Origin of the sequence: Pseudomonas sp. LG1D9 (genome assembly GCF_002949995.1) — a bacterium.
Taxonomy (GTDB): Bacteria; Pseudomonadota; Gammaproteobacteria; order Pseudomonadales; family Pseudomonadaceae; genus Aquipseudomonas; species Aquipseudomonas proteolytica.
This window is the reverse complement of the sequence record NZ_CP026881.1, coordinates 4,551,654-5,013,026: the sequence shown is the minus strand read 5'-3', so window position 1 is coordinate 5,013,026 and position 461,373 is coordinate 4,551,654. Positions and strand designations below refer to the sequence as shown.

General features: G+C 60.6%; 396 protein-coding genes, 10 tRNA genes, 3 rRNA genes, 1 other RNA gene and 6 pseudogenes (2 of these 416 running past the window's edge). 220 read left to right on the top strand and 196 right to left on the bottom strand.

Annotation, left to right across the window (positions count from 1 at the left end):
• A protein-coding gene (locus tag C5F71_RS23360; RefSeq protein ID WP_104912060.1) for an alpha/beta hydrolase crosses the window boundary here: on the top strand, window positions 1-482 show its 3' portion. 481 nt of this gene lie to the left of the window's left edge; 482 of the gene's 963 nt are visible here — the last part of the coding sequence; its start codon lies off the left edge, out of view; the stop codon is at window positions 480-482.
• Between the two features lie 71 nt (window positions 483-553).
• On the opposite strand, the gene C5F71_RS23355 is transcribed toward C5F71_RS23360, so the two are convergent.
• The 7 genes from C5F71_RS23355 to C5F71_RS23325 form a co-directional block, all read right to left on the bottom strand.
• Entirely contained in the window at window positions 554-3,061 is a 2,508-nt protein-coding gene (locus C5F71_RS23355) for a TonB-dependent siderophore receptor (protein ID WP_104912059.1), read from the bottom strand.
• Window positions 3,062-3,397: 336 nt separating this feature from the next.
• Window positions 3,398-5,923, bottom strand: coding sequence for a TonB-dependent siderophore receptor (locus tag C5F71_RS23350; protein ID WP_177410437.1), 2,526 nt, complete (start codon window positions 5,921-5,923; stop codon window positions 3,398-3,400).
• A 107-nt stretch (window positions 5,924-6,030) separates the two neighbouring features.
• A complete protein-coding gene (locus C5F71_RS23345; RefSeq protein ID WP_104912058.1) occupies window positions 6,031-6,975 on the bottom strand; it encodes a FecR family protein in 945 nt (314 codons plus the stop codon).
• On the bottom strand, window positions 6,972-7,478 hold the full coding sequence (locus tag C5F71_RS23340; RefSeq protein ID WP_224791175.1) for an RNA polymerase sigma factor: 507 nt from the start codon (window positions 7,476-7,478) through the stop codon (window positions 6,972-6,974). The genes C5F71_RS23345 and C5F71_RS23340 overlap by 4 nt, the downstream gene beginning before the upstream one ends.
• 125 nt (window positions 7,479-7,603) lie before the next feature.
• Window positions 7,604-10,774: an amino acid adenylation domain-containing protein gene (locus C5F71_RS23335; protein ID WP_104912057.1), complete on the bottom strand. Its 3,171-nt coding sequence runs from the start codon at window positions 10,772-10,774 to the stop codon at window positions 7,604-7,606.
• The gene (locus tag C5F71_RS23330; protein WP_256587992.1) at window positions 10,771-16,509 is read right to left on the bottom strand and encodes a non-ribosomal peptide synthetase; all 5,739 of its coding nucleotides are present in this window, start codon (window positions 16,507-16,509) and stop codon (window positions 10,771-10,773) included. Before C5F71_RS23330 ends, C5F71_RS23335 begins: the two co-directional genes overlap by 4 nt.
• Window positions 16,502-28,798 carry a non-ribosomal peptide synthetase gene (locus tag C5F71_RS23325; RefSeq protein ID WP_104912055.1) on the bottom strand — a complete coding sequence of 4,099 codons (12,297 nt, stop codon included), beginning with the start codon at window positions 28,796-28,798 and terminating at the stop codon, window positions 16,502-16,504. The genes C5F71_RS23330 and C5F71_RS23325 overlap by 8 nt, the downstream gene beginning before the upstream one ends.
• A 196-nt stretch (window positions 28,799-28,994) precedes the next feature.
• Between C5F71_RS23325 and C5F71_RS23320 the strand changes: the two genes are divergently transcribed.
• Complete coding sequence (locus C5F71_RS23320) at window positions 28,995-29,246, top strand: type II toxin-antitoxin system HicA family toxin (RefSeq protein WP_029293161.1); 252 nt, start codon at window positions 28,995-28,997, stop codon at window positions 29,244-29,246.
• Window positions 29,243-29,608 carry a type II toxin-antitoxin system HicB family antitoxin gene (locus tag C5F71_RS23315; protein ID WP_029293163.1) on the top strand — a complete coding sequence of 122 codons (366 nt, stop codon included), beginning with the start codon at window positions 29,243-29,245 and terminating at the stop codon, window positions 29,606-29,608. Before C5F71_RS23320 ends, C5F71_RS23315 begins: the two co-directional genes overlap by 4 nt.
• Window position 29,609: 1 nt before the next feature.
• Here C5F71_RS23315 and C5F71_RS23310 read toward each other — a convergent pair whose 3' ends face one another.
• The gene (locus C5F71_RS23310; protein WP_029293165.1) at window positions 29,610-30,782 is read right to left on the bottom strand and encodes an MFS transporter; all 1,173 of its coding nucleotides are present in this window, start codon (window positions 30,780-30,782) and stop codon (window positions 29,610-29,612) included.
• Between the two features lie 142 nt (window positions 30,783-30,924).
• Here C5F71_RS23310 and C5F71_RS23305 point away from each other — a divergent pair, with 142 nt between their 5' ends.
• Window positions 30,925-31,509 (top strand): TetR/AcrR family transcriptional regulator, encoded by a 585-nt coding sequence (locus C5F71_RS23305; RefSeq protein WP_104912054.1) that lies wholly within the window; start codon window positions 30,925-30,927, stop codon window positions 31,507-31,509.
• Window positions 31,510-31,589: 80 nt separating this feature from the next.
• Here the strand turns inward: C5F71_RS23305 and C5F71_RS23300 are convergent, their stop codons facing one another.
• The 4 genes from C5F71_RS23300 to C5F71_RS23285 all read right to left on the bottom strand — a co-directional run bounded on the left by C5F71_RS23300 (window position 31,590) and on the right by C5F71_RS23285 (window position 36,590).
• Window positions 31,590-33,113, bottom strand: coding sequence for an MDR family MFS transporter (locus C5F71_RS23300; RefSeq protein ID WP_104912053.1), 1,524 nt, complete (start codon window positions 33,111-33,113; stop codon window positions 31,590-31,592).
• On the bottom strand, window positions 33,103-34,254 hold the full coding sequence (locus tag C5F71_RS23295) for an HlyD family secretion protein (RefSeq protein ID WP_092235435.1): 1,152 nt from the start codon (window positions 34,252-34,254) through the stop codon (window positions 33,103-33,105). The genes C5F71_RS23300 and C5F71_RS23295 overlap by 11 nt, the downstream gene beginning before the upstream one ends.
• Complete coding sequence (locus tag C5F71_RS23290) at window positions 34,251-35,729, bottom strand: efflux transporter outer membrane subunit (RefSeq protein ID WP_104912052.1); 1,479 nt, start codon at window positions 35,727-35,729, stop codon at window positions 34,251-34,253. The genes C5F71_RS23295 and C5F71_RS23290 overlap by 4 nt, the downstream gene beginning before the upstream one ends.
• 114 nt (window positions 35,730-35,843) lie before the next feature.
• Entirely contained in the window at window positions 35,844-36,590 is a 747-nt protein-coding gene (locus C5F71_RS23285; RefSeq protein WP_029293175.1) for a helix-turn-helix transcriptional regulator, read from the bottom strand.
• A 162-nt stretch (window positions 36,591-36,752) separates the two neighbouring features.
• Between C5F71_RS23285 and C5F71_RS23280 the strand changes: the two genes are divergently transcribed.
• Together C5F71_RS23280 and C5F71_RS23275 are read left to right on the top strand one after the other, a co-directional pair.
• Window positions 36,753-37,553 (top strand): glucose 1-dehydrogenase, encoded by an 801-nt coding sequence (locus C5F71_RS23280; RefSeq protein ID WP_104912051.1) that lies wholly within the window; start codon window positions 36,753-36,755, stop codon window positions 37,551-37,553.
• Window positions 37,546-39,372 carry a glycoside hydrolase family 15 protein gene (locus C5F71_RS23275; protein WP_104912050.1) on the top strand — a complete coding sequence of 609 codons (1,827 nt, stop codon included), beginning with the start codon at window positions 37,546-37,548 and terminating at the stop codon, window positions 39,370-39,372. The genes C5F71_RS23280 and C5F71_RS23275 overlap by 8 nt, the downstream gene beginning before the upstream one ends.
• A gap of 589 nt (window positions 39,373-39,961) precedes the next feature.
• On the opposite strand, the gene C5F71_RS23270 is transcribed toward C5F71_RS23275, so the two are convergent.
• Window positions 39,962-40,930, bottom strand: a complete 969-nt coding sequence (locus tag C5F71_RS23270; protein ID WP_104912049.1) for a GlxA family transcriptional regulator — start codon at window positions 40,928-40,930, stop codon at window positions 39,962-39,964.
• Window positions 40,931-41,020: 90 nt separating this feature from the next.
• Here C5F71_RS23270 and inhA point away from each other — a divergent pair, with 90 nt between their 5' ends.
• Window positions 41,021-41,701, top strand: coding sequence for an isonitrile hydratase (gene inhA / locus C5F71_RS23265; RefSeq protein WP_104912048.1), 681 nt, complete (start codon window positions 41,021-41,023; stop codon window positions 41,699-41,701).
• Between the two features lie 124 nt (window positions 41,702-41,825).
• On the opposite strand, the gene C5F71_RS23255 is transcribed toward inhA, so the two are convergent.
• Window positions 41,826-42,455 carry a LysE family translocator gene (locus C5F71_RS23255; protein ID WP_104912047.1) on the bottom strand — a complete coding sequence of 210 codons (630 nt, stop codon included), beginning with the start codon at window positions 42,453-42,455 and terminating at the stop codon, window positions 41,826-41,828.
• Between the two features lie 495 nt (window positions 42,456-42,950).
• On the opposite strand from C5F71_RS23255, the gene C5F71_RS23250 reads away from it, so the two are divergent.
• The 12 genes from C5F71_RS23250 (at window position 42,951) to C5F71_RS23195 (ending at window position 58,109) form a co-directional block, all read left to right on the top strand.
• A complete protein-coding gene (locus tag C5F71_RS23250) occupies window positions 42,951-44,390 on the top strand; it encodes an undecaprenyl-phosphate glucose phosphotransferase (protein WP_104912046.1) in 1,440 nt (479 codons plus the stop codon).
• The gene (locus C5F71_RS23245; protein WP_104912045.1) at window positions 44,390-45,853 is read left to right on the top strand and encodes a mannose-1-phosphate guanylyltransferase/mannose-6-phosphate isomerase; all 1,464 of its coding nucleotides are present in this window, start codon (window positions 44,390-44,392) and stop codon (window positions 45,851-45,853) included. Before C5F71_RS23250 ends, C5F71_RS23245 begins: the two co-directional genes overlap by 1 nt.
• Window positions 45,853-46,764, top strand: coding sequence for a glycosyltransferase family 2 protein (locus C5F71_RS23240; protein WP_092235414.1), 912 nt, complete (start codon window positions 45,853-45,855; stop codon window positions 46,762-46,764). Before C5F71_RS23245 ends, C5F71_RS23240 begins: the two co-directional genes overlap by 1 nt.
• A gap of 6 nt (window positions 46,765-46,770) precedes the next feature.
• The gene (locus tag C5F71_RS23235; protein WP_104912044.1) at window positions 46,771-47,586 is read left to right on the top strand and encodes a polysaccharide biosynthesis/export family protein; all 816 of its coding nucleotides are present in this window, start codon (window positions 46,771-46,773) and stop codon (window positions 47,584-47,586) included.
• A gap of 64 nt (window positions 47,587-47,650) precedes the next feature.
• Window positions 47,651-49,630, top strand: coding sequence for an exopolysaccharide transport family protein (locus C5F71_RS23230; protein WP_104912043.1), 1,980 nt, complete (start codon window positions 47,651-47,653; stop codon window positions 49,628-49,630).
• Window positions 49,630-50,811 carry a glycosyltransferase gene (locus C5F71_RS23225; RefSeq protein ID WP_104912042.1) on the top strand — a complete coding sequence of 394 codons (1,182 nt, stop codon included), beginning with the start codon at window positions 49,630-49,632 and terminating at the stop codon, window positions 50,809-50,811. Before C5F71_RS23230 ends, C5F71_RS23225 begins: the two co-directional genes overlap by 1 nt.
• Complete coding sequence (locus C5F71_RS23220) at window positions 50,808-52,148, top strand: beta-xylosidase (RefSeq protein WP_104912041.1); 1,341 nt, start codon at window positions 50,808-50,810, stop codon at window positions 52,146-52,148. Before C5F71_RS23225 ends, C5F71_RS23220 begins: the two co-directional genes overlap by 4 nt.
• Window positions 52,149-52,173: 25 nt before the next feature.
• A complete protein-coding gene (locus C5F71_RS23215) occupies window positions 52,174-53,388 on the top strand; it encodes a glycosyltransferase family 4 protein (protein WP_104912040.1) in 1,215 nt (404 codons plus the stop codon).
• On the top strand, window positions 53,379-54,482 hold the full coding sequence (locus C5F71_RS23210) for a glycosyltransferase family 1 protein (protein ID WP_104912039.1): 1,104 nt from the start codon (window positions 53,379-53,381) through the stop codon (window positions 54,480-54,482). Before C5F71_RS23215 ends, C5F71_RS23210 begins: the two co-directional genes overlap by 10 nt.
• Complete coding sequence (locus tag C5F71_RS23205) at window positions 54,482-55,885, top strand: O-antigen ligase (RefSeq protein ID WP_104912038.1); 1,404 nt, start codon at window positions 54,482-54,484, stop codon at window positions 55,883-55,885. The genes C5F71_RS23210 and C5F71_RS23205 overlap by 1 nt, the downstream gene beginning before the upstream one ends.
• Window positions 55,882-56,703, top strand: coding sequence for an acyltransferase (locus C5F71_RS23200; RefSeq protein WP_070995579.1), 822 nt, complete (start codon window positions 55,882-55,884; stop codon window positions 56,701-56,703). Before C5F71_RS23205 ends, C5F71_RS23200 begins: the two co-directional genes overlap by 4 nt.
• Window positions 56,703-58,109 (top strand): lipid II flippase MurJ, encoded by a 1,407-nt coding sequence (locus tag C5F71_RS23195; RefSeq protein ID WP_104912037.1) that lies wholly within the window; start codon window positions 56,703-56,705, stop codon window positions 58,107-58,109. The genes C5F71_RS23200 and C5F71_RS23195 overlap by 1 nt, the downstream gene beginning before the upstream one ends.
• A 913-nt stretch (window positions 58,110-59,022) precedes the next feature.
• On the opposite strand, the gene C5F71_RS23185 is transcribed toward C5F71_RS23195, so the two are convergent.
• The 6 genes from C5F71_RS23185 to C5F71_RS23160 all read right to left on the bottom strand — a co-directional run bounded on the left by C5F71_RS23185 (window position 59,023) and on the right by C5F71_RS23160 (window position 66,913).
• Complete coding sequence (locus tag C5F71_RS23185; protein WP_104912036.1) at window positions 59,023-61,443, bottom strand: TonB-dependent receptor; 2,421 nt, start codon at window positions 61,441-61,443, stop codon at window positions 59,023-59,025.
• 82 nt (window positions 61,444-61,525) lie between these two features.
• Window positions 61,526-62,485 (bottom strand): FecR domain-containing protein, encoded by a 960-nt coding sequence (locus tag C5F71_RS23180; RefSeq protein WP_029293219.1) that lies wholly within the window; start codon window positions 62,483-62,485, stop codon window positions 61,526-61,528.
• A complete protein-coding gene (locus C5F71_RS23175; RefSeq protein WP_104912035.1) occupies window positions 62,482-62,997 on the bottom strand; it encodes a sigma-70 family RNA polymerase sigma factor in 516 nt (171 codons plus the stop codon). The genes C5F71_RS23180 and C5F71_RS23175 overlap by 4 nt, the downstream gene beginning before the upstream one ends.
• Before the next feature lie 155 nt (window positions 62,998-63,152).
• Window positions 63,153-63,707: a DUF4174 domain-containing protein gene (locus C5F71_RS23170; RefSeq protein ID WP_104912034.1), complete on the bottom strand. Its 555-nt coding sequence runs from the start codon at window positions 63,705-63,707 to the stop codon at window positions 63,153-63,155.
• Between the two features lie 164 nt (window positions 63,708-63,871).
• On the bottom strand, window positions 63,872-64,504 hold the full coding sequence (locus tag C5F71_RS23165) for a glutathione S-transferase N-terminal domain-containing protein (protein WP_104912033.1): 633 nt from the start codon (window positions 64,502-64,504) through the stop codon (window positions 63,872-63,874).
• 51 nt (window positions 64,505-64,555) lie between these two features.
• Window positions 64,556-66,913 (bottom strand): DNA polymerase II, encoded by a 2,358-nt coding sequence (locus tag C5F71_RS23160; protein WP_104912032.1) that lies wholly within the window; start codon window positions 66,911-66,913, stop codon window positions 64,556-64,558.
• Window positions 66,914-67,141: 228 nt separating this feature from the next.
• Here C5F71_RS23160 and C5F71_RS23155 point away from each other — a divergent pair, with 228 nt between their 5' ends.
• The 6 genes from C5F71_RS23155 (at window position 67,142) to C5F71_RS23130 (ending at window position 74,982) form a co-directional block, all read left to right on the top strand.
• On the top strand, window positions 67,142-69,373 hold the full coding sequence (locus C5F71_RS23155; protein WP_104912031.1) for a TonB-dependent siderophore receptor: 2,232 nt from the start codon (window positions 67,142-67,144) through the stop codon (window positions 69,371-69,373).
• Window positions 69,374-69,629: 256 nt separating this feature from the next.
• Entirely contained in the window at window positions 69,630-70,517 is an 888-nt protein-coding gene (locus tag C5F71_RS23150) for a LysR family transcriptional regulator (RefSeq protein WP_104912030.1), read from the top strand.
• A 116-nt stretch (window positions 70,518-70,633) separates the two neighbouring features.
• On the top strand, window positions 70,634-71,740 hold the full coding sequence (locus C5F71_RS23145) for a tartrate dehydrogenase (RefSeq protein WP_104912029.1): 1,107 nt from the start codon (window positions 70,634-70,636) through the stop codon (window positions 71,738-71,740).
• 2 nt (window positions 71,741-71,742) lie between these two features.
• Window positions 71,743-73,191 carry an aldehyde dehydrogenase family protein gene (locus C5F71_RS23140; RefSeq protein ID WP_104912028.1) on the top strand — a complete coding sequence of 483 codons (1,449 nt, stop codon included), beginning with the start codon at window positions 71,743-71,745 and terminating at the stop codon, window positions 73,189-73,191.
• 32 nt (window positions 73,192-73,223) lie between these two features.
• Window positions 73,224-73,982, top strand: coding sequence for an SDR family oxidoreductase (locus tag C5F71_RS23135; RefSeq protein WP_104912027.1), 759 nt, complete (start codon window positions 73,224-73,226; stop codon window positions 73,980-73,982).
• A gap of 28 nt (window positions 73,983-74,010) precedes the next feature.
• Entirely contained in the window at window positions 74,011-74,982 is a 972-nt protein-coding gene (locus C5F71_RS23130) for a cyclase family protein (RefSeq protein WP_104912026.1), read from the top strand.
• 1 nt (window position 74,983) lies between these two features.
• Here the strand turns inward: C5F71_RS23130 and C5F71_RS23125 are convergent, their stop codons facing one another.
• The 9 genes from C5F71_RS23125 to C5F71_RS23085 form a co-directional block, all read right to left on the bottom strand.
• Window positions 74,984-77,398, bottom strand: coding sequence for a TonB-dependent siderophore receptor (locus C5F71_RS23125; RefSeq protein ID WP_256587982.1), 2,415 nt, complete (start codon window positions 77,396-77,398; stop codon window positions 74,984-74,986).
• A 110-nt stretch (window positions 77,399-77,508) separates the two neighbouring features.
• Window positions 77,509-78,483: a FecR domain-containing protein gene (locus C5F71_RS23120; RefSeq protein WP_104912024.1), complete on the bottom strand. Its 975-nt coding sequence runs from the start codon at window positions 78,481-78,483 to the stop codon at window positions 77,509-77,511.
• A complete protein-coding gene (locus tag C5F71_RS23115) occupies window positions 78,480-78,992 on the bottom strand; it encodes a sigma-70 family RNA polymerase sigma factor (RefSeq protein ID WP_029293247.1) in 513 nt (170 codons plus the stop codon). Before C5F71_RS23115 ends, C5F71_RS23120 begins: the two co-directional genes overlap by 4 nt.
• A gap of 115 nt (window positions 78,993-79,107) precedes the next feature.
• Entirely contained in the window at window positions 79,108-81,000 is a 1,893-nt protein-coding gene (gene mrdA / locus C5F71_RS23110) for a penicillin-binding protein 2 (protein ID WP_104912023.1), read from the bottom strand.
• Window positions 81,001-81,222: 222 nt separating this feature from the next.
• Window positions 81,223-81,338: ribosomal RNA gene (gene rrf, locus C5F71_RS23105) — 5S ribosomal RNA — on the bottom strand.
• 150 nt (window positions 81,339-81,488) lie between these two features.
• Window positions 81,489-84,382, bottom strand: a 23S ribosomal RNA gene (locus C5F71_RS23100).
• Between the two features lie 247 nt (window positions 84,383-84,629).
• Window positions 84,630-84,705, bottom strand: a tRNA-Ala gene (locus tag C5F71_RS23095).
• Window positions 84,706-84,735: 30 nt separating this feature from the next.
• Window positions 84,736-84,812: transfer RNA gene (locus tag C5F71_RS23090), tRNA-Ile, on the bottom strand.
• An 82-nt stretch (window positions 84,813-84,894) separates the two neighbouring features.
• Window positions 84,895-86,431, bottom strand: a 16S ribosomal RNA gene (locus C5F71_RS23085).
• Together the 16S, 23S and 5S rRNA genes with 2 tRNA genes alongside form the textbook arrangement of a ribosomal RNA operon.
• A 628-nt stretch (window positions 86,432-87,059) precedes the next feature.
• On the opposite strand from C5F71_RS23085, the gene rhtA reads away from it, so the two are divergent.
• Both rhtA and C5F71_RS23070 read left to right on the top strand, forming a co-directional pair.
• The gene (rhtA, locus tag C5F71_RS23075) at window positions 87,060-87,947 is read left to right on the top strand and encodes a threonine/homoserine exporter RhtA (protein WP_070996204.1); all 888 of its coding nucleotides are present in this window, start codon (window positions 87,060-87,062) and stop codon (window positions 87,945-87,947) included.
• A gap of 169 nt (window positions 87,948-88,116) precedes the next feature.
• A complete protein-coding gene (locus tag C5F71_RS23070; protein ID WP_029300660.1) occupies window positions 88,117-88,398 on the top strand; it encodes a hypothetical protein in 282 nt (93 codons plus the stop codon).
• A 4-nt stretch (window positions 88,399-88,402) separates the two neighbouring features.
• Here C5F71_RS23070 and C5F71_RS23065 read toward each other — a convergent pair whose 3' ends face one another.
• Window positions 88,403-88,963 (bottom strand): TetR/AcrR family transcriptional regulator, encoded by a 561-nt coding sequence (locus C5F71_RS23065; RefSeq protein WP_070996203.1) that lies wholly within the window; start codon window positions 88,961-88,963, stop codon window positions 88,403-88,405.
• Window positions 88,964-89,053: 90 nt separating this feature from the next.
• On the opposite strand from C5F71_RS23065, the gene C5F71_RS23060 reads away from it, so the two are divergent.
• Together C5F71_RS23060 and C5F71_RS23055 are read left to right on the top strand one after the other, a co-directional pair.
• Window positions 89,054-89,785 carry an SDR family oxidoreductase gene (locus tag C5F71_RS23060; RefSeq protein ID WP_092235356.1) on the top strand — a complete coding sequence of 244 codons (732 nt, stop codon included), beginning with the start codon at window positions 89,054-89,056 and terminating at the stop codon, window positions 89,783-89,785.
• 36 nt (window positions 89,786-89,821) lie between these two features.
• Window positions 89,822-90,412: a 2-hydroxychromene-2-carboxylate isomerase gene (locus C5F71_RS23055; RefSeq protein ID WP_104912022.1), complete on the top strand. Its 591-nt coding sequence runs from the start codon at window positions 89,822-89,824 to the stop codon at window positions 90,410-90,412.
• Between the two features lie 45 nt (window positions 90,413-90,457).
• On the opposite strand, the gene C5F71_RS23050 is transcribed toward C5F71_RS23055, so the two are convergent.
• The 3 genes from C5F71_RS23050 to C5F71_RS23040 all read right to left on the bottom strand — a co-directional run bounded on the left by C5F71_RS23050 (window position 90,458) and on the right by C5F71_RS23040 (window position 93,956).
• Entirely contained in the window at window positions 90,458-92,266 is a 1,809-nt protein-coding gene (locus C5F71_RS23050; RefSeq protein ID WP_104912021.1) for an aminopeptidase P family protein, read from the bottom strand.
• A 37-nt stretch (window positions 92,267-92,303) separates the two neighbouring features.
• The gene (locus C5F71_RS23045) at window positions 92,304-93,464 is read right to left on the bottom strand and encodes a cysteine desulfurase family protein (RefSeq protein WP_104912020.1); all 1,161 of its coding nucleotides are present in this window, start codon (window positions 93,462-93,464) and stop codon (window positions 92,304-92,306) included.
• A gap of 222 nt (window positions 93,465-93,686) precedes the next feature.
• A complete protein-coding gene (locus C5F71_RS23040) occupies window positions 93,687-93,956 on the bottom strand; it encodes a hypothetical protein (protein WP_029300653.1) in 270 nt (89 codons plus the stop codon).
• Window positions 93,957-94,210: 254 nt separating this feature from the next.
• Here C5F71_RS23040 and ssuD point away from each other — a divergent pair, with 254 nt between their 5' ends.
• The 3 genes from ssuD (at window position 94,211) to C5F71_RS23025 (ending at window position 97,720) form a co-directional block, all read left to right on the top strand.
• Window positions 94,211-95,356 (top strand): FMNH2-dependent alkanesulfonate monooxygenase, encoded by a 1,146-nt coding sequence (gene ssuD / locus C5F71_RS23035; protein WP_104912019.1) that lies wholly within the window; start codon window positions 94,211-94,213, stop codon window positions 95,354-95,356.
• 64 nt (window positions 95,357-95,420) lie between these two features.
• Window positions 95,421-96,608 (top strand): acyl-CoA dehydrogenase family protein, encoded by a 1,188-nt coding sequence (locus C5F71_RS23030; RefSeq protein WP_104912018.1) that lies wholly within the window; start codon window positions 95,421-95,423, stop codon window positions 96,606-96,608.
• An 8-nt stretch (window positions 96,609-96,616) separates the two neighbouring features.
• Window positions 96,617-97,720, top strand: coding sequence for a sigma-54-dependent Fis family transcriptional regulator (locus C5F71_RS23025; RefSeq protein ID WP_070996199.1), 1,104 nt, complete (start codon window positions 96,617-96,619; stop codon window positions 97,718-97,720).
• On the opposite strand, the gene C5F71_RS23020 is transcribed toward C5F71_RS23025, so the two are convergent.
• Complete coding sequence (locus tag C5F71_RS23020) at window positions 97,709-98,074, bottom strand: antibiotic biosynthesis monooxygenase (protein WP_029300646.1); 366 nt, start codon at window positions 98,072-98,074, stop codon at window positions 97,709-97,711. The genes C5F71_RS23025 and C5F71_RS23020 overlap by 12 nt on opposite strands.
• Window positions 98,075-98,268: 194 nt before the next feature.
• Here C5F71_RS23020 and C5F71_RS23015 point away from each other — a divergent pair, with 194 nt between their 5' ends.
• The 9 genes from C5F71_RS23015 to C5F71_RS22975 all read left to right on the top strand — a co-directional run bounded on the left by C5F71_RS23015 (window position 98,269) and on the right by C5F71_RS22975 (window position 105,154).
• A complete protein-coding gene (locus C5F71_RS23015; protein ID WP_104912017.1) occupies window positions 98,269-98,724 on the top strand; it encodes a VOC family protein in 456 nt (151 codons plus the stop codon).
• 267 nt (window positions 98,725-98,991) lie between these two features.
• Window positions 98,992-100,200: a PepSY domain-containing protein gene (locus C5F71_RS23010; protein WP_104912016.1), complete on the top strand. Its 1,209-nt coding sequence runs from the start codon at window positions 98,992-98,994 to the stop codon at window positions 100,198-100,200.
• The gene (locus C5F71_RS23005; RefSeq protein ID WP_029300641.1) at window positions 100,200-100,739 is read left to right on the top strand and encodes a hypothetical protein; all 540 of its coding nucleotides are present in this window, start codon (window positions 100,200-100,202) and stop codon (window positions 100,737-100,739) included. Before C5F71_RS23010 ends, C5F71_RS23005 begins: the two co-directional genes overlap by 1 nt.
• The gene (locus C5F71_RS23000; RefSeq protein WP_029300639.1) at window positions 100,736-101,065 is read left to right on the top strand and encodes a hypothetical protein; all 330 of its coding nucleotides are present in this window, start codon (window positions 100,736-100,738) and stop codon (window positions 101,063-101,065) included. The genes C5F71_RS23005 and C5F71_RS23000 overlap by 4 nt, the downstream gene beginning before the upstream one ends.
• Window positions 101,062-101,637, top strand: coding sequence for a DUF6162 family protein (locus C5F71_RS22995; protein WP_104912015.1), 576 nt, complete (start codon window positions 101,062-101,064; stop codon window positions 101,635-101,637). The genes C5F71_RS23000 and C5F71_RS22995 overlap by 4 nt, the downstream gene beginning before the upstream one ends.
• A 34-nt stretch (window positions 101,638-101,671) precedes the next feature.
• Window positions 101,672-102,592 (top strand): metal ABC transporter substrate-binding protein, encoded by a 921-nt coding sequence (locus C5F71_RS22990; RefSeq protein ID WP_029300635.1) that lies wholly within the window; start codon window positions 101,672-101,674, stop codon window positions 102,590-102,592.
• Window positions 102,589-103,335: a metal ABC transporter ATP-binding protein gene (locus C5F71_RS22985; RefSeq protein ID WP_104912014.1), complete on the top strand. Its 747-nt coding sequence runs from the start codon at window positions 102,589-102,591 to the stop codon at window positions 103,333-103,335. Before C5F71_RS22990 ends, C5F71_RS22985 begins: the two co-directional genes overlap by 4 nt.
• Window positions 103,332-104,231 (top strand): metal ABC transporter permease, encoded by a 900-nt coding sequence (locus tag C5F71_RS22980; RefSeq protein WP_029300631.1) that lies wholly within the window; start codon window positions 103,332-103,334, stop codon window positions 104,229-104,231. The genes C5F71_RS22985 and C5F71_RS22980 overlap by 4 nt, the downstream gene beginning before the upstream one ends.
• Window positions 104,231-105,154 carry a metal ABC transporter solute-binding protein, Zn/Mn family gene (locus tag C5F71_RS22975; RefSeq protein WP_104912013.1) on the top strand — a complete coding sequence of 308 codons (924 nt, stop codon included), beginning with the start codon at window positions 104,231-104,233 and terminating at the stop codon, window positions 105,152-105,154. The genes C5F71_RS22980 and C5F71_RS22975 overlap by 1 nt, the downstream gene beginning before the upstream one ends.
• Before the next feature lie 1,245 nt (window positions 105,155-106,399).
• On the opposite strand, the gene C5F71_RS22970 is transcribed toward C5F71_RS22975, so the two are convergent.
• The 5 genes and pseudogenes from C5F71_RS22970 to C5F71_RS22950 form a co-directional block, all read right to left on the bottom strand.
• Window positions 106,400-106,624, bottom strand: coding sequence for an MbtH family protein (locus C5F71_RS22970; RefSeq protein ID WP_029298158.1), 225 nt, complete (start codon window positions 106,622-106,624; stop codon window positions 106,400-106,402).
• A 79-nt stretch (window positions 106,625-106,703) separates the two neighbouring features.
• The gene (locus C5F71_RS22965) at window positions 106,704-108,116 is read right to left on the bottom strand and encodes an aspartate aminotransferase family protein (RefSeq protein WP_029298156.1); all 1,413 of its coding nucleotides are present in this window, start codon (window positions 108,114-108,116) and stop codon (window positions 106,704-106,706) included.
• Window positions 108,117-108,271: 155 nt separating this feature from the next.
• Window positions 108,272-109,044, bottom strand: a pseudogene (locus C5F71_RS22960) (N-acetylmuramoyl-L-alanine amidase).
• Between the two features lie 123 nt (window positions 109,045-109,167).
• Window positions 109,168-110,486 (bottom strand): annotated as a pseudogene (locus tag C5F71_RS22955) (ATP-binding protein).
• Window positions 110,486-111,166: a response regulator gene (locus C5F71_RS22950; protein ID WP_029298151.1), complete on the bottom strand. Its 681-nt coding sequence runs from the start codon at window positions 111,164-111,166 to the stop codon at window positions 110,486-110,488. The pseudogene C5F71_RS22955 and the gene C5F71_RS22950 overlap by 1 nt, the downstream one beginning before the upstream one ends.
• 171 nt (window positions 111,167-111,337) lie before the next feature.
• Here C5F71_RS22950 and dsbD point away from each other — a divergent pair, with 171 nt between their 5' ends.
• The 3 genes from dsbD to dsbG are packed head-to-tail and all read left to right on the top strand — an operon-like array spanning window position 111,338 to window position 114,674.
• Window positions 111,338-113,068, top strand: a complete 1,731-nt coding sequence (gene dsbD / locus C5F71_RS22945) for a protein-disulfide reductase DsbD (RefSeq protein WP_104912012.1) — start codon at window positions 111,338-111,340, stop codon at window positions 113,066-113,068.
• Window positions 113,068-113,937 carry a TlpA disulfide reductase family protein gene (locus C5F71_RS22940; RefSeq protein WP_029298147.1) on the top strand — a complete coding sequence of 290 codons (870 nt, stop codon included), beginning with the start codon at window positions 113,068-113,070 and terminating at the stop codon, window positions 113,935-113,937. The genes dsbD and C5F71_RS22940 overlap by 1 nt, the downstream gene beginning before the upstream one ends.
• Window positions 113,913-114,674 carry a thiol:disulfide interchange protein DsbG gene (dsbG, locus tag C5F71_RS22935; protein ID WP_104912011.1) on the top strand — a complete coding sequence of 254 codons (762 nt, stop codon included), beginning with the start codon at window positions 113,913-113,915 and terminating at the stop codon, window positions 114,672-114,674. The genes C5F71_RS22940 and dsbG overlap by 25 nt, the downstream gene beginning before the upstream one ends.
• Before the next feature lie 166 nt (window positions 114,675-114,840).
• On the opposite strand, the gene C5F71_RS22930 is transcribed toward dsbG, so the two are convergent.
• Together C5F71_RS22930 and C5F71_RS22925 are read right to left on the bottom strand one after the other, a co-directional pair.
• Complete coding sequence (locus C5F71_RS22930) at window positions 114,841-127,785, bottom strand: non-ribosomal peptide synthetase (RefSeq protein WP_104912010.1); 12,945 nt, start codon at window positions 127,783-127,785, stop codon at window positions 114,841-114,843.
• 70 nt (window positions 127,786-127,855) lie between these two features.
• Window positions 127,856-128,614, bottom strand: coding sequence for a thioesterase II family protein (locus C5F71_RS22925; RefSeq protein ID WP_104912009.1), 759 nt, complete (start codon window positions 128,612-128,614; stop codon window positions 127,856-127,858).
• Between the two features lie 311 nt (window positions 128,615-128,925).
• On the opposite strand from C5F71_RS22925, the gene C5F71_RS22915 reads away from it, so the two are divergent.
• Entirely contained in the window at window positions 128,926-129,477 is a 552-nt protein-coding gene (locus tag C5F71_RS22915; protein WP_029298131.1) for an RNA polymerase factor sigma-70, read from the top strand.
• An 88-nt stretch (window positions 129,478-129,565) separates the two neighbouring features.
• Here C5F71_RS22915 and C5F71_RS22910 read toward each other — a convergent pair whose 3' ends face one another.
• From C5F71_RS22910 to C5F71_RS22900, 3 genes are all read right to left on the bottom strand, one after another.
• Complete coding sequence (locus C5F71_RS22910; protein WP_104912008.1) at window positions 129,566-130,579, bottom strand: GNAT family N-acetyltransferase; 1,014 nt, start codon at window positions 130,577-130,579, stop codon at window positions 129,566-129,568.
• A gap of 81 nt (window positions 130,580-130,660) precedes the next feature.
• Window positions 130,661-131,458, bottom strand: coding sequence for an ABC transporter substrate-binding protein (locus tag C5F71_RS22905; RefSeq protein ID WP_092235307.1), 798 nt, complete (start codon window positions 131,456-131,458; stop codon window positions 130,661-130,663).
• 98 nt (window positions 131,459-131,556) lie between these two features.
• Complete coding sequence (locus tag C5F71_RS22900) at window positions 131,557-132,180, bottom strand: TetR/AcrR family transcriptional regulator (protein ID WP_070995948.1); 624 nt, start codon at window positions 132,178-132,180, stop codon at window positions 131,557-131,559.
• A gap of 157 nt (window positions 132,181-132,337) precedes the next feature.
• Here C5F71_RS22900 and C5F71_RS22895 point away from each other — a divergent pair, with 157 nt between their 5' ends.
• From C5F71_RS22895 to C5F71_RS22860, 8 genes are all read left to right on the top strand, one after another.
• The gene (locus C5F71_RS22895; RefSeq protein ID WP_104912007.1) at window positions 132,338-134,116 is read left to right on the top strand and encodes an acyclic terpene utilization AtuA family protein; all 1,779 of its coding nucleotides are present in this window, start codon (window positions 132,338-132,340) and stop codon (window positions 134,114-134,116) included.
• Window positions 134,117-134,128: 12 nt separating this feature from the next.
• Complete coding sequence (locus C5F71_RS22890; RefSeq protein ID WP_104912006.1) at window positions 134,129-135,001, top strand: SDR family oxidoreductase; 873 nt, start codon at window positions 134,129-134,131, stop codon at window positions 134,999-135,001.
• A gap of 3 nt (window positions 135,002-135,004) precedes the next feature.
• A complete protein-coding gene (gene atuC, locus C5F71_RS22885; protein ID WP_104912005.1) occupies window positions 135,005-136,621 on the top strand; it encodes a geranyl-CoA carboxylase subunit beta in 1,617 nt (538 codons plus the stop codon).
• A 20-nt stretch (window positions 136,622-136,641) separates the two neighbouring features.
• Entirely contained in the window at window positions 136,642-137,799 is a 1,158-nt protein-coding gene (atuD, locus tag C5F71_RS22880; protein ID WP_070995952.1) for a citronellyl-CoA dehydrogenase, read from the top strand.
• Window positions 137,796-138,578: an enoyl-CoA hydratase/isomerase family protein gene (locus tag C5F71_RS22875; RefSeq protein WP_029298114.1), complete on the top strand. Its 783-nt coding sequence runs from the start codon at window positions 137,796-137,798 to the stop codon at window positions 138,576-138,578. Before atuD ends, C5F71_RS22875 begins: the two co-directional genes overlap by 4 nt.
• A 508-nt stretch (window positions 138,579-139,086) precedes the next feature.
• Window positions 139,087-141,021 (top strand): acetyl/propionyl/methylcrotonyl-CoA carboxylase subunit alpha, encoded by a 1,935-nt coding sequence (locus C5F71_RS22870; protein WP_104912004.1) that lies wholly within the window; start codon window positions 139,087-139,089, stop codon window positions 141,019-141,021.
• A 70-nt stretch (window positions 141,022-141,091) separates the two neighbouring features.
• Entirely contained in the window at window positions 141,092-141,634 is a 543-nt protein-coding gene (locus C5F71_RS22865; protein WP_029298111.1) for an exonuclease domain-containing protein, read from the top strand.
• Window positions 141,635-141,682: 48 nt separating this feature from the next.
• On the top strand, window positions 141,683-141,967 hold the full coding sequence (locus C5F71_RS22860; RefSeq protein ID WP_029298108.1) for a pyrimidine/purine nucleoside phosphorylase: 285 nt from the start codon (window positions 141,683-141,685) through the stop codon (window positions 141,965-141,967).
• 63 nt (window positions 141,968-142,030) lie between these two features.
• On the opposite strand, the gene C5F71_RS22855 is transcribed toward C5F71_RS22860, so the two are convergent.
• Window positions 142,031-142,837, bottom strand: coding sequence for an MOSC domain-containing protein (locus C5F71_RS22855; protein WP_104912003.1), 807 nt, complete (start codon window positions 142,835-142,837; stop codon window positions 142,031-142,033).
• A gap of 111 nt (window positions 142,838-142,948) precedes the next feature.
• Entirely contained in the window at window positions 142,949-143,884 is a 936-nt protein-coding gene (locus tag C5F71_RS22850) for a chemotaxis protein CheV (protein WP_029298105.1), read from the bottom strand.
• 553 nt (window positions 143,885-144,437) lie between these two features.
• On the opposite strand from C5F71_RS22850, the gene C5F71_RS22845 reads away from it, so the two are divergent.
• From C5F71_RS22845 to C5F71_RS22835, 3 genes are all read left to right on the top strand, one after another.
• The gene (locus tag C5F71_RS22845) at window positions 144,438-144,887 is read left to right on the top strand and encodes a hypothetical protein (protein WP_104912002.1); all 450 of its coding nucleotides are present in this window, start codon (window positions 144,438-144,440) and stop codon (window positions 144,885-144,887) included.
• A 335-nt stretch (window positions 144,888-145,222) separates the two neighbouring features.
• Window positions 145,223-146,116 (top strand): sensor histidine kinase, encoded by an 894-nt coding sequence (locus C5F71_RS22840; protein WP_029298101.1) that lies wholly within the window; start codon window positions 145,223-145,225, stop codon window positions 146,114-146,116.
• A complete protein-coding gene (locus tag C5F71_RS22835) occupies window positions 146,113-146,772 on the top strand; it encodes a response regulator transcription factor (protein WP_104912001.1) in 660 nt (219 codons plus the stop codon). The genes C5F71_RS22840 and C5F71_RS22835 overlap by 4 nt, the downstream gene beginning before the upstream one ends.
• On the opposite strand, the pseudogene yegS reads toward C5F71_RS22835, so the two are convergent.
• The 3 genes and pseudogenes from yegS to moaB all read right to left on the bottom strand — a co-directional run.
• Window positions 146,734-147,658, bottom strand: a pseudogene (yegS, locus tag C5F71_RS22830) (lipid kinase YegS); the annotation flags it as partial. The gene C5F71_RS22835 and the pseudogene yegS overlap by 39 nt on opposite strands.
• A gap of 87 nt (window positions 147,659-147,745) precedes the next feature.
• Window positions 147,746-148,972, bottom strand: a complete 1,227-nt coding sequence (glp, locus tag C5F71_RS22825) for a gephyrin-like molybdotransferase Glp (RefSeq protein ID WP_104912000.1) — start codon at window positions 148,970-148,972, stop codon at window positions 147,746-147,748.
• Window positions 148,956-149,495, bottom strand: coding sequence for a molybdenum cofactor biosynthesis protein B (gene moaB, locus C5F71_RS22820; protein ID WP_029298095.1), 540 nt, complete (start codon window positions 149,493-149,495; stop codon window positions 148,956-148,958). The genes glp and moaB overlap by 17 nt, the downstream gene beginning before the upstream one ends.
• Window positions 149,496-149,571: 76 nt before the next feature.
• Here moaB and mobA point away from each other — a divergent pair, with 76 nt between their 5' ends.
• A complete protein-coding gene (gene mobA / locus C5F71_RS22815; RefSeq protein WP_104911999.1) occupies window positions 149,572-150,174 on the top strand; it encodes a molybdenum cofactor guanylyltransferase MobA in 603 nt (200 codons plus the stop codon).
• Window positions 150,175-150,254: 80 nt separating this feature from the next.
• Window positions 150,255-150,476: a YgdI/YgdR family lipoprotein gene (locus C5F71_RS22810; RefSeq protein ID WP_029298091.1), complete on the top strand. Its 222-nt coding sequence runs from the start codon at window positions 150,255-150,257 to the stop codon at window positions 150,474-150,476.
• Between the two features lie 68 nt (window positions 150,477-150,544).
• On the opposite strand, the gene C5F71_RS22805 is transcribed toward C5F71_RS22810, so the two are convergent.
• The 3 genes from C5F71_RS22805 to C5F71_RS22795 all read right to left on the bottom strand — a co-directional run bounded on the left by C5F71_RS22805 (window position 150,545) and on the right by C5F71_RS22795 (window position 152,132).
• A complete protein-coding gene (locus C5F71_RS22805) occupies window positions 150,545-151,435 on the bottom strand; it encodes a pseudouridine synthase (RefSeq protein WP_070995464.1) in 891 nt (296 codons plus the stop codon).
• 50 nt (window positions 151,436-151,485) lie between these two features.
• The gene (locus C5F71_RS22800; protein ID WP_029298086.1) at window positions 151,486-151,821 is read right to left on the bottom strand and encodes a hypothetical protein; all 336 of its coding nucleotides are present in this window, start codon (window positions 151,819-151,821) and stop codon (window positions 151,486-151,488) included.
• A 74-nt stretch (window positions 151,822-151,895) separates the two neighbouring features.
• Window positions 151,896-152,132, bottom strand: coding sequence for a glutaredoxin family protein (locus C5F71_RS22795; protein ID WP_029298085.1), 237 nt, complete (start codon window positions 152,130-152,132; stop codon window positions 151,896-151,898).
• Window positions 152,133-152,286: 154 nt separating this feature from the next.
• On the opposite strand from C5F71_RS22795, the gene C5F71_RS22790 reads away from it, so the two are divergent.
• Window positions 152,287-154,017, top strand: coding sequence for a monovalent cation:proton antiporter-2 (CPA2) family protein (locus tag C5F71_RS22790; RefSeq protein WP_029298083.1), 1,731 nt, complete (start codon window positions 152,287-152,289; stop codon window positions 154,015-154,017).
• On the opposite strand, the gene C5F71_RS22785 is transcribed toward C5F71_RS22790, so the two are convergent.
• Window positions 154,004-155,212, bottom strand: coding sequence for an ammonium transporter (locus C5F71_RS22785; protein ID WP_029298081.1), 1,209 nt, complete (start codon window positions 155,210-155,212; stop codon window positions 154,004-154,006). The genes C5F71_RS22790 and C5F71_RS22785 overlap by 14 nt on opposite strands.
• 354 nt (window positions 155,213-155,566) lie before the next feature.
• Here C5F71_RS22785 and C5F71_RS22780 point away from each other — a divergent pair, with 354 nt between their 5' ends.
• The 8 genes from C5F71_RS22780 (at window position 155,567) to C5F71_RS22745 (ending at window position 164,533) form a co-directional block, all read left to right on the top strand.
• The gene (locus tag C5F71_RS22780; RefSeq protein WP_029298079.1) at window positions 155,567-155,881 is read left to right on the top strand and encodes a YqjD family protein; all 315 of its coding nucleotides are present in this window, start codon (window positions 155,567-155,569) and stop codon (window positions 155,879-155,881) included.
• 2 nt (window positions 155,882-155,883) lie between these two features.
• Window positions 155,884-156,270, top strand: coding sequence for a phage holin family protein (locus C5F71_RS22775; RefSeq protein ID WP_029298076.1), 387 nt, complete (start codon window positions 155,884-155,886; stop codon window positions 156,268-156,270).
• Complete coding sequence (locus C5F71_RS22770) at window positions 156,267-156,608, top strand: hypothetical protein (protein ID WP_029298074.1); 342 nt, start codon at window positions 156,267-156,269, stop codon at window positions 156,606-156,608. Before C5F71_RS22775 ends, C5F71_RS22770 begins: the two co-directional genes overlap by 4 nt.
• 94 nt (window positions 156,609-156,702) lie before the next feature.
• Entirely contained in the window at window positions 156,703-157,866 is a 1,164-nt protein-coding gene (locus tag C5F71_RS22765; RefSeq protein WP_104911998.1) for an EAL domain-containing protein, read from the top strand.
• Between the two features lie 72 nt (window positions 157,867-157,938).
• On the top strand, window positions 157,939-159,270 hold the full coding sequence (locus C5F71_RS22760) for a deoxyguanosinetriphosphate triphosphohydrolase (protein WP_029298069.1): 1,332 nt from the start codon (window positions 157,939-157,941) through the stop codon (window positions 159,268-159,270).
• Window positions 159,271-159,516: 246 nt separating this feature from the next.
• Complete coding sequence (locus C5F71_RS22755; protein ID WP_029298066.1) at window positions 159,517-159,918, top strand: response regulator; 402 nt, start codon at window positions 159,517-159,519, stop codon at window positions 159,916-159,918.
• A gap of 353 nt (window positions 159,919-160,271) precedes the next feature.
• Entirely contained in the window at window positions 160,272-160,898 is a 627-nt protein-coding gene (locus C5F71_RS22750) for a response regulator transcription factor (protein WP_104911997.1), read from the top strand.
• An 8-nt stretch (window positions 160,899-160,906) separates the two neighbouring features.
• Window positions 160,907-164,533 carry a transporter substrate-binding domain-containing protein gene (locus tag C5F71_RS22745; protein WP_104911996.1) on the top strand — a complete coding sequence of 1,209 codons (3,627 nt, stop codon included), beginning with the start codon at window positions 160,907-160,909 and terminating at the stop codon, window positions 164,531-164,533.
• Between the two features lie 114 nt (window positions 164,534-164,647).
• On the opposite strand, the gene C5F71_RS22740 is transcribed toward C5F71_RS22745, so the two are convergent.
• Window positions 164,648-165,130, bottom strand: a complete 483-nt coding sequence (locus tag C5F71_RS22740) for a GAF domain-containing protein (protein WP_092235263.1) — start codon at window positions 165,128-165,130, stop codon at window positions 164,648-164,650.
• Entirely contained in the window at window positions 165,127-166,017 is an 891-nt protein-coding gene (locus C5F71_RS22735) for an ATP-binding protein (protein ID WP_029298058.1), read from the bottom strand. The genes C5F71_RS22740 and C5F71_RS22735 overlap by 4 nt, the downstream gene beginning before the upstream one ends.
• 165 nt (window positions 166,018-166,182) lie before the next feature.
• Here C5F71_RS22735 and C5F71_RS22730 point away from each other — a divergent pair, with 165 nt between their 5' ends.
• On the top strand, window positions 166,183-168,507 hold the full coding sequence (locus C5F71_RS22730; RefSeq protein ID WP_104911995.1) for a response regulator: 2,325 nt from the start codon (window positions 166,183-166,185) through the stop codon (window positions 168,505-168,507).
• On the opposite strand, the gene C5F71_RS22725 is transcribed toward C5F71_RS22730, so the two are convergent.
• From C5F71_RS22725 to msrB, 3 genes are all read right to left on the bottom strand, one after another.
• Window positions 168,491-168,952 carry a MarR family winged helix-turn-helix transcriptional regulator gene (locus tag C5F71_RS22725; protein WP_104911994.1) on the bottom strand — a complete coding sequence of 154 codons (462 nt, stop codon included), beginning with the start codon at window positions 168,950-168,952 and terminating at the stop codon, window positions 168,491-168,493. The genes C5F71_RS22730 and C5F71_RS22725 overlap by 17 nt on opposite strands.
• Window positions 168,949-169,434, bottom strand: coding sequence for a glutathione peroxidase (locus C5F71_RS22720; RefSeq protein ID WP_029298051.1), 486 nt, complete (start codon window positions 169,432-169,434; stop codon window positions 168,949-168,951). The genes C5F71_RS22725 and C5F71_RS22720 overlap by 4 nt, the downstream gene beginning before the upstream one ends.
• Window positions 169,435-169,600: 166 nt before the next feature.
• A complete protein-coding gene (gene msrB, locus C5F71_RS22710; RefSeq protein ID WP_104911992.1) occupies window positions 169,601-170,002 on the bottom strand; it encodes a peptide-methionine (R)-S-oxide reductase MsrB in 402 nt (133 codons plus the stop codon).
• A 203-nt stretch (window positions 170,003-170,205) separates the two neighbouring features.
• Here msrB and C5F71_RS22705 point away from each other — a divergent pair, with 203 nt between their 5' ends.
• Window positions 170,206-171,417 (top strand): pyridoxal phosphate-dependent aminotransferase, encoded by a 1,212-nt coding sequence (locus tag C5F71_RS22705; RefSeq protein ID WP_029298044.1) that lies wholly within the window; start codon window positions 170,206-170,208, stop codon window positions 171,415-171,417.
• Between the two features lie 313 nt (window positions 171,418-171,730).
• Window positions 171,731-172,618 (top strand): protease HtpX, encoded by an 888-nt coding sequence (gene htpX, locus C5F71_RS22700; protein WP_029298042.1) that lies wholly within the window; start codon window positions 171,731-171,733, stop codon window positions 172,616-172,618.
• 55 nt (window positions 172,619-172,673) lie between these two features.
• Here htpX and C5F71_RS22695 read toward each other — a convergent pair whose 3' ends face one another.
• A complete protein-coding gene (locus C5F71_RS22695) occupies window positions 172,674-173,330 on the bottom strand; it encodes a thiopurine S-methyltransferase (protein ID WP_104911991.1) in 657 nt (218 codons plus the stop codon).
• Between the two features lie 103 nt (window positions 173,331-173,433).
• On the opposite strand from C5F71_RS22695, the gene C5F71_RS22690 reads away from it, so the two are divergent.
• Window positions 173,434-174,201 (top strand): class III extradiol ring-cleavage dioxygenase, encoded by a 768-nt coding sequence (locus C5F71_RS22690; RefSeq protein WP_104911990.1) that lies wholly within the window; start codon window positions 173,434-173,436, stop codon window positions 174,199-174,201.
• A gap of 357 nt (window positions 174,202-174,558) precedes the next feature.
• Here C5F71_RS22690 and C5F71_RS22685 read toward each other — a convergent pair whose 3' ends face one another.
• A complete protein-coding gene (locus C5F71_RS22685; RefSeq protein ID WP_017136163.1) occupies window positions 174,559-176,232 on the bottom strand; it encodes a DEAD/DEAH box helicase in 1,674 nt (557 codons plus the stop codon).
• A 422-nt stretch (window positions 176,233-176,654) separates the two neighbouring features.
• Between C5F71_RS22685 and C5F71_RS22675 the strand changes: the two genes are divergently transcribed.
• Complete coding sequence (locus C5F71_RS22675) at window positions 176,655-177,446, top strand: crotonase/enoyl-CoA hydratase family protein (RefSeq protein WP_029298036.1); 792 nt, start codon at window positions 176,655-176,657, stop codon at window positions 177,444-177,446.
• Window positions 177,447-177,821: 375 nt separating this feature from the next.
• Here C5F71_RS22675 and C5F71_RS22670 read toward each other — a convergent pair whose 3' ends face one another.
• Window positions 177,822-178,577, bottom strand: a complete 756-nt coding sequence (locus C5F71_RS22670) for a spermidine synthase (protein WP_029298032.1) — start codon at window positions 178,575-178,577, stop codon at window positions 177,822-177,824.
• Between the two features lie 142 nt (window positions 178,578-178,719).
• On the opposite strand from C5F71_RS22670, the gene C5F71_RS22665 reads away from it, so the two are divergent.
• On the top strand, window positions 178,720-180,066 hold the full coding sequence (locus C5F71_RS22665) for a class II 3-deoxy-7-phosphoheptulonate synthase (RefSeq protein WP_029298031.1): 1,347 nt from the start codon (window positions 178,720-178,722) through the stop codon (window positions 180,064-180,066).
• A 43-nt stretch (window positions 180,067-180,109) separates the two neighbouring features.
• On the opposite strand, the gene C5F71_RS22660 is transcribed toward C5F71_RS22665, so the two are convergent.
• Both C5F71_RS22660 and C5F71_RS22655 read right to left on the bottom strand, forming a co-directional pair.
• Window positions 180,110-181,342 (bottom strand): winged helix-turn-helix domain-containing protein, encoded by a 1,233-nt coding sequence (locus tag C5F71_RS22660; protein WP_104911989.1) that lies wholly within the window; start codon window positions 181,340-181,342, stop codon window positions 180,110-180,112.
• A gap of 42 nt (window positions 181,343-181,384) precedes the next feature.
• Window positions 181,385-181,594 (bottom strand): DUF1127 domain-containing protein, encoded by a 210-nt coding sequence (locus tag C5F71_RS22655; protein WP_104911988.1) that lies wholly within the window; start codon window positions 181,592-181,594, stop codon window positions 181,385-181,387.
• Window positions 181,595-181,661: 67 nt separating this feature from the next.
• Between C5F71_RS22655 and C5F71_RS22650 the strand changes: the two genes are divergently transcribed.
• Complete coding sequence (locus tag C5F71_RS22650; RefSeq protein WP_070995456.1) at window positions 181,662-182,543, top strand: LysR family transcriptional regulator; 882 nt, start codon at window positions 181,662-181,664, stop codon at window positions 182,541-182,543.
• Here the strand turns inward: C5F71_RS22650 and C5F71_RS22645 are convergent.
• A complete protein-coding gene (locus C5F71_RS22645; RefSeq protein WP_029298023.1) occupies window positions 182,533-183,282 on the bottom strand; it encodes a sulfite exporter TauE/SafE family protein in 750 nt (249 codons plus the stop codon). The genes C5F71_RS22650 and C5F71_RS22645 overlap by 11 nt on opposite strands.
• Window positions 183,283-183,389: 107 nt before the next feature.
• Between C5F71_RS22645 and C5F71_RS22640 the strand changes: the two genes are divergently transcribed.
• From C5F71_RS22640 to C5F71_RS22630, 3 genes are all read left to right on the top strand, one after another.
• Complete coding sequence (locus C5F71_RS22640; RefSeq protein WP_104911987.1) at window positions 183,390-184,340, top strand: LysR family transcriptional regulator; 951 nt, start codon at window positions 183,390-183,392, stop codon at window positions 184,338-184,340.
• 77 nt (window positions 184,341-184,417) lie between these two features.
• A complete protein-coding gene (locus tag C5F71_RS22635) occupies window positions 184,418-184,861 on the top strand; it encodes a MarR family winged helix-turn-helix transcriptional regulator (RefSeq protein ID WP_104911986.1) in 444 nt (147 codons plus the stop codon).
• Window positions 184,862-185,040: 179 nt separating this feature from the next.
• Complete coding sequence (locus C5F71_RS22630) at window positions 185,041-185,460, top strand: organic hydroperoxide resistance protein (protein WP_092235230.1); 420 nt, start codon at window positions 185,041-185,043, stop codon at window positions 185,458-185,460.
• 174 nt (window positions 185,461-185,634) lie between these two features.
• Here the strand turns inward: C5F71_RS22630 and C5F71_RS22625 are convergent, their stop codons facing one another.
• The 3 genes from C5F71_RS22625 to earP all read right to left on the bottom strand — a co-directional run bounded on the left by C5F71_RS22625 (window position 185,635) and on the right by earP (window position 189,836).
• Window positions 185,635-187,758 (bottom strand): acyltransferase family protein, encoded by a 2,124-nt coding sequence (locus C5F71_RS22625; RefSeq protein ID WP_104911985.1) that lies wholly within the window; start codon window positions 187,756-187,758, stop codon window positions 185,635-185,637.
• Between the two features lie 322 nt (window positions 187,759-188,080).
• Window positions 188,081-188,653: an elongation factor P gene (locus C5F71_RS22620; RefSeq protein WP_029298017.1), complete on the bottom strand. Its 573-nt coding sequence runs from the start codon at window positions 188,651-188,653 to the stop codon at window positions 188,081-188,083.
• Window positions 188,654-188,702: 49 nt separating this feature from the next.
• Entirely contained in the window at window positions 188,703-189,836 is a 1,134-nt protein-coding gene (gene earP, locus C5F71_RS22615) for an elongation factor P maturation arginine rhamnosyltransferase EarP (RefSeq protein WP_104911984.1), read from the bottom strand.
• 132 nt (window positions 189,837-189,968) lie between these two features.
• On the opposite strand from earP, the gene C5F71_RS22610 reads away from it, so the two are divergent.
• Entirely contained in the window at window positions 189,969-190,337 is a 369-nt protein-coding gene (locus tag C5F71_RS22610) for a hypothetical protein (RefSeq protein ID WP_092235220.1), read from the top strand.
• 13 nt (window positions 190,338-190,350) lie between these two features.
• Window positions 190,351-190,833, top strand: a complete 483-nt coding sequence (locus tag C5F71_RS22605; protein WP_029298009.1) for a GreA/GreB family elongation factor — start codon at window positions 190,351-190,353, stop codon at window positions 190,831-190,833.
• A 5-nt stretch (window positions 190,834-190,838) separates the two neighbouring features.
• Here C5F71_RS22605 and cysB read toward each other — a convergent pair whose 3' ends face one another.
• From cysB to C5F71_RS22580, 5 genes are all read right to left on the bottom strand, one after another.
• On the bottom strand, window positions 190,839-191,813 hold the full coding sequence (gene cysB, locus C5F71_RS22600; RefSeq protein ID WP_010176165.1) for an HTH-type transcriptional regulator CysB: 975 nt from the start codon (window positions 191,811-191,813) through the stop codon (window positions 190,839-190,841).
• 104 nt (window positions 191,814-191,917) lie between these two features.
• A complete protein-coding gene (locus C5F71_RS22595) occupies window positions 191,918-192,418 on the bottom strand; it encodes a universal stress protein (RefSeq protein WP_104911983.1) in 501 nt (166 codons plus the stop codon).
• Between the two features lie 70 nt (window positions 192,419-192,488).
• Window positions 192,489-193,406, bottom strand: coding sequence for a 5'-nucleotidase (locus tag C5F71_RS22590; RefSeq protein ID WP_104911982.1), 918 nt, complete (start codon window positions 193,404-193,406; stop codon window positions 192,489-192,491).
• Between the two features lie 9 nt (window positions 193,407-193,415).
• Complete coding sequence (locus tag C5F71_RS22585) at window positions 193,416-194,378, bottom strand: putative 2-dehydropantoate 2-reductase (protein WP_070995450.1); 963 nt, start codon at window positions 194,376-194,378, stop codon at window positions 193,416-193,418.
• Window positions 194,375-194,752 (bottom strand): thioredoxin, encoded by a 378-nt coding sequence (locus C5F71_RS22580; protein ID WP_371923400.1) that lies wholly within the window; start codon window positions 194,750-194,752, stop codon window positions 194,375-194,377. The genes C5F71_RS22585 and C5F71_RS22580 overlap by 4 nt, the downstream gene beginning before the upstream one ends.
• Window positions 194,753-194,897: 145 nt before the next feature.
• Here C5F71_RS22580 and C5F71_RS22575 point away from each other — a divergent pair, with 145 nt between their 5' ends.
• Window positions 194,898-195,974, top strand: a complete 1,077-nt coding sequence (locus C5F71_RS22575) for a 3-deoxy-7-phosphoheptulonate synthase (protein ID WP_104911981.1) — start codon at window positions 194,898-194,900, stop codon at window positions 195,972-195,974.
• Between the two features lie 56 nt (window positions 195,975-196,030).
• Here C5F71_RS22575 and C5F71_RS22570 read toward each other — a convergent pair whose 3' ends face one another.
• Window positions 196,031-196,312 (bottom strand): GNAT family N-acetyltransferase, encoded by a 282-nt coding sequence (locus C5F71_RS22570; protein ID WP_029297992.1) that lies wholly within the window; start codon window positions 196,310-196,312, stop codon window positions 196,031-196,033.
• 614 nt (window positions 196,313-196,926) lie between these two features.
• Between C5F71_RS22570 and oprI the strand changes: the two genes are divergently transcribed.
• On the top strand, window positions 196,927-197,178 hold the full coding sequence (gene oprI / locus C5F71_RS22565; protein ID WP_003172710.1) for an outer membrane lipoprotei OprI: 252 nt from the start codon (window positions 196,927-196,929) through the stop codon (window positions 197,176-197,178).
• Window positions 197,179-197,312: 134 nt separating this feature from the next.
• On the opposite strand, the gene C5F71_RS22560 is transcribed toward oprI, so the two are convergent.
• The 3 genes from C5F71_RS22560 to C5F71_RS22550 are packed head-to-tail and all read right to left on the bottom strand — an operon-like array spanning window position 197,313 to window position 199,299.
• Window positions 197,313-198,281, bottom strand: a complete 969-nt coding sequence (locus tag C5F71_RS22560; RefSeq protein ID WP_029297978.1) for a L,D-transpeptidase family protein — start codon at window positions 198,279-198,281, stop codon at window positions 197,313-197,315.
• Between the two features lie 59 nt (window positions 198,282-198,340).
• Window positions 198,341-198,637, bottom strand: coding sequence for a hypothetical protein (locus C5F71_RS22555; RefSeq protein ID WP_029297976.1), 297 nt, complete (start codon window positions 198,635-198,637; stop codon window positions 198,341-198,343).
• Window positions 198,638-198,693: 56 nt separating this feature from the next.
• The gene (locus C5F71_RS22550) at window positions 198,694-199,299 is read right to left on the bottom strand and encodes an arylesterase (RefSeq protein ID WP_104911980.1); all 606 of its coding nucleotides are present in this window, start codon (window positions 199,297-199,299) and stop codon (window positions 198,694-198,696) included.
• Window positions 199,300-199,309: 10 nt separating this feature from the next.
• Between C5F71_RS22550 and C5F71_RS22545 the strand changes: the two genes are divergently transcribed.
• Together C5F71_RS22545 and C5F71_RS22540 are read left to right on the top strand one after the other, a co-directional pair.
• A complete protein-coding gene (locus tag C5F71_RS22545; protein ID WP_029297972.1) occupies window positions 199,310-199,993 on the top strand; it encodes an ABC transporter ATP-binding protein in 684 nt (227 codons plus the stop codon).
• Window positions 199,993-202,503, top strand: a complete 2,511-nt coding sequence (locus C5F71_RS22540; protein WP_104911979.1) for an ABC transporter permease — start codon at window positions 199,993-199,995, stop codon at window positions 202,501-202,503. The genes C5F71_RS22545 and C5F71_RS22540 overlap by 1 nt, the downstream gene beginning before the upstream one ends.
• Before the next feature lie 68 nt (window positions 202,504-202,571).
• Here the strand turns inward: C5F71_RS22540 and greB are convergent, their stop codons facing one another.
• Together greB and C5F71_RS22530 are read right to left on the bottom strand one after the other, a co-directional pair.
• Entirely contained in the window at window positions 202,572-203,045 is a 474-nt protein-coding gene (gene greB / locus C5F71_RS22535) for a transcription elongation factor GreB (RefSeq protein WP_029297967.1), read from the bottom strand.
• A gap of 138 nt (window positions 203,046-203,183) precedes the next feature.
• Window positions 203,184-204,368, bottom strand: a complete 1,185-nt coding sequence (locus tag C5F71_RS22530) for a hypothetical protein (RefSeq protein WP_104911978.1) — start codon at window positions 204,366-204,368, stop codon at window positions 203,184-203,186.
• 308 nt (window positions 204,369-204,676) lie between these two features.
• Here C5F71_RS22530 and C5F71_RS22525 point away from each other — a divergent pair, with 308 nt between their 5' ends.
• From C5F71_RS22525 to C5F71_RS22515, 3 genes are read left to right on the top strand one after another with little or no spacing between them, the layout of a single operon-like run.
• Entirely contained in the window at window positions 204,677-205,603 is a 927-nt protein-coding gene (locus C5F71_RS22525) for an ABC transporter ATP-binding protein (RefSeq protein ID WP_104911977.1), read from the top strand.
• On the top strand, window positions 205,600-206,325 hold the full coding sequence (locus C5F71_RS22520) for an ABC transporter permease (protein ID WP_104911976.1): 726 nt from the start codon (window positions 205,600-205,602) through the stop codon (window positions 206,323-206,325). Before C5F71_RS22525 ends, C5F71_RS22520 begins: the two co-directional genes overlap by 4 nt.
• 26 nt (window positions 206,326-206,351) lie before the next feature.
• Window positions 206,352-208,133 (top strand): Gldg family protein, encoded by a 1,782-nt coding sequence (locus C5F71_RS22515; RefSeq protein WP_256587974.1) that lies wholly within the window; start codon window positions 206,352-206,354, stop codon window positions 208,131-208,133.
• A gap of 9 nt (window positions 208,134-208,142) precedes the next feature.
• On the opposite strand, the gene C5F71_RS22510 is transcribed toward C5F71_RS22515, so the two are convergent.
• From C5F71_RS22510 to C5F71_RS22500, 3 genes are all read right to left on the bottom strand, one after another.
• Complete coding sequence (locus tag C5F71_RS22510) at window positions 208,143-208,451, bottom strand: hypothetical protein (RefSeq protein WP_029297956.1); 309 nt, start codon at window positions 208,449-208,451, stop codon at window positions 208,143-208,145.
• 246 nt (window positions 208,452-208,697) lie between these two features.
• Complete coding sequence (locus C5F71_RS22505; protein WP_029297954.1) at window positions 208,698-209,132, bottom strand: DoxX family protein; 435 nt, start codon at window positions 209,130-209,132, stop codon at window positions 208,698-208,700.
• Window positions 209,133-209,235: 103 nt separating this feature from the next.
• Window positions 209,236-210,657, bottom strand: coding sequence for a transglycosylase SLT domain-containing protein (locus C5F71_RS22500; protein WP_029297952.1), 1,422 nt, complete (start codon window positions 210,655-210,657; stop codon window positions 209,236-209,238).
• Window positions 210,658-210,892: 235 nt separating this feature from the next.
• On the opposite strand from C5F71_RS22500, the gene C5F71_RS22495 reads away from it, so the two are divergent.
• From C5F71_RS22495 to C5F71_RS22485, 3 genes are all read left to right on the top strand, one after another.
• Window positions 210,893-211,699 (top strand): TatD family hydrolase, encoded by an 807-nt coding sequence (locus C5F71_RS22495; RefSeq protein ID WP_070995443.1) that lies wholly within the window; start codon window positions 210,893-210,895, stop codon window positions 211,697-211,699.
• A gap of 96 nt (window positions 211,700-211,795) precedes the next feature.
• Window positions 211,796-213,277 carry a methyl-accepting chemotaxis protein gene (locus C5F71_RS22490; RefSeq protein ID WP_029297948.1) on the top strand — a complete coding sequence of 494 codons (1,482 nt, stop codon included), beginning with the start codon at window positions 211,796-211,798 and terminating at the stop codon, window positions 213,275-213,277.
• Between the two features lie 145 nt (window positions 213,278-213,422).
• Window positions 213,423-213,785: an Mpo1-like protein gene (locus C5F71_RS22485; protein ID WP_104911974.1), complete on the top strand. Its 363-nt coding sequence runs from the start codon at window positions 213,423-213,425 to the stop codon at window positions 213,783-213,785.
• A gap of 7 nt (window positions 213,786-213,792) precedes the next feature.
• Here the strand turns inward: C5F71_RS22485 and C5F71_RS22480 are convergent, their stop codons facing one another.
• The 3 genes from C5F71_RS22480 to C5F71_RS22470 all read right to left on the bottom strand — a co-directional run bounded on the left by C5F71_RS22480 (window position 213,793) and on the right by C5F71_RS22470 (window position 215,828).
• The gene (locus C5F71_RS22480; RefSeq protein WP_104911973.1) at window positions 213,793-214,590 is read right to left on the bottom strand and encodes an acyl-CoA thioesterase II; all 798 of its coding nucleotides are present in this window, start codon (window positions 214,588-214,590) and stop codon (window positions 213,793-213,795) included.
• Between the two features lie 102 nt (window positions 214,591-214,692).
• Window positions 214,693-215,454 (bottom strand): CHAD domain-containing protein, encoded by a 762-nt coding sequence (locus C5F71_RS22475; RefSeq protein WP_104911972.1) that lies wholly within the window; start codon window positions 215,452-215,454, stop codon window positions 214,693-214,695.
• Between the two features lie 95 nt (window positions 215,455-215,549).
• Entirely contained in the window at window positions 215,550-215,828 is a 279-nt protein-coding gene (locus tag C5F71_RS22470) for a hypothetical protein (RefSeq protein WP_029300795.1), read from the bottom strand.
• A gap of 216 nt (window positions 215,829-216,044) precedes the next feature.
• Here C5F71_RS22470 and C5F71_RS22465 point away from each other — a divergent pair, with 216 nt between their 5' ends.
• Window positions 216,045-217,082 (top strand): patatin-like phospholipase family protein, encoded by a 1,038-nt coding sequence (locus C5F71_RS22465; protein WP_029300796.1) that lies wholly within the window; start codon window positions 216,045-216,047, stop codon window positions 217,080-217,082.
• 364 nt (window positions 217,083-217,446) lie between these two features.
• Here C5F71_RS22465 and C5F71_RS22460 read toward each other — a convergent pair whose 3' ends face one another.
• The 6 genes from C5F71_RS22460 to kdpF (C5F71_RS22435) all read right to left on the bottom strand — a co-directional run bounded on the left by C5F71_RS22460 (window position 217,447) and on the right by kdpF (C5F71_RS22435) (window position 225,411).
• A complete protein-coding gene (locus C5F71_RS22460; RefSeq protein WP_070995179.1) occupies window positions 217,447-218,142 on the bottom strand; it encodes a response regulator in 696 nt (231 codons plus the stop codon).
• Window positions 218,143-218,191: 49 nt separating this feature from the next.
• Entirely contained in the window at window positions 218,192-220,843 is a 2,652-nt protein-coding gene (locus C5F71_RS22455) for a sensor histidine kinase KdpD (RefSeq protein WP_104911971.1), read from the bottom strand.
• A gap of 105 nt (window positions 220,844-220,948) precedes the next feature.
• Window positions 220,949-221,494, bottom strand: a complete 546-nt coding sequence (gene kdpC / locus C5F71_RS22450) for a potassium-transporting ATPase subunit KdpC (RefSeq protein WP_104911970.1) — start codon at window positions 221,492-221,494, stop codon at window positions 220,949-220,951.
• 55 nt (window positions 221,495-221,549) lie between these two features.
• Window positions 221,550-223,613, bottom strand: coding sequence for a potassium-transporting ATPase subunit KdpB (gene kdpB, locus C5F71_RS22445; RefSeq protein ID WP_104911969.1), 2,064 nt, complete (start codon window positions 223,611-223,613; stop codon window positions 221,550-221,552).
• A gap of 5 nt (window positions 223,614-223,618) precedes the next feature.
• Window positions 223,619-225,313: a potassium-transporting ATPase subunit KdpA gene (gene kdpA, locus C5F71_RS22440; RefSeq protein WP_104911968.1), complete on the bottom strand. Its 1,695-nt coding sequence runs from the start codon at window positions 225,311-225,313 to the stop codon at window positions 223,619-223,621.
• Between the two features lie 8 nt (window positions 225,314-225,321).
• Window positions 225,322-225,411, bottom strand: coding sequence for a K(+)-transporting ATPase subunit F (gene kdpF / locus C5F71_RS22435; protein ID WP_032863112.1), 90 nt, complete (start codon window positions 225,409-225,411; stop codon window positions 225,322-225,324).
• 398 nt (window positions 225,412-225,809) lie between these two features.
• Here kdpF (C5F71_RS22435) and eat point away from each other — a divergent pair, with 398 nt between their 5' ends.
• From eat to C5F71_RS22420, 3 genes are all read left to right on the top strand, one after another.
• A complete protein-coding gene (gene eat / locus C5F71_RS22430) occupies window positions 225,810-227,174 on the top strand; it encodes an ethanolamine permease (protein ID WP_092235173.1) in 1,365 nt (454 codons plus the stop codon).
• A 111-nt stretch (window positions 227,175-227,285) separates the two neighbouring features.
• Window positions 227,286-227,453, top strand: coding sequence for a DUF2897 family protein (locus tag C5F71_RS22425; RefSeq protein ID WP_003172675.1), 168 nt, complete (start codon window positions 227,286-227,288; stop codon window positions 227,451-227,453).
• Between the two features lie 134 nt (window positions 227,454-227,587).
• On the top strand, window positions 227,588-228,178 hold the full coding sequence (locus C5F71_RS22420; RefSeq protein ID WP_070995185.1) for a TetR/AcrR family transcriptional regulator: 591 nt from the start codon (window positions 227,588-227,590) through the stop codon (window positions 228,176-228,178).
• Between the two features lie 17 nt (window positions 228,179-228,195).
• Here the strand turns inward: C5F71_RS22420 and C5F71_RS22415 are convergent, their stop codons facing one another.
• Entirely contained in the window at window positions 228,196-228,531 is a 336-nt protein-coding gene (locus tag C5F71_RS22415; RefSeq protein WP_104911967.1) for a helix-hairpin-helix domain-containing protein, read from the bottom strand.
• Between the two features lie 307 nt (window positions 228,532-228,838).
• Here C5F71_RS22415 and C5F71_RS22410 point away from each other — a divergent pair, with 307 nt between their 5' ends.
• Both C5F71_RS22410 and C5F71_RS22405 read left to right on the top strand, forming a co-directional pair.
• Window positions 228,839-229,699: a 3-hydroxyacyl-CoA dehydrogenase family protein gene (locus C5F71_RS22410; RefSeq protein WP_104912652.1), complete on the top strand. Its 861-nt coding sequence runs from the start codon at window positions 228,839-228,841 to the stop codon at window positions 229,697-229,699.
• A 52-nt stretch (window positions 229,700-229,751) separates the two neighbouring features.
• The gene (locus C5F71_RS22405) at window positions 229,752-230,492 is read left to right on the top strand and encodes an acyltransferase (protein ID WP_104911966.1); all 741 of its coding nucleotides are present in this window, start codon (window positions 229,752-229,754) and stop codon (window positions 230,490-230,492) included.
• Between the two features lie 65 nt (window positions 230,493-230,557).
• On the opposite strand, the gene C5F71_RS22400 is transcribed toward C5F71_RS22405, so the two are convergent.
• The 23 genes from C5F71_RS22400 to mtnA all read right to left on the bottom strand — a co-directional run bounded on the left by C5F71_RS22400 (window position 230,558) and on the right by mtnA (window position 258,449).
• Window positions 230,558-232,552 carry a nucleoside-diphosphate sugar epimerase/dehydratase gene (locus tag C5F71_RS22400; protein WP_104911965.1) on the bottom strand — a complete coding sequence of 665 codons (1,995 nt, stop codon included), beginning with the start codon at window positions 232,550-232,552 and terminating at the stop codon, window positions 230,558-230,560.
• A 194-nt stretch (window positions 232,553-232,746) separates the two neighbouring features.
• The gene (locus C5F71_RS22395; RefSeq protein WP_104911964.1) at window positions 232,747-233,757 is read right to left on the bottom strand and encodes a glycosyltransferase family 4 protein; all 1,011 of its coding nucleotides are present in this window, start codon (window positions 233,755-233,757) and stop codon (window positions 232,747-232,749) included.
• Complete coding sequence (locus tag C5F71_RS22390; RefSeq protein ID WP_092235153.1) at window positions 233,757-234,722, bottom strand: SDR family oxidoreductase; 966 nt, start codon at window positions 234,720-234,722, stop codon at window positions 233,757-233,759. The genes C5F71_RS22395 and C5F71_RS22390 overlap by 1 nt, the downstream gene beginning before the upstream one ends.
• Complete coding sequence (locus C5F71_RS22385; RefSeq protein WP_092235150.1) at window positions 234,719-235,630, bottom strand: glycosyltransferase; 912 nt, start codon at window positions 235,628-235,630, stop codon at window positions 234,719-234,721. The genes C5F71_RS22390 and C5F71_RS22385 overlap by 4 nt, the downstream gene beginning before the upstream one ends.
• A gap of 63 nt (window positions 235,631-235,693) precedes the next feature.
• Window positions 235,694-236,614 carry a glycosyltransferase family 2 protein gene (locus C5F71_RS22380; protein ID WP_158682884.1) on the bottom strand — a complete coding sequence of 307 codons (921 nt, stop codon included), beginning with the start codon at window positions 236,612-236,614 and terminating at the stop codon, window positions 235,694-235,696.
• Window positions 236,615-236,649: 35 nt separating this feature from the next.
• A complete protein-coding gene (locus C5F71_RS22375; protein WP_139273563.1) occupies window positions 236,650-237,642 on the bottom strand; it encodes an EpsG family protein in 993 nt (330 codons plus the stop codon).
• Window positions 237,639-238,574, bottom strand: coding sequence for a glycosyltransferase family A protein (locus tag C5F71_RS22370; protein WP_092235142.1), 936 nt, complete (start codon window positions 238,572-238,574; stop codon window positions 237,639-237,641). The genes C5F71_RS22375 and C5F71_RS22370 overlap by 4 nt, the downstream gene beginning before the upstream one ends.
• Window positions 238,575-238,584: 10 nt before the next feature.
• Complete coding sequence (locus C5F71_RS22365) at window positions 238,585-239,862, bottom strand: O-antigen translocase (protein ID WP_104911963.1); 1,278 nt, start codon at window positions 239,860-239,862, stop codon at window positions 238,585-238,587.
• Window positions 239,862-240,983, bottom strand: coding sequence for a DegT/DnrJ/EryC1/StrS aminotransferase family protein (locus C5F71_RS22360; RefSeq protein WP_092237377.1), 1,122 nt, complete (start codon window positions 240,981-240,983; stop codon window positions 239,862-239,864). The genes C5F71_RS22365 and C5F71_RS22360 overlap by 1 nt, the downstream gene beginning before the upstream one ends.
• Window positions 240,984-241,079: 96 nt before the next feature.
• On the bottom strand, window positions 241,080-241,484 hold the full coding sequence (locus tag C5F71_RS22355) for an FdtA/QdtA family cupin domain-containing protein (RefSeq protein WP_092235136.1): 405 nt from the start codon (window positions 241,482-241,484) through the stop codon (window positions 241,080-241,082).
• Window positions 241,481-242,047, bottom strand: coding sequence for a dTDP-4-dehydrorhamnose 3,5-epimerase (gene rfbC, locus C5F71_RS22350; protein ID WP_092235133.1), 567 nt, complete (start codon window positions 242,045-242,047; stop codon window positions 241,481-241,483). The genes C5F71_RS22355 and rfbC overlap by 4 nt, the downstream gene beginning before the upstream one ends.
• On the bottom strand, window positions 242,044-242,937 hold the full coding sequence (gene rfbA, locus C5F71_RS22345) for a glucose-1-phosphate thymidylyltransferase RfbA (protein WP_092235130.1): 894 nt from the start codon (window positions 242,935-242,937) through the stop codon (window positions 242,044-242,046). Before rfbA ends, rfbC begins: the two co-directional genes overlap by 4 nt.
• A 483-nt stretch (window positions 242,938-243,420) precedes the next feature.
• Window positions 243,421-244,770, bottom strand: a complete 1,350-nt coding sequence (locus C5F71_RS22340; protein WP_104911962.1) for a Wzz/FepE/Etk N-terminal domain-containing protein — start codon at window positions 244,768-244,770, stop codon at window positions 243,421-243,423.
• Window positions 244,771-245,141: 371 nt separating this feature from the next.
• On the bottom strand, window positions 245,142-245,375 hold the full coding sequence (locus C5F71_RS22335; RefSeq protein WP_092235125.1) for a lipopolysaccharide assembly protein LapA domain-containing protein: 234 nt from the start codon (window positions 245,373-245,375) through the stop codon (window positions 245,142-245,144).
• Between the two features lie 24 nt (window positions 245,376-245,399).
• Window positions 245,400-245,696, bottom strand: coding sequence for an integration host factor subunit beta (gene ihfB, locus C5F71_RS22330; RefSeq protein ID WP_017848846.1), 297 nt, complete (start codon window positions 245,694-245,696; stop codon window positions 245,400-245,402).
• A 328-nt stretch (window positions 245,697-246,024) separates the two neighbouring features.
• Window positions 246,025-247,719: a 30S ribosomal protein S1 gene (gene rpsA, locus C5F71_RS22325; protein ID WP_029298694.1), complete on the bottom strand. Its 1,695-nt coding sequence runs from the start codon at window positions 247,717-247,719 to the stop codon at window positions 246,025-246,027.
• A gap of 121 nt (window positions 247,720-247,840) precedes the next feature.
• Window positions 247,841-248,530 (bottom strand): (d)CMP kinase, encoded by a 690-nt coding sequence (gene cmk, locus C5F71_RS22320; protein WP_029298696.1) that lies wholly within the window; start codon window positions 248,528-248,530, stop codon window positions 247,841-247,843.
• Window positions 248,527-250,737 carry a bifunctional prephenate dehydrogenase/3-phosphoshikimate 1-carboxyvinyltransferase gene (locus C5F71_RS22315; RefSeq protein ID WP_104912651.1) on the bottom strand — a complete coding sequence of 737 codons (2,211 nt, stop codon included), beginning with the start codon at window positions 250,735-250,737 and terminating at the stop codon, window positions 248,527-248,529. The genes cmk and C5F71_RS22315 overlap by 4 nt, the downstream gene beginning before the upstream one ends.
• A 28-nt stretch (window positions 250,738-250,765) precedes the next feature.
• Window positions 250,766-251,878, bottom strand: coding sequence for a histidinol-phosphate transaminase (gene hisC, locus C5F71_RS22310; protein WP_092235122.1), 1,113 nt, complete (start codon window positions 251,876-251,878; stop codon window positions 250,766-250,768).
• A gap of 9 nt (window positions 251,879-251,887) precedes the next feature.
• On the bottom strand, window positions 251,888-252,982 hold the full coding sequence (gene pheA, locus C5F71_RS22305; RefSeq protein WP_029298704.1) for a prephenate dehydratase: 1,095 nt from the start codon (window positions 252,980-252,982) through the stop codon (window positions 251,888-251,890).
• Window positions 252,982-254,067 carry a 3-phosphoserine/phosphohydroxythreonine transaminase gene (serC, locus tag C5F71_RS22300; protein ID WP_029298706.1) on the bottom strand — a complete coding sequence of 362 codons (1,086 nt, stop codon included), beginning with the start codon at window positions 254,065-254,067 and terminating at the stop codon, window positions 252,982-252,984. Before serC ends, pheA begins: the two co-directional genes overlap by 1 nt.
• Before the next feature lie 226 nt (window positions 254,068-254,293).
• The gene (gyrA, locus tag C5F71_RS22295; RefSeq protein ID WP_029298707.1) at window positions 254,294-256,948 is read right to left on the bottom strand and encodes a DNA gyrase subunit A; all 2,655 of its coding nucleotides are present in this window, start codon (window positions 256,946-256,948) and stop codon (window positions 254,294-254,296) included.
• A 424-nt stretch (window positions 256,949-257,372) separates the two neighbouring features.
• Window positions 257,373-258,449 (bottom strand): S-methyl-5-thioribose-1-phosphate isomerase, encoded by a 1,077-nt coding sequence (gene mtnA, locus C5F71_RS22290; RefSeq protein WP_104911961.1) that lies wholly within the window; start codon window positions 258,447-258,449, stop codon window positions 257,373-257,375.
• Between the two features lie 109 nt (window positions 258,450-258,558).
• On the opposite strand from mtnA, the gene C5F71_RS22285 reads away from it, so the two are divergent.
• The 5 genes from C5F71_RS22285 to C5F71_RS22265 all read left to right on the top strand — a co-directional run bounded on the left by C5F71_RS22285 (window position 258,559) and on the right by C5F71_RS22265 (window position 263,919).
• Window positions 258,559-259,890: a TRZ/ATZ family hydrolase gene (locus C5F71_RS22285; protein WP_104911960.1), complete on the top strand. Its 1,332-nt coding sequence runs from the start codon at window positions 258,559-258,561 to the stop codon at window positions 259,888-259,890.
• A gap of 62 nt (window positions 259,891-259,952) precedes the next feature.
• Window positions 259,953-260,651, top strand: coding sequence for a bifunctional 2-polyprenyl-6-hydroxyphenol methylase/3-demethylubiquinol 3-O-methyltransferase UbiG (ubiG, locus tag C5F71_RS22280; RefSeq protein ID WP_003172645.1), 699 nt, complete (start codon window positions 259,953-259,955; stop codon window positions 260,649-260,651).
• Window positions 260,652-260,655: 4 nt separating this feature from the next.
• Window positions 260,656-261,327 (top strand): N-acetylmuramic acid 6-phosphate phosphatase MupP, encoded by a 672-nt coding sequence (gene mupP / locus C5F71_RS22275; protein WP_104911959.1) that lies wholly within the window; start codon window positions 260,656-260,658, stop codon window positions 261,325-261,327.
• Window positions 261,328-261,481: 154 nt separating this feature from the next.
• The gene (locus C5F71_RS22270) at window positions 261,482-262,222 is read left to right on the top strand and encodes a YciK family oxidoreductase (RefSeq protein WP_032863166.1); all 741 of its coding nucleotides are present in this window, start codon (window positions 261,482-261,484) and stop codon (window positions 262,220-262,222) included.
• Between the two features lie 770 nt (window positions 262,223-262,992).
• Window positions 262,993-263,919, top strand: a complete 927-nt coding sequence (locus C5F71_RS22265; RefSeq protein WP_029298719.1) for a GGDEF domain-containing protein — start codon at window positions 262,993-262,995, stop codon at window positions 263,917-263,919.
• Window positions 263,920-263,941: 22 nt separating this feature from the next.
• On the opposite strand, the gene C5F71_RS22260 is transcribed toward C5F71_RS22265, so the two are convergent.
• The 8 genes and pseudogenes from C5F71_RS22260 to C5F71_RS22225 all read right to left on the bottom strand — a co-directional run bounded on the left by C5F71_RS22260 (window position 263,942) and on the right by C5F71_RS22225 (window position 271,765).
• The gene (locus C5F71_RS22260; protein WP_371923357.1) at window positions 263,942-264,697 is read right to left on the bottom strand and encodes a TenA family transcriptional regulator; all 756 of its coding nucleotides are present in this window, start codon (window positions 264,695-264,697) and stop codon (window positions 263,942-263,944) included.
• 79 nt (window positions 264,698-264,776) lie between these two features.
• Complete coding sequence (locus C5F71_RS22255; protein ID WP_029298722.1) at window positions 264,777-267,239, bottom strand: EAL domain-containing protein; 2,463 nt, start codon at window positions 267,237-267,239, stop codon at window positions 264,777-264,779.
• 95 nt (window positions 267,240-267,334) lie between these two features.
• On the bottom strand, window positions 267,335-269,140 hold the full coding sequence (locus C5F71_RS22250; RefSeq protein ID WP_104911957.1) for an ABC transporter ATP-binding protein: 1,806 nt from the start codon (window positions 269,138-269,140) through the stop codon (window positions 267,335-267,337).
• The gene (locus tag C5F71_RS22245) at window positions 269,133-269,735 is read right to left on the bottom strand and encodes a DsbA family protein (protein WP_169851649.1); all 603 of its coding nucleotides are present in this window, start codon (window positions 269,733-269,735) and stop codon (window positions 269,133-269,135) included. The genes C5F71_RS22250 and C5F71_RS22245 overlap by 8 nt, the downstream gene beginning before the upstream one ends.
• A 36-nt stretch (window positions 269,736-269,771) precedes the next feature.
• The gene (locus C5F71_RS22240) at window positions 269,772-270,713 is read right to left on the bottom strand and encodes a rhodanese-related sulfurtransferase (RefSeq protein ID WP_092235099.1); all 942 of its coding nucleotides are present in this window, start codon (window positions 270,711-270,713) and stop codon (window positions 269,772-269,774) included.
• Window positions 270,714-270,816: 103 nt separating this feature from the next.
• A pseudogene (locus tag C5F71_RS29430) lies at window positions 270,817-270,942 on the bottom strand (outer membrane lipoprotein carrier protein LolA); the annotation flags it as partial.
• A complete protein-coding gene (locus tag C5F71_RS22230) occupies window positions 270,938-271,231 on the bottom strand; it encodes a BolA family transcriptional regulator (RefSeq protein ID WP_029298730.1) in 294 nt (97 codons plus the stop codon). The pseudogene C5F71_RS29430 and the gene C5F71_RS22230, both read right to left, overlap by 5 nt.
• A gap of 12 nt (window positions 271,232-271,243) precedes the next feature.
• Window positions 271,244-271,765: a DUF2059 domain-containing protein gene (locus C5F71_RS22225; RefSeq protein ID WP_029298732.1), complete on the bottom strand. Its 522-nt coding sequence runs from the start codon at window positions 271,763-271,765 to the stop codon at window positions 271,244-271,246.
• A 193-nt stretch (window positions 271,766-271,958) separates the two neighbouring features.
• On the opposite strand from C5F71_RS22225, the gene C5F71_RS22220 reads away from it, so the two are divergent.
• The gene (locus C5F71_RS22220) at window positions 271,959-273,347 is read left to right on the top strand and encodes a class II fumarate hydratase (protein WP_104911956.1); all 1,389 of its coding nucleotides are present in this window, start codon (window positions 271,959-271,961) and stop codon (window positions 273,345-273,347) included.
• Window positions 273,348-273,356: 9 nt separating this feature from the next.
• Here the strand turns inward: C5F71_RS22220 and C5F71_RS22215 are convergent, their stop codons facing one another.
• From C5F71_RS22215 to C5F71_RS22200, 4 genes are all read right to left on the bottom strand, one after another.
• Entirely contained in the window at window positions 273,357-274,319 is a 963-nt protein-coding gene (locus C5F71_RS22215) for a DMT family transporter (RefSeq protein ID WP_070995209.1), read from the bottom strand.
• A 201-nt stretch (window positions 274,320-274,520) separates the two neighbouring features.
• Window positions 274,521-275,705: a thiolase family protein gene (locus tag C5F71_RS22210; protein ID WP_070995210.1), complete on the bottom strand. Its 1,185-nt coding sequence runs from the start codon at window positions 275,703-275,705 to the stop codon at window positions 274,521-274,523.
• Between the two features lie 128 nt (window positions 275,706-275,833).
• Window positions 275,834-277,351 carry a polyphosphate:AMP phosphotransferase gene (pap, locus tag C5F71_RS22205; RefSeq protein WP_104911955.1) on the bottom strand — a complete coding sequence of 506 codons (1,518 nt, stop codon included), beginning with the start codon at window positions 277,349-277,351 and terminating at the stop codon, window positions 275,834-275,836.
• Window positions 277,352-277,453: 102 nt separating this feature from the next.
• Complete coding sequence (locus tag C5F71_RS22200) at window positions 277,454-282,280, bottom strand: NEL-type E3 ubiquitin ligase domain-containing protein (RefSeq protein ID WP_104911954.1); 4,827 nt, start codon at window positions 282,278-282,280, stop codon at window positions 277,454-277,456.
• 208 nt (window positions 282,281-282,488) lie between these two features.
• Here C5F71_RS22200 and mnmC point away from each other — a divergent pair, with 208 nt between their 5' ends.
• A complete protein-coding gene (gene mnmC, locus C5F71_RS22195) occupies window positions 282,489-284,486 on the top strand; it encodes a bifunctional tRNA (5-methylaminomethyl-2-thiouridine)(34)-methyltransferase MnmD/FAD-dependent 5-carboxymethylaminomethyl-2-thiouridine(34) oxidoreductase MnmC (RefSeq protein ID WP_104911953.1) in 1,998 nt (665 codons plus the stop codon).
• On the opposite strand, the gene C5F71_RS22190 is transcribed toward mnmC, so the two are convergent.
• The gene (locus C5F71_RS22190) at window positions 284,478-289,316 is read right to left on the bottom strand and encodes an NEL-type E3 ubiquitin ligase domain-containing protein (RefSeq protein ID WP_104911952.1); all 4,839 of its coding nucleotides are present in this window, start codon (window positions 289,314-289,316) and stop codon (window positions 284,478-284,480) included. The two genes, mnmC and C5F71_RS22190, sit on opposite strands and share 9 nt — an antisense overlap.
• Window positions 289,317-289,626: 310 nt before the next feature.
• On the opposite strand from C5F71_RS22190, the gene C5F71_RS22185 reads away from it, so the two are divergent.
• The 4 genes from C5F71_RS22185 to C5F71_RS22170 all read left to right on the top strand — a co-directional run bounded on the left by C5F71_RS22185 (window position 289,627) and on the right by C5F71_RS22170 (window position 294,785).
• Window positions 289,627-291,399, top strand: a complete 1,773-nt coding sequence (locus tag C5F71_RS22185; protein WP_029298748.1) for an N-acetylglutaminylglutamine amidotransferase — start codon at window positions 289,627-289,629, stop codon at window positions 291,397-291,399.
• Window positions 291,400-291,402: 3 nt separating this feature from the next.
• Window positions 291,403-293,148: an N-acetylglutaminylglutamine synthetase gene (ngg, locus tag C5F71_RS22180; protein ID WP_092235081.1), complete on the top strand. Its 1,746-nt coding sequence runs from the start codon at window positions 291,403-291,405 to the stop codon at window positions 293,146-293,148.
• 165 nt (window positions 293,149-293,313) lie between these two features.
• Window positions 293,314-294,498: an osmoprotectant NAGGN system M42 family peptidase gene (locus tag C5F71_RS22175; protein WP_029298753.1), complete on the top strand. Its 1,185-nt coding sequence runs from the start codon at window positions 293,314-293,316 to the stop codon at window positions 294,496-294,498.
• Window positions 294,499-294,557: 59 nt separating this feature from the next.
• Complete coding sequence (locus tag C5F71_RS22170) at window positions 294,558-294,785, top strand: YheU family protein (protein WP_003172962.1); 228 nt, start codon at window positions 294,558-294,560, stop codon at window positions 294,783-294,785.
• Here C5F71_RS22170 and csrA read toward each other — a convergent pair.
• Together csrA and C5F71_RS22160 are read right to left on the bottom strand one after the other, a co-directional pair.
• Window positions 294,782-294,976 (bottom strand): carbon storage regulator CsrA, encoded by a 195-nt coding sequence (csrA, locus tag C5F71_RS22165; protein WP_092235078.1) that lies wholly within the window; start codon window positions 294,974-294,976, stop codon window positions 294,782-294,784. The two genes, C5F71_RS22170 and csrA, sit on opposite strands and share 4 nt — an antisense overlap.
• Window positions 294,977-295,209: 233 nt before the next feature.
• A complete protein-coding gene (locus tag C5F71_RS22160; protein WP_104911951.1) occupies window positions 295,210-296,025 on the bottom strand; it encodes an SDR family oxidoreductase in 816 nt (271 codons plus the stop codon).
• A 330-nt stretch (window positions 296,026-296,355) separates the two neighbouring features.
• On the opposite strand from C5F71_RS22160, the gene C5F71_RS22155 reads away from it, so the two are divergent.
• Entirely contained in the window at window positions 296,356-296,508 is a 153-nt protein-coding gene (locus tag C5F71_RS22155) for a DUF3309 family protein (protein ID WP_032863216.1), read from the top strand.
• A gap of 174 nt (window positions 296,509-296,682) precedes the next feature.
• Here C5F71_RS22155 and C5F71_RS22150 read toward each other — a convergent pair whose 3' ends face one another.
• Together C5F71_RS22150 and C5F71_RS22145 are read right to left on the bottom strand one after the other, a co-directional pair.
• Window positions 296,683-298,770, bottom strand: coding sequence for an LTA synthase family protein (locus tag C5F71_RS22150; protein WP_029298760.1), 2,088 nt, complete (start codon window positions 298,768-298,770; stop codon window positions 296,683-296,685).
• Between the two features lie 1,050 nt (window positions 298,771-299,820).
• On the bottom strand, window positions 299,821-300,477 hold the full coding sequence (locus C5F71_RS22145; RefSeq protein ID WP_104911950.1) for a helix-turn-helix transcriptional regulator: 657 nt from the start codon (window positions 300,475-300,477) through the stop codon (window positions 299,821-299,823).
• A gap of 241 nt (window positions 300,478-300,718) precedes the next feature.
• Here C5F71_RS22145 and C5F71_RS22140 point away from each other — a divergent pair, with 241 nt between their 5' ends.
• The 26 genes from C5F71_RS22140 (at window position 300,719) to C5F71_RS22015 (ending at window position 315,082) form a co-directional block, all read left to right on the top strand.
• Window positions 300,719-301,057 (top strand): helix-turn-helix domain-containing protein, encoded by a 339-nt coding sequence (locus C5F71_RS22140; RefSeq protein WP_104911949.1) that lies wholly within the window; start codon window positions 300,719-300,721, stop codon window positions 301,055-301,057.
• 2 nt (window positions 301,058-301,059) lie between these two features.
• Entirely contained in the window at window positions 301,060-301,500 is a 441-nt protein-coding gene (locus tag C5F71_RS22135; RefSeq protein WP_096144719.1) for a hypothetical protein, read from the top strand.
• Entirely contained in the window at window positions 301,493-303,526 is a 2,034-nt protein-coding gene (locus C5F71_RS22130; protein ID WP_104911948.1) for a DNA-binding protein, read from the top strand. The genes C5F71_RS22135 and C5F71_RS22130 overlap by 8 nt, the downstream gene beginning before the upstream one ends.
• 24 nt (window positions 303,527-303,550) lie before the next feature.
• Window positions 303,551-304,270 (top strand): AAA family ATPase, encoded by a 720-nt coding sequence (locus C5F71_RS22125; protein ID WP_104911947.1) that lies wholly within the window; start codon window positions 303,551-303,553, stop codon window positions 304,268-304,270.
• 3 nt (window positions 304,271-304,273) lie between these two features.
• The gene (locus tag C5F71_RS22120) at window positions 304,274-304,882 is read left to right on the top strand and encodes a hypothetical protein (RefSeq protein ID WP_256587966.1); all 609 of its coding nucleotides are present in this window, start codon (window positions 304,274-304,276) and stop codon (window positions 304,880-304,882) included.
• Window positions 304,879-305,259, top strand: coding sequence for a hypothetical protein (locus C5F71_RS22115; RefSeq protein ID WP_069557251.1), 381 nt, complete (start codon window positions 304,879-304,881; stop codon window positions 305,257-305,259). Before C5F71_RS22120 ends, C5F71_RS22115 begins: the two co-directional genes overlap by 4 nt.
• Window positions 305,243-305,566: a hypothetical protein gene (locus tag C5F71_RS22110; RefSeq protein ID WP_104911946.1), complete on the top strand. Its 324-nt coding sequence runs from the start codon at window positions 305,243-305,245 to the stop codon at window positions 305,564-305,566. Before C5F71_RS22115 ends, C5F71_RS22110 begins: the two co-directional genes overlap by 17 nt.
• 11 nt (window positions 305,567-305,577) lie before the next feature.
• On the top strand, window positions 305,578-306,198 hold the full coding sequence (locus C5F71_RS22105) for a DUF3164 family protein (protein WP_104911945.1): 621 nt from the start codon (window positions 305,578-305,580) through the stop codon (window positions 306,196-306,198).
• A 1-nt stretch (window position 306,199) separates the two neighbouring features.
• Window positions 306,200-306,475: a hypothetical protein gene (locus C5F71_RS22100; RefSeq protein ID WP_218274766.1), complete on the top strand. Its 276-nt coding sequence runs from the start codon at window positions 306,200-306,202 to the stop codon at window positions 306,473-306,475.
• A gap of 13 nt (window positions 306,476-306,488) precedes the next feature.
• A complete protein-coding gene (locus C5F71_RS22095; protein ID WP_104911944.1) occupies window positions 306,489-306,767 on the top strand; it encodes a host nuclease inhibitor protein in 279 nt (92 codons plus the stop codon).
• A 22-nt stretch (window positions 306,768-306,789) separates the two neighbouring features.
• Complete coding sequence (locus C5F71_RS22090) at window positions 306,790-307,011, top strand: hypothetical protein (protein WP_104911943.1); 222 nt, start codon at window positions 306,790-306,792, stop codon at window positions 307,009-307,011.
• Window positions 307,010-307,080: hammerhead ribozyme type II (locus C5F71_RS22085), an RNA gene on the top strand. The genes C5F71_RS22090 and C5F71_RS22085 overlap by 2 nt, the downstream gene beginning before the upstream one ends.
• Window positions 307,081-307,359 carry a hypothetical protein gene (locus C5F71_RS22080; RefSeq protein ID WP_104911942.1) on the top strand — a complete coding sequence of 93 codons (279 nt, stop codon included), beginning with the start codon at window positions 307,081-307,083 and terminating at the stop codon, window positions 307,357-307,359.
• Window positions 307,356-307,772, top strand: coding sequence for a gp16 family protein (locus C5F71_RS22075; RefSeq protein WP_104911941.1), 417 nt, complete (start codon window positions 307,356-307,358; stop codon window positions 307,770-307,772). The genes C5F71_RS22080 and C5F71_RS22075 overlap by 4 nt, the downstream gene beginning before the upstream one ends.
• Window positions 307,769-308,206, top strand: coding sequence for a Mor transcription activator family protein (locus tag C5F71_RS22070; RefSeq protein WP_104911940.1), 438 nt, complete (start codon window positions 307,769-307,771; stop codon window positions 308,204-308,206). The genes C5F71_RS22075 and C5F71_RS22070 overlap by 4 nt, the downstream gene beginning before the upstream one ends.
• Complete coding sequence (locus C5F71_RS22065; RefSeq protein WP_104911939.1) at window positions 308,206-308,643, top strand: hypothetical protein; 438 nt, start codon at window positions 308,206-308,208, stop codon at window positions 308,641-308,643. Before C5F71_RS22070 ends, C5F71_RS22065 begins: the two co-directional genes overlap by 1 nt.
• Before the next feature lie 109 nt (window positions 308,644-308,752).
• Entirely contained in the window at window positions 308,753-309,088 is a 336-nt protein-coding gene (locus C5F71_RS22060; protein ID WP_104911938.1) for a hypothetical protein, read from the top strand.
• A complete protein-coding gene (locus C5F71_RS22055; RefSeq protein ID WP_256587965.1) occupies window positions 309,085-309,378 on the top strand; it encodes a putative holin in 294 nt (97 codons plus the stop codon). The genes C5F71_RS22060 and C5F71_RS22055 overlap by 4 nt, the downstream gene beginning before the upstream one ends.
• 1 nt (window position 309,379) lies before the next feature.
• Entirely contained in the window at window positions 309,380-310,018 is a 639-nt protein-coding gene (locus tag C5F71_RS22050; protein WP_177410414.1) for a transglycosylase SLT domain-containing protein, read from the top strand.
• A complete protein-coding gene (locus C5F71_RS22045) occupies window positions 310,015-310,635 on the top strand; it encodes a DNA-packaging protein (RefSeq protein WP_104911936.1) in 621 nt (206 codons plus the stop codon). The genes C5F71_RS22050 and C5F71_RS22045 overlap by 4 nt, the downstream gene beginning before the upstream one ends.
• A complete protein-coding gene (locus C5F71_RS29765; RefSeq protein WP_104911935.1) occupies window positions 310,622-310,840 on the top strand; it encodes a TraR/DksA C4-type zinc finger protein in 219 nt (72 codons plus the stop codon). Before C5F71_RS22045 ends, C5F71_RS29765 begins: the two co-directional genes overlap by 14 nt.
• Window positions 310,840-311,151 carry a hypothetical protein gene (locus tag C5F71_RS22035; RefSeq protein ID WP_092235906.1) on the top strand — a complete coding sequence of 104 codons (312 nt, stop codon included), beginning with the start codon at window positions 310,840-310,842 and terminating at the stop codon, window positions 311,149-311,151. The genes C5F71_RS29765 and C5F71_RS22035 overlap by 1 nt, the downstream gene beginning before the upstream one ends.
• Entirely contained in the window at window positions 311,148-311,459 is a 312-nt protein-coding gene (locus C5F71_RS22030; RefSeq protein WP_099170067.1) for a hypothetical protein, read from the top strand. The genes C5F71_RS22035 and C5F71_RS22030 overlap by 4 nt, the downstream gene beginning before the upstream one ends.
• 4 nt (window positions 311,460-311,463) lie before the next feature.
• Entirely contained in the window at window positions 311,464-311,976 is a 513-nt protein-coding gene (locus C5F71_RS22025; protein ID WP_092235901.1) for a DUF3486 family protein, read from the top strand.
• Entirely contained in the window at window positions 311,973-313,526 is a 1,554-nt protein-coding gene (locus tag C5F71_RS22020) for a hypothetical protein (protein ID WP_104911934.1), read from the top strand. The genes C5F71_RS22025 and C5F71_RS22020 overlap by 4 nt, the downstream gene beginning before the upstream one ends.
• Window positions 313,526-315,082 (top strand): DUF935 domain-containing protein, encoded by a 1,557-nt coding sequence (locus C5F71_RS22015; protein WP_104911933.1) that lies wholly within the window; start codon window positions 313,526-313,528, stop codon window positions 315,080-315,082. Before C5F71_RS22020 ends, C5F71_RS22015 begins: the two co-directional genes overlap by 1 nt.
• On the opposite strand, the gene C5F71_RS22010 is transcribed toward C5F71_RS22015, so the two are convergent.
• Complete coding sequence (locus C5F71_RS22010) at window positions 315,079-315,435, bottom strand: hypothetical protein (protein ID WP_104911932.1); 357 nt, start codon at window positions 315,433-315,435, stop codon at window positions 315,079-315,081. The genes C5F71_RS22015 and C5F71_RS22010 overlap by 4 nt on opposite strands.
• A gap of 60 nt (window positions 315,436-315,495) precedes the next feature.
• Here C5F71_RS22010 and C5F71_RS22005 point away from each other — a divergent pair, with 60 nt between their 5' ends.
• The 16 genes from C5F71_RS22005 (at window position 315,496) to C5F71_RS21930 (ending at window position 329,807) form a co-directional block, all read left to right on the top strand.
• Window positions 315,496-316,764 carry a PBECR2 nuclease fold domain-containing protein gene (locus C5F71_RS22005; protein WP_104911931.1) on the top strand — a complete coding sequence of 423 codons (1,269 nt, stop codon included), beginning with the start codon at window positions 315,496-315,498 and terminating at the stop codon, window positions 316,762-316,764.
• Between the two features lie 102 nt (window positions 316,765-316,866).
• On the top strand, window positions 316,867-317,349 hold the full coding sequence (locus tag C5F71_RS22000) for a phage virion morphogenesis protein (protein ID WP_104911930.1): 483 nt from the start codon (window positions 316,867-316,869) through the stop codon (window positions 317,347-317,349).
• A gap of 143 nt (window positions 317,350-317,492) precedes the next feature.
• The gene (locus C5F71_RS21995) at window positions 317,493-318,596 is read left to right on the top strand and encodes a hypothetical protein (RefSeq protein WP_104911929.1); all 1,104 of its coding nucleotides are present in this window, start codon (window positions 317,493-317,495) and stop codon (window positions 318,594-318,596) included.
• Between the two features lie 37 nt (window positions 318,597-318,633).
• Window positions 318,634-319,602 carry a phage protease gene (locus C5F71_RS21990; RefSeq protein ID WP_104911928.1) on the top strand — a complete coding sequence of 323 codons (969 nt, stop codon included), beginning with the start codon at window positions 318,634-318,636 and terminating at the stop codon, window positions 319,600-319,602.
• 26 nt (window positions 319,603-319,628) lie between these two features.
• Complete coding sequence (locus C5F71_RS21985) at window positions 319,629-320,522, top strand: Mu-like prophage major head subunit gpT family protein (protein WP_092235882.1); 894 nt, start codon at window positions 319,629-319,631, stop codon at window positions 320,520-320,522.
• Window positions 320,523-320,531: 9 nt separating this feature from the next.
• Window positions 320,532-321,068: an HI1506-related protein gene (locus C5F71_RS21980; protein ID WP_104911927.1), complete on the top strand. Its 537-nt coding sequence runs from the start codon at window positions 320,532-320,534 to the stop codon at window positions 321,066-321,068.
• A complete protein-coding gene (locus C5F71_RS21975; RefSeq protein WP_104911926.1) occupies window positions 321,065-321,556 on the top strand; it encodes a phage protein Gp36 family protein in 492 nt (163 codons plus the stop codon). Before C5F71_RS21980 ends, C5F71_RS21975 begins: the two co-directional genes overlap by 4 nt.
• Complete coding sequence (locus tag C5F71_RS21970; RefSeq protein WP_092235873.1) at window positions 321,556-322,122, top strand: phage protein Gp37; 567 nt, start codon at window positions 321,556-321,558, stop codon at window positions 322,120-322,122. Before C5F71_RS21975 ends, C5F71_RS21970 begins: the two co-directional genes overlap by 1 nt.
• Window positions 322,122-322,313 (top strand): DUF2635 domain-containing protein, encoded by a 192-nt coding sequence (locus C5F71_RS21965; protein ID WP_104911925.1) that lies wholly within the window; start codon window positions 322,122-322,124, stop codon window positions 322,311-322,313. Before C5F71_RS21970 ends, C5F71_RS21965 begins: the two co-directional genes overlap by 1 nt.
• A complete protein-coding gene (locus C5F71_RS21960) occupies window positions 322,310-323,410 on the top strand; it encodes a phage tail sheath C-terminal domain-containing protein (RefSeq protein ID WP_104911924.1) in 1,101 nt (366 codons plus the stop codon). The genes C5F71_RS21965 and C5F71_RS21960 overlap by 4 nt, the downstream gene beginning before the upstream one ends.
• A 13-nt stretch (window positions 323,411-323,423) precedes the next feature.
• Window positions 323,424-323,795, top strand: a complete 372-nt coding sequence (locus C5F71_RS21955; RefSeq protein ID WP_104911923.1) for a phage tail protein — start codon at window positions 323,424-323,426, stop codon at window positions 323,793-323,795.
• Window positions 323,796-323,799: 4 nt separating this feature from the next.
• Complete coding sequence (locus tag C5F71_RS21950) at window positions 323,800-324,186, top strand: hypothetical protein (protein WP_104911922.1); 387 nt, start codon at window positions 323,800-323,802, stop codon at window positions 324,184-324,186.
• 177 nt (window positions 324,187-324,363) lie between these two features.
• Window positions 324,364-326,775, top strand: a complete 2,412-nt coding sequence (locus C5F71_RS21945; protein ID WP_104911921.1) for a phage tail tape measure protein — start codon at window positions 324,364-324,366, stop codon at window positions 326,773-326,775.
• Window positions 326,772-328,142, top strand: a complete 1,371-nt coding sequence (locus C5F71_RS21940) for a DNA circularization protein (RefSeq protein WP_104911920.1) — start codon at window positions 326,772-326,774, stop codon at window positions 328,140-328,142. The genes C5F71_RS21945 and C5F71_RS21940 overlap by 4 nt, the downstream gene beginning before the upstream one ends.
• Entirely contained in the window at window positions 328,126-329,265 is a 1,140-nt protein-coding gene (locus C5F71_RS21935) for a phage baseplate assembly protein (protein ID WP_256587962.1), read from the top strand. The genes C5F71_RS21940 and C5F71_RS21935 overlap by 17 nt, the downstream gene beginning before the upstream one ends.
• Window positions 329,265-329,807: a phage baseplate assembly protein gene (locus C5F71_RS21930; RefSeq protein ID WP_104911919.1), complete on the top strand. Its 543-nt coding sequence runs from the start codon at window positions 329,265-329,267 to the stop codon at window positions 329,805-329,807. The genes C5F71_RS21935 and C5F71_RS21930 overlap by 1 nt, the downstream gene beginning before the upstream one ends.
• Before the next feature lie 9 nt (window positions 329,808-329,816).
• On the opposite strand, the gene C5F71_RS21925 is transcribed toward C5F71_RS21930, so the two are convergent.
• Window positions 329,817-330,137, bottom strand: coding sequence for a hypothetical protein (locus tag C5F71_RS21925; protein ID WP_104911918.1), 321 nt, complete (start codon window positions 330,135-330,137; stop codon window positions 329,817-329,819).
• 126 nt (window positions 330,138-330,263) lie between these two features.
• On the opposite strand from C5F71_RS21925, the gene C5F71_RS21920 reads away from it, so the two are divergent.
• The 5 genes and pseudogenes from C5F71_RS21920 (at window position 330,264) to C5F71_RS21900 (ending at window position 334,270) form a co-directional block, all read left to right on the top strand.
• Window positions 330,264-330,614, top strand: a complete 351-nt coding sequence (locus C5F71_RS21920; protein WP_104911917.1) for a phage GP46 family protein — start codon at window positions 330,264-330,266, stop codon at window positions 330,612-330,614.
• Between the two features lies 1 nt (window position 330,615).
• Window positions 330,616-331,686: a baseplate J/gp47 family protein gene (locus C5F71_RS21915; protein ID WP_104911916.1), complete on the top strand. Its 1,071-nt coding sequence runs from the start codon at window positions 330,616-330,618 to the stop codon at window positions 331,684-331,686.
• Complete coding sequence (locus C5F71_RS21910) at window positions 331,683-332,261, top strand: YmfQ family protein (protein WP_104911915.1); 579 nt, start codon at window positions 331,683-331,685, stop codon at window positions 332,259-332,261. Before C5F71_RS21915 ends, C5F71_RS21910 begins: the two co-directional genes overlap by 4 nt.
• An 881-nt stretch (window positions 332,262-333,142) precedes the next feature.
• Window positions 333,143-333,271: pseudogene (locus C5F71_RS29760) on the top strand (phage tail protein); the annotation flags it as partial.
• Between the two features lie 546 nt (window positions 333,272-333,817).
• Window positions 333,818-334,270, top strand: coding sequence for a phage tail assembly chaperone (locus C5F71_RS21900; protein ID WP_104911913.1), 453 nt, complete (start codon window positions 333,818-333,820; stop codon window positions 334,268-334,270).
• Window positions 334,271-334,775: 505 nt separating this feature from the next.
• Here the strand turns inward: C5F71_RS21900 and C5F71_RS21895 are convergent.
• The 4 genes from C5F71_RS21895 to C5F71_RS21880 form a co-directional block, all read right to left on the bottom strand.
• Window positions 334,776-334,967 carry a PLDc N-terminal domain-containing protein gene (locus tag C5F71_RS21895; protein WP_003192770.1) on the bottom strand — a complete coding sequence of 64 codons (192 nt, stop codon included), beginning with the start codon at window positions 334,965-334,967 and terminating at the stop codon, window positions 334,776-334,778.
• A gap of 67 nt (window positions 334,968-335,034) precedes the next feature.
• The gene (locus tag C5F71_RS21890) at window positions 335,035-335,565 is read right to left on the bottom strand and encodes a hypothetical protein (RefSeq protein WP_104911912.1); all 531 of its coding nucleotides are present in this window, start codon (window positions 335,563-335,565) and stop codon (window positions 335,035-335,037) included.
• Between the two features lie 150 nt (window positions 335,566-335,715).
• Complete coding sequence (locus C5F71_RS21885) at window positions 335,716-336,231, bottom strand: ankyrin repeat domain-containing protein (RefSeq protein ID WP_104911911.1); 516 nt, start codon at window positions 336,229-336,231, stop codon at window positions 335,716-335,718.
• A 110-nt stretch (window positions 336,232-336,341) separates the two neighbouring features.
• Window positions 336,342-338,168 carry a long-chain-acyl-CoA synthetase gene (locus tag C5F71_RS21880; RefSeq protein WP_029300343.1) on the bottom strand — a complete coding sequence of 609 codons (1,827 nt, stop codon included), beginning with the start codon at window positions 338,166-338,168 and terminating at the stop codon, window positions 336,342-336,344.
• 350 nt (window positions 338,169-338,518) lie between these two features.
• On the opposite strand from C5F71_RS21880, the gene C5F71_RS21875 reads away from it, so the two are divergent.
• Window positions 338,519-338,797 (top strand): DUF3509 domain-containing protein, encoded by a 279-nt coding sequence (locus tag C5F71_RS21875; RefSeq protein WP_029300345.1) that lies wholly within the window; start codon window positions 338,519-338,521, stop codon window positions 338,795-338,797.
• Between the two features lie 52 nt (window positions 338,798-338,849).
• On the opposite strand, the gene C5F71_RS21870 is transcribed toward C5F71_RS21875, so the two are convergent.
• The 4 genes from C5F71_RS21870 to aroC form a co-directional block, all read right to left on the bottom strand.
• Window positions 338,850-339,152, bottom strand: coding sequence for a response regulator transcription factor (locus C5F71_RS21870; protein ID WP_032867617.1), 303 nt, complete (start codon window positions 339,150-339,152; stop codon window positions 338,850-338,852).
• A gap of 213 nt (window positions 339,153-339,365) precedes the next feature.
• A complete protein-coding gene (locus C5F71_RS21865; protein WP_104911910.1) occupies window positions 339,366-339,911 on the bottom strand; it encodes an acireductone dioxygenase in 546 nt (181 codons plus the stop codon).
• Between the two features lie 46 nt (window positions 339,912-339,957).
• Window positions 339,958-341,106, bottom strand: a complete 1,149-nt coding sequence (locus C5F71_RS21860; RefSeq protein ID WP_092235069.1) for an MFS transporter — start codon at window positions 341,104-341,106, stop codon at window positions 339,958-339,960.
• Window positions 341,107-341,116: 10 nt separating this feature from the next.
• Window positions 341,117-342,208, bottom strand: coding sequence for a chorismate synthase (gene aroC, locus C5F71_RS21855; RefSeq protein ID WP_029300353.1), 1,092 nt, complete (start codon window positions 342,206-342,208; stop codon window positions 341,117-341,119).
• A 142-nt stretch (window positions 342,209-342,350) separates the two neighbouring features.
• On the opposite strand from aroC, the gene C5F71_RS21850 reads away from it, so the two are divergent.
• Entirely contained in the window at window positions 342,351-343,313 is a 963-nt protein-coding gene (locus tag C5F71_RS21850) for an alpha/beta hydrolase (RefSeq protein WP_092235068.1), read from the top strand.
• A 100-nt stretch (window positions 343,314-343,413) separates the two neighbouring features.
• Window positions 343,414-344,217 (top strand): hypothetical protein, encoded by an 804-nt coding sequence (locus C5F71_RS21845; protein ID WP_029300357.1) that lies wholly within the window; start codon window positions 343,414-343,416, stop codon window positions 344,215-344,217.
• Between the two features lie 284 nt (window positions 344,218-344,501).
• On the opposite strand, the gene prmB is transcribed toward C5F71_RS21845, so the two are convergent.
• Entirely contained in the window at window positions 344,502-345,410 is a 909-nt protein-coding gene (gene prmB / locus C5F71_RS21840; RefSeq protein ID WP_029300359.1) for a 50S ribosomal protein L3 N(5)-glutamine methyltransferase, read from the bottom strand.
• A 238-nt stretch (window positions 345,411-345,648) separates the two neighbouring features.
• Here prmB and C5F71_RS21835 point away from each other — a divergent pair, with 238 nt between their 5' ends.
• The 5 genes from C5F71_RS21835 to C5F71_RS21815 all read left to right on the top strand — a co-directional run bounded on the left by C5F71_RS21835 (window position 345,649) and on the right by C5F71_RS21815 (window position 348,681).
• Window positions 345,649-346,239, top strand: coding sequence for a cysteine hydrolase family protein (locus C5F71_RS21835; protein ID WP_029300361.1), 591 nt, complete (start codon window positions 345,649-345,651; stop codon window positions 346,237-346,239).
• A 147-nt stretch (window positions 346,240-346,386) separates the two neighbouring features.
• Window positions 346,387-346,707 (top strand): hypothetical protein, encoded by a 321-nt coding sequence (locus C5F71_RS21830; protein WP_029300363.1) that lies wholly within the window; start codon window positions 346,387-346,389, stop codon window positions 346,705-346,707.
• A gap of 76 nt (window positions 346,708-346,783) precedes the next feature.
• Window positions 346,784-347,341: a Smr/MutS family protein gene (locus C5F71_RS21825; RefSeq protein WP_029300365.1), complete on the top strand. Its 558-nt coding sequence runs from the start codon at window positions 346,784-346,786 to the stop codon at window positions 347,339-347,341.
• A gap of 320 nt (window positions 347,342-347,661) precedes the next feature.
• Window positions 347,662-348,207 (top strand): GTP cyclohydrolase I FolE, encoded by a 546-nt coding sequence (folE, locus tag C5F71_RS21820; protein ID WP_029300367.1) that lies wholly within the window; start codon window positions 347,662-347,664, stop codon window positions 348,205-348,207.
• A gap of 102 nt (window positions 348,208-348,309) precedes the next feature.
• Window positions 348,310-348,681, top strand: coding sequence for a glutathione S-transferase N-terminal domain-containing protein (locus tag C5F71_RS21815; RefSeq protein ID WP_029300369.1), 372 nt, complete (start codon window positions 348,310-348,312; stop codon window positions 348,679-348,681).
• 122 nt (window positions 348,682-348,803) lie between these two features.
• On the opposite strand, the gene C5F71_RS21810 is transcribed toward C5F71_RS21815, so the two are convergent.
• Both C5F71_RS21810 and C5F71_RS21805 read right to left on the bottom strand, forming a co-directional pair.
• Window positions 348,804-349,406, bottom strand: coding sequence for a glutathione S-transferase family protein (locus tag C5F71_RS21810; protein ID WP_070995352.1), 603 nt, complete (start codon window positions 349,404-349,406; stop codon window positions 348,804-348,806).
• A 10-nt stretch (window positions 349,407-349,416) separates the two neighbouring features.
• A complete protein-coding gene (locus C5F71_RS21805) occupies window positions 349,417-350,583 on the bottom strand; it encodes a PLP-dependent aminotransferase family protein (RefSeq protein ID WP_104911909.1) in 1,167 nt (388 codons plus the stop codon).
• Between the two features lie 82 nt (window positions 350,584-350,665).
• Here C5F71_RS21805 and C5F71_RS21800 point away from each other — a divergent pair, with 82 nt between their 5' ends.
• The 3 genes from C5F71_RS21800 (at window position 350,666) to C5F71_RS21790 (ending at window position 353,341) form a co-directional block, all read left to right on the top strand.
• Entirely contained in the window at window positions 350,666-351,097 is a 432-nt protein-coding gene (locus C5F71_RS21800) for a MarR family winged helix-turn-helix transcriptional regulator (protein WP_029300375.1), read from the top strand.
• A 222-nt stretch (window positions 351,098-351,319) separates the two neighbouring features.
• Window positions 351,320-352,651 (top strand): NCS2 family permease, encoded by a 1,332-nt coding sequence (locus tag C5F71_RS21795; RefSeq protein WP_186350907.1) that lies wholly within the window; start codon window positions 351,320-351,322, stop codon window positions 352,649-352,651.
• Window positions 352,652-352,714: 63 nt separating this feature from the next.
• Window positions 352,715-353,341, top strand: a complete 627-nt coding sequence (locus C5F71_RS21790) for a LysE family translocator (protein ID WP_032863245.1) — start codon at window positions 352,715-352,717, stop codon at window positions 353,339-353,341.
• 225 nt (window positions 353,342-353,566) lie between these two features.
• Here the strand turns inward: C5F71_RS21790 and uraH are convergent, their stop codons facing one another.
• Complete coding sequence (uraH, locus tag C5F71_RS21785; protein WP_092235056.1) at window positions 353,567-353,920, bottom strand: hydroxyisourate hydrolase; 354 nt, start codon at window positions 353,918-353,920, stop codon at window positions 353,567-353,569.
• 419 nt (window positions 353,921-354,339) lie between these two features.
• Between uraH and puuE the strand changes: the two genes are divergently transcribed.
• From puuE to C5F71_RS21750, 8 genes are all read left to right on the top strand, one after another.
• Window positions 354,340-355,266 carry an allantoinase PuuE gene (gene puuE / locus C5F71_RS21780; protein ID WP_029300381.1) on the top strand — a complete coding sequence of 309 codons (927 nt, stop codon included), beginning with the start codon at window positions 354,340-354,342 and terminating at the stop codon, window positions 355,264-355,266.
• Window positions 355,263-355,778 (top strand): 2-oxo-4-hydroxy-4-carboxy-5-ureidoimidazoline decarboxylase, encoded by a 516-nt coding sequence (gene uraD, locus C5F71_RS21775; RefSeq protein WP_029300384.1) that lies wholly within the window; start codon window positions 355,263-355,265, stop codon window positions 355,776-355,778. Before puuE ends, uraD begins: the two co-directional genes overlap by 4 nt.
• 41 nt (window positions 355,779-355,819) lie before the next feature.
• Complete coding sequence (alc, locus tag C5F71_RS21770; RefSeq protein ID WP_104911908.1) at window positions 355,820-356,815, top strand: allantoicase; 996 nt, start codon at window positions 355,820-355,822, stop codon at window positions 356,813-356,815.
• A gap of 120 nt (window positions 356,816-356,935) precedes the next feature.
• Window positions 356,936-357,439: an ureidoglycolate lyase gene (locus C5F71_RS21765; protein WP_029300388.1), complete on the top strand. Its 504-nt coding sequence runs from the start codon at window positions 356,936-356,938 to the stop codon at window positions 357,437-357,439.
• Window positions 357,440-357,490: 51 nt separating this feature from the next.
• Window positions 357,491-358,795, top strand: coding sequence for a urate hydroxylase PuuD (locus C5F71_RS21760; protein ID WP_104911907.1), 1,305 nt, complete (start codon window positions 357,491-357,493; stop codon window positions 358,793-358,795).
• Window positions 358,796-358,992: 197 nt separating this feature from the next.
• Window positions 358,993-360,336: a nucleobase:cation symporter-2 family protein gene (locus tag C5F71_RS21755; protein ID WP_029300392.1), complete on the top strand. Its 1,344-nt coding sequence runs from the start codon at window positions 358,993-358,995 to the stop codon at window positions 360,334-360,336.
• A gap of 44 nt (window positions 360,337-360,380) precedes the next feature.
• On the top strand, window positions 360,381-360,776 hold the full coding sequence (locus tag C5F71_RS28980; RefSeq protein WP_158682882.1) for a hypothetical protein: 396 nt from the start codon (window positions 360,381-360,383) through the stop codon (window positions 360,774-360,776).
• Window positions 360,773-361,558: an outer membrane protein OmpK gene (locus C5F71_RS21750; protein WP_029300394.1), complete on the top strand. Its 786-nt coding sequence runs from the start codon at window positions 360,773-360,775 to the stop codon at window positions 361,556-361,558. Before C5F71_RS28980 ends, C5F71_RS21750 begins: the two co-directional genes overlap by 4 nt.
• 64 nt (window positions 361,559-361,622) lie before the next feature.
• On the opposite strand, the gene C5F71_RS21745 is transcribed toward C5F71_RS21750, so the two are convergent.
• Together C5F71_RS21745 and C5F71_RS21740 are read right to left on the bottom strand one after the other, a co-directional pair.
• Complete coding sequence (locus tag C5F71_RS21745; RefSeq protein ID WP_029300396.1) at window positions 361,623-362,777, bottom strand: patatin-like phospholipase family protein; 1,155 nt, start codon at window positions 362,775-362,777, stop codon at window positions 361,623-361,625.
• Between the two features lie 34 nt (window positions 362,778-362,811).
• Complete coding sequence (locus C5F71_RS21740) at window positions 362,812-363,744, bottom strand: lipid A biosynthesis lauroyl acyltransferase (RefSeq protein WP_104911906.1); 933 nt, start codon at window positions 363,742-363,744, stop codon at window positions 362,812-362,814.
• Between the two features lie 117 nt (window positions 363,745-363,861).
• On the opposite strand from C5F71_RS21740, the gene minC reads away from it, so the two are divergent.
• The 7 genes from minC (at window position 363,862) to C5F71_RS21710 (ending at window position 370,750) form a co-directional block, all read left to right on the top strand.
• Window positions 363,862-364,599 carry a septum site-determining protein MinC gene (minC, locus tag C5F71_RS21735; RefSeq protein ID WP_104911905.1) on the top strand — a complete coding sequence of 246 codons (738 nt, stop codon included), beginning with the start codon at window positions 363,862-363,864 and terminating at the stop codon, window positions 364,597-364,599.
• Window positions 364,600-364,800: 201 nt separating this feature from the next.
• Window positions 364,801-365,613, top strand: a complete 813-nt coding sequence (gene minD, locus C5F71_RS21730; RefSeq protein ID WP_092235041.1) for a septum site-determining protein MinD — start codon at window positions 364,801-364,803, stop codon at window positions 365,611-365,613.
• Window positions 365,614-365,616: 3 nt separating this feature from the next.
• Window positions 365,617-365,871 carry a cell division topological specificity factor MinE gene (minE, locus tag C5F71_RS21725; RefSeq protein WP_003175252.1) on the top strand — a complete coding sequence of 85 codons (255 nt, stop codon included), beginning with the start codon at window positions 365,617-365,619 and terminating at the stop codon, window positions 365,869-365,871.
• A gap of 91 nt (window positions 365,872-365,962) precedes the next feature.
• Window positions 365,963-366,598 carry an RluA family pseudouridine synthase gene (locus C5F71_RS21720; RefSeq protein WP_029300403.1) on the top strand — a complete coding sequence of 212 codons (636 nt, stop codon included), beginning with the start codon at window positions 365,963-365,965 and terminating at the stop codon, window positions 366,596-366,598.
• A gap of 173 nt (window positions 366,599-366,771) precedes the next feature.
• The gene (locus C5F71_RS21715) at window positions 366,772-368,061 is read left to right on the top strand and encodes a M18 family aminopeptidase (protein WP_029300406.1); all 1,290 of its coding nucleotides are present in this window, start codon (window positions 366,772-366,774) and stop codon (window positions 368,059-368,061) included.
• A 262-nt stretch (window positions 368,062-368,323) separates the two neighbouring features.
• Window positions 368,324-368,500 (top strand): hypothetical protein, encoded by a 177-nt coding sequence (locus tag C5F71_RS29095; RefSeq protein ID WP_166647837.1) that lies wholly within the window; start codon window positions 368,324-368,326, stop codon window positions 368,498-368,500.
• Window positions 368,501-368,572: 72 nt separating this feature from the next.
• A complete protein-coding gene (locus C5F71_RS21710; RefSeq protein ID WP_104911904.1) occupies window positions 368,573-370,750 on the top strand; it encodes a mechanosensitive ion channel family protein in 2,178 nt (725 codons plus the stop codon).
• On the opposite strand, the gene C5F71_RS21705 is transcribed toward C5F71_RS21710, so the two are convergent.
• Window positions 370,726-371,439, bottom strand: coding sequence for a UTRA domain-containing protein (locus C5F71_RS21705; RefSeq protein WP_104911903.1), 714 nt, complete (start codon window positions 371,437-371,439; stop codon window positions 370,726-370,728). The genes C5F71_RS21710 and C5F71_RS21705 overlap by 25 nt on opposite strands.
• A gap of 349 nt (window positions 371,440-371,788) precedes the next feature.
• Here C5F71_RS21705 and C5F71_RS21700 point away from each other — a divergent pair, with 349 nt between their 5' ends.
• The 6 genes from C5F71_RS21700 (at window position 371,789) to C5F71_RS21675 (ending at window position 377,121) form a co-directional block, all read left to right on the top strand.
• Window positions 371,789-372,856, top strand: a complete 1,068-nt coding sequence (locus C5F71_RS21700; RefSeq protein ID WP_092235035.1) for an ABC transporter substrate-binding protein — start codon at window positions 371,789-371,791, stop codon at window positions 372,854-372,856.
• Between the two features lie 158 nt (window positions 372,857-373,014).
• The gene (locus C5F71_RS21695; RefSeq protein ID WP_104911902.1) at window positions 373,015-373,821 is read left to right on the top strand and encodes an alkaline phosphatase family protein; all 807 of its coding nucleotides are present in this window, start codon (window positions 373,015-373,017) and stop codon (window positions 373,819-373,821) included.
• Window positions 373,818-374,663 (top strand): ABC transporter permease subunit, encoded by an 846-nt coding sequence (locus C5F71_RS21690; RefSeq protein ID WP_029292825.1) that lies wholly within the window; start codon window positions 373,818-373,820, stop codon window positions 374,661-374,663. Before C5F71_RS21695 ends, C5F71_RS21690 begins: the two co-directional genes overlap by 4 nt.
• On the top strand, window positions 374,650-375,450 hold the full coding sequence (locus C5F71_RS21685; protein ID WP_104911901.1) for an ABC transporter permease: 801 nt from the start codon (window positions 374,650-374,652) through the stop codon (window positions 375,448-375,450). Before C5F71_RS21690 ends, C5F71_RS21685 begins: the two co-directional genes overlap by 14 nt.
• A complete protein-coding gene (locus C5F71_RS21680; protein ID WP_070995363.1) occupies window positions 375,447-376,436 on the top strand; it encodes an ABC transporter ATP-binding protein in 990 nt (329 codons plus the stop codon). Before C5F71_RS21685 ends, C5F71_RS21680 begins: the two co-directional genes overlap by 4 nt.
• 31 nt (window positions 376,437-376,467) lie before the next feature.
• Complete coding sequence (locus tag C5F71_RS21675) at window positions 376,468-377,121, top strand: HAD family phosphatase (protein WP_029292818.1); 654 nt, start codon at window positions 376,468-376,470, stop codon at window positions 377,119-377,121.
• Between the two features lie 184 nt (window positions 377,122-377,305).
• Here C5F71_RS21675 and C5F71_RS21670 read toward each other — a convergent pair whose 3' ends face one another.
• Window positions 377,306-378,268 carry a zinc-binding dehydrogenase gene (locus tag C5F71_RS21670; protein ID WP_104911900.1) on the bottom strand — a complete coding sequence of 321 codons (963 nt, stop codon included), beginning with the start codon at window positions 378,266-378,268 and terminating at the stop codon, window positions 377,306-377,308.
• Window positions 378,269-378,406: 138 nt separating this feature from the next.
• Here C5F71_RS21670 and C5F71_RS21665 point away from each other — a divergent pair, with 138 nt between their 5' ends.
• Together C5F71_RS21665 and C5F71_RS21660 are read left to right on the top strand one after the other, a co-directional pair.
• Window positions 378,407-380,488: a carboxy terminal-processing peptidase gene (locus tag C5F71_RS21665; protein ID WP_169852119.1), complete on the top strand. Its 2,082-nt coding sequence runs from the start codon at window positions 378,407-378,409 to the stop codon at window positions 380,486-380,488.
• Window positions 380,489-380,606: 118 nt separating this feature from the next.
• Entirely contained in the window at window positions 380,607-382,364 is a 1,758-nt protein-coding gene (locus tag C5F71_RS21660) for a bifunctional diguanylate cyclase/phosphodiesterase (protein WP_029292811.1), read from the top strand.
• Window positions 382,365-382,382: 18 nt separating this feature from the next.
• Here C5F71_RS21660 and C5F71_RS21655 read toward each other — a convergent pair whose 3' ends face one another.
• From C5F71_RS21655 to C5F71_RS21635, 5 genes are all read right to left on the bottom strand, one after another.
• Window positions 382,383-382,769 carry a tetratricopeptide repeat protein gene (locus C5F71_RS21655; protein ID WP_029292809.1) on the bottom strand — a complete coding sequence of 129 codons (387 nt, stop codon included), beginning with the start codon at window positions 382,767-382,769 and terminating at the stop codon, window positions 382,383-382,385.
• On the bottom strand, window positions 382,770-383,141 hold the full coding sequence (locus tag C5F71_RS21650; RefSeq protein ID WP_029292807.1) for a hypothetical protein: 372 nt from the start codon (window positions 383,139-383,141) through the stop codon (window positions 382,770-382,772).
• Window positions 383,138-383,476, bottom strand: coding sequence for a helix-turn-helix transcriptional regulator (locus tag C5F71_RS21645; RefSeq protein ID WP_104911899.1), 339 nt, complete (start codon window positions 383,474-383,476; stop codon window positions 383,138-383,140). The genes C5F71_RS21650 and C5F71_RS21645 overlap by 4 nt, the downstream gene beginning before the upstream one ends.
• Before the next feature lie 97 nt (window positions 383,477-383,573).
• Window positions 383,574-384,029, bottom strand: coding sequence for a YkvA family protein (locus C5F71_RS21640; protein ID WP_029292802.1), 456 nt, complete (start codon window positions 384,027-384,029; stop codon window positions 383,574-383,576).
• A 502-nt stretch (window positions 384,030-384,531) separates the two neighbouring features.
• Window positions 384,532-385,260 (bottom strand): FKBP-type peptidyl-prolyl cis-trans isomerase, encoded by a 729-nt coding sequence (locus tag C5F71_RS21635; protein WP_092235022.1) that lies wholly within the window; start codon window positions 385,258-385,260, stop codon window positions 384,532-384,534.
• A gap of 258 nt (window positions 385,261-385,518) precedes the next feature.
• On the opposite strand from C5F71_RS21635, the gene C5F71_RS21630 reads away from it, so the two are divergent.
• From C5F71_RS21630 to C5F71_RS21595, 8 genes are all read left to right on the top strand, one after another.
• The gene (locus tag C5F71_RS21630; RefSeq protein WP_092235019.1) at window positions 385,519-387,327 is read left to right on the top strand and encodes a di-heme-cytochrome C peroxidase; all 1,809 of its coding nucleotides are present in this window, start codon (window positions 385,519-385,521) and stop codon (window positions 387,325-387,327) included.
• Window positions 387,328-387,356: 29 nt separating this feature from the next.
• The gene (locus C5F71_RS21625) at window positions 387,357-388,490 is read left to right on the top strand and encodes a catalase family protein (RefSeq protein WP_104911898.1); all 1,134 of its coding nucleotides are present in this window, start codon (window positions 387,357-387,359) and stop codon (window positions 388,488-388,490) included.
• 559 nt (window positions 388,491-389,049) lie between these two features.
• Window positions 389,050-389,148, top strand: coding sequence for a K(+)-transporting ATPase subunit F (gene kdpF, locus C5F71_RS29755; protein WP_076964610.1), 99 nt, complete (start codon window positions 389,050-389,052; stop codon window positions 389,146-389,148).
• Between the two features lie 107 nt (window positions 389,149-389,255).
• The gene (gene kdpA / locus C5F71_RS21615; protein ID WP_104911897.1) at window positions 389,256-390,962 is read left to right on the top strand and encodes a potassium-transporting ATPase subunit KdpA; all 1,707 of its coding nucleotides are present in this window, start codon (window positions 389,256-389,258) and stop codon (window positions 390,960-390,962) included.
• 10 nt (window positions 390,963-390,972) lie between these two features.
• On the top strand, window positions 390,973-391,626 hold the full coding sequence (kdpC, locus tag C5F71_RS21610) for a K(+)-transporting ATPase subunit C (protein ID WP_104911896.1): 654 nt from the start codon (window positions 390,973-390,975) through the stop codon (window positions 391,624-391,626).
• Between the two features lie 12 nt (window positions 391,627-391,638).
• Entirely contained in the window at window positions 391,639-393,708 is a 2,070-nt protein-coding gene (gene kdpB, locus C5F71_RS21605; RefSeq protein WP_104911895.1) for a potassium-transporting ATPase subunit KdpB, read from the top strand.
• A gap of 130 nt (window positions 393,709-393,838) precedes the next feature.
• Window positions 393,839-396,490, top strand: coding sequence for a sensor histidine kinase KdpD (locus C5F71_RS21600; RefSeq protein WP_104911894.1), 2,652 nt, complete (start codon window positions 393,839-393,841; stop codon window positions 396,488-396,490).
• Entirely contained in the window at window positions 396,487-397,179 is a 693-nt protein-coding gene (locus C5F71_RS21595) for a response regulator (RefSeq protein WP_104911893.1), read from the top strand. Before C5F71_RS21600 ends, C5F71_RS21595 begins: the two co-directional genes overlap by 4 nt.
• Before the next feature lie 87 nt (window positions 397,180-397,266).
• Here C5F71_RS21595 and C5F71_RS21590 read toward each other — a convergent pair.
• Both C5F71_RS21590 and C5F71_RS21585 read right to left on the bottom strand, forming a co-directional pair.
• Window positions 397,267-397,343: transfer RNA gene (locus C5F71_RS21590), tRNA-Asp, on the bottom strand.
• 18 nt (window positions 397,344-397,361) lie between these two features.
• Window positions 397,362-397,437 (bottom strand) — tRNA-Val (locus C5F71_RS21585).
• A 201-nt stretch (window positions 397,438-397,638) separates the two neighbouring features.
• Here C5F71_RS21585 and C5F71_RS21580 point away from each other — a divergent pair.
• From C5F71_RS21580 to C5F71_RS21570, 3 genes are all read left to right on the top strand, one after another.
• Entirely contained in the window at window positions 397,639-398,157 is a 519-nt protein-coding gene (locus C5F71_RS21580) for a sigma-70 family RNA polymerase sigma factor (protein WP_070995369.1), read from the top strand.
• A gap of 7 nt (window positions 398,158-398,164) precedes the next feature.
• A complete protein-coding gene (locus tag C5F71_RS21575) occupies window positions 398,165-399,148 on the top strand; it encodes a FecR domain-containing protein (protein ID WP_104911892.1) in 984 nt (327 codons plus the stop codon).
• A gap of 78 nt (window positions 399,149-399,226) precedes the next feature.
• Window positions 399,227-401,665 (top strand): TonB-dependent siderophore receptor, encoded by a 2,439-nt coding sequence (locus C5F71_RS21570; protein WP_104911891.1) that lies wholly within the window; start codon window positions 399,227-399,229, stop codon window positions 401,663-401,665.
• Between the two features lie 255 nt (window positions 401,666-401,920).
• On the opposite strand, the gene C5F71_RS21565 is transcribed toward C5F71_RS21570, so the two are convergent.
• Both C5F71_RS21565 and C5F71_RS21560 read right to left on the bottom strand, forming a co-directional pair.
• Window positions 401,921-401,997 (bottom strand) — tRNA-Asp (locus C5F71_RS21565).
• 19 nt (window positions 401,998-402,016) lie between these two features.
• Window positions 402,017-402,092: transfer RNA gene (locus tag C5F71_RS21560), tRNA-Val, on the bottom strand.
• Window positions 402,093-402,251: 159 nt separating this feature from the next.
• On the opposite strand from C5F71_RS21560, the gene rdgC reads away from it, so the two are divergent.
• The 3 genes from rdgC (at window position 402,252) to sugE (ending at window position 404,700) form a co-directional block, all read left to right on the top strand.
• Window positions 402,252-403,172 carry a recombination-associated protein RdgC gene (gene rdgC / locus C5F71_RS21555; protein WP_029292788.1) on the top strand — a complete coding sequence of 307 codons (921 nt, stop codon included), beginning with the start codon at window positions 402,252-402,254 and terminating at the stop codon, window positions 403,170-403,172.
• A gap of 150 nt (window positions 403,173-403,322) precedes the next feature.
• Window positions 403,323-404,279, top strand: coding sequence for a bile acid:sodium symporter family protein (locus C5F71_RS21550; protein ID WP_092235007.1), 957 nt, complete (start codon window positions 403,323-403,325; stop codon window positions 404,277-404,279).
• A gap of 106 nt (window positions 404,280-404,385) precedes the next feature.
• On the top strand, window positions 404,386-404,700 hold the full coding sequence (gene sugE / locus C5F71_RS21545; RefSeq protein ID WP_065943540.1) for a quaternary ammonium compound efflux SMR transporter SugE: 315 nt from the start codon (window positions 404,386-404,388) through the stop codon (window positions 404,698-404,700).
• Between the two features lie 70 nt (window positions 404,701-404,770).
• On the opposite strand, the gene C5F71_RS21540 is transcribed toward sugE, so the two are convergent.
• From C5F71_RS21540 to C5F71_RS21530, 3 genes are all read right to left on the bottom strand, one after another.
• A complete protein-coding gene (locus tag C5F71_RS21540; RefSeq protein WP_104911890.1) occupies window positions 404,771-406,645 on the bottom strand; it encodes an MFS transporter in 1,875 nt (624 codons plus the stop codon).
• Window positions 406,646-406,711: 66 nt separating this feature from the next.
• A complete protein-coding gene (locus tag C5F71_RS21535; RefSeq protein ID WP_029292780.1) occupies window positions 406,712-407,866 on the bottom strand; it encodes a TDT family transporter in 1,155 nt (384 codons plus the stop codon).
• A 92-nt stretch (window positions 407,867-407,958) separates the two neighbouring features.
• A complete protein-coding gene (locus C5F71_RS21530; RefSeq protein WP_104911889.1) occupies window positions 407,959-409,143 on the bottom strand; it encodes an MFS transporter in 1,185 nt (394 codons plus the stop codon).
• A 90-nt stretch (window positions 409,144-409,233) separates the two neighbouring features.
• On the opposite strand from C5F71_RS21530, the gene C5F71_RS21525 reads away from it, so the two are divergent.
• On the top strand, window positions 409,234-409,779 hold the full coding sequence (locus tag C5F71_RS21525) for a TetR/AcrR family transcriptional regulator (RefSeq protein WP_104911888.1): 546 nt from the start codon (window positions 409,234-409,236) through the stop codon (window positions 409,777-409,779).
• A gap of 153 nt (window positions 409,780-409,932) precedes the next feature.
• On the opposite strand, the gene C5F71_RS21520 is transcribed toward C5F71_RS21525, so the two are convergent.
• From C5F71_RS21520 to C5F71_RS21505, 4 genes are all read right to left on the bottom strand, one after another.
• Window positions 409,933-410,712: an ABC transporter permease gene (locus C5F71_RS21520; protein ID WP_029292774.1), complete on the bottom strand. Its 780-nt coding sequence runs from the start codon at window positions 410,710-410,712 to the stop codon at window positions 409,933-409,935.
• The gene (locus C5F71_RS21515; protein WP_029292772.1) at window positions 410,709-411,641 is read right to left on the bottom strand and encodes an ABC transporter ATP-binding protein; all 933 of its coding nucleotides are present in this window, start codon (window positions 411,639-411,641) and stop codon (window positions 410,709-410,711) included. Before C5F71_RS21515 ends, C5F71_RS21520 begins: the two co-directional genes overlap by 4 nt.
• Window positions 411,642-411,775: 134 nt before the next feature.
• Window positions 411,776-412,393 carry a glutathione S-transferase family protein gene (locus C5F71_RS21510; RefSeq protein ID WP_104911887.1) on the bottom strand — a complete coding sequence of 206 codons (618 nt, stop codon included), beginning with the start codon at window positions 412,391-412,393 and terminating at the stop codon, window positions 411,776-411,778.
• A gap of 43 nt (window positions 412,394-412,436) precedes the next feature.
• Window positions 412,437-413,096 carry a transglutaminase family protein gene (locus tag C5F71_RS21505; RefSeq protein WP_104911886.1) on the bottom strand — a complete coding sequence of 220 codons (660 nt, stop codon included), beginning with the start codon at window positions 413,094-413,096 and terminating at the stop codon, window positions 412,437-412,439.
• Window positions 413,097-413,298: 202 nt separating this feature from the next.
• On the opposite strand from C5F71_RS21505, the gene C5F71_RS21500 reads away from it, so the two are divergent.
• Both C5F71_RS21500 and C5F71_RS21495 read left to right on the top strand, forming a co-directional pair.
• Window positions 413,299-415,746, top strand: coding sequence for an acyl-CoA dehydrogenase (locus tag C5F71_RS21500; protein ID WP_029292766.1), 2,448 nt, complete (start codon window positions 413,299-413,301; stop codon window positions 415,744-415,746).
• 76 nt (window positions 415,747-415,822) lie between these two features.
• Complete coding sequence (locus tag C5F71_RS21495; protein ID WP_029292764.1) at window positions 415,823-416,230, top strand: PA2817 family protein; 408 nt, start codon at window positions 415,823-415,825, stop codon at window positions 416,228-416,230.
• A gap of 145 nt (window positions 416,231-416,375) precedes the next feature.
• Here C5F71_RS21495 and C5F71_RS21485 read toward each other — a convergent pair whose 3' ends face one another.
• Entirely contained in the window at window positions 416,376-417,308 is a 933-nt protein-coding gene (locus tag C5F71_RS21485; protein WP_029292762.1) for a LysR family transcriptional regulator, read from the bottom strand.
• Between the two features lie 90 nt (window positions 417,309-417,398).
• Here C5F71_RS21485 and C5F71_RS21480 point away from each other — a divergent pair, with 90 nt between their 5' ends.
• Window positions 417,399-418,025, top strand: a complete 627-nt coding sequence (locus tag C5F71_RS21480) for a hypothetical protein (protein ID WP_092234982.1) — start codon at window positions 417,399-417,401, stop codon at window positions 418,023-418,025.
• A 155-nt stretch (window positions 418,026-418,180) separates the two neighbouring features.
• Complete coding sequence (locus tag C5F71_RS21475) at window positions 418,181-419,920, top strand: dipeptidase (RefSeq protein WP_092234979.1); 1,740 nt, start codon at window positions 418,181-418,183, stop codon at window positions 419,918-419,920.
• A 103-nt stretch (window positions 419,921-420,023) separates the two neighbouring features.
• Here the strand turns inward: C5F71_RS21475 and C5F71_RS21470 are convergent.
• The 4 genes from C5F71_RS21470 to C5F71_RS21455 form a co-directional block, all read right to left on the bottom strand.
• Window positions 420,024-420,099 (bottom strand) — tRNA-Gly (locus C5F71_RS21470).
• A 3-nt stretch (window positions 420,100-420,102) separates the two neighbouring features.
• Window positions 420,103-420,178: transfer RNA gene (locus C5F71_RS21465), tRNA-Glu, on the bottom strand.
• Between the two features lie 105 nt (window positions 420,179-420,283).
• Window positions 420,284-420,359 (bottom strand) — tRNA-Gly (locus C5F71_RS21460).
• Between the two features lie 2 nt (window positions 420,360-420,361).
• Window positions 420,362-420,437: transfer RNA gene (locus C5F71_RS21455), tRNA-Glu, on the bottom strand.
• A gap of 358 nt (window positions 420,438-420,795) precedes the next feature.
• Here C5F71_RS21455 and C5F71_RS21450 point away from each other — a divergent pair.
• Together C5F71_RS21450 and C5F71_RS21445 are read left to right on the top strand one after the other, a co-directional pair.
• The gene (locus C5F71_RS21450) at window positions 420,796-421,566 is read left to right on the top strand and encodes a hypothetical protein (protein WP_092234781.1); all 771 of its coding nucleotides are present in this window, start codon (window positions 420,796-420,798) and stop codon (window positions 421,564-421,566) included.
• Window positions 421,567-421,690: 124 nt separating this feature from the next.
• Window positions 421,691-422,503 carry an alpha/beta fold hydrolase gene (locus tag C5F71_RS21445; RefSeq protein WP_104911885.1) on the top strand — a complete coding sequence of 271 codons (813 nt, stop codon included), beginning with the start codon at window positions 421,691-421,693 and terminating at the stop codon, window positions 422,501-422,503.
• Window positions 422,504-422,573: 70 nt separating this feature from the next.
• Here the strand turns inward: C5F71_RS21445 and C5F71_RS29750 are convergent, their stop codons facing one another.
• The 4 genes and pseudogenes from C5F71_RS29750 to C5F71_RS21430 form a co-directional block, all read right to left on the bottom strand.
• The gene (locus tag C5F71_RS29750; RefSeq protein WP_371923399.1) at window positions 422,574-423,278 is read right to left on the bottom strand and encodes a methyl-accepting chemotaxis protein; all 705 of its coding nucleotides are present in this window, start codon (window positions 423,276-423,278) and stop codon (window positions 422,574-422,576) included.
• A gap of 207 nt (window positions 423,279-423,485) precedes the next feature.
• A pseudogene (locus C5F71_RS29745) lies at window positions 423,486-423,554 on the bottom strand (hypothetical protein); the annotation flags it as partial.
• A gap of 1,074 nt (window positions 423,555-424,628) precedes the next feature.
• Complete coding sequence (locus C5F71_RS21435) at window positions 424,629-426,053, bottom strand: PLP-dependent aminotransferase family protein (protein WP_104911883.1); 1,425 nt, start codon at window positions 426,051-426,053, stop codon at window positions 424,629-424,631.
• A gap of 205 nt (window positions 426,054-426,258) precedes the next feature.
• Entirely contained in the window at window positions 426,259-427,020 is a 762-nt protein-coding gene (locus C5F71_RS21430) for an SDR family oxidoreductase (protein WP_092234769.1), read from the bottom strand.
• 226 nt (window positions 427,021-427,246) lie between these two features.
• Here C5F71_RS21430 and C5F71_RS21425 point away from each other — a divergent pair, with 226 nt between their 5' ends.
• The gene (locus C5F71_RS21425) at window positions 427,247-428,254 is read left to right on the top strand and encodes an NADP-dependent oxidoreductase (RefSeq protein ID WP_092234766.1); all 1,008 of its coding nucleotides are present in this window, start codon (window positions 427,247-427,249) and stop codon (window positions 428,252-428,254) included.
• Window positions 428,255-428,640: 386 nt separating this feature from the next.
• Here the strand turns inward: C5F71_RS21425 and pyrF are convergent, their stop codons facing one another.
• Complete coding sequence (gene pyrF / locus C5F71_RS21420; protein WP_029292743.1) at window positions 428,641-429,339, bottom strand: orotidine-5'-phosphate decarboxylase; 699 nt, start codon at window positions 429,337-429,339, stop codon at window positions 428,641-428,643.
• A 266-nt stretch (window positions 429,340-429,605) separates the two neighbouring features.
• Between pyrF and C5F71_RS21415 the strand changes: the two genes are divergently transcribed.
• Together C5F71_RS21415 and C5F71_RS21410 are read left to right on the top strand one after the other, a co-directional pair.
• Window positions 429,606-430,355: a response regulator gene (locus C5F71_RS21415; RefSeq protein WP_029292741.1), complete on the top strand. Its 750-nt coding sequence runs from the start codon at window positions 429,606-429,608 to the stop codon at window positions 430,353-430,355.
• Complete coding sequence (locus tag C5F71_RS21410) at window positions 430,355-431,392, top strand: ATP-binding protein (protein WP_029292739.1); 1,038 nt, start codon at window positions 430,355-430,357, stop codon at window positions 431,390-431,392. Before C5F71_RS21415 ends, C5F71_RS21410 begins: the two co-directional genes overlap by 1 nt.
• A 79-nt stretch (window positions 431,393-431,471) precedes the next feature.
• Here the strand turns inward: C5F71_RS21410 and C5F71_RS21405 are convergent, their stop codons facing one another.
• The 9 genes from C5F71_RS21405 to C5F71_RS21365 all read right to left on the bottom strand — a co-directional run bounded on the left by C5F71_RS21405 (window position 431,472) and on the right by C5F71_RS21365 (window position 439,479).
• On the bottom strand, window positions 431,472-432,533 hold the full coding sequence (locus tag C5F71_RS21405; protein WP_070995387.1) for an AI-2E family transporter: 1,062 nt from the start codon (window positions 432,531-432,533) through the stop codon (window positions 431,472-431,474).
• A 72-nt stretch (window positions 432,534-432,605) separates the two neighbouring features.
• Window positions 432,606-433,424, bottom strand: coding sequence for a DUF4892 domain-containing protein (locus C5F71_RS21400; RefSeq protein ID WP_070995388.1), 819 nt, complete (start codon window positions 433,422-433,424; stop codon window positions 432,606-432,608).
• Window positions 433,425-433,526: 102 nt separating this feature from the next.
• A complete protein-coding gene (locus tag C5F71_RS21395; protein ID WP_029292733.1) occupies window positions 433,527-434,381 on the bottom strand; it encodes an alpha/beta hydrolase in 855 nt (284 codons plus the stop codon).
• Entirely contained in the window at window positions 434,378-435,187 is an 810-nt protein-coding gene (locus C5F71_RS21390; RefSeq protein ID WP_104911882.1) for an alpha/beta fold hydrolase, read from the bottom strand. The genes C5F71_RS21395 and C5F71_RS21390 overlap by 4 nt, the downstream gene beginning before the upstream one ends.
• A gap of 97 nt (window positions 435,188-435,284) precedes the next feature.
• Window positions 435,285-435,728 carry a hotdog fold thioesterase gene (locus C5F71_RS21385; protein WP_029292729.1) on the bottom strand — a complete coding sequence of 148 codons (444 nt, stop codon included), beginning with the start codon at window positions 435,726-435,728 and terminating at the stop codon, window positions 435,285-435,287.
• A 30-nt stretch (window positions 435,729-435,758) separates the two neighbouring features.
• Window positions 435,759-437,426, bottom strand: coding sequence for an AMP-binding protein (locus C5F71_RS21380; protein WP_104911881.1), 1,668 nt, complete (start codon window positions 437,424-437,426; stop codon window positions 435,759-435,761).
• A 223-nt stretch (window positions 437,427-437,649) separates the two neighbouring features.
• A complete protein-coding gene (gene sixA / locus C5F71_RS21375) occupies window positions 437,650-438,099 on the bottom strand; it encodes a phosphohistidine phosphatase SixA (protein ID WP_029292725.1) in 450 nt (149 codons plus the stop codon).
• Window positions 438,096-438,443: a DUF4389 domain-containing protein gene (locus tag C5F71_RS21370; RefSeq protein ID WP_104911880.1), complete on the bottom strand. Its 348-nt coding sequence runs from the start codon at window positions 438,441-438,443 to the stop codon at window positions 438,096-438,098. The genes sixA and C5F71_RS21370 overlap by 4 nt, the downstream gene beginning before the upstream one ends.
• A 10-nt stretch (window positions 438,444-438,453) precedes the next feature.
• The gene (locus tag C5F71_RS21365; RefSeq protein WP_029292720.1) at window positions 438,454-439,479 is read right to left on the bottom strand and encodes an NAD(P)H-dependent glycerol-3-phosphate dehydrogenase; all 1,026 of its coding nucleotides are present in this window, start codon (window positions 439,477-439,479) and stop codon (window positions 438,454-438,456) included.
• Between the two features lie 195 nt (window positions 439,480-439,674).
• On the opposite strand from C5F71_RS21365, the gene C5F71_RS21360 reads away from it, so the two are divergent.
• From C5F71_RS21360 to fabB, 5 genes are all read left to right on the top strand, one after another.
• Window positions 439,675-441,795 carry a TonB-dependent siderophore receptor gene (locus C5F71_RS21360; RefSeq protein WP_104911879.1) on the top strand — a complete coding sequence of 707 codons (2,121 nt, stop codon included), beginning with the start codon at window positions 439,675-439,677 and terminating at the stop codon, window positions 441,793-441,795.
• 1 nt (window position 441,796) lies between these two features.
• Complete coding sequence (locus tag C5F71_RS21355; RefSeq protein ID WP_256587951.1) at window positions 441,797-442,729, top strand: ABC transporter substrate-binding protein; 933 nt, start codon at window positions 441,797-441,799, stop codon at window positions 442,727-442,729.
• Window positions 442,726-444,627, top strand: coding sequence for an ATP-binding protein (locus C5F71_RS21350; protein WP_070995396.1), 1,902 nt, complete (start codon window positions 442,726-442,728; stop codon window positions 444,625-444,627). The genes C5F71_RS21355 and C5F71_RS21350 overlap by 4 nt, the downstream gene beginning before the upstream one ends.
• A gap of 248 nt (window positions 444,628-444,875) precedes the next feature.
• Window positions 444,876-445,391, top strand: a complete 516-nt coding sequence (gene fabA / locus C5F71_RS21345; RefSeq protein ID WP_010211704.1) for a 3-hydroxyacyl-[acyl-carrier-protein] dehydratase FabA — start codon at window positions 444,876-444,878, stop codon at window positions 445,389-445,391.
• Between the two features lie 11 nt (window positions 445,392-445,402).
• Window positions 445,403-446,623, top strand: a complete 1,221-nt coding sequence (fabB, locus tag C5F71_RS21340) for a beta-ketoacyl-ACP synthase I (protein WP_029292709.1) — start codon at window positions 445,403-445,405, stop codon at window positions 446,621-446,623.
• A gap of 175 nt (window positions 446,624-446,798) precedes the next feature.
• Here fabB and C5F71_RS21335 read toward each other — a convergent pair whose 3' ends face one another.
• The 3 genes from C5F71_RS21335 to C5F71_RS21325 form a co-directional block, all read right to left on the bottom strand.
• Window positions 446,799-448,424 (bottom strand): methyl-accepting chemotaxis protein, encoded by a 1,626-nt coding sequence (locus tag C5F71_RS21335; RefSeq protein ID WP_092234671.1) that lies wholly within the window; start codon window positions 448,422-448,424, stop codon window positions 446,799-446,801.
• A gap of 139 nt (window positions 448,425-448,563) precedes the next feature.
• Window positions 448,564-449,028: a DUF3859 domain-containing protein gene (locus C5F71_RS21330; RefSeq protein WP_070995398.1), complete on the bottom strand. Its 465-nt coding sequence runs from the start codon at window positions 449,026-449,028 to the stop codon at window positions 448,564-448,566.
• Between the two features lie 67 nt (window positions 449,029-449,095).
• Window positions 449,096-450,100, bottom strand: a complete 1,005-nt coding sequence (locus tag C5F71_RS21325; RefSeq protein WP_104911877.1) for an amidohydrolase family protein — start codon at window positions 450,098-450,100, stop codon at window positions 449,096-449,098.
• Window positions 450,101-450,240: 140 nt separating this feature from the next.
• Here C5F71_RS21325 and C5F71_RS21320 point away from each other — a divergent pair, with 140 nt between their 5' ends.
• Together C5F71_RS21320 and C5F71_RS21315 are read left to right on the top strand one after the other, a co-directional pair.
• Window positions 450,241-450,657 carry an OsmC family protein gene (locus C5F71_RS21320; protein ID WP_029292701.1) on the top strand — a complete coding sequence of 139 codons (417 nt, stop codon included), beginning with the start codon at window positions 450,241-450,243 and terminating at the stop codon, window positions 450,655-450,657.
• A gap of 64 nt (window positions 450,658-450,721) precedes the next feature.
• Window positions 450,722-451,588, top strand: a complete 867-nt coding sequence (locus C5F71_RS21315) for a pirin family protein (RefSeq protein WP_029292699.1) — start codon at window positions 450,722-450,724, stop codon at window positions 451,586-451,588.
• Window positions 451,589-451,951: 363 nt separating this feature from the next.
• Here the strand turns inward: C5F71_RS21315 and C5F71_RS21310 are convergent, their stop codons facing one another.
• From C5F71_RS21310 to C5F71_RS21295, 4 genes are all read right to left on the bottom strand, one after another.
• On the bottom strand, window positions 451,952-452,680 hold the full coding sequence (locus C5F71_RS21310; RefSeq protein ID WP_104911876.1) for a dienelactone hydrolase family protein: 729 nt from the start codon (window positions 452,678-452,680) through the stop codon (window positions 451,952-451,954).
• 112 nt (window positions 452,681-452,792) lie between these two features.
• Window positions 452,793-454,697, bottom strand: coding sequence for a molecular chaperone HtpG (gene htpG, locus C5F71_RS21305; protein ID WP_029292695.1), 1,905 nt, complete (start codon window positions 454,695-454,697; stop codon window positions 452,793-452,795).
• Window positions 454,698-454,786: 89 nt separating this feature from the next.
• Entirely contained in the window at window positions 454,787-455,251 is a 465-nt protein-coding gene (locus C5F71_RS21300) for a PaaI family thioesterase (RefSeq protein WP_092234656.1), read from the bottom strand.
• Window positions 455,248-455,724, bottom strand: a complete 477-nt coding sequence (locus C5F71_RS21295) for a PaaI family thioesterase (RefSeq protein WP_070995402.1) — start codon at window positions 455,722-455,724, stop codon at window positions 455,248-455,250. The genes C5F71_RS21300 and C5F71_RS21295 overlap by 4 nt, the downstream gene beginning before the upstream one ends.
• Window positions 455,725-455,882: 158 nt before the next feature.
• Between C5F71_RS21295 and C5F71_RS21290 the strand changes: the two genes are divergently transcribed.
• The gene (locus tag C5F71_RS21290; RefSeq protein WP_029292691.1) at window positions 455,883-456,134 is read left to right on the top strand and encodes a hypothetical protein; all 252 of its coding nucleotides are present in this window, start codon (window positions 455,883-455,885) and stop codon (window positions 456,132-456,134) included.
• A 74-nt stretch (window positions 456,135-456,208) separates the two neighbouring features.
• On the opposite strand, the gene C5F71_RS21285 is transcribed toward C5F71_RS21290, so the two are convergent.
• The 5 genes from C5F71_RS21285 to sucC all read right to left on the bottom strand — a co-directional run.
• The gene (locus C5F71_RS21285) at window positions 456,209-456,610 is read right to left on the bottom strand and encodes an MAPEG family protein (protein WP_104911875.1); all 402 of its coding nucleotides are present in this window, start codon (window positions 456,608-456,610) and stop codon (window positions 456,209-456,211) included.
• Entirely contained in the window at window positions 456,607-457,347 is a 741-nt protein-coding gene (locus tag C5F71_RS21280) for a DUF599 domain-containing protein (RefSeq protein WP_029292689.1), read from the bottom strand. The genes C5F71_RS21285 and C5F71_RS21280 overlap by 4 nt, the downstream gene beginning before the upstream one ends.
• 264 nt (window positions 457,348-457,611) lie before the next feature.
• Complete coding sequence (gene brnQ, locus C5F71_RS21275) at window positions 457,612-458,925, bottom strand: branched-chain amino acid transport system II carrier protein (RefSeq protein WP_029292687.1); 1,314 nt, start codon at window positions 458,923-458,925, stop codon at window positions 457,612-457,614.
• A gap of 411 nt (window positions 458,926-459,336) precedes the next feature.
• Window positions 459,337-460,218 (bottom strand): succinate--CoA ligase subunit alpha, encoded by an 882-nt coding sequence (gene sucD, locus C5F71_RS21270; protein WP_029292685.1) that lies wholly within the window; start codon window positions 460,216-460,218, stop codon window positions 459,337-459,339.
• Window positions 460,218-461,373, bottom strand: partial view of an ADP-forming succinate--CoA ligase subunit beta gene (sucC, locus tag C5F71_RS21265; protein WP_003233235.1) — the 3' portion only. It continues 11 nt past the right edge of the window; only the last 1,156 of its 1,167 coding nucleotides appear in the window; the start codon falls outside the window, past its right edge; the stop codon is at window positions 460,218-460,220. Before sucC ends, sucD begins: the two co-directional genes overlap by 1 nt.

Sequence of the window (461,373 nt, the reverse complement as noted above, 5' to 3'; positions counted from 1 at the left end):
CCGGTGATAGCGCCGGCGCCACCCTGGCTACGGTACTGGCCATCAGCGCCGTGCAGGCACCCGAGCACCTTGCGCTAAAACTCAAGACTCAGTTGCTGTTTTACCCGGTGGCCGACACTCAACGTACGCGCCCGTCCCACCAGCGGTATGCCGAAGGCTATCTGCTGGAAAGCGAGACCTTGCAGTGGTTCTACAGGCACTACACCCCCGACGTAGAGCAACGTGGCGACTGGCGTACATCACCGTTATTGGCAAACAACCTTGGTCCTCTAGCACCGGCCTACGTCAGCCTGGCCGAGTACGACCCGTTGTATGACGAAGGACTTGAATATGCCCAGTTGCTTCGCGATACCGGGACTGACGTTACTTTGTTGACTCAGCGTGGGTTGACCCATGACTTCCTGCGGATGTCGGGGATCAGTGCGGACATTGGCGGGATTTATGCGGCAGTCGAGGGGTGGTTGAAAGAGCGCACGGACTGAATGTGCTGTGTTGCTCCGTAAGGCATAAAAAAGGGACACCTGGCGATGTCCCTTTTTATTTCACGCTACGGTTACCAGAAGGTGCCGCGCAAGGTCAGCATGTGGTTGCGCTCATCGCCATACCAGTTGCCCGATGCCGAGGACCCCAGTTTGCTGTAGTACTTCTTATCAAACAGGTTGTTGGCGTTGTAGATAACACTCCAGTTTTCGTTAACTCGGTATTCGGCCATGGAATCCCATACGGCATAACCCGCCTGAACGTACTTGTAGTTCTGCTCCACATCGTTCACGAACGTGGTCCCACTGACGTAGGTAGCGCTTTGCAAATTCACGCCACCGCCGATTTTCACGTCGTTGAGTATTCCTGGCAACCGGTAGGTGGACCATAGTTTAAACTGATGTTTTGGCGTAATACTGCTGAATACCTTCGCCGCAGTGCGGTTGCGATTGTGGTTATACGTATAGCCCGCCAGAACGTTCCAGTCCGGCAAGACTTCACCGGTAAACTCCATGTCGACGCCTTTGCTGACGACCTCACCCTGAGGCAAATAGCAGCAGTTGCCGCCGAAAAGTACATTGGACTCTTCGTAGCGTGGATCCAGCACTGCCTCGTTTTTTCGCGAGGTGTAGTACAACGCAAAGGAAGTATTGACAGCTCCGCCCCACAACTCGCCCTTGACGCCAGTCTCGTAAGTCTTGCCGGTCATAGGTTCCATGGAACTTCCTGGCAATGGCCCCTGCATTGTGCTTTGTTGAGGCTTGAAAATTTCGGAGTAGCTGGCGTAGGTCGACCATTCATCCGTCAGGTCATAGACGATACCGCCGTAGGGAACCAGTTTGGTTGCTTCACGGGTCGAGACATCCGACTGCACCTTCCAGGCTCCCTCTTCGATCGCCTGGTACAACTGATCAAACTTGTACCGCTGTGCACGAGCACCAATGATCAAGTGAAGTGGGTCCGCCAGTTGCAAACGCAATGTAGAGTAAAGGCCATATTGTGTCTGGCTGTTGGGGCTGTAGTTGCGAATAAAGTTCTTGTCTGTTCCAGGTTGTGGCCAGGGCGTCGCATCCGGGTCAAATACATTAACCGGATTGCCAACCCCGTTGGATGAGGTAGTCCCCTCCCACTGACTGGTGATTTTCTGATGATCCATGCCGACCAGCAACTCGTGCTGCAAGCCTGCGTATTCGAATTTCCCAGCCAGGTTTACATCAAGAAGCTTCTGATCGCTGCGATACTGATTGTTAGTGCCGCCAGTTCTCGGACCAGTGAGTGTCACCGGATCGACAGCGCCGAAACTGAAAGCCGCTTTCGAAAACCCGGAATCCAGCGTTTGGGTATAAGAAACGTTGAGCTTCCAGTCATCGTTAAACTCATGGTCGACCTTGGCAAAAATTTCTTGGGATCGACCGTCCAGATACGACCACTTCTGGGTCAGGCTGGTACTTCTGGACAGACCAAGGTCCTTGCCGTTCACATCGCGCGGTAAACCGATCCCCGACCCCGTTTCATGAATACGCTCCGAGCGTCCACCCAAGGTCAGGCGTGTGTCCGGGAGGATATCGGCTTCCAGAATCCCGTAGAAAATCGGTTTCTCTGTACCCCGATCATCCAGCATGTACTGACGGTCCGTGTAAGCTGCGACCATCCGGCCACGCAGCTTGCCATCAAAGCCCAACGGACCGGTGACATCCATTTGGGTGCGATAATTGTCCCAGCTGCCCGCCGACATATCGACTTTCAACTGATAGGCATCCAGCGGGCGTTTGCGCACCAGGTTGATCATGCCACCCGGGTCGCCGGTACCGCCAAAGAGACCGGAAGCACCACGTAGGACCTCAACATGGTCGAACTCAACCAGATCGTAGTTTTTGTTGGAGTAGAAGCTGCCAGACGTAGTGCCCAATGCCATCGGGGCAGCACCGTCGATTTGAATGTTCTCAATCTTGAAGCCGCGCGACGAGAAGTCCGACAAACGGAAATTGTTGTTAGTGACCGTGATGCCTGGCGTCACTTTCATGGCTTCAGCCAGGTCAGTCATGCGTTTTTCTTCAAGGACCTGCGCCGTCACCACCGACACCGACTGTGGCGTCTGCCGCAGACTGGTCGGGGTTTTCGAGCCGATACTGGTCAAGCCAGTGGTGTAGGAGCCGGAGTTTTCCGTCATTTCCCCCATACCCTGGCCCTGGATGGTAGTGGCGCCCAGCTCAATAGTTGAACTCGCACCATTGTCGGGGCCAAGGATGACGGTATTGTTTTCAATCCGGAAAGTCAGCCCCGCGCCTTTGAGCAATGCTTCAAGAGCTGCCTCGGGCTCCAGGGTGCCTTTGACGGCGGTGGACTTCTTGCCAGCAACCATATCCGGCCCGAAAAGCACTTGCAGGCCAGTCTGCTTACCCAGCTCGGTCAGGGCCTTGTCCAGGGACTGGGCTGGCACATTCACCTGCATGGGCTGGGCGAAAGCCCCGCCGCAGACACTGAGGGCCAACCCCAGGACCGCCACCGACACGCAGCTGCGGCAGGACGCCAAAGGGGTATTGAAGAGTTTTTGCCTGAACCTTTTGCTCTCGCGTTTCATTGTTTGGTTAAGCCCCAGATATGTCATTAATGTCGAAGGCCTTCCACTCTTGAGGCGGAATGACCTGAATTTAGCTAAACCGTCCGGACCCCACTCCCTGTTGCAGAGGGACGGTTTTGGCTTGAATCGGTGTCGAGCCATTAATGAACGTTCGGGATAAAAATAATTTAGAAGGATTCTCAATCACTTTGTAACAGTCGCAAAACCTTTGCCTTAGGTCCACACCTCATCTTGTCAGGCACGCAGGGGCGCACTCACCTCTAAATCATTGGCGAGCTTGGCGCACGCAAAAAAAATCACCTCAGGTGAGGTGATTTTTTACGACGAAAGGAAAGCCTAGAACGTACCCCGCACAGTCAGCATGTAGTTGCGCGGTTCACCGTAGTAATTGCCGTACTCGGAAGTCTTCAGGGTCTCGAAGTACTTGCGGTCAAACAGGTTGTTGCCGTTGAGGGCAACGGTCCAGTTTTCGTCGACTTTGTATTCGACCATTGCGTCCCATACGGCGTAGCCGCCTTGAGCGAAGTCAAAAGGCGTCTCACGGGAAACATCGTAGTAGTTGCCTGTAGGATTTTTTCCATCGACCCGATAAGCAGTTCCGCTGGCATAGCTGGCGCTCTGGATGTTGACGCCACCACCTACTTTCCAGTCAGAAAGGCGATCAGGCAATGTGTAAACGGTCCACAGTTTCGCCAAATGCTTGGGTGTAACCGTAGTGAGGAAAGTGTCCTTGGTGCCATTGTCTGTGAGGTTCAAGGTGTAGCCGCCCATCACCATCCACCCAGGCAACACCTCACCACTGGCTTCTAGTTCAAGACCCTTGCTGATGATTTCGCCTTGAGCCAGATAGCAGCAACTGCCGCCATACAAGACTGATTCCGCCACGTACCGCGGATCTTGAATCGCCTCTTTCTCGCGCTTGGTATAGAACAGCGCAGCCGATACGTTCAGCGTTCCGCCGTAGAGCTCACCCTTAATGCCGGTTTCGTAAGTCTTGCCAACCATGGGTTCCAGGGCTTTTCCAGAAGTACTTGGGCCTTGCAGTTGCTGGGCCTGGGGCTTGAAGATTTCCGAATAGCTGGCGTACGCCGACCATTCATCATCGAGGGCGTAAACCAAACCACCGAAGGGAACTAACTTGGTCGGTTCACGATGATTGCTCTGGGACTCAATGCCCCATGCACCTGTATCAGCCTTTACGGCCATGTAGGTCTGTTCGAACTTATAGCGCTGCACCCTGGCGCCGATGATCAATTTGAGCGGATCTGTCAGTTGTAAACGCAAGGTCGAGTACAGACCATACTGCTTACGGGTATTGGGGCTGTAATCACGCTCAAGCTTGTTGCCAATGCTGTCAGAAGGTAGAGGTGTGAGGTCTGGATTGTAGACATCAACAGGATAGAAGCCCTGCATAGCTTTCGTTGAGCGCCAGCGGCTGGTCACCTTCTGTGCATCAGCACCGATCAGCAGTTCATGCTCACGATTGAACGCCGTAAATTTTCCGGAAACGTTGGCATCGAACAGCGTCTGTTCGCTCCAGTTTCTAATGTAACTCCCTCCCCAGGTAGCACCTTCAAGCGTTACCGGATCAGGTGAGCCCCACAGGAATGCACCTTTGGTCTCGGTTTTATCGAAGGTATTGGTCAAGGACACGTTCAACTTCCAGTCGTCAGCCAATTCCTGGTCGTACTTGGCGAAGATTTCCTGGGAGCTGTTATCGCTATAAGCCCAGTTCGGTGAGTACCAAGTGCGACGACTGAGCTTCAAGTCCTGCCCGGTGCTGAAGCGTGGCAAACCGTCGCCAGTGCCGTTTTCATGAATTTTCTCGTAGCGCCCTCCGACGGTAACCCGCGCCGTGTCTGTTACATCAGCCTCCAACACGCCGTAAATGAAAGGTTTCTCGGTGCTACGGTTATCCATGAAGTACTGGCGATCGGTATTGGCGACCACCACACGCCCACGCAATTTACCGTCAAAGGCCATTGGCCCCGTCACGTCGACCTCAGTACGGTAATTGTCCCAGGAACCTGCCGATGTATTGAACTTGAGCTGGAAGTAGTCCAGCGGACGTTTACGCACGGCGTTGATGATGCCGCCCGGATCGCCAGTGCCGCCGAACAGGCCGGATGCCCCCTTCAACACCTCGATATGGTCGAACTCAGCCATGTCATAGGTTTTGTTGGCGTAGAAGGTCCCGATACCAGAGCCGATGTCCATCGGCGAGGCACCATCAATCTGAATGTTATCGATACGGAAACCACGAGAAATGAACTGCGGCAGGCGGTAGTTGGCGTTTTTGACGGTGATGCCCGGCGTGCGCCGCATGGCATCGGACAGATCAACAATGCGCCGGTCTTGCAGGACCTGTTGGGTGATGACAGACACCGACTGCGGTGTGTCCCTCAGACTGGTAGGCGTTTTTGAACCGGCGCTGACAAGTCCGGTAGTGTAGGAGCCGGAGTTTTCCGTCATCTCCCCCATCCCCTGCCCCTGAATGGTGGTAGCCCCCAACTCCACCGCCCCTCCCTGCGCCGGTGTTTTTTCAATCAGGATCACATCATCACTGACCCGGGCGCTCAAGCCGCTGCGCAGTAGCAACCGATCAAGCCCCTGCTGCACCGGATAATTTCCCTTGAGCCCGTCCGACTGCTGACCAGCGACCAACTCGCTGACGACCATCAATCGCAACCCGGACTGCTCGGCAAAGCGCGTCAGTACCTGGTCCAGTTGGCCGGCTTCGATGTCGTAGGTCCGGGTGTCGGTCTTCTGTTGCTGCGCGGCCTGTGCCGGCAGGCTCATTGCCACGGCACTGGCCGTAGCAAGTGCCAGGCTCAAGGCGGTGTGCCTGATCAGATGCTGCATAACGCTCCCCCTGCTGAAATCAGCCAAATAAAAATCAATCTCAACAGGAAAGACGTCAGCCTTCTGAAACCCGACAGCGGCAGCCAGCGTATTTTTTAAACCCGAGGTTACTGGCGCGGCGAGTCGTCGCGTTCGATCACGGTCAGCCATGGCAGCAGGCGCACGCGCAGTGGCAGCGTGCGTTGCAGCAGTTTCAGTTGGGCGTCGGTGTCGTCGGTGGCGATGATGCCGGTCACGGGCAGGGCGCGCAGGCTGTTATCGCGAACCCAGATTACGCCACGGTGGTAGCGGCCGAGTTGTTCCAGCACCTCGCCCAGGGGTTGGCGGTTGAAGACCAGTTTGTCGCGGCGCCAGGCGGTAGCGGTGGCGACGTCAACCGGTTGGCTGCGCGAGAGGCCGTCCGGGCCGTATTGCACGGCCTGCCCGGCTTCCACATCGGTGGTCTGCGGGTCGCCGTCCAATGTCACGCGCACGGTGTGTTCGGTGACGACCATGCGCACTTGCTCGCCCTCGCGCCGCACGTCGAAGCCGGTGCCCAGCGCGCGCAGGCTGCCACGGCCGGCGCGTACTTCGAATGGGCGCTGGGTGTCGGGGGCGACCTGGACGAACAGTTCGCCGCTATATAAATGCAACACCCGGCGACCCGCTTGCATGTCGATATCCACGCGGGTGCGCGGCGCCAGCTCCAGGTGCGAGCCGTCGGCCAATGTCACGCGGCGGTGCTCGCCCAGGCCTGTCACTTGGTCCGCCATCCAGCCTTGGTGTTCTGCCTGCCAGGACAAACCGCCGGCCAGGCCCAATGCGACGACCAGCCCCAGTTGCAGCAAGCGGCGTGATGAGCCGGGTGGACGCTCCAGTGCGCTGCCCAGGCTCTCCCACAAGCGTTCCGCCGCGTGGGCGGCACGCTGGTGTTCGGGCGAGGTTTCGCACCACTGCAGGTAGGCGTCCCAGGTAGGTGCCTCGGCGGTGCCCGAATGCAGGTCGACCAGCCATTGCAATGCTTGCTCGGTGAGCAGCGGCGAAGGTTTATCCGGGGCAGGCTCGCGCGTCACTCGGTCATCCCAAGACGCCGGGCGCAATGCAGCACCGCGCTCATGATGTATTTGCTGACCATGCTGGGAGACACCCCGAGTTGCTTGGCAATCGCCGCATGGCCCAAGCCGTCGAGGCGGTTGAGCAGCAAAGCCTGGCGGCTGTTATCGGACAATTCTCCCAACGCCTGTTGCAACAGCTGCAACTGCTGGCGCATCTCCACCAGTGCGGCAGGGCCCGGGCATGGGTCGAGCAGCTCGTGCTGCACATCTTCCAACGAATCCATAGGCCCACGCCGCGTACGGCTGCGGCCCAGGTCGATGATCAGGTTGCGCATGACGCGAATCAGGAAGAACCGCGGATTGGTGATGGTATGGGTGCGCTGCTGCCGGTCGAGGCCGACATAACGTACGAACGCGTCCTGCATCAGGTCTGCCGCCATTTCCCGGTCACCCAGGCGCCGGTAGGCAATCTGCTGCAGTTCGCGATGATAGAGGCGAAACAACCGATCCAGATGATCCAACGCACACTCCATGAGCATCCGTGTGCAGGGCACACATAGGGGGCGCTAGACTACAATTTATGAGAATCGTTCGCAACAGCATAAAATTAGCGGGCGCTGATTGACCGCCAGCGCCCGCCACTGCCTTAGCTCTGCACCGCCGCCTGTTGGCGCGCCCTTTCCAGCAATGCGGCCTTCTCTTCTGGGCTCAATGCATCCAGGCGCAAACGTGCCTGGGCCAGTTTCTCCAGTTGGCCGGGACTGTCTTCCTGGGCACGCAGGGCCTGGGCCAGTGCCCCGGGGCTTGGGTGGTCGAACACGATGCCAGGGTGGACTTCGCAGTGCAGCAGTTTGCGAATCCCCGCCACCAACTTGATCACCAGCAGCGAATGGCCGCCAGCGGCAAAGAAGTCGCGGTCGCGGCTCAGGCGTTCGCGGCCCAGCAACTGGGCCATGCGGCTGGCCAGCAGGGCCTCGAGGGCGTCCAGGGGTTCGACGAAGCTGTCGTCTTCTTCGATCAGTTCCAGGCGCTGCAAGGCCTGGCGGTCGACTTTGCCATTGCCCAGGCGGGGCATGTGCTGCACCACTTGGTACTGACGCGGCACCATCACCGCCGGCAAGTGCTCGATCATGTGTTGCTTGAGGGTTGGCAGCCACTCGGCAGGCGCGTCCTGGCTTGGCAGTACAAAGGCTACCGGCTCATCCTGCGCCAGTAACACCACGGCTTCGCTCACACCTGGGGCGCGCAGCAGGTGTTGTTCGATCTCTGCCAGTTCGATACGGAACCCACGCACTTTCACCTGATGGTCGCGCCGGCCATACAGCACGATACCGCCCTGGGGCAGGTAGCGGGCCAGGTCGCCGCTGCGGTAGAGGCGCTCGCCAGGGGCAAACGGGCTGCTGATAAACGCTGCGTCGGTCTGCGCCGGGTCGTTGAGATAGCCACGGCACAATTGCTGCCCGCCGATATACAGTTCACCCAGTTCACCGCTGGCCAGCAGTTGCTGGTCCTCGCTGAGAATATACAACTGGTTGTTGGGCAGGACCCGAGTCAGGGGAACGCCCAGTTGCTGCAAGTCCTGCGGGCGGATCGCATGCACAGCGACGCCGACGGTGGTTTCGCTGGGGCCATAGTGGTTGAACAGGCGGCAATCGGGGCGCAGGTTGAAGATGCGCTCCACCAACCCCTGGCCGATTGCTTCGCCGCCCAGGATCAGGGTAGCAGGCACTTGCGGCTGCGGCGCCTCGAGCAAGGCGGCGAGATGGGACGGGACGATCTTCAGGCAGTTGATGCCCTGGGTCTGGATGAATGCTGCAAAGGCCTGCGGGTCCTGCATCGTGGCTTCATCAGCGATATGCAAGGTGGCACCGTTGTACAGCGCGCCGAACAGGCTGGTATTGCCCAAGTCTGCGGCGACCGTGGAGCCCTGGGCGAAGTGCCGGCAGGCGGCCAGGTCCAGTTCACTGCTGACACCCGCGACATAGTTGAGCAATTGCCGATGCTCCACCACCACGCCCTTGGGCACACCGGTGGTGCCGGAAGTAAACAGCACGTAAGCCGCGTCGTGGCCTTGCAGGTTGGCGCTAGGCCCTTGCGGCAATGGCTGCTGCAGCGGTTGATCGAGGTCCAGCACTGCGCAGCCCAAACCAGCCAGCACCGTGCCCTGGGTGACGAGCAGTTGCGCGCCAGCCTGTTCCACCAGTTGGGCCTGGCGCGCCGCCGGCCAGCTCGGGTCCAGGGGCAGGTAGGCGGCACCTGTGCGCCAGGCGGCGAGAATGGTCTGCACCTGCGCGACACCGCGCGGCAAGGCCAGGGCGACGATGCTCCCCGCGGTCACGCCATGACCGCACAGACGGCTGGCCAGTTGACGCACGCCGCCCTCCAGCTCGGCATAGGTCAATGCTTGATCGCCCGCGACCAGCGCCACTGCATCCGGGGTGATTTCCGCCCAGTTGCGAATATGCTCGGGCAACAGCACCCGCTCTTCCAGCACTTGCGGCGCTGGGTTTAAGGCCAATAGGCGTTGGCGTTCCGCCTCACCCAAAAGACTCAGGGTGGCGATGGCTGCGTCCGGCTGCGCCAGCAAACTGGCGAGCAGCACTTGATACTGCGCCAGCAGCGTCTGCATCGCGGCCTGGCTGTACACCGCCGCGGCATAGTCCAACGACAGGCCGCAGACGGCACCGCCCTCCTCCACACTGACGGTCAACGCCAGTTCGAACAGCGGCCGACTATCAGCACGGTAGGCGCAGCGCCAGGCGCTGGTGCCCTGCGTGCGCGAGGCCGGTTGCTGGCGCACGCCAAAGCCGTGGGTCAGCGGCAGGCCCGCGTCGAGCGGCGCATATTCCTGCCAGGTGCCATGGCTGTCCAGCACGCCCGCCAGCTGCGCCAAAACGCTGCTGAACGAGGCCGTCGGCGCCAGGTTGAGGTTCAGCGCCAGGGTTCTTTCCAGCAGGCCCACGGTCGGCGCGAAGAACTCATAGTCCTGGCGCGCGTCATGCCGCAGGCCAGCGACAAACCCTTCGCGGCCGCTGATCCGCGCCAGCAGCACCCACCACGCGGCTTGCAAGAGCGTGGTCACTTGGGTGTCGTGCTGGGTGGCGAGCGAGCCCAGGCGCGCCAACACACCCGGGGCGATGTCGCTGCTCAAGGACTGCCCTGCAGCGTTGCCCTGCACGGTATTGGCGTAGCGGCCCGGCAAGTCCGGTGCCAGCGCGCCCGCTCCCGGCAGGTAGGCTTGCCAATAGGCTTTGGCAGTGTGCGCGTCTTCGTCCAGCACCACTTCTGCGTGCCACTCCAGGTACTGGGCAAACTGCCCCAGTTCCTCGTCCACACTGCAACTGCCCTGCTCATAGGCTGTGCACAGGTCTTGATAGAGGATCCCCAGGCTCGCCTGATCGCCGACAAAACCCGCCAGGCCCAAGGTCAGTTGCCACTGCTGGGTGTCGATACGCTGCAACAGGCCCTCGAAAAACAGCCCCGACGCCAGGCTCACCGGGCGCTGGCACCACAGCGCCAAGACCTGCGCGGTGTTGCTGGCCTCATCCACCGTCAATGCGTCATTCGCCGCACCGGCATCAAAGAACTGCCGCAGGCCGCGGTAACCGGGGGCATTCGCCAAACGCGCGGCCAGCGCGGTGTGACGCTGACGCAACCCGTTGATAGCCGCCCGCAGGCGTGGCACGTCGAGTGCGCCGCTGATCTGGATCGTCAGCAGGTGCGCGATATCGCCCCAGCTCGCTCCGTCCTGGGCGTCCAGCACCCGCTGTTGCTGTTCCGCGAGCAGCGCCAGGCCTGCATCGTTAAGCGTACTCATGCGTCAGTCCCTTCAGTTTGCATACGTGTGGAGGGCGCTACCGTTTCCAGGTCGCGCCGTTCGATCATTTCGCCCATGGCCACGACGATTTTGCGCGGGCCTTCAAAGGGGTCGCGGGCGTGGGCGGCGAGCATGTTGTCCAGCAGGATCACATCGCCCTTGCGCCAGTCAAAGCGCACCGCGCAGGCCTCGTAGAGTTCGCCCAGTTGCTGCATCACCTCGTCTTCAATCGGGCTGCCGTCGCCGTAATACACGTGGCGCGGCATGCGCTCGGCGCCGAACAGGCCCAGCAGGTCGTCGCGCACGTCGGGGTCCAGGCAGTAGATATGGTGCAGTTGCACCTGGTTGAAGAAGGTTTTTTCGCCGGTGCTCGGGTGAGTGATGATCGCCGGGCACGGGGTGCGGATTTGCAGCTCGTCGTTGTCCAGCCAGGCCCACTGGATGCCGGCCAGGGCGCAGCGCTGCTCGACCTGGGCGCGATCTTCAGTCTTGAAGAAGTGCTGCCAGGACACGTCGAGCTTGTCGGCGAAGGTGCGCACATACAGCAGGCCCTTGCTTTCGAAGGTATCGCGCAACGCCTGCGGTAGGCGCTGGTACATCAGCCGGCAATCGACCACCGGCGTGGCCCCGCCCACGGGCGACGGTTGTTCACAGAAGAACAGTTGCTTGCGCGGCCAACGATCCTGGTGCGAGCTCTCGTTGTGGAACAGGATCATTTTCTTTTCCGGATACGGCGTGGAGCGGTAGGTATTCTTGCCGCCCTCTTTCTTCGGCAAGTCGCCGTACTGGCCGTACAGGCCCGGCTGGACCGCTTCGGCAAAGGCCTCGAAATCGTGGATATCGCGCATGGCAAAGCCACGGAACAGGATCCCCGCGTGCCGCGCAAGTTTCTCTTCGACCAGGGCGCGATTGGCCTGGACCCAGGTCACCAGGTCGAGACCCGGGTCGTTGGGCTCCATCAGCAACGGGAACACCTGGTCGGCGTTTAACAGTGACTCGCGCATGACCGGCAGCGGCGCCCTGGCCACCGGGTTCGACGGTTTCTTGAGGAACTTGCCCAGCTTGTCGGCCTTCGGGCTGGCAGGAGTGGCAGGAGCAACAGCGGTATTCGACGGCATGATGATGTCCCCTAATCGGATGTCTGGATCCATGACAATCTGTTGAAGAATTCCCATCCAGGCGCTCACTAGTTCGGTGATGCGCTCTTGTTTGAATAAGTCATTGGCGTACTGCCAGGTGCCTTGCCACTGCCCAGCCTCTTCGTCGATAAACAGCGCCATATCGAACTTGGAATAGCCGCCCAGGCTGGGCACCGTTTCCACGGCAATGTCCGCCAGGCCCGCGCTGTGCACCGGCAGGTTGTTCATCACAAACAGCACTTGCACCAAGGGGTTGAAGCCCTTGTGACGCGGCACGTTGCTGGCTTCGGCGATCATGTCCAGGGGCAGGTCCTGGTGCTCGAAGGCCGTAAGCGTGGTTTCCCGGGCAGCAGCGAGGAAATCGCTGAACCGCGCCTTGGCGTCGAAGCGCGAACGCAGGGGCAGGATGTTGACGAAGAAACCAATCAGGCCTTCCAGCTCGGCATGCTGACGCCCCGCCACATCGGCGCCCACCAGCAGGTCGTCGCTGGCGGCGAGGCGGTGCAGCAACACCTGGAATGCGGCCAACAACGTGGTGTAAGGCGTGACACCCTGGCGTGCGGACAGGCTTTTCAGTGCCTCGCCCAACGCCGGCGGCACGCTGAATGACTCGCTGGAGCCCTCGAAGGACGGCATCGGCGGCCGCGCAAAGTCTGTCGGTAGCAGCAGTTGCCCAGGGTGACCGGCCAGGGCGCCCTTCCAGTAGCCGGCCTGTTGCTGCAACACCCCGGCCTGCTCCAACTCCAACTGCCATTGGGCGTAGTCGCTGTATTGCACCGGCAGCGGCGGCAGATCGATGCCACGCCCCAGCTTGAGCGCGGCGTAGTGCTGCACCAGTTCACCGACCAGCACCGCCATCGACCAGCCATCGGAGATGATGTGGTGCATCGAATACAGCAGCACATGTTCATGGGCGCCCAGGCGCAGGATCTGCCCACGGAACAACGGCGCCTGTGCCAGGTTGATCGGGCGCCGGGTGTTGTCGAGGGTGGCCTGGGCGACCTGGGCTTCCTGTTCGATACGGTCCATGTGCGACAGGTCGACCAGGGCGAAGTCCACCGTCACGTCAGGTGCGATCACCGCCAGGGGATCGCCGTCATCGTCGGCGACATAAGCGGTGCGCAGCACCTCGTGGCGTTGCACCACGCACTTGAGGCTTTCCATCAGCAACGGCACCGAGACTTCGCCCCGCAATCGCAACGCCAACGGCATGCCATACGCGCCGTTGCCGGCCGAAAACTGCTCGGCCACCCACAAGCGGCGCTGGGCCAGGGACAAGGGCGCAGTGCTGCGCGGGCCATGGGCGTGCAAGGCGATCTGCGCCGGGGGTGCGGCCGAGCGGCTTGCCAGCAATGCGGCAAAGTCTTCCAGCACTGGGGCATTGAACAGGTCACGCAAACCCGGGCTGCTGGCCAGGATAGGCTTAAGCCGTGCGATCACCTGGGTGGCCAGCAGTGAGTGCCCGCCCAACTCGAAGAAGTTGTCGCTCACCCCCACCTGTGCCAGGCCCAGCACCTGTTGCCAGACCTCGGCGATCTGCTGCTCCAGGGTGTTGCGCGGCGCGATGTAGTGCTGCTGCAAGGCACTGGCATCCGGCGCCGGCAACACCTTGCGGTCGAGCTTGCCGTTGGGGGTCAGCGGCAGGCTATCAAGGAACACCCAATGGCTGGGCACCATGTATTCCGGCAGGTCGCCCTTGAGCTGAAGCTTGCAGGCGTCACGCAAAGCCTGCTCATCGCTCACCGCTTGCATGGCGACCACGTACGCCACCAACTGCGGATGGCCTGCGACGTCCCGCACCACCACGGCCGCTTCGCGCACCTGTGGTTGCTCCAGCAGTCGCGCTTCGATTTCCCCCAGTTCGATCCGCAACCCACGGATCTTCACCTGGTGATCCACCCGACCGATGTACTCGATCACCCCATCCGCGCGGTAGCGCGCCAGGTCACCGGTGCGATACAGGCGCGCACCGGGAGCGCCGAACGGGTCGGGCAGGAAGCGCTCGGCGGTGAGTGCCGGACGCTGGAAATAACCCCGCGCCAGGCCGTCGCCGCCAATCAACAACTCGCCGGCGACCCCGACCGCTACCGGCGCCAGGTTATCGTCGAGGATAGACAGGCTGGTATTGGCAATCGGCCCGCCGAGCCACGGCTGTGGCTGGGTTGGCGCGAGTGGGTACTGCGCCGACCAGATGGTGGTTTCGGTCGGCCCGTAGAGGTTCCAGACCTGGGGCGATAGCGCCAAAAGGCGGGTCGCCAGTTCCAGGGGCAGCGCTTCGCCGCCGCACAATAGCTTGCAGCCCTTGAGGGCATCCGCCTGGGGGTGATCGAGCAGCATGCGCCATGTGGAAGGCGTGGCTTGCAACACGCTGATGCGCTGCTGTTTGACCAGGGTGAGCAAGGCTTGCGGGTCGAGATTGATGTCCTGCCCGGTCAACACCAGGGTGGCGCCGACCAGCAGCGGCCCGTAGATTTCCAGGCCGAAAATATCGAACGAAAAGGTGGTCAGCGACAGCAACCGATCATGGGCGTCCAGCCCTGGTTGGCGAGCCATGCTGCACACGAAATTGGTCAGGGCGCCATGGCGCACCATCACCCCTTTGGGTTTACCCGTGGAGCCGGAGGTGTAGATCACATAGGCCAGGTGTTCTGCGGTGCTGCGCGGCAGCGGGTTTTCCACGCTGTAGCCATCGAGCCACGCACCCGGCTGGTCCAGGGCCAGCGCAGTGACCCCGGCCGGGATCGGCAAGCGCGCGAGCAACGGTGCCTGGGTCAGCAGCAGGGCCAGGCCGCTGTCTTGCATCATGTAGGCCAGGCGATCCTCGGGGTACGCCGGATCCAGCGGGATATAAGCGCCACCGGCCTTGAGAATCGCCAGCAGCCCGACCACCAGGTCGACACTGCGCTGCACCGCGATGCCCACCAGCACATCCGGGCCCACACCGCTTTCGATCAGGCGATGAGCCAGGCGGTTGGCCTGCTGGTTGAGCTGGGCAAAGGTCAGCGATTGGGTATCAAACACCAACGCCAGCGCATCCGGCGTACGGGCAGCCTGGGACTCGATCAACGAGTGGATGGCGCTGTCACGGGGGTAGTCGGCGGCGCTGGCGTTCCAGGTTTGCAGCGCTAGGTGTTGTTCGGCGGCGCTGAGCATCGGCAATTGGCCGATGCGCTGCCGGGGATCATCGACCATGCCCTGCAACAAGGCCTGCCAGTGCCGCGCCATGCGCTCGACGGTCGAGGCGTCAAAGATATCGGTGGCATAGGTGAGCGCCGCCGACAGGCCGTCGGGGCCGTCGAAGGTGTTGAGGGTCAGGTCGAACGGCGCACTGAGGTTTTCCGAGTCGACGGGTGTACACAGCAGCCCCCCCAAGGGCTGGCCATCGGCAAACCGCCCGGCTTCCATCTGGTGGTTGAACATGACCTGGAACAACGGCGTGTGCAGGCTGTTGCGCTCGGGTTGCAGCGCCTCCACCAATTGCTCGAACGGCAGGTCCTGCCAAGTCTGGGCCTCGTGGGCGGCGGCCTTGACGGTTTGCACAAAGTCCGCAAACGGCTGCTGGCTGTCGAGCGTGGCCTGCATCACCTGGGTGTTGACGAAAAAGCCGATGACCCGCTCCGTCTCGGCCCGGTTGCGGTTGGCGGTGGGCACGCCGACCCGGATATCCGACTGGCCGCTGTAGCGGTGTAACAGCACCTGGAACGACGCCAGCAACAGCATGAACGGACTCACCCCTTGCTGCTGCGCCAAGCCTTTGAGGCCGTCGCTCAAGGCGCGGTCCAACGCCAGCGGCAGTGTCGCGCCGCGCTGGTCCGGCGGCGCCAGGCGTGGGCGATCCACCGGTAGCTCAAGCAACACGTGCTCGCTGCCCAGCTTGGCGCGCCAATAATCCAGCTGCCGACGCCCTTCCCCGGCCTCCAGCCACTGTCGTTGCCAGGCGGCGTAGTCGGCGTATTGAATGACCGGCGCCGGTAACTCACAGGGCGTACCCGTGACCTGGGCGATGTACAGCGCCAGCAGCTCATCGATCATGATCTGCATCGACCAGCCATCGGTGATGATGTGGTGCAGCGTCAGTACCAGCACATGCTCATCGTCCGCCAGGCGCAACAGTGCGGCACGCAGCAGCAGATCGTGTTGCAGGTCGAACGGCTGGCTGCTCTGCGCCTGGACAAAGGCCTTGACTGCGGACTCGGGGTCGCCCGCCGCAGCGTCCTCTACCACGAGTTCCAGCGCTTCGATGGGCCGGACAATGCAGCGCACCTGCTCATCCTGCTGCACAAAGCCGGCGCGCAAGCCTTCATGGCGCGCCAACAGCTGCGACAGGCTGCATTGCAGCGCCTCGACATCCAGTTGGCCCTTTAAACGCAATGCCGCGCAGATGTTATAGGCACTGCCCTGAGGGTCGAACTGCCAGAGAAACCATTGCCGCTGTTGGGCATACGACAGTTGCTGAGGCCCGGTTTCGCTCGCCGGCACAATCGGAAAACGCGCGACGTTGACGCCCTGTTGCTCCAGCTTGCTGAACAGTTGCGCGCGCTTGGGTGCGCTCAAGTCCTTGATGCGCGCCACCAGTTCCGCAGTTTTGTTAAGCATTGCTTTCCTCCAGGTTTTCCTGCTCCAGCTCATCGAGGGCATCGAAGATCAGGTCAAAGTCATCTCCCAGGCCGTCGTCCTGGACCGCGTCGGCCAACGTTTGGGCCAACGCCCCAAGGCTGCCCTGGGCATAAAAGTCCTTCACGGCCACGTCCACCCCAAGCACCGCCCGCACCCGGGACAGCATCACCACCACTTGCAGGGAATGCCCTCCGAGGTCGAAGAAGTTGTCGACAAGCCCCACGCGCTCGACCGTGAGCACTTGCTGCCAGATCTCGGCCAGTTGCTGCTCAAGCGGCGCAACCGGCGCCACATAGGCCTGTTGCATCTGGCTGACGTCCGGGGCCGGCAGGGCCTTGCGGTCCAGCTTGCCGTTGGGGGTCAGGGGCATCTGGGGGACAAACACCAGGTGTGTCGGGACCATGTAGTCGGCCAGGTGCTGCTTGAGGCCGGCCTTGATCGACTCGCGCAACGCTGCGTGTTGTTCGGTGCTATCGGTAGCTTCGGCGAGCACCACATAGCCCACCAGTTGTGGCCCGCTGGGGCCGTCCAGGGCCACCACGGCCGCTTCGCGCACCGTGTCCTGGGCCTGGATGCGCGCCTCGATTTCCCCCAGTTCGATACGAAAGCCGCGGATTTTCACCTGGTGGTCCAGGCGTCCGAGGTACTCGATCACCCCTTCGACGCGATAACGCGCCAGGTCGCCGGTGCGGTACAGGCGCTGGCCGGGGGCACCGAATGGGTCTGGCAGGAAGCGCTCGGCAGTCAGGCCGGGGCGCTGGAAGTAGCCGCGCGCCAGGCCATCGCCGCCGATCAACAGCTCGCCGGGCACGCCGACCGGGGCCAGCGCGCCGTCCTGGCTGAGGATGTACAACGCGGTGTTGTCGATGGGCCGGCCCAGCCATGGCTGGCCGTCGAGGCGATGGGCGGCCGACCAGATGGTGGTTTCGGTCGGCCCGTAGAGGTTCCACACCACGCCGCCGAGGGCGAGCATGCGTGCCGCCAGTTCATCGGCCAGGGCTTCGCCACCGCAGAGCAAGGTGCAGCCTTGCAATGCCGCCACCTGCGGGCTGTCGAGCAACATGCGCCAGGTCGAGGGCGTGGCTTGCAGGGTGTTGACGCGCTGGGTCGCGACCGTGGTGAGGATCGCGTCCGGGTCGAGGGTGGTGTCTTTGTCCACCAGCACCGCACAGGCGCCGACGGTCAGCGGCAGGTAGATCTCCAGGCCGAAGATGTCGAACGAGAACGTCGTCAGCGAGAGGATCCGCTCACCCGCCGCAAGCCCCGGTGCGCGGGCCATGCTCGCAATGAAGTTGCCGAGGGCGCCATGGGCCACCATCACACCTTTGGGCTTGCCGGTGGAACCGGAGGTGTAGATCGCATAGGCCAGGTTGTCCGGCCCCGCCGACGCGGGAGGGTTGTGGCTCGGATAACCGGCGAACCAGCCCGCCTCGCCCTCCAGCACCAGTGCCTGCACACCGCCCGGAATCGGCAGCGCACCGAGCAGCGGCGCCTGGGTAATCAGTAAGCCCAGGCCGCTGTCTTGCATCATGTACGCCAGGCGATCGGCCGGGTAAGCCGGGTCCAGCGGCACGTAGGCGCCACCGGCCTTGAGGATCGCCAGCAGGCTGATGATCATCGGCAAGCCACGCTCCACCGCAATCCCCACCAGATGGTCCGGCCCGACACCTTCGGCCAGCAGCCGGTGGGCCAGTTGGTTGGCCTGGCGGTTCAGCTCGCCATAGGTCAGCGACTGTTGGCCAAATACCAGGGCGACGGCACCGGGCGCGCGCTCGGCCTGGGCCTCGAACAATTGATGAATGCACTGCTCGCGCGGGTATTCCACCGCTGGCGGATTCCATTGCGCGACCACCTCGCGTTGGCGGGCGACGCCTTGCATCAACAAACCACCCAGCGCCAGCTCGGGCTGATCGAGCATGCCCAGCAGCAGGTGACGCAAATGTTCGCTGAGTTCGTCGATGGTGCCGACGCCAAAATGCGCATGGATAAAGCGCATATGCACCGTCAGGGTCTCGCCCAGGCTGACCAGCAGACTCAGCGGGTAGTTGGTCTGCTCGACACTGCGTACCTCACCGAACACCAGCCCCTGGGGCGCACCGCGCTTGAGGGTTTCGGCCACCGGGTAGTTTTCAAACACCAGTAGGCTGTCGAACAGCGCGTCACCGCTGTGCCCGGCCCAGCGCTGGATATCGAACAATGGCGTGTGCTCATGCTCGCGCAGGGCCAGGTTTTGCGCCTGTACGGCGTGCAGCCATTGGCTGACGGTTTGCTCAGCGCGCGGGCTGGCAATCACCGGCAAGGTGTTGATAAACAACCCAACCTGCTGCTCGATACCCGCAAGGTCTGCCGGGCGGCCGGCAACCGTGGCGCCAAAGGCCACGCAGTCCTGCCCGGTATAGCGTTGCAACAGCAGCAGCCACGCGGCTTGCACCAGGGTGTTGGGGGTGACTTTCTGCTGGCGGGCAAACTCGCCCAGACGGCGGGTTTGCTCCACATCCAGCGTCAGGTAATGATCGCCATGGCCACTGCCAAACACCGGCCCCGGGGCGCTGACCGCCTGGGCCAGCAAGGTCGGCTCTTCCAGTGCCGCCAGGTTGGCGCTCCAGAACTGTTGGCCGGCCTGTTGATCCTGGCGTTGCAACCAGGCGATGTAATCGCGATAACGCCCCACCGACGGCGTCGGCACCTGGCCGTCATAGCGTTGCAGCACTTCGCCCAACAGTTGGGAGTTGCTCCAGCCATCCATCAGGATGTGGTGGTGGGTGTAAAGCAGCTCGCTACGACGCTCATCCAGGCGCACCAGCACCAGGCGCAACAGCCCTGGCTGGTTCAACGCAAAGCCCTGGGCCAACTCGGCAGCGGCCAGCGCTTGCAGTGCCGCCGGTTGATCGTTGCGGTCACGCCAGTCGAGCACGCTGAACGGTACTTCAAGCTGCTTGTGCACCACCTGCACCGGCTGCGGCAAACCACCCTGCCAGGCAAAGGCCGTGCGCAGGATCGGGTGAGCATCGACCACCGCCTGCCACGCCGCACGGAAGCGTTCGGGATCGAGGCCATCGATGCCGACCTGCATCTGGTTGACATAATCGCCGCCGCCCTGCTCCAGCAGGCTGTGGAACAACATGCCTTGCTGCATGGCTGACAGCGGATAAATGTCCTCGATGGCTGCAGGCACGTCAGCCAGCGTATCCACTTGCGCCTGGGTCAACGCCGCCAGCGGGAAGTCCGACGGCGTCACGCCGTGTTCGCCACGGGTCGTGCAATGCTCAATCAGCGCCTTGAGTTCCACGGCCAGGGCATCGGCCAGTGGCTCAATGGTCGCGGCGTCGAACATCTGCTGGCTGAAGGTCCAGCCCAGGCACAGCTCGCCGTCGAACACCTGGCCGTTGAGGGTTAACCAGTTGCCCAGTGGCGCATCCGGGTGCTGCTCCAGCCCGGCGTGTTCACCACTGGGTACGAACAAGGCTGCTTGCCCGCCTTCGAGGCTGCTGTCGAACTGGCCCAGGTAGTTGAAGGTAATACGCGGCACCGGCAGCGCTGCCAGGGTTTGCTGCACGGCAGCGTCGCCCAGGTAACGCAAGGCGCCAAAGCCTACGCCCCGATTGGGAATGGCGCGCAGTTGCTCCTTGACCTGTTTGATCGAATCGCCCAGCGCCTCGGCAGGTGCCAGGCGTACCGGGAACAGGCTGGTGAACCAGCCCACGGTGCGGGTCAGGTCCTGGTTGTCGAACAGCTCTTCACGGCCATGGCCTTCGAGCTGGATCAGCACTTCGTGGCGCCCGGTCCAGCGCGTGATAACCCGCGCCAATGCCGTCAGCAGCAGGTCATTGACCTGGGTGCGATAGGCCGCGGGAGCCTCCTGCAACAAACGCCGGGTCAGGTCGGCATCCAGGCGGGTGTCCAGCGTCACGCCATCGCGACTGCGCAGGCTGGCACCAGGCTTGGCGCCCGGCAGAGGGTTGTCGGTTGCGTGCAGTGATTGCCAGAACGCGATCTCGGTTTGCAGCGCGGGGCTGCGGGCAAGCCCTTGCAGTTGCTCGGCCCAGGTTTTGAACGCGGTGGTCTTGGCCGGCAGGCCCACAGCGGGCTGGCGGTACGCGTCCTGCAGGTCTTGCAGGAGGATGCGCCAGGACACACCGTCGACCACCAGGTGATGGATGATCACCAGCAGGCGCTGGCTGCCATCGGCCTTATCGAACAATACCGCGCGCAGCAGCGGGCCGTGTTGCAGGTCCAGGCTGGCCTGGGCTTGATCGGCCAGCGCCTGCAGCTCGGCTTCATCGTTGACCCGGTGCTGCCACAGCAGCGCAGGGGTTGACGCCTCGCCGTGGCTGGCGAGCCATTGCTCGCCGTGCTGCTGGAACCTCAGGCGCAACGCATCGTGATGGGCAACCAGCACCTGCAAGGCCTGGGCAAGTCGTGCGCTGTCCAAAGGCTGCTGGGGCGTCAGCAGCACGGACTGGTTCCAGTGCTGACGCTGGGGAATATCCTCGTCAAAAAAGGCCTGCTGCACCGCCAGCAACGGCATGCCACCGGCCACCGGCCCCTGGTCGATGCTCGGCAAGCCATCGCCGCTGCGGGTTACAGTGGCCAGGCCGTGAATGGTCTGCTGCTCGAACAACGCCTTGGCAGTAAAGTGCAGGCCCGCCTGACGGGCTCGGCTGACCACCTGCATCGACAGGATCGAATCGCCGCCCAGTTCGAAGAAGTTGTCGTTCAACCCCACGCGCGGCAGGTTCAACACCGTTTGCCAGATAGCCGCCAGTTGCTGTTGCAGCGCCGTGACCGGTGCCACGTAATCGTGTTGCAACAAGCTGGCGTCCGGCGCTGGCAGGGCCTTGCGGTCGAGTTTGCCGTTGGGGGTCAGCGGCAAGTGGTCTAGCAACATCCAGTAGGTGGGCACCATGTAGTCTGGCATGCTCGCCTTGAGACTGGCCTTGAGCCGCTCGCGCAAGGCCGGCTCGGCTTGCGCCGGCACGATATAGGCCACCAGTTGCTGGGCGCTTGCGCCCTGATGGGCCAGCACCACTGCGTCACGGACACCGGGTTGTTGCAGCAGCCGCGATTCGATTTCGCCGAGCTCGATACGGAACCCACGGATCTTCACCTGATGGTCGATCCGCCCGCAGTAATGCACCACGCCCGCTGCGTCCCGGCGCGCCAGGTCGCCGCTGCGGTACACGCGGCTGCCAGCCACGGCAGCGAATGGGTCGGGAATGAAGCGCTCGGCAGTCAGCGCCGGACGCTGGTGATAACCCAGGGCCAAGCCCTCGCACGCGGCAATGCACAACTCACCGACCACGTCATCGGGCAGCGGGTTGGCGTCGCGATCCAACACATACAGCGCCCGCCCCGGCAAGGCACGGCCAATCGGCACGCCATTGGCCGCGTCGGCATCCATCCGTTGGCACAAGTGGGTGCTGGATACCACCGTGGCTTCGGTCGGGCCATAGGTGTTGAGCAAGCGCACGCTGCCAAGGCCGGCGGCGTGCCAGAGCTTGAGCCCTTCCACCGACATTGCTTCGCCACCGACATGCACCTGGCGCAATTGCCCGCGACTGCGCTGCGGGTCCGCTGCCCAGTCCTGGGCCAGCAAGAACCAGTACGCCGCCGGCAAGTCGGCCAGGGTCACACCGTGCTCGATGATCTGCTCGTACAGGGTCGCGGTGTCCCAGGTGTCGTCACCGCGCAGCACCAGGCAGGCGCCTTCGCACAACGGTGGGAAGCATTGCTCGACAAACCCGTCGAAGCTGAACGTGGCGAACTGCAGCACCCGCTCCTGCGGGGTGAGTTGCGAGTATTCGGCGGCGATCGTGCAGAACTCGCGCAGCGCACCATGGGCGATGGACACGCCCTTGGGCTGCCCGGTGGAGCCGGAGGTGTAGATCACGTAGGCCAGGTGCTCGGCCAGCGCCAGGTTGACGAGGTTGGTACACGGGTAGTCGCGCTCCGAACCGTCGAGCAGCAGGCACGGTACGCGGGCATCGGCCAGGGCGTCGTCGAGCACACCAGGCTGGCGCAGCAGCAAGTCCATGGCGATGTCATCAATCATGTAGGCCAGGCGCTGGGCCGGGTAATCAGGGTCCAGCGGCACATAGGCGGCACCCGCCTTGAGGATCGCCAGCAGGCTGGCAATCATCGCCCCACCGCGACGCACCGCCAGCCCGACTCGCTGGCCAGGCATCACACCCTGCTCGCGCAGGCGGTGGGCCAGGCGGTTGGCGCGTTGGTTGAGTTCGGTGTAGGTCCAACGCTCGTCACCGCTGATCAAGGCCAGGGCATCCGGGGTCGCCGCGGCGCGCCGTTCGATACGCTGGTGCGCCAGCAGCGGGTCGAGCGTCGGCTGCACTGCGCCTTGCTCCAAGGCGGGATCGCGCAGGCTCAGGTTGCCCAATGCCTGGCCGTTATCCTCGACAAACTGTTCAAGCAATTGCAGCAGACTCGTGCCGATAGCGTGCATCTGTTGCGGGCTGAAGTCGGCCTGGGCGTAGCTGAAATCCAGGCTCAGGGTTTCACCCAACTCGATGCCCAGGGTCAGCGGATAGCTGGTCTGTTCATGGTTGTGCAGCCCGCTGAAGCTCAAGCCGGCAGGAGCACCGGCTTGCAGCGCCTGGGACACCGGGTAGTTTTCGAACACCAACAAGGTGTCGAACAGTGCGCTGCCGGGCTGCCCGGCCCAGCGCTGAATGTCGTATAGCGGCGTGTGCTCGTGCTCACGCAGGGCCACGCTGTGCGCCTGCACCTGTTGCAGCCAGCTGGCGACGCTATGGGTGGCATCCGGGCTGCAAATGATCGGCAATGTATTGATAAACAGCCCGACTTGCTGCTCGATCCCCGGCAAATGGGCCGGACGCCCGGCCACCGTCGCGCCAAAGGCCACGCTTGGCTGGCCGCAATAACGTTGCAGCAAAATCGCCCAGGCCGCTTGCAGCAGGGTGTTGAAGGTGACTTTGTTGTGCCGGGCAAACGCCCCGAGGCGCGCCGTGGTGTGGGTATCCAGCAACAGGTGGTGACTGGCATGCCCGCTGCCTGAGCGCGGCGCCGGCAAGGCGTTGGCCAGCAGGGTCGGCGCGGCCAGCGCTTGCAGGTGTGCGCTCCAGAACTGTTCACTGGCGCGGGCGTCCTGGGCCAGCAGCCAGCCCACATAGTCGGCGTAGCGCCCGCAGACCGGCGCCGGCACGTGCCCTGCGTAACGTTGCAGGACTTCCCCAAGCAACTGCGCGTTGCTCCAGCCATCCATCAGGATGTGATGGCTGGTGTAGATCAGCTCATAACGCTGGCCCGCCAGCGGTACCAACACCAGGCGCAACAACGGCGCCTGATGCAGATCGAAGCCTTGTTTGCGTTGTTCGAGGGCCAATCGATCGAGGTCGTCGGGGGCCTGGTCCAGCACCGTCAGCGGCAGTTGCGCCGAGCGCTGGATCGCTTGCAACGCCTGCGCCTGGCCTTCCCAGACGAAGCGCGCGCGCAATACTTCATGGCGCTCCAGCACCGCTTGCCAGCATTGGCCAAACCGCTCCACGTCCAGGCCATCGATGGTCAGGCGCAGTTGGTTGATATAGGCATCGCCACCGGCGTCGTAGGCGCTGTGGAACAGCATGCCCTGCTGCATCGGCGACAGCGGATAGAGGTCCTCGATCTGCGCCAGGGGCAGGCCCAGGCCTTCCAGTTGCGCCTGGTCGAGGCTGACCAGGGGAAAGTCCGAAGGTGTGGCGCCGCCCTGTTGTGGATCGAGGCAATGTTCGATCAACTCGTGCAAGGTCTGGGCGCAGTGATCCACCAGGGCCTGAATGGTCTGGCGACGATACACTTCGCCACTGAAGCTCCAGTCCAGTTCCAGCTCGCCAGCGTATACCCGCCCTTCCACGCTCAGCCAGTTGGCCAGGGGCGCCTCCAGGCTCTGGGCCTGGCCGCCGCCTTCGCTGGCCGGCACGAACAGCGCATCCTCGCCAAACTGCTGGTCGAACTGCCCCAGGTAATTGAAGGTGATCCGTGGCTGGGCCAGCGCCGCCAACTCGTCAGCCGCAGCGCCGTAGCGCAGCACGCCGTAGCCAATGCCCTTGTGGGGCACCTGGCGCAATTGCTCCTTGATCGCCTTGAGGGTGTCGCCCAGCTCGCCGCTGGGGGTCAGGCGCAATGGATACAGGCTGGTGAACCAACCCAGGGTGCGGGTCAGGTCGATATCGTCGAACAGTTCTTCGCGACCGTGGCCTTCCAGTTGGATCAGCGCCGAGGGTTGGCCGGTCCATTGGCAGACCGTGCGCGCCAGGGCTGCCAGCAGCAGGTCGTTGACCTGGGTGCGGTAGGCCGCAGGCGCCTGTTGCAGCAGTTGCCGAGTCTGTTCGCGGCCCAGGCGCAGGCGGATATGCTCAGCCACTGCCTGGGTTTGCCGGCCTTGCGGGTTATCCCGAGGCAAGTCGGTTGCCACGCCCTGCAATTGCTCGCGCCAGTACGGCAACTCGGCCAGCAGCGCCGGGCTGCGGCTGTAGTCGTCCAAGCGTGCGGCCCACTGCTGGTAGGCACTGGTCTTGTGCGCCGGCACCAGGGGTTCGCCGGCCACGCCTTGGGCGTAACCGCGCTGCAGATCTTCCAGCAGCACACGCCAGGACACCCCATCCACCACCAAGTGATGCAGCACCAGCAACAGGCGCTGGCTGCCGTCGGCCATGTCCACCAGCATGGCCCGCATCAATGGGCCGCGTTGCAGATCCAGGCTGGCCTGGGCGAGATCACATTGCTCACGCAAGGCCTCGACGCTGGCGGCCTGGCGCTGCCACAAATCCACCGTGGCCGATTCCGCGTGCGCCTGCTCCCAGCCTTCCCCGCGCTCGACGAAACGCAGGCGCAAGGCATCGTGCTGGGCCACCAATGCCTGCAACGCGGCCGCCAGTGCCGCGACGTTGACCGGCTGCCGGGGGGTGAGCAGCAGCGACTGGTTCCAGTGCTGGCGAGCCGGAATATCCTGGGCAAAGAACCATTGTTGGACCGGGGTCAGCAACACCGGGCCCTGGGCCGGCCCTTGCTCGATGGTCAGCGTCGACACTTCGCGGGCGGCAGCGGCCAGGCTACGCAGGGTCTGGTGGCGGAACAGGTCGCTGGGCGCCAGTTGCAGGCCGGCCTGACGGGCGCGGCTGACCACCTGGATCGACACGATGGAGTCGCCGCCCAACTCGAAAAAGTTGTCATCCAGGCCGATCTGCGGCAGCCCCAGAATGTCCTGCCAGATCCCGGCCAGCAGCAACTGCCGGGGCTCCTGAGGCGCACTGAACGCCTGCACCTTGGCCTCGCCGGCCCGTGGCAAGGCCTTGCGGTCCAGCTTGCCGTTGGGGGTCGCGGGGAATTGCGCCAAGGCCATGATCACCGTGGGCAGCATGTATTCGGGCAGGGTGTCGGCCAGGTGCGCGCGCAAGGTTTGTTCGAACGCGGCTTGATCCTGCGGCATGGCCGCCGGCACCACATAGGCCACCAGCAACCGGCCATCCTGGGCGATCACCAGCGCTTCCTTGATCTGCGGGTGGCTGAGCAGACGTGCCTCGATTTCCCCCAGTTCAATACGCAGGCCGCGAATCTTCACCTGATGGTCAATGCGCCCGACGTATTCGATGACGCCGTCAGGGCGGTAACGGGTCAGGTCGCCGGTGCGATACAGGCGCTCGCCGGTGGTGGAAAATGGGTTGGGTACATACTTTTCGGCGGTCAAGGCTGGCTGGCCGAGATAGCCCCGGGTGATCCCGGCACCGGCCAGGTGCAACTCGGCAGCGGACCCGGTGGGTACGGGCTGCAAATCGGCATCGAGGATGTAACCCTGGGTGTTGCTCAACGGTCGGCCAATGCATGGCTGGCCCCCCGCTTCGCGGGGCGTCCAGGTGGAATAGGTGGTGTCTTCGGAGGGGCCGTACAGGTCATAGACCTGTTTGATCGACGGCTGCTGATAGAGGCTATCGACCAGCGACTGCTTCAGTGGCTCACCCGCGAGGTTGATGATGCGCACGCTCTCGGGGATCTGCCCGGCACGCTGCAAGGCATTGATCGCCGACGGCACGGTGTTGATCAGGCGCACCTGGTCGCGGGCCGGCAAGTCCGGCAGTTCCAGGGCATTGCGCGCGAGAATCAGCGAGCCACCGTTGGCCAGGGTGACGAAAATTTCCCACACTGACAGGTCGAAACACACTGAGGTCGAGGCCAGCACGCCCTGGATATCTTCACGGCTGTAGACCTGCTGCGACCAGTGAATCAGCGCCAGTACGTTGCCATGGGCAATCGCCACGCCCTTGGGCTTGCCGGTGGACCCGGAGGTGTAGATCACGTAGGCCAGGTTGTCGGGCTCCACCTGCGTGACGGGTGCCGTCAGCGGGTAGTCGGCCAGGTTATCCATCAACAGCACCTGGGCCTGGGTCTCGGGCAAGTCTGCGAGCAGCTCGGCCTCGGTCAGCAGCACCTGGGCGCGGCTGTCTTTGAGCATGTAGGCGACGCGGTCGGCGGGGTAATCCGGGTCCAGCGGCACATAGGCGCCACCGGCCTTGAGCACGCCAAGCAAGGCGATGATCAAGGCGTCGGAACGCTGCATGGCCACGCCGACCCGCACTTCGGGGCCCACGCCCAGTTCGATCAGTTTGTGGGCCAGTTGATTGGCTTGGCGGTCCAGCTGGCGATAGCTCAGGGTCTTGGTGCCATAGGTCAGGGCCAGGGCGTCGGGCTGGCGCTCCACCTGCTCGGCGATCAGTCGATGAATACTGCGCTGTTGCGGGTACTCAGAGGCGGTGGCGTTCCAGTCATGAATCTGCTGCTGGTAGTCTGCGGCATCCAGCATGGGCAACTCGGCCACACGCTGCTGCACGTTGTCGACCATGCCGCCCAGTATGTGAATCCAATGACGGGCCATGCGTTCGATGGTGGCGGATGTGAACAGGTCCGTGGCAAAGGTCAGCGCGGCGCGCAGGGTGCCACCCTGCTCCCAGGTGTCGAGGCTCAGGTCGAATTGGGTGGTGCGGCTTTGCCACTCCACCAGGCTCAGGGACAGCCCGGACTCCAGCACCAGCGCCTCAAGATCAGCCACTTGCGGCTGGTGGTTGTACAGCACCTGGAACAGCGGCGTGTGGCTCAGGCTGCGCTCTGGCTTGAGGGCCTCGACCAGGCGTTCGAACGGCAGGTCCTGGTGGGCCTGGGCACCATTGACCACGTCCTTGAGTACCTGCAGCAAGTCGCTGGCCCGCGCCTGCCCATCGACGTGCACCGCCATGACCTGGGTGTTGACGAACAGGCCGATCAAGCCTTCGGTTTCACCCCGGTGCCGGTTGGCAATCGGCACGCCCACCCGCAGGTCGGTCTGGCCGGTGTAGCGAAACAGCAGGATCTTGAAGGCGGCCAGCAACACCGTGAACAACGACACGTTCTGCTGGCGCGCCAGCAAGCGCGCGCCCTCGGCCAATTGCGCCGGCACCGCAAACTCAAAACGCTGGCCCTGATGACTGGCCACGGCTGGACGCGCAAAGTCCAGGGGCAACTCCAGCACCGGGTGCTCATCGCCCAGTTGCTCGCGCCAGTAATCCAGTTGTCGCGCCTGCTCCCCGGCTTCCAGCCAGCGGCGCTGCCACAGGGCGTAGTCGCTGTACTGGATCGGCAGGGCCGGCAATTGCGGCGACTGCTGGCGTTCAAAGGCGTCATAGCAACGGATGAACTCGTCGATCAGCACGTTCATCGACCAGCCGTCCGAGACGATGTGATGCAGGGTCAACAGCAACACATGCTCCTGCTCGGCAAGCTTGAGCAATTGCACACGCAGCAACGGGCCGGTGGCCAGGTCGAAGGGCTGCAGCGATTGCGCGGTGGCGGCGGCCATCACCGCCTGTTCGCGCTCGGCCGGCGGCAAGTTGCAAAGATCCAGAGGTTCGATCGCCAGCGCAGGCTCGCAGGGCACTTGCAACAGGCGCTCATCGGCCTGGCGCTGGAACACCGTGCGCAGGGTTTCATGTCGCGCGATCAGGCTGGCAAACGCCTGCTCGATCGCCGCCAGGCTCAAACGCCCCTTCAGACGCACCGCTCCTGGCAGGTTGTAGGCGGCGCTGGCCGGATCCAGTTGCCACAGAAACCACATCCGCTGCTGGGCGTAGGACAACGCCTGGCGATCCTCGGCCTCGACCTGGGCCGGAATCGGAAAACGCGAGAAGTCGATCCCTTCTTTTTGCAGCGCCTGGAGGAACATCTGGCGTTTTTCCAGGGGCAACCCGATAAACCGGCGAGCAAGTTTCAAGGAGTCTTCAGCGTTCATTTCTTGGGATCCGGAGCAATAGGCAGGAAGCACAAAGGCACGTCGTCCCTATAAAACGAATCCAGACGGGAAAAATTAGCGCAGGCGGGTGTAGTCATCAGGCGTTACATCAAAGCCGGGAGAAGTCCGCAAAGCGGTCCTATCATTGACGCACAACCGTATTTGCAACTACATTTAGTTACACGCAGGGAACGCCGTGTCCAAAAATGAAAAGCTGCTCGCCAAACTGCTCAACCTGCAGATGGCATTCACCTGGCCTGAGCTCGTCACATTGCTGGGCTGGCTGGGTTATCGACAAATCGAAGGGGCTGGGAGCCGCGTCAAGTTCGACATCGGCGACCCGAGTGCAATGATCACCTTGCACAAGCCCCACCCTGGCAATGAGCTGAAACACTACATTCGGCGCCAGATCATTGAACAGTTGGAATCAGGAGGCTTGCTTCAATGAGCAACCAGTTGAAATACAAAGGCTACATCGGCTCCATAGAAGCCAGCGTCGAGGACAATTGCCTGTTCGGCAAGCTGCTGTTTATCCGCGCCCTGGTCAGCTACGAAGGCCAGACCGTGGCCCAGTTGGAAGCCGCCTTTCGCGAGGCAGTGGAGGATTACCTGGCTACGTGCCAGACCTTGGGCCAGGCACCAGAAAAGCCCTGCAAAGGCTCATTCAATGTACGGGTCGGCCATGATCTGCACCTGGCCGCAGCCCTGGCGGCGACGCAGAAAAAGGTCACGCTCAACGACCTGACGCGCCAGGCCTTGAACGAGTTCCTGCGTCATCATGCGGCAGACAGTCACCCCGCCCTGGGGTGACTTAGCCCAGGCGGCGGTAGCCCAGCACGGCGGCCGCCAGCACCACCGCCCCGGCCACCAGCGCCACCCAGAACCCGCTGGGGGCGCCGAATTGATCGATCATCCAGCCGGAACTTGCCGCACCGATGGCCACGCCGATGCTCAGGCCGGTGATCAGCCAGGTCATGCCTTCGGTCAAGCGGCTGGGGGGGACGACCTGCTCCACCAGCGCCATGGACACAATCAGCGTCGGCGCAAAAAACAGCCCGGACACAAACACCGCCAGCGCCAGCCCAAGGATATCCCCCACCCACAACAACGGCAGCGTGGTCAACGCCGTGGCCAGGCCACAGAGCAGGAACTGCCGGGGCAACGGCATGTGCAATTTCAACGCACCAAAGGCCAGCCCCGCCAGGCACGAGCCAATGGCATACACCGACAGCACAATACTTGCGGCTGCCGGTTGGCCCTGATGCTGGGCAAACGCTACGCTGACCACGTCCACCACTCCGACAATGGTGCCCATGGCCATCAGCAGGATCATCAGCACCAATACCGAAGGCTGGGTAATCAACCAGCGGCCCTGCTGCTCAAGCTGCGCGTGAATCGCCGGTTCAGTCTGTTTTTGCAGGACGAAGGTGGTCACGCCGACCGCCAGCAAGATCGCCCCCACCAGCGGACCGGCTTCGGGAAACAGCAGCACGCACAGCCCTACCGATATCGGTGGCCCGAGGATGAAGCACACCTCGTCCAGCACCGACTCCAGGGCAAAGGCGGTTTGCAAGCGGGGCTGGCCACGGTAGATCTCGGTCCAGCGCGCACGCACCATGGCCGACATATTGGGCATGCAACCGGCCAGGGCGGCGAAGATAAACAGCGTCCAGTCCGGTGCCTGCAAGCGGGTACACAACAACAGCATCAACAGCGCGCCCCCGCCAATCATGGCCGCCACCGGCAATACGCGGCCCTGGCCGTAACGGTCTACCAGCCGTGAAACCTGCGGCGCGCAAAACGCCGTAGCCAAGGCAAAGGTGGCCGCCACTGCGCCCGCCAGCCCATAACCACCGCGGACCTGGGACAACATGGTGATCAACCCGATACCGGTCATGGAAATCGGCATGCGCGCGAGCATGCCGGCCGATACAAAAGCCCTGGAACCTGGCGCCTGAAACAGCTCGGCGTAGGGGTTTGCCATGGTGCGTGTCCTCTTGCTGGGAGCCCTGGAGCTTGCCATTCAAGGCAATCCGGGCGAAATATATACGGTGCGTATGTGACAAATCATGAGTAACATACGCAGCGTATGTCAACTACCCACCTGACCAGGACGAGCATTTTCCATGAGCCGAGCCCGCGCCGAGATGATCGAAGAAACCCGCGCCCGCTTGCTAGCCAGCGCCCGCCACGCCTTTGCGACCCAAGGCTTTGCCCATACCTCCATGGACGATTTCACCGCGCGCGCCGGCCTCACGCGGGGGGCGCTGTACCATCACTTTGGCGACAAAAAAGGCTTACTGGCAGCGGTGGTCGCGCAACTCGACAGCGAAATGGATGAGCACCTGCAACAAATCAGCGCCCAGGCCGCAACCCCCTGGGAGGGTTTTTGCGAACGCTGTCGCGCGTATTTGCGCATGGCCCAGGATCCGGAAATCCAGCGCATTGTGCTGCAAGATGCGCCGGCAGTGCTGGGTGCTGACGTCGGCGCCCAGCAGCAATGCATCGAATCACTGCGTCGGCTCCTGGAGGAATTGATGCAGGTCGGATTGATTGAACAGGCCCCCAGCCTGGCGCTGGCCCGATTGATCAATGGCAGCCTGGTGGATACGGCGCAATGGATTGCCCATGCCGAACGCCCGGATGAATGCCTGGAGCAAGCGCTGCAAGGCTTGGATTTGCTGCTTCGGGGGTTGAAGCCTGTGGCCTGAGCCCCTAGCCTGTTGTGGAGAGGGGACAAGCCCCCTCTCCACAGTTGGCCCCTCACCACAACTACCCCTGAAAACGAGGCTCAGGTTCGCCGCAACAACAGCGCCGCCACCGCACACAACGTCAGCGCCACACACGCCAGGTAGAACGCATCGCTGTAAGCCATCAAGAAGGACTGGTGCCGTACGCCCTGGTCCAGCAACCCCAGCACCTGCTGGTGCTGCGGCCATTGTTCCTGCAGCAAACCGCCGCCCGGCAAGCGTTGTTGCAAGGCCGGCTCGAAAATGTTCAGCGATTCACCGATCCGCGCCGAATGCACCTGCTCGCGCACCACCACCAACTGTGCCAGCAAGGCCGTACCCACTGCGCCGCCCAGATTACGCAACATCGAGAAGACCGCCGAGGCCGAGCCAGACTCGGCCTTGGCCAGCCCATGCACCGCCAGCACCGACAGCGCCACCATGATCAATGGTTGGCCGATGCCGCGCACCACGATCGAGGGGATGATCACGTTACTGGCGCTGTCGGCCGACAAATGCGCGCCCATCCAACAGCCCAGGGCCATGATCGCGAAACCTGAAGCCACGAGGATTTTCGCGCTAAACCACTTCATCAGCCGCGGCAAAAACGGCGCCAGCACCAGCTGCACCATGCCGTAGGCGATCAGGCTGATACCAATTTCGCTGGCGTTGTAGCCCTGCATCTGGGACAGGTAGTTGGGCACCAGGAATACCAGGCCATAGGTGCTGGCACCGAAGATAAACATCGCCACGCTGGCTACGCCAAAGTTGTAGTGCGCCAACAATCGCAGGTTGATAAAGCTTTTGCTGCCCCACAATTGGCGACCGATAAACCCTGCCAGCCCGACCACCGCCGCCAGGCTCATCCAGACAATAAAGGCCGAGCCGAACCAATCCTTGCGCCCGCCCTCCTCCAGCACGATCTGCAACGCGCCCAGGCCCAGCACCATGCACGCGATGCCCAGCCAGTCGCCTTGGCGCAACAACCCAAGGTTCATCGGCTGGCGATCGATGGACCAGGCCACTGCCGCCAACAGCGCGATGCCGGGGAACAGCTGCAGGTAGAAGATCCAGCGCCACGAATAGACATCGGTCAACCAGCCACCAATAGACGGCCCTGCGGCCTGGGCCACGCTGTTGGCCAGGCTGAACAGCGCCATGCCCAGCGGGATCTTGCTGGCGGGCAACTCGGTAATGATCAACTGGAACGACAGCGGAATCAGCACCGCCCCCGCGGCCCCTTGGATCACACGGATGATGATCATCACCGGCAGGTTCGGCGCCATCGAACAGGCCACCGAGGCCACCAGAAATACCCCGGAGCCCCACAGCATTACCCGCCGTAACGAGAACACCTGCACCAGCCATGCGGTGAGCGGGATCATGATGATTTCCGCCACCAGGTAGGCCGTGGAAATCCACGATCCCTCCTCAAACGTAGCCCCCAGGGCCCCTTCGATTTCCGGCAACGCGGCACTGGTGACATGCACGTTCATGCCAGCCATGAAGCAACCGAACAGACCACCGATCACCGCGACCCAGGCGCGAAACGATACCGTCGAAGTGCTGCGCTCATCAGCCGCCATGGGAACTGTCCTGCTGGCGGGCCGGACGCGTATCCACCGTGGCGATCACCGACATTCCCGGCAAGATCGCGGGGCCGTTGACCTCGTCCGCGACCAGGCGGATCTTCACCGGAAAGCGCTGCACGATCTTGGTGAAATTGCCGGTGGCGTTGTCCGGCGGCAACAAGGCGAACACCGCGCCGGAACCGGGGGCGATACTTTCCACCTGGCCGCGCCAGCGCTGGCCGGCAAAACTGTCCACCGCAATATCCACCGATTGCCCCGGCGCCATGTGCTGCAACTGGGTTTCCTTGTAATTGGCGATCACATAGGCCTGCTCCACCGGCACCACCGCCAGCAACGGCAGGCCGGGCATCACATACTGCTGGCGACGGACCTTGCGCTGGCCCACGACCCCGTCGAACGGCGCGCGGATTGCTGTGTCATTCAAGGCATTGCGGGCCAGGGCCAGATTGGCCTGGGCCTCGCCCACCCGGGCCTGGGATTCGGCGATGCGCGCCTGGGCCTGTTGGCGACGCGCCTGCAAGACTTGGCACTGCGCCTGCTGCCGGGCCACTTGGGCACGGGCTTCGGTCACCGCCGCCAGAGCCTTGGCCTGGCCGGCACTGGCGGTTTCCAGGCGCTCACGGGTAGCGATCTGCTGGTCCACCAGATCGCGATAACGCAGGTAGTCCAGGCGCGCACGATGGGCCTCGGCCTCGTTGCTATGCAAGGCCGCCTGGGCCTGGGCGATGCGTTGCTGCTGCTCGGCCAGCCGCGCGTCCAGGGTATGCAGGCTGGACTGGCGCGCCGTCGCCGCTGCCCGGGCTTGCTGCAACTTCGCCTCGGAGCTGCGCAACTGCTCGATAAAATCCCGGTCATCCAACTGCACCAGCACATCGCCCGCCTTCACCGGCTGGTTGTCCTCCACCAGCACCTGGGCCACGTAGCCGGCGATGCGCGGGCTGACCGCCACCCAGTCGGCACGGACGTAGGCATCGTCGGTCTCTTCAAGGAACCGCCCCCACTGCCACCAATACCCGGCAAACAGCCCCAGCCCCAGCAGCGTCGCCAGGGAGGCGCCTGTGAGCAGTGCGCGGCGATGGCGTTGCATCAAGCTGGGAGTGGATTGCAGGATGGCGGGTTCAACAGCCTGGTTCATGGCTTGGCTCCAAGGGCAGCAAGGGGTAAGGGTTGAGGTTGATCGTCACGTTGCCAGCCGCCACCCAGAGCCTGGAACAGGTCGATCTGGCGGTTGACCAAGCGCAGGTCTGCCTGGGCCAGAGTGGCCTGCAGGCTGACCAGGCTGCGCTCGCTGTCGAGCAATTGCAGGGCATCAAGGGCACCGGCCCGATAACTGCGGGTGGCCAGTTCAAACGCCTGCTGGCTGTTGTCCAGCGCGGCTTGCAGGGCCTGACGACGCTGCTGTTCGCCCTGGTACAGCGCCAGAGCTTGTTCGACCTGTTTCAAGGCGCTCAGTACCGTGCCGTCGAAACGCGCCTGGGCCTCGCGCGCCTGGGCCTGGCGCTGGCCCACCCGGGCCTGGGCGACGCCGCGGTTGGGAAAGCGCCAGGACAACAACGGCCCCACGGAATACACCAGCGCCTCACTGTCCCCCAACTTGCCCAGGCTGCTCGCCGAAGACTCAAGTGCAGCACCGAACGTCACTCGCGGGTACAACTCGGCGCGTGCGACGCCAATGGCCAGCGTGGCCGCCTGCAATTGGCGCTCGGCACGCCGGATATCGGCACGCCGTTGCACCAGCGCCCAGCCGTCCCCCACGGGCAGCGGCGCCTGCAATTGCGGGGGCTGGGCACAGCTGTTTCGGGCCACGTCCTGGGGCCGCATGCCACTTAGCACCGCCAATTCATACAGTGCGGCCTGATGGCGGGCAGTCAACATGGGCAACGGCGCACGGGTTTCTTCCAGCAGGCCATTGAGGCGCGCCAGGTCCAGAGCGGTGGCCGCACCGGCCTGCTGCAGTTTGCGAGTGACTTCGACACTGCGCTCCAACACCTGCACCGAATGACGCTGCACCTGGCTGCTGAAGGCATAGACGCAAGCCTGGCCATAGGCCCGCGTGGTTTGCGCGGCCACCGTCACCCGCCACTCGTCCTCCAGCGCCCGCGCTGCCTGCGCATCGGCGCGGGCGGCAGCCAGGCGGTAACGCACCTCGCCCCACAGGTCCAGGGTGTAGCTCAGGGAGAATCCGGGAGCATGGCTCCACTCGGCATCGGCATGTTCACCGGTGGCCTGGGCCAGGGTCTGGTCGTCGCGGCTGCGGCCATAGCCCACGCCGTAGGTCAGCAAGGTCGAGGGCTGGCGCTGGCGGTCGACCTGCTCCAGGCGGGCCAGCAGCGCATCGACGTGCGCGGCGGCGGCCTCAAGGTCTTTGTTGTGGCGCAAGGCCTGCTCGACCAACAGGTCCAGTTGCCGGTCGCGGTAGAGCTGCCACCAGCGCTGGGGCAGCGCCTGGGTTGCCGACCCGCTGGACAATTGCGGTATCGCCTGGGCCGCCAACGGCCCTGCAGGTTCATCGGGCAGGCCGCTGCATCCGGCCAGCGCGCCCAGCAGAAGCAGCGTCAGGGCTGCCGGGAATCGATTGCTAGTGGGGGGATGAACGACAAGGCTGGGCATCACAAAGCTCGCTGAAGAATGAGCTTTGCAGATTAGGCATGCGCCCTGGCGGATTCGCCCGCGCCAGGGCCATGTATCGTCGCCAAATGGACAATAGGGTTACATGAAGCAACATCAGGCCCCGGGGCGGAAATGACTCGGCGGATACCCCAGCGAACGACGGAACATCGCACTGAACGCGCTGGGGCTTTGATAACCATGTTCCAGCGCTACTTCCAGGATGGAGGCGCCCTGGGCCAGTAACTTCAGGCTCAACGCCAGGCGCGCACGCTTGCGCCATTCGCCAAAGCTCATGCCCAGCTCGCGCTGGAAAATCCGGCTCAGGGTGCGTGCGCTCATGTTCAGGGTGTCGGCCCAGGACTCCAGGCTGCTGTCATCGGCCGGGTTGCGGATGAACCGCGTACATAACCTGGCCAGCCGTGCGTCGCCGGGCACCGGTACGTGCATCGCCACCACCGGCGCGGCCAGCAACTCCATGCGGATCAACTCCACCATCGCCAGCAGGCGCGGGTTGTTGACCTGACCGGCGATCAGTGTGGCGGCCACGATCAGCTCCCGCAACAGCGCGGACACCTCGATCACCTGGCACGTGCGGCCAAGGCTAGGCTCCACCTCAGGCATGAGAAACAAGGTGCGCATGTGCACCTCGCCGGCCATGCGAATTTCGTGGGGCGTCCCGGCGGGCACCCACAACGCGTGCCCGGACGGCACCAGCCAACTGCCCTGGGCCGTACTCACCACCATTACCCCGGTGACGCCGTGAATCAGTTGCGCCTGGGTATGACAATGGGGATGGACCACTTCGTCGTTGCGGTAGTTGTCGGCATAAGCCTCAAGCCAAGGCCGGGGCGCAGTTGTCATGGGCAGCGTCTCACGTCGTTAAGCCAGTGATTCTAACCAAAAGCCCAATGGCGAAAACGATAGATATAGACAGCCATCGTCGCATTTCGGACAAGCCACTGAACTTGTGCCGCGCACCGTCAGTCAGCTCAATGGACTCCCGCAATAACGGTTGGGTGGACAATGCGCATCTCGTTGGAACAACAAGTGGCCGTGGTCACCGGCGCCAGCTCCGGCATCGGCGCGGGCGCCGCCAGGGCTTTGGCCGCGGCCGGCGCGGCGGTGGTGGTGAACTACAACCGTCAGGCAGAGCCCGCCCAGGCCCTGGCGGCGCAGATCAACCAGAGTGGCGGCCGGGCCCTGGCCATCGGCGCCGATGTGTCCCGGGAGGACGATGTCGAGCGCCTGTTTGCGCAGACCCTCGACGCCTTCGGTCATCTAGACATTCTGGTGGCCAATTCCGGCCTGCAAAAAGACGCCGCCATCAGCGACATGACCCTTGAGCAGTGGAACACGGTGATCGGCGTCAACCTCACCGGGCAGTTCCTCTGCGCCCGCGCCGCCCTGCGCATTTTCAATCGCCAGGGCGTGCGAGCAGGCGTATCCCGGGCCGCCGGCAAAATCATCCACATGAGCTCGGTGCACCAGTTGATCCCATGGGCCGGCCACGTCAACTACGCCGCGTCCAAAGGCGGCGTCGAGATGTTGATGCGCAGCCTCGCCCAGGAAGTCGGCCACCAACGGATCCGCATCAACGGCATCGCGCCGGGGGCGATCCGCACGGCCATCAACCGCGCCGCCACCGAGGGCGATGCCGAGCAGGCGCTGCTGAAACTGATCCCCTATGGCCGCGTCGGTGACGTCGAAGATGTGGCCAACGCCGTGGTCTGGCTGGCCAGTGATGCCTCCGACTATGTGGTGGGCAGCACCTTGTTTATCGACGGCGGCATGAGCCTCTACCCGGAGTTCAAAGACAATGGTTGATCTGAAAAACGAAGCTCAAAGCGCCATCGATGCCCACGGCATCATCGGCGACATGCGCAGTGCGGCACTGATCAACGACCAGGGCAGCATCGACTTTTTCTGCTGGCCGGAATTCGACAGCCCGTCGATCTTCTGCTCACTGCTGGACTCCCCCGCCGCCGGGATCTTCCAACTGACCCCGGACCTGCCCCAGGCGCGTCGGGAACAGATCTATCTGCCGGACACCAATGTCCTGCAAACCCGCTGGTTGAGCGATGAAGCGGTGGTGGAAATCACCGACCTGCTGAGCATCAGCGACGACGTCGACGACCTGCCCCTGCTGATCCGGCGTGTGCGCGTGGTGAGCGGCAAGGCCACCCTGCACATGCGCTGCGCAGTGCGCCATGACTATGCCAGGGCACCCACGCGGGCCACGGCCGATAACGCTGATGTGTGCTTCAAGGCACAGGGCCTGCCTGGCCTGCGCCTGGCCAGCAGCCAGCCTTTGCAGATCGACAATGACGCCGCCGTCGCCTGCTTTACCCTGGACCAGGACCAAGGTGCCGAATTTGTCCTGGGCGGCCTGGACGATGTGCGCGTCGACAGCAGCGGCACCGACCTGTGCCTGCAGCACACCCTGGCGTTCTGGCGCGGCTGGCTGGCCCAGTCCAACTATCGCGGGCGCTGGCGGGAAATGGTCAATCGCTCGGCCCTGACCCTGAAGTTGCTGACCTCACGCAAACACGGCGCGATCCTCGCTGCGGCCACCTTCGGCCTGCCGGAAGCCCCCGGCGGCGAACGCAACTGGGACTACCGCTACACCTGGATCCGCGACGCCTCGTTCACCGTCTACGCCTTTATGCGCCTGGGTTTTGTCCAGGAAGCCAATGACTACATGCGTTGGTTGCGCGGGCGCGTCAGCGACTGCTGCGGGCAGCCGATGAAAATCAACATCCTGTATGGCATCGACGGCCGCCAACAGCTGCCGGAAACCGAGTTGACCCACCTCAGCGGCCATGGCGGCGCGCAACCGGTGCGCATTGGCAACGAGGCCTTTGACCAGGTGCAACTGGATATTTTCGGCGAACTGATGGACGCGGTGTACCTGGTCAACAAGTACGGCGAAGCCATCTCCCATGAGGGCTGGAAACATACCCTGGAAGTGGTGGACCAGGTGTGCGAGACCTGGAACCAGAAAGACGTCGGCATCTGGGAGATGCGCGGCGAGCAACATCACTTCCTGCACTCGCGCCTGATGTGCTGGGTCGCCCTCGACCGCGCGATCCGCCTGGCCTCCAAGCGTTCGCTGCCGGCACCTTTTGCCCGCTGGGACCAGACCCGCCAGGCGATATATGAAGATATCTGGAGCAACTTCTGGAACGAGGAACGCGGGCATTTCGTGCAGCACATCGGCAGCACCGCCCTGGATGGTTCGATGCTGTTGATGCCACTGGTGCGCTTCGTGGCAGCCACCGACCCGCGCTGGATGTCGACCCTGGAGGCCATCCAGAAAAGCCTGGTGCGCGACGGCATGGTGTACCGCTATCGCAATGACGACAGCCAGATTGATGGTCTGCAAGGCACTGAGGGGGCGTTTACTGCCTGCTCATTCTGGTATGTCGAATGCCTGGCTCGCGCAGGCCAAGTGGAAAAGGCCCACCTGGAATTCGAACAACTGCTGCGCTATGCCAACCCGCTGGGGTTGTATGCCGAGGAATTCGACAGCCAGGCGCGACACCTGGGCAACACGCCACAGGCCCTGAGCCATTTGGCGTTGATCAGCGCGGCGACGTTTCTGGATCGTAAGTTGAGTGGAGAGAAAACGGTGTGGCAGCCTTGATCCTCTGGTTTTACAGCGCTGGGCTCACTGGCTGTGGCGAGCGGGCTTGTCGTGGCGAGCGGGCTTGCCACAATAAGTGTGCTTGCCATCAGAATTTCAACTTAAACCAGGCAACGGATCGCAAGCTGAGTGCAGAGAAAACAGTGTGGCCGCCTTGATCCGCTGGCTTTACAGCGCTGCAGCTTACTGGCCGTGGCGAGCGGGCTTGTTGTGGCGAGCGGGCTTGCCCCGCGCTGGGCTGCGAAGCAGCCCCAAAACCTGTTTTCGCGATCTGCCTGAGGGAACTCGGTGGCCCTATTGGGGCTGCTTCGCAGCCCAGCGCGGGGCAAGCCCGCTCGCCACAGCAAGCCCGCTCGCCACAATAAGCCCGCTTGCCATTGGCATCGCAGAACCTCGACTTCTTTCATAATCGGAAAAAGCCAGGTATATACCGCTCCTCCTGTGTTCAAGGAAGAAACATGATGCCCGATAATGCTCGGCTGTCCCCCATTCTCTCCATCCTCATCCACGTACCCGACTGGCGTGCCGCGACCGACGGGTATGCGGCCGCCTTACCTGGTCACTGCTGTCACACGAGCATTGAGCTGACTCAAGCCGGCGCCGAAAACCGCTTGCGGTAAACCTGCGGGGTGATCGACAAGGCGCGCAGAAAACTGCGGCGCATGGTCTCTTCGCTGCCAAAACCACATTGTGCGGCGATGCGCTTGATCGCTACGGCGCTGTCGGCCAGTTGCCGGCGTGCGGTTTCCACGCGGATCAGCTCGACTGCTCGCGCTGGAGTCTGCCCGGTCTCGGCACGGTAATGGCGCACGAAGCTGCGTTCGCTCATGCCGCACGCCGCCGCCAGGGTCGGGATGTTCAAGTCCAGGTGCAGGTGTTCGGCAATCCACGCGTGCAACTCGCTGAAGCGGCTGCCGCCCTTTTGCAGGGACAGGGTGACGCTGAACTGCGACTGCCCACCGGGGCGCTTGAGAAATACCACCAGGTGCCGCGCCACCTCCAGGGCGACCGCGCGGCCCAGGTCCTCTTCCACCAGGGCCAGGCACAAATCGATACCGGCGGTGACCCCCGCCGAGGTCCAGACCGACCCCTGCTGGATAAAAATCGGATTGGCCTCGACCTGCAGACTCGGGTATTTGCGCGCCAGTTCCTCGCAGCGCGTCCAGTGGGTCGCGACACGGCAGCCGTCCAGCAGGCCGCTGGCAGCCAGCAGGAAGGCGCCGGTACACACCGACGTCACGCGCCGTGAGTGCCGGGCTTTATCCTGCACCCAGGCCACCAGATCCGAGTCTTCGGCCGCGCCATACACTCCCCAGCCGCCGGCGATCACCAAGGTGTCGCAGGGCGTCTCGGCGCCAGGCAACGGCTCGGCCACCAAGGCCAGGCCGGCAGAGGTCATCACCGGCTCGGCCTGGGCGGCAATCACGTTGACCGCATAGGGCAACGGCAAACCCTGTTGGCGCGCCAGGTCGTTGGCCGAGGCAAACACCTGCAAGGGGCCGGTGACGTCAAGCACCTGCACATTGGCAAAGGCGAGTACATGGATGATTTTCGGCATGATTGGCGTGATTCGTGGGCTCAATGGCGTATGCGCCAAAGCCTAGGCCACTAGAGTGAAGCCGTCCATCCTCTTTCCTGGAGTTTCACCATGACCTTGCAGATCGGCTTTGTGTTGTTCCCCGGCATCCAGCAACTGGACCTCACCGGCCCCTACGACGTGCTGGCGTCATTACCGGATGTGAAGCTGCACCTGATCTGGAAAGACCTGGCGCCACTGACCTCCAGCAGCGGGTTGGTGCTCAGCCCGACCATCACCTACGACGACTGCCCGGTGCTGGATGTGATCTGCGTACCGGGCGGTTCAGGGGTAGGACCGTTGATGGAAGATGAGCCGACCCTGGGCTTTCTGCGCCAACAATCCCAGACCGCACGCTATGTGACGTCGGTGTGTACCGGCTCGCTGGTATTGGGTGCGGCGGGCTTGCTGCGCGGGCGGCGGGCCACCACGCACTGGGCCTATCACGACATGCTGGCCACCCTGGGCGCGATCCCGGTGCAGGAGCGCGTGGTGCGCGACGGCAACCTGTTTACCGGTGGCGGCATTACGGCGGGGATTGATTTTGCCCTGACCCTGGCCGCCGAGTTGTACGGCGAGGCGGCCGCGCAACTGGTGCAACTGCAACTCGAATATGCGCCGGCCCCGCCCTTCAACGCCGGGCGGCCAGACACCGCACCACAGCCTGTGCTGGACGAGGCCAACAAGCGCACCGCGCAATCACGCAAGACCCGCGGCGAAATTACCGCACGGGCAGCGGCGCGGCTGGGCTAAAGGCCGAACTAGTGTGGGAGCGGGCTTGCCCGCGATGGCGTCATGTCAGTCACCGAATGTTTTGGCTGACCCACCGCTATCGCGGGCAAGCCCGCTCCCACAAGGAGATACACCTGCGCGCCATTTACACCGTGCGCGGCATCAACGCCAGGCGCACGGCCAGCACCGTCAACACCGTGGCCAGCCCCCATTTTTGCAGGCCTGCGGTCTTCTCACTGCCAGCAAAAAACCGGCTGATCGCCCCGCCAAAAATTCCCAGCACCGCGTGAAACACGCCCGCAATCAACGTCAGGACCAAGCCCAATTGCACCAATTGCAGGGCAATGGGACCGGCCTCGGGCTTGACGAATTGCGGCAGGAACACCATGAAAAACAACAGCGCCTTAGGGTTGAGCAAGCTGTTGAGCATGGCGCGCATAAACACCCCGCCCAGGCGCACCCGCACAACCTGGGCGGTGTTCAGGGACGGCTTTTTCTGCAAGGTCTTGAACGCCAGCCACAGCAGGTAGACCACGCCGGCATAGCGAATCAAGTCAAAGGACGGAGGCCAACTGGCCACCAGGGCGGTGACGCCGGTCGCGGTCAGTGCGGTCAGCAGCAGGTCCGCCACGCCGATCCCCAGGCCGGCCGCCACCCCACCCCGCCAGCCGTAACTCACGCCATGGCTGATGACAAAGGCCATGTTCGGCCCGGGCGACAGCAACAACAGCAGCACAGAACCAGAGAAAACCGCCAGGGTTGCGAGATCGATCATGCTCAACTCATCCGCCAGGGAAAGCCGTAGATTAGTCCTACCTCAGCCGCCGATGCCAGCGCAGGCGATACCGGCCTTGAAGCCATAGCTGTGGGAGCCGGCCCAAGGTTCAGCCCGCGCCCTTCCTACATTGCGTCAAAAAAGGGATTTCCCTCCCCGCAGGAAAATTCCCGTTTTTGTTCCTACACTCCAAAAAGCCATCACTTATTCTCGATAAATCTGAGAACCCCCACAAAACATGTCAACAAACCGTCACAACAAGAGTATCTTATGAAGCTCGACGGCGAGAACCCTGATAAAAGTCAAAACCTTGACGAACCTATCAGAAGGAGCCATCATTTAGACATTATCGAGCAAAAATACCTGCGAGCAGACAGGTAATTGCGTTTTACCCAGCGAAAGCAGTCGTTCGCATTGCACCACTTATAAAGCAAACCTGCCTTATGGATGAGCATACGAACAGGGAAGTCCTGGTGGTGCATTGAGGGATGATTTATGCGTGACAAGTCGTCAGTCGACAGCCTGTTTCTGACTCGTACCGGCTTTGTTGAATTCTTCGTGGTTTTCGTCAAATTACTGCACGGCCTGACGGCGGTCCTGCCGGCGATGATCCTGTTGTTCTATCCGGATCCGGTGGACCCGCAAATGCGTAGCCACTACCTTGGCCTGCTGCTGTTCTTTGCGATTCTGACCATCATTCTGTTCCAGGCCCTGGGGGTGTACTCCGAGGATCTGTTCAGCAACCGCCTGCGTTTTCGCGTGATGTTGGTCGCCTGGATTTCCGCGTTTTGCATCCTGCTGTTCATGTACCAGATCCTGCTGCTGTTCCCGCAGTTGAGCCCGCGCAACCTGATGTTCTGGTTCACCCTGAGCCTGATGTTGTTTGGCGTGGAACGCATCCTGATGCTGCGCCTGTATCGCAACCTGATGAAGAACGGCAAGTTCCTGCAACGCACGGTGATCCTCGGTTTTACCGACACCGCCGTGCATGTGGCCGAACACCTGTCGCGCAACAGTGATATCCGTTCCGGCCTGATCGGTTTTATCGACGACCGTACCGAGCGCATCCCCAAGGAATTGAGCAACCTGCCGTTGCTGGGCAACACCCGCGACCTGGAAAAGCTGATCAGGTCCGAACAGGTCAACCAGGTGATGATCACCCTGCCCTGGGCCGCCGAGCAGCGCATCAACGAGCTGGTCAAGCGCCTGCGGCAGATGTCGGTCAACGTCATGCTGGTGCCCGACATGGCGGCCCTGCGCTATGGCCACAACCGCATCACCGATGTCGGCGGCATCCTGATGTTCAACACCTCGCAACTGCCACTGCGCGGCTGGTCACCCTTTATCAAGCGCTGCGAAGACCTGTTGCTGGCCAGTGCCGGGCTGCTGCTGTTTTCCCCGATCATGCTGGTGACGGCCATCGCCATCAAGCTCGATTCCAAGGGCCCGGTGTTGTTTCGCCAGAAGCGTTTTGGCTACAACGACAACCTGATCCGGGTGTTCAAGTTCCGCTCGATGTACGTCGACCAGACCGACCGCAATGCCGAATGCCAGACCACCCGCCTCGACCCGCGCATCACCCGCGTCGGGCGGATTATCCGCAAGACCAGCATCGACGAGCTGCCCCAGCTGTTCAACGTGTTGCTGGGCAACATGTCGATGGTCGGCCCCCGCCCCCATGCCACTGCCACCAAAGCCGCCGGGATTCCTTTCGAGGAAGCCGTGAGCGAGTACAGCTCGCGCCACCGGGTCAAGCCAGGCATCACCGGCTGGGCGCAGATCAATGGCTACCGCGGTGAAACCGACACCCTGTTCAAAATTCAGAAACGGGTCGAGTACGACCTGGAATACATCGCCAAATGGTCGGTGTGGTTTGACCTGTACATCGTTTTCATGACGGTCCCGGCCGTCCTTTCCACCAAGGAAGTCTATTGATGAACACCCTCAACGGATTGATTCCCTGCATCATTTCCGGTGGCTCGGGCACGCGGCTGTGGCCGGTTTCGCGGCAGAACATGCCCAAACCGTTCATGCGTATGCGCGACGACCAGAGCCTGCTGCAGAAAACCTTCCTGCGCGCCAGCCACCTGCCGGGGGTCGACAGCGTGCTGACGGTAACCAACCGCGACCTGCTGTTTCGCACCCTCGACGATTACCGCGCGGTCAACACGGCCCAATTGGGCCTGGACCTGCTGCTCGAACCGTTTGGCCGCAATACCGCCGCCGCCATCGCTGTCGCAGCCCTGCATGTGCAAGAGTTTTTCGGCGGCGACGCACAGTTGCTGGTGATGCCGGCCGACCACCTGATCGTTGATGAAAGCGCGTTCGCCCAGGCCGTGGCCCAGGCCCGCGAATTGGCCGAAGCGGGTTACCTGGTGACCTTCGGCATCCAGCCCGACCGCCCCGAAACGGGCTTTGGCTATATCGAACAAGGTTCGGCCCTGGCACAGGGTTTTCGCGTCCAGCGCTTCGTCGAAAAACCCGACCTGGCCACCGCCCAAGGCTACCTGGACGGCGGCAAGCACCTGTGGAATGCCGGGATGTTCTGCTTCAAGGCCGCCACCGTGCTCGACGAGCTGGCGACCCACGCGCCAGCCGTGCTCGACGCCGCCAAAGCCGCGCTGGCGCACAGCACCAGCTTGCAGAACAGCAGCAGCCGCCAGCGCGAACTGAACCCGCAAGGCTTTGGCACCGCGCCAGACATTTCCATCGACGTGGCCCTGATGGAGAAATCCGCCCAGGTCGCCGTGGTGCCCTGTGACATTGGCTGGAGCGATATCGGCTCCTGGGAAGCCGTGCGCCAGTTGACCCCCTGCGACGACAACGGCAACCAGATCAATGGCGAAGCGATCCTGCACGACGTGCACAACTGCTACATCGACTCACCCAAGCGCGTGTTGGGGGCGGTCGGGGTGCGTGACCTGATCATCGTCGACACCCCCGACGCCCTGCTGATTGCCGACGCCAACCGCAGCCAGGACGTGCGCCATATCGTCGCCGAGCTCAAGCGCCAGAACCACCCGGCATTCAGCCTGCACCGCACCGTCACCCGGCCGTGGGGCACCTATACGGTGCTGGAGGAAAGCCCCCGTTTCAAAATCAAGCGCATCGTGGTCAAGCCCAAGGGCTCGTTGTCTTTGCAGATGCACCACCACCGCAGCGAACACTGGGTGGTGGTCAGCGGCGCGGCCATGATCACCAATGGTGAGCGCGAGATCCTGCTCAACATGAACGAGTCCACCTACATTCCCGCCGGGCACAAACACCGCCTGACCAACCCCGGCATCATCGATCTGGTAATGATCGAGGTGCAGAGCGGCGAATACCTGGGCGAAGACGACATCGTGCGCTTCGATGATATTTACGGCCGCGCGCCCGGCAGCGAGCCCCAGCCCTGATGCGTACTTCCCTGATCATCCCGACCCGCAATGCCGCCAGCCACCTCGACCGGCTGCTGCCGGCGCTGCGCATGCAAACCGTGCAACCCGACGAAATGCTGGTGGTCGACAGCGCATCGAGCGACGACACAGTGGCGCGCTTTCGCGAGTTCGGCGCCCGTGTCGAAGTGATCGACGCCCGCCACTTCAACCACGGCGGTACGCGGCGCTGGGCCAGCGAACAGGTGGGCGGCGATGCCCTGATCGTGATGACCCAGGACGCGATCCCGGCCGAACCCGAGACGTTCGCCAAGCTGCTCGAAGAGCTGCAACTGGACCCGCTCAATGGCGTTGCCTACGGCCGGCAACTGCCGCACCCCGGTGCCGGGGTGCTGGGTGCGCAGTCGCGGCACTTCAATTACCCGGCGCACAGCCGCAGCAAAAGCCTGGCCGATGCGCCGCAGTTGGGGATCAAGACGTGCTTTAGCTCCGACTCGTTCTCTGTATACCGGCGCAGCGCCCTGCAGGCCGTGGGCGGGTTTCCGGCCGATGTGATCGGCAGCGAGGACGCCTACGTCGCCGCGCGCATGCTGCTGGCAGGCTGGAAGGTGCAGTACGCGGCCAGCGCCCGGGTTTATCACTCCCACGACTACCGACTCATGGATGAGTTTCACCGCTACTTCGACATTGGTGTGTTCTACGGCCGCGAGCCGTGGATTCGCCAAGCGTTCGGCGACGCCGGCGGCGAAGGTAAACGCTATGTACTGGCCGAATTACGTGCCTTGCGCGAGGCCAACGCCTTGCACCGCGCCCCCGAAGTGGTGGTGCGCAGTGCCTTTAAATTGCTGGGCTATCGCCTCGGCCACCTTGAACGCTACCTGCCCAACTCGCTCAAGCAGCGCCTGGGCATGTTTTCCACCTACTGGACTTGAGCCGTCATGAAGACTACCAACCGACGTTCCCGTCTTACCCTGTTCAGCCTGTTGACTGCCTCGATCTGGCTGGCTGGTTGTTCGACCCCTGCGCGGGTGCCGCTTCCTGATGACAATACGCTCAAGGCCGGCCATCAAGCGGCGCTGACCTTGGCCGACCTGCCGCCCCCACAGGTGCTGATCCAGAGTGGCGACCTGTTGCGCATCGTGCGCGATGCGCAGGAGCCCGCGGCAGCCGACGACATGACGGTATTTGTCGTGCGTCCCGACGGGGTGATCTCAATGCCCAACATCGGTCGGATCAAGGCGGCATTGCGCACGCCTGAAGACCTGGGGAAGGAAATTACCGACAAGTACAAGCGCATCTACCGCGAGCCAGCAGTGACGGTGAACATCGCCAGTGCCCCAAGCAATAAGGTGTTTATCGGTGGTGCGGTGCCTAATCCGGCGTTTTTTGACCTGGCGGGCAATGTCAGTGTGGAGCAGGCGTTGCTGAGTTCCGGGGGAGTTTTGCCGTCGGCAGATAGCTCCAATATCGCGTTACTCCGTACCGGTACCGACGGCAAATACAACATGTACTTCATCAATTTGGAGAGCATGTTGACCAATCCCAATCACCCACGGGTGGCTTTGCAGCGTGGTGATTTGATTTACGTACCGCAGTCAACAATTGGAGCAACGGTAGAAGCCGTGGACATGTACTTCACCAAGCTGTTTCCGGTTAGCAAAGGGGTTGGCCTGGGCCTGAACTATCAGCTCAACGACACGGGTGTAAAAAACAGCGGCAATACATGTGGGAATGGTGCGGTATGCAGTTTTTAACACTTATCCAAACGCATCCTAAATCTCTAAAGAGTTTTCACATTCCCATCAATGGAGTGATCCTGTGATCGAAATCCGCTCTCTACGCGACCTCTTGCGGCTGTTTTTCATCTTCCGCCGCGAATTCAAACTGGCCGTGATCACCACGATTGTGGTGGCCGTGTTGGGTGCCTTCCTGCTGCCGGCTCGCTACGAGTCCGACGCGCGCTTGCTGGTCAAGCCAGGGCGGGACAACACCACATTGCCAATCGAAGCCGCCAACCGCCAGACGTTGATTGCGCCCAGCACCCAACACGATCCGATCGTGGATGAGGAGAAGATGCTCACCGGCCGGCCCATCGTGCATATCGTTGCCGAGCGCTACCTGGCGATGACGTCCGAGCCACCACAGGGCTTCTGGAAAGTCACCAAGTTCTACGTCAAGAAAGCCGCGGGTGAAGTGCTCGATGCGGTACGCAGCGTCCTGCAATTCGTGGGCCTGGCCGAGAAGCAAAGCCCGCTGGAACGCCTGGCGACCAAGCTGGAGAAGAACTTCGAAGCCGGCCACGAGCCGGGCTCCTCGGTGATCGAGATCTCCTTCACCTGGGACGATCCGGTCATCGCGCAAAAGGTCGTCGAGACCTGGGTCGATGCCTACCTCGAAGAGCGCGCGCGGATTCTCGGGCGCAAGAGCCTGCATACCTTCTATGAAGCCGAGCGCACCAAGGTCGCCACCAACATCCAGGGGCTCAAGGATGAACTGCAGGGCCGCTTGAAGCAGATCGATTCGATCAGCGTGGACGCGCGCCTGAAAAACCTGACCAACCAGATCGACCGCGTCACCGACGCCAAGGTCACCGCACAAAACCAGATCGCGGGGATCCGCAGCTTCCTGGCCAACGCCAGCCAGCAGATCAAGAACCAGCCAGCGGAAGTGATAACGGCCCGGGAAACCAGCCTCAACCCGACCCAGCTTGACCTCAAGCGCCAGCTCAACGCCCTGCAAGTGGAACGCGCGCGCCTGCTGCGCACCTACCTGCCAGGTACGCCGCAGGTCAACCAGATCGAGCAGAACATCCGCGACATGGAAGCTCTCAGCGCCCAGGAAGCGACACGCCTGGAACGCTCGCAAAACACCGCGCCCAACAGCCTGGTGATCAACGTCAAGCAGCAGATCATCGACGCCCAGTTGCAGGAGCGCAAACTGGCCGGGGAAATCGAGAACTACGACAAGACCCTCGCCGAACTGCGCGCCCAGCGTGACCAGGCGATGACCGATGAACCCGAACTGAACAAGCTGACCCAGCAACTGCGCACCGCCGAGAAAAGCTACGCGCTGTACTCGGAAAACCTCGAACAGGCGCGCATCGACCACGAACTGGACAGCAGCCAGATCAGCAACATCGCCCTGATCGAACACGCCACCCTTAACCCGGCGCGCGTGTTTCCCAAGAGCCTGCTGATTCTGTTGTTCACCATTCCTGCCGGCCTGGCCGTCGGTTTGCTGACCATCTATGTGCTGTATCTGCTGGACCAGCGCATCCACGATGGCGCGCGCTTGCAGGAAGTGTTCGGTATCCCACTGTGGAGCAGCATCCCCGATGTGCAACACGCCACGCCGGCAGCCCTTACCGCCAGCATCTATCGCCTGTACAGCCTGCTGCCCGCCGAGCGCATCGCCAGCGAGGGCTTTGCCCTGGGCCTGACCTCGGCACGGCATGGCGAGGGCGTGAGCTTTATCATCGAGCAACTCAAGCGTCTGCTGGAAGAACGCGGCCACCGGGTCTCGGTCAACGGCAGCGACGCCGCGAAGCCGGGTGAAGTGCTGCTGTTGGATGCGTCTGCCCTGTCGTCCAACCCGCAGGCATTCCTCACCCTGCGCCGCGCCGACCAGATTGTGCTGGTGATCGAAGCCCGCACCAGTACCGTGCCGACCATCGAGAACGCCCTGTCGTTGCTGACCACCGCGTTCGGCAAAGTCGACGGGATGATCCTCAACCGCCGCCGTTTTGAAGTGCCGGCCAATGTCCTGGCGCGGATCAACAGCTGGCGCGGTGCGGCCTGATGCGCATTGCGCTGCTGGCGCCACTGCCGCCGGAGCAGACCGGGATCGCCGACTACGCTGCGCATTTGCGCAGCGCGTTGCGCGAACAAGGCCTGGAGGTGCTGACGCCGCTGGAGGGTTGCCTGGACCTGGCGCAACAGCTGCAGCGCCTGCAAGCCTTTGACTGGCGCGGCGTGGACCTGGTGCATGCCGAGCTGGGCGGCGGGCGCTTTGCCGAGTTCCAGGCCCTGGACTACCTGCGCCGGGCCCAGCCGCAATTGCCGCTGACCGCCACCGTGCACGACCCGGAACGCCTGATCTGGCGCCGGGCCAAGCTGTTTTTCCCGCTGACCCTGCTCGAACGCCTGCCCCACCCGCTGCCCCAGGCGGCGGCGTTGCTGGCCGATCCATTGACCCTTTACGAAGAACGGCGCCTGGCAAAAAGCATGGGCCGCCTGATCACCCTCACCCGCCTGGGCGGCGACTGCCTGCGCCAGCGCATGGGCCTCAAGCCCGAGCAAGTGGCGGTGATTGCCCACGGCAACCTGCCCATCGCCCCCGTGGCCTTGCCGCCGTTGCAACCGCTGCGCCTGCTGTACTTCGGCTTTATCTACCGGGGCAAGGGCATCGAAGACCTGCTACAGGCCCTGGCCCGCGCCCTGGCCGCCCACCCGCAATGCCGCGGCCAGGTACGCCTGACCCTGGCCGGTGGCACCGCGCCGGAAATGACTTTCGACCCGGCCGGCAACTACCTCGATGGCCTGCGCCAACTGATCGCCACCCTGCACCTGGGCGATGTGGTGGACTGGCAACTGGACCTGCCTTCGGCCGATATCCCGCACACGATCCAGGCGCACCATGTGATGGTGCTGCCGTACCGCGAATCGAAAAAACTCGGCTTCCTCGGCCAGATGCGCGGCACCAGCGGCGCGCTGTCCTGGGCCAATGCCTGCGGGCGCGGGGTGATTACCTCCAACGCCCGCGCCTTCGCCGAAGAAGTTGCCGCAGGCAATGGCATCACCTATCAACAGGGGGATATCGCCTCGTTGAGCGATGCCTTGAGCCGCCTGATCCTCGACCCGCAACAGGCCCGCCAGTGGGCCGACCACGCTGCCGATATCGGCCGGCAGCGCCAGTGGGCCAGCACCGCCCAACGCTTTGCCGAGTTGTTCCAGGCCGTAGTCAAGGAGCCTTTGCGATGAACACGTCCCCTACTCGCCCGATGTGGCGCTACTTGCCATTGGTCATTGCCCTGGCCGTGGGCGGCGCGCTGCTGCTCAGTGAAAAGGTCGACGCAGAGCCGGTCAACCTGGCGCCCCAGCGCACCGTGGTGTGGCGCGAGTTTTTGGGGGTGAACGCGCACTTTCTGTGGTTCAAGCCCGAGCAGTACCAGAAGCAGATCCGCCAATACCAGAAACTGGGATTGGACTGGGTTCGCGTCGACCTGCATTGGGACCGCCTGGAACCCAAGGAGGAAGACTATCAACTGAGCACCTTCGATGAACTGGACCGCACCCTGACCGCCGAGAAGATCCGCTCGGTGTTCTACCTGGTGGGCTCGGCGCCGTTCATCACCACCGCCCCCAGGGGCGCGGAATTCCAGGACCAGTACCGCCCACGGGATGCCAACGTATACGCCCTGCGCCTGGCGCTGTTGGCCAAGCGCTACCCGAATATCAACGCCTGGCAGGTGTGGAACGAACAGAACCTGCCGAACAATTGGCGCCCGCAAGTGAATGCCGAGGAATACGCGCGCTTGCTGCTGGCCAGTCACCAGGCACTGAATATCGCCGCCCCGGACAAAATCCAGGTGATGGGCGGCATGGCCTACTACAGCCAGATGCCGCCGCGCGGCAAAACCCTGATGTTTGAAGCCCTCGGCAAAATGGGCGTACAAACCCTGGGCATGGTGGCGGCGTATCACCCGTATTCGATGACCCCTGAAACCGACGAACCAGGCAAGAACGAAGTCCTGCTGCGCGGCGACCAGCTCAATGCGGTGCTGCACGGTGCCGGGGTCAAGGATGTCTGGGCCACCGAGTGGGGCTGGTCCAGCTATAGCGGGCCCAAGGAAATGCAGGACCTGATCGGCGTCGACGGCCAGGCCGACTTCACCTTGCGCCGCCTGGCGCTGATGGCGTCCCAGGACTACCAGAAGATTTTCCTGTTTGCCCTGTCCGACCTGGATGAACGCGCCTCCGTGCGTGACCAGCACTACGGCCTGCTCGACCTCAACGGCGAACCCAAGCCGGTCTACAGCGCTCTCGCCCGCTTCCTTGAGATCACCGGGCCGACGCTCAAGCCGGGCGTCACCCCGGTGCTGGAAGACGTACCCAAGACTTTTTACAGCGTGGCCTGGACCCGCGAAGACGGTAAACACCTGTTGATGTACTGGAGCGCTGAAGGCACCAGCATCACCTTGCCCAAGGTACAGCGCGCCGAGTTGCTGGACCCGCTGACCGGCGCCAGGCAGGCCCTTAACGATTACAACGGCATTCGCCCCGTGGTGAAACCGTCGTTGCAAATACTGGTGTGGTAGCACGCCCAGGCATGGAGAGCTGCACGTGAGAATCCTGTGGATTGTGCCCTATCTGCCGTGGCCGATGACCAGCGGCGGCAAGACCCGGCAATACCATTTGCTGCGTACCTTGAGTGAGCGCGGGCACCGCATCACCTTGCTGGTGCAATCAAAGACGCCGGCCGACGCCGCCGTGCACGCCGCCCTCGAGCCCCTGCTCGAACGCTTGATCGTGGTACCACGCCGACCGCTCAAACACCCCATGACCCTGCTCGCCGGAGTGTTTGCGCCCTGGCCGTTGCTGACCACGGTCAACGGCCTGTCACCGGTGTTGCAGGCGCGCTTTGGCGAACTGCTGGACGAAACCTGGGATGTGATCCAGGTCGAGCACAGCTACAGCCTGCAACCGTACCTCAGTGTCCTGCGCCAGCAATCGCGGGACTTCGTGCTCACCGAGCACAACCTGGAATCCAGCCTGGGCGGCGCCACCTATGACCGTTTCCCGAAGTGGGCCGGGCCGTTCGTGCGCTACGACCAGTGGCGCTGCCAGCAGTGGGAGCGCAAGGCGTTTGATGCGGCGTGCCATGTGGTGGCCGTAACCCAGGCCGACGCCCAGGCCATCGGCCAACTGACCGCCACCCCGGTGAGCGTGGTCGTCAATGGGGTCGACAGCCGTGCGTTCAGCGCGGTCAGCGCCGATGCGCAGAGCCAGCGCCTGTTGTTTGTCGGCAACTACGAATACGCACCGAACCTCGATGCGGTGCAGTGGCTGCTCGACGAAATCTTCCCCAGGGTCTGGTTGCAGTGCCCCAGCGCCCGCCTGGCGGTAGCTGGCTTTGGCTTGCCCGAGCACTGGCGTGAGCGCTGGCCCGACGAACGTATTGAATGGCAGGGCTTTGTCCCCGACCTGACCGCCTTGCAACGCCGCTGCGCAGGTTTTGTCGCCGCCCTGCGCCACGGCGGCGGCTCCAAACTCAAAGTGCTGGAGGCAATGGCCGCCGGCCTGCCGCTGGTAAGCACCGCCCAGGGCGTGTCCGGGCTGGCGGTCGAGGCGCAAGCACACTATCTGCCTGGCGAAAGTGCCGAAGCCCTGGCCGAGGCCATTGTGCGCCTGCTGGACGAGCCGGCGCTGGCCAGCCAACTGGCGAATGCCGCGCGGGACTACGCGCGCAACTATCACGACTGGGCGGTGGCCGGTAACGAACTGGAGCAGATCTACCGCACCTTGCCCACCCAACAGGAGCCCCAAGCATGCGCGTAGCCCTGGATTACCGCCCCGCCACGGTCGCGCCTTCGTCGGGCATCGCCCGTCAGGTCCTGGCCCTGGAGCAAGCCTTGCGCGCCCGGGACAACACTGAAGTGGTGCTGTTCAGCGAGGCGCCGCTGGATCATCCCCAGCGCGACACCGCGGTTTGCCCGCCCTGGGCCAGCCCGCTGGAAGGCCTGCAACGCCCCCAGGTACGGCTGCGCTTTGAACGCGGTTTTTTGCCCCGGGGGATCCACGAACAGCGGATCGAGTTGTACATCGCCACCGCCAATATGGGCTTGCCCTTGTGCCGCAAACCCGCCGGCACCCGCTATGTGCTGGTGCTGCACGACCTGTTCCAACTGACCCATCGCAACTTCCATCGCTCCCGGCTCAAGGCCGTGGCCTACCGCCTGATCGATGGCGCGTCGATTGCCTGGTCGGTGTGGCAGGCGGACCGGGTGTGGTGCCCGTCGCAGTTTTCGTGCGATGAAGCCGCGCGCCTGTTCCCCTGGGCGCGGGCCAAGTTCCGGGTGTTGCACAACTTGGTGCCGCAGTTCACCGAAGCACCCGAGCCGCTGCCCGAGGGCTTGCCCGCGCGCTACTGGCTGGTGGTGGGCACCCGTGAGCCACGCAAGAACATGGCGTTCTTTCTTGCGCAATGGCAAGCCAGCCGTGCCAGGGACCCGAACGTGCCGGACCTGGTGCTGGTCGGCCACGCCAGCGATGTGCCGGCGACCCTCGGCGACTTGCCCGGCCTGCATTGGCGCAACGGTCTGTCCGACGGCCAGTTGCAGGCGCTCTACCGGCATGCCGCGTACCTGTGGCAGCCTTCCTATGCCGAAGGATTTGGCCTGCCAGTGGTGGAAGCACTGAGTGTCGGCACGCCAGTGGCGGTGGCCCGTGGTTCGGCGCTGGATGAAGTGGCGCCCCCCACGGCGGCGCGCTTTGCGCCCGACGACGCCGGGCAACTGCAAACATTGATGGTGTCACTGGCAGCGCCCGGGACCACGGCCGACCCCGAATTGCAACGCACGTGGGCCCGGCAATTTGCCGAACCGGCCTACCGCCTGCGCCTGGATAAACTGCTCAAGGAATTGAACCGCTAATGCTGCCAGGAAAACTCGTTAGTCTGCTCCTGGGCCTGATCTTCGGTGGCTTGCTGTTGGCACTGCCGCCGATGAAGGTCTTTATGATCGTGGTCGGCCTGGGCGTGGCGCTGACCCTGATCCGCAAACCCCTGTGGGGGCTGCTGATCTTTGCCGTCTTGGCCACCAGTATTCCCTATACCACCTTGCAGTTGGGGATCCGCACCACCATCAGCGAAGCGGTGCTGGGCCTGACCTGGGCCGGGGTGTTCTGGCAATCGTTTATCGGCAAGACCCGTAGCTTCATGGTCTGGCGCCCCACGGAGCGGGCCTTGATGTGGCTGATGCTGTTCAGCACCATCCCGTTTATCTGGGGCATGATCATCATCCACGCCGAGGGCAACGGGCCGGTCAACTGGGTGCGCTGGCTGATGAACCTGTCGCTGCTGTTTATCGTGCCGCTGCTGCTGCGCACCGATGCCGACCGCGACAAAGTGGTGGTCGCCCTGCTGCTGGGCAACCTGGCGATGCTGTCGCTGTCGATCTTCATGTTCCTCAAGACGCGCAATGCGATGTCGATGATCGACATCCTCACCGACCTCAAATACGCCCACCCCGAGGCGGTGAAGGACATCTTCTCGGCCAACTACAAACGCATGGCCTCGCCCTGGGTCCACCCGAACCTGACCGGTGGCGTGCTGGTGCTGTTCATCCCTCTGGCGCTGTTTTACGGCTGGACCCGCACCGGCTGGCGCCGTGCCCTGGGCCTGGCGGTGGCGGTGCTCGGTTGCGCCGGCCTGCTGCTGAGTATCTCCCGGGGCGCGATTGTGGCCCTGGCGCTGATCCTGATCTGGCTGACCTACAAGCGCGTGCCCCACAGCGGGCGGATTATCGGCATCGGCGTCGCTTTTGTGATCGCCCTGGTGATGTTCTATCCGCCGTTGCAGGACCGTTTGATGACGATGTTCTCGACCACCAACGCCAGTACCGAGATCCGCTTCGACGAGTACGCCGGGTTCCCCGATGTCATGGCCAAGTACCCGCTGGGCATCGGCTTCAAGATCGACCCACCGGTGCCGGGCAGCAACTTGCTGGGGATTTCCAACCTGTGGCTGAACTTCATCTACAAGATCGGCATTCCCGGGATGCTGTTGTTTATCGCCGTCACCGTGTTGTGGTGGCGTGAGGTTCGGCCGCTGGGCTCGGTGCGTAAAGTCACCGCCGACAACGCACTGTGGCTGGGCTGTGTGTGCGGTGTACTGGCGGCGCTGCTGACCGGGATCTTCGACCACTACTTCAGCTTCACCTTTGTATTGATCGCGCTGTTCTGGCTGTTGATGGGCATCAGCCTGCAACAGGTGCGCCTGAACCCGACCGTGACCGCTTCTGCTCCTGTTTCCGTGCCAAAGGATAGCCAACCATGAAACATCGCACTATTCACTCCCCCGACCTGCGTGACCGCCTGCCCGCCTTGGCCAGCGAACTCGGTGTGAGCCTGGAAGACTTGCAAGATGGCTTGGCCTGGTGCCTGGCCAACGAGGTGGTTTTTGAAGAAGGCGAAGGCAGCAACAAACTCTTCTGGATGACCTCTTTCGACGTGGAGCCGACCATTGGACATCCGGTGGCACGCCGCTTGTTCCATCGCATGAAACAGGATGTCCCGGCGCAGTTCCTGCCGATCTATGGCAAGAACTGGGCAACCCTCAAGGACCGCTGGCGCAGCGCCTGGGACATGGCCTACAACATCCTGATCAACAAGATCCCCAGCCACCACATCCGTATCGGCTGGCTGCGCCTGGGCGGCGCGAAGATCGGCAAGGGCTCCAGCCTGTGGCGCAACACCGAGGTGTTGGGCATCCACAACCTCAGAGTGGGCGACGACACCGTGATCGGCTGGCATTGCCAGGTGGATGCGCGCTCTGGCCTGGTGATCGGCAACCATGTGGCGATTGCCTCCCATGTGCTGATCATCGCCGGCAGTCATGACTTGCAGGCGCCGGAGTTCTGGTCGATTTCCGGGGCGATTTACATCGACGACTACGTGTGGATCGGCAGCCGGGCACTGATCGGTTTCGGCACCCATCTGTGCGAAGGCTCGGTGGTGACCGCCAATACCGTGGTGGCCAAAACCGTCGCGCCGTACAAAATTGTCGGCGGCACCGGTGCCAAAGTCATGGGCGAACGCGTTCGCGGGCTGAACTACAAGGTGGGTGGCAAGGGCCTGTTCACCCTGTTGCACTGATGTTTGGCAGCACCCTGTGGCTGACCCTGGCGACCCTCGCCGGGCTGGTGGCCGGCTTTGCCCGGGAATGGCTGCTGGTCGCGGCCTGGGGTGCAGGCAGCCGCAGCGATGGGTTCCTGGTGGCGGTGTTTCTGCCCGAAGCGCTACGCATGACCCTGGCTGCCGGCTTGCTCGCAGCGGCTGCCCTGCCCCTCTATCAACAACGTGATGGGCAACGCCAGCAAGCGTGGTTGGCCAGCCTCTCGCCGCGCCTGCTCGGCGTGGGCCTGGGTCTGTTCGCCCTGCTGGCACTGGGCGCGCCATTGTGGGTACGGCTGATCGGCCCGGGGCTGGATGCCGCCGCCCACGACCAGGCCGCCGCCAACCTGCGCTGGTTGGCCGCCTGTGCGCCGGGGTTGGTGATGCATGGCCTGTTCAGTATTCCGTTGCAGGCGCGCCAGCGCTTTGTGCTGCCGGGGCTGGGTTCGTTACTGTTCAACCTGCCGCCGGTGCTGTACCTGTTTATCCAGGGCACGGCCAGCGACAGCGAAGAACTGGCGCTGTGTTTTTTTGCCGGCAGCGTGTTGATGTGCCTGCCCCTGCTGGCACCGGCCTGGTCGTTCGGCTGGCGCCCCTGGCAGCTCAAGGGCGATGCCCAGGCCGGCCGCGAGCTGCTGGGACGTCTCGGTCCGCTGTTGGCAAGCAATGTCGCCAGCCAGGGCCTGGCCTTGCTCGAACGGCTGATCGCCAGCTACCTGGGCGAAGGCGCGGTGACCTGGGTCAACCTGGCGCGCAAACTGATCAACCTGCCGTTGATTGCGCTGATGAGCCTCAACCAGGTGCTGCTGGGGCTGATGAGCGGCGAACAGGGCCAACAACGCCTGGCCTTGCTGCGCCGTGGCCTGGACGCCGCGACCCTACTAAGCCTGCCGGCCGCCCTCGGCCTGATTGGCGCGAGCCCCGTGCTGATTCACCTGCTGATGCCGGCGCAAAGCGCCGACGGCCCGCTGCCCGCCCTGCTTGCCTGGTTCGCCACGCCCCTGGTGTTCGGCGCCTGGAACGCCATGCTCGCCCGCTATGCCTACGCCAGCGGCGATACGCGCCTGCCGCTCAAGTGCGAACTGCTGGGCAGCCTGGTCAATGCCGGCCTGCTGGTAGTGCTGCCGTACTTTTTCGGCCTGCCGGGCATCGCCTTGGCGGCATTGGGTGGGGTGATCGTCACCAACCTGCTGCTGATGCAACGCCAACACCTGCTCGGGCAACTGGGCTGGCCATTGCAGTGGGGGCTGAGTGTGGTGTTGCTGGGAGCAGCGGCGCTGGTCCTGCACCCAATGCACAGCGATGGCTGGCAACTGGGCTTGAGCACCCTGGCAGGCGCCGGAGTGCTGCTGGGGTTGGGGCTGTGGCTCAAGCCGTGGAAGGCGTGAGCTGCGCATAGCAAAAAGGCAACGCGCGGAGCTGCTGCCTGTGATGGCGGTGGATCAGCCAATAGATTCGGTGGCTGATACGCCGCTATCGCGAGCAAGCTCGCTCCTACAGGGGATATTTGTCGGGGGCAGTATTTTGTGCCGCAGCACCAATCAAAGGTGGGAGCTGGCTTGCCTGCGATGGCGGTGTGTCAGTCGACAGTAACAGTGCCTGAACTACTGCTATCGCGGCATAGGTATCTACACAACTTTCAGAAGCTGACGAACTCCCCCGTGGCGAGCGGGCTTGCCCCGCGCTGGGCTGCGAAGCAGCCCCAAAACCAGCCGCCGCGGTGTATCTGGTACAACGCATTCGGCTTATTGGGGCTGCTTCGCAGCCCAGCGCGGGGCAAGCCCGCTCGCCACAACTGCGCTATCTGCCTGGATTTAGGCGTTGCGGCAAAGTTGTGTAGATACCTATGGCTATCGCGGGCAAGCCCGGTCCTACAGGGGATTTTTGTCGGGTGCAGTATTTTGGCCGTGACACCAATCAAAGGTGGGAGCTGGCTTGCCTGCGATGGCGGTGTGTCAGCCGACAAAAACAGTGCCTGAACTACTGCTATCGCGGGCAAGCCCGCTCCTACAGGGGATATTTGTCGGGTGCAGTATTTTGTGCCGCAGCACCAATCAAAGGTGGGAGCTGGCTTGCCTGCGATGGCGGTGTGTCAGTCGACAGTAACAGTGCCTGAACTACTGCTATCGCGGGCAAGCCCGCTCCTACAGGGGATTTTTGTCGGGTGCAGTATTTTGGCCGTGACACCAATCAAAGGTGGGAGCTGGCTTGCCTGCGATGGCGGTGTGTCAGTCGACAGTAACAGCGCCTGAACTACTGCTATCGCGGGTAAGCCCGCTCCTACAGGGGATCGGGGCAGGGTTAGAAGTCGTACTTGATGCTGGTCATCAGGTTACGCGGCGCGCCGTACATTCCGTGGTTGCCGGCATAGCTGAAGTACTCGCGATCGAACAGGTTGTTGAGGTTGACCGAGGTACTTAGCTGCGGCGTCACGTCATAGCGCAGCAGCAGGTTCGTGATGGCGTAGCTACCCTGGCTGAACGTGTGCAGGTCTTCACCGACCTTGCTCTGCCAGTTCACTCCACCCCCCACGGTCACCTTGCTCAACGCTCCCGGCAGGCGGTAGGTCGTGAAGGTTTTCAGGCTCTGGCGCGGCAAGGTGGTGACGATGCGTTTGTCGTCGGCATCGGTGCTGACCGCATAGGCGTAACCCGCCGAGGCTTGCCAGCCTTCGGCCAGCTCACCGTTGAGTTCCAGTTCGACACCCTCGGTGGTGGTGCCCTTCTCGTTGCGATAGGTGTTGCCGCCCGGCGTGTCGATCCAGATCGCCAGGTTGTCCTGTTCCAACTTGAACAGCGCCAGGCTGGTGTTCAACTGCTCGTCGAAGAAACTGCCCTTCAAGCCCAGCTCGTAGCCCTTGCCTTCCATGGGTTCCAGGGCCTTGTTGTTGATGTCGCGCACCCAACTGGCCTGGGGATTGAAGATCTTGGTGTAGCTGGCGTAGGCCGACCAATTGTCGGTCAGGTCGTAGACCACCCCGGCATAGGGAATGTACACGCCGGTTTCCGACTCGCTGGTACGGGTGGCAACGCCGCCGTAGGGGCTGTCCTGGGTTTCGCGCTTCCAGTCGATGATCCGACTGCCGAGGATCACGCTCAAATCGTCGGTCATGCGCAGGCGGGTACTCAGGTAGGCGGCGTACTGGCTTTCATCCACCGAGGACTTGCCGGTCACCGGGAAGTCCGGCTTGGCCGAGTGCCCGTCCCAGTTGAACAGGTTGTCGATGGCGCCCGCCGGGGAGCCGGAATACGCATAGTTCCAGCCGCCATGGCTGGGCACGTTTTCCTTGTACTTGGACAAGGTCACGCCGGCGATCAACTCGTGCTCACGGCCCAGTAGGTCAAACGGGCCGGTGGCGTACAGGTCGAGATTATCCTGGCGCGGGGTACCAGAGAATCGCACTGGCAACTGGGTGGTGCCACTGCCATCACTGTTGAGGCTGCCGTTGACGTAGTTGAACACCTCATCGAACTTGTTTTGCGAATGGGTGAATTCAGCCTTGGCGCTCCAGCCGCTGTCGAACTTCTGCTCGATGGAGGTAAAGAAGCTGGTCTGCTCATGGTCGTTATAGGACCAGGCCGGCGCAGTATTCAGGGAGCGGCTGAGGTTGCTGCGCGAACCATCGGTAAAGCGTGTGGGCAAACCGGAGCGCGCCGGGGCGTCGACGTCGGTGCGCAGGTAGCTCAAGCCCATGGTCAGCAAGGTGTCTTCGGTCAGGTCGAATTCAGTGATGCCGTACAGCAACTGGGTCTGCTGCTTGTAGCGGTCGACCCAGGCGTGTTCGGTCTTGTAGTCGGCCACCAAGCGCCCGCGCACATTGCCGGTTTCGGTCAGGGGGCCGGATACGTCGAGGCCGCTGCCGTAGCGGTCCCAGTTGCCTGCTTCGGCGGTTACGCTAGCCCGCGCCTCGGCTGTCGGGCGCTTGCGGATCAGGTTGATGGTGGCCGAGGGGTTGCCCATGCCGCTGATCAGGCCGGTGGCGCCGCGCACCACTTCCACCCGGTCGTACATCGCCATGCTCTGGGTGTAGTTGTCCATGCGGGTGACGGTGGGCACACCGTCGATTTCGAAGTTCTGGATCTGAAAGCCACGGGAGAAATAGGCGTCGCTTTCCGAACCCAGGCCGTCGCGCAACACGATGATGCCGGGGGTGGCATCCAGGGTGTCCGACAGGTTGGTCAGGCGCTGGTCGTCCAGGCGCTGGCGGGTCATGACGGTCAATGATTGCGGGGTTTCCCTGGGCGTCAGGTTCAGGCGGGTTGAGCTGCTGGACGACTGCGTGGTGTAGGAGCCGGTGCCCTCGGTAGTCGATCCCGGCGCCTTGCCGGAGATCGATACGGTGCCCAGTTGCAATGCGCCGTCGGCAGGACGGGGTTGCAGGGAGTAGTTATCGCCGCTGCCGCGCACCGCTTGCAGCGAGCTGTTACTGAGCAGGATTGCCAGGCCGGTGTCGAGGTCATGTCGACCTTGCAGGCCGGGGCTGGTCTGCCCTTGCGTGAGCGCGGCCGGGTAGGACAGCAAGATATGCGTGGCCTGGCCAAACTGGTTCAACGCACCGGCCAGGGAGCCTGGGGCAATGTCGAACTCCTGCTGTGGCGCCGCCATGGCCCAGGCCGGCGCCAGCAACAACGGTGCTGCCCCGGCGAAGCTGGCAATGCCGCGGACGACGGCCACAGCCAGTGATTTTTTCAGTGTTGCCCGAATGGTGCGTTGCGGATGCATGCGCTGTTCCCCAGATAAGTGAGTGTCTGGGGATATAAGTCTCGTGAGATTCGGAAACGGACCACATGCATGCAAAATAAATTCATACCTGCGCCCGACGCGGTTTAAGCGTGACCCAGAACCGCGTGAAATGCTGCGCGTCCAGCTCGAGGGTCTGTTGCAGCGCAGTGAGGATGCGGTCGGTGTCGGCCAACGGATAGGTGCCGGACACACGCAGCTCGCGCACGCTCGAGTCACAGTCCAGATGCCCGCGTCGGTAGCGGCTCAATTCATTGAGGAAGTCTTCCAGGCGCAGGCCCTCGGCGACGATCATGCCGCGGCCCCAGGCCAGTTCTCCGGCGCGCTGCGGGCGTCGCGCCAACAGGGTCTGCTGGTCAAAGCTGACGATCTCGCCGGGCGAAAGGCTCAGGCTGCGCGATGGAATCTGCGCCGCCAGTGGCTGCCGGTCAGACCCCAACTGAGTAAACCCATCGCGCTGGCGCACGCTGAAGCGCCCGCCTGCGGCATGGGTCAGGCCTTCGGCGGTTTTCACCCACAGCGGGCGGGCGTCCAACGGGTTGGGTACTACCAGGATCTCCCCGCGCAACAGATGGATCAGGCGCTGGTCGGGGCTGTAGTTCACATCGATAGCGGTGTCGGTATTGAGCTGGATCTCGGTATTGTCCGCCAGGTCGATACGCCATTGCTCACCGACGGTGGTGCTGAAATCGCTGGTCCAGGGCTGCAACAGCCCGGCATCCCGGGCGGTCCACGCCACACTGCCGGCGGCCAGCAAGAGGGCCAGGTTTTTCAGGACCCGACGACGGGACAGCGCCGGTAACAGGGTGGCGCTGACCAGAGCCTGGTGCGCAGGGTCTCGCACCTCGTGCATGCGCTGGAAAAACCGCTGGGAATGCTGCCATGCCTGCTCGTTGAGAGGATCTTGCTGGCGCCAGGCCAGCCATTGCGCGCGGGTCTGTTCAGTAACGTCCGCTGCCTGCAACTCCAATTGCCAGTGCATGGCCTGCTCAGCAGCTTCCAGGGTCAGGGGCAACGGATTCATGGGCGCTGGCTGTCGAGCACAATGCACTGCGCACCGGCTTTGACAATGTAGCGCTTGACCGTAGTGATGCTGGTGCCCAGGCGCTCGGCAATTTCGCCGTGGCTCAAGCCATCGAGCTGCGACCAGAGGAAGGCCTGGCGCACCGGCAATGCCAGGCGGCCGAGCACTTCATCGAGGGCCATCAGGGTTTCCAGGAGCAGCCATTGGGTCTCGGCGCTGGGCGCCACCTCTTCTGGCAACAGCGCCAGGGCTTGCAGGTAGGCCTTTTCCAGCTTTTGCCGGCGAAAGTGATTGGACAGCACGCTTTGTGCGACTTTCGCCAGAAAGCTGCGGGGGGCTTGGACCTCAACGGGTTGATTCTTGGCGAGCAGGCGCAGAAAGGTGTCCTGGGCCAAGTCAGCAGCGCTCTGCGAACAGTTCAAACGACGCCATAACCAGTGCTGCAGCCAGCGGTGTTGCTGCTGATACAGGGTGGCGAGGTCAGTGGGGCTTGTCGCAGGAATCGGAGGCATGGAGGACGCGCACAGGAGGTAAGCCGTAAATGATAACGGTTATCATATGCTTCATGGCGCAATGCCTGCAAGTGGCACACGGCTTGTAGGACTTGCCAACGCGTCCACTGTAGGAGCCAGCTTGCCGGCTCCTACAAAGGGTTGTTCCGAAAGCGTCAATCTTCCAGAGGTTGCGGCGCGTGCTTGCCAGGCTTGGCTTTGGCGCCAGGCTTGCCCGCAGCCGGTGCGGCAGGTTCTGGTTCGGCGGGTGCGGCGGCTTCTTTTTCGGCCATTGGCATTTTGTCGACTGCGGCAAAAAATTCTGCAAGGTCAAGGGTATCGGGGGGTACGGTCTTTTCGACTTTCTTCTCGCCGTCCTTGCCCACCAGGATCACTTTGGTACCGGCGCTGGCGCCAAGCTTGAGGGCACGGATCAGCGCGTTGGTGTCCTGGGCGCCGAGGTCCTTGCCGTCGCGCTGGCCGACGGTGCCGATGCTCGTGTAGTTCACGGTGTAGAGCACCATGTTGCGCTCGGCGAACTTCTGTTTGTTCTCAGGCTGTTCAAGATCTTTCTTGAGTTGGACCTGAGTCGGGTCGATAGAGCTGGGTGCAATCACGATCAGCGGGCGGAATTTGCCTTGATCCTGTTCCAGCGGGCCTCGGTTATCCGCAGCCAACAACGGCCCCGTAAACGCCATCAAGGTAGCCAGGGTCAGCGACCGGACGAGCATGCGTACCTCCTTCCAATTCCATGCAGAGTTTTTGAGTTTCATGTCTGCGACAGTCAATTTCAAGGATGATTCCTACGCGACTATCAGAAAGAGTAGGCTAGGACGCCCGCGACGCAAGGGTTTGAGGCCCATCGGGCCTCATTGTTTCTTCTGATTGCCAGGGCTCACTGCGCGGGCCAGTCCGGCCAGTGCCAGGCAAAGACCGGAGCCACCTGCGGATCGCCATCCACCCCCGCCAGAGCCTGGGCGCACGCGGGGTGGGAATGCTGCAGGACGTCCCGCACGCCCTCCCAGCGGGACACGGCGGCCGCCATGATGCCCAGGGCATTGGGCAACCCCTGCGGGGTAAAAAGTTGCCCGGCAAACTGCTCGGCAAATACCTGCCAGGTTCGATGCAGTTTCTGTTGCGTGCCCGCAATCAGTTGCGCCTGCACCGTCTCGTCGGCGTCGTCGAGAAAGCGTTGTGGGTAGTCAATGATGGTGATCGCCGAGTAGCAGTTGGCGGCGATGTACACCAGGCCGCGAATGATCTGGGCGCGGTTACCAGATAGCAGTCCGCTGGCCGGATACTCGAGGCCCAGATGGATCAGGATCGCCGCGCTTTCCGTCAGCACGCTGGCGTCGGGCAGTTGCAGGGTGGGGATTTGTCGCAGCGGGTTGATCTGCCCGAGGGCCTCCATCCCCGCCGTGTCGCCCCAGGGGCTGGCATCGACCTGTTGCCAGGGCACGCCGCAACGTTGCAGGGCGATTTCGACGATGCATGAGCCTGAGCTTTGCGTGCCGTAGAGCGTGTACATGGGGCGTTCCTCCGACCGGTTCAGCGTCCAGAGTGAAACGCTTTCCCGCTGTTAAAACAAGCCCATCTGACCACCGACCAAGGTGCTGAAATCGTCATCGACAAACGGCAGGATCGCGTCGGCCACCGGCTGCAATTGCCGGGTGACATAGTGGTCGTAGTCGATCGGCGCCTGGCGCACCTCCAGGGGCTCGGGGCCGTTGACGGTGATCACATAGCGGATCCAGCCACCGTTCTGGTATTGCCGTGGACGACCCTGGCGGTCGTTGTACTCATCCGCCAGGCGCGCGGCGCGCACATGGGGCGGCACGTTGCGCTCGTAGTCGCCCAGTTGCCGGCGCAGGCGCTTGCGGTAGATCAGCAGTTCATCGAGTTCGCCGTCGAGGGTGCGGCGCACGTAGTCACGCACGTAATCCTGGTGGGGCTGGCGATGGAAGATGCGCTGATACAGCTCCTGCTGGAATTGGCGGGCCAGGGGCGACCAGTCGCTGCGCACGGTTTCCAGGCCTTTGTAGATCATTTCTTCACTGCCATCGGCCCGGGTCACCAGGCCCGCATAACGCTTCTTGCTGCCCTCCTCCGCACCGCGAATGGTCGGCATCAGGAAGCGGCTGAAGTGGGTTTCGTATTGCAGTTCCAGGGCGCTTTGCAGACCGAATTCGCTCTGCAGGCGTTCGCGCCACCATTGGTTGACGTGCTGCACCAGGCCCTGGCCGATGCGTGTGGCCTCCTCCTGGGAGTGGGCACTACCCAGCCAGACGAAGGTGGAGTCGGTGTCGCCATAGATCACTTCATAGCCCTGGGCTTCGACCAGTTCGCGGGTCTGGCGCATGATCTGGTGGCCGCGCAGGGTGATGGACGAGGCCAGTCGTGTGTCAAAGAACCGGCAACCGCTGGAACCCAGCACGCCGTAGAAGGCATTCATGATGATTTTCAGGGCCTGGGACAGCGGCGCGTTATGCTCGCGCTTGGCCACCTCGCGGCCTTCGGAGACCCGCGCCACAATCGACGGCAGGCAATGCCGGGTGCGGGAAAAACGGGCGCCGCGAAAGCCTTCCACCGACTCGCTGTCGTCGGGATGGCGCAGGCCTTCGATGAGGCCCACGGGGTCGATCAGGAAGCTGCGGATAATCGACGGGTAGAGACTTTTGTAGTCTAGAACCAGCACCGACTCGTACAGGCCGGGCCGCGAGTCCATGACAAAACCACCGGGGCTGGCCTGGGGCGGTTTGTCCCCCAGATTCGGCGCGACAAAGCCCTGGCGATGCATCAGCGGCATATACAGATGGGTAAACGCCGCCACCGAACCGCCATTGCGATCCGCCGGCAAGCCGGTGACGCTGGCCCGCTCCAGCAGGAACTTGAGCAGTTCGGTCTTTTCGAAAATGCGCGTCACCAGCTCGCAGTCCTTGAGGTTGTAGCGCGCCAGCGCGGGCTTGTCCTCGGCGAACATACGGTTGATCTCGTCCATGCGCTGGTAGGGCGTGGAGATCGACTTGCCTTCGCCGAGCAGGGTCTGGGCGACGTTTTCCAGGCTGAAGGATTCAAAGGTCCAGGTGGCCGAACGCAGGGCTTCGATACCATCGATGATCAGTCGCCCGGCAGCAGCGGCGAAGTAATGGTTACGGCTGCCATGTTCGCGCCAGGCCATGGCCTCGCCGCCACGGCCGAGCAGCAATGGCACGTTGAGGCGCTTGGCATGCTCATGGAGGACCCGCAGATCGAACTGCACCAGGTTCCAGCCAATGATTGCGTCGGGGTCGTGTTGTGCCAGCCATTGGTTCAGGCGCTCCAGCAGTTGGGCGCGGCTGTCGCAGTATTCGAGCTGGAAATCCACCGCGTCGGTTTTATTCGGCGGGCCGAGCATATACACCTGGCGTTCACCACAACCTTCCAGGGCGATGGAGTACAGCTCGCCGCGCGCGGTGGTTTCGATATCCAGAGAGACCAGCTTCAACGCCGGACGGTAGTCCGGCGCCGGCTTCATCTGCGCCTCCAGCAGTGTCCCGCCCTCGCCCGGTGTGCCGTCAAACGCCACGGGCGCGGTGATAAAGCGTTCCATCATGTAGCGCTCAGGCGGGCGTACATCGCCTTCGTAGACATCCACGCCGGCCTGGCGCAGGCGTTTTTCCAGGTCCATGGCCTGGCGATGCTGGCGGGTATAGAGGCCCAGGACCGGGCGGTGATGGAAGTCACACAACTGCAGCGGACGCAGATCCACATCGCGCTCACCCTTGAGCACTCGTTGCGCGTGCTCGCGATGGGCCACGGGAATAAACATCACCGAAGGCTGCAACGGTAGACGGATATACCGCGGCCCCTGGTCGGTGGCCAGCCAGAAGCTGACCTGCGTGCCCGCCGGGGTGTCGTGCCAATGCCGGGTCAGGACAAAACCCTGCTGTAAATCCACCTTGCCGCACCTCAGGAATCGCTTTCAGGGCGCGATTCTACTCGGCATCCGCCGTAAGGCCTTAATAGAAATTTTCTGGCCTTCGGAAAAGTCGTACAGCACAAAACAGTTTGTAAAACACTATTTAGCACTTATTATCATTTGCACCGGAGTCGTATTCGCGCAATGAGGAAGCGCAACGCCATTGCCCCCCTTCCTCACACTGACGGTTCACCGTCCGGATCGACCATGCCCACCTGTACCCGACTTGCCGTGCCGTTTCGCCCGACCCTGCTCGCCATGTGCTGCGCCCTGAGCTTTGCCGCCCACAGCGCCCCCCAACCAACCCCGCAGGATGCGAGCAACGGCCAGGCCCTGGAACTGGGGGCAACCAGCATCAGCGCCGAATCAATCATCCCCGGCGCCCTGCCCCCGGTGTACGCCGGCGGCCAAGTGGCGCGCGGCGGGCAATTGGGGGTACTGGGCAACCAGGACATCATGGACGTGCCATTCAGCATGGCCTCCTACACCGAAAAACTGATTCGCGACCAGCAGGCCGAGACCGTGGGCGATGTACTGCTCAACGACTCATCCGTGCGCCAGGCGTCGGGTTACGCCAACCAGTCGCAATTGTTCGTGATTCGTGGCCTGCCACTGAATGGAGATGATATTTCCTACAACGGCCTCTACGGCATCCTACCCCGGCAGATCATGTCCACCGACGCCCTGGAGCGGGTGGAAGTGTTCAAGGGCCCGAACGCCTTTATCAACGGGGTAACGCCCTCCGGCTCCGGTATCGGCGGCGGCGTAAACCTGCAACCCAAACGCGCCGGCGATGAACCGCTGCGCCGCTTCAGCACCGATATCAGCAGCGAAGGCCGGATTGGCCAGCACTTGGATATCGGCCAGCGCTTTGGCGAAGACAATCGTTTTGGCGCACGGGTGAACCTGTCCCAGCGTGAAGGCGATACCGGCACCGACAATGAAAACCAGCGCTCCAAGCTGTTTGCCGCGGGCCTCGATTACCAGGGTGATGCACTGCGTCTGTCGGGGGATTTCGCGTATCAGAAGCAGCGCGTCAATGGCGGGCGCAACTCGGTGTTCCTGGGGACAGCCGTGACCCAGGTACCCGACGCACCGTCGGCCGACACCAACTACGCACCGCGCTGGAGTGCGACCAATATTGAAGACACCCTGGGCATGCTGCGCGCCGAATATGACCTGAACGACAACTGGACCGCCTACGCGGCGGGCGGGGTCAAGCACACTCGGGAGATGGGCCAGTACTCATCGGTGACCATCAACGACAACCTGGGCAACGCCCAGACCAGCGCTTCGACCATCGCCCACGAAGAAGACAACAGCAGCGCCATGGCCGGCCTGAACGGCAAGTTCCAGACCGGCCCGGTGAGCCATCGCCTGAACTTCGGCCTGGCGGGGATCTGGACCGAGGCACGTAACGCCTATGTGTTCGACAGCGCCAAGACCCCCACCAATATCTACCAGCCGGTGACCGGCGCCGAACCGCGCCTGAACAGCCCACGCAATACCCCTGGCACCGACTTCAGCGACCCGACCATCACCGCCAAGACCTTCGTGCGCAGCGCGGCGGCCTCCAACACCTTTGGTTTTGTCGATGATCGCCTGCTGGTCACGCTCGGCCTGCGCCGCCAGCAAATGGTGGTGCAGGGCTACAACTACATGAACGCCAGCCGCACGGCCAACTACGATCAGTCGATTACCACGCCGGTGTACGGCATTGTGTTCAAGCCTTGGGAGCATGTGTCGCTGTATGCCAATCGGATTGAAGGATTGGCCAAGGGGCCGACCGCACCAGAGAAACTGGGTGTTCGCACGGTGACCAACGCTGGCCTGGTGTACGCCCCGGCCCGCTCCAAGCAGGTCGAGGCCGGGGTCAAGGTCGACATGGGCACCTACGGAGCAACCCTGGGGGTGTATCGCATCGAGCAGCCCGGCGCCGGCTACAGCGAGATCATCGACGCCACCACCGCGCGTTTCGTGCGTGAAGGCGAACAAATCAACAAGGGCGTGGAACTCAACGTATTCGGCGAACCGCTGGCCGGCCTGCGCCTGCTGGGCGGTGTGACAGTCATGAAAACCGAGCTAAAGGGCACACAGAACGGCGCCAACGACGGCAACCGCGCGATTGGCGTGCCGTCGTTCCAGCTCAATGCGGGGGTGGATTGGGATGTGCCAGGCCTGCAAGGCGTGACCCTCAGCGGGCGCATGCTGCGCACCGGCGGGCAGTATGTCGATGCCGCCAACAAGCTCAGCCTGCCGGCCTGGAACCGCTTTGACTTGGGCGCACGCTACAACTTCAAGATGGACCAGCGCGACGTCACCCTGGGACTTACCGTGGACAACGTGGCCAATACCAAATACTGGGAATCGGCGATGGGCGGCTACCTGACCCAAGGCGATCCGCGGGTGGCCAAGCTGTCGGCAAGCATCGAGTTCTGAGCCCCACCTTACAGACTGAGATCCCGGATCCAGCGCTAAGCTGTCTCGCCCTGCGAGGCTGCGATAGCGGCGGCACAGGTACCAGAAATATCGCCTGAGCCACCGCTATCGCAGCCTCGCTAACGCTCGACAGCTCCCACATTTTGGTCTGTATCAGGCCGAAAACAGCATTCACAAAGTATGTTGAGTTGGCAGGCTATTGGACAGCCCGGCCCCAACTGCGTAGTTTTCACAGACCGCGCACAAGGACTCTGGCATGGCCCCCGACCTCACCTCCATCGAGCTGTTCCTCAAGACGGTCAAGCTGGGCAATCTGTCCCGGGCTGCCGAGCAGTCGCACCTCTCGCTGTCAGCGGCCAGCCGGCGTCTGTCGTTGCTCGAGCAGCATTTCAAGGTTGCCCTGTTGCACCGCTCCTCAACCGGCGTCTCACCGACGGCGGCCGGGGAAGTGCTGGTGGAGCATGGGTTGTCGATCTTGCGGGCGGTCGACGTAATGCATGCCGACCTCGCCGACTACGCCAAGGGCGCCACCGGCCGCGTGTGCCTGTATGCCAACAGCTCGGCGATGAGCCAGCAACTGCCCAGCCAATTGACCCAATGGAACGCCCTGCATCCTGGTATCCGCCTGGATATCCGCGAGGAACGCAGCCGCGAAATCCTGCAAGCGGTGCGTGATGGCGTGGCCGATGTGGGGATCGTCACCACCCAGCCCAGCGGCGAGGAGCTGCGCTTTGTCCCTTACTGCCAGGACCGCCTGTGCCTGTTGGTGCCTGATGATCATCCGTTCAAGATGCGCCATGCGCGCTTTGAGGATTTGTTGGGCTACGACTTTGTCGGCCTGGAAGATAACGCCGCCATCACCACGCTGATCACCGAAGCCGCTGCGGCGATTGGCATGCCCCTGCGCCTGCGGGTCCAGGTACGCAGCTTTGAAGCCGTGTGCCGGCTGATTGCCGCCGGCCAAGGGGTTGGCGTGCTGCCCCAGGGCGCCGTGCAGATCTTTCGCAAGGAAATGGCCTTGCGCTTTATCGAAATCGACGACCCCTGGGCCGACCGCCAGATGTACCTGTGCATGCGCCAGCAACAGCCTTCTCCTACAAGCCTGGCATTATTCGACTACCTCGGTGCCTGTAATCACGTATAACCGCCGGCCTTCGAATTTTGCGAAGGCCACTTCCACAATCAGCAATTCCCCCACCGTTGCACCTGTGCCAAGAATGTCCCCGCCTCACTGACAACAACAAAAACAGGAGACACGGCGTGTCCAATTCCACGACCAGCACCCCCCATCGTATTGCCGTGATTCCCGGCGACGGTATCGGCCGCGAGGTGGTGCCCGAAGGCCTGCGTGTACTGGAGGCCGTCAGCCGGCGTTTCGGGATTGCCTTTGAGTTCGATCACTTTGCCTGGTGCAGCGAACACTACCTGGCCCACGGCAGCATGATGCCGGACGACTGGGCCGAGCAGATCGGCAGCCATGACGCGATCTTCTTCGGTGCCGTGGGCGCACCGGACATCATCGCCGACCACACGGCGGTGTGGGAGTCGCTGCTGAAGATCCGCCGCCAGTTTGACCAGTACGTCAACATCCGCCCGGTACGCCTGATGCCTGGCGTGCCCTGCCCGCTCGCCGGCCGTGTGCCGGGGGATATCGACTTTATCGTGGTGCGGGAAAACACCGAGGGCGAATACTCCAGCGTCGGCGGGCGGATGTGGGAAGGCACGCCGCGCGAGATCGCGGTGCAAGAGTCGATCTTCTCCCGCGAAGGCGTGGACCGCGTGGTGGAATATGCCTTCAAACTGGCTCAGCAGCGACCGCGCAAGAACCTGGTGGCCGCCACCAAATCCAACGGTATTTCCATCACCATGCCGTTCTGGGACGAGCGGGTGAACCTGATTGCCCAGCGCTACCCGGACGTCAAGACCGCTAAATTCCATATCGATATTCTGTGTGCACACTTCGTGCAGCACCCGGACTGGTTTGACGTGGTGGTGGCCTCCAACCTGTTTGGCGACATCCTCTCCGACCTCGGCCCGGCCTGTACCGGCACCATCGGTATTGCCCCATCGGCCAACCTCAACCCCGAGCGACGCTACCCGTCGCTGTTCGAGCCGGTGCATGGTTCGGCACCGGACATTGCCGGGCTGGGCGTGGCCAACCCCATCGGCCAGATCTGGTCGGCTGCGTTGATGATCGAGCATCTGGGCAATGGCAACCCGCTCTACCAACAGGCCGCAGCCGCCATTGTCTCGGCCATCGAGACGGTACTTGCCGAGGGTCCACGCACCCGGGAAATGGGCGGCAGTGCCAGTACGATTGAAGTGGGCGTGGCCATCGCCGAATGCATCGCCGGGAACAGGAGCTGAACATGATCAACGCACACTACATCGCCAACCAATGGCAGGCCTCGACCTCACTTGAAGATATCCCGGTGATCGACCCCAGCAGCGGCGAAACCTACTCCAGCATCGCCCGGGGTACCGCCGCCGATATCGACGCCGCCGTCAGCGCCGCACGCCTGGCCGTGGGCGAGACCTTTGATGGCCCATGGGGCACATTGTCGGCCCTGGAGCGCAGCCGCCTGCTGGCCAGGCTCGGCGTGGCCGTATTGGAACACCACGAAGAGCTGGCGCAGATCGAAGCACGGGACACCGGCAAGGCGCTGAAAGTCGCACGGGCCGATGCCACTGCCCTCGCCCGTTATTTTGAATATTACGCCGGCGCGGCCGACAAGCTGCACGGCGAAACCCTGCCCTATCAGAACGGCTACACGGTACTCACCGTGCGCGAGCCCCATGGAGTGAGCGGGCATATCATCCCGTGGAACTATCCGATGCAGATCTTCGGCCGCAGCGTCGGCGCCTCCCTGGCAGCGGGCAATGCCTGCGTGGTCAAGCCGGCCGAGGATGCCAGCCTGTCGCTGCTGCGCCTGGCGCAGATTGCCGCCGAAGTGGGCTTTCCGGCCGGTGCGATCAATGTGGTGACCGGTTACGGCTACGAAGCCGGCGCTGCGTTGTGCGCTCATCCTGGAATCGATCACATCTCGTTTACCGGCTCCACAGTCACCGGCACGGCGGTGTCGAAAGCGGCCGCTGAGCGGCATTGCCCGGTGACCCTGGAACTGGGCGGCAAATCACCGCAACTGGTGTTCGCCGATGCGGACCTGGATGAAGCCTTGCCGGTGCTGGTCAATGCCATTGTGCAGAACTGTGGGCAGACCTGTTCGGCGGGCAGCCGGCTGCTGGTAGAGCGCAGTATTTATGAAACGCTGGTGGAGAAGCTCAGCCAGCGCTTCCGTCAATTGCGCACCGGGCCTTCGGCGCTGGACCTGGATATGGGGCCGCTGATCAACCAGAAGCAGCAACGCCTGGTGCGCGAGTTCGTGCGCGAAGCCGAGCAGGCCGGTATCACCGTTGCCGCGCGCGGCCAGGTGGTGGCCGAAGCCGGCAGTGGCGGTTACTTCCAGGAAGCGGTGCTGTTTCGTGACGTGCCGCCCGACAGCCGCCTGGCCCAGGAGGAAGTCTTCGGTCCGGTACTGGCCGTGATGCCCTTCGACGACGAAGCCGAGGCCATCCGCCTGGCCAACGGCACCGATTTCGGCCTGGTCGCCGGCGTGTGGACCCGCGACGGCGCGCGGCAAATGCGCCTGGCGCGCAAGCTGCGCTGCGGCCAGGTTTTCATCAATAACTACGGGGCCGGCGGCGGGGTTGAACTGCCCTTCGGCGGCGTCAAGGCCAGCGGTTATGGCCGGGAAAAAGGCTTCGAGGCCCTGCTGGGCTTTACCACCTTGAAGACCATTGCGATCAAACACGGCTAAGCCATTACAACAACAAGAAAGGAGAACACTCCATGCGTCTCGCAAACAAAGTAGCCATCGTCACTGGCGCCGGCTCCGGCTTTGGTGAAGGCATCGCCAAGACCTTCGCCCAACAGGGTGCGCGGGTTATCGTCGCCGACATGAACGCCACCGGCGGCCAGCGGGTGGTCAATGAGATCGCGGCCAGCGGCGGCCATGCGCATTTCATCGAGGTCAACGTGGCCAACGACGAAAGCATGGGTGCCCTGTTGCGGGCGACCCTGGAGCAATTCGGCGGGCTGGATATCGTCATCAACAACGCCGGCACCACCCACCGCAACCGACCGATGCTGGAAGTGGACGAGGCCGAGTTCGACCGGGTGTTCGCGGTCAACGTCAAAAGTATCTTCCTCAGCGCCAAGCATTTTGTGCCGCACTTTCGCGGCCAGGGCGGCGGCGTGTTCGTCAACATTGCCTCGACTGCGGCGATCCGCCCGCGCCCGGGGCTGGTCTGGTATAACGGCAGCAAGGGTGCGGTGGTGGTCATGAGCAAGACCATGGCAGCGGAACTGGGCCCGGACAATATCCGCGTCAACTGCGTGAACCCGGTGGTCGGCGCCACGGCGCTGCTCAGTGAGTTCATGGGCGTGCCGGACACCCCGGAAAACCGCCAGAAGTTTATGGCGACTATCCCCCTGGGACGTTTTTCCACCCCGCAAGACGTGGCCAATGCCTGCCTGTACCTGGCCTCGGACGAAGCGGCTTTTATCACCGGCACTTGCCTTGAAGTCGATGGTGGGCGCTGCGTGTAACTCAACGACCATAGGGATCGGAGTCGATATGTGTGACTTACATAACAAGAACGAACCGAGCACCAAGCAATTACTCGATGGCCTGCCAAAGAACTGGGGTAAATGGGGACCGGACGATGAGGTCGGCGCCCTCAATTACCTGACCGAAGCCGAAGTACTGCGCGGTGTGGCCTCGGTGCGCCAAGGCAAGACCTTCACGTTGCAAGTGCAGATCGGCCATCCGGGCGGCGACCCGATGTGGCCGGCACGCAACCCGTCGATGCGCTTCAATACCCTGGATCACAGCCACTATCACTTCGGCAAGCAACCCGAAATGACCGGCGGCGCAGCGTATTGCGACGATGTGATCTTCATGCAGCTGCAAGGCTCGACCCAGTACGACGCCCTCGGGCATGCCTGGTACGACAATCAACTGTGGAACGGCTACGACGCCATGAGCACCGTCGGCGGCATGGCCAAGGCCAGTGTGCTGGCGATTGCCGAACGTGGCGTGGTCGGGCGCGCGGTGCTGATCGACATGGCCCGCCATCGCGGCAAGAAATACCTGGGCCGTGGCGAAACCTTCAATCACCTGGACTTGCTGGCGGCCGCCAAGGCCCAGGGCGTGACCATCGAAAAACGCGACATCCTGATCATCCGTACTGGCTCCATGGGCGCGTTCTACGAGTATGGCAAGACTGAGTTCTTCAAGGACCTGGTGGAGCCTGGCCTGACCTACAGCCGGGAGTTGGTGGAGTGGTTCCATACCATGGAAATCCCCAATCTGGTGACCGACACCATCGCCAATGAGGTGATCACCGATCCGGTGTCGGGGGTGCAGATTCCATTGCATTGCGCGCTGATGCGCAACCTCGGCATCGCCTTTACCGAGATCGTGCTGCTGGAGGATCTGGCCGCCGATTGTGCCGACGACGGCCAGTGGAAGTTCCTCTACACCGCCGCACCGTTGAAGATTGTCGGTGGCAGCGGCGCGCCGGTGAACCCGGTGGTGATCAAGTAGCTCACCAGTCGTAGGACACGGCCAGGGACGCAGTGCGCTCCTGGCCGTAATAGCAACCAAAGGCGTAGTTGCAGGACGAGACATACTCGCGATCAAACAGGTTCTGCACGTTGAGGCTGGCTTCGGCGCCCTTGAATGTGGGGCTCAGGCGGCTCAGGTCGTAGCTGACCGTAGCGTCGTAGACCACGAACGACGGGGTCTTGAAGGTGTTGGACGAGTCGCCGTATTTCTTCCCGGTGTAACGCGCACCGCCACCTGCGGTCAGGCCGGCCAAGGCATCACTGGAAAAATGGTAGTCGGCCCAGACGCTGCCGCTCCACGGGGCTTGCGCCTCGCTGCGGTTGCCCTCATCGCCGTAGTTGCTCTTGGTATAGATCGCGTCCAGGTACGTCAGCGCGCTGATCAATTCCACCTGGCCGAACCGTGCCTTGCCTTCGAATTCGACGCCGCGTGAGCGCACTTCACCTTCCTGCAACTGGTATTCGCGATAGACCAGATCGCCGGTCAGGACGTTTTTCTGTTTGATCTGGAACACCGACAAGGTCAGCAATGACTGGTCGTTGGGCTGGTACTTGACCCCCGCTTCATATTGCTCGCCCTCCACCGGTTTGTAGGCGCCGCCACCACGTTCCGGGGCCAGACGGCCGACGCTTGGCAGGAACGACTCGGCATAGCTGACGTAGGGCGCCAGGCCGAAGTCGGTGAGGTAAGTCAGGCCCACGCGACGCGTGAGTTTTTTGTCTTTCTGCGACACCGTGCTGCGCTCCAGCAGGTCGCGGTTGATCACTTCGGCCCAGTCTTCACGCAGGCCCATGGTGAGGATGAAACGATCAAACCTGATCTGGTCCTGGGCATACAGGCCGGTCTGCTTGACCGTGTTGTTCCACTTGGGGGTCAGTTGCGGCTGGCCAAAGGTGTGGTAGTTGGACGGTTTGTAGAGGTCGATGATTTCCGCGCCGTAGAGGTTGTAGCCTTGGTATTTACGGGTGAACTCGCGGTGATCGAAGCCCACCAGCAAGGTGTGTTCCAGGGCACCGGTGGCGAACTTGGCCTGCAGGTTGTTATCGAGGGTGTAGGCGCTGTTGTGTTGGCGCCAGTCCAGTTTGGTGCGGCTGGCGCGGGTATCGTCGGTGCTGCCGTCGGGCAGTTCGGCGAAGCGGTTGAGGTAGAAGCCTTTATAGCGATCGTTGACGTCGGTAAAACGTGCGGTCTGGCGATATTCCAGGTTGTCGTTGAATGCGTGGGAGAAGTCATAGCCCAGCACATATTGATCGCGGATGTAGTTGTTCCAATCGGAATCGCCGAGGAAGGTGTCGCGGTCGATGCGCTGGCCCTTGGAGTTGCGATAGAGCGTGCCGATGGCGGGTAGTGCCTGGTAATCGGCCAGGGATTTGTCGCGCTGGATCTGCGCGTAGAGGGTCAGGGCGGTGTCTTCGGTCGGCGCCCAGGTCAGGCTGGGGGCCAGCAAGGTACGGCTGTCGGTGGCGTGGTCGACCATCTCGTTGCCGTCGCGGGCCAGGCCGATCAGGCGGTAGCTCAGGGTTTTCGCGTCATCGATAGGGCCGCTGAAATCCAGGGCGCCGTTGACCCGCTCGTAGCTGCCCACACCGAACTTGACCTGGTGTCGCGCTTCGGTGGTGGGACGCTTGGACACCAGGTTGATCATCCCGCCCGGCTGGTTCTGCCCGAACAGCACCGACGCCGGCCCCTTGAGTACCTCAATACGTTCCAGGGTGTAGGGGTCGATTTGTGGCGCACCGCCGAGGCTGCCGGCGTAAGGCAGGTAGGCACCATCGAGGTACAGCAACGTGGGAGAAAAGCCACGGCTGCCCAACTCATCGGCGATGGTATTACGGTCGGTGTAGCCGTTGGTGTCCATGCCCGGGGTATAGCGCAGGGATTGGGTCAGGTTGCGCGCGCCCTGGACCTTGACCTGGTCGGCGGTGACCACGTTGACGGTCTGCGGGATTTCCAGGATCGGTGTATCGGTCTTGGTGGCCGTGGCGCTGCGGGTCGCGACATAGCCATCGACGGGGCCCCAGGCATTTTCTGCGACTTGGCCAGTGACCGTGGTGGCGCCAAGATTGAGCGCGCCCTCAGGCAGCAGATACAGGCTCCATGTGCCGTTTTCGGTGACGGTCAAGCCCAGGCCGCTGCCGGCCAACAAGTGTTGCGCGGCCTGCTCCGGGCTGTATTGGCCCTGCAATGCGGGGGCGCGACGACCTTGCAGCAAGGCCGGGGTGACCGACAGCGTGCGCCCGCTTTCCCGGGACAGCCGGCTCAGGCTATCGCCGAGGGCTGCAGCGGGCAGATTGAAATATTGCTGGGCGCTGGCGGCGGTGTCGGCCAGGGCCACAGCGGGCTGGCCAATCACAGCCAGGGTTACGGCCAGGGTCAACAGGCAGGGACGGATCATCAAGGGTGCCATAGGGTGAGGATGCTCATTGTCAGGTTGGCGTTCCCTAACCTTGACTCGCGAGATCCGCGATCCCCTCACGCTGATTGAAAATAATTCCCATCGGCCACTCAGCGCACATCAATCAGGGTCAACCAAGGACCGTAGTGACTGATGCGCAGGGGGAAGGTCTGGGCCAGCGACTCCAGGGTTTGCGCCGGATCATCCAGCGGGTACACGCCATAGACGCGTACTTTTGCGGCCTGCTCGCTGACCCGCAGCACACCGCGGCGATACGGGCGCAGGGCGTCGATCAGCAGGCCCAGGGGTTCATCACGGATGTCGACGCGGCCATCGCGCCAATCTGCCCGGCTGCGCACCGAGAGCGGTACTGGACGCACATCGCTGTCGCTGAACCACGCCGCCTCCCCCGCTTCTACACGGCGCTGGCTGCCGCCGAGCGTGCTGACACGCACGCTATGCAGTTGCACCGAGGTCAAGCTGCCGGCGGCCTCCTGGCGCACCATGAATTGTGTCCCCAGGGCCTGGACTTCTCCCTGGGCGGTAGCGATGACAAACGGTCGGCGCGGGTCGGCGGCGACATCGACGAACACTTGGCCCTCGCGCAGACGTACCAGCCGGCGGCTGTCGCTGAACTGTATATCCACGGAACTACGGGCGTTGAGACTCAGGCGACTGCCATCGGCCAAGGCGAAGGTCTTCCGCTCGCCGGTGGCTGTGTGGCGGTCGGCCCACAGACCTGTGAGTGGCTGGTCGCGGTCAAAGATCGCCGCGCCACTGACGCCGAACAACACCAGTGCCAAGCCACCACGCAGCACCTTGCGCCGCGACTCCGAATCCGGGGCTGCCAGGGCTTGGGTCACGGCACGTAACTGACCGGGGCTGCGGGCTTCGACGCGCTGCAAGTCGGCAATCGGCTGCTGCAGCAAACTGCCGACCCGCTGCCAGGCAATGGCATGCTGGGGGTTGGCCCGCAACCACATTTCGAAGGCTTGACGCACAGAGGGATCATCAGCGGCCGCCTCCAGGCGCAGCAACCAATCCACGGCAGCGCGGGTGGTGGCGTCAACCTTGGACTGGCTCATGTCAGGTCCGCCGACTCGGCCAGACAGTGCAGGAAAGCCCGCCGCAGATCGCGCTCCACTGTGGCCAGCGACACGTCCAGTTGCTGGGCGATAGCCGGTTGCGACAAGCCCTCGAGACGGTTGAGCATAAAGATCTGCCGGACACGGGGCGGCAGGCCATTGAGCAGGCGGTCGATGCTTTCGAGCGCCTCGCGTACCAGGGCCAGATCTTCTTCCGACGGTGTATAGGCGTCCGGCAGTTGCGCCAGGCTGTCGAGGTAGGTCTGCTCCAGGCGCTTGCGGCGCCAGAAACTGAATAACAGCCGGCGGGCCACGGTGCTGAGAAACGCACGGGGCTCATCGAGTTGGTTGAGCTGGCGCGCATCCAGAATGCGGATAAACGTATCTTGGGTCAGGTCCGCTGCATCCTGCGGGCACTTGAGCTGACGATACAACCATGCGCGCAGCCAGCGATGGTTGTCGTCATAGAGCGTTGCCAGAAGAGCCTTGGGATCGGTAGGAGTAGACACGCGGGCAGCCACAGACGTTAATGATAATTCATCTCATTATCTGCGCAGGCTGTGGCTAAATGCAATCGCTTATCTACCGGGCGGTCCCGCTCTCTGGCTGGAGTAAAACCTTCTTTCAGACGCGCGGATCACCCGAAGCCTTGGCGGGCGCCGCGTACTGCGGCTTAAGGTGGCCCTGCTGATCAAGCAGCCAGGCATCCATGATCTGGCGGACCACAGGGCCGGCCACGCGGCCGCCCGCCTCGCCGTTTTCGATCATCACTGAAATCACGATCCTGGGATGCTCCGCCGGAGCGAAGCCGACAAACAGTGCGTTATCGCGGTTGCGCTCGCGAGTCTTCAGACGGTTGTAGCGCTCACCCTGTTTGATCGCCACCACTTGTGCGGTCCCGCTCTTGCCGGCGATCCGGTACTGCGCGCCGGCGGCCGATGCGCGGGCGATCCCGCGCGGATCGTGCATCACCATTTGCATGCCGTGGTTGACCTGGTCCCAGTCGCGGGGGTTCTTAAGCACGACATTGGGCATCGGGTGTTCATCCACGGGCGCTACACCGTCAATGGTCTTGGCCAGATGCGGGCGATTCCACACGCCCTTGTTGGCGATCAGCGCGGTGGCCTGGGCCAATTGCAATGGCGTGACCTGCATATAGCCCTGGCCGATGCCAAGGATCACGGTTTCGCCCGGGAACCATGGCTGGCGGCGCGTCGCACGCTTCCAGGCCTGGGACGGCATCAGGCCGGCCGACTCTTCGAACATATCCAGGGAGACTTTCTGGCCGAGGCCGAATTCGGCCATATAGTCGTGTAGGCGATCGATCCCCAGTTTGTGGGCTAGGTCATAGAAGTAGGTGTCGTTGGAACGCATGATGGCAGCGTCCATATCTACCCAGCCATCGCCGCTGTGGTTCCAGTTGCGGTATTTGTGATCAAAGTCGGGCAGTTGGTAGTAACCGGGGTCAAAGACCCGTGTCTGTGCGGTGACGACACCACTGTCGAGACCGGCGATGGCCACTTCCGGCTTGATCGTCGAGCCTGGCGCATACAGCCCGCGCAGCACCCGGTTGAATAAGGGGCGGTCAATGGAATCATGCAGAGCGGCATATTCCTTGAAACTGATGCCGGTGACGAACGAGTTGGGGTCAAAACTGGGCTTGCTGACCATTGCCAGGACTTCGCCGGTTTGTGGATCCAGGGCAACCACTGAACCGCGACGGTCGCCCAGGGCTTCTTCGGCGGCTTCCTGGAGCTTGATATCCAGGCTCAGGACAATGTTTTTACCGGGAATCGGGTCGGTATGTTTGAGCACCCGCAGCACTCGGCCCTGGGCATTGGTCTCGACTTCCTCATAACCCACATGGCCGTGCAATTGCGCCTCATAGAAACGCTCGATTCCGGTTTTACCGATAGATTGCGTGCCACGGTACTCGACCGAATCCAGTTCTTTTGACTCTTTTTCGTTGATACGGCCCACGTAGCCAATGGAGTGCGCGAAGTGTGCGCCCAACGGGTAGTGACGCACGAACTGTGGCTCCACATCCACGCCTGGCAGGCGGAATTCGTTGACCGCCAATATGGCGATCTGTTCTTCAGTCAATTCATAAAACAACGTTACGGGCACGAACGGGTGACGCGCCTGTTTCAAGGCCTTGTCAAAGACTGCGCGGTCTTCGGGTGGCAGATGCAGGAGAGTGATGATCGAATCCAGTTCGCCTTTGAGATCGGTAGCCCTCTCGCGGGTGATGGTCAGGTTGTAACTGGGGCGGTTATCGGCCAGGACCACGCCGTTGCGGTCGTAGATCAGGCCGCGGGCCGGGGTGATGGGCAAGACATGGACACGATTGTTTTCGGAGATGGTGGAGTGATAGTCGAACTCGACCACTTGCAGGAAATACATGCGGGCGACCAAGGCACAGGTGATGCCAAGCACCAGTATTGCGCAGGCCAACAGGCGTTTATTGACCAGGCGATGTTCTTTCTCGTGGTCTTTGATCGGTATGGCTTCGGGCATTTCTACAGCATCTCGTTGAGCAGGGACAATGCCGCTTCCTGCGGTGCAAAGATCAGTCCTTGGAACAGGTGCTGCACCATACCAAAAATGCCGAAACACTTTGTATTGAATTACCCGAACGGCAGTTCAAATGGGTACCAACAGCGTCAAGAGCACCCTTTGCTTTTCTACCGCCCAAAACAAAACCCCAACTGCTTTCGCAATTGGGGTTTCGGAATTTAATCTTGACGATGACCTACTCTCACATGGGGAAACCCCACACTACCATCGGCGATGCATCGTTTCACTGCTGAGTTCGGGATGGGATCAGGTGGTTCCAATGCTCTATGGTCGTCAAGAAATTCGGGTACTGAGTCGTGGCCAACTGGCCTCGCTTCAGCAAATTGGGTATGTAATAGAAGTCGGTGTTTGCAAGAGTCGAACTTTCGGTTCGTTTCGTCTTCACACACCGCAATCTGGCCTTTCGACGCAAATTGCTTGGGTGTTATATGGTCAAGCCTCACGGGCAATTAGTATTGGTTAGCTCAACGCCTCACAGCGCTTACACACCCAACCTATCAACGTCGTAGTCTTCGACGGCCCTTCAGGGAACTCAAGGTTCCAGTGAGATCTCATCTTGAGGCTAGTTTCCCGCTTAGATGCTTTCAGCGGTTATCTATTCCGAACATAGCTACCCGGCAATGCCACTGGCGTGACAACCGGAACACCAGAGGTTCGTCCACTCCGGTCCTCTCGTACTAGGAGCAGCCCCTCTCAAATCTCAAACGTCCACGGCAGATAGGGACCGAACTGTCTCACGACGTTCTAAACCCAGCTCGCGTACCACTTTAAATGGCGAACAGCCATACCCTTGGGACCGGCTTCAGCCCCAGGATGTGATGAGCCGACATCGAGGTGCCAAACACCGCCGTCGATATGAACTCTTGGGCGGTATCAGCCTGTTATCCCCGGAGTACCTTTTATCCGTTGAGCGATGGCCCTTCCATACAGAACCACCGGATCACTAAGACCTACTTTCGTACCTGCTCGACGTGTCTGTCTCGCAGTCAAGCGCGCTTTTGCCTTTATACTCTACGACCGATTTCCGACCGGTCTGAGCGCACCTTCGTACTCCTCCGTTACTCTTTAGGAGGAGACCGCCCCAGTCAAACTACCCACCATACACTGTCCTCGATCCGGATAACGGACCTGAGTTAGAACCTCAAAGTTGCCAGGGTGGTATTTCAAGGTTGGCTCCACGCAGACTGGCGTCCACGCTTCAAAGCCTCCCACCTATCCTACACAAGCAAATTCAAAGTCCAGTGCAAAGCTATAGTAAAGGTTCACGGGGTCTTTCCGTCTAGCCGCGGATACACTGCATCTTCACAGCGATTTCAATTTCACTGAGTCTCGGGTGGAGACAGCGCCGCCATCGTTACGCCATTCGTGCAGGTCGGAACTTACCCGACAAGGAATTTCGCTACCTTAGGACCGTTATAGTTACGGCCGCCGTTTACCGGGGCTTCGATCAAGAGCTTCGCGTTAGCTAACCCCATCAATTAACCTTCCGGCACCGGGCAGGCGTCACACCCTATACGTCCACTTTCGTGTTTGCAGAGTGCTGTGTTTTTAATAAACAGTCGCAGCGGCCTGGTATCTTCGACCGGCATGAGCTTACGGAGCAAGTCCTTCACCCTCACCGGCGCACCTTCTCCCGAAGTTACGGTGCCATTTTGCCTAGTTCCTTCACCCGAGTTCTCTCAAGCGCCTTGGTATTCTCTACCCAACCACCTGTGTCGGTTTGGGGTACGGTTCCTGGTTACCTGAAGCTTAGAAGCTTTTCTTGGAAGCATGGCATCAACCACTTCGTCACTCAAAGAGTAACTCGTCATCAGCTCTCGGCCTTAGAATCCCGGATTTACCTAAGATTCCAGCCTACCACCTTAAACTTGGACAACCAACGCCAAGCTGGCCTAGCCTTCTCCGTCCCTCCATCGCAATAACCAGAAGTACAGGAATATTAACCTGTTTTCCATCGACTACGCTTTTCAGCCTCGCCTTAGGGACCGACTAACCCTGCGTCGATTAACGTTGCGCAGGAAACCTTGGTCTTTCGGCGTGGGTGTTTTTCACACCCATTGTCGTTACTCATGTCAGCATTCGCACTTCTGATACCTCCAGCAAGCTTCTCAACTCACCTTCACAGGCTTACAGAACGCTCCTCTACCGCATCATCCGAAGATGATACCCGTAGCTTCGGTGTATGGTTTGAGCCCCGTTACATCTTCCGCGCAGGCCGACTCGACTAGTGAGCTATTACGCTTTCTTTAAAGGGTGGCTGCTTCTAAGCCAACCTCCTAGCTGTCTAAGCCTTCCCACATCGTTTCCCACTTAACCATAACTTTGGGACCTTAGCTGACGGTCTGGGTTGTTTCCCTTTTCACGACGGACGTTAGCACCCGCCGTGTGTCTCCCATGCTCGGCACTTGTAGGTATTCGGAGTTTGCATCGGTTTGGTAAGTCGGGATGACCCCCTAGCCGAAACAGTGCTCTACCCCCTACAGTGATACATGAGGCGCTACCTAAATAGCTTTCGAGGAGAACCAGCTATCTCCGAGCTTGATTAGCCTTTCACTCCGATCCACAGGTCATCCGCTAACTTTTCAACGGTAGTCGGTTCGGTCCTCCAGTTAGTGTTACCCAACCTTCAACCTGCCCATGGATAGATCGCCCGGTTTCGGGTCTATTCCCAGCGACTAGACGCCCTATTAAGACTCGCTTTCGCTACGCCTCCCCTATTCGGTTAAGCTCGCCACTGAAAATAAGTCGCTGACCCATTATACAAAAGGTACGCAGTCACCCAACAAAGTGGGCTCCCACTGCTTGTACGCATACGGTTTCAGGATCTATTTCACTCCCCTCTCCGGGGTTCTTTTCGCCTTTCCCTCACGGTACTAGTTCACTATCGGTCAGTCAGTAGTATTTAGCCTTGGAGGATGGTCCCCCCATATTCAGACAAAGTTTCTCGTGCTCCGTCCTACTCGATTTCATGACTAAGAGATTTTCGCGTACAGGGCTATCACCCACTATGGCCGCACTTTCCAGAGCGTTCCGCTAATCTCAAAGCCACTTAAGGGCTAGTCCCCGTTCGCTCGCCACTACTAAGGGAATCTCGGTTGATTTCTTTTCCTCAGGGTACTTAGATGTTTCAGTTCCCCTGGTTCGCCTCTTACGCCTATGTATTCAGCGTAAGATAACCATCTTATGATGGCTGGGTTCCCCCATTCAGACATCTCCGGATCAAAGTCTGTTTGCCGACTCCCCGAAGCTTTTCGCAGGCTACCACGTCTTTCATCGCCTCTGACTGCCAAGGCATCCACCGTATGCGCTTCTTCACTTGACCATATAACCCCAAGCAATCTGGTTATACTGTGAAGACGACATTCGCCGAAAATTCGAATTTCTCAACTAAGAGAACTCACAAATTTTACCTTAGCCTGATCCGTTACCAGTGAAAGTAACGTTCAGTCTATCTTTCTATCACATACCCAAATTTTTAAAGAACGAACTAGTCAAAGACTAGAAATCAACATTCACCATCACAACGATGGAATGCTCATTTCTAAGCTTTATACAAACAGAAGCAGTAGTGGTGGAGCCAAACGGGATCGAACCGTTGACCTCCTGCGTGCAAGGCAGGCGCTCTCCCAGCTGAGCTATGGCCCCGTATTTCTACAGGCGTTTCCCACACAAAATTGGTGGGTCTGGGCAGATTCGAACTGCCGACCTCACCCTTATCAGGGGTGCGCTCTAACCAACTGAGCTACAGACCCAATTTCGGGCTGCTTCTTTTCGTCTTCTTCAATGAATCAAGCAATTCGTGTGGGAACTTATGGAGCAGCTGATGTCGTCGATTAAGGAGGTGATCCAGCCGCAGGTTCCCCTACGGCTACCTTGTTACGACTTCACCCCAGTCATGAATCACACCGTGGTAACCGTCCTCCCGAAGGTTAGACTAGCTACTTCTGGTGCAACCCACTCCCATGGTGTGACGGGCGGTGTGTACAAGGCCCGGGAACGTATTCACCGCGACATTCTGATTCGCGATTACTAGCGATTCCGACTTCACGCAGTCGAGTTGCAGACTGCGATCCGGACTACGATCGGTTTTGTGGGATTAGCTCCACCTCGCGGCTTGGCAACCCTCTGTACCGACCATTGTAGCACGTGTGTAGCCCAGGCCGTAAGGGCCATGATGACTTGACGTCATCCCCACCTTCCTCCGGTTTGTCACCGGCAGTCTCCTTAGAGTGCCCACCATTACGTGCTGGTAACTAAGGACAAGGGTTGCGCTCGTTACGGGACTTAACCCAACATCTCACGACACGAGCTGACGACAGCCATGCAGCACCTGTCTCAATGTTCCCGAAGGCACCAATCTATCTCTAGAAAGTTCATTGGATGTCAAGGCCTGGTAAGGTTCTTCGCGTTGCTTCGAATTAAACCACATGCTCCACCGCTTGTGCGGGCCCCCGTCAATTCATTTGAGTTTTAACCTTGCGGCCGTACTCCCCAGGCGGTCAACTTAATGCGTTAGCTGCGCCACTAAGAGCTCAAGGCTCCCAACGGCTAGTTGACATCGTTTACGGCGTGGACTACCAGGGTATCTAATCCTGTTTGCTCCCCACGCTTTCGCACCTCAGTGTCAGTATCAGTCCAGGTGGTCGCCTTCGCCACTGGTGTTCCTTCCTATATCTACGCATTTCACCGCTACACAGGAAATTCCACCACCCTCTACCATACTCTAGTCAGTCAGTTTTGAATGCAGTTCCCAGGTTGAGCCCGGGGATTTCACATCCAACTTAACTAACCACCTACGCGCGCTTTACGCCCAGTAATTCCGATTAACGCTTGCACCCTCTGTATTACCGCGGCTGCTGGCACAGAGTTAGCCGGTGCTTATTCTGTCGGTAACGTCAAAATTGCAGAGTATTAATCTACAACCCTTCCTCCCAACTTAAAGTGCTTTACAATCCGAAGACCTTCTTCACACACGCGGCATGGCTGGATCAGGCTTTCGCCCATTGTCCAATATTCCCCACTGCTGCCTCCCGTAGGAGTCTGGACCGTGTCTCAGTTCCAGTGTGACTGATCATCCTCTCAGACCAGTTACGGATCGTCGCCTTGGTGAGCCATTACCCCACCAACTAGCTAATCCGACCTAGGCTCATCTGATAGCGCAAGGCCCGAAGGTCCCCTGCTTTCTCCCGTAGGACGTATGCGGTATTAGCGTCCGTTTCCGAACGTTATCCCCCACTACCAGGCAGATTCCTAGGCATTACTCACCCGTCCGCCGCTCTCAAGAGAAGCAAGCTTCTCTCTACCGCTCGACTTGCATGTGTTAGGCCTGCCGCCAGCGTTCAATCTGAGCCATGATCAAACTCTTCAGTTCAAACATCTTTGGGTTTTTAAGAAACCCTAAACTTGGCTCAGCAATCGTTGGTTACATCTTTGATTTCTCGCGGAGTAACTTGTGATGCTGATAATCTTGTTGACTATCAGTCTGACTCCACAAGCACCCACACGAATTGCTTGATTCAGTTGTTAAAGAGCGGTTGGCTAAGATCTTTCGTCTCAACCGAGGCGCGCATTCTACAGCAGCCTCATTTGCTGTCAAGTGGTTATTTTCAGAAGCTTTCGAGGTTTTCCTCAACAACTTCAACCACTTGCGCTTCCGATCTCTCGTCAGCGGGAGGCGAATTCTACAGCGTTACACGCTGCTGTCAACACCTCTTTTTCAACTTCCTTTTGGCTTCGATGAACTGAAGCAACTTGCTGTCGAATCTCGCATAACTCATTGTTTACCAAGGAGTTTTCCGTTTCGACTGCGCCGGAAGTGGGGCGAATTATAGACAGATATAATTCGCCGTCAACCGTTAATTTGGTTTTTCTATCGAAATACTCAAAGCCTCTTCGCTCTACAGATAGCACGCACAAATTTGAGCAATATATTGCCCATTCCGAACCAGTTGATCATCATAGTGGCTTCTGCCTTTATATGACCTGGACAAACACCCCCAATGACCACCTCATCCCGCAGCCTGGGCTCCGCACTTTTCCCTGTCGGCCTGCTGCTCATCGCCATGGCCTCGATCCAGTCAGGTGCGTCGCTGGCCAAAAGCATGTTCCCGATTGTCGGCGCCCAAGGCACCACTACGCTGCGCCTGGTTTTCGCCAGCATCATCATGCTGCTGTTGCTTCGTCCCTGGCGCGCAAAACTCACCGCCAAGTCACTGCGCACCGTCATCGTCTACGGGATGGCGCTTGGCGGCATGAACTTCCTCTTCTATATGTCATTACGCACTGTGCCATTGGGAATTGCAGTGGCCCTGGAGTTCACCGGGCCACTGGCCGTGGCCATCTATGCCTCGCGGCGCGCCGTTGACTTCCTGTGGATCGCCTTGGCCATCATCGGCCTACTGCTCTTGATACCGGTTGGTGAAGCCAGTCAAGGCATCGACTTGACCGGGGCGGCCTACGCTTTGGGGGCGGGTATCTGCTGGGCACTCTATATTCTGTTCGGGCAAAAAGCTGGCGCGGACAACGGCGTCCAAACAGCCGCACTTGGCGTAATGATCGCCGCACTGTTCGTGGCCCCTATCGGTATCGTCCATGCCGGTAGCGCCCTGCTGACACCCGCGCTGATTCCCATCGCTATTGGCGTGGCGATTCTTTCAACTGCCCTTCCCTATACCCTGGAGATGGTCGCTCTGACCCGACTGCCCGCACGCACCTTCGGTACCTTGATGAGTATCGAGCCCGCATTCGGCGCGCTTTCCGGTCTGTTTTTCCTTCAGGAATACCTGTCCCTGGCCCAATGGCTCGCGATCGCCTGCATTATCCTGGCTTCCGTGGGTGCAACGCTGACCATGCGCAGCCAGTCAAAGCCAATCGTCGCGGCAGATTGAGACAGGATTTAACGAAGCTCTGGCATTTGCCGCTCAATTAGGCCATGTTTAGGCCGTAACTCAGTGTCAGTCATGGAGATTTTCGAATAAGGACATCCACGAACGCTAGACTTGAGAGCGAGCAAAGCCAGCATCGGGCATTCCAACGGCGCGGCTATTAAGGATGGTAATGAAGCGAATTTTGATAGTGCTTGTCGTCATCGCCCTGGCGGGATGTGCCGCAACCACCAAGACCGAAGTCAAACGCGGAAAGAAAGGGCTGCATATCAACTGCTCTGGCCTGTCCTCCTCCTGGGATCAGTGCTACACCAGCGCAGCCAACTCGTGCGGCAAGAAGGGCTATCGGGTGATCGCCAAGTCCGGCGACAACACCGAAGAGCCAGGTGACTACCCTTTCGGTATCAACCCTGCCGGCTATACCAGCCGCAGCATGATCGTGCTCTGCAAGTAAGTAGTCATGGCTGGGCGATCCTCTGGCTGAGCTCTTTATAGCTCGATGAAAGCACCCGCGCCTGAACGTCCGGGTCAACCATCATTCTAGCCACCACCAGTGCCCCCACGCACTGGGACAACATCGCCCAGGCCAAGCTGTCACTCTCCAAAGTCCGTGCCCAGTTGGCCTGCAACCGACAAATCCACTCTTGCGCCTGCTGGCGTACAGCTATATCAGCACGAGCAATCTCCGCCCCCATGCTCGGCAATGCGCACCCGTCTTGCACCTGCTCCACGTGGGCCATGCTCAAATAGATCTTGAGGCAGCGGTCCAGGCGCTCTCGACTCTGCACCTCCCCTTCCCCCAAACGCGCAAGGCTTTGGCTCAACTCGTGCTCGACGATTGAGCTGAACAACGCGTCCTTGGAGGAAAAATGGCTATAGAACGCCCCTCCACTCAAGCCAATGGCCTTCATCAAACCATCCACGCCAACACTGGCAAACCCTTCTTTTTTAGCCAGGGCCGCGCTGCTCTGCAGGAGCTTATCTCTGGTTTGCTGCTTGTGACTGACTGAATAGCGCATCGCTTCTCCCCATGAATTCACCACCTTGACGCCTGCCGAAGCGTAGCATAACGTGCGTTTAGTTAACGACCGTTTACTAAAGGGCTTCCCATGACTGAAAATAAGAAAATCGTGCTGGTCGTCGGCGCAGGCGACGCTACAGGCGGCGCCATCGCCAAGCGTTTTGCCCGTGAAGGTTATGTGGCCTGCGTCACCCGACGCAGTGCCGACAAACTGCAGCCTCTGGTGGAGAGTATTCAAGCGGCCGGTGGCGAGGCCCACGGCTTTGCCTGTGATGCACGCAAGGAGGATGAGGTGATCGCGCTGATCGAGCAGATCGAAAGCGAACTGGGTCCGATTGAAGCCTTCGTGTTCAACATCGGCGCCAATGTGCCTTGCAGCATCCTCGAAGAAACCGCACGCAAATATTTCAAGATCTGGGAGATGGCCTGCTTCTCAGGCTTCCTGAATGCCCGGGAAGTGGCCAAGCGCATGGTGACCCGCCAGCGCGGGACTATCCTGTTTACCGGTGCCACAGCCGGGTTACGCGGCGCCGCCGGCTTCGCTGCCTTCGCCGGCGCCAAGCACGGCATTCGCGCCCTCGCTCAAAGCATGGCGCGCGAGCTTGGCCCGATGAACATCCATGTAGCCCACGTGGTAGTGGATGGCGCCATCGACACCGACTTCATCCGCGACAACTTCCCAACCAAATACGCACTCAAGGACCAGGATGGCATCCTTGATCCAGAGCATATCGCCGACAACTATTGGCACCTGCACAGCCAGCCACGGGACGCCTGGACCTTCGAACTGGACCTGCGCCCCTGGAACGAAACCTGGTAAGCACGCCTACATAACAATAAGCAGCGAGCATCCGACATGAACAAAACCCTGGAATTTTTCTTCGACCTCGGCAGCCCCACCACCTACCTGGCCTACACCCAACTGCCCGGTATCTGTGCTGAAACCGGCAGCCAACTGGTGTACCAGCCGATCCTGCTGGGCGGCATCTTCAAAGCCACCGGCAATGCCTCGCCCATCACCATTGCGGCCAAAGGCCGCTATCTGCTGCAAGACCTGGCACGCTACGCCAAGCGTTACGGTGTGCCCCTCAAGTTCAACCCGCACTTCCCCATCAACACCCTGACACTGATGCGCGCCGTTACCGGCATTCAACTACGCCAGCCAGAGCGTTTTATCGACTTCATCGACTGCCTGTTCCGAGCGTTATGGGTGGATGGACGCAACCTGGGGGATCCGGCAGTGGTAGCAGCGGTCTTGGCAGAACACGGCTTTGACCCTGCCCAGGTACTGGAACTGGCCCAGGATGAGGCAGTAAAGGACGCCCTCAAGCACAAGACCGAAGAAGCGATTGCCCGTGGCGTGTTTGGTGCGCCTAGCCTGTTTGTCGGTCAACAGCTGTTCTTCGGCCAGGATCGCCTGGATTTTGTCCGCGAAGCCTTGAGTTAACACCAGCATCCCGCTCGCAGGCCCAGACCTGCGAGCAGTCAGCCCTTATATCGCAGCCGTACGCACTTGCAACCACTCAAGCGCGGCGCCACTGAGCAACGGGCTCAAGCGTTGACGCACCTCAGCGTGGTAGTCGTTGAACCACTGCCGCTCCTCGATCGTCAACAATGACGGTACCAGGCAACGGGTATCGATCGGGCACAGAGTCAGGGTTTCGAACTTGAGGAACTCACCGAACTCGGTCTTACCCGCCTCCCGGTTCAACACCAGGTTCTCGATACGCACCCCCCAACGCCCCGGACGATAAGTGCCCGGTTCAATGGAAGTGATCATTCCCGGCTGCATCGCGGTTTGCGGCGCGGCCGCAGCCTGGTAGGCAATCACCTGCGGGCCTTCATGGACATTGAGAAAGTAGCCAACCCCGTGACCGGTGCCATGACCGTAATCCACACCTTCGGCCCAGATCGGCGCACGGGCGATGGCGTCCAGCAACGGAGAGAGAATGCCCTTGGGAAATTGCGCGCGCGACAAGGCAATCACGCCCTTGAGCACACGGGTGCAATCGCGCTTCTGCTCTTCGCTCGGCGTGCCAATTGGCACCATGCGCGTGATATCAGTGGTGCCGCCCAGGTACTGGCCACCTGAATCGATCAACAGCAGGCCATCACCCTCGATCACCGCGTGCTCTTCTTCCGTGGCGTGGTAATGGGGCATCGCGCCATTGCCGTTGAACGCGGCGATGGTATTGAAACTCAGCGACACATAATCGGGGCGCCGGGTTCGTGCGGCAGTCAGGTGTTCATCGATCGTCAGCTCAGTGATGCGCTCGCGCCCCAGTGCAGAGTCCAGCCAGGCGAAAAACTCGCACAAGGCCGCGCCATCCTGTTCCATCGCCCGGCGAATATGCTCGGCATCCGCCAGGCTTTTGCGGGACTTGGCCAGCGTGGTCGGGTTGAGCCCTTCCACCAGCTTGACGCCACTGCCCAGGTTATCCAGCAACCCGGCAGTCACGCGTGCTGGATCCACCTGCAGGCTGGCACCGTCCGGCACTTCAGCCAGGGCCGCCGCCACTTCACTGTAGTCACGCAGTGTCACGCCATCCTGTTCCAGCACCCCACGCAACGAGGCATCGACCTTGCCGAGGGCAACAAATAGCGTTGCCTGCTGCTGGTTGATCAGGGCGAACGACACAAACACCGGGTTGAACGAAACATCTGCACCGCGCAGGTTGAACAGCCAGGCAATGTCATCCAGGGTGGCAATGAAATGCCAATCCGCGCCTTTGTCCTTCAGGCTGGCGCGCAGTGCCGCGAGCTTTTCCCCTCGGCTGACGGTGGCCTGGGGCGGCAGGTGCTGGTGGATCGGCTGGTTTGGCAGCTCCGGACGGTCAGTCCAGACCTCACTCAACAAATCGATATCAGTACGCAGGCGAGCGCCACGCTCCGCCAACTTGCTGCCCAGGGTGCGGGCCGATGCAACGGCCATCACCGCGCCGTCCACTGCAACTACCCCACCTTCAGGAGTGTTCTCACCCAGCCATTCCAACGGGCCGGGCTGCCCCGGTTGCAGCTTCACCAACTCAATACCGCTGCCGCCCAGCTCCTTGCTCGCCTGCTCCCAGTAACGGCTGTCAGCCCAGACACCGGCAAAATCAGCGGTGACGATCAGCGTGCCTACCGACCCATGAAACCCCGACAACCACTGCCGCCCCTGCCAGTAACCCGGCAGGTATTCGGACAGGTGCGGATCGGCCGATGGCACCAGCAGGGCATCGATGCCCTCGCGCTGCATCAACTCGCGGGTATGCGCCAGGCGCTGGGGAACCGTTCCATGGGTCAAAGGCTGCGTACTCATCTTGTCTCCTGCTAACCACTAATAATTTTTATATGTTTCAAACCGCCCAGAAGGCCGGTGCGCTGGCCAGCGAGCTCTTGATCAATTGCACCGCCTGATCGATATCCTGCTCGGTGGTAAAGCGCCCCAAGCTCAGGCGAATGGTGCGACCGGCGCTGCGCGCATCATGTCCCAGGGCAAGCAGAACATGGGACGGCGCATTGCTTGCCGAATTACAGGCAGAGGTCGCCGAAAACGCGATACCGGCGCTCAAGGCCGCCGAATTGAACTCACCCTCGCTGAACGTCAGGCTCAAGGTGTGGGGAATACGCTGGGTGGCACTGCCGTTCAGGCGCACGCCGGGGATAGCCAGCACTTGCTCCAGCAGACGCTGGCGCAGGGCGACAATCCCCGCCGACTCTTCAGCAAAAAATTGCCCGGCCAACGCAAAGGCACTGCCCATGCCTGCAATCTGGTGGGTCGCCAGGGTACCCGAGCGCAGCCCACCTTCATGACCACCCCCGTGGATCTGTGCGGTGACGTTCTGCTGCGCCCGCGGCCCGACATACAACGCACCGATGCCTTTGGGGCCATACAGCTTGTGTGCAGAAAACGACATAAGGTCGACCGACCAGCGCGCCAGGTCGATCTCGACCTTGCCCGCCCCTTGCGCCGCATCCACATGCAGCAGTGCGCCATGCTCACGCACTCGCGCGCCAATGGCCGGGATGTCGTTGAGCGTACCCAGTTCGTTGTTGACCAGCATCAACGACACCAGGAACGTGTCTTCACGCAGTGCCTGGCTGACCGCCTCGGCGGTGATCAGGCCATCGGCGTCCGGCACCAGGTAGGTCACGGCAACCCCGGCCTCCTGCAATTGGCGCGCGGTGTCCAGCGTCGCCTTATGCTCGATCTGGCTGGTGACGATATGACCACCGGCCACGCTCCGCGCCTGGGCCACGCCCTTGAGCGCCAGGTTGTTGGATTCGGTGGCGCCCGAGGTCCAGACGATCTGTTCGGGCTGGGCGCCGACCAGCTCCGCCACCTGCCGACGCGCCTGCTCGACCGTGTGCCGGGCCTGTTGGCCAAACGCATGGGAGCTGGATGCGGGGTTACCGAAATTGGCATTGAAACCCAGGCACTCGACCATGACCTGGATGACCCGCTCATCCACCGGTGTGGTGGCGGCGTAGTCGAAATACAAAGGACGTTTATTCATGACGTTTAAAGACCCGCAGAGCATGTTCCCGAGATCAGCGTCCCAGGGGCAGCGACCAGTACAGAGATCGTCAGGTTAACCCGATCGGATGCCGTTAAAGAATTGAAAAGTGCGTAGGAACGCTCCTGAAATTGAGCTTAACAGGCTCGATGAAAAGGATGGAAAACAAAAAGCCCGAAGTTCCTGCGAAGAACTTCGGGCTCGGGACCACCGCCAACGCTTTTAGCTGGGACGGTCATGCAACATCACGTTGCGCTCTGCATTCATTTCACCCTGGCGATCAAAGCCAAAAGGTGTCTGTGGCTGGGCAGACAGCTCGGCTTTCTTCTGTTGATATTCGTCAAACGACAAGCCACGGCGGTTAAGCCCTTCCATCGCCAATTGCCTGGCCTCCTCGGCGGTGTAGGGGCGCAACTCGGGTGCCGGAGGGGAGGCACAACCGGCAAGCAAAGAGGCAACCAGCAACAAGGCAACAGTGAGGTAGTGGTTCATGGCGAAGGTCCTGCGAATCGGGCGTCAAGGCAATGAACACAGGCTACTCCCACGCCTTTGCAGGGAAAAATCATCCGCTGTGATAGTCGCTATCAGCCAATCCGACATATTCCTTATGGATCTATAAATAGAGAAATACGTTCGTTTACGGAATAAACCAGACGTTCTATAACGGTCCCCCAACGCCGCAACTGTTGTTTCCACAACTGTTGGCCGGGCAACACTCTCTGTTGAACATCGCTCAAGGACTTGTCATGGATGTTTTCTGGTTTCTTCCGACCCATGGCGACGGCCATTTCCTGGGGACTACCCAGGGTGCGCGCCCAGTCACCCTCAACTATCTGAAGCAAGTAGCCCAGGCCGCCGATAACCTCGGCTACCACGGCGTGCTGATTCCCACCGGCCGCTCCTGCGAAGACTCCTGGGTGATTGCCTCGGCACTAGTGCCCTTGACCGAACGCCTGCGCTACCTGGTGGCAATCCGCCCGGGGATCATCTCGCCCACCGTGTCCGCGCGCATGGCCGCCACCCTCGACCGCCTGTCCAACGGCCGCCTGCTGATCAACGTGGTGACCGGCGGCGATCCCGATGAAAACCGCGGTGACGGCAGCTTCCTCGACCACAGTGAACGTTATGAGGTGACCGATGAATTCCTCAAGATCTGGCGTCGAGTATTGCAAGGCGAGTCCGTCGACTTTGAAGGTAAACACCTGAAGGTGCAGAACGCCAAGGCCCTCTATCCGCCGGTTCAGAAACCTTACCCACCGCTATACTTCGGCGGCTCGTCCGATGCGGCCCACGACCTCGCCGCCGAACAGGTCGACGTGTACCTGACCTGGGGCGAATCGCCCGCAGCCGTCGCCGAGAAACTCGCCGATGTACGCGAACGTGCGGCGCGCCATGGTCGCACCGTCAAGTTCGGCATCCGCCTGCATGTGATTGTGCGCGAAACCGAAGACGAAGCCTGGCAGGCAGCAGCCAAGTTGATCGAACACATCAGCGACGAGACCATCGCCGCCGCGCAAAAATCCTTCTCGCGCTTTGACTCCGAAGGCCAGCGCCGCATGGCCGCCCTGCACGATGGGCGGCGCGACAACCTGGAAATCGCCCCCAACCTGTGGGCCGGCGTCGGCCTGGTACGCGGAGGCGCCGGCACCGCGCTGGTAGGCAACCCACAACAAGTGGCCGAGCGGATCAAGGAATACGCCGACCTGGGCATCGAGAGCTTCATCTTCTCCGGCTACCCGCACCTGGAAGAAGCCTATCGCTTTGCCGAGCTGGTATTCCCGCTGCTGCCCGAACCCTACGCCAGCCTGGCCGGACGCGGCATCACCAACCTTACCGGGCCGTTCGGCGAAATGATCGCCAACGATGTGCTGCCTGCCACCGCAAAAGCCTGACCCACCTTTGTAGGAGCCGGCATGCCGGTGCCTACAGCGCATGTGATTTTTTCTGGAGCACCGCGTGCCAGCCAAACCCCATAGCGTCCTGCCATCCCCTTTGCAAACCGCCAAGCTGCTGGCCGCCGAGTTCGCCCTCAGCGCCGTAGAGCGTGACGAGCGCGGCGGCACGCCCAAGGCCGAGCGCGATGCCCTGCGCCACAGTGGCCTGCTGGCACTGAGCATTCCCACCCAGTACGGCGGCCTTGGCGCACGTTGGAGCGAAACCCTGGAGGTCGTGCGCGAGTTCGCCAAGGTCGACAGCTCCATCGCCCACGTGTTCGGCTTCCATCATCTGATGCTGGCCACCGTGCGCCTGTTTTCCCGCCCGGAGCAATGGCAGCCCTGGTTCGAACAGACCGCCCGCAAGCACTGGTTCTGGGGCAATGCCCTCAACCCCCTGGATACGCGCACGGTGGTCAAGGACTTTGGCGGCTGGCGCGAATTCTCCGGAAAAAAGAGCTTCTGCTCCGGCGCCAGCGACTCACAGATGCTGATCGCCTCGGCAGTCGACGAAAGCGCCGGCGGCAAGCTGCTGATCGCCGCCATCCCCAGCGCACGCAGCGGCATCACCGTGCACAACGACTGGAACAGTATCGGCCAACGCCAGACCGACAGCGGCAGCACCAGCTTCGAGCGCGTCAGGGTCGAAGAGTCGGAACTGTTGCTGGACCCCGGCCCCCTGAGCACGCCGTTTGCCTGCCTGCGTCCGCTGATTGCCCAACTGACGTTCACCCAAATGTTCCTCGGCATTGCCGAAGGCGCGTTTGAGGAAGCGCGTGGCTACACCCTCGCCGAAACACGGCCCTGGCATAAATCCAGCGTCCAGGATGTGCGTCAGGACCCTTATGTGCTCAGCCACTACGGCGAATTCTGGGTCGCACTCGAAGGCGTGCGCCTACTGGTACAACGGGCCGCCGAGCTGCTGGACCAGGCCTGGGCCAAGGGCCCTGCCTTGAGCGAACACGAGCGTGGGCAACTGGCGATTGCCATCGCCACGGCCAAGGTCGCCGCCACCCGCAACGGCCTGGAGCTGTGCAGCCGCCTGTTTGAGGTCACCGGCGCCCGCTCCACCCACGCCTCGCTGCGCCTGGACCGCCACTGGCGCAACCTGCGCACCCAAAGCCTGCACGACCCGGTGGACTACAAACTCCACGAATTGGGCGACTGGGCCTTGAACCAGTCCCTGCCGACGCCAACGTTCTATTCCTAGAGGTGCCCATGCAGCTTTTGACCCTACCGCCCTCGCCCGCCCTCGCCACGTCGATTCGCGCCACCGCGCAAGTCTTCGAAGACCCCAAGTCCCAGGCCCTGCTCGCGCATATCCAGCAAGTGGCACCCAGCGAAGCCAGCGTGCTGATCATCGGCGAAACCGGCACCGGTAAAGAACTGGTGGCCCGCCACATCCACAACCTCAGCGCCCGGCGCAACCGGCCCTTCGTGGCGGTCAATTGTGGGGCCTTTTCCGAATCCCTGGTGGAAGCGGAGTTATTCGGCCATGAAAAAGGCGCGTTCACTGGCGCCCTCAGCGCCAAGGCCGGCTGGTTCGAAGAGGCCGACGGCGGCACCTTGTTCCTCGATGAGATCGGTGATCTGCCCATGGCCATCCAGGTCAAGCTGCTGCGCGTCCTGCAGGAGCGCGAAGTGGTGCGCCTGGGCTCACGCAAGAGCATTGCCATTGACGTGCGGGTACTGGCGGCGACCAATGTGCAACTGGAAAAGGCCATCAACGCCGGGCATTTCCGTGAGGACCTGTATTACCGCCTGGACGTGGTCAGCCTGGAACTAAGCCCGTTGCGCGAACGCCCCGGCGACATCCTGCCCCTGACCCGCCACTTTATCGACGCCTACAGCCAGCGCCTGGGCTACGGCCCCATCACCATCAGCCCCGAGGCCGAGCAAAAGCTCAGGAGCTACAGTTGGCCGGGCAATATCCGCGAGTTGGAAAACGTCATTCATCACACCTTGCTGATTTGCCGCAACGGTGTGATCGAGCGCGACGACCTGCGCCTCTCGAATATGCGTATCGAGCGCCAGGACGACAGCCAGCACGGGGTCGACAATAGTGCCGAAGCCTTATTGGAGCGGGCCTTCCAGAAGCTGTTTGACGAACAGGCCGGCGCACTCCATGAGAAGGTCGAAGACGCGCTGCTACGCGCCGCCTACCGTTTCAGCCACTACAACCAGGTGCACACCGCCAACCTGCTGGGCCTGAGCCGCAATGTCACGCGCACACGCCTGATCAAGATCGGCGAACTGGCGGTCAACAAGCGCCGCCCCGGGGAAAACCTACAAGGCGAACGCATGTTGCATCTATCGATATAAGTTGCACGCCAGTGCATTGTCGGCGCTGCGCTCGATACTGCGCAGCACTTGGAATGAACCGAAGGTCACGGCCGTAGCCTGGTGGGCGCAAATCAAGGTCCAGAAGTCCCCGCCCTCGCACTCCAGGCGATTGAACGCCGCATCGCCATCTTCGCGGGTCTGCCATTGCAGGTAGTTGAGCACGCGCCGTCCATCATCACTGACCTGCACACTGGCACTCAAAAAACCCTCATGGCCTTGGGCCAGGCGCTCGGTCTGCTCAGACAGCGCCGACACCAGGGCGGACTGCTGGCGAGGCTCGATCTGAAACTCGATTAATTGGGTAAACCCATGACTTTTCGCGCAAGTCTGCATGACAAATCCCCTTTAGTTGTAGGTGCCATGCAGGGTAAGACCTCTAGTTAAGTCAAGGTCAAGCCTCTGTTCGAGAAAATGTTCAGGACGCCGTTACAGCACGGTCGTCGGCTGCCAGGAGGCGACGAAAAACTTGGCCTATAGTGAGGAAACCGGAAAAACCGGGCCCCTGAACAACCATCAAGGAGAGCGAAATGAGCGTCAAACCTATCCCCGAGGGCTATCACAGCATCACGCCCTACTTGGGTATCGACAAGGCCGCTGAAGCCATCGAGTTCTACAAGAAGGCCTTCGGTGCCACCGTTGTCATGCGCCTGGACATGCCCGATGGCAAGGTCGGCCATGCCGAGCTGCGCATTGGCGACTCGCCGATCATGCTGGCGTCACCTTGTGCCGAAACGCCGCTTGGCACCCCTGGAGAGCATCCTGCCAGTGTTGGCTTGCACCTCTATGTGGCGGACGTCGACGCGCAGTACAAACAAGCGATCGCGGCCGGCGGTACAGGCATTTGCGAACCCGAGGATCGGTTCTACGGTGATCGCTCGGGCACAGTGAAAGATCCCTTCGGGCATGTCTGGTTCCTTGCCACCCATACCGAAGAATTGACCGAGGAACAGATCCGCCAGCGCGCCAAGGAGCTGTTCGCCTAACCCCAATCACCTGTAGGAGCCGGCTTGCCGGCGAAAAACCCGAGAGCAATAGCAACAGGTAACCCGCGTAATCGTTGGAGATTTTCGCTGGCGAGCCAGGGCCTACAGGTGTTTGTTGCGCATTGGAAACATTTGCTTTCATTTCCGCCTTAGGGTTTTGCGATTCTCATCCGTCTTAACTTAGATACAGCCCGTCGCGTAAGCAAAAGCTACGACCGGCCTTTCCCGGGCCTTTTCTGCCCCCCTCCGATCAAGACCCTCCTAGACATGTCGAAGAAGTCACGCTCCAAACTCTGGTTTCTCGTACACAGCTGGCTGGCATTGCCCATCTGGTTCTTCGTACTGATCGTCTGCGTCACCGGGACCCTGGCGGTGGTCAGCCAGGAAATCGTGTGGCTGGCCAACCCGGAAATGCGCGCCAGCAAGCCGTCGGACGATGCCGAACTGCTCACTTACGACCAAATCCTGGCTGCGATCAAGCAGGCCGAGCCCAAGGCCATTGTCGAGTCCATCGTCCGTCCGGACGAGTCGCACTTTGCCCTCGACGTCGACATCAGCTACCCCGATGGCCGCTCCGTGGCGGTCTACGTCAACCCGTATACGGGAGTCATCCAGGGCATCAGCCCATCGTTCAACTTCCGCCAGTTCACCCGCGCCCTGCATGGCTGGTGGCTGGTGCCGTTCACCAATGGCTTCAGTTGGGGCTGGTACCTGGTGTCATTCCTCGGGTTGCCGATGCTCGCGTCGCTGGTCACTGGCCTGGTGGTGTACAAGCGGTTCTGGAAAGGTTTCTTCAAGCCCACCCTGCGTTTCAAGCACGGCGCGCGGATTTTCTGGGGGGATTTCCACCGTCTGAGCGGCATCTGGTCGATCTGGTTTATCGCAGTGATCTCCATCACCGGCACCTGGTTCTTGATCCAGGCGATTCTCTCGGACAACCAGATCACCATCTCCAGCGAGGCCGTCGTGCCGGTGATCGCCCGGGACAAAGTGCCGTTGTCGGCGCCTGGCGTACCGCCACCGACGATCGCGCTGGACGATGCCATCAACATCGCCAGCCAGCGCATCCCGGGGTTCGACGTCAGCTTCGTCGGCCTGCCGAGCAATGCCTACAGCCACCTGAGTATCGGCGGCCGTGGCTGGTACCCGCTGATGTTCCAGACCGCCGATATCAACCCCTACAACGGTGAAATTGCCGCCACACACCTGCTGTCCGACCGCTCGGGCCTGGAGTTCGTCACCGAGTCCATGCGCCCGTTGCACACCGGCGACTTTGGCGGGATCTGGATCAAGCTGGTCTGGTTCTTCTTCGGCCTGTTGCTGAGCATGATGGTGCTCAGCGGTCTGTTGATCTGGAGCAAGCGCACCGCCCTGGCTACGCTGCACGCTCTCAAGCGCAGCAGCAAGGCTACGCGCAACCCTGCGCCAGCCAACCCCATCGGCGCCCTGCAGGCTGAAACTTCGGAGGGCAAGTAATGAGCAAGGCCACCACCGTACAAGCGCCCTCGCCGCTGCGCGCCTTCTGGCTCAAATGGCGGTTCCACATCAATATCCTGTTGTTGCTGGTACCCCTGGGCTTTATGCCCAAGTACTTTGCCGACGCCGCGCTGTTTCGCGGCGACGCCGGCCTGGGCGAGCGCGAGATAGGCGAGGTGCAGGTCGGCCCATGGAGCATCACCCTGGCTGAGCTACGCAATGAAGCGCCCCGCCCCAATCCGGCCGGGCCGATGAAATCCTTCAATGCCGCCCTGTGCGCCACCTGTGGCGATCAGGTCAAGGCCACTTACCTGCGCATCGGCAAACCCCGCAGCCTGCGGGCCGCCGGAGTGATTTTCTTCGGTACCCCGTACCGCATGGGCGCCGCCCTGCCAATCCCCGAACGCACCCCGCCCGACGCCGAACTGTGGATCACCATGGAAGGCTGGGACGGCAGCATGCAACAGGCTTCCATTCCCTTGAGTCAGGCTTCGCCTGCCACTGTCGCCTGGTTGAACAAGCAAGGAGTCAAACCATGAACCTACTGCGCCTGACCCGCACCTGCGCCGTGCTGGCCCTCAGCCTGGGTGCGAGCAACTACGCCCTGGCCCACAACCCGATGTGCGAATGCAAGGAAATCCCCGGCGAGCAGATCCAGTGCACTGGCGGCTTCTCCGATGGCAGCGGCGCGCCTGGCGTGACCCTGGATGTGATCGGCTACGACGAAACCATCCTGGTGCCCGGCAAGCTGGGGGCCGACTCGACGTTGACCTTCAAGAAACCTGCCAGCGAGTTCTACGTGCTGTTTGACGCCGGTCCCGGCCACGTTGTCGAGATCGACCAAGCGGATATCCAGGCACCATGACCCGCGTGAGCCCAGGCAACACCCAGGTTGTCCGGCCGGCCGGTGCCGGCCACGAGACCCTCTACGTCCTGTTGCTGTGCCTGATCATCCTGGCCGTCGCCGGCACCGTGGTGTCGCTGCATGGCGAAACCCAGGAAGTCGCGGCTGTGCCCAGCCACCAACTGGACGCCCGTCGCGACTTGAGCGCCGCCGAGCAAGGCATCTACGCCGACCTGCGGGTGACCCTGGATGAAATCCAGTTGCTGGCGCAGGAACAAAGCGCGCTGCCGACGCCCGCACAACTGGCCGAAGAAGGCTTCGCGCCCTTCGCCCAGGACGCCAGTTCGGTCAGCCGCGGTGACCACCGCTGGCAGTTGTTGGCGCCTTCTGCGTACCTGGGCTTGAGCCAGGCCAATGACACCAGCGGTTCACTGCTGATGCGCGTGAACGGTAGCGAGCCGGATATCTGGCTCAACCGCAGCGCCAATCTGGCTGCCCCCACCGACCTGAGCGACCAGGGGCTGATCGCCGCTGGCTGGCAGCAGGTCGTTGCGCAATTCGACGCTGGCGTCACCCGCCAGCATCGCCACTGAATTCACGCTGTCTCCGAGAGAAGATCGATTACCCATGTCTATGTCATCTCCCTTGCTCCGCCTGCTGCTGGTGGGCCTGTTCAGCGTCTTGCTGACCCCCCTGGCCAATGCCGAGGCGGCCAAGCGCCTGCGTATCGGTATCACCCTGCACCCTTACTACAGCTACGTGGCGAACATCGTCGGCGACAAGGCCGAAGTGGTGCCGCTGATTCCGGCCGGCTTCAACCCCCATGCCTACGAGCCGCGCGCCGAAGATATCAAGCGCATTGGCACCCTGGACGTGATCGTGCTCAATGGCGTTGGCCATGATGACTTTGCCGACCGCATGATCGCCACCAGCGAGCGCCCGGACATCCCGGTGATAGAAGCCAACGCCAATGTGCCGTTGCTGGCGGCCACCGGCAACGCGGCCCGTGGCGCCGGCAAGGTGGTCAACCCGCACACCTTCCTGTCCATCAGCGCCTCCATTGCCCAGGTCAACAACATCGCCCGGGAACTGGGCAAGCTCGACCCGGACAACGCCAAGACCTACACCCAGAATGCCCGCGCCTATGGCAAGCGCCTGCGCCAGATGCGCGCCGATGCCCTGGCCAAACTCACCAGCGCGCCCAACGCCGACCTGCGCGTGGCCACGGTGCATGCCGCCTACGACTACCTGTTGCGCGAGTTCGGCCTGGAAGTGACCGCCGTAGTGGAACCGGCCCATGGCATCGAGCCAAGCCCGAGCCAACTGAAAAAAACCATCGACCAACTGCGCGAGCTGGACGTGAAGGTGATCTTCTCGGAGATGGATTTCCCGTCCTCCTACGTCGATACGATCCAGCGCGAGTCGGGGGTCAAGCTGTACCCGCTGTCGCATATTTCCTACGGGGAATACAGCGCCGAGAAGTATGAAGTGGAAATGACCGGCAACCTCAATACCGTGGTCCGCGCCATCCAGGAGTCGGGGGCATGACGGCGGCTGAACATCTGAATGTGGCCAGCATCGGCCCAACGATTGAGTTCGATAACGTCTCGCTGACCCTGGGCCGTACCGCGATCCTCGATAACGTCAGCTTCCAGGTGCAACCGGGCAGTATCCACGCCCTGGTCGGCCCCAACGGCGGCGGCAAGAGCTCGCTGATCAAGACGCTGCTGGGGCAGACCCCGCACCAGGGCCAACTGAGCCTGCATTGGCCGGGTACTCCCGGCACCATCGGCTACGTGCCCCAGGCCTTGGAATTCGACCGGGGCCTGCCGATGACCGTCGATGACTTCATGGCCGCGATGTGCCAGCGGCGCCCGGCCTTTCTCGGCCTGTCCCGGCATTACGCCGGCGCAATTGGCGAGGCGCTGGAGCGCGTGGGCATGCAAGACAAGCGCAAGCGCCGCATGGGCGCGCTGTCCGGCGGTGAGCGCCAGCGTGTGTTGCTGGCCCAGGGCTTGATCCCGGCGCCGCAACTGCTGGTGCTCGATGAACCGATGTCGGCCCTCGACGAAGCCGGGATCCAGGTGTTCGAACGCCTGCTGGGCGACTGGCGCCAGGCCGGGATCACCGTGCTGTGGATCGAACACGACCTGGAGGCCGTCGGTCGCCTGGCGGACCGTGTCACCGGCCTGAACCGCCGCTTGCTGTTCGACGCCACGCCCAAAGAGGCACTGACCCCGGAGCGCCTGCTGACGCTGTTTTCCACTCACCCACGGAGCGCAGCCCAATGAGCTACGAAGCCTTTCGCTTGATGGTCCAGGGCTGGGCCTCCTCCGGCTACCTGCCGGAAGCCCTGGCCTATGGGTTTGTGGTCAACGCCCTGCTCGCCGGCCTGCTGATCGGCCCGGTGCTGGGTGGCCTGGGCACGCTGGTGGTGGTCAAGCGCTTTGCGTTCTTCTCCGAAGCTGTCGGCCACGCCGCACTCACCGGCGTGGCCGTGGGCATTCTGCTGGGGGAACCCTACACCGGGCCTTACGGCAGCCTGTTCGGTTACTGCCTGTTGTTCGGCATCCTGCTCAACTACCTGCGCAACCGCACCGGCCTGGCCCCCGATACGCTGATCGGCGTGTTCCTCTCGGTGTCCCTGGCGCTGGGCGCAAGCCTGTTGCTGATCCTGGCGGGCAAGATCAACGTACACATCCTGGAAAACGTGCTGTTTGGTTCGGTCCTGACCGTCAACGGCAATGACCTGCTGGTGCTGGCGATTGTCGGGTCACTGGTGATGGCCCTGGCGCTGCCGCTGTACAACCGCATCATGCTCGCCAGCTTCAACCCACAGCTGGCCGCCGTGCGTGGTGTGGCCGTGAAGACCCTGGACTACCTGTTCGTGATCCTCGTGACCCTGATCACCGTGGCGGCAGTCAAGGTCATCGGCGCGATCCTGGTGGGAGCCTTGCTGGTGATTCCGGCCGCTGCGGCGCGCCTGTTGAGCCAGTCGCTCAAGGGGTTCTTCTGGATCTCGGTGGTGATTGCCACGGTCAGCACCCTGTGCGGGATTCTGCTGCCGATCATCTTCGACCTGCCCATCCCGTCCGGTGCCGCGATCATCCTTGTCGCCGGCATCGCCTTCGCCCTGGCCGCCATTGCGCGCGGCACGGTCCCCAGCCTGAAAGGGAATCTTGGATAATGCGCCCTGTTCTACGCCCCCTGGCCCTGGCCATCGCTTGCCTGATCAGCCCTGCGCTGCTGGCAGCCGCCCCTGCCAAACCACTGCCGGCCGCCGCCCAATCGGCCAAACCGGTCAAGGTCCTGGCGGCCTTGCCCGTAACCTACGGCCTGGCCGAAACCCTGCTCAAGGGCACCCAGGTCAAGCTTGAACGCGCGGCCCCGGCCAACCTGCCGGGTTCGCGCCAGACCTCCTACTTTACCGGCCGCGGTGCGCCGGCCCTGCACACCCTGGCGCTGGACGCCGACGCCGCGATCGGCCTGCGTTCGCTGTGGCCGGATGACCCGCTGTACCCAGTGGCCCGACGCAGCAATATCCGCATCGTCGAAGTGGACGCCGCGCGCCCGGTAGACGGTGGTTTGCCGGGCGTGGCCCTGCAACCAGGGACGGTGGATGGCCTCAACAGCCAGCCGTGGCAATCGAGCAACAACCTGGGGCGCATGGCCGATGTCATGGCCGCCGACCTGAGCCGCCTGGCGCCTGGCGCCAAGGCACAAATCGACAGCAACCTGGCCAGCCTCAAGCAACGCCTGCTCAAGCTCACTGCCGACAGCGAGGCACGCCTGGCCCAGGCCGACAACCTGAGCGTGGTCAGCCTGAGCGATCATTTTGCTTATCTGGTGAGTGGGTTGAATCTGGAGTTGGTCAGCACCGATCCGCGACCGGATACCGAATGGTCCGCCGAGGCGTTGCAAACATTGACGACCAGCCTGAAGGACAACGACGTGGCACTGGTAGTGCACCATCGTCAACCGACTGAGGCAGTGAAAACAGCCATCAGCGCGGGGGGATCGAAGCTGCTGGTGCTGAGCACTGACGGCGCAGACCCGGTGGCGGAACTGGAAGGGAATGTGGATCAGGTGATCAAGGCTTTGGCGCCCTGAAAGCACTGCAATACCTATGTGGGAGCGGGCTTGCCCGCGATGGCGGTGTATCAGTCAACTAATGTATCGACTGACACTTTGCCATCGCGGCATAGGTATCTACACAACTACGCCGCAACGCCTAAATCCAGGCAGATAGCGCAGTTGTGGCGAGCGGGCTTGTCGGGACGCCGCATCGCCCGCTCTGGGCTGCAAAGCAGCCCTAAACCCGGCCATCGCGGTTTATCTGAAGAAACGCGGGGGGCTTTTTGGGGCTGCTTCGCAGCCCAGCGCGGGCGATGCGGCGTCCCGACAAGCCCGCTCGCCACGGGGAGTTCGTCAGTTTCTGAAAGTTGTGTAGATACCCATGGCCATCGCGGCATGAGTATCTACACAACTCGCTCTTCTGAGTATGTGTACATATCCGTTGCCGCGGTCGCGGCGGGTATGGGTTCCGCCCTTACGGCGGCTCACTTTTGAACAGCGCAAAAGTAAGCAAAACGCTCTTGCCCCACCACTCGGTGCCTCGCCTAGGCTCGGCATGCCCGCAGTCAGGCATTGCTCCGTGGGCCCGCCGCGATCGGCCATCCATGGCCGTGTCGCGGCTACCCCGGCATCCTGCCGGGGTGCCCACTACGCAATACCTGCCTGCGGCCATCGTGGTTTGACGGGGCGCCTAAGATCAAAAGCCAGATCAAAAACAGAGCAACAGCAACGCCAGAGCGCGAAGCTGCATTCCCCTGTGGGAGCGGCGGTGCGACTTGCTCGCGAATGCGGTGTATCAGTCAATATATCCATCACTGACCCACCGCATTCGCGAGCAAGCCCGCTCCCACAAGGGGCACGCGCACGATTCGACGATCAGGTCGGCTGTCAGGCCGCCTCGCTCTGCTTGTGATTTTGATCTTAGCGCCCCGTTGAACCACGCTGGCCGTCATCCGATATTGATTTGGGGGGTAAACCGGCAGGACGCCGGTTTAGCCGCGCTGGGCCATGGATGGCCCATCGCGGCGGCCCCCCAAATCAATGTCGGATTACGGGCACACCGAGCCTAGGCGAGGTGCCGAGTGGTGGGGCAAGAGCGTTTTGCTTACTTTTGCGCTGTTCAAAAGTGAGCCGCCGTAAGGGCGGAACCCATGGCCGCCGTTACCGCAGCAATGGATATGCCCCCTACATCAGCGCAAAACCCAGAGCCCAGAAGTATCAGAGAGTTGTGTAGATACTCATGGCCATCGCGGGCAAGCCCGCCCCCACATTTTTTTGCGTTCAGCCAGCGATTGCCTGGGCATCCATCTTCTGGCGCAGGCTCAACGGCCGCATATCAGTCCACACCTCTTCGATGTAGGCCAGGCACTCTTTCTTCATCCCGCTTTTACCCACGGTGCGCCAGCCTTCTGGCACGGCTTTGTAGTCGGGCCAGATGGAATACTGTTCTTCATGGTTGACCACCACCTGGAACAGGATGTCTTCGCGGTCAAATACTGAGGTCATTGCGGTTCTCCGTCACTCAAAGGCTGCCACGCACTGCGCGTGGCTGATGTATGTAGGAACGTACGACAGCAGCGGAAAATTAGAGACTCGCCACGGCTGCCGCCAGCGCCCGCCCAAAGATCTCTGCCACCCGGTCGATTTGTGCGGCGGTGATGACCAGAGGGGGAAGGAAACGCACCACGCTGCCATGGCGCCCGCCCAGCTCCAGGATCAACCCACGCTTGAGGCATTCACGCTGCACCAGCGGCGCCAATTGCCGATGGACCGGCGGGTGGCCCTGGACGTCGGGCGTGCCGCTCGGGTTGACCAGTTCCACCCCGAGCATCAGGCCACGCCCGCGAATGTCCCCCAGTTGCGGGAAGTCGCGCTGCAGGATGCGCAAGTGCTCAGCCAGGCGCTCCCCCATGGCCGCCGCATGATCAGCGACGTTGTGCTCCTTGAGGTAGCGCATCACTGCCGAACCCGCCGCCATGGCCATCTGATTACCACGGAAGGTACCGGCATGGGCGCCCGGCAGCCAGGTGTCGAGCCACTCGCGATACACCACCACCGCCAGCGGCAGACTGCCACCAATGGCTTTGGACAGCACCACCACATCCGGGACAATGCCCGCATGCTCAAAGGCAAACATCTTGCCGGTGCGGCCAAAACCGCTCTGGATCTCATCGACAATCAGCGCCACACCGGCCTGCTCGGTAATCCGCCGCAGGCCGCGCAGCCAGTCGAGGTCGGCCGGAATCACACCGCCCTCGCCCTGCACCACTTCGACGATCACTGCCGCCGGCAGCAATACGCCCGCCTCCGGATCGGTGAGCAGGTTTTCCAGGTAATGCAGGTTGACCTTGACCCCTTCTGCCCCGCCCAGGCCGAACGGGCAGCGGTAGTCATAGGGGAATGGCAAAAACTGCACACCGTTGGACAGCAAGGCACCCAACGGTTTTTTCGGCCCCAGGCTGCCCATCAGGCTCAACGCGCCCTGGCTCATGCCGTGATAACCGCCCTGGAACGACAACACCGTGCTGCGCCCCGTGGCGGTACGCACCAGTTTCAGCGCGGCCTCCACCGCATCGGTGCCGGTGGGGCCGCAAAACTGGATCTTTGCCTCACGCGCCAGTTCAGCGGGTAGCAGGCCGAACAGGTCTTGCACAAACTGATCCTTGACCGGCGTGGTCAAGTCCAGGGTATGCAGGGGCAACTCGTCCAGCAGCACCTGTTGGATCGCCTCGATCACCACCGGATGGTTATGGCCCAGCGCCAATGTACCGGCCCCGGCCAGGCAGTCGATAAAGCTGCGGCCTTCAACATCCTCGACATAAATACCCTTGGCCCGCTTGAGCGCCAGGGGAATGCGCCGGGGGTAGCTGCGCGCATTGGACTCCTGCTGGCGCTGGCGGGCCAGCAGCGGTGATTCATCGAACTGGTAAAGCGTTTCTGCTGGAGTCGGGCTGGCCGATGCCAGCGAATCCTCAATGCGACTGGTAGCGACTGACATCTCTAGATCCCTCAATACGCTGATGATGGTGACCAAACTGCCAACCCGTTGACGTCTGGCCCCCAAAGGGCGTGCGCACGGATTTCCTGTTCTGGAAACGCATCAGCGGCGTGGGGATTTACACCAATGCCTGCGAAAAACCGGCAAATGACCGGTCACTCACCGGCACTGGTGTACTTTTCATTCAGCGCATAAAGAATCGCGCAGGTCTCGATATCCAGTTGCCCGCGATAGTCGGCGGGCCGAAAGTGCATCTGGAAGGCGCGCACCCGCTGCTGGAACGCCAGGCGGTTTTTCGCCGGGGCGTAGCCGTAGCGCTGGAAGGCCCGTTCGATCTCCACTTCCTGCGGCAACCCCATGCGAAAGCGCCGCTCATAGGCCCCCTTGGCGCCTTCATCAAACCAGGCGCCAATGCCCGCCTTGAACAAACCCTGCCAGGGCAACTGTGGCCCTGGGTCACTTTTGCGCCAGAACGCCACATCCGCATGGCCGACGATATCGGTGGCGCCTATCTGCGGATGACGCGCGCAAATGTCGTGGATCAGCGCGATCAGTACCTCGACTTGCTCCGGATCATAGGCAGGGAAGGTAAATACCCCTCATCATCGCGGGCCAGGTTAACGATCTCGATGCCGATCGAGCGACTGTTGACGTTATCGCGGCCCGCCCAATGACTGGCTCCCGCATGCCAGGCGCGCTGGTGCTCACCCACCAGTTGGAACACCCGCAGCTCGTCGTAGCCGGCGTTGCGATAGCTGGCCTCGTGGGGATCGGGCAACAGGTAATGGGCACTGACACCCTGCTGGGTCAGGGTACGCAGGGAGCAGGCAAAGGGCGCGGCGGTGTAATGCACAACCAACTGGCGCACGGCTTCGCCATTGCGCTGATTAAAATCCTGGGCGGGATAAGTGGAATCGATGACCAACATAGGCGCTGTCCTTTTCAATACAGGCTGAGTCATTCAGCCGGCAAACCTACAAACACAAAAATTACCGCCATCCTGAAGCGTCGGGCCTGAGGATGGCGGTAGTTACGTGTATGCAAGGAAGGATCAGCGCCGCAATGGCATACCGAGTTCGACGCGCAGGCCGTCGGGCTGGCTGTCGAAGGCCAGGGAACAGGAACAGCGCTGGACAATCGCCTGCACGATGGCCAGGCCCAGGCCACAACCGCCGCTGTTGCCATTGCGCCAGAAACGCTGGGTCAGGTGTTGCAGGTCTTCGCTGGAGATCGGCGCGCCATGGTCGCGCACGCGGAACACGACTTGATTGCCCTGGGTGAACACGCTCAGCTCCACCCGTGTATCGGCCGGGGTATGGCGCAGGGCGTTATCCAACAAATTGCGCAACGCGGCAACCGCCAGGCCCACGGGCATTTCCACCGGGTCCTGGGGCAGGTTGTCGGGCAGGATCAGGTCGATACGCCGATTATCCCCGGCGTTGGCGTCCTGGATCGCCAGGCGTGCCACTTGCTCGGCGCTGGACTGCAAGCCGTCATCAAACGACAGGCTGCCCTCGACCCGCGCCAGCAGCAGCAATTGCTCAAGGGTGCGATGCAGGCGGTCGGCGCCCTCCTCGGCGTGGGCCAGGGACTGGTCGCGGGCGGCGCCTTCGGTCATGCGCGCCACTTGTAGATGGGTCTTGATCGCCGTCAGGGGCTGCGCAACTCATGGGCAGCATCGCCGGTCAGCCGGCGCTCACGCTCGATGGTCTTGGCGATGCGTTGCAGCAGTTGGTTCTGGGTGTCGAGCAACGGCTTGAGCTCGCTGGGCAACGGATGAATCTGCAACGGCTCAAGGGAGTCGGCGCTGCGCCGCATCAAGGCATCGCGCATGCGGTTGAGCGGCACCAGGCTCTGGCCGATCCCCAGCCATAACAGGCACAGGCAGCCCAACAGGGCCACGCCCACCGGTACCGAGGCCGCCAACAGGATCGACATATTCAGCGCCTCGCGCTCTACCTGGCGGTCGGCGGTGGTGATAAACAGATCGCCCCGGGCCAGGGTAAAGGTGCGCCAAGCGGCACCGTCGATGATCTGGTCACGAAAACCGCTCTGCCGGGACTCCAACCCCTGGTCCGGGGTGGTGTGGCTACGGGCCAGGACTTCGCCACGCAACGAACTGACCTGGCACGCCATGCCACCGGGCACATTCAATTGCTCGGCACCAAAGCGCTTGCCCTCGCCGACGCTGGCCAGGCCCGGCATCTGCTCCATCAGCCCGGCCACCATGCGCGCCGAAGCCACCAGCCGCTGGTCCAGGGAAAACATCATCTGGTTACGCAGGTCGTTGAGCATCCAGGCCGCCGCCAGCACCCAGATCAACACAAAAGCGGCGCCCAGCTTGAATGTCAGGCGCAGGCGCAGGCTCATCACGAGGCGTCATCTCCAGCATCCGCCGGGCCCAGGCGATAGCCCAGGCCGCGCACGGTCTCGACAATGCCGTTGCCCAACTTACGGCGCAGGTGGTGGATATGCACGTTCAAGGCGTTGCTTTCCAGCTCATCGTTGAAGCCATAGACGCTGTCTTTGAGTTGCTCGCTGGACAGCACGCGGCCACGGTTGTGCAGCAGTGCCTGCAGCAACGCCTGTTCGCGACGGGAAAGGTCCACCGGCTTGCCGCCCAGCAGCGTTTCCCGGCTGCTGGGGCTGTAACTCAGGCGGCCATGTTCGATCAGGTCGACGCTACGCCCAGCCACCCGGCGCAGCAGGGTCTGCAGGCGGGCGGCCAATTCGCGCAGGTCGAAAGGCTTGAGCAGATAATCGTCGGCGCCGGCTTGCAGGCCGTCGACGCGGTTGGTCACCGAATCCCGTGCGGTGAGGATCAGCACCGGAATTTCCAGGCCCGCACTGCGCTGTTGCTGCAACAGTTTGAGGCCGTCCTCATCGGGCAGGCCGAGGTCCAACACCATGATGTCGAACTGCGCTGCCTTGAGCATCGCCCGGGCGGCAGCTGCCGTGCCCACGCGCTCGACGGTAAAGCCCTGGGCACCAAGACCGGCAACGATGCCACTGGCGATCAGTTCATCGTCTTCACAGACCAGTACGTGCATGGTGAGCCCTTTGCAAAAGTGCTGATTTAAAGGATGGCGGATTAAGCGCGCATTATGCCGCTAAAAGATGCACGCTCAGATAATCCCTACACTCTAGAATAGCCCGGTTAATCATCGGTTAATCAGCGCCACACATTGTGTGCCCCACTTGCATCGAACTAAGGCTTGACCATGCGGCATCTGTTTATCTTCCTGCTGGTGTTGTTCACTGGGTTGGCCCAGGCCACGCCTGGCAACAATCCATTCGAGACCCAACCTGAATTCCTCCCGGTGGGCAAGGCCTTCACCTTTACTTCCGAGCGCCTGGCTTCCGGTGAAACCCAGCTGTATTGGCAGATTGCCGACGGTTATTACCTTTACCAGCAACGCATGAAGTTCGACGGCCTGGCCCAACAACCGGTGCTGCCGCAAGGCGAAGCCCATAGCGATGAGTTCTTTGGCGAACAGCAAGTGTATCGCCAGGGCCTGGAAGTGAAGCTCCCGGCCGACGCCACCGGCCAGGTCAAGCTGGGCTGGCAGGGCTGTGCCGATGCCGGCCTGTGCTACCCGCCACAATCGATCACCGTGGACCTGGGCGGCAACCCCGCCGTGGCGGCCACCGCCGAGGCCCAGGATCAGAGCCTGGCCAGTGGCCTGCAACAACGCAGCCTGGGTTGGAGCCTGCTGGTGTTCTTCGGCTTGGGCCTGTTGCTGGCATTTGCCCCTTGCTCGCTGCCGATGCTGCCAATCCTCGCCGGCCTGGTGGTGGGCAGCGGCGCCAGCCCACGCCGTGGTTTTGCCTTGGCCAGCAGTTATGTGGTGTGCATGGCCTTGGTCTATGCCGCACTCGGCGTAATGGCCGCGCTGGCCGGCAGCAACCTCGCCGCCCTGCTGCAAACCCCCTGGATTCTGGGCAGCTTCGCCGCATTGTTCGTGATCCTGGCCCTGCCGATGTTCGGTTTCTTCGAACTGCAATTGCCGGCCTTCCTGCGCGACCGCCTGGACAACGTCACCCGCAAGCAAAGCGGCGGCAGCCTGGTCGGGGCCGGCGTGCTCGGCGCCTTGTCCGGCCTGCTGGTGGGCCCGTGCATGACCGCGCCCCTGGCCGGCGCCCTGCTGTACATCGCACAAAGCGGCAACGCCCTGCACGGTGGCCTGATCCTGTTTGCCATGGGCATCGGTATCGGCGTGCCATTGCTGCTGCTGGTGACCGTGGGCAACCGCTTCCTGCCCAAGCCGGGTACGTGGATGAATGTGCTCAAGGGCATCTTCGGCTTCCTGTTCCTTGCCACCGCCGTCTTGATGATTCGCCCGGTGATCGACGAAAGCCTGTGGCTGGGTCTGTGGGGCGTGCTGGCGCTGGTCATGGCCTACTGCGGCTGGAGCCTGGCCCGCGAATATGGGTTGGCCGCCAAGGTACTGGGCGCAGGTTCCCTGGTCCTGGGGCTGTGGGGCGCGATCCTGGTCGTAGGTGCCGCTGGAGGCAGCGATGACCTGTGGCAGCCGCTGAAGGTCTTCGGCGGTTCGCCGGCCGCCAGCGCGCCGACGGCCCATGACGCTTTCACCACGATCAACGACCCGGCGGCCCTGCAAGCCCAGCTAGACAGCGCCAAGGCCCAGGGCCAATGGGTGCTGCTGGACTATTACGCCGACTGGTGCGTGTCGTGCAAGATCATGGAAAAACAGGTGTTCGGCAAACCCGAAGTGATGGCTGCACTCAAGGACGTGCGCCTGCTGCGCCTGGACGTGACTGCCGACAACGCCGCCAGCCGCGAACTGCTGGGCCGCTATAAAGTCCCCGGGCCACCCAGTTTTGTGTGGATCGGCCCCGAGGGTGAAGAGCGCCGCGCCCAGCGCATCACCGGCGAAGTGGATGCCGCAGCCTTCCTGCAACGCTGGACCCAGACCCGGGACGCACGCTGATGCTGACCTTGACCATCGGCACCTTCGCCATCGCCCTCAACCACCTGCTGCTGATCAGTGCGCTGATCCTCGCCACGCTGGTGGGCTGGCGCGTGGCCAAGCGTGGCGGCGAGAACCCCGAATCGGTGCTGTTCAGCCTGTTCCTGCTGGGCATGCTCAGTGCGCGGGTCAGCTTTGTCCTGATGTATTGGGCCTATTACCGCGACGATCCCCTGCAAATCGTCGACCTGCGCGACGGCGGCTTTCTCGCCTGGCCCGGCGTCATCGCCCTGTTGCTCGGCGCCCTGCTCTGGGGCTGGCGGCGCCCGGCCCTGCGCAAGCCGTTGAGCGCCGGGGTCATCACCGGCCTGGCGTTCTGGGCGCTGGCCAGTTTCTCCCTGAACATCTACGAAAAAGGCACCCGCCTGCCCGACATCGCCCTGCGCAATGCCGATGGCGAAACCGTGCAACTGGCCGACTATCAGGGCGGCCCGCTGGTCATCAACCTGTGGGCCACCTGGTGCCCGCCCTGCCGGCGAGAAATGCCAGTCCTGGAAAACGCTCAGAAGCAACGGCCTGACGTGACCTTCCTGTTCGTCAACCAGGCCGAAAGCATGCAGAGCGTCAGCACCTACCTGGCCACCCAGGGCCTGAACCTGGACAACGTACTGTTCGATGCCAGTGGTCGTCTCGGCCAGGCGGTGGGCTCCATGGCCCTGCCCACTACCCTGTTCTATCAACCCGACGGGCGTCTTATCAACAGCCACCTGGGTGAGTTGTCCCAGGCCAGCCTGGCCCGCGCCATGGAATCTTTCGCCCCCACGGACTCGACCGCCGCCCAGCCGGCCCCAACAAGGAAACCCCTATGCCCCGCCTCCGCCACTTGCTGACCCTGTTGCCCCTGACCCTCGCCGCCAGCCTCGTACACGCTGAAGAATGGCCCGCACCGATCAAACAGATCGAAGCCAAAGGCGCCAAGATCATCGGCAGCTTCGACGCACCAGGCGGCCTCAAGGGGTATGCCGCGCAGTACCAGAACCGCGGCATGGCGCTGTACCTGACCGCCGATGGCCAACACGTGCTCGCCGGCAACCTGTACGACGCCAAGGGCAACGACCTGAGCACCGCGCCCCTGGAAAAACTGGTCTACGCGCCAATGGCCAAGGAAATCTGGGCCAAGATGGAACAGAGCAGTTGGATCCAGGACGGCGATAAAAACGCACCGCGCACCGTCTACCTGTTCAGCGATCCCAACTGCCCGTACTGCAACATGTTCTGGGAACAGGCACGGCCCTGGGTCAAGGCCGGCAAGGTGCAGTTGCGGCACATCATGGTCGGAATCATCCGCGAGGACAGCCCCGGCAAGTCCGCGGCGCTACTGGCCAGCAAAGACACAGCCCTGGCCCTGCAAGAGCATGAGTCTGCGGGTAAAGCCAGCAAGCTCAAGGCGTTGGCCAAGATCCCGGCCGAGATCCAGGCCAAGCTCGATGCCAACATGAAGTTGATGGATGAATTGGAGTTGTCGGCCACCCCGGCGATTTTCTATCTGGATGACAAGGGGCAACTGCAGCAACAGCAAGGGGCGCCGTCGCCGGATAAGTTGGGGAAAATCTTAGGCCCCAAATAGCTACGACGGCCTATAAATAATGCTCCCTCGTAGCGAGGGAGCATTATTTTTCACACTTACAACGTTTTCCTTACGCCATTAGTCCTTACAGAACCCACGAAAAACCCTATCCAACCGACCAGCGACGTCGCCCCCCCGAAGCGCTCCTGGGAAACGACCACCAGCCTTAAAGCCCCTCCAGCTCCGCCATCAAATCACTCAACCGATCCACCGTCCCGGCGCTGATCTGCTTGGCCGCCAAGCCTTCGATATAGGTCGCCAGTTCCGCCACCGTGCTGCATTCGAACATCGCCCGCAACGGTACATCCTGCTGCAGGGTTTTCTGCACGCGCGAGGCGATTTGCGTGGCCAGCAACGAGTGCCCACCCAGTTCGAAGAAGTTATCCAGCACGCCCACCTGCTCGACCTTCAGCACCTCGGCCCAGATCGTGGCCAGGGTTTGCTCCAGCTCGCTGCGCGGGGCCAAGTAGTCCTGGCTGTGCAGTTGGCCGATCTCCAGGGCCGGCAAGGCCTTGCGGTCGAGTTTACCGTTGGCGTTCAACGGCAGGCGCTCCAGCCATAGCCAATGCAACGGCACCATGTACTCCGGCAGTTCGGCACGCAGGCGTTGCTTGATGCGGTCCAGGCGCTCACCGGGGTTGAGGCTGGCCTCGCTCGCCACCAGGTAGCCGACCAGGTGCTTGCCATTCACGCCTTCCTGCACACCCACCGCAGCGTAGCGCACCTCGAGCTGTTCGTGCAGGCGCGCTTCGATTTCACCCAGTTCAATGCGATAACCGCGAATCTTCACCTGATGATCGATACGCCCGACGTACTCCAGCACGCCGTCACTGCGCCGACGCGCCAGGTCGCCGGTGCGATACAGCCGCTCCCCCGGTGCACCAAACGGATCCGGCACAAACACCTGGGCGGTGCGCAGCGAGTCGCTGACATAACCACGGCCCACACCGGTGCCGGCCACGCACAACTCACCGACCGCACCTTGCGGCACCAGCTCCAGCGCGCCATCGAGCAAGTACAAACGGTTGTTATCCGTCGGTGTACCAATCGGCAGGTAGGTGCCACGGGTCGAGGCCAGATCCACGCGGAAGAACGCCACGTCATCCGAGCACTCCGCCGGGCCGTAGGCGTTGACCAGGCCGATATCCGGGTAGCGCAACAGCCATTGGTGCGCCAACGCAGGCAACATCGCTTCGCCGGTCGGCAACATCCAGCGCAGGCCATCCAGGTTGATGTGGTCCTGGGCGAGCATGCCCTGGATCAGCGACGGCACGCTTTCCAGAACCGTGATGCCCTGGGCCTGGACATGGGTCAGCAAACCCTGCGGGTCATGGGCAATGATGTTGGGCACGATGTCCACCCGCGCGCCGAACAGCGGCGCAGCGAGGAACTGCCACACGGAAATATCAAAACTCTGCGAGGCCGTCTGGGCGATCACATCCTGCTCGCTCAGTTGCAGGTACGGCACCTTGCTCAGTTGGTTGTTGAGCATGCCGCGCTGTTCGACCATCACGCCCTTGGGCAGCCCGGTGGAGCCGGACGTATAGATTACATAGGCGAGGTTGTCCCCGTTGCTATAGATCCCCGGGTCGGTATCCGCGCCCTCCACCTCTTCCCACACCAGCAACTTGGGCCGCGCGCCACAGGCAAAATCTTCGAGCAGGGCCTGCGCCTGTTCATGGCAGGCCTGGGTGCACACCAGCAATGGCGTGCGGCTCAAGTCGATGATCCGGCTCAAACGCTGGGTCGGCAGGCCAGGATCCAGCGGCAGGTAACCCGCTCCGGCCTTGAAGCTGCCGATGATCATGCCCAGCAGATCCAGGCCACGCTCGGCCAGCAGTGCCACCGGCTGATCCAGGCCGACACCCGCCGCGACCAGCGCATGGCCCAGGCGGTTGCTGTGCTGGTTGAGCTCGGCATAGGTCCATCGCAGGTCCTGGCAACTGGCGGCAATGCGCTGCGGATGCTGCGCCACTTGCTCTTCGAACAGTTCGACGTAGCTGCGCTCCAGCGGGTAGTCATGAGCGCTTTGGTTGCAACCGTCCACCAGGAATTCACGCTCCTGCTCGCCGATCAGCGGCAGGTCGGCCATGTCGCCATGGAAGCCCTGCACCAGCGCCAGCAGCAGGCGCTTGAACTCAGCGAGCATGCCTTGCACGGTGGTTTCATCGAAATAACGCTGGTCGTAGGACAGGTGCAGCCCCAGGTCATCACCTGGGTAGCACACGGCCGTCAGCGGGAAGTTGGTGTGGGTGCGGCCCGAGTCCGAGGTGGCATTCAGGCTTTGTGCGCGGTCCAGTACCGAGACTTCCACCGGGGCGTTTTCAAATACAAACAGGCTGTCGAACAGCGGCTGGCCCTTGGGCAGTTCGCTGTGCTCCTGGATCGTCACCAGCGGCAGGTACTCGTATTCGCGCAGTTGCATATTGCTGTCGAGCAAGGTGCTCAACCACTGGCGCACGCTGCACGGCTGATCGTCTTCGGGCACCTTGACCCGCAGGGCGATGCTGTTGATAAACAGGCCGACCGTGCGCTGCATCTGCGGCATGTCCACCGGGCGCCCCGCCACGGTGACGCCGAACAACACGTCACGCTCGCCACTCAAGCGCCGTAGCACCAAGGCCCACGCCGCCTGGGCGAAGGTGTTCACGGTCAACTGATGCGCCTGGGCCAGCTCGCGCAATTGCGCACCGTCGCGTACATCCAGGCGGGTGTAGCAATCACCCACCACCATGCCGCCGCTATGGCCGGCGTGTTCGCGCATGAATGGCCGGTCGCTCGGAATGGACGTGGTGCGCTCAAAGCCTTGCAGGTTCTGTTGCCACCACTGCCGCGCCTCGGCCAGGTTCTGGCGTTGCAGCCAGGCGATATAGTCGCGATAGCGTGGCGGCGCTGCCAACTGCGCCTCGCGGCCTTCACCCAGGGCCATGTAGATATCGAAGAAGTCATTCATCAACAACGAGCGGCACCAGGCATCGATCAGGATGTGGTGGTTGCTCATCATGAACCAGTAGCGGGCTTCGCCGACGCGGATCAGGCGCAGGTGGAACGGTGCCTGGTTGAGCAGATCGAAACCGGCCTCGCGCTCGCTTTTGAGCAGGGCTTGCAGGCGTGGCTCCTGTTGTTCGGCCGGGGTACCGGTCCAGTCCAGGTATTCGATGGGCGTGCTGCCGGGCTTGTGGATCACCTGCAACATGTCTTCGCCGACATTCCAGCAGAACGACGCACGCAAGGCCTCGTGCCGGGCGATCACGGCTTTCCAGGCCAGGGCAAAGCGCTCGGGGTTGAGCTCGCTGTTGATGCGGTAGCGGTCCTGCATGTAGTACAGCCCGGTGCCCGGCTCCAGCAGGGTATGCAACAGCAAACCCTCCTGCATCGGTGTCAGCTGGTACACGTCCTCGATGGCGCTGGCCGGCACCGGCAACGCATCCAGCTGTGCCTGGGTCAGGTGCGCCAGGGGGAAATCGGACGGCGTCAGGCCACCGGCGTCGTCGCGCAGGCAGTGGGCGATCAGGCTTTGCAACTCGCCCAGGTAGGCATCGGCCAGTTCGCTGATGGTCTGCTGGTCGTGGCGCTCGCGGCTGAAGGTCCAGCGCAGCACCAATTCGCCGCCATACACCTGGCTGTCCACACTCAAGGCGTTGGGCAGCGGCGCATCCGGATCATGGGCCGGGCCGGCAGACGCTTCCAGTGGATGGAACAGCGCCTGGCTATCAAAACTCTGGTCGAACTGCCCCAGGTAATTGAAGGTAATCGAAGCACTCGGCAACGCGGCCATGGCCTGGCGACAGGTGCTGTCGGCCAGGTACCGCAGCACGCCATAGCCCAGGCCCTTGTGGGGCACCGCGCGCAGTTGCTCCTTGATCGCCTTGATCGATGCGCCCTGGCCGCTGGCCTCTTCGATATCCAGCGGGGTCAGGCGCAGCGGGTACGCGCTGGTGAACCAACCGACACTGCGAGTCAGGTCGATCTCATCGAACAGGGTTTCGCGGCCGTGGCCTTCCAATTGGATCAGCGTCGACTCGTGCCCGCTCCAGCGGCACAGCACGCGGGCCAGTGCGGTCAGCAGCAGGTCGTTGACCTGGGTGCGATAGGCGCTCGGCGCCTGCTGCAGCAATTGGCGGGTGCGCTCGGCATCCAGGCGCACGCTGACGGTCTGCGCGTCGCGATTGCGCAGGCTACCGTGCGCGCGGTCCACCGGCAGTTCAACCGCTGGGCCGGCCAACTGTTGCTGCCACAGGCGCAGTTCTTCACGCAGGGATTCACTGCTGGCATAGGCCTGCAAACGCGCGGCCCAGTCACGCAATGCGCTGGTCTTGGCCGGCAGGCTGACTGCCTGGCCGTCGCTCAACTGGCGATAGACGTTTTGCAGGTCTTCGAGCAATACGCGCCAGGACACGCCGTCCACCACCAGGTGATGGATCGCGATCAGCAAGCGTTGCTGCCCCATCGGCCCGTCCACCAGCAAGGCGCGCAGCAGCGGGCCGTGCTCCAGGTCGAGGCTGCGCTGGGCATCGGCGAACAGCGCCTCGCACTGCTGCATATCCGTCACCTGGGCCAGCCACAACACTCCGCCTTCCGGCACCGCCAGATGCTCGGCATGCCATTGCGCATCGCGCTGGGTAAAGCTCAGGCGCAGGGCGTCGTGATGTTCCAGCACCGCCAGCAGCGCCTGCTCCAGGCGGCGCGGGTCGAGGGCCTGCACCGGCGCCAGTAGCAGCGCCTGGTTCCAGTGGTGACGCGCCGGGATCGGGCTGTCGAAGAACCAATGCTGGATCGGCGTCATGCCCGAAGGGCCAGTCAATACACCCTGCTCGGCCGTGATCTGCTCACTGCGCGTGGCCACCGTCGCCAGGGCCTGCACAGTCTGGTGCTGGAACAGGTCGCGCGGGCTGAAGTGAATCCCCGCCTGCCGCGCCCGGCTGACCACCTGGATCGACAGGATCGAATCACCGCCCAGTTCGAAGAAGTTGTCGTGCAGCCCGACCTGCTGCACGTTAAGCACCGCACACCAGATCGCGGCGAGGCTCAGCTCCAGCTCATTGCTCGGCGCCACGTACGCTTGCCGATTGGCCTCGGCGTCCGGTTGCGGCAAGGCGCGGCGGTCGAGCTTGCCGTTGGCGGTCAGCGGCATGCTGTCCAGCACCATCAGGTGCGTGGGCACCATGTAGTCCGGCAGTTGCGCCTTGAGGTGCACTTTGAGCGCCTCGCGCAAGGCAGTGTGATCGCTGGCATCGCTGACCAGATACGCCGCCAGTTGCTTGCCACTCGGCGCGTCGAGGGCCAGGACCACCGCCTCACGCACCGCCTCATGCTCAAGCAGGCGGGTTTCGATCTCGCCCAGTTCGATGCGAAAACCACGGATTTTCACCTGATGGTCGATCCGCCCCAAGTACTCCACCAGGCCATCGGCGCGTTGGCGCACCAGATCGCCGGTGCGATAGAGCCGCCCGCCATCGGCATACGGGTCAGCCACAAAACGCTCGGCGGTCATGCCCGGACGCTGGTGATAACCCTGGGCCAGGCCGGCACCGCCGACGAATAGCTCGCCAGTGGCACCTTGGGGCACCAATGCCAAGTCGGCGTCCAGGATATAGGCAACCCGCGCGCCGATGATGCTACCGATCGGCACGCTGCCAGCGCCCTCCTCCAGCACCTCGGGGGCCAGGCTGGCCAGGGGCATGACCACCGTTTCGGTCGGCCCGTAGGCATTGAAGAACAGCGCCGGCTGGAACGCCGCACGGATACGCGCCAAATGCTCGCCGGTCAGGGCTTCGCCGCCAGTGATGCACATGCGCACCGGCAAGGTTTGGTTTTGGGTGGCGAGCCATTGCGCCAACTGGCTGCCATAGCTTGGGGTAAAGCCGAGGATAGTGATGCGATGCTCACGGATCAGCCCGCAGATTTCTTCGGCATCCCATTGGCCCTGGGCGCGCAATACCACCTGCGCACCGCTGAGCAGCGGCACCAGCAAGCGCTCGGTGGCGGCGTCGAAGTTGATCGAATAAAAATGCAGTTCGCAATCGTCGGCGCGCATGCCAAAGCGCTCGATCACGGCCTGGCAATGCATGGCGATTTCACCGTGGGACACCACCACGCCCTTGGGCTTGCCAGTGGAACCGGAGGTGTAGATCAGGTACGCCTGATGTTGCGCCAGGCTGATCGCTGGCAGGTCGCCGGCTGGATAATTGGCGAGCACCGGCAGGTCATCTTCCAGGCACCAGCAACTGACGCTGGCAGGCAGCGTGCCCAGGGCGTCGAACATCGCCGCATCGCTGAGCAACAGGCCGATGCCGCTGTCTTCGATCATGTAGTGCAGGCGGTCCAGCGGGTATTCCGGGTCCAGCGGCACATAGGCGCCACCGGCCTTGAGGATCGCCAGCAGGCCGATGACCATTTCCAGGGAGCGCGGCAGCGCCAGGCCGACCCGCACCTGCGGGCCAACCCCGCGCTCGCGCAGCATCCAGGCCAGGCGATTGGCGCGGCTGTCCAGCTCGCGGTAGCTCAGGGTCTGGCCGGCAAAGGTCAGCGCCGGGGCCTCGCCACGGGCCTGGACCTGCTGGCTGAACAGGTGATGGATGCACTGGTCGAGACGGTGCTCGCCGGCCTCGATCCCGAGGCTGTCTTGCAGGGCACGCTGCTCATCGATCTGCAGCAGCGCCAGCTCGCTCAAACGCTGCTGCGGATCGGCGATCAGCGCCTCCAGCAGGTTGCACCAATGGGCCGCCATGCGTGCAATGCGCAGCTCGTCGAACAGGTCGGTGCTGTAGGTCAGGCAGCAACCCAGGCGATGGTCGAGGTCGGTGACTTCCAGGTTGAGGTCAAACTTGGTGGCACGCGCGTCGTTGGCCAGGTATTCGACGGTCATTGCGGCCAGTTGCCGGCTTTGCTGGAATTCCCAGCGCTGCACATTGCACATCACCTGGAACAGCGGGTTATACGCGGCACTGCGCGGCGGTTGCAGGGCTTCCACCAGATGGTCGAATGGCAGGTCCTGATGGGACTGGCCCTCGATCACGGTGTGGCGCACGTGCTCAAACAGCTCGCCGACGCGCATCTGCCCGTCGAGCTGGCAGCGCACGACCTGGGTGTTGAGGAAGGCACCGATCAGCCCTTCGCTTTCCGGGCGGATCCGGTTGGCCACTGGCGCGCCGATGCGCAGGTCGGTCTGGCCGCTGTAGCGGTAGAGCAGCGTCGCCAGGGTTGCGGTCATGGTCATGAACAGCGTCAGGCCATGCTCGGCATTGAAGGCGCGAACCCTGGCGGCCAGGTCGGCGCTGAGGTCAAAACGGTACAACTCGCCCTGATGACTCTGCACCGCCGGGCGTGGCCGATCGCTGGGCAGTTCCAGCAAGGGATGTTCGTTGCCCAGTTGCGTGGTCCAGTAGTCGAGCTGGCGCTGACGCTCACCGGCCTCCAGCCATTGGCGCTGCCACACGCTGTAGTCCAGGTACTGTACCGGCAGGGGTTCGAGCGGCGATTCGCGCTCATCGATAAAGGCTTCGTACAGCGCGCTGAGTTCACGGGCGAAGATGTCCATGGCCCAGCCTTCGGTGACGATATGGTGCAGGGTCAGCACCAGGTAGTGCTCCTGATCGCCAGCCTTGACCAGGCAGGCGCGCAGCAATGGCCCGGTCTCCAGGTTGAACGGGCTGTGGGCTTCCTGGTCGGCCAGTTGCTGCAAGCGCAGTTGGCGCTCGGCCTCGGTCAGGCCCGAGAAGTCCTGCCAGCTCATGCGCACGCTGCTTTGCGCGGCGACTTTCTGCCGGGCCACGCCATCGATGCTCGGGAAGGTGGTGCGCAGGGTTTCGTGGCGCATGATCAAGGCTTGCAACGCCGCCTCGAAACGCCCCACATCCAGCACCCCGCGCAAGCGCGCCATGCCGCCGACGTTATAGGCCGGGCTGTCCGGCTCCATTTGCCAAAGGAACCACATGCGCTGTTGAGAATAGGACAGCGGCACCGGCTGGCTGCGATCGACCTTGCCAATCGCGGTCTGTTGGTTGCGCTGGCCGCTGGCCTGGATCAAGCGGACCTGCTCGGCAAAATCCCCCAACTCGCTGGCTTCAAACAAGGTGCGCAGCGGTAGCTCCACATCACAGGCCTGGCGTGTACGGGAGATGATTTGCGTGGCCAGCAGCGAGTGGCCGCCAAGGGCGAAGAAATCGTCGCGCAGGCCGATACGCGGCAGGCCCAACACCGTGCGCCAGATCCCGGCGATTTGTTGTTCCAGCGCGGTTTGCGGCTCTACGTGCTCACGCACCTGCCACACCGGCTCCGGCAAGGCACGACGATCCACCTTGCCGCTGGGGCTCAGCGGCATGGCGTCGAGGCGTATCAGTTGCGCCGGCACCATGTACTCCGGCAACTCGGCGGCCAGGGCGGCTTTCACGTCCTGCTCAGCCAACTCGCCGCTGGCGGTGTAGTAACCGATCAACTGCGCACCGCCGGCGGTGTCGCGGATCAGCACCACCGCCTGGGCGATGCCGTCCTGGGCCAGCAGCCGCGCCTCGATTTCTTCCGGTTCGACGCGAAACCCGCGCAGCTTGACCTGCTGGTCCAGGCGCCCGAGGTACTCCAGCACGCCATCGGCAGCCCAGCGCACGCGGTCGCCGGTGCGGTACAGGCGCGCGCCCGCCGCGCCCAGTGGGTCGGCCACAAAACGTTCAGCCGTCAGCCCCGCACGCCCCAGATAACCGCGGGCCAAGCCAATCCCGCCGATGCACAGCTCGCCCGGCACACCCGCCGGCAGCAGGTTGAATTGCGCGTCCAGTACCCGGCAAATCACATTGCCCAGTGGCCGGCCGATCGGCGAGCGTTCACCATCGGCATCCTGGCAATGCCAATGAGTGACGTTGATGGCGGTTTCGGTCGGCCCATAGCGGTTGTGCAACTGCACCGCTGGCCATTGCGCCAGGACCCGATTGCGCAATTCGGCGGGCAAGGCTTCGCCGCCGGAGAACACCCGGCGCAGGCTGGTGCACTCGGCCGCCAGGGGTTCATCAACAAACAGCTGCAACAGGGGCGGCACAAAATGCAGGGTGGTCACCCCGTGCTCCTGCACCAGCTGCGCAATGCGATGGGGGTCGCGATGCTCGCCGGGGCCGGCCAGTACCAGGCGGCAACCGGTGATCAGCGGCCAGAAGCATTCCCACACCGACACGTCGAAACTGATCGGTGCTTTTTGCATCAGTACATCGCTTTCATCCAACTGGTAGGTGGCCTGCATCCATTGCAAGCGCTCCGCCAGGGCGCCATGGGTATTGCCCACGCCCTTGGGCTGGCCGGTGGAGCCGGAGGTGTAGATCACATAGGCGAGGTTGTCGGGATCAAGGTGCAGGCCCGGCGCCTGGGTCGGCCAGCTGTCGAGCTTGAGGCTGTCCATGGCGATCACCGATACGCCCTCGGCCACCGGCAACTGTTGCAGCAGATGGGTCTGGGTCAGCAGCAATTGCACGCCGCTGTCGGCCAGCATGTAGGCCAGCCGGTCAGCCGGGTAGTCTGGGTCCAGCGGCACATAGGCGCCACCGGCCTTGAGGATCGCCAGCAAGCCGATCAGCAGTTGTGGCGAGCGCTCGGCGGCAATCGCCACGCACACGTCCGGGCCGACGCCTTTGTCACGCAGGTAATGGGCCAGGCGGTTGGCCTGGGTGTGCAGTTGGCCAAAGGTCATGCTGGCGTCCTGCCAGACCAGGGCGGTGCGCTCGTCGCTATGTTGGTTGAGCTGCACCGGCACCAGGTGCTGCGCCGGTGCGCAGGGTGCCTCGCTCCAGGTGCGTTGCTGGGCGTGTTCGTTGGCGTTCAGCAGCGGGATGTCGCCCAGCGCTTGTTGCGGTTGCGCGCAGACAGCCTGCAACAGGCTGACCAAATGCGCGGCCAGACGCTGGATAGTGCTGGCGTCGAACAGTTCGTCGGCGTAGTCGAATGACAGGCTCAGGCGCCCACTGCGGTCTTCTTCGCTATGCAGTTGCAGGTCGAACTTGGCTTCGCGGCTATGCCATGGCAACTCTTGCGCGAGCAGGCCCGGCAGGCGGCGCAAGGCGCTGAGGTCGCGCTGCTGGTGGTTGAACATGACCTGGAACAGCCCCTGTTCCCGGGCCTGTGGGAAAGCTTCCAGCAGTTGTTCGAACGGCAAGTCCTGATGGGCCTGGGCCTCGGTGGCCGCCAGGCGGGTCGCCGTCAGCAGCTCGCTGAACGGCAGGCGCGCATCCACCTCGGCGCGCAGCACCAGGGTGTTGATGAAGAAGCCGATCAGGCCCTGGGTTTCGTGACGCCCGCGGTTGGCGTTGGGCACGCCGATGCGGATATCGCGCTGGCCGCTGTAGCGGTGCAGCAGGCTCTGGAATGCCGCCAGCAACAGCACGAATGGCGTGGCCTGGTGGGCCTGGGCAGTCTGGCGGATGGCTGCGCCGAGGTCCGCATCCAGGCGCACGCTGTAGCGCGAAGCGCTGTGCCGTTGCTGGGCCGAGCGCGGGTGATCGGTGGCCAGGTTCAGGGTGGGATGTTCGTCGCCCAGTTGCCGCTGCCAGTAGGCCAATTGGCGCTGGCCTTCGCCTTCGGCCAGCCATTGGCGCTGCCAACTGCCGTAGTCGGCGTACTGCACGGCCAGGGCTGGCAACGCAAGGGGCTGGCCTTGGGACGCGGCGGCGTAGAGGCGCGAGAACTCATCGATCAATACATTCAGCGACCAGCCGTCAGCAATGATGTGGTGCATCGTCACCAGCAACTGGTGATCCTCATCGTCCAGACGCACTAGCGTGACCCACAGCAGCGGGCCCTGCTCCAGGTCGAATTGGGTGCGCGCCTCGTCCTCGCGGATCTGTGCGGCGCGGGCTTCACGCTCGGCCACGGGCAAGTCGCGCAGGTCGATGACTTGCACGGCAAACTCGCGCTGGGCATCGACACGCTGGTAGCCCTGGCCGTCGCGCTCATAGAAACGCGTGCGCAGCGCTTCGTGGCGCTGGATCAGTTGCGCGAAGCTTGCCTGCAGCGCGTCTTCATCCAGCTCGCCGCGCAGGCGCAAGGCGCCGGGGATGGTGTAGGCGCTGCTGTGAGGGTCCAGTTGCCAGGTGATCCAGAGGCGGTTCTGCGCCAGGGATTGCGGCATATCCTGCTGGCGTGACAAGGCGTTGATTGCGCCCTGGGCCACGCCACCGTCCTGCTGCAGTTGCCCGACACTGGCGGCAAAATCAGCCAGCACCGGCGCCTCGAACAACAGGCGCAAGTTAAGCTCCAGGCCCAGGCTCTCGCGCAGTCGTGCGACCACCTGGGTGGCGCTGATGGAGTTGCCGCCGAGCAAGAAGAAGTGATCATCGGCAGCCACCTGTGGCACTTGCAACTGCTCACACCAGATCGCGGCGATCTGCTGTTGCAGCGCCGACGCCAAGGCGCCCTCACCGGCCTGCACGGCCTGATCGGGGAACTGCGCGTAGCTGTCGAGGCTGCCATCGGCCAGGCGAGTGCGGCAGGCCGAACGCTGGACCTTGCCACTGGAGGTTTTCGGCAGCGCGCCGGGATTGAGCAGCACCACCACGCACGGCGCCTCTTGATAGGCCTCGGCCACCGCCTGGCGGATGGCTTTGATCAGGGCTTCGGGCGGCAGGATCTTCTGCACACTGCGGCTGATTTCTGCAGCAATGCCAATCCCTTCCAGGCCTTGGTCATTCACCGCAAACGCCGCGACACGGCCCTTGCGCACCACTTCCACTTCGCGCTCGACGGTTTGCTCGATGTCTTGCGGGTACAGGTTGTGGCCGCGCACGATCAACAGGTCTTTCAGGCGCCCGGTGATAAATACCTCGCCGTCACGCATAAAGCCCAAGTCTCCAGTGCGCAGCCAGGTGCGACCGGCATGCTGCACGAAGGTCTTGGCGGTGGCTTCGGGGTTGCGCCAGTAGCCGTGGGCAATGCTCGGGCCGGTGGCCCAGATTTCGCCGACGCAGCTGTCGGCCAGTTCCGCCAGGGTATGGGGCTCGACGATCAGCACCCCATGCTCGGGCTGGCTGGTGCCGCAGCTCATGATCGCGCTGCCCTGCCCCGGCTCCGCGCGATTGGCGGCCAGCGCCTGTTCGTCCAGGCGCAAGGCCGGGATGCCCTGGCCACGGGTGCCGCCAGCGACAAACAAGGTCGCTTCGGCCAGGCCGTAGGAGGCAAAGAAGTTGTTCGGGGTGAAGCCGCAGCGGGCGAATTTCTCGGCGAAACGTTCCAGGGTGTCCAGGCGGATTGGCTCGGAGCCGGAATAAGCCACACGCCAATGGCTCAGGTCGAGGCGCTCCAGGGCCGACTCGCTGACCCGCTCGCTGCACAGGCGGTAGGCGAAGTCGGGGCCGCCGCTGATGGTGCCGCGGTATTGGCTGATCGCTTCCAGCCAGCGCAAGGGCCGGCCGAGGAAGTACGCCGGCGACATCAACACGCACGGCACACCACTGAAGATCGGTTGCAACAGGCCGCCAATCAGGCCCATGTCGTGGTACAGCGGCAACCAGCTGACGATCACGTCATCGGGGTTGAGGTCGATGCCAAAGCCACGGCGGATCAGCAGTTCGTTGGCCACCAGGTTGCCGTGGGTGACTTGCACGCCCTTGGGCAAGGCCGTGGAGCCGGAGGTGTATTGCAGGAAGGCAATGTCGTCGTCCTGCAGGTCTGGTGCGACCCAGCCGGCAGCGCTTTCGCTGTGCAACTCATCCACGCAGAGCAAGGGCGGCGCTTCCTGGATTTGCCCCAGGGAGTCGCGCAAACCACTGCTGGTCAGCAACAGCCTTGGCTCGGCATCGGCAATGATCGACAGCAACCGCTCCTGGTGATGGCGACGGGTCGACTCTGGCGGATACGCCGGCACCGCAATGACCCCGGCATACAGGCAGCCAAAAAACGCCGCGACGTAATCCGGGCCGCTGGGAAACAGCAGCACCGCACGTTCGCCCAGCCCGGCCGAGGCCTGCAAGGCGGCGGCAATGGTGCGGGCGCGCAGGTCCAGATCACGGTAGCTGAGCACCACGGTGTCGTCGGCGGACTCGGCCAGGAAGCGCAGGGCCACCTGATCCGGGGTCTGCGTGGCACGGCGTTGGAGGGACTGGACCAGGGTGCGGGGAAGTTCGAAGGCGTCCATCATGGGGGGTTCCTGCCTGAAATCGGCTTACGGGGAAATCGGGGATAGAGGGCGTGGGCGCGCGGCGGCGGGTTCAGCCGGTCGCCAGGGCCGCCCGCCGGGCAGCGCCATGGCGCCAGCGGGTCAAATGTTCGTCGGCATAGCGCCGCACGCAGCGCAACAGCGAGCTTTGCTGCTGCACCAGGTAGAAGTGATGCCCCTCGAACATGTCCAGGGAGAAACCGCTGGCGGTGTCTTCCTGCCAGTCGAGCAACTCGTCGGCGCGCACGTCGTCCTGCTTGCCGCCGAACACATGGATCGGCATCGACAGCGGCTCGCGCTCGCCGTAGTGGAAGCTGCCGCACAAGAGGAAGTCGGCGCGCAGGATCGGCAGCGCCAACTGCATCAATTCACGGTTGGCCAGAGCGTCTTCGGGAGTGCCCTTGAGCGTGCGCAGGCGGTCGATCAACTGGGTGTCGTCTTTTTCCACGGCGTACTCGCTGACGTCGCGCCGCGCCGGGCCGGCGGTGGCCGAGGCAAACAGCGCCAGGGGCGCAGGCAGCCCGCGTTCACGCAGGGCATGGGCCAGCTCGAACGCCAGCAAGCCACCGAGGCTGTGGCCAAACAAGGCGTAGGGGCCGTCGAGTTCGGCACTGATCTCGCCAGCCAATTGCGCGGCGAGCACCTTGATATCGCGCTGCAAGGGTTCGTCCATGCGCATGCCACGCCCCGGTAGCTCCAGTGGGCGCACCTGCAACCACTCGGGTAACGCCCGACGCCAGCGGCTGTAGAACATGGCGCTGGCGCCCGAATAGGGCAGGCAAAACAGGCGCAAGCGGGTCGACGTGCTCATCTCAGACCACCCCTGCCTGGAACGCTGGGTTCTCGCGATACAAACGCATGTCGTCCTCCTCCGGGTGCAAATCCATGGCCGGCGTGTTGGCTGGCCTGTCACCAATGAGAACGGATGGCACGGCAAAATAATTAGTCGCCAGGCCAGGGCCCGCGCACAAAGAGATGCACCTCACAGTTTGCATTTCGGTATAAGATTAGTTCCACTTCTCATTTGACAATCATTATCATTAAGAATAATTTGTTGCCCGATGTGTAGGAGGCCTCAGCAGGGATGCCCTCCACTAACCTTATTGCAGCAAGGTGATTTCCATGACGGAACAAGTATCCACAAGCAGGTGCGATTCACCGTTACTCCAGGCGTTTGTCGATAATCGACTGATCCTGGTCAAGATCGCGGCGCGCATTACCGGCTGCCGTTCCCGCGCCGAAGACGTGGTGCAGGACGCCTACTTCAGACTGCAATCGGCACCGCAGATCACCTCATCGTTCAAGGCGCAACTGAGCTACCTGTTCCAGATCGTGCGCAACCTGGCTATCGACCACTACCGTAAACAGGCCCTGGAACTGAAGTACTCCGGGACGGAAGAGGAAGGCTTGAATGTGGTTATTCATGGCGCTTCACCGGAAACCTCGCACATCAATTTTTCCACCCTGGAAAACATCGCCGACGCCCTGACCGAACTGCCCCAGCGCACGCGCTACGCCTTCGAGATGTACCGCCTGCATGGCGTGCCGCAAAAGGACATTGCCAAGGAACTGGGCGTGTCGCCGACCCTGGTCAACTTCATGATCCGCGATGCACTGGTGCACTGCCGCAAGGTTTCGGGGACCCATAGCGATACCTTTGCCCGACGTGTCTGAGCACCACTCAATTGCAATCACGGGTGAGCTTGTGTGGGAGCGGGCACGCCCGTTCCCACAACATTTGATATTCGTTGCCCTGTAGCCCTCAGACCAACCCACACCGCTCAAAAAACCGCTCCCGCCCCAGGATCATCAGCGCCGCACGCTTGTGGGGGAAATCGAATTCCTTCTCGCAGTGGAAACACTGGTTGTGCATATGGCCGATCATCCTCGCGTTGTCAGCCCGCGGCTCCGCCACCACCCGCTGGGTGCGCGGGTCGTCGAGGAACAAGTAGTGCACCAACGCCGACAGCCAACTGGCGACCTTGTGCGGCCCACGGTGATGCTCCTCCCCCACCAGCATATGGATACCGCGATCGTAGTCGTCCACCTCATAGAACGGCGCGATGCGATCCTCCTTGGCCCAATACGCCTCGAAATAGGCAAAGGGCTCATCGTCGATACAGCCGATCAACGTCAAGGTATGCGGGTCGGCTGCAAGCTTGTGCAGATAGTCACGATGCTGCTCCAGGCTGCCGCTTTCCTGCCAGAAGTTGGCGACCCGCGCGCTGTTCTGCCAGCGATTGAAGCGCGCCAGGTCCACATCGATCTCCAGCGTGCGCAGTGAGATCCAGGCGCCCAGGCGCGCATCGAAACGTCGATAGACTTCGCCGCACGGCTTGGGCGCACGCAGGGGATGGCGCTTGCCAGTGCTGATGACCATTTGCTGCGGGTAAACGCCACTCGACTCCTGGCCCAGCCACGGCTGCGGCAATTGCCAGAACAGGGTGCGTTCGCAACGAAATTGCCCCGCCACCTGCGTGGCCAGCAGCAGACCGCTGCGCAGGGCCTCGTCCGGGGCGTGCTCAAGATGCCAGGCCAACTGCTGGCGCTCGGGCTCGCGGGCAAACAGCCAATAAGCTGCTGCCCACAAAGCCTGCACTGACGGCACCTCGCCTGGGTTTTGCAAGTGCAGGTGCAATGCTTCGCCACGCTCCAGGCGCAGGTGCACCAGGGGCTGGCCGGCGACGGTCAGGGTCAGGCGCCCGTCACTTTCGTCTGCGTTAAGGGCGGGCCCTGCCGGGAGTGGCAGGACTGACAAGTCTTGGGGATTGGGCATAGAGGGCGCTCACGATAATCGTCGACAGTTAGTCGAAGTGACGTGAACCAGCCACAAAAATTTAAGCCGGCAGTTCCCGGATCACCGCGCGTCGGGCACCGCCAGCACCTCAATGCGGTACGGCTCGAAGATCTTCAACAGCTCGCCGCTGTCGCGCAGGCCCTTGAGCAATGCGGCAAACGCCGGGCCACTGATCGCAGCCTTGGGCCGCAGCAACGCGTAGTGGTGGTAGACCTGATCGATGCGCTCCGACACCAGGAACTGCCCGGCCGTGTCCGCATTGCGCACCATGAAGTCACTGAGGTAGGAGCGCGTCACCAGGGCGATATCGGCCCGGCCACGCGTCACCATCAGCAAGTTACTGTCATGGGAATAGGTCAACGTGGCGTTGAACTGCGCAGCCATGTACTTGGGGTCGGGGTTGAAGTTGGCAAAGGCGTAGTGATAACCGCTGAACACCGCCAGGCGCTTGCCCTTGAGGTCGGCGAAATATGCCTGGTCGCGACCGGGCTGGCGCTGGGCGACGAAAATCTCGGCGTCCTCCAGGCCCATGTCGACGCTGGTATGGGGAATATCCTGCCAGCCCCATTGCGGGTTCTCGAAAATGGCCATGTCGATCCGGCCCTGCTCGAAATCGCGAAAACGTCGGGGGATGGAGGTTGGTACCAGCACGAACTGGTACTCGGTCTGCGTACGGTTCAGCGCCTCCAGCAGTTGCGGTAGCAAACCGGTGTCGGCGCCCTGCTCCGGGCGCACGGTGTACGGTGGAAAATGCGCGGCACCGATCCGGACCAATTGGGCCGCCGAAACCTGCGCCTGCCACAAGGTGCCCATTGCCAATACTGTAAGTCCTGCAGCCAGCTGCAATGGCGAAAACATCAGGCGTGCACCGTTCAAAATCTGGATCTCGCTAAGCTAGGCGTTTTTGTCTGGGGAGACAACTTTCTACCCGACAATAAATGGCCTGTGCGCCACGCCTAATCGGCCTTGAGTACCAGCAGCAACGCTTCATCGGCCAATTGCTCGAGGGTCATGCTGCCCTGGGCGCGGAACCACGTCGTGGTCCAGGACAACGCCCCGGTCAGGAAACGCCGGGTGATAAACACATCGCCCTTGATATAACCGGCCTGCTTGGCCTCGCCCAGCACCTGCAGCCAGATCTCCTCATACACATCCCGCAGCGCCAGCACTTGGGCCTGGCCTTCTGCCGACAGCGAGCGCCATTCATACACCAGCACCGCCATGGCTTCGCCGCTGCCGCCCATGATCGACTGCAACTCGCAGCGAATCAGGGCCAACACCCGCTCGCGCACGTTGCTCGCCTCGGCCAGGGAGGCACGCATCATCGCGGTGTTGTAGTGGATGGTTTCTTCCATCACCGCCCGCAGGATTTCGTCCTTGCTCTTGAAGTGGTGAAAGATGCTGCCGGACTGAATCCCCACGGCACTGGCCAGGTCACGCACGGTGGTGCGTTCAAAGCCCTTGTTGCGAAACAAGTGAGCCGCGGTCTGCAGCAGCTTGCCCCGGGCGCTGTCGGGGTCGGTCAGTTGCCCGCCGTCCACCATGGTGCGCATCACCTCCAGGGCTTTTTGCTCATCCATGCTGCTCTCCTCAACTACTTTGATTGCGTCATGGCCGGCAATTTAGGCCGTGACAGCCACCCAAGCAAGCGCTTGGGCAAAAGTTATGACCAGAGTTTACAAACCAAGCGCTTGCTTGGTAGTCTCGACCCAGCGATTTTCCAGAGAAGGACTTCCCATGGACAAGACCGTTCGTATCGGCTGCGCCAGTGCATTCTGGGGCGACACCTGCACCGCCGCCGCGCAGTTGGTGCAAGGCGGCGCGCTGGATTACCTGGTGTTCGACTACCTGGCGGAAGTCACCATGTCGATTCTGGCCGGCGCGCGAATGAAAGATCCCCAGGCCGGCTACGCCATTGATTTCGTCGAAGTGCTGGCGCCCTTGCTCGGCGATATCCAGCGCCAGGGCATCCGCGTGATCAGCAACGCCGGCGGCATCCACCCCCAGGCCTGCGCCGCGGCATTGCAGGCTGCCTGCGACCAGGCCCGGGTGCCATTGAAAATCGCCGTGGTGCTGGGCGATGACCTGCAACCACAGTTCAAGCAACTGCAGGGCGTCAGCGACATGTTCAGCGGCGCGCCTTTACCGGCGATGTGCGTGTCCACCAATGCCTACCTCGGCGCACCGGGCATCGTCCAGGCCCTGCAACTGGGCGCCGATATCGTCATCACCGGGCGCGTGGTGGACAGCGCAGTGGTCAGCGCGGCCCTGGTGCATGAGTTCAACTGGTCGTGGCAGGACTACGACCGCCTGGCCCAGGCCGCACTGGCCGGGCATATCATCGAATGTGGCGCGCAGTGCACCGGCGGCAATTTCACCGATTGGCGCGAGGTACCGGACTACGAGCACATCGGCTTCCCGATTGTCGAAGTCAGCGCCGACGGCCAATTCACCGTGAGCAAAGCACCGGGCACAGGCGGCCTGATCAGCGAACTGAGCGTCGCCGAACAACTGCTGTACGAAATCGGCAACCCACGGGCCTATCTGCTGCCGGATGTGATTTGCGACTTCAGCCAGGTCACGCTGCAGCAGCAAGGCGAAAACCGCGTGCGCCTGCACGGCGCCAAAGGGCAGGCACCGACCGACCAGTACAAAGTCAGTGCCACCTACCCCGACGGTTTTCGCTGCACCGCCAGTTGCCTGCTGGCCGGCATCGATGCGCGGGCCAAGGCCGAACGGGTCAGCCAGGCGATCATCAACAAGACTGCCGAGCTGTTCAGCCAGCGCGGCTGGGCGCCCTACACCGAGGTCAATATTGAATTGCTCGGCAGCGAAGCCACCTACGGCACCCACGCCCGGCGCGAGGACTGCCGCGAGGTGGTGCTCAAGCTGGCGGTGCGTCACCCAAGCAAACAGGCACTGGTGCTGTTCGCCCGGGAAATCGCCCAGGCCGCCACCGGTATGGCGCCGGGGCTGACTGGCATTGTCGGTGGCCGGCCCACCGTGTATCCGCTGATCCGCCTGTTTTCATTCCTGATTGATAAGCGCGCCTGCAGCCTGAGCGTCGACTTCCAAGGGCAGTCCTACCCCTGCGAACTGCCGGCCACGGCCGCCTTAGGCACACCCCACGCCCCCCTCGACCCGCCCCGGCCCGAAGGCCGCGCCGATGCCAGCGTGCCGCTGGTCAAACTGGCCGTGGCGCGCTCCGGTGACAAGGGCAATCACAGCAATATCGGCGTGATCGCGCGCCGGCCCGACTACTTGCCGTGGATCGCCGAAGCGTTGACGCCCGAGGTGATCGTCGACTGGATGAGCCACGTCCTCGACCCACTGCACGGGCGCGTAGAGCGCTGGTATCTGCCCGGCAGCCACAGCCTTAACTTCCTCCTGGAGAATGCCCTGGGCGGCGGCGGTATCGCCAGCCTGCGCATCGACCCCCAGGGCAAGGCCTTCGCCCAGCAGTTGCTGGAAATACCGATTGCCGTGCCCCGCCACCTCGCTGATCAACTCAACTAAGGGACTCTCGCCGTGGCCTTCGACTCGATCTTCAAAGCCGACCTGTTCCAGGGGCAGACCATTATCGTCACCGGCGGCGGCAGTGGCATCGGCCGCTGCACCGCCCATGAACTGGCAGCCCTCGGCGCCCATGTGGTGCTGGTGGGGCGCAAGCCGGAAAAACTGCAAGGTGTCGCCCAGGAAATCAGCGATGACGGCGGCCGCGCCAGCTGGCAGGCCTGCGATATTCGCGATGAAGAAGCGGTCAAGGCGCTGGTCAGCCAGATTATCGAGACGCACGGCCCGATCCACGGTCTGGTGAACAATGCTGGCGGCCAATACCCGTCACCCCTGGCGTCGATCAATCAAAAAGGTTTTGAAACCGTACTGCGCACCAACCTGGTGGGCGGTTTCCTGGTGGCGCGTGAGGTGTTCAACCAATCCATGAGCAAGCACGGCGGCGCCATCGTCAACATGCTGGCCGATATGTGGGGCGGCATGCCCGGCATGGGCCACTCCGGCGCGGCGCGCTCGGGGATGGACAACTTCACCAAGACCGCCGCGTTCGAGTGGGGCTACGCCGGGGTGCGGGTCAATGCTGTGGCGCCAGGCTGGATCGCCTCCAGTGGCATGGACACCTACGAAGGCGCGTTCAAGGCGGTGATCCCGACCCTGCGCGAGCATGTGCCGCTCAAGCGCATCGGCACTGAATCGGAAGTCAGCGCGGCGATTGTGTTCCTGCTCAGCCCCGCCGCCGCGTTCGTCAGCGGCAGCACCCTGCGCATCGACGGCGCCGCCAGCCTGGGCAGCCGCGCCTGGCCGCTGCACAAGGCGCAGGCGCCGAGCCCGTCCTTCAATGGTTTTCACCGCGCCTACCTGCCGGATGTACTCAAGGAGGGCCAATAAACCATGCCGATCATCGACTCCCAACTCGACGCCCACAGCCCGCAGTTCGCGCAGAACCGCGAGGCCATGCTCACGGCCATCAACCACCTGCGCCAACTGGAACAGAACCTGTTGGACAAGGCCACCGAGGCCAAGGGCAAGTTCGACAAGCGCGGCCAACTGCTGCCCCGCGAACGCCTGAACCTGTTGCTTGACCCCGGTGCGCCCTTCCTCGAACTGGCAAGCCTGGCCGGCTACAAATTGCACGATGACAAGGACGGCAGCGCGGCCGGTGGCGGCTTGATTGCCGGTATCGGTTACGTCAGCGGCGTGCGCATGCTGGTGGTGGCCAATAACAGTGCGATCAAGGGCGGGACGATCTCGCCGTCGGGCTTGAAAAAATCCCTGCGCCTGCAACAGATCGCCATGGAGAACAAACTGCCGGTGGTGACCCTGGCCGAAAGCGGCGGCGCCAACCTGAATTACGCAGCAGAGATTTTCGTCGAAGGCGCACGCAGCTTTGCCAACCAGGCGCGGATGTCGGCCATGGGCCTGCCACAGATCACCGTAGTCCACGGCTCGGCCACCGCTGGCGGTGCCTATCAACCGGGACTTTCGGATTACGTGGTGGTGGTGCGCGGCAAGGCCAAGCTGTTTCTGGCCGGCCCACCGCTGCTCAAGGCCGCCACCGGCGAAGTGGCGACCGATGAAGAACTGGGCGGCGCCCAGATGCATGCGCAAACCGCCGGCACCGCCGAATACCTTGCCGAAAATGACGCCGATGGCGTGCGCATCGTGCGCGAGATTGTCAGCCTGTTGCCGTGGGACGACCGGTTGCCGCCTGCACCGGCGCGGGCCTACGCCGAGCCGCTGTACCCGATTGACGAGCTGCTGGGGCTGATCCCCGACGACCCGAAAAAACCCTACGACGCACGGGAAATCATCGCGCGCATCGCCGACGGCTCCAACTTCCTCGAATTCAAGGGCGAGTACGATCCCCACACCGTCTGCGGCCACTTGCAGATCCAGGGCCGCGCCTGCGGGTTTATCGGCAACAACGGCCCGATCACCCCCAAGGGCGCGAGCAAGGCCGCGCAATTTATCCAGTTGTGCGACCAGAGCCAGACGCCGCTGCTGTTCTTTCACAACACCACCGGTTTTATGGTCGGTACCGAATCCGAACAACAAGGGGTGATCAAGCACGGCGCGAAGATGATCCAGGCGGTGGCCAATGCCCGCGTGCCCAAGCTGACTGTGGTGGTCGGCGGTTCCTATGGCGCCGGCAACTATGCGATGTGCGGCCGGGGCCTGGACCCGCGCTTTATCTTCGCCTGGCCCAACAGCCGCACCGCCGTGATGGGCGGCGCCCAGGCCGGCAAAGTGCTGCGCATTGTCACCGAGGCCAAGCAATTGAAAGACGGCCTGGTGCCCGACCCCAAGGTGCTCGACATGCTCGAACAGGTCACCGCACAGAAACTCGATAGCCAGTCCACGGCCCTGTATGGCAGCGCCAACCTGTGGGATGACGGGCTGATTGACCCACGGCACACCCGCACTTTGCTGGGTTACCTGCTGGATATCTGCCAAGAAGCTCAGGTGCGCCAATTGCAACCCAACAGCTTCGGCGCCGCGCGCTTTTAACGATCAGGAGAACAATAAAAATGATCTTCACCCAGGAACACGAAGAGCTGCGTCGTACCGTACGGGCTTTTGTCGACCGCGAGATCAACCCCCATGTCGACGCATGGGAAAAAGCCGGGCGCTTCCCCATCCACGAAATTTTCCGCAAGGCCGGCGACCTGGGCCTGCTGGGCATTTCCAAGCCGGAGAAGTTCGGCGGCATGGGCCTGGACTACAGCTACTCGATAGTCGCCGCCGAAGAGTTCGGCACCATCCGCTGCGGCGGCATCCCGATGTCCATCGGCGTGCAGACCGATATGTGTACCCCGGCCCTGGCGCGTTTTGGCTCCGATGAGCTGCGCGAGGAGTTCCTGCGCCCAGCTATCAGCGGCGAACAAGTGGGCTGCATTGGCGTCTCGGAAACCGGCGCCGGCTCCGACGTGGCCGGCTTGAAAACCCACGCACGCAAGGATGGCGACGACTACGTGATCAACGGCAGCAAAATGTGGATCACCAACTCCCCCAGTGCCGACTTTATCTGCCTGCTGGCCAACACCTCGGACGGCAAGCCCCATATCAACAAGTCACTGATCATGGTGCCGATGAACACCCCCGGCATCAGCGTCAGCCCGCCCCTGGAAAAACTCGGCATGCATAGCTCGGAAACCGCCCAGGTGTTTTTCGATGATGTGCGCGTGCCCCAGCGCAATCGCATCGGCCATGAAGGTGCGGGGTTCATGATGCAAATGCTGCAATTCCAGGAAGAACGGCTGTTTGGCGCGGCCAATATGATCAAGGGCCTGGAATCGTGCATCGACAGCACCATCGCCTACTGCAAGGAGCGCCAGACCTTCGGCAAGGCCTTGATCGACAACCAGGTGATCCACTTCCGCCTGGCCGAACTGGCCACGGAGATCGAATGCCTGCGCGCGCTGGTCTACCAGGCCACCGAGCAATACATCAAGGGCCAGGACGTGACGCGGCTGGCCTCGATGGCCAAGCTCAAGGCCGGGCGCCTGGGCCGCGAAGTCAGCGACAGTTGCCTGCAATACTGGGGTGGCATGGGCTTTATGTGGGACAACCCGGTGGCCCGCGCCTATCGCGATGTGCGCCTGGTGTCGATTGGCGGCGGCGCCGACGAGATCATGCTGGGGATCATCTGCAAATTGATGGGCACGCTGCCGGGGAAAAAGTCGTGAGCGCCTGCGAAACCCTGCTGCTGGAACCGCACAACGGCGTGCTGCACATCACCCTCAATCGCCCACAGAACCGCAATGCCATGAGCTTGCAGATGGTCAGCGAACTGCGCACGGTGCTGGCAGATGTGGCGCGTGACGACCACGTGCGGGCATTGGTGATCAGCGGCGCTGGCGGGCACTTCTGTGCGGGCGGCGATGTGAAGGACATGAGCCGCGCGGGCAGCCGCGAGGGCTTGCGTGATTTGAACCGGGTGTTTGGCGCGCTGCTGCAGGAAGTCGAAGCGCTGCCGCAGGTGGTGATCGTGGTGCTGCAGGGCGCGGTGTTGGGCGGTGGGTTTGGCCTGGCGTGTGTCAGCGACATCGCGATTGCCGATCACCAGGCACAGTTCGGCTTGCCGGAAACCAGCCTGGGTGTGCTGCCGGCGCAGATCGCGCCGTTTGTAGTGCGGCGTATCGGCCTGACCCAAGCCCGGCGCCTGGCGTTGACCGCGGCGCGGTTTGACGGGATCGAGGCGCAGCGCCTGGGGGTGGTGCATTTTGTCGAGCATGATCCCCAGGGATTGGCGCAGCGCCTGGATGAGGTGTTGGGCCAGGTGTTGCGCTGTGCCCCGCGCGCCAATGCCCGGACCAAGGCGTTGCTGCTCCAGAGCCTGGATCAGCCATTGGAACTGCTGCTGGATCAGGCTGCCGATTGGTTTGCCGAAGCAGTGACCGGGGAAGAAGGGATTGAAGGAACGCGGGCGTTTGTCGAGAAGCGCAAGGCCAGGTGGGTAATTTGATCTTGAAAACGCCCCACTCCCTGTAGGAGCTGGCTTGCCTGCTCCCACAAGGGCAGGCGCACGCTTAGACGATCAGGCCGGCTCTAAGGCCGCCTCGCTTTGCTTGTGATTTTGATCTTAGGCGCCCCGTTAAACCACGCTGGCCGCAATCCGATATTGATTTGGGGGGTAAACCGGCAGGACGCCGGTTTAGCCGCGCTGGGCCATGGATGGCCCATCGCGGCGGCCCCCCAAATCAATGTCGGATTACGGGCACACCGAGCCTAGGCGAGGTGCCGAGTGGTGGGGCAAGAGCGCTTTGGTTACTTTCGCGCTCTTCGAAAGTGACCCGCCGTCAGGGCGGAACCTTAAGTGGCCGTGACCGCAGCAACGGATATGTACACACACCAAGAAGATAGTTGTGTAGATACCTATGCTGCGATGCGGGCACCTCGACGTGATGCAATCGCAGGCAAGCCTGCTCCCACACAAGCCCACACCTGCGCAACCAATCAGACAGGGACCCACAATGCCCAGCTTCAATAAAATACTGATCGCCAACCGTGGCGAAATCGCCTGCCGTATCCAGCGCACCGCCCAAGCCCTGGGCTACCGCACCGTGGCCGTCTATAGCGAAGCCGACGCCAACGCCTTGCACGTGCAAATGGCCGACGAAGCGGTGAACATCGGCCCTGCCCCGGTGCAGCAGTCGTACCTGAACATCCCGGCCATCCTCGACGCCGCGCGCCTCACCGGTGCCGATGCGGTCCACCCCGGCTACGGCTTTCTCTCGGAAAACCCCGCGTTCGCCAAGGCCTGCATCGCCGCCGGCCTGGTATTTATCGGCCCCAGCGCCGACGCCATCGAATTGATGGGCAGCAAGCGCCTGTCGAAAATCGCCATGCTCGCCGCCGGTGTGCCGTGCATTGCCGGCTATCAGGGCAGCGCACAAGACGACGCTACCCTGCAACGCGAAGCCGAGCGCATCGGCTACCCGCTGATGATCAAGGCCAGTGCCGGCGGTGGCGGGCGCGGCATGCGCCTGGTGCACGCGCCCGAGCAACTGCTCGAACACTTGCATACCGCACGCTCCGAGGCGCTGAACGCCTTTGGCAGTGACGAACTGATCCTGGAGCAGGCACTTATCGCGCCGCGCCATGTGGAGATCCAACTGTTCGGCGATGCCCACGGCAACCTGATCTACCTGGGCGAACGTGATTGCTCGGTGCAGCGCCGCCATCAGAAGGTCATCGAAGAAGCGCCCTGCCCGGTCATGACCGCCGAGTTGCGCCAGGCCATGGGCGAAGCGGCGCTCAAGGCCGGGCGCGCGGTGGCGTATGTCGGCGCCGGCACCGTGGAGTTCCTGCTGGACCAGAGCGGGCGTTTCTACTTCCTGGAAATGAACACCCGCCTGCAGGTGGAACACCCGGTCACCGAACTGATCACCGGCCTGGACCTGGTGGATTGGCAACTGCAAGTCGCCGCCGGCCAGCCCCTGCCGTTGCGCCAGGAGCAAGTGACACTGACCGGGCATGCCATGGAGGTGCGCCTGTACGCCGAAGACCCGGCCCAAGGCTTCTTGCCCCAGACCGGCGAGGTGCTGCGCTGGGAACCGGCCGCCGGGGTGCGGGTCGACCATGGCTTGCAAGCCCCGCAGCGGATCAGCCCGTTCTACGACCCAATGCTGGGCAAAATCATCGCCCATGGCGCTACCCGCGAAGAGGCGCGGCGCAAGCTCCTGCGCGCGGTGCAGGACTGTGTGCTGCTGGGAGTTGCCAGTAACCAGCGGTTATTGGTGGACTTGCTCGGGCACCCGCAGTTCGTCGCGGCGGATTTCAGTACCGGGTTTATCGCCGAACACTTCAGTGATATTGCCCGCCCTCCCATCAGCGATGAACAACTGGCAGTGGCCGCCGCCCTGTTCTATCGACACAGCGCGGCACTGCATCGCCCGGCTCTGGCGAGCTGGCGCAACAATGCCAGCGTGCCCTGGACCTATCGCCTGAGCGTTGGGGAGCAGTGTCATGAGGTCAGCGCGCGGGTGGTGGCCGACGATCACCTGCAAATCGGCGACATCGCTATACACCTGCAAGGCAGTGACGGGCGCTGGGCCAGCCTGGTCATCAACGGTGTTCGGCGCCGGCTTGCCTATCACCTGCAAGGCACCCAGCTCTGGCTGTTAGACGCCGGTAGCAGCCTGTGCGTGAACAACCAGACGCAAACCGTGGCCAGTCGTGAGGCGCCGGCCAGCAGTGGCACGGTCAAGGCGCCAATGGACGGCGCGATTACCCTGGTGCAGGTGAGCGAAGGCGATGAGGTGCGCAAGGGCCAACTGCTGCTGGTGCTCGAGGCGATGAAAATGGAGCACCCGCTCAAGGCGGGTATCGACGGGGTGGTCAAGGCCATTCAAGTCAGCGCAGGCGATCAAGTACGCAATCGCCAGGTATTGCTGCAGATCGAATAGCCCTGGGCGGAACTACCAGGCTTGGCTACGCTCTATCCCCATCAGAAAGGGATGAGTACGGGAACCTGCGATGCCTCATTGGCTGATTATTGATCTTGAAGCCACAACGGATGAGGGCGGCTGGCCCGTGTCGGAGATGGAAATCATCGAAATCGGCGTGACCCTGGTCAACCGCCAGGGCCGCGAACTGGACCACTTCCAGCGCTTTGTGCGGCCTTTGCGCCGGCCGTTGCTGACGCCGTTCTGCCGCCAGTTGACGCACATCAGCCAGGCCAGTATCGACAGCGCGGCGCCTTTGACCGAGGTCTGGCCGCTGTTCGAACGCTGGCTGGGCCAGCACCATCCGCGCCTGGAAGGCTGGGCCAGTTGGGGCGACTACGACCGCCAGCAACTGGAACTGGAGTGGCAGCGCCATGGCTTGGCCAGCGTGCTGGGCCAGACGCCCCATGTGAACCTCAAGCAGCGCTTCGCCAAGGCCCGGCGCCTGGACAAGCCCCTGGGGCTCAATGGCGCGTTGCAACTGGCGGGCATGCAGTTCAACGGCCAGCAACATCGGGCCCTGGAGGATGCGCGTAATACGGCGCGTTTGCTGCCGTTGATTTTGCCCGTGTAGAAGGCATACTGGCCGACCTTTCCTAGCCCTTTTTCCGAGGATTCACCCATGTTCAAAGTCAATGAGTACTTCGACGGCACCGTCAAGTCGATCGCCTTCGGTACCACTGAAGGTCCAGCGACCATCGGCGTCATGGCCCCGGGTGAATACGAGTTCGGCACGGCCCAGCGTGAAATCATGCACGTGGTCTCGGGCGCACTGACCGTCAAGCTGCCAGGCAGCGACAGCTGGGAAACCTTCGCTGCGGGCAGCCAGTTCCATGTGCCTGCCGACAGCAAGTTCCAACTCAAGGTGGCCGTGGACACTGCCTACCTGTGCGAATACCGCGGCTAAGCCTTTACCCCGCGCAAAAAAATGCCCGTCTCTGTGAGACGGGCATTTTTTGTGGAGCCTGTTTTACTCCAGGATCGTCACTGGCATGCCGACTTCCAGGCGGCCAACCCCGTCATTGACCAGGTTCTGGCCGAACATTACGCCATCGGGTTCTTTACGGTAGGTTTCCAAGGTCGCCAGCGGCTGGCGGTCGGCGTTGCGCTCACCGGTCGCCGGGTCGATGGTGGTGAGGATGCAGCGGGAGCAGGACTTGACCACCCGAAACTCCACATCACCAATGCGCAGGCGCTTCCAGCCATCCTCGGCAAACGCCTCGCTGCCTTCAATCACCAAATTGGGGCGAAAGCGCAGCATTTCCATGGGCCGGCCGATGCGCTGCGACAGGTCGTCGAGGGATGCCTGGCCGATCAGCAACAAAGGGAAACCGTCAGCGAACGCGACCTGGTCATCATCCTTGCCATAGCCGGCCGCCGTGGTACGCGCACGCTCCAGGGGCACTTGCACCAGCCGGGTCGGCTTGCCGATAAAGTCGCTGACCCAGCGCGCAGCTTCATCGCCGGCATCGGGAACCCGCAAGGTGTCGCGCCAAATGGTGACACCGCGCAACTCAGCGTCAGCGCCGGGCAACGCCACGTCCAGGGTGGGTCGGCCGGCACCGCTCAAGGTCAGGCCACCGGTGGCATTCCAGAGTGCCGACAGCTGACTCATCTGCGCCACCATCCGCTGGGTCAGGAAACGCCCGCTGGCTTCATCCACCAACATCCAGCGTCGATCCCCGTCCAGCCCGAGTTTGTCCAGGCCGATATGGGTCAAGGTCTCTGCCTTGCCCGACTTCAAGGGGTACCGATACAACGCGCTGAGACGAAGCATGAGCCTGGGTTCCTGTGAACAAAAACGTCACCCTATACGAGCGCGCGGCCAGAATCAAAATATCCCTATGCATTGCAGGAGCCAGCTTGCCGGCTCCTACGGGGCTGGGGATCAGGCCGGGACTTCGTCCAGCATCAGGCGCTGGCGCACCACGTCCACCAATTTGTCGGGCTGGAATTTGGAAAGGAAGTTGTCGCAACCGACCTTTTTCACCATCGAATCGTTGAAGCTGCCGGACAACGAAGTGTGCAGCACCACATAGAGGTCACGCAGGCGTGGGTCGTTGCGGATCTCGGTGGTCAGGCGGTAGCCGTCCATCTCGGGCATTTCGGCATCGGTGAAGATCATCAACAGCTTGTCGGTCATCACCACGCCGGTGTCCGCCCAGGCCTTGAGCATGTTCAAGGCCTTGAGGCCGTCACTGGCGATATGCATCTTCACCCCCAGTTGCCCCAGGGTGTCGCGCAATTGCGACAAGGCTACATTGGAGTCATCTACCAGCAACACTTCGCGGCCACGGGCACGCTCGAGGACCGGGTCCTCGAGTTTTTCCCGGGAGACCTTGGCGTTGTAGGGCACGATCTCGGCGAGGACTTTTTCCACGTCGATGATTTCGACCAACTGCTCATCCACCTTGCTGATGGCCGTGAGGTAGTGCTGGCGGCCGGCGCTGGCCGGCGGCGGCAGGATCGACTCCCAGGTCATGTTGACGATGCGGTCGACCCCCCCCACGAGGAAGGCCTGTACCGAACGGTTGTACTCGGTAACGATAATGGTGCTGTTGGGCCCCGGTACCAGCGGACGCATGCCGATGGCCTGGGACAGGTCGATCACCGGCAGGGTCTGGCCGCGCAGGTTGACCACGCCACACACAAACGGGTGGCGCTGGGGCATCAGGGTCAGCTTGGGCAACTGCAGGACTTCTTGCACCTTGAACACGTTGATCGCGAACAACTGGCGCCCGGCCAGGCGAAACATGAGGATCTCCAGGCGATTCTCACCCACCAATTGCGTGCGTTGATCTACCGTGTCGAGAATGCCAGCCATTGAAGACTCCTGGGTGTGCTGAAAAGAATCGCTGCTTACTGGAGAAGGTTATCGGCAGCTCGCGCCAGACCTTGACCCTCGCTAAAATGCCACGCAAATGCATTGATGTCACACTGACATCATGCTTTACTGGTTTCACCTTACTGTCCGGTGGTCTGGCAACGCGCCGGGACCCTCAAACGGTCACAAGGTTCAGCCATGTAAGGGATTCCCCTAGTCGCAATCAGGTCCAACCTGATATTCGCGATATCCAATAGCCATTAATGTGACGCCATTCTCATTGCATGAATGGAGTCAGGCTTTTGTTTGCTATCGCAAGCCCACGGCCCAAGGGCCTTCCAGGCATTAACACCTGGGCAATCGAAGTAATGCGAACGCCTCTGGTTGTTTCCACTGCAAGCAGCACCAGCAGTCGCGACGCTGATCATTCAAATAAAAGTACTACTCAAAATTCAGAAACGAACTACAGACTTCGGTCATATTTCGGCGCTAGTTTGAAGCCGTTGCCCCGGTGGGGCGTCTCATTATCTGACCGTATGTTGTGGAGACTTTCATGATGAACGACGGTAAAGAGTGGCAAGACGCACTTCCCGAGTTCCTCCTGGAGGCAGAAATGCTGCTGGCCAAGTCGGAGGAATGCCTGACTCACCTGCATTTGATCCGCAACGATAACGATGCCATCGACTGCATGAAAAACAGCCTGGTCAAACTGGCCGAAAAGGCCGACGCCATGGCACTGCCCGCCATTGGCAACTTTTCCCGGCATATCCAGGACCTGATCTGCAACGCCCAAAGCCCGATGCAACTCCACGATGCGGCACTCGCCGCCCTGCACGACTGCCTGACGCTGCTGGCCTGGCAACTGGAACTGATCGATATCAAGACCGGCAAACTCAGCCTGGATGACGCTGAGCAAACCACGTTGATTGAAACCGTTGCCCAGCAGATCCCACAGAAGGATGCTGGCGCTCATTATCGCCACTCCATGCCCCACGCCTCCTGAACCTGGCGCTCGGTTAATCCAAGCCACGGACGCGCGCCCAACTAATACCCCGGCAGGTATTTAGCCAGCCAACTATCAATAAGCCAGTATTGGTAATAACGATGCAAAACTTGATTAACAGTACAACTAGACCCGCTGAACTAAGCACTGCACCAGGCGACCAACGGTAATTGTTGGTGGTACCATTAGCACGTTCGAAGTGGCTGACCGTGATGATGTAATAAAAGCCGAGAAGCACCTCGAACCAACACCAAACCCAATCGTTTTCCAAACAGAGCCCGGTCGGCGGTCATGACCGGTCTACCCGCAGCGAACCTCCATCGGCTCCATCTGCTATGTACGCCAGCCCCAAGTCACTTATCACCAGGTTCGTCTCCCCGGGCAATACCCGTTGGGTCACGCTTGGCCTGTGCCTGTGCGCGACGCTGGTCAGCCTTTGGGTGTATGCCCACGAAGCGCCGCTGCCGATCTTTTTGCTCGTGCTCAACCTCGCCGCCCTCGCCGCTGCGGGCCTGCAGCGTTGGCGCTCGCGCAAGTCCATCAAGTTCCAACCCCAGGAATTGGCCGACCGCCTGCTGCAGGTCCAGGAAAACGAGCGTCATCGCCTCAGCCGCGAACTGCACGACGATATCGGCCAATTGCTGACCGCCGCCAAACTGCAAAGTGACTGGCTGCAGCGCCGCCTGCCGGCCGACTTGCAGGAGCAATGCAACGTACTGTGCAACACCCTCAACGAAACCCTGGCCAAGGTGCGCGACGTATCGGCCATTCTCAACCCCCGGCAACTGACCAGCCTGGGCCTGGAAGCGAGCCTGCGTGCGCACCTGCTCAAGACCCTGGAAAACACCCCGGTGCACTGGAGCCTGGAATGCCAGCAACGCCTGACCGGGATTCCGGAAGAGATGGCGGTCGCGGCCTTTCGTATCACCCAGGAGGCCGTGACCAACATGTTGCGTCATGCCCAGGCGCGCAACCTGCTGGTACGCCTGCAACGCTTGCCTCAGGGGCTATCCCTGTATATCAGCGATGACGGCCAGGGATTCCTGCCCGCCACCGACCCGGGCCTGGAAGGCCAACGGGGCATGGCTGGCATGTCCGAACGCATTGATCAATTGGGCGGTAGGTTGTCCGTCAGGAGCCAACCGGGCCTCGGCACGCGGATCGAAGCGCTGTTCCCCTGGGCGCCCCGCACCCTCGAACGGGCCAGTCCCCCTAAGGTTCTAGAGTGACCTGCAATTTACTTCTGGTAGATGACCACGCATTGATCCGCGCCGGCGTACGCGCACTGATCCTGGATATCCCCGGCTATGCCGTGATTGGGGAAGCCACCGATGGCGCGCAAGTGCTGGCACAATTTACCGCCCTGCAGCCCGACATCGTCCTGCTGGACCTGTCGATGAAGCACACCAGCGGCCTGGATGCATTGCAACAGCTCAAGCACGCCTACCCCAAGAGCAAAGTGCTGATCCTGTCGATGCACACCGATCCGCAATTGATCATGCGTGCCCTGGAGGCAGGTGCCCACGGCTACCTGCTCAAGGACACCACCGCCAATGAGCTGGAACATGCGTTGCTGGCGCTGCGCAACAACGAGCGCTACCTGAGCCCGGCCATCGCCCACACGGTGATCAGCCAGGCCCTGATCCACAGCCAGTCCCACCCGGCACCGCCGGCGCAACGCCACAACCTGACGGCACGCCAACTGGAAATCCTGCGCCTGATCGTACGCGGCAAGTCGACCCGGGAGATCGCCCACGGCCTGGGCCTGAGCATCAAGACCGTGGAAGCTCACCGCTCGCAAATCATGAAGCGCCTGCAGATTTTCGATGTCGCCGGCCTGGTGCTGTTCGCGGTGCGCGAGCAGATCATCAGCCTGGACGATTAGCCAGTAACGGCGAATCCACCGGCAAGTGCACCTGCAAAGCCTTGGGCAACGCGCAAAAACGCAAATCATCGCCCTTGAGCGGCTCGCCATCGAGGTTGATCGCCAGCCCTTCGGCCACCTTGATCTCCACCCACGGCAGGCGCGCCCGCACAAACATGTTGTCCAGGCCCCAGCCGTCGGTCATCAGGCTACGCAGGGTGCCGACCACTTCCTGGGGCGCGGGCAAGATGCTGATATCCAGCAGGCCATCATCGGCCAGGGCGCCTGGACACAGCTCATGCCCGCCCCCAGCCTGGCGACCGTTGCCAATGCCCAAGGCCAGCAACTCGCCACGCCAGTGAAAGTCCGGGCCCACCAGCTCCCCATAGGCCGCCCGCAGCTCGCTGAAACGCGACAGGCCAGTGAACAGATAGGCAGCACCGCCCAGCACCTTTTTCAGGTCCTCAGAGGTATTGGCCGTGACCTGGCTGCCAAAACCACCGGTGGCCATATTGAGGAAAACCTGCCCGCCAACCTCCCCCAGATCGATGGCCCGCGGCGCAGTATCCAACAGCTCCAGGGCCAGGCGCGGCTCCAGCGGTACACCGGCTGCACGGGCGAAGTCATTGGCGGTACCCAGGGGCATCAGCACCAGGCTGGCGTCAGTTTTCGCCCGGGCCATGGCCTCTGCCACGTCGCGCAAGGTGCCATCGCCGCCGCCCGCAATCAGGCGTGTGTAGCCGGCCTCCAGGGCCTCCCCCACCAGGCGTTGGGCATCGCCACCCTCCCAGGTGACGCGCACCGCCAACTCCCACCCCTGCTCGCGCTTGCCTTGCACTGCCGCCCGCACGTCTTCGTTGAGCGCTTGCTTGCCGTGCAGAATCAGCAGTGCCTTGGGTTTGCTCATGGAGTGAAGCTCCTATCGTTGGAGGGTACCTGAGGGATGTTGACCTTCGGCAGTCAGAAAAAAGCCATTGGGCTGTAAATTAATTCTTCAGCCCAGCAGTTCACTCAGAGGAATGAAGTTCACCCGGTCGCCGATGGCCAGGGTGGTTCCCTCCAGGACTTCCACCAATCCCTCGGCCCAAGCAGCACTGCGCAATACGCCGGAGCTTTGATTCTGGTAAATCACCGCCCGCCCGTGCTCCAGGCGCCCGCGCAGGTATTCGCGGCGGTTGCCAGGCTTGGCCCAGACGAACCCCACCGGGACCTCGAAACGCAGGGGCTGCACCGCTTCGACACCTTGGCGGCGCAGCAGGTAGGGCCGTGCCAGCAGGGCGAACGTGACCAGGGTGGACGCCGGATTCCCCGGCAGGCCGATCACCGGCACCCCACGGAAGTGGCCGAATGTCAGGGGCTTGCCAGGCTTGATCGCCAGCTTCCACAAGGCCAGCTCGCCCTCCTCGCGTAGTGCGATCCCGAGGAAGTCGGCTTCCCCCACCGAAACACCACCGGTGGACAGGATCAGGTCCACCGAACCCAGTGCCCCCAGGCGGCTACGGGTCAATTCCAGGTCATCGGGCAAGATACCGGCGTCGATCACCTCGCAGCCCAGGCGTTGCAACCAACTGCACAACACCCGCCGGTTGCTGTTGTAGATTTGCCCCGGCCCCAGGGGCAAGCCCGGTTCGATCAACTCGTCGCCGGTGGACAGCACTGCCACACGCACGCGCCGCACCACCGCCAAGCGATCGCGCCCCAGCGAGGCCGCCAGGCCCAGCTCAATCGGGCCAAGCCGCGTACCGGCTGCCAGGACTTCTTCGCCGACCGTGGTTTCCTGACCCTTGGGCCGAATGTTTTGCCCTACGTGCAGTGCCTGGGTAAAGCTCACGCGCTGATCGGATTGCACCTCGGCATTTTCCTGCATTTCGACGCAGTCGGCGCCTTCAGGTACCGGGGCACCGGTGAAGATCCGCGCACAGGTTCCCGCCGCCAAAGGCTCGGGGGCCTGGCCGGCGAAAATGCGCTGGCTCACCTCCAGCGGCTCACCCTTCCAGTCGGCCGTGCGCAAGGCGTAGCCATCCATGGCACTGTTGGGCCAGGGCGGCAGGTCGAGGGTGGACACCAGCGCCTCAGCCAACACGCGGCCGTCGCACTCGGCCAATGGCAGGTGTTCCTGCTCACGGATTGGTGCGGCCTCAGCCATGCTCAACAGGCGCTCGAGTGCTTCTTCTACCGGCATCAACGCACCGGTTTTACCCGGCTTACCCACGGGATTCACACGGTTCGGCCAGCTTGAGGTGCGGCACGAAATTGCACGGGCGGTGACGGGCATCCAATTGCTCAGCAAGGATCCCATCCCAACCGGTACGCACTGCATTGGTGGAACCCGGCAGGCAACACACCAGGGTGCCATTGGCCAGGCCGGCCAAGGCGCGGGACTGCACAGTGGAAGTGCCGATATCGGCGACCGAAATCTGCCGGAACAGCTCGCCAAACCCGTCCACTTGCTTGTCCAGCAGGCAACTGACAGCTTCCGGGGTGCTGTCGCGGCCAGTGAAGCCGGTCCCACCGGTAATCAGCACCACTTGCACCACGTCCTCGGCGATCCAGTGCGCCACTTGCGCACGGATTTTGTAGAGGTCATCTTTGAGCAGTACCCGTTCGGCCAGGCGATGGCCGGCCGCAAGCAGGCGGTCAACGAATACCTGCCCGGAGGTGTCGGTTTCCAGGGTGCGGGTGTCGCTGACGGTCAGTACAGCGATGTTAAGAGGTACGAAAGGCGCATCAGCCTTGGCTTTCATGGCTCGGTCCGGTTGTCGAAGGAACAGCCCGATGTTATATCACAGCCCCCTATTTCACTGCCGCTGCGGAGCCGTCATGCCACTCAATTCTTCGCCCCTGCCCTGCTCCATCCTATTGCTGGCCGGCGGTCGCGGCCAGCGCATGGGCGGGCTGGACAAGGGCCTGCTCGACTGGCACGGACAACCGCTGATTGCCCACCTGCATCAACGGGTGCGAGCGTTGACCGACGACCTGATCATCTCCTGCAACCGCAACCAGGCGCAGTACGCCACCTATGGCGACCAATTGGTTAGCGACGACAGTCCAGACTTCCCGGGCCCCTTGGCCGGCATCCGTGCCGGGCTGGCCTCCGCACGCCATGAACACCTATTGGTATTGCCCTGTGATGTGCCGCACATCGACGGGCAGTTGCTGGCAGACCTGCTCGAAACCGCCCGCCAACACCCACAGGTGCCGGTGATGATCCGTCATGGCGCATTCTGGGAACCTCTGCTCTGCGTCATACCGACGCGCCTGCGCGACGCAGTGGAAGATGCCTGGCGGGCTGCAGAGCGCAGCCCGCGCCAGATCCTCCTGAAATTGGGGGCCCAGGCGCTCGACTGCGCAGAAAATGACCCGCGCCTGGCCAACCTCAATACACCAGAGTTGTTGCACCCACGCCCCGGCGTGTCAGAATGAGCGCTATACAAGGAACTTTGCCGACGTTGCATACGTCACAAGGTCAGAACTCAACACAGCATTACTCTCGGAGAAGACTCATGACCCAACGGACCATCGCCGCTCTCATGCTTGCACTGGGCCTTGCTACCCTCGCCGGTTGCGCCTCGCCAACAGTGATCACCCTGAATGACGGTCGCGAAATCCAGGCTGTCGACACCCCTAAATTCGATCAGGATTCGGGCTTCTACGAATTCGAACAACTGGATGGCAAGCGTACCCGCATCAACAAGGATCAGGTTCGCACCGTTAAAGACCTGTAAGTCTTAACGCCAGATACGACGAAGCCCGCTTTTGAGCGGGCTTTGTTGTATCTGGGGGGTGGGAAACATCACCACTCAAGCACGATCCTACTGCTGAAACTGCGCTCCTCGCCCGTCACCGGGTCGATAAACCGTACGCCCTGGGCCAGCAACTTGAGCGGGTTGGCATAATCATCCACGGCATCCTTGACGACCTCGGGGTAAAACGGGTCATTACAGATGCTCGCGCCCAACGCCGTCATATGCACGCGCAGTTGATGCTTCTTGCCCGTCACCGGAAACAGGCCATAACGCCATAGGTCGCCGTTTTTTTCGCGAACCTGCACTGCGGTTTCAGTGTTGCTCACACCAGGTCCTTCCTGCATGCGAAAGAACGGTTCACCCTCCACCAGGCGGCTCTTGTGCACCAGCGGAAATGTCAGTGCAGGCAAGGCCGGCGCAATGGCTTCGTAGAATTTATCGATCCGCCGGGTGGGGAACAGTTGTTGATACGCCGAGCGGCTTTGCGGGTTGGCAGAGAACAGCACCAGCCCGGCGGTATGGCGATCAATACGATGCAACGGCACCAGGGACGGGTTGTCCAGGCGGCGGATCAGGCGGCGCAGCAATGTCTGCTCGACATACTCGCCGGCAGGGGTCACTGGCAGGAAGTGCGGCTTGTCGGCCACCACCAGATGCTCATCGGCGTACAGGATGGTCTCATGCACCGGAATCGGTTTTTCATCCGGCACTTCGCGAAAGTAGTGGATGCGCAAACCTTCCTTGTAGGCCAGGTCCACGCCGATGGGCTGGCCATTGCCATCCAGCACCCGGCCACGGGCGATACGGTCCAGCCACTGCTCGCGGCCAATGGCGCGAAAGTGCTCGCACAGGCAATCGAGCACCGTCGCCCAGGGGCCAGGCGGCAGGTACAGCGTACTGGCTTGGTTCTGGGCAGCGGAAAAACCGGTATCGGACATGCGTACACTCAAGGCCTGGAAAGACTAAGGGGGCATTATCCCCCAGAAGCTCAAGCCCTGACCAATTCGGCCCGCAGCACCGGCGAGGCACTGGCAGCCTCGGTGAACTCCTTGAGCCAGCGCAGTACGTCCACCGCCTCCCAGCGGCCGGGGTCGTACAACGCATACAACAGGCCCTGGTATCCCACCACGTCCAACTGCTTGTGATAACCGGCGCGCTGGAACAACGCTTCGATTTCGGCAAAGCAGGTATTGAAATGCACTTTGTTGAACGGCGTCTTGCCTTCCGTGACCAGGCCATCGAGCCGCAGCTCATTCACAGCATCACGCACGATATCGACGGACATGCGGTTGACGCTGCTTTTCAATTGTTCAACATTCACCACGGGTGTTCCCTCTCACTCAATCGCTGTACAAACATACAGTAACCGAATAATCAGCAACCTGCCATGGGTTGGCGCTAGATTAGAAAGGCAACCACCTGTTCAGTGTCGAACGGCCAGCCCAGTTCCGCGCCGGTATCAACCCGGCGCAGCACCGGAATGCTTAGGCCATAGGCTTCGAACAGCGCTTGCGAATCAGCGATATCCACCAACTCGACCAACAGCCCGTGTTCGACCAACGGCATGATTTCAGCTTCGGCAAGCTCACACAGATGGCAGCCCAGGGTGCCGAACAACTGGCATTCAGGAGGCATGACTTACAGACCCGATAAGAAACAGGTACTCATTCTAGGCCCCACGAAAAACCTCGTCGAGTCATGACAAAGACCTGATCCAGATCACCATGGCCTATAACTGATTCAGCGATTCTCGCGGCTTTTTTCCTGCAACACCCCGACGGAGATGTCTGTGTTTGCCAACCTGCTGATCATTCTTGCCTCATCCCTGGTCGTCATTGCACTGTTCCGCCGCCTGCAACTGCCGCCGGTGCTCGGCTACCTGTGCGTGGGCCTGGCCGTGGGGCCAACGGCCCTGGATTGGGTCAATGACAGCGAAGACCTGCCCGACCTCGCCGAACTGGGAGTGGTGTTCCTGCTGTTTTCCCTGGGCCTGGAGTTTTCCCTGTCCAAGATGCTCACCCTGCGTCGGGTAGTGTTTGGTCTTGGCAGTCTGCAAGTGTTGTGCTGCGGCGTATTGCTGGGGGCCTTGCTGCTACTGATGGGCATGTCGCCAGTCGCCGCGTTGCTGCTGGGGGCTGGGCTGGCACTGTCATCCACCGCCATTGTGAGCAAGGAGTTGACCAGCCTGGGGGAGATTTTCAGCAGCCACGGGCAGAACGCGATTGGCGTGCTGTTGTTCCAGGATGTGGTCGCGGTACTGCTGCTGACCCTGGTCCCGGTATTTGCCGGCAGCAGCGAGCAGGCCTGGTACTGGGCCCTGCCCCTGACCCTGGGCAAGACCGTGGTGTTGTTCCTCGGCCTGCTGCTCGCCAGCCGCTGGCTGCTGCCGCGCCTGTTCCACGAAGTGGCAGCCTCCCATTCGGCGGAACTGTTCGTGCTCCTGGCCCTGGTGATCGTCTTGCTCACCGCCTGGCTCACGCACTTGCTGGGCCTGTCGCCGGCCCTCGGCGCGTTCCTGGCGGGGATGCTGCTAGGTGAAAGCCACTACCGGCACCAGATCGAAGCCGATATCCGACCATTTCGCGACATCCTGCTGGGGCTGTTTTTTGTCAGTATCGGCATGCTGATCGACCTGCAGTTGTTCGTCAGTCACAGCTTGCAGATCCTCGGGCTGACCCTGGCGCTGATGTTGATCAAGGGCTGCGTCGTAGCCGCCCTGGTCAAGCTGCGCGGCAGCGATAGCGAAACCGCCTGGCGCAGCGGCCTGGCCCTGGCCCAGGGCGGCGAGTTCTGCTTTGCACTGATGGCACAGATGCAACTGAGCAATATGCTGCCAGGCGAAATCAGCAGCCTGCTGCTGGCAGCCACTTTCTGCTCCATGCTGCTCACGCCCCTGCTATTGCGGGCTGCACCCGCTATCGCGCTGCGCCTGCATCGCAAACCCAACCAGCAAGTGCAACTGGAAGCTATCACCGCGCTTAACGCAGAGTTACGCGGGCATGTAGTGATCTGCGGCTATGGCCGGGTCGGTCAATCCATCGGGCGCTTCCTGCGCCGTGAACAACAGGCGTTCATTGCCTTGGACGATAACCCCGAGCGCGTGCAGGAAGCCGCTACCGAGGACAGCAGCGTGCATTATGGTGATTGCCGGCGCGGCGCCCTGCTCAGCGCCGTTGGCCTGGAACGCGCGCGCCTGGTGGTGATTGCCGTGGACAACAGCGACGTGGCCCTGACAGTGCTCAAGGAGGCACGGCGGATCAACCATAAAGTGCCGATCCTGGTGCGCACCCGCGACGACAGCCAGTTGACTGAACTGAAAGCCGCCGGCGCCAGTGAAGTGGTGCCGGAGCTGCTGGAGTCGAGCCTGATGCTCGCGTCGCACGCAATGATCATGCTCGGCCTACCCGACCAGCAGGTACGCGACCGGGTCGACGAGGTGCGGCGCAATCGCTACCGCTTGCTCCACGGTTTCTACCCGCACACGGACGACACCCGTGAAGCCCCGATCAATCCTGACTGACTGCGCCGATCTTATGGATCGACAAGTCCGCACCGTAGTACTCCTCTTCCTGGCTCAAGCGCAGGCCGCAAAGGCGCTTGAGCACCCCGTACACCAACAACCCGCCAGCCAGGGCCACCACCACCCCCAGGGCGGTACCGATCAACTGGCTGATCAGGCTCACACCGCCCAGCCCACCCAAGGCACTCTGGCCGAAGATCCCGCAGGCAATCCCGCCCCACACACCGCACAGGCCATGCAGCGGCCACACACCCAGCACATCATCGATCTTCCAACGAGCCTGGGCGGCGATAAAGCACCAGACGAACAAGCCACCGGCCACCACACCGGTAACCAATGCGCCGACCGGGTGCATCAGGTCGGAACCCGCGCAAATCGCCACCAGCCCGGCCAGCGGACCATTGTGCAAGAAGCCCGGGTCGTTACGCCCAATCACCAGCGCCGCCACCGTACCGCCGACCATGGCCATCAGCGAGTTGACCGCCACCAGGCCGCTCACCCCGGACAGGGTCTGCGCGCTCATTACGTTGAAGCCGAACCAGCCGACGATCAATATCCACGAGCCCAGCGCCAGGAACGGAATGCTCGAAGGTGCGAACGCCACCAGGCGCCCATCGCGATAACGGCCCTGGCGCGGGCCCAGCAGCAACACTGCCGCCAGCGCCAGCCAGCCGCCCATGGCATGGACCACCACGGAGCCGGCAAAGTCATGGAATGCTGCGCCAAAAGTCGCCAGCAACCAGGCTTGCAGACCGAAGTTGCCATTCCACACCATGCCCTCGAAAAACGGGTAGATAAACGCCACGATCAACGCCGTGGCGCACAACTGAGGAACAAAACGTGCACGCTCGGCAATGCCGCCGGAGATGATCGCCGGGATGGCTGCGGCGAAGGTCAGCAGGAAAAAGAACTTCACCAGCCCATAACCGTGGTCGGCACTGAGCACCGCGGCCGGCTGCATAAAGCTGACCCCATAGGAGATCCAATAGCCTATAAAGAAATATGCCAGGGTCGACACTGCAAAATCACTGAGGATTTTCGACAATGCGTTGACTTGGTTCTTCTGCCGCACCGTCCCGACTTCCAGGAACGCGAAGCCGGCATGCATCGCCAGGACCATCACCGCGCCGATCAGAATAAACAGCGTATTGGAGCTGTGGACCAGGGTGTCCACCGCGCTTTGCACATTTTCCATGGGGATTGGCAGGCCTGCAGTTCAGGAAAAAGCACCAAAGCAGGTCATTGCCGGATGATCGCGCACTAAATTGGCACCGGGTGCTCTACCCTTCTCAGAGGGTATGAGCCGCTTTGGCGCAATGACGATTGAATAAGGCAGTGACTTGCGGGTTTTTCCACGGGTTTTAGTGATTTAGGGTAAGGTTTTTCAAGGCTTTGGCCGAAACCGCCCACATTGCGCGCAAGCCTTGCGGCTGGCGCACCAAGGCAAAGCAAAAGCTGTACCAGACAATTGCAGTGAACCTTCACCGATGCCGGCGACTCTCAACCAAAACCTTGCAAAAGCATCAGACAGCCACTCACGGAGATAACCATGGCCAGAAAAACGGCAAAGACTGCTCAAGAGATACTGATGGAAGATTTCCAGACCTTGGTCAGCGACACTGAAAAGCTGCTGGACGACACCGCGATTCTCGCCGGGGACCAGGCTGATGAGCTGCGTTCAAAGATCCACGACAGCCTGCTACAGGCTCGTGAAACCTTGAAGTTGACCGAAGATTCCCTGCGCGAACGCGGCAAGGCGGCAGTCACCGCCACCGAAGACTACGTCCAGGCCAACCCGTGGCAATCCGTTGGCATCGCTGCCGGCGTGGGCTTTCTGATCGGCCTGCTGGCTACAAGGCGCTAATCATGTCTATCGGCGAAACCGGCTCGTCCTCGGGCCCAAGCTCCACATCGCGGCGCCTCGGCGCAGCAGTCCTGGGCTTGCTGCACAGCCATGTCGAGCTGTTCGGCATCGAGTTACAGGAACAGAAGGCACGCACCGTCAGCCTGCTGCTGTTTGCCGGCCTAGCGCTGGTATTTGCCCTGTTGCTGCTGGTGGGGTTATCGGCGCTGGTCATGATCCTCGTCTGGGACACCTACCGCCTGACCGGGATCATCAGCCTTTGCGTGTTCTACGTACTGGCCGCAGCGTTCTGCGGGCTGCGGTTGAAGGCGGCGGTGTTTGATGAATCCACGCCTTTCCATGCCACCCTCGAAGAGCTGGCCAACGACCGGGAGCGCCTGCTGCCATGAGCCTGACTGAACTGCCGCAAACCAACTCCCGGCGGGAGATGCGCAAGGCCTTGATCCGCCTGCGCATGGAAATGCACCGCCAGGAAATTCGCCACGAGTCACAGCAATTGCTGCTGCCCCTGCAAAAGGTGCGCAACATGGGCCAGAGCTGGCAAGACGGGTTTGGCATCAAGCATGCGCCGCTGTGGGGCGTCGCGGCGGTGACCCTCCTGGGATTCTTCACCGGCAAAGGCGCCAAGGGTGGCAGTATCGGCACCATGACCCGCCTGGTGCGGCTCGGCGCAGGCCTGATCCCCTTGATCAAGCTGGCCATGCAGGGTGCCTCCCGCAAGCCCTGAGGTAACTGGCTGCATTCTTGCAAACGGATCAGGCCCGGTTCCCTCCCTGTAGGGGCCGGGCCTTTTTCATGCCCAAGCATTTTAAGGAGGCTCTGTGATTGACGGGCAACCGCTCGCCTGTTTCCAACCCTTTATCGACACCGCTACCGGCCGCATCGCCGGGGTGGAAGCATTGGGCCGCCTGCTGCAGGCAGATGGCCAACTGCAGTCGGTCGGCCCGTTGTTCGCCGACGCTCGCACGCCCACCTCGGCGTTGCGGCGCCTGGACCGCAAGATCCGCGACAACGCCCTGAGCCGCCTGCACGAAGCGCCTGAAGACTGGTTCCTGAGCCTTAATATCTCGCCGCGCTGGATCTCCCTGCTGCGACCGGGCCAAGCTCTGCCCAGCCTGAAGCAGTTGCAAGCCCATGACGTCGATCCAAGGCGCATCGTGTTTGAGATTACCGAGCTGGGAGGTGATAGCCGGCGTCTGGCAGAAGTCGTATCCCGCTACCGTGAAGCCGGCGCACGAATTGCCATTGATGATTTTGGTGCCGGGTATTCACAACTGGATCGGGTCCTGGCCTTGCGCCCGGACATCCTCAAGCTGGATATGCGCCTGTTCCAGGCCGCCGCGTTGGGCGGCCCGAGCGGTGAGGTGGTGCGCGCCCTGGCGCAAATGGCGGAAAAAACCGGCTGCTGGATCATTGCCGAAGGCGTGGAAACCGAGGCGCAACTCAGTTTTGCCCTTGAATGCGGGGCACGTTATGTCCAGGGCTACCTGTTTGCCCAGGCGCAACTGGACTGGTTCACTGCCGATGCATTCGTCCCGCGTTTCGCCGTACTACGCCAGGCTTACGTGCAGCAGAAACTGGCCGAGCGCGGGCGCATCATGCTGCTGCGCCAGCAACTCATCGAACTGATGCAGATCCTGCAAGGCTGGGCCCTGGCCCAGGCGCCACTCAGCCGGCTGCCATGGCTGCCGGGGTTTCCCAGGTTATTGCGGTTTTATCAGTGCGATCGCCACGGCACCCAACTGACGCCAAACTTCGAATGGCGCCAGGATGCCTGGCAAGCCGACAGCCGCTACCTGGGCCACAACTGGTCATGGCGGCCTTATTTCTATCATCTGCTGGCCGAGGGCTGGGAGGAACGCCGCTTGATTCTGTCCAGCACTTACCGCGATGCCACGACCAATCAATACTGCCTGACAGCAGGACAATTCTTCGATAACGGTCAGCGCTTGCTGTTAATCGATATTGACGCTGCCGGCCTGTAGTTTTTCGCTTGCTCCGGGCACGCCGAACCGGGAAGCTGGAGCCCGATATTCATCCCACGGAGAGCCCCCGCCTTGGATTGGCCTACCCTGCTTACCCGCGAACGCCTCGGAAAATCCCTGCACAGCCCGGAAGAGTTGGGCCGCAGCCCGTTTCACAAAGACCATGACCGGATCATCTTCTCCGGGGCCTTTCGCCGCTTGGGCCGCAAGACCCAGGTTCATCCGGTGACGAGCAACGATCATATCCACACGCGGCTCACCCACTCGCTGGAAGTCAGCTGCGTGGGGCGCTCCCTCGGTATGCGCGTCGGCGAGACCATTCGCAGCGCCCTGCCCGACTGGTGCGACCCCAGTGACCTGGGGATGGTGGTGCAATCGGCCTGCCTGGCCCATGACATCGGCAACCCGCCGTTCGGCCATTCTGGCGAAGATGCGATTCGCCACTGGTTCCAGCAGGCGGCAGGCCGTGGCTGGTTGGATGACATGAGCGGCGCCGAGCGCAACGACTTCCTCAACTTCGAAGGCAATGCGCAAGGGTTCCGCGTGCTGACGCAATTGGAGTACCACCAGTTCGACGGCGGCACACGCCTGACCTATGCAACCCTGGGCACTTACCTCAAGTACCCCTGGACCGCCCGTCATGCCGACTCCCTGGGCTACAAGAAACACAAGTTCGGCTGCTACCAGAGCGAGCTGCCGATCCTTGAACAGATCGCCCAGAAACTCGGCTTGCCTCAACTGGAGGAACAACGCTGGGCGCGCCACCCACTGGTCTACCTGATGGAGGCGGCCGACGACATCTGCTACGCCTTGATCGATCTGGAAGACGGCCTGGAAATGGACTTGCTGGAGTATGCCGAGGTCGAATCACTGCTGTTGAACCTGGTGGGCGATGACTTGCCGCAAACCTACCGGCAACTGGGGCCCCAGGACTCCCGGCGCCGCAAACTCGCGATTCTGCGTGGCAAGGCGATCGAGCACCTGACCAACGCCGCCGCACGGGCGTTCGTCGAACAACAGCCGGCGCTGCTGGCCGGGACCCTGCAAGGCGACCTGGTGGAGCATATGCATGGCCCGGCCAAACGTTGTGTACTGAATGCCAAGGACATGGCACGCAAGAAAATCTTCCAGGACAAGCGCAAGACGCTGCATGAGATCGGCGCCTACACCACCCTGGAGATCCTCCTGAACACCTTTTGTGGTGCAGCCCTGGAACAACATGGCGGCCGTACCCCGTCTTTCAAGAATCGACGCGTCCTCGATTTACTGGGTAATAGCGCACCCCATCCTGATTGGTCGCTGCACCGTTCATTCCTGCGCATGATCGACTTCATCGCCGGCATGACCGACAGCTACGCCAGCGAAATGGCCCGCGAGATGACTGGGCGTTCGCACCCTCAATGAACCGTGGCCCGGGCAGGCTTTCCTGCCTGGGCACTTACCTCGAAGAATCGACCTACGCTGGCACCAGAGCGGCCTGATCGAATTCGCCCCAACACCCGATGAATAATCACCGCTCTCTGATCCAACCCAGCGATCAGCTCCTACATTCACGCCAACCCACGATCGCCCAGCGCCTGGTTCATTGGGCAATTCAACACAGGCAATGGCTTGCACTTTGCGCCTGCAGCTACTTCCACGGAACTTCCTATGCCAGAACGACAATTGCGCATCCTGTTGGTGGAAGATCACCCGTTCCAACTCCTGGCCATCCAATGCCTGCTCAAGAGTTTCGGTTTCAGCCAACTGACCCCCGCTGAAAATGCCGAACAGGCGATCAAGTTGATGAGGACGACCGAGGCCCCCTTCGATGTCATGTTATGTGATCAATGCCTGCCCGACCTCACCGGCTTGGAGCTGGTGGAGATCGCCAGCCATGCAGGTTTTGTCAAAAGTGCGGTATTGCTAAGTAGCCTACCGGCGGTTGAACTGGAATATCTGAAAACCCTCGCCATACAACGCGACTTGCGTCTGCTTGGGTATTTGCCCAAGCCCTTGAACAAAGAAGCCTGGATCGAGTTGATCAGCCAATCAGGGCTCGGCCAGGACTAAAGAGTGTGGCCCTGGACTTGAGCTAAAACCGTGGGTCAAACCTGAAGCACGCCGCCGCACCCGCACTCTGTTATTCCCAAGGTAACTTTTCAAATTTCTACGTAGGACATTAAACACTTCTGCAAATGAAATATCGCCCTTCTCCAACCTATCAATAACACCGCACAACTTTAAAGCGCTCCACCTAAGAAACTCTTACAATACGACCAAGAAAGCCTTAGCGCATCGTAGTCCAATACCTTTTTATGCGTAGGATTTTTCCTGTTTTATACCTACTCAGCCTTCCCTTCATGCTCCTGACCTACCTTCTGAGCTAATGTGCGCGCTAATTTGCACTAGTATGGAATTGCCTCATGAATACAGTTTTTATTATTGACGACCATCCGGTTATTCGACTTGCAATCCGAATGTTGCTGGAACATGAAGGTTACAAAGTAGTCGGTGAAACAGATAACGGTTGCGACGCGATACAAATGGTCCGCGAATGCCTTCCAGACCTCATCATACTTGATATCAGTATTCCCAAGCTCGACGGTCTGGAGGTCCTTTGCAGGTTCAACGCCATGAGCACGCCAATGAAAACCCTGATTCTAACGGCCCAATCCCCGACACTTTTTGCTACACGCTGCATGCGCTCAGGTGCCGACGGTTATGTCTGCAAAAAAGGTGACCTAAGCGAACTGCTAAGTGCAATCAGGGCTGTACTTTCAGGTTACAACTATTTCCCAAGCCAGGCCTTGAATACCACGGACTCCGAACTGGGAGAAAACGAAGAATTGATACTTTTCAAATCAGTCAATGACCGAGAACTTATGGTCTTACAACTTTTTGCGCAAGGTCGCACAAACAAGGAAATTGCCAAAGGCATGTTCCTCAGCAATAAAACTGTCAGCACTTATAAAAAACGTTTAATGCAAAAACTCAAAGCCAAGTCTTTGGTAGAACTTATCGAGATGGCAAAACGCAACGCGTTAGTGTGAGAAACAGGATGCCAAGGCGTTTAAAGGACTATCTAATCATTTTGAGTATCGGGCTGTGCTTGAGTACAGCCGTGCCAGCCACTCAAACCGCTCCAGAACGCTACTCTCTGCTCAGTCGTGCCGGTATCGCTCAGTTGGACGTTCAACTGGACCCTACCCAGCGCCAATGGCTACAAAACAAGCGCGAACTGGTGCTAGGCACCTCGATACCCGATTACCCGCCTTTCGACATCACCGCCAGCGGGCATGACTACGAAGGTATTACTGCCGATTACGCAGGCATCCTCGCCAAAGCCCTGGCAGTGCCCGTCAGCGTGATGCGCTACCCGTCACGGGAAGCGGCAATGCAGGCGCTGGAAGACGGGAAAATCGATTTGCTGGGTAGCGCCAACGGCTTTGAAGCGAACAACGCCGACATTGTCCTATCAACACCCTACGCGGTCGACCAGCCAGTGCTGGTCACCCGTGACGCAGAGACCCGCCCGCTCGACGAGGGGCTGGCGGGCATGCGCCTGAGCCTCGTCTACCACTACCTGCCGCTCAAGGAAGTCGAAGCGCTGTACCCCAACGCGATCATCCAGGTCTATCCGTCTTACTTGAATGCGCTGAACGCCGTGGCGTTCGACCAGGCCGATGTATTTCTCGGCGATACCATTTCCACCCACTACATGATCAACAAGGGCTACCTGAAGAACATCCGCATGGCCAATTTCGGCAAGCACGAAGCCTACGGCTTCAGTTTTGCCGTACATCGCGGTCAGCAAACCCTGCTGGGCATCGTCGATGCGGTCCTCGCCAGCGTCGAATCCCACGAGCGCGAAAGCATCGCCAAACGCTGGAGCGCAGGCAGCGATATCCTGCTGAGCGACCACAAGCTGCAGTTGAGCCGGCGTGAAGAACGCTGGCTCAAGGACCATCCGGTGGTGAAAGTGGTCATCAACGAAACCTTCGCGCCACTGACGTTCGTCGATTCAGACGGCCAATTGCGGGGCATGACCGCCGACCTGCTGGAACTGATCCGCCTGCGCACGGGCTTGCGCCTGGAGTTCCAGCACACCCGCAACGTCAACCAAATGATCGAGCAGGTCGAGAACGGCAGCGCCGACATCATTGCCGCCATCAGCCCAACCCGCGAACGTGAAGCCAGGCTCAATTTCAGCCGTCCCTACCTGCAGAACTCCTACGTCCTGCTCACACGCAAGGAGCCCGGCGCCCCTTCCAGCCTTGAGCAACTGGCAGGAAAAAAACTGGCTATCACCCAAGGCAACCCCCTGGTGGATTATCTGCATCGGGAATTTGCACAGATCACCCTGGTACAGGCCGACGATACGTTCAAGGCCTCGGAAATGCTCGCACAGGGGCAAGTGGATGGGGCCGTCAATTCTTTGGTGGTCGCCAACTACTTCCTTTCGTCCCAGTTCTTTCAGGACCGATTGCAGATCAGTTCAAGTATCGGTACGCAACTGGCCTCTTTTTCCCTGGCAACATCACGCAGCGCCACCGAACTGGCCTCCATTCTGGACAAGGCCCTGCTCAGCATCGCGCCAGATGAACTGGGGGTTATCAACAACCGCTGGCGTGGTTACACGGCCGCATCCGACAGCTATTGGCGCAACTACCACCGCCTGATTATCCAGATCATCAGCGCTGCCGGGCTGCTGCTGCTCACCTCGCTGGCCTGGAACGGCTACATGCGCAGGCAGATCAAGCACCGACAGATGGCAGAGCGGGCCTTGAGCGACCAATACGAATTCATGCGTGCCCTGGTCAATGAAACTCCTCACCCCATCTACGTGCGCGACCGTAATGGTTTACTGCAGACGTGCAATGACAGTTACCTGCAGGTCTTCGGCGTCAGGCGTGAAGAGGTCATTGGCAAGAGTGTCATGCAAATCAGCCTGGCGGATGCGGCCCAGGCCAACCAGTACCATGCCGACTATCTGCGAGTGGTGGCCGAAGGCACGCCACTGATCCTTGACCGCTCCCTGGACATTGGCGGGCAGCACCTGACGATCTATCACTGGATCCTGCCTTACCGGGATTCGGTCGGTAAGGTGCAGGGCATCATCGGCGGCTGGATCGATATCAGCGAACGTCGCCAATTATTCGATGACCTGCGCGCCGCCAAGGACCGCGCAGATGAAGCCAATCGCGCAAAAAGCACGTTCCTGGCCACCATGAGCCATGAGATCCGCACGCCCATGAACGCGGTGATCGGCATGCTGGAATTGACCCTGAAACGGGCCGACCAGGGGCACCTGGACCGTCCGGCGATCGAGGTGGCCTACAACTCGGCCAAGGACTTGCTGGAGTTGATTGGCGATATCCTCGACATCGCGCGCATTGAGTCGGGCCGCCTGAGCCTGGCGCCGGAGCGCGTCGACCTGCGGGAGCTGATCGAGTCGGTCGTGCGGGTGTTCGATGGCCTGGCACGCCAGAAAAACCTCAACCTGCTGCTGGAGTTCAATCCCGGCGTCGAAGAACGTGACGTGCAGATCGATCCCCTGCGCTTCAAACAGATCCTGTCGAACCTGGTGAGCAACGCCATCAAGTTCACCGAGCAGGGAGACGTGAAGATCAAGGTGGATATCCAGGCCACCGGACAGCCACAACAGATCCAGATGAAACTGGTGGTCGAGGACACCGGTATCGGTATCAGCCGGGATGACCAGCAACGCCTGTTCGAACCTTTTTCCCAAGCCGACAATTCCGGGCACCTGGCCAGGAGCGGCGCCGGTCTTGGCCTGGTGATCTGTCGCAGCCTGTGCGAGATGATGGGCGGAGAGCTGGCCCTGAGCAGCGTCCCCAGCGTGGGCACCCAGGTGTTTGTCTCGCTGCAACTGACCAGCCTGCCTCCTGCCTACCCGCTGATCGAACTCAAGCCCGCGGCTCAGAATGCCGCAGCCGTGCTGAATGTACTGGTGGTGGACGACCATCCGGCCAACCGCCTGCTCATGTGCCAGCAACTGGGCTTCCTCGGGCATCGCTTCACCGCAGTCCACAATGGTGCGGCGGGCTTCCAGGCCTGGCGCCAGGAACACTTCGACCTGATCATTGCCGACTGCAATATGCCGGTAATGAACGGTTATGAACTGACCCGTTCAATCCGTGAGCATGAGCGACGGGAGAGCATCACGCCCTGTGTCATTCTGGGCTTCACCGCCAATGCCCAACCGGAGGAAAAACAGCGCTGCCGGGACGCGGGCATGAATGACTGCCTGTTCAAGCCCATCAGCCTCACGACACTGGAGCGCCAACTGGCCGAAATCACCCCATACGCGCCATCGCGGATCTTTGACCTCGACGGCCTGAACGCCCTTACCGGCGGTGATCCACTGCTGAGCCAGCGTCTGCTGGAAGAACTGTTGAGCAGCAGCCGGTGCGATCGCGAGGAACTCATGGCATTGCTCCTGCAAGGTGCCCGCCAGGGCCTGATCGACCAGGCCCACAAGATCAAGGGCGCCGCCAGGATCGCCCAGGCCGGCGTATTGGCCGAGCAATGTGAGGTGCTGGAACAGGCTGGCGAGGATGCCGACCTGGCGCAATTCGAGACCTGGGTCAAGGCCATCGAAAAAGCCATGCTCGACCTTGAGCACGTACTGCAGGAGCAGTTGGACACCCTCGCTCCACTGTAGGAGCCGGCTTGCCGGCGATGGTCGCTAACCAAGACGTGGGGTTCCTGACACCCCCCATGTACTCTTACGGGCACCATCGCAGGCAAGCCTGCTCCCACAGGGGATGGCGCTTAGTCAGCAGGCAGTCAACCGCAGGAAGATCGCTGCCAGCCGCTCAATCCCCACCTGATCCTCAGCACTGAAACGCGCCAGTTTCGGACTATCCAGATCCAGCACCCCAATCAACGTCCCATCCTTGATCAACGGCACCACCAGTTCACTGTTGGAGGCACTGTCGCAGGCAATGTGCCCGGCAAACGCATGCACATCTTCCACCCGCTGGGTTTGTCGCGAAGCCGCCGCGGCACCACACACGCCCCGGCCGAACGGAATCCGCACGCAGGCGATCTGCCCCTGGAAAGGCCCGAGCACCAGTTCTTCATCACGGTTGAGATAAAAGCCAGCCCAGTTCAAGTCATCGAGCTGGTTGTACAGGAACGCGGAAAACTGCGCCGCGTTGGCGATAAAGTCCCGCTCATCGGCCAGCAGCGATTCCAGCTGTGCACAAAGCATCGCGTATCCATCAAGGCCGCTGCCGGCCTCTTGCAAGTCGATCATGGCTGGCGCTCCAGCAGTTTAAGGCCAACCCAGTAGCGGGCAAATTGGTAGGCACAGCGGCCGTTGCGATTGCCACGGCCCGTCGCCCAGCGCACCGCAAGGATGTCGAGTGCTTCATCACGCTGCCACTGCAAACCGGCCTTGTTCGCCAACTCACCAATCCAGTGCTCCACCACGTCCAGGAAATGCTCCTGGGTGAACGGGTAGAACGACAACCACAAGCCAAAACGGTCGGACAAGGCAATCTTGTCTTCCACGGCCTCACTGGGATGCAGCTCACCGTCCACGCGCTTCCAGTTGTCGTTGTCGCTCTGGTTTTCCGGCACCAAGTGACGACGGTTCGAGGTAGCGTACAGCAACACGTTTTCCGGGGCCTGCTCCAGCGAGCCGTCGAGCACGCTCTTGAGCACACGATAATCGCCTTCGCCAGCCTCAAACGACAGGTCGTCGCAGAACAGGATAAAACGCTGTGGCAGCTTGAGTAGTTGTTCGACCACACGCGGCAGGTCAGCCAGGTGATCACGCTCGATTTCGATCAAGCGCAAGCCGGCCTTGGCATGCTGGGCCAGCAACGCGCGGACCATGGACGATTTGCCAGTACCACGCGAGCCCCAGAGCAACGCATGGTTGGCAGGCAGGCCGTCGAGAAACTGTTGGGTATTGCGCGCCAATTGCTCGCGCTGCTTGTCGACGCCGATCAGGTCGGACAGGCGCATATCCAGGCTGACTTCCAGTGGCAACAGAAAGCCGCTGCGGCCCTCGCGCTGCCAGCGGGCTGCCAGGCAGTGATTCCAGTCAATCACCGCGCGAGGGGCTGGCAACAGGGGTTCCAGACGAGCAAGCACCGCATCGGCCCGCTCAAGAAAGGCATTCAATCGAGAATCCATGACTATTCCTGTGGCAAGTTTTTGTAAAAGATGGCGTATTGGCAACCCTGACGCAGCTGCCAGACGGTTGCACCTGAAAAACGATTCATACCGGGCAAGGCTGGCGTTGAGGATGTTCAGCTATGCTTGCCGGGCGAAGGGAAACGTAAAGTGGCTCAGCACCCAATGGATATCAAGTTCGCCCACCGCTTGTCTTATAAACAAGCCAGACTGACTGTGCTGGTCGGTTTCGTATTGGGAACCTTGCTCAGCCTGATCCAAATCGGCATTGATTATGCCAGCGAAGATGCTTCCATCAACCGTGAAATACATGCGTTGCTGGAGATCAGTCACAACCCGGCCTCACGCATCGCCTACAACATCGACGCCGAACTGGCCCAGGAACTGACCCTGGGCCTGCTGCACTCCCCCGCCATTACCCGGGCGCAACTGGTCGATAACAATGGCCTGGTGCTGGCTGATGTTGATCGGCCGCGCAAGGAGAGCCGCTACCGCCCCATCAGCGACTTCCTGTTCGGCGCCAACCGCCAGTTCGAAGACCGCCTGTACCTTACCCATATGCCCGGCGAATCTCTAGGTGTGCTGCGTCTTAACGTCGATACCTATGCATTTGGCAGCCATTTCCTACGCCGCGCCGAGATCACCCTGCTCAATGGCTTTGCCCGCAGCCTGATCCTGACCGGCATCCTCCTGGGCCTGTTCTACGTGATGCTGACCCAGCCATTGGTGCGCATCATCCACGAACTGAGTACACGCAGCCCCGGCAGTGCACCCCAGGCCCGCCTGGATTGCCCGCCCGGGCACGAACACGATGAGATCGGTGTGCTGGTCAACGTCGCCAACCAACAGTTCGAGAATATGGAGACCGAAATCCAGCAACGACGCCACGCCGAAGACCGCCTGACCGAGTACCTTGGCCAGTTGGAAGACATTGTTTCGGCGCGTACCACCGAGCTCAAGGCGATCAACCAGCGGCTGAGCCAATCCAACGAAGAACTGGAGGCCTCGAAAATGACCGCCCTGGGCATGGCCCAGGCACGGGCGGCCTTCCTCGCCAACATGAGCCATGAGATCCGCACCCCGCTCAATGGCTTGCTGGGCATGATCGCGCTATCCCTGGACAGCGCGCTGAATGCCGAGCAACGCCAACAACTGTCGATTGCCCATGACTCCGGCAAAGTCCTGGTAGAGCTGCTCAACGATATTCTCGACCTGTCCAAGTTCGATGCCGGGCAACTGGAACTGGAGAGCATCCCCTTCGACCTCGGGTCCCTGGTGGAAGACACCGCCAACCTGTTGTCGCAAAACGCCGCGCCCAGCGTGGAATTGACCTGCCTGATCGATCCACAGTTTCCCGCCCAAGTCGTGGGTGATCCGACCCGGGTCCGGCAGATTGTCAGTAACCTGCTGTCCAATGCCTTGAAGTTCACCCGCTTCGGCCGCGTCGATGTACGACTCAATGCGCAGCCCGATGGCGTGCGCATAGAAGTGTGCGACACCGGTATCGGCATTGCCCAGGAGGCCCAGGCGCGGATCTTCAAACCCTTCACCCAGGCGGGCGCTGGTATTACCCGACAGTTCGGCGGGACTGGCCTGGGCCTGGCCCTGACCCATAATCTTTGCGAGGCTATGCAAGGCCGGCTGACCATCAGTTCAGAAACCGGCTTCGGCAGCCAGTTCTGTGCCGAACTGCCACTCCCCGCCCACACACCGGCTGTGAGGTTCGGGCCGTTGAGCGGCGAAGTTGCAGTCATTACCGGGGCCAGCAGCGGCTTGGCGGAACTGCTGCAGACCCTGCTGCCGCACTGGGGACTGACGCCGCACAGCTATACGATCGACGATGACTTGAGCGGCCTGGCACCGGACATCCTCATCACCGACTGCCCCGAATGCCTGTTCCGCCTGCGCCCGAGCATCCGCGCACCGATCCTGCTGGTCACCGCCTACGGCAGCTTCATGCCCAGCGAGGAAGTGGCCGCGCTGGCCCCCTTGCAACAGCAGGCCCGCCCACTGAGCCGCGCCGCGTTGTATCAGGTTTTGCACCGCACCCTGCGCGCCGACAGTGAAATCGTCCTCGACCTGGCCCAATTGGAAACCAGCCCGGTCGCCCACCGGGCGCGCATCCTGTTGGTGGAAGACAACCCGGTCAATCAACTGGTGGCCAAAGGCATGCTCAGCAAGCTTGGCTGCGAGGTAGTGGTCGCCGCCCACGGCGGCGAGGCGTTGAAACAGTTGGAGGAACAACGTTTCGATATGGTGCTGATGGACTGCAACATGCCGGTCATGGATGGCTACGAGGCAAGCCGGCAGATCCGCCGCAGCGGGCGCTGGCCAGAGCTGCCGATTGTCGCACTGACCGCCAATGCCCTGGCCGAGGAGCGCGAACGGTGCAGGGCCGCCGGGATGAACGACTACCTGGCCAAGCCCTTTCGCCGCGAAGAACTCAACGCCCTGCTCGACCTCTGGGTGCCGACTACGACAACGCTTTGATTTGCCGCAACAGCTGGTCCAGCCCCTGGCGCAGGGCGTCGGCGTGGCTCAGGTCCACGCCGCTGTCACACAACAAGCGGGCCTTCAGCGGCTGGACGCGATCACGCAGCGCCTGGCCTGCTTCGCTAAGACTGAGGTGCACTTCACGCTCATCGGCCGCGCTACGGCGACGTTTGATCAGCGCCAGCTGTTCCAGGCGCTTGAGCAGCGGCGTCAAAGTGCCGGAGTCGAGCAACAAGCGCTCCCCAAGCGCCTTGACCGTCGGCAGGTGCGGCGCGCAGGCGTGCCATTCCCACAGCACTAACATGACCAGGTATTGCGGATACGTCAGGCCCAACTGGTCAAGCATCGGCTTATAAGCCCGTGTCACCGCCCGGGAGGCGGCGTACAGCTTGAAGCACAACTGGTCATCCAAGGCCAGGGATACGCTAGGCAAGTCTGTCATTTAAGCAACGCTTCGATCTCTTGGGTCAGTTCCTGGGGCTTGGTGGTCGGGGCAAAACGCTTGACCACCTGGCCATCGCGGCCGATCAGGAACTTGGTGAAGTTCCACTTGATGCCCTTGGAACCCAGCAGGCCTGGCGCACGTTGCTTCAACTGCACAAACAGCGGATGGGCCTCACCCCCATTGACATCGACCTTCTTGAACAGCGGGAAACTGACACCGAAGTTCAACTCACAGAATTCAGAAATCGCCCCCTCGTTGCCCGGCTCCTGCTTGCCGAACTGGTTACACGGAAACCCCAACACCACCAACCCCTGGTCCTTGTACTGCTGCCAGAGCTGCTCAAGGCCTTTGTACTGGGGGGTAAACCCGCACTTGCTGGCGGTGTTGACCACGAGGATCGCCTTACCGGCGAAGTCCGCCAGGGTCTTTTGCTCGCCCTTGATGGTGGTGCAGGGAATGGTCAGCAGGTTGTCGCTCATGACAAGGCCTCAAGAAGTAAAGAAGACAAGATAAACATAGCGAGCAATTCAATTGTACACAATATGATTAGCCAAACCGATATCCCGACATTCTCCCCTTGTAGGAGCGGGCTTGCCCGCGAAAAACGCCCAGACGCCGCGTTCACCCAGGCAGCCCGCGTCACCGTTAACGATCTTCGCGGGGAACCAGGTCCAGGCACACCGAGTTGATGCAGTAACGCAAGCCAGTAGGCGGCGGTCCATCAGGGAACACGTGCCCCAAATGCGCATCGCACTTGGCACAGGTCACTTCGGTGCGAATCATCCCGTGGCTGACATCGCGAATCTCGATCATCGCGCTGTCGGCAATCGGCTCATAAAAACTGGGCCAGCCACAACCGGCATCGAACTTGGTCTTGGAATCGAACAGCGGCTCATTGCAGCAAATACAGTGATACACACCATCGGTGGTGGTGGCGTTGTACTTACCGGAAAACGGCCGTTCGGTGCCCTTGAGGCGGCACACTTGGTACTGGGCCGGATCAAGCATTTCCCGCCATTCATCCAGGGTCTTATCCAACTTTTCCATCAATACACCTCGACAACTGAAAAAGCCTGATCTGTGTCTTTTCCATGGATCAGGCGGCACGTATGATTGCGCCTCTTCAAAACACCAGTCTGGCACCCGCGTTATCGGCATTCAAACGTATTTATGGGTCAGGCCACACGCAGGATTCCCAGCACGGTAGTCTTCACATCGTCTGGATCGTTCATTTTCGGGATCACATCGCCATGCAGGTCAGCAAATCGAACAAGCTCGCCAACGTCTGCTACGACATTCGCGGCCCAGTGCTCAAGCACGCCAAACGCCTGGAAGAGGAAGGCCATCGCATCCTCAAGCTGAACATTGGCAACCCGGCGCCCTTTGGTTTCGAAGCGCCGGATGAAATTCTCCAGGATGTGATCCGCAACCTGCCCACCGCCCAAGGCTACAGCGACTCCAAAGGTCTGTTCAGCGCGCGCAAGGCGGTGATGCAGTACTACCAGCAAAAGCAGGTGGAAGGGGTGGGTATCGAAGATATCTACCTGGGCAATGGCGTCTCCGAGCTGATCGTGATGGCCATGCAAGCCTTGCTCAACAATGGCGACGAAGTGCTGGTGCCGGCGCCGGATTACCCGCTGTGGACGGCCGCCGTGACCCTGGCCGGTGGCCATCCGGTGCATTACCTGTGCGACGAGCAAGCCAACTGGTGGCCGGACCTGGCCGACATCAAGGCCAAGATCACGCCCAACACCAAGGCACTGGTCATCATCAACCCCAACAACCCTACCGGCGCGGTGTATTCCAAGGAAGTCCTGCTGGGCATGCTGGAACTGGCGCGTCAGCACAACCTGGTGGTGTTCTCCGACGAGATCTACGACAAGATCCTCTATGACGACGCGGTGCACATCTGCACGGCCTCGCTCGCCCCGGACCTGTTGTGCCTGACCTTCAACGGCCTGTCCAAGTCCTACCGGGTGGCGGGCTTCCGCTCCGGTTGGGTCGCCATCTCCGGGCCCAAGCACAATGCCCAGAGCTATATCGAAGGCATCGATATGCTGGCCAATATGCGCCTGTGCGCCAACGTGCCGAGCCAACACGCGATCCAGACGGCACTGGGGGGTTACCAGAGCATCAACGACCTGGTGCTGCCCGCTGGCCGTCTGTTGGAGCAGCGCAACCGTACCTGGGAGCTGCTCAACGACATTCCCGGCGTCAGTTGCGTCAAACCCATGGGCGCCCTGTATGCCTTCCCACGGATCGACCCGAAAGTGTGCCCGATCCACAACGACGAGAAGTTCGTCCTCGACCTGCTGCTGTCGGAAAAGCTGCTGGTGGTCCAGGGCACGGCGTTCAACTGGCCGTGGCCTGATCACTTCCGCGTAGTGACCCTGCCGCGCGTGGATGACCTGGACATGGCCATCGGGCGCATCGGCAACTTCCTGAAGTCCTATCGCCAGTAACTGTGCTTTCGCTGTACGACCCGCTACAGGTCGTACAGCGAGTATCTGGCAACACATCTGTGCCCGCCTCGCGTAGAAACACCTTCTGCCCTGCCCCGCTTCCCCTCTACTCTGTACGTCCCAACAATCACGGGGCCCAAAGGCTGCCGAACGGGAATTTCCAGCTGTATCCAGAGTCAGAAATTCCCTTCAAGGCTCTACATTCACGCTGTAGGACACAGTTTGAAATAGTCGCCCGGTTGAATAGCCCAGTGCCGCACCTTATATACCCCGCAGTAAGCGACATATTAAGCATGAGGAGAATTCTACAACCATGATGCGCATCCTGCTGTTCTTGGCCACTAACCTGGCGGTCGTGCTGATTGCCAGCATCACCCTGAGCCTTTTCGGCTTCAACGGGTTCATGGCGGCCAACGGGGTTGATCTGAACCTCAATCAGCTGCTGGTTTTCTGTGCCGTCTTTGGTTTTGCCGGCTCGATCTTCTCGCTGTTCATCTCCAAGTGGATGGCGAAGATGAGCACCAGCACCCAGATCATCACCCAGCCGCGCACCCGGCATGAGCAATGGCTGCTGCAGACCGTCGAGCAACTGTCCCGCGAAGCCGGGATCAAGATGCCGGAAGTCGGGATCTTCCCGGCCTACGAGGCCAACGCCTTCGCCACCGGCTGGAACAAGAACGATGCTCTTGTTGCCGTCAGCCAGGGTTTGCTGGAGCGTTTCTCGCCCGACGAAGTGAAGGCCGTGCTGGCCCACGAGATCGGCCACGTCGCCAACGGCGACATGGTGACCCTGGCACTGGTCCAGGGCGTGGTGAACACCTTTGTGATGTTCTTCGCGCGGATCATCGGCAACTTTGTCGACAAGGTGATTTTCAAGAACGAAGGCGGCCAGGGTATCGCCTACTACGTGGCGACCATCTTTGCCGAACTGGTACTGGGCTTCCTCGCCAGCTCCATCGTGATGTGGTTCTCGCGCAAACGCGAATTCCGCGCCGACGAAGCCGGTGCCCAACTGGCCGGTACTGCCGCCATGATCGGCGCCCTGCAACGCCTGCGCTCCGAACAGGGCCTGCCGGTGCATATGCCTGACACCCTGAATGCCTTCGGCATCAACGGCGGCGTCAAGCAAGGCCTGGCACGGATGTTCATGAGCCACCCACCGCTGGAAGAGCGGATCGACGCACTGCGTCGTCGCGGCTGACAGCCAGCAAGTAAAAAAGGGGCGATTCAATCGCCCCTTTTTTGTGGGCGCAGGTTTAACACCCCGCCAGTTGGTAAACCCGCTCCTCCAGCCGCGTGACGCCAGCCTGGGCGAACTTCGGACTCTCGGCCAGGATATCCCGTTGTTCCAAGGTGCTCAGCCGCCAGTGCGCTCCCAGCAGCCTATGGACCTCATCGTCGCTGACCGCAAATGGCGGGCCTGCTTTCTGGGCCTGCTGATAGTCCAGGCTGATCAGCAAGCCACTATCCACCTGCGGCGTAATGGCCTGCAAATACGCGGCATAACGCTCGCGCATCAACGGCGGCAAGGCAATCAGCGCCGCCCGGTCATAAAGGGCCGTGCAGCCCGCTGCATCCTCGCGACTCAACTCAAAAAAATCGCCGCACCACAACTCGATAGCGCCCGCCTGATAAACCTTGAAGCTTCCCCGCTGGCTGACTTGCGCAACCAGGCAATGCTCCTGGAAGAACTCTTGGACGGCCTTTTCCGAGAGCTCCACACCCAGCACCCCATACCCCTGCTGCACCAGCCACATCAGGTCCAGGCTTTTGCCACACAGCGGCACCAGTACCCGTGCCTGATTGGCCAACCCGAGGCCCGGCCAGTGCCGCAGCAGGTAGGGGTTGACCTCGGGCAGGTGAAAACCGATCTGATTGCTTGCCCAGCGGTCATGCCAAAAGGTGGAGTCCATGAGTAGTCCTGAAAATTCGATCAAATAGCGCTAAAACTTATATTAGATTTAGATCAATGATCTGATTGAAGATGGTCCCATCTTAACCTTGAGGACCCCGCCCATGCTCCCCAGCCTGTTTATTTCCCACGGCTCGCCCATGCTGGCCCTGCAACCCGGCGCCAGCGGGCCGGCCCTTGAGCGACTGGCTGGCGCCCTGTCCCGGCCCAAGGCAATCGTGGTGATGTCCGCGCACTGGGAAAGCCATGAGTTACTGGTCAGTAGCAGTCCCGCCCCAGAAACCTGGCACGACTTCGGCGGCTTCCCCCGGGAACTGTTTGCGGTGCAGTATCCAGCGCCCGGCAACCCGGCACTCGCGCGGCAGATCGTCGAGTTGCTCGCCGCCGATGACCTACAGGCCCACCTCGACAACCAGCGCCCTTTTGACCATGGCACTTGGGTGCCGCTGTCGTTGATGTATCCGCCGGCCGATATCCCCGTGGTGCAGGTGTCCTTGCCCAGCCATATGGGGCCCGCGCTGCAAACCCGGATCGGGCAGGCTCTCGCGAGCTTACGCACAGAAGGCGTTCTACTGATCGGTTCCGGCAGCATTACCCATAACCTCGGTGAGCTGGACTGGCGCGCCGGCCCGGAAAGCATTGAGCCCTGGGCGCGGGAATTTCGCGACTGGGTGGTCGACAAACTGTCCACACAGGATGAGGCCGCGTTGCACGACTACCGCCAGCAAGCGCCTTATGCGGTACGCAGCCATCCCAGCGATGAGCACTTGCTGCCGTTGTACTTCGCACGCGGCGCGGGTGGGCAGTTCAGTGTGGCGCACCAGGGGTTCACCCTGGGCGCCTTGGGGATGGATATCTATCGATTTGACTAACAGCGCAGGCTTGTCCCCCTTCCCCATCATAGGTATCTACACAACTTTGCCGCAACGCCTAGATCCAGGCAGATAGCGCAGTTGTGGCGAGCGGGCTCGCCCCGCGCTGGGCTGCGAAGCAGCCCCAATAAGCCGAATGCGTTGTACCAGATACACCGCAGCGGCTGGTTTTGGGGCTGCTTCGCAGCCCAGCGCGGGGCGAGCCCGCTCGCCACAGGGGGGTTTGTCAGTTTCTGAAAGTTGTGTAGATACTTGTGCCTTCCCCATAGCCGCCACGGCCAGGTGAAATCCCAGGCAAAAAAAATCCCCGAACCAGTCGGGGATTTTTTATGTTCGATCAATCAGCCTGCAGGCCGATCAATCTTCGCGATAGCGACGCAGCTTGAGCTGCTTGCCGGCAACGCGAGTGTCCTTCAGCTTGGCCAGCAACTTCTCCAGGCCATCTTCCGGCAGCTCCACCAGGGAGAAGCTGTCACGCACCTGGATGCGACCGATCGCTTCACGTGCCAGGCCACCCTCGTTGAGGATAGCGCCCAGCAGGTTCTTGGCGGCGATGCCATCACGCGCGCCCAGCGCGGTACGGCAGCGGGCACGGCCTTCAGCCAATGGAACCGGAGCGCGACGCTCGCGATCACCACGGTCCGGACGGTCACCCGTACGTTCTGGACGATCACCGCGCGGAGCGTTGTTCGGCACCAGTGGACGTTCTTTCTCGATCGCCGCCAGGGTCAGGGCCTGACCGTTGGTAGCCTTGCGCAGCAGGGCTGCAGCCAGGGCACGCGGGGTGCAACCGATATCGGCAGTCAGGCGGTCCAGCAGGTCGCCGTGGGTCGATTCAGCGTCAGCCACCAGCGGCGACAGGCTGTTGGTCAGTTTCTTGATGCGGGCATCGAGAACGGCCTGGGCATCCGGCAGGCGGACTTCGGCAACTTTCTGACCGGTTACACGCTCGATCACTTGCAGCATGCGGCGCTCACGCGGAGTCACCAGCAGCAGTGCACGACCTTCGCGACCGGCACGGCCAGTACGGCCGATACGGTGAACGTAGGACTCTGGATCGTAAGGCATGTCAACGTTGAACACGTGGGTGATACGCGGAACGTCGAGACCACGAGCAGCTACGTCGGTCGCTACAACGATGTCCAGACGGCCATCCTTGAGGGAGTCGATCACGCGCTCACGTTGGTTCTGGGCAATGTCACCGTTCAGCGCAGCGGCTTTGTAGCCTTTGGCTTCCAGGGCACTGGCCAGGTCCAGGGTCGCTTGCTTGGTGCGCACGAACATGATCAGGGCGTCGAAGTCTTCGACTTCCAGCAGGCTCAATACAGCCGAGGTCTTCTGGTCAGCGTGAACCAACAGGTGAGCCTGTTCGATCGCGGTAACGGTCTGAGTCTTGGTCTGGATCTTCACGTGTTGCGGATCGCGCAGGTGGCGTTCGGCAATGGCACGGATCGACTGTGGCAGGGTGGCCGAGAACAATACAGTCTGACGGGTCGGTGGCAGCGCCTTGAAGATGACTTCCAGGTCATCCATGAAGCCCAGCTTCAACATTTCGTCAGCTTCGTCGAGAACCAGGTGGTTCACGGTCGACAGCACTTTTTCGTCGCGACGCAGGTGGTCGCACAGACGGCCCGGGGTGGCGACAACGATCTGTGCGCCATTACGGATTGCTTTGAGTTGTGGGCCCATAGGCGCGCCGCCGTAAACGGCCACAACGGTAACGCCCGGCATTTGCTTGGCGTAGGTTTCGAAAGCGGTTGCTACTTGCAGCGCCAACTCACGGGTTGGCGCCAGGATCAGGGCTTGCGGCTCGCGCTTGGCAGGATCGATGCAATGCAGGATAGGCAGAGCGAACGCGGCGGTTTTACCGGTACCGGTTTGCGCCTGGCCAATCATGTCTTGGCCGGCCATGATGATCGGGATCGATTGCTGCTGAATAGCCGAAGGTTCTTCGTAGCCGGTCGCGATGACGGCAGCAAGAATGTTCGGGTTAAGATTAAAAGCGGCGAAGCCGCCGGTTTCCTGGGTCATGGGTCTGCCTCTAAGTGCATCCGCAAAGACCCATGCTCCAAAGCTGCGCATGCCGTGTTGAGACTCAAGAGTCGCCCTGGCTGCTTTGTCGGCGGGGATTTGCGAAAACGAATGAATGAAAAAGATTCGTCAAGGGAGAGTCCGCTGTGCGGACGTGCAGCCGAAGCTGACTTCGGGGAATTGCGCTACCTAAACGCGGCCCGGTTAAAGGCCGGCGCGCACTATACCGGAAATCCCTGAAAAAGGGAGCTTTTTTTATCGGAAAAGCCCATTCAAGTGCTCTGTGTCACAGGCTTTGCGCATCCTTGCAGGAGCGTCTATTTTTCAAAGGCCCGGCCCTGTTGGTCATTGCGCTTAAACGCTTCACCTTTTGCAGTGGGCCCTTCGGTCCGAAACTGCCTTTCGCGCCCGAGGATCTCCCCATGAATCAAGCCAGCAGCAGCCGCGTCAGCCGTGAACTACAAGGGCATGTCCTGCTGCTGGGGCTCGATCGGGTCGCCAAGCGCAACGCCTTTGACCTCGACCTGCTCAACGAACTGAGCCTGGCCTACGGCGAATTCGATCGCAATGAAGAAGCCCGCGTAGCCGTGGTGTTCGGCCATGGCGACCACTTCACCGCCGGGCTGGACCTGATCAACGTCGCCCACACCATGGCCCAGGGCTGGCAACCGCCGCTGGGAGGCTGCGATCCGTGGGGTGTATTTGCCGGGCCGCGGGTCAGCAAGCCGGTGATCGTTGCCGCCCAGGGCTATTGCCTGACCATCGGTATCGAGCTGATGCTCGCAGCGGACATCAACCTGTGCGCCAGCAATACGCGCTTTGCGCAGATGGAAGTCCAGCGTGGGATCTTCCCTTTTGGTGGCGCCACCTTGCGCCTGCACCAGATCGCCGGCTGGGGCAATGCCATGCGCTGGCTACTGACTGGCGATGAGTTCGATGCCCATGAGGCCCTGCGCCTGGGGCTGGTGCAGGAGGTCATGGCCAGCGAAGACCTGCTGCCGCGGGCGCTGGCCCTGGCCAACCGGATCGCCAGCCAGGCGCCGCTGGGCGTGCAGGCGACTTTGACATCGGCACGACAGGCGCGGGATGAAGGCGAGACTGCGGCGGCGGCCGGGTTGCCGGTGCTGGTCGAAAAACTGCTTAACAGCGAGGATGCCAAGGAAGGAGTGCGAGCGATGCTGGAGAAGCGGCCGGGGGTATTCAAAGGTTTGTAAGCCGTCAGTGATGACCTCATAGCGGCATAGGTATCTACACAATTTTGCCGCAACGCCTAGATCCAGGCAGATAGCGCAGTTGTGGCGAGCGGGCTTGTCGGAACGCCGCATCGCCCGCGCTGGGCTGCGAAGCAGCCCCAATAAGCCGAATGCGTTGTACCAGATACACCGCAGCGGCTGGTTTTGGGGCTGCTTCGCAGCCCAGCGCGGGGCAAGCCCGCTCGCCACAGGGAAGTTCGTCAGTTTCTGAAAGTTGTGTAGATACCTATGCTCATCGCTCATCGCGGGCAAGCCCGCTCACACATTTGACCGCATACACCTGTGGGAGCGGCGGTGCGACGATTCGACTTGCCCGCGATGGGCCAGTACAGACACCTACGTCGCCGGCCGAACAGCCTTGATCAACGCCTGCAACGAATACCCCAGGCGCGGCGCCAGCGCCTCGGCCCGCGCAGAAACCGCCGCCAGGTCCAGCGTCTGGTCCAGATCCGCCGGCACCAGCAGGATCACGTTGCCCTCCTTGACCGGCAATTCCCAATAATGCCGATGATAAAGCCCGCGCAGCAGTGCAGCACCCAGCGGCTTGCCATCATCGGTCGCCCACTGGTTGATCACCAGCCAGCCGCCGGGGTTGAGTTTCTTCTGGCAGTTTTCCAGGAAGGTCCAGGCCAGGTGGCCAACCCCAGGCCCCACATCGGTATACAGGTCGACGAAAATCAGGTCTGCCGGCTCTGCCGTCTCCAGCAACTCCAACGCATCGCCCACGCGGATGTACAACCGCGGGTCATCATCCAACCCTAGATACTCGATAGCCAGGCGCGGCACGTCCGGACGCAGCTCAATGGCCTCGACATCTTCCAGGGGCAGGAACTTGAGGCACGCCTGGGTCAGCGTCCCGGCCCCCAGGCCGAGGAACAGCGCGCTTTCGGGCTGCTCATGGCACAAGGCGCCAATCAACATGGCGCGGGTGTAGTCGTACTCGAGCCAGCTGGGGTCGGCGGTGAACACACAGCTCTGCTCGATGGCATCGCCAAACTCGAGAAAGCGGTAGTCAGCCACTTCCAGCACGCGGATCATGCCGAAGTCATCATGGACCTCAGCCAACAGGCGCTCGACGCGCTCCTCAGTCATTTCATCTCCTAACGGGCCCGGGCACGGGTTCAAGCCGCCTGGTAGCAAGCGGGAAAGGCGCGATTGTCGGCCAAGCAGCGCCAGCAGGTCACGCACTAATTGCTGATAACATGCACGCTCCCGACATTCATTCGAGTTCACGATGAGCCAACCTTGGAGCCCCGACAGCTGGCGCGCCCTGCCGATCCAGCAACAACCCCGCTACCCCGACGCCGCACATTTGCTGCAGGTCGAGCAGAGCCTGGCCAGTTACCCGCCGCTGGTCTTCGCCGGCGAAGCACGGGAGTTGCGCCGCCAGTTTGCCGAGGTGACCCAGGGTCGCGCATTCCTGCTGCAAGGTGGCGACTGCGCCGAGAGCTTTGCCGAGTTCTCCGCCGCCAAGATCCGTGACACGTTTAAAGTGTTGCTGCAAATGGCCATTGTCATGACCTTCGCCGCTGGCTGCCCGGTGGTCAAAGTCGGGCGCATGGCTGGCCAATTCGCCAAGCCGCGCTCGGCCAACGATGAAACCATCGACGGCATCACCCTGCCCGCCTACCGTGGCGATATCGTCAACGGCATCGGTTTCGACGAGAAAAGCCGCGTCCCGGACCCCGACCGCCTGTTGCAGTCCTACCACCAGTCCACCGCTACCCTGAACCTGCTGCGGGCCTTCGCCCAGGGCGGCTTTGCCGACCTGCACCAGGTGCACAAGTGGAACCTGGACTTTATCGCCAACTCCGCCCTGGCCGACAAGTACAGCCAACTGGCGGATCGCATCGACGAGACCCTGGCCTTCATGCGCGCCTGCGGCATGGACACCTCGCCACAATTGCGCGAGACCAGCTTCTTCACCGCCCACGAAGCGCTGCTGCTCAACTACGAGCAAGCCTTCGTGCGCCGCGACAGCCTGACCAATGATTACTACGACTGCTCGGCCCACATGCTGTGGATCGGCGACCGCACGCGCCAGCTCGATGGCGCACACGTCGAGTTCCTGCGCGGGGTGAACAACCCGATCGGGGTCAAGGTCGGCCCGAGCATGAACCCCGACGACCTGATTCGCTTGATCGACATCCTCAACCCGGACAACGACCCCGGCCGCCTGAACCTGATCGCGCGCATGGGCGCCAGCAAGGTCGGCGATCACCTGCCCAACCTGATCCGTGCCGTGCAGCGCGAAGGCAAGCAGGTGCTGTGGAGCAGCGACCCGATGCATGGCAACACCATCAAGGCCAGCAGTGGCTACAAGACCCGGGACTTCGCGCAGATCCTCAGCGAAGTGAAGGAATTCTTCCAGGTCCATGAAGCCGAAGGTACTTACGCCGGCGGGATTCATATCGAAATGACCGGGCAAAATGTCACCGAGTGCATTGGTGGTGCGCGACCGATTACCGAAGATGGCTTGTCGGACCGCTACCACACCCACTGCGACCCGCGGATGAATGCCGATCAGTCGCTGGAGCTGGCGTTCCTGATTGCCGAGACGCTGAAGCAGGTCAAACGCTAGGACCACGAAGCCTGCTGTGGCGATCGGCCTCGCCACAGCAGCCCTACCTGCCCGCCTCCATTGCCAGCATCGCCACCCGCAACCGGGCCGCACTGGGTCGCTGACAGTTGATCTGCACCTGTTCCAACCCCAGCCAATCAGCCATCTGCCGCAAATTCAACGCCAACGCCAACATCCCCGCCTCGTCCAACCCCGGTTCTTCTTCGTGCACCGCATGGACCGCCAGCCGCCCGTTGGCGCGCTCGGCCCGCAAATCCACGCGCGCCGCAATCCGTTCGTTGTGCAGGAATGGCAGCACGTAATAGCCGTACACCCTTTTGTCCTGCGGGGTGTAGATCTCCAACCGATAACGGAATTCGAACAGCCGCTCGGTACGGCTGCGCTCCCAGATCAATGAATCGAAAGGCGACAGTAAGGCACTGGCCGTGACTTTGCGTGGGACGCTCGGCTCGGGCAGGCAGTACGCCGGCTGTTTCCAACCCTGGACCTGGCAGGCCTGCAATTGCCCATCCTCGACCAGCTCGGCAAGGCGCCCGCGACTGTCTGCCGGCTCCAGGCGAAAATAATCACGCAGGTCCTTTTCCGTCCCCACGCCCAACGCCGTCGCGGCATGCAGCAGCAGCCCACGTTGGGCACTGTGCTCACTCAAGGGCGCCTGTTGCAGAATCGCCGGGGCAATGACTCGCTCGGGCAAGTCGTACAACCGCTCGAAACCACGGCGCCCGGCCACCGTCACCAGGCCGGCAGCGAACAACCACTCCAACGCCTGCTTCTCGTCACTCCAGTCCCACCAGGGCCCGGCGCGTTCCTGACGGGTCGACAGGCTGCCAGCCCCCAGCGCGCCTTGCTGCTCGACGATGGCCAATACCCGGCGGATGGTGGCCTGTTGCTCGCGCCCAAAACGCGCCATCTGCTGATAGATCCCCAGCCCCTCGGACGCACGTTGCATACGCCAGCGCATCAGCGGATACAGGGCCATGGGCAGCAGCGAGGCCTCATGCCCCCAATATTCAAACAACGTGCGCCGCCGCCCCTGACTCCAGGCGGCCTGTTCGAGCAGCAGCGGCGAATAATTGCCCAGGCGGGAAAACAGCGGCAGATAGTGGGAACGCACCACGGCATTGACCGAGTCAATCTGCAGCACCCCCAGGCGCTCGATCAAGCGATTGACCTGCACGGCCTTGACCTGCGCTGGCGGTTGGCGCCCGGAAAAGCCCTGGGCCGCCAACGCCATGCGACGCGCCTGCTTAAGGGAGAAACTCAGATCTGCGGGCATGTGCATCTCCTGATTTGGCCCACAGACTGTAGCGCGAAGCCGTCATTTACCCAAAGGATCGTTCCAGGAATGCCGGTGGCGCTCATGCTCGACATCCCTGCGGGTCAAGCCGATATCCTTGAGGGATTCATCACTCAACTCTGCCAGCAACTGCCGCTCGCACTGCAGGGCGTACCAACGCGAAACCCTTTGAAACAGCCCAGCAAAGCGGCGCTTCGCCAGTAACCCTCGATCGATTCGACCTTTCATCATCTCGCCCTCCACTGGGGATGACTAAAGTCTGTGCCTGGCGCTAACATCAATCCAACGAATGTTTTTTATGAAATACATCTCAGAGATTGATCAATTGCCCAACTACCCCAGTATCGATACCGAAGTGCTGCGCACCTTCGTCGCCATTGCCGACCTGGGTGGTTTTACCCGGGCTGGCGAGCAGATCAATCGCACTCAGTCAGCGGTAAGCATGCAGATGAAGCGCCTGGAAGAGGACGTGCTGCAACGCAAGCTGTTCGAGCGTGACGGCCGACAGGTCAAGCTCACGCCCGAAGGCCAGGTGCTGCTGGGGTATGCGCGGCGCATCCTGAAGCTGCACAGCGAGGTGTTCAATACCTTGCGTGAACCGCACATGGTCGGGCTGGTGCGCATCGGTACGCCGGACGACTACGTGATGCGCTACCTGCCCGGCATTCTCCAGCGGTTTTCCAAGGCGTACCCGCTGATCCAGATCGAGATGCACTGCGAAGGCACGCCAGTGCTGATGCAGCGACGTGACTTGGCACTGACCGTTATCAGTCGCGAACCGGGGAGCGAGGTCGGTGAACTGCTGCGCACCGAGCGTATGGTCTGGGTGGCCTCCCACTGCTTCTGCGTGGACGAACATGAAGTCCTGCCCCTGGCAATTTCCGGCATGGACAGTTATTGCACGCACTGGGCCACCGCGGCGCTGGATGCCGCGGGGCGTCCGTATCGCCTGGCCTATCACAGCTCCAATGGCGCAGCGATTCAAGCGGTAGTCGGTGCAGGCCTGGCCGCGATGGTAATGATGGAAAGCCTGGTCACCGACGATCTGCGCATACTCGGCAGCGACGAGGGCTTCGGCACCCTGCCGATGGTCAATTTGCGGCTGTTGCGCAATCCCGCCATGGCCTCCCCGATCACCGAATGCCTGGCGCAGTACATTGTTGAGGGCTTCAGACCTTAAAGGTCAACATCACCGCGCACACCACCAGGAAGCCGCAGAACAACCCGCGCAGCAATCGCTCCGGCAACGCGTGGGCGATCTTCACCCCCCAACTGATGCTGAGCAGCCCACCAACGGCCAGGGGCACGCCGATCAGCCAATCCACTTCCTGATGCCAGGCATAGGTCACCAACGTGACGCTGGTACTGGGCAAAGCCAGCGCCAGGGACAAGCCTTGGGCGACCACTTGGGTGGTGCCGAAAATACTGGTCAACACCGGGGTTGCAACCACCGCACCACCGACGCCGAACAACCCGCCCATGGAGCCGGACACCGCCCCCAACACCCCGAGCCACGGCCAGGAATAGCGCATCTGCGGTGACGGTGGCGCATTGCTGGTGACCATGCGCAACAGGTTATATGCCGACAGCGCCACCAGAAACGCAATGAAGCCAATACGCATGATCCCCGCATCGATCCCCACCGCCCAGATCGACCCCAACCAGGCAAAACAAAAGCCCATGAGCCCCAGTGGCAAGGCATGACGCAGCTCGATCCGATTGCGCTGGTGATAACGCCACAACGCCAGCATCACATTGGGCACGACCATCACCAACGCAGTCCCTTGGGCGATTTGCTGATCCAGGCCGAACAGCACGCCCAGCACCGGGATCGCGATCAGCCCGCCGCCGATGCCAAACAGACCACCAACGGTACCCAAGGCTACGCCCAGCACCACATACATCGCCATATCCACCACAACTACACCCCCACCGTCTCAAGCCCTGCATGCTACGCAGTCCCCTCTGGCATGGAAACGCACAGCAACGCACAATGGCTATGCCAAATCCGCACAAGCGAGCCCCCATGAACCCCACCACCTTGACTGATCAACTGGGCCTGTTCCTCGATGTGTTGGAGGCAGGCAGTTTTTCTGCTGCCGCGCGCCGCCACCCCCTCACGCCCTCCGCCGTGGCTCGCCGGATCGACAGCCTGGAAAGCGCCGTCGGTAGCCGGCTCTTCCTGCGCAGTACCCATGCGGTGCTGCCCACGCCGGCAGGCACGGCGTTTGCCGAGCGTGCACGGCGGATTGTCCGGGAGCTGCAACTGGCCCGAGCCGAGGCCGTGTCCTTGAGCCATGCGCCCGAAGGCCTGATTCGCGTGGATGCACCCGCCGCGTTTGGGCGGCGGCACCTGGCGCCCGCAATCGCAGACTTTCTGACGGTCTACCCGGGGCTGGATGTGCACCTGCACCTGATCGACAGCTTTGTCGACATGCAGGGCGAGCACCTGGGCAAGGTTGATCTGGTGCTGCGCGCGGGGCATATCGTCGATACACGGCTGATCGCCACGCCGCTGGCCAGCATCGTGCGCATCGCCTGCGCCAGCCCGGTTTACCTGAAGAACCGCGGCACTCCGACCCATCCCAGCCAGCTCAACGAGCATGATGGCCTGGACTGGGAAGGCTTGGCGCCAACGTTCGCCTGGCGCTTTGAACTCGATGGCCGCAAGAACACCTACCGTCCGCAGCGCATCCGCATGAGCGCCAACAATGCCGAAGCCCTGCTATCCGGCGCCCTGGCCGGGCTGGGCATCGCACACCTGCCCACCTGGCTGGCCAGCGAGTATCTGGTGCGCGGTGAACTGGTACCGCTGTTCTGCGAAAACGGCCTGCCTACCGCAGAAACCGCTGGCATCTACGCCCTGCGCCTGGAACAGCAGGCCAACGCCCGCAGCCGCCTGCTGCTGGAGTACCTCAAGAGCCGTTTCAGCCCTGTTCCACCGTGGGATCTGGCGTTACAGAGCGGCTGGGGCTGACTGCAGCCACAGAATTATCTGGCGCGTTAAAGGTTTGGCCGCTAGATTCCAGAGCAAATACGTTTTAAGGCATTGCCATGACCGACACTTGCGATTCCCTGCTCCTCAACAACCAACTGTGCTTTGCCTTGCACTCCACATCATTGTTGATGACCAAGGTCTACAAACCCCTGCTGCAAGCCATTGGCCTGACCTACCCACAGTATTTGGCGATGATGGTGTTGTGGGAAGAAGATGGTTTGACCGTAGGCGAAATCAGTAGCCGCCTGCTGACCGATCCCGGCTCACTGACACCGCTGCTCAAACGCCTGGAAGCCGAGGGCCTGTTGAGTCGCACCCGTAGCCGCAACGATGAGCGCGTAGTCGTCGTAGAGCTGACCGCAACCGGCCAAGCGCTGCGGGACAAGGCCATGGATATCCCCCAATGCATTCTCGGCGCCAGCGGTATGCAGATGGAGCAACTGCAAAAGCTGCAGGCGGATTTGCTGGAATTGCGCAGGAACCTGCAGGGTAGCGTCTGACCCTCACACTGTTTTCGACCGAACATCCCCCCCTGTAGGAGCCGGCAAGCCGGCTCCTACAGGGATTGGGATTAGCTTGGAAATTTATATTGCGCACTAAACATTTGCGCGATACATTCACCTCGCAACTTACTTAGCGCGCAAACTTTTAGCGCAAACCAAACCGCGAGGAATCTCCCATGCAAACTCTGTATACCGCAGTAGCCACCGCCACTGGCGGCCGTGATGGTCGTGCCGTTTCCAGCGACAACATCCTCGACGTCAAACTTTCTACACCCAAAGAGTTGGGCGGCGCTGGCGGCCAGGCCACCAACCCCGAGCAACTGTTCGCCGCTGGCTATTCGGCCTGCTTTATCGGCGCCCTGAAATTCGTCGCCAGCCAGAGCAAGCGTAAAATCCCCGATGACGCCTCGATCACCGCCCATGTGGGCATCGGCCAGATTCCCGGTGGATTTGGCCTGGACATCGACCTTCACGTGTCCCTGCCCGGCTTGGAACACGACGAAGCGCAAAGCCTGGTGGAGGCTGCCCATCAGGTCTGCCCTTACTCCAACGCCACCCGTGGCAACGTCGATGTGCGCCTGCATATCACGGTGTGACTGGCAAACAGGCACAAAAAAACCGATGCCTGCAATTTGGCATCGGTTTCTTCAGGTAACCCACCTTCTTAAGGGTAAGCTTTACTGGTCTGGTGCCAGATCTCCAGCGTATCCAGTTGGACACGCGCCGGTGTTGCTGAGCGTATTCCAGCGCTGGTTTTGGCTTGCAGATGTTTAGTTTATTTCAACGTCCATGTCTTCAGGCTTAAGCGTCTCTTGCTGGAAAGGCAGTCCTAATGCCTCCAGCATTAACGACGCAATTAGATTATTGACTACAAATAAGGAAGTTGCCGCGTTGAAATGCCCATAATCGAATGAAACCAGTCCTTTTTTCATATCTTGCCCCAGATATGACAAGCACCCATCTACGTTGCATAGCTCATCAATTACAGATATATACTTAAATCCACCCTCTCCCTTCGAATACTTACCTTTCAGGGAGGCATCTTCATCAAATGGTTCCTGCGTAAGATTTGTAGAAATCCTTCTAGGTGTGTGCAACCAATACTGCCGGAGTACAATTTGGTAAAGCGAGACCTCATACCTCGGCACCGGCCCCATAACGATCACACGCTCAACACCGTAAGCTTTCAGCTTAGCAACAACACTCTTTATATCATTCTTTGTATCAATACCTGAAAACTGGGCAATAATCACTACTTTAGGAATTACTCTTTCAATGACGTCTAGCGCCAGAATGTTAGATGTGTCACACACTTTATTGGCAGCAGTCTCTGGCCCCGGAACATATGGAAAGCACCCGCTACTCGCCACCTGAAGAATTGAAACTTCTTTAGGAAGCACCTTTTCAATGCCATAACGCAACTGTTGTACATGCGAGTCCCCCCACAACATAACACTTTTATTTGAGGTCGGCGTATAGCAGGAACTTAAAATCTCCGGTCTAGGATCAACCGTAGGTCGGCCGTGACGATAGTTTTCTAAATCAAAAAAATCACAATCAAGCCTATAGCGTCGCGCCAAGTCATGCTCAGTCATGTACTTCATACCGGGTGCTGCATTTTCGAAATACTGAGCAAAATCCTCTCTATCTTTCATACGAAAAGTAAATCCGTCATTCTTATAAGTCGCAAAACCTACGATACCCAATATAGCAGCAACGAATAACAATCCCAAACTTTTAGTCCCAATATGTGCGGGAGAGCGAAATGGTTTTTCCACGAACCTGTAGGTTAACCATGCCGCAACGACACTTGCAAACACACAGATCACCAGGACTTTTACACTTGGCGTACCGCTCTCCATCGTTCGGGCAAATGTGAGAATGGGCCAATGCCAGAGATAAAGCGGAAAACTTATAAGGCCAATCCATACCATCACTCTGCTCGACAATATCCGCTTGTTGATTAGCGAGTCAGGTCCCGATGCGATCAGAAGGACCGACCCAAGGACCGGAATAGCCGCCCAGTAACCCGGAAATGCGAACGTTTTGTCTATGAAAAAGAAACAACCAACGAGCAAAATCAACCCAACGAAAGAAAACACGTTAGGTAATATCGGCGAAAGTTTTGCGGCTGCTACTGCATTTTCACTAAAAAATGATGCAACTGAGCTAACAACCGAATGTTTTTTATATGAGCTGTACGCCAGCAAACTACCACAAAGAATTTCCCACACTCGATTGTACGGGAGGTAAAAAGCCGCACTGGCATTAGTTCCAAGCTCAATCACACACAAAACAAAAGAAAGCAAGGCCATGATCGCAAGCGATACATATACATCAAGTTTAAGTCTCCAAACAACTATTGCAGCTACTGGAAACAATAGATAGAATTGTTCCTCAACACCTAGAGACCATAGATGAAGAAGAGGTTTTAGCTCCGAGGCAACATCAAAATACCCCGACTCCCTGTACAAGATAATATTCTGTACAAACCCTAACCCTGCAGCTATATGCTTACCCAGTGACGAAAATTCCGTAGCCACAGATGAGATCCAGCCAAAACAATAACATGCAACTAGAACAAATATCAATGCTGGAAATATTCGCCTAATCCTCCTTTTGTAAAACTCAACAAAGCTAAAACTCCCAGCTTCCAAACTTTTAAAAATAATGCTCGATATAAGAAACCCAGAGATAACAAAAAAAACATCAACACCAACAAACCCACCGCTCAGCAAACCCGGAAAGGCATGAAACAAAACAACCGAAATGATAGCGATCGCACGTAGACCATCAATATCAGCTCTATACTTCAAATGCTGATTATCAGAAGTGAAATTATGTGCTGACGGGCCAGAGGTTTCCACTTTACTCAACTTACTCATTTCACTCATTCAAGTTTCTCCCTCTATCCATAACCCATTTCTTGTGGTTCGCGCAATGTGCAGCGATGCTCACATTCGTGCCCCAAAGGCAGGCTGCAGGGTGATTGCCCTTCCCTAACCAAATCACCATATCCAAGGTTCGGCAGCAACGTTGGAGATTAGGCTTTTCAGCCAAATCCAGAACAGCACTTACATCCTGAGCAATGGACATAAAAAAACCGGAGCCCTAATGAGACTCCGGTATTCCTGCTGCACATGAGTGTTTATCAACAACCCTCATGTGCACAGCATTACAACTGACGGTCGCTTTACTGGGTCAGTAACCCCAGAATTACTTCTTGGCGCGACCTTTGTACGAACCACCTTCACGGGTGTCGATCTCGATCAGGTCGTCGATTTCGATGAAATCAGCCACTTGCAGTTCGGTACCGTTAGCCAGCTTGGCCGGCTTCATCACTTTGCCCGAAGTGTCGCCGCGAGCGGAACCTTCGGTGTAGGCAACCTTACGCACGATGGTGGTCGGCAGCTCTACGGAAACCAGGCGCTCTTCGAAGAAAATCGCTTCGCAGACGTCGGTCATGCCTTCTTCGATAAATGGCAGAACGGCTTCGATGTCTTCAGCGTTCAGCTCGTACATGGTGTAGTCGGTGGTGTCCATGAACGTGTAGGTGTCGCCGCTGATGAAGGACAGGGTCGCTTCTTTGCGGTCGAGGATTACGTCGTCCAGCTTGTCATCGGCGCTGTATACGGTTTCGGTCTTGTAACCGGTCAGCAGGTTCTTCAGCTTGGTCTTCATGATTGCGCTGTTACGACCAGACTTGGTGAACTCAGCTTTCTGAACCAACCAAGGGTCGTTGTCGATACGGATCACGGTACCGGGTTTCAGTTCTTTACCAGTTTTCATTACGAATATCCGAAATTTGGATGGGATTTACAAAAATCAAGGTCGCGTATCATATCCAATTTTCATAAAACTGTACCAGCGCCGTCGCAAGATCAGCCTGCAAGGCCTGTTCCAGACACCATTTTTCGGCGTGCTCGGTCAGTTCCGGCCAATGCCCCAGCAGGATTTTCCAGCTTGAGGCCATATCGCTGTCGGTGTTCCAGGCTTGCCATAGGGCGATCAGCGCGGCTTTTGCGGGTGCCGACAGGGCCTGGGTATAGAGCGCGAGGAAGGCATCGAGCTTGTCCAGGTGGATATCTTCGTCCTGGCGGTAGATGTGCCATAGCAACGGGCGCCCAGCCCATTGCGCACGCACAAAGGAGTCTTCGCCGCGCACCGCATTGAAGTCGCAGCACCACAGCAGGCGGTCGTATTGTTCCTGCCGCACGAACGCCAGCACCTGTACCGTCAGCGTCCCGCGCAGGTGAATATCCCCTGCGGCCAACGCCTCCACACCCAACCAGCGCTGCACGTCGCCAAGAATGCGCCCTTCCGGCACCAACAGATGAGTGGCTTGCCCATCAGCCGCCAACACGTCCAGCCAACTGGCCAGCCCGGCGTTTTCATAGGCAAACAGCGACATCAACCGCGCGCCCTTTGCGGGAAAGACGCCCAACCCTTGCAGGAATTGTTGCCGGCCCTGCAAATCACGCTGAAAGGCCTGGCGCCGCTCGATCAGCCCGGCCTCACGCAGCAAGCCCCCCGTGCCAGGGCGAAATCCCGGGAAGAAGAAATGCTTTTGCACACCCTTGAACTTCACCGACGGCAGGCCGTGGCAACCGACCACCCATTCCTCGGCGCTTAAATAGTCGAGGTTCATCCACAGTGGCGAGTGCTCGCACCCCGCCATGGCCTCCATATAGTCATGGGGCAATTGGCAGGCAAATGCGGCAATCACCACATCAGCCGCTGGCGTAGGCGCCCAGTCCTGTGACCAGTGACGTACGTCGACGCCCTCTTGCCACTGCTGGTCCAACTGCACCTCCACCTCTGGGCACATGCGCTCGAACGCCCGCAAGTCATCGACCCATAGGCGCACCACGCAGGCGTGTTCTGCTGCCAATTGCCGGGCCAGGCGCCAGGTCACGCCGATGTCGCCGTAGTTGTCGACGACGCTGCAAAAAATATCCCAGCGGGCTTTCATTCCGGGCTCCATCATTCAAAGGCTCGATTGTCCGCATAAATGCCGTCATGCAGAAGGGTTGATCGCGATTATTCTGCACGCTGGCTATGCGACAATCCCTCGCTCACCGCAACCGTCCGCCAGGAGGCCGCCATGTCCGATCGCCCGATGTCGCTGTTCAAACTCAGTATTGCCGTGGCCCTGGGCCTGTGGCTGGGCTTTGTCGCCATCGCGCTGACAGGCTGGCTGGCCTCGCGCTACCTGCTTGAACAACCTGTGGCCGCCGTCACCCAGGCCGTGCAACAACTGGGCACGCCGCCGACCGTGACGCCAGAGCCGCCCAACCAAATGTTTGAGCAATACCAACAGAACCTGCACAAGCAGGAACAACAACAGACGCTGGACCAGGCGCGGGCCAACCCGCGCAACCTGTCCAACCCCAAATGCCAATTCTGGCTCCAGCAGGACCAGAACGCCCCCAGCGACAAGAGCCGGGCCAACGTCCTGCAATTCTGTGATTGAGCCGCAAGCCCCCATGAATAAACATGCCGTCCTCCAGTTGATCCTGGAAAAACTCGCCGCCGACCTGGATGTGGCGCAACGCGCCGCGCAAACCGCCTACGAGACCGCGACCCACGAAGAAAACATCGCCGAGAACAAATACGACACCCTGGGCCTGGAGGCGTCTTACCTCGCCGCCGGGCAAGCCAAGCGCGTGGAGGAAATCAGGCAGTCACTGGTGTTGTGCCAGAACCTGAACCTGCGACCCTACGATGAGCAACGGGGTATCGAAGTGGGCACCCTGCTCGGCCTCGAAGATGACAACGGCCGTCAGCAATGGCTGTTCCTCGCGCCGGACGCGGCAGGCCTGAAAGTCTATGTGGTGGGGCAGTTGGTGACCGTCATCACCCCTCGCTCGCCGCTGGGCAAAAGCCTGCTGGGCAAGTTCGAGGGGGATGAGGTAGAGATTCTGGTAGCGGGCGCCCGGCAACAATTCGTGGTGACCGAGGCCCGCTAGGTTGGTCAGTGAACCGGCAGTTCAACGCCGTCGAACAGTTCTTCCAGTTCCTGCTTGTTATGGCACTGGATCGCCTTGGCCATGACTTCACGGGTCAGGTGCGGGGCGAACTTCTCGATGAAATCGCACATGAAGCCGCGCAGGAACGTGCCACGGCGGAAGCCGATCTTGGTTACGCTGGACTCGAACAGTTCGCTGGCATCGAGCACCACCAGGTCGCTGTCGAGCTTGGTATCGACGGCCATCTTGGCCACGATGCCGACGCCCAGGCCCAGGCGCACGTAAGTCTTGATCACGTCGGCATCAGCCGCGGTGAATACCACTTTGGGCGTGAGGCCGCGATGACTGAAAGCTTCGTCAAGCTTGGAGCGGCCGGTGAAGCCAAACACGTAGGTGACAATCGGATATTCCGCCAGCGCTTCCAGGGTCAGCTTCGGCAGCTTAGCCAATGGGTGCCCCTGGGGCACCACGACGCAGCGGTTCCAGCGATAGCACGGCATCATCACCAGGTCGCCGAACAGCTCCAGGGCTTCGGTGGCGATGGCAAAATCGACAGTACCGTCAGCCGCCATTTCCGCGATCTGCATCGGCGAGCCCTGGTGCATGTGCAAGGCCACGTCCGGGTACTGCTTGATGAACGAACTGATCACCGGCGGCAGGGCATAACGGGCCTGGGTGTGGGTGGTGGCGATCGACAGGGTGCCTTTTTTCTCGTTGGAGAATTCCTGGGCGATCTGCTTGATGCTTTCAACCTTGCGCAGGATCTCACCGGCCGTGGTGATGATGCGCTCACCAGCGGGTGTGACGCGGGTCAGGTGCTTGCCGCTGCGGGCGAACACTTCGACGCCCAATTCGTCTTCGAGCAGGCGGATCTGTTTACTGATACCCGGTTGCGAGGTGTAGAGGCTTTGAGCCGTGGCGGAAACGTTGAGGTCGTGGTGCGCCACTTCCCAGATGTAGCGCAATTGTTGAAGCTTCATATGTGTCCCTCAAAGCAGATAGACGCCACGGATATCAGCGACGGTATATAACTATATTAAAGGTTGGATCGATAAATCTAGAACTTTTTATCGTTTACGCCCCATCACACATCATCACTGCGCCGACACTGCCGCAAAGGCACCAGATAGACCGGTACCCGAGACAACTGCAACACCCGCGCCGCGGTACGTCCCAGTGGCGTCGGGATCCCTGTGCCCTGGCTATGACTCCCTACGATCAACAAATCCACCGAGAGTTTCTGCGCCTGGTCGAGAATCACTTGGGCGGGATCCCCCTGGATCACCCGCACCGAATGAATCGCCTGCAAGTCCTGCTCGCCGTCCTTCAACTCTTCACGAAAACTGTCCAGCATCCGCTGCTCGATGTTCGCCATTACTGTATCGAGCCCCTGGCTCTGCCATTCGCTCAAGGCCTGTTCATCAAGATAGGTTTGAAGCACCGACTCTGCGAACAGCCCGATCGGCTCTACCACATGAATCACATACAGATCCGCCTTGAACGTGCGTGCCATCGCCAGCGCATGCTGCATCACGTAAGGCGCATAAACACCCAGGTCTGAGGCGTACAACATCGACCGAATCATAGAACCTCCCGGGCTGCCAGGATGGCGGGGATTGTTTCAGCTTAGCAGCGCCTCCGCGACTGCGATGAACTTAGCTCTGGACCTGGACTTTTGGCTCATTGCTCACGCCATGGGGCACATGCCCGGTGGCCACAACCTCTCTGGCTTTCTCGCAATGGCCGGCCTGGTCGTCAAAAAACACATCGGCGGCGAACGCCTCAAGGAACGCGGATTTTTCCAGGCCGCCGAGAAACAGCGACTCATCCAGGCGGATGTCCCACTCGCGCAACGTACGGATCACCCGTTCGTGGGACGGGGCCGAACGCGCCGTCACCAACGCCGTGCGGATCGGGCAGGACTCATCGGGGAACTCGCGCTGCAACAGATTGAGGGCGGCCAGGAACCCTTTGAATGGCCCGCCGCGCAGCGGTTCGCGGGCCGCTTGCCGCTCGCTGGCCTGGAAGGCTTCCAGGCCGCCGCTCTGGTAGACGCGCTCGGACTCGTCGGAAAACAGCACCGCATCGCCATCGAAGGCAATCCGCAATTCGGCACTGCTAGCCCGGCGGGCGCCGCCAGACAGAATGGTCGCCGCCGCAAAACCGGCATCCAGCGCGCTGCGCACATCTTCGGCATGGGTGGAGAGGAACAGGTGGCAGCCAAACGCCGCCAGGTAAGGGTGGGGATTGCGCCCACCGACAAAGGCAGCGCGGGAAATATCCAGGCCGTAATGCTGGATCGAATTGAACACGCGCAAACCGGTATCGGCACTGTTGCGCGACACCAGCACCACTTCGACCCGCGCGCGGCCCAGGCTGGCATTGAGGGTCAGGAGTTTCTTGACCAGAGGGAACGCATCCCCGGGTTCAAGGATTTCTTCCTCGTGGTCGATCTGGTACTTGCGGTAGGCCTCGACGCCCTGGGCCAGATAAACCTTGTGGCTTTCGCCCAGGTCGAACAGTGCCCGCGAGGAAATCGCCAGTACCAGTTTGTCGCTCATGCCTTTGGCCATGTCTGTTCCTCAGCCGTTGCGTCGATCAATAAAGCCCAAGGCTTGATACAGCGCCTGCATCCGCGGCATTTCACAGCCGGCGGCCTGGGCGGCAGCCAGCGGACGGGCGTAGATCGCGGCCAGTTCCAGGGGGCGCTGGTGCAGATGATCGTGATACATGCTGGGCCAATAGTCCGTCAAACGCTCGGTCATGTTGAACATCTGCGCGGCGTAGCCAGGTGCGATTTCATGCCCGCATGCATGGGCGCCTTGCACCACTTCGGCCATCAGGCCCTGGATCAATTCCCGGCTGGATTGGTCAGCCATCAACTCCGAGGTATTGGCACCGAGCAGCACCGACAGGCCGTTGTATGGCACATTCCACACCAGCTTATGCCAGCGTGCCTGGTCCAGGTCAGGCATGGCCTGGGAGTCGATCCCGGCCTGGCGAAACAGCCCGGCGCCCTCCTCCACAATCGCCTGGCGGCGGTCTGCATCCTGTGCGGCATTGCCACTGTGATAGCCAAGACTGACCCGGCCCATGGCCTGGTGCTCGACGATCCCCGGCCCGGAACGGTGTACGCAGATATAACAAAGCCCGCCGAGCAAATGCAGGGACTCAGGCAAATGTTCGCGCAGGCCGTCCTCGACACCCAGGCCATTTTGCAACAGCACGACCTTGGCATCCGGCGCCGCCACCTGGGCAATGGTCGGTGCCAGCTCAACGTTGCCGGTGGTTTTGGTGCCCACCAGCAGCCAGTCGCAAGGCGGCATGTCGGCCGCATTGGCATAGGCCTGGACCGGGTGCAGGCTCAAGGCCCCATGCACCGAACTATTGAGTTGCAAGCCACGTTCGCTCACCGCCGCATATTCGCTGCGCAACAGGAAATGCACGTCAAAACCAGCACGTGCCAGCATCAACCCGTAAAAACCACCGATGGCACCGGTGCCGATAATCCCAATGCGCGGCCCAGGTTCAACTGCACTCGTCATGGCAACTCCTCTGGTTCTTGTTGGAGCGCCTCATTTATAGCGTCGCTGAGGTCACTCGGGTTCAGGCCCACCTGTAGTGCGCCGTGGAGTTGACCCTCGCACACTACAAATAAAGCCGGCAAATGAAAGATCCCGTAGCGCGCAACCGCGCCGCCATTGTGCCCAGCGTCGACCCAGCAGATGCGCGCCACCGGCAGATTCCAGCCGGGTAGCTGCTGGCGCGCCCAACGGCAACTGGAACAGCCGACACTGGTAAACACCAGCAGCGAAGCACCAGGCAGCGCCAGCAACTGCTGGTCGATATCCAAATCCGTCAATTCAAACGCTTTCACTCGATCCGTACCACCACCTTTAACCAGGCAACACACTATCAGGCCACACGACAACACGCGCAATTGCCCATTGTCGAGCAGGCTTGTACGCGCTAAGGTTCGGCTCCCCGCTGCATTTAAATCATGCTGTGCTCCGCCGCACGGGGTTCGCTGGCGGCCGGCACCCGTGACCCTGACGAGTAACACGATGGCTGATTTACCGATCAACGACCTAAACGTCGAATCCAACGAGACCCTGATCACGCCCGATCAGCTCAAGCGCGAAATCCCTTTGAGCGACGCTGCCCTGCAGACTGTCACCAAGGGCCGCGAAGTCATTCGTGACATCCTCGACGGCACTGACCACCGCCTGTTCGTGGTGATCGGCCCTTGCTCGATCCACGACCTCAAGGCTGCCCATGAGTACGCCGAACGCCTCAAGGTGCTGGCTGCGGAAGTGTCCGACACCCTGTACCTGGTGATGCGCGTGTATTTCGAGAAGCCGCGTACTACTGTCGGCTGGAAAGGCCTGATCAACGATCCGTACCTGGACGACTCGTTCAAGATTCAGGACGGCTTGCATATCGGCCGCAAGTTGCTGCTGGACCTGGCTGAAATGGGCCTGCCCACGGCCACCGAAGCCCTGGACCCGATTTCCCCGCAGTACTTGCAAGACCTGATCAGCTGGTCGGCGATCGGTGCACGTACCACCGAATCGCAAACCCACCGCGAAATGGCCTCCGGCCTGTCCTCGGCCGTGGGTTTCAAGAACGGTACTGATGGCGGCCTGACCGTGGCGATCAACGCCTTGCAGTCGGTTTCCAGCCCGCATCGTTTCCTGGGGATCAACCAGGAAGGTGGCGTGTCCATCGTCACCACCAAGGGCAACGCCTATGGCCACGTGGTACTGCGTGGCGGCAATGGCAAGCCCAACTATGATTCGGTCAGCGTAGCCTTGTGCGAACAGGCGCTGAACAAGGCGAAGATCAAGCCAAACATCATGGTTGATTGCAGCCACGCCAATTCCAATAAAGATCCGGCGCTGCAACCGCTGGTGATGGAGAACGTGGCCAACCAGATCCTGGAAGGCAACCAGTCGATTATCGGCCTGATGGTCGAGAGTCACCTGAACTGGGGTTGCCAGGCGATTCCAAAAGATCTGGCCGACCTGCAATACGGCGTGTCGATCACCGATGCCTGCATCGACTGGTCTGCCACCGAGACCACCCTGCGCAGCATGCACGCCAAGCTCAAGGACGTATTGCCCAAGCGCAAACGTACCTGACGCACACAAAAACGCCGGGCTAAGCCCGGCGTTTTTTTATGTGCGCATCTTTGCTTTTACAGCTTCGCGGCATGGCGCTGGTGGCGCTCCATGTAGCGCTCCACATAGGAACAGGACGGGATCACCGTATAACCCATGCTCTCGGCGTATTGCAGCGCCTCTTCGGTCAGCGCAGCAGCAATGCCGCGCCCACGCAGGGCATTGGGCACAAACGTGCGATAGATATCCAGGGTCTGTTTCCCCAGGTCCATGTAGGTCAGATAGGCACGATGACCGTCCACATTGGTCTCGAACTGATGACCAGCCTGGTCATGGTGGATGGACAACGCCTCGCTCATCACTACTCCTCGCGGGTCTTGGTTTCTGACCCCTACCTTACCGATGTTTTTCCGGCGAAGGAACATCTACGCCACCCCGTGCCGGTTTCGACAACGAGAAAAGCCCTACAGCACTCACGCCCCGCACCAAGGAATAGTAGGCACCAATCCTGTCATTGCTCAAGGGACGCTCGTCATCCATCAGGCTGGCGGACATAGAAAGGGCTGATCGAACATCCGGTGGTCGATAGCCTGAACATTGCCGGCAGTTGAAGCTTGAGACGAACCGACGCTTTTAAAGTCACCTCTACATGCGCGAAAGATGCCCGTCAGCGCCCGGGCAATCTGAACAATAGTATTTGCGCAGATATATAAATTGACATCGGCTTACAACGTTTAACACTTGCCAGGCGGTGCTTTCAGCCTGGATCCAATGTTTGCCCGCGCAGCAAAAACTGGATATTTTTTATACAAACTCGCTAAAGATTAGCCAAAATAGATTCGGCACAAGAATTTTTTTTGCTTCTTGCGCTACGTCAGTTTACTTACTACAAGTAATGGGTAGTATGTACGCCGGCTATTAGCTCACTCTGAGATAGTAGCCATTAAATAGAAAGTCCTTGAAGGGGAACACGATGAACAACGTTCTGAAATTCTCTGCTCTGGCTCTGGCCGCAGTTCTGGCTACCGGTTGCAGCAGCGTCTCCAAAGAAACCGAAGCTCGTCTGACTGCAACTGAAGACGCAGCAGCTCGCTCCCAGGCCCGTGCAGACGAAGCCTACCGTAAAGCTGATGAAGCTCTGGCTGCTGCTCAAAAAGCACAACAGACTGCTGACGAAGCTAACGAGCGCGCTCTGCGTATGCTTGAAAAAGCTAGCCGCAAGTAATAATCCTTCGGGGTTGTTATCAAGCCGATCCATTTTTGGATCGGCTTTTTATTGCCTGGGATTCAGCTATGGATCCAAGGCAATAAAAAGCCCGCCAGGAGCAATCCATAGCGGGCTTCGATTGACGGCAGGTGTTACTGCTGCAAATCGACCGGCATGCTGGTGACCATCGGCGCCGCTCCCGGCTCGCCAATCTGCGCCGGCAAGCCATCTTCGGCCGCGACGACATCACGCACTTCATCCCAGTTGACCCGCAGGTTGTTGGCCAGGTCTTCGCGCTTGAGCATCGCATTGATGACTGCCGTGTGCTTGTCGACCACCGACGGCGTGCCATCGTCGTTCAATGGCGCATGGGCTTCCAGGTAGACCTTGCCGCCGCTGATGCCGAACTTGTAGGCATCATTGATGATCCGCACAGGCGTGCCCACCGGGACCATCTTGGCCATCTCCAGCACGTTGTTGTTGAACATGCGGAAGCAGCCATGGCTGGTACGGGTACCAATGCCGAACTTCTTGTTGGAACCATGAATCAGGTAGCCCGGCGTGCCCAGGGTGAACTTGAACGGCCCCAGGGGGTTGTCGGGACCTGCCGGCACCACGTTGGGCAACGGGTCGCCGTCGGCAGCGTGCTCGGCCTTGATTGACGCTGGCGGGGTCCAGGTCGGATTGGGAGTCTTGGCGATGATGCTGGTATGGGCAATCGGCGAGCCCCAGCCTTCACGACCGATTCCAAGCGGGAAGGTGTACACCACGTCCTGGCCCTTGGGGTAATAGTACAAGCGGTACTCGGCCAGGTTGATCACGATGCCTTCCCGGGGACCCGGCGGCAAAATGAAACGGGTCGGCAGCACAATCTCGGCCCCGGCACCCGGCAACCAGGCATCGACGCCGGGGTTGGCCGCAACCATCTCCGAATAGCCCAGGTCATAAGTCACCCCCAGGTCGGCAAAGGTGTCTTCGTACTTGGCCTTGATCACCTGGACCTGGCCGACAATGTCTTCACCCGGTGGTGGCAGGGGCAGTTGCAGGGCCGCAACAGGACCGGCTGCACACAAGGCAGCGAGAGACAGGCAGCGGGTGACGACAGGCAGGCGCGACAACATCCGGAAAATCCTTCGCAGATCGACGGGGGTAAAATGGCGATTGTAGCGTGTACCTGCCCTTAAAGCTCGAAGCGCAGTTCAGGCCAGATAGGCGGCGTACCCCGCTTTTGCGATTCGAGAATCGCCCGGCACAAGGGGCAGAGGCGCTGGTCCTGGAAGATCGAACGATCCACCGAAGACCAGCGTGGCTGGGCCGGCAGCAATGTGCCGCAGAGCGTGCGATCGATGGTACCGCCCAGCTCCAACTGGCGCGTCACCAGATGCACCTTCACTTCCTGGCAGGCGAACAGATCCAGCTGCTCGTCGGGCTCGATCAGTTGGTAGGCAAACAAGGACCAGGCAGGACGCGACGACATCGGGGGCTCCAAATCGGGGGCGCCACCTTAGCCGAAAGACCGCTGCTAGAAAAGCGTCATAACAGCGGTTTTAGCGTCGGCCAGACATTTTCCAGCAACTTGGCCTGGGCACCGACTGCCGGGTGCAGTTGATCAGCCTGCATCATCTCCGGATCGCCCCCCACACCTTCAAGGAAAAACGGCACCAAGGGGACGTTTTTTTCCTTGGCCAGCGCACCATAGACTTCGGCAAACGCAGTGGTATATCGCTGGCCATAATTGGGCGGCAACTGCATCCCCAGCAGCAACACCTTGGCTCCACCGGCCTTGGACTGGTCAATCATCGACGCAAGATTTTGTTGCAATTGCGCCGGGGGCTGCCCACGCAAGCCGTCGTTCCCCCCCAACTCGATAACCACCACGTCGGGCTTATGCTCTGCAAGCGCCGCCGGCAGCCGCGCCAAGCCTCCGGCACTGGTGTCGCCGCTGATGGAGGCGTTGACCACTTTATCGGCGAAACCCTCCTTCTTGAGGCGTTGCTCCAGCAGTGCGACCCACCCTTTGCTGGTATCCAGGCCGAAACCGGCACTGATACTATCGCCAACGATCAGGACAGTACCCGCCGCTGCGTTCTGGGCCATGCACATCAGGGCCAGGCCAGCACTCAAAAACCATATTCGCATCGGATTCTCCATGGGCGCATGCATTCTCACCGCGCAGAACCTTAGCAAAGTGGTTCCCAGCGCGGAAGGTGAACTGACCATCCTGCACGAACTGAGCCTGGAACTGAACAAGGGCGATAGCCTGGCTATCGTCGGCAGCTCCGGTTCCGGAAAATCCACGCTCCTTGGCCTGCTGGCCGGGCTCGACCTGCCCAGCAGCGGTGAAGTGACCCTCGCCGGCCAGGCCCTGAGCGTCCTGGACGAGGATCAACGGGCACGTATCCGCGCTGAACACGTCGGTTTTGTGTTCCAGTCGTTCCAGTTGCTCGACAGCCTCAATGCCCTCGAAAACGTCATGCTGCCCCTGGAGCTGGACGGGCGCAAAGACGCCCGCGAGCGCGCCAGGCACTTGCTCGAACGTGTCGGCCTGGGCCAGCGCCTGACCCATTCACCCCGCCAGCTCTCCGGCGGCGAGCAGCAACGCGTGGCGATTGCCCGGGCGTTCGCGGCCGAGCCGGACGTGCTGTTTGCCGATGAACCCACCGGCAACCTCGACAGCCACACCGGCGAGCGCATCAGCGACCTGCTGTTTGAACTCAATAAAGAAAACGGTACCACCCTGGTGCTGGTGACCCACGACGAGCGCCTGGCCCATCGCTGCCGACGCCTGATCCGCCTTGAAGCCGGCCTGATGGTCGAGCCCCTGGAGCCTTGATGGCACGTTTGCCGCTGTTGCGCCTGTTCAGCCTTGCCCTACGCCAGTTATTGCGCGATGCCCGCGCCGGTGAATTGCGCGTGTTGTTCTTCGCCCTGCTGGTGGCCGTGGCCGCCAGCACCGCCATCGGTTATTTCGGGGCGCGGCTCAACGGCGCGATGCTACTGCGCGCCACCGAGTTCCTCGGCGCCGACCTGGTGCTGGAGGGCAGCTCCCCTGCCCGTTCCGAGCAGGTCACCAGCGGCACACAACTGGGCCTGACGCACGCCAGGGTGGTGGAGTTTTCCAGCGTCATCGCCACCGACAACGGCATTCAGCTGTCGAGCATCAAGGCAGTCAACGAGCAATACCCGCTACGCGGCCAACTGAAAAGCGCGGCCGAACCGTTCGCCGAAGAAACCTCGGGCGGCGGGCCGAAAGCCGGTGAAGCCTGGGTCGAGGCACGTCTGCTGACAGCACTGGACCTGAAAGTCGGCGACAGCATCGACGTGGGCATGAAAACCCTGCGCCTGGCGCGCGTCCTCACCTATGAGCCGGATCGGGCGGGCAACTTCTATAGCCTCACCCCTCGGGTGATGATCAACCTGGCTGACCTTGAGGCCACCGGCGTAGTCCAGCCGGGCAGCCGGGTCAGCTACCGCGAGCTGTGGCGTGCGCCACCAGCCAGTACCGCCCTGCAGACCTATCGCGACCAGATAACGCCGGGGCTGGCCGCCAACCAGCGCCTGCAGGACGCACGGGACGGCAACCAACAGATCGGTGGTGCCTTGGGCAAGGCCGAGCGCTACCTGAACATGGCCAGCCTGGTTGCCGTGCTGCTGTCCGGGGTGGCCGTGGCGCTGTCGGCGAACCGCTTTGCCAGCCGCCGCTTCGACGCCAGCGCACTGTTGCGCTGCCTGGGCCTGTCGCGCCGGGAAACCATGCTGTTGTTCAGCCTGCAGCTGACTGTCCTGGGCTTGCTGGCCAGCCTTGCCGGTGCGGCACTGGGCTGGCTCGCACAGTTGGGGCTGTTTTACCTGTTGCACGACCTGCTGCCGGCAGACGTACCGCCGGGTGGGCTGCTACCCGCCGTAGCCGGCATCGGTACCGGGCTGGTGGCCCTGGCCGGTTTTGCCCTGCCCCCTCTGGCGGCCCTGGGCCGAGTGCCGCCGCTGCGGGTATTGCGGCGCGACTTGCTGCCGATCCCCTCCAGTACCTGGATGGTGTATGGGGCCGCGTTGTTTGCCCTGGGCCTGATCATGTGGCGCCTGAGCCTGGACCTGGTGCTGACCTTCGCCCTACTGGGCGGTGGGGTTATCGCCGCGTTGATCCTCGGGGGCCTGCTCCTGCTGTTGCTGCAAAGCCTGCGCCGCCTGCTGGCACGCGCCGCCCTGCCCTGGCGCCTGGGGCTGGGCCAGTTGTTACGCCACCCATTGGCCGCGGCGGGCCAGTCCCTGGCGTTTGGCCTGATCCTGCTATCGATGGGTTTGATCGCCTTGCTGCGTGGCGAGTTGCTGGACACCTGGCAGAACCAGTTGCCAAAGGATGCTCCCAACTATTTCGCCCTCAACATCCTCCCGGCCGACAAGGACGCCTTCGGTGCCCGCCTGCTTGAACTGCAGGCGCAGGCAGCGCCCTTGTATCCCGTGGTACCGGGACGCCTGATCAGCATCAACGGCGAGCCGGTGCAGGAAATTGTCAGCAAGGACTCCAGTGGCGATCGTGCGATACAACGGGACCTGAGCCTGACCTGGGCCGCCAACCTGCCCCCAGGCAACACCCTCACATCAGGCACCTGGTGGTCGGATCAGCCGGGCGATGCCATACCAGGCGTGTCGGTCGAGGCCAAGGTCGCCGACAGCCTCAAGCTCAAGCTCAACGACCACCTGATCTTCACCGTTGGCGGGGAAAACCGTGAGGCCCGCGTCACCAGCCTGCGGGAGATCAACTGGGACAACTTCCAACCCAACTTCTTCATGATCTTCCAACCGGGCACCCTCAAGGACCTGCCGGCCACCTACCTGACCAGCTTTTATCTGGCGGCCGGCCATGACCAGCAGATCGTCGACCTGTCCCGAGCCTTTCCGGCAGTGACCATCCTGCAGGTCGAGGCGTTGCTGGCCCAATTGCGCAGTATCCTGGCCCAGGTCACGCTGGCCGTGGAGTACGTGCTGCTGTTTGTCCTGGCGGCTGGCATGGCGGTGCTGTTCTCGGGCCTTCAGGCCACCCTGGACGAACGTATCCGCCAAGGCGCCTTGTTGCGCGCCCTGGGGGCGGAACGCAAGTTGCTGGTCAAGGCCCGGCGCATCGAGTTCGGGCTACTGGGTGCGGTCAGCGGGCTGCTGGCGGCGTTGGGTACCGAACTGGTGACGCTGGTCCTGTATCGCTATGCCTTCGACCTGGTCTGGCACCCACATCCGTGGCTGCTGGTGCTTCCGCTGATTGGTGCCGTGTTGATCGGTGGTGCCGGGGTATTCGGTACGCGTCGGGCGTTGAACGCCAGCCCGCTGGCGGTATTGCGCGAAGGTTGAAACAAAAAAAGCCGGCTCCCCCCGGGGAGCCGGCCTTACTACAGGCGCCATCGCCAGCAAGCCGGCTGCTACTTGATGTACTCGATGCCGGTGATCCACCAGCACACTTCACCGCCTGGCGTCTGCACAATGGCTTCATCGTCCACCTCTTTGCGCAGCAATGCCCTGGCCATGGGTGAGTCGATGGAAATGTAGTCCATGCGCTCATAAATCTCGTCATAGCCCACGATTCGAAAACGCTTGGTCTCCCCCTGCTCGTTTTCGATATCCACCCAAGCCCCGAAGAACACCTTGCCCTCCTGCTCGGGCATGTATTCCACCACACGCATATCTTCCAGGCGTTTGCGCAGGTAACGCACCCGACGATCGATTTCGCGCAGCAGCTTCTTGTTGTACTGGTAGTCGGCGTTCTCGCTGCGGTCTCCCAGGGAAGCTGCCCAAGTCACTTTGCGCGTGGTATCAGGACGCTTTTCTCGCCACAGGTAATCAAGCTCCTTCTTCAGCGCTTCATGACCTTCTTTGGTAATCAGCTTGGTACTCAAAAGCGTCACATCCCCCGCAAACTTCCATTGGTTCAAACCAGCGCTACACCCACCAAAGATGCACTGGCTGCCTGACGGCAACTGGTCGGCCTTGATAATAAATGAACGCCAGAAAGTAGCCAGGCCTGATTCCCAGGGTCAACCGGGACCAGGCAAACTGCCTGCATCCACGCCGCGCTGCACCTCGACCTTTTGCTCGGGAAACAAGGTGGCGTCCAGGCGATTCAACACCGCCTGCAGATCGCCCCTCAGGCCCGATAACTGCCCCATGCTGCTCGCCAGTTGCTCAGCCTGTTGCTGGGTCGCACGGTCCAGCGCCTGCAGCCTGAACGACTCATCTTCGATCTGACGTGCCCAACCCTCCAGACGGCGTTGTTCTGCCTGCTGCACCTGCGCCTGGTGCTCTTCACGCCCCTTCAACGCCAGGGTTCTTTGCTGCAAGTCAGTTTCCAGCGCCGCCAACTGTTGATTGGCCTGCGCCAATGCATTTTTTTCCCGTAGCAACTGGGTTCTCTGCTGCTCAAGTTCCTCCTGCTGCTCAAACGCCGCACGCTTCTGTTGCGTCAACTCTTGCGCCACCCGGGCAAGATTGGTCAGCGTGGTATCCACCTCATGCAGGGTCGCCTGATCCGGCACCACAGATGGCGGCACGGCTTCGGCAGGTGCCACAGGCTCTTGCACTCGCGGAGCCGGCTCCTCGGGCTGCGGCGCCTTCGTCGGAGTAGGTAATGGCTCCTCAGGGATTAACGCCGGCAGCACTACGGCCGGTTCCTCGTCCGGCTCCTGCGTCACAGCCTCATTGCGATTTGCCGGATTGGGCGGCGACACCATTTTTGACGAGAAACGAATGGACGGCACAATCAACTCGGCGCTCTCGATCGCAGGCAGGCCAATGACTGAAGTCCCCAGGGTGATGACCTTCATCACCAATACCTTCTTGATCATCAGCGAGTGGTGATCTTCAGGCCTCGCCGTCGGTAGCTTGCTGCCCTTCAAGTCAATGAAGTGATAGGCCACCTGTGACGCCGAGCAATTGCCATCCTTGACCCCGGATGCGGTGGCCAGGGTGATGATCTGCTTGAGCACGCTCATCGCCAGTTGCAGGTTCTCCTTGGACTCGATCCCTCCTAGAAAATACCGCTCGGCCTTCCTGCGCAGTGCAGCGATATAGACCCGCGAACTCCCAGGCTCGACCTCTTCGTCCAGGCTATAGACAAGAAAGTTCGCAGCGATTTGCGGTACCGCAAAGCAACAGAGCAATGCACCGTTAACCGGGGAATCATGACCAGAGTGTTCAAGAACAAGAGTACGCAGAAGCATCATGAGTATCGGACTCCTTTACGGTAGTACTTCATATACACGCCATCTATGAAATAAAAATCAACATATCACCAAGAACAACACAATTGTTTCAGCGAGTGATTGAGGCACATGTAGGACTTACCTTATTCCAGCGACTCAGCGTTTCCAAACGCCCCTATTGAACGTACCATTTTTTAACAAAGCAGCGCCTTAAACACTTGATCAGTACTTTTTCCCACAACGTTCGGCAATTCTCAAACCGAAGACACTGGCTTATAGAGCCCCGTCTACTCAGCATGCCCCGGCAAACAACCAAGTAGAAAAGCCCAATGATCGAAATAACAAATCTAACAAAAAAAACAGGACAGACGATTGCCATCGACAACTTGACGTTCAGCGTTACCTCCCGGGAATGCCTGGGATTGTTTGGACATGAGGGCGCAGGCAAAAGCACATTGCTCAAATTGCTCTCAGGCGCTATCAAGGCAACTTCCGGCACCATAAAAATACATGACACAAATATCTCAACCCACCCCATAAGAGCGAAAAAAATAATAGGTTATCAACCTGAAGCGGCACTCGGCCAAGGCAACATGACAGTCAAGAACTTCCTCGGTTTCATCGCCGAAGTTCGCGGGCTGCATGGCCTGCAAAAGCGCAAGATGGTGGACCGGGCAATCACCCGCCTAGAGCTCTGGCGAGTACTTGACTCACCTATCGCCACCCTTCCTGCGGGGCACCAACGCAAAGTGGCGCTGGCCCAAGCCATCCTGCATGACCCCAGGTTGCTGTTACTCGATGAGCCCACAGCAGGCCTGGACCCCTTGCAAAAGCAAAAGGTCGGGACGCTCATCCAGTCCCTGGCCGAAGACATGACGGTGATTGTCGCCTCGCGCAATCCCGAAGAGTTCTCGTGTATTTGTCAACGGGCGCTGGTTATGGCCGAGGGCAGATTGCTGGCCGATGCCCCCGTCAGCGAGCTACAGCGCAGTTCGCACTATTACCAGGCAATCACCCTGGCCGCCGATGCCCCCCTCGACCTGCTGGCGCTGGCCGTGCTCCCGGGAGTGGCCGGCATAGAGGAAGACCGGCATAGCGCCGGCAGCGTGACCGTGCTCGCGATGCCGGGGCAAATCATCTATCCACACGTCAATGCCCTGGTCGCCAACCGTCGCTGGAAGATCAATACCTTGAGCCTTGAGCCGGGGCGCCTGAGCGATGTCATCCACCACTTGAGCCAGGAGGCACTCAATTGAAACGTCTACCCGTGATATTCAAGCGGCAACTAAGCAGTTACTTGTCGAGCCCGACCACTTACTTAAGCATCGCGACTTTCTTGATTGCCAACACTGTGCTCGGCTTGTTTGTAGGAAACTTCCTGGAAAAAACTCCGGAAAACTTACACGCTTTTTTTCAGTTCCATCCTTGGCTTTACCTTTTTTTCATTCCTATTATTTCAACACTGCTTTGGGCGAACGAGCACAAAGACGATGCATTTTGCTTTACAAGCACCCTGCCAGTCTCCGCCCTGGAGCTGACACTGGGAAAATTCCTGGCCGCCTGGACACTCTGTGCGCTCACGATTTTATTAAACTTCCCACTGGTCATTACCATAAATTATCTGGGCATCGCGGACAATTCGACCATCTTGGCTCAGTCCATCGGGAGTTGGCTACTGGCAGGTGCTTATCTTTCATTCGCCTGCCTCATCTGTGTACTGGCCTATAATCGTCTGATTATTTTTGTGATCACACTCGCGCTACTATTTGCAGTAAGCACGCTATCACTAGTTCTGGATATGTTGGACCATCAGGCGCCCATCTGGCTGATCGATAGTTTGATTTCACTCAATCCACAGATACGTTTCAGCTCGATAGATAGCGGCCTTCTGACGCTGCATGACACGTTGTACTTCATAAGCATGATCATTGCGTTCCTCACCGCAACCACCCTTACTTTAAATTTCAGGAAAAGCTGAGAAAGGAACCCCCCATGAGGAACCTCATGAACTTCGGCGTGACGTTGATCGTCATCGTCCTGCTTTTTCTTGCCTTTAACCTGGTTTGGGCACTGAAGCTGCCCAACTACCGCCTGGACCTCTCAGAGAAAAAAATCCATACCCTGTCGCCTTCGACGCAGGCCCTGCTCGCGGGGCTTGAAACCCCCATGGAGGTGCATTTTTTCAACGCCAGTCACGCCCGCAAGAGTGAAGCATTGAAAAGCCATGGCGCATACATCGCGCTGCTGCTCAAAGCCTATGAAGGCGCATCAAACGGCAACATCACGCTGCACCTGATTGACCCTGAGCCCTTTTCAGAGGAGGAGTACCAGGCCGAGTCATTGGGCCTGGATAGAACGCAGGGGCTGTTCGGGCTCATCGGCACCCGCGCCAACCATGAACCTCAGAAAATCGAACGCTTCGACCCGGCCCAGGCGAACTTCCTGGAGTATGAGATCAGCCACTTGGTCCACAACGTCGCACGCCAGGAACAGCCGGTAATCGGCCTGATCAGCGGCTTAACCGTGGACGGCAGCCGGGATGAACGCAATCAGCAAATCACACCGCCTTGGCAGTTGCTCAAGGAAATCCGCGCTCAGTTCAATCTGGTGAGCCTGGGCAACGACATTTCGCGTATCCCCGGGCACATCAAGACCTTGATGGTGGTGCAGCCCGCTCGACTACCGGAGCAAGCGCTTTTTGCCATTGATCAATTTGTCCTGGCTGGGGGCAAGCTGCTGATGTTTATCGACCCCCTGGATGAACCGGGCTCAACCACCGAGAACCCTGGCCAGCAAAACCTGCTCGCCGCATGGGGCGTGCAGGTGCCAGCGAACCAGGTATTGGCAGACAGCCTCTACGCAACGCCGGTAGCGGTGGCGAACGGCCAAGCACCCGTACGCCATCCTGGGGCGCTCACCCTGACCCGAGAGTCAATGGCGCAGAGCGATATCAGCAGTTGGGGCGTTGACAGGGTGACACTGTTGAATTCCGGTACGCTCATGCCCCTGAAAAAAAGCCGCACCACCTTCACTCCCCTGCTCTGGAGCTCGGAGCGAGCCTATACGTTCGATGGCGCACGCTTCGCCCAACAGGATGGGTTCGACGCCATGCTCAGCGAAGCCGCCATGCGCGGCCGATCGAGTGTGATCGCCGCACGGATACAGGGACCCGCCTACTCCGCCTTTCCTGACGGCATCAACGGCCAGAAAGCGACGTTGCAAAAAGCCGCCAATATCCATGTAGTGCTAGTTGCCGACACTGACTTGCTCAGTGACCGCGTCTGGCTGGCCGCACGCACTGCCAATGGACACCAAGCGCAGCGTCCGGGCAACGCCAGGTTTGTCTTCAACACCCTGGATAACCTGGCGGCACCTGACACACTAAGCGCTATCAGCCCCCGCGCAAGCGACGGGCCACAGCCAGGGTTGCTGGACAGAATGCGCAACGAGGCCGCGCAGTCCTACCGGAAAAAAGCCAACCTTCTGGAGCAACGTCTGGACCAGGCAGAAAAGGAGTGGCAGACGCTCAACGCGCCTTTATCGAGGCTGGGAAGCCAGGCCCTTTCCTCCAATACGCTGTTGCAGGCGCTGAACAAAGAACGCCTGCGCTTGCGCCTGGAACTTCACACCCTGAAGAAGGAAGCCTACAAGGACGTTCGGCAGTTGGAGCGCACGGTAGCCCTGCTCACTATCGTCACTGTTCCGTTGATGGTGAGCCTGCTGGGGCTGGGGATTCTCATCTCGCACCGACGCCGCCAACATCCACCCGCCGCGGCGTTCTATTGAGCGTCGCGGTCAGCGGCGGGTAATCAAACCCTGGCGCGCTACGCGGGTCAGGTGTCGGATGAACTCACCGGCATCGTCGGCGTTGGGCGCCTGGATCACCGCCAGGTCAAAGCTGTTCGTGGCAAAGCGCGCCAGGGACTCGCCGTCTTCGACAAACTGGATCAAGAAAGCCGAAGGGCGGCCAGTACGGCGGGGCCAGCCATCCAGATAACGCAATAACGTCGGTTGGTGCTTGCCGCCAAGCAGGATTTTAGGGTTGCGCTGAGTGAGGCCCGCAGTGATCGGGGCCAGGCGTACAAGAGGTCGTAGTGCATTCATCGTGTCGTGTCTCTGCCTCAAAAGTCTGCGGGCAGGTGAGAGGCAACACCGAACCAGCGCTTTAGCGGTATTTCGAAACCTGGAGCAGGCTTCTGTCGGGGCTGCAGTGAGTCCCTGTGGCGCCCCGCAATTAGCTGTTTAAATCGGCGCATGCAGCATCCTAGAGAAGCCGGTGGGGCGGTGTCAAGAATCCCCTACAACGAAAAAGGCCCGCACGGGCGGGCCTTTAACACGTGTGCTGCAAGATCAATTGGCGATGGCGCGATCGACAGACAGTTTGCCAGCACCTTCGAACAGGACCGCCACCGTGCCGCCCAGCAGCGCCAGGGCGAACTCATAGCCGTTGTTGGCCATGAACAAACCGTTGCTGATATGCACCGAGAATATCGCCACCAGCGAGACAATCGTCAGACCCAGCGCCGCTGGGCGTGCCAGCAGGCCAATGATCAGCGCCAGGCCGGCAAAGAACTCAGTGCCGCCCGACAACAGCGCCATCAGCGTACCTGGGGCCAGGCCGATGCTCTCCATCCACTGCGCCGTGCCCGCCAGGCCACCACCGCCGAACCAGCCAAAGAGTTTTTGCGAACCGTGGGCGGCAAAGATGATGCCGACGAAAATCCGCAGGACAGTCAAGCCGAAGCCTGCACGGGTGGACAGAACGTTTCTGATCATTGGGCTCATGTAGATAATCCTTTTCGATGATGGGGTTGGTTGGCCGCTATATTAATCAGTTTATAGAATGATAAAAGCCGAAAATAGCGTTAATCAATATCGATTAATTAGATTATTTGCGTGAGACGATCTTGGTCGCCACCGGCTCCAGAGAGTCCCGTTCCCGATCAAATGCCAAGTAGTACTTGTTCACGCTATTAACATAGCTGACGCCACCCATTCCAACCTGCTCCATGGCGATGCGCTCCACCTGGAAGAACCACTGATTGGGGTTCAACCCCCGACGCCTGGCCTCGGCGCGCATGCCCTGCACCCGTTCCGGGCCCATGTTGTAGGCGGCCAGGACGAACGCCATACGTTCGCGCTCATTGAGCTTGGGGCTGGCGAAGAACTTGCGGCGAATCAGCGCCAGGTAGCGCGCCCCTGCCTGCACATTGCTGTCCAGAGTCTGGATATTGTTGACCCCCACACGCTGGGCGGCCGACGGGGTGATCTGCATCAGGCCGGTGGGCCCGCTGCCACTTTTCGCGGCGGGATTGAGGGACGATTCCTTGAAGGCCAGGGCCGCCAGGTTCAGCCAGTCCATGCCCTGTTCCCGGGCATGTTTTTGCAAGACCGGGCGCAGCTTTTCGAGGCGCTGGCGATCGGCCCGCGCCAAGGGGTAACGCACTTGGTAGAGGCGCCGATAGATACGCTGGAACGCTACATCCTGGTCTGACGGGGTCTTGTAGGTTTTCAGGAAGCGGTCGATGCTCGCCCGCAGCATCGACGCATCCTGGCGCACGAACCAGTACTCCTCACCCGGCTCACTGATCGCCACTTGCTTGTCGAAACGCAACTTGGGCAGGATCTTCGACCAGCGCTCGGCAATCGGTCGCTCGACAATGGTCAGGTGGAAGATCCCGGCCTGGACCATCTCCAGCACATCTTCCACCGCCAGGCTGGGGTCCACCCATTCCACCTTGACCGGCGGCAGCTTGCGCAGCGCCAGCTTCTGGTTGATCTGGTTGACCGCCTCCCCTGCTGCGCTGCCCGTGGTCAGGGCCAGGGTGCGCCCGGACAGTTGCTCCAACCGGGTAAACCGCCGCTGGCCCTTGAGACCCACCAGCCACAGCGGCACGTCACTGGCAATCGGGTCACTGCTGCTGATCTTGTGGGCAGCCGTCGCATCCAGCAGCTCACCGGGCGCCACCAGGTCACCTTCGCCACGGGCCAGCGCGCCCAGCAACTGATCCTTGGCCTTGGGAATGATCTTGAGGTTGATTTCCTGGCCATCGCGGGCGCGGCCATTGAGGTAGTGTTCGAAGGCCCGCAGGCGATGGTACTCGACACCAATTGACTGGCCCTGGACTTCACCGGAGCTGTTGCGACTCTGGTTGACCAGCACGCGCAACGTGCGACTGCTGCGGATTTCGGCCAGGTCGCGGACCTTGCCCGGCTTGGTCACTTCCAGCGGCCCGTCCAGACGCGCAACCGCCGCGTTGGGCAGCAGTAGCGTCAGGCATACCATGAGCAATGCCGAGGGTCGGATCATCCGCTCTCCGGAAAGAACAAGGCCCCATGCACCGCGAAAAACGCCACATTGGGGGACAGAAACAGAGCGCCAGAGGCGCAGACTTTGGGCGCAAGGGTGTCACAGCAGCAGGCCTTCGGCCAACCACGGTGTGACTTGCGACGTTCAAAGACAGCGATAACTCGTTGTAGTTCTTGGCTTTTCTTATAAATCCACAGCTCTGATAGACTTTCCGGCCGCAGGCGGAGATAGCACCATGCAACTCATTGATATTGGCGTCAACCTGACCAACCCCAGTTTCGACGACAAACACCAGGCCGTGCTCGACCGCGCCTATGCCGCCGGCGTGGGCCAGCTGGTGGTCACCGGCACCAGCGTGCACGGCAGCGAACAAGCCCTGGAACTATGCCAGCGCTTGGATCCAAGCGCCCGACGCTTGTTCAGCACCGCGGGCATTCACCCCCATAGCGCCAGCGACTGGAATGCCGACAGCGAGCGGCAACTGCGTGACCTGCTCAGCCAGGACCGGGTACGTGCCGTGGGTGAATGCGGGCTGGACTTCAACCGTGACTTCTCACCCCGCCCCCAGCAGGAAAAAGTCCTCGAAGCCCACCTGGCATTGGCCGTCGAATTGCGCTTGCCGGTGTTTCTCCATGAACGGGACGCCAACCAGCGCCTGCTGGAGATCCTGCGCGACTACCGCGATCAACTGCCCGCCGCCGTGGTGCACTGCTTCACCGGCGAACAACGCGCACTGTTCAGCTACCTCGACCTGGACCTGCATATCGGTATCACCGGCTGGATATGTGACGAACGCCGTGGCACACACCTGCACCCGCTTGTCAGGGAAATCCCCCGGGGCCGCCTGATGCTGGAAAGCGACGCGCCCTACCTGCTACCGCGTACCCTGCGGCCCAAACCGAAGAACGGGCGCAATGAGCCAGCCTACTTGCCGGAGGTGTTGCGCGAAGTGGCCCTGCACCGCGAAGAAAGCCTGGAAGACCTGGCCCAACACAGCACCGCCTGCTCCCGTGCGTTTTTCGGCCTGCCTGCGTTGGATTGACGCGGCGCATTGACCCACATCAACACCCTTTTTCCGAATAGCGGCACAATAATGGCACCTTGCCAAAACTGTTTCCGCTATCAGAGAAAACCTTCCATGGGTGCCTGGCTTAGCAATATCTCGCTGAAGTACAAATTCTGGGCCGTGAATGCGGTCGCTTTCATCACCACGCTGCTGCTGGTGCTGTATGCCGTGCACCTTGAGCAACAGGCCCGCAGCCATGCCTCCCAAGCCTCGGCACAAGCCCAGGGGCGCTTGCTCGGCGCATGGCCGGCGGGGCAGCCGCTGCCCAAGGACGAGCACTGGCTGGTGTTCCAGCGGGGCCTGGCTCCCGAACTGGCAGAGCAGGACCTGTCCGCCCTCAGCGAGGCCAATGGCTGGGTCGAGTTCAACTCTATGCCGCTGTTCGGCGAAAACCCGTTGCTGGGCGCCGAGGTCATCTCCCGCGCCGACGGCCAGCAAATCGCCGTACTGGCGTATGCACCGAGCCTGAGCCAGGTGTTTACCGAACGCTTCACCAACTACGCGGTGGCGGTGCTGATCCTGATGCTGGCGATGCTCTGTGCCTCGCAACTGCTGATCCGCTTTTTGCTCGCCCAACTCAACACCTTGAAAGACGTGATGCTGCACGTAGAAAAAACCGGCGACCTCTCGGCCCGCGTTCCCCTGGCCTGCAAGGACGAAGTCGGGCAGATGGCCAGCGCGTTCAACGCCATGCAGGCCGGCTACCAGCGGGTGGTCAGTACCGTGGCGCGCACCGCCAAACTGTTGGACGACGGTGCCGCGCGCCTGGCCAGCAGCATGAATGAAGTCCAGCACGGCATGCTCGGCCAGCAAAGCGAGACGGACCAGGCAGCCACCGCGATCAATGAAATGACCGCCACCGTGTATCACATTGCCCAGCACGCCGGCGCCACACGGGACCTGTCACAGACCGCCGACACCCTGGCCGGCAGCGGCCAGGAAGTGGTGACCCGGGTCCAGCGTTCGATTGCCGGGTTGTCCACCGGCGTGCAGCAAACCGCCGAGATGATCCAGAAGCTGGCCGAGGACAGTCAGAAGATCAACGGCGTGGTCGGGGTGATCCATAGCATCGCCGAACAGACCAACCTGCTGGCCCTCAACGCTGCCATCGAAGCCGCCCGTGCCGGGGAGATGGGCCGCGGCTTTGCCGTGGTGGCCGATGAAGTGCGCAACCTGGCCAAGCGCGTGCAAAGCTCCACCGATGAGATCACGCGCATGGTCTCGGCCCTGCAGGCCGGCACCCGGGATGCGGTGGATTTTATGCAGGAAAGCTCGTTCAAGGCCGATGACTGCGTGCAGCAGGCCCAGGAAGCCGGCGCCTCACTCGCGGAAATCACCAGCGCCGTGGCGCAGATGCGCGAGAGCAACACGCAGATTGCGGTCGCCGCCGAACAGCAAAGCCATGTGGCCGAAGAGATGAACCGTGCGGTGGTGAGCATCCGTGATGTCACAGAAAACACCGTGCAACAGACCGTGGACTCCGCGACCACCAGCAACGAACTGGCGACCCTGGCTGGCGAGTTGAGCAAGGCGATCGGTCAACTGAAGTTGTGAGGTTTGCCTGCCGTTCAGCCAACGCTTGCCGTTGGCTGAACCCGTCAATTGGCTATAACCCCCATAGCCAACCCCAATTCGCCGCCCCTGCCCGCCCCACCTAGACTCTGTTCATCGAGTATCAATGGACAGAGGATTTATCATCATGGGCAAACGTCACCCCAATCTCCCGGCCTGGCAATGGCGCGCCTACCCGCAGAACCATCAGCACCCGACCAACCTGGTGTTGCACCTGATTGCAGTACCGCTGTTCATCGTCGGGTTTCTGCTGATTGTGTCCGGGGTGTTCAGCCTGAGCTTGGCCAGCTTTGCCATCGGCGTGGTCGGCGTGTTGGCCGGCCTGGCCCTGCAACGTCATGGGCACAGCCTGGAAGCCCAGGCCAGCGAGCCGTTCAGTGATCGTAAGGATGCAGTGCAGCGCCTGGTGGTCGAGCAGTTCGTGACCTTTCCACGCTTTGTTCTCAGTGGCGGCTGGTGGCAAGCCTGGCGTCAGCGCCACCGCCACTGACGCGGGCTCAGGCGAACACCACCACGGTCTGGCGGCTGATGGCGATCAACTGGCCGTCAGGCCCCCACAACATCGCAGCGGCATGACCATAGCCGTCGCGGGCATGCTCGATCTCGACGTGGTACTGGCACCAGTCCAGGGTCGTCAATTGCGCCAGAGGCTGGATGAATTCGATGGTCCAGGTCAGGGTGCTGCCCGCTGCAGGCCGCTTCAGGTGCGGTAGCAGGGCCGGCGGCCAGGCATCCACCAGCGCGAGGATATGCGCTTCGGTCAAAGGCTCCTCCTTCACATCCCCGCGCAAACGCACCCAGCCGCCCATCTCCCGGGATTTGTTGCCCGTGAACGGCAAACCGCCGACGCTCCAGCGCATCGCCAGGTAGCGCATGAACTCAGGCGTCACGCCTTTGATATAGGGCAGTTCCTGGCATTCGTCCCAATGCTTGAAGGTTGGCGCGGGCAATGCTGGCACGTCGATCTCCGAAGGCCGTGATGCGCCGAAACTGGCCTGTGCCAGGGTCATTACTTCCCCACCCTGCACCACCCGCCCCAGCAACTGGCTGACCGCTTTGCCTTCGCGCAGCACTTCCACTTGATAGCTGGCAGAGACGTCTGGCGCCACCGGCCCGACAAAGGTCACGGCCAACGAACGCAACGGCCGGTCTGCCGGCACCTGGGCGCGCAAGGCTTCGTATTGCAAGGCGGCGACCAGGCCGCCAAACGTGGCACGGCCCTGGGCCCATTGCGCCGGGGTAGACACGTCCAGCGGGTTATTACGGGCGGCGTCGAGCAAATCACTAAAGCGCATGGCGACCTCACATCAAGAAAATCGATTGTGCGATCTTAACCAGCGTGCCAGCCAGGTACAGCGCTTATTCCGGCCAAATACCCAGACAGATAAGCCGCCGCCTCAGAAACACTCCGCCGCCAGCTTATCCAGTACCCGATCCGCCTTGCCTTCGGCCTGGGCCATGGTGCGATGCCAGACCGCAACACAAGGTTGCAGATCCGCCTGATGTTCGGCCTGCGCCAGCCATTGCCAGCAGTCATGCCAATCCCCCAGTGCGCCTTGGGCAGATTTGAGACGGGACATGGCCTTGGCCGGCAATTGCCCCAATTGCGGATAAGCCTCGGCCGCGTAACGTACGCGCTTGATCAACAAGCGCAGGCGATGGCGGTCGTGACCGGGATCGTGCAGGGCCGCATCGAGGGTCTGCCATTGCTTGGCCAGCCGCTTTTCGATGTGAGCCCGCAGCCCCTTGAGTAGTTTTTGATGATCTGACGCGCGGATAAAGCGGGGAAAGGCATCCAGGATCAGCAGCAGTTGTGCGACTTCCGGGCTTTGCGCCACCTGCCGATAGGTTTGTGGCTGCTGGCGCAGACGCCGCGCCGCAGCGTCGTGATAACCGTGCTGCTGCAAGTACGCCGCCAGCACCTCACGGTCGCGCAACGGCGTGGTCAATTGGCCGACTGCGCTGGCGGCCGCTTCCAGTTGCTCGACGCCGGGCAGCCCGCGCAAGGGGCGCAGCAGGCTGCGCAGGCGCCGCACCGTGGTGCGCAGGTCATGCAGCGCTTCGTCATCGGTAACCGCCGCCAGGCGCGCCTGGCAACTCAACAATCCGACTTCCAGGCCAATGACCTGGGCGACCAACTGATCCACCAACGCCGACATGCTGCTTCCCCTGATAAACAACGTCCATGTACCTGCGCAAAACAGGCGTCTGGAACCACCTTAACCACTACCCCGGCATGTTGCGCTGACTCGGATCAACGCCCGGCGCGCGACTCACGGATATAGAAACGGGCTTTTTCCGCCTTGCTGGCGCACCCTTCGAACGCTTCGAATTGTTGCTGGGTCTTGGCGCCAGTCAGCAACGACAGGGCCTTGGAATAGCTGACCGTGCCGGCGAAACCTTCAGCCTTGGCCAAATCCAGTTCGTGCCACGCCGCGTCCAATTGGCTGCCGCAGCTATCGCGATAGGCCGTTTTGCCGGCACAACCGGCCAGGGCCAACACAATCACAGGCAAACACATCCAGGCTTTCATCAATGACACCTCAAGAAAAGAAAACAGTCGTGGGATGTAGACGTTGCCTACATCGAAAAGTGCCTTATCACACAGCCTGAAATGCCTAGCGCCGATAGCCAAAGCATACCCGAGCAACTAGCTCGGCTTATGAAAATAATCACTCTTGTCAGCTAGGATTGAAGCAGCCCCCTGGTTGGGTGCATTGTGGACAGCTGTTTTGCGAAGGATCCGATCATGAAAAAACGCGTTGCATTGGTCCTGGGCTCCGGTGGAGCGCGGGGTTATGCCCACATCGGGGTGATCGAAGAGATCGAAAAGCGCGGCTATGAAATCGCCTGTATCGCCGGCTGCTCCATGGGCGCGGTGGTCGGCGGGATCTATGCCGCAGGCAAGCTTAAGGACTACCGCAACTGGATCGAAAGCCTGGACTATCTGGACGTGCTGCGCCTGGTGGATGTGAGTTTTCGCCTGGGCGCGATACGCGGCGAAAAAGTCTTCGGGCAGATCCGCAAGATCGTCGGCGAGATCAATATCGAAGACCTGCGCATTCCCTACACCGCCGTCGCCACTGACCTGACCAACCAACAGGAAATCTGGTTCCAGGAAGGCTGCCTGCACCAGGCCATGCGCGCCTCGGCGGCGATTCCCAGCCTGTTTACCCCGGTGATGCAAGGCAACCGCATGCTGGTGGACGGCGGCCTGCTCAACCCGCTGCCAATCGTGCCGGTGGTGTCGAGCCATTGCGACCTGATCATTGCGGTCAACCTCAACGCCACCAACCAGAAGCACTACACCCTGCCGGTAATCCAGCGCCCGCCGGCGTTCAAGAGCCGCTTCGACAACCTGGTACGCTCGTTGGGTTCGCACCTGCCATTTCGGCGCAAGCAGGCCGAGCAACTGCTGTTGCTGGAACAGGAAGCGCTGCAGGCGCAAGCCGCTGATATCAACCCCTGGCTCGAGGGCGCCGAGCCCGAAGCCCAGCAACCGGCCGCCGCCCCAGAGTCCGCTGGTGCACCGAAATCCGCTACCGGTTCGTTCATCATCGACAACGTGGGGCCGGCATCGCTACTGGATCTGATCAACCAGAGTTTCGAGGTGATGCAGACATCATTGGCCCAGTACAAGATCGCGGGCTACCCGCCGGATGTGCTGATCAACGTGCCCAAGCGCGTGTGCCGGTTTTTTGAATTCTACAAAGCGCCAGAACTGATCGCCCTGGGGCGTGAGATTGCCAGTGATACGTTGGATCGGTATGAGAGTGAGCAGAGTTGAGAGCTTCGCTGGGGCTTGGGGCCCTATCGCGGCATAGGTATCTACACAACTTTCAGAAACTGACGAACTCCCCCGTGGCGAGCGGGCTTGCCCCGCGCTGGGCTGCGAAGCAGCCCCAAAAAGCCCTTCGCATTTTTTCAGATAAACCGCGATGGCAGGGTTTAGGGCTGCTACGCAGCCCAGCGCGGGGCAAGCCCGCTCGCCACAACTGCGCTATCTGCCTGGATTTAGGCGTTGCGGCAAAGTTGTGTAGATACTTATGCCTATCGCGGGCAAGCCCGCTCCCACATTCAGATTTGTGAATGCATTCAAAAAGTGGGAGCGGGCTTGCCCGCGATGAGGCCGGTCCAGCCACCACAATCCCTCAGCCCTCAGCCCCCAACAACCGATACCCCACCCCCGCCTCGGTCACGATAAAGCGTGGCTGGGTCGGGTCATCCGCCAGCTTCTGGCGCAAGTGCCCCACCACAATGCGCAGGTAGTGGCTGTCTTCGGTATGGGTCGGGCCCCAGATGTCCTTGAGCAACTGTTGCTGGGTAATCACCCGGCCGGGATAACGCGCCAGTTGCGCCAGCACCGCGTATTCCTTGCGGGTCAGGGCCACGTCGACACCGTCCAGCAATACCCGCCGATAGGCCAGGTCGACCGTCAGCGGGCCAAACTGCAGCGCAGCCTGTTGGGCCTCTCCGACAGGCGCCTGGCGTAGCAGCGCACGGACCCGGGCCAGGAACTCCTGGATGCCAAACGGCTTGGTCACATAGTCATTGGCGCCACCGTCCAGCGCCTGGACCTTCTGCCCTTCGCTGGCCCGTACCGACAACACCAGCACCGGGGCTGTCGACCATTCGCGCAACTCACGCAGCACCTGCTGGCCGTCCATATCCGGCAGGCCCAGGTCCAGCACCAGCAGGTCCGGTTTGTTCAATGCCGCCTGGGCCAACCCTTCGGCGCCGGTTCCAGCCTCAATTACCTTATAGCCCTGGGACGCCAGGCTGATGCGCAAGAACTTGCGGATCTGCGGCTCGTCATCAATGACCAAAATCGTCGCAGTCTGGCTCATGGTGTTCCGTCACAATCGCTGAAAAAAAATAAGAGTAGCGCACCTGATATCACGCTTCACTTTCCAGGCTCGGCTGGGTCTGCAATGGCAGGAACAAGGTGATGCACGTGCCCCGCCCGTCGATGCCCTCGGCCACGCTGATATGCCCGCCGTGGGCGCCGACCATGCCCTGGCAGATTGCCAGGCCGAGCCCGGTGCCCTGCCCGCCGCGGTCGCCGCGGGCGGCGGTGTAGAACATATCGAAAATCTTCGCCCGCTCCTCTTCAGGAATCCCCGGGCCTTCATCACTGACCGAGAAAAACAACGCCTGGTCCGCCACACCGGCACGCAGTTGCAAGCGACCATGGGGCGGTGAAAAGCGTGCGGCGTTTTCCAGCACATTGACCAGGGCTTGCTCGATCAAGGCGGCATGCACATACAGCAGCGGCAACTCGGGCGGCACGTCGGTACTCACCTGCAACGGCGCGAGCACCGCGCGCAAACGGGCGAGGGAACTGCCGACGATATCGGCGGGCGACACCCAGTCGCGCGCCAGTTTCAAGGCGCCATGGCCCAGACGGGTCATGTCCAGCAGGTTCTGAATATAGCGGTCCAGGCGCTCGGCTTCGTCGCGAGTGCCTTCGAGCAGTTCGCGGCGATCTTCCAGGGGAATGGCTTCGCCCAGGGCCAGCAGGCTGTCGATGCTACCGCGCATGGAGGTCAGCGGCGTGCGCAAGTCATGGGACACCGAAGCCAGCAAAGCACTGCGCAGTTGCTCGGTCTCGCCATGCAAACGGGCGGCCTCCAGATTCTGCGCCAGCTGGGCACGGGCCAGCGCCTGGGCCAATGGCTGGCTCAAGGCCGTGAGCAGGCGCCGACGTTGGCCACTGAGTTCCAGGCCGGCCTTGGGGCTGACGCCGAGCAAACCCAATGGACCATTTTCAGCGGACAACGGCCACCACCACCAGCGCCCAAACGGCAAGGTGCCAGTGCCCATGCCCGCCGGTTGGTCGTGCTGCCAGGCCCAGTCGGCGGCGGCACGTTCGGCTTCGGTGAAGGTGATCGGCCCACCGGTCTCGACTTTCCACTCACTGGGCCCGTCGCGATTGACCAGGCACAACTGCAAATCGCTCCAGCCCTGCAGATGATGGGCCGCTGCGCTGATCACCGCTTGGCGGTCGGTGGCGGCGGTGAGTTTGCGCGACAGGTCGAGGAGCTCGCTGGTTTCTTCCTGAGTGTCGCGCAGGGCTTGCAGTTGCCGACGCTGACGCGCAGCCAGGTTGCCGGTCAGCGCCGCCATCAGCAGGAAAAACAACAGCGTCAGCACATCTTCTTCACGCTGGATGGCGAAGGAAAAATTCGGTGGGATAAACAAAAAGTCATAGGTCATGAACGACAGCGCCGCACAGGCCAATGCCGGGCCCAGACTGCTGCGAACCGCCACCAGCAGCACAGCCGCGAGGAACACCAGGGAGATGTTGGGCAGCGGCAGGATACTCGACACCCCCCACGCCAATGCACTGGCCAGCACGGTTGCCAGCAGCGCCAGAGCGTAGTCGAACCACACCAGGCCCCGCACCTCGGGCAAGCGTGGCGGCACCGGCGTTTCATCGCTGTCGAGGACGTTGATTTCCAAGCCCCGGGCATTGCGCAGCAAGCGCGCCGCCAAACCGCCGCCGAACAGTCGACGCCGCCAGCGTGGGCGCGACTGCCCCACCAGCACCAGGCTGGCACGGCGTTCGGCCGCGTGCTGGATCAGGGTCTTGGCCACTTCGCCGGCACGCAGCAACACCACTTCGCCACCCAGGCGCTCAGCCAACTGCTGGGCGTTTTGCAGGCGCAGCCGCGACTGCTCGTCGCGCATCCGGCCGTTGTCCACATGCACCAGGCTCCACGGCAAATGCCGGCGCTGGGCCACACGGCTGGCGTGGCGCACCAGGCGTTCGGCCTCGGCATCGCCATCCACCCCCACCAACAGACGACCGCGCACGGTCGGCGCGGCCTGGCCCAGTTGCCGGTAGCCCTGGGCCAGATCGTCATCCACGTGAGCGGCGGCGGTCTGCATCGCCAACTCGCGCAGGGCCATGAGGTTGGTCTGGGTAAAGAATGCATCGATGGCGGCCCGCGCCTGCTCCGGCACGTAGACCTTGCCGTCGCGCAGGCGCTCCAGCAACTCGCGGGATGGCAGGTCGATCAGCAGCAGCTCATCGGCTTCCTGCAACACCCAGTCCGGCAGGGTTTCGCGCACTTGCACGCCGGTGATACCGCGCACCTGGTCGTTGAGGCTTTCCAGGTGCTGGACGTTGACCGTCGTGAACACGTTGATGCCGGCGGAGAGCAGTTCCTGGATGTCCTGCCAGCGCTTTTCGTGGCGGCTGCCGGGGGCGTTGCTGTGGGCCAGTTCGTCTACCAGCACCAGCCGGGGCTTGCTGGCGAGCAAGCCGTCGAGGTCCATCTCTTCGAGCATCACCCCACGGTATTCCGAGCGCAGCAACGGTTGCTGGGGCAAGCCACTGAGCAAGGCCTCGGTCTCGGCGCGACCATGGGTCTCGACCACCCCGGCCACCACTTTGACGCCCTGGCGCAGTTGGGTGTGGGCCGCCTGGAGCATGGCGTAGGTCTTGCCCACGCCGGGGGCGGCACCGAGGAATACTTTGAGCCGGCCACGGCCGTGCTTGGGTAGGTCGGCTAGGAGGGCGTCGGCGCGGCCGGAGTCACTCATGGGAACAGTCTTCTTTCAGTTAGTGATGTGGGGAACATGCTGCCGCCATCGCGGGCAAGCCCGCTCCTACAGGAGCAGGCTTGCCCGCGATGGCGGCGCCACGGTTTACAACTTTTCCAGCGCCATGTTCAGCGCCAGTACATTCACCACCGGCGGCCCCACCAGCGGCTGTTCGATATGCTCGTCCATCAAGCGCTCCAGGGTCGACACCGGCAACTGCCGTGCCGCCGCCACCCGCGCCAGTTGATAGGCAATTGCCTGCGGTGGCAAGTGTGGATCAAGACCACTGCCGGAGGTCGTCAACAGCGCCAGGGGCACGGGGCCCTGGCCTGGCACCTGAATTTTAGCGGCGTCGTCAAACACCCGCGCCGCCAGCGCCGGATTGCTCGGGCCAAGGTTGCTGGCACTGCTGGAGACGGTGGCAAACGCACCTGCCGAAGGCCGCGAGTGGAACCAGCGCTCGCCGGTAAATTCCTGGGCAATCAGGCTGGAGCCGCGCACCTTGCCTTCGGCATCGCGCACCAGGCTGCCATTGGCCTGGTCGGGAAAGGCCACCTGGGCGACGCCGGTCACCACCAGCGGATAGGCGACGCCAGTGATCAGGGTCATCAATACCAACAGGCTTATCGCCGGACGGATCATGCTGGACATTTCATCTTCCTCAATTGATTCGTGACCTGTAGGAGCCGGCTCCTACAGGATTGGCTCAGACCAGGTGCAGCGCGGTCAGCAGCATGTCGATCGCCTTGATCCCGGCGAACGGCACCAAAAGCCCGCCCACGCCATAGATCAACAGGTTGCGCCGCAGCAACGCCGCCGCACTTGCTGCCTGCACTCGCACACCGCGCAGGGCCAGGGGGATGAGCACCACGATGATCAGCGCGTTAAACACAATGGCCGACAGAATCGCGCTCTGCGGGCTGCTCAGGTGCATCACGTTGAGCACGCCCAATTGCGGGTAGATCGAGGCGAACAACGCCGGCAGGATCGCGAAGTACTTGGCCACGTCGTTGGCAATCGAAAAGGTGGTCAGCGCGCCCCGGGTCACCAGCAATTCCTTGCCGATCTGCACCACGTCCAGCAGCTTGGTCGGGTCGCTGTCGAGGTCGACCATGTTCGCCGCCTCGCGGGCCGCCTGGGTCCCGTCATTCATCGCCATGCCCACGTCCGCCTGGGCCAGGGCCGGGGCGTCGTTGGCACCGTCGCCACACATGGCCACCAGGCGCCCGTCGTTCTGCTCGTGACGGATGCGCGCCAGTTTCTTCTCCGGCGTGGCTTCCGCCAGTACATCATCCACGCCGGCTTCGGCAGCGATTGCGGCGGCGGTCAGCGGGTTGTCGCCGGTTACCATCACCGTGCGGATCCCCAGCTTGCGCAGTTCGGCAAAGCGCTCGCGAATGCCGGGCTTGACCACGTCCTTGAGGTGGATCGCGCCGAGCAGTTTACCGTCGACACACACCAGCAACGGGGTGCCACCACTCTGGGCGATCTTGTCGATTTCCCGGGACAGCGCCGGCAAAAGGTCCTGGCGTTGCTGACCGATAAACGCCAGCAGCGAATCGACGGCGCCTTTACGATAGACGCGGCCTTGATAGTCCACACCCGACAAGCGCGTTTCGGCACTGAACGGCACGCCCGTCAGCTCTTGCACAGAGGGCTCGGTGTACGGATGCAGGGCCCGCAGGTATTCGACGATGGATTTGCCCTCCGCCGTATCGTCTGCCAGCGAGGCCAGCAGCGCGCCTTCGGCCAACTCCTTGCCGTTGACGCCGGGCGCGGCATAGATGCCAGCGCAGCGCCGGTTGCCAAAGGTGATGGTGCCGGTCTTGTCCAGCAACAGCACATGCACGTCCCCCGCCGCTTCCACGGCGCGCCCGGACTTGGCGATCACATTGAGGCGCACCAGGCGATCCATGCCGGCGATGCCGATGGCCGATAACAGACCACCGATGGTGGTGGGAATCAGCGTGACCAGCAGCGCCACCAGGAACACCAAGGGCAGGCTGCCATTGGCGAAATGGGCGAACGGCTGCAAGGTCACGACCACCAGCAGGAAGATCAGGGTCAGGCCGATCAGCAGGATGTCCAACGCCACTTCGTTGGGGGTTTTCTGGCGCTTGGCGCCTTCGACCAGGGCAATCATGCGGTCCAGGGTCGACTCGCCGGGGTTGGCGGTGATGCGAATCACCAGCCAGTCCGAGACCAACCGGGTATTGCCGGTGACCGCCGAGCGATCACCGCCGGATTCGCGGATGACCGGCGCGGACTCACCGGTGATCGCCGCTTCGTTGACCGCCGCGATGCCTTCGATGACCTCACCGTCGCCGGGGATCATTTCCCCGGCCGCTACCCGCACCACATCACCTTTGCGCAGGCTGGTGGCGGGCACCACCTTGAAGCTGCCATCGGCCTCCTGGCGCCGCGCACTCAGGCCTTCACTGCCCGCCTTGAGGCTATCGGCGCGGGCCTTGCCACGGCCCTCGGCCAGGGCTTCGGCGAAGTTGGCGAACAACACGGTGAACCACAGCCACAGGGCAATCTGCACCGCGACAAAGGTCGGCACGCTGCTGTCCGGCACCAGGCACAGCACCGTGGTGAGGATCGCGGTCAGCTCAACCACCAGCATCACCGGCGAACGCTTCAACTGGCGCGGGTCCAGCTTGACGAACGCCTGGACCAACGCAGGGCGCCACAGGGCCGAGATCGCAGTCTTGGCCGATTCCTGGGTCTTGACCGGAGCGGCATTGTTTACAGGCATATTCATGTTCATACCCCTTAGAAGCCCATGCTCAGGTGTTCAGCGATAGGGCCCAGTGCCAGCGTCGGCAGGAACGTCAGGCCGCCCACCAGCAAAATGGTCACGGTCAGCAACGTCACGAACAACGGGCCGTGGGTCGGGAAACTGTTCTGGCCAATCGGTGCGCTTTTCTTCATCGCCAGGCTGCCGGCCAGGGCCAGCACCGGGAGGATGTAGCCAAAGCGCCCGATCAACATGCCCAACCCGAGCATCAGGTTGTGAAACGGCGTATTGGCGCCAAGGCCAGCAAACGCCGAACCGTTGTTGGCACTGGCCGAGGTGTAGGCGTACAGCAACTGGCTGAAGCCATGGGGGCCGGGGTTGGTGATGGTCGCAGCGGTAGCCGGCACGCTGGCGGCAATCGCGCCGAGCACCAGCACGCCCACCGGCATTACCAGCAGGGTCACCACCAGCAATTGCACTTCCCGGGCCTGGAGTTTCTTGCCGAGGTATTCCGGGGTGCGACCAATCATCAAGCCGGCGAGGAATACCGCGATCAGCACGTTAAGCAGCATGCCGTACATGCCGGCGCCGACGCCGCCGAAGATCACTTCGCCCACCATCATATTGACCAGCGCCACCATCCCGCTCAGGGGGCTGAGGCTGTCTTGCATGCCGTTGACCGAACCGTTGGACGCCGCCGTGGTGGTCACCGACCACAACACCGTACCGGTGGTGCCGAAGCGCGCTTCCTTGCCTTCCAGCGGCGCAGTCTGCTCCACGGCCGGGTTGCTCAGGGTCGGGTTAGGCTGATACTCGGACCACAACGACACCGAGCCGCCGATCAGGAACAGCGCGAACATGCAGCCAAGGATCGCGCGGCTCTGGCGCAGGTCCTTGACGTAGTGGCCAAAGGTGAAAACCAGCGCCACCGGGATCATGATGATCGCCGCCACTTCAAACAGGTTGGCCCAGGCCGTCGGGTCTTCGAATGGGTGCGCCGAGTTGACACCGAAGAAGCCACCGCCGTTGGTCCCCAGTTGCTTGATCGCAATCTGGCTGGCGGCCGGGCCGAGCGGGATCACTTGATCAACGCCTTGCAGGGTCAGCGCATCAACGTAGTGGGCGAAGGTTTGCGGCACGCCCTGCCACACCAGGAACAACGCCAGCAGCAGGCACAATGGCAGCAGGCCATAGAGGGTGGCGCGGGTCATGTCCACCCAGAAATTGCCCAGGGTGCTGGCGGACTTGCGACCAATCCCACGGCAAAGGGCGACAAGGACGGCCAGGCCGGTGGCGGCACTGACAAAGTTCTGCACGGTCAGGCCGGCCATCTGGCTCAGATAGCTGAGAGTCGCCTCACCGCTGTAGGACTGCCAGTTGGTGTTGGTCATGAAACTGACCGCGGTGTTGAACGCCTGCGTCCACTCCTGCCCGGGCAATTGCTGGGGGTTGAGAGGCAAGTAGTCCTGGAAGAGCAGGATCGAAAAGAGGAGTGAAAATCCGGCAAGGTTGAAGGCCAGCAGGGCCAACATGTACTTCTGCCAACTTTGCTCTTGCTGCGCATCGACCCCGGCCACGCGATAACAGACGCGCTCCACCGGCCCGAAAACCGGGGTCAGCCAGGTGCGCTGCCCTTCCATCACCTTGTAGTAGAACCGCCCCAGAAATGGCGCCGGAACCAGCACCACGGCGAAGAAGGCGATGATCAGCCAATAGTCATAACTGTGCATAGCCGCTCCTAGCCCCGGTCCGCGCGCAACAGCGCAACCAGCAGATAAATGAACAGCGCCACGGCCAATAGCAGTGACACCCCGTCCAGAACACTCATGGAAGTTTCTCCGTCATACGGCGACTGCCGCGTGTGGGCATTGTCCGCAGGAGGGGTGTAAAGGAGCGAGGGCGAGGGGGTGGAGGGGGCGTAAAGATGGCGTAAAGAGTGGGGTGGACGTGAGGTTTGTGGGGCTGTTGAGACCGCTATCGCGGGCAAGCCCGACTCCCACAGTTGGCCGCATTCCAAATGACGTACCCGGTCAACTGTGGGAGTCGGGCTTGCCCGCGATAGCGTCAGCATATCCACCACCGCCCTACCCTGGTGCACGAAATAACGGTCTCAAACAACAGACTATCTCCCACACGACAGTTCCAGCCCTTTACGACACCCTTTTCCAAGCTGGCATGGCCGCTGCAATGTCCTGAAACATTCCAAACCGTTCAGGGAGCAACACAATGAACACACAACTCAAGCCCACCTTGGGCACCTTGCACCTGTGGGGCATCGCCGTGGGGCTGGTGATCTCCGGCGAGTACTTCGGCTGGAGCTACGGCTGGGGCGTGGCCGGGACGTTGGGCTTCCTGGTGACGTCATTGATGGTCGCCGCCATGTACACCTGTTTCATTTTCAGCTTCACCGAGCTGACCACCGCGATTCCCCATGCCGGCGGGCCGTTTGCCTACAGCCGACGGGCCTTCGGCGAGAAAGGTGGGCTGATCGCAGGGTTGGCCACCTTGATCGAGTTTGTCTTCGCGCCGCCGGCGATTGCCCTGGCTATTGGCGCCTATCTGAATGTGCAATTCCCGGCACTCGACCCGAAACACGCAGCGGTCGGGGCCTACTTCGTGTTCATGGGCTTGAATATTCTGGGAGTGAAACTCGCCGCGACCTTCGAGTTGGTGGTGTGTGTATTGGCCGTGGCCGAGTTGCTGGTATTTATGGGCGTGGTCGCACCGGCGTTCAGCTTCAGCAACTTCGCCCTCAACGGCTGGGCGGGTTCCGATACGTTTGGTGCGCCGGCGATTGCCGGAATCTTTGCCGCGATCCCCTTCGCCATCTGGTTCTTCCTCGCCATCGAAGGCGCCGCCATGGCCGCCGAAGAAGCCAAGGACCCGAAACGCACGATTCCCAAGGCTTATATCAGCGGCATCCTGACCCTGGTGTTTCTGGCCATGGGCGTGATGTTCTTTGCTGGTGGCGTGGGCGACTGGCGCACCCTGTCGAACATCAACGACCCATTGCCCCAGGCGATGAAGACCGTGGTGGGCGAAAGCTCCGGCTGGCTGCATATGCTGGTGTGGATTGGCCTGTTTGGCCTGGTCGCCAGCTTCCACGGCATCATCCTCGGCTACTCGCGCCAGTTCTTCGCCCTGGCCCGCGCCGGCTACCTGCCCTCCTCTCTGGCCAAGCTGTCACGCTTCCAGACACCCCACCGGGCCATCCTTGCCGGCGGCGTGGTGGGCATCGCCGCGATCTACAGCGACGGCCTGATCAACCTCGGCGGCATGACCCTTACCGCGGCGATGATCACCATGGCGGTGTTCGGCGCCATCGTCATGTACATCATGAGCATGCTCAGCCTGTTCAAGCTGCGTAAGAGCGAACCGCTGCTGGAACGCACTTTCCGCGCACCGGGCTACCCTATCGTACCGGCGATCGCCCTGATCCTGGCGTTGGTCTGCCTGGTCGCCATGGCGTGGTTCAACACCCTGATCGGCCTGATCTTCCTTGGGTTCATGGCCGCAGGCTTCATCTACTTCCAACTGACCGCCCAAGACCGCGCCGACGCACCGGCAGATGCCATGTTGACCGGGCTCTAAACCAGCGAGGCAGAACGGGCCTACAATGGAACGACTGACGAACGCCGTCACTCAAAGCTGATAGTGCCGTGGGGAATCTTCCCCATGGCAGTCAGCCTCAAGGAGAGCCCTATGCCCTGGTATGCCTGGTTGATCATGGTGGTCGCCATCGGTTCGATCGTTGGTGGCTTGATGATGCTGCGTGACAGCGCCAACAAAGTGGAACTGACCGACGAACAACGCAAACGCGTCGCCGAGCGCAATGCTCAGGCCGACGCCAAGGATGCGCAGGATCGCTGAAACCAACGCCCCGTGCTGACCCTTACCGGCAGCACGCCAGGCGAATCGATTGAGATTAGTGCAAATTTGTAATCGGGCCGAGAAACAGCGCCAAACCTTGGTTAATATGGCGCGATGTTACAGAGGGCCCTCTCATGCGCTACTCGCAAAATCACAAAGCTCAAACCCATCAGCGCATCATTAAAGAAGCGTCGGTGCGCTTTCGCCGCGACGGCATCGGCGCCACCGGCCTGCAGCCCCTGATGAAAGCCCTGAACCTGACCCATGGCGGGTTCTACGCCCACTTCAAATCCAAAGACGAACTGGTGGAAAAAGCCCTGCAAGCGGCCTCCGCCGAGCTGGACACCCATTGTGCGGCGATCTTCAGCCAGGAGCGACCGCTGGAAGCCTTCATCGACAGTTACTTGTCCGAGTGGCACCACACCTCCCCCGACCAAGGCTGCCCGCTGCCCACCATGTCCTCGGAACTGGGGCAGCGCGGGCAACAGAGCCCCACCACCGATACAGTCCTCGACGCCCGACTCAAGCAAATCGAAACCGCATTGGGCAGCCCCAGTGCAGACGAACAAAGCCTGGTGATCATGTCGACACTGGTAGGCGCATTGGTACTGGCGCGCAGCGTCGAAAACCCGCAACTGGCGACACGCATACTCGACGTCGTGCGGCAAAACCTGAAAACCGGGATCAATACAGCCCCTGCTGACGCAAAAAAGGCCGGTCAATGACCGGCCTCCTGCTTTGATTACTTAACCTCCAGCCTGTCGCGATTCTTCTCCAGCAGCGACTTGCCAATCCCCTTCACCTCCAGCAACTCATCCACCGCCGTGAACGATCCATTGGACTCGCGATAAGCGATGATCGCCTTGGCCTTGGCGGCGCCAATACCGAACAGATCGCGGCGCAGGGTTTCAGCGTCTGCTGCGTTGAGGTTGATTTTTGGGGTTGGCTGTTCACTTTTGTCTACCTGGGCCACTACCGGCATTGGCGCTTCGGGCTTGGCCGATGGGGCGGCGAAGGCCGCGACTGACAGGCTGGTGAGGACGGCAAAAACCAGGGAGGATAAAACGGATTTACGCATTAGAGACGCTCCATGACATCAGTGGGAAAAGCAGCTTTCCGAAGCTGCTTTTCAAACTTAGGTGATGTGGGGGGATAGTCAAAAATGGGTGAGTTACAATATATGCCAGCCTAAAATATGCGCCTCCCGCCTCAGCCGCCCACCAGGCAAAGGGCTGAACGGGCAAGGCACAATCAACACCTGCCAAAAAAATATCAACGCTTATCTAAACGCCCTGTGTCGGAGCACGCACTGATTGCTTCATCTTGCCAGGTGAATTGGATATCATGGAATTTTTCGAAAAGAAGCGAGCCGGGACGAAATGCGAATGTCGACAGACCTGTACTCTGTAGCGGTAATTGGAACAGGCACTATGGGTAAAGGAATAGTACAGATCCTCGCGCAGTCGAATCAAATCTCGACCGTATTCTGGAAAGGGCGCAACCTAGCTTCTGTCAATGACTCTCTAGTTGAGTTGGAAAACCAATGGAATCGTCAAGTTAAAAAAGGGCGACTCGAAGAATCACTCGCCCACCAATACCGCGAAAAAATAGTTACTGTTGAACATTACACTTCCCTGTCTGACTCGAAGCTGATCATTGAAGCTATTGCAGAGAACATGGATGCCAAACAAGCAATATTCAAAGAACTTTCGACCATCTCGTCACCCGACATGGTTCTGGCTTCAAACACCTCATCGCTCTCCATCACTGGTCTTGCTGCGCTGTGCACCTACCCTCAAAACGTAGTAGGCCTGCATTTTTTCAATCCGGCGCCGGTCATGAAACTGACTGAAGTTATCGCGGGATTGGCCACTTCAAGCGCCACGCTGGATTGGGCGGTCAATTTCTCCAAGGGTTTGGGCAAAGAGCCTGTAATTGTTAACGAAGCTCCAGGGTTCATCGTCAATCGAATGTTGATTCCTATGATCAACGAGGCCATTGGTATTCTCGCAGAGGGCGTCGCCACAGCCGAAGAAATTGATAAGGCGATGCGCTACGGCGCCAACCATCCAATAGGCCCGTTGGCACTTGCAGATCTGATCGGCAATGATGTGAATCTCTCGATTATGGAAACATTGCATAATGAAACAGGCGATCCAAAATATCGCGCCCATGCCCTGCTGAGAAAAATGGTTAGAGCTAATCATCTCGGTAGAAAAACAGGACAGGGCTTTTACAAATACTAATTCGCAAACAAGGTACTTGTTTAGTTTCAAGTACGTTGTCAGGAGGATTTCAATGATACATGCAACTGCAATCATAGATGACGGTGCAAAGCTCGGGAACAATGTCAGCATTGGCCCTTACAGTATTATTCATAAAAATGTCGTTATCGGTGATAACACCGAGATCGGTGCATATTGCGAAATAGGCTTGCCGACAAAGCTTGCAAATGGACGCCCACTGATCATTGGTAAAAGCGCAGTCATCCGGTCGCACAGCGTATTCTATGAAGGTTCGACCTTTGGTGAAAAACTAGTTACAGGCCATCGAGTTACAATAAGAGAGCTGACAACAGCCGGGGACGGTTTCCAGATTGGCACATTGGGCGATATCCAAGGCCACTGCGAGATTGGCGACTATGTCAAATGCCACAGTAATGTTCACATTGGGCAGCACTCGACGGTGGGCAACTACGTCTGGATCTTCCCCTACGTGGTACTGACCAACGACCCTCATCCGCCGAGTGAAGTGATGGCCGGTGTAACGATCGAAGACTTCGCGGTCATCGCCACCATGTCGGTCATATTGCCCGGCGTTACCGTCAAAAAAGGTGCCCTGGTAGGTGCCCACAGCTCCGTGAACAAAGACGTCAATCCAGATGCAGTGGTTGCCGGCTCGCCCGCAAAGTTTATTTGTGGCACGGAGAAGATCAAATTGAAGGATGGTTCGGGGAACCACGCCTATCCATGGCGTCGACATTTCCACCGCGGCTATCCAGAGAAAGCCGTTGCTGAATGGATCAAGGAGTTTTCGTAAACCCTGTTGACGCTGGCTCATCAATAAACCTTTTCATAGGCTTCACTGATGAGCCAGGCCGCGCCTCAAGGCTCCAGGCGACGCTGCTGGTAGATCCAGTCCACGATCTCGCCATCCGGCGCATACCCACTGACCGTATCGCGTAGCAGTTGACGGACCCTGCTGTAGTCGTCTGCATCAACCGCCGCCAGCAGCTCTGCCAGCTTCCCTTTGAGTATCTCCCAATCCAGATGATCCTCGTTGGCACTCATGATCATCGGATGCTGGGTGGCCACGACGTTGTCGCCAATCAGCAACTCCTCGTAAAGCTTTTCACCGGGACGTAGCCCTGTAAACTCAATGGCGATATCACCATGGGGGTTCTTATCCGAGCGAACACTCAGGCCGGACAGGTGAATCATCTTCTCTGCCAGCTCGACGATTCTCACCGGCTCGCCCATATCAAGCACGAATACATCCCCCCCCTGCCCCATTGAGCCTGCCTGGATCACTAACTGGGCCGCTTCAGGAATGGTCATGAAGTAACGCGTAATCTTCGGATGAGTGACCGTTAGCGGCCCACCTGACTTGATCTGCTTGTGAAATAACGGAATAACCGAGCCAGACGAACCTAGTACATTGCCAAAACGAACCATGGTGAAGCGAGTCTTGTTGACCCGGGAAATGTTGGACTTGTCGCCAAACAATACCGGTGCCAACTCACGGCTCAAGGCCTGCAACGTCAACTCGGCCAAACGCTTGGTACTGCCCATGACATTGGTTGGGCGCACGGCCTTGTCCGTGGAGATCAGAACAAAGTTGGAGACCCCCGCCTGAAGCGCCGCCTGGGCGGTATTCAATGTACCGATGACATTGTTCAGGACGCCTTCGGCGATGTTGTGCTCAACCATCGGCACATGTTTGTAAGCTGCCGCGTGGTAGACCGTATCAACATGCCAGGTCTTCATCACGTCGAACAATTTTACCTGGTTTCGTACCGAGCCCAGGATGGGTAGCAAACGGACAGGCAGCGACTCACGGGTGATACGCTGCTCCAGCTCCGACAAAATACTGTAAAGATTAAACTCACTGTGCTCGAACAACAGCAAGGTAGTAGGACGCAACGCCAGGATCTGCCGGCAAAGCTCTGAACCAATAGAACCACCTGCCCCCGTCACCAGGACGCTCTGCCCCTTGATGCAATGCTCCAGCAGGTCACCCTGGGCAGGCACTGCATCACGCCCCAGCAAGTCGGCAATGTCTACTTCCTGAATGTCATCGACCTTCACCCGGCCACTGGCAAGATCCATAAAGCCCGGCACGCTACGCACGTGCAACGGAAACCCTTCCAGCAGGCCAAGAATCTCGCGACGTCGAGCACGATTGGACGACGGAATGGCCAACAGGATTTCCTGGGCCCCAGTGGCATCGATCATCTGTTGAATATGCTTGGGTTTAAACACCTGAAGGCCGGAGATGACGCGATCAGAGATGCTGCTGTCGTCATCGATAAACGCCACCGGGCGCATGACTCGCCCCATACGAAGCGCCGCAACCAGTTGATTGCCGGCAGCACCTGCACCGTAGATCGCAACCTTGGTCAGGCCATCATCGCGACTGGTAAACGGTACATGCTGGGCAGCTGCAAACCAATCCCCCAGAAAGTACTGGCGCATGGCTAGGCGTAATCCACCAATCATGATCAGACTGAGCCACCAGTAGTTGAACACGATAGAACGTGGCACCACATTTTCGTGGTTGCTGTACCAATAGACGACAACCCCCAGAATCAACGCCGACAGGCTGACAGCCTTGATAATCGCGATGAGTGCATCGTTGCCGAAGTAGCGCATCACGGCGCGATACATGCCAAAACGGATAAACAGCGGGATGGAAACAATTGGCGCACTGATGAACAGCCAAGAATGCAGTACGACGGGGTTGACCAACTCATCGATCCCTAGACGAACAACAAACGCCATCCAGAGGGCGAGCCAGACCAGAATGATGTCGGCAATGACCTGGAGAATGCGCTTTTGCCTGCGAGGGAGGTTCAGCAGGAATGTTCGTAATTTATCCATGTTTTTCTGACGACCTTACTACTCACAATTAAATTAAAACTCTCAACGAGCAGCTACCGCCCGTCGCTTCTGCGAACGTCATGCCGCACGGATTGAAACTAAAGCTTTTGGTTTCATTCACGAAGCTACCTGATCATACAGGTTATGCCGGAATGAGAAGAAAAAAGCGGTCAATACCGTCCTTGCCAGAGCATCTACTCACGCATACCCGCATTATATTTTACGGCCAATAACAGCAATGGCACATAAGCGATTACTAAGCCCAGAGAGCCATCCAGTCCCAGTAACGTAACGCAGAGAGCCAGAGGGAAAAGCCAGACAACGTTGATGACACCAATAGACACCGTTACCGGGAGGTGCTTTCCAAATTGGCGTGAGGCAAATTGATATGCATGGCTACGATGAGCCTCATAGACCTTGTCTCCCCGGGCCAGTCGCCTAGCCAAGGTAAAGGTAGCGTCTACAACAAATACTCCCAACATGATTAACCAAGCGAAAAAAAACTCACTGCCAATCCAGGCTGCCTGTATAGAAAGTCCGCCCAGAACAATGCCGAGAAATCCGCTCCCTGCATCCCCCATGAAAATTCGAGCAGGTGGGAAGTTCCAATATAAGAATCCTGCAACGGCCATGGCTAATAAAAGAGGAGACCATATCAACGTTTCATAGCCACTAAAAAAATAAATCAGCGACAAACCGACGCACGCACAAATAGCCTCTAGACTGGCGATGCCATCTATTCCGTCCATGAAATTATAAAGATTCAGCATCCAAACCAAGTAAAATGCGCCAATTAAATGGCCAAACCATCCAAGGTTCAAAGAAAAGCCAAAAACTGTAATTGGGGGCAACCCTTGCATCCAGAAAAGTGCCCAGCCGGCAGCGACAAAATGACCCAACAGCCTCCAACGCGCAGCTATATGACCGTGATCGTCCATAAAACCAATCACTGCGATCAGTAGACCCGCCCCTAAGAGCGCGACACTTTCAGCAATGGACACCCATTGCAGGAGTGCCAACACGAATAGCGAAAATGCATACGTGAGTACAATTGCTACCCCGCCTCCTCTGGGCGTTGGTACCGTATGAGAGCTACGAGCATTAGGAATATCAATGATGCTACGACGCAGTGCATATCGGCGCAGTACGGCTGTCAGTAACAGGGACACAAGCGCGACAAGGGGAAAGATGTACCAATACGTCATTAAATTTGCTCACTAAGGTAATGTTGCGCAGTTGCATTGAGCCCTTCTTGAAGGGTAACGACTGACGCCCAGCCCAATAGTTGCCGGCTTTTTGTAATATCCACTTGCAGCGAACCACACAGTCGCTGGGATAGCGCCTTGCGACCCAGCAAAGTGGCCCCTAACACCAACAACCACTCAGGAACCGGGATGAGTCTGGCAGGTGACCCCAAGGCCTCGCCTAATCGAATTAACAATTGAGTGGTGGATACATCCTCACCATCACTGATCAAAAACGTCTGGTTAGCAGCGGCTGGATGAGATACGCAGGTCAGAATAAAACTGACCAAGTTATCTAATGCCACAAGACTTCGCTGGTTGCTAATAGCACCAAAGGGCAACGGAACGCCCTTTTTCAACCACCTCATCATATTCGCAAAATTAGCCTTCACACCCGGCCCATAAACCAGCACGGGGCGGACAATGACTACCTCAAGACCTGTTTGCGCTGCAAGTTCTCTGAGCGCATCTTCGGCCTCCATTTTTGAGATACCATAAGGATCAACAGGCAAAGGATTATCGGTTTCACTGTATGGCCTGCCGAAAGCCGTCTGCTCACCGTTGACCTTGACCGAACTGACGAAAATAAAACGTTTCGCCCCAGCTGCAACAGCGCTACGGGCTAATTGTAGCGTGTGGCCCACATTCACTCTGCGAAACGCTTCGAGAGGATCAGACTCTGTATCATTCATGACGTGCACGCGTGATGCCAGGTGTACAACAACGTCAAGACCCCGCATAGCCGGGTGCTCCGCTGTCACAGTGGAAAAGTCAGAGAGCTGCACGTAATCAACATCAGTCGCCAAAACATCGGGCATAGTGCGGACAAGAGCACGTGTGTTGTAATTTGAATGGCCCTGTAACTGTCGAATCAGTTGGCGCCCGACGAAACCACTACTGCCAGTAATCAATAGCTGGGTTTTCATTTTTTTTGCCTCAACAACGCCAACATCAGACACAGCCCACCGAAAACAAATTTATCTCGTAGCCGTCTACGGCACTTACAGGCACTGCCTGCTAGACAGAGCAGCTCCCATCGCCCCAGTCCGATCCAGCGCCGAACAAAAGGGTCATTTTCCATGCCGACCATGCGGGAAATCAGCGCAGCCTGATTTAGCCACCAGCCATCAAAAACCTGAGATAACCGTTTTTTAAATGCTTTAGCACCGCTATTCACACCAACCTGGTTACCCCCGTGCTGGCGATAGCGCATATACGGCTGGGCATCAATCACCCATTTAAAGCCGTGTGAACGACTGTAGGCGTAACAATACCAATCATGTAGGGTGACATTCTGCACCTGCGCCAAGCGACTATTGATATCTCGCTGAAGCTCGGCAAACAACGCTTGGGTAAAGATATACGTGCACCCAGGACCTGCCGCTTCAAACAAATGATCAAATGCCACCTGTGGCTGAGCCTTCACGATGATCGACTCACGGCCATCAGGCCAAAATGCAGTGACATTACCTGAGTAGCCGTCAGACTTTTGCTCAAGCATAAACCTGGTCGCACTGATCAGCTTGTTTGGAAGCCAGATATCATCCTGATCGGCAAATGAGAAGTAATCAAAGTCGTCGACCGGCGCTTCGCTTATCAAACGAAAGAAATTTCGAGCCGCACCTCCAAATTTCTCTCCGTGGGCCAGCGTTTTTACCCTTGAGTCACGCTGGCACAACTGATCGACCCAATTCTCAGTGCCATCATCAGAGCGGTCTACGCTGATCAGCAATGAAACAGAGACCTCCTCTTGGTTCAGGATCGTATTGACCTGTTCAGAAATCCAACGCATACCATTGTAAGCCGCGAGCAAAACCAAAATACGTGGTTGCATAACTTTCTACCTTTAATACTTAACCCACGTATTGGAACGAGGGAACTCAATCACAGCTAAATATTAACGCAGTGGGCCAAGTTTTTTTTGCCAGCCATGGAGCGCGCCGCGCAACATCATCTTCAGAGACTGGATTTTGTTTTTGTCGATCAATAGGTTGGCGAAGAAACGCAGGACCAAAGCCAACAACAGGCGTTTTTTCCAACACGTTGGCATATGGTTCATCCGACACACCGCAACTGTGGCACGGAAGAAGAAATATCGGCGCACCGGGGAATATCGAAGAAAACTCAACCCAAAAAGCTTGACAGGTGGCGCATCGGATAAAGCATGCCCCATCTCAACATTCAAACACCCGTAAAGTGCATACCCTTGATCTCTAACCCGAAAACACCACTCAGAATCGGTAAAGTCGACAAACAAACCTTCGTCGTATCGATGTCCTTCAATCCAGGCCTGTGTACTGATGTACATGCCAGAAGTAATCAAAATATCAACATTTACCAAACCATTCTCATCATCAGAATGAAACACGGGTTTAATAACGCCATTGACAGACTGATAAAACGGAAAATTAACTTTCTTCCCGTCCCGACGGTCAAAAAAAGCCGGGCTGACGGCAATACAACGTGGATCTTTTAATTTTGCTTGAGCCATTGCCGTGCCTAGCTTCGCGATTAACTGAGGTTCGGCATGACTGTCTTGATCAAAGGTAACTACGTAGTCCACACCGGCATTAACAGCCAATTCGAAACCTTTATTCAAGGCCGCCCCGAGCCCCTTATTGCCCTCCATATCCACATAAACGAGGGACTGTCGCTCGACAGGAGCGGCCATCAGTACGTTTGATGAGGCTCCATTATCAAGAAAAATCAACACATCCACCTGCGAACCAAGCGAAATCAAAAGCCTGTCCAGGACGTCTATTTCCGGCATATAGCCGACCACTACCGCAGCAACTTTAGCCACTTCCACCTCTAACATAAACTCACTTACCGCTAAAATAGGAGGTCGGCTCCTCAGCCAGCCCATGAAATTGCGTCCAGGTTAATTAGAGGGTTCTCCCCTAAATAACTGATATTCGTAAAAACGTAACCCAACGCAAAGATGGTCAAAAGCTTATAGAGCCAACTGAACCGCAGATGTGCGAGGGATAAAGCTAACAACGCAAAAAAAAGTGAAATATCCGCAACCCTGATGGCCGCAGCCGGCATCTTGCCCATTGCCAGATAAAACGACAACAAAGCCATCGAATAATAAGCAAGACTCTTCGGCAGTGGCTGGCGACAAAACTGGATATAGATAAATGTAAATACTATAAACAAGTTCTTCAAAGAGAACGGCTTAAAATCCTCTTTGTACACATCGGCAGCATAGCGCTGATAGTAAGGCGCATACTCAAGCCCTAGAAAAATCACTAAAGCCACTCCTATGACAATAGGGTATTTCAATGAACCAAAAAAACGCTGAACTAGCCAAAAGGCGACGATCAAAAAACTAACGTTATGCAAAAGCACAGCAAGTAAAAAATAAAAAACCGAATTAATTTTACGATCTTCAAGAATAGCCAAGGCAACAACTGCTATTGCCGCCGCATTACGAATTTGCGTCAATTCCCAGACCGGGAAAAACACAAGAAAATAGACAACACCAAAAAATAGCCCTTCACGAACACTGCGATAACTTTCTAACCGCTGAAAAAACTTAAACTTTGCATACAACGCAATAAAAGCATATGTATACAACACCCCCAAAAAACCAATCCCTATCTGCTCAAAAAAAATCGTAATCAGCTTATAACCAACTTCAACCGCTGGAGGATAACCAGCAAGAATATTATCGTAGTACTCCAAGTAGGTCTGATAATCGTAATCCAACCCCATGGGACGCAAGGCAATCAATAATGAGGCTATTGCAACAAAAACAAATGCGACAATGGCACCCGGAGTTGTCACCCTCCACCGCCCATCAAAATACATTCGACGAACAGGCTCATTGATTGATGGCTTCAACCGAATACTCTCCGCACCAACTTACTTAACATTCGCCCTGTATAACTGAAAACATAGGAGGCAAGATAATATACAAAGTATGACTTAGCACCCATTGATACATTCTTAAAAAGGCTTAGACCATCATTGAAACGACCTAATCGAACAGCGCCTAAAAAATGCATCGCCAGTACTTTCCCCAGCGCTTTTGAATAAATCTCAGCAGGTGCCAAAAAATCCAGCATTTGCTTGATTATAAAAAATTGTCGAGACACATTTTTGTAAGCATTGGCACCATGTTGCCTATACTTCACCACTTTTTGTGCCGGCACATACAAAAAGTCATGATTTAGCAATGGAAATTTAGTAAACATTTTGATGAACATTGAATAGTCATCTAGAACAATTCGCGGATCCCACCCCCCCACCTCTTTCAAGCCAGCACACCTAAACACCGTCGACTGCAGAAGAATGGGCTGCGGGTAGTTCAAATACAGTGCACTCGCTCGCGAAGAAGCACTCATAGAAAAAAACTGTTCGTGCAACTCACCATAAACAGGGATATTTACATCTGGGTCATCGCTAGCAAAGCTTACCCCGCCACCGATGCAGAACATCGCATCAGGATGGTCTTCCAATTGCTGAATACAGGCTGTAATTCCCTCGTAACAAAGAATATCGTCCGATGCGACAAAATAAATAAATTCAGTTTTTGCTCTTTCAAGCCCAAGAGCCAAAGATGAAACAACACCGCCATTTTCCTTGACCACAAAAGTAACATTTCCTGGATTTTTCTCTTGAAGAAACTGTTCTATTTTCAATCTGGTTGCATCAGTGGATCCATCATCAACAATTATAATTTCCGTTCCCGGCAGATCAACCGAACATGCAGCCTCAAGCCCCTCAATGACATAGTGTTCGTGGTTGTAAGCAGGAATAACAATCGTCAGCATCTAGTACACCTTATTCAACTGCAGAGGATGAAGAGCTGCGCATCATTCTAAAATACCCTGCCACGCACGCGATCATGACGAACCAATAAAGTGCATAATTCAGCGCATAGGCCATCACCACGCCCTCCAAGCCAACTTGACGAACAAAAAACCACGCAAATAGCACATAGGACGCAGAAAAAACAATTTCCGTAACGATGTAGGTCTTGTACATCGCCTTGCCCAAGAGTAAATAAGCAAGAATCCAGCTACCGATTTTCAGCGTATCTCCCACCATTTGCCAAGCAAACAGTTCACGGACTGGAGAAAAGTCTGTGGTGAACAATAAAAATATTATCAGGTCGCGAGCAACGTACATCGCGACACCAGCTAAAACAGCAACAGGCAGAATAATCTTGTAGCCTTGCTTAATTTCGAAAATCAATTCTTTAGCCGTACGGAGTTCAGACAGTCGTGGTAAATAGTAAACAGCCAGCGTTGTGGTCACCAACAGAAGATAGGCCGCACTGAGCCTTAGCATTGCCTCCCAATAACCTGCAGCATCCCACCCAAGCATTGAAACAATATCATTTCGAATAAGTATCGTACTAATGGGCATACAGATAGCAGAGGTCAATGCCATGGCAGTGAATTTCGCCAACCGCAATGCAACCGCACGGTCTACAGCACCAAAGAATAATCCAACTTTAAACCATACTGTTTTCCTGCAGAGGACAACGGTAACCAGGAAACTTAAGGATTGATATACCGCAAGAGCAACCAACGCGCCATAAAGCCCAAAGTAGATCGCCATTATCGAGGTAACTATCAATGAAAAGAGGCTTCCTCCTATATTTGCAAATACATAAAGAACAATTTCCTTCCGTCCATTCAATACTGCGAGCAGTAAAGTATTAAAACTAAAAAATATTAATGTAGCGGCAAAACAAAGAAACACGCCAAAGAACTCAGCATCCCCAAGAACCCACAACGCCAACTCTTTACTAAGCAATGCTATCAACAGCGAAGCAATTGTTGCACCTACCAGTACAATAGTACCGGAGGTCCTCCATAAAGCATGTAGTCGGTACTCGTCCCCGGAATACTCTGCTGTATATTTAGTCACACCATTATTGATGGCACCGCTGGCAAACGTGGTCAGCATCTGTACGACGTTCTGAAACTGACCGATTGCTGCATAACCACCAGGTCCGACGTATACAGCCAGTAACTTATTCAGCCCCAGCAACGTCAACATTTTTATGGCAACGGCGATGCCATTCAAAAGGCTGGTTTTAACAAGATTCATCAGTTTCTACCGAAACTGTTACACGCCGAGACAATAACCTGCGCCTCCGCCATCGACAGCGTAGGGCCAATCGGCAAACTTAATATACGTTGATGTATACGTTCCGCGACAGGATAGGAATGACCAGCAAGCTCTGAATATGCTTGTTGCTGATGAGGCGGAATTGGATAGTGGATCAATGTTTGTATGCCATGCTCCGCAAGATGTTTTTGAAGCTCATCTCGCTGATCGCACAAGACCGTATAAACATGCCACACATGACTGGAGTTGCTTGACGCATCAAACTCTGACGCGACAGGCAAAGAAATAAGAGGATTCGTGATTGTCGCAGAATACAACTGTGCAATTTCACGACGATAAGCGGTTTGTGCATCCAGATACTTAAGTTTGACCGAGAGGCAAGCCGCTTGAACTTCATCAAGCCGACTATTTACACCGCGATAAGTATTCTTGTACTTCTCATACGATCCATAATTACCCAACGCCCGGATCGTAACGGCCAACTTATCATCATTGGTTGTAACGGCACCCGCGTCACCTAAAGCGCCGAGATTTTTTCCTGGATAAAAGCTGAATCCCGATGCATCCCCCCAGCTGCCAGCCTTTTTCCCATCAATATGGGCACCGTGAGCCTGTGCTGAATCCTCCAGCACCAATAGGCCATGTCGCTTGGCAACGGCCATAATCTTGGGCATATCAGCCATTCGACCATAAAGGTGAACAGGAAGAATAGCTTTGGTCTTCTTCGTGATGGCAGACTCGACTGCCATCGGACAGAGATTCCGTGTGTCGGGATCCGGCTCGACCAGCACAGGAACCAGTCCATTTTCAGAAATAGCCAGGACACTGGCGATATAGGTATTGGATGGAACAATGATTTCGTCCCCTTCACTCATGTAGCCAAGCTCTTTCCACGCTCTGATAACCAATACCAAAGCATCGAGACCGTTAGCCACACCGATGCAATGTCGAGTGCCGCAATAGGCTGCAAATTCGCGTTCGAATATCTGAAGTTCAGTTCCGCCGATATACCAACCAGAGTCAACAACACGAGTGCAAGCAGCGACCAACTCATCACGGCAAAGGCTGTTTATATCTTTTAACTCTAAAAACTTTATCATTTTTGCAATTACCTGATCATTTCGGCCAAACAACAGACTAAAAACCAACCCACTCATTAGCTCGTAATCTTCATGCGCTCTATTACACTCGAGAGTTTAGTTCGACTTGGCCAGCAACTTAAAGTCAGAATAACTACGAATGTAGTCTTGCTCATCGTAGAGTTCGCTCGCCAAGACAAGCAGGACACAATCAGGGCTGAAATGATGCATTTCACGCCAAATCATCTTCCTGATGAGAATCGCTTTAACAGGAGAGTCCAGCCAGACCTCCTCCTGATTGACCCCATCATCCAATTTCATGAGGCATCGACCAGATATGCAAACCGCAACCTGCATCAGCTCTTTGTGAGCATGAAAACCACGAGCAACGTCTTCCCGGGTTTGGGTAAGGTAATAAACGCGCTTGATTGCGAAAGGAATATTCTTGTTATTCTCCAGAGCGATCAGTTGCCCTCGCTCATCCCCCCTCGATTCAATATCTAAAATCTCGATCAAACTCATTGCTGCGCCTCCAGAAAGGCATCCAACCCTGGTGCGCTATCGTCTTTTTCACTGACGAGGTAGTCTCCAGCATTAGGCCAATCAATATTCAGCGCCGGATCACTCCAATGAAGCGCTCCCTCGGAATCCTTAGCATAGTAATCGGTGGTCTTGTACAGAAAATGAGTGTCGTCCTCTAGCGAGACAAAGCCATGTGCGAACCCTTCTGGGATCCAGAGCATATGGTTGTTGGTAGTATTCAGATGCACGCCGACCCATTTCAAATAGGTGCTGGACTCAGGCCGAATATCCACCGCCACATCAAATGCAGCACCCCGTACCACACGCACTAGCTTGCCCTGGGCATGCGGCGCACGCTGGAAGTGCAAGCCCCTCAGCACGCCCTTTGCTGAGCAGGAGTGATTATCCTGAACAAACGCTCGTGGGATCGGCAGCCCTAGCTCTTTAAGCGCTGTATGAAACCGCTCTTCGTTAAAGCTTTCCATAAACCAGCCGCGATCATCGACAAAAACCTTTGGTTCAATGATTACAACGTCAAGAATAGCAGTCTGAATCAGTTTCATGCCTTTGAAGCCTCTTCCAGAAGTTTCTGCAAGTACTGGCCATAGCCTGTCTTTTTCAGTTTTTCCGCCTGAACACCTAGCTGCTCCGAAGTGATCCAACCTTTATGGAACGCAATTTCCTCGAGGCAGGCGACTTTAAGCCCCTGGCGGTGCTCAATGGTATGGACGAAATGACTCGCCTCCAAGAGCGACTCGTGAGTACCAGTGTCCAGCCAGGCAAAACCACGGCCCAGCATCTCTACAGTTAATGACTTGTCGTCCAGATAGGCACGATTGACGTCCGTGATCTCAAGCTCGCCACGCGGCGATGGCTTGATGCTCTTAGCAATGTCCACCACTCGGTTATCGTAGAAGTACAAGCCTGTAACTGCGTAGTTAGACTTCGGTTTCGTTGGTTTTTCTTCGATGCTCAATGCCCGACCAGTGGCATCGAACTCAACCACACCAAAACGCTCAGGATCCGATACGTGATAGCCAAAGACTGTCGCACCGGATGTCTGGGACATGGCGGAGCGTAAGTTATCGGAAAAGTGCTGGCCGTAGAAAATATTGTCGCCAAGGATCAGGCAGCAAGGATCATCACCAATAAACTCTTCGCCAATCAGGAAGGCCTGGGCCAATCCGTCCGGACTGGGTTGCTCGGCATAGCTGAGCTGGATGCCGTACTGGCTGCCGTCTCCCAGGAGCTTTTTAAAGCAAGGCAGATCTTCAGGTGTCGAGATGATCAAGATTTCGCGCATGCCAGCGAGCATCAACACCGACAACGGATAAAAAATCATCGGTTTGTCGAAAATAGGCAACATTTGCTTGGATACACCCAGAGTCAGTGGGTGCAAACGCGTCCCGGAGCCGCCGGCGAGGATGATGCCTTTGCGTTTGATGTCCGTCATATCTTTAGAACTTCCTTAAATATCTGCATTACACCAATGCCAACACACGGGTTGGCGGGTGAAAAATAGCGCGTAGCTTCTCGGTATTGAGCCACAATTTCAATGCCTGTGGCCGGCAATCCGAAATCGCCAATATAAAAATCTCGTTTTTTCCGGACAGAGCTCTCCCCTGCGGAGGCCTCCTGCGCAACGTAGTCAACGCTCCACGCGGGAAAATAACCGCCCTGGCAAGGTTGATCGACTCGCGTGATTATGAGCCATCCGCCGCAGGACGCTGCCGTTTTTTACATGAAATAACCCGACGAGCAGGAGGACCGCCCCTACAAACGCCAGTCACACTGACCGACCCCAGGTATCACGCGAGCCCAAAAGCCGAAAAACACTTATCCAGTGCGCTATAGACAATAAGTTGCAAGCTAGTTTCCAAATGAAATGAAATACCGCACTGCCAGGAGAGCACAGCGCGGTTCTTGCAGGCATCTATTACGGCTTGTTCAAACCTGTATCGCTACCCACCATCGTCGGCGAATTGGGCAGCATGGATAATGCTGCCGATTGGGGCTGAGATTGACGGGTCTTGACAAGATGACGAATCACGGCAATGAATGCCCCGACAAATCCACCCAAGATCAGACCAAGCAGGATAATCAACGCCTTCTGAGGCTTGACCGGACGTAAAGGTTCAAGGGCTTGCTTATCGATAGTTACCAGCTTCAGCCGGCTCATATCAATGCTTAAGTTACGCAAGCGAGCCTCTTCAGCGCGCACCGGCTGAACACCGGCCAGAAACAGATCCTCGTTTTCACGACGATTCAGCACTTCAATCTCACGGTTCGACTGGAGCAATTGAAGCTCTTTGGCAATCTGCGCGATACGACCCTCAGTAAAGTCATCGGACTTACGCTGCATCAACACAGTACGTTCAGCCTCAAGCGCCTCGACGCCCATGAAGTACAGAGGGATTTGCTGATTGTTTATTTCGGTACGCATCACACTTGATGAGCCATTACGCTCTGACTCACCCAGAGCGGAAGGCGTGCTGGGCTTTCTGATCCCCAAGGACTTGGCGATTCCGATGGCTTCGTTCAACTGCGCCACTCGGTCGATGCGCCCAGTCTTCAACTGTGCTCGCAACGCCTTGAGTTCATCCTGCAACTGCGCACGTCGCAAGCTATCGGTTTCTCGCAGCGATGCAATCCGCGCCTCTTTATCAACCTCGTAATTAGAGCGGGCAGCATCAATCTTGCCCTTGAGCTCGTTCAATCGGTTTTTTACGATGACGTCCAGATCCGCTGCAATTTGCTCACGTTCCGTGGCAATCGCGTAATCAACGAAGCCATTGAGAATGGCGACGCCATCCACGCCTTTCGGATAACTCATCTCAAGCTTGATATAGGCACTGAGAGAGTTAGCCTTCTTCGGGTCGGGCAGAATGAGCTCAATAGAGTTGCGGTTAAACTCTTCGAAACTCTGCTCCAAGGTCCTGCCAGGCTGCTCGAATGCCTTGAACAATTTCTGGTTTGAGCGGAAAAAACCCAAGCGGGTATCGTAAGACTCCAATGATGCGCCCACTCTGACAAGAGCATCACCAGGAGGAAGCGTATAAATCTCAGAGCGATTCAAAGCATCCAGCTCGTTAATTGCGGCCGGGCGCAACACACTGCTGACTTCGTACTGAGGAGGCGTGAGGAACGCATAGATCGCAGCAATCAGCCCGGCGCTTGCGGTAGCAGCCAAGACTAATTTTTTCTGCTTCCAGATAACCTGAAAAAGTGCAACAAGATCAATCTCGTCGGACGAAGGAATCGGGGGTGCGCGGAAGCTACTACTCACAACAAAAACCTGCCTTCAAAGAGAAACTGCGGGCTCGTTATGCAGACAATCTTGTGGTTTTTGTATTTATAAGGGTCGGCCAAAAAGCCCAGCGTCGCTGCCAAGCCTTGGACACACAAAATGACTGGAATCGAGAACAGGTTGCATTTTGCCATCTCGTCATAACATTACAAGACTTGACATGTCCGTAGGGCAATTCCTACTCACTGAGGAAGTTGCAGGGAACATGATTCAGTTGAGCCCCAACATCACTATTTCCTAACGACAGAGAAGCGCTAATGCATCCTAGGGGGGGGGTGTAGAGCCAACGCCCAACAAAAGGCTTACACCTGCAATCGAAGCGACAAACGGTATGCGCCTTCCGACTAACCCTACAGTGTGGGGTTTGGGCGTTTCTTACGGCGAACCAGCAAACTCAGAAACGGCCCCACCAACATCCCCACAATCAACGCCAACGTCACAAACACCGAAACCGGCAGCTGTGGCGTAGACCACCCCAGGAACGCCAGGGCGACGTCTTGCTGGTTTTCCAGTACGAATGCCAGGATCGCCAAGGCGGCGATCAGCACAATCAGTACCAGGGCGACGCGCTTTACACCGCGCATAAACTTCTCCTATCCCAAAAAAACTCAGACGTTTTCTTCTTCGTCTTCGTTCACTCGATCCCGCAATTCCTTGCCCGGCTTGAAATGAGGCACGAATTTGCCGTCGAGGCTGACGGACTGGCCGGTTTTCGGGTTACGGCCCACGCGTGGAGCGCGGTAGTGCAGCGAGAAGCTGCCAAAGCCGCGGATCTCGATCCGATCACCAGTGGCCAGGCACTGGGACATTTGCTCAAGCATGGTCTTGATGGCCAACTCCACATCTTTGGATGAGAGCAGCCCTTGATGGGTGACAATTCGTTCGATCAACTCCGACTTCGTCATATTTTTCCCTTCTTTTTCAAGCAGCTAGGAAAAGCGCTCCGAAGGTTTTAGCATGACCAGATGAATTTGAACAGCCTGTGGCTTGACTTATCTTGCGCAAATTATGCTAACCCTTACCAGACCCAGGACCAGAGCAGGCCGGGCTCAGGATAGCGCTGGCGACCTTTCCCCAGAAAAGCCCATGGAGTGCCTGGATAACAAGATCGCACCCCGTAAGACGCCTCAAGGGCGATCACGCCTTGCCGGCCACGCACCTCACTCCAACCGCCAAATCCCAGACACAAAAAAGGGCGACCGAAGTCGCCCTTTTTCTATGGTCTGACAGAACTTAGTTCTGTTTTTCCATTTGTGCACGCAACAGGTCGCCCAGAGTGGTCGGACCCGAAGCAATGTCAGAGGTAGCTGGCTTGTCGCGCAGGCTCTGGATTGCTTCTTTCTCTTCGATCTCGTCTTTCGACTTGATGGAGAGTTGGATTACGCGGCTCTTGCGGTCAACGCTGATGATCTTGGCTTCTACTTCCTGGCCTTCTTTCAGAACGTTACGAGCGTCTTCAACGCGATCACGGCTGATTTCGGAGGCTTTCAGAGTCGCTTCGATATCGTCACCCAAAGTGATGATGGCGCCTTTAGCGTCAACTTCCTTCACGATGCCTTTAACGATTGCACCCTTGTCGTTCTCTTGAACGTACTCGGAGAACGGATCGCTTTCCAGTTGCTTGATACCCAGGGAGATGCGCTCGCGCTCTGGGTCAACCGACAGGATAACGGTGTCCAGCTCGTCGCCCTTCTTGAAACGACGAACAGCTTCTTCGCCAACTTCGTTCCAGGAGATGTCGGACAGGTGAACCAGGCCGTCGATGCCGCCGTCCAGACCAATGAAGATACCGAAATCGGTGATCGACTTGATGGTGCCGGAGATTTTATCGCCCTTGTTGAACTGACCAGAGAAATCTTCCCATGGGTTAGATTTGCACTGCTTGATGCCCAGGGAGATACGACGACGCTCTTCGTCGATGTCCAGAACCATAACTTCCACTTCGTCGCCGACTTGTACGACTTTCGAAGGGTGGATGTTCTTGTTGGTCCAGTCCATTTCGGAAACGTGTACCAGGCCTTCCACGCCTTCTTCCAGCTCTGCGAAGCAGCCGTAGTCGGTCAGGTTGGTAACACGCGCAGTTACGCGAGTGCTTTCTGGGTAACGGGCTTTGATAGCAACCCATGGATCTTCACCCAGTTGCTTCAGGCCCAGGGAAACACGGTTGCGCTCGCGATCGTATTTCAGAACCTTGACATCGATCTCGTCGCCAACGTTGACGATTTCGGAAGGATGCTTGATACGCTTCCAAGCCATGTCGGTAATGTGCAGCAGGCCATCGACGCCACCCAGATCGACGAATGCGCCGTAATCGGTGAGGTTCTTGACGATACCTTTGACTTGTTGGCCTTCCTGCAGGGATTCCAGCAGAGCTTCACGCTCGGCGGAGTTCTCTGCTTCCAGCACGCTGCGACGGGAAACGACAACGTTGTTGCGCTTCTGGTCGAGCTTGATGACCTTGAATTCGAGTTCTTTGCCTTCCAGGTGCGTGGTGTCGCGCACTGGACGAACGTCGACCAAAGAACCTGGCAGGAACGCACGGATGCCGTTAACGTCGACAGTGAAGCCGCCTTTAACCTTACCGTTGATAACGCCCTTGACCACTTCTTCAGCTGCGAAGGCTGCTTCGAGAACAATCCAGCATTCAGCGCGCTTGGCTTTTTCACGGGACAGCTTGGTTTCACCGAAACCGTCTTCAACCGAGTCCAGAGCAACGTGAACTTCGTCACCGACATTGATAGTCAGGTCACCAGCGTCGTTGTAGAACTGCTCAAGCGGGATGAGTGCTTCAGACTTCAGACCAGCGTGAACGGTTACCCAGCGAGCTTGGTAATCGATATCAACGATAACACCGGTGATGATGGAGCCAGCCTGAAGGTTCAGGGTTTTTAGGCTTTCTTCAAAGAGTTCCGCAAAGCTTTCGCTCATTTTAATTCCTGTTGATAAGGGCGAAGAATACGCCCATCTGCCACACCCCAGACGGTGTGGGTTACGTTCATATAAGAGAAGAAGCGCAGGTCTAGGACTGGTCCCCTGCACTTCCTCTGAGTCATCCGGCGATATCGCGAAGGGCGATTTCACTCAAGATGCGTTCCAGCACCTGCTCGATGGACAATTCCGTGGAATCCAGCTGTATGGCGTCAGCCGCCGGTTTGAGCGGGGCTACCGCACGCTGGGTGTCACGCTCATCGCGCGCACGAATCTCATCTAGCAGACTCGACAGACTAACACCATCCACCTTGCCCTTCAACTGCAAGTAACGGCGGCGCGCCCGCTCCTCGGCACTGGCCGTCAGGAAAATCTTCAGCGGCGCCTCAGGGAACACCACGGTACCCATATCACGGCCATCGGCCACAAGGCCCGGTGGCTCCTGGAAAGCCCGTTGACGCTGGAGCAAGGCATCACGCACGGCCGGCAAGGCGGCGACCTGGGAAGCCCAGGAGCCAACCTGCTCGTTACGCAGATCATCGGTTACGTCATCTCCTTCCAGGATAATGCGCAGCGAATGACCTTCGGTCGCGCCGACGAACTGCACGTCAAGGTGAGCCGCCAGCAATACCAACGATGCTTCATTGGTCAGGTCGACGCCATGATTACGTGCGGCGAAAGCCAGCAGGCGATACAACGCCCCGGAGTCCAGCAGACACCACCCCAGACGCTTGGCCAACAAGCCTGCGACGGTGCCTTTGCCAGAGCCGCTCGGCCCGTCGATGGTAATCACCGGTGCTTTGATATTCACAATTGAGCCTCTTGGGCTACACGAATGCCGACTTGGGCAGACAGTGTAAGAAAATTCGGAAAAGATGTAGCTACGTTGGCACAGTCATGGATACGAATCGGCGCAGTGGCACGCAGGGACGCCACACTGAACGCCATGGCGATCCGATGATCACCGTGGGCATGCACTTCACCCCCGGCCATGCCGCCGCCATCAATGATAATCCCATCAGGGGTCGGCACACACTTCACACCCAGCGCCAACAGACCGTCGGCCATTACCTGGATGCGGTCAGACTCCTTGACCCGCAACTCTTCGGCACCACGCAATACCGTGCGCCCCTGGGCGCAAGCGGCGGCGACAAACAGCACTGGGAATTCGTCGATAGCCAGGGGAACCAGCGCTTCGGGAATCTCGATACCCTTGAGCGGTGCCGCGCGTACACGCAGGTCCGCAACCGGTTCACCGCCCACTTCACGCAGATTTTCCAGGGTGATATCGGCCCCCATGAGGCGCAGGATATCGATCACCCCGGTGCGGGTAGGATTGATTCCCACATGCTCCAGCAACAATTCGGACCCCTCGGCAATCGAGGCGGCCACCAGGAAGAATGCCGCGGAAGATATATCACCCGGCACTTCGATGCGCGTGGCCAACAGTGCATGACCCGACTCAACCGCCACCGTTGCGTCAACGACCTCCACCGGGCAGCCAAAACCGCGCAACATCCGCTCGGTATGATCACGGGTGGGCGCAGGCTCGGTCACCGCCGTCCGGCCTTCGGCGTACAAGCCAGCCAGCAACAGACTGGACTTGACCTGGGCGCTGGCCATCGGCAGCGTGTAATTCAACCCCTTGAGCGACTGCCCGCCACGAATAGTCAGCGGTGGCTGGCCTTCCGGCCCGGTTTCGATCACCGCGCCCATCGCCCGTAACGGCTTGGCCACGCGATTCATCGGCCGCTTGGACAGCGAAGCATCGCCGGTCAGCACACTGTCAAAACGCTGCGCCACCAACAAGCCTGACAGCAGGCGCATGGACGTGCCCGAATTGCCGAGATAGATCGGCCCCGGGGCCGGCTTCAAGCCATGCAGGCCCACACCATGGATGGTCACTCGCCCATGATGCGGACCTTCGATCACCACCCCCATGTCGCGGAACGCCTGCAGGGTCGCCAGGGCATCCTCACCCTCAAGGAACCCCTCGACTTCGGTAATACCGTCCGCCAGCGACCCGAGCATGATCGAGCGATGGGAAATGGATTTATCCCCCGGCACCCGGATCTTGCCACTCAATTGCCCACCGGGGCTGGCGACAAACACCACATCGTCAGTGTTGACGGCGGCGTCCATATAGGCACGCCGCGCCAGGATCTTGCTGAAGTGCTCGCGCGCTACCCGTGCACGGGTGAAAACACCCAGCAACTGGTGCCCATCCCCCGCATCGACCGCATCGCGCAAGGCATCCAAGTCACTGCGGAAGGTGTCCAGGGTGCGCAGCACGGCCTCGCGATTGGCGAGAAATATGTCGTGCCACATCACCGGGTCGCTCCCGGCAATCCGCGTGAAATCGCGAAAACCGCCGGCGGCGTAACGGAAAATCTCCAGATTTTCGTTGCGCTTGGCCAGGGAGTCGACCAGGCCAAAAGCCAGAAGGTGCGGCAGATGACTGGTCGCCGCCAGCACTTCGTCATGGCGCTCGACCTGCATATGCTCGACATCCGCCCCCAGCTCGCGCCACAGCCGATCCACCACCGCCAAGGCGGCGGGATCGGTTTCTGGCAACGGCGTGAGGATCACCTTGTGCCGACGGAACAGCTGGGCGTTGGAGGCTTCCACCCCGCTCTGCTCGGAGCCAGCGATCGGATGCCCCGGCACGAACCGCGCCGGCATGCCGCCAAACGCCAGCCGCGCCGCGCGTACAACATTGCCTTTGGCACTGCCGACATCCGTGAGGATCGCCTGGCCCAGGTCCATGCCAGCCAGCAGCGCCAGCAATTTTTCCATGGCCAGGATCGGTACCGCCAACTGAATGACATCGGCGCCCTGGCATGCCAGGGCCAAGTCCGCCTCACAGCGGTCCACCACACCCAGCTCAACCGCCAACCGACGCGATTGCGGGTCCAGATCCACACCGACCACTTCGCCACACAGGCCGCTTTCACGCAGGCCCTTGGCAAAGGAGCCGCCAATCAATCCCAGGCCGACCACCACCAGGCGACCGATCACAGGCACAACAGGTTGCATTGCAATCACATCAACCACGGGCCAGGACCTTGGCCAGCGCCTCAAGGAAGCGACTGTTTTCAGCCGGCAAACCGATGGTGATACGCAAATGGTTGGGCATGCCGTAATTGGCCACCGGACGCACGATCACGCCTTCGCGCAGCAGGCCCTGGAATACCGGAGCGGCCTCCTGGGCGAGATCTACGCAGACAAAGTTGCCCTTGGACTCAATCCAGCCCAGGCCCAACTCACGAAAGCCTTGCTGCAGCTGCTGCATACCGCTTTCGTTGATCCGCCGCCCTTCTTCCAGGTACTCGGCATCCTTGAGCGCCGCACAGGCCGCCGCCAGGGCCAGGCTGTTGACGTTGAATGGCTGGCGCACGCGGTTCAGCACATCCGCGACAACGGCTGTGGATAACCCGTAGCCAACCCGCAGCGACGCCAGGCCATAAGCCTTGGAGAACGTGCGCGATACCAGCAGGTTCGGGTAGGCCGCGAGGAAGTCCAGGCCGTCGGGCAAGTCACTGCCTTCGGCGTATTCGATGTAGGCCTCGTCCAGCACCACCAACACGTGCCCAGGCACATCCTGCAGGAACTCGTTCAGCGCGTCGGCACCGAACCAGGTACCGGTCGGGTTGTTCGGGTTGGCGATAAACACTACGCGGGTCTGGGCATCGATGGCCGCCAGCATGGCCGGCAGGTCATGCCCCCAGTCCTTGGCCGCAATCACCCGCGCCTCGGCGCCGACAGCCTGGGTGACAATCGGATACACCGCAAACGCGTGCTCACTGAACACCGCATTCAGGCCCGGGGCCAGATAGGCACGCGCCACCAGTTCCAGGATGTCGTTGGAACCGTTACCCAGGGTCACCTGGCTCAACTCGACCCGGCAGCTCTCGGCCAGCAGGGACTTGAGGGCAAAGCCGTTACCGTCGGGATAACGGGTCAGTTCCGCCAACTCTTCGCGGATCGCCGCCAGCACTTTGGGGCTTGGCCCCAAGGGGTTTTCATTGCTGGCCAGCTTGACGATCTTCGCCGGGTCCAGATTCAACTCGCGCGCCAACTCGTCCACAGGCTTGCCTGGAACGTAAGGCGACAGTTGTTGCACGCCCGGCTGCGCCAGGGCGAGGAAGTTGCCACTCATGTCAAAGCCTCACAAAACCGCTTTCGGGTAGGAACCCAGCACCTTGAGTGCCACGGCTTCCTGACTGATTTTCTCGAGCACACCCTTGACCAGCGGATCACGGTGGTGCCCGACGAAGTCGATAAAGAACACATAGGTCCATTTACCGCTGCGCGAAGGACGGGTCTCGATGCGCGTCAGGTCAATCCCGTTGTCATGGAACGGCACCAGCAGCTCATGCAGCGCCCCCGGCTTGTTGCTCATGGAGACGATGATCGACGTCTTATCGTCGCCGGTCGGCGGCACTTCCTGGCTGCCGATCATCAAGAAGCGCGTGGAGTTGTCCGGGCGATCCTCGATTTTCTCGGCCAGGCGCGTCAGGCCGTACAGGCCCGCAGCCATATCCCCGGCAATCGCCGCCGAATTCCACTCACCCTTGACCCGCTTGGCCGCCTCGGCGTTGCTGGAGACCGCGACGCGCTCGACATTCGGGTAATGAGCGTCCAGCCACTTGCGGCACTGGGCCAGGGACTGAGCGTGGGAGTAAATGCGGCTGATGCTGTCAGTCTTGGTGTTTTCGCCCACCAGCAAGTGGTGGTGAATACGCAGCTCGACTTCGCCACAGATCACCATGTCGTGCTCAAGGAAGCTGTCAAGCGTATGGTTGACCGCGCCTTCGGTGGAGTTTTCCACCGGCACTACGCCGAAGTTCACCGCACCGGCAGCCACTTCGCGGAACACCTCATCTATGGCCGCCATCGGCTTGCTGATCACCGCGTGGCCGAAATGCTTCATCGCCGCCGCCTGGGTGAAGGTGCCTTCGGGGCCGAGGTACGCCACTTTCAATGGCTGCTCGAGGGCTAGGCACGAAGACATGATTTCGCGGAACAACCGTGCCATCTCTTCATTGCCCAGCGGCCCCTGGTTACGCTCCATCACCCGCTTGAGCACTTGGGCTTCGCGCTCTGGACGATAGAACACCGGCACTTCGCCTTCGGCCAGGGAAGCCATCTTGACCCGCGCCACTTCCTGGGCACACCGCGCCCGCTCACTGATCAGCTCCAGGACCTTGGTGTCCAGGGCGTCAATGCGTACACGCAGGGCCTTGAGTTCTTGCTCAGACATTAGCCGTGTTCCTTTTCGAACTCTGCCATGTAGGCCACCAGTGCCTTGATGGCATTGATGTCGACGGCGTTGTAGATGGACGCGCGCATGCCGCCTACCGAACGATGCCCCTTGAGGTTGAGCAGGCCACGCTCGTCGGCACCCGCCAGGAATGGCTTGTCCAGGCGGTCATCGGCCAGGCGGAACGGCACGTTCATCCACGAACGGGCGCTCAGGCTGATCGGGTTGCTGTACAGGCCGCTGGCGTCGATGAAGTCGTACAGGGTGCGCTTCTTCTCTTCGTTGAGCTTGCCCATGGCTGCCACGCCGCCCTGCTCCTTGAGCCACTCGAACACCAGGCCCGACAGGTACCAGGCAAAAGCCGGCGGAGTGTTGTACATCGAGCCGTTGTCGGCCGCGACCTTGTAGTTGAGCATGGTCGGGCACACCGAGCGGGCACGACCGAGCAGGTCTTCACGGATGATGTTGACCAGGATGCCGCTCGGGCCGATGTTCTTCTGCGCGCCGGCGTAGATCATGCCGTAGCGGGACACATCCATCGGGCGCGAGAGGATGTCCGAGGACATGTCGCACACCAACGGGACATCACCGACTTCAGGTACCCAGTCAAATTCCAGGCCGCCGATGGTTTCGTTCTGGACGTAGTGAACATAGGACGCGTCCTTGGACAACTTCCACTCGTTCTGACCTGGAATAGCGAAATAATCGTAGGGCTTGGCAGTACCGGCCACGTTGATGTTGCCGTAGCGCGAGGCCTCTTCAATGGCCTTCTGCCCCCAGATACCGGTATCGATATAGTCGGCAGTGCCGTCTTCCGGCAGCAGGTTCAGCGGGATCTGGGCGAACTGCTGGCTGGCGCCGCCTTGCAGGAACAGCACCTTGTAGTCCGACGGGATGTCCAGCAGGTCACGCAGATCCTGCTCGGCCTTGGTGGCAATGGACACGAACTCATCACTGCGATGGCTCATTTCCATCACGGAGAGGCCTTTGCCATGCCAGTCGAGGAGTTCACCCTGCGCGCGCTGCAGGACTGCTTCAGGAAGTGCCGCGGGACCAGCACAGAAGTTATAGGCTCTCTTGCTCACATCCAATCTCGCTCTGATCTGTTGGTCACATAATTCGTGTTCGACACATAACCCCTGTGGGAGCGGGCTTGCTCGCGAAAGCGGTGTGTCAGCCCGCCTATGCGCTGACTGATACGCCGCTTTCGCGAGCAAGCCCGCTCCCACAGGGGAATGCGCAGTATTGCAAACTTTCAAAAGGGACAAATAACAAGGGGGCGAATCTTCATCCGCCCCCTTGGTTGTCCGCTTATTCCTGCGGTTCTTCTTCGTCTGCGGCAGCATCGAGGGTTGGCTCGTCGACGCTGTCATCGCCGGCTGCGATCACCTCGCCATCGAACTCCTCGCCTTCCAGCTCCTCGCCTTCGACTTCCGATGGCTCCTGGACACGCTCCAGGCCCACCAGGGTCTCGTCGCTGGCCAGCTTGATCAAGGTCACGCCCTGGGTGTTACGGCCCAGGCTCGACACTTCATCAACACGGGTACGTACCAGGGTGCCCTGGTCGGAAATCAGCATGATTTCCTCGCCATCCAGCACCTGGACCGCGCCGACCAGACGGCCGTTGCGATCGTTGCTGACCATGGCGATCACACCCTGGCCGCCACGCTTGTACTCGGGGAACTCGCTGATAGCGGTGCGCTTGCCATAACCACGGGCCGAAGCCGTAAGGATCTGGCTGCCTTCTTCCGGGATCAGCATGGAAATCAGCTTCTGCCCTTCCGGCAGGCGCATACCGCGCACACCACGGGCGGTACGGCCCATCGCACGCACGTCGGACTCTTTGAAGCGCGTCACTTTGCCACCGTCGGAGAACAGCATGACTTCACGCTCGCCATCGGTAATGGCCGCAGAGATCAGCACGTCGCCTTCGTCCAGCTCCAGGGCGATCAGGCCCACGCTGCGCTGGCGACTGAAGGATTCCAGCGGAGTCTTCTTCACGGTGCCTTTGGCGGTCGCCATGAAGATGAAGTGACCCTCGGTGTATTCCTCGACCGGCAGCATGGTGGTGATGTATTCATCGGTGTCCAGCGGCAACAGGTTGACCAGCGGACGGCCACGGGCAGCGCGGGACGCTTCCGGGATTTCGTAGGTCTTGAGCCAGTACACCTTGCCCTTGCTGGAGAACAGCAACAGCGTGGTGTGGCTGTTGGCAACCAGCAGGTGAGCGATGTAGTCCTCATCCTTCACGCCGGTAGCCGATTTACCTTTACCACCGCGGCGCTGGGCCTGGTACGCAGCCAAAGGCTGGGTCTTGGCATAGCCACCGTGGGAGATGGTCACCACGCGCTCTTCTTCCGGGATCATGTCACCCAGGGTCAGGTCGAGGCGCGCATCAAGAATTTCGGTGCGGCGCACGTCGCCATATTCGGCGCGGATCACTTCCAGTTCTTCGCGGATCACTTCCATCAGGCGCACGGCGCTGTTGAGGATGCGGATCAGCTCGCCGATCTGGTTGAGGATCTCCTGGTACTCGGCCAGCAGCTTCTCGTGCTCCAAACCGGTCAAACGGTGCAGGCGCAGTTCCAGGATGGCCTGGGCCTGCTCCGGCGACAGGAAGTATTTGCCATCACGCAGGCCGTATTGCGGGTCCAGGGTCTCCGGACGGCACGAATCGGCACCGGCACGCTCAACCATCGCCACGACGGCACTGGATTCCCACGGCATCTTGATCAGCGCTTCCTTGGCTTCCGACGGGGTCGGCGAAGCCTTGATCAGGGCGATAACCGGGTCGATGTTCGACAGCGCAACCGCCTGGCCTTCCAGGATGTGCCCGCGCTCGCGGGCCTTGCGCAGTTCGAACACGGTGCGGCGGGTAACCACTTCACGACGGTGACGCACGAAGGCTTCCAGCAGATCCTTGAGGTTCAGGATGCGCGGGCGACCGTCGATCAGGGCCACGACGTTGATACCAAACACGCTTTGCAGCTGGGTCTGGGCGTAGAGGTTGTTGAGGATCACCTCAGGCACTTCGCCACGGCGCAGCTCGATCACCACGCGCATACCGTCTTTGTCAGACTCGTCGCGCAGTTCGGTGATGCCTTCGAGTTTCTTCTCTTTAACCAGCTCGGCGATCTTCTCGATCAGACGCGCCTTGTTCAACTGGTACGGGAGTTCGGTGATGACGATCTGCTGGCGACCACCGACCTTGTCGATGTCTTCGATCATCGAGCGGGCGCGCATATAAATGCGGCCACGGCCGGTGCGATAGGCTTCGATGATGCCGGCGCGACCGTTGATGATCGCGGCGGTCGGGAAGTCCGGGCCGGGGATGTATTGCATCAGCTCATCGACGGTCAGCTCGGGGTTGTCGATAAGCGCCAGGCAACCGTCGATGACTTCACCGAGGTTGTGTGGCGGGATGTTGGTGGCCATGCCCACGGCGATACCGCTGGAGCCGTTGACCAACAGGTTGGGAATACGGGTCGGCATGACCGCCGGGATCATTTCGGTGCCGTCGTAGTTCGGCACCCAGTCCACGGTTTCTTTGTGCAGGTCGGCCAGCAGCTCGTGTGCCAGCTTGGTCATGCGCACTTCGGTGTATCGCATGGCCGCGGCGTTGTCGCCGTCCACCGAACCGAAGTTGCCCTGGCCGTCTACCAGCAGGTAGCGCAGGGAAAACGGCTGGGCCATCCGAACGATGGTGTCGTACACCGCAGTGTCGCCGTGAGGGTGATACTTACCGATCACGTCACCGACAACACGGGCAGATTTCTTGTACGGCTTGTTCCAGTCGTTACCCAGCTCGCTCATCGCGAACAGCACACGCCGGTGCACGGGCTTCAAGCCATCGCGCGCATCAGGCAGTGCCCGCCCGACAATTACGCTCATCGCATAGTCGAGGTAGGACTGTTTCAGCTCGTCTTCGATATTGACCGGGAGGATTTCTTTGGCCAGTTCGCCCATGAGAAGCCTGATTCCTTTTTCGGGTGAAACCTCGTCACATCCATATGGGACGAACGAAGCTCGCCGCCGCCGGCATGATGCCTGGCAACGACTTACGACAAATCAACGAGTTATGACACGGATCTGCGCATTAAAGGTCGCCCCTTGGGGTGACCTTGGAAACCGCCGAATGGTATCACAATCGCCGCCACGCACCTATCCCCCAGATGCGCATGGAGCGTAGTAAGTTGACGGATGACAGGCTTGAGGGCGACGAGAGGGGCTCAGAGCTGAATAGAGGCTAGGATTTGCCTGTGGATCCGAGGGTTTTGCTGGCTTTTCGGGCCAATCGCGGGCAAGCCTGCTCCCACCGTTGTTTTATGAAGGCACTCATAATGTGGGAGCGGGCTTGCCCGCGATTGCAATCTGCCAGACACCAAAGCCCTCAATGCAGGCGCTTACGGCACATCAGTTTGGCGATCTTGGCGGTATCAGGCCGCTCGACGATGCCTTTTTCGGTGACGATCACGTCGATCAGGTCCGCCGGCGTGACGTCAAACACCGGGTTAAAGACCGCAACATCCGCAGCAAAGCGCTGCCCTGCAACCTCCAGCAACTCGCCGGCATCGCGCTCTTCCAGGGTGACGTCATCACCAGTAGCCATCATCAGGTCCAGGGTCGAACTCGCCGCCACCACCATAAAGCGTACGCCATGGTGCATGGCGCACACGGCCAACTGGTAGGTGCCGATCTTACTGATCACATCGCCATTGGCGGCGATGCAGTCAGCGCCCACAATCACCCAGGTCACCCCCTTGGTCTTGAGGATATGCGCGCCAGCCGAGTCGGCATTCACCGTGACCGGAATGCCCGCGCCCGCCAGTTCCCAGGCGGTCAACCGCGAGCCTTGCAGCCAGGGGCGGGTTTCGTTGGCATAGACCTGCTCGACCATGCCCTCCAGAAACGCCGCACGGATCACCCCCAGCGCAGTGCCTACACCACCGCTCGCCAAGGCCCCGGCGTTGCCATGGGTCAGGATCGCCTGGGCATTGCCCTGATGCTTGCGGATCAATTCGACGCCCAATTGCGCCATGGTGAGGTTGGCTTCACGGTCGCTTTCATGGATCGCGATGGCTTCGGCCTCCAGCACCGCCAGCGGATCGGCGTGCCTTTTGAGGCGATCGAGGCGATCACGCATGCGCTTGATGGCCCAGAACAGGTTCGACGCGGTGGGACGGGAATCGGCCAGCAGCGCGTAGTCCTCCTCCCATGAAGCCTGCCAGTCACCGCCCTCGGCGATCCGCGCGCGCGCGGCCAGCACCAGCCCGTAGGCGGCGCTGATGCCGATGGCCGGTGCGCCCCGCACCACCATCGCACGAATGGCCGCAGCCACTTCGTCGACCGTCGCGCAGGTCACCCAGTTTTCCCGGGAGGGCAGCGCACGCTGATCGAGCAGGTGCAGTGCGCCATCACGCCAATCGATGGCCTTCACTTTCTCCGCTGCCAACAGTCGATCGCGCATCCCTCACCCCGTACTCATCAACAAAAGCCGCGGATTATAGCGATCCGCCAGCCAGGACGCTCGGGTATACTTCGCCCTCTTTATATGACCGCCCCGGACGATGCCCGCTATGACGCCACCTGCCGCCCCGCTCGACTTACTGCTGCTGCCAAGCTGGCTGGTACCGGTCGAGCCTGCGGGCGTGGTGCTCAAGGCGCATGGCCTGGGCATCCGCGACGGGCGCATCGCGTTTATCGGCCCGCGCGCGCAGGCGCTGAAACTGGCAGCCCATGAAGTACGCGAGTTGCCCGGAGTGCTGCTCAGTCCTGGCCTGGTAAACGCCCATGGCCACGCGGCAATGACCCTGTTTCGTGGCCTGGCCGACGACCTGCCACTGATGACCTGGCTGCAACAGCATATCTGGCCGGCCGAAGCCAAGTGGGTCGATGAGGCGTTTGTACGTGATGGCACCGATCTGGCGATTGCCGAGCAGATCAAGGGCGGCATCAGTTGCTTCTCAGACATGTACTTCTTCCCCAAGGTCGCCAGCGAACGCGTACACAACAGCGGCCTGCGGGCACAGATTGCCATTCCGATCCTCGACTTCCCGATCCCCGGCGCAGCCAATGCCGACGAGGCGATCCGCCAGGGCGTGGAGCTGTTTGGCGACCTCAAGCATCACCCACGGATCAAAATCGCCTTTGGCCCCCATGCGCCTTATACCGTCAGCGATGCAAACCTGGAAAAAGTCCGGGTGATCGCCGAGGAGCTGGACGCCGCCATTCATATGCATGTCCACGAAACCGCCTTTGAAGTGCAGCAGTCCGTGGAACAGTATGGCGAACGCCCCCTGGCCCGACTCGCGCGCCTGGGCCTGCTCGGCCCGCGCTTGCAGGCCGTTCATATGACCCAAATCAGCGAAGACGACCTGGCGTTGCTGGTAGAAAGCAACAGCAGCGTGATCCATTGCCCGGAATCCAACCTGAAACTGGCCAGTGGCTTCTGCCCGGTGGAACGCTTGTGGCAGGCCGGCGTCAATGTGGCAGTAGGCACCGATGGCGCAGCAAGCAACAATGACCTGGACCTGTTGGGCGAAACCCGCACCGCTGCGCTGCTGGCCAAGGCCGTCGCCGGCTCGGCCAGCGCCCTGGATGCCCACCGTGCGCTGCGCATGGCCACCCTCAACGGTGCGCGGGCCATGGGCCTGGAGGCTGAAATCGGCTCGCTGGAAGTGGGCAAGGCCGCAGATATCGTGGCCTTCGACCTTTCAGGACTGGCCCAGCAACCGATCTACGATCCGGTCTCGCAGCTTATATATGCCACCGGACGCGATTGTGTGAAACACCTTTGGGTCGGCGGCAAGCAACTGCTCGACGACCGGCAACTGACCCATATGGATGAGCAGCAACTGAGCGCCATGGCCGCTGCCTGGGGCCAGCGCATCAGTGGACACCACGAATAACGCCGGCCCAGGATCAATATTCCGGCCAGGCACACCGTTTTATCGGATTTAGAGGACTACCCATGAGTAACGTCGACCACGCCGAAATCGCCAAATTCGAAGCCCTGGCCCACCGCTGGTGGGACCGCGAGAGCGAGTTCAAGCCCCTGCACGACATCAACCCGCTGCGGGTCAACTGGATCGACGAGCGCGTCAATCTGGCCGGCAAGAAAGTCCTCGACGTGGGCTGCGGCGGCGGCATCCTCAGCGAGGCCATGGCCCAGCGCGGCGCCACGGTGATGGGCATCGACATGGGCGAGGCGCCTCTGGCCGTGGCCCAGTTGCATCAGTTGGAGTCGGGCGTGAGCGTGGAGTACCGCCAGATCACCGCCGAAGCCCTGGCCGAGGAAATGCCCGAGCAGTTCGACGTGGTGACCTGCCTGGAGATGCTGGAGCACGTGCCCGACCCATCGTCGGTGATCCGTGCGTGTTTTCGTATGGTCAAGCCCGGCGGCCAGGTGTTCTTCTCCACCATCAACCGCAACCCCAAGGCTTACCTGTTCGCGATCATCGGCGCCGAATACATCATGAAGCTGCTGCCGCGCGGCACCCATGACTTCAAGAAATTCATCCGTCCTTCCGAACTGGGTGCCTGGAGCCGCCAGGCCGGGCTGACCGTCAAGGACATCATCGGCTTGACCTACAACCCGCTGACCAAGCACTACAAGCTGGCCAGCGACGTCGACGTCAACTACATGATCCAGACCCTGCGAGAGGAATAAACCTGTGAAGTTGAAAGCGGTTCTTTTCGACATGGACGGTACGCTGCTCGATACCGCGCCGGACTTTATCGCCATCTGCCAGGCCATGCGTGCCGAGCGCGGGCTTGCGCCGATCAACGATCAGCATATCCGCGATGAAGTCTCCGGCGGCGCCCGGGCCATGGTTGCCGTGACGTTTACCATGGACCCCGAGTCCCCAGGCTTCGAAGCGTTGCGCCTGGAGTTCCTCGAACGCTACCTCAAGGGCTGCGCGATCCATAGCAAGCTGTTTGATGGCATGGCCGAACTGCTGGAAGACATCGAACGGTCCAAGCTGATCTGGGGCGTGGTCACCAACAAGCCGCTGCGCTTTGCCGAGCCGATCATGGAGCAACTGGGCCTGGCCCAACGCTCGGCGCTGCTGATCTGCCCGGACCACGTGAAGAACAGCAAGCCTGACCCGGAACCGCTGATCCTGGCCTGCAAGATGCTCGACCTGGACCCGGCCAGCGTACTGTTCGTGGGCGATGACCTGCGGGATATCGAGTCAGGACGCGACGCCGGCACCCGCACCGCCGCCGTCACCTATGGCTACATCCACCCCGACGACAACGCCCGCAACTGGGGTGCCGACGTTGTGGTCGATCATCCGCTGGAACTGCGCAAAGTGCTCGATAGCGCACTCTGCAGCTGCTGAATGGCTAACCAATGAAGCTCTAATGTGGAAGCGGGCTTGCTCGCGAAGGCGGTGGGTCATCTGATAAAGAGTTGACTGACACTACGCTTTCGCGAGCAAGCCCGCTCCCACATTCAGATATGTGTTGCCCCACTGAATTTTGTTGAGGTCGATTATGTTTGATTACTCCGCACGCCCAGAATTGCTCAAGGACCGGGTCATCCTGGTCACCGGCGCCGGTCGCGGGATTGGTGCTGCTGCGGCCAAGACCTACGCCGCCCACGGCGCCACCGTGCTGTTGCTGGGCAAGACCGAAGCCAACCTGGCCCAGGTCTACGATGAAATCGAAGCCGCCGGCCACCCGCAACCGGTGGTGATCCCGTTCAACCTGGAAACCGCCCTGCCCCATCAATACGATGAGCTGGCGGCAATGATCGAAAAAGAATTCGGCCATCTCGACGGGTTGCTGCACAACGCCTCGATCATCGGCCCGCGCACCCCGATCGAACAGCTGTCGGGCGAGAATTTCATGCGCGTCATGCATATCAACGTCAACGCCATGTTTATGCTGACTGCCACGCTGCTGCCGCTGCTCAAGCTGTCCCAGGACGCGTCGGTGGTGTTTACCTCCAGCAGCGTCGGGCGCAAAGGGCGCGCTTACTGGGGCGCCTATGGCGTATCGAAATTCGCCACCGAAGGCCTGATGCAGACCCTGGCGGACGAACTCGACACCGTTGCCGCAGTGCGCGCCAACAGCATCAACCCAGGCGCCACCCGTACCAGCATGCGAGCCCAGGCTTATCCTGGAGAAAACCCGGCCAACAACCCGCTGCCGGAAGAAATCATGCCGGTATACCTGTACCTGATGGGCCCGGATAGCTCGGGGATCAATGGGCAGGCATTCGACGCGCAGTAATCCCCACAATGCGGGAGCGGGCTTGTCTGGGACAACCCTACGTCTCTAACTGACGACTCACCCCGTGGCGAGCGGGCTTGCCCCGCGCTGGGCTGCGAAGCAGCCCCACCCCAGGCACCGCGATTGTTTCAGACATACCGAGCCGGCAGGTCTTGGGGCGGCTCCGCCACCCAACGCGGGCGATGCGGCGTTCCGACAAGCCCGCTCGCCACAACAAGCCCACAGGTCTTTGCCCACCCATCACATGTGGGAGCTGGCTTGCCTGGGATAACCCTAGGTCTCTACACAACTTTCAGAAACTGACGACTTACCCTGTGGCGAGCGGGCTTGCCCCGCGCTGGGCTGCGTAGCAGCCCCACCCCAGAAACCGCAGTTGTTTCAGACATACCGAGCCAGCAGGGTTTGGGGCGGCTCCGCCACCCAGCGCGGGCGATACGGCGTTCCGGCAAGCCCGCTCGCCACAACAAGCCCCCCCCACAGGGGCGGGCGCCAAGTTCCCAGCGCTGTGCCTAAGCACCAAATCCCATCCCCTTGTTTTATAAGCAATAAAAAATATTGCACGAAATGGCACGCTTTTCGCTCCAATTTGCTTCAAACAGGCGGCACGACGTAAAGACGTGTGGCATGGGATCAGGGGTTATAACCCCCGGCAAAGCGGACTAGACTGTTACCTATGTTTTACGGAACTGAAGGAACAGTAAGGCGCCCGCCAGCGGCCGCTCCCATTGAGCCTGTAAGACAGCATTAAGTGCTTAGAGGCCTACCCGCTTATGAAAACACCGACCCAGACCAACGCAATTGACTTCGACAGTGCCAAATTGCAACGCCTGGGCTTTGGCCAGCCTTCCCTTATCGCACGGCGCCCCATCAGCCTTGGGCAACTGCGCCAGCAACTGAACCTGCAATTGCAGACCAGCCTGGAGGCGGAGCGAATCCTTGGCCTGTTCTTTCGCGAAGTGCAACGCCTTGTGCCCCTGGATGCCCTGCAATACCGCCATGAAGCCAGCGACCTGCGCCTGGAATACGGCCAGCGTGGCCATCACTCCGTGAGCTACAGCCTCAGCCACGAGGGCGAGCACCTGGGAGAGTTGGTGTTTCGCCGCAACCAGCGTTTCACGGAGGAGGAACAGGGCAATCTGGAGTCGCTGCTGGCCAGCCTGCTCTACCCGATGCGCAACGCCTTGCTGTATCGCTGCGCGACCCGCACCGCCCTGCGCGATCCACTGACCGAGACCGGCAATCGCGTCGCCATGGACCAGACCCTGGGCCGCGAGATCGAAATGGCCAAGCGGCACCTGCATCCGCTGTCCTTGCTGATGCTCGACATCGATCACTTCAAGCACATCAACGACAGCCACGGCCACGCCACCGGCGACAAAGTGCTCAAGGCCGTCGCTGCCTCGATCAAAAGCCAGTTGCGCAATGTGGATATGGTGTTTCGGTTTGGTGGGGACGAGTTCCTGATCCTGCTTTCCAACACCAGCCGCGAGGCCGCCACCCTGGTCGGCGAACGCCTGCGCCAGGCAGCGCAGGCCCGGGACTACTGGGCAGACGCTACGCGTATCGAATTGACGGTGAGCCTGGGTTGCGCGACGTTGCTGGCGGGCGAGTCGGCCGAGAGCCTGCTGCGTCGCGCCGACAATGCCTTGTACGTGGCCAAGCGCGAAGGCCGTAACCGCCTGGCAATGGCGGGGTAAACGCTACCCCGCCATGCCCGGGTCAGGCTTCGCTGGTCGCCAGGACTTGACGGCGGGTCACCGCAGTTTTCTCCAACTGCATGCAGCGCTCCAGGAACAGGTACATATAGTCGTAGCTTTTGCACACAGCCTGGCGCAACTCCACTTGCAACGCCTTGCTCGGGTTCATCCCCGCCAGGGTGCAAATAATCTCCAGCGCTTCCCACGGGTGGGCGTCGTCATACTGGGCATGCATCTTCAGCCACTTCATGGCGCGCTTGCGGTCTTCTTCAGGGAAAGCAGCGGCATACACCCCCGTCGAACACACCAGCGCAGACCACTCCCCAGTGGCGCCTTCGATGGCGTAGTTGGTGGCGGCAATGGCAACGATCAACGAATCGGCCGAACTGGTGTGCCAGCACCAATGACTCAGCGCATGCAACTCTGGCGGTACGTGTTGCGCCTGCAGCTCTTCCAGGCCGACGCCATGGGCGCGCGCCCAGTGCATCCAATAATCGGCATGGTTCAGTTCCACACGAATATTGCGCATCAACCAACGTCGCGCCATATCCTCCCCAGGATGTCGGGCAAACTTGGTCTTGGTCAGGTTTTGTGCCATGTACAACGCGAACTGTTCCACCACTGGCCAGCCACCGATCAGGTAGTGGCGCATGGTCTTGGCGCTGAGCTTGTTATCGCGCATGCGCTGGTACAGCTCGTGTTCGACAACGCGGCGCTTGCTCTCGCTACAGTCCTGGATCAATTGCTGAGCCCAGGCGGGGTAACTTGAGGCTTCCATAAGCGGGCCGGTTCTGCTGAATGTGTCGATCACTGTCGGGCTCCTTTTGATTTGTGATGTGTACAGACCAGCAGATGTTTCAGCGGAACGTGCCGGGCGCCCTGAATAACAGAGGCTGCGGGCGCGCAGGTCGACATTGCAAACTGTCGAAGGTAAACAATTGCGGGCGCTCAATCAGGTAGCCCTGAGCGTAGTCCACGCCGATCTCGAGCAGTGCCTGCTCGATGTGCGGCGTTTCGACAAACTCGGCAATCGTGCGTTTACCCATGACATGGCCGATGTGATTGATCACTTCGACCATGGCGCGGTTAATCGGGTCGTCCAGCATATCCTTTACGAAACTTCCATCGATCTTCAGGAAGTCTACAGGTAAATGTTTGAGGTAGGCGAATGAGGACATTCCGGCACAAAAGTCATCCAGGGAGAAACAGCAACCCAACGCCTTGAGCTCATTGATAAAACGAATCGCGCTGCCCAGGTTGGAAATGGCGCTGGTTTCGGTGATTTCAAAACAGATCATGCCCGGTGGAATCCCATAGGCACTGAACTTCTCCCGCAGGAAACGCAGGAAATCGTCATCGCCAATGGTGATGCCCGACAGGTTGATCGCACACATCGCCATGGGCCTGCCAGGTCGCTCGAGCATGCAACGGGCGATCAGCTTGAACACGTTCTCTACCACCCAGCGGTCCAGCGAGGTCATCAACCCGTAGCGTTCGGCGGCCGGGATAAAGCTGTCAGGCAAAATGATCCGCCCCGCTTCATCGTGCAGGCGCAGCAGGATCTCGATATGCCCGGCCCCCGCCTCGGTGTGGCCCAAGGGCGCGATTTCCTGGGCATACAGGCAGAAGCGGTCCTCTTCCAGGGCCATGTGCAGGCGCTGGATCCAGGCCATTTCGCCAAAGCGCAACGACAGCTCGGTGTCGTCGGCATGATAGACCTGCACCCGATTGCGCCCCTTCTCCTTGGCCATGTAACAGGCCATATCCGCGGCACGCAATGACGTCTCCAGGGTGGTCGGGGTGTGCGAGATATGCACCAGGCCGATACTGACCGTGGTGACAAACGGTCGGCCTTTCCAGACGAAGTGCAGGTTTTGCACGGTATGTCGCAGGCTCTCGGCGATCTTCTCGGCCACCGGCGCCGGGCAGTTTTCCAGCAGGATGCCAAACTCGTCCCCGCCCAGGCGGGCCAGGGTATCGCCTTCGCGCAGGTCCGATTGCAGCAAGGCGCAGATATGCCGCAACAGTTCATCGCCCGCCGCATGGCCACACGTGTCGTTGACCAGCTTGAACTGGTCCAGGTCGAGGAACATCAAGGCATGGCGCGCCGACTGCTGGCGCCCGACGCCATGCAGCACCTGCTCCAGGCGATATTCAAATTCACGCCGATTGGCCAGCCCGGTCAAGGCATCATGGGTCGCCTGCCAGGACAGATTGGCAATGTACTGGCGCTCCTGGGTCATGTCGTGCAACACCAGCACCGCGCCACTGACCTTGCCGGCGCTGCGGATCGGTGCGCCGACCAGAGTCACGGAGACGGTACTGCCATCCAGGCGCTGGATCAGCTTGGAGTGCTCGCTGCCACCGCTGAGTTGACCGTCAAGAATATGGTCGATCAGGGTAAACCCGTCGGCCTGGGCGTGTTCATCCAGCAGATTGAACAACGCAGCCAACGGCAGCCCTTGCGCCTGGGCCGCGTTCCAGTGGGTCAGGGATTCCGCCGCCGGGTTCATGTAGGCGATAGCCCCATCGACATCGGTAGTGATCACCCCATCGCCGATGGACTCCAGGGTGATCTGCGCCCGCTCCTTCTCCAGCTGCAAAGCATCGGCAAACGCGTGGCGCTGGGCCAATAGCTTGCGCGTGCGCAGCAACGCCAAGGCGATCAGCCCCAAGGCAGTGGCCAGGTTGGTGATCAGCAACAGGCGCAGAATCACCCTGGAGCCTTCACCCAAGGCATCGCTGAAGGCCTTGGCCGCCGGCGTCACCCCCTCGTTGATCGCGATGATTCGGTTTTTCCAGGCATGGATATCGGCACTGCTGACCCGATCGGCGATGATTTGCCGGTGCATCTCCTGCGCCAGCTCATCAAGTTGCACCAGGTAGCTGTCACCGACGGTCCACAGTTCGATGGCTTTTTCCAGGTAGCTGAAATGGCGAAAGTTGAGGTACAGCCAGATCAGGCTCGACACGTCGTCAGGATGATTGCCGCCCTTGAGGATCCCCTGGCGCGCCGCCGCCAGGTCAGGACTGGAGCGATCCAGGGCGATACGCAGCTCGTGCCCGCCCTGGGGGACGGCAATGGCGTTCTGGTATTTGAGAAAGGTCGCCTGGTCGCGGTTGTCGGCGTACAGGGTCAGGTAGTAGATGGCGTCTTTCTGGCCCTTGGACCACAGGCTCTCGCCCGCCACATAGCCGCGCACGGCCGACAGCACGTAAAGACTGACGCAGCCCAGCAACGCCTGGAACAGCACGACGGCAATAAAGGGCCAGACAATACCGAGCAACCGGGGTGTTCCGAGAGTTCGCTTCTGCTTCATGAGATCCCTTGCATCAGCACAGGCGACTAAAAACTGCTCCTGACAGCACAGCCGAGGCCAAACACGACCCCTTCAGGGCCGGAGCCGGGATCGATTCAGCGAACTTGTTGCAAGTGTCCATAAAGCTTGGCGTACAAGCCGCCATCGGCTATCAGTTGCTGGTGGTCGCCATCTTCGGCGATGTGTCCACCGTCAAACACCAACACCCTATCAGCCTGCTTCACCGCCGACAAACGGTGAGCAATGATCAGTGTAGTACGCCCACTGAGAAACCGCGCCAAGGCCTGGTGCAGGTTGTACTCGGTAGCCGCATCCAGGGCCGAGGTGGCTTCGTCGAGAATTACCACTTTTGGCTCGGCCAGCACCATCCGGGCAATCGCCAGGCGTTGGCGCTGGCCACCGGACAAACGCACGCCCGAGCGCCCGACAATACTGTCCAGACCTTGAGGCAACCCTTTGACCGTAGCATCCAACTGGGCAATTTCAAGGGCCTGCCAACAGGCCTGGTCAGTGCGCTCGCGGCCCATGGTGAGGTTGGCGCGCACGGTGTCGTTGAACAGCGCCGGATGCTGCAGCACCACCGCGACATGCTCGCGAATGGTTTCCAGGCCAATGGCCTGCTGGGTCGCGCCGCCGAAGCGGATCGTCCCCGCTTGTGGGGTGTAGAGCCCCAACAGCAATTGCACCAGGGTGCTTTTGCCGCCGCCACTGGCACCGACGATTGCAACCTTTTCGCCGGGGGCAATGGCCAGGTTCAACTGGTTGAGCACCAGGTCTTCGCCATAGCCGAAGTCCAGGCCCCGCACTTCGATGCCCACGGTCTGGTGTCCGGTAAACGGATCTTCGCCCCCGGCATATTGCGGTTCGTCGGCACGGGCCAGCAGTTCGTTGATGCGCGTCAGCGCACCGCCGGCGGCGTAGTAGGCGTACTGCAGGTTCAGCAGTTGTTCCACCGGGCCGATCATGAACCACAGGTAGCTGAACACCGCGAGCATCTGGCCGATGGACAGGTCGGAAAACAGCACCGTAAGCATCGCTGCCGCACGGAAGATATCGATCCCGAACTGGAACAGCAGGCCGCTGGCGCGGCTGGATGCATCGCTTTTCCACTGGGAGTTGATGGCAAAGTCACGTACTTCCTGGGCACGCTGCCCCAGGCGCCCGAGGAAAAAGCCCTGGCGATTGCCCGCGCGTACTTCCTGGATGGCGTCCAGGGTTTCCGTGAGGGCCTGGGTGAACCGCGAGGTGCTGTCGTTTTCCAGCTTCTTCAGGTGTTTGACCCGCTTGCCCAACTGCACCGTGGCGTAGATCACCAATGGGTTGAACAACAGGATCAACAGCGCCAGCTTCCAGTGCATCCACATCAGGATGCCGGAGGTGCCGACCAGGGTCAGCATCGCCACCAGGAAGCGGCTCAAGGTTTCACCGACAAACTTGTCCACGGTGTCGAGGTCGGTCACCAGGTGCGTGGTCACGGTACCGCTGCCCAGGCTTTCGTATTCACTCAGGGAAATGCGCTTGAGCCGTTCGATCAGGCGCACGCGGATGCGATAGACAATGTCCTTGGCCAGCCCGGCAAACAGGCGCGCCTGGACCACGTTGAACACCAGCGCCGCGCAACGCAGCACCAGGGTGATCAGCAGCATCAGGCCGATATAGCCTGCGGCCTGCTGCCAGGGTGCTGGCAACGCGTGGTTCATCACCTTCAGCGCGGCATCGCCATTGCCCAGCAACACCTCGTCCACCAGCAATGGCAGGAGCAAGGGAATCGGAACGCTGCACAGGGTCGCCAGAACGGCGACACCATTGGCGATCCACAGGGCTTTTTTATGACGCAGGGCCAGGCGGCGGATTTCTGCCCAGGTCAGCCGATCAACGCGTACGGCGGGTTGATCAGCCACAGGCGGCTCGCTCCAGCCAGCGACCGAGCAACGGCGACAGCTCGGACAGCGGCTGGTAGCCGTTGGTCAACAAGGCCAATTGGCCATTGCGCTCGGCCAACAAGGTGGGAAAACCGGCGATGCCCAGGTCCTGGACCCAAGTGAAATCGGCGGCCGTGGCGGCATGCTGTTCGGCGCGGTCAAAAGCCTCGGCAAACTCGATACGCGGTACCCCGGCGGTCTCGGCCAGTTCCACCAGCACACTGGCGCGGGTCACATCGCGACCCTCGACGTAAAATGCCTGCTGGATCAGCCCGAGCAAGGTCCAGGCGCAATCCGGCGCCAGGCTGCGCGCGGTGACAAGGGCTCGGCATGCCGGCTCCGTGTCATACACAAACCCGTCAGGCAAGGCGCCCTCCAGGCGGAACGGCTGGCCAGTGGCTTCAGTCACCGCCTGCCAGTGTTCCAGGATATAGCGCCGGGTGGCCGGCTCCAGCGCCGAACCACTGCCGGTGCGCAAACCGCCGACCACCAGGTGCAATTCCACGCCAGCCGCCTGGGCCTGCTCAACCAGGGCCTTGGCCACCGGGGCAAAACCCCAGCACCAGGAACACATCGGGTCCATTACATAGAGCAGGCGCGCGGACATGGTTCAAGCCTCGGTGGATGATTGCTTGTAGTTGTAACCAATCGGGTGCGGCATATTGCGGGCCTTGGCCAGTTCGATCTGCTTCTGGCGGTCGATCGCACTGCGACGGGTCTTCTCGGACAGCTTATCCCAGCAATGCGGGCAACTGATGCCGGCCACGTAATGCTCGGATGCGCGGTCCTCTACGCTAACCGGTGTGCGGCAGGCATGACATTGATCGTAGTCACCTTCGCTCAAGTCGTGGCGCACGGTCACGCGGTTATCGAACACGAAGCAGTCGCCCTGCCACTTGGTTTGTTCCTGGGGCACCTCTTCGAGGTATTTGAGGATGCCGCCCTTGAGGTGATACACCTCATCGAACCCTTCGCTGAGCATGTAGCTGGAGGCCTTTTCACAGCGAATGCCGCCGGTGCAGAACATGGCGACTTTCTTGTGCTTGGCCGGGTCGAAGTTGGCTTTGATATAGTCGGGAAATTCGCGAAAACTCGTGGTTTTCGGGTCGATCGCCCCTTCAAAGGTGCCGATCGACACTTCATAGTCGTTACGGGTGTCGATCAACAGCACTTCCGGATCGCTGATCAGGGCGTTCCAGTCTTGTGGATCAACGTAAGTACCGACTTTCTTGTTGGGGTCGACGCCTTCGACGCCCAGGGTCACGATCTCTTTTTTCAGCTTGACCTTGGTGCGGTAGAACGGCTGCTCGTCGCAGTACGACTCTTTGTGGTCGATGTCGACCATGCGCGGGTCGTTCTTCAGCCAGGTCATCAGGCCATCAATGCCTTCGCGGCTCCCGGAAACGGTGCCGTTGATGCCTTCTTCGGCGATCAGCAAGGTGCCCTTGATGCCGTTGTCGACCATGGCTTGCAGCAGAGGCTCGCGCAGGGCGACGTAATCTTCGAGGGTGACGAACTTATACAGTGCCGCCACGACGATGGGTTGTGTCATGGGTGTTCTCTCCAGGTGGCTACCCTCGCAAAGGGTGAACCGGATGCAAAAAAAACGCGCCGACTGAGCGGCGCGTTGCGGATTCTATCAGGGATAAACCCCGAACTGTAGGAGCGAGCTTGCTCGCGAAAAACCTGAGAACGCCGCGTGCTTTCAGAATGCGCGCGTCATCGTTAACGATCTTCGCAAGCAAGCTCGCGCCTACAGAGGTTGACCGTAACCGATCAATGTCCGCCAGCGCAGGTCGGCGAGGCCGGGGCTGCGTCGATTTTCGCCCATTCTTCAGGCGTGTAGGTATGCAGTGCCAGCGCATGGAACTCGCCCATCAGGTCGCCCAACGTGGCGTAGACCTTCTGGTGGCGCTTGACGCGGTTGAGTCCGTCGAACTGCTGGCTGACCAGCACGGCCTTGAAGTGCGTCTGCAATCCACGGCTGTGCATATGGCTTTCGTCCAGCACACTCACGTGTTCCGGGCTCAGGGCGGCAAGTGCCGTCTCGATGCGCTGTTGCATGGTCATTCCTGGCTCCACTTACTTCTTGGCAGGCGCGGCGGCTTTTTTCGCCGGAGCCAATTCGTTGGTCATGTCTTCCAACAGCTTGTTCACGACCGGTACGGCGCTTTCCAGTTTGGCCTGGGTCAGTTGGGCCGATTGCTGGGTCAGTTGCGGCATTTTCTCGAGGACTTTCTTGCCCAGTGGCGATTTGTAGAAGGCAACCAGGTCCTTGAGTTCTGACTCACTGAAGTTGCTGGTGTACAGCTTGACCATGTCCGGCTTGAGCTTGTTCCAGCCAATGGCCTGGTCCAGGGCGGCGTTGGCCTTGGCCTGGTAGGTGTCCAGAACGGTTTGCTTGGCGGCAGGCGCCTTGGTCTGCTCGAAACGCTGGGCAAACATTTGCTGCACTTGCATGTACACCGGGGTGCCGAGCTTGTCTGCGTGAGCCAGGGTCAGGAAGGCTTCGGCACTGGCGTTGTGGCTGGCGGTATCGGCAAGAACCTGGCCGCTGGCACATACCAGGGCAACCGCGGTACAGATGGCACGAAGACGAGTCATCGAGTTTCCTTTCTAGCTGGCGAGGTAAGACCCCAAGGGCGACCATTCTGCGCCTAAAAAACGCCGGTACTCAACCCCACGCCTTGTAGGGCCTGGTTTTGCGGGGGATTGCCCGATGAAATGGCTTTTATGGAACCCAAGCGTGCCTCCAGGGCCTAAACTGCGCAAACCGACTACAAGGAGAGTCACCGCGATGAGCCGTATCGAAACCGACAGCCTGGGCGAAGTACAAGTCCCGGATGACGCTTACTGGGGCGCACAGACCCAGCGTTCACTGGTCAATTTCGCCATCGGCGAGCAACGCATGCCACTGGCGGTCCTGCACGCCCTGGCGCTGATCAAGAAGGCCGCGGCGCGGGTCAACGATCGCAATGGCGACCTGCCCGCCGACATCGCCCGCCTGATCGAACAGGCCGCTGACGAAGTGCTCGACGGCAAGCACGATGACCAGTTCCCGCTAGTGGTCTGGCAGACCGGCAGTGGCACCCAGAGCAACATGAACGCCAATGAGGTGATCGCCGGCCGCGCCAATGAGCTGTCGGGCAAGCCCCGTGGCGGCAAGAGCCCGGTGCACCCCAATGATCACGTCAACCGCTCCCAGAGTTCCAACGACTGCTTCCCTACCGCCATGAGCATTGCCACCGTACAAGCGGTGCATGAGCAGTTGCTGCCGGCGCTGCGTGAGCTGTCCGGTGGGCTGGCCGAGTTGTCGGCGCGCCATATGAAGCTGGTCAAGACCGGCCGCACCCATATGATGGACGCCACGCCCATCACCTTTGGCCAGGAAGTCTCGGCGTTTATCGCGCAACTCGATTATGCCGAGCGCGCCATTCGCAGTGCCCTGCCCACCGTCTACGAACTGGCACAAGGCGGCACGGCGGTCGGCACCGGCCTGAACTCGCCCCATGGCTTTGGCGAGGCCATTGCCGCAGAAATCGCCGCGTTGTCCGGGCTGCCGTTTGTCACCGCCCCCAACAAGTTCGCCGCTCTGTCGGGCCATGAGCCGCTGACGACTTTGTCCGGTGCCTTGAAAACCCTGGCCGTGGCCTTGATGAAAATCGCCAACGACCTGCGCCTGCTAGGCTCGGGCCCGCGCGCCGGGCTGGCTGAAGTGCGCCTGCCGGCCAATGAGCCGGGCAGTTCGATCATGCCCGGCAAGGTCAACCCGACCCAGTGCGAAGCGCTGTCGATGCTGGCCTGCCAGGTGCTGGGCAATGACGTGACCATCGGCATTGCCGCAAGCCAGGGGCATTTGCAGTTGAACGTGTACAAGCCGGTGATTATCCACAACCTGCTGGAGTCGATCCGCTTGCTCGCCGACGGCTGCCGCAACTTCCAGGAACATTGCATCGCCGGCCTTGAACCCGACGCCGAGCAAATGGCCGAGCATCTGGAGCGCGGGCTGATGCTGGTGACGGCGCTGAACCCGCATATCGGCTATGACAAGTCGGCAGAGATTGCCAAGAAAGCCTATGCCCAAGGGCTGACCCTGCGCGAAGCGGCGCTGGAGTTGGGCTACCTCACCGATGCCGAATTCGACCAGTGGGTACGCCCGGAAAACATGCTCGAAGCCGGGCACTGATCCCCTCTCCTACAGAGGTTGTATCAACCTTGCGCGCCGGGCCTTGAGCCCGGCGATCAAGGACGGGGCCAACGCCACCGATGCCGACCCCAGCACCACCAGCACCGCGCCACCGTAGCCCAGGCCATTGATCTGCTCGGCGTGCACATAGTCGGGCCACAGCCATGCCGCAATCGCCACCGCCACGAACGTCACCAACGGCGTGATCGCCAGGGTCGCGCTGACCCGCGAAGCCTCCCAGTGGGCCAAGGCCTCGGCAAAGGCGCCGTAGGCAATCAGGGTATTGAAACAGCACGCCAGCAGCAGCCAGCCTTGCAACGGGCTCAGTTGCAGCGCCTCCATGGGATGCACCCAGGGCAGCAGCAGAAATGCGCAGCTCAGGTAGATCACCATCATGACCTGCAGGGAATTCCACACCGTCAACAATTGCTTCTGGCCCAGGGCGTAGAACACCCAGATGGTGGTTGCCAGCAGAATCGTCAGCACCCCGGCGGTGTAAGTGCCCAGGGACGTCAACAGCTCTGCCAGGCGCTGGTTGAAGAACAGCGCAAAACCGATGATCAATACCAGCAGACCTACGCCCTGCCCCAGGCTGAAACGCTCCTTGAACAGGAACACGCTGGCAATCATCAGGAAGATCGGCCCCATCTGCACCACCAGTTGCGCGGTGCCGGGGCTCAACATCTTCAGCCCGACCAGATAGAGCACGTAGTTGCCCACCAGTCCGCATACCGCCATCGCCACCAGCCAGCCACCGCGCTTGCCCAGGACTTTGGGGCTGGGCAGACGCTTGACGGCGGCCAGGTAAATGAACAGGCAAGTGCCGGACACCATCAGGCGAAACCAGGTCACGGTGATCGGGTCCATCACCTGCAGGACCTGCTTGAGCTTGATCGGCAAAATGCCCCAGAGCAGCGCGGTCAGCAGGGTCAGGGATAAACCGTAGACCCAGCGGCCGGAAGAGATGTGCATGAGTGCCCCAAGAGCCAGAGGTAGAGGAACCTGCATTCTAGGGGGATGTGGGTAGACCTTGGCGAAGTTTTTTATCAGACACACCACAAATCAACGGTGGGCTTGCTCGCGAATGCGGTGTGTCAGTCGATATATCCATCACTGACCCACCGCATTCGCGGGCAAGCCCGCTCCCACAGTTGATCTTCGGTGTTTTATAGATCAGCGCACAGCTTCGAACAGCCCGGTCGCCCCCATCCCACCCCCGACGCACATGGTGACGATGCCGTAGCGCAAATCACGCCGCTGCAGTTCACGCACCAGATGCCCCACCTGCCGCGAGCCGGTCATGCCGAACGGATGGCCAATGGAGATCGAACCACCGTTGACGTTGTACCTGGCATTGTCGATTTCCAGGCGATTACGCGCATACAGGCACTGCGAAGCAAACGCCTCGTTGAGTTCCCACAGGTCAATGTCCGCCACCTGCAGGCCACGGGCCTTGAGCAATTTGGGCACCGAGAACACCGGGCCGATGCCCATCTCGTCCGGCTCGCAACCGGCAACGGTAAACCCGCGGAAAAACGCCTTGGGCTTGAGCCCCAGTTCCAGGGCTTTTTCCAGGCTCATCACCAGGGTCATCGATGCGCCGTCGGACAATTGCGAAGAGTTGCCTGCCGTCACCGAGCCATCCTCGGCAAACACCGGCTTGAGCCCGCTGAGGCTGGCCAGGGTGGTGTCTGGGCGGTTGCAATCGTCGCGATCGACCACGCCATCAAGAATCTGTACCTCGCCGGTGTTTTTATCCTCGACCTTGTACTTGACCGCCATGGCTACGATTTCATCATCAAACAGCCCGTCAGCCTGGGCCTGGGCGGTGCGCTGCTGGCTTTGCAGGGCGTACAGGTCCTGCTCCTCGCGGCTGACGTTATAGCGCCGGGCGACAATTTCGGCAGTCTGGCCCATGGGGAAATAGATGCCCGGCACCTGCTCCTTGAGCAAGGGGTTGATCAGGTTGTCGGTATTCACGCTTTTCATGGTCAGGCTGATGGATTCGACGCCACCGGCAACAATGATGTCGCTGCAACCCGAGGCAATCTGGTTCGCCGCGATGGCAATCGCCTGCAGCCCCGAAGAACAGAAACGGTTGAGGGTCATGCCCGCGGTGCCGGTGCCAAGGCGCGACAGCACTGCCACGTTGCGGCCGATGTTGTAGCCCTGGGCTCCTTCGTTGGAACCGGCGCCGACGATGCAATCCTCGACACTGGCCGGGTCGATGCCGTTGCGGGTGAGCAAGGCGTTGACGCAATGCGCGGCCATGTCATCGGGGCGGGTCTGGTTGAACTTGCCGCGAAAGGACTTGGCCAGGCCGGTTCGCACGCTGTCGACGATCACTACTTCACGCATGGGCTACCTCAATCTTGTCGTTGTTGGGAGACAGATCGAGGATAGATCCAGCGCCAGGCGATCGCGACGATCATTCACCTGGCGTATGCAAAAGCATGGCGCTAACCCTGTAGGAGCCAAGCTCGCGCCTACTTATGCTTCTTCTTTTTGTCGTGTTTATCGGACTTGGCGAACGCCTCTTCCAGCGCCAGGTTGATGGTGCGCAATACCTTGACCCGCGCCCAGCGCTTGTCGTTGGCCTCCACCAGGGTCCAGGGGGCGATCTCGGTGCTGGTGCGGTCCACCATGTCGCCCACCGCTGCCCGGTAGGCATCCCACTTGTCGCGGTTGCGCCAGTCGTCTTCGGTGATTTTGAAGCGCTTGAAGGGGATTTGTTCGCGCGCCTGGAAGCGCTCCAGTTGGGTGTCCTTGTCAATGGCCAGCCAGAACTTGACCACGATCACCCCGGCGTCGCGCAGTTGCTCCTCGAAATCGTTGATCTCGGCGTAGGCGCGCATCCAGTCCGCAGTGCTGCAAAAGCCTTCGATCCGCTCCACCAGCACGCGGCCATACCAGGAGCGGTCAAACACGGTGAACATGCCCCGCGCCGGGATCTGCCGCCAAAAACGCCACAGGTACGGCTGGGCCCGTTCGTCTTCGGTGGGCGCGGCAATCGGTACGATGCGGTATTGGCGCGGGTCCAGCGCCGCCGCCACCCGGCGGATCGCCCCGCCCTTGCCCGCCGCGTCGTTACCTTCGAAAACCGTGACCAGCGCGTGCTTGCGCATGCGTTTGTCGCGCATCAGGCCCGAAAGCCGCGCCTGTTCGGTAATCAGTTGTTCCTCGTAGTCGTCCTTCTCCAGGCGCTGGGTCATGTCCAGGCTGTCGAGCAGGTTCATCTGGTCCACGGATGATGGCAATGGCGCCGGCTGGATACCGCTGGCCTTGGTTTTGGGCACCTTCAGGGCATTTTGCAGGCTTTCCAGCAGGATCTTGCCCACTGTCAGCCCACGGTAATTGGCGTCGACGCCTTCGATCACATGCCAGGGCGCGTAGTCCCGGCTGGTGCGGCGCAGCACGCGCTCACCAAAATGCACAAACTTGTCGTAGGTCTCGGACTGCTGCCAGTCCAGCGGGCTGATGCGCCAGCTGTGCAGCGGGTCGTCCTGCAAGGCCTTGAGCCGTGCCTTCATTTGCTTCTTGGACAGATGGAACCAGAACTTGAAGATCAGCGCCCCTTCATCGCAGAGCATCTGCTCCAGGCGTTCGGCCCCGGCGATGGCCTGGTCCAGCCGCGCATCCTTGATCTGCCCATGAACCCGCGCCTGCAACATCTGGCTGTACCAGTTGCCGAAGAACACCCCCATGCGCCCCTTGCCCGGCAATTGCCGCCAATAGCGCCAGGCCGGCGGGCGCGCCAGTTCTTCGTCGGTCTGCTGGTCGAAGGTGCGCACTTCGATCAGGCGCGGGTCCATCCATTCGTTGAGCAGCTTGACCGTCTCGCCCTTGCCGGCGCCTTCGACGCCATTGATCAGGACGATTACCGGGAAGCGTCCCTGCTGGTGCAACTCGAACTGCGCCTCCAGCAAGGCTTCACGCAATGCCGGGACTTGCGCGTCGTAAGTGTCTTTATCGACGGCGTGACCAATTTCTGCGGATTCGAACATGGGCGACTCCCTTCCAAGATGGATCAAGACTAGCGGATTGGGCTGCAAGGCGGGCAAGCAATTCCATAGGGCTTGCCGTGGATCAATCCGCAACCCTGGCGGCTAGTCTTCCGGCAGATGGCAGATGTTCAGGTCCTGATACTTCATCATCTGCTGGGTCAGGCGTTCCATCACCTCGTTGATCGCCTGCCTGCGCGGCGCGCGCAGGCCTTCCATTTGCGCCAGGTATTCGCCATCGGTGAGGTTTTGACTGTTCTCGAAAAGCGTCTGCTGCTGCCCATCAAATGGCTCGGTCGCACGCCTGAACGTCTCGGGAAACTGCTGCTTGAGATGGGCCTTCCAGAACGACAGTTGGGCAATAAACCGCAAAAACACCGGCGACAGCTCGGCGATCAGGACTTGCTCATGCGCACGCTCCAGGTTCTCGCTGGTCAAGTCAGCCAATGACCCGAAGCGCATGTGCTTGGGTTGCCCCGGCAACTGCAGGATCTTCGCCAGGCCGACCCGATACGCCAGGCTCACCTCCAGCGGGTCTTCGCTGGCATGTTCGGTGGCGTAAGTCGCCGCGATCTTTTCCAGTTCACTGAGGCGAAACAGGCCGCGCCCCAGGCTCAGCAGCACCCCGGAGTTGCCTTGCCCACGGCTGGCCTGGCGCGTGGCGTTCGCCACGGCCTTGAGCACTTCGACCTGGCTGAAAATCTCTGTCGCGCCATCAACACAGTTCGTCGGATGGGCCACCAATTGGAACACCCGCTCGCGCAACTCGACGCTGTCATGGGTCGCCTGCAAGACCTCCCAGACTCGCCGGGTCATGTCCTCGCGCACGTAACGGCTGTCGGCGGCGCCAGAGAGCTGCGCCAACAATGCCATCAGCGGCATCGACTCCGGGTCATCGCGCAGGTTGGCCCAAATCGCCCGCTTGCTGGCATCGGCCGCCGCCACCTCGTCTGGCAGCCAGGTGCGCCTGGCCTTCAGCTCAGTGAATCGTGACGAATCGTCCTCCACATAGCCCATACCGATTCCCACTGCATCGCGGTAACTGATCAGGGCGCTCATCGTCGTCGAGGACAAGGGGTTGCCCCCCAGATTGATCGCCTGGCTGAACCTGCGTGTGGAGGTGAACAACCAGTCGGGCAGCACCGTGATCCAGTTACTGCGCAGGTCGACCTGTTCCAGATGGGCCAGACGTGCGATCCCGGTGGGCAGGTCCACCAGCTTGGCATCCTCCAGTAACAGGGTCTGCAAGTCGCGCATGTTGCTTACGTCCAGATGCGACTCGATGGGGTTGTGGCTCAAGTCCAACAGACACAACGTGCTCATGTCGGCCAGCTTGCGCCGGGTGTACTCAGTCAGCGCCAACTGATTATGGGGCAAGGCCAGGCTGTTGAGTTCGGGCATGCGCGACAGGTACTCGGGCAGGCGGGTCAGGCGGTTGCGGTCCAGGTTCAGGCGCCGCACGCCCTTGAAGCACTTCAGAAAATAAGCCACGTCATCGCCCAGGCGCATGTTTTTCAGGGACAGTTGCCGCACATGGTCGAAGCGGGTCTCGGGGGGCAGGTTCGGCAATGCCCCCACGCGCATGCCATCCAGTGTCAGCCCCGGCACGGGCACTTGGTGATCATCGAGCACAAAGCTCTGGCGGCGCCAACAGGCTTCGATCCGCTCGGCCACTTGCTGGCGGCTGTGACGAATATCAGCCATGCCCGGCTGCGCCGCCAGGTCGCCGACGTTGTTCTTCCAGTGCTTGAGGATCGAGCGCAGAAGCTTCAGGTCAGCCTGCAGGCGCGCGACGGCCTTGGCTTGGGCCAGGGCGTCGGTCCCCAGGCTTTGCAATAACTCGGCTGCCTGGACATCACTGAACAAGGGATAAATTTTCTGTACCTTGCCCACCAGCGGCCGCGGGCTGTCCGGTGAATCAGACATGCGACAGGGAACCTCCAGGGCCAGGGGCTCGCTCGCCTGATCGGAGAAAGCTTCGCCCGCCACCACACGCTCGCTCTGCGCCCGGGCAGCCAGGCGGCGGCGCAGCCTCCAAGCGTTTTCGCCAGGATGCAACGGCAACTCCAGGGCGCTGCGCTGGGTAGCCGAGAGCGTTTGCAGGATCGCCTCGAACAGCCCGTCGGAACCGGCCTGGGCCGCCCCCATGCTCACCCCGTGGGCATCGAACGGCGTGAATCCCACGCCCGAGCTGACCAGCACCCGACGCACGCTCGCGCCCTCCCTCGCCCCCAGGGCCAACAACGGCCCGGCGGGTGAACCCTGGCGCAACTCCACTTGCAGTGTGCTGTCCCAGCCGTCGAGGTGCGGCAGCATGCGTACCGCCACGCACTGGGTGTCCAGACCGGCCAACTCCGGCTGCTCGAAACCGGCCAGGGCACGGTCCAGGCGCTGTGCCTCCAGGCTCACGCGCACCGACTCTGCCAGGGCCATGGGCACCCGCTGGTTGTCCCGCAGGGCTTGAAGCTCCACGGAGGACGCCTGGGCCATCAACTCGCGCATCACGCGGGTGGGCAATGGCGGGTAGGCCTCGCGCAACGGCGCGCCACCCTCGGGCACCGGCCCGTCGTAGGCCTGGTATAGCTGCTCAAACAACGGTTTGCGATCAGCCTTGAGGTGCGCGAGCAATTGACGCGCCAATGCCGCGTGCTCGTCATTGGCGGCCACCCCTTCGCCCAACAGACCGGCCTTGCGTGGCGCATCCAGGCCAGACAGCAACACATCAAACACCTGCCCCTGCGCCACGGCCTGCTCGCAGAGGCTCAAGCGCCCGGCGGCATCAAACGGGCCAGCGGCGGGATAACGCGCCGTAACGCTACCCTGGGCATCCAGCACCTCGAAATAATGGCCCTCGGGCCAGCCCGGCAGCAGCGGCAACGCGTGCATCTGGGTGGTCGCACTTGGCCCATTGAGGTAAGCGCCACGCTCCAATAGCCAGACCAGGTCGCGAATCGACTGCTCCAGCCTGAAGCGCTCGTACAGATCACGAAAGCGTGCCGGAAAAGGCAAGCACTCCTGCGCCAGGTGATACCCCCAGCGGTGGGGCTTATCCATGATGTCCTTGACCAGCCGCAGCTTGCGCGATTCCAGCGCAGGGTGGCGACTGCTCGGCTCCAGGCGGGAAAACAGATAGTCCTGGTCTTCCCACTCCTCGGGGTCCTCGAACGAAAAACGCCAGGCCCCCTCGCCGTTGTGCACCATCGGCGGCCGATAGGCCGCCTGCCGCGTACGGTGGCTGGCCCGCCACACACCCTGCTGCGGCTCGTAGGTCACCTGATGCAGGTTGTCGCCGACTTTGACGTATGAGCGAGCGCCCACCTTGTACACGCCCTGGGCGTCGGCAGGCACATCGTCGATCAGGTGTTGATCGTGGGAATACTGCCCGATGTCAGGGTGCCACAGCCGTGGCTGTCCATCCGTCGAACGCACCGCTTCCAGCGACTTGAAGTAACCGGCATAGCTTTGCCGGGTGCGCTTGAGTACGTTGCCCACGACCTTGGTCCCCGCAGCGAACAACACCATTGAGGTAATGTCCTGCGCCACGGCTACCAACTGCTTGAGCGCCTCCTCCTTGTCGCCACGGCGCCAATCCTCAATGCCCTCATACACCTCGCCGAGCATCTGCCCCACCGCCACGCTCGTCATCAACAGGCCCAATGCCGGAACCACAAAGCCGGCGAGATTGAGCAGCGTCAGCCCCGCGTCCAGGTAGTCCAGCAGACGCTGCTTGCGCACCTGCTCATCCACATCCGCCACCGGGACCGCCAGGGTCCGGGCGTCGATCTGCAATTTGCCCGCGTAGGTGGCAAAAAAGTGCTGCGCCAGGCTGGTGGTGATGGGCTTGGCCTCCAATACACCGAGGGTACGGTGCTGGTCAAAGCGACGGAAAAAGTCGACCCGGTCTATTTCCCCCAGGTACCCCGTGAAAAAGGTGCGGTAGGTGCTGACTTCCAGCTTCAGATCCAGATAGAGCTTGAAGTCGTTGAGCGATGGGTACTCAAAAAAAGGTCGCCCTGGCTCATTGGGCATGTACACCACACAGGGCTCCTGCGGGTAATCGGCAATCGGCCGGCCAGAGAACACCAGCACACTCCACAGGCAGCAATCCAGCGCATTCAAGCCCTGCCAGATGACCTGGCGCCCTTGGAACATCAGGCCCCTGGCCTGCACGGGGTCCATCTTGCGATCCAGCAGGGTGCATAACAGGCCATAGGTCGCGGGGGTGATATCGCCGCGCATGCAGGCAATGTGCGCGTCGATTTTCAGATCCAGGGTTTTCATCCAACCGATATCCAGCGCCACGCCATTGAAATAGGCGTCATCGTCGGGTTCGCCAACGTCGAGGTTGAACACGTCACTGATGTGCTGCTGATACAGGCTGCCGACATCAAGATCCCGGCAGCCCTTGGCAAATGCCTGCACGGAGACAGGGATCACCCCACCCTGGCCTGAACCCGATTGCAGCCGCGACGGCGGCGCAAAATGCGCCTCTTGCGCTTCCTCCTCGGTAAAGTTCTGCAGGGCCATGTGCAACAGGGTCTGCTGCTCCAGCTTGACACTGCGGACATACTCCAGCGGCAGCACGCCTTTCTGGTATTCGTAGAAAGCCCGCACAAACAGGTCCTTGTGCGGCTCGACCGTGACCTGCCATTGCCTCTGGCAGTAGGCCTTCAACTGCGCATTGCAAAACTCATCCAGTGAGCGCAATGGGCGCAAGCGTCCCGCGACGGCGGCCCTGGCCTCGTCAAGCTGCGCGGCCTCCCGCTCCAGCGCCTCCAGTACCCCTTTGGGGGCGTTCAACATCCAGCCCGGCAGGCGCTTTTGCAGGACCTCGGCCTTGGACAGGTCGCGGGTGATTTCCAGCAACGCCGCCTGTAACTGGCGCTGCGTCAATTGAGTACATGTCTTGGTCAAATCATCCTGGTCCGGCATGCGCAATGTCCTTTATTGCCCGTTAATCAGCCATTCACCATAACCCGACGCAAGCCTTTGAATTTACGCAGATAGTTGATCGTTAGCGGGTGCTTTACAGAGGTTTTTTGCGTGCAACCATCAGCGGGCTACCACCACAGGCCGGCGCGGATCGGCCGGCGCTCCCGCGATCGGCTAGAATGGCCGCCTTGTCTTTGCCGAGTTGCCCATGAACCCCGTATCGCCAAATGCCCAGCTTGACTGGGACGACCAGGGACGCCCGCGCTCGCGGGTCTTCGACGACGTGTACTTCTCCGACCAGTCGGGCCTGGACGAAACCCGTTATGTGTTCCTTGAACAGAACCACCTGCAGCAGCGCTTTGCCGCGCTGCCCGAGGGTGGGCGGCTGGTGATCGGCGAGACCGGCTTTGGTACCGGGTTGAATTTCCTGTGCGCCTGGCGGCTGTTTGACCAGCACGCAGCGCCCGGCGCCCGCCTGCATTTTGTCAGTGTCGAAAAGTACCCCCTGAGCCATGCCGACCTGCAACGCGCCCTGGGCCTGTGGCCGGAACTCAAGCCGTGGGCCGAACAACTGCTGGCGCAATACGTGGCCATTCACCAGGGCTTCCAGCGCCTGGTGCTGGACGCAGGACGCGTGACCCTGACGCTGTTGATTGGCGATGCCCTGGAGCAACTGCCACAACTGGACGCGCAGGTCGATGCGTGGTTTCTCGACGGCTTTGCCCCGGCGAAAAACCCCGACATGTGGACCGCCGAACTGTTTGCCGAACTGGCCCGACTCGCGGCACCGGGCTCGACGATCAGTACCTTCACCAGCACCGGCTGGGTGCGGCGCCTGCTCAATGGCGCCGGGTTCAAGATGAAGCGCACGCCGGGCATCGGTCACAAGTGGGAAATCCTGCGTGGCGAATTCCTCGGCTGGCCGTCGCAAACACCCGCGCCGCCAGCGATCAAGCCCTGGTTCGCCCGCCCGCTGGCGCACCGCGGTGAACGCCGGGCCCTGGTCATCGGCGGCGGCATGGCCGGTTGCACCACCGCGGCCAGCCTTGCGGCGCGGGGTTGGCAGGTCAGCCTGCTGGAGCGCCATGACAGCCTGGCGCAAGAAGCCTCAGGCAATCCTCAGGGTGTGCTGTACCTCAAGTTGTCCGCCCATGGCACCGCGCTGTCGCAGATGATTGTCAGTGGTTTTGGTCATACCCGCCGCCTGCTCCAGCATTTGCAGCGCGGGCTCGACTGGGACAATTGCGGGGTCTTGCAACTGGCCTTCAATTCCAAGGAAGCCGCACGCCAGGCGCAATTGGCAGCAGCCTTCGATCCGCAGTTGGTCCATCAACTGGATCAGCAGCAGGCGCAGGCGCAGGCCGGTATCGGCCTTGAGTCGGGCGGCTTGTTCTACCCCGAGGGCGGCTGGGTCCACCCGCCCGCATTGTGCGAATGGCAGGCGCGTCAGCCGGGCATCGAGATCCTGACCCATCATGATGCCCTGGACCTGCGCAAGGTCGATGACCAATGGCAAGCCTTTGACGGCGAGCGGTTGCTGTCCAGCGCACCGGTGGTGGTGCTGGCCGGGGCGGCCGAGGTCAAGCGCTTTGCGGCGAGTGCCCAATTGCCCCTCAAACGGATCCGCGGGCAAATCACCCGCGTGCCACAGACCGGCAGCAGTCAAAGCCTGGCCACCGTGGTTTGCGCCGAAGGCTACGTGGCCCCGCCTCGCCTGGGTGAACACACGCTGGGGGCCAGCTTCGATTTCAAGAGCGACGACTTGACTGCCACCGCCGCCGACCACGCGGGCAACCTGGCCCTGCTTGCGGCCATCTCGCCCGACCTGGCCGCCCGCCTGCAAGCCTCCAGCCTCGCCCCGGACACCCTGCAAGGCCGTGCCGCGTTCCGCTGTACCAGCCCGGACTACCTGCCGATTGTCGGGCCGTTGGCCGACAGCCCGGCCTTCGCCGAGGCCTACGCGGCCCTGCGCAAGGATGCGCGCCAGACGCCCGACATAGCCTGCCCGTGGCTGGACGGCCTGTACGTCAACAGCGGCCATGGCTCCCGTGGGCTGATCACCGCACCGTTGAGCGCCGAGCTACTCGCCGCCTGGCTCGACAACGAGCCACTGCCCTTGCCCCGAAGCGTGGCCGAAGCCTGCCACCCGAATCGTTTTGCCCTGCGCACGTTGGTGCGCAGCAATGTGACCGGGCATTCAAGCTAACGGCAAACCGCAGCCGACCAACTCTTGGTATTTCAACGCCTCCTCGGTGAGGCGTTCCAGCTCTGCTTGTTCGGCCAGCCTCTGCTCCCTGAGCACCTCATTCATCTGGTCGCGATAGGAAGCGTCATCCAGGGTCAGGCCCTGGTCGAACACCGCTTGCAGGCGCTGGTCGTAGGGCTCGTTCACCTGCTCGAACCCACGACTGAAGGTGCGCTTGAGATAGCCGACCCAGAATGGCAGCTCCACCAGAAACTTCTGCAGCGCCGGCGACAACTCGGCTGCCCGCAACCGAGACTCGGCAGTGCGCAACGCCTGCGGCGTGACCCCGCCCAATCGGGAAAAGCGCATGTGCCGGGGTTGGCCCGGCAAGTAAAACTGATCGACCAGCCCGGTACGGTACGCAAGGCTGACCTCCAGCGGGTCCGACAGAGGATGCTCGTTGCTATGGGCGCGGGCCATGCCCTCCAGTTGCTCAAGGCGGAACAGGCCCTTGCCCAGGCGCAACAACGATTTGGCATTCATCTGCCCGCCTTCCAACAGCCTGGTTGCTTCGTTGACCTCAACCAATACTTCCAGATTGCTGAAACTCACTGCGGCGGCGTCGTCACAATTCAACGGTGTGCCGGCACGCTCAAAAATCTCTTCGCGCAATTTCACATCGGCGGCAGCGGCATCCAGTACCCGCCATACCCGACGCGCCATATCTTCACGCACCTGCATCGAATCGGCCGTGCCCCCCAGCTCGGCCAGCAGCTTGAACAGGCCGTCGGAACCGGGTTCATCATTGAGTCCCTTCCAGGCCTGCTCCTTCTCGGCCACCCCCGTGGCCCCATCCTGCGTCAACCATAGCTCCCGGGCGCGCTGCTCGTTGAGCCGGGCGATATCGTCCTCGATAAACCCCATGCCCACCCCCACGCTGTTGCGAAAGTTGCTCAACAACAGTTGACTGCGCGAATCCAGCGGGTTGTGGCGCAAGTTAATCACCTCGGCCCTTTGCCGCGTCTGGGTGAAGAGCCAGCCGGGCAACTGGGCGATGTCATTGTCACGCAGGTCAACACTTTCCAGATTAGGAATGCGCAGCAGCCCACTGGGCAAATCCTTGAGCCGGCAATTGCTCAGGACCAGATGGCGCAACTCAAACATCCGACTGACCAGCGGCGGATCGATCAACGGGTTGTCGCTGAGGTTCAAGACCCTGAGCCCGCGCATATCCGCGAGCTTGGCCCGTGTGTATTCGGTGAGTTGCAAGCGGTTGCCGTTCAAGTACAAGCGTTGCAGTTCAGGCATCTGGGACAGCGCTTCGGGCAAAAGCGTCAGCTCGTTACCGGTCAGCTCCAGCGAACGTAGACCTTTGAAGTGCTTGAGAAAGTAGGCAACGTCATCGTTGAGTCCCATGCGCTTGAGCGACAGTTGCTCGATGGCGTCAAATCGGATGCTCGCAGGCAATGTCGGCAAAGGGCCAACGGCCATACCATCGAGGCTCAGGCTGGGAACCTTTTCACCGTATGCATCGGCCAGCAGCATCGCCGATTGCCAGCAGCGCTTGATCGTCTGCGCCGATTGCAGGCGGCTCCAGCGATAGTCCGCCACGGGGTTGGGTAGTTTCTCCAGCGAAGCCGTCTCGCTGCACCACAGCTTGAGCGCACGGCGCAGGGCCTCGTACTGCTGTTCAAGCGCGCGAACCGCCTTGGCCCGGGCCAGGTGATCCGGCCCCAGCCCCTGGAGGAAGGTCGCGATGCGCGCCTCATCAAACAACGGGTAGAGCTTGCGCACCTTGCGCACCAGTTCCAGCGGATGCTTGACCTGCTCCTTCCTCATCGCCTGCACGCAGGCCACCGGTTGCTCGGGCAGCGCCGCCCGTTCAGGCCAGAGGTAACGGGAAAGCTGGCCGCGTTCATCCCGCGCCTTGAATATGACTTTATTACGCAACTGAACGTCGGCGCTGCTTCCCTCCAGTTGCAACCTTGCGCGCTGTGCGGGTGCCAGGCTCTCGAGAACGGCCTGATAGAAACCCTGTGGCCCGCCGAATGCCTTGCCCGCCACCACGCCCTGTGAGTCGAGGGTTTCAAAACCCTTGGCCGAATGAATCAACGTCCGTGTAAATACAGCGGCCTGGTTGCCCGCCTGCCCCAGCACCCGCCCCGTCGCTGACGCTTGGCGCAATTGCAGAAAAACATCTTCGGGCCAGCCCGGCAGTCCGTCGAACAACCCCAGCGCCAGGCGCCACGTTGCCTCATCCGCCAGCTCCGGCAGATGCAAGCCGAGCACGGCCTGATCTTCATACAGCGTTTCCAGGGTTTCCCGCGCCCGCTGCGCCACCAGCAGCGGGATCCGCCCGGTGCGCCGCAATGCCCAGCGTTGTTCGGTCGGGATGCCAGTCATGACCTCCCACGCCAGGCGGGTCGGTAACTGCGGGTAGTGCTGCTTGAGCAGGCCATGATCACCCAGGTCGAGCCTGTCGTAATCCTCGTACAGCTTTTCGTACACCCGCCGATGATTGGGCCTGAGGGCGGCAGCCAAACGCCGCCTCAATACCGCGGGCGCCGCCTGCGCCGAATACACCCCGCCCAGCAATTGCTGGCTCTCATCGGCGTCCAGTGCCGCCAGCGTCGTGGAGATGACCTTGCCTTCGCTCAACTGCTGTTCGGTAATGTGAATACTCAGGTCTTCATAGTCGAACGGTGCCGTGTCAGGGTAGCGCTCAAGCAATACACCCTCGTGGTCCAGCACCTCGAAAAACCTTCCCTGGGGCCAGCCTTCGACCATGGGCAGCGCCAGCAACTGGGTATGCGCCGTGCTCGGATCCGGGGACGGCTGGTGCTCCAGTTGCCAGAGCAGATCCCGGACCTTTTGATTGAGGTTGAACCGCATTGCACACTCCCGAAAGCGCTCCGGCAGCGGCAGGCTTTCCAGGGCCAGTTGCTGCAGGCGGGGCGTGGTCATGTCGGTGACGCTGGCAATATCTTTCAGATGGCCGTCGGGCAGGTCTGCGAGGCTGGGGTCCAGGCGTTTGAGCAGGTACTCGGGGTCACGCCATTCGTGCAAACGCTCAAAGGTGAACTGCCAGCCGCCCTGACGATTGTGGGTCAGGAACGGGCGATACGCCGACTCGCGCAGCGGGTGCAAGGCCCGCCAGTAACCGGTGGGTTCATCAAAGGCAATGGCGTACAGCGAGCCCTCGACCTTGACATAGGACTGCCCAAGGATCTGATAGACGCCCCTGGGGCTGGCCACCATTCCTGTAATGTCCAGCGCCTGGCGATAAGGCATCATGCGACCGCGCCACAAGCGCGAACTGCGGTCCCCTAGCTTGACGGCTTCCATCCCGTCGAAGAACCGCTGCGCATTGGCCTGCGTCTGTCGCAGTCGCCCCACTACGCTGGCACCGGCGGCGAACAACGCCATGGTGGCGAGGTTTTCTGCGACATTGACCAAATGCTTCAGCGCTTCCTGACGGTCATTGTGGCGCCAGTCCTCAACCCCCTCGAACACCTCGCCCAGCAGTTGGCCGACCGCCACGCCCATCATCAACTGGCCCAACAGCGGCACGACCAGGCCGGCCACGTTCAATACGGTCAGGCCGACATCCATGTAGTCCTGCAAGCGCTGCTGGCGGGCCTCTTCGTCGACTTGCGCCTTGGGCACCGCCAGGACCTGCGCGTCCAGTTGCAACTTAGTCACATAGGCACTGAAAAAAAACGCCGACAAGTTACCGATGACCGGCAACGGTTCTACGGCGTAAAGGGTGCGGGTGCGGTCGAACCGCTGGAAAAAATCGAAGCGCTGCGCCTCGTCGAGGTAGCCGTTAAAAAAAAGGCGGTAGCTTTTCACCTGAAGCTTGAGGGTCAGGTAGAGCTTGAAATCCTCCAGCGACGCATACCGGTACCACGGCCTGACCGGCTCGTTGGGCATGTACACCAGAAACGGCCCGCTGGCAAAAGCGTCGTAGGTGTGATGGGAAAATATCAACACGCTCCAGATGCAAACCTCATTGATACTCACCCCATGCCAGGCCAATGGTTTGCCATCGAGCAACATCGATGTGACCTCGCTCGCGGGAAAATCCGCGCAGATCAGTTGCTGCAACAGCCGGTAAGTGGCTTCGTCGAGATCGCGCCTGGCGTAGGCAATGTGCAGATCAACCTGCATGTCCATGCACCGCGATTGACCAATCGCGGCGAGTGCCGGGTTGTAACCGCGCGTGGGGTCGACCGGCCCTTCTTCGGGGGCGGGCAGATTGAAGATCTCGCGAATATGCGCCTGGTAGGCGGCCCCCAGGTCCAGCTCACGGCAATACTGCACAAACTGCGCAGCGGTCAACGTCGGCGATGCCAGCCGTTTTGCGCCGACACGCACCACGGCGGCCTGCGGCAGGCCACCGGGTGCGGCACTGGCCGCCGCAAAGTTCTGCATGGCGGCCTGCAACAGGCTGTGCTTTTGCAGGTTCACGGTTTCTATCAACAGGCCGCCCAGATCCGGGCCGACCCCACTCAGGTTGCGTGTGGGCACCTCCAGTGTGTCGTGGTGGATATCCAGGGTGTTCAGCGCCTTGGTGGCCAAAAAGGTTGTGAGTTGCTCGGCGCAAAACGTATCCAGGGGCTTGACGCGGTTGAGCAGCCGGCGCGCGCGCTGGCGGGGTGCCTCACTTTCCGCGTGGGCCTTTTCCAGGGCTTCAAGAGCGCCGGGCGTGGCCGCCTCCAACCACGTCGGCAACGTCTCGATCAGGGTCTGCGCCTTGTCCAGGTGCCCGGTGATATCCAGCAGGGCCCGCAACCGCTCCTCTGGCGCCACAACGCGGGGGGCCTGTTTTTGCTCGGGTGTTTGTGTCATCTACCACGTCCCTTATGACGTTGAACATGGCTCCACACCCTAAGCCCATCGCGCCTGAAAACCGATTCGAATAGCAGGGCGTTCAGCCCGCTGAACCGCCCACTATTTGTATGTCATTGCCTATCTATATACCGCCCTTCAACGCCAGGCCACGGCGTGCGATACCCGCTGCAAAAACAGCGCAGGCCATTTGCCTTATAACGCATTGTTCTAAAACTCCCGCAACACGGATGGGGTCAGTCTCTGGGTACCCGCCGTATTGACGGGTGCGTTTTTATCCCTCCCCAACGGAAAAACCGGTAAGGAATTTATGTGCGGATTAGCTGGAGAGTTACGTTTCGATGCCCAACCTGCCGACCTGGCAGCCATTGAGCGCATCACCCATCACTTGGCCCCTCGCGGCCCCGACGCGTGGGGTTTCCATGCCCAAGGGCCGATTGCCCTGGGCCATCGGCGCCTGAAAATCATGGACCTGTCGGATGGCTCCGCCCAACCGATGGTCGATGCCCAGTTGGGCCTGTCCCTGGCCTTCAACGGCGCGATCTATAACTTCCCCGAATTGCGCAGCGAACTCGAAGCCCTGGGTTACGCGTTTTATTCCGGTGGCGATACCGAAGTGCTGCTCAAGGGCTACCACGCCTGGGGCGAAGCACTGCTGCCCAAGCTCAACGGCATGTTCGCCTTCGCGATCTGGGAGCGCGACAGCCAGCGCCTGTTCATCGCCCGTGACCGCCTGGGCGTGAAGCCCTTGTACCTGTCGCGCACCGGCCAGCGCCTGCGTTTTGCCTCGGCGTTGCCAGCGCTGCTCAAGGGCGGCGATATCAACCCGATCCTCGACCCGGTGGCGCTCAACCACTACCTGAATTTCCATGCCGTGGTGCCCGCGCCGCGCACGTTGCTCGCGGGTATCGAAAAACTGCCGCCTGCCAGCTGGATGCGTATCGATGCCAACGGCACCACCGAGCAGAAAACCTGGTGGACCCTGCCCTACGGCCCCCATGAGGATGAAAAAAACCTGACCCTGGAAGACTGGACCGACCGCGTGCTCGACAGCACCCGCGAAGCCGTGGCGATCCGTCAACGCGCCGCGGTGGATGTGGGCGTGCTGCTCTCGGGCGGGGTGGATTCGAGCATGCTCGTGGGCCTGTTGCGGGAAGTGGGCGTGCAGGACCTGTCGACCTTCTCCATCGGTTTTGAAGATGCCGGCGGCGAACGTGGTGACGAATTCCAGTATTCGGACCTGATCGCCAAACACTACGGCACCCAGCATCACCAATTGCGCATCGCCGAAAGCGAGATCATCGAGCAACTGCCGGCCGCGTTCCGCGCCATGAGCGAACCGATGGTCAGCCATGACTGCATCGCCTTCTACCTGCTGTCCCGGGAAGTGGCCAAGCATTGCAAGGTAGTGCAAAGCGGCCAGGGAGCCGATGAGTTGTTTGCCGGCTATCACTGGTACCCGCAGGTGGACGGGGCCAGCGATCCTTACGCTGCCTATCGCGATGCGTTTTTTGATCGCAGCTACGACGATTACGCCGCCACTGTCGCGCCGCAATGGCTGACCGCCAATGACGCCGCCGGCGACTTCGTGCGCGAACATTTCGCACAGCCGGGGGCCGATGCCGCGGTGGATAAGGCCCTGCGCCTGGACAGCACGGTGATGCTGGTGGACGACCCGGTCAAGCGCGTGGACAACATGACCATGGCCTGGGGCCTGGAAGCCCGTACGCCGTTCCTCGACTACCGCCTGGTGGAGTTGTCGGCCCGAGTGCCGGGTAAATTCAAGCTGCCGGACGGCGGCAAGCAAGTACTCAAGGAAGCGGCGCGCCGGGTCATCCCCAGTGAGGTCATCGACCGCAAGAAAGGCTACTTCCCGGTGCCCGGCCTCAAGCACTTGCAGGGTGACACCTTGAACTGGGTGCGCGACCTGCTGCTAGACCCCAGCCAGGATCGCGGCCTGTTCAACCCGGCGATGCTCGACCGCCTGCTCACCGATCCACAAGGCCAACTGACCCCGCTGCGCGGCTCCAAGCTGTGGCAATTGGCAGCGCTGAACCTGTGGCTCAGCGAACAAGGACTCTGATTGATGAAACCTCACGCCACGGCCTACAGCCAACGCCTGCTGCGCGGCCAGGCGCCTTCCTACGAGCGCTTGCAAGCGCGCCTGGCCGAAGACGGCAGCGAACCCAGCGCGCAACCCATCGCCGTGCATTGCGGCTGGGGCCGATTGTTGATTGGCCATACCTTCCCTGACCCGGCGAGCCTGGCCCTGGAGTTGCTCAACGAGCAGCCGGGGGAACGGGATATCGCCCTGTATGTGGCCGCTCCCCAGCAGATCCTCGGGATCGATCCGCAACAGTTGTTCCTTGATCCGTCCGACACCCTGCGCCTGTGGTTCACCGACTACCGCCCGGCGACCCGGGTGTTTCGTGGCTTCCGCATTCGTCGAGTACAGAGCGAAGCCGACTGGCAGGCCGTCAATCGCCTGTACCAGGGCCGCGGCATGTTGCCGGTGGATGCCAACCTGTTGACCCCGCGCCATCAAGGTGGCCCGGTGTACTGGCTGGCCGAGGACGAAGACAGCGGCGCGGTGATCGGCAGCGTCATGGGCCTCAATCATCAAAAGGCCTTCCACGATCCGGAAAGCGGCAGCAGCCTCTGGTGCCTGGCCGTAGACCCGCAATGCTCGCGGCCGGGGGTCGGTGAAGTGCTGGTGCGCCATCTGATCGAGCACTTTATGAGCCGTGGCCTGAGTTACCTGGACCTGTCGGTATTGCATGACAATCGCCAGGCGAAAAGCCTCTACGCCAAGCTCGGCTTTCGTGCCCTTACCACCTTCGCGATCAAGCGCAAGAATGGCATCAACCAACCGCTGTTCCTCGGCCCGGGGCCTCAGGCGGGGTTCAATCCCTATGCGCGGATCATTGTCGAAGAAGCCCACCGACGCGGGATCGACGTGCAGGTAGATGACGCCGATGCCGGGCTGTTTACCCTCAGCCATGGCGGGCGGCGGGTGCGCTGCCGCGAGTCGTTGAGCGACCTGACCAGCGCCATCAGCATGACCCTGTGCCAGGACAAGAGCCTGACCCACAAGACCCTGAGCGCCGCCGGTTTGAAATTACCGTCGCAGCAACTGGCCGCCAGCGCCGACGATAACCTGGAGTTCCTCGACGAACACCAGCGCATCGTGGTCAAGCCGCTGGACGGGGAACAGGGCCAGGGCGTGGCCGTGGACTTGCAGACCATCGAAGAAGTGCAAAGCGCTATCGAGGCGGCGCGCCAGTTTGACTCGCGGGTATTGCTGGAGAGCTTCCACGAAGGCCTGGACCTGCGCATCCTGGTCATTGGTTTTGAAGTGGTGGCCGCCGCCATCCGCCGCCCGGCCCAGGTGATCGGTGACGGCAAGCACAGCGTCGGTGCGTTGATCGAAGTGCAAAGCCGCCGACGCCAGGCGGCCACCGATGGCGAAAGCCGCATCCCCATGGACGACGAAACCCTGCGCACCTTGAAAGCGGCGGGTTACGACTACGACAGCATCTTGCCTTCCGGCGAAGTGCTGGCCGTGCGGCGCACCGCCAACCTGCACACCGGCGGTTGCCTGGAAGATGTCACGGCGATCCTGCACCCGACCCTGGCAGACGCTGCCGTGCGTGCCGCTCGCGCCCTCGACATTCCCATGGTGGGCCTGGACCTGATGGTGCCGGCCGCCGACCAGCCGGAATATGTATTTATCGAAGCCAATGAACGCGCCGGCTTGGCCAATCATGAACCGCAACCGACTGCGGAGAAATTCGTGGATCTGTTGTTTCCCCATAGTCAGTCCACGGCTTGAGATAGGCGTTGACTGGTCGGCCCTCATCGCGGGCAAGCCCGCTCCCACAGTGGTACGCGATCAACTGTAGGAGCGGGCTTGCCCGCGATGAGGCCAGCCCAGGCACCCAATACCCTCAGCCCCCTCATCGAAACCATCGATGCCCTCAACTCATCAGGAGTTTCCATGACCCGAACCATCCCCGAACCGGATCTCAACTACCTGCAGAAAGTGCTGCTGGAAATGCTCGCGATCCCCAGCCCCACCGGCTTTACCGACACCATCGTGCGTTACGTCGCCGAGCGTCTCGAAGAACTGGGCATCCCCTTTGAAATGACCCGTCGCGGGACCATCCGCGCCACCCTCAAGGGCCAGCAAAACAGCCCGGACCGCGCGGTTTCCGCGCACCTGGACACCATCGGCGCTGCCGTGCGGGCGATCAAGGACAATGGCCGCCTGACCCTGGCCCCCGTGGGCTGCTGGTCCAGCCGCTTTGCCGAAGGCAGCCGCGTGAGCCTGTTCACCGACAATGGCGTGATCCGTGGCAGCGTCCTGCCGCTGATGGCTTCCGGGCACGCGTTCAATACCGCCGTGGATGAAATGCCGATCAGTTGGGACCATATAGAACTGCGCCTGGATGCCTACTGCACCACTCGTGCCGATTGCGACTCCCTGGGGATCAGTGTCGGCGACTTCGTGGCCTTCGACCCGCTGCCGGAGTTCACCGAGAGCGGCCATATCAGCGCCCGTCACCTGGATGACAAAGCCGGGGTCGCCGCCTTGCTGGCGGCGCTCAAGGCGATCGTCGACAGCGGTGAACCGTTACTGATCGACTGCCACCCGCTGTTCACCATCACCGAAGAAACCGGCAGCGGCGCGGCGGCGGCATTACCCTGGGATGTCAGCGAATTCGTCGGCATCGACATTGCACCGGTCGCCCCCGGCCAGCACTCCAGCGAGCATGCCGTGAGCGTCGCGATGCAGGATTCCGGCGGGCCCTACGACTATCATTTGTCCCGTCACCTGCTGCGCCTGGCCGCCGACCATGAATTGCCGGTACGCCGCGATCTGTTTCGCTATTACTTCAGCGATGCCCACTCGGCCGTGACGGCCGGGCACGATATCCGCACGGCGCTGCTGGCCTTCGGCTGCGATGCGACCCACGGTTACGAGCGGACCCATATCGACAGCCTGGCGGCATTGAGTCGCCTGCTTGGCGCCTACATCCTCAGCCCTCCGGTATTTGCCAGCGATGCCCAGCCCGCCCAGGGTTCCCTGGACCGCTTCAGCCATCAACTGGAGCACGAGACGCAAATGGAGAGCGACACCCGCGTGCCGTCGGTGGATAGCCTGGTCGGGCAGAAATCCTGAAGCTGGCAACAATGATCCCGGCACAGTAGGATCGCCGGGATCAACCATTTGAGGCTTGTATGCTGATTCCCCACGATGCACTTGAAGTCGACACCCTGACCCGCCTCATTGAAGACTTCGTCACCCGCGACGGCACCGATAACGGCGACGACACGCCCCTGGAAACCCGCGTACTGCGCGTACGCCAGGCGTTGACCAAGGGCCAGGCGCTGATCGTTTTCGATCCGGAGAGTGAACAGTGCCAACTGATGCTCAAGCACGACGTGCCCAAGCATCTGTTCGACTAAGGGTTGGCCACGGGCACCGGCTGTCCCTGCAGGTTGCGGATCTTTTCGTAGACCTCCGCCCGATGCACATTGACCCCTGCCGGCGCTTCCACGCCGAGTTTCACCTGGAAGTTGTTGACCTCCAGGATCCGCAGGGTGATGTGATCGCCGATGGAAATGATTTCGCCTACGGTGCGGCTAAGTACCAGCATGCCGTTTGTCCTTTGAAAGTTACCGGACATCGACCATGCGCCCTCCCCCATGCCCCATCAATGCCTTGCCAGCTAAACAGACCTCCCCTACAAGCCTTGGTTAACTTTACTGACAGACAAATATAAAAAACGCCGCAAAAGAGCAAAAAACCAAACACACCGTTTACTCTGTGGCTAGGGGGCAAGCCCCCTAGCCACAACAAGCGCCTGAACCACACTTGCCCCTGCGCCCGTTAACTTTTGACCGATTGGGCCTTGGCGCGCATTTTTTCCGACATGCTGGTCATTTCGTCATACAGCAACTGCGGGTTTTTCTGCTTCAAGACCCAGGCCATCCGCCCTTGTTCGTGGGGCAGGATCATGAACTCACCGGCCGCCACGCGCTGGTAGATGTAATCGGCGATGTCCGCCGCCGTGATCGGCGAGCTTTCCAGCAGCTTGCCGACCTGGGCCTTCATCGCCGGGGTGGGGCCGCGGAACGAGTCCAGCAGGTTGGTCTGGAAGAACGACGGGCAAACCACATGTACCCCGACTTCCTGCTGCTTGAGTTCCACCAACAGGCTTTCCGAAAGCGCCACCACACCAGCCTTGGCCACGTTGTAGTTGCTCATGGCCGGGCCTTGCATCAGCGCCGCCATCGAGGCGATGTTGATGATCCGGCCCTTGCTTTTTTCCAGCAGCGGCAGGAAGGCCTTGCAGCCCTTGACCACGCCCATCAGGTTGATTGCGATCTGCCAGTCCCAATCCTCCAGGGACAATTCACTGAAGAACCCACCGGAGGCGACCCCGGCGTTGTTGACGATCACATCGATACCGCCCAGCTTGACTTCGCAGGCCTGGGCAAAGGCAGTGAGCTGGCTGTAGTCACGCACGTCGCAGCGCTGGATAAAGCCATCGCCACCGGCCTGGCGCACCAGCGCGAGGGTTTCCTGCAAACCCGGCTCACTGACATCCGACAAGGCCAGTTGCCAACCTTCGCGGGCCCAGCGCAGAGCGATTTCGCGACCCAGGCCGGATCCGGCGCCAGTGATCATCATGCGATTTTGCATAGGAAGTAGCCTTGTGGTTCAGGGAAGAAGTACGCGCCAGTGTAGCGAAGGTTATTCACCGCCCCATGCACCATCAAGTTGCTGAATGCCGCGGGCAAACCAAGGGCCCGGTCGGATGCCAGGGCCTGGGGTTAGTTCAATCTTTTTAAACTAAGTGCGAAGCCGCACTACAATTAAAAAGGAAATAAGCCAGTGGCCAAATCGCTTTAAAAAAACAGGGAATTTTCTGCAAAGTGCAGGAGTCGGATTGGTTAAGGCAGCCGTTTTAGATGTGCGGCTCTGACAATTAACAATCAGGTCTTTTCAGAAGACGAATAAGGAAAACAACCTATGAGCCTCATTCTTATCATTGTTCTGATCCTCCTGCTGGTCGGCGGCCTACCGGTGTTCCCGCACTCGCGCAACTGGGGTTATGGGCCATCGGGTATTCTCGGTACGGTGCTGGTGGTGCTGTTGATTCTGTTGTTGCTGGGCAAGATATAACGGCGTTGATTGCATAACTGTAGGAGCGAGCTTGCTCGCGAAGAACTCAGCCGCACTGCGGTTATCCAGAACAAAGGTGTTGCCTGGGCATTTTTCGCGAGCAAGCTCGCTCCTACAAAAAAAAGATGCAAAAAAAGAGGCCTTGAAGAAGGCCTCTTTTTTATTGCCTGGCGATTAGTCCGGCTTGCCGTCTACCACGCCTGCGGTGTTATCCAGCAGGCTCTTGGTAGCGGTCTGCAGGAACGACTCAAGTTTCTGCTTGAGTTGTGCCTCATCCGCCGACTCAGGGATTACCTTGCCGGTAGGGTTGGCGCCCAGTTCGTATTGCCACAGTTTCGGTGGCATCTCCTTGGGCAATACCAACACACGGTCAGCCGTGAGCAAGGCCACGGTCTGGTCGCTGCCCGATGGCTTGATCACGCCAAAGCCCTTGTCGCCTTCCGGCAGGTTGAGCAGGTCACGGCCCCAGCACTGGTGACGGGTTTCGCCGCCCAGGCGGCCCATGATGGTCGGCACGATGTCGATCTGCGTACCCACGGTGTGGTCGCGCACGCCGAACTTGTCCTGCATGCCCGGGGCAATCAGCAGCAGTGGCACGTTGAAGCGGCCCAGGTCCATTTCGGTGATCTGTTGCTCGTTACCAAAACCATGGTCGCCGACGATCACAAACAGGGTGTCCTTGAAGTACGGCTCTTTGCGGGCCTTCTCGAAGAACTGGCCCAGGGCCCAGTCGGAGTAGCGCATGGCCGTCAAATGTTCGTTGAGGCGGCCACGGTCAGTCACCGGCTCGACCGGCAACGGCGTCGGCAAGGCGTACGGCGTATGGTTGGACAGGGTTTGCAGCAGCGCGTAGAACGGCTTACCGCCCTCGCGCGCCTTCAACTCTTGCAGGCCACGGTCGAACATGTCCTGGTCGGACACGCCCCAGGTCGGATCGGAGAACACCGGGTCGACGAAGTCATTGCGGCCGATGAAGTTGGTCATGCCCTGGTTGCTGAAGAAGCCCGACTGGTTATCCCAGGCGAAGTCGCCGTTGTAGACATACACATCGTCGAAATCACGGGCACTGAGCAATTGCGGCAAGCCCGACAACTTGTGGCTACCTTCCGGGGTCTGCATCAGGTATTCGAAGCCTGGCAGGTTCGGGAAGCACGCCATGGTGGCGAACATGCCCTGGTGGGTGTGGGTGCCGTTGGAGAAGAAACGGTCGAACAGCAGGCCTTCCTTGGTCAACTCATCGAAGTACGGCGTGATCTTGCCGTTGCTACCCAACGCGCCCACCGAGTGACCGGCGAAGCTTTCCATCAGGATCACCACGACGTTCTTGATCGGCAGGGTCTTCTCGGCCGGTGGCGTGAAGTCACGGCGCACGGCGGCGGTGTCGGTATCCACCAGTTTTTCGTCAGGCAACACCAGCATGTCACGCACGGTCTGGGTGGCCAGCGGTTGCTCCAGGGTGGCTTTCCAGACGTTCTCGCGATGCTCGGAGAAACGCGCCTTGGCCGCACCGATCAGCGACAGCGTACCGTTGAGGCCCAGGTGGTTGGCGAAGTTGGAGTCGGTGGTGTAAACGTCACCCCAACGCAGCGGCGGGCCCTGGCGCAGGGTGCCACGCGCGGCGACCACGGCAATCAGCAAGCACACCACGAACACGGCGATGCGGCTGTACCACGGGGCAACCTGGCGGGTGCCGACGGTGCCACCGCTGAACGGGCCACGGGGCCGCGTTGCACGATCAGCGCCTTTGAAGGCGATGCTCAGGATAAACGTACCCACGGCCCAGCCCAGCAGGTAGCGCACCACCGGGAAGCCGTACCAGAGCATGCTCATCACGGTTTTCGGATCTTCCTTGACGTACTGGAAGACCAGGCCGTTGAGGCGCTGGTGGAACTCGCGGTAGAAGTCCATCTCCATCAGGCCAAGGAACAGCGCGATGCTGGAAACCACGGTCAGCCACAACCGGAAGAACCCGCGGGCGGCCATGGCGCGCACGCTGAACAGCGCCAGGATCAGCGGGATGCTCAGGTACACCACCAGGCGCAAGTCCAGGCGCAGGCCGTTGACGAACGCTTCAAGGAAGGTCGAGGCCGGGGTGTCGAGCATCATGTCGCTGTTGTAGACCAACAGCCCGAGTCGCAGCAGGGAGAGCATCACCATCATGACCAGCGCGCAAAGCAGCGTGTAGGCCAGGTGGGATTTGACGGTGGGTTGCAGCAGGCGATTAGAAGCTCGCTGCTGATTCAGGGCGTCCGGGTTTGCCATGTTGTTTGAGGACCCATTGGAAGTTTAAGTGGCGAAATAATGCAGCGGCGTCCTGCCCCGGCCAGTAAAGGCACAGGGTCCAGGGTATTACGCGGTGGGCAGATGGTGCCCGATCAACGTCGGCAACGCTATTGATTACTCATCGCGCAGGGCTCCTGGCGGCACAGAGGGACCGTGGCAGGAAAATAAAGCGGGGGAATTGTCTTGGATGAAGTGTGAAAATTTTGTGCAGCGAATATCCAGACACACAAATCTAATGGATGCGGGGTACAAAAATGTGGGGGTGGGTTTGTTCGCGTGTCAGCCAATTTATCGGGTAATGATGGGGCATTAGGATCTGCACAAGTTGCTCTTTTGGGGGTGTGTACATATCCGTTGCTGCGGTCACGGCCACTTAGGGTTCCGCCCTGACGGCGGGTCACTTTCGAAGAGCGCGAAAGTAACCAAAGCGCTCTTGCCCCACCACTCGGCACCTCGCCTAGGCTCGGTGTGCCCGTAATCCGACATTGATTTGGGGGGCCGCCGCGATGGGCCATCCATGGCCCAGCGCGGCTAAACCGGCGTCCTGCCGGTTTACCCCCCAAATCAATATCGGATGACGGCCAGCGTGGTTTAACGGGGCGCCTAAGATCAAAATCACAAGCAGAGCGAGGCGGCCTGACAGCCGGCCTGATCGTCGAAGCGTGCGCGTCCCCCTTGTGGGAGCGGGCTTGCTCGCGAATGCGGTGGGTCAGTGATGGATATATTGACTGATACACCGCATTCGCGAGCAAGCCCGCTCCCACAGGGGAATGCAGCTTCGTGTGAGGAGGTTCTAGATATGGCACTGGTAGGAAGTGAGTGGGATGAGCCGGGATATGGCGGGAGATAGTGCGACAGGCCAGGCGGGGCAAGGGGTTGAGGAATGCGCTGTTACTCAAACCAATGCCAAAGCGTCGCCAAGCATTAAACAGATCAAATTGAGTTGAGGCGTTGGCCTTGTGCCAGTTTAGCGAAACCTTTGGCACCGGGCCAACGCCGCCTCTGTAGGTTGATATTATACCTTGCGAGTCAAATCCAGCCGCCAGCCCACACCACGCGCCCAATTATCTCCAGATCGTTCAACTGCTCCCTGGGGACGACCATATCGCGGTAGGCCTTGTTCTCACTGATGATGTGAATAGACCCGTCAAACTGCCGCTGGAGCCTCTTCGCATAGAGATGGTCATCCAGCCGGATAACATAGACAGCCTCTCCCTCAAGCGTACTGCGGCTGTGGTCAATCATCACAGTATCGCCATCGCTTAGCAGGCCCTCCATCGAATCCCCGTCCACTCGGATTGCGGACAGTCGCGCTGCGTCCAGGCCTTGCTTGCGAAGCGAGTACGCCGTGAACGCAAGCTGGGTTAGGACCGTGGCCCCTTCGCTCCAAGCGCCGTGCCCCGCACTACAGTGCGCATCGTACAGCGGCACATAGGCGTACTTGTCCTCCGCAACAGATTGGGACGCGGCTCCTTTCAACTTCTCCCCCTCACCAGAAGCCAGCCAGCCAATGTCCACGCCGACCGCCTTAGCGATGTCTACACACCGCGCCACCTTAGGCTCACTTTGCCCGGTGAGGTAATACTCAAGAGTGCGTCGGGGTATAGCGGTAAGTCGCGCCAGCTCATCGCCACTTCCCGCTATCTCGGCGCATTGCCGAATACGCTCCGCAAGCCCTTCACTCATTTCGCTTTCTCCCTTGAGCTATCCGAAACGGCATCCCTGCACAAAGCGAAATTTCGCTTTCTCGATAAAGCCTTACAGATCAAAGAGATAGACAAAATCAACCACCACCCAGCCAAAGATGGAAAGCGAAAAGCCATTTTTCGCTTTACCACGTAGTTATATTTGGCTATGTTTATGCCCTAGGTAACGTTAGACATCCCAAAAAAACACCCTTGCCGGTGTTTATGAATGGACGCTAGGCATGAACAAAACCGAAATCCCGCTTGATCCAGCCCAGCGATGGGAATGGATCAAATACCAACTTCGTACCAGAGGTACGTCACTCGCCACATTGGCACGTGAGCTTGACGTTACAGACGCTGCCGTCAAAAACGCCAAGCGCACCGCATATCCGCGGATGGAGCGAGCCATTGCGCGGGCGCTCGGCCTCAAGCCAATCGACCTGTGGCCCGAACGTTGGAACGCAAACGGCACTCCACACCGAATTCGGGTACAGCGTGCTGAACACAACGCAACTTCTAGCCAAGAGCATAACCCAGGTTATGCCCTTCGACACCGTAAAACCGGTACGGAGGGATAAACATGCGCCGTGTAAAGGACGATCGTACGTTAGACATCTTCTCTGTTCCCCAGCCAGTTCTGGCTATCCCAGGGAATGGCAACAATGCGGCGCAGGTCAGTGAACTGATCAGCGAGATTCTGAAAGGTTCAGATCTGGACCGTTATGAAATTGGCGCACGCATGTCCCGCCTTTCCGGCGATGACGTCAGCAAGCACATGCTTGATGCGTGGTCGAGCCCAGCCCGAACAGACCATAACCTGCCGTTCTATAGGGCACCGCTGCTTGAAGAGGTATGTAGCAGTCACGTTTTGACGGACTGGCTCGTTGAGCAGCGCGGTGGCCGCGTGGCTTACGGTCGTGATGCTCTCAATGCTGAGTTGGGCCGTCTAGCTCGTGTCGCCGCTGACGCGACCAGGCAAGCCCGCGAGCTTAAAAAAATGCTGGGTGACGGCCATGCATAATTGGTACTCCGCCCGTGAGCTGGCTGGTCTGCCTGGGATGCCTGGAACAGAGCGGGCAATTCAGATACGTGCTAAGCGCGAACGATGGGAAGGCCAGAGCCGTCTCGGCAGTAAGGCTGTCGAGTATCGCTTTGCTGCTCTGCCGCCAGAAACTCAGGCCGCGTTAATCGCCGCCTCCGTGTCCGAGGCTGAACCTGAATGCACACCGCTTACAGATTCAATATCTGTTCAACGTGACGCCGTTTCTGCGTCACGCTTGAGCGAAGATCAACGCTCTGTGATGACTGCTCGCCTGGGCTTCGTGCGTGAAATCGAACGCATGAGCCAGACCATCAGCCAGCAACGCGCCATCGACACCTTGGTTTCCCTGGCAAAAGCAGAACAGCTCACCCCCTATTTAAATGGGTTGGTGCAGCGCGCCAACGACCGCAAGACCGGGGACCGCTCTTTGAGCGAGCGAACGCTCAAGCGCTGGCTGGCCGACTACCGCAAAGAGGGTGAAACCGGCCTCGCGCCTGCACGCCGTCAAAAGGACATGAGTTTGCCTGCATGGGCAGCGTCATTCCTTGCTTGCTACCAGCGCCCAACCAAGCCCAGCGTGGAATCCGCCTATGCCGAGTTTGCCATCAAGAACCCGGCCGAACGGCCCAGCATCCACGTCGTGCGTCGCTTCCTTAATAAGCTGAGTGCCGAAGCCCGCGAGCGTGGCCGTCGTACACCGCAGGAACTCAAAGCCCTGCAACCGTTCAAGCGCCGCTCCACCAAGAGCATGTACCCCTGCGACGTATTCACCGCAGACGGTCACAAGTTTGACGCCGAGGTGCTGAACCCACGCACCGGTAAGCCATACCGCCCTGAAGCAACCACCGTTCTTGATGTCGCAACACGGAAGGCCATTGGCATTTCGATTGGTGAGGCAGAGTCCACCATCGGTGTGATGGACGCGCTACGTGACGCCATGCAGCACGGCATGTTCGCAATGTTCTACGTCGATAACGGTTCAGGCTTTGCCAACGACACCGTCCGCGAAGTAGTTGACCGGCTTGGTGGCACCATGACCCACGCACTCCCTTATAACAGCCAGGCACGGGGTCTTATCGAACGTTCCCACCAGACCATTTGGGTCAACGCAGCCAAGAAGTTGACCAGCTATATCGGCGCCGACATGGACAAACACGCGGGCACGAAAGTGCATCGGATTGGCCGCAAAGAGCTGCGCGAAACCGGCCGTACCCGCTTGATTCCGACCTTCGCCGAGTTCATGGCCGGTGTCGAATACGAGATTGAAACCTACAACAACAGCCCGCACAGGGGGCTCGCCAAATTCCGCGACCCGCTGACCGGCAAGCTGCGCCACATGAGCCCGAACGAAGCGTGGGAAGCCGCACGCGCCGAAGGTTGGGAGCCAATTATCGCTCCAGCCGAGCTGCTCAATGACCTGTCGCGCCCACAAGTCGTCCGGCCGACACGTCGTGGCGAAGTCACCTGGGCAGGCGAAACCTACTTCCTTGATGCATTGCGCAGCTTTCATGGCGATGACATCCGACTAGCTTACGACGTACGTGATGCGTCCCGCGTGTGGGTTCGTACCCTGGACGGCGAACTGATCGGCGAAGCCTTGGTGGACGGCAATGCCAGCGACTACATGCCGAAGGCGATGATCGAAAAAGCGTACGACAAGCGCGAAAGCGGCCAGATGAAGCGTGCCCTAGACAAGCTTGAAACCTTGACCGGCAAACGTGTGGAAATGATCGCGCCGTCCACCGCGCCATCCGCGCAGCTCAGTCTTGAGCAAATGGCCGAAGCTCGCCAGTTCGCCGAACTGTCAGCGCCGAAACCTAAAGCTTTCGACTTACCCACCGATCCAACCGCCCGCTATCGGCTCTGGAACCAGCTCGACGCCCGCCTCACCAGCGGCGAGTCGCTGTCACCAGAAGAAACCCAATGGCATTCCCGCTACCCGCAGCACCCGGACTTCACCTCGATACAGCAAATGTTCGCGTTCGCCGAGCAGGCCCGCGCTTAACCCAAGACCTTTAGGAGTCGCATTATGAGTGTTACCAAGATCGTTCCCCTGACCAATGTCGGCCTCTTGTCCGCCGCCATCGCCCGAACCCATGCCCGCCCAGCCGGCCTGCCTGGTTTGGTGGTGATGTACGGCGCAAGCGGGCTGGGTAAAAGCGTGGGCGCTGCCTTCGCCGCCAACCAACATCGCGCCTACTACGTGGAGTGTCGCGATACCTGGAGCAAGAAAGCTTTCCTGCTCGCCATCCTGCGCGAAATGAGCATCCAGCCAGAGCGCACCTTGTCACAGATGGTTGACCAGATCGCCGAGCAGCTATCCCGCAGTGGTCGCCCACTGCTAATTGACGACGTGCAGTACCTGCTGGAAAAGGCCGTCGCCAACGTTCTGACCGACATCTACAACGCCAGCCAGGGAACCATCGTCCTGATCGGCGAAGAGCGTGTGCCCGGTAGTTTGGCTAAGTTGGAGCGCCTGCATAACCGTGTGCTGGAGTGGGTGCCTGCGCAACGCGCCACCCTCGATGATCTGCGCGCCTTGAGCAAGGCCAGTTATCCATCACTGCGCTTTGCCGATGACCTGTTGGAAGATCTGCGGACCAAGGTCGGTGGGTGCCTTCGCCGTATCGCCGTCAACCTATATCGGGTCTACAGCGAAACCCAAGCCCAGGCCATCGACAGCATCGACCTCGCCGGTTGGGGCTCACGCGGTTGGTTTACCGGCGAAGCGCCGTCGCGGAGGGCTTGAACCATGGGAATCAGAGCCGATCTGGTGATGGTGGGAGGAAAGCCCCCACGCCAACATATTTGGGAAGCCATTCGTGCCATCAACGCCAGCCCTAAAGAGCTGACGACTTACGCTGTTGCTCGAAAGTCGAACCAGGACGACCAAACCGTACGTGGCTATTTTCGAGACATGGAAAAGGCCGGCATTGTTAGCAAAATTCGCAACGTCGGGCGCTTCGATGCCGAGTGGGAACTCCTTAAAGACGAAGGCGTTGAAGCCCCGCGCATTACCCGTAACGGCAAAGTATCCAAGTATGCGGCCGGTGCAGAGAACGTGTGGCGGGCATTGCGCATCCTGGGCGAGTTTAGCGCCGCTGAGGCTGCCGTCGCCGCCAGTGTCAACGGCGTGTCCATTAGTGAATTTGGCGCTCACGTGTATTTGTCGGGTCTAGCAAAGGCTGGCTATGTGACACGTCGAGGCGGCACGCCTGGTGTTAAAACTCGTTTCCGCCTGGTTCCGTCTCGGTACACCGGCCCCAAACATCCGATCTATCAGCGCGACTTTCACCAAGTCTACGACCCGAACCTCGATCAGGTCGTGTGGCGCAAAGCTGACCAGGAGGTGGCCGAATGAACCAGGTCAACCTGTCCGCCTGGGGCAACGAAGTGCCGTTGTTCGTGCGCTTGCTTGCCGCTGAGGTAGCCGCCAGCAACAAAACCAAGGCCAGCCAGCGCATTGGCATGAGCCGCACGGCCGTCAGCCTGATTCTATCCAACCGCTACGCATCCCCCAGCACTGCGGGCGTGGAGCGGCGCGTGATGGAAACCCTGGGCCGCATTGAATGTGTCGCCCTGGACGAGACCGTCACCTCTGACCAGTGCCAAAGCTACCGCGAAAAACCGGCACCAACTCATAACCCACAGGCGATGCAGCACTGGCGCGCCTGCCAACACTGCCCAATCAACCCCGACTGCTGCAACCAGGAGAACGCCCATGCTCGCCTCCACTAACCGCACGCCATTGAAAGTCCTGACCCCGACCCTGGCAGACCGCCTGCGGGTGTTCAACGCTGCCGCCCGCAACTTGCAGGCGCACGGTATCCGCGTGCAGGCGTTTCACCCTGCAAACAATCTCCTGGTGATCACTCCCGAGTCAGGTCAGCGCCTGATCAACCTCGGCCATACCGACGGCTACCAACGCCACGGCACAGCCGGCAGCACTCGTTACAACGTGCAGTTTCAGGGCGTGACCCTGGAATGGCGCGAACCCATAAGCGCCTCCCGTCCTGCTGACTGGTCGCGACTGACTCTCCACTGAGGAAACTTGCAATGACTCAACAACAAACCATTCCCGAAGGCTACCGCGTCGACGCTCAAAAACGGTTGATCCCGGAAAGCATGATCAAGCCTATCGACTTGGAACGGGACACCCTGGTACTTGGCCTGGTTGAAAAAGCCCGTGCTGCCAACGAGGTTCTGGCGAAGTTCAAGGCCTCGGCTTTCGGTGATATCGAAGCCTTTGTGGAACTCAGCGCCGAGCAATACGGCGCTCAGATCGGCGGCAAGAAGGGCAATGTGAGCCTGATCAGCTTCGATGGGCGGTTCAAAATCATGCGTGCTGTCCAGGAAAGCATCGCCTTCGACGAGCGCCTACAGGCGGCGCGGGCATTGATTGATGAATGCCTGCGCGACTGGACCACCGGGGCACGTCCCGAAGTGGTCACGCTGGTGAATGACGCCTTTCGGACTGACCAGAAAGGCGACATCCGCACGGCCCGCGTCCTGGCATTGCGCCGTATGGAAATCACCGATGAACGCTGGCAGCGCGCCATGCAGGCCATTGGTGACGCCTGTCAGGTGATTGGTTCCAAGTCCTACATCCGTGTGTATCAGCGTGTTGGTGACACCGACCAATACGAACCAATCAGCCTTGATATCGCGGGGGTTTGATATGGCCGTTCGTACCAGCAAACCGCAACAAATGGCCGTAGTCACCCTGGGTTATCGGGACTACCTATTGCCCCAAGCATCTGCCCTCAAGGTGCTTGATTTGATGAGCCAGGCGCTGGCAGTCGACTCAGACTTTTCAAGCCGCAAGCAGCGTTATCGGGTTGGTGAAGCGCCAGAGGTCTCGCTTGTCGTGGTCAAAAGCGACCAGTTGGACTTGCCTAAATCTGAGTTGGCGCCTGCATCGAGCAGAGCGCGCAAACCGCTTTTGTTGAATTAGAGGGGACATTGAAATGAAAAAAACTATCACCGCCTATTGCTTCGCATCCGGCCATATCGACTTTGGAGTCAGTGTTCCTGAGGGAGCCATTGCTCTCGCTGTGGGCGAAGAAAAGATTGTGCGCGACATCGTTACCGTAAGCGCTCGACTGTCTCGGCTAGACAACGAAACGATCTTTGTTCCCGGTGTGCCAGAGGCTGCGAACCAGCGCGAAGGCATCACGGCTGTAGCGCGATTTATCCAGTGGCTTGGCAAAAGCAATCAACCCGGCTTTCGCGCCCTGGGCGTCTAAGTCATTAGTCATAGGAATTGTTATGGCCAAGATCACTATCACCCTGGAAGACCGTCACGAAAGCAACGGGAAACCTTCCGTCACCGTTGACATGACAGGCGTACCCGCCAGCCCCCTGGGCGCCCCCCGGCAGACGGAGGCCACGCGCCTGTCCAACAAACTTTTTGACCTGATCGCCAGCGAAAAGATGTTGGGTGCTATTCCTGCCTGCCACTGGCAACCCACCACCATGACCCTTCAATAAGCGAAACCGCCCCGGCTTGCTGGGGCGGTCTGCCGGACGTGGTTGTCCGGTACTGATGAGCAGCCACCCATGACAGACGAATCACCCGCACAGCGCAAAACCCGCCTGGCTCGCGAGCGTAAACGCGCCCAGCGCAAGCGCGATAAAGACAAGCGCCTGGCTATGGGCGCTAGCAAACTCAAGATGGAAATCTATAGCGGCACCAGGAGCGAAGTGGAACAGATCCGCAGCGCCGGGGCGTTCGATGAAACAGAGCACGCGCTCACCATGGCTATTCATGGTGTCGCCGCACTGTCCCGAAACGACCCGGCCGCGTTCCAGGCCCTGATCAAAGGAGGAAGACAATGAGCACGCGAAACCTGCAACTGAGCAAAATCCATATCGCCAAAAAGGATCTGGGACTGGATGACGAAACCTACCGCGCCTTACTGGTCCGTGTGGCTGGTGTGCGCTCGGCCAAAGACCTGACCCCCCGCCAGACCGGCGCAGTACTGGCCGAGTTCGCCCGGTTGGGGTGGGCGTCGGCACCGGCTAAAAAGCATGGCCGCAAAGCGCCGACACCTGCGCCAGACAGGGAGAAGCTGGTGGGTAAGATTGAGGCCTTGCTCGCCGAGGCGAAACGCTCCTGGGCGTATGCCGATGGTATGGCCTTTCGCATGTTCAAGGTCCAGCGCGTGGAATGGCTCGACCCTGGACAACTGCAAAAACTGGTTGCGGCATTGACCTACGATGCCCGCCGACATGGGAGGCCTGAGCGATGAACGAAGAACTATTCCCGGACGACAGCGATAAGCTCGACCCTGATAAGGTTCTAGCTCACATGGAGTCACCCACCGTTCTTGCACGTTGGGAGGGCACCCTGGGTGAGATGGTCAGGGTTGCAGAAGTCGAACTGCGTAAGGCGCTTAATAACCCGGACTGTGCCCCTGAATTGGCCCGCCGCGTGGTCTATTCGATCTGTGAACACCAGGGCGGTACAGTGATGTATCTGCCACGGGGCACAATCCTAAAGCGAGCTATGCGCGACGCGGCGATCTATCAAGATTGGCGAGACCGTGGGGTCAAACCCGCCGATATGGTCAGCAAGTACGACCTGTCGAGCCAAACGATTTATGACATCATTGCCCGTCAACGGGCGCTCCACCGTAAGAGCGAGCCCGACTTATTCGGCTTTGATGAAGGGACAGTTCACTGATGAAAAGGACAACGGCGTATTCGGCATCACTACTGATAGTAGGGCTTGGCGTATTGAATTTTGCTCATGCTGAAAGCGCCGTTGAAAAGCAAGCAACTCAGATCCTGCTGGATGCTTGCCCTACATTAGTGAACCTCCAAAAGACTTCTGAAGTATCAAGCCTAGTGGCTATCCGTCAGCCTGCCGAAGCCTATGATGAGAAGCAGCTAGGTTGGAAGGAAATAGTTCAAGTTGCCGTTACCCTTACGTCTCCGGTGAAAACATTGCCCCGTGACTATTACGCATCTGGGCATACATGCTTCTACGATATTGGCGATGGGGGCATGTTCACAGTGAAGTCTCCGTGCAAGAAAATCTGCAACTTCGACACATCAACTAAGGGCGCAGCATACTTGCCAGTTCCTGCGACTAAAGCCCTACAGCTTGCAACTGAGTAACTAAAGCCCCGCCACCGAGCGGTGCTAAAACCTTAAACCCCCCTGAAATTACAACTTCTCCCCCCGTGCGCGAACCTACACCCGTTCATTCAAACGGCAGGTTCGCGCTATGCATTCCGCTCCCCCCAAAGTCACCCGGCCCCAACGGCCGCGCCAGTTCGCCCAGCTTATTCAAGCCGCAGGTGATGATGCAGCGCGTGCGGTGCTGTGGGCCAAGGTTCCGTCCGACTGGCGGGAGTTGGTGCAGTCGCATATCTCACAAGCCGAAGCCCGCACCGAGCAACACGTCCGCGAACAGGAAAAGTTACGCCCCCCTGTAAGAACCATCACACCAACCTTCGCCGAATACCAAGCCCCCACCTACGTGCGCGGCAATACCTCTGTGGCCGCTCAACAACTGGCCGCACTACGCGCCACCATGCACTCACCGCGAGTATCTCAATGACAACCACCACACCGAAGCGGCAACCCCGCACGCCCCGTATGACCTTCTGGGCGTTGATCACCATCGCCTTGCTGTTCTGTCTGGCAATTGTCGCCCCAACCAAATTGCCAGTTGTCCTCTATAAATGTGGCCTGGTCACACTGGGTTGTGTGTTGGGCTACTGGCTCGACCGGGCGCTGTTCCCCTACGCACGACCAGACGCAGTCCCCGCTTGCGACCGTTCCATGGCTGGTATTCGCCGTGCCCTGATCGTGCTGGGCTGCGTCCTCGGCCTGACGTTGGGGCTCTGACATGCGGCGCTCTCGTTCCCTTCTATATATAGCTGCGGCCGGAATTGGGTTGTTGGTAGGTCTGGCCACCAGCCCACCAGCCAAAGCCGAAATCCCGGACCAGGCCGAACGCTACCGCCGTGACCTGACCCGCATCGCTCAGGCCGAATGGGGCCTGGATGCTCCGGTGTCCACCTTCGCCGCGCAGATCCACCAGGAAAGCCGCTGGAAGTTCGACGCAAGGTCGCCCGTCGGTGCGCAAGGCTTGGGCCAGGTGATGCCCTCGACCGCCACCTGGCTTGCCGGGTTGTTCCCCAAGGCCCTAGGTAAGGTCGAACCGTATAACCCGATTTGGTCCATGCAAGCGTTGGTCAGCTATGACCGTTGGCTGGCGAACCGCATCCAGGCGCGTGGCCCCTGCGAACAAGGGGCGCTGATCCTTTCTGCCTATAACGGCGGTTTGGGCTGGGTCATCAAAGACCGCAAGTTGGCATCGGCTAAAGGGGCCGATCCGCTGACCTGGTTCAATTCCGTCGAGCGGTTCAACAACGGCCGCTCGGCCGCAGCCTTCAAGGAAAACCGCCAATACCCGCGCCTGATCCTGCTGCGCTGGGAAGCCCTATATGTCGCTGATGGCTGGGGCCAAGGGGTCTGCCAATGAAAAGCCTGTTTGACCTGGTCAAGCCACTTCTTTGGTACGTGGCTGTTATCGGTGTCGTGGTGTACGGCTTTCACTTGAATCGCCAGGACGGCTACGACGAAGGCTACAGCCTGGCTAAGTCCGAAGGGGAAACCGCTGTAGAGGTTCTGCGTAAAGAGCACGCCGTGGAAAAGCAGCTTGCCGCCGATGCAGATCTGGCGCGGCTACGCATCGAGCAAGGCAAAAATAATCAACTGGTTAGCCAGCTTGCGGACACCAAAGAAACCCTGCGTCAGACCACTGACCGACTCACAGGAGATGTTGCCCGTGTTACCAAACTCTATCGCCGCGCCTTGGATGCGAAACCTGAGCCACTGCCTGCTGCTGTGTTCACTACTGGCTTTGTCCGCGTGTGGAACGCCGCAAACGGTATTACCCCCAGTTCCGCAATGCCAACCCCGAACGGCTCCGGCCGAACTCCTGCGCCTGCCAGCGGAACCGGAAACGCTGACGACCTCGACTCAGGCGTCACCCAGGAACAACTCCTGACCAACCAGGTACGCAATGGCGAGCTGTATGGAATCTGCCGGGCGCAGCTCAAAGACCTGATCAATTGGACCCGCAATGAAAGCAAGTGACTACGCCAGCGTCCTGGAAGCCCTGCACAACGAAAGCGCTTTAGCGACTCATTTGGCACAGCAAGAAATTTTGATCGGCCCCTCGGCCGAGTTCTGCCAGGTGTCTGATTGCGACATGCCGATACCCGAAGAACGGCGCCAAGCCATCCCCGGTGTGCAGCGTTGCGCGCAGTGCCAAACCCGTCGCGAAAGGAGCAAGCACTAATGGCGACACTCGAAATGCCGGTGTGGCAAATGATCAGTATCGCCGTGACCATCCTCGGCGCATTTGTCGGCGTTATGAAAATGCTCCTGGTGCAAATGGAACGGCGCCTGGATCAACGCTTTGCCGTGGTGGACAAGGACAGTGAGCGCCTGCGCGAGATGGAGATCGGCATGGAGCGCCTGCGTGGCGAGATGCCTTTGCACTACGTCCGCCGAGAAGACTGGGCACGCAATCAATCCATTATCGAAGCCAAGCTCGACGGCCTGGCACTCAAGTTAGAAAACGTTCAGCTCAAAGGACTACGCCCATGAACATTGATCCAGCCAAGGCCCGCCGGGAATCCCTGCGTTGGTACATCATCCTTACCCTCAACACGTCGCGTCCTGTTGACCCCCACGAAGCGGTGGTGCTGTCGACCATCCAGGGCATCTTCCCCGATGCCACCAGCCTGGAACTACGGCGCGAACTGGACTACCTGGCCGACCGCAGCCTGGCAACCCTGAAGAAACAGTCTAGCGGTGCGTGGATCTGCGGATTGACCCACTACGGTGTCGACGTGGCCGAGTACACCATCGACTGCAATCCTGGCATTGCCCGCCCAGAAAAATACTGGAGCTGATGCCATGCCCCCGCGCAGCAAAGTCGCCAGTCTGCCCAAGTCAGTTAAAAACTGGCTCGACAAAGCCTTGGCCGAAAACAACTTCAGCGATTACGAAGCCCTAGCTAACGAGCTGTCGACCCAGGGTTTTTCAATCAGCAAGTCTGCGCTGCATCGTTATGGTCAGGACTTCGAGTCCAAGCTCTCGGCTTTGAAGATGGCGAGCGAGCAGGCGCGTGCTGTGGTGGCTGCTGCGCCGGATGAGGAAGGCGCGGTCAACGAAGCGTTGATGCGGCTGGTCCAAGAACACCTGTTCAAATTGCTGATGACTGATGGTGATCAGATGGACTTGCCGAAGGTTGCCAAAGCTGTGGCCGAGCTAGGCAAGGCTTCGGTGGTGCAGAAGAAATGGCAGGCCGAGTGGCGGGAGAAGGTCGAAACGGCAGCGGCTCGCGTTGATAAAATTGCGAAGAAAGGTGGGATGACTCAGGCAACTGCTGACGAAATCCGGCGCGAGATTCTAGGGATGGCATCGTGACCCTGCCCATTGTCTTGGATAGCACTGCCGCTCTCATTGCCCCAGCGGTACTGCTCGACTATCAGAAAGAGTGGATCGGTATTCGCGCCCCGCTCAAAGTGGGCGAGAAGTCCCGGCGTATTGGTCTCACTTGGGCCGAAGCGGCAGACAATGTCCTGGTGGCCGCCAGCGAAAAATCAGCAGGTGGTCAGACGGTCTATTACCTGGGCTATAACCAGGACATGACGGTGGAGTACATCCAGGCTTGCGCCATGTGGGCGCGAGCGTACAACTACGCCGCCGAGCAAATCGAGGAAGGCATCTGGCCCGACAGCGACCCCGATAAGCACATCAAGACATACACCATTGCTTTCCCCAGCGGCCACCGAATCGTCGCATTGACCAGCCGACCGTCCAACCTGCGTGGCCGTCAGGGTGTTGTCGTGATCGACGAAGCTGCATTCCATGCCGACCTGGCCGAGCTGCTGAAAGCGGCCATGGCGCTGTTGATCTGGGGTGGCGAGGTCCATGTGATCAGCACCCACGACGGCACGGAAAACCCATTCAACGACCTGGTCAATGAAATCCGGGCGGGCAAGCGCAATGGCGAAGTGTTCCGCTGCACCTTTGGCGAAGCTGTGGCCGATGGTCTCTACAAGCGTGTCTGCTTGCGTAAAGGCATTGAGTACAGGCTTGAGGATGAACTTGCGTGGGTGCAGGACGTATACGGCTTCTACGGTGACGCCGCCGATGAAGAGCTTGATTGCGTACCGTCCCAAGGGGGCGGCGCCTTCCTCAGTATGGCCCTGGTCGAGCAACGCAGTAACCGCGATGTGCCGGTGCTCCGCCTGGCGTACCCGCAAGGTTACGAAACCATCGCCGAACACCTGCGCCTCGCCGAGTCCCTGGAATGGTGTGAAGAACATCTACTCCCGCTGCTGTCGGCCATCCCGTTGGATGTCCAGAGCTTCTATGGCATGGACTTCGGGCGAACCGGCGACCTCTCGGTCATCTGGCCGCTGCTCAAGGAACAGAACCTGCGCAAGCGCACGCCCTTCGTGGTCGAGCTGCGTAACGTCCCATTCAAGCAACAGGAGCAGATCAAGTTCTACATCCTTCGACGCTTGCCCAACTTACTGAAAGGTGCGGATGACGCCAGAGGCAACGGCTCGCAATTGTCAGAGGCCACCGCCATTGAGTTCGGCTTCAACCGCATTGAGCGGGTGATGCTCACCGAGGGTTGGTATCGCGACAACATGCCACCGTTCAAGGCTGCCCTGGAGGACAACACCTTCTATGACATCCCGGCCGACAAGGACGTGGTCAGCGACGTACGCGCCTTCCGGATGATCAAGGGCGTGGCCCGTATCCCGGAAAAACGCACCAACGAGAAAGGCGAAAAGTCCGGCCCCAAGCGCCACGGCGACGCCGGTATCGCTGCTGTGTTGGCCGACTACGCCTCTCGCCAGGAAGTCGAGATCATCGAATATCACCGAGTCCAGCCCGCGTCCCAGCATGATCGCGAGATCCAGATCGGCGCCGGTTGGCGCTCCACAAAAGGCATTTGGTAATGGCTGAATCCAAAATCGTCGACCAATACGGTCGACCGATCCAGTACGACAAACTCACCGAAGAGCTGGCCGCAGCTCGCACCACCGGTATACGCCAGGTTTGGCACCAGTCGGTCGCGAGCGGTCTGACACCTGGTCGACTTGCAGCCATCCTGCAGGCGGCTGCCGAAGGTTCAGCCCATGACTATCTGACCCTTGCCGAAGAAATGGAAGAGCGGGATCTGCATTACGCCTCGGTGTTAGGCACCCGCAAGCTGGCTGTGTCCGGCTTAGCTATTCGTGTTGAAGCCGCCAGCGACGATGCCGAAGACGTACGCCGGGCCGACCAGCTCAAGGAAATAGTCGACTCCCCCGAATTCGGCGAGCTGCAAGCCGACCTGACCGACGCCATGGGCAAAGGCTATGCCGTCTCCGAAATCATGTGGGACCGCAGTGGCAAGACCTGGAACCCATCACGCTTTGAACCACGCGACCAGCGATTCTTCCAGTTCGATCGCGACACCGGCCGGGAGCTGCGGCTCCTGGATGAAATCGACATGGTCGATGGCATTCCTTTGGCACCGTACAAGTTCATCGTCCACCTGCCGCGCATTCGTTCGGGCTTGCCTATCCGGGGTGGCCTGGCGCGTCTAGCTGCCGTGGGTTACATGTGCAAAGCCTGGACCTGGAAGGACTGGATGGGCTTCGCCGACATCTTCGGCATGCCCATGCGCGTAGGTCGCTACGGACCTGGTGCCAGTAAGGACGATATCGCTACGCTCATGTCAGCGGTTGCCAATCTGGGCAGCGACGCGGCGGCGGTGATCCCGGACAGTATGCGTATCGACTTCACCCAGGCGGCCAACGTGACCGGCGCCGGGGACTTCTTCAAGGGATTGGCCGAATGGTGGGACAAACAAGTCAGTAAGGCGGTGGTGGGTCAGACCATGTCTACTGACGACGGCTCTAGCCAGGCACAAGCGACGATCCATAACGAGGTGCGTCTGGATCTGCTGCAAGCCGATGCCAAGGCCGAATCCAACACACTGAACCGTTATTTTGTACGCCCCTGGTGCGATCTTAACTTTGCACCTGGTCGTCCATATCCGCGACTGATCCTCGACGTACCCAAGCCCGAAAACGCCAAGATCCTGATCGAAGCACTGGAAAAGCTGGTGCCTTTGGGGTTGAAGGTTGAGCAGTCGGTTATCCGCGACAAGCTCAATATCCCAGCTCCAGCCGCTGGTGCCGAGCTGCTGGGCATTGCTGCGCCCGTTGTTACTCCGGTGTTGGCACAAGCGGCCAACAGAGAGCAGGCTCCCGCGAAACCTGTGGTGGCCCCGGATATCGTGGATAACCAGGTGCGGACGATGGAGCAATCTGTGGGGGTATACCTGGATGACATGGTCGAGCAGATCAAGGAACTGCTCGACACTGTTCACAGCCTGGAAGAGTTTCGGGATCGGTTGATTGAAACCTACCCGGCGATGACGACTAGTCAGTTAGCGGACGCTATTGCTGATGGTCTAGCAGCCGCTAGCCTGGCAGGCCGCGATGACATTTTGCGCGGGCTTTAGTCTTCCTGCATTTTGTGGTTTACGTGCTGGCACTCTTGGCAAAGCATCTCATCCATGATGTAGCAGCCTTCGAGATCCTCATCATCAATACGGCCGCTACCGACACACCCATCTTCACCATTTTCCATATCGGGGCCAAAAACGCCGTCACATTCCACATTCTCGATTAGCGGAAGAATGTAGGTGTCAAAGTGAAATCTCTGCTTGTCGGTAAGTGCATCGACGTTTCCGCCATTACCGAGCACTAGCTTTGCAACGCCTAAAGTAGCCGCTGAGTCAGCCTTCGCTGGAACATTCTCATCAATGAGTTCAGGGTTGTTTTTAACTATGTGGTCAAGTGCCGAAAGATTCATGACGGTATCCATATCCAAACATGTGGGCCGTGATCTTAATTCAGAACAGGGAGATAGCAAATGGCCTTGTCTCACGGGTCTCTACCATTTAAAGAACAGATCGACTATTTCCGCGCCAAGGTCGATCTGCCGACCCGCACCTGGACGGATGTATACGCCGCCGAACATGACCACGCCTTTGTAGTAGCGGGCGCCGCCAAGCGGGGCCTGCTAGCCGACCTACGTGGCGCGGTTGAAAAGTCCATCACCAATGGCACAACCTTGGAGCAGTTCCGAAAAGACTTTGATCTGGTTGTCGGTAAACATGGCTGGCAGTACCAGGGCGAGCGCGGTTGGCGCACCAATGTGATATGGGAAACAAACTTGCGCCAATCCTATAACTCAGGCCGCGAAGCGCAGATGGCTGATCCCGAGCTACGCAAGCGCCGACCTTATGCGGTGTATCGTCACGGGGACAGCACACACCCACGGGCACAGCACCTGGCTTGGAACGGTACAACCCTCCCGCTTGATGATCCGTGGTGGGCAACCCATACCCCGCAAAATGGTTGGGGCTGCAAGTGCAAAAAGTTCATGGTCTCAGCCAGAGACGTAGAGCGGATGGGGCTTACAGTTGGCCCGGCGCCCGCCATCGAGTGGGAAGACAGGGTCATCGGCAAAAACAGCCCTGAAGGACCGCGAACTGTTCGTGTGCCAAAGGGAATTGACCCAGGGTTCGAATATGCACCAGGTCAGTCGAAGCTTTCCGGTGCTGTCCCTCTTTTGCGGGCACATGACCCGCTGCCTGAAATAAAGGGCAAGCCCGCCAGCGCTCACGCGGCAGGTCTGCCTAATCGCCGCGCCAGCGATGCACTACCAGCACCGCGTTCCGTTCCTGCCGGTCAATTGCTGCCATCGGGTTTGACCGACGATGTATACGTGGATCGCTTCCTGGCCGAGTTCGGTGCCAAACAAAGCGCGCCAGCATTGTTCAAGGATGTGACCGGTGACTCTGTGGTCATTGGTCGCGATATGTTCACAGTCAAGCGCACAGGTGCCCTGAAGGTACAAAAGCGTGGCCGAGAGCGCACGCTGCTCCTTGTTGCCCAGGCATTACGGGAACCTGATGAAATATGGGTTCGCTTGGAATGGCTCTATGCCCAGCAAAAAGCTGTAGTTCGCCGCCGTTACCTTGCGCGTTTTGAAATCGAGGGCAACCCAGCACCTGCGCTGGCGGTGTTTGAAGTGGGCGATGATGGATGGGATGGCGTAACGGGCTTTGTTGCTGACAGTGAAGACTACTTGGAAGACCTGCGCCTCGGTGTTCCGTTGTATCGCCGCGCCCAATAAAAAGCCCCGACGCTGTCACGCCGGGGCCGCCCCGGATGTAGGCATGGAGGCCCTGACAGGGGCTGCTCATCCGATGGGATGTACTGATAGTAGGAGAGAACCATGGCAGGTGCAATGCTCGATGTCACCTTAGATACCAGCCAGGTCGGAAAGGCCCTGGATGACTTGGCCGAGCGCTTGGGCGACCTGACAACCCCGCTCAATGACATAGGTGAATACCTTCAGATATCCACCGATGAGCGGTTTAGACAGAAGGTGGCCCCGGATGGCTCGCCCTGGGCGCCACTCTCGCCTGTCACCCTCGCCAGAAAGAAAGGCCCCGGCATCCTGCGAGAGAAAGGCACGCTCCAGGACACGCTGCGCAAACAAGTCACCAGCGCGGAGCTGGCCTTCGGTACAGACCGTCCCTATGGCGCGGTCCACCAGTTTGGGCAGAAGAAAGGAGCGTCAGGGAAGACAGGTAAAGGCCAGTCTATTCCCTGGGGTGATATCCCTGCACGCGAGTATCTAGGGTTATCCTCAGACGATGAAGCAGAGGTCCTACTCATCATCCAAGAGTATCTTTTGGAGCCGGTTGTGGGGTAACGGCGTCTACTCTCGCAGGTGCTGCGATCACCTACCACTGGTACGCTTACCGCTCACAGGGTTACAAAGCACCGTTAGACCCGCGTTAGATTCCCTCTGAGTGGTAATGTCACCCTCACTGACGGCAGTACAAAGGACTGATCATGGACAAGATTGTCAAAGCTGTTGGAGGTCTCTCAAAGAGCCAAGCGACTTCTTCCATATTGAAAATTGCCGATATTGCAGTCTTGGCGGGAATAGGCGCGGCCGGAGCCGTCCTCCCAGGAGCTGCGTATGAATTTTCAAAGCTCGGACTAGGAAAGCTTCGAGATTACATACATGCGCGGGATGACAGACGTATCTATGAGTTTCATAAGAAACTTCTCTGTCGCGACGATATGGTAGATGAGGAGCTTCTAGCTGGAGAGATTGAGGAAGCCAATTATCATGCGCTTCTCAATGCTTGCTTGGCTGATATCGAGGAGGAGAAAACCACAGCGTACGCAAACCTAACAAGGGCGATAGCTTCAACAAAAGTCAGCGCTGAACTAAGAAGATATTTTACTCTGGCGCTTAAGGACATAGCCTGGGAGGATTTGGATCTTCTTAAGCGGCTCTATGTGATAAATAACAACCCAATTATTGCCAGTAACGGTAACGGGACTTTAAGCTCCGAGGACTATTTAACAAAGTACTCTGAAGGAAGTGCGCACCGTCTTTCCGTGACCACTCTTTTAGCTAAAGGCTTCGTAACTGAAAAAGAAATCAGCGGTGTAGGCTCTCTATTTGTTAAGGCTTGTTCGTCGGGTGATGATCTCACGCCAGGTGTTTACGGTTACAGAACATGGAGTGGACATGTGTGCGACACATATTTTCTCGATCAGAGTGGTTACGCCTATAACGTACTTGAGTTGATCCAAAAACAATTGCATGACAAATTGATTAAGTGTGGTGCAGCCCCCGGTGAAGGCGTGTTGACTCGCGGCGATAAAAATATGTACTCAACATGCGCGGTTGTTTTGTATAGAAATGGGAAAGTCTTAGATTCGCCCAAGCTCGAAAATTTGAAGCACCAGCTAGGCAATAAGCCCGTTGTGCAAGTAATAATGGATGATGACAACCTGGGTGTCATGGAGACCTTACTGCCGGGGGAATCGGTGGTGGTAAATAGCGCCGATGCATTCGGAGGAGTACTAGAGGCAATCGGCAAATTGATAACTGAAGTCAACGCGCGACACCAAGCTAGAGAAAACCTTAAACGTTCCTGAAATATCCCCCTCTTAAGATGCCGCCAACAATGGCGGCATGAAAACTCAACTCGCACTCAACACCGACCTTTCCGCCACCGTCTCTGACGGCAAGGCCCCGGAGTGGGTCGAACTAATCCCCCCTGGTCCCAGCGTCACCGGCCGCGATGGTCGGCAATGGCTGTTCGACGAACAAGCCGGGACCTTGGTCCAGTCCAGTTTCCACGGTCGCGCTATTGACCTGCCCATTGACTGGGAACACGCCACCCAGCACCGCGCCAGCAAGGGCGAGTCCGCACCAGCGGCTGGCTGGATCAAGCAATTGGAGCTGCGTAACGGCGCCCTGTGGGGCTTGGTTGATTGGACCCCTCGGGCCTCCGAGCAAGTCATCAACCGCGAGTACCGCTTCCTTTCCCCTGTCTTTGACTTCGATCCAGACACCACCCGTATTGCTCGCCTGGTCAGCGCGGGCCTGACGAATAAACCCAACTTCCTGCTGACCGCCCTCAATCAAGAAAACACGGAGGTCACGCCTGTGACGCTTTCACCTGCGCTTCTGACTGCACTCGGCCTGCCTGCAACGGCGACCGAAGAACAGGCCCTTGCGGCCACGGCTCAACTCAAAGCAACCGCGCAAGCGACGAACACCGAAAAACCCAACCTTGAGCAGTTCATGCCACGGGCGGACTACGACAGCGTTTTGCTACGAGCCACCAATGCCGAGCAAGCCTTGGCCGATCAGAAGAAAACCGAACACAACAAGCAAGTTGATGCGCTGATCACCTCGGCCACCCAGGCCGGAAAAATAACCCCAGCAACGGCCGACTATCACCGCGCCGCTTGCCAGGACGAAACCGGTTTGGCGCGTTTTAAGGCATTCGTGGACGCGGCGCCGGTCGTTGCTGCCCCCTCCAATCTGGACGAGCGCAAGCACGATAAAACCACCACTGCGCTCAACTCCGAAGAGCAACACGTCGCCAAGCTGCTGGACATGAGCGAAGCGGACTTCATCAAGGGCAAGGCGTAACGCCCTCTATATAAAGGAAGCGATTCATGATCATTACTTCTGGCACCTTGGCCGCGTTGTTCACCGCGTACCGGGCCGAGTTCCAAAATGCCCAGGCAGCCACGCCAACCGATTGGGCGCGCATCGCCACGACGGTGCCGTCGACGTCGGCCAGCAATACCTATGGCTGGCTGGGGCAGTTCCCGAACTTCCGCGAGTGGATCGGCGACCGTGTGCTCAAGAACATGGCGGCGCACAGCTATTCGATCACCAACAAGAAGTATGAGTCGTCCGTGGGCGTGCCGCGTGACGCCATCGAAGATGACCAGATCGGCGTCTATAAGCCGTTGTTTGCCGAGATGGGCCGGGCGTCTACTGCGCACCCGGACGAGTTGGTGTTCAGTCTGTTGAAAGCTGGCTTGACCACCCTGTGCTATGACGGCCAGAACTTCTTCGACACCGATCACCCGGTCTACCCGAATACTGACGGCACCGGCACTGCAATCTCCGTCAGCAACTACCAGGACGGTGAAGGCCCAGCCTGGTATCTGCTCGATGTCAGCAGGGCGATCAAGCCCATCATCTTCCAACTGCGCCGTAAGTATGACCTCAAAGCCATGACCAGCATGGACGACGAAAATGTCTTCATGCGCGATGAATACCGCTATGGCGTCGATGCTCGTGCGAACGTCGGTTTTGGTTTCTGGCAGTTCGCGTTCTGCTCAAAAGCACCCCTCAACGCAGAGAACTACGCCGCAGCGCGTGCAGCGATGAAGGGTTTCCATGCTGACGGTGGTCGCCCACTCGGCGTAAACCCCGGCCTGTTGGTGGTGCCGTCCCCGCTGGAAGGCGCTGCGCGCAAGCTCCTGGTGAAGGATGCCAACAGCGGCAACGAATGGGCAGGCACCGCCGAAATCCTGGCGCCGAGCTGGCTGGGATAAGGGGGCGTTATGACCATCGTTATCACCTCAAAGCGCGACGGCTTCCGTCGTTGCGGTATTGCACACGCCAGCCAGCCAACCCCATACCCGGACAACTTCTTCACGGAAGGACAATTAAAGGCTCTCAGCAAAGAGCCTCAATTGGTCCTCTCTTATGTAGAGGCCGAATTCGACCAGGTACAGGACCGCCGCGATGAAAGCCTCCAGGAAGCCGACCTACAGAAAACGTCCAACGCCGCACAAAACGCTCAGTCGCAGGCGCCTGAAACAAACTCTACAGTTCTGGGTGATGCACTGGTTCCATCCGGCAGTGTGCCCGTTGTCGTCGGTGGGTTTGGATTTGACAGTCCGGGATCTGGGCCTACTTCGCTTGTGATTGAGCAGGACAAGGGGCCATTGAACGCGGTCGACATCGAACTCGATGGACTCTGGGAAGAGGCCCACCTGGAAGACCTGGCGCGTGAAGCGACCAAGGCAGAGGCCGCAAAACCTCCAGCGAAAACCCGAAAATCCAAAAACACCGAGGCCGAGGACAAAGGTAAATGAACCTCTCGCTACCGTCCGCCAGCCAGCTCATCGTCCGATTTGGCGCCAGTGATATCGCAGAGGTCGCGACCCCGGATACAGATCGCGTAATCGCCTCTGATTTGTTGGTAGCGGCGGCGGCTGGTCAGCCTCTAGGCGAATGGCCGCCCGAGGACGTAGCCACCGCTGTTGCGACTTTGGCAAGGATCGCCGACGCCGTCACACGGGCGCGTAGCGAAGTGTCGTTTTACCTACGGTTCCGTGCGGCTGGAGAGGATGCCCCTGCATGGGTCACGGATGACCTGGCCGAGATCGCCCGCTATCACCTGTACGACGACGCAGGCAAGGAAGAGTCGACCGTGCGGGTGCTTTACAAGGACGTGATCAAGCGCCTGGAGACCCTTGCCAGGGAAGACAAGGAGCGTGGGGCTTCGGATGGTGGGCAGTCTGGTTTCCAGATCAGCCACCAGCCTCGGCTGATGACTCGCAGGACTTTGAGGGACTTGTGATGCTGGGCGACCTGGAAGACTTGATCGAAGGCCGACTCAACGAGTTGAGCAAAAGCCTGCCGCGCTTGCGCGTGGCGAGCTACGGCGGCGAATTAGGCGACCCTGATCTGTTGCCGGAATTGCTCAAGCGTTGCCCGTCGATTTTGCTGATGGTGCCCAAGGCCATGATCAGGCCCAAGGCCCAGGGTCGCTACAGCATAAGTATCACTTTCCGCCTGGTGATTGCGGCTCGCCACCCTCGCGGGGAGAAGGAAACGCGGCGCGGCACAACTGACAAGGATGTTGGCACCTATGCGCTATGGGAGGCCTGCATGCACCAACTGGTTGACTGGCAACCTTGGGAGGGCCGCGCAGCCATCAAACCGATGGAGCTTTCCAACCTGGTCAACGGCAAGTTTGCCAGCGACCACCTGTCTGTCCTGGGGCAGTCATTCAACATCGAGCTGGACTGGGAAAAGCCGAAAGAGGCCTTGCCCGATTTACTGGGCGTTGATCTGAACTACCACACCCCATCGGACAACCCCAACCCGGTCGCTACCGACAACATTGAACTGAGGGACGTGTGATGCAAGTTAAAGCTGCACCTGGTCATCGGGTGCCCCTGGAAGACGATCCGTACAAGTACATCGAAACAGCCAAGGCTGTTGATGTGCCGGATACCTCCTACTACCGGCGCCGGTTGGCAGCGGGGGAATTGATGCCCGCCGAGAAACCAAGCGGTGGTGCCAAACAACCTGCAAAGGAATCCGCTGAATGAGCATCGAATTTGAAACAATCCCGGCGTCGATTCGCAAGCCGGGCGTCTACATGGAGTTCAACACCAGCCTGGCAGTACGGAACCTGCCGACTAACAAGCAGAGCGTGTGCCTGATCGTTCCCCTGGGCGAAGGCGCAACGGTTGCGGCCAACGTGCCAACACCGTTCTACAGCGCACCCGAGGCCAAAGCCTTGTTCGGCGGCACTGTCGCCGAGGAAATGGCCGATGCGTTTATCACGGCCTATCGCTACGCCTCAATCTCGGCGGTGGGTGTCGTTGTTGTGGATGACGCTGAGCCGGACATCAAGGCCGCACTGGACGCGACCGCGCTGGGTGGATTTACCATCCTGGTTCCGGCCTGGTACAGCAGCGCCGCGCTCACGGCTTTGCGTGACCATATCAAGGTCTACACCAACTCGATGGAGCAGCAAGGCATCATCGGCGTTGCGGCCTTGACCAGCACGCTATCCGCTGCGACCACGCTGGCGACATCACTGAACTCCGGCGCAATCAGCCTGGCCGTGTTGCCTGGTACTACATCGACAGCGCGCCAGGTCGCGGCCGCTTATGCTGCGATGATCGCTTCGGAAGAAGATCCAGCGCGACCGCTTAATACCCTGGTGCTGTCCGGGATTAAGGTTCCGCCTATTGCCCAGCGCCTTGGCCGTACCGAGCAGGAAACTGCCCTGGCTAACGGTGTCACGCCGCTGGAAGTCGCGGCCGGTGATGTCATCCAGATTGTCCGCGCCGTAACCACTTACACCAAGTCTGCGGCGGGTGTCACGGATGTGTCTCTGCTGGACCTGACCACCATCCGCACGCTGTATTACATCCGTATGGCGTGCCGTGACCGTATCCGCCTGCGGTTCCCTCGCTCCAAACTCTCGAAAAAGACCCCAGAAGCGGTTCGCGGCGAGCTGCTGGACGTGCTGCTCAAGGCGCAGGAGCTGGAGATCGTCGAAGAGGTCGAGGCCAATGCGGCCGGCCTGGTGGTCGAGCGTTCGGCCCAGGACGCAAACCGCCTCAATGCAACCATTCCCACTGATGTCGTCAACGGCCTGCATGTGTTCGCCGGTCGCATCGACCTGCTCCTGTAAGAGGTGATTTTAGATGGCTGATAACTATGTAGGGCAGATCGTCCTGGAGATCAACGGCACCGACTATGAGGTGGTGAGCGTCGAGCCGAGCCTCAAGACCGGGCGCAAGGTCGTCAAGACAATGAATCGCACCGGCCGCCCAGCCGGCACGGCAAAGGGAATTGAAGATCACGAGCTGAAAGTCTCGGTGGCTATTCCTAAAAATGGTGAACCGGACTGGCGCGCGCTGTTGGATGCCAAGCTGACGATCTATCCCCAGGACGGCGGCGGTAAGCGTGAGACCTGGACTGGTTGCTCATTGATCGACCTCGGCAGTAAGTACCAGGTGGAAGGTGAAGCCACCCGCGACCTGACCATCGCGGCTCTCAACTACTACACGGAATAACACAATGACCGAGCAACCAAGCAAGCGCTGGGAAGGCCTGTGCATCACCGGCGAGTTGAGGATGGGCGTTTACTACGCTGGTTTGCGCCACAAGACCTTTACCTTGCGCGTTCCTGTTGCGGGCGACCTCGTCGCCGCACAGGAGCTGCATCCTGGCGCGCCATTTCAACTGATTACCCTGGCGGTATATCGCCGCCAGTTGTTGTCCCTGGGCGAGATCCCCGCCGAGGCGCTGACAACTGAATTACTCCTGGACGAATTGACCGAAAGCGACTTGGCGATCATTGCCGACACCGACGCCGAGCTGGAAAAAAAGCTCGCGCCGCTGAGCGCGGCAACGCCGACTGGCGCCGAATTGAACACGCCTTCGTCCGGAACGGCTACCGACTAGAAGAGCTGCTCCAGATGACCAGGGCCGAGATCGACGCACGTATTGATCTGATCATCGGCAAGGTCAAAGGCACCCGCTACGTCAGCCAGCGCCAGCGCAAGGCGTTGCCAAAACCCAAAAGATAGGCTCGATACCGGGCCTTTCCTATTCCAGTAAGACCCTTTCCGGGAGTTTCCCATGTCCGATCTGCGCGTCGCGCTCCGTTTCCAGGCCCATGCGGGCAACAGTCGGCGTGAGATCGAGCAGATCAACCGCGACTTACGCAAAGCCGGTAAAGAGGGAGCGAAATCCCTGGCCGATGAAAGCTGGAAAGCATCCTCGGCCATCACCAAAGTGGGTCAGGTCGGGGCCAACAGTTATAAAACCATCCGTAGTGCCATGCGTGAAACCGCGAAGGCAGGTTCCGGCACGCGCATCGAGGTCAGCAAGACATCCGCCGAACTCAAGGAGATGGCCACTGCCGCCCGCAAGGCTGCGCGTGATGCCAAAACCGAGTTGATGAATACCGACCGCCAGGGTGTACAACCTCTGCGCCAGAGTGTTGATCGGACAGAAACGTCCTTCCGGCGCATGGCTCAGAACAGCGGGCGTAGTCTTCGCACGCTTAAAACCATTGCGATGGGTGTCCGTCAGGAGTTCGACCGCCTCAAGGGACTAGGCGGAAGCATGCATGGGCAATTAGCTGGTGTGGGTGTGGGCGTTGGGGTGCTTTCGGGAATGAAAGCAAATGCTGACCTGGAGCGTGGGCTGATCCGCACAAAACAAACTGCTGATATGAGCGGAGAGCAAAAGGAAGATTGGAAAAAAGAAGGCTTCAGAATTGCTACCGCCAATGGCATTAGCAGAGAAGATGTTGACCGTGGTTTCAATACTTTGATTGCGTCTGGTGTGAATTACGATGCAGCTAGAATGACCGCTGATGCAATTGGACAAACTACTGCTGTGACCGGTGCTGACTCGGCTGTATTAGGCAAGGCGGTAGTTTCGGGGGCTAGTGCATTCAATCTTGATTTGAATAAAGCAGGTACGGCCTTGGATCTGCTTCAAAAAATGACAGTGGCAGGACGATTGGGCAACGCCGAACTTGAAAACCTTGCTGACCTTTTCCCTAAGCTAGGTGGAGCGGCCTCGGCAGCGGGTATGTCTTTGTCTCAAGCCTTGGCCTTCACTGAAACGTTGTCGACAGTAGAGATGCAGCCTGATCGACTCGGCACTCTCGCAGAGTCAACATTGCGTATATTTACTAACAAGCAATATCGAGATCGAATCACCCAGACGACAGGGGTCGGTTTCTTTAACAAAGACGGTAGTTCGCGAAATCCGCAGGATGTTTTCGGAGATCTAAAAGGAAAGTACGACAAACTTGCTACCGATGAAATGCGCGCAAAGTTCATGGGCGTTGTATTTAAAGGAATGGACCAGGACACCGTTCGGGGTAGCCGAATTATGATGACAGGGAATCGTCTAGATACTTTTGGCTCTCAAACTAAAGAGCTTCATGATTCAGCCCCTGTTATCGCTCGCGACCTTAAAGAGAACACGGAAAGTGCAAGCGGCGTTGCAAGCAGGATGAAGGCTACGTTTGGCGAAGCCATCGACCGGATGGCTACACCTTTGAACAAGGGATTCGCTGATATGGGGCGTTACCTCCTGGATGACCTGAACCTGTCCGGTGAACAGATGCTGGCCGGTGGTGCCGCGCTGGGTGTCGGTGGTTACTACGCGGGGCGTGGTGCAAAAGCGGGTGCCGGGGCATTGCTCAACAAGTTCATGGGCGGCCCCGAAACCTTAAAAGGTATTGCCGTGGGTAGGGTTCTGGAAGAGGCCACGGGCGTTACCTCTGTGTTTGTTACCAACTGGCCTGCTGCTTCTCTGGGGGGCATTGGCGGCCCAGATCTGCCGAATGGTTCCAACTCCGGCAAGACTAACGGCAAACCAGGAGGATTTGTCGCCCCATGGGTTGCACCCTTGGCGTTAGGTGCGACTGCCACCCAGATCGGTGGCGCAAGTGCGACAGCAACAGATGAGGGCCGACTGGATGCAGCCCAGCGCAGTAAGCTCTTGAACGATGACCAGCGCACCTACCAAACGTCCTTCTATCGTAACCGTATGGCCCTGGCCGATCAGAACCCCGACCAATCATCTGACTGGCTGTCCACAGAAGCCCAGCGCCTGGCACACCATGAAACTGGCCTGACTGCATCGGGTTTGCCCGTTAGCGGCGCCAACACCTGGGCGCAAGGTATCGCCAATCGCGCCTTGGCTGCGGGGGCCGAAACCTTCACTGCGCAACAGCAACTGCGGGACATGATGTCGCAATCTGCCAGCCAGCCGTCCACCTGGTTGGCTGCCCAGGCCCAGCGCCTGGCTACCCCACTGTCAGGCGGTGTTGCTCCTGGTATGCCGGGCTTTGGCACCAATGGCGCTGCACCTGGTGCAGCCGGTGCCAATCCCGCCGCACAAGCCGCCGAGGAGCGGTTGCGGGCCTTGCTCGCACAGCCGTTGGTCATTGAAGTTCGTACTGACTCACACATGTTCCAGGCCGAGGTCGAGCGCCGAACCAATGTTCAGATGAGGCGCGGCGGATGAGCTGGGCAGAGAACCTGCTGGACGCCTCGTTTCGCGGCGTCCCGCTCCAGATCGAAAGCGAAAGCATGCAATGGCAGCGCGCTTTGTCAGAGCATGGGACACCATTCAAGGATGGCGACCGGGTCAAAGACTTGGGCCGTGGCGCTCGACGCTTTCCCATGCAAGTTGTGGTGTTCGGCGTCAATTACGAGATCGAACTCCAGAACATCCTCCGCACCCTAAACACTCCAGGTACGGGCGAACTGATACACCCTATCTATGGCAGCCTGAATGTCGTCAGCAACACCGGCGAAGTTAAGCACCACGCCGAGCGTCCCGACTATGCCGAGATCAGCATCCTGTTTGTCGAGGACACGCCCGATGCACCGTTTTTCGAGCGGCAATTTGAGTTCGTCGATATTGGCGTATTGGGGCTTGAAGACGAATACACCTGGCAGGATGGCATCTTTGATCTGTTCGGGCGCATTGACTCCCTGGTCGGCGAGATTCAATCGTGGATAGGTGGCGGCTGGGTTGGTCTGATTGAAAAGGCCCTGGGCCTGCCGGGCATCGGTCTGCGTTTGCAACAACTGCGCTCGCAGATCCTCGGTGTGGTGTCTGGCATTGGGTCGATGGCTAAACGGCCGTCGGGGGCCTTTGATCCGCTGGTGGACCTGATGCGCACGCCCTCCGAGATCCGGGCAGCGATCCAGGGCAGTACCCCCAGTTCGTCGACGGCGCTGCTTGCCAGATCTGGCGTGCCCGCCGCATTACCTGGCAGTGCTAGCCTGACGGCCGACGCCGTCCGTGCAGGCAGCGGCTTTTTGATCGCTGCCCGCCAAGGCGTAGCGCCGACAGTTGAGCTGCTGGTCGGAGGCCTGCCAGGTAACACCGGCCCCGGCCTGGTACTACTGCCCAACGGCATGCCGGATGATCCAGTGACCGCCAGCGGTTTCGCTCTGGTAGTCCTAGTCATCACCGAATTGGCATTGACCCATGCGCAGGCGGTGGCCTCCGTCATCGAGGACGAAGCCGACACACCAACCTTGAGCCCACTGGAACTGGAGGGACTGGTTAACCTGGTGCGTTCCCTGGTGCAGTCATCCATCCTGTTGCAACGTCACCTGTACGACGTGGAGACCGCTCGGCCGATCATTGAGGCGTTACGCAACGTCGCCGCATTGATCCAGGCCCGTGCCCGCCAGGTCATCCTGCAAAGCCCGCCCATGATCGAGCGTGTGGTCGAAACCCCAGCGAGCCTGCGCCTGTTGGCCCACCGCTGGTACGGCGACCATACCCGCGCCGCCGAGTTGATCCGCCTCAATCCCGGCCTGAAAACGCCCCACAACATCGAAGCCGGGGAGGTACTGCGTGCCTACGCCAAATAAAGCCCTGGAAGAATCCATCCGCTTATCCATTGGCGGCCTGGCCCATGAAGAATGGGACGGCTGGTCGATTGAATCCGACCTGTTGATTGCGTCTGATGGTTTCGAGCTGGAGCTATATACCAAGGACGCCACACGCTTACCCAGCGTGTTGGCCGAGGGCGCGCCATGCTCTCTGACCTTGGGCAAGGATCGCGTGCTGACGGGCCAAATAGACGAGTTTGAACATGACATCTCCCGTCAGGGTATCTCGATGCGTATCACCGGCCGGGACCGTGCCGCACCCCTGGTCGACTGTTCGGCGCCGTTCGTCTCGATGCGCGAAGCCACACTGGCGCAGATCTTGGACCGGGTCGTCAAACCGCTGGGCATTACCCAGGTCGAGATCCGCGCCGCTCAGGCTAAGACCAGGCGCCGCGTGCAGATTGAGCCGGGCCAGAGTGCGTGGGAGGCGTTGCTCCAGGTTGCCGAGGCTAATGGTCTGTGGCCGTGGGTCGAGCCTGACGGGCGTTTAATTATTGGCGGGCCGGACTACAACGCGGCGCCAGTGGGAACACTGGTCATGCGCGAAGATGGTGTCGGCAATAACGTGCAGCGCCTCAGTGTGCGGCGTTCCATCGCCAATCGGTACAGCCAAATCACGGTCCTAGGCCAGCATGGGCAGTACGACAATGACGGGCTGGACAGCAAACGCGCCCACCTACGTTCTGTCATCCAGGACGAAACCCTGGCCCGCCGTGGGATCTTCCGACCAAAGGTGGTCATTGATAGCTCCAGCGAGAACCAGGACATGGCGACCACTCGTGGACGTAAGTTGCTGGCAGACAGTCGCCTGGAAGGTTTCGAGATCCGCGCAGTGGTGATGGGCCATCGTGCCGATAACGGCCAGGTCTGGAGCCCAGGCCAGCGCGTCATCGTTCGTAGTGAGCCCCATGGATTGGATGCGACCTACTTTTTGATGTCGCGCACGCTGCGCCTGACCCGCGCTGAAGGCCGAATTACTGAGTTGCGGTTGCGCGAGGATAAGTTGTGGGTACTGGATGGCAACCCCACCACGAAGCGCAAAGGCAAGGGTAAGAAGGGCAACCCGGATGCGGAACTTATCGAGATTTTTAGGGGGCTGTAATGAGTAATATGGCGCGCCTGGTGCGTGATCAGGTTAGTAGAGTGATGGGTAACGTGCGTCAGGCCTTCCGGGCCACGGCAGCACGCAACACCCACGGCAAGCTGATTGGCGTCGAAATGGAAGGCCTGGCAGGCGAGTCGGTTTCAGGCGAGCTGATGCAGCACTACGGCTACAGCTCGGCGCCACTACCTGGTGCGGAGTTTCTTGCTATCCCAGTGGGTGGTAACAGCAAACACACGGTCGTAGTCGCCAGTGACGACGGGCGTTATCGAATTACCCTTAAAGACGGCGAAGTATCGCTGTACACCGATGAGGGTGATTACATCCATATGAAGCGCGGCCGGTTGATCGAGATTGAAACCGAGACCCTGGTCGTGAAGGCCACGACCAAGGTGCGCTTTGAAACGCCTTTGGTCGAGATGAGCGATGACGTTAAAGCGGCAGGCGAGGTCGCGGACCACACCCGGACCATGCAGGCAGATCGACTGATCTACAACGGCCATGACCACGGTGGAGGGCCGACACCTGGTCAAAAACAGTAACCGAGTCTATCAGGGCGTCGTTTCACTCTTTTCTAATTCTTCATAGTAGGTCTGATACACCTTGAGCGCACCCCTACAGCGTTCTAGGTATTGGTCTAATGTCCACCCAAGCCGCGAGGCTTCGGTGATCATGAATCTGTTTAAAAACTCGGTTCCGCCAGCCATTTTTGTGGAGTCTTGGAAACTGGCCATTTGCCCGATGATCCCGCATGCACCAGATAGTTTTGCGGCAGCAAGAAGCTCGGTGCCAGACACCAACGGTGCGTCACCAGCCCATGACGTAGAGGTAATTGAGAAGAGAAGCGCTGCGAGATAACGGTTTAATAGCATTGAGTGATTCCAAAATGCAGATGTAGGGGGAACGACCAAAGCCTAACTGGTAATACGCCAGATGCACCAAGAACCTTAAACCCTCCTGAAATACACTCTATACCTGTGTCACTGCACCATACACCCATGGACGCAGGCATAAACCCAACCACTGGCGACTTGACGGGCCAGCGTATCAATACGCTGGGCAACGCCGTTTATATCCGCCTCATGACACCCCTCGGCACCTGGTGGAAAGACACCACCGTGGGTTCCCGCCTGCATGAGCTGAAACGCTCCAAAGACCTGTCACGGGTCGGCAAGCTCGCCAAACAATACGCCGAGCAGGCGCTCCAGCCGCTGCTCGATGACGGCCGCGCCCAAGACATCACCATCGCCGTCGAGCAGCCCCACAACGGCTGGCTTCACTTGCAAATCGACATCACCGACGCCACCGGCAATCCGCAGGTGTTTCGCCAACCTGTAAGGGTGAACTGACATGGCTTATACCGCTCCCGGCCTGGATGAGATTCTGCGCGGCATCCTGCGCGACATTCGTAACCTTCAAGCCGAAGCCGATATCGGCCCCGACAGCGACAACTATGTACGCTCGGCCGCTGTGGCCTCGGCTATTGAGGGGCTGTATCAGAAGCTGGCCTGGGTATACCGCCAGATTTTCCCAGACACTGCCGATGAAGAGGAACTCGTCCACGCGGCCGCGCTTAGGGGTGTGCTACAAAAAGACCCCGTAGCGGCCACCGGTACGGCGGCCCTCAAAGGTACGCCCGGCGTACCGTTGCTGCTTGGTGCCACCTTAAAGCACGTCGTCACCGGCGAACTGTTCACCGCCAAAGCTAGCGCGAAGATTGGCACCGATGGCACAGCCTCGGTCCTGGTCGAAGCTCAAACCGTCGGCGCTGCACTGAACGACCTAACGGGCGCCCTGGTGCTTACCAGCCCGCCGTTGGGCATGGACGCGGCCGCTACTTTCGTCGGCAAAACCACTGGCGGCGAAGACCGGGAGACAATCGAATCGCTGCTGGCGCGTTACCTGGACATCATCCAGTCACCCCCGGCCGGTGGTGCGGCCTATGACTACCGCCGCTGGGCGTTGGAGGTCGATGGAGTAGCCGACGCGCTGCCTATCCCCCGGCGCAGAGGGGGCGGCACCGTTGATGTAGTCATCACCGCCAGCACTGGTAAACCTTCGGCTGAGGTCATCGCGGCATGCCTGGCGCATATAGAAGACCAGTGCTCAGTCATCGCCGACGTATGGGTCTACGCGCCAACTATCCGCACCGTCAACGCCGCAGCCAAAATTGAACTGGCCTCTGACTTCACTATGGCCGACGTGCAGGCAGCGGCGCAAAAGGCCTACAACACCCTATTGGGTGCCTTGAAGCCCGGCGACACCCTCAAACGCTCGCAGATCGAGGCCATGATCAACAACCTGGCGGGTGTCCTAGACCGTGCCGTCACGGCTCCGACCGGCAACGTCAAAGCGTCCGATGATCCCGCGATTGTCGGTTGGATTCGCCCTGGCACCATTACCCTGGGGCTATTGGAATGACCACGCTCGCCGATCAACTCCGTCTGCTGCTTCCACCTGTTTCCTATGACGGTTCCGCGCCTTACCTGTCGGCCACCATCGAGGCCGAAGCTAATGCCATGGACCTGGCCGACTCCCAGGCAGGCGTGGTTTACAACACAATTTTCCCCGATTCCGGCGAAGGGCTGACCGATTGGGAGCGGGTGCTGGCCTTGCCTGATCCTTGCCTAGTCGGCCAAGCCCAGACTGTCGGCCAACGTGTACAGGCTGTTATTAGCAAGCTGCCTGGCCGTGCAGGCCAAAGTAAACCCTTCTTTATCGCCCTGGCTAAATCCTTGGGCTACGACATCACCATCACCACATTCCGACCAGCGCGAGCTGGCATAGCGCGAGCTGGCGATCCCATCAACGGTGGTGACTGGGACTTCACCTGGCGGGTTAACGCCCCGCCCGTAACGGTGAGTTATGCCAGGGCCGGTGCTACGGGCGCTGGCGATCCTTTATCCGTCTGGGGCAACAGAGCCCTGGAGTGTCGGCTGGGCCAGATGAAGCCTGCCGAGTCTATTTTGCTGTTCGGTTACGGAGACCAACCATGAAGAAAATCGGAGATAGCACCAATACCGCAACGGAGAGCGGCGAATGGACCGAAGGCAATCCAGCGGCTGGTGCGGCTGCCACGTTACTTAAAGCCGATTGGCTTAACACCATTCAGCGGGAAATTATCGCGGTTGTTCTTGCTGCTGGGCTGACTCTCAATAAAAACGATGACTCCCAGCTATCCAAGGCTGTCAGAGCGCTGATTGCGACAGAAGCTGACTCTAAGATCAGCTCAAAACCACAATCGGGCATTGTGGGAGCCATCGCCGACATACCAATAACCACTTTGGGAACCTACATCCCCGCAACTACCGATAAGCCGTCGGTCTCCAGCAATGGGTTGTTTCTGCGGATGAAATGGCCGGGGGGAAATATTGCATTCGATATTTTCGGCCACATAGGCGGCGGCAGCGATGTTTTAGCTTTCCGCCGAGTTCTTGGTGATGGTTCATATACGATGAGGTACGTGTGGCACGACGGGAACTTTAATCCTGCCTTGAAAGCCAACTTGGATAGCCCTGCTTTGACTGGGGTTCCGACAGCGCCGACAGCGCCCCCTGGTAGCAATTTTGGCGAGGTGGCAAACGCTGCATTCGTCTGGTCGTCGGTCAATGCCTACGCGACCACCGTAACCGCCTCGCTAGCGCTCAAGGCCAACTTGAACAGCCCAAAGTTCACCGGCATTCCAGAGGTGCCTACTGCTGCGCCAGGAACAAACTCGCTACAGGCAGCCAACACCGCTTTCGTTGCTGCCGCCGTCGCCAGGCTGGTCGATTCATCGCCGGGCGCATTGGACACGTTGAACGAACTGGCAAAGGCACTGGGGAACGACCCGAACTTTGCTACTACCATAATGAATGCGTTAGCCGGCAAGGCTGCCAATGCCACGACATTGGCTGGTTACGGCATTAAGGACGCGTACCGCGTAGTCGATGTTGATTACAGGCTGGATGCCAAAGCCAACAAGGCAAACTCTCTGGCCGGGTATGGCATTGTTGACGCCATTCGCAATCACAACCCGCTGCCAGGCGAAAGCATTGATGTTCATGGCGGAACCTATGCGTTCCTCTCATCCCCGTTAGAGTCAACTGTGGCTCAGAACTGCTATTGGGACGGGGCGGACTGGGTGCGTCATGACGGGACAAAAAATGCGGTATGTATCAGTGCTAATAATGGTGTGGCGCATATTCGAACGGCGCTACCTGGAGCTGGCCCGATTCGTTGGGCTACAAGCGACCCGTTATGGACGTCTTCAAACGCGACCGTTTCGAGTTCATCTGGTACCGGAACTCTGAAGCTCCCGAACGGCTGGATACAGCAGGTGTTTGATGTGACAGAAAGCACGGGAGCGAATGACCTCCGCTACTTCCCTGTTTCCTTTCCAAACGAATGCTTCGGAGTATTTCCTGTCCTTCTCAGCGCCACAGCAGGCGGATATGGAAATAACCTCGGCTTCGTCGTCGGTGACGTCACCAAAGATCGTTTCGTAATCAGTGCCGGCGGGAACTTCTCCCCCGAAGGTCGCTTCCGTGTATTCGCCTTAGGAAGGTAACGCATGAAATTTTACTTCAGTCCTTCAGTGACTGCCTTTTATCGGTCTGATATCAGTGGCGAGCTTGGCAGCGATGATTGTTCGATGCCTGATGATGCCCTTGAGGTGGCTAGCGAGGTATACGAGCGGATGTTGCGAGTCCGGGAGGAAGGTGGCCGAGTTGTCCCGGACGAAGACGGGATACCGATTGCAGCGCCGGCCCTGCTCCCAACCAGCGAGGAGCTGGCCGAAAAGGAGCGGCGCTGGCGAGACCGGGTGATATCCACCACCGAGTGGATAGTGACCCGCCATCGTGATGAGGTGGACATGGGCCAGGAAACCCAGATTACGCCTGAGCAGTTTTCAGAGCTGCTGAGGTACAGGCAGGCCTTGCGGGATTGGCCGACAGCAGAAGGCTTTCCAGACGCCGAGCTGCGCCCGACTCCACCGGACTGGCTTGCTGGTCAAACTGAGTAAGACAATAGCTACAGAGCGAGATGCCAAACATCTCGCACAATCTCGTAGTCTGGACGGGCGCAAGCAGTGCCAAATCACCTGCGAGGCGGTGCCAAATCCGACGCGCGCTTACACTTCGCGCTCTGGCGTTGCTGTTGATCTGGCTTTTGATCTTAGGCGCCCCGTTAAACCACGATGGCCGCAGGCAGGTATTGCGCAGTGGGCACCCCGGCAGGATGCCGGGGTAGCCGCGACACGGCCATGGATGGCCGATCGCGGCGGGCCCACGGAGCAATGCCTGACTGCGGGCATGCCGAGCCTAGGCGAGGCACCGAGTGGTGGGGCAAGAGCGCTTTGGTTACTTTCGCGCTCTTCGAAAGTGACCCGCTGTAAAAGCGGAACCATTAGCCGCCGTGACCGCAGCAACGGATATGTACACCGCCTCCAAGAACCATCAAAGAGTTGTGTAGATACTCACAGCTATCGCCGGCAAGGCCGCACATTACTTGATTGTGCTCACTGAGGATCAGATCCGCACATTGCCCCGTGGTCCGGCGATGGCCCAAATAATCAGGCCCAATACCGGCAACAGCAGGATCAACAGGATCCACAACACTTTGGCGCCGGTGCTGGCGCCGCTTTTGAACACGTTGATGATCGCCCAGATATCCAAAGCCAGGATGATCAAGCCGATCAGGCTGTTAAATGTGGAACCCATGGTGTCGCTCCTAAGTGAGGGCTTGCCTGCTTAGGATAGCCAGCCCTGACGAGGGTTCCGTTTTATTTCATACGTGCAGGGCAATGCGCAGGGCTTCCAGGGACGGCTCACCCTTGATCCCGACTGCAGCACACAACTCCAGCACCCGTGGTACATCGTTGCCGTACACCAACACCGCCTGGATCTCGTCATCGAGCAACTGGCTGAAGTTCATCAGAGTGTAGCCGCCGTTTTCCGGGCTCATGGCAGCGAGTTGGATCTGGATGCGATTGAGCGCCGTGAGCGCCTCGGTCTTGGCCAATTGCTTGGGCTTGAGGTTGAACGCCACGTCGGGACCAAACGAGGCGACGATCTGGGCGAACAGGTCCTGGTAGGTATCGGCCTGGAACAGCACCGTTTCCGGCAGGCTACCGACCACAATCCACTCACCCAGGGGGATGGGGAAGCTGTCGTCGTAGTTGATATCGGGGTTGGCCGCCAGGAACCCATCGGCATCCGCGTAGGCTTGGGCAGCCTCGTCGGCGATCTGCGCAACCTCGGCATCGCTCATCAGCCCGGTGCTGATTTTGCCGATGAGTTCGATGAGGGCGGTTTTCATGGATACATCCTGTGCTGGGGCCGATTTTGGGGGCGCGACGATAACACTGGTTGATAAACGCGACAAATCCCCCTGTAGGAGCCGGCTTGCGGGCGATGGCGATCTTGCTGACGCCATCGCCGGCAAGCCGGCTCCTACAGGGGGATTTGGTCAAGCCAGCTTTTGCAGTTGGGCTGTTGTATCGGCAGCGCCCATGGTCTGGGCCGCCACCAGTGCAGTCACGCCCTGGGCATCGGTGGCCTTCGGGTTGGCCCCGACGCTGAGGAGGTAATCGACTATCTCGGTGCGGTTGAACATCGCGGCCATCATCAGCGCCGTGCGGCCATCGGCAGATGCGCCTTCAACCGGCGCGCCACCTTCGATCAACGCCTTGACCACCACGAGGTTGCCCTTGAACGCAGCACCGGCGATGGGCAACTGGTTTTTGTCATTGGCCATCTGCGGGTCGGCCTTGAACTCCAGCAGCACCTTCACGGCATCGGCATGCCCGTGATAGGCGGACAACATCAACAAGGTATCGCCATTGTGATTGCGCAGATTGACCGGCAAGCCCTTGGCCAGCAGCGCGGCCAGCATGGCGGCATCGCCCTTGCGGGCCACGTCGAAGATCTGCTCGGCAAATTCGGCGGCTTCATCTTCGGTCATTTGTTTAGCTTGATCTGACATCTGCGGCTCCCTGTGGGGTGTGGCGTAAGGCCGTCAGTTTCCCGAGCAGCGCCACGCCTGTCACCCCTTTTTTGCCGAAAGCCGCAATAGCCAGGCTCTATCACCCACCGTCAGTAGCGATATTTTCCGCCCTGAATATCCACCAGCACCTGCTCGGTCACAGGCACATAGGCATCCGTGCCTGGCAGCCAGGCATAGAGTGGGTCATCACCGACCCTGGCCGGGTCGAACGCCTCTTCCTTGAGCCGCACCTTCTGGTACTTGAAGGTGCCTGTGGTTTCCATCTTGACCTTGATCCGCAGGAACAGCGGCACCGCATAGGCCGGCATCTGGCTCAGGGCGAACTGCAACAGCGCCCGCATATCCAGGGTTGCCAGGGACTCGGACGGGGTAATCGCGGCCATCCCGGCGCGGCCGTTGGTATTGGCGATTTCCACACCGTAGGCCACCGCCTCGGTGATCTGCGGGTACTGCATAAAGATGTTTTCCACCTCGGTGGTGGAAACGTTCTCGCCCTTCCAGCGATAGGTGTCGCCCAGGCGGTCGACGAACTGCGCATGGCCAAAGCCGATGCTGCGCAGCAGATCGCCGGTGTTGAAATAGCGATCGCCCTTTTCGAAGACATCGCTCAAGACCACCTTGCGGTTCTTTTCCGGGTCGGTGTAGCCATCGAACGGCGCCTTGTCGTCGATCCTGGCCAGCAGCAGGCCCTGCCCGCCCTTCTGCACTTCACGCATGAAGCCATTGCTGCCACGGATCGGTTCGCAGGTGTCGTGGGCGTAGTCCACCAGCGCCCAGTGCATCAGGGAAAAGCCGATGGTGTTGTCGAAATTCAGCACGTTGGTGAAACCGATATTGCCGTCGCTGGCCGCATACAGCTCGCAGATATGCTCGACGCCAAAGCGCTCCTTGAACGGCCCCCACACCCCAGGGCGCAAGCCGTTGCCGATCATCTTCACCACGCGGTTGTCGCGGTCGCGCGGGCTTGGCGGCTGGTCGATCAGGTAGCGGCACAACTCACCGACATATCCCAGGGTGGTTGCGTTGAATTTGCGCACATCGTCCCAGAACTGGCTGGCGCTGAACTTGCGGCGGATGGCAAACCCCGACGCGCCGGCAATCGCCGAACCCCAGCACACGCAGAGCCCGGTGGCGTGGTACAGCGGCAGGGTGCAATACACGACGTCCTCCGGCCCCATGTCCAGGGCGATGGTGCCGAAGCTCGCCGAGGATTTCATCCAGCGGCCATGCTTGAAGATGCCAGCCTTGGGCAAACCGGTGGTGCCGGAGGTGTAGATATAGAAGCATGGATCGTTGAAGTAGATCTGCTGGCTGCTTGCGGGGTTATCCGGCGAGCAGTCCGCGCTGGCTGCCATCAGGTCGACATAGCCCGCGGGCACCGGCGCCGCCGGTTGTTCGGCAACGTACCAGGTGCGCTGAGGATCAATCGCCACCTGCCCGCGCACGGCGTCGTAGGCTTCGACCAGCTCCGCGCCGACCACAATCGCCACCGGGTCTACCAGGGTCAGGCTGTGGACCAGCACCGCCTGGGTTTGCGCGGTGTTGAGCATGGCGCAGATGCCGCCGACCTTGGCCACCGCCAGCACGGTCAGCAGCAGTTCGGGACGGTTTTCAATAAACAGCGCGACCACATCCCCCTTGCCAATGCCTTGGGCCTGCAGGTGATGGGCGATGCGGTTGGCATGCTGGTTGGCCTGGCGGTAACTGAGCACCTGGTCGCCGTACAGCAGCGCCGCGCCCTCGGGGTTGCGTTGGGTGGCCTGTTCGAAGGTCCAGCCCAACCCGCAGGGTTGATCGGGGTCAGTGATGTTGGCGACGCGGATACCCCGTACCAGGCGTGGTAGGGCACGGACAATGGTCGGCACCTTGCGCAACATCATGCCGAGGGTAATCATCTCGCTGTTCGGATTGCTCATGTACAGAAGTCCTTTTTCTTATTATTCGTAGGGTCTGCAGGCCGTCATGGGACGTAGGACCGTTCCTGAATGCCTTGCAGGAAAATACGTCAGCCATTCCTTGGCTGTACACGCAGGATTTGCAATGTTTTGTATCCCACAGCGCGGTGCCGCCCAGCACCGTTCGTCACCGGCCAATAGCGCAAAATGCAGGATGCACGATGGCCATTCATGCATATTGCACGAAACCGAAAAATTCAATTTTTTATAAGATACTGATTTGTAAGGATTTTTTATAAAAATCAATACTGGCACAATCACTGCACCTATCACTCCATGCCGCACAACACGAGCCAATGGAGCCGATAGACATGAGCCTGATCCAAGACAAATTCGCTTCTGTATTCTCCAACTACGACGTCACCACCCAAGCGCGTCCTGACGGTGGCATCCTGCTGACCCTGCGCAACACCGAGGGCAAGCAGATCAAACGCTCGATCTCGTACCAGCAGCTGCACACTGCCGACCAACTGACGTGGGTCATCAGCGCCATCCGTCGTGACCTGGCAGAACAGGCCAGCGAGCTGCCGCAGATTTCGATGCTGCAAAGCCAGCACCGCTTTGCCCTGCCGACCTACCACTCGGCCTGAGTACCGGTTTGTTTTCCAGGGCCGTGAAGCCGTCAGGCTTCACGGCCTTTTTTTATCTGCACAAACCGCGCTTGATCGCCTCGCTCACCGCCTGGACCCGGTTGTTGACGCGCAGCTTGCAGTAGATATTGCGCAGGTGAAATTTTACCGTGGCTTGTGAGACGCAACGGATCCGACTGATTTCCCATACGGTCTTGCCCTCCGTGGCCCAATGCAATATTTCCAGTTCCTTGGCAGTCAGCGGCTTGTTCGGCAACGCCAGTTGTGCGCCATCTGCCCTGTGGTCGGAGGCCTGTTCACAGGCCTCGTTTGCCGCAGGCGCCACGGATGGGATCGACTCATCTGGGCTGCTCATGCATACCTCTCCGTCTCTTATTGAATTGCACTGCCAATATTCGGACTCCTCCTATTGACAGATAAATACACAGCGACGGGAGAGTTACATAAAGCCTGGGATTAACACATCGACCCACAGACAAATAGCTATAACTTACAAACTATAGAGCCCATTCCCACAAACTTATCCAACTTCGGAGTATTGAATAAGTTTGTGAAAAGCGAACTTGGATCAATCATCCAATCCGGGGAACGCTTGGGCGATATCACTGCCGGTTACTTGCGCCACGGCCCCGGCGGCCGTCTGGAACAGGCTGATGGCAACCACACGCGGTTCTTCCCCCAAGTCAAACCAGCGCGGTATGCCGGCCGGGATGCGCAGCAGGTCGTGTTTTTCGCAGAGTACCGTGAAGATGTAATCGCCGATGTGCAGGCCGAGCAGCCCTCGCCCGGCGGCGAACAGGCGGATTTCATCGGCATCGTGGCGATATTCATCGCGCAAACCCGCAGCAACGGCGTCCTTTTTCGGATGCTCGCGGCTCACACTCAATACCTCTACGTGCGCGTAGCCCTGGGCGGTCATCCAGCTGTCGATGGGCCCCTGGTACGCCGCCGTCACCTCGGCCGCGCTGGCACCGGCCTCGACGCGGGTGTTGGCCTGCCAGCGCTCGAAGCCCACGCCGTGCTCGGCCAGGGTCGAGGCAATGTCGTCAGCGTGGGTCAGGACCTTGTTCGGGGTGTCCGGGGTGGCAACGTGATAAACGAAGAGAATGCTCATAAAAGGGGTCCTCGGGCGGTAAGAGTCTGCAGATGATGGGCCGGGCTCACGGCCGTTCCTCGGGCAAGCGCAGCAGCATGAGCAACGCGGCGGCCAGGGCCGCGAGGCTGGCGATACTGAAGGTCAGGGTCGGCCCCAGTTGGTTCCAGCTATAACCGGAATACAAGGCGCCCAGCGCGCCGCCGGTGCCGGCCAGCGCCGCATACAGGGCCTGGCCCTGGCCTTGCTGGCGTGCACCGAAGCTGCGCTGCACAAACTGGATGGCCGCCGCATGAAAGCTGCCAAAGGTCGCGGCATGCAGCAATTGGGCAAATAGCAGCACCCACAGGAACTCGGCGAACGAACCCAGCAACAACCAGCGCAACGCCGCCAGCAGGAAACTCGCCGCCAGCACCCGGCGCACCGAGAAGCGCGTGAGAATCCGGCTCATGGCCATGAACATCAACACTTCTGCCACCACGCCCAAGGCCCACAACAAACCGATCACACCACGGCTGTAACCGAGGCTTTCCAGGTGCAGGGTAAGAAAGGTGTAGTACGGGCCGTGGCTCATTTGCATCAAGGCCACGCAGGCATAGAACGCCAGCACACCAGTGCTGCGCAATTGCCGCAGGAAGCCGTCGCCGGCCCCACGCTCCCCGGTGGACGTCGGCTGGGCATTGGGCACCCACCAACTGGCACCGATGATGCCGGCCATGATCAACACGATTGCCACCGGGTAGATGTCCAGGCTCAGGGCTTCAAACAGCCGCCCCAGGGCAACGACGGCGAGGATAAAACCCACCGAGCCCCAGAGGCGGACCTGGCTGTAGCGTGAGGTCTGGCCGCGTAGATGCGCCAGGGTGATGACCTCGAACTGTGGCAGCACCGCATGCCAGAAGAACGCATGCAGGGCCATCACCAGCGCCAGCCAGGCGTAGCTCTGGCTGACGAAGATCAGCGAAAAACTCAGCAACGTGCACACCGCGCCAACCCGCACGATGGCCAGGCGCCGACCGGTGTAGTCCCCCAGCCAGCCCCAGATATTGGGTGCCACGCAGCGCATCAGCATCGGGATCGCTACCAGCTCGCCAATGCGCGCGCTGGAGAACCCCAGATGATGGAAATACAGCGCCAGGAATGGCGCCGTCGCCCCCAGCAGGGCGAAATAGAACAGATAGAAGCTGGAGAGTCGCCAGTACGGGAGTGCTGTCACGGTCAGACCGTCACAGCTGGCCCAGCACCGGGGTACTTACACGCACATCGGCATTCTGCCCACGGTGGCGCAGCAGGTGGTCCATCAGCACAATGGCCATCATTGCCTCGGCAATCGGCGTGGCGCGGATGCCCACGCAAGGGTCATGGCGGCCCTTGGTGATCACGTCCACCGGGTTGCCATGCACATCGATGGAACGCCCCGGCGTGGTAATGCTCGATGTCGGCTTGAGTGCCAGGTGCGCCACGATCGGCTGGCCGGAGGAGATGCCCCCAAGAATGCCGCCAGCGTTGTTGCTGACAAAGCCTTGCGGGGTCAGCTCATCGCGATGCTCGGTGCCACGCTGGGCAACGCAGGCGAAACCGGCGCCGATTTCCACACCCTTGACCGCGTTGATGCTCATCAGCGCATGGGCCAGTTCAGCGTCCAGGCGGTCGAAGATCGGCTCGCCCAGGCCCGGCATCACCCCTTCGGCGACCACGGTGATCTTGGCGCCTACCGAATCCTGGTCACGGCGCAACTGGTCCATATAGGCTTCCAGTTCCGGCACCTTGTCCGGGTCGGGGCTGAAGAAGGCGTTGTCTTGCACGCTGTCCCAGGTCTTGAACGGGATTTCGATCGGGCCCAACTGGCTCATGTAGCCACGAACCACAATGCCCTGGGTCGCCAGGTACTTCTTGGCGATGGCCCCGGCGGCTACGCGCATCGCGGTTTCCCGCGCCGAACTGCGGCCACCGCCGCGGTAGTCGCGCTCGCCGTACTTGTGGTGATAGGTGTAGTCGGCGTGGGCCGGGCGGAACAGATCCTTGATCGCCGAATAGTCCTTGGACTTCTGGTCGGTGTTGCGGATCAACAGGCCGATGGCGCACCCGGTGGTGCGGCCTTCGAACACGCCGGAGAGGATTTCGACTTCGTCGGGCTCCTGGCGCTGGGTCGTGTGGCGGCTGGTGCCGGGCTTGCGGCGGTCGAGGTCGCGCTGCAGGTCGTCCAGGGACAGCTCAAGGCCGGGCGGGCAGCCGTCGACAATGGCGACCAACGCCGGACCATGGCTTTCGCCTGCGGTGGTGACAGTGAACAGCTTGCCGTAGGTATTGCCGGACATGCAGAGCGCTCCGTGAAATCAGTTGAATCAACTCAACCGTGATAACTAAGCGCGCCAGTATACGCAGGCTCACCCAGTAGTTCATCCTCGAAACCTTCCCGGTAGACGTTGGTCCAACCGGCACCTTCCTCATGATGGCGCGATGATGCTGCGAGTTTTACTGTTTACCCTCACCCTGATCTGTACCGCCGCCCACGCCGCCGCCCCTGTGGTGCTGCAACGCCCCATCAGCCTGGACACCGGCAGCGGCGAGTTGTTTGGCTCGTTGCTGCTGCCGCAATCCGCCAAGCCCGTGCCCGTGGTGCTGATCATTGCGGGCTCGGGCCCCACCGATCGCAACGGCAACAGCGCCGAAGGGGCACGCAACGACAGCCTCAAACGCCTGGCCTGGGTCCTGGCCCGCCACAACATTGCCAGCGTGCGCTACGACAAGCGCGGCGTGGCCGCCAGCCTCAAGGCCACGCCCGATGAACGCAACCTGACGCTGGATGCCTATGTCGCCGACGCGGTGGCCTGGGGCAAATCCCTCAAGGCCGATCCGCGTTTCGGGCCCCTGATAGTGCTGGGCCACAGTGAAGGCGCCTTGGTCGCAGCCCTGGCCGCCCCTGAGCTCGACCCCGCCGGGGTGATTTCCCTGTCCGGCAGTGCCCGCCCAGTGGACCAGGTGATTCGCCAGCAACTGGCCGATCACCTGCCACCGGCCCTGCTGCTGCGCAGTAACCAGATCCTCGACCGACTCAAGGCCGGCCAGGTCGATGCCGATGTGCCCGACCCACTGCAGGGTATTTTCCGCCCCAGCGTGCAGCCTTATCTGATCAGTCTGTTTCGCGCAGATCCTGCGGCGGCATTCGCTCGCCTGAACATGCCGGCCCTGATTGTCCAGGGCACCACCGACCTGCAAGTGGGAGTGGCCGATGCCGAAAAGCTCAAGCAGGCCAAACCCGACGCCGAGCTGGCGGTGATTCCCGGCATGAACCACGTCATGCGCATCGTACCCAACGATGTGAAACAACAGTTGAGCTCCTACAACAACCCACAATTGCCCCTCGCCGACGCGTTGGGCAGGCGCCTGGTGAGCTTTATCGACGGACTTCGCCCCCGATAACCCACTATTTACCCTCCAGTCCTGGAGAAAACGGCCGATAAGCACAGGGTCGACAGCAAAAAGACTGTCGACTCGCTGGGCTTGGACAGGATCGCGCCGAATGACGAACACCGAAGCAGTACCGGAATCTCCCGCCGAGAGCACCGCCGAAACCGAAGCGGCGGCTGCGGCGGCTCTGCCGTGGGCGGAGGTTGAGGCCGAACACTTCAAGATGCTGCGCCTGGCGCCCTTGGCCACTGACCGCGCGACCGGCGCCCGGCCATTGCGCTTTGTGCAATTTGGCTACGCCGAACGCAACAACAAGGACCACAGCCTGCTGCGCATGGTCATCCAATTGCCCGCCCAACGGGTGCGGCGCGAACAGAATCACCTGGATGTGTGGGTCGACCACGCCACCCACCGCGTGCATTTTGGCCCGGGCAACAGCCTGGAAATCGAGCCGGCCAACCGTGGCCTCGGTCGTTTCCTGGTGGCCCAGGGCGCCGCGTGGGCGAAGAAGAAGTGGTCGCACTATCGCGTCGACGGTGTGGACCTGGCAAACAAAGACGCGCTGAACGAAGCCACCCGCCTGCGCCGCGATCACTTTTTGCGGATCCAGGGTTTTGATGTGGCTTACGCCGATGTGCAGCACCTCAAAGGGCACGTGCAGCCGGGCAAGGTCAGCGAAGTGCTGGACAGCTGGAACACCGAGAAGGTGCAGTTCGTGGAAATCCTGGAAGCGGCGCAGATGCTGCAACAGGCTGAGCAGAACCTGGCGGAACAGGAAGTGAAACTGCGCCACGAAGAAGAAAAGGTCATCAAGTTCAAGCGCGAAGACAGCGGCTTGCGCTTCACCATCACCTGCCTGGTGGCGTTTACCGTGTTCCAGGCGGGGCTGTTGATCTGGATTGCGACGCACCGCTGACAACACGCTTTAACTGACCACACCAAATGTGGGAGCTGGCTTGCCTGCGATGGCATCTACATAACGTTCAGACACCGAAGAACTCCCCCGTGGCGAGCGGGCTTGCCCCGCGCTGGGCTGCGAAGCAGCCCCAATAAGCCGTATGTGCCGCATCAGATACACCGTGGAGGCCGGTTTTGGGGCTGCTTTGCAGCCCAGCGCGGGGCAAGCCCGCTCGCCACGGGGAGGCAGTTCGTCAGTTTCTGAAGGCCATCGCAGGCAAGCCAGCTCCTACATGGCCCGGGCTAGACCCTGGCGGCAAACACCGCCTGATGCGCCCGGCACTGCTCCGCCGTGAGCATGAACACGCCATGGCCACCGTTCTGGAATTCCAGCCAGGCAAAATCCACTTCCGGGTACAGCGCTTCAACGTGCACCTGGCTGTTGCCCACCTCGACAATCAACAAGCCCTTCTCGGTCAGATGATCGGCCGCTTCGGCCAACATCCGGCGCACCAGGTTCAAGCCGTCGTCACCGCAGGCCAGGCCCAGTTCGGGTTCGTGCTGGTATTCATCGGGCATGTCGGCAAAGTCTTCAGCATCGACATACGGCGGGTTGGACACAATCAGGTCAAAGCGCTGGCCGGGCAAACCGTCGAAACCATCACCCTGCACGGTGTACACGCGCTCGTCGGCACCATGGCGCTCGATGTTCTGGTTAGCCACTTCCAGCGCTTCGAAGGACAAGTCCCCCAGCACCACCTCGGCCTCTTGGAACTCGTAGGCGCAGGCAATACCGATGCAACCGGAGCCGGTGCACAGGTCGAGGATGCGCGCCGGCGGCTGGGCCAGCCAGGGCTCGAAGCGGTTTTCGATCAGCTCGCCAATCGGTGAGCGCGGGATCAACACGCGCTCGTCGACGATAAACGACATGCCGCAGAACCAGGCTTCTTTCAACAGGTAGGCGGTGGGCACGCGCTCGTGGATACGGCGATGCAGCAGGCGCTGTACGTGGGAAATCTCTTCTTCTTCGAGGTTGCAATCCAGGTAGCTGTCGGCAATTTCCCAAGGCAGGTGCAGCGCACCCAACACCAATTGCCGGGCTTCATCCCATGCATTGTCGGTACCATGGCCAAAAAACAGGTCTTCCCCATGGAAACGGCTGACAGCCCAACGGATATGGTCGCGCAAGGTGCGCAGGCGGGAAGTGATCACGGGGCAAGCTCCAGGAAAAAACGACTGGCAATTCTAACAGCCTTAAGCTGTACGGACGATGTATGAAAAACCTTTGCAAAACGTCAGATCCAACCTGATTCAAGGTTTTTCTGTTACACAGCAGCCCCTCTTGACAGGGCTGTAGGCCAACAACGGCGCACCTTACGTTAGTAGCGATTCACAGAACCGCTCAGCCAGAGGACAATGTCGCAAAAGCCCCACTCACAGGAGCCCCAGAATGTCCGTTCCAAAGACGATGTTTCAACTCAGCGGTCGCGGTTACGCACCGGCCAATTTGAGCCACGCGACCCTTGTGATCATCGATGCCCAGAAAGAATACTTGAGCGGCCCGCTCGCCCTGTCGGGCATGGACGCCGCAGTAGAAAACATCAAGCAACTGAGCGCTGCCGCACGCAAGGCCGGGCGGCCCATCGTGCATGTGCGTCACCTGGGCACCGTTGGTGGCCTGTTCGACCCTCAGGGCGAGCGCGGCGAGTTTATTCCCGGCCTGGAGCCACAAGACGACGAAACCATCATCGGCAAGCTGCTGCCCAGCGCTTTCCATGGCACGCTCCTGGAAAAAACCCTGCAGGAGCTCGGCTCCCTGGACTTGATCGTCTGCGGTTTCATGAGCCACTCCAGTGTCAGCACCACCGTGCGTGCGGCAAAGAACCTGGGCTTTCGCTGCACCCTGGTCGAAGACGCCTGCGCGACCCGCGACCTGCCTTACAAAGGCGGCATCCTCAGCGCCGAGCATGTACAGCAGACAGAAATGGCCATCATGGCCGACAACTTCGCCACTCTGGCCCTGACCCAAGATCTGATCTGATCTGGTCGCCCTGTCGATGAGCGGCGCGGCCACCGCAAAGGCCCCGCTCATCCGCTAAAGCCTGTCATTTACCGCAATTGCCTCCCAGCCCGGAACAAGTTGTTTAACTTCCGGTCGAAGGGCCGATACCCTGGAGGAAAGGTCGGAATGAAGATATCCGATGGTTTTGACGCTCGTCGCTTGCGCCCCAAGGGCCCGAGCAACTGGCGTCTGCGCCTGGGCGTGGCATTTGCCGCGCTGCTGGCGTTGTGTGGCTTGCTGCTTTCGTTGGCCGGTGCTGCCGGTCTGTTCGGTCATTCGCCCGCGCTGGGCGAACTCAATGCCAGCCCGGGTGGCGCGGCGGTGCTGTTGGTCAGCGGGCTGTTGATCCTGTGGCTGGGCGTCTGGCTGTGGCGCCGTTGCCGGCGCCGTATGCGCCAGCCACTGTCGCTGAATATCGCCTCGCACCTGATGAAAAAGCACGATTGAGGGAACACTGATAGCGTTTTGTCCCGCATCAACCGCCTCGATTTGGGTAAACTGCCCGCCCCGCGCGGAGGCTGACATGCAAGACGACGATTTTTCCCTATTCAAGAACGAGCTGCGCGGCGTCAAGCCGATCAAGCACGATCGCGCCGATACCGGCAAACCCAAGACCGACCGCGCGCAGATCGCCAAGCTGCGCCAGTCGGCCACGGTGCGCACGGATGCCACCACGGTGGACGGCCTATCGGACCAGTTCGTGATTGACGTCGGCCCCGAGGACGAGTTGATGTGGTCCCGCGACGGGGTCCAGGAAAGCCAGGTGCGCAAGCTCAAGGCCGGGCAGATCCCCTTCGAAGGCAGCCTCGACCTGCACGGCATGACGGTGGAAAAGGCCAGGGAAACCCTCTGGGCGTTCCTTGCCGAAGCCACCAAGTTCGAGATCCGCTGCGTACGCGTGACCCACGGCAAGGCCGTGCGCCTGGACGGCAAGCGCCCGATGATCAAGAGTCACGTCAATACCTGGCTGCGCCAACATGCCCAAGTGCTCGGGTTCACCTCCTGCCAACCGCGCCATGGTGGCGCCGGTGCGGTGTATGTGATGCTCAAGCGCACGATGCTTGAAGGGCGTGACGAGTGAATGACCTGGGAAAGGTTCATCTGTGGCGAGGGGGCTCGTCCCCCGCTGTGCTGCGAAGCAGCGCCAATCTATAAGGCCCACTGCGCTTTATCAGATACACCGAGGCGCCAGGTTTTGGGGCCGCTTCGCAGCCCACCGGGGGACGAGCCCCCTCGCCACGAATGCAAACCCTGCATTCCAGGGAATTACACCTCTCGGCATACCTACGCTACTATGTGCGCCAATCACTGGCGACGCTGCACGACCGCTCGCTGGCGTACCGCTTCACATTGGTACAGGCATACACCGTACCGTTCTGAAACCCATACGGAAACAGTCCTGTGACATTGGAACAAAACTACACCGCAATCCTCGGCCAAATCGGCGAGGACGTTTCCCGCGAGGGCCTGCTCGACACGCCAAAACGTGCCGCCAAGGCCATGCAGTACCTATGCCGCGGCTATGAGCAGACACTGGAAGAGGTCACCAACGGTGCCCTGTTCAGCTCCGACAACAGCGAAATGGTGCTGGTCAAGGACATCGAGTTGTACTCGCTGTGCGAGCACCACCTGCTGCCGTTCATCGGCAAGGCCCATGTCGCCTATATCCCCAGCGGCAAGGTCCTGGGCCTGTCGAAGGTCGCGCGGATCGTCGATATGTATGCCCGCCGCCTGCAGATCCAGGAAAACCTCAGCCGCCAGATCGCCGAAGCGGTCCAGCAGGTGACCGGTGCCCTGGGCGTTGCCGTGGTGATCGAGGCCAAGCACATGTGCATGATGATGCGCGGTGTGGAGAAGCAGAATTCGTCGATGATCACCTCGGTGATGCTGGGTGAGTTCCGCGAAAACGCGGCAACCCGCAGCGAGTTTCTCAGCCTGATCAAGTAACAGGCTGCGTAAGAAAAAACCGGCATTCATCGCCGGTTTTTTTTCGCCTGTGGAAATCAGGTAAGCTGCGGCCCCTTCTGTCATGGGCAAGAGGTTTCAGCCATGTTCGTCAAAGCACTTCGAGTGGGCCTCGGCCACGTCATCATCGCGGGCGACTTCCTTACCCGCCCACGCAAAAAACAGCGCCCTGCCGAGCAACAAGCGCAGGTCAATGAAGCGGCCAAGGGCCTGACCCTGTACCAATTCCACGCCTGCCCGTTCTGCGTGAAGACCCGCCGTACCCTGCACCGCCTGAATGTACCGGTGGCGCTCAAGGACGCGAAGAACAACGAGCAGGACCGCCAGACCCTGCTTACCCAAGGCGGCAAGATCAAGGTGCCGTGCCTGCGTATCGAAGAAAACGGCCAGACCACCTGGATGTATGACTCCAAAGTGATCATCGACTACCTGGACAAGCGCTTCGCCGCGATCTGACAAACAACGCGGTCAAAATGTGGGAGCGGGCTTGCTCGCGAATGCGGTGTGTCAGTCAATTATTCATCAACTGACCCTACGCTTTCGCGAGCAAGCCCGCTCCCACATTTAGGTCGCGCCTATCAGTCGAGCATCGGCACGTGCCGGGGATGGCTGGCCACGCGTGCAAGCCAGGCTTGCACGGCCGGATAGGGGCTCAGGTCAAAACCACCCTCATGGGCCACATGGGTGTAGGCATACAGCGCAATATCGGCAATCGAGTATTGATCGCCCACCAGGTAGGGCGTGGCCTGCAGCTGTTTCTCCATAACCCTCAAGGCCTTGTAGCCGCCTTTATGGGTAGTCTTGTACTCCTCCAGCCGATCGTCCGGCAGCCCCAGGTAAAACTGGATAAACCGCGCCACCGCGATGTACGGCTCATGGCTGTATTGTTCGAAAAACTGCCACTGCAACACCTGGGTGCGCAGGCGCGGTTCGGTGGGCAGGAACTCGCTGCCGTCGGCGAGGAAGTTGAGGATCGCGTTGGACTCCCACAGGCAGGTGCCGTCTTCGAGTTCCAGTACCGGGATCTTGCCGTTGGGGTTCTTCGCCAGGAACTCGGCGGTCTGGGTGTCGCCGTTCAAGATGTCGACATTGACCCACTCATACGCGATGCCAAGCAGGTTGAGCATCAACTTGACCTTGTAGCAGTTGCCCGAACGGTAATCGCCATAAACCTTGTACATGAAGCTCCCCTTATGCCGCTTGCGCGCGCTGTGCTTGACGGATCACCGCCGCGAGACGCTTGAGACCTTCGTCCAGGCGTGCCGGGTCGATGTGGCTGAAATTGAGCCGCAGGTGCCCGTGGTGCTGGTCCGGCTCGGAAAAGAACGGTTCACCGGGCATGAACGCCACGTCCTGGTCGAGCGCTGGTGCCAACAAGGTGCGGGTATCCAGGGGCTGTTTCAAGGTCAGCCAGAAGAATAATCCACCCTGGGGCACTTGCCAGTCGGCCAGTTCATCGAAGTGGCGCGTCAATGCCGCCTGGAACCCATCACGACGCTCACGGTAAAAACTGCGCAGTTGCACCAGGTGCTGCTGGTAGCGCTCGGTGCCGATCCACTGCATGGCCTGCCATTGGCCGACGCGGTTGGTGTGCAGGTCCGCCGACTGCTTGAGCTTGAGCAGGTGCGGGAACAGGTCGGGGCTGGCGATCAGGTAGCCGACCCGCAGGCCCGGGAGCAGGGTTTTCGAGACGGTGCCGGTGTAGATCCAACTGGCCTTGCGCAAGCGGCTGACAATCGGTCGGGCGCTGCCGCCATCAAAGGTCAGCTCGCGGTACGGCTCGTCTTCGATCAGGGTCACGCCGAATTCATCGAGCAGCGCCGCCACGGCATCGCGCTTGGCTTCGCTGTAGCGCACCGCCGACGGGTTCTGGAAGGTAGGGATCAGGTAGATGAACGCCGGGCGATGGCGTTCCAGATTGCTGCGCAGCGCCGTCATGTCCGGGCCGTCGGCTTCCAGCTCCACGGTCAGGCAATCGGCGCCGAACAGTTGGAAGATCTGCAGGGCGGCCAGGTAGGTCGGGCCTTCCAGCAGGATTTGCGTGCCTTGGTCGATGTACAACTTGGCCGCTAGGTCCAGGGTTTGCTGCGAACCACTGACCACCAGGACCTGGCTGGCCTCGCAAGCCACCCCCAGCGACCGCGCCTCGGCGGCCAGCAACTCGCGCAATTGCGGCTCGCCCTCGCTCATGCCGTATTGGCCCATGGCCGGCGGCATGCCTTGCCAATCCAGCGCAGGCAACATGGCTTCGGCGGGCAGGCCACCGGCAAATGACATCACCTGCGGGCGCTGGGCCGCCGCGAGGATCTCACGGATCAAGGAGCTTTTAAGGCGAGAAACACGTTCAGAGAAAGCCATAGGGGTCACCGGTAGCAAAGCCTGGGGAAAATACGTCAAACTGGTTGACCGAAATTACGACGCCCAAGGTAGATACGTCAATATGCTTGACCTTAAAAACCAGACTTCGCAGCAAGCCGCCATGGAAGCGTTTTTCTTCGGCTACCAGGCCTTCACCGCCAAGGCCGACGCAATGCTGGAGCGTCGGGGCTTGAGCCGGGTGCATCAGCGCATCGTGTTTTTTATCGCCCGCTACCCCGCCTTGAGCGTCAAGCAACTGCTGGAGCTGTTGGGGGTGAGCAAGCAGGCGCTGAACATGCCGCTGCGCCAATTGCAGGAAATGCAGCTGGTCGACAGCGTTGCCTCGGACGCTGACAAACGTAAGCGCCTGTTGCACTTGACCGAAGAAGGCCAGCGCTTCGAACAGTCCTTGCGCCGCGAACAAGTCAAGCTGCTGCAGCACGCCTTCGCCGAGGCCGGTGAAGAGGCGGTGATGGGTTGGCTGGCAGTGAACAAGGCCCTGACCCTGCCTTGAAATTGGCCTTTCATCTTTTTTGCACACATAATCGCAAACATTATTTGCTTTCTTTGTATACAAAAGCATAATTCGCTTCGTGCGAGTTCCTGACCTAATGGTCAACAAAGCCCGCTGGTACCTCAAAGCACCGCTGCCCACCCCAGTGTCCGGTGCTGGAAATAACAATAAAACTCTTGAGGAGTACTTGCTGTGGAAAGCCATAAATCCGACGCCCCGACCCTGGACCTCAGTCCGCCCCACCTTTCGACCGCAAAGCAGGGCTGGCTGGAACGCCTGTTCAAACTCAGCTTGCATGGCACCACAGTGAAGACCGAACTGATCGCCGGCCTCACGACGTTTATCACCATGGCCTACATCATCTTCGTCAACCCCAACATCATGGCCGACGCGGGCATCGACCACGGCGCCGCCTTTGTCGCGACGTGCATCGCCGCAGCCCTCGGCTGCCTGTTGATGGGCCTGTACGCCAACTGGCCTGTAGGCCTGGCGCCGGGCATGGGTTTGAATGCGTTCTTTACCTACACCGTGGTCGGCACCATGGGCTACACCTGGGAGACCGCGCTGGGTGCGGTGTTTATCTCCGGCGTGCTGTTCATGATCCTGACGCTGTCGCGCATCCGCGAATGGCTGCTCAACAGCATTCCGGTAAGCCTGCGCCACGCCATGGGCGCCGGGGTGGGTCTATTCCTGGGGGTGATCGGCCTGAAAACCGCCGGCATCATCGTGGCCAGCCCCGCCACCCTGATCAAGCTTGGCTCCCTGCATGAACCGGCCCCGCTGTTGGCGGCCGTGTGCTTCCTGCTGATCGCGATCCTCAGTTACCACCGGGTATTCGGCGCGATCCTGATCAGCATCATTGCGGTCACCCTGGCCGGCTGGGGCCTGGGCCTGGTGCAGTACCAGGGCATCGTCGCCGCCCCGCCGAGCCTGGCGCCGACCTGGATGGCGATGGACGTGATGGGCGTGTTCAACGTCAGCATGATCAGTGTGGTATTCGCCTTCCTGTTTGTGCACATGTTCGACACCGCCGGCACCCTGATGGGCGTTGCCCAGCGGGCGGGCCTGGTCAATGCCGACGGCAAGATCGAGAACCTGTCGCGGGCCTTGAAAGCCGACAGTGCTTCGAGCGTGTTTGGCGCAGTGGTCGGTGTACCGCCCGTGACCAGTTATGTGGAAAGCGCCGCGGGCGTGGCGGCCGGTGGGCGCACCGGACTTACGGCCGTGACCGTGGGCGTGCTGTTTGTAGCGGCGATGTTTTTCGCCCCACTGGCAGGCATGATTCCTGCGTATGCCACGGCCGGTGCGCTGATTTATGTGGCGATGCTGATGATGAGCGGCATGGCCCATATCGAATGGGACGACGCCACCGACAGCATTCCGGCGATTGTCACGGCAATCATGATGCCCCTGACCTTCTCGGTCGCCGACGGCATCGCGCTGGGCTTTATCACTTACGTGGCCCTCAAGGCCGGCACGGGCAAGTACAAGCAGATTTCCATCAGTCTGTGGGTGCTGTGCGCGATTTTCATCGCCAAGTTTATCTTCCTGTAACTCGGAAGCCGGCGAAAACCGCCTCACCCTTGGGTGGGGCTTTTGCATGTATGGAGGAATGTAATGAGCGTGGAAACCTGGCTGCTGTTCAGCGGCGCTGCTTTGATCGTGATCCTGATTCCGGGGCCGCTGTCGCTGCTGATGATCAGCAACAGCCTGAACTACGGCCTGCGCCGTTCGTACCCGGCGTTTCTTGGCGGGGTGTTTGCCTCGATCTGCCTGTTGAGCGCCTCGGCCCTGGGCCTGGGGGCCTTGTTGCTGGCGTCGGAGCAGTTGTTCAGCGCCTTGAAGATCGTCGGTGCGCTGTATCTGTTCTACCTCGCGTGGCAGAGCTGGCAGCAATCGCGCCTGCCGTCCCAGGGCGCCGTGGTGCCGGACGCAGCCCCCGTGCCGCGTTTTCGTGCACTGTTTGGCCGGGCTTTTGTGCTGGGCGCCAGCAACCCCAAGGACATTCTGTTTTTCGCCGCCTTCCTGCCGCAGTTTCTCAGCAGCCAGCAGCCGTTTCTGCCGCAACTGCTGATCATGATCGCCACCTGGACCGTGCTTGACCTGCTATGCAAGCTGGCCTACGGCCTGGGTGCCCACGGCGCCGCGCGCTACCTGCGCACCGGCAAGGGCCAGAGCTGGTTCAACCGCTTCAGTGCCGGGCTGTTTGGCAGCGCCGGGGCGGCATCGCTGCTCAGGGGCTAGTGGCTTCCTGACGCCGTGTAGGAGCGAGCTTGTCTCCGGGCGGCGCTCCGACGAAGAACTTGAGAGCGCCGCGTGTAGCCAGACAACACGCGTTATCGTTGACGTTTTTCGTCGGAGCGCCGCCCGGAGTCAAGCTCGCTCCTACAGAGCGGGCAAAAAAAAGCCCGCAGTGTGAGCGGGCGAAACCAACGAAGAGCATTTGGGGGTGTGAAGCGAGGCGACGACTCAGCTACCGCGATAAGTGGAGTAGCTGTAGGGCGAAATCAGCAGCGGCACATGGTAGTGATCCTGTTCGGCACTGATGCCAAAACGCAGCACTACCACATCGAGAAACGCCGGTTCCGGCAGTTGCACACCACGGGCGCGGTAGTAATCCCCGGCACTGAACTGCAACTGGTAGACCCCACTGCGGTAGTCGTCACCTTGCAGCAGCGGTGCGTCGCAACGGCCGTCGCTGTTGGTCAGGGCGCTGGCGACCAGCTCCAGTTGCGCGCCCTCGACGCGGTACAGTTCAACCTTGATGGCGCTGCCTGGGCAGCCGTGTGCGGCGTCCAGTACGTGTGTGGTCAGTCGTCCCATGGATTGGAGCTCCCGTGTCATCGATTAATAAGAGGCCGCACCTTTGTGGGGCATTGAAAAAGCCGGCGATGGCTGATTAAGACACTTTTCAAAAAAATTGTACACAATAAATTCAACAACCCCCCTCTTCCCCAATGGGCACTGGCTTGCCGGCGATGACGGTGTATCTGCGAGCAGTGCGGTTACAGGAAGATCGCTATCGCAGGCAAGCCCGCTCCTACACTAAAGCGGTGCCGCAGGTTTTTGAGATTTAGTTGACCAGTCGGGCAAGTTTCTTGCAAGGATAGGCCGGCACGACCACTTGGAAAAAATGCAGAAATACAGGCTTACAAAGTGACCATTAAGTTGTATACAATCAGCCCATCGCTGTGACGCAACGGCCGCCACACCATCGATCACGAACAAGAAGGAAGACTGCAGTGAGCGCTGACTACCCACGCGACCTGATCGGTTACGGCAGTAACCCACCGCACCCTCACTGGCCGGGCAAGGCGCGTATCGCCCTGTCGTTCGTACTCAATTACGAAGAAGGCGGTGAGCGCAATATCCTGCACGGCGACAAAGAGTCGGAAGCCTTCCTCTCGGAAATGGTCTCGGCCCAGCCGCTGCAAGGCGCGCGCAACATGAGCATGGAGTCGCTGTACGAATACGGCAGCCGTGCCGGCGTGTGGCGCATCCTCAAGCTGTTCAAGGAATTCGACATTCCGCTGACCATCTTCGCCGTGGCCATGGCCGCCCAGCGTCACCCCGATGTAATCCGTGCGATGGTCGCCGCCGGTCACGAGATTTGCAGCCACGGCTACCGCTGGATCGACTACCAGTACATGGATGAGGCCCAGGAGCGCGAGCACATGCTCGAAGCCATCCGCATCCTTACCGAGCTGACCGGCGAGCGCCCACTGGGCTGGTACACCGGGCGCACCGGCCCGAATACGCGGCGGCTGGTGATGGAAGAAGGTGGCTTCCTGTATGACTGCGACACCTACGACGACGACCTGCCCTACTGGGAACCGAACAACCCGACCGGCAAGGCGCACCTGGTGATCCCCTACACCCTGGACACCAATGACATGCGCTTCACCCAGGTCCAGGGTTTCAACAAGGGCGACGACTTTTTCGAGTACCTCAAGGACGCGTTCGATGTGCTGTATGCCGAAGGTGCCGAGGCGCCGAAGATGCTGTCCATCGGCCTGCATTGCCGCCTGATCGGCCGCCCGGCGCGCCTGGCCGCACTCAAGCGCTTTATCGAATACGCCAAGGGCCATGACCAGGTGTGGTTCACCCGCCGCGTCGACATTGCCCGCCACTGGCATGACGTACACCCTTTCCAGGGAGCCGCCAAATGACTGCTTTCCAAACCTTGAAACCATCGGCCCTCAGCCGCGACGAATTTGTCGCAGCCTTCGCCGATATCTATGAACACTCGCCATGGGTGGCCGAAAAGGCCTTCGACCTGGGCCAGGACGCCTCGATCGATGAGATCGAAACCCTGCACCAGCGCATGAGCGATATCCTATTGAGCGCCGATCACACCAGGCAACTGGCCCTGATCAACGCTCACCCGGACCTGGCCGGCAAAGCTGCCGTCCAGGGCCAACTGACCGAAGCCAGCACCCATGAACAAGCTGGCGCCGGTATCCACCAATGCTCGAGCGACGAGTTTTCGCGCTTCACCGAGCTGAACGACGCCTACAAGGCCAAGTTCAAGTTTCCCTTCATCATGGCGGTAAAAGGCAGCAACCGGCATCAGATCCTCGCCGCGTTTGAAACGCGCATCCATAACCCGGTCGAGACCGAGTTCAAGTGCGCACTGGCAGAGATCAACAAGATCGCGTTGTTCCGTTTATTGACCCTCTAAACGACCATCCCCAGCCACTCTATCTAAGGCAGACAAGAAGAATGAAAGCGCAACTCCTACCTTTCGAGAAGTTAGTCAACCTGGCCGACGCCCGCCTGGGCACCAAGATCATCTCTGTGACAGATGACTGGTTCGCCGATGCCAACCGACTGTTCCAGCCGACCCCGGCCGTATGGAAGGAGGGCGTTTTCGATGATAACGGCAAGTGGATGGACGGCTGGGAGTCACGCCGCAAGCGCTTCGAAGGCTTCGACAGCGCGGTGATCCGCCTGGGCGTACCGGGCTCGATCAAGGGCGTGGACATCGACACTTCATTCTTCACCGGCAACTTCCCGCCATCGGCGTCCCTGGAAGGCTGCTTCCTGGCGTCGGGCGAGCCCGATGACAACACCCAGTGGGTCGAAGTGCTGTCTGCCGTAGAGTTGCAGGGCAACAGCCATCATTTCCACGAAATCAACAACGACCAGGCATTCAGCCACCTGCGCTTCAACATCTTCCCCGATGGTGGCGTAGCGCGTCTGCGGGTGTACGGCATTCCGTTCCGCGACTGGTCGGCCGTGGGCGACAACGAACAAGTGGACCTGGCCTCCTCCCTCAATGGCGGCCGCGCACTGGCCTGCTCCGACGAACACTTCGGGCGCATGGGCAACATCCTCAACCCGGGCCGTGGCATCAACATGGGCGATGGCTGGGAGACCGCGCGTCGTCGCACACCTGGCAATGACTGGGTGATCGTTGCGCTGGGGCATGCCGGCGAGATCGAGAAAGTGGTGGTCGACACCCTGCACTTCAAGGGCAACTACCCGGACACGTGCTCGATCCAGGCCGCGTTCGTCAAAGGCGGCACTGACAGCCAGATCGAGACCCAGTCGCTGTTCTGGCGCGAGCTGCTGCCGGCACAGAAACTGGAAATGCACGCCGAACACACCTTCGCCGAGCAGATCAAGGCACTGGGCCCGATCACCCACATCCGCCTCAACGTATTCCCGGATGGTGGTGTAAGCCGCCTGCGGGTTTTCGGCAAGGTTTCGAAGTAAGCGGTGATGCCATTCGCGAGCAAGCCCGCTCCCACAGGGGAATGCATTCCAAATGTGGGAGGGGGCTTGCTCGCGAAGGCGCCAGAACAAACAACACAGAATCCGGATAAGAAGACAGCCATGCGCACACTGATGATCGAACCCTTGACCAAAGAAGCCTTCGCCCCTTTCGGAGACGTTATCGAAACCGATGGCAGCGATCACTTCATGATCAACAACGGCTCGACCATGCGCTTTCATAAACTGGCGACGGTAGAAACCGCCACGCCAGAAGACCACGCCATCATCAGCATCTTCCGCGCCGATGCGCAGGACATGCCGCTGACCGTGTGCATGCTGGAAAGACACCCGCTGGGCAGCCAGGCCTTTATCCCGCTGCTCGGCAACCCCTTTCTGATCGTGGTCGCGCCGGTTGGCGATGAACCTGTATCAGGCTTGGTCCGCGCCTTCGTCACCAACGGCAGGCAGGGCATTAATTACCATCGCGGCGTCTGGCACCACCCGGTGCTGACGATCGAAAAGCGGGATGACTTCCTGGTGGTTGATCGCAGTGGCACAGGCAATAACTGCGATGAGCATTTTTTCAAAGAGGATGAGCGGTTGATCCTTGCCCCCCACCAATAAGAGAAGGTCCGATCACCCGACAACAAGGGTGACGGGCGAGAGGTAAAGACTGTGGAAGCACATCTGTTGGAATGGCTGAACCTAAGCGTGCGCTGGGTTCATATGATCACTGGCGTGGCCTGGATCGGTGCGTCTTTCTATTTCGTATGGCTGGAAAACAACCTGAACCGCGTCAACCCCAAAAGCGGCCTGGCTGGCGATTTATGGGCGATCCATGGTGGCGGTATCTACCACCTGGAAAAATACAAACTGGCCCCACCGACCATGCCGGACAACCTGCACTGGTTCAAATGGGAAGCCTATTTCACCTGGATGTCGGGCGTCGCGCTGCTGTGCGTGGTGTTCTACCTCAACCCGACGCTGTACCTGCTCGCCCCCGGCAGCAGCCTCAGCGGTACCGAAGGCGTGTTGCTGGGCATAGGCTCACTGTTCGCCGGCTGGTTCATCTACTCCTTTCTGTGCGACTCGGCCCTGGGCAAACGCCCTGCCCTGCTCGGCTTTATCCTGTTCGTCCTGTTGATCGGCGCCGCCTACGGCTTCAGCAAGGTGTTCAGCGGCCGCGGTGCGTACCTGCATGTGGGTGCGATCATCGGCACCATCATGGTCGGCAACGTGTTCCGTATCATCATGCCGGCCCAGCGTGCGCTAGTGGCAGCGATTGCGGAAAACCGCACCCCAGACCCGGCACTGCCGGCCAAGGGCCTGCTGCGCTCGCGTCACAACAACTACTTCACCCTGCCGGTGCTGTTCATCATGATCAGCAACCACTTCCCGAGCACCTACGGCAGCCAGTACAACTGGTTGATCCTGGCCGGGATCGCGGTGGCGGCGGTATTGGTACGGCACTACTTCAACACCCGGCATGACAGCCAGAAATACGCGTGGACCCTACCGGTCGGCGCCCTGGCGATGATCTGCCTGGCCTATGTCACCGGTCCTAAACCCGTGGCGACCACACCGGACGTGGCCAAGGCGCCAGCAGCGATCGAGTACCAGCCATTGCCGGAAACCGCGTTGGGTGGCGGCCTCAAGCCAGCAGCTCCCGCCGCGCCAGCACCAGCACCAGCGGCACAAGCGCCTGCGGCCCAGGCCTCGACGGATTTTGGCAAGGTGCACAGCGTGATTGAAGAGCGTTGCACCGTGTGCCATTCGGCCAAGCCCACCAGCCCGCTGTTCAGCACCGCGCCGGCCGGGGTGATGTTCGATACCCCGGCGCAGATCCAGCAGCAGGCGGCGCGCATTCAAGCGCAGGCGGTGGCCAGCCAGATCATGCCATTGGGCAACATTACCCAGATGACCCAGCAGGAGCGGGAGTTGATTGGCAGTTGGATCAATCAGGGGGCCCGCACTAACTGACAGCCTGACGCAAATCCAAAATGTGGGAGCGGGCTTGCTCGCGAATGCGGTGTGTCATTCAACCCTTAAGGTGACTGAGCCGCCGTTTTCGCGAGCAAGCCCGCTCCCACAGGGGATCTGCGGTGATTTTGAGATCGAGCTCCAAATGGCAATTGACTGCCAAACAACACAAAAATAAAAAAGATTCGAGGTGTTGCATGTCCCAGTTAGAAACGCAGATTCCTGCCGCGCCCGCCATGGTGCGGCTTCCACTTTTGCAACTGATCCTGGTAGGCCTGCAACATGTACTGCTGATGTACGGCGGCGCGGTGGCCGTACCGCTGATCATCGGACAAGCCGCGGGCTTGAGCCGTGAAGAAATCGCCTTTTTGATCAACGCCGACCTGTTGGTGGCGGGGATCGCCACCATGGTCCAGTCGTTTGGCATCGGCCCGCTGGGAATCCGCATGCCGGTGATGATGGGCGCCAGTTTCGCCGCCGTCGGCAGCATGGTCGCCATGGCCGGCATGCCAGGTATCGGCCTGCAAGGGATTTTTGGCGCGACCATCGCCGCCGGGTTCTTTGGCATGGTCATCGCCCCATTCATGTCCAAGGTGGTGCGCTTCTTCCCACCTCTGGTGACCGGTACCGTGATTACGGCTATCGGTCTTTCGTTGTTTCCTGTCGCGGTGAACTGGGCCGGCGGTGGCGCTACCGCTGTGCAATTCGGCTCACCGATCTACCTGGCCATCGCCGGCCTGGTGCTCGCCACCATCTTGCTGATCAACCGTTTTATGCGTGGCTTCTGGGTCAATATCTCGGTACTGATCGGCATGGCCCTGGGCTACGCCTTGTGTGGATTGCTCGGCATGGTCGACCTCGGCGGCCTGGAGCAGGCGCCGTGGCTGCAGGTGGTCACACCGCTGCACTTCGGTATGCCCACGTTCGAGTTGGCGCCGATTCTGTCGATGTGCCTGGTGGTGGTGATTATCTTTGTCGAGTCCACCGGCATGTTCCTCGCGCTGGGTAAGATCACCGGCCAGGAAGTTACCCCGAAAATGCTGCGGCGCGGCCTGCTGTGCGATGCCGGGGCGTCGTTTTTCGCCGGGTTCTTCAACACCTTCACCCACTCCTCTTTCGCCCAGAACATCGGCCTGGTACAGATGACCGGTGTGCGCTGCCGTTCGGTGACGATCATGGCGGGGGCCTTTCTGATTGTCCTCAGCCTGCTGCCCAAGGCCGCATTCCTGGTGGCATCGATCCCTCCTGCGGTGCTGGGCGGTGCGGCTATCGCAATGTTTGGCATGGTGGCGGCGACCGGGATCAAGATCCTGCAGGAAGCCGACATCGCCGACCGTCGCAACCAGTTGCTGGTAGCGGTCAGTATCGGCATGGGCCTGATCCCCGTGGTGCGCCCGGAGTTCTTCGCCCAGTTGCCCTTGTGGATGAGCCCGATTACCCACAGTGGCATCGCCATGGCCACGCTCAGTGCGTTGTCGCTGAACGTGCTGTTTAACATTCTGGGCGGCTCGGAACGCCCCGCCGTCGCCCATACGCATTGATTCCTTCGTTACTACAAAAACAACAACGAACAGGGAACATCAACATGCACACCACCGACTTGGGGCCGGCCACACGCCGTGCCCCATTCTCGCCCCCTGCGCTCTTTTACAGCGCACTTGAGCACAGGCTCTGGAGCCAGTATTCTCCGCGCCCGCTCGAATCGACTCAAAAAAAAACAGCGAATGTAAAAGCTGACTTAAAGGCCAACTTATCCCGGCCTTATGTCTGCTGCCAAAGTGCGCAAAAGTCCTCTGAACCCGACTGCATCCCATGCAGCCGGCGGGGATTTTTTGGCTTTTCAAACACTTTGGCGCAGCTCTTGCTAAAAGCATTAAAGCTGACCGAACAGACGATTTTTGCAGCGAACCAAAAGGCGCCACACCAGAGCGCCTGCGTAGAAGAAAAACCACAAAACTTTAGCTCGGGAGCAACCGAATGAAACGTACCGTGAACAGCCTGATATTGGCCGGATCCCTGTTGGCCGGGGGCCAAGCAATAGCGGGTGACCTGTTGCAGTGGCAGAACAACAGCCTGACTTACCTGTGGGGCAAGAACTTCAAAGTCAACCCAGAGATCCAGCAAACCGTTACCTTCGAACATGCCGATGCCTGGAAGTACGGCGACAACTTCTTCTTCCTCGACCGCATCTTTTACAACGGTAAGGAAGACGGCAACGTCGGCCCCAATACTTACTACGGCGAGTTCAGCCCGCGGCTGTCGTTTGGCAAGATCTTCGATAAAGACTTGTCCTTCGGCCCGATCAAAGATGTATTGCTGGCGTTCACCTACGAGTTCGGCGAAGGCGACAACGAGTCGTACTTGGTCGGCCCGGCGTTCGACTTGAACATCCCTGGCTTTGACTACTTCCAGTTGAACTTCTATCAGCGCCAGACCGAAGGCAATCGCCCGGGTGACGGCGTATGGCAGATCACCCCGGTCTGGTCCTACACCATTCCAGTGGGCAACTCCGATGTGCTGATCGACGGTTTCATGGACTGGGTGGTGGATAACGACAAGAACGCACGTGGCACTTACCACGCCAACCTGCACTTCAACCCACAGGTCAAATATGACCTGGGCAAGGCCATGAGCTGGGGCGCCAAGCAGTTGTATGTGGGTTTTGAATACGACTACTGGAAGAACAAGTACGGGATCCAGGACAGCGGCGCGTTCGAGACCAACCAGGACACGGCGAGCCTGTTGGTCAAGTACCACTTCTAAAGCCAACCCCGGCCTCCCCTGTGGGAGCGGGCAAGCCCTCTCCCACACAAGCCCGCGCCCCGATTCAGTTCGGGGTCAAGCCCAGGAACCGCTGCAACTCTTCACGCTTGGCCAGCGCATCGCGCCGGCCCAACTCGATCAACTCACTGCAATATCCCGCCTCGAACAGCAGATAGCTGAGCACCCCCGCCCCGCTGGTTTTGGTCGCCCCTGGCCCACGCAAAAACAGACGCAACGCCGCCGGCAGTTCCTGGCGATGGCGTGCCGCGATTTCATCGATGGGTTGGCTGGGCGCAATCACCAGTACTTCAACCGGTGCAAGACCGCGCGCAGCGCTGTTGGCCGGTTGCAGATGGCTGAACTGGTTGAGGCGCTCCAGTAACTCAATGTCACTCTCCAGGCTGTCAATGAACGTGCTGTTGAGCATATGCCCACCGATCTGCGCCAGGGTCGGCTCCTGGCCGGTGTAGGTGCGCTGCTGCGGCACCGAGGGGTCCGGGGAACGCGGGTTGCCACTGACACCCACCACCAGTACCCGGCTGGCCCCCAGGTGCAACGCCGGGCTGATCGGCGCTGATTGGCGGACGGCGCCATCGCCAAAATATTCCTGATCGAGTTTGACCGGGGCAAACAGCAATGGAATCGCCGAACTGGCCAGCAGGTGCTCCACGGTCAGTTCCGTGGGCAAGCCAATGCGCCGGTGGCGCAGCCAGGCGTCGATGGTGCCGCCGCCCTGATAGAACGTCACCGCCTGCCCCGACTCATAGCCGAACGCCGTCACGGCGACGGCGTGCAGGTGTTTGTGGCGGATTGCCTCATTGATGCCTTCGAAATGCAGCTTTTCCTGCAGCAGTTCCCGCAGTGGAGAACTGTCGAGCAGTGCCACCGGCACTGGTGAGCCCAGGCCCAGCAAGCTGCGGGTCAGGAAGCGGCTGGCCTGGTGAATCACCCCCGGCCAGTCGCTGCGCAGCACCAAGTGGCTGCGAAAGCCCTGCCAGAATGCGGTGAGGCGCGCGATTGCTGCGCGAAAGTCCATGGCGCCGCTCGCCAGGCTCACCGCGTTGATCGCCCCGGCCGAGGTGCCAACAATCACCGGGAAAGGGTTGGCAGCCCCTGGTGGCAACAGTTCGGCAATCGCCGCCAATACCCCCACCTGATACGCCGCACGCGCCCCGCCGCCGGAAAGAATCAAGCCTGTGACCGGTTCAGTTGGGCGCATTGCATAACTCCATGGGCGGGGACAATCCGTTTATTCAGCGGCGCTTTTCGTACAGCTTGGGTTCGCCCGGTGGCCGGCTCTTGAAGCGGCGATGAGCCCACAGGTATTGCTCGGGGCACTCGCGCACCGCGGTTTCCACCCATTGGTTGATACGCAGGCAATCGACTTCATCGGATTCGCCGGGGAAGTCGCTCAAAGGCGGATGAATCACCATGCGGTAACCACTGCCATCGGCCAGGCGCTCCTGGGTAAACGGCACCACCAACGCCTTGCCCAGGCGCGCGAACTTGCTGGTGGCGGTGACTGTGGCGGCCTGGATGCCGAACAACGGCACAAAAATGCTCTGCTTGGCGCCATAGTCCTGGTCGGGCGCGTACCAGATCGCCCGGCCGGCGCGCAGCAGCTTGAGCATGCCACGCACGTCTTCGCGCTCTACCGCCAGGGAGTCGAGGTTGTGGCGCTCGCGGCCACGACGCTGAATAAAGTCGAACAACGGGTTGCCGTGCTCACGGTACATGCCATCGATGGTGTGCTTCTGCCCCAGCAAGGCCGCACCGATCTCCAGGGTGGTGAAATGCAGGGCCATGAGGATCACGCCCTTGCCTTCCAGTTGGGCCTGCTTGAGGTGCTCCAGCCCTTCAACATGGGCCAGGCGCGCCAGGCGCTGTTTGGACCACCACCAACTCATGGCCATCTCAAAGAAGGCGATACCGGTGGATGCAAAGTTTTCCTTGAGCAAATGTTTACGCTCCCGGGCGGACATTTGCGGGAAGCACAGTTCCAGGTTTCGCGCGGCAATGCGCCGGCGCTCACCGGCCACCCGGTACATAAACGCACCCAGCACACGACCAATTCCCAGCAGCACGCGGTATGGCAACTGGGTAATCAGCCACAGCACACCGAGCCCCAGCCATAGCAGCCAGAAACGCGGGTGAAAAAATACAGCTCGAAAACGCGGGCGATCCATTACAGATTCCGGTAAAGACAGGGCCGCGCATTCTACAACGGTTCGACCCGGCTTGCGGCTAGCGGTTGTTCTCGTTATAAGTCTCGACACTTTTCGTGACAAGCCGCTTTGCCGACCATGAGCCAAACCGAATCGCTAGACCAAGATCCCGTCTTCCAGCTCAAAGGCAGCATGCTCGCCATTACTGTGCTGGAACTGGCCCGTAACGACCTTGATGCCCTGGACCGCCAGCTCGCCGCCAAGGTCGCCCTGGCCCCGAATTTCTTCAACAACGCGCCGCTGGTGCTGGCCCTGGATAAATTGCCGGCCGGCCAGGGCGCGGTCGACCTGCCCGGGTTGATGCGTGTTTGCCGCCAGCATGGCCTGCGCACCCTGGCCATTCGCGCCAGCCGTATCGAAGACATCGCGGCCGCCATCGCCATTGAACTGCCAGTATTGCCACCGTCCGGCGCCCGCGAGCGTGTGCTCGACCCGGTGGAAGGTGAAGTGAAGAAAAAACCGGAAAAACCACCAGAGCCGACGATCAAGCCTACAAGGATCATCACCTCTCCCGTACGCGGCGGGCAGCAGATTTACGCCCATGGCGGCGACCTGGTGGTGGTCGCTCCGGTCAGTCCCGGCGCGGAACTTCTCGCCGATGGCAACATCCATGTATACGGCCCAATGCGTGGCCGGGCACTGGCTGGAGTCAAGGGCGATACCAAGGCCCGGATTTTCTGCCAGCAATTGAGCGCTGAGCTGGTGTCCATCGCCGGCCAGTACAAGGTTTCGGAAGATTTGCGCCGTGATCCGCTGTGGGGGGCCGGGGTACAAGTCAGCCTGTCGGGCGATGTGTTGAACATCATCCGTCTTTAACGGATACTGCCGCATTTTCCAAGCATCTCTGGACTCTGATAGCACAGCGAAACCGGCAAGACTTGTGTAGGAATAATTGAAAGTTGGCGTTCTCCCTACGGGAGGCACATCTTTTTCCTACGAAGGCTGTCCGCCTGCAGCGAGTTTCAAGAGATGTTTTTCAGGGACTGAGAGGTCCTTTTTCCTTAGGGGTGAAACACCTTGGCCAAGATTCTCGTGGTTACATCCGGCAAGGGTGGTGTGGGTAAGACCACCACCAGCGCCGCTATCGGTACCGGCCTCGCTCTGCGCGGCCACAAGACAGTCATCGTCGACTTCGACGTCGGTTTGCGTAACCTCGACCTGATCATGGGCTGCGAACGCCGCGTGGTGTACGACTTCGTCAACGTGGTCAACGGCGAAGCCAACCTGCAACAGGCCCTGATCAAGGACAAGCGCCTTGAGAACCTGTATGTACTGGCCGCCAGCCAGACCCGTGACAAAGACGCGCTGACCAAAGAAGGCGTAGGCAAAGTTCTGGCCGAGCTGAAAGAAACCTTCGAATACGTGGTCTGCGATTCCCCGGCGGGTATCGAGACCGGCGCTCACCTGGCGATGTACTTCGCCGATGAAGCCATCGTCGTGACCAACCCGGAAGTGTCCTCGGTACGTGACTCGGACCGCATGCTCGGCCTGCTGGCCAGCAAGTCCAAGCGCGCCGAAGACAACCAGGACCCGATCAAGGAGCACCTGCTGCTCACCCGCTACAACCCTGAGCGTGTAAGCAATGGCGAAATGCTCGGCGTTGAAGACGTCAAGGAAATCCTCGCTGTGACCCTGCTGGGCGTGATCCCCGAATCCCAGGCCGTGCTCAAGGCTTCCAACCAGGGCGTACCGGTGATTCTCGACGACCAGAGCGACGCCGGCCAGGCGTACAGCGATGCTGTCGATCGCCTGCTGGGCAAGACCGTGGAACATCGCTTCCTCGATGTAAAGAAGAAGGGATTCTTCGAGCGTATCTTTGGAGGCAACTAAATAATGAAATTTCTCGACTTCTTTCGCGCCAACAAAAAGCCAAGCACCGCGTCGGTAGCGAAAGAGCGTCTACAGATCATCGTGGCGCACGAACGCGGCCAACGCAGCACCCCGGACTACCTGCCAGCCCTGCAGAAGGAGCTGGTTGAGGTGATCCGCAAGTACGTCAATATCGGCAACGATGACGTGCATGTCGCCCTGGAAAACGACGGCAGCTGCTCGATTCTGGAACTCAATATCACCCTGCCTGATCGTTGATCGAACAGGCGGTCGCCACGGCGGCTGCGCTACCCGCCCCTACAGGGGTGGTTGGCGCAGTCGCCGTTGGCGTTTGTTGCGAGACTGTTTAATGCCGCTGTCCAATATTCATATCCTTCACCAGGATGACGCTGTCCTGGTGGTGAACAAGCCGACCCTGCTGCTCTCGGTGCCTGGTCGCGCCGACGACAACAAGGACTGCCTGATCACCCGCCTGCAAGAAAACGGTTATCCCGAGGCCCGCATCGTCCATCGCCTGGACTGGGAAACCTCGGGGATCATCCTGCTGGCCCGGGATGCCGACACCCACCGCGAACTGTCCCGCCAGTTTCACGACCGTGAAACCGAAAAAGCCTACACCGCTTTGTGCTGGGGCCAGCCGGATCTGGACAGCGGCAGCATCGACCTGCCCCTGCGCTACGACCCACCGACCAAGCCGCGCCATGTGGTGGACCATGAGTTCGGCAAGCACGCCCTGACCTTCTGGAAAGTCCTGGAGCGTTGCGGGGATTGGTGCCGGGTTGAGTTGACGCCGATTACCGGGCGCTCACACCAGTTGCGGGTCCACATGCTGTCCATCGGCCACCCGCTACTGGGTGATGGCTTGTATGCCCACGAACAGGCCCTGGCCGCCTGGCCGCGCCTGTGCCTGCACGCCAGCATGCTGAGCTTTACTCACCCGCAAAGCGGCGAGCGCCTGCGCTTCGAGTGCCCTGCACCGTTCTGAAATCGGTAACCCAATCAAAAATGTGGGAGCGGGCTTGCTCGCGAATACGTTGTGTCAGTCGCTGAATAAGCTAACTGATCCACCGCATTCGCGAGCAAGCCCGCTCCCACATTTGTTCTGTGCACTTGCCACACCGGACGGTAAACTCGCGCCATTGCTGTCTGGAGCTACTTATGCGCGAAGCGTTGAATCAAGGCCTGATCGACTTCCTCAAGGCCTCTCCCACCCCCTTTCATGCCACTGCGGCCCTGGCCCAACGCCTGGAAGCTGCCGGTTTCCAGCGCCTCGACGAGCGCGAGACCTGGACTACCGAGGCCAACGGTCGCTACTACGTGACCCGCAACGACTCCTCGATCATCGCGTTCAAGATGGGCCGCCAGTCGCCCCTGCACGACGGCATCCGCCTGGTCGGCGCCCATACCGACAGCCCATGCCTGCGGGTCAAGCCGCAACCTGAGCTGCAACGCCAGGGCTTCTGGCAACTGGGCGTGGAAGTCTACGGCGGCGCGCTGCTGGCGCCGTGGTTCGACCGTGACCTGTCCCTGGCCGGCCGCGTGACGTTCCGCCGTGACGGCAAGGTCGAAAGCCAGTTGATCGACTTCAAGCTGCCGATCGCCATCATCCCCAACCTGGCCATCCACCTGAACCGTGAAGCCAACCAGGGCTGGGCGATCAATGCCCAGACCGAGCTGCCGCCAATCCTCGCGCAGTTTGCCGGTGATGAGCGCGTGGACTTCCGTGCCGTGCTCACCGACCAACTGGCCCGCGAACATGGGTTGAACGCTGATGTGGTGCTCGACTACGAGCTGAGTTTCTACGATACCCAAGGCGCGGCGGTGATCGGCCTGCATGGCGACTTTATCGCCGGCGCCCGCCTGGACAACCTGCTGTCGTGCTACGCCGGCCTGCAAGCGCTGCTCACCAGCGAGACCGACGAAACCTGCGTGCTGGTGTGTACCGACCACGAAGAAGTCGGTTCCTGCTCAGCCTGCGGTGCCGACGGCCCGATGCTGGAACAGACCCTGCGTCGTCTGCTGCCTGAGGGTGATGAGTTCGTACGTGCGATTCAGAAATCGTTGCTGGTGTCTGCCGACAATGCCCACGGCATCCACCCCAACTACGCCGACAAACACGACGCCAACCACGGCCCGAAACTCAATGCCGGCCCGGTGATCAAGGTCAACAGCAACCAGCGCTACGCCACCAACAGCGAAACCGCCGGGTTCTTCCGCCACCTGTGCATGGCCGAAGAGGTACCGGTGCAGAGTTTTGTGGTGCGCAGCGACATGGGCTGCGGCTCGACCATCGGCCCGATCACCGCCAGCCACCTGGGTGTGCGCACCGTGGACATCGGCCTGCCGACATTCGCCATGCACTCGATCCGCGAGCTGTGCGGCAGCCACGACCTGGCGCACCTGGTGAAGGTGTTGAGTGCGTTCTACGCAAGCCGCGACCTGCCCTGAAGACTCCTTGTGGATAACATGTGGCGAGGGGGCTTGTCCCCCGCTGGGCTGCGCAGCAGCCCCAAAACCTGCCACCTCGTTGTATCTCATAGATCTCAGTGAGGCTGAATGGGGCTGCTGCGCAGCCCAGCGGGGGACAAGCCCCCTCGCCACGACAGCGCCTGGCCACATAGCCTTCGCCCTATCTGACACACATCAACCCCACTTGCGCCAATCCAGCCTAGACTGGTAATCATCTTTCTACGACAAGGCCGTCCCCACCATGATCCCGATGTCCGCCTTCCACGCCATGCTCATCCCCATCCTCACGGGCATGATCCTGCTGGCCGTTGGCTTCAACTTCCGCGACAAAAACCTCGGTGTGTTTGGCATGTGGGTCGGCATGCTGCTGATCCTCGGCACCATCGTTTACCGAATCCTCGCAAAACTGGCCGAATAACAAATGCACTCGCAATGGGCATAGCGCCCTCGTACACTCGGTCGATCTGTCGTTTCCAAGGTTGACCGCCTCGTGCTTGCCCGTCTGTTTGCCCTGCCCTACTGCCTGCTCCTTTGCCTGCTGATCCTGTTGCCTATCGCCCCTGCCCAGGCGGTCGGCCTGCCAGGCATCCTGGGCAGCAGCACCAAAGCCCAACCACAAGCCGACGTGCCGCTGGGCCAGTCTTTGGACGAGGTGATCAAGACCCTGGAAAACGACCAGCAGCGCACCAAGCTGCTGGCCGACCTGAAGAAGCTGCGCGAAGCCACAAAAAAAGCTCAACCGGCAGCCGAGCAAGGGGTGCTGGGCTTGATCGGCGGCACCCTGGCGAGCCTGGAGCAACAACTGTCCGGCAGCGACAGCCCGCTCAATCGCTGGTCCGTCGAGTTCGACCAGGCCAAGGCCGAGTTTTCCGCCTTGATGCTGCCAGCCAGCGAATGGCTGCCAATCATCTTTGGCTTTGCCATGGTGCTGATGCTCTGGAGCCTGCTGGCGGCCGCGCTGATCTGGCTCAGCCATCGCGTGCGCCTGCGTTTTGGCCTCAGTGAAGAACTGCCCCAACACCCCAAGACCTGGGACATGCTGCGTTTTGCCCTGCGCAAACTCGGCCCCTGGCTGATTGCCCTGGTGATCACCGTCTACTTGAGCTACGCCCTGCCCTCGTCCCTGGGCAAGTCCCTGGCAATGGTCCTGGCGTACGCGCTGGTGGTCGGCACCTGTTTCTCGGCGATCTGCGTCATTGCCTTTTCCGTGCTCGACGGCCCGCACCGCCACCGGGCCCTTTATATCCTGCGCCACCAGGCGTTTCGCCCGCTGTGGCTGATCGGCAGCTTCGCCGCCTTTGGCGAGGCGCTGAGCGACCCGCGCCTGACCGAAGCCCTGGGCACCCACCTGGCACACAGCGCGGCGACCGTCGCCAATGTGCTGGCCGCACTGTCTACCGGCGTGTTTATCCTGCGTTTCCGCCGACCCATCGCGCACCTGATCCGCAACCAGCCACTGTCCCGGCGCCTGACCCGTCGCGCCTTGAGCGACACCATCGAGATCATCGGCACCTTCTGGTACCTGCCGGCGCTGCTGCTGGTGGGCATTTCGCTGTTTGCCACGTTCGTGTCCGCAGGCGACACCAGCACCGCCTTGCGCCAGTCATTGCTCTGCACGGTGTTGCTGGTGCTGTGCATGGTGATCAACGGCCTGGTGCGCCGCCATGCCCTCAAGCCTCAACGTGGGCATAAGCGCCATGCGTTGTATTCCGAACGGCTGAAAAGTTTCGTCTACACCCTGGCCCACCTGGCGGTGTGGCTGGTGTTCATCGAGCTCGGCCTGCGGGTCTGGGGCTGGTCGCTGATCCGCTTTACCGAGGGCGATGGGCATGAAATCAGCGTCAAATTGTTCGGCCTCGCGGGTACCCTGCTGTTCGCCTGGCTAATCTGGATCCTCAGCGACACCGCGATCCACCACGCCCTCACCCGCTCGCGCAAAGGCCTGGCGAATGCGCGGGCGCAGACCATGATGCCGTTGATCCGCAACGTGTTGTTCGTGACGATCTTTATCATCGCCGCCATCGTCGCCCTGGCGAACATGGGCATGAACGTCACGCCACTGCTGGCCGGTGCCGGTGTGATCGGCCTGGCCATCGGTTTTGGCGCGCAGTCACTGGTAGCGGACTTGATCACCGGCCTGTTCATCATCATCGAAGACTCCCTGGCGATCGATGACTATGTGGACGTCGGCGGCCACCTCGGCACCGTCGAAGGCCTGACCATCCGCACCGTACGCCTGCGCGATATCGATGGCATCGTGCATACCATCCCGTTCAGCGAGATCAAGAGCATCAAGAACTACTCGCGGGAATTCGGCTATGCGATTTTCCGCGTGGCGGTGCCTGCCAGCATGGACATCGACACCGCGATCAAACTGATGCGCGACGTCGGCCAGAAGATGCGCGCCGATCCGCTGCAGCGTCGCAATATCTGGTCGCCCCTGGAGTTCCAGGGAGTGGAGAGTTTCGAGTCGGGCAACGCCATCCTGCGCGCGCGCTTCAAGACCGCGCCGATCAAGCAGTGGGAAGTGTCGCGGGCGTTCAACCTGTCGCTCAAGCGCCACCTGGATGAGGCCGGCATGGACCTGGCAATGCCGCGCTTGAGTGTGCAGGTGGTGACGGCGGCGAGTGGGCCGCAGGACGCTCAGATCACATCGACCCCGACGTGAATCGCATCATGGCGCCAGAACTCCAGGTCGCAATCGATCAGGCGCTGGTGCTGATCGTAATTGACCCGGGCGATCCGCAGCCCGGGGCTGCCTGCCGAGACCTTCAGGGCGGCTGCCGCTTCCACCTGCAATGAAGTCGGCACAATTTCAAAGCGCACGCGCCCGTAATGCAAGTCGTACTGGCGGGCGTACAACTCGGTCATCGACTCGTTCAGGTCACACGCGAGGATCCCCGGGAAATACTGCGGGTTGAGGTAGTGCTCGACATACAGCACCAACCGCCCATCAATACGTCGCCGGCGGCAGATCTGGATCACGCTCGATAGCGCCGGCAGTTGCAGCCACGCACAAACAGCGGCCGAGGCCGGTTGCAGGCGAGCCGATATGACTTCAGTGCAAGGCACCCGCCCCTGGGCGCCGACCATGGCGTGGAAGTGGCTGCGCTGCATCAGGTTATAGGCCAGCCGGGGTGGCGAAACGAACCAGCCACGCCGCTCCTCGCGGTAGATCTGGCCCTGGGCTTCCAGTTGCAGCAACGCCTCGCGCACGGTGATGCGGGTGGTACCAAACAACTCACTGAGTTTGCGCTCGGCCGGCAATTTGCTCGCCGGGCTCAATAAGCCGTGGCTGATCTGCTCTTGCAGCGCCAGGCCTATGGCTGTCACCGCTTTGGTTGCCTCATCACGCATCAACGTTACCTATCTGGACTAGGCCAGCACTGTTTGGGTGCGCCAAATGCCCCTGGAGTGGGCGACGGCTAGTGCGTGCAAGCCTAGGCATCACACATGACCGACAGATGACAGCGCCGTGTGCCGCCGTCTCACATGCCCTGCAATACATCGGCCAAGTCCAGGTATTACGGGGTCATGGCCGTGGTCTACGCTTACCCGGCAGGCGCCTGCCCAGGCGCTTTAAAAACGACATCGACATGAAACTGTCATCCAGCGCGCCTAAATTGGCTCGTGTATTGCTGACCTAGACCAAACCCACCGCGCCATCAAAAAATCGCAGCGTTGAAAACGCCCAAAGGAGCTTCGGATGAAACAGCTTTTCCTGGCATCACTGTTAGGCTCGACCATTGCCATGTGCACCGCCGCCATGGCCGCTGACACCGATTTGAAAACCCTGGAAGCTGCCGCCAAGGCAGAAGGCGCTGTGAACAGCGTCGGCATGCCCGATGACTGGGCCAACTGGAGAGGCACCTGGGAAGACCTGGCGGCCAAGTACGGCCTCAAGCACATCGACACCGACATGAGCTCGGCCCAGGAAATCGCCAAGTTCGCTGCCGAAAAAGACAATGCCAGCGCCGATATCGGCGACGTCGGTGCAGCCTTTGGGCCGATTGCGGCCACCAAGGGCGTCACGCAACCCTACAAGCCCAGCACCTGGGAACAGATCCCCGATTGGGCCAAAGATAAAGACGGTCACTGGGCACTGGCCTACACCGGCACCATCGCGTTCATCGTCAACAAAAAACTGCTGCACGGCTCCGAAGTCCCGACCAAGTGGGCAGACCTCAAGACCGGAAAATACAAGGTCTCGATTGGTGACGTGAGCACCGCCGCCCAAGCTGCCAACGGTGTATTGGCAGCCGCCCTGGCCAACGGTGGCGACGAGAAGAACATCCAGCCGGCGCTGCTGATGTTCGCCGACATTGCCAAGCAGGGGCGTATTTCCCTGGCCAACCCGACCATCGCCACCATGGAAAAAGGCGAAGTGGAAGTGGGCGTGGTCTGGGACTTCAACGGCCTGAGCTACAAGGCGAAGATGGCCAACCCGGATGACTACGTGGTGCTGATCCCATCGGATGGCTCGGTGATTTCCGGCTATACCACCATCATCAACAAATACGCCAAGCACCCGAATGCGGCCAAGCTGACCCGCGAATACATCTTCAGTGATGCCGGGCAGATCAACCTGGCCAAGGGCAATGCGCGGCCGATCCGTGCCGAACACCTGACCCTGCCCGCCGAAGTGCAGGCCAAGCTGCTGCCTAACGAACAGTACAAAAACGTGACGCCCATCAAGGACCCGGCCGCCTGGGAGGCCACCTCCAAGAGCTTGCCGCAGAAGTGGCAGGAAGAAGTCATCATCAATATGCAATAAGCCCTGGGTGGGAGCTGGCTTGCCGGCGATAGCGGTATGACATTCAGCACTTGTATCGGCTGATGCACCGTTATCGCAGGCAAGCCAGCTCCCACAGTTGATCCGGTTTCAGAAGAACCACGCAATCAAGCCCAATTTGTCGCGGAGCCCCTGCCCCTATGAAGCACAACGTCATCCTTGTGGTGCTCGACGGCCTCAATTACGAGGTCGCCCGGCATGCCATGGGGCATCTCCAGGCCTACATCGGTGCCGGGCGTGCGGCGCTGTACAAGCTGGAATGCGAATTGCCCGCCCTGTCCCGCCCGCTGTACGAATGCATCCTCACCGGCGTACCGCCGATCGACAGCGGCATCGTGCACAACCACGTCTCGCGCCTGTCCAACCAGCGCAGTATCTTCCACTACGCCAGAGCCGCCGGCCTGACTACCGCAGCGGCGGCTTACCACTGGGTCAGCGAGCTCTACAACCGCTCGCCGTTCATCGCAGCCCGGGACCGGCACACCGACGACCAAGCCCTGGCGATCCAGCACGGCCACTTCTATTGGAGCGATCATTACCCGGACGCCCACTTGTTTGCCGACGCCGAAAGCCTGCGCCTCAAGCACGCGCCGAACTTTTTGCTGGTGCACCCGATGAATATCGACGACGCCGGCCACAAGCACGGCCTCGACACCGCGCAATACCGCAACAGCGCCCGCACGGCCGACATTATCCTGGCCGACTACCTGCAAGGCTGGCTCGATGCCGGCTACCAGGTGCTGGTAACGGCCGACCACGGCATGAACAACGACCGCTCCCACAACGGCCTGTTGCCAGAGGAGCGTGAAGTCCCGCTGTTTGTCTTCGGTGATGCCTTCAGTCTCGACCCCAAGGCCCAGCCCAAGCAAACCGATATCTGCGGCACCGTCTGCGCCCTGCTTGGCGTTGCCCACGAAAAACCTGTCTGCCAGGAGCTGTTGAAGTGAGTTCAGTGATCCGTGGCAAATGGCTGGCCGCCTTGTGCCTGGTACCCTTCGCCCTGTTTTTTATCGTATTCCAGATCGCACCGCTGTTCTGGGTAATGGTCAACAGCCTGCAATCGGAAGAGTTCGGCTGGGGCCTGGCCAACTTCAGCAAGATCTTCAACTCCAAGTTCTACCTACAGGCGATCAAGCACAGCCTGGAGATCAGTTTCTACTCCAGCATCTTCGGCATCATCATCGCGTTGCTGGGCAGCTACTCGTTGCGCAAGGTGGATTCGCCGCTGCGCAACTTCGTCACCGCCTTCGCCAACATGACCAGCAACTTCTCCGGCGTGCCCCTGGCCTTTGCCTTCATCATCCTGCTGGGGTTCAACGGCAGCATCACCATCATGCTCAAGCAGGCCGGGATCATTCAGGACTTCAACCTGTACTCCAAGACCGGCCTGATCATCCTGTACACCTACTTCCAGATCCCTTTGGGCGTGCTGCTGCTCTACCCGGCCTTCGACGCCCTGCGTGAAGACTGGCGTGAGTCCGCAGCGCTCCTGGGTGCCAATGGCTGGCAGTACTGGCGGCATATCGGCCTGCCGGTGCTGACGCCGGCGCTGCTGGGTACTTTCGTGATCCTGGTGGCCAATGCCCTGGGCGCCTACGCCACGGTGTACGCGTTGACCACCGGGAACTTCAACGTGCTGCCGATCCGTATCGCGGCGATGGTTTCCGGTGACATTTCCCTGGACCCGAACATGGCCAGCGCCCTGGCCGTGATCCTGGTGGCGCTGATGACCGTGGTCACCGTGGTCCATCAACTGCTGCTCAAGAGGAGCTACCATGTCTCGCGCTGAAGCCAGCCCCGCTGCCCTCTATCATCGCGTGGTGGTGTACCTGCTGTTTGCGATCCTGGTACTGCCGCTGATTGGCACCCTGGTGTACTCCATCGCCAGTAGTTGGTCGGCCACCATCCTGCCCGCCGGCTTTACCTTCAAGTGGTATGTGCAGCTGTGGAGCGACCCGCGCTTTTTACATGCCTTTGGCCAGTCGCTGCTGGTATGCGTGGGTGCGCTGATCCTGTCGGTGGTGCTGATCCTGCCGCTGCTGTTCGTGGTGCATTACCACTTCCCCCGGCTCGATGCGCTGATGAACATCCTGATCCTGCTGCCCTTCGCCGTGCCGCCAGTGGTGTCGTCGGTGGGGCTGTTGCAGCTGTATGGCTCGGGGCCGCTGGCCATGGTCGGTACGCCGTGGATCCTGATCGGCTGCTACTTCACCGTGGCGCTGCCGTTCATGTACCGCGCGATCACCAACAACCTGCAAGCGATCAACCTGCGTGACCTGATGGACGCCGCCCAACTGCTCGGCGCCAGCACCTGGCAGTCCGCGATTCTGGTGGTGCTGCCCAACCTGCGCAAGGGTTTGATGGTGGCGTTGCTGCTGTCGTTCTCGTTCCTGTTCGGCGAGTTTGTGTTCGCCAATATCCTCGTCGGCACGCGCTACGAGACCTTGCAGGTGTACCTCAACAACATGCGCAACAGCAGCGGCCATTTCACCAGCGCCGTGGTCATTTCCTATTTCCTTTTCGTGCTGCTGCTCACTTGGGCCGCCAACCTCTTGAACAAGGACAAAAGCCAATGAGCTTCGTCAGCGTCCAGCACCTGCAAAAAAGCTACGCCGCCACCCCGGTGTTCAGTGATATCAACTGCGAGATCGCCAAGGGCGAATTCGTCACCCTCCTCGGCCCGTCCGGTTGCGGCAAGTCCACGCTGCTGCGCTGCATCGCCGGCCTGACGCCGGTGGACAGCGGGCAGATCCTGTTGGACGGCCAGGACATTGTTCCGTTGAGCCCGCAGAAGCGCCATATCGGCATGGTGTTCCAGAGCTACGCGCTGTTCCCCAATATGACCGTGGAACAGAACGTCGCCTTCGGCCTGCGCATGCAGAAAGTCAACGCCGATGACAGCCACAAGCGGGTTCAGGAAGTGTTGCAACTGGTCGAGCTCAAGGACCTGGCCGGACGCTACCCGCACCAGATGTCCGGCGGCCAGTGCCAGCGCGTCGCCCTCGCCCGCTCCCTGGTCACGCGGCCGCGCCTGCTGCTGCTTGACGAGCCGCTGTCGGCCCTGGACGCACGGATTCGCAAGCACCTGCGCGAACAGATCCGCCAGATCCAGCGCGAGCTGGGGCTGACCACCATCTTCGTGACCCACGACCAGGAAGAAGCCCTGGTCATGTCCGACCGCATCTTCCTGATGAACCAGGGCAAGATCGTGCAGAGCGGCGACGCCGAGACCCTCTACACCGCTCCGGTGGATGCCTTTGCCGCCGGTTTTATCGGCAACTACAACCTGTTGGATGCCGAGCAGGCCAGCAAGCTGTTGCAGCGCCCGGTCAACGGGCGCATCGCCATCCGCCCTGAATCCATCGAGCTCAACCGCAGTGGCGAACTGGATGCCCTGGTGCGCAGCCATAGCCTGCTGGGCAATGTGATTCGCTATCGTGTCGAGGCCCGGGGCGTGGAATTGGTGGTGGACGTACTCAATCGCTCGGCCCAGGATCTGCATGCGGATGGCCAGCGCCTGGCACTTTCTATCGATCCCGCTGCGCTGTGTGAGGTAGCCTGAGGATGCAGCGTTTATTGAGGAAGCATGACTGATGGCTTTGGTAATTTTTGATCTGGACGACACCCTGATCCACGGCGATTGCGCCACCTTGTGGAGCGAACAGATGGGCCGCCTGGGCTGGGTGGACCGTGAATCGTTCATGCGCAAGAACCATGAACTGATGTCCGCCTACAGCCGCGGCGAGTTGGCCATGGAAGAGTTCATGGACTTCAGCCTGGAACCGATGATCGGGCGTACCCCGGAAGAAGTCGCACATCTGGTAGAGCCATGGGTGGAAGATATTATCGAGCCGCTGATCTACAGCGACGCCACCAAGACCATCGCCCGCCACCGCCAGAACGGTGACCGGATCCTGGTGATCTCGGCCTCGGGCACGCACTTGGTCACGCCGATAGCGGCGCGTATTGGCATCGATGAGGTGCTGGGGATTGAACTGGACGTGGCCCATGGGGTGTACAGCGGCAAGACCGTCGGTGTACTGACCTACCGGGAAGGCAAGATCACCCGCTTGATGCAATGGCTGGAGCAGGAAGGTGAAAGCCTGGAAGGAGCGTATTTCTATTCGGATTCGCGCAATGACTTGCCGCTGTTGAGCAAGGTCGATTACCCACAGGTGGTGAACCCGGATCCTGTGCTACGGGCCCACGCTGAACAGGCGGGCTGGCCGATTCACCAGTGGACCTGACAGCGCGTTTCCTGAATTGAAACCCAATCAAAATGTGGGAGCGGGCTTGTCGGATCGCCGCACCGTCGCGAAAGCGGTGTATCAGTCGACATAGTTGTTAACTGACGACCGCTTTCGCGACGGTGCGGCGATCCGACAAGCCCGCTCCCACTCTTTTGACCCGGTTTCAATTCGGGATTGGCATTTAAGCCAGGCTTTCGTCGATCACCAGCACCAACTTCCCGGAAATCTGGTTGGTCGCCAGCTGCGCAAACGCCGCCTCGGCATCCGTGATCGCAAAGGTCTTGGCCAACTGCGGGCTCAAGCGCCCTTCACCAAACAACGGCCACACCTGCTGGCCCAGGTCGCTCAGCAGATCAGCCTTGAACTGATCATCGCGGCTGCGCAAGGTCGAGCCCAGCAACTGCACGCGCTTGGCCAGCACCTGCGCCAGGTCCAACTGGGCCTCGCGCCCGCCCATCAAGCCGATCAGCACCCAACGACCGTCGCGGGCCAGGAGCTTGAGGTTGATGGCTGCATAATTGCCGCCCACCGGGTCGAGAATCACGTCGAACGGGCCAAAATCCCCCAGGCTCTCGATGCCGTCAGTACGTACCACACCGCCTTGGGCACCGAGGTCTTCGCAGTAGGCCAGGCGATCCGCCGAGCCGACGCTGACCCAGCACGGGCTGCCAAAGGCCTTGCACAGCTGGATCGCCGCCGAACCGACGCCACTGGCGCCCGCGTGCAACAGCACCTTTTCACCCGGCTTGAGGGCCGCCAGTTGGAACAGATTCAGCCAGGCAGTGCTGTACACCTCAGGCAAAGCGGCCGCTTCAGCCAGGGACAGGCCCTCGGGCACCGGCAGTACGTGGCGCGCGTCCACCACCACTTCCTGCGCCATGCCACCGCCGGCCAGCAGCGCACAAACCCGATCCCCCACTTGCCAGGAAGACCCGGCCCTCACCTCACTGATAACCCCGGAGCACTCCAGGCCCAGCACCTCGCTGGCACCTGGGGGTGGCGGATAGAGCCCCGCACGCTGTAATAAATCCGCCCGATTCAAGCCGGCTGCTGCCACTCGAATGCGAACTTGCCCTACATCGCACGTAGGACTTGGGGTCTCAACCCACTCCACATGACCTTCAACGCCTTGCAATGCTTTCACAGTGCCTCCATAGTGAGTCTGGACTGAGCCCGTTGCTGTAGCGCCGGGCTTTTTGCATTATGCGACCGGCCCAAATGGAACCGGCGACTTCAAAGACGGCCTAATATGCGTTATCAATTGCCCCCGCGTCGAATCAGCATGAAGCATTTGTTCCCCAGCACCGCCCTCGCTCTTTTCATTGGTCTCGGCCTGTTGCCGCTGTCGACCAATACGTTCGCAGCCAACAGCTGGGACAAACTTCAGCCTGATCGCGATGAGGTGATTGCCAGCCTTAACGTCGTCGAGTTGCTCAAGCGCCACCATTACAGCAAGCCGCCGTTGGACGACGCGCGCTCGGTGATCATCTATGACAGCTACCTCAAGCTGCTTGATCCCTCGCGCAGCTATTTCCTGGCCAGTGATGTTGCCGAGTTCGACAAGTGGAAGACCCAGTTCGACGACTTCCTCAAGAGCGGCGACCTGCAGCCTGGCTTCACCATCTACAAGCGTTACCTGGACCGTGTCAAAGCGCGTCTGGACTTCGCCCTGGGTGAGCTGAACAAAGGCGTCGACAAGCTCGACTTCACCCAGAAGGAAACCTTGCTGGTGGATCGCAAGGAGGCCCCGTGGCTGACCAGCACCGCCGCCCTGGATGACCTGTGGCGCAAACGCGTCAAGGACGAAGTCCTGCGACTGAAGATCGCCGGCAAAGAGCCCAAGGCGATCCAGGAACTGCTGACCAAGCGCTACAAGAACCAATTGAGCCGCCTTGAGCAGACCCGCGCCGAAGATATCTTCCAGGCCTATATCAACACCTTCGCGATGTCCTACGATCCGCACACCAATTATCTGTCGCCAGATAACGCGGAAAATTTTGATATCAACATGAGTCTGTCCCTCGAAGGCATCGGTGCCGTGCTGCAAAGCGACAACGATCAGGTCAAGATCGTGCGCCTGGTGCCCGCCGGCCCTGCGGACAAGACCAAGCAGGTCGCCCCGGCCGACAAGATCATTGGCGTGGCCCAGGCCGACAAAGAGATGGTCGACGTGGTCGGCTGGCGCCTGGACGAAGTGGTCAAGCTGATCCGTGGGCCCAAAGGCAGCGTGGTGCGCCTGGAAGTGATTCCGCACACCAATGCGCCGAACGACCAGACCAGCAAAGTGGTGTCGATCACCCGCGAAGCGGTGAAGCTCGAAGACCAGGCCGTGCAGAAGAAAGTCCTCAACCTCAAGCAGGATGGCAAGGACTACAAGCTGGGCGTGATTGAGATTCCGGCGTTCTACCTGGACTTCAAGGCCTTCCGTGCCGGTGATCCGGACTACAAGAGCACCACCCGTGACGTGAAGAAAATCCTCACCGAGCTGACCAAAGAGAAGGTCGACGGTGTGGTCATCGACCTGCGCAACAACGGTGGCGGCTCGTTGCAGGAAGCTACCGAGCTGACCAGCCTGTTTATCGACAAGGGCCCTACCGTGTTGGTGCGCAACGCTGACGGCCGTGTGGATGTGCTGGAAGACGAAAACCCCGGCGCCTTCTACAAAGGCCCGATGGCGTTGCTGGTCAACCGTCTCTCGGCTTCGGCCTCGGAGATTTTCGCCGGTGCGATGCAGGACTACCACCGCGCAATGATCATCGGTGGTCAGACCTTCGGCAAAGGTACGGTGCAGACCATCCAGCCGCTCAACCATGGCGAGCTGAAGCTGACCCTGGCCAAGTTCTACCGGGTTTCCGGGCAGAGCACCCAGCACCAGGGCGTACTGCCGGACATCGATTTCCCGTCGCTCATCGACACCAAGGAAATCGGCGAAAGCGCCCTGCCCGAAGCCATGCCATGGGACACCATCCGCCCAGCCATCAAGCCCGCATCGGACCCGTTCAAGCCATACCTGGCCCAGCTCAAGGCCGAACATGACCTGCGCTCCGCCAAGGATGCCGAGTTCGTGTTTATCCGCGACAAGCTGGCCCTGGCCAAGAAGCTGATGGCCGAGAAGACCGTCAGCCTCAATGAAGTGGACCGCCGCGCGCAGCACACCGATATCGAGAACCAGCAACTTGCCCTGGAAAACATCCGCCGCAAGGCCAAGGGTGAAGCCCCGCTCAAGGAGCTGAAGAAAGAAGACGAAGACGCGCTGCCGACTGAACCTGAAAAGACCAAGCCGGAAGATGATGCCTACCTGAGCGAAACCGGGCGGATTCTGCTGGACTACCTGAAAATCAGTAAGACGGTGGCCAAGCAGTAAATGATGGCAATTTAATGTTGCCGCTCCACTGAGCGTCATCAAACAGACATCATTCTGTCGTGAAATGAAGGACCGGGCGCCCCAGGCACCCGGTCCTTTTTTTTCGACCGAGATCATCATGACCATGACCGAACAGCTGAATGCCCTGGGCTCCATCCTGGCTCAGGGCAGTTTGCACAGTCTGTTCCAACCCATCATCAGTCTCTGCGAACGCCGCATCCTCGGCTACGAAGCCCTGAGCCGCGGCCCCTCCAACAGCCCGCTGCACTCGCCCCTCGCGCTGTTTAGCGTAGCGCGCCAGGCCGGACGCCTGAATGAGCTGGAGATGGCCTGCAGGCAAAGCGCCTGCAAGCGCTTCAGCGAGCAGAAGCTGCCGGGCAAGCTGTTTCTCAACGTCTCACCCGAGTCGCTGCTGGAAACCACTCATCAACCGGGGCGCACCTTGCAGATGCTGCGCGAGTACGGGATCGCACCCAGCCAGATCGTGATCGAACTCACGGAGCAAGCGCCGACCGACGATTTCCAGCTACTGCAGACCGCCCTGCACCACTATCGCGACATGGGCTTTTCAATTGCCCTGGATGACTTGGGCGCCGGTTACTCCAGCTTGCGTTTGTGGTCCGAGTTGCGCCCGGACTACGTGAAGATCGACCGGCATTTTATCGACGGCATTCACCAGGATGCGCTCAAGCGCGAGTTTGTCGGCTCCATCCTGCAGATCGCCAGGGCTTCCCGTGCGCAGGTAATTGCTGAAGGCATCGAATTGCCAGAAGAATTGGCGGTGCTCACAGAGATGGGCGTGGATCTGATCCAGGGCTACCTGCTGTGCCGCCCCCAGGAGCACCCGCCGACCGAAGCCCGGTTGATGCTGGCCAGGCCCGACAGCACCAGCGTCTCGCTCAACGAGGACGCCAGTGACCTCAGCGCCCTGCTCAACGAACAACCGGCCGTGGCCCAGGACATCGCCACAGCAAAAGTGCTGGAAGCGTTCCGCAGCCAGGCCAACCTCAACTCCCTGGCGGTCCTCGATGGGCGCGGCCAGCCCATCGGCATCGTGCATCGGCATTCGTTGTCCGACGCCCTGCTCAAGCCATTTGCCACTGATCTGTTTGCGCGCAAGCCCATCAGCCGCTTGATGAGCGACGACTTCCTGGCCGTGGAGCTGAGCCAGTCGTTGCAACAGGTCAGCCGCCTGCTGACCAGCCGAGCGCGGCAGCGCATCGAAGAAGACTTCATCATCACCCAGAACGGCAACTACCTGGGATTGGGCCGGGTGATCGACGTGCTCAAGCTGATTACCGAACTGAAAATCCAGCAGGCGCGCTACGCCAACCCACTGACCCTGCTACCGGGCAATGTGCCGATCCAGCAGTGCCTGACGCGGCTGTTGCAGCAGCAGCGCGAATCGGTGATTTGCTATGTGGATATCGACAGCTTCAAGCCGTTCAACGATATCTACGGCTATGGCCGTGGCGATGAAGTGTTGTTGTGCCTGGCGCAATGCCTGAACGACCGGGTGGACCCCAGTCGCGATTTTGTCGGGCATATTGGCGGCGATGACTTTTTACTGGTGCTGGGCGCCCAGGATTGGCGCAAGCGTCTTAACCAGTTGGTGGATGATTTCCAGACCCAGTGCCGGCGTTTTTACCGCAGTGAGCATTTGGAGGCGGGATGTTTTATCGCCCTCAATCGCCAAGGGGCGCGACAGGAGTTTGCCTTGCTGTCGCTGTCCATCGGCGTGGTGCATCTGCATCCGCTGAGTTGTGGACACTTGGATGCCAGCCAGTTGGCGGAACTGGCCTCACAGGCCAAGCATCACGCCAAGAACGTGGCCGGCTACAGCATCCACGTAATCGACAGCCGCGAACTCCTGTAGGAGCCGGCGTGCCGGCTCCTACAATTGTTCCAGACGCATCTGCGCCAGCGGATGCCCGGCCTTGGCGGCGAGAGTCCACCAGCGCGCGGCTTCGACCGGGTCTGGGGCCTTGCCCAGGCTGCCAGCCAGGCTCAGCACGCCGACTTGATAGGCAGCCTTGCCATCTCCAGCCTGGCCGGCCAAGCGCAGCAAGCGCACGCCCTCCTCCCGTGCGCCAAGACCCTGGCCGCGAAAGGTCAGGATGTGCCCATAGAAACTTTGGGCCTCGACATTACCCAGGTTGGCCATGCGTGCAAACTGCCCCTCCAGCCAGTGCCATCCACGGGGCTGACGCACGAACCATGACCAATGAAACAACCTGCGCGCCAACCAGTAGCTGGCATACGCTTTGAGCTTCCAGAACACTCAAGCCTCCGCTGATTCAGGATATTCGTACTCGAACACACGGACCACTTCCGAGGCGTGCCACGACGCCGCGGCGACGCCATCGGATGGCCCGCAGAAACGCCCAAGGCGTTCGACACATTCAAAAAAACCGGTGCGCGGCAAGCGACTCGCGCCCTGGCTGATCACCAGGGAACTGCGCAGGGGTTGCTCTGCCTTGGCATCCAGGGCGGCCAAGTGCTCAAGTGCAGCGGTCAGGGTTTGCATCGCCGGCGTCGGAAACTGCAGGCGCTCAAGCAATGCGCGATAGGTCAAAAGATGGCGTTGGCGACGGGCCTGATCAAGTTCGTTGAGCAATCCATCCCAATGCTGACGGCTGATGCGCACACTCACACTGCATCCCTCCAACCCGAAATCCCCAACTCCCAGGCCAGGCTGCGACGGATCGCGGCATCCGGCTGACGCTCACCACTTTCAATCAAACCCAGGTAGGACGGGCTGATACCCACAGTACGGGCCAATGTCTCGATCGCCAGCCCCTTGGCTTCGCGCAGGCTGCGTAATTGCTCCAGGGGGCGTAGATCCTGCTCGGTAGCGATGGGTGGGATCTGTGCAGAAGGCGTGGCTGGTTGCTGCAGGCCGGCGGCTGTCAACAGCGCCTGGTACTGAGCCCATGGCAGAACCGCGTATTCGGGTTCGCCATCCCGTGAAATGATTTGTATATCCATGACTGCCCCGTAGGATCACAACACTTACGAAGTAAGTACTTTCCTTAGGAGTGTAATCCTAACAGCCACAAAGAGCGCAGGGGGATAATCCGCGTCTTCAGTTTTTTTTCGGGTTTTCCTGCTCCAGAAGCTGTGGCGTGGCGGGCAAGCGCTCAACCACCACCAACTTCTCCGGGCGCTGGCGTTCACGCCAGGCGCGGAAAGCACTCAGTTCACCGTCCAGGGACTTCATGACCCAGGCCAGAACCGCGATGTCATCGAGCATGCCGAACATCGGCAGGAAATCCGGGATCGCATCAATCGGGCTGAGGAAATACATCAAGCCCGCCACCACCGATATCAGCGCCTTGGGGCTGATGGCCCGGTACTCGCCGCGCCAGTAGGCCAGGCACAACGCCTGGAGCAGCTTCAGGTCGTCCTTGAGCTTGCCCAGGCGGCTGCCCTGGCTTGAGCCTTTGGCAGCGACCGCGAACAACAGGGTCGGCAGGCGTCCACGCCCAATCAGGCGTGCGGCCAACGGTAGGAAACGGGTGAAATTCCAGGGTGCTTTCATCGTCACTCCAGTTCCAGGCGAGAGAAAAGGTTATCCACACAACTTGTGGATAACCTTGTGAACAGAGCCCATTTTCGCGGCTGAAAGCCACGTAATACAAGGCCTACAGTCAGATCGGGCGTTTTTTGCGCACATAAAAAAATCCCAAGATTTCATTGACTTGGGGTGCATCTGCGGCTACCCGTGCCGAGGTATAGCATCAGACTGCTCTAAATCGCAGGTGTTCGTTCGGATTGCAAGGGCTCCGGTTTTCAGCGAACTCACCCTGTGGCGAGCGGGCTTGCCCCGCGCTGGGGTGCGTAGCAGCCCAAAATCCAGCCAATTCAGTCTTCCTGATACGATTGGGTAGGCCTATTGGGGCTGCTACGCACCCCAGCGCGGGGCAAGCCCGCTCGCCACAACAAGCCTTCTTGCCACAATCAGCCCGCTCACCACAGATAAATAGAACCCGCAGAAACAACAACGCCCCGTATAAACGGGGCGTTGGGTGTTCAACCGCTGCTTACTTGGCAGCAGGTGCTTCAGGAGCGTCAGCCTTGGCCGGGTCCTTGATTGCCAGCAGCTCCAGGTCAAAGACCAGTACGGAGTTGGCTGGAATCGCCGGGCTCGGGCTCTGGGCGCCGTAGGCCAGGTCGGACGGGATGTACAACTCGACCTTCTCGCCTACGTGCATCAGTTGCAGGCCTTCGACCCAACCCGGGATCACGCCGCTGACCGGCAGGTCAATCGGGCTACCGCGATCCACGGAGCTGTCAAAGGTGGTGCCGTTGGTCAGCTTGCCGGTGTAGTGCACAGTCACTACGTCGGTAGGCTTGGGTTGCGCGCCTTCGGCCTTCTTCACGATCTTGTATTGCAGACCGGAAGCGGTGGTGACGACGCCGTCTTTCTTGGCGTTGTCTTCGAGGTATTTCTTGCCGGCGGTTGCCGACTCTTCGCTCATCTTGGTCATACGTTCTTCAGCACGCTTTTGCAGTGCGGAAAACGCTTCAACCAGTTCTTCGTCCTTCAGCTTCTGTTCTTTCTTGCCGACGGCATCTTCGATGCCTTGGGCAACGGCCTTGGAGTCCAGGTCATCCATACCTTCCTGAGCCAGGCTTTTGCCCATGTTCAGGCCGATACCGTAGGAAGCTTTCTGCGCCGGGGTTTTCAGCTCTACGCTGGTTTGCGAATCACAACCCGCAAGTACCAGGCTAACCAGGGCCACCGCCGCCGCCAACCGATGCTGTTTCATGCTATTTCCTTGTTCATGCGCCAAAAGGGCATTCGAATAAAGTCGCGAGCTTATCAGGCGGCCACGACCAATGGCTACCGGCATGTGAGCAGGAAACTTCTGATAAGTTCACGTGTTTAAAAGCATTTTCATCTGCCACAAAGCCCGGCGAAGGACAGCCGATGTACCGAAAACCGCCCGCGTAGACGGATCATGGCTACTTGCCGCCTACCGCGCTCAGTGGCATAAGGACACAACCACTCGACAAGGATAGTTATCTTGCGCATTTTTTCCCGTGCTTTACGCCTGATCCTGTCACTTCTGGGACTGGGGCTGGCCGTCGTACTCTATTACGTGGCCAACCCGAAGCTACCGGATTACGTGCCGGTACAGCAGGTGCACTACCAGGATCAATGGAGCGCCGCCGACCGCCAGGTCTACTACTTCACCCCCCAAGGCACCCAGGTCAAGGGCCTGCGCTACAACTGGTTCTCTGCGCTGGAGCTGCCGTTTTCCGAGCAGCGATTTGCCGAGCCGGCCAACCTGGCACGCTTTGGTTTCCTGGTAGACCCGCGGCAACAGGCCACACCCCAGAACCCCGGCAACCTGCCCGTAGGTTTCGCCCGGCACAAGAATGCCGGCAGCAACGATGAGTTTCTCGATATAACCTGCGCCGCCTGCCACACCGGCGAGTTGCGCTTCAATGGCCAGGCCCTGCGCATCGACGGCGGCTCGGCGCAACACGTGCTGCCCTCCAGTGTCCCGACCCTGCGCGGTGGCAGCTTTGGCCAGGCCCTGGTGGCCAGCCTCGCGTCCACTTATTACAACCCGTTGAAGTTCAGGCGCTTCGCCCACCGCGTACTGGGCGATCAATACGACGCCCAATACGATCAACTGCGCCAGGACTTCAAGAAGTCCCTGGACAACTTCCTCAAGGTGGCCTGGAACGATACCCACCGTGGCCTCTACCCCACCGAAGAAGGCCCGGGGCGCACCGATGCGTTCGGCCGCATCGCCAACGCCAGCTTCGGCGATGCCATTTCGCCGGAAAACTACCGTATCGCCAACGCGCCGGTGGACTACCCACAGTTGTGGGACATGTGGACCTTCGACTGGGTGCAATGGAACGGCTCGGCCCAACAACCCATGGCGCGCAATATCGGCGAGGCACTGGGCGTAGGCGCGACCCTGGCGTTCTTCGACAGTGCCGGCCAGCCTCTGCAGGGCGATGCGCGCTACCCTTCCAGCGTACGCGTGCGTGACCTGAACCTGATCGAAGAAACCCTGCAACGGCTAAAGCCCCCGACCTGGCCTGAAGCGCTGTTCGGCGCTATCGACAAACCCCTGGCCGCCCGTGGCCGCGCATTGTTCACGGAAAACTGCGCGGCCTGCCATGTGCCCAGCGTGAGTGAAGTCAACGGGCGCCCGGTACAGCAGTTGAAGATGCTGGCGGTGGACTACATCGGCACCGACCCAGGCACCGCCAGCAACATTGCCGACCAACGCTACGACCTCAGCGCCCTGCAATGGGACCCGGCCGAGTTGGCGCAGTTAAACGTCGAACTGCACCCCGCGCCGACCGAACCGCTGGACCTGCGTAGCCTGTCCGTGGCCAAAGGCCTGGCATATGTCACTGCATTTGTCGAAGAACATGCTTACCGCGCCGCCGGTATCACCCCAACCGAACGCCCACGCCTGGACGGTTTCGGCCTGCCCATCGGCGTGCGCGAGCTGCGCGCCTACAAGGCCCGCCCGCTGGCCGGTGTGTGGGCCACGCCGCCGTTCCTGCACAACGGCTCGGTGCCGACGCTCTACCAATTGCTATCACCCCAGTACGAGCGCAGCCGCACCTTCTATAAAGGCACCTTCGACTACAACCCACGTCACCTGGGCTATCGCACCGAGGCTTTTAAAAACGCATTCCTGTTCGATACGAGCATCACCGGCAACCATAACAGCGGCCACGAGTTCCGCGCGGGCAAGCGTGGCAACGGGGTGATTGGCCGGGGCCTGGAGCCTGAGGAACGCTGGGCGTTGCTGGAATACCTGAAAGTACTGGGCGGCCCGCTGGAGCAGCAACTGCCATGACTTCCCCATTTCGATACAAGGACCGTTCCATGCTCGCTCGACTGTGGCTGCGCCTCGGCGCGTTTCTCGGCAAGACGCTGTTATGGCTGGTAGGCCTGGGCCTGCTCGGCTGGTTGCTGTCGACCCTGTGGTTTGCCTGGCACCACAGCGGCCCGGTGCCTACCGAGGAGCAGATACCGCCGGGCGAAGCGGCCATGACCCAAGGCGTCATCCAGACGGCGGTGCGCATCGTCGACCAGCATCGCGAAGGCACCCGTTACCTGCGCGATGCCCATGCCAAGGCCCACGGCTGCGTCAAGGCCGAAGTCCGCGTGCTGCCGGACCTTGAGCCGGCGCTGCGCCAGGGCGTGTTCGCCGAACCGGGCAAGACCTGGCAGGCGATGATGCGCCTGTCCAACGGCAACGCTTATCCACAGTTCGACAGCATGCGCGATGCTCGCGGCATGGCGATCAAGTTGCTGGACGTGCCGGGCAAGCAATTGCTGGCCGATCAGCAGGCGCGCACCGAGCAGGACTTTGTCATGTTCAGCCACCCGAATTTCTTCGTCAGCGACGTGGCCGAATACGCGCAGAACGTCGGGGCCCAGGCCGATGGCAAAAAAGCCATGGCGTTTTTCCCAAGCCTCGACCCACGCAGTTGGCAGGTGCGGCATCTGTTTATCGCCCTGGCGACACTTGCACCCGCACCGGCCAGCCCGACCGAGGCGACGTACTTTTCGGTATCGCCCTACAAGTTCGGCAGCGCAAATGCCAAATTCCGCGTCGCCCCAGACCCGCAAAGCTGCCCGGAGTACAGCCTGCCCAAGCAAAACCAGGACTTGCCGAACTTCCTGCGCAGCGCCTTGAGCCAGCAACTGTCCACGGACCGCATCGACGCGTGTTTTGTGCTGCAGATCCAGCGCCAGAACCCGCAGAAGTACATGCCCATTGAAGACACCAGCATTGAATGGAAAGAAAGCGACGCGCCCTACGAGAGCGTGGCAAAAATCCGCATCCCGGCGCAGGACTTTGATACTCCAGCCTTGAACCTGGCCTGTGACAACCAGTCGTTCAACCCATGGTTTGGCGTGGAGGAACACCGGCCGATTGGTGGGATCAATCGGCTGCGCAAGGCGGTGTATGAGGCGGTGAGTGATTATCGGCATAGCCGTAACACCCCCTGACTCACGAAGCCCCTGTGGTGAGCCGGCCTTCGCTGCAACCAAACCTACTGCCGCGAGCAGGCTTGTTGTGGCGAGCGGGCTTACCCCTCGCCACAGGACAGGGCTCGCACCGGCTCACTGGCCCGTAAAAAACTCATATAAATCTTTTATTCGCCATAACGTTTACGTCGCCTCTATTGAACAACTAAGTCCAAACCCTCTACCGTAACTTCCTACCCCAACACCCGTAGGAAATCATCGTGGAAAGTTCAACTTTAGGCATGATCGTCCTGTCAATGATTGCGCTATTCGGCACTGCCGCGTTTTGCTTCGAACACCTCGCCACTCGCAGCGAGAAGAAGAACAAAATCAAATAAGCACGTCGTTAGCATCAGCAGTACCCCAGTGTTTAAAGGGATACCCGGGCGACGGGTTATCCCTTTCTTTCGTGCGCCCGGCAAAACTTTTTCTTTATACCGTCTTAATACCGTGACCTGTAATCAGTGCCTGAGCTTGATACCCCAGGGATTAACCTCCCCGCGTCCGCAGTTGCGGCTTATTCACTCAGGGGAGTTACACCGTGCTCACACTTACGTTCATTTATATCGCCAGCGGCTTATGCGCCGTGGGGCTGTTCGTTTACTTGGGCTACGCCCTTATTCGCGCAGAAAAATTCTAGGGAGCTGGCCATGTACGACCTGATGTTTATCAGTCTTTCCCTGGTGTTTTTTGTTGCGACTGCCATGGCCATTGTCGCCATGGGCAAGATTTGAACGGAGCCACGACATGTTAAGCACGCTGCTGGAATTTACGCTGGTCCTGGGGGTAATGACGGGACTCGCCGTACTGATGGGCAAATGGCTGGCCCGGGTATTCACCGGGACCCACCATGCCTTGCCGGAACGTTATACCTACCGCCTGCTGGGCATCGACCCACAGGAAACCATGGGCTGGGCCCGCTTCGGTTCGGCGCTGTTGTTGTCGAACGCGGCGATGATGCTGCTGGGCTATCTGGTGCTGCGCCTGCAAGCGGTCATGCCGCTCAACCCGCTGGGGCTGACCGCACAATCGCCGGACCTGGCATTCAACACCGCCGTGTCCTTTATCACCAACACCAACTGGCAGGCGTACTCGGGCGAGAGCAGCCTGTCGAACTTCAGCCAGATGGCGGTCATTACCTTTCTGATGTTCGTCGGTGCCACCTCTGGCGTGGTCGCAGCGGCCGGTTTCATTCGGGGCCTGAGCCGCTCCAGTTCGGGCGATATCGGCAACTTCTGGGTCGACTTCACTCGCACGCTGTACCGCGTGATGTTGCCGTTATGCGTAGGCATGGCCCTGGTTTATGTCTGGCAGGGCATGCCACAGACCTTCGCCTCCCAGGCCCTGGTCACCACCCTGGAAGGGGCCCAGCAACAGTTGATTGTCGGCGCAGTGGCCAGCTTTGAATCGATCAAGCACATCGGCACCAACGGCGGCGGATTCTTCAGCATGAACGCCGCGCATCCGTTCGAAAACCCGACACCGCTGACCAACATCCTGCACATCCTCAGCATGTTGCTGATCCCTTCGGCGTTGACCTACACCTTCGGCAGCATGCTGTTGCAACGTCGTCAGGGCTGGGTGTTTTTCGGCACCTTCCTGGTGATGTTCATCGGCTTCCTCGCCCTGGTCTACGGCGCCGAGCAAAGCGGCAACCCGCTGCTGACCCAGGCCGGCGCCAACCAGACCCTGTCGATTGAACACAGCGGCGGCAACATGGAAGGCAAGGAACTGCGCTTCGGCATTGCCGACAGCAGCCTGTTCGTCGCCACCACCACGGCGGCAACCACCGGCTCGGTCAACACCATGCACGACTCGCTGACCCCCATGGGCGGCTTCGTGCCCCTGGCGCAGATGATGCTCAACTGCGTGTTCGGCGGCGACGGCGTGGGCTTTATCAACCTGATCCAGTACGCCCTGCTGACGGTGTTCCTGGTGGGCATGATGATTGGCCGCAGCCCGGAGTTCCTCGGCAAGAAAATCGAAGCGCGGGAGATCAAGCTGGTGATGCTCTCGGTGCTCGCGCACCCCATCAGCATCCTGGGCTTCACCGCCCTCGCCGCCCTGTGGCCCGACACCATGGCCAGCCTCAACAACATCGGCCCCCATGGATTCAGCGAGGTGTTGTACGCCTATACCTCTGGCACCGCCAACAACGGCTCGGCCTTTGCCGGCTTGAACGCCAACACGCCGTTTTTCAACACCACCATTGGCCTGGCGATGTTGATCGGGCGCTTCTTCACCATGCTGCCGATGCTGGCCGTGGCCGGCTCCCTGGCGATGAAAAAGACCGTACCGGCCGGAGCCGGCACCATCCCCACCGCGACCCCGCTGTTCATGCTGCTGGTGGTGTTCGTGGTGCTGGTGGTCGGCGGCCTGACCTTTTTGCCAGCGCTCGCGCTCGGCCCGCTGGTGGAGCAACTGCAGTTGCTGTCCGGCCAGACGTACAACTGAGGACACCTAGATGACGACTCAATCGATATTCAAAGGGCTGTTGCGCCCGGTACTGGTTTCGGCGGTGTTTTTCATGCTGTTGACGGGGTTCGCCTACCCGGCGTTCACCACCGTGACCGCGCAGTTGATGTTCCCGTTCCAGGCCCGTGGCTCGCTGATTGAACGCGATGGCCTGGCCATGGGCTCGACCCTGATTGGCCAGCACTTCACTCGGCCGCAATACTTCCATGGCCGTCCAAGCATGACCCTGGGCGCCGACCAGCAAGACCCAAGCAAAAGCGTGTCGCAGCCCTACAACGCCGGTTCCAGCGGCGCCAGCAACCTGGGGCCGACCAGCCAGAAACTGGTGGACCAGGTGGCCGCACGCGTGCAGGCCTATCGCCTGGCCAACGGCCTGCCCGCCGACGCCCAAGTGCCGGTGGACGCGGTCACCGCTTCCGCCTCGGGCCTCGACCCGCACATCTCAGTGGCCAATGCGCGCCTGCAACTGCCACGGGTCGCGCGCCTGCGGCAGATCCCCGAAGCCGAGCTGCTGCAACTGGTCAACCAGCACACCAGCGCACGCACTCTGGGCCTGCTCGGCGAGCCACGGGTCAACGTGTTGCAACTCAACCTTGCGCTGGACGACCGCCTGCCATCGCCTCCTATTGCGGCCAGTGAGTAAGAGATTGCCCTTATGAAGAATGCTCGTTTACCTCTGTTTGATCGCGCCATCGTACTCACCGCGTGCGGCGATGCGCTGAAGAAACTGCTGCCCCAGGCGCAATGGAAAAACCCGGTGATGTTCGTGGTTTACCTGGGCAGCATCCTTACCACCCTGCTGTGGTTCCAGTCCCTCGGCGGCCAGGGTGAAGCGCCCAGCGGTTTTATCCTCAGCATCACCTTGTGGCTGTGGTTTACCGTGCTGTTTGCCAACTTCGCCGAAGCCTTGGCCGAGGGCCGCAGCCGCGCACAGGCCGCCAGCCTGCGCGGGATGAAACGCCAGACGCTGGCCAAGCTGCTGCAACACCCCAAGCACGGTGCGCCATGGCTGCCGACCGAAGCGTCGCTGCTGCGCAAGGATCAGGTGGTGTTGATCGAGGCCGGTGACCTGGTGCCACTCGATGGCATCGTGATCGAGGGCGTAGCGTCGGTGGATGAAAGCGCAATCACCGGCGAATCGGCGCCGGTGATTCGCGAGTCCGGTGGCGATTTTTCCTCGGTCACCGGCGGTACACGCGTGCTGTCGGACTGGCTGGTGGTACGCATCAGCGTCAATCCCGGCGAGTCGTTTCTGGACCGCATGATCTCAATGGTCGAATCGGCCAAGCGCCAGAAAACCCCGAACGAAGTGGCCCTGACCATCCTGCTGGTGGGCCTGACTCTGTTGTTCCTGCTGGTGATCGCCACGCTGAGCCCCTACTCGATCTTCGCCGTGGCCATGAGCGGCAGCGGTAGCGTGGTCAGCGCCACGGTGCTGGTGGCTTTGCTGGTGTGCCTGATCCCCACCACCATCGGCGGCCTGCTCTCGGCCATCGGCGTCGCGGGCATGAGCCGGATGATGTCGGCCAATGTCATCGCCACCTCCGGGCGGGCGGTCGAGGCGGCGGGTGACGTCGATGTGTTGCTGCTGGACAAGACCGGCACCATCACCCTGGGCAACCGTCAGGCCAGCAGCTTTTTGCCGGCGCCGGGGATCAAAGAGGCCGACTTGGCGGATGCCGCGCAACTGGCCTCCCTGGCCGATGAAACCCCGGAAGGCCGCAGCATCGTGGTGCTGGCCAAGCAGAAGTTCGACATTCGCGCGCGGGACATCAACCAACTGGGCGCAAGCTTTGTGCACTTCACCGCGCAAACCCGCATGAGTGGCGTCGACCTGCCCGCAGGCCGGGCGATTCGCAAGGGTGCAGCGGACGCGATTCGCCGCCATGTCGAGGCCTTGGGCGGGAGTTTTCCGGCGGCGTTGCAGGCCAAGGTCGATGAGGTCTCGCGGCGTGGCAGCACGCCGCTGGTAGTCAGCGACGGCGCCACGGCGCTGGGCGTGGTGGAGCTCAAGGACGTGGTCAAAGGCGGCATCAAGGAAAGCTTCGCCGAGCTGCGGCGCATGGGTATCAAGACCGTGATGATCACCGGCGACAACCGCCTGACCGCCGCCGCCATTGCGGTGGAGGCCGGCGTGGATGACTTCCTTGCCGAGGCCCGCCCGGAAGACAAACTGCAATTGATCCGCGACTACCAGGCCAAGGGCAAGCTCGTGGCCATGACCGGCGATGGCACCAACGACGCGCCGGCGCTGGCCCAGGCCGACGTGGCGGTGGCGATGAACAGCGGCACCCAGGCTGCCAAGGAGGCCGGCAATATGGTCGACCTCGACAGCAACCCGACCAAGCTGATCGAAGTGGTCGAAGTGGGCAAACAGATGCTGATGACCCGCGGCGCCCTCACCACCTTCAGCGTGGCCAATGACGTGGCGAAGTACTTTGCAATCATCCCGGCGGCGTTTGTCGCGACCTATCCCCAGCTCGGTGCCTTGAACGTGATGCAACTGAGCAGCCCCAACTCGGCGATTCTCAGTGCGGTGATTTTCAACGCCCTGATCATTGTCGCGCTGATCCCTCTGGCCCTGCGCGGCGTGACTTACCGCGCAATCGGCGCGGCGGCCCTGCTCAACCGCAACCTGCTGATCTATGGCCTGGGCGGGGTGCTGGTGCCGTTTGCCGGGATCAAGCTGATCGACATGCTGCTGACGGGATTGGGCCTCGTGTAACGCTCCGCCCACTGTAGGAGCGAGCTTGCTCGCGAAGGGCGTTAACGATAACGCGAAAAACCTGACACCCAGCGGCGCCATCAGGTTTTTCGCGAGCACGCTCGCTCCTACAGACAACCAGAGGAATGACATGCCCGCCTTAAACGACGAACGCCCCGACCCCGACGCTCTGCTGGCTCGGGTCCAACAAGAAGAACAGGCCGCCTTACGCGGCAAATTGCGTATCTACTTTGGCTCCAACGCCGGTGTGGGCAAGACCTGCGCGATGCTTGCAGCGGCGCGCCGCGAAGCCGACCTGGGCCGCGACGTGCTGGCGGGCGTGGTGGAAACCCACGGCCGCCAGGACACCGCCGAGTTGCTCCACGGCCTCGAACAACTGCCCCGCGCCCAGCATCTGCACCGTGAATTCGCCCTGACCGAATTTGACCTCGACGCCGCTCTGCTACGCCACCCGGCCATTGTGCTGGTGGACGAACTGGCCCACAGCAATGTGCCCGGCTCGCGTCACCCCAAACGCTGGCAAGACGTGGAAGAACTGCTCAGCGCCGGCATTGATGTCTGGACCACGCTCAATGTCCAGCACCTGGAAAGCCTGAATGACCTGGTCAGCGGGATCATCGGCATCCGCGTGCGCGAAACGGTGCCGGACCATGTGTTCGACAACGCTCACGAAGTGGTGGTGATCGACCTGCCGCCCGACGATCTACTGCAACGCCTCAAGGACGGCAAGGTGTACCTGGGCCCGGCGGCGGCGCGTGCGTCACGGCATTTTTTCCGCAAGGGCAACCTGCTGGCGCTGCGTGAGCTGGCCCTGCGACGCACAGCCGACCGGGTCGACACGCAGATGCGTGTGTACCGCCGCGAACAATCGATCAAGACCCTGTGGCCGGCCCGCGAACGGCTGTTGGTCGGCGTAGCCGGTGAGGCCGGCGATGAACGCCTGGTGCGTGAAGCCGCGCGCCTGGCGCAAAAACTGGAAGCCGACTGGATTGTGGTCCATGTCGCCTCGGCCCAAGGGCGCGGCGCCAGGCGCTACTTGAACGCGATGAAAACCCTGGCCCTGGCCGAAGAGTTCGGTGCCGATACAGCCACACTGCCGGGCATGGACGTTGCCCAAGCCCTGGTGGACTATGCCCGCGAGCACAACGCCAATCGCCTGATGCTCGGCCATCATCCGCGCCGTCGGTGGCGGTTCTGGCATCAGTCGGTCAGCGACCGGATCAGCCGCCACCATCCGCAAATCGATCAGATCGTGATTGCCCACGGCCTGCTACCGGGCAAACCCGCCGCGCGCGAGAAAACCGTGCCATTGCCCGGCACTCGACTGGCCTACGTCTGGACCAGCCTGGCCTGTCTGGCCACCAGCGCCGTCGCCGCCTTGCTGCTGCAGGTGTTCGACCTGGCCAACGTGGTGATGCTGTTTTTGCTCACGGTGGTGCTGGTCGCGCTGCGCTTTGGACGCGGCCCCGGCGTGTGGGCGGCGATGCTCGCGGTGCTGTGTTTCGACTTCTTTTTCGTCCTGCCGCGCTATTCATTTGCCGTTACCGATACTCAGTATTTCTTCACCTTTGCGTTGATGCTCGGCATCGCCTTGATCACCGGCCAACTCACCGCGCGCCTGCGCCACGAAGCACGCACCGCCGCCGCACGGGAACGCCGCGCAACCTCCCTGGCGCGCCTGGCCCGCGACCTGTCCGCGGCGCTGACGGTGGAGCAAATCAGTGAAGTCGCGCTGCGCACCTTCAGTGGCGTCTTCGAAGCACGGGTCGGCCTGGCCCTGCCGGATGCCGCCGATGGCGTACACGGCGTGAGCGCCGATGGGCTGCCGATCGACGACAGCATCGCGCAATGGACCTACGACCACGGTCAACCCGCCGGCCATGGCACCGACACCCTGTCGGCGGCCAAGGGCTGCTACTTGCCGCTCAAGGCGCCGATGCGCGTGCGCGGTGTGCTGGTGCTGGAACTGGCCCAGCGCGAACGCTTGAACGACCCGCAGGAACGCCGCCTGTTGGAAGCCTGCATGAGCCAGTTGGCGATTGCCCTGGAGCGCGTGCATTTCGTCGAAGTGGCGCAAAGCACTCTGGTGCAGATGGAAGGCGAGAAAATGCGCAACACCTTGCTCGCGGCGATTTCCCACGACCTGCGCACGCCATTGACCACCCTGATCGGCGCTGCCGAGACCGCCCTGCCCCACGCCTCGCCGGGGCCACTGAGCGAGCTGCTGCAGGGCATCCACGAACAGGCTACGTCCATGCAGCGCCTGATCGAAAACCTGTTGGACATGGCGCGCCTGCAAGAGCGCGGGGTGCGCCTGAACCGCCAATGGCATTCGCTGGAAGAAATCGTCGGCAGCGCCCTGCGCCAATTGCGCGAGCCCCTGGCACACCACCGCGTACACACCGCGCTCGACGCGCAGTTGCCGCTGGTGGAAGTCGACGCGCTGCTGATCGAGCGGGTACTGGTCAACCTGCTGGACAACGCCGCCAAATACACCCCCCCGGGCACCAGCATTTGCGTGGCCGCCAGCCAAGCCGGCGAGCACATTGTGCTGCAGGTCAGCGACACCGGCCCCGGTCACGCACCGGCCAACCTGTTTGAACCCTTCACCCGCGGCCAGCAGGAATCGTCCGTGGCCGGCATCGGCCTGGGCCTGGCGCTGGTCAAGCGCATCGTCGAGGCCCACGGCGGGGGCATCCAAGCCAATCCAGGCCCCACGGGCGGCATGCATTTCACCCTCACGCTACCGGCTGGCACCCCGCCGGCCATGGAACTCTTATGAGCACTGCACGTATTCTGATCGTTGAAGATGAGGCCAATATCCGCCGCTTTGTACGCATTGCCTTGCAAGATGAAGGCTTTCAGGTGTTCGAGGCCGACAGCGTCAAGCGTGCGCTGATCCATGCCGCCAGTCGTCAGCCGGACCTGGTGATTGTCGACCTCGGCTTGCCGGACAGCGATGGCAAGCAGCTGATCAGCGAACTGCGCGGCTGGCTGGCGGTGCCGATCCTGGTGCTGTCGGCGCGAGACCGTGAAGAAGAAAAAGTCGCCGCCCTGGACGCAGGCGCCGATGACTACCTGACCAAGCCGTTTGGCGTGCCCGAGCTACTGGCACGTATCCGCGCCCAACTGCGCCGGCATGGACACACCGGCACCGTGGTAGCGACCAGCAAGGTGGCGTTTGGCGAGATTGCAGTCGACCTGGCAACCCATCAAGTGTGGCGCTCAGGTCAACCGGTACACTTGACGCCCATCGAGTACCGGCTGCTCTGTGCGATGATTCGCGGCCAGAACAGGGTCCTGACGCACCGGCAACTGCTGCTGGAAGTGTGGGGCCTGGATTACGTGGACCGCGCCCATTATCTTCGAGTGCATATGGCGCACTTGCGGCAAAAGCTGGAGGCGGATCCCACGCAGCCGCAGCACTTCATTACCGAATTGCAGGTGGGCTACCGGCTGGTGGGTTTGTAGAACCATAAATCCCAGGCACAAAAAAGCCCGCTCAATGAGCGGGCTTTGCGTGGTGACCTGGCGTTCAGCATTCCAGGTTACCGAATATGGCGCAGCGGACGGGACTCGAACCCGCGACCCCCGGCGTGACAGGCCGGTATTCTAACCGACTGAACTACCGCTGCGCGTAGCATTGGACGTAATGGTGGGTGATGACGGGATCGAACCGCCGACCCTCTGCTTGTAAGGCAGATGCTCTCCCAGCTGAGCTAATCACCCTTTACGTTTGGTGCGGGGCGCATCATATACGAAAATTTCGCAATGTGTTGATTTAAATGCAATTTATTTGAAATATCTTTTCGCCAGCAGGCTACACCCAGGAAAACCGGCGCTTGTAGCGGGTAAACGCGAGTCTATTGCGTTTACCCAGCCCTGGGCTCACAATTAGAAACCATTCTCAATAACACCTGGGCCACGCCTATGTCTGTGGGTGAACCGCCATTCCAACGGGAAATAACCCAGCTCTACAGCGAGCATCATGGCTGGCTACTCACCTGGCTGCGGCGCAAGCTGGGCTGCCGGCAGAACGCTGCCGACCTGGCGCAGGACACCTTCGCGCGCATCCTCAACACCCGTGAATCGGTGGCGACGATCCGCGAACCCAGGGCCTACCTGAGCACCACCGCGCGGCGGCTGATCATCGACCAAGCCCGACGCAAACAGATTGAACAGGCCTACCTGCAAGAGCTGGCGCTGACGATGGACGCGCTTGAGGGGTTCCAGTCGCCGGAGCAGATCAACACGACCCTTGAAGCTCTGGAGCAGATCGCGTTTATCCTCGAAGGCATGCATGAGTATTCGCGCCAGGCATTTGTGCTCTATTACCTCGAAGAACTGACCCAACAGCAGATCGCCCGGCAACTCAAGCTCTCGGAACGCACGGTACGCAAATACCTGATCCAGGCCCTGGTGCATTGCGGCCATAGTATGGACACCTGAGCCCCCCATGCCCGACGCCCGCCAACAGATCGAAGAACAAGCCGCCGAATGGATGCTGCGCCTGCATGAAGGTGAGCTGAGCGAAGCCCAGCGCCTGGCGTTCGATTGCTGGAAACAACAAGGCCCGCACTACGCCGCTGCCGCTGCACGCATGGAAGCGGTGATTTCGCGGATGCAGGCCCTGCGTGGGAAAAAGTCACCGGCACGGGCGGCGCTGAATGCTGCGTTCGCCAATCAGCAATCGCGCCGCAGCAAAAGCGCAGTGCGCACCCTGTTGCTGGCATGCAGCCTGGCAGTGCCAGCCGCGGCGCTGCTGCTCAGCCCCTACCCGCAGCGCTGGATGGCCGACGTGCGCAACGGCCCCGGCCAGTGGCAGACCCTGCGCCTGGCCGACGGTTCGGCCCTGAGCCTCAATGGCATCAGTGCGGCCAACCTGCATTTCGACGCCACGCAACGGCGCATCGAACTGCTGCAAGGCGAAATCCTCGTGGAAGTGGCCCACGATCAGACACGGCCGTTTATCGTACAGACCGCCCAAGGCAGCATGCGCGCGCTGGGCACGCGATTTGTGGTCAAGCGTGAGGGCGATAGCACCGTGCTGAGCATGCTCGAATCGCGCGTGGCAGCCCACAGCGCCGATGCGCGGCAGAGCCTGGAAGTCGCCGCTGGTTCCCAGGCCCTGATCAGTACCAACAGCGTCCGCCTGACCGGTAGCATTGACCCAGCGGGCATCAATGAAGCCTGGCGCCGCCATCAACTGGTGGTGGAAAACCGGCCATTGCCCGAGGTGCTGGATGAAATCGCACGGCATCGTTCTGGCCGCCTGCAGTTTGACCGTGCCGCCTTGCAAAGCCTGCGGGTGTCGGCCGTGATCCCCCTGGACGACAGCGACCATGCCCTGCAACTTTTGGCGCAAACCCTACCGATAACGGTGCAAACCTATACCCCTTGGCTGGTCATCGTGAACCCGTCCAACACAGCCAATAAATAATTATTCGCATTTGCTTCCGGTTTTTTCGCAGTTGCCCGTCAAGCAAGGTAATTCGACACATAAAGGATTGCCTTCACCATGCACACCCCTTCCTACCCTCGCGGGCGCTTTGCCCTGCTAAGAAGCGCGCCATTTTCCCTGGCCATGCTCGCCGCCACCGTTGGCGCCTTGCACATCAATCTGGCCCAGGCGGATACGCCAAGCACCGCTGCCCAGGCTTACAACATTCCCGCCGGGCCGCTGGGCAGCTCGCTTAACCGCTTCGCCCAGCAAGCCGGCGTGGCGATTGTGTTCCAGTCCCGGGAACTGGAAGGCCTCAATGGCCCGGGTTTGCAAGGCAATTACGGCATACAGGACGGTTTCGACCGGTTGCTGCAGGGCAGCGGCTACATCGCGGTAAAGGGCGACCAAGTGTATGCACTGCAACCCGCACCCGCTGCCAGCAACGGCAGCATGGAACTGGGCCCGACCCAGGTCACCGGCAATCAGTTGGGTAACGTCACTGAAGACAGCGGTTCCTACACGCCCGGCAGCATCGCCACCGCCACGCGCCTGGTGCTGACCCCCAAGGAAACCCCGCAGTCCGTCAGCGTTGTTACGCGCCAGCACATGGATGACTTCGGCCTGAACAACGTCGACGACGTGATGCGCCATACCCCGGGCATCACCGTGTCGGCCTTCGACAGCGAGCGCAGCAACTACTACGCCCGCGGTTTTTCGATCAATAACTTCCAGTACGACGGCATTCCTTCGACGGCGCGTAACGTCGCCTATTCGGCGGGCAATACCCTGAGCGACATGGCGATCTATGACCGCGTCGAAGTGCTCAAGGGCGCCACTGGCCTGCTGACCGGCGCCGGCTCCCTGGGCGCGACAATCAACCTGGTACGCAAGAAGCCCACCGCCGACTTCCAGGGGCACGCCACCCTCGGCGCCGGTTCCTGGGACAACTATCGAAGCGAACTGGACGTCAGCGGCCCGCTGACCGAGAGCGGCAATGTGCGCGGCCGGGCGGTCGCAGCCTACCAGGACAAGCATTCGTTCATGGACCACTACTCGCGCAAGAGCCCGACGTACTACGGCATCATGGAGTTCGACTTGTCACCGGACACCCTGCTGACCGTCGGCGGTGATTACCAGGACACGTTGCCCAAGGGTTCTTCCTGGTCAGGCAGCTTCCCGCTGATCAACTCCAAGGGTGATCGCAACAAGGTCAAGCGCTCGTTCAACAACGCCGCCGAATGGAGCAGTTGGGAGCAGTACACCCGCACCGTATTCGCCATGCTCGAACATGACCTGGGTGATGGCTGGGTGACCAAGCTGCAACTGGACCACAAGATCAACGGCTACCACGCACTGATGGGCTCGATCCAGGGCGACCAGCCACAGCCGGACGGCACCGCACAGTTGACCTCGGGCAAATACACCGGGGAAACGGTCAGCGATTCCGCCGACCTGTACGTGAGCGGCCCGTTCAGCCTGGGCGGCCGCGAACATGAACTGGTGCTGGGCGGCTCCATCAGTGCCTCGCAGTGGAAAGGTAAAGGCTACTGGAACCTGAGCCCGAACATCGTCGACTTCAATAACTGGCACGGCCACGCGACCCTCCCGGACTGGGGCAATGCCCAATCCCTGACCGACGACACCGTGCGCCAGACCGGCGCCTATGTAACCACCCGCCTGAATCTGGCCGATGACCTGAAGCTGCTGCTGGGCGGTCGAATGGTCAACTACCAGGTCACGGGCTACAACCCCAACTATCGTGAATCAGGGCGCTTCGTGCCGTATGTCGGTGCTGTCTACGACCTGAACGACACCTACTCGGTGTATGCCAGCTACACCGACATCTTCATGCCCCAGGAAAACTACAACCGCGACCGGGATAACAAGCTGCTTGAGCCCGATGAAGGCCAGAACTGGGAATTGGGGGTGAAAGCCGACTTCCTCGACGGCCGGGTAAACGCCAGCGCGGCGTACTTTGAAATCCACGAGTCCAATCGCGCCCTCTCCGATGACGAGTACAACAACCAGACGCCAATCCCGTCCAACTACGCCTATAAGAGCAGCAAGGCTGTGACCAAGGGCTACGAAGTGGAAATGTCCGGCGAGATTGCCCCCGGCTGGCAATTGCAGGCGGGCTATACCCACAAGATCGTGCGCGATGACAAGGACGTGAAAATCTCCACGTTCGAGCCTGAAGACCAGATCAAGCTGTACACCACCTACAAACTCAAGGGCGACCTCGACAAATTGACCGTCGGCGGTGGCGTGCGCTGGCAGAGCGTGGGCTGGCAGGATATCTACAACAACCCACATGGCGGGTATGAGGAGTTCTCCCAGGAGGCCTACTGGCTGGTGGACCTGATGACCCGCTACCAGGTCACCAAGAACCTGTCGGCAACGCTGAACGTCAACAACATCTTCGACAAGTCCTACTACACCAATATCGGTTTCTATAACTCCGCCGCCTATGGTGAACCGCGCAACTTCATGGTCACCACACGCTGGAATTTCTAAACCCCCAATAAAAAACGCCCCCGGTCATCGGCAATGACCGGGGGCGTTTTTTTGCAATCCCTGTAGGAGCGAGCTTGCTCGCGAAGAACCTGAGAGCACCGCGTGCACCCAGGATGCCCGCATCATCGTTAACAATCTTCGCGAGCAAGCTCGCTCCTACAAACGCACAAAGGCAAACCCCAGACAGCAAAAAGCCCGCTCAATGAGCGGGCTTTCTGTGGTTACCTGGCGTTCAGTGTTCCAGGTTACCGAATATGGCGCAGCGGACGGGACTCGAACCCGCGACCCCCGGCGTGACAGGCCGGTATTCTAACCGACTGAACTACCGCTGCGCGTAACACATGAAGCGAATGGTGGGTGATGACGGGATCGAACCGCCGACCCTCTGCTTGTAAGGCAGATGCTCTCCCAGCTGAGCTAATCACCCTTCGTTTCGGTGTGGCGCGCATTCTACGGAGCGACCCCAAGTCTGGCAAGCACTTTCTTAAATCTTTTTTTTCAGCCCTTCCAATGGCTTAGGCAGGGTTGGCCTGCGGCCTTATCAAGAGAATAATGCCCCACTTTGTATAAAGGAGAGACTCACCCCATGTGGTTCAAGAACCTGCTTATCTATCGCCTGACCCAAGATCTGCCTGTTGATGCCGAGGCGTTGGAAACTGCAATGGCCACCAAACCGGCGCGCCCTTGTGCAAGCCAGGAGTTGACCACTTACGGTTTCGTCGCACCTTTTGGTAAAGGTGAAGACGCGCCCCTGGTGCACGTCAGCGGTGACTTCCTGCTGATCGCTGCGCGCAAGGAAGAACGTATCCTGCCAGGCAGCGTGGTGCGTGATGCGGTGAAGGAAAAGGTCGAAGAGATCGAAGCCGAGCAAATGCGCAAGGTCTACAAAAAGGAACGGGACCAGATCAAGGATGAAATCATCCAGGCCTTCCTGCCACGCGCGTTTATCCGTCGTTCGTCGACCTTCGCGGCCATCGCGCCAAAACAGGGCCTGATCCTGGTGAACTCGGCCAGCCCCAAGCGCGCCGAAGACCTGCTGTCGACCCTGCGTGAAGTGATCGGCACCCTGCCGGTACGTCCGCTGACCGTGAAAACCGCGCCAACCGCAATCATGACCGACTGGGTCACCACCCAGAAGCCGGCCGATGACTTCTTCGTGCTCGACGAATGCGAACTGCGCGACACCCACGAAGACGGCGGCATTGTGCGCTGCAAGCGCCAGGACCTGACCGGCGAAGAAATCCAGCTGCACCTGACCACCGGCAAGGTCGTGACCCAACTGTCCCTGGCCTGGCAGGACAAATTGTCCTTCATGCTCGACGACAAAATGACCGTCAAGCGCCTGAAGTTCGAAGACCTGCTGCAAGACCAGGCCGAACAGGACGGCGGCGACGAAGCCCTGGGCCAACTGGATGCCAGCTTCACCCTGATGATGCTGACCTTTGGCGACTTCCTGCCGGCGTTGGTCGAAGCATTGGGCGGTGAAGAGACCCCGCAAGGTATCTAAACGCACACACTCAATGTAGGAGCTGGCTTGCCAGCGATGGCGGTGTATCAGTTGCAGAGTCACTGACTGACCCAACGCTATCGCTGGCAAGCCAGCGCCTACAGTTGATTGGGTTACCACTCCCAGCACTCTAATAATAAGGACATCGCCATGCGCGCACTCGCCGCCTTGAGCCGTTTCGTCGGCAATACTTTCGCCTACTGGGTGCTGATCTTTGCCGTGGTCGCGTTCCTTCAGCCCAGTTGGTTCATCGGCCTGAAAAGCGCCATTGTGCCGCTGCTGGGCCTGGTGATGTTTGGCATGGGGTTGACCCTCAAACTTGAAGATTTCGCCGAGGTTGCTCGCCATCCATGGCGCGTAGCCCTGGGCGTGGTCGCGCACTTTGTGATCATGCCCGGTGTGGCCTGGTTGCTGTGCCAGGCCTTCCACCTGCCACCGGAAATCGCCGTCGGCGTGATCCTGGTCGGTTGCTGCCCAAGCGGCACCTCGTCCAACGTGATGACCTGGCTGGCCCGGGGCGACCTCGCATTGTCGGTGGCCATCGCCGCCGTCACCACCCTCCTCGCCCCGCTGCTGACCCCGGCGCTGATCTGGCTGCTGGCTTCCGCGTGGCTGCCGGTATCGTTCATGGAGTTGTTCTGGTCGATCCTGCAAGTGGTGCTGCTGCCCATTGTCCTCGGGGTATTGGCGCAACGCTTACTGGGTGATCGCGTACGGCATGCCGTCGAAGTATTACCGCTGGTATCGGTGGTCAGCATCGTGATTATTGTCGCGGCCGTGGTCGCGGCGAGCCAGGCGAAGATTGCCGAATCGGGCCTACTGATCATGGCGGTGGTGATGCTGCACAACAGCTTCGGCTATTTACTCGGTTACTTCACCGGCCGCGTGTTCAAGCTGCCACTGGCCCAACGTAAGTCGCTGGCGCTGGAAGTAGGCATGCAGAACTCAGGACTGGGTGCCGCACTGGCCAGTGCGCACTTCTCGCCGCTGGCGGCGGTGCCGAGTGCGCTGTTCAGCGTCTGGCACAATATTTCCGGGGCGTTGTTGTCGACGTATTTCCGCCGGATGAGCGAGAAAGAAGACCGCAAGGCCCTCGCCGAAACTTGATCGGGTGCTGGCTTTTCGGCACTCTACGAACCTTCGCGGGGACGACCCCGCGACTCGTTCGAGCATTCAATCCGGGGACGACCCCACTTCTAAAAGGAAGGTCTTTATGTCCTGGGTCATTCTGTTTTTCGCCGGGCTGTTTGAAGTTGGCTGGGCTGTCGGCCTGAAATACACCGACGGTTTCAGCAAGCCGCTGCCTACCGCCCTGACGATTGCCGCCATGGCCGTCAGCCTCGGCCTGCTGGGGCTGGCCATGAAGGAGCTGCCGCTGGGCACCGCCTATGCCATCTGGACCGGTGTCGGTGCCGTGGGCACGGTGATCGCCGGGATTATCCTGTTTGGCGAGTCCATGGCGCTGTTCCGGCTGGCCAGCGTAGCGCTGATCATTGCCGGGCTGATTGGTCTCAAGATCAGCGCCTGATGCTGTTGTAGGAGCCGGCTTGCCGGCGATGAGGCCCTTTTTGCGGACGCCATCGCCGGCAAGCCGGGTCCTACAGGGTGGTGCCACGCAATGCCAGCACTTGTTCCTGCAAGGCTTCTGGCGTCGCCTGCTCCACCGCCAACGGCGGCCCCGCTACCAACGTCACCCGCGACCAGATCCGGTGAAAGACGCCCTTGTTCGGATCGCGGCTGAAAAAGCTCCCCCACAACCCCTGCAACGCCATGGGAATCACCGGCACCGGGGTTTCCTCAAGAATCCGCGTCACCCCACTCTTGAACTCGTTGATCTCACCGTCGGCGGTCAATTTGCCTTCCGGGAAGATACACACCAGCTCCCCGTCCTTCAGATATTGGCTGATACGCTGGAAGGCCTTTTCGTAGATCTCCAGGTCTTCATGGCGCCCGGCAATCGGAATCGTCCCCGCCGTGCGGAAGATAAAGTTGAGCACCGGCAAACGGTAGATCTTGTAATACATCACAAAACGAATCGGCCGACGCACCGCCCCACCAATCAGCAATGCATCGACAAACGACACATGGTTGCACACCAGCAACGCCGCGCCTTCGTCCGGGATGTGTTGCAGGCCGCGATGCTGCACGCGGTACATGGAGTGGCCGAGCAGCCAGATCATGAAGCGCATGGTGAACTCGGGCACGATCCTGAAGATGTAGGTGTTGACCGCAATGTTAAGCAGTGACACCACCAGGAACAGCTCGGGGATCGACAGCTTGGCCACACTCAGCAGCAGGATGGTGACAATCGCCGAGACCACCATGAACAACGCATTGAGAATATTGTTGGCGGCAATCACCCGCGCCCGCTCGTTCTCGGCGGTGCGCGACTGGATCAAGGCGTACAGCGGCACGATATAGAAACCGCCAAATACCCCCAGGCCGAGGATATCGATCAACACCCACCAGGCCTGGCTGTAACCCAGGATCGCCAGCCAATCGTTGGCTTGGACGTTCTGCGGGAAGCCGCCGGAATGCCACCACAACAACAGGCCAAACACTGTCAGGCCAAACGACCCGAAGGGCACCAGGCCGATTTCCACCTTACGCCCGGAGAGTTTTTCGCAGAGCATCGAGCCCAACGCGATACCGACCGAGAACACCGTGAGGATCAGGGTCACCACCGTCTCATCGCCATACAGCCACTCTTTGGCGTAGGCCGGGATTTGCGTGAGGTAAATCGCCCCGACAAACCAGAACCACGAGTTGCCGACAATCGAGCGCGACACGGCCGGCGTTTGTCCCAGGCCTAGGCGCAAGGTGGCCCAGGATTGACTGAAGATGTTCCAATCCAGGCGCATCTCGGGGCTCGATGCCGCCGCGCGAGGGATGCCGCGGCTGGCCAGGTAACCCAGCACCGCAATCGCGACAATGGCGGTGGACACCACAGGTGCGTAGTCGGTTGAGGACATCATGACCCCGGCGCCGATGGTCCCGGCGAGAATGGCCAGAAACGTGCCCATCTCCACCAGGCCATTACCGCCGACCAATTCCTCTTCGTGCAAGGCTTGCGGCATGATCGAGTACTTCACCGGGCCAAACAGCGCTGAATGGGTGCCCATGGCAAACAGCGCCAGCAGCATCAGTTCCAGGTGGTTGGTCATAAAGCCCACGGCGCCGACGGCCATGATCACGATCTCGCCGATCTTGATCGCGCGAATCAATGCATCCTTGTTGAATTTCTCGCCAAACTGCCCGGCCAGGGCCGAGAACAGGAAGAACGGCAGGATAAACAACAAGGCGCAGAGGTTGACCCAGATCGAGCGGTCGCCCTCGATCGCCAGCTTGTAGAGAATGGCGAGGATCAACGATTGCTTGAAGATATTGTCGTTGAACGCGCCCAGGGACTGAGTAATGAAGAACGGCAAAAAGCGCCGTTTGCGCAGCAAGGTGAATTGCGAGGGGTGGCTCATCGTCCGTGTTCCTGGTGGCCGGAAGGCTTTATTGATTTTTCAGGCCACGACTTTACCTAATCCCGCTTACTTATTCCCCAATCCTGCAATACACGGTGAAACAAACAGCTCGCCTTTATAGGCACCCTGCACGGTGCGCTTGCCGACTACCAGCCACATCAGCGCCAGGGCGGCGACCAACACGCTGCCGGTCACGCTGAAAAATGCCAGGTGCAAGGTACTGCCCAGTTTCAAGGTGGTCAGGGCATACACCCCCAACGGGAAGGTAAAGCCCCACCAACCCAGGTTGAATGGAATACCGGCGCGCAGGTAACGCAGGGTGATCAGCACCGCGATCAACATCCACCACAAGCCCAGGCCCCACAGGGTGATGCCGGCCACCAGCCCCAGGCCTTCGGCAATCGCGCCGATACCGGCAAACCCATTGGCGGCGAAAATCGCCGGCGCATCGTTGCCCAGCAACAACATACCCAGGGCGCCGGTGCCGATCGGGCCAAGGGCCAGCCAGCTCGATGCGGCCATATTGGCGTGGGGCAGTTTATGCAGGGCCATGCGCAGCATCAGGATCGTCAGAATGCTGAATGCAACCGGTAGGGAAAATGCCCAGAGCACGTAGCTGGTCACCAGCATCACCAGTTGCGAATGGGCGTCGGCGAGGTGCGGCGCCAGCAGGCCACCACTGGCGGCGGCGACTTCGGCAGCCACCACCGGCAGCAGCCAGACAGCCGTCATCTGGTCGATGCTGTGCTCCTGACGGGTAAACATCATGAACGGGATCAACACCCCGCACGCCAGGGCCATCGCCACGTCCAGCCACCACAGGGCTTCGGCCAATTGCACCACGCCCTCGCCCCAGCGCGGCAGGCCAAACAGCAGCAAGCCGTTGATGATGGTTGCCAGCCCCATGGGAATGGTGCCGAAAAACATCGAGACCGTGGAGTGCCCGAAAATCCGCCGCGCCTCGTCGTAGAACATCACCCAGCGCGCCGCGTATAAGCCGCTGAACAACACAAACAGGAAAATCGTCAGCAACCACAGCCCTTCGGCGATGGCATAGACGCCCGGCAGTTGCACCGGCAATTGCGCCAGGGCCAACGCCAGCACGCCGGTCCCCATGGTGGCAGCGAACCAGTTGGGGGTGAACTGGCGAATCACCTCCCTGGGGCCCGCCAAGTGGCTGAACGGTTTGTAACGAGTGGCAATGCTATTGGGGCACGTCATGGTTCAATCCTCTTCCTCGTATGAGGTTGAGCCCATGATAGAAGCGCAGCGAATATCTATATAACGGGTAATATCTCTAACTGTTATCTATTTCACCTATATACAGCCTTGACCGGTGCTTGCTTCATCAAGCCAATCAAGGCCCCGAGCGCCAATACGATCAGCACCGCACCGTAGCCGTCGGTGGTAGCGATCAGGCCAAAACTACGGGTCAGGTTGCCCGCCAGCAGGGCCGGCAGGCAAAACGCCAGGTAACTGAGGACGTAAAACGCCGACATCAACCCGGCCCGCTCATGGGGCAACGCCAGGGGCACCACACTGCGCACCGCGCCGAGGAAACCCGCGCCAAAACCACTACCGGCGACCAGCGTCGCGAGAAAAAACAGTGGCAGGCTGGCGCTGTGGACCGCGCCGAGAATCAGCGCAACACCCGTGGCCAACAGGCCTGCTCCCAAGCGCAATACCTTATCTGCCGGGCGATTGCGCAGGCTGAAGATCATCACCGCGCCACTGAGGGTCAACACGGCGACCAGACCGCCACCGATCAGGTTAGAAGTCGAACCGGTCGCCGCGCGCACCAGCGACGGTGCCAGTGACAAGTAAAAACCGCCCATCGCCCACACGGCGATATCCACCGGCAGCGACAGCCACAAGGCCCGACGCGCCTGGGGCGGCACGTGCAAGGTGGGCCATAGCGAGGCCAGCGCGCCCGGCATGCGGCTGACGCTTTCCGGTAGCTGCCAGACATAGAGGCTCTGCACCAGCATCAGCGCAAACAAGGCCCAATAGATCAACTGGGTCGGCAGCGGCGCGAACTCCACCAGCAAACTGCTGCCCATGGCGCCACAAGCCATGCCCAGCAAGGGCGCAACACTGTTGACCAACGGTCCCTGCTGGCGGTCAGTGTCGAGCAAGGCGGCACCGAGTACGGCGGTAGCCATGCCCGTGGCAAACCCCTGCAAGGTGCGGGCAGCGATCAGCCAGGCGACACTGTCTGCGTGGATAAAGAGCAGCATCGCCAGCATATTCAAGACCAGCGCGGCGAAGATCACAGGTTTGCGTCCCAGGTGATCCGATAGCGAGCCGACAGTCAGCAACGCTGCCAGCAGGCTCAAGGCATAGACGCCGAAGATCAGGGTCAGGGTGCCGGCGGAAAAATGCAGGCCTTCCTGGTAAAGGTGATACAACGGCGTCGGCGCGCTGGAGGCGGCGAGAAACGTCAGCAGGGTGATCGCCAGGAACACCAGGCTGGAACGGTAAGAAGTGACGGTGGACATGGGCACGCCCCGCTAAAGCTAATATTTTGCTTTTGCGGAGTGTGCTACTGCATCGGGCTTAAAGCAAATTCTTTGTGTTAAGGTTTTGGCATGGCGATAAAAGAAGGCCTCCGCCCGGGGGGCCGTAGTGCCCGGGTACAAGAATCGGTTCATTCGGCGGCGCACCAGTTGCTACAAGAGCAAGAGCGCGCCAGCGTGACCGTGCCGCAAATCGCTGCACGTGCCGGGGTCACTCCGTCGACCATTTACCGGCGCTGGGGCGACCTCGCCGCCCTGCTCGCCGACGTCGCCTTGGCCCGCATGCGCCCGGACAGCGAGCCGGCCAACACCGGCAACCTGCGCGGCGATCTGCAAGCCTGGGCCGAGCAGTATCTGGACGAGATGAGTTCGGAACCGGGGCGCAACATGATGCGCGACGTGCAGTGCAGCCAGACGCCGGGGTATTGCGTGACCATTCTGGGCGGGCAGTTGCAGGTGATCCTGGATCGTTACCAGGGTAGCGGCCGGGCACAGCCCAGCGTGGATCGGCTGATCAATCTGCTGGCGGCGCCGACGGTGTTTCGGATTCTGTTTGGCGCTGCGCCGATGCGGGTCGAAGAACTGCATGAACTGATCGAAATCGCCCTGCAGCCCTGAGCTACACACAAATCCAAATGTGAGAGCAGGTTTGTGTAGGAGCGGGCTTGCCCGCGATAGCGGAGTGTCAGGTTAGATACAGTTGACTGACCCACTGCCATCGCGGGCAAGCCCGCTCCCACACAAGCCAGCCCCTACATTTTTAGACCTTGCTTAGGTACGCATACCACGCCCGCTCACCAGCAACCGCGCGCAGCCGATATACAACACCACCGTCGCCACGATCATGAAGGTGATCGCCACGCTGATCTTGATATCCGACACCCCGAGGATCCCGTAGCGAAAGGCATTGACCATATGCAACACCGGGTTGGCCATCGAGACGGTCTGCCAGAACGGCGGCAGCAAGGTGATCGAATAAAACACCCCGCCGAGGTAAGTCAGCGGGGTCAGCACAAAGGTCGGGATGATCGAAATATCATCGAAGTTGCGCGCAAACACTGCGTTGATAAAGCCCAGCAGCGAGAAGATCGTCGCCGTCAGCACCACTACCAGGATGGTCACCCCCAGGTGATGCACCTGCAGGTCGGTGAAGAACATCGACAGCACCGTCACAATCGCCCCGACCATCAGGCCGCGCAATACGCCGCCCAGGGTGTAGCCGATCAGGATGGTGTGCGGCGAGACCGGCGAGACCATCAGTTCTTCGATGGAGCGCTGGAACTTGCTGCCAAAGAAACTCGACACCACGTTGCCGTAGGAGTTGGTGATCACCGACATCATGATCAGCCCCGGCACGATGTACTCCATGTAGGTGAAGCCGCCCATGTCGCCAATCTGCCGGCCGATCAGGTTCCCGAAGATCACGAAGTACAGGACCATGGTGATCGCTGGCGGTAGCAGGGTCTGCGGCCAGATGCGCATGAAGCGCTTCACTTCGCGGTAGACGATGGTATTGAGCGCTACCAGGTTGGGTTGGAACTCGGAACTCATACCGCCACCTTCGCCAGATTTTTCTCCACCAGGGACACGAACAACTCCTCAAGGCGATTGGTTTTGTTACGCAGGCTCAACACCTCAATATTCTGCAAGGCCAACTGGCTGAACAGCGCGGTGATGCCCACAGCTTTATCGACCTGTACTTCCAGGGTATGGCTATCTACCAGGCGGTTTGGGTAGCCGATCAGTTGCGGCGGCACCGACAGGTTGTTCTTCAGGTCGAGGAGGAACGTCTCCACATGCAACTGGCCCAGCAGGTTGCGCATGCTGGTGTTTTCGACAATGGTGCCGTGGTCGATGATGCCGATGTTGCGGCACAACTGTTCAGCCTCTTCCAGGTAATGGGTGGTGAGGATGATGGTGATGCCTTTCTGGTTCAGTTCGGTGAGGAAGGTCCACATCGAGCGACGCAACTCAATGTCCACCCCCGCCGTCGGCTCGTCGAGGATCAGCAGGCGCGGCTCGTGCACCAGGGCACGGGCGATCATCAGGCGCCGCTTCATGCCGCCGGACAGGGAACGTGATGGCACGTCGCGCTTGTCCCACAACCCCAGTTGGGTCAGGTACTGCTCGGCGCGCTCCTTGGCGACCTTCGGCGGGATGCCGTAGTAACCGGCCTGGGTCACTACGATATCGAAGGTCTTTTCAAACTGGTTGAAGTTGAACTCCTGGGGTACCACGCCAATGCTGCGCTTGAGGGCAGCCGGGGATTTGTCCAGGTCGTGACCAAAGATATTCACCGTGCCACTGGTCTTGTTGACCAGGGTCGACAGAATGCCGATGGTGGTGGATTTGCCGGCACCGTTGGGGCCGAGCAACGCAAAAAAGTCACCTTCAGCGACATCCAGATCGATACCACTCAGGGCCTGGAAACCGTTGCCGTAGGTTTTGGTTAGCTGCCGGATGGACAGAGCGGAACTCATATCGGATTACGCACCAAGGAAGGGAATAGAAAGAATAGATAAGGGCGCGCCCTACGCAATACAACTGCGGCGCACGGCAAGCATGGTGCTTGCCCGCGCCGCACAAGTACAGTCACCTGTATTAATAGTCAGTATTAAGTCAACGCGGTCATAACCGCTTTTTGATAGGCCGGGCGTTGCTGCAAACGCTGGTACCACGCCTCCAGATGGGGCATCGACGGGCGCTCGATAGGCATCTCGAACCAGGCATAGATAAAGCTGCCCAGGGGAATGTCACCCATGCCGATCTCGCTGCCGGACAGGTAGGGCTGCTCGGCCAGGGCCTGGTCCACGGTGTTCAACACCTCGATACAGGCCTTGCGCCCGGCATGGATGTTGTCCCAGTTCTGTTGCTCGGCCGGGGTCCGCAGAATGCCCCAGAACACCGTCTTGAACGGTTCGGCAAAGGTCGAAGTGGTCCAGTCCATCCACTTCTCGGCGCTGGCTCGCGCCTGCAGATCCGTGGGGTACCAGCTCGATGCCTGTTTGGCGCAGAGGTAACGCACGATGGTGTTGGATTCCCACAACACGAACTCGCCGTCCTCGATCATCGGCACCCGGCCATTAGGGTTCAACGCCCGATATCGCGGCGTATCGACCACACCAAAGGCCCCGCCCGCATCAATTGCCTCATAGTCCAGGCCGAGTTCCTCGGCGCACCACAGTGCCTTCCTGACGTTTGACGAATTTTTACGACCCCAGATCTTCAGCATGACCGCCTCCCAGTGGATGAATGCCGCAGCAGCATACGCCGGTTCAGCCGCGACTCAAATCACTCTGCATATCGCCTAACACTTTCGGCGACTGCTCACCAAACAGGTGTGGGTAACATTTCTGAAGGTGGGAAAAGAAGAACTCCTCGGGCACCTCGGCAAATTGCCCATGGTCCACCACGTACTCCATGGAGCGCTGTCCCTGGCGGTTGAAGGGGTGAAACACACTGTCATTGATCCCGTCGAAATCCAGTGGCGGCACATCGAATAATTCGCACAGTTGGCTGTTGAACGCTGGCGTGGCCTTGACCCAGCGCCCGTCCAGATACAGTTCGGTGTAGCCGTGCATGGCGAACACATCACTCTTGAGCAACTCGATCAGGCGCGGGGTCGACAAATGATTGCGCACGTCCGCCAGGCCAATACGCGACGCTATGCGGCAATGCCGGGCGCAGGCGGCCAGCAGGGTGGCCTTGGGCACGCAATAACTCTGCCCGGCGGCCAGGGCGTAGCTGCCCGCCAGGGTTTGCGGATCGCGACTGAAGGTGTAAGGGTTGTAGCGCACCGCTTCACGCACGGCGTAATACAGACTGACTGCCTGGTCACGGGGATCGCGGCTCACACCGCGGTGTTTTTCGGCGAACTCCACCACCGCAGGGTGGTCACTATCGATGAAGCGGCTGGGACTCAAGTACGCATTCATGGGGATTTTCTCCGAGGCGAGCCTGGAGTCTAACCACAGGCCCGACCGAGGGATAACGACGATTCGGCCAAATGTCGGCGCCTGCTGCCTATGACTGGAGAGCATTTCCCGCCACACCACGTAACACCCTCAGGCACCGCTTTTCCGGATGCCGGCTAAGCTCTGAGGGTGCTTCTGCCCCTGGTTTCACGGAGGATTGAATATGCTGTTGTTGTGGATACTGGTTCTGGTGCTCGGCATTGCCTACCTGGCACACCGTCGTACCGCGCCCCTGCCCGCCCTGGGTGTGGTCGCCGTCTATCTGTTGGCGATGGGCGCCTTCAGCCATGCGCCGGGCTGGCTGCTGCTGGTGTTCTGGGTCCTGCTGGCGGCAGTCGCCGCGCCACTGCTGCTGCCCGACCTGCGCCGCCAGTATTTCACCGCACCGTTGTTCAACTGGTTCCAGAAAGTACTGCCGCCAATGTCCGAGACCGAGCGCGACGCCATCGACGCCGGTACCGTGTGGTGGGACGGTGAACTGTTCAGCGGCCGCCCCGACTGGGACAAGTTGCTGGCCTACCCCAAGGTGCAGTTGACCGAAGAAGAACAGGCCTTTATCGATGGCCCTACCGAAGAGCTGTGCGCCATGGTCACCGACTGGGAAATCGGCCAGGCCATGGACCTGCCGGCAGCGGCCTGGGACCATATCAAGCAACATGGCTTCTTCGCCCTGATCATCCCCAAGGAGTACGGCGGCAAGGGCTTTTCAGCCTACGCCCACTCCCAGGTGGCGATGAAATTGGCGACCCGCAGCGGCGACCTCGCTTCCACCGTCATGGTCCCCAACTCCCTGGGCCCCGCCGAACTGCTGCTGCACTACGGCACCGATGAACAACGCAACCATTACCTGCCACGCCTGGCCCGTGGCGATGACATCCCGTGTTTTGCCCTGACTGGCCCGCTGGCCGGTTCCGATGCCGGCGCGATGCCCGACACCGGGGTGATCTGCAAAGGCGAATGGGAAGGCAAGGAAACCCTCGGCCTGCGCCTGAACTGGGAAAAACGCTATATCACCCTGGGCCCGGTCGCGACCCTGCTCGGCCTGGCCTTCAAGGCCCATGACCCGGATCACCTGCTGGGAGAAGAAGAGGACCTGGGCATCAGCCTGGCCCTGATCCCCACCGATACCCCTGGCGTGGAAATCGGCCGCCGTCACCTGCCCCTGGGCGCCGCTTTCATGAACGGCCCCAACTCCGGCAAGGATGTATTCATTCCCCTGGACTTCCTGATCGGCGGCCAGGAGATGCTCGGTAAGGGCTGGATGATGCTGATGAACTGCCTGTCGGTTGGCCGTTCGATTTCCCTGCCGGCGGTGGGTACTGGTGCGGCCAAGTTCACCAGCCTGGTGACTGGCCAGTACGCCCAGGTGCGCGAGCAGTTCAACGTGCCACTTTCCGCCTTCGAAGGCATCCAGGAAGCCCTGGCCCGAATCGGCGGCAATGCCTGGCTGATGGACAGCGCACGGATGCTCACCGCCAATGCCGTCGACCTGGGGGAAAAACCCTCGGTGCTCTCGGCGATCCTCAAGTACCACCTGACCGAGCGCGGTCGCGAGTGCATCAGCCACGCCATGGATGTGCACGGCGGCAAGGGCATCATCATGGGCCCCAACAACTACCTGGGTCGCAGCTGGCAAGGGGCGCCGATTTTCATCACCGTGGAAGGTGCGAACATCCTTTCGCGCAACCTGATGATCTTCGGCCAGGGCGCGATCCGCTGCCACCCGTTCGTGCTCAAGGAAATGGCCCTGGCCGGTCGTGAAGACCGCGACCAGGCGCTCAAGGAGTTCGATGGCCTGTTGATGCAGCATATCGGCTTTGCCGTGAGCAACGCCGCCAGCACCCTGGTGTTGAACCTGGGCCTGGGTCACTTCGAAAAAGCTCCAGGCAACCGTTTGAGCCAGGGCTACTTCCGTGCGCTCAATCGCCAGGCCGCGGCGTTCGCCCTGCTTGCGGACCTGAGCATGATGCTGCTGGGTGGCGAGTTGAAACGACGCGAACGCCTGTCGGCACGGCTGGGCGACGTGCTCAGCCATATGTACCTGGCGTCGGCGGCGCTCAAGCGTTACCACGACCTCGACTCCCCGGACCATCTGGAACCGCTGTTTGCCTGGGCCATGGAGGAAAGCCTTGGCCAGTCGGAGCGCGCGCTGGATGAGTTGCTCAGCAACTTCCCCAACAAAGTGCTGGGCTGCCTGATGCGAGTCATCGTGTTCCCGTTCGGTCGTCGCCACAAAGGCCCATCCGATGCGCTGGACGCCGAAGTCGCGGCGGTGATTGGACGCGCCAAGGGCGATCCGACCCTCGAAGAGCTGCTGGCAGGCTGCTACCGTCCCCAGTCGGCGGAAGATCCGGTTGGCGCGCTGCAACATGCCTACGACCTGCTGGGTGCCAGCCATCCATTGCAAAAAACACTGCACGCCGCCCTCAAGAGCGGGCAGGTCAAGCCACGGGCCGGGGAACACGCCATCGATGCCGCACTGGAAGCTGGCGTGCTGCAACCGGCTGAAGCACAAACCCTGCGGGACGCGGAAGCTGCGCGGCGCAAGGTGATCGACGTGGATGATTTCAGCAAAGAGGAGTTGGCCCAGGCACCTGGCCGAGTCCGCTGATACCGGCGGTCATATAAAAGCGGGCGCGAGAGCTATATACTCTCGCGCCCGTTTTTGCTTTTGAGGACTTACTCTCGTGTCCAACGTCGTTGCCGATCATCTCGTCTTGCTCGACCACCTGCGCAGTATCCTGGTTGCCGTCGGCGAAGCCGAACAGGTTCCCGAGGAAAGCCACGCTTTGTTCCTGGAACGCTTTGATGAACTGCGGGCCATGCTGCCCATCGACCCGATCGAAAGCCAATACCTGGGCCAGGACATGATGAGCCAGGTCATCCTGCGCTACCCACAGATTGCCCATCTGGTGCCGCGCGACCTGCTCTGGTTCTTCGGCGGTGATTGCCTGCACTTCATGCCCGATGAAGAACTGGATATGTACCAGGCTCTGGAAGAACGCCGCTTCGAAGCCGAACAAAACGATGAACCGTTCGACTGGAACCAGGAAAAACAGCTGCTGGCCATGCCCCACGACCAGTCCAAGCACTGATCCCGAACACTCCAAGACTCCAAATATGGAGAGAGACTTGTGTGGGAGCGGGCTTGCCCGCGATGGCTGAGTGTCAGTCGATACATTGGTTGACTAATACACCGCTATCGCGGGCAAGCCCGCTCCCACATTTTCGAGCGTGCTCCTACCGCCGGCGCAATGTCGGTTCCCTGGCCATGCACTCCACCAGATAATCAATAAACACCCGCAGTTTTGGCGGTAGATACCGCGTGGGTGAATGTAGCAACCAGGCATCCCCATGGTACGAGGCAATGAAATCCCATTGCGCCAGCACCTGTACCAACCGCCCCTCCTCCAAGGCATGCCGAGCAGTGAAATACGGCAGGCTGCCAATCCCCACATCCTGCAACACCGCATCCAACCGCACCCCGGTGTGATTGGCCGCATAGCGACCGCGCACGCCCACCGTCACTGTCTTGCCAGACTGGCGGAATTTCCAGCGCGCGTCCCCAGGGGTTTCGCCCAGGTAGATACAACTGTGCTCCAGCAAGTCATGGGGATGCAGCGGCGTGCCATGGGCAGCCAGATACTGCGGCGTGGCACACAGCAGATGCTCGATGGGCAGTAACTGGCGCCCTACCAACCCCGGCGGCGGGCTATCGGTGATGCGGATGCTCAGGTCGACATTGTCATCAATCAAATCTACCTGCCGATCTTCAAGGATCAACTGCACATCGACCTTGGGATAACGTCGCAGGAATTCCGGCATATGCGGATGCACCACAAACCGCCCCACCGCCTTGGGCACGCTGATACGCACCAGCCCTTCGGCCTCGTGGGTGTACTGACCGCTGATTTCCATCACCGAGCGCGCGGCATTGACCATGTCCTGGCAGCGCTTGAAGACTTCTTCACCCCCTTCGCTCAAACGCAGCTTGCGCGTGGTGCGCTGCAACAGCCGCGTGGCCAGGGCCTTTTCCAGGCGCGAGATGCTGCGGCTCACCGCCGACGGCGAAGCCCCCAGTTGGCGCGCTGCTGCAGAGAAACTGCCGGTTTCTACCACCCTGACGAAAATCGCCATTTCGCCCAGCAGTGGCAAAGGAAGATTGATGCTCATGACGCACAAGTCCATTGATATTTCAGCGGATTATCACCCATTGGCGCACTACTTATACTGCTGTGTAGAACCCTGATGCGGATGTAGACGATGACCCAGCGCCTGTTTTTTACCCATGACCACCTGGTTGCCGATGTTGATGTGCTGGAGTGCACGCCCGTTGAGCAGCAGTTTGCGGTGGTCCTGCAGTCCACCATTTTCCACCCCCAGGGGGGCGGTCAACCCTTTGACACGGGCTGGCTGGGACAAAGCACCGTATTGAAAGTAGTGCAGGAAGCAGAGCGCATCGTGCACTACGTCGACCAGCCCGTCGCCCTTGGCCCCGTACAAGCGCGGGTCGACGGCCAACGTCGCACCCTGCATACACGCCTGCATTCTGCCGGGCACTTGATCGGCAATGCCGGTGAAACCCTGGGCTGGATGCCGATCAAGGCCCACCACTGGCCCGGTGAAGGCAAGATCAGTTTTATCCGTGGGGAATCGGCCCAAGACATGCAAGCTGATGCCTTGCAGGAACAGGTCAACCAATGGATCGGCGCCGACCTGCCACGCCATATGACGCTGGACGGCGGCACCCGGGAAGTCGGTTTCGGTGACCTGCCGGCCTACGCCTGCGGCGGCACGCATGTACAAGCCCTCGCCCAGGTCGGCCAGGTCACGATCCTCGGCCTGTCGGAGAAAAAGGGCACGCTGTCGGTGCGCTACAGCCTGGACTGACAGGCTGATGGCGGGCGGCGTTTTCTTATTGAGATAGGACATCACCCTGCCGAGGGGCTCCCCTCCAGCAGGTGGGTGGTGCTAGTGTGTGAAAATGTTTCCGACATAAAAATCGGAAACTTCTTACTCACCACCTGCAAAGGAATGCCCCAGCAATGGACTTCTCCCTCAAGCACTTGGCCGCCGCCACCCTGATGGTCGCCAGCCTGTCTTCAATTAGTGTGTCTGCCGTCGCCAGCATCAACCCGCAACAGAGTGCGACTATTCTCAAAACGCTGAATGACGCCTCGATCAAGGACTTCCGCACGTTCCTCGGCAACCTGGGCAAAAGCGACATGGCGAAATCCGCCAATCTCGGCCCGGCCATCACTGCCTTTCTCGACAACAAGCCGCTGACCGCCGAGCAACAGAACGATATCCATCGCCTGCTAGGCCTCTATGCCCGGGTGAAATACGGTGCAGCCGCCACCGAAACCCTGCGTGAACTGGTGGCCATCCCGACCTTCCAGGTTGAGGGTGTTGCCCAGCACGACAACCCCGAATTCAAAAAGATTGCCGAAAAAATCAAGGCCCTGGCGCAGTCCTTCAACCTGAATTTTCGCAATGTCGATGATCGCGTCTACGAAATCTCCCTGGAAGGTGCCGGCGATGAAGTGGTCGGCATTCACGCCCACGCCGACGTGGTGCCGGTAACACCGGAAAACTGGGTGTTGAAAGACGGCACCCGACTCGACCCCTTCAAGGTCACACTAATTGGCGATCGCATGTACGGGCGCGGCACCGAAGATGACAAGAACGGTATCGTGGTTACGCTGTATGCCATGAAAGTGATCAAGGAAGAAAACCTGCCACTGGCGCGCAACTTCAAGCTGCTGGTAGACACCACCGAAGAAACCACCGGCGACGCCATCCCCTACTACTTTGAACACAACCCAACGCCGAACTACAACCTGGCGCTGGATGGCGGCTACCCGGTCGTCATCGCCGAGAAAGGTTATGGCACGGTCATGGCGACCTTTGCCAAGCGCAAGGCCGATGGCAAGGGCGCCGAAATCATCGCCATGACCGGCGGCCTCGCAACCAACCAGATTCCTTCGGCGTCAGTAGCCACATTGCGCAGCGATAATCCTGCCGAGCTGGCCGCCAGCCTGCAACAGGCCGGCACTGCATTTGCCAAGGCCAATGGTGGCGATTTCACGGTGGATGCCAAGGTTGATGGCAAAGACGTCAAGCTCACCGTTACCGGGGTGTCGGCCCACTCTTCCGAGCCCGAATCCGGTATCAACCCAGTGGCGCGGATGCTGGTCTTTATCAACAGCCTGGACGGCAAGGTTGCACTCAAGCACAACGAGATCACCGACGCTGCGCGCTACGCCGCCGATAACTGGGGCCTGGATTACCTGGGTGGCAAATTGGGCGTGGGCTTTTCCGACGCGTTCATGGGGCCGTTGACCACATCCCTGACGTTTGTCGGCATGGATGACAAGGCCTTCAAGCTGGCGGTCAACCTGCGGGTACCAAAAGGCAAATCCCCGGAAACGCTCAAGAAAGAGATCGCCGACAAGCTTAGCGCCTGGAGTAACAAGACCCATATTTCGCCGACCTTTGATTACTCGGTGGCCGCACCGATGTATCGCAACCCCGAGGGTGAGTGGGTCAAGGCACTGCTGGCCGTGGCCACGGAAAACCTGGGCATGGAATCCAAGTTCGGCACCTCCGCTGGCGCAACGTCCGTGCATGATCTGCCCAATGGCGTGCAATTCGGCCTGGCCCGGCCGGACGCCAAGTACACCGGGCACACCGACAACGAGTTCAAGACCACCGAGCAGTTCCTGCTGGACCTGCAGATCGTCACCGAAATGATGGGGCGTATCGGGCAGTTGCCGAAACTCTGAGCCAAGGCCTGGACCCGCCCTTGCGGCGGGTCCATTGACTGCGAGCTTAAATCCCGGACAAACAAAAACGCCGATCATTTCTGATCGGCGTTTTTGTTGAATATGGAGCGGGAAACGAGACTCGAACTCGCGACCCCGACCTTGGCAAGGTCGTGCTCTACCAACTGAGCTATTCCCGCAAATGGCGTCCCCTAGGGGACTCGAACCCCTGTTACCGCCGTGAAAGGGCGGTGTCCTAGGCCACTAGACGAAGGGGACACGCTAACTGAAACACATGGTGTGTATTCCAGTGCCCAGAGGCCTTGTCCGAAGACTTGGTCCTGGTTTCACTCAGTGCCGCCCGAAAGCCACACTGTTTAAAAATGGAGCGGGAAACGAGACTCGAACTCGCGACCCCGACCTTGGCAAGGTCGTGCTCTACCAACTGAGCTATTCCCGCAATGGCGTCCCCTAGGGGACTCGAACCCCTGTTACCGCCGTGAAAGGGCGGTGTCCTAGGCCACTAGACGAAGGGGACACACGTACAACATTCACTCCCTACCGCGTTTCGCTGTGTGCTTTACGCTGTAAGTGGCGCGCATTCTATGGATGGATTGAAAGGTCGTCAACCCCCAAGGATAAATTTATTTAAATCAATGACTTCGCCATGCTTTACAGGCACTGCCGGGGTTTCTCGCCGTCCAGGCTTTGGCGCCTATATTCTGGCGCCCGACAAGGCGTTATAGTCCTGCCCGGCAAATGATGGCAATGTGCATCTATACAGACGATACCTACATATACAGGTGAAAGCACTGACTCATCTCGTCGAAGAGTCCTATCCGCCGCATGCGCCAATCACTACACTTCAACGCACATCCTATAAAGAGGTCACACCGGTGACACCACTCATGATCACCCTGCTGGTAATAGCCGGGATCGTAATACTGATCGCCATTGGCTACATGAACCATGTGGTGGAAAACAACAAACTGGAAAAAGCCCGGGCCCAGATAGAGCTCAACGATCGGCTGCGCCGCTGTGGCGAGATCACCGAGACGTTCCCCGGCCAACTGATGACGCCGCAGCTCAAGCTGCTGCTGACCCGCCTGGAACTGAACGTCAACCAACGCATGCTCCACCTCAACAAATCCAGCGCAACCATCAAGGCACGTATTGCCGAGCTGGAAGCCCTCGTGGGCCAGGGCGAATCGATCCCGGTGAACAACCCCCCGGGGCCGATCCAGACCGAAGCCAAAGCCAAGGATGTGCGCTTCCTGCTCGAAGCCCTGCACGGCCAGGTCACCCGCGCCGCCCAGGACGGTTTTTTGCCCACCAATGAGGCCAAGCACTGGATCCGTGAGATCCGTCACCTGCTGGTGCTGCTGCACATCGAGTTCTTCAACAATCTGGGGCAACACGCATTGCAACAGGCGCAGCCCGGCCAGGCACGCCTGGCCTTCGAGCGCGGCGTGCAATACCTGCGCAAGCAGCCCGAGCCGGCCACCTACAGCCAGCACTTGCAACTCCTGGAAAAACAATTGGCACGCGCCAACTCCATGGTGCTGACCAACAGCCAGCAGACCGCAGAAGAAGTCAATGAACTGACCGCAGGCTTGAAAGCCGATGACGCGGATGCCGAATGGAAAAAGAAAGTCATCTACGATTGATCCCCTCCTGTACTGAGTCGCCGGGTGCATTTCTTGCACTCGGTGCCATCATCCTGCGCCTATCCCCTCGTCTATAATTCGCGTACAAAAGTGCCCTTCATGCGCTTAACCAAGGAGGCCCGCCATGCCTGTCGCCATCATTGATGACCAACCCTTGCACTACGTGGACCAAGGTTCTGGCCCGGTTGTCCTGCTCGGCCATAGCTACCTGTGGGACCAGCAGATGTGGGCCCCGCAGATTGCCGCGCTGTCGCAACAGTACCGAGTGATCGTGCCAGAGCTATGGGGCCACGGAGAGTCCGGCCCAATGCCAGCACAGACCCACAGCCTGGACGACCTGGCGCGCCAGACCCTGGCATTGCTGGACCACCTGGGCGTTGCCAAGGTCAACCTGGTGGGCTTGTCAGTCGGCGGCATGTGGGGCGCCCCGCTGGCGATGCTGGCGCCCGAGCGGGTCAATAGCCTGGTGCTGATGGACACCTACCTGGGCGCAGAGCCTGAGGCTACCCGCGAAAAATACTTCGCACTGCTCAGCGCGATTGAGGCCACGGGGGCTATCTCTGATGCGCTACTGGATATCATCGTACCGATCTTCTTCCGCCCCGGTATCGAACCCGACTCTGCGCTGTATCAGGACTTCCGCCAGTCCCTGCGCGCCCTGCCCCGGGACCGCCTGCTACGCAGCATCGTGCCCCTGGGTCGCCTGATCTTCGGTCGTGACGATGCACTGGAAGGTTTATCCCGCCTGGACCCCAATACGACATTGGTAATGTGTGGCACCGATGACCAGCCACGCCCACCTGCAGAAGCACAGGAAATGGCTGACCTGATCGGTTGTGACCTGGTGTTGATCCCGGACGCTGGGCATATTTCCAGCCGGGAAAACCCTGATTTCGTCAACGAAGCGCTGCTCACCTTTCTGGCCAATCACGCCTGAGGCGACAAGGCTGTTGTGGCGAGAAGGCTAGCCCTCTCACCACAACAACCCCCAGCGCGGCTAATTCAGATCACAGCCGAAAATGCCCCACCATGCCCTTGAGCTCCGCCCCCAGTTGCGCCAACTCGATACTCGAGGCGGCGTTACCCTGCATGCTCAGCGCCGATTGATCGGCACTGGCGCGAATGCTGGTGACGCTGCGGTTGATCTCTTCGGCCACCGAGCTCTGCTGTTCGGCCGCGGCCGCGATCTGCTGGTTCATTTGTTGGATCAGCGAGACCGCTGCGGCAATGCTGCCCAAGGCGCTTTCGGTTTCCAGGGCATCACTGACGGCCAGCTTCACCAGTTCGCCGCTGTGCTGGATATCTCGCACTGAAGACTGCGCGGCACTGCGCAAGGTACTTACCAGGCGTTCGATTTCCTCTGTCGATTGCTGGGTGCGCCTGGCCAGCGCCCGCACTTCATCGGCAACCACCGCAAAGCCGCGCCCTTGCTCGCCAGCGCGTGCCGCCTCGATGGCGGCGTTGAGCGCCAGCAGGTTGGTTTGCTCGGCGACGCTTTTGATCACCTCCAAGACGCTGCCGATGTTCTGGATTTCCGCGCTCAGGCTCTCGATGCTGGTACTGGCGGATGTCGCGGAACTGGCCAGCAACTCGATACGCTGCAGGCTCTGGCGCACCACCTGCTGACCACTGTCGACCTTGTCGTCGGCGGTCTGCGCCGCTTGCGCGGCCTGCTCGGCATTGCGTGCCACATCGTGCACCGTGGCGGCCATCTGGTTCATGGCGGTGGCGACCTGCTCGGTTTCTTCTTTCTGGCTGCTGACTTCGATATTGGTCTGCTCGGTCACGCTGGACAGCGACTGGGCCGAGCTGGCCAATTGCTCAATCCCCGCTTGCAACCCGCTGACCATGCTACTCAGGCCGCTGCCCATCTGCTGCATCGCCTGCATCAACTGGCCCATTTCATCCTGTCGGCTCACGTCCATGCGCCCGCTGAGATCCCCGGCGGCGATCTGCCGGGCCACGGCGATCACACTGCGCAGTGGCATCACGATCAAGCGGGTAATCAGCCACGCAGCAATCACCCCGACCAACAAGGCCAGGGCCGAGGAAACAATGATCAGCAAGCTACTTTCGGCCAACTGCGCCTGCATCGACTGGTCCTGCTCGGCATAGGCCCGGTTGACCTGCGAAACCACCTGCGCCGCCCGCTCATGCAATTGCTGGTAGACGATCTTCTCCTGGGCGAGCAGGTCGGTGTATTCGGTGAGTTTTTCGCTAAAGGCGCCAATATGCCCGACCACTTCGCTGAGTACGGTCTGATAGCCAGGGTCCTTGACCAGGGTCTTGAGTTGTTCAGCCTGGGCCAGGGCCTGATCGGCCTGTTCGATACGGCCTTGCCCGGCACTGTCCTCATCACCCTTGCGGCTTTGATCCAGGCGCACCCGCGCTTCATTCATGGCCTGCAACATCAGGCGCGAAACCTGCCCCACCTGCCCGGCCTGCTCGATAAACTCAGCCCCCTCCTTGCCCTGGCTTTCCTTGAGGCCATAAGCCCCGTCGTCGGCCAGGCCGGCCTGCAATACATCAAGGTTGTTGGCGACACTGGACACCGACCAACTGGCCATTTCCAGCGCCAGATCCTTGGCCTGGGTCAGCTCGACAAACTCGTCAAACGCCTTGCGATAGGCGCCCAGGGCCTGCTCGACCTCGGTCATGTCGAGTGCCAGGGCTTCGGCTACCAGGCTGTCAACCCGTTCATGCAGGGCCTCGACCGACTTGGTATCGGTGCGCAGCGCATACTCCTGCTCGATCAAGCGCACGTTCAGCAGCCCCTGATTGAGCGAGGACATGCCCTTGAGCCCCACAAAACGCTGGCCAACACTTTGCAGGGACCACACACCAATCGCCGCCACCAGTGCAGTCAACAGCAATACCAGGGCAAACCCCAGCCCCAGCTTCCTCGCCAGCCCAAGGTTGGCAAATCGTCGTTGCACGGCCGAAATCATTGCGCAAAGTCCTCTTGGCGTGGCGAATGCCAGCATGCCGGGTTTCCATGGGACGAGATTCGCAACCCCAGGCCCCGCAACACAAGACGTTGGCGCCACAATAATGGCAAAAAGCTACACGCCCGTCGTTTTCAGGATGGTAGAGGTCGATCCCGCAGGCCCCATGGCCTTGAACAACGCCAACGCTCGATGATCGCCGGCATAGGCCACATTGATCCGCAGCCAATCCGCGTGCTCGCCGGCAGGGCTGAACAACTCCCCGGAAGACAGCAAGACCCCCAGCCGTCTGGCCCTCGCGTGCAACATTGCCGCGCCCCCCGCCTGCGGGCGGGCCCAAACAAACATGCCGCCCGCGGGCACCGCAAATACCTCCCACTCTTCGTCCTCCAGCACCTGCAGGGTCTTGGCCATCTCTGCGCTCAACCGCCTGCGCAGGCGTTGCAGCCATTTGCGGTAGGTGCCGTTGGCCAACAGGTTCGCCACCACCGCCTCAGCGAAGCGGGAGGTGCCAATACCGGTCAGGGTCTTGAGCTTGAGCAAACGAGTGATGAGCGCGGTACTGCCCGTGAGATAGCCCACCCGTAGCGCGCTGCTCAGGGTCTTGGAAAAACTCGAGACGTAAATCACCCGATCATCATGGGGTAGCGCCGCCAGCCGGACACACGAGGCGTGTTGCAGGTCGCCATAGACATCTTCCTCGACAATCAGGAAGTCCCGGCTATGGGCCAGATGCAACAGACGTTCGGCCACCGCCAGCGAAAGGCTGGTGCCGGTCGGGTTGTGGTAAAGGCTATGGATGAACAGGCACTTTGGACGGTGGGTCACCAGCAGCGCTTCCAGGGCCTGGATGTCCGGGCCACTGCGGGCCCTGGGAACCTCCAGCATCGTGACACCGTGGAAGGCCAACTGACGATAAAGGTTGCCGTAGCCAGGGGTTTCAACCACTACCGTATCGCCAGCCTTGAGCAAGGTGCGTATCAACAAGTCCTGCGCATGGCTGGCGCCGTGGGTAGTGAGGATCCGCTCGGCAGTGGTGCTCACTTGGATCTGCGTCAGGCGCTTGTGCAATTGTTCGCGCAACGCCGGCAGCCCGAGAGGGGTGCTGTAACTGAAGACGCCCGCGGTGTCGGTACGGCTGATTTCGCGGATGGCGTAACTGATGTCATCGCTTTCTCGCCAGGCATCCGGAAGCCAGCCACACCCCAGCTTCAACTCCCCCAACTGGTTATCGGTAAAGGCCCCCCACCGGCGCTCCGCCCCTTCATACCACTGGTATTCCCCCAGGGGAGTGCTGGCAACCGGTTGCGCGGCGATCACAAACCCCGAGCCGGCCCTTGAGGCCAGCACCCCTGCTGCCACCATTCGCTCAAGGGCCTCGATCACACTGGATTGACTGAGCAGGTTGTCATGGGCCAGTTGCCGGATGGAAGGCAGGCGCGTCCCGGGGCTGACCCCACTCTCCCGAATCCATGCGGCAATGGCGCTGACAATTTGCTGAACCACCGGTACCGGGGCCTGCCGATTGATCCCTAAATCCATGAGCCACCCCCTTCAACTGTTTGGCATTTAACTCAAAACAGTTAAGCACAGAAGGTCAGGGTCGCCCTGTTCATAAATTTATTAAATTATTGATTTTATTGAATTATTTACCTAGTGAAACACAATGGCCGAGGGCATCTTGCCATCTACGGAAACGCCCCACAGCCTTTAAAATCACTTTCTCAGCGGTACACCGCCGCAGGTCCTAGATAGCCGTGGCACCACCGTCCACCGCCAATGCATGCCCCGTGGTGAACGCGGCGCCATCGCTGCACAGATACAGCACTGCACTGGCGATTTCCTCGACGGTGCCAATGCGCCCGACCGGATGCATGGCGGCGGCAAACTCGGCCTTGCGCGGATCGGCTTCATAGGCGCGGCGGAACATATCGGTGTCGATCACTGCCGGGCACACTGCGTTGACGCGGATTTTCTTTTTCGCATACTCGATGGCCGCCGACTTGGTCAGGCCAATCACCGCATGCTTGGATGCGGCATAAATACTCATCTTCGGCGCAGCGCCCAACCCCGCAACCGATGCGGTATTGACGATGGCCCCACCACCCTGGGCCAGCAGCAACGGCAACTGATACTTCATGCACAACCACACGCCCTTGACGTTGACGCCCATGATGGCGTCGAACTCATCCAGGGTGCCATCAGCCAGCTTGCCCTGTTCAATCTCGATGCCGGCATTGTTGAACGCGTAGTCCAGGCGGCCATAGCTGTGCAGTACCTGCTGCATCAGTTGTTGCACATCCGCCTCCAGGGTCACATTACAGCGCACGAACAGCGCCTCGCCGCCTGCCTCGCGGATCAACGCGACCGTGCCCTCGCCGCCCGCCACATCGAGGTCGGCGACCACAACTTTCAAGCCTTCTGCGGCGAATGCCAGGGCCGTAGCGCGGCCAATACCGTTGGCGGCACCGGTGACCAGGGCAACCTGGCCGGAAAACGTCATGCTCATTGCTTATATCCTTGGATGAATGCCCGTGGGCCCAGCATAGCCAGGGCCCGGCACCGCGCGTCAGCACTATCAGAAGGCCAGTTGAGCCCCCATGCGTAGCAGTGATAAGCCTGCCGTGCCCACTATCAAGCCAGCCTATCGACGGGCATTCGCAGCGGTCGGCCGAACTTGCTCCCGGCGCCTGGAAGGTCTATCACTTGAGGCTCATTTACCCAGAGTCCTTGCCATGACTGCCCAGACCAACCGCCAATTCCTGCTTGCCAAACGCCCGGTCGGCGCGGCCACGCGGGACACCTTTACCTATCAGGAAGTACCGGTGGGCAACCTGGCGGATGGCCAGGTGCTGGTGCGCAACGAATACCTGTCCCTCGACCCAGCCATGCGTGGCTGGATGAATGAAGGCAAGTCCTACATCCCGCCGGTGGGCATTGGTGAAGTCATGCGCGCATTGGGCGTAGGCCAGGTCATTGCCTCGAACAATCCGAAATTCGCCGTCGGCGATTACGTCAACGGTGCCCTGGGCGTGCAGGATTACTTCCTCGGCGAGCCGCGTGGGTTCTACAAGGTCGACCCGAAACTGGCGCCCCTGCCGCGCTATCTGTCTGCGCTGGGCATGACCGGCATGACCGCCTACTTCGCGCTGCTCGACACCGGCGCGCCCAAGGCCGGCGATACCGTAGTGATTTCCGGGGCCGCCGGTGCCGTGGGCAGCATTGCCGGGCAGATCGCCAAGATCAAGGGTTGCCGCGTGGTGGGGATTGCCGGCGGCGCCGACAAGTGCAAGTTTTTGCTGGATGAACTGGGGTTCGACGCGGCCATCGACTACAAGCACGAAGACGTACCGGCCGCCCTCAAGCGCGAATGCCCAAAAGGCGTGGACGTCTATTTCGATAACGTTGGCGGCGACATCCTCGACGCCGTGCTCAGCCGCCTGGCGTTGAAGGCGCGGGTGGTGATTTGCGGAGCCATCAGCCAGTACAACAATAAGGAAGCCGTGAAAGGCCCCGCCAACTACCTGTCACTGCTGGTCAATCGGGCGCGCATGGAAGGGTTTGTGGTGATGGATCATGCGGCGAACTTTGCCGCCGCCGGGCAGGAAATGGCCGGCTGGATGGCCCAAGGCAAGCTCAAGAGCAAGGAGGATATTGTCGAGGGCCTGGAGACGTTCCCGGAGACGTTGATGAAGCTGTTCAACGGCGAGAACTTCGGCAAGTTGGTGCTGAAGGTCAACTGACACCCCAAACCAATGTAGGAGCTGCCTTGCCTGCGATGCAGACACCTCGGTTTTTCAGTAACCACGAGGTGATGCTATGGCAGCATAGGTATCTACACAACTTTACAGCAACGCCTAAATCCAGGCAGATAGCGCAGTTGTGGCGAGCGGGCTTGTCGGGACGCCGCATCGCCCGCGCTGGGCTGCGAAGCAGCCCTAAACCCGGCCATCGCGGTTTATCTGAAGAAACGTGGAGGGCTTTTTGGGCTGCTTCGCAGCCCAGCGCGGGCGATGCGGCGTCCCGACAAGCCCGCTCGCCACAGGGGAGTTCGTCAGTTTCTGAAAGTTGTGTAGATACTTATGGCTATCGCAGGCAAGCCAGCTCCTACGTGTTTAGCCCAAGGGCATCAGGCGATTTCGGCGACCACCGCGGCCAAGGCCTTGGCCGGGTCAGCCGCCTGGCTGATCGGGCGACCAATCACCAGGTAATCAGAACCCGCATCCAGCGCCTGGCGTGGCGTGAGGATACGGCGCTGGTCGTCCTGGGCGCTGCCTGCCGGACGAATCCCCGGCGTCACCAACTGCAGCGCCGGATGGGCGGCCTTCAACGCCTGAGCTTCCAGCGCCGAGCAGACCAGGCCATCGAGGCCGGCCTTCTGCGCCAGGGCAGCCAGGCGCAGCACTTGTTCCTGGGGCTCGATATCCAGGCCGATGCCGGCCAGGTCTTCACGCTCCATGCTGGTCAGCACGGTCACACCGATCAGCAACGGCTTGGGACCGCTGCGCTGCTCCAGCACCTCACGGCACGCAGCCATCATGCGCAGGCCGCCGGAGCAGTGAACGTTGACCATCCACACGCCCATCTCGGCGGCGGCCTTGACTGCCATCGCGGTGGTGTTGGGGATATCGTGGAATTTCAGGTCGAGGAACACCTCGAAGCCCTTGTCACGCAGGGTGCCGACGATTTCTGCTGCGCAGCTGGTGAACAGTTCCTTGCCAACCTTGACGCGGCAGAGCTTGGGATCCAACTGGTCAGCCAGCTTCAGTGCGGCGTCACGGGTGGGGTAATCCAGGGCGACGATGATAGGAGTCTGGCAGACGGACATTGGAATGGGCTCTCAGGCAAGTCGAAATCGGCGCGGATTGTAGCGCAAGCAGCGGCTTTGCGGGATCCGATGATCGGTAAATCCTCGGCAAGCGCCTATTTTCCTGGAATAACCGGCTAATATTTCAAAGTCGATACATTCACGACACGCCTACAACATGCCCCGGCAGTAGCCTTGCCCGCACGGCCCGACACGGCGCCTATGCTCACGCAATTACCCCGCTGCGGCCCTTGGGCCTGACGGCCAACCTGGCAGATGATCGCACCATGCATACCCCTTCCGCCCTGCCCCATGAACTTGCCAGCGAGGACAAACGCTGGAACACCCGCGCGTTGATCGTCGACGACGACGTGCCGATCCGCGAACTGCTGATTGATTACCTGGCCCGCTTCAACATCCTCGCCAGCGGTGTGACCGACGGCGCCGCCATGCGCCTGGCCATGCAAGCCGAGACCTTTGATGTGGTGGTGCTCGACCTGATGCTGCCCGGCGAAGATGGGTTGTCGATTTGCCGGTGGCTGCGGGCCGAATCGGATATCCCGATCCTGATGCTGACGGCTCGCTGCGAACCCACCGACCGCATTATCGGCCTGGAACTGGGGGCTGACGACTACATGTCCAAACCGTTCGAACCGCGGGAGCTGGTGGCGCGGATCCAGACCATCCTGCGTCGGGTGCGTGATGACCGCACTGAGCAACGCACCAATATCCGCTTCGATCACTGGCGCCTCAACAGCGTGCTGCGCCAACTGGTAGCCGATGATGGCCTGGTAGTACCGCTGTCCAACGCCGAATTCCGTCTACTGTGGGTGTTCATCGAACGCCCGCGCCGAGTGCTCAGCCGTGAACAACTGCTGGATGCGGCCCGTGGACGCTCGATCGAAGCCTTTGATCGCAGCATCGACCTGCTGGTCTCGCGCCTGCGCCAGAAACTGGGAGACGACCCCAAGGCCCCGCAACTGATCAAGACCGTACGCGGCGAAGGCTACCTGTTCGACGCGCGGGACATCGGCTGATGCGCAACGCCTTCAACACCTTGTTTGGCCGCTTGTTCGGGGTGCTGCTGATAGCCATTGTGCTGGCCCATGTGCTCGCGTTCTTTTGGTTTCACCACTACGGCCCGCCGCCGCCACCGCCCGTCGATGTCATGATCGAGCAGGCGGACGGCTCTTTGCAGGCCGCGCCCCAGGCCCATCGGCGGCCCTGGTTCGGCGGCCCGGTGGTGCCGCTGACGTTCCAGTTTATCTCGCTGATCATCGCCGCATGGTTCGGCGCCAAGTTGCTCAGCCGCCCGATCCAGCGCTTGAGCGCGGCCGCCGAGCGTTTGAGTGTGGACCTGGACAGCCCGCCTCTGGACGAATCCGGCCCACTTGAAGCGCGCCAGGCCGCCTCGACCTTCAACCTGATGCAGCGCCGCATCCGCGAACAGGTCAGCCAGCGCGCCCGCATGCTTGGCGCGGTTTCCCACGACCTGCGCACCCCACTTTCACGGCTCAAGCTGCGCCTGGAGCAGATCGACGATCTGCGCCTGCAGGGCCAGATGCGCCAGGACCTGGACGACATGATCGGCATGCTCGACGCCACCTTGAGCTACCTGCACGAACAACGCACTGGCGAAAGCCGGCAGTGGCTGGACGTGCAGGCACTTGTGCAGTCCCTGAGCGAAAACGCCCAGGACCAGGGCGCGGACGTGCAGTGCCAGGGCCACAGCACGCCGCTGCAAGTACAGCCCATGGCCTTGCGTTCATGCCTGAACAACCTGATCGACAACGCCCTGCGCTATGCCGGTACGGCACGCATCGAACTGCAGGACAGCCCCCAGGCGTTGGTGATCCGGGTAATCGACCATGGCCCGGGGATTGCTGCCGAACAGCGCGAGGCGGTATTCGAACCGTTTTTCCGCCTGGAAGGCTCACGCAATCGCAATTCCGGGGGCGTGGGGTTGGGCATGACCATTGCCAAGGAGGCGGTGGAGCGGTTGGGCGGTAGATTGGATCTGGAGGAAACACCGGGCGGAGGGTTGACGGCAAAGATGTGGCTACCCAGGGGTTAACCCCTGTAGGAGCCGGCTTGCCGGCGATGGCGGCTGAAGATTCACCGCAACCCTCAAGGCCGTCATCGCCGGCAACGGATCAGCCCACTTTGTCTTCCCGGCGAACCTGCGCCTGGCTCGCACTCCAATCCGTCAACAGGCTGTACGCCACCGCCAACAATGTCGGCCCGATAAACAAGCCGATAAAGCCAAACGCAATCAACCCGCCAAATACCCCCAGCAACACGATCACCAGCGGCAGGTTACCGCCGCGGCTGATCAGGTACGGTTTGAGCACGTTGTCCACGCCGCTGATGATGAACGTGCCCCAGACGCCGAGGAACACCGCGTAGGTGTAGTCGCCCTTCCACACCAGCCAGGCGGTGGCCGGGATCCAGACGAGCGGCGGGCCCATGGGGATCAGGCTCAGCAGGAAGGTGACGATACCCAATACCAGCGCCCCGGGCACCCCGGCGATCAGGAAGCCGATCAGTGCCAGCAATGCCTGGGCGGCGGCGGTGCCGATCACGCCGTTGACCACCCGCTGTACCGTGCCGGCCACCAGGTCGATGTAGTAACCGGCACGCTCACCAATCAAGCGTTCCAGCAGGCGGTGGACGAACATCGCCAGGCGCGGCCCGTCGCGGTAGAAAAAGAACACGAACACCAGGCTCAGGGTCAGTTCCAGGATGCCGCCGCCGATCTGCGCACTACGGGCCAGCAACCAGTTGCCGACCTGCCCCAGGTACGGCTTGATCGTGACCATCAAGGCCGCGCCCTGCTGGTCGATGCTGTCCCACATGCCCACCAGCCGCTCCCCGACAAAGGGGATCGACCCCAGCCAGGTGGGTGCCTCGGGCAAGCCATCGACCTGCACATCCTTGATCAGCGCCACGGCGTCGCGCACATGGTCGGCCAGGTTGAAGCCCAGCCACACCAGCGGCACTGCCACCAGCAACATCCAGCCCAGGGTCAGGATCCCCGCTGCCAGTGACTCGCGCCCACCCAGGGCACGGGTCAACAGGCGCATCAGCGGCCAACTGGCAAATGCCAGCACCGCGCCCCAGAACAGCGCCGACCAGAACGGCGCCATCACCCAGAAACTGGCACCAAACAGCACCAGGAGCAGGATCTGCACCAGCAGGCGATCATTGTTGAGCATGTGGTTTCTCGAAAAGAAGTCTGTTGAGGGAGAGCTTAGGCGAACGGCGCGGGTCCGTTCGCCCTGGAACGATCAGCGGATAACTTGCAGGTGCAGGCCCTTGGCCTCACCCGTGCCGGTTTCCAATCGCGCCGCACGCACGCCCTTGTCGATCAGGCCCTGGCGCCAGGCTTCGGCGTCAGGCCCGCTCACACTGACCCGCAAGGTGGTATCGAGGTTCAATCCACGGGAAATCAGGGTCAGCCACGTTGCGTCGGGTTCTGCCCCCAGCAAGGGGAAATCCAGGTCGCCGGTGCTTTTCAATTCGCGCAGCAGGGTGGCCGAGGTGGGTAGTAATTGCCCCAGGGGCGCGCTGGCGTCCATTTGTTCCACATGCAGGTAAGCGCGACGGTTGCCGCGGGTAATGCCGTAGAGCGCCACCAGGGAGTTGTCCTGGGGGGCTGCCAGGCGCAGCAACAGGAACTCCTGCTGGCCATCGGCGCCAACCAGTTTGGAGTTACCCAGCACTTCGTTGGCCCACAAGCTGCTTTCGCCACAATCGCGGGCCTGGCACCAGAACAGCAATTGCGCGCCTTGCTCTTGCAACGCCTCGCGCGTGGATTTGAAGGCCGCGCTGGAGCTGTGCTCGGCGGGCAGTTCATAGGTGATGGCTGTCACTTGGCCCCGCGCCGTGGCCTGGCCTTCGTAGCGCAACTGGCCGCTGATCTTGCGGATCGCGCCCATGGGGTAGATGCGTTCTTTTTCTTCGGCGGGACGGTAGTCGACAATCTGCGAATCCACCTGTCGAGCCACGCTGGGCAGATCCTGGCTTCCCGGCAGATCAGCAGCGAAAACCAACGGGCTGATGCAGCACAGCCCAAGCACACGGATAATTCCCTTGGCACTACTCATCGGATCGGTGCGCCTTGGCCGGTGGATGCCTTCGCGATATTCGGATTGTTCATGGTTGACTCCCTTTCAATCCGCCCAGCCTCGACAGTTGCCCCCGCCAAGTCAAGGCGCGGTGAAGAAGCGATTGAAACAGTCTGCAACAAGAGCCGCCCCCGACTCGTCATTCAGGTGCAAATGATGGCCACCTGCAAGGGTGGTTACCGCGAAAGGAAGCTGGGAAAGCAGCTCGGGATGTTTGGCCAGCATGCCCTCTTGCGCCACCACCAACTGTGCGGGACAGGCCACCCGGCGCACGAAGGCCATGGCCTGTTCTTCCGTCAGGCGCATCGGCGATGCCAGGGTCAAGCGACTGTCGCTGCGCCAGGTGTAGCCGCCCGGCACCGGCATCAAGCCGCGCTGGGCCAGGAGTTCCGCGGCTTCACGGCTGACGGCGACCACGCCCTTCATCCGCGCCTCCACCGCGCGGTCAAGGGTGCCGTACACCGGTTTACGTTTGTCTTGCAGGTTGATTTGCGCCTGCAACGCCATGCCCATGCGTTCGGCGGCATTCTCGCCGGTGGCGGTCGGCGGGATCACACCGTCGATCAACCCCAAGTGCGTCACACGCTCTGGCAAAGCCCCGGCCAACACCGTGGAGACAATCGCCCCGAGGGAGTGACCAAGTAATGCAAAACGTTTCCAGCCCAGTTGCTCGGCCACCTGCAACACATCAAACACGTAATCCCACACGGCATAACCTGCCCCGGCCGGGCGGTGGGCCGAGTGGCCGTGACCGGCCATGTCCAGGGCGACAATGCGCAAACCCTGCAGTTTGGGCGCCAGGCGCGCGAAGCTGTTGGCGTTATCCAGCCAGCCATGCAGGGCGATCACCGGCAGGCCATCTTCGGGGCCGAACAGATGGGCCGCCAGCTCGATATGCGGCAGGCTCAGGCGGACTTCTTCGACGGGTGCGGTCATGCGCAACTGCGCTCACGCGCGCGGGCTTCCCAGCGGGTAAACAGGTTCTTGATCAAGGTCGCGGTGTCCTGCGGGCGTTCAAGGGGAAACATGTGCCCGCCAGGCATGGTCAGCATCTCACCCATGGGCAGGCGCGCGACGCCGCTGGCGTGATGGCGCATCACCACCCGGCTCTGCCGGCCGCGTACCACGGCCAGCGGCACTTTCAATTGGCGGGTCTGGCCGGGGCTGGTGTGCGGCACGCCCCGGTAGATGCTGATTTCCGTTGCCGGGTCGAAGCGCAGGCGCAGGCGATCGCCCACCTGGTGCAAACCGTGCTGCAAATAGGCCTCCAGGCATTCCGGGTCAAAGCCGCGGAACAGTGTCTTGCCGGCAAAATACTGGCGGGCGGCATCCAGGTCGCTGAACTCTTCGCGCCGGCCCAGGGTGCGACCGGCGGGGGTCAGGCGGTCAATCAGGCCAAAGCGCTTGGCCGCGCGAATCACCCAGCGGTCAGCCAGGGTCAGCACCGGCGAGTCGAGCATCACCACCCCGCGATACAGCTGCGGGCAGCGCAGGGCGGCGTGCAAATGCAACACGCCGCCCAGTGAATGGCCGACGCCCCACACCGGCTCCGGTTGTTGCTCCAGGTGATGGATCAGTTCGTCCACCAGGTTCTGCCAGTTGTCATCCACCGGAAATCGCGGGTCGTGGCCGTGCTGCGACAGGTGCGCCACGGCGTACTCCGGCGCCAGGGCATCGAACAACTTGCCGTAGGTCGCCGAAGGAAAGCCATTGGCATGAGTGAAAAACACATGTTGCGACATAGCCTGCCCATCTTCAAAAACAGAAATCGATTGTCCCCACGCCTGGCCGCTACAGCAATGACTGTAACTGCCAGGAATGATGTCACTCACGCCACGCCTATCGTACCGGCGGGGTCTCGCCCAGCGGCACCACGGCCATGGTCAGGCGCGACACGCAACTGGCCTTGCCCTCGTCACTGGTCAGGCGAATGTCCCAGACATGGGTAGTGCGCCCGATATGGATCGCCCGGGCCACCGCCGTCACCCGCCCGGAACGCAGGCCGCGCAGGTGGTTGGCGTTGATTTCCAGGCCCACGCAATAGAACTTGGCGGGGTCTATGCACAAGTAGCTGGCCACGGAGCCCACCGTTTCGGCCAACACCACCGAGGCCCCGCCGTGCAGCAGCCCATAGGGTTGATGGGTGCGATGGTCGACCACCATGCTCGCGGTCAGGGATTCGTCGTCGAAGCTCTCGAAGCGAATATCCAGCACTTCACCAATGGTGTTTTTCTGTCTAGCATTGATTTGCTCGATATCGGGAACGGTGCGCCACAGGCTCATTGCAGTGTCCTTATTGATTTTATTGAATGCTCAATCCTGCCACAGCACCGCCTCGGAGCGCGCGCTCCAGGCCTGGAACTGTGGGCCGTAGGTTGACTCGATAATGTTGCGTTTGATCTTCAGGGTCGGCGTCAGAAAGCCGTTTTCCACCGCCCAACTGTCCTTCACCACCACCAGTTGACGCAAGCGCTCGTGTTTATCCAGCACCTGGTTAACCTCTTCCAGCAAGCGTTCCAGGCTGGCGTGCAAGGATTGCCGGGCCTCGCCGGCGGCCTCCTGCTGGCCCACCGCAGACAGTACGCACAAGCCCATCGGCGCGCTCAGGCCATCGCCAACCACGCACACCTGTTCGATACGCCCGTGCTCTGCCAGGCGGTTTTCGATGGGTGCCGGCGCGACGTACTTGCCCTTGCTGGTCTTGAAGATTTCCTTGAGGCGCCCGGTCAGGCGCAAACGGCCTTCGGTATCCTGATCGCCCTTGTCGCCGGTACGCAGAAAACCGTCCTCGGTGAGGGTCTCGGCGGTCTTCTGTGGGTCCTTGAAGTAACCGAGCATGGTCGCGCCGCTACGCACCTGGACCTCTCCGGCCGGGTCGATGCGCACCTCCACGTCCGGGCACGGCAAGCCGATCCATCCGATCTTCTGCTGGCCAGGACGACAGATATGGGAATAGCCACAGCTTTCGGTCATGCCATACACCTCCAGCACATCCAGGCCCAGGCGCTGGTACCAGCGCAGGAGCGCCTCGGGTACCGGCGCGGCCCCAGACAGGGCTACCCGCACCGCGTCCAAGCCAAGGCCGGCAAGGACTTTGCGGCCGACACGCTTGCCGACAAACGGCAGGCGCAGCAGCAGGTCCAGGCGTTTTTCCGGGATTTTGCCGTACACGCCCATCTGGAATTTGGTCCAGATCCGCGGCACACCAAACAACGCCGTGGGCCGGGCGCGTTGCAGGTCGGTAAGGAAGGTGTCGAGGCTTTCGGCGAAAAACACCGTTTGCCCGGTATAGATCGCGGCCATCTCGACAAACATGCGCTCGGCCACATGGCACAGTGGCAAGTAGGACAGCAGGCGATCACCCTCCCCCAGGCCGAACAACTCGGTGCCCCGGGTCGCGGCAAACGCCAGGCCGCCGAAGGTGTGCATCACGCCTTTGGGCAGCCCCGTGGTGCCGGAGGTGTAGATGATGGTGGCCAGGTCTGTCGCCGCAGGCGCGGGGTCATCCTGAATCGGCGAACTGGCTTGCAGGTCGGCCCAGGTGAAGTCGAATTCGCCCTTGGGGCACAAAGGCAGGCTGATGGTCGCCAGCCCAGGCTTGATGCCCGGCGCCATGGCAGGCCAGTCGTCAAGCTTGCCGATAAACACCAACGCCGCCTCGGAATGCTCCAGCACATGGGCTACGGAGTCGGCGGTAAGGTTGGGATACAGCGGCACGGAGACATGCCCGGCCATCCAGATCGCCAGGTCGGCGATGATCCAGTGCGCGCAGTTCTTCGAGATCAGGGCAATGTGCGAACCCTGGGGCAGTTCCCGCGCGCGCAGCCAATGGGCGGCACAACGGGCCTGGTGACCGGCTTCGCCCCAGGTGAGGGTCTGCACCTCGCCACCGCCAATGGGCTGGACCAGGAAGCGCTGGCGCGGATGGCGCGCCTCACGTTCAAAGAAAACCTGCAGCGGCAAACGAAAAGCGACAGACATGGGACGCGCTCCTGTGTGTTCCGATGGTAGCCAACCAAGCACTTGCTTGGTGGACTATTCCATGCACAAAGGAGCACTGCAAGTTCCTTGCTGACACAACACAAATAAGTGTGGGAGCGGGCTTGCTCGCGAATGCGCAGTGTCAGCCAATATATTCATTGACTGATACACCGTATTCGCGAGCAAGCCCGCTCCCACCGCTGATTGTGTCGTGCCTGAACAATCAGGGGTTTTTGACGCTATTGAGGCTCATCAGCCCCGCCAGCGGAAAGTCCCCTTCCAACTCTGCCAGGCTGGCGGTGTGCATCGGTTGCGGCTGGCGCTGGTGCCCGTGCTGCAGAAAACTGATCAGGTTGCCCACCAACGGTTGATGGCTGACCAGCAGCACATTGTCATCGGTATCGAGTTTTTCCAGCACTTGCAGGGGGTTGCCGTCAGGCGTCAGCCACGGCACCGTGCGGATCTCTGGCACAAACCCCAACGCTTCGCGCACCAGTTGCGCGGTCTGTTGTGCCCGCACATAAGGGCTGGCGATGATCGCGCTGATGGGCTGGCCGATCAGGTGTGCGGCACTGTGCAGCACCTCCTGCCGTCCATGCTCGGTCAGGTTGCGTTGGGCATCGCTGGAAGCATGGGACTCGGCTTCACCGTGGCGCAGCACCCACAACTTCATAGCTTGGGCTCTTCATCGCGCACCGGGTGCGGGGCCGGCGGCACGCTGTGGGCGGCCTCGCCCTCCGGGGCGCGCGGGGTTGGCCAATCGGCGAAGGGCCAGGGTTTCTGCTCGCTGTGGAAGCTGCCAAAACGGCCAATCTGCGCAATGAACTGGCTGAGGCTGTCGCCAAAGTTCATCAGGCCCAGGTTCGGTGCGCCGTAGATCAGGCGGTAGATCAACTGCACCACCACCAACGCGCCGAGGATAAACTGCGCCACTTGCCAGACCAGGGCAAACACCAGCATCCACAGGATGCGCAGGACGATAGATTCATACTTGGGTGCTGCTTTGGGATCGTTCATCGCGCGTTCCTCAGTTGAAACCACTGGTGGAAATAAAGTCGACATCAGTCTTGGGTTCGGCACGCATCAGCAACTCGATGACCTGGTTCAAAGTGCGCCCTTCGAACAGGATCGCGTGCAGGCCGGCGACCAACGGCATATAGACCCCGGTTTCCTGGGCCTTGGCCTTCAGCACTTTCAGGGTATTGACCCCTTCAGCCACTTCACCCAGGCGGGTGACAGCATCTTCCAGGCTCAAGCCCTGGCCGAGGGCAAAGCCCACCTGGTAGTTGCGGCTTTTCGGCGACGAACAGGTGACGATCAGGTCGCCCACCCCGGCCAGGCCAAGGAAGGTCATGGGGTTGGCGCCCTGGTTGACCGCAAAGCGGGTCATTTCCGCCAGCGCGCGGGTGATCAGCATGCTCTTGGTGTTTTCCCCCATGCCCAGGGCCACCGCCATGCCGGCAATAATGGCGTAGACGTTTTTCAACGCGCCGCCCAGTTCCACGCCAAAGCGGTCGGCACTGGCGTAGACGCGGAAGGTCCGGCCATGCAGCACGGCCTGTACCTGTTCGCACAGCGCCTCGTCTTCACTGGCGACCACGGTTGCGGTCAGGGCGTGTTCGGCCACTTCCCGCGCCAGGTTCGGCCCGGAGAGCACACCGATGCGGGCCTGGGGCGCGATGTCCGCGAGGATTTCGCTCATCAGCTTGAAGGTCTGGGCCTCGATGCCTTTGGTCAGGCTGACCAGCATCTTGCCCGCCAGCCGTTCGGCATGGGGCGCCAGCACCGAGCGCAAAGCGCTGGAGGGCAACGCGACGAAGCACAGGTCGCAATCATCCAGGGTGGCCTGCAGGTCCGTGACCGGCGTAACGGCCGGATGAATCTTGATGCCCTTGAGGTAACGGGGGTTTTCGCGGTTGACCCGGATGGCCTCGGCCTGTTCAGGATCGCGCATCCACTGACGGACCTGATGGCCGTTTTCGGCCAGCAGATTAGCCACGGCGGTACCAAAACTTCCGCCTCCCAGGACCGCAATTGGGCGCTGTTCAGTCATATGCAATCCGTTAATCCATAGCAGTGGCGATGGCGGCATTATACGGGCCGGCCCGATGGCGGCCAGCCCTTCCGTAATTTCCCGCGATTGTCGGAAAATGGCCGAATAGACCACAGTAATTGCGATAGCGCCGACTGGCAAAAGCGCCCGCCTCAGTTAACATGGGCGGCTATCCGCAATTATCAAGGCCGTTCCGTGTATTTGGGCCCTCCTCCTCGTTCATCTCTGTTGCTGGCGCTGTTGGTCAGCACGCCGTTGCTGGCCGACGATCTGTTCCTCGACAACCAGCCGCTGCCCCAAGTCCTCACGGCGACCCGACTCAAGCAGTCGGCCGCCGCGGTGCCTGGCAGCATGACGGTGATCGACAGCGAGCTGATCAAGGCCAGCGGCGCACGGGATATCGCCGAGTTGCTGCGCCTAGTGCCCGGGATGATGGTGGGCTACACCTCGGGCAACCAGGCTGCCGTCAATTATCACGGCACCAACGCCAGCGAAGCCCGGCGCATGCAGGTGCTGATCGATGGCCGCTCGGTGTACCGCGCCGGCCTCGCCACCGTGGACTGGAGCGATATTCCGGTAGCCATGGAGGATATCGAGCGAATCGAGGTGTTCCGTGGGCCCAATACCGTCAGCTACGGGGCCAATTCGCTGATGGCTGTGGTCAATATCCTCACCCGCTCGCCAGCCAACAGCCTGGGCACGCGGATGAAAATGACCCGGGGCGAGCGCGGGATCAACGACTGGTATGCCAGCCAGGGCCTGGGCTGGGACACCGGCAACCTGCGGCTATCGCTGTCCGGGCAACAGGACGACGGCTTCGACAGCGACCGCGTGGGCGCCGATTACCGCGATAGCCGGCGCCTCAACCGCTTCAGCCTGAAGGTCAGCCAGACCCTCGACCAGCAGCAGAGCATCGACTGGCAAATCAACGCCAAGGAAGGGACCAACCAGCGGCCGTATACCTACAAGCCGGTGTTTGCCGGGATTACCGATGGTGGCAATGATTCCGACGTCAGCGCCAAGGACTACGCCGCATCCCTGCGCTGGAACTTCGATTTCAACCCCGACCACAGCCTGTATATCCAGGGTTCGGCGCAGCAATGGGATCGCCGCCAGGTCTGGACGGCCTGTGATGCCAAGGTCTCGTTCAGCCCGGAGTTGACGCAACTGTGGCAAATGAACCCCAACTACGCTGAAAAGTTGGCGCGACATATGAAGGACTATGAAAACGGGACGCCTCCGCAAGGCTCCGCAGCAGAACAAGCGCTGGCCGAAGAAGTCCTGAAACAATGGAATAACGGCGGCAAGGAAAGTGTCTGCGGCAACATCGACCAAAGCACCAAGGAAAGCCGCTACGACCTGGAAGTCCAGGACACCCTGAGCCTGTCCGACAGCCTGCGTCTGGTCAGCGGCATGAATTACCGCTACGACCGCGCCGACTCCGACACCTACTTCAATGGCCGGCTGGACGACACCACCTGGCGCCTGTTCGGCCACCTGGAATGGCGCGCCAGCGAGCACTGGCTGTTGCAGGGTGGGGCGATGTACGAAAACACCGACCTGAGCGGCAACTCGCTGACGCCAAGGGTCGCGGTCAACTACTTGATCAACCCGCGCCACGGGTTGCGCGCGGTGTACTCCGAAGCCATCCGCTCGCCGGACATGTTCGAGAACAACGTCAACTGGAGTTATAAGGTCACAAACCTCAGCTCTCCCACCTACGGGCAGAACGTCGGCCAGTATTTCGTCAAGACCCGGGGCCCGGGCGATCTCGACAAAGAGCTGATGCGCTCCCGGGAGTTGGGCTACAACGGCTTTTTTGCCGATATCGGGCTGAACGTCGACGTCAAACTGTTCTATGACGAAATCACCGGCATGATCAGCGAGCCCTTGCGCAATAACCAATACATCGCCAGCAACAGTAACAGCTCGCGCTTTACCGGCACCGAGACCCAATTGGACTGGCACCTGAGTACCGCCGACCGCCTGCGCCTGACCTATGCTTATGTGGATGCCGACGCCAGCAACCCGCTGGACCGGCAACAGACCGCGCGCAACAGCGGTTCGGCGGGCTGGATGCGCGAATGGGGCCATGGCTGGTCCAGTGCGCTGTTCTATTATGGCAACGATGCACTCAACCAATATCGCTTTGAACGGGTCGACATGCGGGTCGCCAAACGCATCGCCCTGGGCAAGGCCAACCTGGAGCTGGCCGGCATGCTGCAACAACGCCTCGACCACCAGCCCACCACCCAGCTCGACAATAACTACGACCAGCGCCATGTGCTCTACTTCAGTGCCGAGTTAGAGTTCTGACATGAACCCTGCCCAGTCAAGGATGAGCGCCCTCTTTGGCGCCAGGTTCTGGCGCCGCTGCCTGCTGCTTGCCAGCCTGGCATTGGCCATGCCCGCGTGGAGCGCCGAAATCCTGCTGACCGCCGCCGAGGATGGCCCCGGTGTACAGGCCTTCGCCCAGGCCCTGCGCGAGCAACGTCCTGCCGACAGCGTCACGTTCAAGGCCCTGCCAGACATGCCCGCCCCCGGCCAACTGCCGGGCAGCACCCGCCTGATCCTGCTGGACCTGCCCAGCCTCGACTGGCGCCTGCAGGACACCCAGGGCCCGGCGACGCTGGTGCTGCGCATCAGCCGCCTGCAAGCCCGCGAGCGCCTGGGCAATCATGTGCCCGCCAAGATCAGCCTGTTGTGGAGCGACCCGCCGGTGGACCGGCAGTTGCGCCTGATCGCCAATATCCTGCCCCAGGCCCGGCGCATTGGCGTGCTGTACGGCAGCGATAGCGAATTCCTGCTGCCGGAGCTGCGCCAGCATGCGGCGGCCCTGGGCCTGGAAATCGTCGCCCAGCACTGGGACAACATCAACGACAGCCGCCCGCTGCTCAGCCTGTTCAAAAACAGCGATGTATTACTAGGGCTGGATGATCCGCAGTTGTACAACCCCAAAACCGTGAAAAACCTGCTGTTGAGCAGCTACGCCAGGCAATTGCCACTGATCGGGCCCAACGCCGGCTTCGTGCGGGCCGGCAGCCTGGCCAGCACCTACAGCGACCAGGCCGACTGGCTGAATGTGCTTGACCGCCTGCTCGATCGCCCGCAGTCCGGTTGGCCGCGCTCGCTGTACCCGGATCACTTCAAAGTCGTGGGCAACCCGCAAGTGGCGCGCTCGCTGGGAATCGAACAGGTGGACGAAACCGCCGTCGCGACCCGATTGGCCGAAGGGGAGAAACACCCATGACCTTGCGTCGCCGTTGGGATATCAACACCCGTACCCAGATCATCACCCTGGGCCCGGCCCTGTTGCTGACCCTGCTTTTAATCAGCTTCTTTACCTTCGTGCGGATCCAGGATCTGCGCCAGGAACTGGACCACACCGGCCAACTGATCGCCAACCAACTGGCCCCGGCCACCGAGTACGGCGTGATTTCGGGCAACAACGACGTGCTCGACAGCCTGCTGCGGGCCACCCTGGCCACGCCCCATGTGCGCTTCCTGGAAATCCAGGACAGCGCAGAAAACATCCTGGTGTACGTCGAGCAGCCCTCGGAAAAGCACGACCGCTCGCTGTCGGTAAAGATCTTCCAGGCGCCGATCCGCCTGCAGCATATCCAGCTGGGCAACGACTTTTTCCAGGACAGCACCGCGCAACCCAAGGCGCCACGGGCCGACTATCTGGGCCGGGTGATCGTCGGCATGTCCAATGACGCCTTCAGCCAGCGCCAACAGGAAATCCTCTTCAAGGCCGCAATCCTCGCACTGTTTGCCCTGCTCTTTACCTTCCTGCTGGCACGGCGCCTGGCCGCCAGCCTGTCGCAACCGATCAGCGCCATGGGCAATGCGGTCAAGGCGATCCAGCAGGGGGACTACAAGACCCCACTGCCGATTGTCGACGACTCCGAGCTGGGCGACCTGTCACGGCATATCAACAACCTCGCCGAAGGCCTGCACCACGCCAGCCGTGAACAGCAGCAGGCCATGGCCCAATTGATCCAGACACGGGAAGAGGCCGAGCGCGCCAACAGTGCCAAGTCCGACTTCCTGGCGATGATGAGCCATGAACTGCGCACACCGATGAACGGTGTGCTGGGCATGCTGCAATTGCTCGAAACCACGTCCATGACCGACGAGCAGACCGAGTACGCCGCACTGGCTTCGGAGTCCACCGAACACCTGCTCAAAGTCATCAACGATATCCTCGACTTCTCGCGTATCGAACGCTCAGCCCTGGAGCTTGAGCATATTCCGTTCAACCTGGTGGACCTGATCAACAGTTGCGCCCAGTCCTTCCAGCACAGCGCCATACAACGCGGGCTGGCCCTGGAATTGTCGATCCCGCCGGGCATGGACGCTTTGCGCGTACAGGGCGACCCGACGCGGATCCGCCAGATCCTGGTGAACCTGATCGGCAATGCGCTGAAGTTCACCGAGCAAGGCACGGTCAGCGTCGAGCCCAACTGGCAGACCCTGGACCATGAGCTGCTGTGGTTTACCTGCACGGTACGCGACACAGGGATTGGCATCTCGGCCGAGCGCCTGGAACTGATGTTCGACGCCTTTCAGCAGGCGGACAGTTCTATCTCCAGGCGTTACGGTGGCACCGGCCTGGGCCTGCCGATTGCCCGCACCCTGGCCGAGCGCATGGGCGGCACCTTGCGTGCCCAGAGCGAGGAAGGCCTGGGGTCGGTGTTCACCCTGGAAATCCCCTTGGCGATCTACCAGCAGAGCCTGCCGCAGATCGCCCCGGACACCCAGCACAAAGCCAGCGCCGGTGAAGGCCGCCATGTGTTGCTGGTGGAGGATAATCCGGTCAACCGCACCGTGGTCGAAGCCATGCTGCGCAGCCTGGGGTTCGAGGTGAGCATCGCCACCGATGGCGCCGAAGCGATTCGCAGCGCCGAAAGCCTGATTTTCACGGCGATCCTGATGGACTGCCGGCTGCCGGTGATCGACGGCTATGAAGCGACACGCCAGATCCGCCAGCTGCCCGGCTGCGCCGACCTGCCGATCATTGCCCTGACGGCCAACGCGCTACAGGGTGATCGCGAGGCATGCCTGGCCGCAGGAATGAACGATTACCTGGCCAAGCCGTTCAAACGCACGGATTTGCAGCAAATCCTGCAACGCTGGGTGCATTAGATGGGCACCATCAGCCAACTGCGACTGGCGTGAAAGACGAAAGTGCGGCAGTCTTAGGCACCCAAGCGGGCCTATAAATAAGTCCGGTTTAAAATTTCAGTGCACAAGTGTACATTCATGTCCTTGATGCTGTGACTTTCACTACAACGCAATAGTCTACCTGTAGGCTGCCGACGTGAGGCAAGCACGCTTCAGTCGGTCGGGAAGATTTACCCGGCCCTGCCGCATGGGATTATTGAGGAGCTCGCATGACCAAACAAAACGCCTTTACCCGGGAAGACCTGCTGCGCTGCAGTCGCGGTGAGCTGTTCGGCCCAGGTAACGCGCAACTGCCCGCCCCGAATATGCTGATGGTGGATCGCATCACCCATATCAGCGAAGAGGGTGGCAAGTACGGCAAAGGTGAATTGGTCGCCGAGCTGGATATCACCCCGGACCTGTGGTTCTTCGCCTGCCATTTCGAAGGCGATCCGGTCATGCCGGGCTGCCTGGGCCTTGATGCCATGTGGCAACTGGTCGGCTTCTTCCTTGGCTGGCAAGGCCTGCCGGGCCGCGGTCGCGCCCTGGGTTCGGGCGAAGTGAAGTTCTTTGGCCAGGTCCTGCCGACCGCCAAGAAAGTCACCTACAACATTCAGATCAAGCGCGTCCTCAAGGGCAAGCTGAACCTGGCCATCGCCGATGGCTCGGTGAGCGTCGACGGTCGCGAGATCTACACCGCCGAAGGCCTTCGCGTCGGCGTGTTTACTTCCACTGACAACTTTTAAGGGTTATCCGCATGCGCCGCGTCGTTATCACTGGTCTGGGCATCGTTTCGTGCCTGGGCAATGACAAAGAGACCGTCTCCGCTAACCTGCGTGCAAGTCGCCCTGGCATCCGCTTCAACCCGGAATATGCCGAAATGGGTCTGCGTAGCCAGGTTTCCGGCTCCATCGACCTCCCCCTCGAAGAACTGATCGATCGCAAGATCTATCGCTTCGTTGGCCACGCCGCAGCTTATGCCTACCTGGCCATGAAAGACGCAATCGCCGACTCCGGCCTGAGCGACGACCAGGTATCCAACGTGCGCACCGGCCTGATCGCTGGCTCCGGCGGCGCGTCGACCTTGAACCAGATGGAAGCGCTGGACATCCTGCGCGAGAAAGGCGTCAAGCGCGTTGGCCCGTACCGCGTCACGCGGACCATGGGCAGCACCGTTTCCGCGTGCCTGGCCACTCCATTCCAGATCAAGGGCGTGAACTACTCGATCTCCTCCGCCTGCGCCACCAGTGCCCACTGCATTGGTACCGCTGTCGAGCAGATCCAGTTGGGCAAGCAAGACATCGTATTCGCCGGTGGCGGTGAAGAAGAACATTGGAGCCAGTCGTTCCTGTTCGACGCCATGGGCGCACTGTCCACCCAGTACAACGAAACCCCGGAAAAAGCCTCCCGGGCCTACGATGCCAAGCGTGACGGTTTCGTCATCGCCGGCGGCGGCGGCATGGTCGTGGTCGAGGAGTTGGAACACGCTCTGGCCCGTGGCGCGAAGATCTACGCGGAAATCGTCGGCTACGGCGCCACTTCCGACGGCTACGACATGGTTGCGCCAAGCGGCGAAGGTGCCATTCGTTGCATGCAGATGGCCATGGCCACCGTCGATACGCCCATCGACTACCTGAACACCCATGGCACCTCCACTCCGGTGGGCGACTCCAAGGAAATGGAAGGCATACGTGCGGTATTCGGCGACAAGGCTCCAGCCATCAGCTCCACCAAGAGCCTGTCGGGTCACTCCCTGGGCGCTGCAGGCGTTCACGAAGCGATCTACTGCCTGCTGATGATGGAAGGCAACTTCATGGCGGGCTCGGCCAACATCGAAGAGCTGGACCCAGCCGTTGCTGATATGCCGATCCTGACCAAGACCCGTGAAGATGCCACCATCAACACGGTCATGAGCAACAGCTTCGGCTTTGGTGGCACCAATGCCACCTTGGTACTGAAACGCTGGCAGGGTAAGTAATTCCCCGCAGGTTGTGCATGTGAAAACGCCCCGACTGGTTCGGGGCGTTTTTTATTGGGCGGGGTTAATGCTGGACCGTGTCGCCTTCATCGCAGGCAAGCCAGCTCCCACATTGATCGCATTCCAACGCGGTCAAATGTGGGAGCTGGCTTGCCTGCGATGGCGATCTTCAGCCCTACACCGAAAACCGCGCCACCATGCTGTTCAGGTCCACCGCCAACCGCGACAACTCATGGCTCGCCGCACTGGTCTGATTGGCCCCCGCCGATGTCTGCATCGCCAGGTCGCGGATATTCATCAGGTTGCGGTCCACTTCCCGCGCCACCGCCGCCTGCTGCTCCGACGCGCTGGCGATCACCAGGTTGCGCTCGTTGATCAGGGTGAACGCCGAGGCAATCTCCTCCAACGCTGTGCCTGCTGACTTGGCAATGTCCAGGGTCGCACGTGCCCGGCCATTACTCTGTTGCATGGAACTGACGGCCTGATCGGTGCCCTGCTGAATCCCACCGATCATCTGTTCGATTTCCCGAGTCGATTGCTGGGTGCGATGGGCCAGGGCCCGCACTTCATCGGCGACCACCGCAAAACCCCGCCCGGCCTCGCCCGCCCGCGCCGCCTCGATCGCCGCATTCAGCGCCAGCAGATTGGTCTGTTCGGCAATGGAGCGAATCACATCCAATACCTTGCTGATGCCGTACACCTTCTGCGCCAAGTCCTCGACCTGGGTGGCATTGGCGGTCACGTCGTCGGCCAGGGACTCGATCGACAACACCGTCTGGTGCACCTGCTCGCGCCCGTGCTGGGCAATGCGATCGGACTCCCGCGAGGCCTGTGAGGTGGCTACTGCGTTACTGGCCACCTCCTCCACCGCTGCGGTCATCTGGTTGACCGCCGTGGCGGCCTGTTCGATTTCCTGGCTTTGCTGGTGCAGGCCACGGGTGGCGTCTTCGGTGACACTACTGAGTTCCTCGGAAGCAGAAGCCAGTTGGTTGGAAGAGTCGGAAATGCGCCGGATCGTCTCGCGCAGATTTTCCTGCATGCTCTTGAGCGCCTGTTGCAGGCGCGCTGGCTCGTCCTTGCCGCTGACGGTGATCTCGCCGGTCAAGTCGCCGCTGGCGACCCCCTGGGCGACCCTCACCGACTGTGCCAGTGGCAACACGATACTGCGGGTCAACAAAACGGCCAGGGCGATGGTAATCAGCGCGGTCACGGCGATCATGCCGATCACCCAGATTCGCGACTGACTGAATACCCGCTGGGCCAAGTCTGCCGCCTGGTTGGCGCTGTCCTTGTTGAGTGTGACCAGTTCGCCGAGGGTGCCGGCCAAGGCATCGGCCAGATGATTCATCTCGCCGTTGACCACCTTGATCGCCTCCTCCACCTGATTCTGCCGGGAGAACGCCATGACCTGCTCCTGGCGTTGCAGGTATTGCTGCTCCTCGACCTTGAAGCGGTCGAACAGCACTCGCTCCTGGGGCAGGACGATCAGCGCGTCATACAGCGACTGCGCGTTGTGCAGCTGCTTTTTGATATCGCTGATTTTCTGTTCATTCTGCGCCACCGCCTGCGGGTCGCGGTTGACCAGTAGACGCAAGGTCAAGGCCCGCACCCGCAGCAGGTCCTGATTCATTTCGCCGACGGCCATCACGCTGGGCAGCCAGTTGGTTTCCACCTGGTCCGATTGCTCGCGCATATTGGCCATTTGCATCAAGGCGAACCCGCCCAGCACAAACACCATCAACGCCAACAATCCAAAACCCAGGCCTGCACGCGGAGCGATATTGAGACTTCTGATACTCATTGCGCTGATTCCTTTCAAGAGCGCTGCATCCACCTGCAGCGGGTTGCTCATGAAAGGTATCGGCGTCTTCGACTTTTTGCGTAAGACGAAAACGCGATATCAAAACGCCTTTATCCAACGACTGCATGACTGTAGCGATTCAGCGCACGGTAAAGCTCTTCTGTGTCAGCAAGCGGTCACCCTGGAACACCATGAATCGCCATTCGCCCGGCACCACTTCGTGGCTTTCGGTGAACTCATAGGCCATCACGTCCTGAGGCGCACCGGGCACCAGTTTCTGGGTCACTTCGAATTTGTCATGGCGCTGGCCGTCGGCCGTGCGGATGCCGGGGGTGAAGTAGAGCAAGGTCAGCGGGGTATCTTCGGCGACCTTGCCCAGCAACTGGTAGCGCAGGCCAAACTTGGTGCCCAGCTTGGCCGGCACCTCGGTGGTGGCCTGGATCTGTTCGTTGCTGCGCCGCAATACGCGCTCGCCCGACTGCAGCTCGGCTTTGGGTCCTTCAAACACGCCGAATTCCACCGGGCCTTCGATACGGACTTCGGCACTGGCCAGGCCGCTGATCATCATCAATGCCGCCAGGGCGCTTAAACGGGTGAGGTGCATAGTGGGCTCCTTGAGTGAGATGGCGGGAGCTTATGACACCGGTATGACGGGACGATGACAAACCCGATCAGCGCGCCTTGGGCAAAATCGCGAGGAAATTGTCCCGCGCAACTTTTCGCGCAACGTCTTCAGGCAAGGCATCAAGGAAAGGATTGAAGCTACGCATTTCCTTACCCAGTTTGTTGAACCGCCCTACAACATCAGACCCCAGCATAAAGCGCTCCGGGAACCGCTCTACCAGCTTCAGCCACTCCGGCCGGGGCTTTCCCGCCTCATCCAGCAAATAGGGGTTGAGCACGCTCCAGGACAGGTCGACGTACAGGTTGGGATAGGCCTCCAGCATCCGGCTCAGGGTCGGCAGCAGGAAGTCCAGCTGTGTCTGGTGCCGGTGGATCTCCATGCTGGTGCCGGCATGGGCCCAGATAAACCGGGTGTGCGGATGATTGCGCAGCGGCTCTTCGATCTCTGCCAGATACAGAGGATTGCGCTCGCGCTTGGAGGTGATGTTGGAATGCACCAGCACCGGCAGGTCATTCTCGGCGGCCAGGTGATAGATCCGCGTCATGGCCTCGTTATTGGCCCGTGGCGTGTCGCCGGAGGTCAGCGCCGTTAGATCATCGTGGCGGGTGAAGACTTCACCGATGCCCTGCCACAGCCCTGGATTGAGGTCGAGCATGCGCTGGATATGGGCCTCGGAGTTCTTGTCGTTAGGGTTGAAGCCGCTGAGGAACGGATGGAAATACTGGCGCTGTTCGGCGGTCAGCTTGTTGACCGCAGCGGCCACGATCACATCGGTGGCGCTGTACCAATAGGCATCCGCGTCATCACCGGCGTAATAGCGCGGGCGTTTGGGCTCGTCTTCATGCCATTTCTTCGCCACGGGCACGCCGGAAATCATCACATGCTCGATGCGATTGGCCGCCATGGCCTTGAGCAGCTTGTCCATGCCTGCCGTCTCCTGGAAGAAGTCGACGTAATGCAGGTGCGCGTCGCTGTAGGCATAGTCGCGGGCGTTCACGGCCAGGCTGCTGGCGCTAAGCAAGAGGGCAAGGGTCAGGTGGGTCCAGGGCACGATAAAATCTCAATCCAGGTTAAGTGAGGTAGACCGCCGGTGACTTGCCAGGGTTCATCCGGCAAAAAACGCGGAACACTCCGATGCCAGCATGCTCTATAACTGCATGACGTTCATCCTGCCACCTTGTGAGGTTTACCATGCCCGTTATCGTCAACACGCTGAACACCGAGAACTTTCGCCATAGCGTCAACATCAATAACCACGAGCTGTTTACCGACCTGCCCAAGAGCCTGGGTGGCGACGACTCGGCGCCCTCGCCCCACGATTACTTCGACGCCGCGCTGGCCTCGTGCAAAGCCCTGACCGTCAAACTGTATGCACAGAAAAAAGACATCCCCCTGACTGGCGTGACCGTGGAAGTGACCCATGACAGCAGCGAGGAGCAAAAGGGCAAATACAAGCTCAACGTCAAGCTGACCCTCAAGGGCGTGCTCACCGACGAGCAGCGCGCTGAACTGCACCGCGTGGCCGACAAGTGCCCGGTGCATAAACTGATGACCACCGCCGAGATCAACATCGAGACCCAGCTCGCCGAAGGTGCATTCAGCCAATAACACCGGTTCCCTGTCTGGCGGGTTATGCTCAAGCCCTACGAACCCGCTCAGACAGGGATGCTCCATGACCACCGTGACCGTGATCCGCCCGCGCCCAGAAGATGTCGAAGGCCAACCTATCCTGCGCCCGCTGCCCTCGCGAGAGTGCCGCAGCGTTGGGCCCTTCGTGTTTTTCGACCATATGCTCCAGACCCGCTACGCGCCCGGCAGCGGCATGAATATCCGCCAGCATCCGCATATCGGCCTCTCTACCCTCACCTACCTGTTTGAAGGCGAACTGCTGCACAGGGACAGCCTCGGCTCCGACCAAGTGGTGCAGGCCGGCGATGTCAGCTGGATGACTGCGGGCAGCGCCATCGCCCACGTCGAACGCACGCCCGACGCGCTCAAGGCCAAGGGTTTTAACCTGCACGGCCTGCAGGTGTGGCTGGCATCGCCCAAGGCCCATGAGCAGGGCCCGGGGCATTACAGCCATCACCCCGCCACCAGCCTGCCGGTCAGCGACAACCTGGGCGTGACGATCCGCTTGATCGCCGGCAGTGGCTTCTGCCTGGAGTCACCGGTGCCCGTGCTGTCGCCGACGCTGTATGCCGAGGTTCATATGCAAACCGCCACCACCCTGCTGATTCCTGATGAACATGAGGAACGGGCGGTGTACGTGCTCGACGGTGATGCGCAGTTGGACGGCGAACCGGTGCAGGCCCATAGCCTGGTGGTGCTGCCGGCAGGCCAGAGCATGGCGCTGTTTGCCGAGACCGAATGCCACCTGGTGATCTTCGGTGGCGCGCCGCTGGACGGGCCACGGCGGATCAATTGGAATTTTGTCGCCAGTGATCCGGCGTTGATCGAACAGGCGCGCCAGCGCTGGGCGGCCGGGGATTGGCCGACGGTGCCGGGGGAAAGCGGGAGAATTGAGTTGCCATTGAGGTAGCTATCGCGGGCAAGCCCGCTCCCACATGTTGATTTGTGAACACCGTAAGTGTGGGAGCGGGCTTGCCGCGATGAGCATAGGTATCTACACAACTTTCAGAAACTGACGCCCCCCGTGGCGAGCGGGCTTGTCGGAACGCCGCATCGCCCGCGCTGGGCTGCGAAGCAGCCCCAAAAAACCCGCCGCGTTTCTTCAGGTAAACCATGATGGCAGGGTTTAGGGCTGCTTCGCAGCCCAGCGCGGGCGATGCGGCGTTCCGACAAGCCCGCTCGCCACAACTGCGCTATCTGCCTGGATTTAGGCGTTGCGGCAAAGTTGTGTAGATACCGATGCCGCGATGAAACCCTGACAGGCGCTGAAGACTCAGCCCCCGAACACTTCATCCAACAAATTATGCATCGCCTGGAACGCCCGCCCAGCCGTCTTGGCGTCGTACATCATCTTGCCCGGCACATTGGCATGGGGATCGGTGAACGAATGCACCGCGCCGCCGTAGCTGAGCAATTGCCAATCGACACCGGCCGCGTTCATCTCATCTTCAAATGCAGGCAGTTGCTCCCTGGGCACCAACGGATCGCTAGCACCATGCAACACCAGCACTGACCCCTTGATATTCTTCGCGTCCGCCGGGTTTGGCGTATCCAGGGTGCCATGGAACGACACCGCAGCCTTCAACGCCGCACCGGTACGCGCCAACTCCAAAGCGCAGCAACCACCAAAGCAGAAGCCAAAGGTCGCCAGCTTCGAGGTATCGACAGCAGCTTCGACCTGGCCTTGCAGTTGCTCAAAGGCCGCCTGCATGCGCGTGTTCAGCAGCCCACGGTCATTTTTCAACGGCATCATCGCCGCCCCGGCCTCATCGCCATTGGACGGGCGCACCTGCTGCCCATACAGATCGGCGATCAACACCACATAGCCCTTGGCGGCTACGGCCTTGGCGATCTCTTCGGCGCCGGCGCTGACGCCCATCCAGTTCGGCGCCATCAACAGGCCCGGCAGCGGGCCCTTGTGGCTGGCGTCGAAGGCCAGGCGGCTTTCATAAGGCTGGCCATCAATCTGATAGACCACGGAACGCACGGTGACTTGGCTCATCATTTACTCCAGTGAGAATGGATTAACGCGGTTCCCTGTAGGAGACAAGCTCGCGCCTACAGCAGAGCCATAACGAAAAACCCCGCCGAAGCGGGGTTTTCTTGCAGCGTTGTTAAACCGACAGTTCAACCAACAGCTTGTTCAGTCGGCGCACATAAGCGGCCGGGTCTTTCAAGCTGTCCCCTGCAGCCAGGGCCGCCTGGTCGAAGAGGATGTGCGACAAGTCGCCAAAGCGCTCTTCACTCTGCTCGCCGTCGAGTTTCTCGATCAGCGGGTGAGCCGGGTTGAATTCGAAGATCGGCTTGGAATCCGGCACCTTCTGCCCGCTGGCTTCGAGGATCTGGCGCATCTGCATGCCCAGGTCCTGCTCGCCGATGGCCAGGATCGCCGGGGAATCGGTCAGACGGTGGGAAACCCGCACTTCGCTGACAGCATCGCCCAGGGCGGTCTTGATGCGTTCAACCAGGCCTTCCTTGGACTTGGCCACTTCTTCAGCGGCTTTTTTGTCCTCTTCCGAATCCAGGTTACCCAGGTCCAGGTCACCACGGGCCACGTCGACAAAGGATTTGCCGTCGAACTCGCTGAGATAGCTCATCAGCCACTCGTCGATACGGTCGGTCAGCAGCAGCACTTCGATGCCTTTCTTGCGGAAGACTTCCAGGTGCGGGCTGTTCTTGACCTGGGCGTAGGTTTCGCCAGTCAGGTAGTAGATCTTGTCCTGACCTTCCTTGGCGCGCGCCAGGTACTCGGCCAGGGACACAACCTGCTCGCCGTCTTCACCTTGAGTCGAGGCAAAACGCAGCAGGCCGGCGATTTTTTCCTTGTTGGCAAAATCTTCCGCCGGGCCTTCTTTCATGACCTGGCCGAAGTTTTTCCAGAAGCCTTTGTATTGCTCAGGCTCGTTCTTCGCCAGCTTTTCCAGCATGTCCAGCACACGCTTGGTCAACGCCGACTTCATGGAGTCGATGATCGGGTCTTTCTGCAGGATTTCCCGCGACACGTTCAGCGACAGGTCGTTGGAGTCCACCACGCCCTTGATAAAGCGCAGGTACAGCGGCAGGAAGGACTCCGCCTGATCCATCACGAATACGCGCTGTACGTACAGCTTCAGGCCCTTGGGCGCTTCGCGCTGGTACAGGTCGAACGGAGCACGGGCCGGGACGTACAGCAGCGAGCTGTATTCCAGCTTGCCTTCAACCTTGTTGTGGCTCCAGCTCAGCGGGTTTTCGTAGTCATGGGCGATGTGCTTGTAGAACTCCTGGTATTCCTCGTCCTTCACTTCAGTGCGCGGACGGGTCCACAGGGCGCTGGCGCGGTTGACCACTTCCCATTCCTGGGCTGGGGTCTCCTCGCCTTCGACAGCCGCTTGTTCTTTCGGCAATTCGATGGGCAGCGCGATATGGTCGGAGTACTTCTTGATGATGTTGCGCAGGCGCCAGCCATCGGCGAATTCGTCTTCACCGGCCTTGAGGTGCAGCACGATACGGGTACCGCGGTCAGCCTTATCAACGGTGGCGATTTCGAATTCGCCCTCGCCTTTGGAGGACCAGTGCACGCCTTCGCTGGCATCAAGACCGGCGCGGCGGCTGAACACTTCAACTTTGTCGGCGACGATAAAGGCCGAATAGAAGCCCACGCCGAACTGGCCGATCAGGTGCGAATCTTTCTTCTGGTCGCCCGAGAGGTTCTTCATGAAATCGGCGGTGCCGGATTTGGCGATGGTGCCCAAATGGGTAATCGCGTCTTCACGGCTCATGCCGATGCCGTTGTCTTCGAGGGTGACGGTCTTGGCGTCCTTGTCGAAGCTCACACGGATTTTCAGTTCCGCGCCACCTTCCAGCAACTCAGGCTTGGACAGGGCTTCGAAACGTAATTTGTCGACAGCGTCAGAGGCGTTCGAGATCAATTCGCGAAGGAAGATTTCCTTGTTGGAATACAGCGAATGGATCATGAGGTGCAGCAGCTGCTTCACCTCGGTCTGGAAGCCCAGGGTTTCCTTTTGAGTTTCCACACTCATGGTCATCAAACTCCAATTGGATGGCAGTGGCCGCGCCCGAGAGGGTTGGCGGCGGGTTGTCATCAAAGTTGGGGGCTAAGACCAGGATTTCAAGGGTGGCCCTGCTCCTGAATCTTGAAATGCGCACGAGCGGTGGCGATAGGCTCGGCCGGGGTGCTTTGCCAGGCGGTGATTGCCACATTGGCCACACGCCGTCCCTGACGCCATACCTGGCAGGTGGCGTAAGTGTCGCGAAACTGCCCGGCCCGTAGGTAATCCAGGGAAAAATCGACGATCTTGGGCAGGCCTTTTTCAACCCCCGGGGCCTGCGTGGCCACCCATAGATGAAAGGCCGCCGACAACTCCATAAAGCCTGCGATCACGCCACCATGGATAGCTGGCAATATCGGGTTACCAATATTGTCCTTGTTGGCCGGCATGCGGAACAACAACTCATCCCCCAGGCGCGTGCACTCGACGCCGATCAGTCGGGCGTAGGGAATCAGCTCGAGCAACGCCTTATAGTCGCCGCGTTGGTGGGCCTGCTGCATCCGGGTCTTGAATTGATGGGTCATGCCTGTTCTCCCTTGATGCTGCTGCCCAATCCCTTGGTACCCTTCAACCGTTTGCCCATACGCATGAACGTACCCACCACATGGGCAATCGGCTGCTGGGGGTCGTCCTGGTAGGCAAAACCACGGGTGAAAATCACATCGCTGGTCACTCGATAACATTGGGCAAAGCCGAACACCGTCTTGTGAGGTTCGGCCGGGTGCATGTAGTCAATGCGCAGATCCAGGGTCGGGCAGACCTCGAACTCCGGCAACACGCACAGGGTTGCCATGCCACAAGCCGTGTCCATCAGCGAGGTCAAGGCGCCGCCATGGATGATCCCGGTTTGTGGATCGCCGACGATCTGCGGGCTGTAGGGCAAGCGCAGGGTCATGCCCTCGGCGTTTGCATCATGCACCTCGATGCCCAGCACCTGACAGTGACGCAGGGCCGAGACAAACCGTGCGGCACGCTCTAAAAGGGGGCTATCGGTCATTGGATAAAGACTCTTATTAGTAGTGATCCGGCGAAAGAAATACCCCGGAAGAAAGTTCCTTGGCGAAACGTCTTATATATCTGTGGGATTAAAGGAACTAATGCAGGCACCCCATGCTCGAAAGGCCAGTAGATATCTTCAATAAGGAGAAACACCCCATGCGCAAGACTTTCGCTGTTTCCTTGATGTTGGCTGCCGCCCTTGGCCTCGCTGCCTGCGATAAAAAATCCGAGGACAAAGCTCAGGATGCCAACCAGCATGCTGAACAAGCTCAAGAAAAAATGAGCGAAGCTCAGGATAAAGTGAACGACGCTGCAAAAGAAAACGCCGAAGCCGCCAAAGCCCAAGCTGAATCTGACGCAGCCGCCGCTAAAGAAGCTGCTCCAGCTACACCTGCAACCGGTTCCTGATACCGCGGTTTAAATACCATGTTGCAAAAGAAAGCCCGCTTAAATAGCGGGCTTTACTTTGTGCGGGACTTTTATCAGATCAGCAAAGTGCGAAATGTAGGACTAACCATCAACAATAGTGAGCAAAGCAACCCCACCAACCACACCAGGCTGCGTTGCCAGGCCAAGTCGGCCCAATAGCAGGCCAGATAGATTACCCGCGCAATCACAAAGATGATCGCCAGCCAGTCAATCAGGTAGCCCTGGGTCTGGGTGGTATGAGCCATCAAGACTCCCACCGCAAACAAGATAAAAGCTTCAAAACTGTTTTGATGCGCAGCCACTGCCCGCGCGCCGAAGCCGGTCAACTGTGCCTGTTGGTGGCGTGGAAGGTGGTTGTCATACCCCCCCTGCTCTTTCATGGCCTTGCCCACCGGCATGCGCGCCACGAAAATCAGCAGTGCGCTGATAAATACACACCAGAACGGAATATTCACGATATTGCCTCCTTGGGCGCTTCAGGCATCGGTGCCTCTGTAGGGGTATAGACCATCACCTCCAGAACGTCAGAATGAAATTCGCGCCGGTACAGTACCAGCACCACCCCGCTGCTCATCAGCATGAACAGCCAGGGGCTGACAAACCAGGCAAGCATGGTCATGCCGAAGTAATAGGAACGCAGACCGAAGTTGAACTGGTTGGCAGCCATCGAGATCACCCGCGCCGCCCGCGAGGCAAACGCCTTGCGCTCCTGCTCGGAGACGTGACGCTCACCGACCATCGGCGCCGAGCCAATCAGGATCGCCGCGAAGTTGTACTGGCGCATGCACCAACTGAAAGTAAAGAAGGCATAGACAAACACCAGGGCCAGGCACAGCAGCTTGATCTCCGACATGCCCTGGGATGCCTGTTGCACCATGGGAATGTCCGCCAGCAGCGATACCGCGCGCTCCGAAGCCCCCAGCACGGTGAGGATACCGGCGAGGATGATCAGGGTACTGGAGGCGAAGAACGAGGCGTTGCGCTCCAGGTTACCGATCACACTGGCGTCGGCGATGCGGTTGTCCCGCAGGAGCATGCGGCGCATCCAGTCCTCGCGATACAGGTGCAACACACTGGCAAGACAAGCAGTGTCCCGGGCTTTCCAACTGGCGTAGCGGGTATAGCCGCCCCAGCAGATGACGAACCATAGCGCGGCAAGCAAGTGAATCAGGTTGGCTTCGACGAACGACATGCGGGTCCTCTGAACAATAGGGCTGGCTAACTCGGTCAATGTGGGCGCTGGCTTGCCGGCGATGGCGTCCTTTCAGTCAGTATCAGGCCGACCGATATACCGCTATCGCTGGCAAGCCGGCTCCTACACCAACCGCGCTTGAGCTTTAGAATTGCGTACCCGTTCGACGTTAGCCCACAAAAAAAGACACTGCCCATCGCCCATAAAAAATGCCCCGGATCGATTGATACGGGGCATTTCGATGTCAGCGTGTAACGGGGCGCTTTAGGCGATGGCTTCGCTGCGTTTGCCCAGCATACGGTCAACCCCGAATGCCGCCACCAGGGTAATCACACAAGGCACCAGCCATGCCAGGCCTTGTTCGCTCAATGGCAGGTTAGCCATTTGCGCAGGCATCCAACCGGCCAGGCCGGCGCCCTTGAGCGCGTCGATGGTACCGAAGATGAACGACACCAGCATCACCGGGCCAAGGATGCGGCCATGCTCATGCCAGAAGTCCTTGCAGAAGCTCAAGGCCACCAGGACGATGCACGGCGGGTAGATGGCGGTCAGGACCGGGATCGAGAACGCGATCAGCTTGGTCAGGCCCAGGTTGGAGACCAACAGCGAGAACGCCGCCAGGATCACTACCAGGGTCTTGTAGGACAGTGGCAGCACCCGGCTGAAGTACTCGGCGCAGGCACAGGTCAGGCCCACCGCCGTGACCAGGCACGCCAGGGAGATCAGCACGGCGAGGAAACCGCTGCCCAGGGAGCCGAAGGTGTGTTGCACATAAGCGTGCAATACCGCCGCGCCGTTGGCTGCGCCGGCGGCCACTTCATGGCTGCCCGAACCGAGACGGAACAGGCTGATGTACACCAGCGCCAGGCCCACACCGGCAATCAGCCCGGCAATGATTGCGTAGCGGGTGATCAACTGTGGAGACTCGACGCCACGGGAGCGAATGGCATTGACGATGACGATGCCAAACACCAGCGCGCCCAGGGTATCCATGGTCAGGTAGCCATTGATGAAGCCTTGGGAAAACGGTGCGGCGACGTACTCAGGCGTAGCAACGCCGATATCACCTGCCGGCAGGGCAAAGGCCGCGATACCCAGTACCGCCAGCGCAATGATCTTCAATGGCGCGAGGAAACGGCCGACGGTATCCAGCAGGCGCCCTGGGTACAGGGAGATGAAGAACACCAGCAGGAAGTACACCGAGCTGTAGAGGAACAGGGCCAGCGGGCTTTCACCGGTCAATGGCGCCAGGCCTACTTCGAACGAGACCGTTGCAGTACGTGGCGTGGCGAACAGCGGGCCGACAGCCAGGTAGCACGCTGCAGCCAGGATGCCACCGGCGACCTTGCCGATGGGGCTGCTCAATGCGTCCATGCCACCGCCGACCTTGGCCAGGGCGATGACCGTGACGACCGGCAGGCCGACCGCAGTGATCAGGAAGCCCAGTGCTGCCATCCAGACATGAGGCCCGGACTGCAAACCGACGATAGGCGGGAAGATGATGTTGCCGGCGCCCACGAACAGGGCAAAAGTCATAAAGCCCAACGCCAGGATGTCCTGGCTTTTCAACACTTTCATTTGAGGAAATACCACACTACTGAATCGGAATTTAGAGAGGGATTCCCTATGGATGAGGGAAATGCTACCGGCCCTTATGGGGACCGGCCGGTCTAGCACGCGGCTTCCTTTTGGGATGCTGGCACATAAAGAGGCGGCTAGCGTACAGAATTTGCCTGACAAACGCACTGTTGCGGGGCGCACTGTCCGATAAGCGACACTTTGATGTCGCGTTTTCATACTTAACTTAACAATGCAGTCCACTGTGGGAGCTGGCTTGCCTGCGATGCAGACGGCGCGGTAATACAGGCAAGCCGAGGTGATGCAATCGCAGGCAAGCCAGCTCCCACAATGGACCGCGTCATCCCCAGAATGCACAAAGGCCACCCGAAGGTGGCCTTTGTGTGGTGAAGCGTCAGCTAAGCGCGAGGCTTACTTGATCGCCCAACCTGTCAGCTCGGACAAAGCCTTGCCGATGTCTGCCAGCGAACGCACGGTTTTCACGCCTGCGTCTTCCAGGGCAGCAAACTTTTCGTCTGCAGTGCCCTTGCCGCCAGAGATGATTGCGCCAGCATGGCCCATGCGCTTGCCCGCAGGGGCAGTCACACCAGCGATGTAGGAAACAACCGGCTTGGTCACGTGTGCCTTGATGTAGGCAGCCGCTTCTTCTTCAGCCGAACCGCCGATCTCACCGATCATGACGATCGCTTCGGTCTTCGGGTCTTCCTGGAACAGTTTCAGGATGTCGATGAAGTTCGAGCCTGGGATCGGGTCACCGCCGATGCCGACGCAAGTCGACTGACCGAAACCGGCGTCAGTGGTCTGCTTCACAGCTTCGTAGGTCAGGGTGCCGGAACGGGAAACGATACCGACTTTGCCTGGCAAGTGAATGTGACCAGGCATGATGCCGATCTTGCATTCGCCTGGGGTGATCACGCCTGGGCAGTTAGGGCCGATCAGGGTAACACCCAGCTCGTCGCACTTAACTTTAGCGTCCAGCATGTCCAGGGTAGGAATGCCTTCGGTGATGCACACAATCAGCTTGATGCCGCCGAATGCCGCTTCCAGGATGGAGTCCTTGCAGAAAGGAGCTGGAACGTAGATCACGCTGGCGGTAGCGCCAGTTTGAGCAACAGCGTCTTTCACGGTGTTGAACACTGGCAGGCCCAGGTGCTCGGTGCCGCCTTTGCCTGGAGTTACGCCGCCAACCATCTTGGTGCCGTATTCGATGGCTTGCTGGGTGTGGAAGCTACCTTGCGAACCGGTAATACCCTGGCAGATAACTTTGGTGTCTTTATTGATCAGGACGCTCATTATTTGCCCTCCGCAGCTTTGACAACTTGTTGAGCAGCGTCGGTCAGGCTGGTAGCAGCGATGATGTTCAAACCGCTTTCTGCCAGTACTTTAGCGCCCAGTTCAGCGTTGTTACCTTCAAGGCGTACAACAACCGGGATTTTCACGCCGACTTCTTTCACTGCACCGATGATGCCTTCGGCAATCATGTCGCAACGAACGATGCCGCCGAAGATGTTGACCAGTACTGCAGCGACGTTGGAGTCGGACAGGATGATCTTGAACGCTTCGGTAACGCGTTCTTTGGTAGCACCACCGCCCACGTCGAGGAAGTTGGCTGGTTTGCCGCCATGCAGGTTGACGATGTCCATGGTACCCATGGCCAGGCCAGCACCGTTGACCATGCAACCGATGTTACCTTCCAGGGCTACGTAGTTCAGTTCGAACTTGGCAGCGTGCGCTTCGCGCGGATCGTCTTGCGACGGATCGTGGAAAGTCTTCAGCTTAGGCTGACGGTACATGGCGTTGGCGTCGATGTTGATCTTGGCGTCGAGGCAATGCAGATCGCCGTCAGCCTTGATCACCAGCGGGTTCACTTCCAGCAGGGCCAGATCGTGATCCTGGAACAGTTTGGCCAGACCCACGAAGATCTTGGCGAACTGGGCAACTTGCTTGCCTTCCAGACCCAGTTGGAAAGCCAGCTCGCGACCCTGGAATGGCTGAGCGCCAACCAGTGGATCGATAGTGGCCTTGAGAATTTTTTCTGGGGTTTCGTGAGCGATCTTCTCGATGTCCACGCCACCTTCGGTGGAAGCCATGAACACGATGCGACGGCTAGAACGGTCAACGACAGCGCCCAGGTACAGCTCTTTAGCGATATCAGTGCACGATTCAACCAGGATCTTGGTGACTGGCTGGCCATTGGCGTCAGTCTGGTAAGTCACCAGACGCTTGCCCAGCCACTGCTGTGCGAAGGCCTTGGCGTCTTCTTTGCTGCGAACCAGCTTAACGCCGCCCGCTTTACCGCGACCACCAGCGTGGACCTGGGCTTTGACAACCCACTCGGTGCCGCCGATTTTGTCGCAAGCTTCTGCTGCTGCTTCCGGGGTGTCTACTGCGTAGCCCTTGGAAACTGGCAGGCCGTATTCAGCGAACAGCTGCTTACCCTGATACTCG

What these genes read in the sequence shown, in the direction of transcription:
- hisC (WP_092235122.1), bottom strand. Translation starts at nt 251,878, where the DNA reads ATGAGTGGCAACTTCCTCGCCCTGGCGCAGCCGGGCGTGCAACAACTG.
- C5F71_RS21800 (WP_029300375.1), top strand. Translation starts at nt 350,666, where the DNA reads ATGCTTGACCTTAAAAACCAGACTTCGCAGCAAGCCGCCATGGAAGCG.
- C5F71_RS22755 (WP_029298066.1), top strand. Translation starts at nt 159,517, where the DNA reads ATGCCAGAACGACAATTGCGCATCCTGTTGGTGGAAGATCACCCGTTC.
- C5F71_RS21930 (WP_104911919.1), top strand. Translation starts at nt 329,265, where the DNA reads ATGAGTAATATGGCGCGCCTGGTGCGTGATCAGGTTAGTAGAGTGATG.
- C5F71_RS22970 (WP_029298158.1), bottom strand. Translation starts at nt 106,624, where the DNA reads ATGACCTCAGTATTTGACCGCGAAGACATCCTGTTCCAGGTGGTGGTC.
- C5F71_RS22620 (WP_029298017.1), bottom strand. Translation starts at nt 188,653, where the DNA reads ATGAAAACTGGTAAAGAACTGAAACCCGGTACCGTGATCCGTATCGAC.
- C5F71_RS22005 (WP_104911931.1), top strand. Translation starts at nt 315,496, where the DNA reads ATGGCCTTGTCTCACGGGTCTCTACCATTTAAAGAACAGATCGACTAT.
- C5F71_RS22075 (WP_104911941.1), top strand. Translation starts at nt 307,356, where the DNA reads ATGAGCACGCGAAACCTGCAACTGAGCAAAATCCATATCGCCAAAAAG.
- atuD (WP_070995952.1), top strand. Translation starts at nt 136,642, where the DNA reads ATGATCTTCACCCAGGAACACGAAGAGCTGCGTCGTACCGTACGGGCT.
- C5F71_RS22915 (WP_029298131.1), top strand. Translation starts at nt 128,926, where the DNA reads ATGACGGAACAAGTATCCACAAGCAGGTGCGATTCACCGTTACTCCAG.
- C5F71_RS22745 (WP_104911996.1), top strand. Translation starts at nt 160,907, where the DNA reads ATGCCAAGGCGTTTAAAGGACTATCTAATCATTTTGAGTATCGGGCTG.
- C5F71_RS22655 (WP_104911988.1), bottom strand. Translation starts at nt 181,594, where the DNA reads ATGATGAAAGGTCGAATCGATCGAGGGTTACTGGCGAAGCGCCGCTTT.
- C5F71_RS21315 (WP_029292699.1), top strand. Translation starts at nt 450,722, where the DNA reads ATGACCACCGTGACCGTGATCCGCCCGCGCCCAGAAGATGTCGAAGGC.
- C5F71_RS23010 (WP_104912016.1), top strand. Translation starts at nt 98,992, where the DNA reads ATGTCGAAGAAGTCACGCTCCAAACTCTGGTTTCTCGTACACAGCTGG.
- C5F71_RS21695 (WP_104911902.1), top strand. Translation starts at nt 373,015, where the DNA reads ATGAAGCACAACGTCATCCTTGTGGTGCTCGACGGCCTCAATTACGAG.
- C5F71_RS22850 (WP_029298105.1), bottom strand. Translation starts at nt 143,884, where the DNA reads ATGGCTGGCATTCTCGACACGGTAGATCAACGCACGCAATTGGTGGGT.
- C5F71_RS23235 (WP_104912044.1), top strand. Translation starts at nt 46,771, where the DNA reads ATGAAGACTACCAACCGACGTTCCCGTCTTACCCTGTTCAGCCTGTTG.
- C5F71_RS21385 (WP_029292729.1), bottom strand. Translation starts at nt 435,728, where the DNA reads ATGAGCCTGTGGCGCACCGTTCCCGATATCGAGCAAATCAATGCTAGA.
- C5F71_RS22400 (WP_104911965.1), bottom strand. Translation starts at nt 232,552, where the DNA reads ATGGATAAATTACGAACATTCCTGCTGAACCTCCCTCGCAGGCAAAAG.
- C5F71_RS21415 (WP_029292741.1), top strand. Translation starts at nt 429,606, where the DNA reads ATGCATACCCCTTCCGCCCTGCCCCATGAACTTGCCAGCGAGGACAAA.
- C5F71_RS22780 (WP_029298079.1), top strand. Translation starts at nt 155,567, where the DNA reads ATGGCCAGAAAAACGGCAAAGACTGCTCAAGAGATACTGATGGAAGAT.
- C5F71_RS22990 (WP_029300635.1), top strand. Translation starts at nt 101,672, where the DNA reads ATGTCTATGTCATCTCCCTTGCTCCGCCTGCTGCTGGTGGGCCTGTTC.
- C5F71_RS21290 (WP_029292691.1), top strand. Translation starts at nt 455,883, where the DNA reads ATGCGCAAGACTTTCGCTGTTTCCTTGATGTTGGCTGCCGCCCTTGGC.
- C5F71_RS22495 (WP_070995443.1), top strand. Translation starts at nt 210,893, where the DNA reads ATGCAACTCATTGATATTGGCGTCAACCTGACCAACCCCAGTTTCGAC.
- sixA (WP_029292725.1), bottom strand. Translation starts at nt 438,099, where the DNA reads ATGAAGTTGTGGGTGCTGCGCCACGGTGAAGCCGAGTCCCATGCTTCC.
- C5F71_RS23255 (WP_104912047.1), bottom strand. Translation starts at nt 42,455, where the DNA reads ATGATCGATCTCGCAACCCTGGCGGTTTTCTCTGGTTCTGTGCTGCTG.
- C5F71_RS21580 (WP_070995369.1), top strand. Translation starts at nt 397,639, where the DNA reads ATGTCTGTGGGTGAACCGCCATTCCAACGGGAAATAACCCAGCTCTAC.
- C5F71_RS23285 (WP_029293175.1), bottom strand. Translation starts at nt 36,590, where the DNA reads ATGACAACTGCGCCCCGGCCTTGGCTTGAGGCTTATGCCGACAACTAC.
- C5F71_RS21990 (WP_104911928.1), top strand. Translation starts at nt 318,634, where the DNA reads ATGAAAACTCAACTCGCACTCAACACCGACCTTTCCGCCACCGTCTCT.
- C5F71_RS22255 (WP_029298722.1), bottom strand. Translation starts at nt 267,239, where the DNA reads ATGAAGCAGAAGCGAACTCTCGGAACACCCCGGTTGCTCGGTATTGTC.
- C5F71_RS21890 (WP_104911912.1), bottom strand. Translation starts at nt 335,565, where the DNA reads ATGAAAACCGCCCTCATCGAACTCATCGGCAAAATCAGCACCGGGCTG.
- kdpA (WP_104911897.1), top strand. Translation starts at nt 389,256, where the DNA reads ATGTTAAGCACGCTGCTGGAATTTACGCTGGTCCTGGGGGTAATGACG.
- C5F71_RS22690 (WP_104911990.1), top strand. Translation starts at nt 173,434, where the DNA reads ATGCTCCCCAGCCTGTTTATTTCCCACGGCTCGCCCATGCTGGCCCTG.
- C5F71_RS21335 (WP_092234671.1), bottom strand. Translation starts at nt 448,424, where the DNA reads ATGAGTATCAGAAGTCTCAATATCGCTCCGCGTGCAGGCCTGGGTTTT.
- C5F71_RS22095 (WP_104911944.1), top strand. Translation starts at nt 306,489, where the DNA reads ATGAAAAAAACTATCACCGCCTATTGCTTCGCATCCGGCCATATCGAC.
- C5F71_RS21540 (WP_104911890.1), bottom strand. Translation starts at nt 406,645, where the DNA reads ATGAGCCACCCCTCGCAATTCACCTTGCTGCGCAAACGGCGCTTTTTG.
- C5F71_RS22265 (WP_029298719.1), top strand. Translation starts at nt 262,993, where the DNA reads ATGAAAACACCGACCCAGACCAACGCAATTGACTTCGACAGTGCCAAA.
- C5F71_RS23220 (WP_104912041.1), top strand. Translation starts at nt 50,808, where the DNA reads ATGAACACGTCCCCTACTCGCCCGATGTGGCGCTACTTGCCATTGGTC.
- C5F71_RS21330 (WP_070995398.1), bottom strand. Translation starts at nt 449,028, where the DNA reads ATGCACCTCACCCGTTTAAGCGCCCTGGCGGCATTGATGATGATCAGC.
- C5F71_RS23335 (WP_104912057.1), bottom strand. Translation starts at nt 10,774, where the DNA reads ATGAGTACGCTTAACGATGCAGGCCTGGCGCTGCTCGCGGAACAGCAA.
- C5F71_RS21525 (WP_104911888.1), top strand. Translation starts at nt 409,234, where the DNA reads ATGGCGATAAAAGAAGGCCTCCGCCCGGGGGGCCGTAGTGCCCGGGTA.
- C5F71_RS22925 (WP_104912009.1), bottom strand. Translation starts at nt 128,614, where the DNA reads ATGAGCACGTCGACCCGCTTGCGCCTGTTTTGCCTGCCCTATTCGGGC.
- C5F71_RS22995 (WP_104912015.1), top strand. Translation starts at nt 101,062, where the DNA reads ATGACCCGCGTGAGCCCAGGCAACACCCAGGTTGTCCGGCCGGCCGGT.
- C5F71_RS22405 (WP_104911966.1), top strand. Translation starts at nt 229,752, where the DNA reads ATGATACATGCAACTGCAATCATAGATGACGGTGCAAAGCTCGGGAAC.
- C5F71_RS21640 (WP_029292802.1), bottom strand. Translation starts at nt 384,029, where the DNA reads ATGAAAGCACCCTGGAATTTCACCCGTTTCCTACCGTTGGCCGCACGC.
- rhtA (WP_070996204.1), top strand. Translation starts at nt 87,060, where the DNA reads ATGACCACCTCATCCCGCAGCCTGGGCTCCGCACTTTTCCCTGTCGGC.
- ubiG (WP_003172645.1), top strand. Translation starts at nt 259,953, where the DNA reads ATGAGTAACGTCGACCACGCCGAAATCGCCAAATTCGAAGCCCTGGCC.
- uraH (WP_092235056.1), bottom strand. Translation starts at nt 353,920, where the DNA reads ATGGGACGACTGACCACACACGTACTGGACGCCGCACACGGCTGCCCA.
- C5F71_RS21980 (WP_104911927.1), top strand. Translation starts at nt 320,532, where the DNA reads ATGACCATCGTTATCACCTCAAAGCGCGACGGCTTCCGTCGTTGCGGT.
- dsbD (WP_104912012.1), top strand. Translation starts at nt 111,338, where the DNA reads ATGCGGCATCTGTTTATCTTCCTGCTGGTGTTGTTCACTGGGTTGGCC.
- kdpA (WP_104911968.1), bottom strand. Translation starts at nt 225,313, where the DNA reads ATGCACAGTTATGACTATTGGCTGATCATCGCCTTCTTCGCCGTGGTG.
- kdpC (WP_104911970.1), bottom strand. Translation starts at nt 221,494, where the DNA reads ATGTCCAGCATGATCCGTCCGGCGATAAGCCTGTTGGTATTGATGACC.
- C5F71_RS23300 (WP_104912053.1), bottom strand. Translation starts at nt 33,113, where the DNA reads ATGGCGGCTGATGAGCGCAGCACTTCGACGGTATCGTTTCGCGCCTGG.
- C5F71_RS21875 (WP_029300345.1), top strand. Translation starts at nt 338,519, where the DNA reads ATGAGCCTGATCCAAGACAAATTCGCTTCTGTATTCTCCAACTACGAC.
- C5F71_RS21625 (WP_104911898.1), top strand. Translation starts at nt 387,357, where the DNA reads ATGCTCGCTCGACTGTGGCTGCGCCTCGGCGCGTTTCTCGGCAAGACG.
- kdpF (WP_032863112.1), bottom strand. Translation starts at nt 225,411, where the DNA reads ATGAGTGTTCTGGACGGGGTGTCACTGCTATTGGCCGTGGCGCTGTTC.
- C5F71_RS23315 (WP_029293163.1), top strand. Translation starts at nt 29,243, where the DNA reads ATGAGCAACCAGTTGAAATACAAAGGCTACATCGGCTCCATAGAAGCC.
- C5F71_RS21815 (WP_029300369.1), top strand. Translation starts at nt 348,310, where the DNA reads ATGTTCGTCAAAGCACTTCGAGTGGGCCTCGGCCACGTCATCATCGCG.
- C5F71_RS29095 (WP_166647837.1), top strand. Translation starts at nt 368,324, where the DNA reads ATGATCCCGATGTCCGCCTTCCACGCCATGCTCATCCCCATCCTCACG.
- earP (WP_104911984.1), bottom strand. Translation starts at nt 189,836, where the DNA reads ATGAAAGCCCGCTGGGATATTTTTTGCAGCGTCGTCGACAACTACGGC.
- C5F71_RS21985 (WP_092235882.1), top strand. Translation starts at nt 319,629, where the DNA reads ATGATCATTACTTCTGGCACCTTGGCCGCGTTGTTCACCGCGTACCGG.
- C5F71_RS22905 (WP_092235307.1), bottom strand. Translation starts at nt 131,458, where the DNA reads ATGTTTTCGCCATTGCAGCTGGCTGCAGGACTTACAGTATTGGCAATG.
- C5F71_RS22965 (WP_029298156.1), bottom strand. Translation starts at nt 108,116, where the DNA reads ATGTCAGTCGCTACCAGTCGCATTGAGGATTCGCTGGCATCGGCCAGC.
- C5F71_RS21365 (WP_029292720.1), bottom strand. Translation starts at nt 439,479, where the DNA reads ATGACTGAACAGCGCCCAATTGCGGTCCTGGGAGGCGGAAGTTTTGGT.
- C5F71_RS22550 (WP_104911980.1), bottom strand. Translation starts at nt 199,299, where the DNA reads ATGCGAATATGGTTTTTGAGTGCTGGCCTGGCCCTGATGTGCATGGCC.
- C5F71_RS22685 (WP_017136163.1), bottom strand. Translation starts at nt 176,232, where the DNA reads ATGACCCAGGAAACCGGCGGCTTCGCCGCTTTTAATCTTAACCCGAAC.
- dsbG (WP_104912011.1), top strand. Translation starts at nt 113,913, where the DNA reads ATGCCCCGCCTCCGCCACTTGCTGACCCTGTTGCCCCTGACCCTCGCC.
- C5F71_RS22865 (WP_029298111.1), top strand. Translation starts at nt 141,092, where the DNA reads ATGCCTCATTGGCTGATTATTGATCTTGAAGCCACAACGGATGAGGGC.
- C5F71_RS22930 (WP_104912010.1), bottom strand. Translation starts at nt 127,785, where the DNA reads ATGATGGACGCCTTCGAACTTCCCCGCACCCTGGTCCAGTCCCTCCAA.
- C5F71_RS23205 (WP_104912038.1), top strand. Translation starts at nt 54,482, where the DNA reads ATGCTGCCAGGAAAACTCGTTAGTCTGCTCCTGGGCCTGATCTTCGGT.
- C5F71_RS23350 (WP_177410437.1), bottom strand. Translation starts at nt 5,923, where the DNA reads ATGCAGCATCTGATCAGGCACACCGCCTTGAGCCTGGCACTTGCTACG.
- C5F71_RS22170 (WP_003172962.1), top strand. Translation starts at nt 294,558, where the DNA reads ATGCTGATTCCCCACGATGCACTTGAAGTCGACACCCTGACCCGCCTC.
- C5F71_RS22500 (WP_029297952.1), bottom strand. Translation starts at nt 210,657, where the DNA reads ATGATCCGACCCTCGGCATTGCTCATGGTATGCCTGACGCTACTGCTG.
- C5F71_RS22595 (WP_104911983.1), bottom strand. Translation starts at nt 192,418, where the DNA reads ATGATTCGGTCGATGTTGTACGCCTCAGACCTGGGTGTTTATGCGCCT.
- C5F71_RS22100 (WP_218274766.1), top strand. Translation starts at nt 306,200, where the DNA reads ATGGCCGTTCGTACCAGCAAACCGCAACAAATGGCCGTAGTCACCCTG.
- mtnA (WP_104911961.1), bottom strand. Translation starts at nt 258,449, where the DNA reads ATGCGCGATCGACTGTTGGCAGCGGAGAAAGTGAAGGCCATCGATTGG.
- C5F71_RS21350 (WP_070995396.1), top strand. Translation starts at nt 442,726, where the DNA reads ATGACCTTGCGTCGCCGTTGGGATATCAACACCCGTACCCAGATCATC.
- minC (WP_104911905.1), top strand. Translation starts at nt 363,862, where the DNA reads ATGAGCCAAACCGAATCGCTAGACCAAGATCCCGTCTTCCAGCTCAAA.
- kdpB (WP_104911895.1), top strand. Translation starts at nt 391,639, where the DNA reads ATGAAGAATGCTCGTTTACCTCTGTTTGATCGCGCCATCGTACTCACC.
- C5F71_RS22090 (WP_104911943.1), top strand. Translation starts at nt 306,790, where the DNA reads ATGGCCAAGATCACTATCACCCTGGAAGACCGTCACGAAAGCAACGGG.
- C5F71_RS22985 (WP_104912014.1), top strand. Translation starts at nt 102,589, where the DNA reads ATGACGGCGGCTGAACATCTGAATGTGGCCAGCATCGGCCCAACGATT.
- mnmC (WP_104911953.1), top strand. Translation starts at nt 282,489, where the DNA reads ATGAACCCCGTATCGCCAAATGCCCAGCTTGACTGGGACGACCAGGGA.
- C5F71_RS21920 (WP_104911917.1), top strand. Translation starts at nt 330,264, where the DNA reads ATGGACGCAGGCATAAACCCAACCACTGGCGACTTGACGGGCCAGCGT.
- C5F71_RS23225 (WP_104912042.1), top strand. Translation starts at nt 49,630, where the DNA reads ATGCGCATTGCGCTGCTGGCGCCACTGCCGCCGGAGCAGACCGGGATC.
- C5F71_RS23040 (WP_029300653.1), bottom strand. Translation starts at nt 93,956, where the DNA reads ATGAACCACTACCTCACTGTTGCCTTGTTGCTGGTTGCCTCTTTGCTT.
- C5F71_RS22365 (WP_104911963.1), bottom strand. Translation starts at nt 239,862, where the DNA reads ATGAATCTTGTTAAAACCAGCCTTTTGAATGGCATCGCCGTTGCCATA.
- fabA (WP_010211704.1), top strand. Translation starts at nt 444,876, where the DNA reads ATGACCAAACAAAACGCCTTTACCCGGGAAGACCTGCTGCGCTGCAGT.
- C5F71_RS21940 (WP_104911920.1), top strand. Translation starts at nt 326,772, where the DNA reads ATGAGCTGGGCAGAGAACCTGCTGGACGCCTCGTTTCGCGGCGTCCCG.
- C5F71_RS22270 (WP_032863166.1), top strand. Translation starts at nt 261,482, where the DNA reads ATGTTTGATTACTCCGCACGCCCAGAATTGCTCAAGGACCGGGTCATC.
- C5F71_RS21370 (WP_104911880.1), bottom strand. Translation starts at nt 438,443, where the DNA reads ATGAACGATCCCAAAGCAGCACCCAAGTATGAATCTATCGTCCTGCGC.
- C5F71_RS21570 (WP_104911891.1), top strand. Translation starts at nt 399,227, where the DNA reads ATGCACACCCCTTCCTACCCTCGCGGGCGCTTTGCCCTGCTAAGAAGC.
- pap (WP_104911955.1), bottom strand. Translation starts at nt 277,351, where the DNA reads ATGTTCGAATCCGCAGAAATTGGTCACGCCGTCGATAAAGACACTTAC.
- C5F71_RS29750 (WP_371923399.1), bottom strand. Translation starts at nt 423,278, where the DNA reads ATGGCCGCCACGGTGCACGATGTGGCACGCAATGCCGAGCAGGCCGCG.
- C5F71_RS21475 (WP_092234979.1), top strand. Translation starts at nt 418,181, where the DNA reads ATGGACTTCTCCCTCAAGCACTTGGCCGCCGCCACCCTGATGGTCGCC.
- C5F71_RS22105 (WP_104911945.1), top strand. Translation starts at nt 305,578, where the DNA reads ATGACTCAACAACAAACCATTCCCGAAGGCTACCGCGTCGACGCTCAA.
- C5F71_RS22660 (WP_104911989.1), bottom strand. Translation starts at nt 181,342, where the DNA reads ATGCCCGCAGATCTGAGTTTCTCCCTTAAGCAGGCGCGTCGCATGGCG.
- alc (WP_104911908.1), top strand. Translation starts at nt 355,820, where the DNA reads ATGAAAGCGCAACTCCTACCTTTCGAGAAGTTAGTCAACCTGGCCGAC.
- C5F71_RS21705 (WP_104911903.1), bottom strand. Translation starts at nt 371,439, where the DNA reads ATGCGTGATGAGGCAACCAAAGCGGTGACAGCCATAGGCCTGGCGCTG.
- C5F71_RS21310 (WP_104911876.1), bottom strand. Translation starts at nt 452,680, where the DNA reads ATGAGCCAAGTCACCGTGCGTTCCGTGGTCTATCAGATTGATGGCCAG.
- moaB (WP_029298095.1), bottom strand. Translation starts at nt 149,495, where the DNA reads ATGAAAGCCAAGGCTGATGCGCCTTTCGTACCTCTTAACATCGCTGTA.
- mrdA (WP_104912023.1), bottom strand. Translation starts at nt 81,000, where the DNA reads ATGCCCGAAGCCATACCGATCAAAGACCACGAGAAAGAACATCGCCTG.
- C5F71_RS22335 (WP_092235125.1), bottom strand. Translation starts at nt 245,375, where the DNA reads ATGCGCGGTGTAAAGCGCGTCGCCCTGGTACTGATTGTGCTGATCGCC.
- C5F71_RS22035 (WP_092235906.1), top strand. Translation starts at nt 310,840, where the DNA reads ATGGCGACACTCGAAATGCCGGTGTGGCAAATGATCAGTATCGCCGTG.
- C5F71_RS23000 (WP_029300639.1), top strand. Translation starts at nt 100,736, where the DNA reads ATGAACCTACTGCGCCTGACCCGCACCTGCGCCGTGCTGGCCCTCAGC.
- C5F71_RS23135 (WP_104912027.1), top strand. Translation starts at nt 73,224, where the DNA reads ATGCGTCTCGCAAACAAAGTAGCCATCGTCACTGGCGCCGGCTCCGGC.
- C5F71_RS22065 (WP_104911939.1), top strand. Translation starts at nt 308,206, where the DNA reads ATGAAAAGGACAACGGCGTATTCGGCATCACTACTGATAGTAGGGCTT.
- rdgC (WP_029292788.1), top strand. Translation starts at nt 402,252, where the DNA reads ATGTGGTTCAAGAACCTGCTTATCTATCGCCTGACCCAAGATCTGCCT.
- kdpB (WP_104911969.1), bottom strand. Translation starts at nt 223,613, where the DNA reads ATGAACATGAATATGCCTGTAAACAATGCCGCTCCGGTCAAGACCCAG.
- C5F71_RS22125 (WP_104911947.1), top strand. Translation starts at nt 303,551, where the DNA reads ATGAGTGTTACCAAGATCGTTCCCCTGACCAATGTCGGCCTCTTGTCC.
- inhA (WP_104912048.1), top strand. Translation starts at nt 41,021, where the DNA reads ATGACCTTGCAGATCGGCTTTGTGTTGTTCCCCGGCATCCAGCAACTG.
- C5F71_RS23045 (WP_104912020.1), bottom strand. Translation starts at nt 93,464, where the DNA reads ATGAATAAACGTCCTTTGTATTTCGACTACGCCGCCACCACACCGGTG.
- C5F71_RS22050 (WP_177410414.1), top strand. Translation starts at nt 309,380, where the DNA reads ATGCGGCGCTCTCGTTCCCTTCTATATATAGCTGCGGCCGGAATTGGG.
- C5F71_RS23070 (WP_029300660.1), top strand. Translation starts at nt 88,117, where the DNA reads ATGAAGCGAATTTTGATAGTGCTTGTCGTCATCGCCCTGGCGGGATGT.
- C5F71_RS22730 (WP_104911995.1), top strand. Translation starts at nt 166,183, where the DNA reads ATGGATATCAAGTTCGCCCACCGCTTGTCTTATAAACAAGCCAGACTG.
- fabB (WP_029292709.1), top strand. Translation starts at nt 445,403, where the DNA reads ATGCGCCGCGTCGTTATCACTGGTCTGGGCATCGTTTCGTGCCTGGGC.
- C5F71_RS21975 (WP_104911926.1), top strand. Translation starts at nt 321,065, where the DNA reads ATGAACCTCTCGCTACCGTCCGCCAGCCAGCTCATCGTCCGATTTGGC.
- rfbC (WP_092235133.1), bottom strand. Translation starts at nt 242,047, where the DNA reads ATGAAACTGATTCAGACTGCTATTCTTGACGTTGTAATCATTGAACCA.
- C5F71_RS22720 (WP_029298051.1), bottom strand. Translation starts at nt 169,434, where the DNA reads ATGAGCGACAACCTGCTGACCATTCCCTGCACCACCATCAAGGGCGAG.
- C5F71_RS23295 (WP_092235435.1), bottom strand. Translation starts at nt 34,254, where the DNA reads ATGAACCAGGCTGTTGAACCCGCCATCCTGCAATCCACTCCCAGCTTG.
- C5F71_RS23250 (WP_104912046.1), top strand. Translation starts at nt 42,951, where the DNA reads ATGCGTGACAAGTCGTCAGTCGACAGCCTGTTTCTGACTCGTACCGGC.
- C5F71_RS21515 (WP_029292772.1), bottom strand. Translation starts at nt 411,641, where the DNA reads ATGAGTTCCGCTCTGTCCATCCGGCAGCTAACCAAAACCTACGGCAAC.
- C5F71_RS22585 (WP_070995450.1), bottom strand. Translation starts at nt 194,378, where the DNA reads ATGACGAGTGCAGTTGAACCTGGGCCGCGCATTGGGATTATCGGCACC.
- C5F71_RS23210 (WP_104912039.1), top strand. Translation starts at nt 53,379, where the DNA reads ATGCGCGTAGCCCTGGATTACCGCCCCGCCACGGTCGCGCCTTCGTCG.
- C5F71_RS21950 (WP_104911922.1), top strand. Translation starts at nt 323,800, where the DNA reads ATGACCGAGCAACCAAGCAAGCGCTGGGAAGGCCTGTGCATCACCGGC.
- C5F71_RS22570 (WP_029297992.1), bottom strand. Translation starts at nt 196,312, where the DNA reads ATGAGCGAGGCGTTGTCCATCCACCATGACCAGGCTGGTCATCAGTTC.
- C5F71_RS21300 (WP_092234656.1), bottom strand. Translation starts at nt 455,251, where the DNA reads ATGACCCATCAATTCAAGACCCGGATGCAGCAGGCCCACCAACGCGGC.
- C5F71_RS21320 (WP_029292701.1), top strand. Translation starts at nt 450,241, where the DNA reads ATGCCCGTTATCGTCAACACGCTGAACACCGAGAACTTTCGCCATAGC.
- C5F71_RS21850 (WP_092235068.1), top strand. Translation starts at nt 342,351, where the DNA reads ATGATGCTGCGAGTTTTACTGTTTACCCTCACCCTGATCTGTACCGCC.
- C5F71_RS22485 (WP_104911974.1), top strand. Translation starts at nt 213,423, where the DNA reads ATGGGCAAACGTCACCCCAATCTCCCGGCCTGGCAATGGCGCGCCTAC.
- C5F71_RS21755 (WP_029300392.1), top strand. Translation starts at nt 358,993, where the DNA reads ATGTCCCAGTTAGAAACGCAGATTCCTGCCGCGCCCGCCATGGTGCGG.
- C5F71_RS22510 (WP_029297956.1), bottom strand. Translation starts at nt 208,451, where the DNA reads ATGAATGCACTACGACCTCTTGTACGCCTGGCCCCGATCACTGCGGGC.
- C5F71_RS22175 (WP_029298753.1), top strand. Translation starts at nt 293,314, where the DNA reads ATGACCCGAACCATCCCCGAACCGGATCTCAACTACCTGCAGAAAGTG.
- C5F71_RS23060 (WP_092235356.1), top strand. Translation starts at nt 89,054, where the DNA reads ATGACTGAAAATAAGAAAATCGTGCTGGTCGTCGGCGCAGGCGACGCT.
- C5F71_RS23280 (WP_104912051.1), top strand. Translation starts at nt 36,753, where the DNA reads ATGCGCATCTCGTTGGAACAACAAGTGGCCGTGGTCACCGGCGCCAGC.
- C5F71_RS23155 (WP_104912031.1), top strand. Translation starts at nt 67,142, where the DNA reads ATGCCCACCTGTACCCGACTTGCCGTGCCGTTTCGCCCGACCCTGCTC.
- C5F71_RS22975 (WP_104912013.1), top strand. Translation starts at nt 104,231, where the DNA reads ATGCGCCCTGTTCTACGCCCCCTGGCCCTGGCCATCGCTTGCCTGATC.
- C5F71_RS21355 (WP_256587951.1), top strand. Translation starts at nt 441,797, where the DNA reads ATGAACCCTGCCCAGTCAAGGATGAGCGCCCTCTTTGGCGCCAGGTTC.
- C5F71_RS22540 (WP_104911979.1), top strand. Translation starts at nt 199,993, where the DNA reads ATGGCACGTTTGCCGCTGTTGCGCCTGTTCAGCCTTGCCCTACGCCAG.
- C5F71_RS23245 (WP_104912045.1), top strand. Translation starts at nt 44,390, where the DNA reads ATGAACACCCTCAACGGATTGATTCCCTGCATCATTTCCGGTGGCTCG.
- C5F71_RS21600 (WP_104911894.1), top strand. Translation starts at nt 393,839, where the DNA reads ATGCCCGCCTTAAACGACGAACGCCCCGACCCCGACGCTCTGCTGGCT.
- C5F71_RS21390 (WP_104911882.1), bottom strand. Translation starts at nt 435,187, where the DNA reads ATGTCGCAACATGTGTTTTTCACTCATGCCAATGGCTTTCCTTCGGCG.
- C5F71_RS23325 (WP_104912055.1), bottom strand. Translation starts at nt 28,798, where the DNA reads ATGAACGCTGAAGACTCCTTGAAACTTGCTCGCCGGTTTATCGGGTTG.
- C5F71_RS22385 (WP_092235150.1), bottom strand. Translation starts at nt 235,630, where the DNA reads ATGCAACCACGTATTTTGGTTTTGCTCGCGGCTTACAATGGTATGCGT.
- C5F71_RS28980 (WP_158682882.1), top strand. Translation starts at nt 360,381, where the DNA reads ATGCACACCACCGACTTGGGGCCGGCCACACGCCGTGCCCCATTCTCG.
- C5F71_RS21830 (WP_029300363.1), top strand. Translation starts at nt 346,387, where the DNA reads ATGAAGATATCCGATGGTTTTGACGCTCGTCGCTTGCGCCCCAAGGGC.
- C5F71_RS21645 (WP_104911899.1), bottom strand. Translation starts at nt 383,476, where the DNA reads ATGGATATACAAATCATTTCACGGGATGGCGAACCCGAATACGCGGTT.
- C5F71_RS23240 (WP_092235414.1), top strand. Translation starts at nt 45,853, where the DNA reads ATGCGTACTTCCCTGATCATCCCGACCCGCAATGCCGCCAGCCACCTC.
- C5F71_RS23195 (WP_104912037.1), top strand. Translation starts at nt 56,703, where the DNA reads ATGTTTGGCAGCACCCTGTGGCTGACCCTGGCGACCCTCGCCGGGCTG.
- C5F71_RS21550 (WP_092235007.1), top strand. Translation starts at nt 403,323, where the DNA reads ATGCGCGCACTCGCCGCCTTGAGCCGTTTCGTCGGCAATACTTTCGCC.
- C5F71_RS22515 (WP_256587974.1), top strand. Translation starts at nt 206,352, where the DNA reads ATGAACTTCGGCGTGACGTTGATCGTCATCGTCCTGCTTTTTCTTGCC.
- csrA (WP_092235078.1), bottom strand. Translation starts at nt 294,976, where the DNA reads ATGCTGGTACTTAGCCGCACCGTAGGCGAAATCATTTCCATCGGCGAT.
- C5F71_RS23310 (WP_029293165.1), bottom strand. Translation starts at nt 30,782, where the DNA reads ATGGCAAACCCCTACGCCGAGCTGTTTCAGGCGCCAGGTTCCAGGGCT.
- C5F71_RS23150 (WP_104912030.1), top strand. Translation starts at nt 69,630, where the DNA reads ATGGCCCCCGACCTCACCTCCATCGAGCTGTTCCTCAAGACGGTCAAG.
- C5F71_RS21280 (WP_029292689.1), bottom strand. Translation starts at nt 457,347, where the DNA reads ATGTCGTTCGTCGAAGCCAACCTGATTCACTTGCTTGCCGCGCTATGG.
- C5F71_RS22080 (WP_104911942.1), top strand. Translation starts at nt 307,081, where the DNA reads ATGACAGACGAATCACCCGCACAGCGCAAAACCCGCCTGGCTCGCGAG.
- cysB (WP_010176165.1), bottom strand. Translation starts at nt 191,813, where the DNA reads ATGAAGCTTCAACAATTGCGCTACATCTGGGAAGTGGCGCACCACGAC.
- C5F71_RS22010 (WP_104911932.1), bottom strand. Translation starts at nt 315,435, where the DNA reads ATGAATCTTTCGGCACTTGACCACATAGTTAAAAACAACCCTGAACTC.
- C5F71_RS22045 (WP_104911936.1), top strand. Translation starts at nt 310,015, where the DNA reads ATGAAAAGCCTGTTTGACCTGGTCAAGCCACTTCTTTGGTACGTGGCT.
- C5F71_RS21660 (WP_029292811.1), top strand. Translation starts at nt 380,607, where the DNA reads ATGACCATGACCGAACAGCTGAATGCCCTGGGCTCCATCCTGGCTCAG.
- C5F71_RS22490 (WP_029297948.1), top strand. Translation starts at nt 211,796, where the DNA reads ATGGGTGCCTGGCTTAGCAATATCTCGCTGAAGTACAAATTCTGGGCC.
- C5F71_RS21410 (WP_029292739.1), top strand. Translation starts at nt 430,355, where the DNA reads ATGCGCAACGCCTTCAACACCTTGTTTGGCCGCTTGTTCGGGGTGCTG.
- C5F71_RS22855 (WP_104912003.1), bottom strand. Translation starts at nt 142,837, where the DNA reads ATGCTTCGTCTCAGCGCGTTGTATCGGTACCCCTTGAAGTCGGGCAAG.
- C5F71_RS23125 (WP_256587982.1), bottom strand. Translation starts at nt 77,398, where the DNA reads ATGATCCGTCCCTGCCTGTTGACCCTGGCCGTAACCCTGGCTGTGATT.
- C5F71_RS22420 (WP_070995185.1), top strand. Translation starts at nt 227,588, where the DNA reads ATGCGCTACTCGCAAAATCACAAAGCTCAAACCCATCAGCGCATCATT.
- C5F71_RS22785 (WP_029298081.1), bottom strand. Translation starts at nt 155,212, where the DNA reads ATGGAAAATGTGCAAAGCGCGGTGGACACCCTGGTCCACAGCTCCAAT.
- C5F71_RS22025 (WP_092235901.1), top strand. Translation starts at nt 311,464, where the DNA reads ATGCCCCCGCGCAGCAAAGTCGCCAGTCTGCCCAAGTCAGTTAAAAAC.
- C5F71_RS21505 (WP_104911886.1), bottom strand. Translation starts at nt 413,096, where the DNA reads ATGAATGCGTACTTGAGTCCCAGCCGCTTCATCGATAGTGACCACCCT.
- C5F71_RS21960 (WP_104911924.1), top strand. Translation starts at nt 322,310, where the DNA reads ATGAGCATCGAATTTGAAACAATCCCGGCGTCGATTCGCAAGCCGGGC.
- C5F71_RS23170 (WP_104912034.1), bottom strand. Translation starts at nt 63,707, where the DNA reads ATGCTCGTCCGGTCGCTGACCCTGGCTACCTTGATGGCGTTTACGGGG.
- C5F71_RS21480 (WP_092234982.1), top strand. Translation starts at nt 417,399, where the DNA reads ATGACCCAGCGCCTGTTTTTTACCCATGACCACCTGGTTGCCGATGTT.
- C5F71_RS21575 (WP_104911892.1), top strand. Translation starts at nt 398,165, where the DNA reads ATGCCCGACGCCCGCCAACAGATCGAAGAACAAGCCGCCGAATGGATG.
- C5F71_RS21500 (WP_029292766.1), top strand. Translation starts at nt 413,299, where the DNA reads ATGCTGTTGTTGTGGATACTGGTTCTGGTGCTCGGCATTGCCTACCTG.
- C5F71_RS23200 (WP_070995579.1), top strand. Translation starts at nt 55,882, where the DNA reads ATGAAACATCGCACTATTCACTCCCCCGACCTGCGTGACCGCCTGCCC.
- C5F71_RS22640 (WP_104911987.1), top strand. Translation starts at nt 183,390, where the DNA reads ATGAACCCCACCACCTTGACTGATCAACTGGGCCTGTTCCTCGATGTG.
- pyrF (WP_029292743.1), bottom strand. Translation starts at nt 429,339, where the DNA reads ATGTCCGTCTGCCAGACTCCTATCATCGTCGCCCTGGATTACCCCACC.
- C5F71_RS22030 (WP_099170067.1), top strand. Translation starts at nt 311,148, where the DNA reads ATGAACATTGATCCAGCCAAGGCCCGCCGGGAATCCCTGCGTTGGTAC.
- kdpC (WP_104911896.1), top strand. Translation starts at nt 390,973, where the DNA reads ATGACGACTCAATCGATATTCAAAGGGCTGTTGCGCCCGGTACTGGTT.
- C5F71_RS22555 (WP_029297976.1), bottom strand. Translation starts at nt 198,637, where the DNA reads ATGTCGTCGCGTCCTGCCTGGTCCTTGTTTGCCTACCAACTGATCGAG.
- C5F71_RS22610 (WP_092235220.1), top strand. Translation starts at nt 189,969, where the DNA reads ATGTCCGATCGCCCGATGTCGCTGTTCAAACTCAGTATTGCCGTGGCC.
- C5F71_RS21430 (WP_092234769.1), bottom strand. Translation starts at nt 427,020, where the DNA reads ATGAGCATGACGTTTTCCGGCCAGGTTGCCCTGGTCACCGGTGCCGCC.
- C5F71_RS21510 (WP_104911887.1), bottom strand. Translation starts at nt 412,393, where the DNA reads ATGCTGAAGATCTGGGGTCGTAAAAATTCGTCAAACGTCAGGAAGGCA.
- C5F71_RS22055 (WP_256587965.1), top strand. Translation starts at nt 309,085, where the DNA reads ATGACAACCACCACACCGAAGCGGCAACCCCGCACGCCCCGTATGACC.
- C5F71_RS22285 (WP_104911960.1), top strand. Translation starts at nt 258,559, where the DNA reads ATGACGCCACCTGCCGCCCCGCTCGACTTACTGCTGCTGCCAAGCTGG.
- C5F71_RS21955 (WP_104911923.1), top strand. Translation starts at nt 323,424, where the DNA reads ATGGCTGATAACTATGTAGGGCAGATCGTCCTGGAGATCAACGGCACC.
- C5F71_RS22130 (WP_104911948.1), top strand. Translation starts at nt 301,493, where the DNA reads ATGCATAATTGGTACTCCGCCCGTGAGCTGGCTGGTCTGCCTGGGATG.
- C5F71_RS22260 (WP_371923357.1), bottom strand. Translation starts at nt 264,697, where the DNA reads ATGGAAGCCTCAAGTTACCCCGCCTGGGCTCAGCAATTGATCCAGGAC.
- htpG (WP_029292695.1), bottom strand. Translation starts at nt 454,697, where the DNA reads ATGAGTGTGGAAACTCAAAAGGAAACCCTGGGCTTCCAGACCGAGGTG.
- C5F71_RS21845 (WP_029300357.1), top strand. Translation starts at nt 343,414, where the DNA reads ATGACGAACACCGAAGCAGTACCGGAATCTCCCGCCGAGAGCACCGCC.
- C5F71_RS22470 (WP_029300795.1), bottom strand. Translation starts at nt 215,828, where the DNA reads ATGAAAGCCTGGATGTGTTTGCCTGTGATTGTGTTGGCCCTGGCCGGT.
- C5F71_RS22000 (WP_104911930.1), top strand. Translation starts at nt 316,867, where the DNA reads ATGGCAGGTGCAATGCTCGATGTCACCTTAGATACCAGCCAGGTCGGA.
- uraD (WP_029300384.1), top strand. Translation starts at nt 355,263, where the DNA reads ATGACTGCTTTCCAAACCTTGAAACCATCGGCCCTCAGCCGCGACGAA.
- C5F71_RS21765 (WP_029300388.1), top strand. Translation starts at nt 356,936, where the DNA reads ATGCGCACACTGATGATCGAACCCTTGACCAAAGAAGCCTTCGCCCCT.
- C5F71_RS21885 (WP_104911911.1), bottom strand. Translation starts at nt 336,231, where the DNA reads ATGTCAGATCAAGCTAAACAAATGACCGAAGATGAAGCCGCCGAATTT.
- C5F71_RS22735 (WP_029298058.1), bottom strand. Translation starts at nt 166,017, where the DNA reads ATGGATTCTCGATTGAATGCCTTTCTTGAGCGGGCCGATGCGGTGCTT.
- C5F71_RS22465 (WP_029300796.1), top strand. Translation starts at nt 216,045, where the DNA reads ATGAAAAAACGCGTTGCATTGGTCCTGGGCTCCGGTGGAGCGCGGGGT.
- C5F71_RS22200 (WP_104911954.1), bottom strand. Translation starts at nt 282,280, where the DNA reads ATGCCGGACCAGGATGATTTGACCAAGACATGTACTCAATTGACGCAG.
- C5F71_RS21965 (WP_104911925.1), top strand. Translation starts at nt 322,122, where the DNA reads ATGCAAGTTAAAGCTGCACCTGGTCATCGGGTGCCCCTGGAAGACGAT.
- htpX (WP_029298042.1), top strand. Translation starts at nt 171,731, where the DNA reads ATGATGCGCATCCTGCTGTTCTTGGCCACTAACCTGGCGGTCGTGCTG.
- C5F71_RS22160 (WP_104911951.1), bottom strand. Translation starts at nt 296,025, where the DNA reads ATGCAAAATCGCATGATGATCACTGGCGCCGGATCCGGCCTGGGTCGC.
- C5F71_RS22795 (WP_029298085.1), bottom strand. Translation starts at nt 152,132, where the DNA reads ATGCCTCCTGAATGCCAGTTGTTCGGCACCCTGGGCTGCCATCTGTGT.
- C5F71_RS22230 (WP_029298730.1), bottom strand. Translation starts at nt 271,231, where the DNA reads ATGACCATGCAACAGCGCATCGAGACGGCACTTGCCGCCCTGAGCCCG.
- C5F71_RS21595 (WP_104911893.1), top strand. Translation starts at nt 396,487, where the DNA reads ATGAGCACTGCACGTATTCTGATCGTTGAAGATGAGGCCAATATCCGC.
- C5F71_RS21380 (WP_104911881.1), bottom strand. Translation starts at nt 437,426, where the DNA reads ATGTCTGTCGCTTTTCGTTTGCCGCTGCAGGTTTTCTTTGAACGTGAG.
- C5F71_RS23120 (WP_104912024.1), bottom strand. Translation starts at nt 78,483, where the DNA reads ATGAGCCAGTCCAAGGTTGACGCCACCACCCGCGCTGCCGTGGATTGG.
- C5F71_RS23025 (WP_070996199.1), top strand. Translation starts at nt 96,617, where the DNA reads ATGCAGCTTTTGACCCTACCGCCCTCGCCCGCCCTCGCCACGTCGATT.
- C5F71_RS22910 (WP_104912008.1), bottom strand. Translation starts at nt 130,579, where the DNA reads ATGCCCAATCCCCAAGACTTGTCAGTCCTGCCACTCCCGGCAGGGCCC.
- C5F71_RS22630 (WP_092235230.1), top strand. Translation starts at nt 185,041, where the DNA reads ATGCAAACTCTGTATACCGCAGTAGCCACCGCCACTGGCGGCCGTGAT.
- C5F71_RS22355 (WP_092235136.1), bottom strand. Translation starts at nt 241,484, where the DNA reads ATGAGTTTGATCGAGATTTTAGATATTGAATCGAGGGGGGATGAGCGA.
- C5F71_RS21810 (WP_070995352.1), bottom strand. Translation starts at nt 349,406, where the DNA reads ATGTACAAGGTTTATGGCGATTACCGTTCGGGCAACTGCTACAAGGTC.
- mobA (WP_104911999.1), top strand. Translation starts at nt 149,572, where the DNA reads ATGCCACTCAATTCTTCGCCCCTGCCCTGCTCCATCCTATTGCTGGCC.
- C5F71_RS21825 (WP_029300365.1), top strand. Translation starts at nt 346,784, where the DNA reads ATGCAAGACGACGATTTTTCCCTATTCAAGAACGAGCTGCGCGGCGTC.
- C5F71_RS21895 (WP_003192770.1), bottom strand. Translation starts at nt 334,967, where the DNA reads ATGGGTTCCACATTTAACAGCCTGATCGGCTTGATCATCCTGGCTTTG.
- C5F71_RS22670 (WP_029298032.1), bottom strand. Translation starts at nt 178,577, where the DNA reads ATGACTGAGGAGCGCGTCGAGCGCCTGTTGGCTGAGGTCCATGATGAC.
- C5F71_RS22185 (WP_029298748.1), top strand. Translation starts at nt 289,627, where the DNA reads ATGTGCGGATTAGCTGGAGAGTTACGTTTCGATGCCCAACCTGCCGAC.
- C5F71_RS22590 (WP_104911982.1), bottom strand. Translation starts at nt 193,406, where the DNA reads ATGGCCAAAGGCATGAGCGACAAACTGGTACTGGCGATTTCCTCGCGG.
- rpsA (WP_029298694.1), bottom strand. Translation starts at nt 247,719, where the DNA reads ATGAGCGAAAGCTTTGCGGAACTCTTTGAAGAAAGCCTAAAAACCCTG.
- C5F71_RS23165 (WP_104912033.1), bottom strand. Translation starts at nt 64,504, where the DNA reads ATGTACACGCTCTACGGCACGCAAAGCTCAGGCTCATGCATCGTCGAA.
- C5F71_RS23140 (WP_104912028.1), top strand. Translation starts at nt 71,743, where the DNA reads ATGATCAACGCACACTACATCGCCAACCAATGGCAGGCCTCGACCTCA.
- C5F71_RS22870 (WP_104912004.1), top strand. Translation starts at nt 139,087, where the DNA reads ATGCCCAGCTTCAATAAAATACTGATCGCCAACCGTGGCGAAATCGCC.
- C5F71_RS22980 (WP_029300631.1), top strand. Translation starts at nt 103,332, where the DNA reads ATGAGCTACGAAGCCTTTCGCTTGATGGTCCAGGGCTGGGCCTCCTCC.
- ssuD (WP_104912019.1), top strand. Translation starts at nt 94,211, where the DNA reads ATGGATGTTTTCTGGTTTCTTCCGACCCATGGCGACGGCCATTTCCTG.
- C5F71_RS22675 (WP_029298036.1), top strand. Translation starts at nt 176,655, where the DNA reads ATGAATCAAGCCAGCAGCAGCCGCGTCAGCCGTGAACTACAAGGGCAT.
- C5F71_RS22860 (WP_029298108.1), top strand. Translation starts at nt 141,683, where the DNA reads ATGTTCAAAGTCAATGAGTACTTCGACGGCACCGTCAAGTCGATCGCC.
- C5F71_RS23270 (WP_104912049.1), bottom strand. Translation starts at nt 40,930, where the DNA reads ATGCCGAAAATCATCCATGTACTCGCCTTTGCCAATGTGCAGGTGCTT.
- C5F71_RS21790 (WP_032863245.1), top strand. Translation starts at nt 352,715, where the DNA reads ATGAGCGTGGAAACCTGGCTGCTGTTCAGCGGCGCTGCTTTGATCGTG.
- C5F71_RS23055 (WP_104912022.1), top strand. Translation starts at nt 89,822, where the DNA reads ATGAACAAAACCCTGGAATTTTTCTTCGACCTCGGCAGCCCCACCACC.
- C5F71_RS21520 (WP_029292774.1), bottom strand. Translation starts at nt 410,712, where the DNA reads ATGAGTTCCGAGTTCCAACCCAACCTGGTAGCGCTCAATACCATCGTC.
- C5F71_RS21700 (WP_092235035.1), top strand. Translation starts at nt 371,789, where the DNA reads ATGAAACAGCTTTTCCTGGCATCACTGTTAGGCTCGACCATTGCCATG.
- C5F71_RS22505 (WP_029297954.1), bottom strand. Translation starts at nt 209,132, where the DNA reads ATGAGCCCAATGATCAGAAACGTTCTGTCCACCCGTGCAGGCTTCGGC.
- C5F71_RS23065 (WP_070996203.1), bottom strand. Translation starts at nt 88,963, where the DNA reads ATGCGCTATTCAGTCAGTCACAAGCAGCAAACCAGAGATAAGCTCCTG.
- C5F71_RS21680 (WP_070995363.1), top strand. Translation starts at nt 375,447, where the DNA reads ATGAGCTTCGTCAGCGTCCAGCACCTGCAAAAAAGCTACGCCGCCACC.
- C5F71_RS23290 (WP_104912052.1), bottom strand. Translation starts at nt 35,729, where the DNA reads ATGCCCAGCCTTGTCGTTCATCCCCCCACTAGCAATCGATTCCCGGCA.
- C5F71_RS21395 (WP_029292733.1), bottom strand. Translation starts at nt 434,381, where the DNA reads ATGACCGCACCCGTCGAAGAAGTCCGCCTGAGCCTGCCGCATATCGAG.
- C5F71_RS23020 (WP_029300646.1), bottom strand. Translation starts at nt 98,074, where the DNA reads ATGCAGACTTGCGCGAAAAGTCATGGGTTTACCCAATTAATCGAGTTT.
- C5F71_RS22525 (WP_104911977.1), top strand. Translation starts at nt 204,677, where the DNA reads ATGATCGAAATAACAAATCTAACAAAAAAAACAGGACAGACGATTGCC.
- C5F71_RS22635 (WP_104911986.1), top strand. Translation starts at nt 184,418, where the DNA reads ATGACCGACACTTGCGATTCCCTGCTCCTCAACAACCAACTGTGCTTT.
- C5F71_RS22215 (WP_070995209.1), bottom strand. Translation starts at nt 274,319, where the DNA reads ATGCACATCTCTTCCGGCCGCTGGGTCTACGGTTTATCCCTGACCCTG.
- C5F71_RS22940 (WP_029298147.1), top strand. Translation starts at nt 113,068, where the DNA reads ATGCTGACCTTGACCATCGGCACCTTCGCCATCGCCCTCAACCACCTG.
- C5F71_RS23015 (WP_104912017.1), top strand. Translation starts at nt 98,269, where the DNA reads ATGAGCGTCAAACCTATCCCCGAGGGCTATCACAGCATCACGCCCTAC.
- C5F71_RS21435 (WP_104911883.1), bottom strand. Translation starts at nt 426,053, where the DNA reads ATGGATTTAGGGATCAATCGGCAGGCCCCGGTACCGGTGGTTCAGCAA.
- C5F71_RS21425 (WP_092234766.1), top strand. Translation starts at nt 427,247, where the DNA reads ATGACTGCCCAGACCAACCGCCAATTCCTGCTTGCCAAACGCCCGGTC.
- C5F71_RS22480 (WP_104911973.1), bottom strand. Translation starts at nt 214,590, where the DNA reads ATGCGCTTTAGTGATTTGCTCGACGCCGCCCGTAATAACCCGCTGGAC.
- C5F71_RS22015 (WP_104911933.1), top strand. Translation starts at nt 313,526, where the DNA reads ATGGCTGAATCCAAAATCGTCGACCAATACGGTCGACCGATCCAGTAC.
- C5F71_RS22060 (WP_104911938.1), top strand. Translation starts at nt 308,753, where the DNA reads ATGCATTCCGCTCCCCCCAAAGTCACCCGGCCCCAACGGCCGCGCCAG.
- C5F71_RS22475 (WP_104911972.1), bottom strand. Translation starts at nt 215,454, where the DNA reads ATGTCGGCGTTGGTGGATCAGTTGGTCGCCCAGGTCATTGGCCTGGAA.
- C5F71_RS22725 (WP_104911994.1), bottom strand. Translation starts at nt 168,952, where the DNA reads ATGACAGACTTGCCTAGCGTATCCCTGGCCTTGGATGACCAGTTGTGC.
- C5F71_RS21665 (WP_169852119.1), top strand. Translation starts at nt 378,407, where the DNA reads ATGAAGCATTTGTTCCCCAGCACCGCCCTCGCTCTTTTCATTGGTCTC.
- C5F71_RS29765 (WP_104911935.1), top strand. Translation starts at nt 310,622, where the DNA reads ATGAAAGCAAGTGACTACGCCAGCGTCCTGGAAGCCCTGCACAACGAA.
- C5F71_RS22575 (WP_104911981.1), top strand. Translation starts at nt 194,898, where the DNA reads ATGGCTGATTTACCGATCAACGACCTAAACGTCGAATCCAACGAGACC.
- ihfB (WP_017848846.1), bottom strand. Translation starts at nt 245,696, where the DNA reads ATGACGAAGTCGGAGTTGATCGAACGAATTGTCACCCATCAAGGGCTG.
- C5F71_RS21635 (WP_092235022.1), bottom strand. Translation starts at nt 385,260, where the DNA reads ATGAAACAGCATCGGTTGGCGGCGGCGGTGGCCCTGGTTAGCCTGGTA.
- C5F71_RS21685 (WP_104911901.1), top strand. Translation starts at nt 374,650, where the DNA reads ATGTCTCGCGCTGAAGCCAGCCCCGCTGCCCTCTATCATCGCGTGGTG.
- C5F71_RS21715 (WP_029300406.1), top strand. Translation starts at nt 366,772, where the DNA reads ATGCGCGAAGCGTTGAATCAAGGCCTGATCGACTTCCTCAAGGCCTCT.
- C5F71_RS22135 (WP_096144719.1), top strand. Translation starts at nt 301,060, where the DNA reads ATGCGCCGTGTAAAGGACGATCGTACGTTAGACATCTTCTCTGTTCCC.
- C5F71_RS22380 (WP_158682884.1), bottom strand. Translation starts at nt 236,614, where the DNA reads ATGTTAGAGGTGGAAGTGGCTAAAGTTGCTGCGGTAGTGGTCGGCTAT.
- C5F71_RS23175 (WP_104912035.1), bottom strand. Translation starts at nt 62,997, where the DNA reads ATGCCTCCGATTCCTGCGACAAGCCCCACTGACCTCGCCACCCTGTAT.
- C5F71_RS21870 (WP_032867617.1), bottom strand. Translation starts at nt 339,152, where the DNA reads ATGAGCAGCCCAGATGAGTCGATCCCATCCGTGGCGCCTGCGGCAAAC.
- C5F71_RS22845 (WP_104912002.1), top strand. Translation starts at nt 144,438, where the DNA reads ATGATGAACGACGGTAAAGAGTGGCAAGACGCACTTCCCGAGTTCCTC.
- C5F71_RS22665 (WP_029298031.1), top strand. Translation starts at nt 178,720, where the DNA reads ATGAGCCAACCTTGGAGCCCCGACAGCTGGCGCGCCCTGCCGATCCAG.
- C5F71_RS23305 (WP_104912054.1), top strand. Translation starts at nt 30,925, where the DNA reads ATGAGCCGAGCCCGCGCCGAGATGATCGAAGAAACCCGCGCCCGCTTG.
- C5F71_RS21915 (WP_104911916.1), top strand. Translation starts at nt 330,616, where the DNA reads ATGGCTTATACCGCTCCCGGCCTGGATGAGATTCTGCGCGGCATCCTG.
- C5F71_RS21740 (WP_104911906.1), bottom strand. Translation starts at nt 363,744, where the DNA reads ATGGATCGCCCGCGTTTTCGAGCTGTATTTTTTCACCCGCGTTTCTGG.
- C5F71_RS21405 (WP_070995387.1), bottom strand. Translation starts at nt 432,533, where the DNA reads ATGCTCAACAATGATCGCCTGCTGGTGCAGATCCTGCTCCTGGTGCTG.
- C5F71_RS22545 (WP_029297972.1), top strand. Translation starts at nt 199,310, where the DNA reads ATGGGCGCATGCATTCTCACCGCGCAGAACCTTAGCAAAGTGGTTCCC.
- C5F71_RS21750 (WP_029300394.1), top strand. Translation starts at nt 360,773, where the DNA reads ATGAAACGTACCGTGAACAGCCTGATATTGGCCGGATCCCTGTTGGCC.
- pheA (WP_029298704.1), bottom strand. Translation starts at nt 252,982, where the DNA reads ATGTCTGAGCAAGAACTCAAGGCCCTGCGTGTACGCATTGACGCCCTG.
- C5F71_RS22190 (WP_104911952.1), bottom strand. Translation starts at nt 289,316, where the DNA reads ATGACACAAACACCCGAGCAAAAACAGGCCCCCCGCGTTGTGGCGCCA.
- gyrA (WP_029298707.1), bottom strand. Translation starts at nt 256,948, where the DNA reads ATGGGCGAACTGGCCAAAGAAATCCTCCCGGTCAATATCGAAGACGAG.
- C5F71_RS22110 (WP_104911946.1), top strand. Translation starts at nt 305,243, where the DNA reads ATGCTCGCCTCCACTAACCGCACGCCATTGAAAGTCCTGACCCCGACC.
- C5F71_RS21970 (WP_092235873.1), top strand. Translation starts at nt 321,556, where the DNA reads ATGCTGGGCGACCTGGAAGACTTGATCGAAGGCCGACTCAACGAGTTG.
- C5F71_RS23355 (WP_104912059.1), bottom strand. Translation starts at nt 3,061, where the DNA reads ATGAAACGCGAGAGCAAAAGGTTCAGGCAAAAACTCTTCAATACCCCT.
- C5F71_RS21675 (WP_029292818.1), top strand. Translation starts at nt 376,468, where the DNA reads ATGGCTTTGGTAATTTTTGATCTGGACGACACCCTGATCCACGGCGAT.
- C5F71_RS22390 (WP_092235153.1), bottom strand. Translation starts at nt 234,722, where the DNA reads ATGAAAACCCAGCTATTGATTACTGGCAGTAGTGGTTTCGTCGGGCGC.
- ngg (WP_092235081.1), top strand. Translation starts at nt 291,403, where the DNA reads ATGAAACCTCACGCCACGGCCTACAGCCAACGCCTGCTGCGCGGCCAG.
- C5F71_RS22225 (WP_029298732.1), bottom strand. Translation starts at nt 271,765, where the DNA reads ATGACTCGTCTTCGTGCCATCTGTACCGCGGTTGCCCTGGTATGTGCC.
- C5F71_RS21835 (WP_029300361.1), top strand. Translation starts at nt 345,649, where the DNA reads ATGTCCGTTCCAAAGACGATGTTTCAACTCAGCGGTCGCGGTTACGCA.
- C5F71_RS22410 (WP_104912652.1), top strand. Translation starts at nt 228,839, where the DNA reads ATGTCGACAGACCTGTACTCTGTAGCGGTAATTGGAACAGGCACTATG.
- C5F71_RS21535 (WP_029292780.1), bottom strand. Translation starts at nt 407,866, where the DNA reads ATGACGTGCCCCAATAGCATTGCCACTCGTTACAAACCGTTCAGCCAC.
- C5F71_RS22360 (WP_092237377.1), bottom strand. Translation starts at nt 240,983, where the DNA reads ATGATAAAGTTTTTAGAGTTAAAAGATATAAACAGCCTTTGCCGTGAT.
- C5F71_RS22950 (WP_029298151.1), bottom strand. Translation starts at nt 111,166, where the DNA reads ATGCACGTACTGGTCTGTGAAGACGATGAACTGATCGCCAGTGGCATC.
- C5F71_RS22210 (WP_070995210.1), bottom strand. Translation starts at nt 275,705, where the DNA reads ATGCGTGAAGTAGTGATCGTCGACAGCGTGCGAACCGGCCTGGCCAAG.
- C5F71_RS22805 (WP_070995464.1), bottom strand. Translation starts at nt 151,435, where the DNA reads ATGTCCGATACCGGTTTTTCCGCTGCCCAGAACCAAGCCAGTACGCTG.
- C5F71_RS22810 (WP_029298091.1), top strand. Translation starts at nt 150,255, where the DNA reads ATGACCCAACGGACCATCGCCGCTCTCATGCTTGCACTGGGCCTTGCT.
- rfbA (WP_092235130.1), bottom strand. Translation starts at nt 242,937, where the DNA reads ATGACGGACATCAAACGCAAAGGCATCATCCTCGCCGGCGGCTCCGGG.
- C5F71_RS21925 (WP_104911918.1), bottom strand. Translation starts at nt 330,137, where the DNA reads ATGCTATTAAACCGTTATCTCGCAGCGCTTCTCTTCTCAATTACCTCT.
- C5F71_RS22395 (WP_104911964.1), bottom strand. Translation starts at nt 233,757, where the DNA reads ATGACGTATTGGTACATCTTTCCCCTTGTCGCGCTTGTGTCCCTGTTA.
- C5F71_RS21530 (WP_104911889.1), bottom strand. Translation starts at nt 409,143, where the DNA reads ATGTCCACCGTCACTTCTTACCGTTCCAGCCTGGTGTTCCTGGCGATC.
- C5F71_RS23050 (WP_104912021.1), bottom strand. Translation starts at nt 92,266, where the DNA reads ATGAGTACGCAGCCTTTGACCCATGGAACGGTTCCCCAGCGCCTGGCG.
- C5F71_RS22750 (WP_104911997.1), top strand. Translation starts at nt 160,272, where the DNA reads ATGAATACAGTTTTTATTATTGACGACCATCCGGTTATTCGACTTGCA.
- C5F71_RS21400 (WP_070995388.1), bottom strand. Translation starts at nt 433,424, where the DNA reads ATGAGTAGTGCCAAGGGAATTATCCGTGTGCTTGGGCTGTGCTGCATC.
- C5F71_RS23005 (WP_029300641.1), top strand. Translation starts at nt 100,200, where the DNA reads ATGAGCAAGGCCACCACCGTACAAGCGCCCTCGCCGCTGCGCGCCTTC.
- C5F71_RS22245 (WP_169851649.1), bottom strand. Translation starts at nt 269,735, where the DNA reads ATGTGTTCCTGGTGCTGGGGTTTTGCCCCGGTGGCCAAGGCCCTGGTT.
- C5F71_RS21995 (WP_104911929.1), top strand. Translation starts at nt 317,493, where the DNA reads ATGGACAAGATTGTCAAAGCTGTTGGAGGTCTCTCAAAGAGCCAAGCG.
- sucD (WP_029292685.1), bottom strand. Translation starts at nt 460,218, where the DNA reads ATGAGCGTCCTGATCAATAAAGACACCAAAGTTATCTGCCAGGGTATT.
- C5F71_RS21805 (WP_104911909.1), bottom strand. Translation starts at nt 350,583, where the DNA reads ATGGCTTTCTCTGAACGTGTTTCTCGCCTTAAAAGCTCCTTGATCCGT.
- C5F71_RS22840 (WP_029298101.1), top strand. Translation starts at nt 145,223, where the DNA reads ATGTACGCCAGCCCCAAGTCACTTATCACCAGGTTCGTCTCCCCGGGC.
- C5F71_RS22740 (WP_092235263.1), bottom strand. Translation starts at nt 165,130, where the DNA reads ATGATCGACTTGCAAGAGGCCGGCAGCGGCCTTGATGGATACGCGATG.
- C5F71_RS22895 (WP_104912007.1), top strand. Translation starts at nt 132,338, where the DNA reads ATGGACAAGACCGTTCGTATCGGCTGCGCCAGTGCATTCTGGGGCGAC.
- C5F71_RS22705 (WP_029298044.1), top strand. Translation starts at nt 170,206, where the DNA reads ATGCAGGTCAGCAAATCGAACAAGCTCGCCAACGTCTGCTACGACATT.
- C5F71_RS21880 (WP_029300343.1), bottom strand. Translation starts at nt 338,168, where the DNA reads ATGAGCAATCCGAACAGCGAGATGATTACCCTCGGCATGATGTTGCGC.
- C5F71_RS22240 (WP_092235099.1), bottom strand. Translation starts at nt 270,713, where the DNA reads ATGACACAACCCATCGTCGTGGCGGCACTGTATAAGTTCGTCACCCTC.
- C5F71_RS21720 (WP_029300403.1), top strand. Translation starts at nt 365,963, where the DNA reads ATGCCGCTGTCCAATATTCATATCCTTCACCAGGATGACGCTGTCCTG.
- aroC (WP_029300353.1), bottom strand. Translation starts at nt 342,208, where the DNA reads ATGTCCGGCAATACCTACGGCAAGCTGTTCACTGTCACCACCGCAGGC.
- C5F71_RS22220 (WP_104911956.1), top strand. Translation starts at nt 271,959, where the DNA reads ATGAGCCGTATCGAAACCGACAGCCTGGGCGAAGTACAAGTCCCGGAT.
- C5F71_RS22455 (WP_104911971.1), bottom strand. Translation starts at nt 220,843, where the DNA reads ATGAGTGACTCCGGCCGCGCCGACGCCCTCCTAGCCGACCTACCCAAG.
- C5F71_RS22560 (WP_029297978.1), bottom strand. Translation starts at nt 198,281, where the DNA reads ATGTTGTCGCGCCTGCCTGTCGTCACCCGCTGCCTGTCTCTCGCTGCC.
- C5F71_RS22775 (WP_029298076.1), top strand. Translation starts at nt 155,884, where the DNA reads ATGTCTATCGGCGAAACCGGCTCGTCCTCGGGCCCAAGCTCCACATCG.
- C5F71_RS22900 (WP_070995948.1), bottom strand. Translation starts at nt 132,180, where the DNA reads ATGGATGAGCAAAAAGCCCTGGAGGTGATGCGCACCATGGTGGACGGC.
- C5F71_RS22605 (WP_029298009.1), top strand. Translation starts at nt 190,351, where the DNA reads ATGAATAAACATGCCGTCCTCCAGTTGATCCTGGAAAAACTCGCCGCC.
- sugE (WP_065943540.1), top strand. Translation starts at nt 404,386, where the DNA reads ATGTCCTGGGTCATTCTGTTTTTCGCCGGGCTGTTTGAAGTTGGCTGG.
- minE (WP_003175252.1), top strand. Translation starts at nt 365,617, where the DNA reads ATGAAATTTCTCGACTTCTTTCGCGCCAACAAAAAGCCAAGCACCGCG.
- C5F71_RS22155 (WP_032863216.1), top strand. Translation starts at nt 296,356, where the DNA reads ATGAGCCTCATTCTTATCATTGTTCTGATCCTCCTGCTGGTCGGCGGC.
- C5F71_RS22650 (WP_070995456.1), top strand. Translation starts at nt 181,662, where the DNA reads ATGAAATACATCTCAGAGATTGATCAATTGCCCAACTACCCCAGTATC.
- C5F71_RS21945 (WP_104911921.1), top strand. Translation starts at nt 324,364, where the DNA reads ATGTCCGATCTGCGCGTCGCGCTCCGTTTCCAGGCCCATGCGGGCAAC.
- C5F71_RS22115 (WP_069557251.1), top strand. Translation starts at nt 304,879, where the DNA reads ATGAACCAGGTCAACCTGTCCGCCTGGGGCAACGAAGTGCCGTTGTTC.
- C5F71_RS22140 (WP_104911949.1), top strand. Translation starts at nt 300,719, where the DNA reads ATGAACAAAACCGAAATCCCGCTTGATCCAGCCCAGCGATGGGAATGG.
- C5F71_RS22145 (WP_104911950.1), bottom strand. Translation starts at nt 300,477, where the DNA reads ATGAGTGAAGGGCTTGCGGAGCGTATTCGGCAATGCGCCGAGATAGCG.
- C5F71_RS21865 (WP_104911910.1), bottom strand. Translation starts at nt 339,911, where the DNA reads ATGAGCATTCTCTTCGTTTATCACGTTGCCACCCCGGACACCCCGAAC.
- C5F71_RS22425 (WP_003172675.1), top strand. Translation starts at nt 227,286, where the DNA reads ATGCCCTGGTATGCCTGGTTGATCATGGTGGTCGCCATCGGTTCGATC.
- oprI (WP_003172710.1), top strand. Translation starts at nt 196,927, where the DNA reads ATGAACAACGTTCTGAAATTCTCTGCTCTGGCTCTGGCCGCAGTTCTG.
- C5F71_RS22150 (WP_029298760.1), bottom strand. Translation starts at nt 298,770, where the DNA reads ATGGCAAACCCGGACGCCCTGAATCAGCAGCGAGCTTCTAATCGCCTG.
- C5F71_RS22070 (WP_104911940.1), top strand. Translation starts at nt 307,769, where the DNA reads ATGAACGAAGAACTATTCCCGGACGACAGCGATAAGCTCGACCCTGAT.
- C5F71_RS21295 (WP_070995402.1), bottom strand. Translation starts at nt 455,724, where the DNA reads ATGACCGATAGCCCCCTTTTAGAGCGTGCCGCACGGTTTGTCTCGGCC.
- C5F71_RS23130 (WP_104912026.1), top strand. Translation starts at nt 74,011, where the DNA reads ATGTGTGACTTACATAACAAGAACGAACCGAGCACCAAGCAATTACTC.
- C5F71_RS22695 (WP_104911991.1), bottom strand. Translation starts at nt 173,330, where the DNA reads ATGGACTCCACCTTTTGGCATGACCGCTGGGCAAGCAATCAGATCGGT.
- C5F71_RS22625 (WP_104911985.1), bottom strand. Translation starts at nt 187,758, where the DNA reads ATGAGTGAAATGAGTAAGTTGAGTAAAGTGGAAACCTCTGGCCCGTCA.
- C5F71_RS23185 (WP_104912036.1), bottom strand. Translation starts at nt 61,443, where the DNA reads ATGCATCCGCAACGCACCATTCGGGCAACACTGAAAAAATCACTGGCT.
- C5F71_RS21900 (WP_104911913.1), top strand. Translation starts at nt 333,818, where the DNA reads ATGAAATTTTACTTCAGTCCTTCAGTGACTGCCTTTTATCGGTCTGAT.
- brnQ (WP_029292687.1), bottom strand. Translation starts at nt 458,925, where the DNA reads ATGAAAGTGTTGAAAAGCCAGGACATCCTGGCGTTGGGCTTTATGACT.
- C5F71_RS23330 (WP_256587992.1), bottom strand. Translation starts at nt 16,509, where the DNA reads ATGCTTAACAAAACTGCGGAACTGGTGGCGCGCATCAAGGACTTGAGC.
- C5F71_RS23180 (WP_029293219.1), bottom strand. Translation starts at nt 62,485, where the DNA reads ATGAATCCGTTGCCCCTGACCCTGGAAGCTGCTGAGCAGGCCATGCAC.
- C5F71_RS21745 (WP_029300396.1), bottom strand. Translation starts at nt 362,777, where the DNA reads ATGCGCCCAACTGAACCGGTCACAGGCTTGATTCTTTCCGGCGGCGGG.
- C5F71_RS22530 (WP_104911978.1), bottom strand. Translation starts at nt 204,368, where the DNA reads ATGATGCTTCTGCGTACTCTTGTTCTTGAACACTCTGGTCATGATTCC.
- C5F71_RS22370 (WP_092235142.1), bottom strand. Translation starts at nt 238,574, where the DNA reads ATGCTGACGATTGTTATTCCTGCTTACAACCACGAACACTATGTCATT.
- C5F71_RS22415 (WP_104911967.1), bottom strand. Translation starts at nt 228,531, where the DNA reads ATGCGTAAATCCGTTTTATCCTCCCTGGTTTTTGCCGTCCTCACCAGC.
- atuC (WP_104912005.1), top strand. Translation starts at nt 135,005, where the DNA reads ATGCCGATCATCGACTCCCAACTCGACGCCCACAGCCCGCAGTTCGCG.
- C5F71_RS21445 (WP_104911885.1), top strand. Translation starts at nt 421,691, where the DNA reads ATGCCTGTCGCCATCATTGATGACCAACCCTTGCACTACGTGGACCAA.
- msrB (WP_104911992.1), bottom strand. Translation starts at nt 170,002, where the DNA reads ATGGAAAAGTTGGATAAGACCCTGGATGAATGGCGGGAAATGCTTGAT.
- C5F71_RS21910 (WP_104911915.1), top strand. Translation starts at nt 331,683, where the DNA reads ATGACCACGCTCGCCGATCAACTCCGTCTGCTGCTTCCACCTGTTTCC.
- C5F71_RS22770 (WP_029298074.1), top strand. Translation starts at nt 156,267, where the DNA reads ATGAGCCTGACTGAACTGCCGCAAACCAACTCCCGGCGGGAGATGCGC.
- C5F71_RS23275 (WP_104912050.1), top strand. Translation starts at nt 37,546, where the DNA reads ATGGTTGATCTGAAAAACGAAGCTCAAAGCGCCATCGATGCCCACGGC.
- C5F71_RS22460 (WP_070995179.1), bottom strand. Translation starts at nt 218,142, where the DNA reads ATGAGCCAGACTGCGACGATTTTGGTCATTGATGACGAGCCGCAGATC.
- C5F71_RS21485 (WP_029292762.1), bottom strand. Translation starts at nt 417,308, where the DNA reads ATGAGCATCAATCTTCCTTTGCCACTGCTGGGCGAAATGGCGATTTTC.
- C5F71_RS22120 (WP_256587966.1), top strand. Translation starts at nt 304,274, where the DNA reads ATGGGAATCAGAGCCGATCTGGTGATGGTGGGAGGAAAGCCCCCACGC.
- eat (WP_092235173.1), top strand. Translation starts at nt 225,810, where the DNA reads ATGAACACACAACTCAAGCCCACCTTGGGCACCTTGCACCTGTGGGGC.